Raw genomic sequence first — 461,373 nt, forward strand, 5'->3', positions numbered from 1 at the left:
TTCCAGGCTTACCCCATGCGTACACCCGACGGCCTGGTCTTGTCCCTGCGCCACCTCCTGATCGTGCTGACGGCGATCGGGCTGCTGCCGCTCGCGCTGCTCGGCGCCTGGGCCATCCACGGGGCCGCGCGCAACCAGGCCCAGGAGCAGGAACGCCTGATGCTCAACCATGCGCGCGCGCTGTCGAGCGCCGTCGACGCCGAGCTGGACGCAACCGTCAACGCCCTTGGCGCGCTGGCGCGCACCCCGGAGTTCCTGGCCGGCGACCTGCGCGCCTTCCACCGGGTGGCGGGCGCCCAGCTGCAGCCCAGCTGGCTGGGGGTGATCGTATCGGACGAGAGCGGCAAGCCGCTGCTGCGCACCATGGCGCCCTACGACGCACCGCCGGCGCCGGTGGCCGATCCGGACAGCCTGCGACGGCTGTTCGCGGACAAGCGGCCGGTGGTCGGAAGGGTCACCCGCGGCGTAAGCGGCCGTCCGGCGGTGCCGGTGCGCATCGCGGTCCAGGGACCCGGTGAGCAGATCTATGCGCTGAGTGCGGTGGTGCGGCCGGACCGCTTCCTGGGGCTGATTGCGCGCCAGAAAGTTCCGTCCGACTCGGTGATCTCCGTCATGGACGCATCCTACCGCATCGTGGCGCGCTCGCGCGACCAGGACAGCATGGTCGCCAAGCCGGGCAGCCCGAGCCTGCTGAGCTTGATGCAGCGCGGCGGGCCGGAGAGCGTGGGTCACACCCGTACCCTCGAGGGCGCGGACGTCGTGACCGCCTACACCACCTCCTCGCGCTACGGCTGGTCGGTGGCGATCGGTTCGCCGAACGACGCCCACGGCTACGCCTTCACGGAGCGGATCGCGTACTACGCGGCCGGCTTCCTCGCCACCCTGGCCGTGTGCATCGGACTGGCCTTGTGGCTGTCGCGCCGCATCGTGGCCGGCATCGGCGCGGTGCAGGCCGCGACCGCCGCCCTGGGCGAAGGGGAGGCGGTGCGGCTGCCGCGCTCGCGCATCCGCGAACTGCGCCTGATGGCCGGCGCGCTGGAGGCGGCCGCGCGCCGCCGGGTCCAGCACGAACAGGAACGTTCGCAACTGCTGGCCAACCTCGGCCAGGCGCTGGCGCGCCAGGAGGAGGCCCTGGCCGAGGCCCGCCAGGCCGGCCAGGCCAAGGATCAGTTCCTGGCCATGCTCGGCCACGAGCTGCGCAATCCCCTCAGCCCTATCCTCGCCGCGCTCGACATGCTCGATCTGCGGCGCGAGCCGGCCGCCCAGCGCGAGCGCGCCATCATGCGGCGCCAGGTCGACCACCTGCGGCGCCTGGTGGACGACCTGCTGGACGTCTCGCGCATCACCTCGGGCAAGCTGCGCATCGAGATCCGGCCGCTCGACCTGGCCGAGGTGGCGCGCCAGACGGTGGCCGCGCGCGCCGGCGAAGCGATCGTGCTGCAGGCCCCGGACGCGCTCTGGGTCGAGGGCGACGAGACGCGCCTGGCCCAGGTGCTGAACAACCTGCTCTCGAATGCCGCGCGCTTCGGCAGCAGCGACACCCGCGTGCGCCTGGACGCGATCGACGGCCAGGCGCGCGTGGTGGTGAGCGACAACGGGGTCGGGATGACGCCGGCCCTGCTGGCCCAGGTGTTCGAGCCCTTCTTCCAGGCGCCCCAGCCGCTGGCGCGCCGCACCGGCGGCCTGGGGCTGGGCCTGGCGATCGTGCGCAAGATCGTCGAGCTGCATGGGGGTACCGTGACGGCGCACAGCGACGGGCCGGAGCAGGGCAGCCGTTTCGAACTGCGGCTGCCGCTCGGGCAGGCGAGACTGCCGGACGCTCCCGGGGCGGCGGCGGCGCCGGTCGTGCGCCGCCGCATCCTGCTGGTCGACGACAACGAAGACGCGGCGGCGCTGGCGGCCGCGCTGCTCGCCGACCTCGGGCACGAGGTGAGGGTGGCGCACACGGCCGGCGAGGCCCTGGCCGTGGCCCCGGCCTGCGCGCCGGAGGTGGCGATCCTCGACATCGGCCTGCCGGACATGGACGGCTATGCGCTGGCGGCGGCCCTGCGCGCGCGCCAGGGCGGGGCGGGGCTGCGCCTGGTGGCGCTCACCGGCTACGGGCAGAAGGAGGACGTCGAGCGCGCCCTCGACGCCGGCTTCGACGTGCACCTGACCAAGCCGGCCACGCTCGAGGCCCTGCGCCAGGCGCTGGCGCCCCAGCCCGCGACCGCCGCCTGAAGCGCGGGCGCTCAGGCCGCGCGCCGCGCCGGCCAGCCGGCGCGTCCCCAGCCCGCCCCAGGGGTGAGCACGGTGTCGGCGGTGAAGCAGTAGCCGCGCCCGGCCACGTTGACGATGGGTGAAGCGGCGCCGCGCGCGCCTGCGCCCAGCAGCTTGCGCAGCCCGGCGACCTGGACCCGCAGGTTGGTCTCGACCACCACGCTGTGTGGCCAGACGCCCTGCATCAGGACGCGATTGCTGAGCACCTCGCCCGGGCGCGCCGCCAGCATGGTCAGCAGGTCGAAGGCGCGGGTGCCGATAGCCAGTTCGCGTCCCGCGCGCAGCAGGCGCCGCTGGCCGGGCAGCAGCTCGTAGTCGAGGAAGGAAATCGAATAGGGAACCGGTGCGCCGGCGTCCATGGGGCCTCCAGAATGTGCGCGGCCGCGCATGCCGGGCCGCCAGCCGATTATGGGACGGCCGCCCGGGCCCGGATAGAAGAATCCTGCTGTGGCGGCGCGGCCTGCGGCAGGCGCCGGCGCGCTGGCATATACTCGTCCGTTGTCGAACCGCCAAGGAGAGCACCATGACGCAACTGACCGACCTGCTCGGCATCCGCCACCCCATCATCCAGGCGCCCATGGCGGGCGTGTCCACGCCCAGGCTGGCCGCCGCCGTGTCCGAGGCGGGCGCGCTCGGTTCGATCGCCCTGGGCGCCGGCAACCCCCTGCAGGCGCGCGCCGCGATCCAGGAAGTGCGCAAGCTGACGGGCAAGCCCTTCAACGTCAACCTGTTCACCCACCGCCCGGCCCAGGCCGACCCGGCGCGCGAAGCGCGCTGGCTGGACCACCTGCGGCCCCATTTCGAGACCCTCGGCGCCGCCCCGCCGGCCGCGCTGCGCGAGATCTACACCAGCTTCCTGGCCGACCCCGAGATGCTCGAACTGCTGGTCGCCGAAGCGCCGCCTGTGGTGAGCCTGCATTTCGGCCTGCCCGAGCCGTCCTGGATCGCCGCCCTGCACGGGGCCGGCTGCGTGCTAATGGCCACCGCCACCTCGCTGCCCGAGGCGCTGGCGATCGAGGCCGCCGGCATCGACGTGGTGGTGGCCCAGGGCTACGAGGCGGGCGGGCACCGCGGCATCTTCGACCCCGAGGTGGAGCCGGCGATCGGCACCCTGGCCCTGACCCGCCTGCTGGCATCGCGCCTGCGGATTCCGGTGGTGGCGGCCGGCGGCATCATGGACGGCCAGGGCATCGCCGCCGTGCTGCGCCTGGGCGCGGCCGGCGCCCAGCTCGGCACCGCCTTCATCCCCTGCCCGGAATCCTCGGCCACCGCCCACCACCGCCAGTTGCTGCGCGCGCCCGAGGGATTGCGCACGGCGGTCACGGCGGCGATCTCCGGGCGGCCGGCGCGCGGGCTGGTGAACCGCTTTTTCGACGACATCGGCGCGCCCGGCCATCCGGACATTCCCGACTACCCGGTCGCCTACGACGCCGCCAAGGCCCTGCACGCGGCGGCGTCGGCCCAGGGCGTGCAGGACTACTCGGTCAACTGGGCCGGCCAAGGCTTCGCGCTGGCGCGCGAGATGCCGGCCGCCAGCCTGGTCGCGACCCTGGTGGCGGAGATGTCCGCGCCCTAGGCCGCTGCCTCGCTGTCGCAGCGCAGCATTGACCCAGCTCATACTCCGAAGGCCGTCGCCCGCCATAGTGGCATGGACACGATCGGATCCGGACGGAGGACGAATTGGGCAGGACGGCGTTAGTGACGGGCGGGGTGCGCGGGCTGGGCAAGGCGATCGCCCTTGCCCTGCACGAGGGCGGACACCGGGTGGCCGCCAACTACCTGCATGACGAGGCTGAGGCCCGGCAATTCCATGCCGACTACGGCATCCGCGTCTACCGCTGGGACGTGTCCGACCCGGCCGCCTGCCGGGCCGGCGCCGCCCGGGTCGAAGCCGAGCTCGGGCCGGTCGGGATCCTGGTCAACAATGCCGGCATCACGGCCGACGCCATGTTCCACAAGATGAGCGAAGCGCAATGGCAGGACGTGATACGCACCAACCTCGGCTCCATGTTCGCCATGACGCGCCCGCTCATCGAGGGCATGCGCGCGCGCGGCTTCGGGCGCATCGTCAACATCAGCTCCATCAATGCGCGCAAGGGCCAGCTCGGGCAATGCAATTACTGCGCCGCCAAGGCCGGCATCCTCGGCTTCACCAAGGCGCTGGCGCTCGAGAATGCGGCCTGCAACGTGACCGTCAACGCGATCGCGCCAGGTTATTGCGACACCCCGATGGTGGCGGCGCTGCGGCCCGACGTGCTCAAGGCGATCAGCGCCGCGATCCCGGTGGGGCGGCTCGGCACGCCGGCGGACATCGCGCGGGTGGCGGCCTTCCTGGTGGACGAGGCCGCGGGCTTCATCACCGGCGCCACCATCGACGTCAACGGCGGCCAGTACCTGGCCTGAGGCCCAGGCCGGCGGTCTTCACAGCTTGATCACCAGATCGGGCCGGAAGTCCTCCTGCTCGCCCTTGCCGAGGTAGCCGAGCGGGTTGGCCAGCACCCGGCAGCGCCACTCGCGTCCGTTCTCCTGTCCGTTGACGACATAGTCGTTGCGGCAGTGCAGGTGGCCGTGCAGCCACAGGTCGGCGAATGGAAACAGCTCGTCCAGGGCGTTGCAGAAACCCGCCGTGCCGGGCGTGAGGCCGTAGCGAGGGTCGGCGCTCTGCAGGCTGGGCGCGAAATGGGTCACGGCCACCGTGACGCCGTCGAAGGGGGTGGCGAGCGCCGCCCGCAGCCAGGCCTGGCAGGCGAGCGAGAGCGGGCGCATGTCTTCGGCCAGCATGGGCGCGCCGTCCTTCAGGGTGGTATTCTTGCTCAGGTAGTAGTTGGCGGCGCGGAAGGCCTTGCCGCGCTGCTGGAGCTGCCGGGTGAGTTCGGTTTCGCGCAGGGCCAGGGCGTCGAAGTCGGCCCACAGGGTGGTGCCAACGAAGCGCACGTGGCCGAGGGTCACGGTCTCGCGGTCGAGCCAGGTAATGCCGAGGCGGGCGCAAGTGGAACGCAGGCGGGCCATGGTCTCGTCGTAGTCGAGGCCGTCGAACTCGTGGTTGCCGGGCACGTAGAGCACGGTCCGGCCCGGCGTGCCGGCGGCCAGGGGCGAGAAGCGTTCCAGGCCGAAGTCGTCGCCGTCCAGGCGCGAGCCGGCCTGGTAGGAGCCGATGTCGCCGGCCAGCACCACCACGTCGGTGTCGGGAAAGATCACGGGCTGGAAGGCGGGATAGCGTTCGAGATGCAGGTCGGAAAATAACTGGATGCGCATGGGCGCAGTATAGCGGCTCCGGGCGGCGCACGCGGCCAGGGAGCGCCGGCCTTGCGCGCCGGCGTGGCGCGCCGATCTGGGGCGCCGACCTGGAGCGCCGACCTGGAGCGGACCGTGCCAACCGCGCGCCGACCTTAGCTCAGGGCATGGCGTCCTGGACCGGGCGGGCAGGCCGGGGCGTCGTCGACGGTGCGGCTTGCGTGGGCCTGACCCTGGCTGCGCCCTCAGGACAGCAGGCGCGGGGACGGCGTCCGGCTGCCCGGCGGGGCCGCAGCGGGGGCCGGGCCGGGCAGGGAGAGCAGGTCGGCCAGCGCCCTCAGGACCTGCCGTCCGAGTTCGACTTCGCCGCGCTCTACCCGCGGCAGCACGCGGTGCAGGGCGCACAGCAGCACGGCGTGCTCGGCGCGCCGTCCGTGCAGGCGGGCGTCGTCCAGGGCCTCCATCATGGCTTCCTCCTGGCGCAGGCCGGTCTCCACGTGGGCGACGATGGCGGCGAATCCGCGCTGGAAGGCCGGCGCGGGCAGGGCGGCGGCCCGCTGCAGCCGGATACAAAGTTGCACGCGCGCGCTGCGAAAGCCGCGGCTTCCGGTCGCCAGGACGCTGGCTGTCATCGGCTTCATTCCCCTGGTCTCCTCTATTTATCGGTATCTCCGCAGTCTCGCCAGCCGTCGCGGGAATCTGATTGATTTAGATCAAAAGAGTGCAAGGAGCCCCCGGCGCCCTTTATTTCGCCTCGGATGAATCCGGCGGGCCTCCCGGAACGTATAAGCCTGGCAATCCTGCGTTTCAATCACTGAGTGGGAGGGAAAAAACATGTTTCATATCGCAATGCGCGTCCGCGGGGCGCTGGTCCTGGCGCTGGGAGCCGGCGTCCTGGCCGCGGCCCCGGCCACGGCGTCCAGCCACCGGGAAGCGCCGTTCATCACCCGTCATCCGAAGATCGACGCCACCGACTTCTACATGTTCCGCAGCTATGAACCGGGACGCGAGGGCTTCGTGACCCTGATCGCCAACTACGTGCCGCTGCAGGATCCGGTGGCCGGACCGAATTACTTTTCGATGGACCCGGACGCCCTCTACGAGATCCACATCGATAACAATGGCGACGCCAGGGAAGACCTGAGCTTCCAATTCCGTTTCCAGAACACCAACAAGGACACCCAGCTGACGGTGGGCGGCAAGAAAGTGTCGATCCCGCTGGTGATCAACGGCGGTGCGATCGACGACCGCAACCCGGCCGGCCTCAACCTGCGCGAGACCTACAGCGTCAACGTGGTGCGTGGCGACCGCCGCGGCGGCGCGCGCAGCGCCGTCACCAGCGCCACCGGCGGCGGCAACCTGTTCGACAAGCCGGTCGACAACATCGGCGCCAAATCCATTCCCGACTATGCCTCCTATGCCGCCAAGCACGTCTATGCGGTGAACATCCCTGGCTGCGCGACCCCGGCCCGCATGTTCGTCGGCCAGCGCAAGGACCCCTTCGTGGTCAACCTCGGCGAGACCTTCGACCTGGTCAACATCAAGGCGCCGGCGGTCGAGTTCTCCGCCAATGCCGAGCGCGGCGCGCGCGACGACCTGGCGGGCAAGAACGTCACCAGCATCGAACTGGAAGTGGCGATCTCCTGCCTGACCTCGGGCAACGATCCGGTGATCGGCGGCTGGACCACGGCCAGCCTGCGCCAGGGGCGCCTGCTCAATCCCGCGCCCGGCGCCAGCGCCTCGAAGGAGGGCGGGGCCTGGACCCAGGTCTCGCGCCTGGGCATGCCGCTGGTGAATGAAGTCGTCATCGGCCTCAAGGACAAGGACCGCTTCAACCACAGCAAGCCGGCGGCCGACGCCCAGTTCGCCGACTACGTCACCAACCCGACCCTGCCGGCCCTGGTCGAGATCCTCTACGGCAGCGCGGGGGCGAAGGCGCCGACCAATTTCCCGCGCAACGACCTGGTGGCCGCCTTCCTCACCGGCGTCAAGGGCCTGAACCAGCCGGCCACCGTCACGCCCTCCGAGATGCTGCGCCTGAACACCTCGATCGCGCCGGCGCCGGCCGCGGCCCAGAAGCGCCTGGGCGTGATCGATGGCGACAACGCCGGCTTCCCGAACGGCCGCCGGCCGGGCGACGACGTGGTCGACATCGCGCTGCGGGTGGTGATGGGCAAGCTGTGTACCCTGAACCTCGGCTGCGCGCCTTCGGACGCGCCGGCGGGCGGGCTGCGCTTCACGGACGGCGCCTACCTCGACGCCAGCTTCGTGAGCAACGCCTTCCCCTACCTGAAGACCCCGCTGCCGGGATCGCCGCAGCAGCCGTGAGGAGAACGCCATGAGACGGACCATCTTTCTTGCGGCCCCGCTCGCGCTCGCGCTCGCCCTCGCGGGCTGCGGGGGCAGCAACGCGCCGCAGCCGCTGCCCCCGGTGCAGACGCCACCGCCGCCGGTGGCGCAGCCCGACCCCTTCGTGGCCCAGGTCGCGCAACTGGTCGCCAGCCAGCCCGAGGACGCCGAGCCGGCGGCCCTCGACGCCAGCGCGCCGACCATGCCGGAAAACAGCGAGCCGGGAGCGCTGGCGCCATGAGGCGGCGCCGCGCGCATCTCGCGCTGGCGCTGGCGTCCAGCCTGGCCTGCGCCGGCGCGGCGGCCGAGCCGCGCCTGCCGGCCAGCGGCGCCGAGGTGATCGAGGTGCTGCCGAACGGCGGCGACGCCGGCCAGCGCGAGCTGCGCCTGCTGCGCGCCCGGCTGACGGCCAATCCGACCGACCTCGCGCTCGCCACCGGCCTGGCGCGCCGCTACATCGAGCTGGGCCGGCGCGACGCCGACCCGCGCTACCTCGGCTACGCCCAGGCCGCGCTGGCGCCCTGGTGGCGCAGCCAGGAACCGCCGCCGCCGGTGCGCCTGCTGCGCGCCACCCTGCTGCAGTCGGAGCACCGCTTCGACGAGGCCTTGCGCGACCTCGCCGGCGTGCTGGCGCGCGAGCCTGACAATGCCCAGGCCTGGCTGACCAGGGCCACGATCGAGACCGTGCGCGCCGACTACGGGGCCGCGACCCGCAGCTGCGCGCGCCTGGCCGCGCTGGGCCAGACCATGGCGGCCGCCGGCTGCGCCGCCGCGGTCGGCGCGGTGACCGGACGGCTGGCGGCCAGCGAGCGCCTGCTGGCCACGACCCTGGCGCGCGAGGGTGGCGCCGATCCTGCGCTGGACGCCTGGGCGCTGACCGGGCTGGCCGAGATGGCGGTGCGGAGCGGCGATCAGCAGGCGGCGCGCGAGCGCTTCGCGCGCGCCCTGCGCCTGGCGCCGGGCGACGCCTACCTGCTGGGCGCCTACGCCGACTTCCTGCTCGACCGGCGCGAGCTCGACGCCGCGGCGCGCCTGCTGCGTCCGCACCGCCGGGTCGATGCGCTGCTGCTGCGCTACACCTTGGCGCTGCGCGAGTCCGGCGCGGCGGGGGCGGAGCTGGAGGCGGCCAAGGCCGAACTGCGCGCCCGCTTCGACGCCGCCGCCTGGCGCGGCGACGGGGTCCACCTGCGCGAGCAGGCGCGCTACGCCCTGGCGCTGCAGGGCGAGGCGCGCGCCGCGCTGGCGCTGGCGCGGCGCAACTGGGACAGCCAGAAGGAGGTCGCGGACGCCCGCGTGCTGCTGGAGGCGGCGCTGGCGGCGCGCGATCCGGCCGGCGCCCGCCCGGTGCTGGACTGGATGCGCGCCAACCGCGTGCAGGACCCGCGGCTGCAGGATCTCGCCGCCCGCCTGCAGGGAGGCGCGTGATGCGGATCGTCTGCCTGTTCATCCTGCTGCTGGCTTGCATCCTGCCCGCCCATGCGCACAAGCCGAGCGACGCCTACCTGCGCCTGGAAGCCGGGGAGAGCGCGCTGAAGGGACGCTGGGACATCGCCCTGCGCGACCTCGACCACGCGATCGGCCTGGACGCCGACGGCGACGGACGCCTGACCTGGGACGAGCTGCGCGCGCGCCACGCCGCGATCGCGGACTACGCCTTGTCGCGGCTGTCGATCGCGCGCGGCGGCCAGGCCTGCCGCCTGAGCGCCGGCCAGCAACTGGTGGAGCGCCATGCGGACGGCGCCTATACCGTGCTGCCGCTGCGCGCCGACTGTCCGGCCGGAGGACGCCTCGAGATCGATTACCGCCTGTTCGCCGACACCGATCCCCAGCACCGGGGCCTGGTCAGCCTGGCCGGGCTCGGCCCGGACCAGGCGCTGGCGCTGGGCGGCGAGCGGCCCAGCGCCGTGGTCGACGGCGCGCAAGGAGCGGGCCAGGCCTTCCTGAGTTATGTGCGGCATGGGGTGTGGCACATCTGGATCGGCTTCGACCACATCCTGTTCCTGGTGTCGCTGCTGCTGCCGGCGGTGCTGGCCTGGCGCGAGGGCGCCTGGACTCCAGTGCCCGCGCTGCGTCCGGCCCTGCTGGACGTGGTCAAGGTGGTCAGCGCCTTCACCCTGGCGCATTCGATCACCCTGGGACTGGCGGCGCTGGACATCGTCAGCCTGCCCTCGCGCTGGGTCGAGAGCGCGATCGCCGCCTCGGTGATCCTGGCGGCGCTCAACAACATCGTGCCGCTGACGCACGCGCGGCGCTGGGTGGTGGCTTTCGCCTTCGGCCTGGTGCACGGCTTCGGCTTCGCCGGAGTGCTGGGCGAACTCGGCCTCGCGCCGGGCGCGCTGGCGCTGTCCCTGCTGGGCTTCAACCTCGGCGTCGAGCTGGGCCAGCTGGCGATCGTGGCCGTGTTCCTGCCGCTCGGTTACCTGCTGCGCGCCACGCGCTTCTACCGCCGCGCGGTGCTGGCCGGCGGTTCGGGCGCGATCATGCTGGTGGCCGCGCTCTGGTTCGCCGAGCGCGCCTTCGCGCTGCGCCTGCTGCCCGGCTAGGCGGGCAGCAGGCCGCTAGAGCCGGACCCAGGCGCCCTTGTACAGCACCGGTCCGGTCGGACCATTGGGGTCGGGCGAGCCGCCTTTCGGTTCGAGCGAGACCGCCAGCAGCATGACCTCGGCGCCGACGGCGCGATCGTCCAGCGCCAGGCTGGCGCCGCGTACGTCCGCCAGGATGCCGAGCGAGCGCGGCTTGCCGGCGCGGTCGATCGCCCATAGCTGGAGCGTGCGGTCGTCCGGCACCTTCAGGCCGGCCGCCACCCGCACCTCGATCCGGCCGCGGCGCGCGTCCGCCGCCAGCACCAGGGCGGTGCGGGACTGTTCGTCGGTCAGGGTCGCGACCTGGTCGATGGCCGGGGCCGGGGCGCCGGCGCGCAGCACCAGCGCCAGCCCGATGGCGGCGGCGCTGGCCGCGACGGCCACGCCGCCCCAGATCGGCGCGCCGGCCCCGCGCCAGAACTGCCACCACGGCGCCGGACGGGCGAAACCGAGGCGGCGCTCGATGCCGTCCCAGACCCGCGCCGGCGGGGCGACCGCCGGCGGCAACTCCGCGATGGCGGCCAGGCGCCGCTGCCATTCGTCGACCGTGGCGCGCAAGGCGGCGCTGGACGCGAGCCAGCGCTCGAAGCGCCGCCGCGCGCCGCCCCTCAGGGTGCCGAGGACGTATTCGGCCGAGAGCCGTTCGCGCAAAACCGGGTTGTCGTCGATCTTCATGCCATGGTCCGCTGGGTGAGACAGTTCCTGAGTTTTTCCAGTCCGCGCCGGATCCAGGTCTTGACCGTGCCGATGGGCAGGCTGAGGCGGTCGGAGACCTCGCTGTGCGACAGCTCGTGGTAGTAAGCCATGCCGATCGCCTGGCGCTGCTTCGCTTCCAGGGTCGACATGCACCAGGCGAGCGCGCGCGCCTCGCGCGACAGCTCGGCGTGCTCCTGCGGGCCGGCGCCGGGCTCCTGGAGGGCCAGCGCCAGGTCCGCCTCGAAGCGCGCGCCGTCCACATCGGCCATGGCGTCCAGGTCGACCTGGCGGCGGTAGATGTCGAGCGCCTTGTTGCGCACAATGGTCGCCATCCAGGTCATGGGCGCGGCCAGGTGCGGCTGGTAAGCGGCGGCCGCGTGCCAGATCGACACGAAGCCCTCCTGCAGGGCTTCTTCCGCAAGCTCGTGCTTCTTCAATATACGTTGCGCGAAGCCGAACAGTTTCGCCGAGCTGGCGTCATACAGGGAGCGGAAGGCCGCCGCGTCGCCGAGGGCGACGCGGCCGAGGAGGCGCCGCAGGCGCTCGTTGGTATCGGTGTCGGTAGTCACGTAAGCCTTGTCGGAATGGTTGTGCGCAAGCGTGCCGTGCCGATTGTAACCCGGCAATATCGGGCGGCGGCCGGCGCGCAGCGACAATTCCGGTTCATGCGTCCGGGCGCCATGGCCGGATTGACAAACCAGCCGCCGTCCTTTAGCGTGGGCGGCCCCTCATCCATGCCCCTCGACGACGTGAAGACCGCATCGCGCCTCGCCGCCTTCCTGGCCGCTTTCCTCTGGCTCGCTCCGCTGCAAGCCGCCCAGTTCAAGGTGCTGCTGTTCACCAAGACCGCCGGCTGGCAGCACGAGGCCGTGCACGCCGGCGTCACGGCGGTGCAGGAGCTGGGCAAGCTGCACGACTTCGAGGTGTTCTGGAGCGCCGACGCGGCGCGCGTGATGAACGACGCCGAGCTGGCCAAGTACCAGGCGGTGGTGTTCCTGCTCACCACCGGCGACGTGCTGGACGAGGGCCAGCAGGCGGCCTTCGAGCGCTACATCCGGCGCGGCGGCGGCTACGTGGGCGTGCACAGCGCGGCCGACACCGAATACGGCTGGCCCTGGTACACGAAGATGGTGGGTCACATGTTCCACGTGCACCCGGCGGTGCAGACCGCGGTGCTCAAGGTCGAACGCAGCGACTTCCCTGGCATGGAGCGCTTCGCCGCGCGCAACCTGTTCACCGACGAATGGTACGAATACGGCCCGGCGCGCGCCAGGCTGCACTACCTGCTGAGCGTGGACGAGTCGAGCTACGACCCGAACACCACCTGGCCCGACCGCCAGGGCAAGGGCATGGGCGCCTTCCATCCGGTGGCCTGGTACCAGCACTACGACGGCGGGCGCGCCTTCTATACCGGCCTGGGCCACCTGGCCGCGACCTACCGCGATCCGCTCTTCCTGCACCACCTGTATGGCGGCATCTATTGGGCGGCGACCGGCAGGGGCGTCGCCCGCGACTGAGGCGCGCCGCTCCGGCACGCCGCCGGGCGCTCACAGCGCCGTGTAGTGCTCCACCGTCGGGAAGGGATCGTAGAAGTGGTGCAGCAGCCGCTTCCACTCCTGGTATTGCGGCGAGCCGCGAAAGCCCACCGTGTGGTCTTCCAGGGTTTCCCAGTTCACCAGCAGGAGATAGCGGCTGTCCTTCTCGAGGCAGCGCTGCAGCGTGTGCGAGACGTGGCCGCGCATGCCCGCGATGATCGGCGCGGCCTGGCGGAAGGCGGCTTCGAATTCGGCCTGGCGGCCGGGAATCACGTCGAGGATCGCGACCTCGAGGATCATGCGCGCTCCGCTTCCAGCGGGGTCTTCTCGAGCAGTTCGTGCACCCCGCTGTCCACCACGGCGCCCATCATGGCGCGCATGTGCTCGGCCTGTTCCTGGCCGAAGCGTTCGGCGAACAGTTTCTGGGCCCGTTCCCAGGCGGGCTGGGCGGCGGCCACCAGTTCGCGCCCGCGCGCGCTGAGTTCGATCACCCGTTCACGACGGTCCTGCTCGCTGGGGCGGATGACGATCAGTTTCTCGCGCACCAGAGGCTGGAGGTTGCGCGCCAGCGTGGTGCGGTCCATCACCATCGCCTTGGCCAGCTGGTTGACGTTGGCGGAGCCGCGCAGCAGCTTCGCGAGGATCGAGAACTGGGTCACGCGCAGGCCCGTACCGCTGAGCATCTGATCGTAGAACGAGGTCAGGTAACGCGAGGCTTGCCGCAGCGAGGAGCAGTAACAAGGCGTGTAAGCAAGCTGTTCAATATCCATATGGAAAGGTCCGGCGAGATAAGCAAATGAAGAAGTATAGCGGGATGCGGCCCCGAGCGGCCACCCGTCTGCGTGGGGGGGAATCCGCCTATTGAAAGGGCGTGTAGGCGTGGCGCCGGCGCGCCGCGTGCTGACGCATCCAGGCCGGCAATTCATGGGCGGGCAGGGGCGGCGCCACGTAATAGCCTTGCGCCTCGTCGCAGCCGCAGGCCAGCAGCGCGTCCCAGATCTCGCGCGTGGCGGTGCCCTCGGCCACCACCGACATGCCGAGGTCGTGGGCCAGGTCGATGGTGGCCTTGACGATGGCCCCGGCGCGGCGGTCGCGCAGCATGTTGGTGGTGAAGCCGTGGTCGATCTTGATCACGTCCACCGGCAGCATGGTCAGGTAGTTGAGCGAGGAATAGCCGGTGCCGAAGTCGTCGATGAAGAGGCGGAAGCCCATGCTGGACAGGGTGTGGAGCTGGGCGATCGAGGCGTCCGGGTCGACGATCAGGCTGCTCTCGGTGATCTCCAGGCCGATCCAGTCCGGGGTGCCGCCCCAGGCCGCGAGCAGGGCGCCCAGGTCGCCGGGCAGGGTGCCGCTGGTCAGGTTGCGGGTCGAGAGGTTGACCGCGATCGGCAGCGCCAGGCCTTCCTGGCGCCAGGCGTGCGACTGGCGCACCGAGGCCTGCAGCATGGTGGTGGTCAGCGCATGGATCAGTTCGGTCGATTCGATCAGGGGCACGAATTCGCGCGGCGGCACCATGCCCAGGGTCGGATGGCGCCAGCGCACCAGAGCCTCGACCCCGATCACCTCGCCGCTCGCCATCGCCGCCTTGGGCTGGCAATACAGTTCGATCTGGCCTTCGGCGATGGCGTTGCGGAACTGGCCGAGCAGGGCCAGGCGCTGCGGGTCGTAGGGGTCCTGGTCGGGCGCGTAGAGCATGGTCTTGCGGCCGTTGCGGCGCGCCAGGAACACCGCGACGTCGGCCTTGCGCAGCAGTTCCAGGGGGCCGCGCGCATGGCCGGGCGCCAGGCCGATGCCGACGTGGGCGCTGATCTCGTAGCGCACCCCGGCGATCAGGAAGGTGGTGTCGAAGACGCCGGCCACGCGCTCGGCCAGCGCGCCGGCGCGGTGGGCGTCCGCGCCGCGCAGCACGATGGTGAACTGGGCGTTGCCGGAGCGCGCCAGCAGGACGTCCTCGCCCAGCTCGGCGCGCAGGCGGCGCGCCACCTCGCGCAGCAGCTCGTCGCCGTTCAGGTGGCCGAGGGTCAGGTTGATCTCGCGGAAGTGCGCCAGTTCGAGGGTCAGCACCGCGACCGGCTGCTCCAGTCCCTCGCCGGCGCGGAAGGCGGCGTCCAGGTGGCGCCGCAGCGCGACCCGGTTCGGCAGGCCGGTGGTGTCGTCGCAAAAGGCCAGGCGCTCGATCTCCTGCTCGGCGCGGGTCATCTCGGTGACGTCGCGGATCACGCCGACGATGCGCTGCGGCTCGCCGTAGGCGTCGCGCACCACGTCGGCCTGGGAATGCACGTGGCGCACCTCGCCGTCCTCGTGCACGATGCGGTAGCGGTGGTCGTAGCGTGCGCCGGGGGTGCGCAGGCTGTGTTCGCGCGCCGCCAGCACGCCGGCCAGGTCGTCCGGATGGATGCGGCGGAACAGCTGGTCCAGCTTGAAGCGGCCGCTGGCGTCCGCCGGGCCGTCGGCGCCCAGGAAGATGCGGTGGGTCTCGCGCGAGGTGGTCTCGACCAGGCCGCTGCGCAGGTCGGCCGCCCAGGTGCCGATGTGGGCGATCTCCTGGGCGTGCTGGAGGTCGGCCTCGGTGCGCAGCAGGCGCTCGCGCAGGCGCTGCGATTCGGTGATGTCGAGGGTGGCGCAGGCGAACCAGGCGGGCGCCTGCACGTCGCCCGCCACGCGCCGGCCGCTGGCGCGCAGGATGTGCTCGCTGCCGTCGGGCCAGGTCAGGGGCAGCTCGAGGTCGAAGGGCGCGCCGGCCAGGATGCAGCGCTCGATCGCCTCGGCCAGCCGGGTGCGCGCCGCCAGGTGCACCGGCGCCAGCACCCGTTCCATCGAGGGCATCACGCTGGCCGGGGCCAGGCCGAGGTTGCGGTACATCTGGACCGACCAGGTCTGGGCGCCGGTCGCCAGGTTCATGCAGAAGCAGCCCAGGCCGGTGACTTCCTGGGACACCGCCAGCACGTCCTGCAGGTGGGCCAGCTTGGCGTGCGCTTCCTCGACCTCGGACTGGTCCTGCATCGCCACCAGCACCGGCGCCGGCCGGCTGTCCTCGAGCCGGTAGCACAGCAGCTCGCAGCGCAGCCAGGCGCCGTCCTTGCCGAGGTGGCGCAGGGCCGGCAACTGGGCTTCGCCGCTTTCGGCGGCGGCGGCCAGCGCGGCGCGCACGCGCTCGTGGTCGGCCGGCTCGAACAGGGCCAGCAGGCCGGTGCCGGACCATTCCTCGGGGCAGTAGCTGAAGGTGGAGGTGGCGCAGGCATTGGCCGCCAGCACACGCAGGCTGGCGCTGTCGCAGACCAGCAGGGGCGCGGGAGCGCGCTGGAACGCGATGCGGTACCAGTCCTCGCGACCGCCTTGCACCCCAGCGTCCATCTCGCCTCCGATTGCCTTGCGGCTTGGAATTGTTCAAGTGTCAATACTCGATACTATGGAGGAATCGCCCCCCGCCGTCCAGCGTTTTTGCGTGCATACGGCGGGCCCCGCCATTCGGGAGACGCGCCGTGGGCAAGGGCCTCGGCGCTTGCGTCGGTCCGCTCCCGCTGGCATGATTCAAATCATTTGAATCTTTTCTCATGACCAGCGCCCGAGACGCCCTCACGCCCGCTTCCCTGGCCATGCTCGAGGCCATCGCCGAGCACGGCAGCTTCGCGGCCGCCGCGCGCGCCCTCGGCATGGTGCCGAGCGCGCTGACCTACCGCGTGCGGGTGATCGAGGAAGCCCTCGACGCGCTGCTGTTCGACCGCAGCTCGCGGCGCGCGCGCCTGACCGAGGCCGGGGCCGAACTGCTGCGCGAAGGCGCGCGCCTGCTGGACGACATCGACGCCATCGCCAACCGGGTGCAGCGGGTGGCCACCGGCTGGGAATCCCATTTCACGGTGGCGGTGGACAGCGTGATCGACCGCGCCACCGTGATGGAATTGTGCGCGGCCTTCTTCGCCCTGGACGCGCCGACCCGGCTCAAGCTGCGCGGCGAGACCCTGTCCGGCACCCTGGAAGCGGTGAGCAGCGGCCAGGCCGACCTGGCGATCGGCGTGGTGCTCGACACCGCGCACCGGGTCGGCCTGCAGCGCGAAACCCTGGGCGCCCTGGAGTTCGTGTTCGTGGTCAGTCCCGGCCACCCGCTGGCGGCGGCGCCCGAGCCGCTCGGCGAGGACGCGGTGCGCGCCCACCGCGCGGTGGTGCTGGCCGACTCGGTCGGACGCGGCGGCGGCCTGAGCGTGGGCACCCTGGCCGGGCAGGAGGTGTTCACGGTGACCGAGGTGCAGGCCAAGGTCGACGCCCACCTGCGCGGCCTGGGCGTGGGCTACCTGCCGCTGCCGGTGGCGCGGCCCTACCTGGAAGCGGGGGCGCTGGTAGCCAAGCGCCTGGCGCGCCCCGAGCACCGGCTCACCTTCTACTGCGTGTGGCGCAGCGGCGAGCAGCCGGCCCAGGGCAAGGCCTTGCAGTGGTGGCTGGAGCAGGTGCGCAGCCCGGTCACGCGCGCCGCGCTGCTGGGCGAACGGCGCTCCGGACGAACATTCAAATAATTTGAATATGGACGCCGGAATTCTTGTGTTCCAGGCACCGTCCGGGCGTGGATAATCCCGCTTTCCCAGCACGGCCTGCCTGTGGCGCAAAGCCGACGCGACAATCCAACGAACGGAGTCCTGAATGAAAAAAATCACCGCCTTCCTGCTGGCCGCCGGCGTTTCGCTGAGCGCCGCCGCCGCCCCCGAAACCTATGTCATCGACGGCAGCCACACCTACCCGCGCTTCGAGTACAGCCACTTCGGCTACTCGAACCAGGTGAGCCGCTTCGACAAGACCAGCGGCACCATCGTGCTGGACCGCGCCGCCAAGACCGGTTCGGTCGACGTGAGCATCGACGCCACCAGCGTCAACACCGGCTTCCCGGTCTTCAACGGCCACCTGCAGGGCGAGGACTTCTTCGACACCAAGAAATACCCGACCATCAGCTTCAAGTCGAGCAAGCTGAACTTCGAGGGCGACAAGCTGGCCTCGGTGGACGGCAACCTGACCATCAAGGGCGTGACCAAGCCGGTGCGCCTGGAAGTGACTTCCTTCCACTGCATGCCGCACCCGATGCTGAAGAAGGACGCCTGCGGCGCGAACGCGGTCACCAAGATCAAGCGCAGCGACTTCAACAACGGCAAGTACGCCCCCTACGTGGGCGATGAAGTGACCCTGACCATCCCGGTCGAAGCGGTCAAGCAGTAAGCGGCCCACCCGGCCCCGGCGCGCGCCGGGGCCTGCCGCGGCGGCGCTCAGCCGCCCAGGATCGCGGCGAACACCATGATCAGCCCCACCAGCGACACGCTCCACACCAGGGTGCGCAGCACCGGGATCGCGGCCGCGTACAGCGGCACGTAGACGATCCTCCCCACGAAATACAGCCAGCAGCCCCAATAGCTCAGCGTCCCTTCGCGCCCCGCCACGTGGGCGATCAGCACCGCCGCCGCGAACAGCGGCAGGGTCTCGAACAGGTTCGCCTGGGCCCGCTGAAGGCGCGCCGTCACCGGGCGCGGCGGCGGCGCTTCGCCGTCGCGCGCGCTCACGTTGTAGGCCGGCCCCGTTTCCTGGGTGCGCAGCAGGGAAGGCAGCAGGATCTGGACCAGGGCCAGCACCAGGGTCCAGCCGAGGAGGGTCAGTTCGGTCGTCATGGCAAATCCCTTCAGGGTAGCTTGTCAATACATTAAGGCAGTGCCGATCATACCCCAAGCCCGACCGGCCTAGTGCGGCATCAACACGTCCACGCCCCACCCGGTGCTAAGCTCGACGCGCCACCAACCCACCCGCGTCCCATGCCCCCCGACCGCCAGCCCGCGCCCCCAGCCCGGCCACCCCGGGTCAGCGTCCTCATGCCCACCTTCGAGCAGGGCGCCTTCATCGGCCGCGCCCTGGCCAGCCTGTTCGCGCAGTCCTTCAGCGACTGGGAAGCGATCGTCGTGGACGACGGCTCCCAGGACGACACCTGGGAGCGCCTCGCGCCCTGGCTGGGCGACGCGCGCCTGCGCTGCCTGCGTTTCGCCTGCAACGCAGGCCTGGGGCGCGCCCTGAACGCCGGCCTGGACGCGGCGCGCGCGCCGCTGGTGGCCTACCTGCCGAGCGACGACGTCTGGTATGCCGACCACCTGGCGCGCCTGGTCGCCTGCCTGGACGCCGAACCGCGCGTGGTGCTGGCCCATTCCGGCCTGCGCTACCGCTACAACCGCAGCACGCCGGAACTGCATCCCGACGGCTGGCTGCAACTGGCGCAATGCGTCCACCGCCTGACGCCGCTGCGCTGGACCGAGCGCGCCGAACTCGAGAGCGACGACCTCGAACGCCTGTTCTGGGCCCGCCTGCGCGGCGCCGGGGCTTTCATGGGCAATGGCGCGCCGAGCTGCGAATGGGTCGAGCATCCGCGCCAGCGCACCCGGCTGATGCGCGAACCGCTGGGCGGCATCAATCCCTTCCGCCAGCACTACCGGGTGAGCGCGCCGCTGCGCTTTCACGCCAGCACCGGCAACGCGATCGACGAAGTCGCCCAGCACGCGGCCCAGCGCGCGCCGGCGGCGCCGGCGGCGGACGGCGGCCTCGACATCGTCCTGTGCGGCGAGCTGGCCTACAACGCCGACCGCGTGCTGGCGCTGGAAGCCCTCGGCCACCGCCTGCACGGCCTGTGGATGCGCGAACCGCACTGGTACAACACGGTCGGGCCGCTGCCCTTCGGTCGCGTCCACGAGCTGCCCGAGGCCGGCTGGCGCGCCGCGCTGGCGGCGCTCGCGCCCGACCTGGTCTACGCCCAGCTCAACTGGCAGGCCGTGCCCTTCGCCCACGAGGTGATGCGCGCCGCGGGCGAAGGGCAGGGCCTGCCTTTCGTATGGCATTTCAAGGAAGGCCCCTTCATCTGCCTGGAGCAAGGCAGCTGGCCCCAGCTCGCCGAGCTGTGCCGCCTGGCCGACGGCTGCATCCACAGCAGCGCCGAGATGCGCGACTGGTTCCAGGCCGCCGTGCCGGAGCGGCGCGGCCTGGAATACGTGCTCGACGGCGACCTGCCGCAGGCCGCCTGGTTCGCAGGCACGCCGGCGGCCCGCCTGTCCGAGGCCGACGGCGAGGTCCACACCGTGGTCCCGGGGCGCCCGATCGGCCTGCATCCCTACACGGTGGGGGAACTCGCGGACCAGGGCATCCACCTGCATTTCTATGGCGATTTCACCCAGGGCCAGTGGCGCGCCTGGATCGCCAGGGCGCGCGCGCTGGCGCCGCGCCACCTGCATCTGCACGCCAACGTCGACCAGCGCCGCTGGCTGGCGGAATTCTCGCGCTACGACGCCGGCTGGCTGCACGTGTTCCGCAGCGCCAACGGCGGCGACCTTAGGCGCGCCGACTGGGACGACCTCAACCTGCCGGCACGCATGAGCCTGTTCGCCGTCGCCGGCCTGCCCATGATCCTGCGCGACAATGCCGGCGCGCGGGTGGCCGCGCAGGCGCTGGCGCGCCGCCTGGGCGTGGGCCTGTTCTTCGAGGGCATCGGGGAGCTGGGGCGGCGCCTGCGCGACCGCCCCGCGATGGAGGCGCTGCGCGCCCAGGTGGCGCGCCAGCGCATGCAATTCTGCTTCGACACCCACGCGCCGGCCCTGGTCGACTTCTTCCGCGCCGTCATCGCGCGCAAGCGCGCCCGGCCGGTATGAGCAGGCCATGCCTGGCGCGTCACATCGGGTAAAGCCTCGTGTAAGTCCGTTGCCGTACCCAGCAGGTCGGCGCGCGGCCGGCCCCAGGCGGGCACGCCATCCGGGCAGGGCTGTCCCGCCATGGCGGCATAGGGCAAGGTGGAGAAATTGGGCTGGTCCGGCGCGCCGAAACGGACGTCGGTCGCGGCGCCGTCCGCCAGCGAGGGCACGCGGGCGAAGCGGGTCCATGCATCGAAGTGGCAATTGCTGCGCTGAAGCTGCCGGAGGTCGGCGATGCGGCCGGTGTGGGTGAAGCGCCAGGCCAGGGCCGCGCCTTCCACCGACGCGGGCGCGTCCGGCACGCCGCCGAAGCGGGCCGGACATTGCGATACCGGGTTCAGGCCTGGGGCCAGGCTCAGCACGCCGACGCGCACCGCATAGGCTCCGCCGCGCCCATCTTCCGAAACGGTGGCGAATGACCAGCACAGCGGATTGGCGGGAAAGGCCGACAGCGGGATGTCGAGCACGCGGCTGCCCGGTTCCAGCCTGGCCAGGGCGGTGCGCGCCTGCTCGCGCGCCAGGGGCGCCATCGCGGCCTGGACCCCGATGAAGGCGAGGCAGGCGGCTACCCCGGCCAGCATCCCCGCCGCGCCGCCGCGCCGGGCGGCGAGCGCGACCGCGCCGGCCACCAGGGCCAGCAGGACCAGCGAGCCCCATTGCAAAAAGCCGCGCCAGGCGAAATAGCCGAGCGCCAGGGCCAGCAGGCCAGGCAGGCCCCAGCGCAGCCGGGGACCGGCCAGCAGGGCCGCCGCCACGCCCAGGGCGGTCCAGAACACCGGCTCGATGATGAACACCAGGTCGCCGTACAGCCAGCGCCCGTCGAAGGGATGGAAGGGATGCACGCCGTAGACGTTGAGTCCGTCGAAGCCCAGGTGCAGGAGCACGCCCAGCAGGCCGGTCGCCAGCAGGCCGCGGCGCGCGCCGGCGCTGGCCTGGAGCAGGCGCCGCAGGCCGGGCCAGCACAGCCACAGCAGGCCGAGCAGCAGCGCCACCTGGGGCAGGCCGTAGAGCAGGGTGTGGGTGTGGCCGCGGTGGTGCATCAGGTAGCCGAGCGGGGGCGCCAGCAGCGGCGTCAGCACCAGGTCGAGGTCGGGGAAGTTGCTCGCCAGGACGCCGGTCGCGATCAGGGCGCGGCGCCGGGTGCGCCCGGCTGCGGCATCGGCTTCGACCGGCAGGGCGCGGTCAACCAGCTCGCCCAGCGCCACGCCGACCAGGGTGTGGGTCAAATTATCCATGCGCAAATCTTACACGGAAAGCAAGATCTGATCGGAATCTGAGCATTTGTTTTGCCTACAGCGAAATTTGTCTGAGCTTTTTGATGCAGGTCAAAAATTTTGTGAACCCGCCTCACTAGAATGCAAAGCATCAGATTTTTCCTATAGGCAACACAAGGAGTGTGTCGTGCGTAACAATCAGCCGGTCACCGGCATCGAATACCTGCTGAAGGCAGGCCAGTCCATCGTGTCGAAGACCGACACCAAGGGCCGCATCACCTACGTCAATCCGAGCTTCATCGAGGTCAGCGGCTTCACCGAGGAAGAGCTGCTGGGCAAGGCCCACAATCTGGTGCGCCACCCGGACATGCCGCCCCAGGCCTTCGCCGATCTGTGGCGCACCCTGCAGGCGGGCGAGCCCTGGACCGGGCTGGTCAAGAACCGCCGCAAGAACGGCGACTTCTACTGGGTGGTGGCGAACGTGGTGCCGGTCAAGGAGGGTGGCCGGGTCACCGGCTACATGTCGGTGCGCACCGCGCCCAGCCGCGAGCAGGTGCGCGCGGCCGAGGCCCTGTACCAGGCGATCCGCAGCGGTGCGGCGCAGGGCCTGGCGATCGTGCGCGGCCAGGCCGTGCGCGCCGGCTGGCGCAGCAGGCTGGCCGGCCTGCGCGCGCTGCCCCTGACCCGCCGGCTCGCCCTCCTGATGGGCGCCCAGGCGCTGTTGCTGGCCGGCCTGGGACTCAGCGCGGCCCAACCGGCCTGGCAGGCGCTGGCGGCGCTGGGCGTGGCCGGCACCCTGGCGGCCTGGGCCGAACTGCATCGCAACATCGCCCGCCCGCTGCACCAGGCGACCCAGGCCGTCTACGCCCTGGCCGGCGGCGACCTGGCGCATCCGATCGAGCCGGATGGCAGCGGCGAATTCCGCCATCTGCAACTGGCCCTGCGCCAGCTCGGCATCAACCTGCGCGCCATCGTCGGCGACGTGCGCCGCAACGTCGGCTCGATCGAGGAGGCCACCCGCGCCATCGCGGCCGGCAATGGCGACCTGGCCAGCCGCACCGAAGCCCAGGCCGCCAGCCTGGAGCAGACCGCCGGCAGCCTGGGCCAGATCGCGGCCGCCGCCGGCCACAACACGGCGGGCGCGCTGCGCGCCGACGCCCTGGTCGAGGCGGCCTCCGGCGTCGCCGGGCGCGGCGGCGAGGCGGTCGAGCGGGTCGGCGAGACCATGGGGCGCATCAGCGCCTCGGCCACCCGCATCGCCGACATCATCGGCCTGATCGACGGCATCGCCTTCCAGACCAACCTGCTGGCCCTGAATGCGGCGGTGGAGGCGGCGCGCGCAGGCGAACAGGGGCGCGGCTTTGCCGTGGTGGCGGGCGAGGTGCGCAGCCTGGCCCAGCGCTCGGCCGCCGCCGCGCGCGAGATCAAGGGGCTGATCGAGTCCTCGAACGGCCAGGTGGAGGAGGGCGGGCAGCTGGTCGGGGACGCCGGCCGCACCATGCGCGACGTGGTCGGCTCGGTGCGCGAGGCCGCCGCCATCATGGGCGACATCGCCCGCGCCAGCCGCGAGCAGGACGAGGGCATCGCCCAGGTGAACGCCGCCATGGCCCAGCTGGACACGATCACGCGCCACAACGCCGCCCTGGTCGAGGAAGCCGCCCTGGCTTCCGGCAACGTGGCCGAGGAGGCGAGCCGCCTGGTGCAGGCGCTGTCGGTGTTCAAATTCGACGACGGACAGGCTCGGTCAGCCAAACAGTCTCGGCAGCATTTGATGCAAGTCAAGGATTTTGCCGAAGCAGATCAATAGACTGACAGCTCATCATGTCGCTTTGCATTTCCGCAAGGCGACGGAAGCTGGAGCACATCTGTCATGCACGTCGAAGCCTCAACTGTCCTGGTCCCCGCCGCGCCGGTCCCCATTGCGCCTTACCCCACCGTCGAATTCGATGCCGGGCTGCTCGGCCGTCTCGGCAAGTCCGGTCCGCGCTACACCTCCTACCCGACCGCCGACCGCTTTAGCGAGGCCTTCGGCTACCGCGACTACCTGCACGCGGTGGCCGGCGTGCGCACCCGCGGGACCAAGCGCCCGCTCTCGCTCTACCTGCACATCCCCTTCTGCGAGTCGATCTGCTACTACTGCGGCTGCAACAAGATCGTGACCCGGCGCCGCGACAAGGCGGCCACCTACCTGGCTTACCTGAAGCGCGAGATCGAGATGCAGGGCCTGCTGTTCGCCGGCATGAACGAGGTCGAGCAGCTGCACTTCGGCGGCGGCACCCCGACCTATCTCAGCGACGAGCAGATGGGCGAGCTGATGGCCCACCTGCGCCGCAGCTTTCGCTTCGCGCCGGACGAGGCGGGCGAGTATGCGATCGAGATCGACCCGCGCACGGTGTCGGACGAACGCGTGCACAGCCTGCGCCGCCAGGGCTTCAACCGCCTCAGCCTGGGCGTGCAGGACTTCGACCCCGAGGTCCAGCAGGCGGTCAACCGGGTCCAGCCCGAGCAGGAGACGCGCGCCGTGATCGCGGCCGCGCGCGGCGCGGGTTTCCGCTCCATCAGCATCGACCTGATCTACGGCCTGCCGAAGCAGACCATGCAGACCATGGCGCGCACCATGGACAAGGTGGTGGCGGCCGACCCCGACCGCATCTCGCTCTACCACTACGCCCACATGCCGCACCTGTTCAAGCCGCAGCGCCGCATCAACGCGGCCGACATGCCGGACAGCGACACCAAGCTGGCCATGCTCCAGCTGTGCATCGAGCGCCTGACGGCCGCCGGCTACGTCTACATCGGCATGGACCATTTCGCCAAGCCCGGCGACGACCTGGCCGTGGCCCAGCGCCAGGGCCGCCTGCACCGCAATTTCCAGGGCTATTCGACCCATGCCGAGGCCGACCTGATCTCCTGCGGGGTGTCGGCCATCAGCGCGGTCGGCGCCACCTACAGCCAGAACGTCAAGAGCCTGGACGACTACTACGAGCTGCTGGACCAGAACGAACTGCCGGTGGGGCGCGGCATCCGCCTGTCGATGGACGACCTGCTGCGGCGCGCCATCATCCAGAAGCTGATGTGCCAGTTCGAGCTCTCGGTGGCCGCGATCGAGCAGGCTTTTCCGGTGCAGTTCGAGGCCTATTTCGCCAACGAGCTGGCGCAGCTGCGCCAGTTCGAGCGCGACGGACTGGTGCACCTCACGCCGGAATGGATCAGCGTCACGATGAAGGGACGGCTCCTGGTCCGCAACCTGTGCATGGTGTTCGACCGCTACCTGACCGAGCGCACCGGGCCGCGCCACTCGCCAACCATCTAGGAGAGGCCATGAGCGGCATCGCCCTGTTCCCCGTGTTCCTGGTCGGCCTGCTCGGCAGCGTCCACTGCGCCGGCATGTGCGGCGGCATCGTCGGCGCGCTGTCGCTGGCCGGGCCGTCCCCGCAGCCCGCCTACCCGGGGCCGGCCTTCCCGGTGCCGGTGCGCACGGTGCGGGCGGCGCCCGAGGCGCTGCGGGTGGCCGCCTACAATGGCGGGCGCATCGCCAGCTACATGGCGGCGGGGGCGCTGGCCGGCGGCGCCGCCGGCGCGCTGGCGCTGCGCAGCCTGCCGGCCCTGCAGGCGGGCGCCTACTGGATGGCCAACCTGATGCTGGTCGCGCTCGGCCTGTTCCTGATGGACGCCTGGCGCGGCCTGGCGCGCCTGGAGCAGGGCGGCCAGGCCCTGTGGCGCCGCCTCGCCCCGCTGCGGCGCCGCCTCGGCCCGCCGGCCACGCCGGCGCGCATGCTGGCCGCCGGCGCCCTGTGGGGCTGGCTGCCCTGCGGCATGGTGTACAGCGTGCTGGCCACCGCCATGCTGTCCGGCTCAGCACTCGGCGGCGCGGCCGTGATGCTGGCCTTCGGCCTTGGCACCCTGCCGATGCTGGCCGCCCTCGGGCTGGCCGGCCAGCGCCTGCGCACCCGGCTGGGCGAGCGCCGCGTGCGGATCGCGGCGGGCCTGGTGGTCGCCGCCTTCGGCCTGCTGGGCCTGGCGCGCGCGGCCGGCGGCCTGCCCGGGGGCTGGATCGAGGTGCTGTGCCTGAGCCCGCGAGGCGCGGCATGAGCGCCGTGCTGAGCGAAGCCATGACGGCGGCCCCGCTGGACTCCGAGTGCTACCACTGCGGGCTGCCGGTGCCCCAGGCCGCCCGCGGCCGCTGGCAGGCCGAGATCGAGGGCGCGCCGCGCGGCATGTGCTGTCCGGGCTGCGCGGCCGCCGCCCAGGCCATCGTCGACGGCGGCTTCGGCGACTACTACGCCACCCGCAGCGCCTACGCCGCCCAGGCGTCGGTCCTGCCGGACGCGCCCGAGCTGCTGCTCTACGACGGCCAGGACTTCAAGGGCGAAGCCAGCTTCACCGTGGAAGGCATGCGCTGCGCGGCCTGCGTGTGGCTGATCGAGCGCCGCCTCGGCCAGCTGCCGGGCGTGCTGGAAGCGAACCTGAACGTGGCCGCCGAGCGCCTGTTCGTGCGCTGGGATGCCGCGCGGTGCAAGCCGAGCGCCATCCTGCGCACCCTGCGCGCGATCGGCTACCACGCCTATCCCTACGACGCCAGGCAGCACGGCGAGCAGCTCGAGCGCGCCCGCAGGAAGCTGTTTCGCCAGCTCTTCGTGGCCGGCCTGTCGATGATGCAGGTGATGATGTACGCGGTGCCGGTCTACATGGCGGGCGAGGGCGGCATGGACGCCGACATGACGGCCCTGATGCACTGGGCCTCGCTGTGCCTGACCCTGCCGGCGCTGCTGTACTCGGCCCAGCCCTTCTTTGAGGGCGCCTGGCGCGACCTGCGCCGCGGCCTGCCCGGCATGGACGTGCCGGTGGCCCTGGGCATCGCCGCCGCCTTCGGCGGCAGCTGCGCGGCCCTTCTCACCGGGCGCGGCGAGGTGTACTTCGATTCGGTCACGATGTTCGTGTTCCTGCTGCTTGGCAGCCGCTACCTCGAGCTGGGCGCGCGCCGGCGCGCCGCCGGCGCCCTCGAGCGCCTGCAGCAGGGCGTGCCCGCCTCGGCCCTGCGCCTGCGCGGCGACCCGGCCGCGCGCGAGTCCGAGCTGGTGCCGGCCGGCGCGCTGCAGGTCGGCGACCTGGTGCTGGTCAAGGCCGGCCAGGCGGTGCCGGCCGACGGCGTGATCCTGGAGGGCGAGACCGAGGTCGACCTGGCCCTGCTGACCGGCGAAAGCCGCACCCGGCGCCGCGGTCCGGGCGAGGCGCTGCCGGGCGGCGCCGTCAACGCGGCCCAGACCATCGTGCTGCGCGTGAGTTCGACCGCCACCGACAGCACCCTGGCCATGCTGGTGCGACTGGTGGAACGGGCAGGGCAGGGCAAACCGGCGCTTGCGCTGTGGGCCGACCGGGTCGCGGCCTGGTCGGTGATGGCCCTGCTGGTCCTGACCGTGGCGGTGTTCTTCGCCTGGCAGGCCTTCGACCCGGCGCGCGCCTGGCAGGCGGCGGTGGCGGTGCTGGTGGTGACCTGCCCCTGCGCGCTGTCGCTGGCCACCCCGACCGCGCTGGCCGCAGCCACCGACCGCCTGCTGCGGCGCGGCGTGCTGGCGGTCCAGCCGCACACCCTGGAAACCTTCGAGCGCTCCACCCACGTCGTGTTCGACAAGACCGGCACCCTGACCCTGGGCCGTCCGGTGCTGCGCCAGGCCATGCCGGTCGGGGCCCAGACCCTCGACACCTGCCTGCGCTACGCCGCCGCGCTCGAGGCCGACAATCCGCATCCGATCGCCCAGGCGATCCGTGAAGCGGGCGGGCCGGCGATCGGCGTGGCCGAGCAGCTGCGCAATGTGGTGGGGCAGGGCGTGGAAGGTCGCATCGGGGGGCGCGTCTACCGTCTCGGTTCGGCCGCCTTCGTCGGCGGGATCGCGGGCGGGATCGCGCGTTCTGCCGCGCCCACCGGCATCACCTCGGTCTGGCTCGGCACCCAGGGCGGCTGGCTGGCGCGCTTCGACCTCTCGGACGGCCTGCGTCCGGAAGCGGCGGCGGTGGTGCGGCGCTTCCGCGACGGCGGCAAGACCGTGGTCCTGCTGAGCGGCGACGACCAGCACGCGGCCCAGTCGGTGGCCGCCCAGCTCGGCATCACCACGGCGCTCGGCGGCTGCCTGCCGGACGGCAAGCTGGCCTATGTGCGCAAGCTGCAGCGCGAAGGCGCGGTGGTGGCGATGGTGGGCGACGGCATCAACGACGCGGCGGTGCTGCGCGGGGCCGACGTCTCCTTCGCGATGGGGCGCGGCGCCGAGCTGGCCCAGCTGCATGCGGACGGGGTGCTGCTGGGCGACGGCCTGGCGCCGCTGGCCGACGCGGCCGACACGGCGCGGCGCACCCTGGCGGTGATCCGGCAGAACCTGATCTGGGCCACGGTGTACAACCTGGTGGCGATTCCGGCGGCCGCGTCGGGATTGCTCAATCCCTGGATGTCCGGGATCGGGATGGCGGCCAGTTCGGCGCTGGTGGTGCTCAACGCCTTGCGGCTGCGGAAGGATTGACGATGGAAGCCTTGTACCTGCTGGTTCCGCTGAGCGTGATGCTGGTGGCCGTGGCGCTGTGGGTGTTCTTCGGCGCCGCCGACAGCGGCCAGTTCGAGGACCTCGAAGGGCCGGCGCTCAGGATACTCGGCGACGACGACGCGTGAATAGCCACCACACGCCACCACACGCACCACCTCACATGGTCGGCCCGCGCCCGCTTCCCTGTTCCTTCTCGATCCTTTCCTGGCATTCGATGCAGGTCCTGACCGTCGGCGTCGCCAGCAGCCTGGCTTCGGGAATCTCGCGTCCGCAGGATTCGCAGATCCCCGCGCCGCCCGCGGACAGCTTGCCCAGCGCGACGTCGATCTCGTGCAGCAGCGCGGTCTCGTGGTCGGCGAAGTGTTCCTCGTCGTGGCTGATCATCTCGGCCGTCACGCGGTCGTCGCCCGGCGCCTCGTGCGCCAGCGGTCCGATCGCCGGGGCGTCGCCCTCGGCCGCGTCGATGCGCGCGCGCACCGTGCGCAGGGTCTCTTCGCGCGCCTGGGTCAGGCGCTTCTGCATTTCTTGATGGGTGGCTTGCGAAAGCGGCGGCATGGCGGTCTCCCCGATAGAGGGTAGGGCGGCGTCGAGGAACGGCCCGCGGCATGCGGCGAACCGTCTGTCATGGACCTTGATTCATCTCAAAGCAGCATGGTCGATGTTCGTAGACGACGCGCTGCGCACTCGGTGACAACACTTCGTCCCATATCTCATCCGATGCGGAACAATTTGATTCACATCAAGGATTTTTAAGGTTCCGAAAAGCACACTCCTGATTGTCATCCATAGCATTTTTCAGGAGAGCATCTTGGACACCAGTCTAGCCTATAACTACAAGATCGTGCGCCAGTTTGCGATCGCGACCGTGGTCTGGGGCGTGATCGGCATGGCGGCCGGCGTCTTCATCGCCGCGCAGCTGGCCTGGCCCGCGCTGAACTTCGACATTCCATGGTTGAGCTACGGGCGCCTGCGCCCGCTGCACACCAACGCGGTGATCTTCGCCTTCGGCATCTGCGGCCTGTTCGCCACCTCTTACTACGTGGTCCAGCGCACCTGCCAGGTGCGGCTGTTCGCCGACCGGCTGGCCAGCTTCACCTTCTGGGGCTGGCAGGCGGTGCTGGTCTCGGCCGCGATCTCACTGCCGCTGGGCTATACCCGCGGCAAGGAATACGCCGAACTCGAATGGCCGATCGCCATCCTGATCACCGTGGTCTGGGTCGCTTATGCCATCGTGTTCTTCGGCACCCTGGTCAAGCGGAAGGTCAAGCACATCTACGTCGCCAACTGGTTCTTCGGCGCCTACATCCTCGCCGTCGCCGTGCTGCACGTGGTGAACGGCATGGCGATTCCCGTCTCCGCCATGAAGTCCTACTCGGTCTACGCCGGCGTGCAGGACGCGATGATCCAGTGGTGGTACGGCCACAACGCGGTCGGCTTCATCCTCACCGCCGGCTACCTGGGCATGGTGTATTACTTCATCCCCAAGCAGGCCGAGCGCCCGGTGTATTCCTATCGCCTGTCGATCGTGCATTTCTGGGCCCTGATCTTCACCTACATGTGGGCCGGCCCCCACCACCTGCACTACACCGCGCTGCCCGACTGGACCCAGTCGCTGGGCATGGTGTTCTCGCTGATCCTGCTGGCGCCGTCCTGGGGCGGGATGATCAACGGCATCATGACCCTGTCGGGCGCCTGGCACAAGCTGCGCTCCGACCCGCTGCTCAAGTTCATGATCGTCTCGCTGTCCTTCTACGGCATGGCGACCTTCGAGGGACCGATGATGTCGATCAAGACCATCAATTCGCTGTCCCACTACACCGACTGGACCGTGGCCCACGTCCACGCCGGCGCCCTGGGCTGGGTCGGCTTCATCACCATGGGCTCGATCTACTACCTGATCCCGCGCCTGGCTGGCAAGAAGCGTATGCACAGCGTGGCCGCCATCGACCTCCACTTCTGGGTCGCCACCATCGGCATCGTCCTCTACATCGCCTCGATGTGGATCGCCGGCGTGATGCAGGGCCTGATGTGGCGCGCCGTCAATCCGGACGGCACCCTGACCTACACCTTCGCCGAGAGCGTCAAGGCCACCTATCCCTACTACGTGATCCGCTTCGGCGGCGGCCTGCTCTACCTGTCCGGCATGGCCGTGATGGCCTGGAACACCTGGATGACGCTGCGCGGCGCCCGGAGCGTGGATGCGCCCATCCCGACCCTGAGCGCCAGGCCCCATTTGGCCGCCGGCGCCGAAGCGGCTCACGCTTGAGCAATATAAGGAGTTTGCAATGAAGTTGTCCCATGAGTGGATCGAGAAAAATCCCTGGCTGCTGATCGGCCTGGTGCTGCTGGTGATTTCCTTCGGCGGCCTGGTCGAGATCGTGCCGCTGTTCTTCCAGAAGTCGACCACGGCGCCGGTGGCGGGCCTCAAGCCCTACAGCCCGCTGCGCCTGGCCGGACGCGACATCTACATCCGCGAAGGCTGCTACAACTGCCACTCGCAGATGATCCGTCCTTTCCGCGCCGAGACCGAGCGCTACGGCCACTACTCGGTGGCGGGCGAGTTCGTCTACGATCACCCCTTCCAGTGGGGCTCGAAGCGCACCGGGCCGGACCTGGCCCGCGTCGGCGGCCGCTACAGCGACGAGTGGCACCGCAGCCACCTCGACAACCCGCGCGACGTGGTGCCGGAGTCGAACATGCCCGGCTATCCCTGGCTGGCCAAAACCAGGCTGGTCGCCGCCGAGATCGTGCCCAAGATGCGCGCCATGCAGCGCCTCGGTGTGCCTTACTCCGAGGCCGAGCTGAACGCCGCGCCGCGCGAACTGGCCGACAAGACCGAACAGGACGCCCTGGTCGCCTACCTGCAAGGCCTGGGCACACAGATCAAGACGAGGAACTGAGATGGCCATCCAAACCATTTTCGACGACGCGAGCAGCCTAATGACCGTCATCAGCTTCGCCACCTTCATCAGCATCGTGGCCTGGACCTACCTCCTGCACAAGCGGAGCGACTTCGACGCGGCGGCCAGCCTGCCCTTCGCCGACGCCCACCTGGACGAACATGGGGAGAGCGGCGATGTCTGATTTCTTCAACGTCTTCTGGCACTACTACATCGCCGTCATCACGGTCCTGTCCATCCTGGGTTGCGGCATCCTGCTGTGGTCGCAGTCGGCGCACAAAGTCAGGCTGGACCAGGACGGCCAGCCCGAGAAGACCACCGGCCACGTCTGGGACGAGGACCTGACCGAGTTGAACACCCCGATGCCGCGCTGGTGGATGGGCCTGTTCTGGCTGACCATCGTGTTCGGCTTCGCCTACCTGGCGCTCTACCCGGGACTGGGCGGCTATGCAGGCAAACTCGGCTGGCAGTCGGGCGGCGAGTACCAGGCCGAGCTGAAGCAGGCGAAGGCCGACTATGGTCCGCTGTTCGCCCAGTACGCGAAGCAGGACCTGAAGGCGGTCGCGGCCGACCCCCAGGCCCACGCCATCGGCGAGCGCCTGTTCTTGAACTACTGCGCCCAGTGCCACGGCTCCGATGCGCGCGGCAACAAGGGCTTTCCCAACCTGGCCGACAAGGACTGGCTGCACGGCGGCGAACCCGCGACCATCAAGGCCAGCATCATGCACGGCCGGGCGGGCATGATGCCCGCCATGGGCGCCGCTCTCGGTTCGGACAAGGACGTGGAGGCGGTCGCCCACTACGTGCGCAACCTCTCCGGTCTGACCGCCGACCCGGTGAAGGTCGCCTTCGGCAAGCCGAAGTTCGCCGCCTGCGTGGCCTGCCATGGGGCCGAAGGGAAGGGCAATCCGATGATGGGCGCGCCCAACCTGGCCGACAAGACTTGGCTGTACGGCGGCAGCGCCGAGACCGTGATGGAAACCATCCGCAAGGGGCGCAGCAACACCATGCCCGCCTTCGGCGAGTTCCTGGGCGAAGAAAAGGTGCACGTGCTGGCCGCCTACGTGTGGAGCCTGTCGAACGACCCGAGTGTCGAGACGGCCGACGTACGATGAACGCGCCCACGCCCTTGCCGCGCGAGGCGGTGGTCAAGATGTACGCCGCGCGCGAGGAGATCTACCCGCGCGAGACCAAGGGCCGCTACGCCTCGCTGCGCTGGGCCTGCGTCTGGCTCACCCAGCTGCTGTTCTACGGCCTGCCCTGGCTGGAGATGCACGGCCGCCAGGCCGTGCTGTTCGACCTCGCCAGCCGCAAGTTCTACCTGTTCGGCCTGGTGTTCTGGCCCCAGGATTTCATCTACCTCGCCGCGCTGCTCATCGTCTGCGCCTACGGCCTGTTCCTGGTGACGGCGGTGGCCGGACGGGTATGGTGCGGCTTCGCCTGCCCGCAGACCGTCTATACCGAGATCTTCCTCTGGATCGAGCGCAGGATCGAGGGCGCGCGCAGCGCCCGCATCCGCCTCGACCGCCAGCCCTGGGGCCTGGAGAAGCTCGGGAAGAAGGGCGCCAAGCACCTGGCCTGGGGCGCGGTGGCGCTGTGGACCGGCTTTACTTTCGTGGGCTATTTCACCCCGGTGCGCGCGCTGAGCTTCGACCTGCTGGCCCAGGACCTCGGCCCCTGGCAGGGCTTCTGGATCCTGTTCTACGGCTTCGCCACCTACGGCAACGCCGGCTGGATGCGCGAGCAGGTGTGCAAGTACATGTGCCCCTACGCCCGCTTCCAGAGCGCGATGTTCGACAAGGACACCCTGATCGTCACCTACGATGGCGACCGCGGCGAGCCGCGCAAGGCGCGCGCGGTGCGCGAGGGCGCCCCTGGTGCGGGCGATTGCATCGACTGTGGCATGTGCGTCCAGGTTTGCCCCACCGGCATCGACATCCGCAAGGGCCTGCAGTACGAATGCATCGGCTGCGCCGCCTGCGTCGACGCCTGCAATGGGGTCATGGACAAGGTCGGCAGGCCGCGCGGCCTGATCCGCTACGCCACCGAGCATGGGCTGGCGGGCAGGCTGGACGCCGCCGCGATCCGCAGGCGCATGCTGCGCCCGCGCGTGCTGGTCTACGCCGCCGTGCTGGGCGCCCTGGTGGCCGGCATGAGCGCCTCGATCGCGCTGCGCAACCCCCTCAAGCTGGACGTGATCCGCGACCGCGGTTCGATGGGGCGCGAGGTGGAGGACGGCATGATCGAGAACGTCTACCGCCTGCAGGTCATGAACACCAGCGAAACGCCGCAACGCCTGCAGGTGAGCGTGAGCGGCATTCCCACGGTGAGCGTGGCCGGCGCAGACCTGATCGAGATCGACGGCGCCACCACGCGGGCGGTGCCGGTGCGGGTGCGCATCGAGGGCGGCGCCGCCAGGCCCGGCTCCAGCAAGATCGATTTCACCCTGAGCGCGGTGCACGACCCGGCATTGTCGGTATCGGAAGACGCCGTGTTCATCGTGCCGAAGTAAGGAGAATGAGCATGCACACCACTTCCCATCCACTGCCGCGCGCAAGCGACGAAGCGCCCTGGTACAGGCAGCGCTGGCCCTGGCTCCTGATGATCGGCCCCGTGTGGGTGCTGGTCGGCGGCTGCATCATGATGTGGCTGGCGCTCAGCCGGCCCGACGCGCTGGTGGTCGGCGACTACTACAAGCAGGGCAAGGCCATCAACCAGGAGCTCGGCCGCGACCGCGTCGCGACCCGCCTCGGCCTGCGCTTCGAGGCCGGCTATGACGAGGAGGCGGGGCGCATCACCGGCCGCCTGGACAGTTTCGGCAAGCCGCTCGCCGCGCCATTTCGCATCCGCCTCGCGCATCCGACCCAGCCCGGCAAGGACCGGGTGCTCGAGGCCCTGCCGGACGCCCAGGGGCGCTTCGCCGCCGCCGCGCCGGCGCTGGAGGCGACCCACTGGCAGGTGGTGGTGGAGGGCGGAGCGCGCGACTGGCGCCTGGAGGGCAGCTGGAACCCGGCCAGGACGCAGGAGCTGAGCATCGTCGCCGACGCCCCCTGAATCACGCCCACCGCCTGCGGGGGAGGGTGAATTTTCGCGACAATCCGGCGCGCCCGGATCTGCTAAGGTGAAGCCTCCCTTCACTCATGCATGTCTGCGCCCGTATGTACACTGCCACCCTTGTTTCCCGCGACCTGTCCGGCCACGGACTGACGTTCGAAGGACGGCCGATCCGGGCCGAATTCAGCTTCGCCGGCACGCCGCTGCCGAACGCGGTGCAGGCCCGCACCCTCGATTTCTGGCTGGTCGGCGGCGCCAGCGGCGTCGGCAACTGGTCCAACGGGGGACATGCCGGCTCCTTCGTGGCCACCTACACCCCCACCCAGGCCGACGTCGGCAAATCGGTCTCGGCGGTGCTGCACCTGTACTACGGCGACGCGACCTACGTGGCGATGAGCGATCGCACGCTGTCGGTCATCAACGTCAACGACCTGCCGACGGGTAGCGTGCGCATCGTCGGCGACACCCGCAGCGCGGGCAGCGTCCTGACCGCCGTCAGCAGCATCGCCGACGAGGACGGCATGGGCACGCTCAGCTACGAGTGGCGCGCGGACGGCCAGCTCATCGCGGGCGCGAGCGCCGCGACGCTGACCCTGGGCCAGGGGGAGGCCGGAAAGAACATCACGGTCGTGGCGAAGTACGTGGACGGCGGCGGCCAGGCCGAGTCGGTGGCCAGCGACGCCGATCCCAGCCTCAAGCACATCAATACGCCCGGCGTCACGACCCTGAGCGGCGCCATCGCTCCCGGACAGAAGCTGCACATCGAGGTGGTCGATCCCGATCACCAGGGCAATGTCTACCACCGCTGGCAGGTCGCCGACGCCAGTGGCGCATGGCGCGACGTCGAAGGAGCGGGACTGAGCGACTTCACGCTCGGCGCGGAGCTGCCGTCGGCGGTGCGGGTGCTGACGGCCTACGCCGACCGCTATGGCGTGGTGGAGTCCTGGTCCAACACCATCGGCAGCGAGCGCGCCGACCGCATGACCGTGGGCGACTATTACAGCGACACCGACGTGGTCGAGACCAGGGGCGGCGACGACTTCATCACCCGCGGCATCGGCCTGGGCAACCGGATCGACGGCGGCGAGGGCCTGGACACCTTCGTCACTGCGGAAACGCGCTTCATGTTCGGCAAGAGCGCGCTGGCGGGCTATTGGGAGATGCAGAGCATCACCACCGGCCTGACCTCCTTCTACGTCAAGAATGTGGAGCGCGTGCACTTCCAGAACGGCGCCGACGGCGTGGCCCTCGACTACCAGGGCAATGCCGGCCAGGCCTACCGGCTCTACCAGGCCGCCTTCGACCGCACGCCGGACAAGGTCGGCCAGGGCTTCTGGATGGCGCGCCTGGACCAGGGCATGAGCCTGCTCGAGATCGCCAACGCCTTCGTCGGCTCGAATGAGTTCAAGACCCTGTACGGCGCCAATCCCACCAACGCCGGGATCGTCGCGCAGTTCTACCGCAACGTGCTCGACCGCGAGCCGGATGCGCAGAGCCAGTTCTGGGTCGATGCCCTCGACAGCAAGCGGGCCACCGTGGCCGAGGTGCTGGTCGGCTTCAGCGAGAGCGCCGAGAACGTCGCGGCCCTGGTCGGGGTGGCGGACAGGGGCATCGACTTCACGCCCTACACCGGCTAGGAGCGGGCGGCGGGCGTGGGCGCCGGGCCTCCGGCCCCGCGCCGGCAGGGCGTATGTACGCAGCATGACAACAACCCGCGTTGTTGATCCTCGTGCATCCGTGGTAGATTCCTTTTCGGCAACAGCGGCCCAGGAAGCCGCTCACATCAACGTCAAGGAAAGAAACCACCGCATGCCCGCCTTCCGTCAGCGCCACCTGCGCGCCACCCTCGCCGCACTGTTCCTGCCCGCCGTCCTTGCCGGCGCGGCCATGCCGCTGTCCGCCGTCGCCGCGCCTGCCGCGCAGGCGGCGGCCGTCAAGCCCTACAAGGCCTTCGATGTCTGGGCCGACAAGTTCGCCGAGGACTGGGTTCGCCTGAGTCCGCAACTGGCCACCAGCACCCAGTATTTCAGCGGCGCCGAGCAGGCCAGGCTGGACCGCGAGCTGACCCCGCTGACCGCGGCCCACCGCCAGAAAGTCGTGACCATGGCCAGGGCCGGCCTGAAGCGCCTCGACACCTTCAAGTCGGCGCCGCTGGACGAGACCCAGAAGATCTCGGCGGCCGTGATCCGCTGGTCGCTGCAGAACGTGGTCGCCAACGAGCCTTTCGAGGACCACAACTTCATCTTCTCGCAGTTCAGCGGCGTGCAGGTGGGCCTGGTGAACTTCCTGACCAACACCCATCCGCTGCGCAACGCGGCCGACGTCGACAGCTACCTGGCGCGCCTGGAGCAGGTCGCCCAGCGCATGGACGAGGCCCTGGCGCGCGGCCTCGGCGCCGCCGCCAGGAATTTGATCCCGCCGCGCTTCATCCTCGAGCGCGCCCAGTTCCAGGTCGACCACTTCCTCAAGCCGGAAGCGCGCCAGAACGTGCTGGTCACCACCTTCGAGCAGCGCAGCGCCAGCCTCAAGGACCTGACGCCGGAGGCGCGCAGCGCCGCCATCGCGCGCGCGACCCGCATCGTGGAAGAAAAGATCCGCCCGGCCTACGGCCGCGTGAAGGACTTCATGGCCGAGATCCACCCGCGCACCGGCGACGTGGCCGGCATCTCGCGCCTGCCCGAGGGCGCGGCCGCCTATGCGCGCGCGATCGAGAACTTCACCAGCACCAAGCTGAGCGCCAACGAGATCCACGAGATCGGCCTGCGCGAAGTGGCGCGCCTGGAAGGCGAGATGGACAAGCACCTGCGCTCGCTTGGCCTGACCGAAGGCAATATCGAAACCCGCATGAAGCAGCTCGACGCCCGCTTCCAGCCCAAGGGCGAGGGCGACCCGCGTCCGGCCATCCTGGCCAGCTATGCCGAGATGGTCAAGGACGCCGAGCGCCGCAGCGCCTCGCTGTTCAACCTGAAACCGCGCGCGCCGGTCGAAGTGTGGCGCGAGCCGCCGCTGACCGAGCCCTCGGCCGCGGCCCACTATTCGCTGCCGGCGCCGGACGGCAGCCGTCCGGGCATCTTCTGGGTGCCGATGCGCGGCCCCACCTTCGACATGATCCGCATGCGCAGCCTGGCCTACCACGAGGCGGTTCCGGGCCACCACTTCCAGCTGGCGATCCAGCAGGAGCTGACCGGCATCCCGAAATTCCGCAGCCAGCGCATCTTCAGCGGCGGCAGCGCGCACTCCGAGGGCTGGGCGCTGTACACCGAACGCCTGGCGGTGGAGCAGAACTGGTATGAGGGCGACGTGCCGGGCCTGCTCGGCGCGCTCGGCTCGGAGCTGTTCCGCGCCCGCCGCCTGGTGGTTGACACCGGCCTGCACTCGAAGGGCTGGACCCGCCAGCAGGCGATCGACTACGGCATCGGCGCCCAGGAGGTCGAGCGCTACGTCGCCTGGCCGGGCCAGGCCAATGCCTACATGATCGGCATGCTGCGCATCATCGAGCTGCGCGAAAAGGCCAGGAAGGAGCTGGGCGACAAATTCTCGCTGCCGGGCTTCCACGACCTGGTGCTGGGCGCGGGTTCGGTGCCGCTGGACGTGCTGGGCGAACTGGTCGACGGCTGGATCGCCAGGCAGAAGAAGGCTTGACGCCGATGCGCAGGTAAACGGGGGACGGCGGACCGCGTGCGGTCCGCCGTGAGGGTGGGGCGACAGGGATTACTTGTTGTCTTGCATCTTCTCGCCGGCGCGTTCCACGGCGCGGCCAGCCGCGTCGTTGACGTTGTCGGCGCTTTGCTTGACTTCGGCGGCGGCTTCCTTGGTTTCCTGCTTCACTTCGGCGCCGGCCGCTTCGATGCGGTCACCGGCGCGCTCGGCGGCGGCTTCCACGCGATCGCCCGCGCGCTCGGCGGCGGCGTTGGCTTCCGCCGCGGCTTCCTTGGTTTCGTTGGCGACGGTGGCGCCGGCGTTGTCGATCGCCGCGCCGGCTTCCTGGGCCGGGCCCTTGCCGTCGCCGTCAGTGTCTTTCTTGCAACCGGTTGCAGCGATTGCGGTCATCAGCATGATACCTGCCAAGGTCATCTTGTTCATGGTGCTCTCCTTAAAAGTCTTGTTAATTAATGTAGGACATTTGATAACAGTTTAGCGCTGTGTATTGTCGTGTTCGGTGCGCTAGCGCACGCCTGCTGGTAATCCGTGAAGGATGTTGTTATGCTGAATGGCGTTGTGCAGAAGGAAACAAATATAGTCGCCAATGCACGCAAGCGTTTTGGGCTGGGCCAAAGCCTGGTCCGTGGACACAACACCGGCGCACACGATGTCGCCATTGCCTGTCAGGGGAAACATGTCACTCAATGAGTTGGTTACCGCCATTAACGGCGTCGTCTGGAGTCCGGCACTGATCGCACTATGCCTCGGCACCGGCCTGTATTTCTCGGTGCGCTCACGCTTCCTGCAGGTGCGCCACATCGGCGAGATGGTCCGCCTTATGTTTGAAGGAAAGAGTTCGGACCAGGGCGTGTCCTCCTTCCAGGCCCTGGCCATGACCCTGGCCGGCCGCGTCGGCACCGGCAACATCGCCGGCGTCGCCACCGCCATCACCTTCGGCGGCCCGGGCGCCGTGTTCTGGATGTGGGCCATGGCCTTCCTCGGCGCCGCCTCGGCCTTCGTCGAGTCCACCCTCGGGCAGGTCTATAAGGAACAACTGGGCAAGGAATACCGCGGCGGCCCCGCCTTCTACATCGAGAAGGGCCTGGGCATGAAGTGGTATGCGCTGACCTTCGCCTTCGCCACCATCCTCGCCACCGGCGTGCTGATGCCGGGCGTGCAGGCCAACTCGATCGCCGAGAGCCTGAAGACCGCCACTGGCATCGACACCATGTACACCGGTTTCGGCCTGTGCGTGGTGCTCGCCTTCATCATCTTCGGCGGCGTCAAGCGCATCGCCCACTTCGCCGAGATCGTGGTGCCCTTCATGGCGGCCGGCTACATCCTGGTCGCAGTGGTGATCGTGGCCATGAACATCTCGGCCCTGCCGGAAGTGCTGTCGCTGATCTTCCGCTCCGCCTTCGGCGCCGACGCGGCCTTCGGCGCCATCCTCGGCCTGGCGATCCAGTGGGGCGTCAAGCGCGGCGTCTACTCGAACGAGGCCGGCCAGGGCACCGGCCCGCACGCCTCCTCGGCGGCGGAAGTGAGCCACCCGGCCAAGCAGGGCCTGGTGCAGGGCTTCTCGGTCTACATCGACACCCTGTTCGTGTGCTCGGCGACCGCCTTCATGCTCCTGATCACCGGCCAGTACAACGTCGAGGCGCCGGACGGCACCCCGATGTTCACCGGCGTGCAGGGCGTGGCCTCCGGTCCCGGCTACGTCCAGACCGCGCTCGAGAACGTGATGCCGGGCTTCGGCTCGCTGTTCGTGGCGATCGCGCTGCTGTTCTTCGCCGGCACCACCATCGTCGCCTATTACTACATCGCCGAGACCAACATCGCCTATATCAACCGCACGGTCAACCGTCCCTGGATGACCATGCTGCTGAAGGTCGCGATCATCGGCTCGACCTTCTACGGCGCGGTCAAGACCGCCGAAGTGGCATGGGGCCTGGGCGACATGGGCGTGGGCCTGATGGCCTGGCTGAACATCATCGCCATCCTGATGCTGCAGAAGGTCGCCTTCAAGTGCCTGCGCGACTACGAGGCCCAGAAGAAGGCCGGCAAGGACCCGCAGTTCGACCCGGTGGCGCTGGGCATCGCCAACGCCCACTACTGGGAACAGCGCAAGGCCTCCCCGCGTCAGGGCAAGGAGACGACGGAGGTCGCCTGATCACTGCTTGCCCGACTTGTCGGGCGCGCGCAGGATCGCCAGCACCACGATGGCGAACAGCGCGCTGAGCACCGCCGTCGCCTCGCGGCCCATGCCGGCCGCGATGCCGATGGCGGCGGTGGTCCAGACGCTGGCGGCGGTGGTCAGCCCCTTGATGTCGTCCTTGTCGTTGTGCTTGAGGATGGCGCCGGCGCCCAGGAAGCCGATGCCGGCGGTGACACCCTGCAGTACCCGCGACAGGTCCGAGACTTCCATGCCCGCCTGCAACGGGATCAGCACGAAGAGCGCCGAGCCCATCGACACCATCATGTGGGTGCGCAGGCCGGCCGAGGCGCCCACCCGCTCTCGCTCGTAGCCGAGCAGCCCGCCCAGCACCAGGGCCACCAGCAGGCGCACCACGATGCGGGTGATGTCTTCCACATTGCCCAAATCAGAAAATTCCTGCTGGACCGTTGCCCAGCTACGTGTCCACCACACCTTGTCCGCTCCAAAATGTTCTTATTGCTGACATGATGCCAAGTTGACGGCAGAGCTGTCGCCATGTTGGCGGGCAGGAGCCTGGCCGCGCAGACGCCTAGTCCTGTTTCTGCGCGTGGGCCGAGGCGCAGGCCACCACGCCGCCCACCAGCAGGGCCATGGCGGCCCATTCCAGCGCGCCGGGCCAGCGCGCTTCCCAGAGGAAGCCGTAGAGCGAGGCGAACAGGGTCTCGAAGACGATCATCTGGCCCACCAGGGTCAGGGGCAGGACCCGGCTGGCCACATTCCACAGGGCGTTGCCGAGGATCGAGCAGCAGATGGCCACGCTGGTGACCAGGCCGGCGAAATGCAGCCACTGGGCGCCGCTGTGGCTCCCCATGCCGCCCGCGAAGGCCGGCACCGCCAGCACCAGGGCCTCGAGGCCGGTCACCACCCCGACCAGCAGATTCCATTCGTTGCCCGACACGCCCTCCAGGCGCGCCAGCCAGCGGCTGTTGTGGACCGCGAAGATGGTCCAGGAGACCAGCGCGCCGAAGGCGCAGCCCAGGGCCAGCAGGGAAGCGACCCCGCCCGTGGACAGCGACTGCCAGCCGATGCAGGCCAGGCCCGCCGCGCTCAGCAGCAGGGAGGGCGCCAGGCGGCGCAGCGGCAGCGCATGGCGCTCGCGGCTGCCGACAAGGGTCACCGCGATCGGCAGCAGGCCGATCACCAGCGAAGGCATGGCCACCCCGCCTTCCCGCACCGCCGTGGCGAGGAACACGTAATAGATGATGTTGCCGGTGAAGGCGAGAAAGAGCAGGGCGCGCCACTCGCGCCAGCCGAGCAGCCCCAGCAGGCGGCGCCAAGCGGGGGCGATCAGCACCGCCGCCACCAGGCCGTAGGCCAGGTAGCGCCCGGCGGACAGCTGCAGCGGCAGGAAGCCCGGCGCCAGCTTGGGCGCCAGGAAGACCAGGCCCCACAGGGCCCCGGCCAGGATGCTCGCGCCGATGCCGAGCGGGGTATTGTTGACGACCATGAAGCATCTCCTGAAAGTGGAGATTCTGGCCGCCGGGAAGAGAAATATCTTGGCGCCGTCTACTGCGTTTTGTGCACAGGCTCGCCGGAGTTGGCCGCGTGCGGGTCGGCGCTCCGATGTGCGCTTCGATGTGAAGGCCGATGTGCGCGCCGATAAGCGGCCGGCGTGGTGTCCAGCGCCAGGCGCATGGCGCGGGTCAGGCCGCTCTGGTCGGCGAAGCCGGCGGCCAGGGCGATGTCGGCGATCGGACGGGCGCTGCCGGCCAGCCAGGCGCAGGCCAGTTCCAGCCGCCGCGCCGCCAGCCAGGCGCGCGGGCTGGCGCCCAGCTCTTCGCGGAACAGGGCGTGCAGGCGGCTGGCCGAGAGACCCGCCACGCGCGCCATCCGCTCCACATCCCAGGGCAGGCCAGGCTCGGCCTCGATGCGCGCCGTCAGGGCCGCCAGGCGCGACAGCGGCTGGGGCGCTTCCTGGGCCAGGGTGTCGAGCAGCAGCGGGGCCCAGCCTTGCACGGTGGCGGCCGGGCCGCTGCCGCCCACGATGCCCATGAACTCGACCAGCTTGCGGGCCGCCGGGCCGATGGTGGGGAAGGGGCGTTCCAGCAGGCGCTGCCAGGGGCCGCGCGCCAGCACGCCGGCGTCGAGGTCGAGGATCAGGGACTGGTTGCCGGCCTCGCCGGCCTGCGCGTGCCAGGCGCCGGGCGCGATCAGCGCGCCGCGCAGCGCGTCGAGGCGGCCGGCGCGGCCTTCGATCTCGAGGGCAAGGCCGCCCCGCAGCGGCAGGACCAGCTGGGCGTAGGCATGGCGGTCGGGGTCGCCCAGCGCGCCGTAGCTGCGCAGGTGCAGCGCGAACGGAGAAGGGGAGCTCATCGCCGGTCCGCCCTGGCGCCTCAGGCCATCGGACTGCACACGTCGGTGCCGGCCGCGAGCGCCTTGAGCTTGACCGGATCGAGCAGCCTGACTTCGCGCTTGTCGACCTCGATCCAGCCCTGTTTCTTGAAGCGCGACAGCAGGCGGCTGACGCTTTCGATGGTCAGGCCGAGGTAGTTGCCGATGTCTTCGCGCGACATGCGCAGCTGGAAGCCGTTGGGCGAATAGCCGCGCGCGGCGTAGCGCGCCGACAGGTTCACCAGGAACACGGCGAAGCGCTGCTCGGCGCGCATGTTACCCAGCAGCAGCATGACGTTCTGCTCGCGCGTGATCTCCTGGCTCATGATGCGGTGGAAGTGGCGCAGCAGGGCCGGCACTTCGCCGAACAGTTCTTCCAGGCGCGAGAAGGGGATCTCGCAAACTTCCGAGTCTTCCAGGGCCACCGCGTCGCAATGGTGGCTGCCGCTGATGGCGTCCATGCCGAGCAGCTCGCCGGCCATCTGGAAGCCGGTGATCTGGGCTTCGCCGGCCGCGTTCACCTGGTAGGTCTTGAAGTGGCCGAAGCGCACCGCGTACAGGTTGCGGAAGGGCTCGCCCATCTGGTACAGGCGCTCGTCGCGCTCGAGCCGGCGGCGGCGGCCGATGATCTGGTCGAGGCGGTTGATGTCGGCGTCTTCCAGCCCCATCGGCAGGCACAGCTGGTGCATGCTGCAGGCGGAGCAGCTTGCCTTGATGGCCTGGATATTGACGGGCTGGTCGGACTTGAACGACACGGTCTGGGTCATGGGGTGGAGCGTCCTGTCTGTGAGCGAGTCTGGATTATAGACCCGCCGCGCCGCGAACAAGTCGGCCGGAGGCCCCGGCCCGGCCGCAATGGCCGAATCTTGTTGCGTTTCGGGTGCAGGTTCCAGAACGATGATCCGTCTGGCATGCCGTTTCGACACCGGCCAAACGTGCGCATGGGGACGCCGTGCTAGATTCGCCGGGACGCGATGCGAATGCACAAGCGTGGTCTGAGCGAAGGAGCGCCCATGTTCGGTTTCACCGCCCTGGATCTGGCACGAATCCAGTTCGCGTTCACGATGTCCTTCCACATCCTGTTTCCGGCAATCACCATCGGCATGGCCAGCTATCTCGCCGTGCTCGAACTGTGCTGGCTGCGCACCGGGCGCCAGGTCTTCGTCGACCTCTATCATTTCTGGCTCAAGATCTTCGCCGTCACCTTCGGCATGGGCGTGGTCTCGGGCATCGTCATGGCCTACCAGATCGGCACCAACTGGAGCTATTTGTCCGAGTTCGCCGGCAGCGTGATGGGGCCGCTGCTCGCCTACGAGGTGCTGACCGCCTTCTTCCTCGAAGCCGGTTTCCTGGGCGTGATGCTGTTCGGCTGGAACCGGGTCGGGCGCGAGCTGCATTTCGTGGCCACCTGCATGGTCGCGATCGGCACGCTGATCTCCTCGACCTGGATCCTGGGCGCCAACAGCTGGATGCAGACCCCGCAGGGCTATGCCATCGAGGGCGGGCGCATGGTGCCGGTGGACTGGCTGGCGATCATCTTCAACCCCTCGTTTCCCTACCGCCTGGTGCACATGGTGATCGCGGCCTATCTCACCACCGCCCTGCTGGTGGGCGGCTCGGCCGCCTGGCACCTGCTGCGCGGGCGCGACAATCCGGCGGTGCGCAAGATGATGTCGATGGCCATGTGGATGCTGCTGATCGTGGCGCCGATCCAGGCCGTGGTGGGCGACTTCCATGGCCTGAATACCCTGAAGCACCAGCCGGCCAAGCTGGCGGCGATGGAAGGGCACTGGGAGAACCGGCCAGGGCACGCGGTGCCGCTGCTGCTGTTCGGCATCCCGGACATGGAAGAGGAACGCACCAAGTACGCGGTCGGCATCCCCTACCTGGGCAGCATCATCCTGACCCACACCCTGGACGGCCAGGTCCCGGCGCTGAAGGACTTCGCGCCCGAGGACCGGCCGAATTCCCTGATCGTGTTCTGGAGCTTTCGCCTGATGGTCGGCCTGGGCCTGCTCATGATCGCGCTCGGGGCCTGGAGCCTGTTCCTGCGGCGCGGCGGGCGCCTGTTCGGCCACAGGCTGTTCCTGCGCTTCGCCCTGTGGATGGGGCCGGCCGGGCTGGTGGCGATCCTGGCCGGCTGGGTGACCACCGAGGTCGGGCGCCAGCCGTGGGTGGTCTACGGGGTGCTGCGCACCGCCGACGCGGTGTCGCCGCACGGCGCCGCGAGCCTGGGCCTGACCCTGCTGCTGTTCGTGGTCGCCTACCTGTTCGTGTTCGGCGCCGGCACCGCCTACGTGCTGCGCATGATACGCAAAGGCCCCCAGCACTTCGAACTGGCCCGCGCGCCCGAGGGCGGGCCGGGCGAGGAACGCACGCCGATGCGGCCGCTGTCGGCGGCCGACGTCAAGAACGACGAGGACGGCGGCGCGGCCGGCGGCGCCGACCACCATCCGCCAAGGAGCTGAGGCCATGGGCATCGACCTTTCCATCATCTGGGCCGTGATCATCTTCTTCGCCGTCTTCATGTACGTGCTGCTGGACGGCTTCGACCTCGGGATCGGCATGCTGTTTCCCTTCACCCCGAAAAAGCGCGACCGCGACACCATGATGAACACCGTGGCCCCGGTCTGGGACGGCAACGAGACCTGGCTGGTGCTGGGCGGGGAAGGGCTGCTGGCGGCCTTCCCGGTGGCCTACGCGATCATCCTCCCGGGGCTCTACCTGCCCCTGATCCTGATGCTGGTGGCCCTGGTGTTTCGCGGCGTCGCCTTCGAATTCCGCTTCAAGGCCAAGGAGCACGAGCGCCACCTGTGGGACAAGGCCTTCATCGGCGGCTCGGTGGCGGCCAGCTTCTTCCAGGGCGTGTCGCTGGGCGCCTTCCTCGACGGGATCGCGGTCTCGGGCCGCAGCTACGCCGGCGGGCCGCTGGACTGGTTCGCGCCTTTCCCGCTGGTGGCCGGCGTCGGCGTGATGATCGCCTACACCCTGCTGGGCGCCACCTGGCTGGTGATGAAGACCGAGGGCGAGCTGCAGGCGCGCATGATCCAGGTGGCGCGCCCCTTCGCCCTGCTGCTGCTCGGCGCGATCGCGGTGGTCAGCGTCTGGACCCCGCTGCGCGATCCGGCGGTCGCCGACCGCTGGTTCAGCTTCCCGAACATCGTGTTCCTGGCGCCGGTGCCGATCCTGGTCCTCCTGTGCATGGTCCTGCTGCTGCGCGCCCTGGCCGGCAAGGACGGGCGCCTGCCTTTCCGCCAGCCCTTCGTGCTGGCCCTCGGCCTGATCTTCCTCGGCTACACCGGCATGGCGATCAGCATCTGGCCGCACATCGTGCCGCCCTCGATCTCGATCTGGGAGGCCGCCTCGCCGCCCGCCAGCCAGGGCTTCACCCTGGTCGGCACCCTGGTCATCCTGCCCATCATCCTGATGTACACCGGCTGGTCCTACTGGGTGTTCCGGGGCAAGGTGAAGGCCGACGCGGGCTACCACTGATGGCGCGCCGACCGACCGGGGAGCAGGGGGCGGGCCGGCGCCTGTGGGCACGAAGGGTGGGGTGGCTGCTCATCCTTTGGGTAGGGGGCGTGAGCACCCTCGCAGTGATAGCATTTCTGATGAGAATGATCATGCGCTTGGCGGGGATGCGCTGAGCAGCCTAGCGTGCGCGGTTCCAAGTGCGGGAGGAATACACTTCTTTTAAAACTTTGCCACGGGAGAGCTGCACAGTGTCCAATCCGAGCGCGCCGATCTTCGATCCTGTTCTTTCAGGCGTCCCTGTTTCCACGCCTGTCGGCGCACCCCTGAGCCCCGAGGACCAGGCCAGGGCCGACCTGTACGCGCTGCTGGCGCGCCTGCTGCTGTCCGCCCCCGACGCCGACCTGCTCGAGGCCCTGGCGAACGCCGATCCGATCCTGGCCCAGGGCGGCGAGCTGGCCCTCGAACAAAGCTGGGAACGCCTGCAGCTTGCGTCCGGCGTGATGGACCCGCAGGCGGTGGCGGAAGAATTCGACCGGCTCTTCGTCGCCGTCGGCACGCCTTCGGTGAACCCCTATGGCTCGCGCTACCTGTCCGGCTACCTGAACGACGCGCCGCTGGCCGCCTTGCGCGCCGACCTCGCCCGCCTGCAGCTGGCGCGGGTGCGCGGGGCGGGCGAATTCGAGGACCACCTGGGCGCCCTGTGCGAGACCATGCGCGTGCTGGTCGCCGGCGCGCCGCGCATCGCGCGCCGTTCGCTCGAAGAGCAGCAGCGTTTTTTCGAGACCCACATCGCGCCCTGGTATGCGCGCTGCGTGGACGACATCGCGTCCGCCGAAGGCGCCAACTATTACCGCCTGGTGGCCGGCCTGGCCGGGGCATTCCTGGACATCGAGGCCGAGGCATTCGTCGTAGGGGAGGAAAGCAATGACCGAGCATCCTGAAGCGCAGGGCAGCCTGGCGCCAGTCGAAGCGCAAGCACAGGCGCAAGCGGGTCAGCCCGCGGGCGTCGATCCGAAGCGCCGCCATTTCCTGAAAGCGGCCCCGCTGGGGGCGCTGGCGGCGGTGACCGCGAACGCCGCGGCGGCCGAGGCGCCGGCGCCGGCCGCGCCCGCGGCGCCCGGGGTCAAGCGCGGCTACCACGAGACCGAGCACATCCGCCGTTACTACCAGACCGCCGCCTATTGGTGAGCTGGCGAATGAACCAGGAGGAACCAGCATGTCCCTCGTAAAAACGACCCGCGACGGCGGCCTGAAGCGCCGTCGCTTCCTGGTCGGCGCCGGCATCGCGGCCGGCGCAGGCGCGCTGGCGCGCCAGCTTCCCTTGAACGTGATCGACAAGGCCGAAGCGGCCGATCCGGTGCCTGGCGCCGCGGTGCCGACCGAGATCAAGCGCACCATCTGCAGCCACTGCTCGGTCGGCTGCTCGGTGGACGCGGTGGTTGCCAACGGCGTCTGGGTGCGCCAGGAGGCGGCCTTCGATTCGCCGATCAACATGGGCGCCCACTGCGCCAAGGGCGCCTCGGTGCGCGAACACGCCTTCGGCGAGCACCGCCTGCGCTACCCGATGAAGCTGGTGAACGGCAAGTACCAGCGGATCTCCTGGGACCAGGCGATCAACGAGATCGGCGACAAGCTGATCCAGCTGCGCCAGCAGGCCGGGCCGGACGCCCTCATGGTGATCGGCAGCTCCAAGCACAACAACGAGCAGGCCTACCTGTTGCGCAAATGGGTGTCGTTCTGGGGCTCGAACAACTGCGACCACCAGGCGCGCATCTGCCACTCGACCACGGTCGCGGGCGTGGCCCAGACCTATGGCTACGGGGCCATGACCAACTCCTTTAACGACTTGCACCATAGCAAGGCCGTGCTCTTCATCGGCTCCAACCCGGCCGAGGCCCACCCGATCTCGATGCTGCACTTCCTGCACGCCAAGGAACTGGGCGCCAAGATGATCGTGATCGACCCGCGCTTCACCCGCACCGCGCGCTTCGCCCACCACTACGTACGGGTGCGGCCCGGCACCGACATCCCGCTGGTCTGGGGCATCCTGTGGCACATCTTCGAGAACGGCTGGGAAGACAAGGACTTCATCGCCGCCCGCACCTACGGCATGGACGACGTGCGCAAGGAAGTCGCCAAGTGGACCCCGGACAAAGTGTCGGACGTGACCGGCGTGCCGGAAAGCGCGGTGCGCATCGCGGCCGAGATGCTGGCCAAGAACCGCCCGTCCTCGGTGGTCTGGTGCATGGGCATCACCCAGCACCACGTGGGCACGGCCAATGTGCGCGCCCTGGCCATCCTCCAGCTGGCGCTGGGCAACATCGGCGTGCCGGGCGGCGGCGCCAACATCTACCGCGGCCACGACAACGTGCAGGGCGCCACCGACGTCGGCCCCAACGGCGACTCGCTGCCGGGCTACTACGGCCTGGCCGAGGGCTCCTGGAAGCACTTCGCCAGCGTCTGGGGCGTGGACTACAACTGGATCCTGTCGCGCTTCGGCTCTAAGGAGCTGATGGAAAAGCCCGGCATCACGGTCTCGCGCTGGTTCGACGCGGTCAACGAGCAGAACCAGTTCATCGACCAGCCGAGCAACCTGCGCGCCGTGTTCTACTGGGGCCACGCGCCCAACAGCCAGACCCGCCTCCCGGACATGAAGGCGGCCATGCAGAAGCTCGACATGCTGGTGGTGATCGACCCCTATCCGAGCATGACCGCGTCCATGCACGGGCGCACCGATGGCGTCTACCTGCTGCCGGCCGCCTCCCAGTTCGAGACCCAGGGCTCGTGCACGGCCTCGAACCGCTCGATCCAGTGGCGCGAGCGGGTCATCATGCCCTTGTTCGAGTGCAAGACCGACCACGAGATCATGTACCTGTTCGCGCGCAAGCTGGGCTTCCATGAGGAGCTGTGCAAGAACATCAAGGTGGTGCACAACGAGCCCGTGGTCGAGGACATCCTGCGCGAGATCAACCGCTCCTGCTGGACCATCGGCTACACCGGCTGCTCGCCCGAGCGCCTCAAGCTCCACATGGAGAACAAGCACACCTTCAACCCGACCACGATGCGGGCCGACAGCGGCCCCTGCAAGGGCGACTACTACGGCCTGCCCTGGCCCTGCTGGGGCACGCCGGAGATGAAGCACCCGGGCACGCCCATCCTCTACGACATCAACAAGTCGGTGGCCGAGGGCGGCCTGCCTTTCCGCGCCAACTGGGGCGTGGAGCACAACGGGGCCAGCCTGCTGGCGGCCGACGGCTCGACCAACAAGGGCAGCGAGCTCGACGTCGGCTATCCCGAATTCGACCACGTCTTCCTCAAGAAGCTGGGCTGGTGGAATGAACTGACCCCGGCCGAGCAGGCCCTGGCCGAGGGCAAGAACTGGAAGACCGACCTGTCGGGCGGCATCATCCGGGTCGTGATCGCCCACGGCTGCGCGCCGTTCGGCAACGCCCGCGCGCGCTGCAACGTGTGGAACTTCCCGGATCCGGTGCCGGTGCACCGCGAGCCGCTCGCCTCGCCGCGCCGCGACCTGGTGGCCAAGTACCCGACCTACGAGGACAAGTCGGCGTTCTGGCGCCTGCCGACCCTGTACAAGTCGATCCAGGCGCAGGACTACTCGAAGGACTTCCCCTTGATCATGACCTCGGGCCGCCTGGTCGAGTACGAGGGCGGGGGCGAGGAGACCCGTTCCAACCCCTGGCTGGCCGAGCTGCAGCAGAACATGTTCGTCGAGATCAATCCGCGCGACGCGGCCCAGATCGGGGCCAGGGTGGGCGAATTCGTCTGGGTCGAGACCCCGATCGGGGCGCGCATGAAGATGATGGCCATGGTCACCGAGCGCGTGCCCGTGGGCCTGGTCTGGATGCCCTTCCACTTCGGCGGCTGGTGGATGGGCGAGGACCTCGAGCGCCACTATCCGGAAGGCGGGGCGCCGACCGTGCGCGGCGAAGCCTGCAACACGGGCTGGACCTACGGCTACGACGCCGTGACGATGATGCAGGAAACCAAGGTCTCGCTGTGCCGCCTCGTGCGCGCCTGACGGGACCGGACCAAGGGAGGAGAGCGGCATGGCTGCGAGGATGAAATTTATTTGCGACACAGAGCGCTGCATCGACTGCAATGGCTGCGTGACGGCGTGCAAGAACGAGCACGAGACCCCCTGGGGCGTGAACCGCCGCCGCGTGGTCACCATCAACGACGGCGTGCCGGGCGAGCGCTCGGTCTCGGTCGCCTGCATGCATTGCACCGACGCGCCCTGCCTGGCGGTGTGCCCGACCAACTGCATCTACCACACCGAGGACGGCATCGTCCTGCACAGCAAGGACCAGTGCATCGGCTGCGGCTACTGCTTCTACGCCTGTCCCTTCGGCGCCCCGCAGTTTCCCGAGACCGGGCTGTTCAACCACCGCGGCAAGATGGACAAGTGCACCTTCTGCGCCGGCGGTCCGGAACCGGACACCTCGGACGCCGAATTCAAGAAGTATGGCCGCAACCGCATCGCCGAGGGCAAGCTGCCGGCCTGCGCCGAGCAATGCGGCACCAAGGCCCTGCTGGGCGGCGAAGCCAACATCATCGCCGACATCTACCGCCAGCGCGTCGAGACGCGCGGCTACGGCCCCGAGCTGTGGGGCTGGAAGATCGCCTACGGCAAGCCCAAGCGCGGCGGCGAGATCAAGGCCAAGGGCGACATGCCGCGCGAGAACCAGCTGCCGAACGACTTCCAGAACGGCGGCGGGAGGTTCCCGACATGAAGCGACTGACTTCTTTCTGCGCCGTGCTGCCGCTGCTGCTGCTGGCCGGCTGCCTCGAGGTCGACCAGCATCCGCAATGGCTCAAGGGCGAGTACGCGGGCAAGGACGACAACCGCCACTACCAGGTGCGCTTCCACAACGACCGCCTGGCCTGGTGGGCCGCGGTCGAGAACCGCAACCAGAAGCAGAACGAGTACAACCGGGCCAATCCCTGAGGAGCCGACCATGCGAGCGAACCTGATGCTGCTGCGCGCCATGCTGCTCCTGGTAGCCGCCCTGGTGCTGCCGGCCGCCTTCGCGGGCGTGCCGAACAAGAAGGCCGAGCCGGCCTACGCCGAGGAGCAGACCATGCTCCAGATCGAGGCCGATTCGCGCGTGCCCGAGCCGGGCCTGGGTTCCTCCGCCTCGGGGCGGGTGCACCTGGACCGCCACTTCCTCGGCCAGTACGGCGACAACGAGGCCAATGTCATCGTCCAGCGCGGCGGCAACACCTGGCGCATCTGGCGCAACGGTCCGCTGGCCACGATCGCCGGCGCCATCCTGCTCGCGGTGCCGCTCCTGATCTTCGTGTTCTACAAGACCATCGGCCCGATGCGCGAGGAACCGCGCAGCGGGCGCAAGCTGCAGCGTTTCACGCGCTGGGAGCGCCAGGTGCACTGGGCCACGGCCTTCAGCTTCATCGCCCTGGCCATCACCGGCATCGTCATCATGTACGGCAAGAAGATCATGCTGCCCTGGATGGGCCACGACCTGTTCTCCTGGGTGGCGATCATCTCCAAGTACCTGCACAATTTCGTCGGGCCGCTGTTCATCGTGTGCTCGGTGCTGATGTTCATCACCTTCGTGCGGCGCAACTTCTACCGCCGCCAGGACTGGGAGTGGGTGAAGCAGGGCGGCGGGCTCATCTCGCACAAGCACGTGCCGGCCGGCTTCTTCAATGCCGGCGAGAAAACCTGGTTCTGGCTGGGGGTGACCCTGCTCGGCCTGGTGATGTCGATCACCGGTCTGATCCTCGATTTCGTGAACTTCGGCCAGACCCGCTACGTCATGCAGGTGGCCAACTACCTGCACATCGCCGGCGCCGCCCTCTACATCGCGGCCGCCATGGGCCACGCCTACATCGGCACCCTGGGCACGCCCGGGGCCTACGAGGCCATGCGCCACGGCACCGTCGACGAAGCCTGGGCCAAGGCCCACCACCAACTCTGGTACGAGCAGGCCAGGCATGGGGCCGTTCCGTCCGGCGACCTGCCGCCGCGCCCGGCCGGGCCGGGCGCCGTGCCGCCCGCGCCGCCCCCGGTCCAGCCGGGTCCAGCCCATTGAGGACGAGCATGAAGACAAGGACCATCCTGACCCAAGCCGGACTGGCGGCCATGGTGCTGCTGGCCGCGGGCTGCGAGCGCAACAGCATGCCGGCGGCGGACGGCGTCATCCAGACCAAGTTCCCGGGCCAGGTGACGGCCGGCGGCGGCACCAGCGGCGAGATCCTGGAGCGCAACAAGCCGCCCGCGACCGAGGGCGCCTATGCCGGCGGCACCCCGGGCATCGCCGGCGGCTCCGGCGGCACCACCGGCGGCGCGGCCATGGGCGGCACGGTGCAGGAAACCGGCCAGGGACCGTCCCAGGGCGCGACCCCGCCGTCCAGCGCCGGGCAGGGCGGCACCACCCTGCCGCCGGGCGACATGGGCAAGCCGGCGGCGCCTGGCGCCCAGCCGAGCGCGCCGGCCAGCAATGCGGCCGCCAACGGCCCGGCCGCCGGCGGCAAACCGGAGGGCAAATGATGCGCACGATGATGAAAGCGGGCCTGCTCGCCGCCGGCCTGGCGCTGGCGGCAACGGCGGCGGCCAAGCTGCCGGCCCCCACGCCCGCCCAGGCCCAGGCCGCGGCGGCCAAGAAAGCGGAGGCCGACGCCAAGGCGGCCAAGGACAAGGAAGCGCTGGCGGCCTCGATGGACGCCATCAGCGCGCGCTGGCGCACGCGCGCGGCCGGCCAGGGCTGGAAGGTCAACGCCCCGGTGGCGATCGCTGCCGCGCCGGCTGCCGGGTCGGCTGGCGCGCCGGCTGGCGCTGCGGCGAGCGGCGCGGCCGCCAAGCCGGGCGCGGCGCCTGCCGCCGGCGCGCCGCCTGCGGCCAACACCAGTCCGACCAATGCCGGCGTGCCGGCCGCCCCGCCGGCCAACGCGGCGCCGGGCACCGCGGCCGCCGCCCCCGCCACCGGCGCCGCCCCGCGCAGCCCGCAGGCGCTGAACGCGGCCAATGTGCCGGTCAAGAGCGAGAAGCTGGGCACCGCGCCCCCGAGCGAGGACGTCAAGCGGGGGCCGACCAAGGCCCTGCCGGCCGGCGCCGCACCGGCGGTCGAGAAGAAGCACTCGCCCAAGACGGCCAACAAGGAATGACGGGACCGCGCCGATGAAGATGGGATCGATGCCGATCGCGGTGATCATGCAGCGCCGCAGCGTCCAGCACCGCTGGGCCGACGAGGCCTGGGCGGCGGTGGGCGTGGTGCCGGACCGCGGCGGCCTGCCGCGCCTGCAGGTGCTGAGCGAGAGCCCGGAGCGCGACTACTACCTGGTGTCGGGCCTGGAGCTGGAGCTGTACACCGACGAGAACGAAGGCTATTACGAGAACTGCGTGGCGCCCGAGTCCAAGGTGTTCGTGCTGTGGCGCATGGAGGAGGGCAAGGCCATTCCGGTGCGGGCCTCGGTCAGCTACGTCGAGGGCACGCGCATGTTCGATTCGGGCGAGGCGGCCGACGGTGTCACCATGCCGGCCGAGATCTACGCCTGGCTGGCCGGCTACCTGCGCGAGCACTATACGCCGCGCCCGCGCAAGGGGCGCCAGCACGGATGAGCGACACGCCGATGGCCGAGGAAGGTTTTTTCCGCCGCTGGGCGCGGCTCAAGTCGACGGGCGGCGAGCCGGAGCCGGTCGGGCAGGCGTCGGCGCCTCTGCCTGCCGCTGCGCCGGCTGCCCTTGCCCCTGCGCCGGCGCCGGCCGAGCCAGGGCCGGCCGACGCGGCCGAAGCCCGGCCCTTGCCGACCCTCGAGGACGCCGAGCGCCTGGGCCTGGATTCCGATTTTTCCGGCTTCGTGGTCAAGGGCGTGGACCAGGCGGTGCGCCGGATGGCGCTCAAGAAGCTGTTCGCCGACCCGCATTTCAATGTGATGGACGGCCTCGACGTCTATATCGACGACTACAACAAGCCCTCGCCGCTGAGCGAGGACATGCTGGCCCAGCTGCGCCATGCGCACAGCGCGCTGGGCCGCCTTCTCGACGATGGCGGGAAGGAAGAGCAGGCACCGGAGACGCAGGCCGCCGAGCGCGCGCCGGACCGGGAAGACGACAACCAGGACGCGCCAGCGCCGCCGGCGCAGCAGGCCGCGCCCCCATCGACACAAGGAAACGCATGAACATCCGACTCAACGACGGCGCCCCGGCCGACCCGCTGGGGAACGGGCGCGACGCGCTCGCGCGCAGCGCCGCGCTGGCCGCCCTCGCCGCCATTCCCGCCTTCGAGGCGGCGATCACGGTCGGCTACCGCTCGGCCGGACGCCTGCTGGTCGCCGGTCCGGCCGCCCAGGCGCTGCCCTGGGCCGACCGCCTCGCCGGCGCGCTGCCGGTGACCGCCATCGTCCTCGACGAGCCGACCGACGGCGTGGCGCGCGACTATCCGGTGCACGTGGCGCGCGCCCTCGCCGTGGCCGGCTGGCTGGGCGCCTTCGAGGCGCGCTGGCAGGCCACCGGCCAAGCGGTCGGGCAGGGCAGCTTCGACCTGGTGCTCGACCTGTGCGCGGCGCGCCTGATCCCCAGCCACCAGCGGCCGCACGGCTACTACGCCCCCGGCGAGGACGAGGCCGCGCGCCGCGCGGCCGCCGAGGCCTTGCTCGACATGGTGGGCGAGTTCGAGAAGCCGAAGTATTTCAACTACCGCGAGCGCCTGTGTGCGCACGGCCGCAACGGCCGTCCGGGCTGCAGCGCCTGCCTGGACGTCTGCTCGGCCAAGGCCATCCTCGACGATGGCGAACGGGTCAAGGTCAACCCCTACCTGTGCGCCGGCTGCGGCGCCTGCTCCACGGTCTGCCCGACCGGCGCCATCAGCTACGCCTATCCGCCGGTGCAGCTCACCGGCAAGCGCGTCCTGGCGCTGCTGCGCGCCTACCGCGAGGCGGGGGGGCAGGAGCCGGTGCTCCTGCTGCACGACGGCGGCGGGGCGGCCTTGCTGGAGCAGCTCGGTCCCGAGGTGCCGGGGCGGGTGCTGCCGCTGGCCCTGCAGCATGCGGCCGCCACCGGCATCGACCTGTGGCTTGCCGCCCTGGCCTATGGCGCCAGCGGGGTGGCGGTGCTGATGACGGACCAGCACGCGCCCCAGTACCTGGCCGCGCTCGACCAGCAGATGCGGATCGCCCAGGCGGTGCTCGACGGCCTGGGCTACGCCGGCCCGCACTTCCAGCTGCTGCGCGTGGAGGCGCCGGAGGAGCTGGCGCTGGCCCTGCGCCACGCGCCGCGCGGCCAGGTCGCGCGCGAGCCGGCGGTGTTCCACGTGGCCGGGGACAAACGCAACACCCTCGATTTCGCCCTCGACCACCTGCACCGGCACGCGCCGCAGCAGCCGGCCCGGGTGGCCCTGCCGGCCGGCGCGCCTTTCGGGGCCATCGCCGTCGACCGCGACAAGTGCAGCCTGTGCATGTCCTGCGTCGGCGCCTGCCCGGCGGCCGCCGTGCAGGACGGCCAAGGCCTGCCCCAGCTGCGCTTCATCGAGAAGAACTGCGTGCAGTGCGGCCTGTGCGCGGCCACCTGTCCCGAGGACGCGATCCGGCTCGAGCCGCGCATGAGCTTCGAGGGAAGCCGCCTGCAGGCGGTGGTGCTGAACGAGTCGCAACCCTTCCACTGCATCCGCTGCAGCAAGCCCTTCGGCACCCTGCAGATGGTCGAGAACATGCTCGGCCGCCTGGCCAGCCACCCGGCCTTCGCCGCCAACCTGGACCGCCTGCGCATGTGCGGCGACTGCCGCGTGATCGACATGATGCAGCCCCAGGACGAGATGCAGGTGACGGTCCTCAAGCGCGACTGAGGCGCTGCGCCGGGCCGGCACGGCGGATGAGCGCCTCGCCGCCCCGCCGGCGCGAAACAATGGCAAAATGGTCAAGAAGGACGGGGCATCCCATCGCAGCCTGGTGGGCGAGCCCTGCGGTTTTCCGTCGAACGAACAGGAGACAGCACACCATGACGCCAACCCAGCGCTTCCTGCAGGCGCGCGATTTCCTCCAGCAGCACCGCACCGACTACGAGACCGCCTACCGCGGCTACCAGCGGCCCCGCTTCGAGAATTTCAACTGGGCCCTCGACTTCTTCGACCACCAGGCCAGGGACAACCACGCGCCGGCCCTGTGGGTGGTCGACGAGGACGGCTCGGAGCAGAAGATCTCCTTCGCCGACATGGCGGCGCGTTCGAGCCAGGTGGCGGAATGGCTACGCCAGGCCGGGGTGGAGCGCGGCGACCGCGTGCTGCTGATGCTCCCGAACCGGGTCGAGCTGTGGGAGATCATGCTGGCCGGAATCAAGCTCGGCGCGGTGCTGGTGCCGACCACCATGCTGGTGTCCGGCGCCGACCTGGCCGACCGCCTCGAGCGCGGCCGCATCAAGCATGTGATCGCCCAGGCTTCCGAGGCCCACAAGTTCGAGGCCTTGCCGGGCAACTACACCCGCATCGCGGTCGGCGGCGCCCTGGAAGGCTGGCGCGACTTCGACGACTGCCGCTCCACCCTGGCCGTGTTCACGCCCGAGGGCGAGACCCGCGCCACCGACCCGCTGCTGCTGTATTTCACCTCCGGCACCACGGCCAAGCCCAAGCTGGTGCTGCACAGCCACCAGAGCTATCCGGTTGGCCACCTGTCGACCATGTACTGGATCGGCCTGCAGCGCGGCGACGTGCACTGGAACATCTCCTCGCCCGGTTGGGCCAAGCACGCCTGGAGCTGCTTCTTCGCCCCCTGGAACGCCGGCGCCACGGTCTTCGTCTACAACTACGAGCGCTTCTCGGCCAGGGCGGCCCTGGACACCATCGTGCGCTGCGGCGTGACCTCGCTGTGCGCGCCGCCCACCGTGTGGCGCATGATGATCAAGGAAGACCTGGCGGCCTGGAAGCCGCCGCTGCGCGAGCTGGTCGGCGCCGGCGAGCCGCTCAACCCGGAAGTGATCGAGCAGGTCGAACGCGCCTGGGGCATCCGCATCCGCGACGGCTTCGGCCAGTCCGAGTCCACCTGCCAGATCGGCAATTCGCCGGGCCAGCCGATCAAGCCGGGCTCGATGGGGCGGCCGCTGCCCGGCTACGAGGTGGCCCTGCTCGACATCGACGACCAGCCCGCGCCCGAGGGCGAGATCGCGGTCAAGCTCGACGCCGAGCCGATCGGCCTGATGCTGTGCTACGAGGGCGACGAAGCCAAGACCGCCGAGGTGATGCGCGGCGGCTACTACCACACCGGCGACACCGCCAGCCGGGACGCCGACGGCTACTACTTCTACGTCGGCCGCAACGACGACGTGTTCAAGTCCTCAGACTACCGCATCAGCCCCTTCGAGCTCGAGAGCGTGCTGATCGAGCACGAGAGCGTGCTGGAAGCGGCCATCGTGCCCAGTCCCGATCCGCTGCGCCTGTCGGTGCCCAAGGCCTTCGTCACCCTGCGCCAGGGCAGGGAGCCGAGCCGCGAGGCCGCCGCCGCGCTGTTCGCCTTCACCCGCGAGCGCCTCGCGCCCTACAAGCGCATCCGCCGCATCGAGTTCCGCGAGCTGCCCAAGACCATCTCGGGCAAGATCCGGCGCGTCGAGCTGCGCAAGGAGGAGGCGGCAAGAGGCGAGGCCGCGCCGGCCGGCCTCGAATACCGCGAGGAGGATTTCCCCGCCTGAGGAGGCGCGCCGCGGGCCGCGCGGCCGGCATCGAAAATGTGCGGCACGCGCACCCCGATTGGCTCCATAATGCTGTCATCGTTGACAACACACCGCGGCCCGGTCGGGCCGCGACTTCCACGGCACCCATCGATGACCACCAAGCGATCCACCAGGGCCGGCTCCGCGCCGGCCTACGAAGTGCGCAAGTCCCCCGTCCACGGCAACGGCGTGTTCGCATTGCGGACCATCGCCCCCGGCGAACGCATCATCGAATACCGCGGCGAGCGCATCACCTGGGATGAGGCGACCGAACGCGCGGCGCAGGCCGGCGGCCCGGTCAACCACACCTTCTACTTCAGCCTCGCCGACGGGCGCGTGATCGACGGCGGCCGGCGCGGCAACGACGCGCGCTGGATCAACCACGCCTGCTCGCCCAATTGCGAGGCCTTCGAGGACGAGGGCAGGGTCTACATCCACGCCATGCGCGAGATCGAGCCCGGCGAGGAACTGAACTACAATTACGCCCTGATCTACGACGAGCGCCACACGCCGGCGCTCAAGAAGCTGTTCGCCTGCCGCTGCGGCACCGAGGGCTGCACCGGCACCATGCTGGCGCCCAAGCGCCGCACCAAGCGTCGCGGCGGCGACGGCGCCGCCACCGCCTGACCGGAGAGTCGATGAAGCCCGTTGTCCGCAGCCTGCTTGAAACCGATCTGTACAAGTTCACCATGTGGCAGGCCCTGCTGCACAGCCATCCGGGCGCCCACGGCGAATACGAGTTCCGCTGCCGCAACGAGCCGGCCTTCCCGCTGGCCGAGCTGAAGGACGAGGTCGAGCGCGAGCTCGATTACCTGTGCTCGATGATGTTCCTGGAGGAGGAAGTCGACTACCTGCGCAGCCTGCGCTTCATCAAGAGCGATTTCGCGGACTTCCTGACCCTGTTCCGCTTCCAGCGCAAGTTCATCCAGGTCGACACCGACGGCCCCCACCTGCGCATCCGCGCCAGCGGCCCGATCGTGCACGTGATGGGCTTCGAGATCTTCGTGCTCTACATCGTCAACGAGCTCTACTTCCGCCGCTTCGACCAGGCGGCGGCGCTGAAGGAGGCGCGGGTGCGCCTCCAGCACAAGATCGAGGCCTTCCGCGCCTTCGGCCAGGAGCCGCCGCGCGCCAACCCTTTCGAGTTCTTCGACTTCGGGGTGCGCCGCCGCTTTTCCGGCGAATGGCACGACGAGGTGGTGGCGACCCTGCAGCGCGAGCTGCCCCAGTATTTCAAGGGCACCTCCAACGTGCACCTGGCGCGCAAGTATGGCCTGGTCCCGATCGGCACCATGGCCCACGAATGGCTTTATGTAAGACGGAACTGTTCACAAGCTCAACGGTGCTCTATCGATACGGGCACGGGATATGGGATTAATAGCAAGTCGGATAGGCCTGTCGAATCTTGTGTTCATCTGCATTAACGGCAAGGAAGGGAGATTTTGTTCATGACCAATACAGCCTTCGTTCCCGTTATCACTTCTCTCCTTGAGAACGATCTCTATAAATTTACTATGTGGCAGGCCCTGTTACATAGTCATCCTGCAGCACATGCGGAATACGAATTTACATGTCGTAATGAACCAAAGTATCCGCTATCAGAACTCGCGGATGAACTGAACGCTCAACTCGACTATCTTTGCAATTTACGATTTTCCGATGAAGAGCTTGATTACCTACGAGATCTTCGTTTTATCAAACCGGACTTTGTCGACTTTCTTTCGCTTTTTCACCTGCAGCGCAAATTCATTACCGTAACAACGGAAGACAAACGTCTTCGTGTGCGAGCAATCGGACCAATGGTGCACACGATGCCGTTTGAAATTTACGTCCTGCAGTTGGTGAACGAGCTCTACTTCCGTCGATTCGACAAGCAATCGTGTCTCAAGGAAGGAGTGAAGCGGCTTCATCAGAAAATTGGCCTTATCAAAGAGCGCGTACAGCAGGTTGCTACAAACCGCGCTCATCCGTTTGAATTCTTTGACTTTGGATTGCGCCGTCGTTTTTCGTCTGAAATGCAGGATTTAGTCGTAGCCACATTGTCAAGTGAATTGCCAACCCACTTTAAGGGCACGTCTAATGTCCACCTAGCGCGGAAATACAATCTTGTCCCTATCGGTACGCACGCGCATGAGTGGTTCGGGCTATTTCAAGCGCAAGAGACTGTTCGTCTTCGAAATTTTCAGAAGGCTGCTTTACAAGCTTGGGTGGATGAGTATAGGGGCGACCTTGGCACGGCTCTAACCGACATGGTTGGGATGGATGCATTCCTGAGCGATTTCGATCTGTACTTCGCGAAGCTGTTCGACTCGCTACGGCACGACAGTGGGGATCCCGTTATCTGGGGCGAAAAAGCTCTTGCTCACTATGCCAAGTTACGGATAGATGCACACACGAAGCGACTTGTGTTCTCTGACGGGCTTAATATTGAAAAATCCTTCGAGCTATATGACCACTTTGTTGACCGTACGATGACAGGGTTTGGTATTGGTACCAACCTCACTAACGACACCGGCGTACCTGCTCTTAGTATCGTAATGAAGCTCGTTAAATGCAATGGCCAACCTGTTTGCAAAATTTCTGATAACCCTGAAAAGACATCGTGCAGCGATCCAACGTTCGTCGCTTATCTCCGCCAAATTTTTAACAAGCTAGATTAGCGTTAGAGGTGGCTTGGCAAGAAAAATCACATACGGTCTTTCAATAGTTAAGCTTCCAGCTTATGTGACTGTTAGATTCTACAGTTAGCAGGCATGCCAATGCCTGGCTACCGAAATCAGCCGTAAAGCTGCTTGTACTCAGTTTTGTCAAGCTTCAGCTTAGCCTTTTAACGAGGGCCCTCGAAAGTTGTTCCTCTCATATACTCGAGTATTTGCTCGGACGCACCGGTTGGACGAATCGCTGCAGTCGCGCCGATCGAATCCACAAGTTCCACATTCGGGGTGTGCGGCACGTAAATTCGTTCTTTGCGAAGCGCTATTCCCTACTATTTGAATCATCTGGGACACTATTCCATTTCAGCTTAGTCAGAACAATATTGTTTATCGAAACCCCTTCAACTTTGTTTTTCTGATAGATGCGTTGCACCTGCAGCAGCGCTGTTGTGTCTACCGGGGGGGCGGGGCCGCTCTAACACGTACCGCACAGACATAGAAGCTGTACTTGTTTTTGCAATTAATCGAAAATGGCCTGCAGTCGTGTCTGCGAAGTTGCGATATGGGTAATCTAGGTATCCGTTCTTTAGTGAATAGCGTTGAAGAAAATGGCGAATTCCGATGTAGCATTTTTTGGTAAAGAGCAAGACTAGTGCGAAGTGGAAGGCTGACTTATCATTCTCTAGTTAGCAAAACCAGACCGAGAGATTGATCAATGGCACGCATGATCCCCTCCACGGGGCCGCAAGACACCGATAGCTATGGTGAGAAAAGGATCTATGACTTGCTAAGGCAAGGCCTGTCCGATGATTTTACGGTGATCCACAGCCTTCCATGGCTCGCACAAGGCATCAAAGAAATCGACCCCGGCTATCCGCCGACCGGAGAGATTGATTTTCTAATCATACATCGCAGCTTGGGTGTCTTAGCACTGGAGGTAAAAAGCGGCAAACAGCGTGTCAAGGATGGCCTCTTCATCTACGTAAAGACAGGAGGCATCGGAAATCACGTCGCACAGACTCGCAAGAATGCTCATGGCCTAGCTCGGTGGCTTGGAATCGATCCAAGTTTACGCTGGCGCATGGGCTATGGCCTGATATTTCCGGACAGCGTATTTGGCGACAGCGTGATTAGTCCGGGACTTGTCGATACGACTGTAAGTCCAGCACAAGCATTGTTCATCGATCGAATGCACTTGGAGGAGTCGGTGCTGGCGGACCGCGTCTGCGGACTCATGACGTACTGGAAACAAACTCTTGGTAATCTGGAGCTAGGTCGTCAGCGAATGAACCGTTTAGTCGAAGTCCTCTGCCCGACTTTCGACGGCACTCCCTCCTGGGGTAAGCGTGTAGAGTATGACAACCGCATTTGGCTGCGCCTCACTCACGAACAAGCTTCTGTCGTACAGACGGCCATGGTCCAAGCCCGCATGGTCATTACCGGGTGGCCCGGAACAGGCAAAACGCTGATCGCGGTTGAGATTGCACGACGCATGATTCGACAGGGCAAGCGAGTATTAATGCTGACATTCAATGCCCTATTGGTTGAGCATCTTCGCAAGGAGATCGACTCTGCAACGATGGCGAAGGTGGCAACTTGGCATGGGTTTTGTTCTGATTATGCAAGGAAAGGTCCGGGCCAAATCGACGGCAGCTCGGACTGGCTTGAGCGGGGGTGCTTCGAGGATCTACAAAAAGCTCAGGAGAATGGACAGGTCCCAGATTTTGACGTGTTAGTTCTTGATGAGGCCCAGGCTCTCCGTCATGAGTGGTGCACATGGCTCGCGGAACATTTCATTAATCAGCCCATCGTTGTCTTTTGCGATGAAACACAACGATTCTCTTTTGAGAAGGACCGTATTTCCACTCAAGCTCTCTGCGAGGTATTCAGGATTGAGTGCCCATACGTTCTTACGATCCCATTACGATCGCCTCGTAGTGTATTCGAGCGTCTGCAGAAAGTGCGGTTGCCTTCTCATCAGATGGTTTGTCCTCGGGATTTAGAGACCGATACGCTACAGGAGCTTGTTGTCGGTAAAGTCAGTTCCTCAGTTGATGACGTTATCGAAGACTTAATGTCGCGTGGGATCAACCAAACAGACATCGTGGTGTTATCTCGCTTTGGATGGATACGTAATCGGCTAAGCGTTGGGCGGTATGAAACAGTAGCCCGGTTTCGCGGCATGGAAGCTCCCGTCATTATTATCGCTGGAGCGGACGATATGGATGATGTTGAACTGTTCTGTGCTTACTCTCGCGCCACGACTGTCTGTATTGCCTTGTATGAGGCGGAATCGTTGGGTTGCAAATTAGCATATGGGAAATTCCAAAGTCTCGTCCTTGATGATGCAGGGAATGCAGACATCGTCGCTACCGCAAAAGAGGAGGGCTTTACCGGGTCAATATTAGACCGCTACGTCGAGTCTTCTGCCGTTGGACTAACCTCGGTAGCGTTAGCTTGGTGCGAAGATTGGAAGTGTTGGTTTGTAAATAGATATGATGATGCGGAAGCTGCAGACCTTTGGATCGACTATCTGCTGGCGTATCATTCCTGGCCTGTTTATTCATGGACATCAACAAGCCGACGTAAAATCAAGCGTGAAGATCCGATGGAACAGGCGGCGCTGGAAAGTCCTCGAACAGAAACATATGAGCTTGCTTGGTGCAATGTGTGTAAGACTGTTACTCCGCAGTTGGACCGAATCGGTAAAGCACTGGTCTGCCAATGCTGTGAAAGCGTACCCAAAGCCACAACCGCGCTCCCGGAAGATATCTTCACGACCTTGCGCGGATTTGATTTTATCATTACCTCGTCTGACCCAGGGTCCATACCTCGTAAGATCCGAGAGCAGCTTCCTTTACCCTTAGCTGCGTTAGGGGCGCGACTTTACGCAAGTGCCAAGCTGGACTATATACCGCCAAGGATGCGCCAACTTCCAGGTTCGAGTGTGCTCCACCGACTTGCGAGCGCATTTATTTATTCTAGGATCGGTCTCAGACCAGTCGGTGCAGAAATCTTGCGTGATACTCTAGCCAGAGACACGGGCCGTTATGTATTCCCGATAGGTCTTTCGCAAGATGAGTGGCGCCAAGCGATTGCACGCTGTCTCGGACAGAGCGCCAAGGCGGGTCTTCTTAAAAAGCAGAGAGATGGAGTTTTTTATGTAACCGAGTCGGAAAAGGAGGCGGCCAGCTAGTAGAGATAGTCTAATCAGCTAACATGGTCCATGTGCTTACCGATGTTTCAAGATGCCGCTATTTATGCGCTGACAGGGAAGTAGACGATTTCCTTAAAAATGTCTCTCCGCATCTCGTGTCGCTAGGGCGAATAGAGAGACTAGTGGCCGTGGAGCCGCTACAAATAAGTCAACTCGAACTGTCTATCATCGGGGTACCGCTCTGCGTTCCGACGGGTCACTAATTGGAATTTTGATGCTAAAAGTGTTGGAAAATACTGGAATGCCTTCGCGGGAGTAGTGTCGGGCGACACTTAGAACTTTAATTTCTACATCATGAGCATCCGCAACAATTTTCGCAATATATAAGCCTACTCCTAACCCTTCATGATGCATTTTTTTAGACCATGCACCACGATATCCATTCTCAAAAATCCTCGACTTCTCCTCATCGGTGATTGGTGGGCCTGAGGACTCGACCGACATCTCTACGTCTCGAAAATTGTTTGTAAATGAAATCGTTATTTCGCTATCAAACGAATATTTTATTGCATTCTGGACGAAGCAGAAAGGAATTATTTTGAATGATTCGAAAATGTCAATATTTTTCCGCAATTCTCCGTTGATGACGATTTTCTTATTCAAAGCTGCGCCTTCCGCCTCCATCAAAATGATACGTATTTTGTCAACCAATTTATATAAATCGACAGAACGTTTTCGACCATACCCAGCGGAAGATGGATTGAAGAAGATCCCAAGGTGATCGAATGCATCTACTAACATCTCGCTTGCTTTGAAGAGCGAGCGCATATCTCGGCTAGCTGCCTGGAAGTTGGCAGCAAAGTCCGCGTTTTTATCCTTAACCAACATTCTTTGCGCAATCGAATGCACCTGGCTAGCCCAGCGGTTGATTTCATGTAGCGAACCCAATTCAGCAACAGCGGTTTTAGATTTTTTCAACACGTTCGTTAGCTTTGCCAAGTTCGATGCCCATGACTCGACTTTGGCATCAGAGGATGCGCGATTTACAAGCTTCGCCCTGTCATCCTTGCTAATTTTCGAGCCAGAATCGACGTATCCACATATAAGGGCGTGCTCGTCGCCCAGCTTTACCCATTTGTATGCTAGTCCATGTCGGCAGTAATATTTCCCGGCTCCCTTAAAGCACGCTTCCGTGCAAACCGGAGAAAAATCAAATCTCGAGCCTCGCCACTTGAAACCACTCACGAGCAAGGGAAAGGGCGTGTGGAGCGCACCACTCAAAAGAATGTCTTTAAGGGCCATATGCACCTTTTACCCGTTGCACCTTAGAAATTACCAAGGACGTGTCAATGTGCCGATGGCTATTTAAGAGATCGGCCCGCAGCGCGTCCAAAGTAATCTTTCCATCAAGATACGAAAACACTAGCGCATTGATCTTATTTTTTTCTCGGTCATTCTTACTTTTTCCAAGAATTTCGCTATCGATGGTATCGGCCGCCCGGAACGGCGACATCTTTTCCTTAACCAATTCCAACACTACTTCTTCGCACTTCATTTCCGTCAGAGGTTTTTTCAGGACGTCATCCGCGATCTCAAAATAATTCGAAGCCGTCGGATCGAAGCGCGCGCCTGATACTGCCACCACAATCGGTGCGTCAGGCAATCCTTTAATCTTTTTGATGAGTTGTAGGCCTCCATACTTTGGATCTTCTTTAACTACACCCATCATGTCGAGGAAGATTAGGTCGTAGCCGATTAGCCTGGACGCTTCAGACAGTGAAATTTTGTCAAAGACGGTAACTTGCCCAAAAGTGTTACGCAGATAGTCCAAGGGGAAGTCGTCGGGGTTGTCGTCGATGACTACGATCTTCACACTTTTATTTTCGAAAATGTAATTTGGCGAGTTTATCGCCATATAGTCTTTAACCCCTACAGGCTTCCGACGGCCAAACCACGCCACAATTTTCTCCTGTTTCTTATATATCCAAAAACCAGCCCCAAATAGAGGCATAAAAGCCATAATATTTGCAGCCCAACTTAAGCTCTCAAAATAGGTCTTAATGTCTTGAAAAGTTTGCATCTATTATTAATTTCGAATGGTACGTCAAGCTATGATACGGCTGCGTTCTCGCCAACGTAAAAAGACTCTGAAATTTCCGCGTATGCCTGTTTGCAGGCCCCAACTCATCTACCGAATTATTGAAATTTTGCCATTTCGATTCGCTAATCGACGAATGGGTGCTAACCTCGGCACAATAATCACTACATATAGTTCTTAACACCGGCTAAGACATTTTAGTGACGTTGCTCGAGATCGTTCGAATAAATATCCAAGTTATCTCATCCATTTCCTGGAGACCTTTCAAATCTACTGGCAAAAGCCAGTTGTCGAGCCGGCGTCGTGATATAACAATCTGATTCGCGAACTCGTCTAGCATTTTATCGACCGAAGCATAGGGCTGCTTAGGAACTCCTGCTGAGAGATCGGTTTGCTTGCCAACCAATGCGTTGTCATATTCACTCAACGAGCATCATATCATTCGGATGCGCAGGGCGCCGAAAATTTGTTCGTATTATGCAAGCTGGGGCGCATGTCACTTCAGGTCGGTTTGTGTGTGAAGAAGCTTATGGGTTCCATGTCCAGTCTCCGCCGGCTGAGCCGCGACTTTACTACACGTCGCAACCGCCTCACTACACTTTAGATATAACGCGATATACTCATCATCCGTTAGCGGCGGCCTATTTTTGCGTTCTCTCATTCGCAGCCTGCAGCACGCGCAATATGTTGCCACTCCAAATTTTGGCTATGTCCGATTCAGATAGACCGGCGCGGCGCAGTCTAGCAGTGACGCGCGGCAACTGGCTAACTTCTTGTAATCCTTGGAAACCGCCACCGCCGTCGAAATCGGCGCCCATGCAGACGTGGTCAACACCAGCGATCTTGATCAGACGTAAGAGGGCCTTCATATATTGGTCGAAGTTGGTTTCCCACAGCGGAGCGCTTGCATCGAGTGCTCGCCACTCTTTGCTTAAAGCTACTTGCTCGGCAGGGGACATTTCCTCCAGTTTTTCCATCTGGTCGAACAAGACTGTCCGCCTTGGGCCAAGTCGTAGTTTGCTAAGATAGATGGTTGAGGCGCAGATCGCGCCACCAGCGTCCGCCACTCTTCTGATGCGCTCATCGTCTAGGTTACGCGGATGATCATAGCTGCTTCTAGCGTTCGAATGCGACAAGAGCAAGGGAGCTGAAGATAACGCTAGCATTTGGTCTACTGCGGCATCGCTTGCATGGCTAGCGTCTATGACCATGCCAAGTCGGTTCATTTCTGCTACCCAACGCTGACCTAGCGGACTTAATCCATTCCAGACAGGAGCATCGGTGGATGAATCTGCTAGTTGATTATTTTTGCTATGAACGATGCCGGCCAGGCGTACCCCATGTCGATGGAAGTCAGTCAAGCCATTTAAATCATCTCCCAGAGGATAGCTATTTTCAATGCTCTTGAACGCCACAAGCTTGCCAGCAGCGTTGAGCTGACGGGCTTCTTGAATATTTGTTGCAATGCCTATCCTATTCTGATAGCGCGCCAGGGTACGGTCGATTGAACTCGAGCGCGACAGTGCGTGCGCGCGTGCCGAAGCGTACCCCTCTTGTGTCAGCGGGCCCTGCTCAGTAAAGATCACAAAGAAACCGCCGTCTAGGCTACCTTCAGCCATGCGTCCTAGATCCAGCTGAGCAAGCTCGTGTGTGGGGTTGTGGCGCGCTCCGAAATCCCATCCAGGGCGGCCGAAGTGAATTGGAGTGTCGAGGTGTGCGTCAAGGGTAAAAAGACGGCGATGGAGTGCCAGATCCTCGTCGCCGCTATTTGTACTGCTTGCGCATCCTGTGATCATAAGCGAAGAGGTCAGGATAGCACATGAGACATACCGTAATGCTTTCATTTGCTTTTCTTGATAGGGGTGAATTCCAAATCAGCGTAATCCCAGCTAAAATCGGCGATTGGTGAAACCGGCTTTAGAGTAATTCGGTCAACCTTACCGTCTTTGTCAAAGCCGAAGCTGAGATATGCTGGTTCAAGAGCAGGATCATCGAAATGAGTTATCCATGTGCTGTATTCCCAATGATCGAGCTTTCCAGCCATGCGTGGAGTGGACTTGAAATCGATTCGTAGTCCTTGTGAAGCGGACGTGATTTCGATGTTGCCGTACCATGGATCAGCGTAAGTTCCTACTAAGTTATTGGCCGGTACTAGTGCGCCTGTAGGGGTGGAAGCGTTATGCCTTGCCTTTAGTGCCGCGTGAGCCTTCTGAACCTCTGTTTTTTTGTGCGTCTCGAAACGTGCAGGCCAATCTCGGCGACGCGCCCCAAGGTAATGATCGGCCAGTTCGTATAACAGTCCTCGCACTAATTCTCCGTCTTCACTGTTGATGCTTATCGCAAAGCCGACCTTGTTGTCGGGCAGAATAACAACGGCAGTCTTGAACCCGAACACCGCTCCACCATGCCAGATCATGCGTGCGCCGCGGTAGTCAACGACGTTCCACCCTAGTCCATACGCAGAAAATTTTGGTTGAGTCTCATTTAAATCAGATGGAACCGCCGGAATAGGGATGGCTGTAGTTGGGGTCCACATCTCAGCGTGGGTAGCGGCACTGAAAATGCGCTTCCCGTCGATCGTAGAGCCCGCACCCAGTTGAACCTGCAGCCAACGCGCCAAGTCGTTCGCACTGCTGGCGATGCCGCCTGCTGGGGCTGCGTTCCGCCCAAGGTCGTCGCGCTCATCAAGCCCAACCTGCACGCCAGCGCCACGTATTCCTCCACGGTCTCCGCCGCCCATGCGGGCATGGGGGAAAGCGCGGTTGGCAGTAGCGAAATTGTCCGCATTGTCAGTGGTCGAAACTATCATTCCTGCTGGTTGTAATACCTTCGCACGGACGTAGTCCTCCCAACGCTGGCCACTGACGTTTTCAAGCAGTTGACCAGCAACTACATACATCAGATTGGAGTAGCCGTAGCTGCTGCGGAAGCTAGTTGCTGGCTTTAAGTAGCGGATTCGGCGCACGGTTTCTGGCCGCGATACATTTGAGCGTGGTACGAAAAGCAGGTCACCGGCGCCTAGGCCTAAGCCACTACGGTGAGACAGCAAATCACGGATGGTTATCTCTCTCGTTACCCATGAGTCGTACATCTGAAATCCAGGCAGGTGCTCGGTTACACGATCGTCCCAATGTAGCTTCCTTTCGTCGACAAGCGTGGCAAGGGCCGCAACGGTGATCGCTTTGGTAGTTGAACCTATAGGGAACAACGTATCGGCGTCGACTAAGGCCGTCTCGCCAAGTCTACGTACGCCGAAGCCGCGCGCGAACGTGGTTTTCCCATGTTCCACGATCGCTATGGCCATGCCAGGAGTGCCGATCTGCTTGCGCACGCTCTCCGCGCGCTGCGCGAAGCCAACAGGAGGTGCGGCCGTGGTAGAGGAAGACACGACCAACAAGAGGGCAGCGAAGGAGCGAGGTAGGCTAAGTAGATACATACGACCTCCTAGTCAAGCGACACAAGCGTCGAGTAGACGCTCAAAGGACGGTCCTCCACGGAGAGGGTCGCTAACCGGGAAGGGCAGGCGAGCAGCTAGCGCAGTGATTTCAGCGTCCGCTGCTTCTTGCGACATGCCTCCTGTGTTTAGTGCAATGCCAACGCAGCGAATTGCCGGATTAGTAACTCGTCCAAGAACGGTGGTTTGTGCAATGACGGCTTCGAGCGACGGTACTGGAATTGTTGGGAAGCCTAATAGGTGCTGGCGTTGCGGCGCGTGACAGACGATAAACATGTCGGGCTGACTACCGTGTAGTAAGCCAAGTGAGACACCTGCATAGGCAGGGTGAAATAGAGAGCCTTGCCCTTCAATCACGTCGATATGGTCTGGATTGGCTGCTGGACTAAGCAGCTCGGCCGCGCCAGCCACGAAATCCGACACCACTGCATCGATCGGAATCCCGCTGCCCGAAAGCATAATGCCGGTTTGCCCAGTAGCCCGAAATTCCGCGTCGATCCCGCGCTGCTGTAGTCCACGGCTTATCGCCAATGCGGCGTACTTTTTGCCAAGCGCGCAGTCCGTGCCGACGGTAAGTATCCGGCGTCCCGATCGTCGTAGGCCGCTAGCAATCGGGATATCGGAAGGGGGGATGCGTACGTTGATTAAGCGACCTCCAGTACGCGCGGCAGTGACTACCAATGCTCCTATGTCGCTCAAGGACACGTGCATCCCAGAGACAATATCCAATCCCGCCTCAAGAGCTGCTACCAAAGCAGGTACCCAGTGGATGGGAATGCCGCCGCCTGGTGCCGCCACGCCAATTACCAGCGCCGTGGCCCCACGTGCGGCGGCTTCCTCCGGCGATAGCGTCGACAGGCCCGTGCTAACTGTTGCCCCTTCAAGACGTAATTCGCCTAAGCAGCGGTCAGTGGCCCAGTCGCGGAGGCCAAAGGCTGTTTTGGCGTAACCTGGTTCAGTGACATCTCCTAGAAACAGCAAGTAACGGGCGGCTTCAAGGTGCATGTTTCGCTGTTGGTTGCTCATCAATACTCCCTGGTAATCGTGAAGCCTATCGTTCGCGGTATGATCACGCCAGTGTTGACCGCACCGCCAGGTGCAATAAAATTGCCATTCGCGGTTCGTGCGGAAGTCGAGATCTTGCCATCGCCATTTCCTAGGTTTTTCCCAAACACTTCGACCGTCCACGCACCAACTTCCACACCTGCATGAGCGTCGACCACATTGTAGGAGGGAATCTCTCGCTGACGTCCATTTGTACTTCGATAGTCGGCGTCAAATGCGCCATGCTGTCCTGATACTCGCCTAAGTGAAGCCCCTGCGAATGCCGGCGTTGTGTCTCCAATGGCCCAACGGTAGTCTGCCATTAGTGATGCCGTGTATTTTGGCGAGAAGGGGAGGCGGTCGCCTTTTACGCCGCCCACTACAAGTGGAGTATTGCCGTCAAGTCGCGCCTTGTTCCATGCACCGTTGGCCGACAATCGCAGACCCCGCAATGGCCGATAGCCAGCCGTGATTTCCAAGCCATCCGCAGTCGCGCCTGTGCCATTAGTATTTACTCCAAAGCCGTTAACCACGGCCAGCAACTGAATGTCTTTCCACTTGATATGGTAGGCCGATAGATCGACTGACAAACTGCCGTCGGCACTCTGAGTCTTGAGGCCTGCCTCGTAGCTCATTACGCTATCTGAAGCATAGGTTGCTGGAGTGCCTACTGGCGCGCTTGGCGGCAGTACATTGGGGCCACCAGGACGGAAGCCTTTGGCGGCGCGTGCATAGACCGCGCTACGAGGACCCAATTTTCGCTTTAGCGCTACCGCGTAGGTAAAAACACCTTCCGAAGAGTCGGCGTTTGAGTCAGCTATACCACCGGCCAGGATACCGTCCGTAAGTTGGCGAGCGTCTTGTTCATTGCGACTGTAGCGGCCACCGACGTCGAGGTCGTAGTCTTGACCAAGATGCAGCGTCGCGTTTCCGAATACCGCGAGCTCCCGGTAAGTCGAGCCAAGGCGCAAATCTGCTAGCAACGGAAGGCTTCCGATGGGCGTTAATGTACCTTGAGCTACTGGATGATAGCGTTGGGTTAGTTCGGCATCTTCGTTGGTGTAGTACAAGCCCGTTAACCAGTCTACAGCCCCGCCGCTATTAGAACTCAGACGTAGCTCTTGCGTAAATTTCTCAAGCTCAAGTTCCTGTCCAAGGAACATGTCGTTTGGAACACCAAACACGTTCTGAACTACACTACTCAAGTTATAGCTTACGTCTTCTCGAGCGTACTGCTTTTGAGTGGCGTAGCTAGTGGAGGAGGTCAGAGTGATTGCACCAAGGTTCCAGTTAGCTGTGCCGTTGGAAACACGATAATGAATGTCGCGCCTACTCGGCACAAACTGTGAAAAACTCGGACGACCGTACAGGGTCTTCAGAGTGTTCGAGTCACTTTCGACCGAAGTCGGACCGTCAGTTGAGATGTTCTGCGCCAGAGTCGACAGGCGCAAGTTAAAATCAGCACTTGGCTTATACAAAAGCGAGGCGCGCCCCCCGTAATTTCGAGCCTCGTTAATATTTGACGCACGGTCCGATCCCTCGGTCCCGATCGAGTCGATGAAGCCCGGCTGCCTCAGGTAGGATCCAGAGATCCGTAAGGCCAAGGTGTCGCTAACTGGCGTGTTGACTACCAGGTTTGAGCGCCAGCCAGTGCCGCCACCGTCGACCGTGGCCGCGCCCACACGAGCGCGCAGGGAGAACTCGCTCAGCTCTGGTGCGTTGGTCACGAATTTTACAAGGCCACCTAGCGAGCTAGCACCATACAGTGCTCCTTGTGGTCCACGTAAGACTTCGATGCGGGCCAGGTCGAAGGTGTCGAAGTCGCCTGCTAGTGTAGCGCCATTAGCCAAGCCGCTACTGGAGCCGAATGGGGTCTCGTCGAGGTAAACCGCTACCGTCGAGGCCACTCCGCCGGTGTCTAGCCCGCGTAATACCAGACGTCCTTCTCCTGGCGTGCTTTGGACTATGTTTAGACTTGGAACCAGCTTGAGGTAGTCGGCAAAGCCTGTGGTCTGTTGTTTTTCCAGGACGTCACCTCCAACTACCGACATCGATTGGGGCACATCGACTGCTGTCTGGGCACGTTTCTGCGCGGTGACGACCACCTGCTGCACATCTTCGCGCGTGGTTTCCTGCCCGCTTGCCCACGCGGCGGATACCGCCAGAGCCATTGTGCTCATCGCGATCGAAGTAATGCTGATCCGAGTGATCGACCTAGGCAGTTGCGTTTTCATTTAAGTCTCCTGTTTGTTGTCGTTGTTCGTGCTTCATGCTTTCGCGTTACTTTGAACACTGGCGGAAAAACGGTCGTGGTGCATTTTGCTGTTGAGGCGCCAAAGCAGGGCCGCAGCAAGTGCCGCAAGGAGGGCCAGCAACGCAAAAAATGTACTCGGCGCTACGTGGCTCCAGAGGCTGCCTACGATGCCCGCCGAAAGGCTGCCAGCAAAAGTGACTAGAAACCATGCCGCAACCGTGGTGCTGCCAAGGTGACGCGGCGCCAACCTAGCAAACAAGCCCAAGCCTGTCGGGAGGATGAAGAGTTCGCCAAACGTAAGCACCAGGAAGAAAAGCGCTAGCCAGAACCAACTAGTAAGTGCTCCGCTCGCGTTCCAGCTCGACGCAGCAAGCAGTAGGTAAGCGGCGCTGACAATTAGAGCGCCGCAGGCCATGCGTCGCACTGGAGCCTGAGTCTGGCCTGTGGCGGCACGCCGATGCCAGTACGCCAGCAGCGGTGGCGTGATAAGCATCACAAACAGCGGATTAAGTGATTGGAACCAAGTCATCGGGATCGGGAAGTCACCCGCATATCGGTCGACACCGCTGTCCGCCCACAAAGCTACTGTGTTACCGACCTGCTCATATGCGGCCCGAAATACTGTTACTGCGATTCCGATACCGACGAGGACTGTTATCGTTTCGCGCGCCATGCTGCTTGAAAATGGAGCATCCGCGCTCTGTTGACGTGATTGATCAGGTGGCAAGTAACGCTGACCAGCGACGTAAATAACAAGACCCGCCAGCATTCCCATGCCAGCAAGGCCAAAGCCATAATGCCATCCATACAACTCGCCAACGGTACCGCATGCTAGAGGCGCTAAGAAGCCGCCAATATTAATACCTACGTAGTAGACGTTAAAGGCCCAGCTACGGCGAGCATCGCCACATGAGTAGAGGTCACCCACTTGACTGGGTAACGACGGCAGGAAGAGCCCGTTGCCGAGGGCGATTGTGGCTAGCGCGAAGTAGAACCATGCTTCAAAGGCCATCATGAAGTGGCCGATTGCCATGATCGAAGCACCAATGACGATCGCGCGCCGCTTACCTAACCAGCGGTCGGCTAGCACTCCGCCGAGAATCGGCGTGAAATAGGCACATGCCGTATAGGCACCGTAGACGAATGAGGAGTGGGCCTGATCTAGGAGTAACTGCTTCGTCATGTAATACACGAGTAGGGCCCGCATACCGTAGTACGAAAACTGTTCCCACATATTTGTCAGAAACAGCACGGTAAGGCCGCGTGGATGCCCAAACCAGGTAGCGCGCGCTTTCATGTGGAAGCTCCACCCCAAACTTCAGCTCCCGCCCAAATCTTGCCGCCAGAGTAAGCGACACCGGGATGGCGATCGCGAGCGAGAAATATTGGGCCATCAAGATCGACTACATCGCATTCCTGACCTAGCACGAAGCTCGGGGCCATGGCCAAACTCGAGCCTCCCATGTTTCCGACCATGACTTGTAAACCGAGGCGTCGTGCCTCCTGCGCCATCATCAGACCCTCGGTCAGCCCGCCACATTTGTCGAGTTTGATGTTTATGACGTCGAATCGGCCTACGGCTCCCTCTACATCATCGAGCGATAGGATACTTTCGTCACCGGCAATCGGAATCGGCGAGCGCAAACCGTCGAGGTCGGCCTCGCGGCCGCGCGCCAGGGGTTGCTCTAGCAAAGCAACCCGCTGTGCCTGCAGGCCGGCGATTAGCGCATCAAGTTCCTTTTCCTGGAAGCCTTGGTTGCCGTCTACTCCGATCCAGACGTCAGGACGTGCGGCGCGTACGGCTTCCACACGGGCAAGGTCGAGGTCTAGTTCGCCAGTTAACTTGATCTTGATGTTGCTGGCTTGGGTGTAACAACGCGCGGTCTCGCCCATGGCGCCCGGTTCGTCCGCACCGATGGTAAAAGTGGTACGTAGCGGCCGTGGCGCACTCTTGCCAGCCAGTCGCCACACCGGGATCCCAATTCGCGCGGCTTCCAGCTCCCATAATGCGCAGTCGACGGCATTTCGAGCGCCTCCTGGCGGCAGCATATGGCGCAGCTCTTCACGACTCGGATACTCGGCGATCAACGTAACGGCGTTGTCCAATACCTTGAGCATAGCGGAAGCATTGTCGCCTAGGTAGTAGACGCCTCCGCCTTCGCCGCGCCCTCGGTACTCACCATCGCTTAAAGTGACCAAAACGACTTCGAAGGCATCGAACACATAGCCAGAGATGCGGAAGGGCTTCTGGAGGGGCAGCTTTTCGGCTTTAACGGTAACTTTAAGGCGTGCCATTAGTAGCTCACCGACATGGAAAACAAGTTGAAAGCTGCTAAAAGGTACGTAAGCAGTAGCGTTGCGGCGAGAAAAAGTACGCTCCAAATCTTGCGCGTATAACCTTGCCCATGCTTAAAAGCAAGCTGCAGGTTACGCGTACTAGCCACCAGCCCTGTGAGGAATGTGATCAAGCCCCCGATTTGCAGAATCCACATCCACGAGTCAAGCACGTCGGTGGCATTATCTAAAGTTGCCTCGAGACTCGCAACGATGCCTCCCCAGCCAGCCAGTACAACGAGGCAGGCAATAGCACTCAACTGAACTGCGAGCGCAACTTTCCGCGCGTGACCTTGCAAGTGGTGCGCTAGCCTGTGGCGCCGTCGAACAATCCAGCCTACAGGCATGCTCAGAGCAGTTAGCAACATCACTACAATACTGGCGCCTCCGATGGGCAGTATCCAGGCGCTGTTCCTTAATGCTGGCACACGATCAAAGACCATGAACGGTGACATGAAGTCCATACTCCAGCGAACCACCCGGTCACCGACAACCTTGGCTGCAATGCGATCTTCGCCATTGCGGTCGCGCCAAATAAAAGGAGCGATTTCCACCCATTCGCGCGGACGCTGATTGGGGCCGAGCAGGGCCGGAATGAGCAATTCACCCTTATCATTGAGTTGGACTTTCACTTGACCAAACAGATTGAACAAAGAGAAGAAGCTGGACTCGGAACGTCGACTGCTTTCCCAAGTTCCGACCATCATTTGAGCGTGCCGCTTTGCTTGTGATTCTTCGACTTGGCCGTCATTTGGCGCGGTATCTGGAAAATACCGATCAGCGAAATCGTGGAAAATTGCATTGCGAAGAGTGTTCGAAGCGTCTTCCCGTCCTCCACTATTTACGGACAGGTAAAGACCTACGCCTTCGTTCATAAAGAGGTGTAGCGCAGTGTGGAATGCTTCGGTGTCGCCAAGGTGAGCGATTACCTTACGGCCATTGACATTTGTGTCGAAAAATCCAAGCTGCATTCGGTTGAGCGGCGGCAGCAGAGAGGCCGGGTTCACTTTCTCTAGCGAACTGTCGTGCATTAGAGCGGTCGTTTCGGTGGATAAGATGCGTCGACCATTGAATTCGCCGCCCTGGAGGTGAGCGATCATGAAATTTGCCATGTCCACGCCACTGGCGGACATGGCTCCTGCTGGCGCTGGGTTGACGATTTCAAAACCTAGGGATGGCTGGCCGGGCTTCGCGTAGCCCTTGGCCATCAAGGGAGCTAACCCGGCAGGCAGCGGTTGGCGGAAGGTTGCAGTGCGCATTTCGAGAGGTGCAAATATGCGCTGCTCGACGTAATCGTCGAAGCTTATGCCAGAAATGCGTTCAACCACGTATCCGGCAAGTGCTGTTGCATAATTTGAGTATGCGGGCGTAGTGCCAGAGTCGAAAATGCGCTCCGGAACGCGCTTCTTCATCAAGCGGCTAAGTGGGATGAAATTCGATTTGTCATAGACAAGAAGGTACTTTGCCGACTCTTCGAAACCTGCTGTATGCATCATCATCTCGCGCATGGTAACGGGCTTGCCGGCACGTGGCGGAATCTTAAAGTCGAGATAGCGGTTTATGTCAGCGTCAAGGTCCAGTCTGCCTTGTTCGACCAATTGCATTACAGCAGTCCACGTGACAAGCTTCGACACCGAGCCTGGACGGAACAAGGTACGTTTGCCGTCTACCGGAAGTGCTTTTTCCACGTCGGCATAACCAAAGCCTCGCACGGTAAGGATTGCACCGTCCTTTACCACAACCACAACAGCCCCAGGTATGTCACTAGTGTTAAGCGCAAAAGGCAAATAGCCGTCCAGCCAAGAGTCAACATCGGCCTTGTCAAGGGGCGATGCCTCCCCTGTCTTACTAGAAAAAGCGGATGTCTGCGTACCTTTGCTTGGTGTGTTGACCGAAGGAGTATCCGTGGCGAGGGTAGGAGGTGGTATGGTGGAAGCTTGGTCTACCTGTGGGCGCCCCATGGCGGTGCCTCCTAGGCATAGTGTAATCAACAACAACGTTTTCAAAATACTCATCGTGTCTCCACCTGTAGATTGCGGTCGATGGGTTGAGCCGATAGAATCAACTCTCGATCCGAACAATTTTCTCTGTTTGGAGAAATATCGTCCTGTTCGGAGAATTTGTCAACGATCATGTATATATCATCTGAAGCCCCAACTTTGGGCGCGTTGCTCCGTGGCTTGCGTAGTCGACAAGGCTGGACTCTAAAAGAAATGAGTGTGAAAAGCGGCATTCCTGTGTCGACGCTGTCAAAGGTCGAGCATGGTCAGCTTACGCTGACCTATGACAAGCTTTATCAACTTAGCCAGAGACTTGGCATGCGCATGTCGGAACTGTTCGCGGAAGAGGAAAGTGACGCCGAGCCTGTCGTGACCGCGAGACGCAGCCTAGGGAATTTGGCTACAGCAGTCCGGGTTGAAACGCCTAACTACGACTACTACTATCTATGTGCCGAGTTGCGCAGGAAGCGCATGATTCCAGTTCTTGCGCGTATTCGTGCAAATACAGTCAAGGAGTTTGGGCAACTCGTGCACCACTCGGGCGAAGAATTCGCCTTTGTACTCAAGGGTTCGGTGGCACTGCATACAGAGTTTTACGATCCAGTTACCCTGCATGCAGGAGAGTCCGTGTACTTTGACTCGAGCATGGGGCACGCCTATCTTGTACCGGAGGGGTGCGAAGAGGCGGAACTCCTGAGTGTCATGGCAGGTGGAAACGAGGAAGAAGTGCAGACTGCACTTGGTTCTCATGCGCGTGAGAAAGCACAGCTATAACTCACATCCTGCGTTGCACGTGTTAGCCATGAGTTCGCTGACTTGCCGTCTAAAGGCCACGTGCCTCCCAAGTACCGAAACGGACCTGTGCCTCCCAAGTACCTCAACGGCTCTAGTTGGCGCTTTGATGGTGATCTCTTACTCAAACGCCAGCATACCTCTACCAGCATTCGGCGGCAGGTGTTTCAGCATGCAACAGAGTTTGGTTGCATACGTCACTGTGCGCGCTCAGCATCAAGTAGTCTGTTAGTTTAGCGTCATTTCCAAATTGACTGGTTTGCAGCTGACAACTGCACTTAGCACCGATGCACCTCTGCGCGCACATACTCGCTTGCTCGATATAGATGTGTTTTGAGACTGAGCTTTCAGAACTAGGAAGCATCAGCCGTCCGGTAAAGCCTCAGACTAGGGGCCATTGTTGTTGGTATGTTCCAACCGCAGCCGGGTAGGAAGGCAAGCCGGAGTTCTTACGAATTCCTTTGTAAAGTAATCATATCTGCAACGTCTAAGCACTCACGTCGCCTTTTAATGATATCGCTACTAAGCTGCCATCCGTAAGCAACCATCATGTCGACGCGCGGACGGTAACGTAGACGCTCTTGCATCTAAACAGACGATCATGTGCTTCTACCACTAGAAGGCACGCTCAACTAGTTGCCCAATGCCAACGAAACGAACAATCCGTCAGTAAATCTGTTGAATTTGAGCAATTTTGCTGGATGCGGGCCATCCATTGCTTTACTATGCCTCATAGTGGCCATGTGGAAATTTAAGTTTCTTAGATAGCATGTGGTCAGTGTTCTGCCACGCTCCGGATACAGTTATGAACATTGATGAAACAACACTTGGAATTGTCCTGGGCTTGGCGTCAATCATGGCAAGCATAATCTTCGCTTTGTTGCACATAGCTGATACAAGAATTCCAGGTATTAGGTATTGGGCAGTATCTGCGTTATTGATCGGTTGTGCACTTGCATTAGATGCCTCTCCATTCGGGACGACGTCGAAAATTGCCGACTTCTTGCTTGATGTTCCTTTAGTCATTGGTCAAGTCTTATTCGCGGCAGGCGTTGCGAATTTTGTACGGCGGAGCTTCGCCCGTTTTTTCTTGCCCTTGATCGTATTAGTCATATTGGCATCTACTTTTGTATTCACATGGGTTTTGCCAAACAATTTAGCGAGAGGAGCAATACTCTCAATTGTTTATGGGGTGGTTTGCGTATGGGCGGCTTGGCTACTGTTTCGTTATCGAGAGCCGCCAGCTCCCTATGCTTATGTAATAGCAGCCATCATTGCCATGGCTCAAGCGGCCGCAGCGCTTGTTCAGGCAATGCTTCTCATCACTATACAAAACAACATAGAGTTTACGTTAGCAAAGGAAATTGCCGGAGCTTTAGCTATTTTTGCAGGTGCTATCTCTAGCGTTGTCCTTGGAAATTGGATCTTATTCCTTTTGATTATGCTTCGTCTAGTTAATGAGGCAAATGCTCGTGCAGAGCGGGATACGCTAACCGGCTTATATAACAGAAGGGGACTTCGCTCTCATATTGATAGGCTTAAGAAACTTGCGACGGCACCGCAAACCATAACAGTCATGCTCTTGGATATCGACTACTTCAAAAAGATAAATGACCAGAATGGTCATGACTTTGGCGACAAGATCCTAATAGTGATGGGGCGCGTCTTACAGGACTTCGCTTGCTCGAACGTTGTTCCATGCCGTTGGGGAGGGGAGGAGTTCTGTATTGTAATTAATGACTTTTCCGAGCAGGCGATTCGGCCCTTAGCCGAAAATATTCGAAGCGAATTCCAGAAGCAGACAAGTGAAGCCTTTTCAAATAAATCTTGGGCCACTACTAGCATTGGCGTGGCTACTTCCAAAATTCAAAAGGATATCGAGTTCTCAAGAATTGTATCGGAAGCTGACGTTCAGTTATATCAAGCAAAGACCTCGGGGAGAAATCGCGTTTGCGGTCCTAAGGGGCCGGCATTCGATTCAATGCATGAATTTACAATATAGATTCGTTCTCTAAATCAAGCGCATTGATTGCGGGGATAAGTGCCGACCGCTTAAGAATAGGCTTGCTCGTATATGGCGAGCTTAAAATTATAACGAGCTTCCATTTAACTGAGCGAGGCCCGCTTGGCGGGACAAGTTAGTGTCTTTTGCCAACACGTTTTTAATCCCCCCCTCTATCCAACCAGTAGGCACATAGTTTCGCGGCAACTCTGCGGTAGCCGTGCTTGACTAGCTGCTATGTGACAATACTTCTCCGCCACGCGGCTGGGTTGGCACCGGTCATTTTCCGAAATGTCCGGCTGAAGTGTGCCGCGTCAGCGAAACCGGTTGAGTTTGCAATTTCTTCCAAACATCGATTGGTGTTCAAAAGTAAAAACTTCGCGCGGCTGACGCGTGCTTGTAGCTGCCATTGATATGGCGCTAAGCCAGTTGAGGCCTTGAATGCACGGCAGAAATGCGCCTGTGACAAACCAACGAGCTCTGCAAGCATGCAAAGTTCCACCTTAGCTGGCATCTTCGCTTCAAGAAGGTCAAGAGCGATTTTGAGTTGGCGCGACGAAAGTTTGCTTTCGCTCCCTTTGACGATCTTGGGGCGCTCGTAGAGTTTTGCTCCAATCGCTGCAGTTAAAGAATCTCCATAGAGTTGAGCGGTCGGGTCGTCACTATCAAGATTTTCGCTCAACAATTTGATTAGTGTCCACACCTCGTCGTCCGAAGCGCGGTATCGCGGAACGTCAACAAATTTCAGAGTATCGGATATTTGTAAACGCTCTTGAAGTAAAACCGAGTCGAAGCTGAGCGTTGTACACTTGAGAAAAGTAGTGTATTTGCAATATGCCCACACTTCCATGTCCGCCGGTATGATAAATAAAGAACGGGGCTTGTAGGGCACAGGGTTTGGCGTGTTAGGCCTGCACCTAGCCTCGAGAAGGTCCGGTCCAACCTCTTCGAATTGTGCATTTAGCCAGGTCAAGTTCGCAGCGCGCTCAACCTGATATAAAACCCTGCCGGTGCACGTAAGATCATGTCGTTCGATGTGAATACCATTCCAACTACCTACCGCGACGTCGGCTTTTGCAATATTCTCAGGAAGCTCAATAGAGGACGACATATAATTGCTATTTAAAATTTAGGCGATCAGGGCTTGTCAGGCTGCGAAAGTGGACGTGATTCGAATGACTGCAATTGTCATAGCGCTTTCGATTGCGTATGTTTTGCTAGGATAAGAGCTGATCTACTTTGCACTGCTGGTGCGTGCCTATTAATCTGCCCACTCTAACCAGATTAGCGTAACAACAAAGCGGATCAGTGCAATTATTCATAGCTCATAACCTTAGCTTTTCTGATCTGTTAAAGTCAACAACATTTGCGGATTCTGCGTTCCACTTTTCGCAACTCAGTTTCGTCAATTGTGCGCAGCTGAGTTGTTGTTGAGATTCCGCATCTTCTAGAAACGTTGGGCTGGCAGCCTAAAATCAGTCACTTCTCTTGTCGAATGTGCCAAGCACTGCAAAGACTAGTTTCGAATGTGCCCCACGATCGAACGTTCAACTGCTCGCATACGCCAGTGCCCCACAACGGGATCCCTTTCAACCTTTCATCGGCAGAAGTCTTTGTGAGCCGTGTTGATGCTCGCGGATTTATGACATCTCCACATCTTGCTACGTAATGTTTGGTCTGCCGGAAACTGTCCAGAATCTGCTGACTCAATTCACACATGGTGTCGTGTACGGCAATGCGGAAGAGTGCAGGAGATCGTGGCTTCCAGCGTGAATCATGCCTTGGCTGCTGCAACCGCCTGCGCCGCTTATGCCCTGGGGCATTGTGGCGGCACTTGCCAATTTGCGCTGCGTGCGCTGTAATATGTGGTGCGTATTGGGCAAGGCCACTTGACCTTCATTCCGGTAACTTAGCCACCTCCTTAATTTCAAACTGAAAGCCATACAACCAGGTCACGCCGACCGCCGTCACGTTGGGGTAGGGGGCCACGCCCCAGAACTCCAGCGCCACGCCCCAAATCCGATCGAAGCGCTTTTCCGGGTCGACGATGAAAACGGTTATGTCGATCACATTTGCGAAGCTGCAGCTGGCCGCGCCGAGCACCGCGTTCAAGTTCTGGAAGGCAGGCAGCACTTGGGTATCGAAATCTCGTTCTGGCGAACCATCCTCGTGGCTGCCAACCGACCAGAGACAAACGAGAAGCCGCCAGACTTCACCGCCGGCGAATAGCGGTTTATATCATAGATGACTTGACGGCCGGCCGGGATGACTACTTAACGTACTGTCATCGCATTCCTCCATTGTTGAGGTCATGAGAATGATAGTCTGTTGCATTGTGCGGATATACATCCAATCCGCGTCAAGACTGGTTGCTTATCCAACATAATTAGGGAGGTAAGATGGCAGCGTTTACGCAATCCGCGCGTTCGTGCATGTAATTGAGAAAGGCAGCTATGAGGGCTGCCTAGACCTTGCACATGAGCTGCACCTGCGTAACCCAGCTGGTGCAGCAGCTGGAAGCCAGCCTGCGCGTCAAGCTCCTCAATCACACCACGCGCAAGGTCAACGCCACTGAAGCCGGTGCCCATCTACTACCAGCGCGTTGCGCGTCGTCTGTCGGATCTCGAGGACGTCGAGGTCGGCCTGCCCGGCAACGCCGCCACTCCACGCGTACAGTTGCTGGGTTGATGTGCTCAGGCCCTTCGCCCATATGCTGCTGGTGCCGGCCTTGCCGGGCCGTCCACCTGCAGTACCCTAGAATTCGATTGGAAATGGGCGCCAGCGACCGCAAGGTTGACCTCATCGGCGAGAACGTCGACTGCGTCCTTCGCGGCGGCGAGATCGTGCATGGCTCGCTGGTTGCGCGACGTATTGGCGAGTCAGGCCTAGGCATATATGTCGCGCTTGCGTATTTTGCGCACGCTGGCGTGCCCACCCTCCCACTTGACCGAGCTAATTCACTCGCATCATCGCATCGTCCGTTTTCTCTAGGATAGCAGCGGCGGCTTCCCCTAAGCCATGCACTGCGGCCGCGAGATGGCGTAGGTCGGCGGCACGCACATCCTGTCGATCGACGACGGCAACACCTATTTCACCGCCGGGCTAGCAGGCCGGGGCGTTCTGTGCCTCCCCGATTACATGGCGCGTGAACACGCGCTAGCAGCCCGCCTGATGCCGCTGCGTATCGCGTATCCGTCGAACCACCATATGAGCCTCAAGCTGAGCGTCTTCATCGATTGGGTGAGCGCGTTGTTGGCGCAGCACGCGCCGCTGCCGGGGTAGGGCTGTAGGCCTTCAGCAGCAGCACCGCCCCTACACTCGAGCGGTTTGCTGAACAGGAAGCTCTGGTATTCGTTGCAGGAGATCCTACGTGATACAAGAGCCGGGGCCCCACCATCCTTCATTTCACTTTTGGTGAAAGTTCGTATTTATAATGCATTTAGATTAAAGAGAAGTTCGCCTTCTTGGGTGCGCACCTCGATGGCTGCAAGATTAGCCTTTATCACTACGCCTTGTGCAGATGATGCTTCAGTAATCTGTATGTAGCTCTTCAATCGCATATTAGACGTTTGACTGCGAGCGCGCTCGATTCTTTTTGCTTCATTTGTAGAATTTGGTTTGTAGACAAGGAATTTAGCCGGAACGGTTAAATTATACTTGGGTGTTTTTGTGTAAGATATTCGCGCAGATTCGTAAACATATTTCTCAGCGTCTGACTTTAGGCTGGATAAATCAAAAGTATTATCGTTGAAATCGTAGTCGCCGAGAAAGAGTGCGCCTTCTAAAACGATATATCGGTTAGGTGCTTTTGCCATCTCAGCTTTGCTCATTGCCGCTACTCTTTGAATTTGCTCCCTGCGTTCGAATCCGTCAGCTGAGAAAGGCTTTTCCGAAACCAGCGACGCTATTTGCTCATCATTGATAGGGGTCTTGTTTAACTTCAAGAAGTTCAAGATGTGTTCTCGGTCGGTGCGGAGGTGTTTGTACGCCTCAGCGGGAACTCTCTCCAGAGCGACATTGGTAGCTCTACTGGAGTCCACTTCGCATTTGCTGACGAGGAGTTTTTGATTGAGTCGAGTACCTTTGTCGTACATTGGCGATTTAATGTAGGCCGCAGCAGCGTATTTCTTGTAGAACTCAAAAACGTCCGCCATTGCCTTTTGAGCGGATTCGGATTTCACCCGTAAGGTTAGTGGGCTGAGAGCCTTGAATTTGCCTCCCGTTGCGGCGGTTGTCCAAAGGTTTGAAGAGCGGTTCATGAAGTCTTCATTGACACTTGAGACTGAGCAAATGAAGGTTTCCGTATCCTTCGCACTAGGTTTTATCGGCCCTGGTAGAGGAGGAATTGACTGCGCGAACGCTTGCACGGCGACAAGGGATGCGATTGCGAAAGCAAACTGGTTTAGCATGAGAGAATGTTTAGAAGGTTAATGGAGCAGGCGCGCCATACAAGTGCGCTGTATTAGCTAAAATTGCTGGACAATATAGAAGCGTGCTTTCTCGCTAAGTCGTCGAGCAACATGCTGCGGTTCAGTGGAGCTAAACCGTGGCGAGCTAGAAAGGCGTCGAGCTTGGCAAATGAAATATACTCGCCGGTGCCGTGGGTGCACTTCGCAGCGACTGTTGGCTGCAATTCTGCCGCTTGGACTGGCAAAGCTGGGGAGGTGGACGGAACTGTTGGAGTGATAACGGTAGCTGCTGTCGGAGTTGATGACCCCGCACTGCTACCGCCAACACAGCCAGCTAGCGCGAACATAAGGGCAGTGATAGCCGCTAAGAGCTTTGATGCATGCATGATTGATCCTTGGAATCTCGACGAAAGAGGCGGCAGCCGTCGACAGGGCTCCACTCACTAGACATGAGCACTGTGCCCGATGTCGTTAGAGCTGGCGTCGACACCTGCACTAACCCTATTCCCGTCAAAAAAGAGTAAGTATATCAACTTCTGCCGTCGTTCTACGTTTTTCGTAGAGAAATTTTATGGGGCATCTACGATTATCGTCGTATGCCTGCACGCCCCAAGATCATCAACTCAACTATTGGCCGCCGCCTTCGTCAAGCGCGTGAACGGGCGGGGCTGCCGCAGGACCGCTTAGGTGTACTTGCCGGACTCGAAGAATCGTCGAGTAGTGCTCGGATGAGCCGATACGAAGGCGGGGTACATGAACCACCGATGAAATTCGCTGAAGCGCTAGCAAAGGTCTTGGGCGTACCAGTGGCTTTCTTCTATTGCAACGATGATCGTCTCGCAGAGATTATTCTTGCGTATTCCAGTGTTTCCGAAGCGAAACGGGAAGCCCTCTTATTGTCTGCACGCAGTCTCGTGGCCTGAATAGTGGTGAGTTGAGCAGTTGGTCTTAGATACGTCAGCACAAAGTTGACTGCGAGAGATTGACCTGCTGTGCGCGATGAGGTGGTCTTGATATTGCTAGTTGCAAGGACTAATCAGGAGTCATCCAACAATTTAGGCTTACTCGTATTGTTGGCAAAAATCGATATGTAAGCGGCCTGTTTATGTCCGGATGTCCAGCAATAAAATGGAAGCGCTGACATACTTGAGCAATACGGTGCGATCGTGTTAAGGAGACGCTGGGACAGCGTGCAATTTGATCGTAGCCGCTAGTCCACCTTCTGGATGATTAGCGAGTATTAATTCACCGCGATGCGCCTCAATGATGCTACGCGCGATCCCGAGGCCCAGACCAAGCCCCCCGTCGTTGCTGGCACGGCCGTGATCGAGGCGAACGTACGGCTCGAACAGGCTGGCTACCGCATCCTGCGGCACGCCTGGCCCATTGTCGCGCACTACGATCTCGATCCATTCGCCCTGCCGACGCACTCCAATGTAAGCCCGTTCACCGTAGTGGAGAGCGTTATCGAGGAGATTGCCGATGGCGCGCTTGAGGGCGAGCGGCTTGCCATGCACGGTCAGGCCGCAGCCCTCGTACACGACAACTTGACCGGCCAAGCTAGCGCTTTTAACCATGCGCTGCAACAACCCGTCGAGCCGGATCGCCGTCGGATTTTCGTGGATATCGCTATCCTTGACGCACTGCAGCGCTCCCTTAACCATCATGTCCAGTTCGTCAAGATCTTCCTCGAAATCGCTGCGCAACGCTTCGTCGTCCAGGAGTTCGGCACGTAGCTTGAGTCGTGTAATGGGCGTGCGCAGGTCGTGCGAGATTGAAATAAACAGGCGGTCGCGATCGGCAATGTAGCGCGCGATCCGCTCGCGCATTGCGCCGAATGCGCGGGCGGTATTCACGAATTCGTAGCTTCCAGATTCGGGAAGCGCAGGCGCATTTTCCTCCTTGCCGAACGCTTCGGCTGCGTCGGACAGGGCGGCGAGCGGACGGGTAATCGAACGCACCACCAGGATCGACAGCAACAGCACGGCGAGCAGCGACATGGCTTGAGGCAGCAGCCGGTCCATCGCCAGCGGATCGTGGCCTTTCAGGAAGTAGGGGTTGGGCATCAAGGTTGCCAGATAAAGCCAGTTGCCTGTTTCTAGTTCGGTTTGGATCACTAGAATCGGTGCCGGGTCGGGCTTCAGCATGAGGACATGCCGGACCCAGGTATCGGGGAGGTCGGCTAGGCTTAGTCCGTCAGGTGTCATAGCTAGTTGCTCGGGCCGGGCAAAGTCCAGGCGAAATCGTACCCCCGCCGGTAGCTCGGCGCGCAAAGTCGTGTCGAGCGCCCTCAGCGCCTCGATCGTAAGCGGCTCGGATGGAATGGGCCGCACCGAGACTGCGGCGCGATTCAGGCCTACGTAAAAACGTGTACCGCCCATCTCGCGGAACTGCTGGATTAACAACCCGCGATGTGCCGGCGGCAAGCTGCGAAAGAAACGGATCGAACTGGCCACGCCCTGGCCGATATATTGCGCCGCCACTCGCAAGTCCGTAGTTGAACGACTGCGCAACTGCATGCCCCAGATCATGCTGGCCGCGAGCTGTGTCAGCAGCAGGCCGGCCACCATCACGAGGGACAAGCGTCCCAGGAGCGACTGCGGCCACAGGCGCCAGCGTCGCTCAGCCATGCGCGACACTGACCTCGGAAGCGAATACATAGCCGACGCCGCGCACCGTTTTAATCAGGGCAGGCTGCTTGCCATCGTCCTTTAGGCGCAGGCGCAAGCGGCTGATCTGGACGTCAAGCGAGCGGTCGAACGGGCCGGCGTCACGCCCGCGAGTCTCTTCGCACAGTATTCCACGGTCGAGGATGTCACCTGGGTGCTCGACGAAGTATCTCAGCAGTTGGAAGTCAAGTCCGGTAAGAGAAACCGGCGCGCCATCAGGGTCCGTCACTCTTCGCTCGACCGTGTCGAGGACGAACCCATTGAAGCTGTAGTAGCGTGGCGCCGCGTCGGGCTCGGCGCCGGTGCGGCGCAGGATGGCCTTGATACGGGCGAGCAGCTCGCGCGGGCTGTAGGGCTTGGCGATGTAGTCGTCCGCGCCCAGCTCGAGGCCGACCACGCGGTCGGTTTCGTCGGAGCTCGCGGTGAGCATGATGATCGGGACATTGGAGCGGCGCCGCACTGTCCTGCACAGCGCGAAGCCGTCGGTATCGGGGAGCATCACATCCAGGATCACGAGCGAGAGCTGAGCTTCGTAGGTGTTGAGGGCGACCAGGAAGCTTTCTCCATTGTGCGACAGCAGCACCTGGTACTGGCTCTTCTCGAGGTAGGTCTTGAGCAGGGTGCGGGTCTTCTGGTCGTCGTCGACGATGAGGATTTTGCGGTTCATGACTTATCGTGGCAGGTGCGCATCGAGGCGCAAATTGAGGGTGCGAAACAGGGTGGAGAGGCGTTTCTGGACATCGGCGGCGGAGACGCTGTCGTCCGCGAAGTAGCGCCGGACCTCGGCGATGATCACGTCCCGGTTCTCCTCGCCGGTCGCCATCCGGTGCACTAGGCTCGGGACCTGCGCGGACTGGCCGCGCGCGAACGCCGTCCAGGATGCGCGCGCGCAGCTGTCCATTACGCCGGTATCGGCGTCGCGGCGCACCGGCACCGAACCCTTGGCAAGGTTGTAGTCCTGCTGCACCTCGGCGCTCATCACGGTACGCGCGAACATCTCCTGGGCCGCGACCCGCGGCGCCGGCCCCTTGGCGAACATGGCCAAGGTATCCACGCTGTACAGGTGGAGCGGGCCGGTGCCAGGCATGGGCAGGCAGGCGAAATCCGCGTCCACCCGAAAACCCGGTCCGTTCAGCTCGGCCTTGGCCCAGTCCCCCATCACCAGCATGGCGCCTTCGCCGTTGGCGAAACGGCGGGCCACCTCGGTCCAGGGCTGGTCGCGCACCGGCGCCATCCAGGCCTTCATTTGGCGCAGCCGCAGCAGCGCCGTGAACAGCCGCGCATCGGCCGCGGCACGCGCGCTCTGGCGTACGAACAGCTCGTGATAGAACTCCGGGCCGCCGGACGACAGCACCAGGTTCTCGAACAGGGCTGCCACCTGCCAGTCTTCGCTGCTCTGGACGAAGGGCGCGACGCCAGCCGCGCGCAGCACGGGCGCCACCTTCTCGAGGGCGGTCCAGCTGGTCGGTGGCGTGAGTCCCAGACGCGAGAACAGCTTGCGGTTGTAAAGAACGGTGTTGATTCGATGGATACCTAACGGGACGGCGACCGTGTTGCCGCTGCGGCCGCGCACCAATGTGCGCACTGTCGGGAACATGACCCTGTCCCAGTTTCCGGCGACGGCAACCGACTCCAGGTCAAGAAGCAGGCCCATGCCCGCCCATTCGCTGATCGAGACACCGATGATCTGGGTGGCGTCCGGCGCGCTGCCGGCGAGCACACGGCTCTTGAGGACCTTGCCGGCGCCCAGGCCGGCCCCTCCCGGAACGGCCGCGTCGATCCAGCCGACGCCCCCGCGCGCCAGGCGAGCCGCCAGCAGGTCGGCAGCCCGTCGTTCGCTCTCGGAAGTCCACCAATGCAGGACCTGCAGCGGCTCCGCAGGCGCGGACAGTCCGGCTGCTGCGGCTGCGAGGCTGACAGTCAGCAGCGCCCCTCCTAGGAAGCGACTCAGGCGCGCGCCGCACCTTCCTCTCACTGCATGCTCGCAAACGCCTGCCATGGTTCCTCGTGGAGTCGAACAATGATCGAGGCATTCTAGCAAACAAGACTTTCCTTGCGAGCATGTTTCTGGTCTAAGGCCAGCGGCGCAGCGCCTGACCCTTAAGTGCGTAGAACAGGATCCATGCATAGCATGGCAGGAGCAGCCAGTATGCAGCTTGTGGGCTGCTATGGTCTGATAGCGCACCGTAGGCCATGGGCAGGAGCGCTCCGCCGGCAATGCCCATGATCAGTAGTGCTGCGCCGTTCGCGGTGTCGGATCCGAGATCCGCCAGCGCTAGCGGCCAGATCGCGGGCCAAACCAGGGCATTGGCTAATCCCAACAGGGCGAGACAAAGGACGGAATCTGGGACGTGGCGAATCGGCGACCAGCCGAGCAGTGCTTCCGCTATGACCGTACTGCCCGCAGGAGCAAGGGTAACGACGAGGCTGAATAGGATGCCGAGTGCTGCCGACACCTGCAGCGCGCGTGACTGCGAGATGTAGCGCGGAATGGCGGCTATTCCAGCCAGATAACCTACAACCATGAAGGCCATGGTTAGTGAGGTAAGTGATGCGTATCCTGGCAGCCCGAGGTGCTGGCCGTATAACCCGATGGTATCGCCCGCGATCACTTCCACGCCGACGTAGACAAACAGGGCGGCAGCCCCTAGTACGAGCTGAGGGTGGCGCAGCACATCGAAGCGGCTGCTGCGCTCGCCCTCGCGGCGGTCGGGTGGGATTTCGGGAATCGGCAAGGCCGCCACCAGCAAGGCCATCAGCACCAGTGCCCCGGCCATCATGGCATACGGCGTTGCCAGCCGTTGCGACAGCTCCGCGCGAAGCGCGGCACGGCCGGCGGCGTCGGTGGCCTTGAAGACATCGTCCGAGTAAGCGTCCATCCCGGTCAGGACCAGGCTGGTGAACATGAGCGGTACCAGCACTCCCGCGCCTTTGTTGAACAGTCCCATGATGCTGATACGGGTGGCCGCGCTGTCGCGCGGTCCTATGCACACGAGATAGGGATTGATCGCCGTTTGCATCAGAGTCATGCCGGAGGCCAGGGTGAACAGGGCAAGCAGGAACAGCCCGTATTCGCCGCTGCGTGCAGCCGGGACGAACAGCAGGGCGCCACCGCCCATGATCGCTAGGCCGAGCCCCATTGCGCGCCGGTAACCCGTGCGGCGCAGGACGGCGGCAGCCGGCAGGGCCATAACCGTATAGGCGATGTAAAAGGCGAATGTGACCCAGAGCGCCTGGAAGTTGTTGAGGTCGCAGGCGATTTTCAGGAAAGGTATCAGTGAACCGTTGATCCAGGTGGCGCAGCCGAGGACAAAGAAGAGCAGGGCGACGACGCCCATTGCCAGCGTTACCTGGCGCGTGCTGGTCGCCGGCGCCAGGATGTGTGGCGGATTATCGGTGATCATGAGTGGGGTCCTAGAAAGAGATAATCCGGCGCGCGCAGCGCGCCGGCACGGGCGCAGCTTCAGAACTTCGCGCGCAGGCCCAGGCTGTAGCGGGCGCCGTTCTCGTACACACCGACCGGCAGGCCGTCCGTGGTGTTGGTGCGGATCAGCTCATTGTTCAGGTTGACGGCGTTGGCATACAGGGCCAGTTGGGGCGTGAGGTCCCAGCTTGCGCTGGCGTCCCATTGCCCGTAGGCGCTGGTGACGTCCTGGCCGCCCTGGTTCAGTCCGCCATACGATTTGGAGCGGTAGTTGTAGGAAAGACGCGCCGAGAAGCCGGCGCGCTCGTAGTACACGCTGGCATTGAGCTGGTTGCGCGAGTTGCCCACCACGTTGAGCTTGCGTCCATTGGCCAGCGCTCCGGTCTTGGCGTCGGTGAACGTGTAGTTGACGATCGAGCCTAGGCCGTTGCCGAAAGCCTGCTGCCACTGAAGCTCGACGCCGTTGACGGTCGCGCCGTTGTCGGCGTTCTGTGGCCGGGTGACGGGGCGCTGCACGCCGGCCACGTTCTCGATCGCGGTCGAGGTATAGATGAAGGTGTCGAGGTGCTTGCCGAAGGCCGTGGCCGAAAGAAGCGAGGCGTCCGAGAAGTACCACTCCGCGCCCAGCTCCCACTGGTTGGCGTGGAAAGGCTTGAGCAGCGGATTGCCGGCCGTGGCGGCGTTGGTGGTGCCGCTGACCTCGGTACTGGCGGAGAGGTCGCTGTAGGTGTTGCGCGCCATGACGCGAGAGACGGCGCCGCGCAGCAGCAAGTCCTTGCGCAGCTCATAGACTGCATTCAGGCTGGGCAGGGCGTCGGTGTAGCTGCGGCCGATGCTCACCGGCGCGTAGGCGCCGCGGCCGTTCAGGTCCTGGTTGGCCTGCGAGGTCTGGCGGGTACGCACCAGGCGTACGCCGAAGTCGCCGCGCCAGGGGCCTGTGGCGAAATTCGCCTTCACGTAGGCGGCCGAGATGCGTTCCTTGATCCGGTAGTATTCACCCAGGGCCTCGGCATAGGTCATGGCCTTGTCGTACATGGCGAAACCTTTACTGGCGGCCAGCGCATCGTTGACCCATGCAAACTGGGTCAGCGAGCCGGCGGTCGCCGCCTTTTGGCTGATCTGTGGCGAAGGCCCGGTGGACAGGTCGGCAAGGCTGAAGGATTGCCAGCCGGGGCTACCCGGCCCGGCGGTGCCGATGATGCGGCGATTGCTTACTTCGCCGTCGCGGAACTTCAGGCCGAACTTGACCGACTTGATGAAGGCGCGGTCCAGAAAGAACTCGAGGTCTCCCTGGGCATAGTCTTCCTTGCTGTCCATGCGCCGGATCCAGTCGCGGGCGCCCTGCAGGGTCAGTTTGCTCGGGTCGAGCGGATTCATGTCGAGATACTGGACTTCATAGGTATCCGGGGCCAGGTTAATGGTAGCCCGAGTATTGCCCGTGAACCAGAAATTGCGGTCGTGCTCGCTGCCGCCAGCAGCCGAGGTCGTACCAGCCTGTACATGCAGGCGCCAGCCGTCTCCGTCGAGGTTGCCCTCAAGGTCGAGCACCCGCGACTTGACATAGGCTTCGCGGTAGATCGGCTCGAAAGACACCCCGTTGACCGGACCCACGGTGCCACCCACCACCGACTGGGTGCCGTCCGAGGTCGTGATGAAGCGCGGTCGGCTGATTCTCAGCACATTGTTCGGCTCGACCAGGCCGCCGATCTGCCACAGGTAATTCTGGTTGTTGTTGTCCATGTCCATGTCCGAATGCAGGTAGTTCAGGGACACGTCGGAGTTCGCCGTAGGACGCAACTGCAGCGTTAGGTTGACGGTCTTGCGTTCGCGGTCCTGGCGGAAAATCGGCGTGCCGCCGCCCCAGGAGGCGTACACATTCGGGGTGGCGCGGCCGTTCTCGTCGATGACGGTGTACTTGGTAGAGTCGGTAAAGTTTTCCAAACCATCACGGCGCATGGTGCGCTTCTGGTGGCTCAGCGCCAGCAGGACGCCGGCGGTGCGGGCTTCGTTGTGCCAGTTGAGCAGGCCGGACCACTGGGGATCGGTCTTTTCCGGCAGTTCGCTGTAGGTTGCTTCCGCCGATACCTGTGCCGTCAGCGCATCCTTGAATTGCAGGGGCTTGCGGGTCTTGACGATTACCAGGCCGCCGATGCTGCCCTCGTCGAGGTCGGGCGAAGGGCTTTTGTAGACATCGAGGCTGCCGACCAGTTCGGACGGCAGGATGTCATAGTTGAAGCCGCGGCTCTGCGCGTCGTTCTTCCACCAATAGGCCGAGGCTACGTTCTGGCCGTTCAGCTGGGTCATATTCAAGTTCTTGTCGGTACCGCGCACGAAAATGTCGCGCCCCTCTCCCCAGGTCCGGTCGACGGAGATGCCTGGGACCCGCTGGAGGGCGTCCGCGACGTTCTTGTCGGGAAACTTACCAACGTCTTCCGCACTCACCGTGTCGACGATGTTTAAGGCATCGCGCTTCTCGGCAAGGTTACGCTTCTGAGTTGCGCGCAAGCCTTTGACCTCCACTTGCTGGATGCTCGCCGCCTCGGTGGGATCGGCGATTGCGGTCTGGCTCCACGCAACGTGGCTGGCTACGGCACCTGCCAGTGCGACGAGTTGGGTAAGGCGCTTCTTGCGTGGTGGATGCTGGTTCATCTTGTGTCCCTTGTTGTTCGTGTTGTCAGCATTTTTGAAAGTTAGCAGGCTCCGCCTACCGGTACCGACCGCTGGGAAGAAATATCTAATAAGGCTTGGTTTTCGGTGCGACCCGACCAATCTAGTGGCATGTCTTTACAGATACGTTTGAATGCTAGCAGGGGAGAAAATGTAACGCTAGACCGTGGCCGTATTTGTCGGGCACTTCTAAGTTGCTGATTATTTGAGGTATTTTTGGGCTGGGTCTATTATGAGTTACGGAACATTACGAAGTGACTTACCCGCGGGACAGGGACATCGTGCGTAGAAGAAGCGCTAGTAAGCTTGAGAGAGCGTTCTTTACAAAACTTTACAAACTCAGCTATCAGCAGTATCACCACTCCAACAGCGATACCAAGCTTGGATGCCCGCTTAGGCCAAGTACCAAGTAACCGCTGAACCACTTTCGACCGCTAACAGTCGATTTCAGCTCACTAGATAGGGAGGCTCGAGGTATGGACGGAACCCTCCGGCCAGTTTCATATTAGACTCACGTTAGACCAAGCGGCACTGCCTACACTGTTTCTGGCCTGTTTCGAACGAGAAGGCTCGAGCGGATCCGATTAAAACGCTTTGTTGAGATCCGCGCTTAGGAGGTCCACGCAAGCCTGTACTAAAGGGAGAGTTCCCGATGAGGTATCTGTATGACCACGCGGGCATGCCTATCGGAACAAACCTCGCGTTCTTCGAAGGCGACGTGCTCTTCAACTCATGCTTAGTCAACTCATGCCTAGCCGACTTATTTTTTTTGGCCTCCTAATGAAGGTTCTTTTGACTATCGGACGCCGGTGGGTGCTGTTGACTTATAGGTGAGTCCGAGCTAATTGAAGGCAGGCAGCTACTAAACATTTTGATTGCCAAGGTCCGCTGGGACTGGCGGACGTTAGCTGGCCGGCGAGCTCAACACGGCTGCCGGCCAGCGAAATATCTGTGAGACCGGGCTTCGCACAAAGCGGCAACATCGATTGCAATCGCTCTCCAGAACATTCGACCAAGCCCCTATTAGCGCGGATGAAAAAACGTGTAGGTCTTGGTTACTGCTTAATCGCTGCACAACGGAATACGCGCCTACGTAAAGTCAGCAGCCCAAGTCCCGCAGCTATCAAGGCATAAGTGGCTGGTTCAGGGACAGGTGACACTGTGACGACAAAGCCGCTACCTGCACTATCCATCCCATAGAACGTTCGCCCGTCAGCCGAGACGCCAAGTGGCAGGGCAAGTGTACGGTCGCCCAGGTCAACTCCTTGCCCGATAATGTAATCAGTAAAGTTAAGCATGCCTTGACCTTCAATCCAGATGAAGCCGTGTGCTGAGCCAGCAGGGCCGAGATCTCGGTCGTAGCCAACAATAATTTGACCATCGGCCGAGATGCCTGTAGCACCTTGATAGTCTCCCATGGCGTCTAAATCACCAAGCCACTCTGTTTTCTGTGTGAGAGTGTTGTAGCGCCATGCTTGATTGAAGTCACCAGCACCCACGATCCAACGACCATCAGCGGAAACTGCAGTTGCCTCCTGATGAGGATTGCCTTGATCATCAACCAAGTTATGCATTGTCCCGTCTTGCCAGTAAACTCCAGTCCAGTTCCCATATGGCTGCTCTACCCAGCCAGCGATTATGCTACCGTCGTATGACACACCATTGGCACGTGAGGAGCCACCAAGCGAGCCGAGGTCAAGCAGGGAGCCGCCCGCATTAGACGCCGTTGCATGAGCTACGCCGCCGTCAACCCATCCTAATCCAACGACGGTCTTCCCATCGCCGGAAATATTCCAGCTTGAGCTAGCTGACGTACCTGTATTACCACCGATTCCGTTGAGTGTATTCCATTGACGAGTGCTAACCGAATAATAACCAGCGTGATTCAGCCCATCCTTTCCTAGAGCAGAGCCTGATATTCGTGTGCCGTCGGCCGACACACTGGCTCTGCCGCCCTCCCATGCACCGCCGATAGAGGTCACTCCGGTCGCGGCAGTCCACATAAAGTACGATCCGTTTTCGGTATAAGCACCGATCACGCTACCGTTAGCAGAGGAACCCGAGGCCGTAACACCGTAGCCAAGGTCCCAGAAATTTCCTTCTGCATGAGCACTACGTGCAGCGGTCAATGCAGAGAACAGCGCACTAGCCATAAATGTAAGATGAGCTAAAGTTTTCACGTTTGAAACCCTTATGTTGAATATATGTGCTGGGCTCGCCAGCTTAAAGTGACATCCTCTTGCGCTCACTGCCAAAACTTCCTTCGCTACTCCAAAATTCCACATCGCGGCAAGCAGAAGAGATCAAGGCATGCCAAGGCGGGCCAGAGCAATAACGCGCCTTTCATAGGCGCAAATTTTTCATAAGTAGCTTCAATCGGGGGCCAGACTCGTACATCTCTCGACAATACTTTTTATCCATAGGCCCTATGTCAATTTCAGCTTACATGAATGAGCGTCACTGTGCGCGATAGGGGATAAATACTTTCGATCGCGTTAGCGTTTTTGATTTTCTTTTCAATACCCACGCAATGATTAGCGTGCCAAAAAACATCAATGTTTGAACTTGCGGCTCAGGGACTTCCGTGACAATCGAAATGTTATCGATCGCTACGTCAAAATCATGAAATTGATACTGAAAGCCTGGCATTATTGTTGAGAATGCTAGCTCATCCACACTTGACAACACGTCTGCAAAACTGCGACCTTCTGGAAGACTAGGGCCAGCAATATCATCTGGAGATCCAAAACCTCCCCAGCCAGCTGGAAGATTGTGCGCCTTCGTGTCTGCAATTGAGACGGATAATGTCTTCCAACCCTGCATAAAGTCGATTGTTCCGAGATCGTACCAGACGCTAGTGTAGGGAACTCCAGACGGTGTATTGTCATAATCCCTTAATTCCAGAACCATCTTGCTTGGCACTTCTTGTCCGAATGCTTTAATGGATATTGCCAGGACATCTATACTTAGCGTAACACTTCTTACTTTCCCATAATCGCCTATAAATGCGTGATTGCTGCTGTTGGCAAAACTAATGCCAAAGTTATTGATCTGGGTGTGAAGCGCAGGACGTTGTTGGCCTAGGCTTGCATTAATTCCCGTGCCCCCAACTCCATCAATGGCTTGCATTCCAACCCAGCCCTTTGGCCCTGACGAGAAATCAACTTGGCTTGTCGTGGGGACTGCAAACGAGAATGAGCTTAGAGTAAGTAGCAATAACACGAGCATGATTTTTAGATTTAACATCGCAAGCCTTCGGGTTTGTGACACGGAATCGGTAAATACATATTAGGGTATTGAATTTACCGCTAGCTGAGGAATTCTGAAAGAAGCGCGTTTAGCAATTTTGTATAAAAGATGTCTTGAAATGTCTAGATTTTCCAGATTGAAATTCTTGCCCAGTGCCATCACGTTTTTTTCTAACCTAATAAAACTTAGTTCCAGTTTCCTTAGGTAGTTCCAAATTGCAATAGGTTTTATGTGGTGCAAACATTTCTTTGCGTCGTGTGCCAGTTGGTTGTGCAGTGTTGACTGCTACTGATACGATTGACGGCTCCAATAGAGCCGTTCTAGGTAACGAACTTCACTTGGTGACACGGAAGTTGGCCGTCGCGATGGGTTCGAGTCTTCTCTCTTTTACAACTTGAAGCGTTGACACGGGAGTTGGAGAGCAAAAACCACGCATGGAAATCTTGATTTGCCGTTTTGTTGGACGGCAACATAATCTGGCAAGCGGATCGCGATTCTAACTCTTCAGTGCTAGCGTTTCACATAAGCGACTCAGCACGCACTGTCCTGAATTAGCGAGGTAGTGCAAAGTTAAACAGCAAGATTAGTTTCCGCATTGAATCAAAAGTTGGATATTTCTACCATACATTTTCTTCATTGCCTATATAACTGTTGGTGTCGTTCCAGAATCCAAGACAGAGTTTTGCGCAAACTAATGCTACCAATCTGGGCGACTTACAGACTAGAGTCGTTTACCTATTCAGTGGGCGACCTCGTAATTGTCACACTGGATGAACGTTTGCAATTATAGATTTCCCACTTTACGTATGCATGGCATTGACTGGGTTATGACACTAACGCGCAGTTAAAATTCGGGTGAATCTGCACGATTGAGTGTTATTCTGAATTAATCTAAACCCGCTATTGCTTGACCATATCGAACCAGTCGCAAGAAAGCGGCGAAACGAATTTATCACGTACCTCATGTCAACATTTTATTCTGCATAATCTCTATGAATCATTTAGTCTATCCGAAAACACCGCGTGACGACCTAGTTGAAACCCTATTTGGGAAGCAGGTATCAGATCCCTACCGTTGGCTTGAAAATGACCCAGCCGAAAACTCAGATGTCGCGGCGTGGGTTTGCGAACAACAAGCGCTAACAGAACATCACCTCAGCTCGCTACCAGGCCGTGAAGTTTTTCGGCAACGGCTAATTGCACTCGAAAATTATGAAAAATTCACCGCGCCTCAAGTGCGAGGAGAATGGTATTTTCATTTGCGTACTTCAGGTTTGGAAGATCAGCGCGTTCTATATATTCGCCACGGCCTTGACGGCCTTGACCGAACGTTAATCGATCCTAATTCTCTTGCGAGCGATATAAACATGGCGCTCGCGGAATGGTCGCCGTCCTTCGACGGCCAGTTTGTTGCTTATGCATTTCAGGAGAATGGGTCCGACTGGCGGACTATAAACGTGATTAACTCCATGACGGGCACGCACTTGAGCGACAAGTTAAAATGGGTTAGATTCACTACAATTTCGTGGGCTGCAGATTGCTCCGGATTCTTCTATTCACGCTTTCCCGCAAGTAATTTAATTGCGAATTCCACTTCAGCGTTGTCGAGCCACGCTGTCTATTTCCACGCCTTAGGTACCGATCAGGATCAAGATCGACTCGTACATTCAACGCCAGATCAAGCTGAACTATTGCATTTCGCGGAAGTCAGCAACAGTGGTAGATTTCTTGTAATTTCTTCCACGCCAGGCACGCAGACAAACAGCTGTGCAATTGTAGATCTCGATGAGAAGAAGTGGAGGGTTAAAGAAGTAGTAAATCATTTGGATAGCGAGTGGACACTAGTTGGCGATTTCGATGGCGCACTCATAATGTTGACTAGCGATCAAGCCGAGCGACGTAGGGTTGTCGCGGTCGCCTTGTTATCCGAGTCGCCCGCGATACGGACATTGGTAGAAGAGAAAGAAGCAGCACTTGTTAAAGCTAGCTTAGTTGCTGACCGATTAATACTGACGTATTTGATCGATGCAAAATGTGAACTGCGCCGCTATAAATTAGATGGTACCCCTGATGGAGAGATCCATTTGCCAGGACTTGGAACAGCTATTTTCGAAAGTTATCCTGATTCAATAGAGGCCTTTTTCACATTTATGAGTTTTAATTCCCCTGACACAATATATCGATATGATGTTCTGGCGAACACCTATCAGGTATGGGCCGCCCCAACGCTAAATGCTGACTTGGCCGGTCTTGTTGTGGAGCAACGCTTCTATGTATCGCAGGATGGCACTCAGGTTCCGATGTTCTTAATCCGTAACGCCAGAGTACACGGATCGGCGCCGACACTCCTACAGGCTTACGGTGGCTTCGGCATCAGCATGGTTCCGTTCTTCGATCCTGCCTTGCTGGCATGGGTTGAGCAGGGAGGAATTGCGGCTATTGCCAACGTGCGGGGTGGTGGAGAGTATGGCAAAGCTTGGCATAACGCCGGGCGTTTATTGAATAAACAGACCACATTCGATGATCTGGCTGCTGCGGCTGTATACCTTCGCTCAGAAGGCATTGTGTCGGCAGATGGACTTGCGCTGCATGGTGAGTCAAACGGCGGGCTGTCAGTAGCGGCCGTAGTGAACCAGCATCCAGAGCTGTTTGCTGCTGCGTTGCCAGCTGTCGGTGTAATGGATATGTTGCGATATACACAATTTACCGGTGGTTATCTATGGGTCGGTGAGTTTGGCGATCCACAAAACGCGGATTACTTCCCCACCTTATTGAAATACTCCCCATACCATAACGTCACGAGCGGCAAACTTTATCCAGCAGTTTTGGCAACTACCGCCGACACGGATGATCGAGTGGTACCTGCGCACTCTTTCAAGTACATTGCAGCGCTGCAGGCAGCCGAGCCACAAGGCCGCCCTCATCTTGTGCGGGTGGAATCAAAGGCTGGTCACGGGTCTGGAAAGCCGACTAAGCAGGCAGTTGCGGAAAAGGCAGATAAATGGGCTTTCGCTGCTTACTGGACTGGTTTGGAGGTTGATTGATCGTCGTAGTTCGCCAAAGTCTTGGATATCGGTAGGGTAGGGCGCTGGAACTGTACTCTCGAGGCTACATCCAGTTGGTAATTAGGTAAATATCGTTGGCAAGCAGCACGTTTGAGTGAAGGATGGAATCAAACAAATCTCGGTTAGCACGGCAGTACGTTGATTTGAGAGTTGTCGGGCGATATGGCGCTAACATGGTGAGCGCCTATTTGCCTAGCGTGCTGCAACGTTTTATTTCGTGATGCATTGACGACTTAGACTGAGCCTTTTCGGAGGTTTCAAGTCCGCCACGTGTTACCTTGGGCAGGTTCTTAAATAGTTTTCGGCACTCTACATTTCGGCGATTGGCTAGACAACCTGTCGCCAACACGCGTCTTCGTGCATAGGTCTAGATTAACAAAATTGAATTTTATAATGAACGACTCGACACTTTCGGCAAGGGTATTTGTTGCTGACGCCATCAATCCTGGTGATGTAGTTCTTACGACGACGCCCGAAGTGATGAGCCACACGATCCGGAATGTAATCGGTGCCGACATCTCGCATGCCATGATTTGTGTCGGTAAGTCTTGTGTGATCGATTCGACCGGTGATGGTGTTCACGCAAGGAATCTAGATCGGATTCTTGTCGAGCCTGGTTGCGCTGCTCATGTGCTTCGTGCTGTGACGCCCCTGACCACTGAGCAATTGCAGTCCGTTATCGCTTTCGCTAGAGGGGCTGTCGGTACACGATATTCGATGACTGGAGCTGCAAAGAGCGTGTTGGCTGGCTTCGTAGCTGGTCGCAGGCAGTTTTGTTCGCGTTTGGTTGCGCAGGCTTATCGTCACGGCGGCGTGGACCTTGTCCCCGACGCAGACTTTTGCCACCCCGGTGAGTTACTGGAGAGTGGAGCACTGATCAAGATGCCCGACGTGCTCAGGACTCTAGGCCCCGAAGAAGAACTAAGCTGGCGTGAGGATATCGATAACGTTCAGGCGATGCGAGACTCGACCAACGCTTTACTCGAAGAGGCCCGGAAGCTCTCTTCCACGATCGAATCACTAAACGACATCGATGCGCACTTGATCGAACATCCGGAAGACGATGTTCATCTAGTGGCGGCGTTGCAATCGTCGAGGTACGAACAATTGTGGAGAGACGAGTTTGAACGAAATGCGTGGCAGTATCACGTTGCCTTGATCGAAGGGCACGAGGTTTCCACAGAACGAAAGCGCAGATACTGCGAGGCGCTCCTCGAAGACGAGCAGTTAGGGCCAAACCGTTTTGTGCTCAACCACGCAGGCTACGTTAGTCTGAACACTGCACACCCTCGGCAATATTTTGCTCGGAAAATCGAGCTGTATGATCTCCTCACGCAGTTTCATTACCGGCGCATCCAAGCAGCGTCCGGTTGGCTCGCGCGTAGAGGGTTACGCAAGAACGTGCCCCGCAGTTTGTTACGTCCGCATACGCCAGAGTGGTTCACTTCGTTGCGTGAATGGAATCCGAAGCAGGTTGCGATGGTTTGGGCGGCCGTTGGCGTGTCAGGAAGATTAGACGTATGCAGCATCTGCGCCGATGATCCAGCCCGCGACTATGCGTTGGTAAGTCTGCCCCCAGTCGGACCCGGAACGCTTCGTTTATGTGACGATTGCTACAGAATCCGGTGCGCCGATGAGCCAATGAAGCCTTTCTAATCCCTTGGTTATCTAGCCGCCGTAGGCACGAAGGTCCGCACTGGAACTACAGGGCTGAGAGGTCTATTGTCGAGCAGTTCACACCGTGGCTTGACATTGGTTGTGTTATCTCGACTGCAGCATGGGAACATGAGTACACGCTGGGGCTGGTTTGTTCCTCGCGCAAGTCAATTTGGCATCGCTGCTGCAAGGCTTGAACCCAGCCTGCGAGGCATGAACCCAGCTTTAGACGTGACGGTACATGGTGCCGGAAGTGGCGAATCAGTCCTTCGTCGACGCCACCTTCCATCATGATCATATTTGCAAGACTCGCAATTCTCGACACCAACATGCACGCGCGAGTAATCATTGCGTAAAAGTTAACTACTCTTGCGTATTTGAACTCGACAAGGGCGGCCAATCCAATTGCTCCGCAGCTTTTTTGATGATCCACATGGCCTCGGACGGTGAAGTCCATTCTGAAGCGATCAGCCGAGCAAGATACTGCGCCAAAATCTCTTCCTGGGACATGTGGGCACGTTTACCTTCCTTCGATCGCAAGCACGACGCAGCAAACTGGGCTGCCAAGTCCTCACAGTAGCGCCATCTAAGGTGTATCTCTGGGGGCGTGCAGCCAGGAAGGTAGTACCTTCCCTGGAAGAAGACAGCTAAGAATTTTGGTTGGGAGCCTGGCACGGCGCCGTTAAAAATGGGAAAGGGGAAGTCATCTGGGACTTTGTAGTTTGCCTCAAAGCTGTGTTCTTCCGTCATCGAAATCCTCCAGAACAACAATTTCACGAAACGCAGTATTTGAACTTCCTCGACTCACTCGAGTTCGAAGGGGCGAAGCCTGGGGAAGCTCCTTCGCAGGCTGTCAACTAGCTGTGATTGTTTACTTAGGTTACCGTCTGGTAATCGCAAGGGCATCGTGTCAAAACGCCGATTGCAGATTATACACTTCACGAAAATGTCGTGTATAATCTGCATCGAGCTAAGTGTGCATTGTGTTGATGCACTTCCGTTGCGCCGATTGATACTGTTGCTCGGCAGGTCATACACTGAGACTAATTCTATGTTCCAGACAGATGAAATTTGGGAAGACGTTGAGGGCGCGACTGTCCTTAGAAAGTTGGCGAACTTGCCAGGCCTGCGCCAGTATTGGTGCGTTGAGGTTCCTCTCAACCTGCAGTTGTTTCATGTTGACATTCTTAGTGGTCTGGCGGGCCAACGCTCGTGGTCTCGATTTATGTTCGATGATGTCCGTCGAATTTTGCCTATTCTTTCAGGGTACAGATCCAGTGACGTCCGGGTAAGCATGCAGACACGGCGGATCGACCGCGTCGGTTACAAAATATTAAGGATCACGAAAATATTGGTTGGCGTCATCTCGGACGGTGTGGAGAATTTCGCATTTGTTGATGATGAGGGAGCTCGGTATTACGAGTCAATTGCCGATTTATCAATAGGAGAATTTCGACACGAAAAAGTGATTTGGACATCGCGCTCAACTCAAAGGTGAACAGCACCATTCCATTTCGCTTTCTGGGTTAGCACCGCTCCAAGCGGTCGGTGCGAACTTAGTTGTTGTCTGAGCCTTCAGTGTCATATCTAGCGTTAAAACGGCAAGGGCGGAACTTTCTAATTCAAATTTCAACTTATGTTCGCTAAGTGGGCCTTTTCTGCGGGTGGGCCTTTTCTAGCCTCTAAGGCAGCGTTTGAAGCTTGGTCTTCACGGCTTCACATGCAATGCCCGTACTACAAATCATCGAATTCCTTTCGAAGAGAAAGTGTGATATTATATTAGGCTGGGGAAATTTTACTCCGCCTCGGCAAAAATCATGGATACACTCAGTTCGGCGGAAAGAAGTGTGCGCATGTCTCGAGTTAAGGGGAAAGATACAATCCCTGAGATGGTCGTGCGGCGCATAGCGCATCGCGCAGGGTATCGATATCGTTTGCACGAGAAGACCCTTCCGGGAAAGCCGGATCTAGTATTTCGCAAGCGTAAAAAAGTTATCTTCGTGCACGGATGTTTCTGGCATCGGCATGAAGAATGTCGGCTTGCAAGACTGCCTAAGTCTAGACTGGAATTCTGGATCCCTAAGCTCGAGAAGAACAAAAGGCGTGATGATTTGAATCTTCGGAAATTGTCGGAATCCGGGTGGAACGTGCTGATAATTTGGGAGTGCGAAATCCGACAGCTTGACCTTCTTGAACAACGTATTAAAGAATTTTTAGGATGATGGAGAAGTGCTAATGAAGGCAGTCGAGCTGTTCGCTGGGGCAGGCGGGTTAGCAATGGGAGTGAGCTTGGCGGGTTTTAAGCCTCTCGCGGTTGTGGAGTGGGATAAGTGGGCTTGTGACACAGTCCGGGACAATAAGGCAAGTAGTTTTCCGTTGGTGACCAATTGGCCACTGCATGAAGGTGACGTTCGGCATTTCGACTGGTCGGAAGTGAACGAGGTAGTTGACTTAGTTACTGGCGGCCCTCCTTGTCAGCCCTTTTCGATGGGAGGGAAGCACAAGGCTCATGATGACTGTCGAGACATGTTTCCTGCAACCGTTGACATCATCAGGCGTCTAAAACCAAAGGCGTTCATCGTTGAGAATGTTAAAGGCTTGACGCGTTCTACCTTCGCGAACTATTACCAGTATATCTTGTTGCAACTAGAGTTCCCAGAGGTTCCTGCACGGATCAACGAAGATTGGTTTGATCACTTTCTCCGGCTGCAAGCTGAGAGAGCAAGCGGTGATCAAAAAGGAAAAAGGTTGACGTACAATGTAACGCCGACTTTGGTAAATGCCGCAAATTATGGAGTTCCACAGAAACGTGAGCGCGTTTTCATTGTCGGCTTCCGGTCAGATTTGAAGATTGATTGGAGCTTTCCAAGAGCTACGCACAGTCACGACCGCTTGTTGCACGATCAATGGGTTACCGGCCAGTATTGGACGAGGCACGGCTTACAAAAACCAACTATTCCCGAGGAGCTCGCGACGAAGATACGCAAGCTTGCGTCCAAAGATGCGCCGGTTGAGTTACCATGGCGCACCGTGCGCGATGCCATCGAGGGACTGCCTGATCCGCAGTCGCTGGAAGCTGCAGGTATCCCGAATCACAAATTCCAAGCAGGAGCTAGAGTTTATCCCGGTCATACGGGGAGCCCGCTGGATCTTCCTGCCAAAACTCTCAAAGCTGGAGATCATGGCGTTCCTGGTGGGGAAAACATGTTGGTTAATCCTGACGGAACGGTACGGTACTTTACCATCAGAGAATCGGCAAGAATCCAAACGTTCCCTGATGGATTCATGTTCCACGGATCATGGACAGAGACCATGCGGCAACTTGGCAACGCGGTTCCGGTCCTGCTGGGGCACGTCGTTGCGCGAAGTGTTGCAGATAAACTTATAAGGAAAGAGATGGAATTAATCGCCGCGAGCGCAATTGAAGCTAAGGGTGCTGCATGAGTTTAGGTAACATTATCCCGTTCAACCCTTTAGACAAGAAGAACCTTGGGGCTAGCGTGGCAGAGGCCATGCTAGAGCAAGTGCCGATTGCGCTAGGAAATCTGCAAAGTTTTATTGGAGTCGGGATTTACGCAATTTACTATACGGGCCCTTTCGAGCCGTATCATCCGTTAGCTAGGCGAAATCAAAACGGTGCGTTCACTGCACCTATTTACGTTGGAAAGGCTGTGCCTGCTGGCGCCCGTAAGGGAGGAGGCGTTGGCGCGACAGGGAGTCGCGCACTTTATCTCCGTCTAAAAGAGCACGCTGAGAGTATAGCAGCAGCAGATAATCTTGATCTACGAGATTTCTATTGTAGATTCTTAGTAGTGGATGATATTTGGATCCCACTCGGTGAGTCCTTATTGATTGCAAAGTTCGCGCCAGTTTGGAATGCAGTGATTGATGGCTTCGGAAACCATGATCCTGGAGCAGGGCGTTACAATGGATTAAGGCCCAAATGGGACGTTCTCCATCCTGGGCGCGGTTGGGCAAGCAAATGCGCTACTCGTAAAGAAAGTCGTGAGCAAATCGCCAACGAAATAGTCGACTACTTTAGATCTATAGCGTTTCCTGCATCTCATCATATCTTGAGCCCGAGTCAGCAGCCTCTAATCTAGTTTAATCTAACTCTACCAAAACTCTTCCACGCCCGAACTGGACTGGAATAAGGCTTTTATCTCCTTTGCCCTCATGATTCAACGTCTGGAGGTCTTCAATATCCTTGCTCCCTATCCTGAAGGCGTTCTTTTCAAGCGATATAATTGGGCAACAGACATGGGTTGTGGCAGTTTCTGGTCCGCCGTTCCCATGGCGAGAGTCCCTATACCGTGCCGAAGATGAGTGATCAAGGTTAGCACTAGCAACTGGTGGTGAGGCGGAAGTACATAGCGCAACTTAAGTTTAAAGTGCATAGGCGTCGGTTAGTGTCGACTATACGCATCAAGTCAATGATGTGTATGAACTGTGGTCAGTTTCTAAGATGCCCGTCATCATGGGCTTATGACAGACAACTCTATCGAACAAAGTGCCTTACGTAGTCCTGTGTGCGTCGCGTTAGGGCAGAACTTAAAAAAGCTGAGGATCGCGGCTGCTAAATCGCAAGAAGAGCTTGCCGTAGACGCCGAGGTTGATAGAACCTATATTTCGAGCATTGAGCGCGGCGCAGCAAACCCGTCGGTGCTCACACTTGCTCAGATATGTTTTGCGCTCGGTGTGTCATTGGCTGACCTTGTCACTCCTGTAATCATCTCCACAAAACCCTCCGATTTAACTCGTCGCGCTAACGCCGCCAAGCCATCCCCGCGTGTACGGAAGTCGCGACTTCGGTAATGATGAGGGTTGCGTGTTGGCAAGAGAAATAACTGCTTAGAGTGGAAATGCTATATGACTAGTTATCTTGTACTCCCTTCCATATGGTAAATTTCAAACCTGGATCTGTACTGTGCGCACGACTCATGTGATTACCATTTGTCTTTAACCTCCTTTTGTACGGCCAATCGATGAGTAAAGATTATAGTAATCAAGAGTTCGAGGTAAAACGGATATGTGACGTTTGCGTTGTTGATGCTTTTTTGGCTGAGTACATCCTTCGTGAAGTAGATGAAGCAACTTGCTCATATTGTGGGGAGGTTCGGATAACTTTGCCGTTGACTGATATCGCCGATAGGGTTGAAACGGCATTCGACGAGCATTACCACCGAACTTCGGATCAACCCAGCGATTACGAGTATATGTTGCTTGCCGACCGGGAGTCATCATACGAATGGTCCCGCGAAGGGTTATGCACTGCCGAGGCTATTGCCGGAGCTTCGGGCATGTCCGAGTCTGTTGCTAACGACATTCAGGAAATCTTGGCAGATAGACACTGGGACTTGGAATCAGCTCAAATGGGTGAGGAGACTGCGTTTGCGGCGGATGCTTACTATGAGGAAAAGTCCGTCAGTGCTGGGTCCTATACTGATGAGTGGATTCTGTTCGAGGCGTCACTTAAGACCGAGGCGCGATTCTTTAGTCGCGCTGCGGCGGCGCATCTCGCTGATGTGTTTGGTGGAATTGATAAGCTTACGACCATTGATGGCCGCCCGCTCGTAGTGACAGTAGGTCCCGGATGCCAAATTGATCATCTATACCGAGGGCGTGTGTTTCAGTCGGACGACACCTTAACCGCGGCTCTGAAACGTCCTGATACCGAGTTGGGGCCTCCGCCAGCCAAATTCGCAGGCGCTGGAAGAATGAATGCTCCGGGCATCTCGGTTTTTTACGGGGCCGATAAGGCTGAGGTTGTCGTTGCGGAGGTGCGCCCTCCAGTTGGAAGTAAGGTTGCGGTTGCAAAGTTTGAAATCACTCGTCAACTCCATTTGCTTGATCTTACCGCGTTACCGAAGATCTATGAATCTGGAAGTATCTTCGATCCTGGTTTCGGTCGAAGGTTGGAGCGTGCGGCTTTCCTGAGATCTTTGGGTAAGCAGATGACCAGGCCGGTAATGCCTGGTGACGAGGCTTTGGATTATTTGGCAACTCAGGCTACCGCCGACTTCCTCGCTACTGAGAACAAGCCTTTGTTAGATGGAATCATCTTCCCATCAGTCCAAGCTCGAGAAGGAAGGAATATTGTTCTTTTTCACAAATCCGCGCGAGTTGAACCTTTGGATACTCCAGAAGGAACAAGTATCTCTACTTCGGTTGGCCACTCAACAGAGGAGGGGTGGGAAACGGGTTATACAGTGTATGAAGAAGTTCAGGAGGCGCAAGGTTCAAACCACAAGGACGTGGCGGAAGCGCAGGTCCGGGGAGCGCAGACACTGTATCCTGATGAGCTATTCCTGACAGATCCGCTTCGTGTTGACCCAAGCTCGGTCGTTGTCCATCATGTCCAATGGGTGAACTACCACTGTGAACCGCACGCCGTTGACCGCCACAGGTATACGCGAGCGGCGGAGAGTGACTCATCGCCGTTCTCCTTCGATGAGGATTTTTAGCTGATCCAGGGGTAAGGTCATTCGAAACGTGGTTATATCCGCATGTTACTCACTCGCTCCAATCAGACACGGGTAACTCCCGCTGCCTCTTGACGTAGGGACTCCAGGTAAATGAGTTTCCATATTTGATTGGCAGCGTTTAGTCAGCCGGCTAGAGCAATCTCGGCGGGCATCGTAGCTCGCTCAAGTTAAGAGTGCTGGTACTGTTTGGATTCGGAAGGCGCCAACTGCAGCCGCCAACTGGTCTGCCTCGTCGCGAAGCTGCTGCGCTGAAGCTGCCGCCTCTTCGACCAGCGGGGCATTTTGTTGTGTGGCGCGGTCCATTTGGCTGATAGTGACGCTAACTTGCTCGATGCCCGCGCTCTGTTCGGAGCTGGCTGTTGCTATCGCCAACATGATGGTTGTCACCTTCTCCGCACTTTCCAAGATGTGAGTCATGGTTGCGCCCGCTTTGTCAACCAGCTCAGTGCCGGCCTTGACGTCCACGACTGACTTTTCGATAAGGCTTTTGATCTCCTTTGCCGCGCTGGCTGAACGTTGCGCTAGGTTACGAACTTCCGACGCAACAACCGCGAACCCGCGCCCGTGTTCGCCGGCGCGCGCGGCCTCCACTGCGGCGTTGAGTGCAAGGATATTTGTCTGGAACGCGATCCCATCGATGACTGCGATGATATCCACAATTTTACTTGCCGATGTGTTAATTGCACCCATAGTCTGTACAACGTCAGCTACTACCTTACTACCTTGGTTTGCAATGCTCGAGGCACACACAGCTAGCTCCTTGCCTCCTCTCGCATTCTCCGCGTTCTGCTTAACGGTCGAGGTCAGCTCTTCGATCGAAGCGGCAGTTTCCTCGATTGCGCTAGCTTGCTCTTCGGTGCGCATTGAGAGGTCCATATTGCCCGCTGCAATTTGTGATGATGCCGATGCGATGGTATCCGTGCTTCCCCGCACTTGCCTAACAATGTCCACTAGCCCCGTATTCATGCTTTTTAACGCTGCCATCATGTGGCCTGTCTCGTCCGCCGACTGAACGCGGATCTGCCGAGTAAGACCACCCGACGCGACTGAGTTAGCGATACGAATCGCACGGGCGAGGGGGGCTACAATACTCCGCGCTAGCATCGTTCCGATGATCCCCGCTAAAAGCAGTCCTACAGCAAGGCCGGCGAGGCACACGATTCGCACCCAGTCGTACTCGGTGGACGCTTGCGACGCGAGGCGTTTTGGCTCCCGCAACTGCAGTTCGATAAGGGCGTCGATTTTCTCGCGTACAGGCGTAAAGCGGGAAGTGAGTGGACCGTTGACGAGAATAGCAACCTGATCGCGATCCTGTGCACGCATTGCTGCGAGCGCAGGTGCAATGCCGTCTTGTACGTATCGCTCCTTAACTAAAAGATAACGTTTGGTTTATTCTTTTTCTTCTGCGGTTAGCTCGGTTGCGGTGAACGCACTCCATTGTTTATCGACTTTACCGAGACCCAGTTCTACTTCTTAGACAATCGTAGGTAGGAGCAAATCATCTGCGGTTGCGCTACGCGCGATCGCTATCTGAGCACGGTTGAAAGAGCGGATAATGTTGTCTAACTGGCCAAGGCAGACTAGACCATTTTCATACATCGAATTCAGGCTCTGATTAGCACGGCTCAAGCTAGTTAGCCCGAGTACAGCCCCAACCCCAAGCTCGATGCTGAGTAGCGACAGAATTAGGATAAGCCTAGCTCTGACTGACAGATTATTAAACATGCAAAATTTCCCTCTATGCTGGATGAGATTGAGTCTGCAGATCGCAAGAAAGATTATCGAAAATGCCGAAATCGAATCTGATCATTCGTCTATATCAGGAATTTTTGACGTTTTTGAGTAAAAATTTGTAAGTTCACATGATTTTTGGTTCATCACGACGTTGTGTTGCTGAATGGCAACCTCCTGTTGCAACGTCTATCAGTTAGAGAATAGGTTGCTCACGCAGGCCACAATCGACGGCAACTCGTTGAGCATTGACTCAAGCTGTGCATTAGGAGAAGATGCCTCGCGAGAAAGGTCGAACACATTGGTATGATATCGGCCCTTTGAGACTGGCACGCTTGTCGATGCCCACAGTGCTCGTCAGACCTAGCACACGATTTCTTGCCTGGTAGGCTTGGCTCGAAAGGAAAGGTGAGCGCTGTATCATTTGTATGCAAGTAAATGTCCCAGCGTCGAAAGCATGGTCGAAGTGCTTTGGAGCAACATTCTTTGCGAGCGGATGGTTGGAGAATCGTGTATAGTAGAGACATGGTAAGCGCATGCTACTTTTAGCACTTGAGTGACGTTAGGAGGTCTTATGCCATTCAAATACAGGAAAGCAACAAAATTTTATTCGGTTAAGAATTTTTTGGGTGGGGGGCAGCCGCGTTTTCGCCATGCCAAATCGGAGCTGAGTCCAGCAGTCGTCCAAATTTTGCAAGAGAGTGCGCGAAGGCTTGACGTAGAGGGCGTTCGTCCGTTTTCAAAAGCAGATGTTGCAAATTTTTTTAATTCGCTTTGAGGTAATAGTTGCAATCTCTGCCTAGTGTTGTTGTATTTGATTTTTCGGATAGAAATTTCAAGATTCAAGCTGGCCGTTTTAAGATTCGCTATCCTGGTATGTTCGTACAGTTGCAACAGCAATTCCATCAATTTACTGGACTACCTTGGAGTGAGTTTGCAGAGGCCGCAAAGCCTCACGTTGGAGAAAGCTCATTTGTATCATCATACTTGGTGATATATCTGGAAATGGTCGGAGGAAATGTTCATTTGCTAACGCACCTCAAGGACGGAGTGATAGTTCCTCTTTGCTTCCTAAAACCTTCCCTTTTTATCTGAAAAAGCCCGCGACTTTTGCGCCAACTTATTATTTGTTTTGTTAGGTGTCTCGATTTGCTTTAAGCCCGCTTCTGCGGGCTTTTTGTTTTTTAGATTTAAACATCGGTATACGAATGATCGCATATCGAACAATTCGCCACTCAGATGAAATGTGCATGGTAAATTAGTGTTGACAAAGTCATTCTCCGTATCGGGTACGGACGGCCATGCAGCTTTCAACCTAAGATAGCCGAAGAACATAGTCAGCGCGAATCAGGCGTGCGACAAAAATTCGAGTACAGTACGCGAGCAAAGATATAGCGCTAAGCTCACTTGTTACGCAGTTTCACGCTCGCAATCCAGGCGATACGAACGACTAGTCACACGCTGCTAGGGTACTCGCCTTGTCGCTCGCGCACTTGACAGGATGCAATGTCGCCCAGGCTCGGATGCATCCGCGTACAACAGAACAATCTCAGCCAAATTGTCATCGTTGCAATACAAGAACGCAACCGGCACGCTTAACACCTTCGCTAACGCTACCGCAAATTTGAACGGCGGCTCATGTATGCCACTTTCATACCTACTGATGCGCGCGCTGCTAGACGATTCCTCGAGGCCCGCTAAAACTCCAAGACGGTCCTGAGCGAGGCCGCTTCGCTCACGAGCTTGGCGCAACCGAGCCCCAAACGTCGAACTATTAACGATGATCCGAGAAGTCATTCATCGATAATCGTAGATTACGTCAAAAGTTACTCTACGAAAAACGTAGATCCGATGATAAAACTTGTTATACTGCGCGTTTCGGGTGTGACTAGCTCGGGCTTTAGCTGTTCGTCCTGTGTTGGCTCCGCGATTGCACCCGTGAAGACCGTGCAACCACGTCTATCCAGTCGCGATGGCTGCGCAGGGCCAGTTTCGTCTCTGTTTACCGAGCACCAACATAAGGGATTCAAATGCGCGTATCAAAAGTTGTTATCGTAGGCACTCTCTTTTCGACTGTAATTTCCGGATGCGGTGGCGGTGGATCATCGTCATCTCCCCCAACTAGTTATCCTGGAGGAGGTTCGTCTGCTACTCAGCCGCCACCTGTCGCGTTAGTTCAACCTGCAAGCTTGCAGGTCGCGACTTCAGCAAACTACGTTGCGGGCTCGAGCGAGGACATCGCGTTCAAGAAGCTGAACGCATTTCGGGCTAGTCAAGGATTAGGGCCAGTCAATCAAGACGTTAGAATCGACGCCGCTGCTAGGTCGCACGCCGCCTATGTCACCATGAATCAGAGCGGTGCTGATCCACACAATGAAGTGGTCGGCAAGCCAGGCTTTACTGGCGTAACCGTACAAGACCGCTTGAAAGCTGCTGGCTATGCGTCGACCAGATCTAGCGAAGTGATCGCATTTAGCCTGCAGTCCTCGAATCCAGACACGTCGGCAGTAGACAATCTAATCAACTCGGTCTATCACCGATCAGCAATGATGATCCAGGGACTCACCCACGTAGGAATATCTGGCGAAAATGCGAACAGCCCGCTCTACGCGAACTTTGGCGCGATAAAATTGCAAAATAACGCTGGAGATTTCGTTAGCTTCTATCCAACAAATCAGCAAACGGGTGTCTGGCTTACGCACAGTTTGGAATCACCCAATCCGTTCTATCAGGAGATGGATATGACTCAGGCCAATATGTGCCTCAAGACCAGTTCACCAATCAGTGTCGTGTCGGAGACCTCGACCGCTCTAACCGTAACCAGCTTTACCGTGACGGAAGACGGGCAGGCCATGCCGCTGGCAGCACGCTTGATTACAAAAAGTACCAGCACCCAGGATACGATTTATCTGCCAGCGAATGAAGCGTACCTGATCGGAAAGGCACCATTTAAGCCGAATACCAAATACAACGTCCGCTTCATCGGCAACGCAACAGGTCCCGCCACCGGGACTACAAACGGCCTTATTGTAGACAAGAGTTGGTCGTTCACTACCGGAAGCTATACGCGCAGTTGCTGACCTCACATTAGGAGAATTTGGAAAGCCTTGATTTTACGAACCGAGGCTTAACTTAGAAGACAACTCTCTTATCAAATGTCTGAAATTATATCTACGTGCGATTGAACACAGAGCGACTAGTCAGTAAGTTGGATGTTACTCAAATTCGCCTGAAATGTTGCTCGGATAAAGCCACAGATTTCGCAGTTTTTAAGACGCATATTACGAGCTAGAGGCGCCGCGCCTGCTCCAGTTGAAAAAGCATATCGGCCATTCTAGGCCAAAAAACTTTTGGCGGATGACTAGGGTAGGAGCGCGATTAAGTATGTCCTGAGATAATCTTAGATCCTAACAGGGGCTTGCATTTGTGCCATTGGTTTGTTCCCTGTACGCATATGCGTTTGCACGAGCGTCATGCAGGGCATGATGCCGTGCAAGACCATGTTTTTCATAAAAGCTCTCAAGAAGCAGAGGAGATAGACTGTAGTAAATGTTCTCACCTTTTACCCAATCGGGGACACCACTTAAAACCCGTTCTAATATTCTCCAGTCCACAACGTCGTCATGGCAAATCAGAATGTACTGCTCATTCTTCCTAACGATTTGTAGCCACTCCAAAATCTTCGCGGGGAGATAGGCGTCGTTAATTAGTGCATTGTTGTATGCCCCCAATAAAGGAATAACATTCGATCGTACAAAATCGCTACATCTCCAATCGTCGAAGTCAACCTCGAAGTAAGTTTCTTCGCCGTTCTCGCTTACTAGAGCGATACTTATCAACTGCATGTTCTCGAAACTAGTAAATTCTGTGTCGATGAACACTCTTAGTGGTGGCATAGTAAAATTAAGCGCAACAATTGAGGAAGTTTCAATAGGGGCGTCTGCTGTGCTCATGAAGGAGTGAGGCAACCACTTATATAGGGTTCTACAGCGCTACTCGTGCGATCGTGCGAAGATCTTCAACGGTTGACTACTGTTCTGCTCGAGCTCTTTGTTCGCATCTGCCCGGCAAACTCGTAGTCCGACATTTCCGTCAGCCTAAGATTGCAGGAGATGACATCGGCGCGGAACGATGTATTCCACTCCAACGCATCAATTGCAGAGTAGCAGCGATGGTTGACGTGACCATCGCCTTTCAGTAGCCATCCGCGCATGTCGGCAGCATCCCGTTGTCATCGATTAGGAAAACTCGCGAGTTTAATCTGGATGTCACTACGTGTCTTATAAGTGACTTAGGCGAGCATCGCGCAATCAACGACGGTAACACTTCTCCAGGCGACTGCCAAGGGAAATTCAAAGTTTCTGTATAATGTGCGAACCTCGGTGTGGTGCTTGTTTGATACTGGTCGCCGCCGACCCAGTGAATGGGCCTGGTGTTAATTATTAAGTTCTCGCGAGTTCATGCTGAGCATTGAAATGAATCGGCCAAGCGAGCGAATAATTGGCAGCTATAGGTTGCCCCGATCTAGCGCCAACAAACTCGCATTTGATTCTCATATTCAATCTGGCTCTTCCAAGTGTAGTTTGGCCCCGAAGGCTGCGGCTATATGACAAGGATTCCAATACTCGCGGTAAAGCTTTATCTTTCCATCCTGCAAAACTAAATATGCAGCATAATCTTGGCGATACATCGTCCTGCGACTTTCGACCCATGCCTCGCCTCGAAAGCTTGCCCACGCACGTAGCCCGTCGGCAGATTCTGTAATGTCAATATCACTGAACTTGAATGACCCGACTATACCAGTGAATGATCGCATATGCGCTTCGATATCAGCTCGATTTTCATAACGCGTAGATCTGCCGAGGGATGCACCATATGGAAACTCAACAACGGCGTCATGAGCAAGAAGTTGCAGCCAGGCATTGAGGTCGGTTCCAATTAATTCAATGTGTTTTACCATTACTGTCGCTGCGGAGCTTTGAAATAAATTCGATGTGTGCATTTTTGGCCTTGTCGATCGATGGGGGTATGTCCTTAGTACGCCATGTTGAATACAGAGACGTGACGTTTTTGATAATGTGGGCGCTCTGGCAACATCCGTTCAGTTAGTCTAGGTCAGCTAGTTTTAGATATATGTTGCGATTCCTGCTTGCATATTCTTATGTGCAAGAAAAATTTGCGGTCTACCTCAGTTGTAGAGTTCGTCGAAGTGAGCTTCTATACTGATAAGTGCAAGGATGCCACTCTACAAAACTCCTTGGTAGGAGCGCTTCGTGTAACGCTGTATCGCACAACGTCGAACACCTTGTCCGCGATCGCTAGGATTATTGCAGTCGACTAGGACTGAAAGATTTCGATAGGCCCCCGTACGCGATTTTGCGCCACTTTGAGCAGTCGTGACAACAGCAATTTTATTTGGCTAAACTCTTAGTATCGATCATAATCGTTGTGATGCGCGAGTCGAATACAGCAAATTTTAATTCTTTAGCCAACGAAAAAATGGCTCTGCTGGTTCCGTTGTAACGAACGGTAGGTATTTTCCACGCTATTGTGAACGAGATTTTTGGAGATTTTATGTTAAGGATCAAGAGAAGGGCCGCGTCACCTTCCTTCTTCAGTTTGGTTGCCGAGTCACGCGAAGAATTGACTCACTGGGCCAATCGAAGCGCTAACGAGCGCCGGCAGCGACGAGCACCAGTAAATCTGGATCTGTTTCGCAGTGGTCGATTGGTTGAGCATGTCGCAAAAGATTTTGGGGGGCGATGTGCGTTCTGCGAAAAACAGATTCATACATCGGACGGGATTAGTCACTTCAGACCAATCTCTGTGCACAACCAGCACCAAGCCGATGACTACGTCGACCATTATTCGTGGTTGGCGTACGAATGGCAGAATTTATTCTTGATCTGCTTGCGTTGCCAGAAAGCTAGAGCTGATCGATTTCCTGTCGCGGATGATCGGCGTGCGCGATTTCTTTCAACTTTGGACGAGAGCCGAAATGAAGAGAAGCCGCTACTGATTGATCCGACTGCCGAGAACCCTTCGCAATACCTGACATATCTTTTGTCCGGCGAGTGTTTGCCTAAGCGAAGACTGGAGAAATCAACGACAACCATCGAATTCTTGAGACTAAACGATACAGACCTCATCGCAGAGCGTCAGCTTGCAATCGAAGCCACTCTGCAAAGCTGGGACGCGTCATTACGAACTGGAATAGCGCTTCCGGAATATTTTCTTCTCGAAGGCTCGTATCTGGGGGCTTGCCGCGAGTCGATAGCACGGACCTTAGTCAATTATCGTGAAACAGTGGTATCCATCAATAACGGGAAGGCGCTACGGAATTATCTTGAAAATATGCTACGCAATGCGTCCGATGAGGAACTGTCCTACGTATCGGCATCGATAGATATTCTTCGGGAAACAGACACGGCGCGCTTGAAGGAAAGCAGAGTTGTTGAATTCGACCCAACGTTGCGTTCGCCTATTTCGTTTGCATCGGAACGAAACAGCCGGGAATTAAAAGTGAATGAGATCGCCTCAATCTCCATTGAAAATTTCCGGGCGGTAGACTCACTTAAGGTTGGATTTCCGGAAGTTAGGAGCGATAAGGCGGGAGCGCCGTGTCTTCTCTTGCTCGGCGAAAATGCCGTAGGGAAGTCCACATTTCTTTCCTCGATCGCACTAGCCATCTTAGGTACTAAGGAAGCCCGTAAGTTAAAGTTGCGATATCATGAGCTCGCTCGAAGCACAAGCCGAACAGGATGGAATGTTTGGAGTAACTCACCGCTTGAGGTAAATGTTAAATTCCACCGAAGTTCTCAATCGGCTACGTTTTTTTACGATCCCATCCGTGAACGTCTAGACGGAACTACCGAGCAATCGGCGATTGTTCTGGGCTATGGTCCGCACCGTTACTTTGCACCCGCTAAAGGAAGGAGGGGGGCGTCGGCAGCAGACCAGGTGCGGAGTCTGTTTGATTCGCAGAAAGCATTGCCCGATCCTTCTGAATGGTTGAAGACTTTGTCAGGTAGCCAGTTCGATCAGGTTGCGCGAACTATCCGCACCATTCTGCCAACTGGAGATGACGACCATCTAGTGAATCATTCGGAATATGGGATCTGTGTATTAGCCCAAGGGCAGCTTACGCCAGTGAGTCATCTTAGCGAAGGGTATCGATCCATCTTCGCAATGGTTACGGACATATGCCGCTCGTTACTGCAGTATTGGTCAAACCTTGAAAGGGCGCGGGCGGTGGTTCTAATCGATGAGGTGGAAACTCATCTTCATCCGCGATGGAAAATGCGTGTAATGTCGTCGCTGCGCAGGGCTTTCCCTGCAGTGCAATTTATTGCAACAACCCACGATCCCCTATGTGTCCGGGGTATGGATGATGGTGAGGTAACGGTACTAGCGAGGGACGAACTTGGTAGCGTTCAGATAGTCGGTGACTTGCCTGATGTCTCTGGGATGAGCGCAGAGCAAATTCTCACATCGGAATACTTCGGTCTGTCGAGCACTCTAGACGCAGAGGTCCACCTCGAATTTGCCAAACTTAACGAGCGATTGCAATCTCGCCAAGCACCTGACATCGGCCTGGAGGCGAAGGAGCTGATTGCTAAGGTTACTTTAGGGAGAAGCGCTACCGCGCAGATAATCCACGCAGCGCTCCAGCGCTATCTTGACGAGCGAGAGCATGATGTAGTCAACGTGGCTGCGCATGCTCGTGCAGAGGCTGTCGCAACTGTTCTTCGAGCGCTACGTGCGTCGAGAGGCAACTAACCGATGCGGAAGCTAGAAAGAGATAAGGTACCGGCACCTACATCCCTGGATGCACCTAGCGTCGCCGTTAGCTCGGAAAAGGCGGCGGCAGCGGTCTATTACGGCGCTCGGATCCCTTGGCAAAAAACCCATGTTTCATATAAGTTCTCTCAATACAAGGGTAATGATGTCAAGGGCGCGCTTAGACTTTTATCCGGCGGCAACTGTGCTTACTGCGAGAGCAAAATCTTTGGAAATGGATCGCGAGAAGTGGAGCACTATCGCCCGAAAGGAGGAGTTGACGGGGCTTTGCATCCAGGTTACTGGTGGTTGGCTCATGACTGGAACAATTTGCTCCCCACCTGCCGCGACTGTAACAAAAGTCTAAAGCAACACATCGTGTCACCGTCGATGAGCTTAGCTGAAGTCGAGAGCCTGATGAGCACGACGCCGAAACACCTGTATGGCAAGGCTATGAAATTCTCCATCCGCGGAACTCGTGCAGTCGGCCATACCTGCCTGCTTCAGCTTGAAGATCCGTTGCTGATCAATCCATGCGAACAGGATCCGAAAGGGGAGTTGCGATGGAATTTTTCCACCGACCTTCCACTTATCGAGCCAACCGTTGGTCCAAACGGCGCCAGTATCTATGGGAAGTACACGATTGAAACGTGCGCACTCAATCGTGCGGCCTTGGTCCTAGATCGCGTGTCGACTCTTAAGATCTTGAAGTATAGGCGAGACTTGATCATCGATCGAATGAACAAATGGAACGGGTCGTTAGAAATGCTTGAGGTGATAGTCAAAGATGTGGAATCCCTAACGCACCATGCTGACCTAAGCCAGCCATTTAGTGCGATGGCTGCGGCTTACATCGAGGAGTTCGAAAACCATTTGGAGCAGTGGCGCAAAGCTCAAGGACTGCCGCCCTTTTAGCATCAAGTGAACGGTGTGGAACTAAGGTTTGCTGGGCCGCATGATGACGGCCCGGCCAGTTTACAACTGAACGTTGCTCAGAAGGCGCGTACAGAATAATTGCGCACTAGCGAGGAAATCCGAGAGTCTGAACACACTGATAAGCCAGTGGCGCGCAAATAGCGAACTCTAGGACTAGCGCGGTGTTTGGGAACCATGAACGCAAACGCAGCGAACCTTACGCACGACATAGGGTAACTACCTACTGAAGGCGTTCTGGGGTAGTGAACGCGGCGCGGGTTGCTTTCGGGGCAGAAGAGCTAAATTTTAAAATCGCATGCCATGGCTCACAAGTAACTAAATAGTGGTTTAGTTACTTGATTACGAACTCTTCCTTGTTGCGCCCATTTAGCCAACGCGGGGCACGACCGCGTCCAGTCCAAGTTGCACCAGACTTGGGGTCACGATAACGCGCTTCAACCGTCCCAATTTTTTTCGATTTTTTCTTGTCCTCGAAGAGGTCTTCTGGAGACAGCGAGTATTCGTGCATCAGCTGACGAACCTGGCTGCGTGCATTAGCGATCTCGTCCTGACGGGCTTTCTCAGCCAGCGCTTTGAGTTCTGCAATCTGATTCTGATACTCTTGATATGTAGTCATGATGGCGAGTTATAGTGTGAAAAGCTAAATTTACCATAATCTGTGGGCGTTGAGACGTTAGTTTGCAACCTCGCTACATACACTAGATGTCTTTTCTCCAAAGTTGTCTGCGCTTCCAATAAACAACACCCATCAGCCTACGCAAAATAGGCGTAAAGTTAAGAGTACATGTCGCTTGTTCACTAAGCAGTCAATCCACTGAGCGACCGGCATTGCTCGGTTACCTTATATTTATCATTCCAAAGGTTGCCATCAAGACTCATCTATGGCGTACCCGAGTGCCCTACATAATTCCGGTCAAATCTCCAAGACTGATGACGAAATCTTGCGTCGGCGCCGAGAAGATCATGGCCGAGGTGATGTTGTGCGAGCGACCAAGACCGTGCGCACTACCAGCTGCTCTGTCGAGTCAGGATGTTGCAGCTCCGTTCTGCTTAACGCAACACAGTTTAGTGAATCGACCGTCTAGGATCCCGGCCTCGCGGACGGTACGATGCTCCTACTGTTGGATGACACCTTCGTTCATCCGACTTGAGCTGCACTACGATAAAGGAAAGATAGCGAAATGATTGACCTGCAAGGAAAGCGAGCTTTAGTAACAGGTGGTTCACGAGGTATCGGTGCGGCGATTGCACTGACACTTGCGAAAAATGGAGCAGACGTCGCATTCACATACCGGAAGGATAGCGGAAAGGCCAAAGCAACAGCCGCCGCGATCGAGGGCCTAGGACGCCGCGCAGTTGCGATTTCGGCGGATAGCGCCGACCCGAGGGCAATCACCCGATCCGTTGACGAGGCGGTCGCCGCACTGGGTGGTATTGATATCCTCGTTAACAGCGCAGGCGTCGGTCTCAACGGGGCAATTGCCGATATCAACATCGACGACTATCAGAGCCTGATGGATATCAATGTTCGCGGCCCAGTGTTGTATGCCAAGGCAGTGATCCCACACATGCGCGCTGGCGGACGAATTGTATCGATTGGTTCAGGCTTGGCAGAGCGAGTACCATTCCCAGGTGTTACAGCGTATGCAATGTCCAAAGCCGCGCTACTCTCGTTCACCAGAGGGCTCGCGCGCGAGCTTGGTCCACAGGGGATAAATGTGAATATCGTACTGCCTGGTTCAACCAACACTGATGCAAATCCCGCTGACGGCCCCGCTGCCGATTTCCAACGTGGGATGACCGCTCTCGGGCGTTTTGGTGAGCCAGAAGAGGTAGCAAATGCAGTAGTGTTTTTGGCTAGTCCTGCTGCTAGTGTCATCACAGGTGCTATCCTTGTAGCGGATGGGGGTGCTATCGCCTGATAGCAGAAGGAACGATTTTGGATATTGAAGACGTTCGAACTTTCGTCGACGTTGCCGACGCTGGCGGCATTTCTGCCGCCGCGCTTCGGTCCGGAATGTCGAAATCTATCGTAAGCCGTAGGCTTTCCAAATTGGAAACGGAACTTGGCGTCCAGCTCCTTGCACGGACGACGCGGGGAGCAGCTCTGACGGAAGCGGGGGCAACGTTCCGCGAATACGCTGGACGGATCCTAGTGGAATTTGACACGGCAAAAGAAAGCCTCCTACCCTCAGGCGCTCTTCGCGGCAGATTCCGCGTTGCGGTGCCAATTTCGTTTGGGCCCGCACAGATAGGCCCATTGCTCGCGGAAATGGCGCGTTCTCATCCGCTTCTGCGAATCCAGGCAAGCTACAGCGATCGAGTGGTCGACCTCATCGGCGAAGGTTTTGACTGCGCCATTCGAACTGGTCACCTGCAAAATTCCAACCTAAAGGCAAGGCGAGTCGGAAGTATCGAAGGTAAGTTGGTGGCAAGTCCAAGTTATATCGAGGCGTTTGGCACACCCGAAACGCCCAAGGAAGTTGCTCATCATCAGTGTTTGATGCAAGGAACGGAAATCTGGAGATTCCTAGACGGCGACACGGTAATCACGGCTCATCCTCAAGGGAATTTCAAGGCTGATAATCCTGTCGCGTTGCTAACGGCTGCTGTTGCGGGACTAGGACTGGCATATCTTGCTGATTGGGTCATCGCTGATCAGCTCGCCACTGGCGCGCTTGTGTCGGTCATGGAAAGCTATCCTCCGCAACCTTCTGGAATCTATGTTGTGCGATCACCAAGCCAACACTCCACACGTAAAATCCACGTACTAACGGAAATGATGTTATCCCGCTTTGGCGACAAGGAACAAAACAACTGACGGAAGTTCGTTTGGTTGATGTTAATGTACGGTAAGGGCTGAGAAGCGCTTGCCCGACTAACTTGAACCAGCTACAACTTGTCGCCTGCAGACGGAGGACTCGCGATACTGCAGGCCATCAGTTGTTTTGGGGAACTCATGGGAAAAGCAAAGATTATCAACCTTCCTAACGGGCGGACTTGGTCTACGAAGGGCGACGCCATTGACCACTTTAAAGCGATGCTTGCCCGATACCGAGATGGTTCGCGAGTTTCTGATGCGACGGATCACAGTGACTTGGCGTCTTTGCTGGAGGTATATGACTCAATCCTGGACGTTGGGAAGCTGAGTAAGGCTGGCTCAGGTTTGTCGCACTTTGAGCGACGCAGGGATCAGGATCATCCAGGCCATACCTCTTGCTTTTTCGTCGTGCGTACCGATGGAACCAGCATCGACTTCAGCACTCGGCGGGCACTGAATGTCGCCAGTGAGCAGGCGACATAATACCAAGAACTGTCCCGGCTAAGGCGTTTTGCGGATCAGTTCGCTCATCCGACCAGAGGTTGTATGACCTTGCCTTCCCACTGGATCAGCTGGAACTCCAGTCCATTGGTTGCTTCCTTGAACACTGACTCGTTCTCATCAAATGATGCTGCAACGATTGTCTGAAGGCCGCGCTGCGCGATCAGCAACTGAAGCAGCGCACGCTGACTTGCTGAACGCATCGAATGCTGACCAGGCTCATCCATCAGGAGAAGCCCAGGGTGCTGTCCTTCGAACCCGCGGGTCGCAGACGTTTGGTACAAGGCCAGCAGGTAGCTCCAAATGAGGCGAACGAAGTCGCTCGCGCTTGAGTCTGCAGTAAGGCTGGTCTGCACCTTCGGGCGAATAATCTCGCGCAACTCGAGCTCCGAGAGCACAGGTGTCAGCGTGTCTAAGCTGATACGGATGTCAGTAATCTCCGCACTCTCATATCCGAACGAACTTGCGTTGCCTCTGAAGTTCTTCTCAAAGAGCGAAATTCTCGACGCGTCAGCATTGCTGTAGGCATCTCTAGGAAGCGCTCTCCTGTCAGTTTGGTTCGCGGCAAGACGCTCCGCAATCTCTCCGAAGGTAATTAAGAGGGCTGCAGCCTGCTCGTTGAATGCTTGCAAGTTCGATAGCGCAAGTTCGATCTGAATCTGTCGCCGGACGATGGCACGAGATTCCGCCACGCCAGTGCTCATGTCGCCGCGCAGCGAGTTGCGGTAGTCATGAGTTGCCGCCAAACGAGCAGCTACGTCGGCGACGGCAACTTCGGACTGACGAATTTCCTCTGTCGCTCCGTTAATCTGGCTCTGCAGCATCTTCCGCTGACTGTCGAGATAGCTGATGTTGGTGTCCAGGTCCATCTGTGGACCCGTCACGATGCCGAGCATCAACGTATCGTCGACTGCTTGATGGCAGGTAGGGCAGTGGTCCGTTGCGATCGAGATTTCCATCTGAGCGCCAAGATTCCGCAGCTTCATAGCCGTCTTGTTCCGTTCCAGATCTTCATTAGCTTCGGCGAGAAGGCAGTGCAGGTCGTCCAGTGCAGCCTTTTGTAGCGTTAGATTCGTGGTCGCACGTTCGTGCAGAACACTGAGGCGTTGGAGTTCAGAGGAGGCAACCTCAAGCTCTTGGAGAGCCTCTGCTCCGGAAGCTTTGACGTATGCCTCTGCTTTCGTTCCCAGCGCGTTGTGTTCGGAGCGAAGATTGCTAATTTGGTCTGACATGGTGGTCTTGGTCTTGCCATCGGACTTCACAAGCAGGACAGTCGTTGGGTCGAACGTCGAGACCGGCGTGGCAGATAGGCCCTCAACAACGATACCGTTTGTCGCTGCGGCTTGTCGTAAAGTGTCGTATGCCTTACGCCAGTCCGAGTTAATCGCAATCGAGTCAGCATCAAGCGCTGCTCGTTTCGCCTGTCGCTCAAACACTCCCAGACCTAGCAGGAACTCGGTGACCCTAATCCGTGCGTCCCGAATTCCGAAAAAGGGAATATTGGCGATGTAGTCGGTCCAACCGCGCTTCTGCTCCACTGCGAGCGCGGCAAATATTGTCTGCAGATACAGCTTGGCCATGCCGCCGTTCGTCGTAGGAACCTGAGGCAGTTGGTAGCCCATGAATTCTTCTAGAAACTGGAAATACCCTTCCTGCTTCTGAGCGCTGCCGGGGTCAAAAAGGTAGGTCGGCCGTGGCGTACCGAGTTCGGTACCTTCCGTAATGTGGGCGCCCTCGAAAACTTCCATTAGCTTTGACTGGCGCACGGAATCGCGGATTGCGCGACGTAACGTAACGCTGCGCCCAGAAGCGCTCTCCAGCTCGACAAAAACCTCGGAGCTCTCAACCGTGATACGTTTATCGCCTTGCACGAAATACTCTTTGACCGCGTAGGGCAGCATCTTTTCGCCCTTGCCGCCGATGATCTCTTCCATGCCCAAGCCGTAAATCAATGTATTGTAGAACGTGCTCTTGCCGCTCGAGTTGCTGCCACGAATGACAGTCAAGCCACGGCTGAATTCAAATTTATACCCAAACTCTCCCTGTTCTGTGGTGATTCTCAGCTTCACTCCTCTAATCTTCATGCCGACTCCCATCCCTTCGCAACTTTCTCAACCATGCCTTCAGTGATGTCCTTACCGACTTTTATCAGAAGTCTGCGCTCGGGTGCAAAGACGTCAGCATCCTTAAGCACTTCGGTAATGAAACCTCGGCCTTTTTCGGTCAACTGGTATCCGGTCGAGGTGACCTCGATCAAACTCTCTGCCACGGCAAAACGAATGGCGATAGCGAGGGCGGGGTCGAAACCCCACGCTGTCATACTCAGTTTTTTAGCATTTGCGGCGTCAACAAGCTTCTGAATGCGGTCGGTACTCTTCAGCGCCCAGTTGAATAGATGCAGGCGCGGCAACGTCGACTTCCCGCCGCGAGACAACATCTGAAGAACTAGAAGCAGTTGTGAAATCTTGTAAAGCGGCCGATGCTCGACCAACACCGGAGATGGTCGCCGGACGAAACGCAGACGTGGAGGGGCGTCATCGGCAGCTTTAGTCATAGTCAACCTCGCAAACCGCAATCCACCTTGCGACGATAAGGCGCGCGATCTGAGCCGCGCCCGTCAGGTCGATAGCGGGTGCGAGTTCCTTGATGATCCGCTCTGTCAGGCCATCCCGGATTTTCTCGGTCAACTCCTGGGGTGTGCCCACCCAAGTGTCGCAAGTTTCGCCGATGTCCGCTTCGTAACCGTTGATGAGCCGCGCTAGCCGCGAATGGACGGTAGGCGCTGTGTCGTTAATCCGCTTGAGGTGGGAACCGTGGTCGAGGAACTCGCGCAGGGTTTTCGTATATAGGCGCGCAACCTTGCCCTCCAGTGTATCCGCCGAGGAACTCGCAAGTCGCTTTCGCGTCTTGCGCATAACGTTCTTCTCGTACATCTCAGAGACATCGGTCAGCTCCGGCAAGACGGTTGGCACTCCACCGAAATCGAGCGCCTGGCCTACGGCAAGCTTCATCTCCTGGATCTCAGTCGCGTAGTGATCGGCGTCATGCACCAGCACCTGGAAATCAGGCGCCAAGATTGACAGGTTCCATTTGCGGACCTCGGCCTCCTTAATCTGGGCATGCTTGATGAGGTCGTTATGGGCGATGATCGGGGTCACTAAGTGCCAGCGCCGTAGCTTGGTCGCACCCAAAACCTTCTCTAGGTCGACTTCGTTGGTTTGAAGTTTCTTTAGGTCTGTCGTAATCTTGTCCCGCTGCTTCTCATAGAGCTCTTTCGGAGGGTAGACCTTTTCAGGGCAGTAGCACTGATACCCCCAGCCTGTGGTCTTGGTAAAGCCTTCTAAGCCATAATCGCCGGGAGTAGCGGGGATGTGGGTGAAGCCATCATTGTTGAACTTGCGCTTAAAGACTAGCTGACACAGCCGTTCCCAACTGTTCCCGTCGAACGCGCCATAAGTAGTTTGAAACACGATGGCGTTGTAGCTAGCGCTTAGCCGCGATCCGGCATGGATATGCCGACGACCACCGCTTTGAGAAAAGCAATGGAGACGTAATCTGGCGAGTACCGCCTGAAATGGTCAAACCTGGACGCAAGCGGCCCTCCTAAGTCACAATCGCTGAAAAAGTTGCATAAACTTACCGCGCGATGAGTAATTTTCATACATTGTCCGATACAGATTGTCTCTTGTAAAGAAGCCAGTATGTAAACTGTTATTCAGATTTGCTAAGTCGGAAGACTGTTGATGTCAACGGAAGTGTCAGGTATTGCTCTCAGCGCAAAACCTGAAACTTGATACCGCGATGGACCCTAGAAAGTCCTCTCTATACACACACTCGCCTGGGTCATCCATCGCCGCGCCTACGACTACCATGAGCGGGAGCAAATGGTCTTCTCGAGGGTGCGCTATACGTGCTGACGGAGCCTCTTCCCAACGTATTAGTTTTTGCATACGCTCATGAGGGGCGGCCTGAGTTAGTACATGCTGCAGCCAACTATCAAATGCCCTTGATGGCGTTGTAGCGGTCGAATTGAACATGCGCAAATTATGAAAGCTAAGGCCACTTCCAATGATGAGCACTCCCTCGTCACGTAGTGACGCAAGGGCTCGTCCTAACTCGAGATGCGCTTTCGGATCGAAATCTCGACGTAACGATAACTGAACTACTGGAATCTTCGCTTCGGGAAACGCCGGGTACATCACCGTGAAAGTTCCATGATCGAAACCTCGCTCAGGATCGAGAGAGCACGGGATGTGGGCCTGCTGCAGGACAGCTTCGATTCGCCGCGCTAATCTTTCGTCTCCAGGTGCCGGGTACTTGATTTTGTAGGTATGTGCAGGGAATCCTGAATAGTCATAGATCATCCCAGGAGAAGCTCCCGATGAGACTGTAAAGACCTGTTCTTCCCAATGGCCAGTTACAACCAGCACTGCTTTAGGCCGCGAGGGAAGCGACCTCGCTAGCTCATGCAGGGAGGCCTCGAGACGGTCGAAGGCTCCATGGGATTCCTCTTTCATCCATGGCCATGGACCACCTCCGTGTGATACAAAGTAAGTAGGGAGTCTGCTCATGTTATCTCCTTTGCATATGTAAGCTCATGGATTAGATGCTCGTACAGCACATAACATTACGGAACATGATTAAACGTGAACTCAGGCACCGTGCTGACCAGCACTGCTTCGCAATTCTCCAGTAGCCACATGTCGTGTATCGTCATAGTCTTGGTTTGTCACCGGCCTGAGTGGCGGAAGCAGCGTTGGATGCTGAGCTGCCTCCAGTCCTAAGTGCTTGGAACGTCAGCCAATGGAACCACCGGTTGTGGCGGTTCTGAACTAAAACGCGTAGTCAACCTTCGCGTAGAACGAGCGTCCATTGATGCCGAACGGGCATGTCTCCCAGCAATAAGTGAAGCCCAACTGCGGGAAGGGGGCGGCTTTAACGGGGTCCCATTTGGTAGGGTAGGTATCGAACAGGTTGTTGACACCGGCCGAGAGGCTGAGCTTCTTAGTGAAGTTGTAGCGACCAGTTACATCGACAATCCATTTCGCTTCCCAAGTTTGGATGAATCCTGGCGTGAAGCCCTGACCTTCAACTTCGCCGAAATAGTTGGCGCGCGCAGTAGTGTTCCATTGTCCAACCGTATAGTCGGCGGCGACTACATGGTGCTGGCGTGGCTGCCCCTTTTCGATCAGAGTCACCTGAGTGTCGTCGAACAGCTGGGCGCCGCTAAGGACCGGCGATTGCGAGCGGCGGTCCTTGACTTCCGTACGGTTGAAGCCCAACTGACCCGACAGCACTAGAGTCGAGCCTTGGCCGCGCGTCGTGTGCTGGGCTACTAGGTCAAAGCCGGTAGTCGACGTGTCGATCGCGTTAGTGAAGAACTGTGCCTGGCCCACGCGCAGCGGATCAAGGATGGCTTTAATCGGGCAGGCGGAGGCTGTTGCACAAGCTCCCGATTCTGGCGCGATGTTCGACGAGAACACGATGCGGTCATCGATATTGGTGCGATACAGGTCAGCGGTCACGGAGAAGTTACTGGTCGGGCGCAAGATCATGCCGATGCTGGCGCTTTTTGAGGTTTCTTCTTTTAATGGGGCGATGCCGAAGGCACGCGTGACGGCGCTATTCTCTCGCGCGGTCAGAGTTTCGGTTAGTACGCCTGCGGCGTTTAGATTGGTCGATACGGAACTGTAGAATTTTTGCTGCACGCCTGGGGCGCGAAAGCCCGTCGACGCGCTGGCGCGCAGACCTATCGTGCGTGATGGGTCGTAACGCAGGCTCAGCTTACCAATCGTCGTATTACCAAAGTCTGAATACCGCTCATGACGTACGGCCGCGCCGAAGGACAGCAGATCGCCTACCTTGCGCTCGAGGTCGATGTAATAGGCAGTGTTATGGCGGCCGTCGTCCACCTCGGTGCCTGGAGTGTAGCCCGGAAAACCTTGAATGCCAGAAGCCGCGATTCCACCTAGCTGGTCGCGAATAATTTTGCGCGGGTCGTTGGTGCGTCCGTACTGGTACGAAACTGGGTCGCCGGCTAGGATTTGGTAGTTATCTTGGCGCCATTCGAACCCCGTACCGATATAGAGCGGAGCTCCGCCAAGGTCGACTGAACCCTTGAAGTCGAGGTTGAGGGTCGTCTGGTCGAACTTGAGCTTGCCTGTGTCGGCCTCGAGCGGCGAGCTGCCGTTCTCATAGTAGTAGCTGACGTTAATCGAGTTGCGTTCGTGAAAGCCAAGCTCGCTGCGGCCGTGGTTGACGCTCAGGTCAACGCTCCAGTCGCCGCTGAGGTCGTGCTTGTAGCCTACTCCTAATGAGGCATCCTTGACAGTGGTGATAATGTTGGGCAAGAAGCCATTCGGGTACACCGCCGGGACATTGCGAGCGTCGCCTGCCGAGCGGAAGAAGCCTGAAGAATCGCCTTTTCGCTTCGAAGCACCGCCGAAGGTGTACAGCTCGCCCCCGGCGACCGGCAGCGCGGCGTTTAACCAAAGGTACGCGTCCTTGGCTAAGCTGTCGCCGATCCGTTGGGTAACACGTGGAGGATCGACGCGCAATGAGTCGGGACCCGCGCGATTTGTTTCATTCCGGCGCCGGCCCTCGACTGACAGGTTCAGGTATCCGCCATCAGTGCCAAGCGCGAATCCTTTATGAGCGCTCGCGGTATAGGTATCACCGTCGCCCTCGCTTGTGCTGCCAACGCTGGCGCTAAGCTGAGTATCAGTAATGCCCTTCTTCAGTACGATGTTGATCACTCCTGCGATCGCGTCCGAGCCGTACTGTGCGGCGGCGCCATCACGCAGCACTTCGATCGATTGAATGGCGGATAAAGGAATTGCGTTAATGTCGGTGCCAGCAGATCCGCGTCCGACGGTCTGCTGAACGTTGACCAATGCCTGCTGGTGACGCCGTTTACCGTTCACCAATACCAGGAGCTGGTCAGGTCCAAGTCCACGCAACGTGGCCGGGCGAATGATATCGGTGCCGTCACTGATGAACGTTGTCGTGAAGTTAAATGATGGGTCGAGGTCCTGCAAAACCTTGCCGAGCTCAAGCGAGCCTGCGGACTGAAGGTCTTTCGCACTGATAAGACCAACCGGCACGGCGGTGTCGAGCGCGGTCTTAGCTTGTGTACGCGAGCCTAAAACGACAACGGTCGATGGCACTGTGGCTGTCACTGTTTGATCTTGATCAGTTGTGGCGTTCTGTGCGAGTGCCGACGTCATGGCAGATACAAGAGCAGTTGCTAGGACTGTCTGGCTTTTCGGGTAATTACCCATTTTGTCTCCTCCTTAAATTCTTATTGAAACGGAATTGCTCCGCTTTTCACAACAGAAAGTATGTCTATCTTGATCCGATCCGTTGGTTCCAGCGGATTCGAACTCCGCGATATTGTGACAGTTCAAGTCAGCGTTAAGATAATCGCATTATTAACATATTTAGTTACATCCGCCTCATCACCTCGCCCACAACATGTTGGGTGCGATCGCTCGCAGCCCATAAAATAAGGCGTCCAGTTTCTAAAGTTTATCGACCGACTCAATCACGGCGTCTTTAAGCGGAACGCGCACGGTCCTGCCAGAAATCGGATCGTAAAGGAAGATGGCTGTAGTCGTGGAGAGCACGACACGTCCTTGTTCGTAAAGATTACGTTCATTCCTCACAACGACGCAGCTGGCGTGATAAGTAGGATTTTTCGACGTCTTTTGATCGTTTGTCCCGTCATTTGCATTTTTCAATCTAACTGAACGTGTCTGAATTTGTTCACATTGCGCTGGTCCCACTACATATCGAGCGATATGGAGATTGCCTGCCGCATATCCTATGAATGGGGCGGTTAGCAACGCAGTCGACGAGATGATAAGGAATGCAGCCATTGCGATTGCGATTACAGGCAAAAGCAACCAGAAGACAATACTCAGCAGTCCTGATGCGATTGCCCATGCCAAGAAAGACTTACCCGTATTTTCACGTCGATTCTTCATCCACTTAGGCATGCGCCAGCGCTGTAAGAGCTTATGATCCTTAAGAAAATAACATCCCAGGCCAACGACAAAGATTCCATACGTCACGGCTATACCAGGAAACAGGCCTGGTAGAAGCCGCATATACTCATCATAAAGCGCAACCTCATTTACTTTTTCAAACAAGAAAAGAACTACCCAGCACGACAGATCCAGCAAGTCAAGAGTCGATCCAAAAAGCGCCGCATGCGGAATGCCGAATTGCTCGACTGCTAACGAAGCGCCAAATCCCGCTAATGTCAAAAACGTTGCCAATAGCGAAAGAACTGCAGCTATCGCAATCACGTAATCTCGAAGTCCTCGCTCTTTTGTTTTTGCCGGGTCGCTGATATTTTTCCTTAAGGTTGAAGCAGATCTGTTTTTACGAAGTGGACGAATGTGCATTATTGTTATGTGGTGAAGACATGTCGTATTAGCACGTCAATGTTGGGAAAAATAGACTACGGCTATCGAAATGTCGTGCCTGGGGATGCAGATTCCGAACACGCTGGCGGGTGGATGCATGGAGAGTCCGTCTACAATGGTTAGGTAAGAAAGTCAAAAGTGATTAAATGTTTTCGAAGGTGCTACGTGCATGGCGACGTCATGCCAAGAATCTTCCACAGCTGCAGCCCAGAAAGGAAGTTCAAATTTTCAGTATCTAGTTATTGCTCTTCAATGCCATCTATCGGCGTTCTAGCGGCTTCAACCTCCACTCTTAGCTTTTGGAGCACATGCTTTGGTGCCGCTAATGTCGCGACTTCCCACCCTTCAGGTAATTTGATGAGGTTCGCCTCAAATTCACGCACCTTGGCCGCCTTATAGTTTTCAAAGGTTTCCCAAAGCCTATTGACGCACATATTCACTGCCTGCCGGCTCCATTGATATCGCAAGGCGACGATTACAGGTTTCTCACCATCGACTAGCACCGCACGTGCTGCGGCAATGCGCTTCTCGGACAATTGCTGCAAAAATGGGATGCACGCTTCGAACTCGGCGGCGGACATGCGTCTATGAAACGTTTTTGGCATCGAAACTGTGGCAAGAATATTCGACGGTCAGTGGGATGACGATCACACTTATATCGCCCTGAATAAGTGAACATATCCAGCAAGCCAATCGGCGTGCTCCTTGGCAATCTTACCAAGTTGCTGGATGCGAGGTTAGTCCATATATCGACAAGCTGTGTCGCAAAAAGAGCAACGACCAGTGTTTATCGTTGTCGGATAACTAATTCTAAACGTCTGTTCTCGGCGCGTCGCAGCGATCTACGGGCCGTCAGCCTCGGAATTTGAGTCAGATGCGACCGCTACTATTTGTAGCCGCAAACGCTGTGGCGTCTAGGCGATGCAAACGCTTACGCAAATCCATGAGGTACCGTTATAGGTGTATTAAAAAATATCTAGGTTTTATGCAACGTGGGCGGTCAGTTTGTTTGTGTCCTCCCCGCGTGTAGCTATAGCTGAGGCGTCGACACGACGCTTCCCCCTTACAAAGAAGGTGCTATTTATGCAACTTCAAGTCTCGTCAATCACACTGATATTTGAGCGAATCTGTTATTTTTTAAAAATACCTGACTGTTGTGTATTTGCACCCATATTGCCCCCAGTAAATATAGCTGCGTATAATCCGCCGATCAGATCAAAAATCGTTCTGCAACTAAAACAGGTTGACATATTCCATTGCGAAGATTTTCAACGATTTTCTGCAAACAGAATTGGTTGACATAACCCTTCGGCGAATCCGCTCCTATGTTAAAAGATATAAAAGTTAAAACGCTTATCACTTTCACGCTGGGCTTGCTCCTAATGGTGCTAGTAGGGATCGGCTGCATTGGGCTCTTTAGCGTACGAGAAGCAACTACCGCATTGAAAACTACTTCCATGAGAGATATGGAAGTTCGTGCCGGAGCGGAGCGAATCCGATTTAAGATGGAAGTGAACCGAAGTCAGATCCTCCAGACGTTGCAACATAACCCGGCGATGGAGTGGCATAAAATGCATGACCACCCGGTGGAGGTTCACTATAAAATCATTGATGACACTACATCAGAAATCAAAAGACTTTGGGCTCTGTACTACAAAAATAGCAACTCGGCCGAGGAACGATCTCTTGCCGAAGCGTGGTTTGCGACTAGCGGCAATCTTGGCGTTCTAGGTATAAGCGACGCAAAGCTTGCTATTCAGCGGGGTGATTGGGATGAGGCTCAAAATGTTTTAATTAAGAGGATCAACCCCGGCTATAGGGTTTCCGATGCATCGCTCGAAAGCCTCTCGGAGTACCTGACGGAACAACAGAAGAAGGACGATGCCGCAGTTGCGAAAGCGATAGGGTCAACGACTAACCTGATCATTGCAACGGTCATATTTGCAGCTTTTCTAGCAGTCGCCGGTCGTTTTATTTTGATACGTGGCATTCATATTCCGCTTGAAAAGGCAATTGCGATTGCACGTCGTGTCGCGAGCGGTGACATTGGACGACCATTACAAGTCGAATCGGATAACGAAATTGGCCAACTTCTGAAGGCACTTGCTGAAATGGACAACAATCTCGCCCACATAGTGCAGGACGTCCGAACTAGCACTGATTCGATTGCCACTGCGGCCCACCAGATCTCAGCTGGAAATGATGACTTGGCTCGTCGTACGGAAGCGCAAGCTAGCGCGCTGGCGCAGACAATCGCCTCGATGGAGCAAATCACTGGCTCCGTTCGCCGAAACGGCGAGAACGCTCGTCAAGCAAATCAACTTGCGATCTCAGCAGCTCAAGTGGCAGGCAAAGGAGGGCAGGTAGTGTCAGAAGTCGTTGAAACGATGAGTTCTATCAATGCATCTTCTAGAAAAATCGTGGATATCATCGGCGTCATCGATGGCATCGCATTCCAGACTAATATTCTCGCCCTCAATGCTGCCGTAGAGGCCGCTCGCGCTGGAGAACAGGGGCGTGGATTCGCAGTTGTAGCCGGTGAAGTTCGCAATCTGGCTCAACGGTCGGCTAGCGCCGCGAAAGAGATCAAGACACTAATCGATGATTCTGTCGACAAGGTCCGGCTGGGTACGAGACTGGTGGACGATGCAGGCGTGACAATGGAAGAAATCGTTGGTAGCGTTAATAGAGTTACTGACATCATGAGCGAAATCGCCGCCGCAGGCCAAGAACAGGGCGAAGGCATTGATCATATCGATCGAGCAATCAGCCAGATGGACGATGTCACGCAGCAGAACGCCGCGCTTGTTGAAGAAGCTGCAGCCGCAGCCGTCTCGTTAGAACAGCAAGCGAGCAGTTTGGTAAAGCTCGTGAGTGTTTTTAATGTGGCTAGTGGACCTGTGATTGACCGTCAGGGCTTGCAGGTTGCTCTTAGCAAGTCGAACGTTGACCATCAACTGGAGCTAAAGCGTCCAGGCCTCTCTCATCTAGCGCGGCAGGCCTAATCCGTCTATCGAGCCAGCAGCAGCCAACCGCCTCCCATCGCCTAAACCGCGCCGCGAAATCGATGCCTTCCTTACTGGACAGGCTGCTCCTTGCCCCGATAACGTAGACATAGGCATATCGACGTAACAATATGAATAAGGTGATCCGATGCTTCCCCACTTTTACTCAGCTGCAACTGAACTAGCGGATCATACAGTTTTCCCCCGTACATCACCCGCTACCTTGGGCACACGAGCAGAAAGGTTTTTCTCAATCGCTTTTCCGTCCAGTTGTCAAGAAATTTATGCTGACCCCAACTGTGGCAAGCCGATCGTTAGCTTTAAGTTTCCATACATCGGTAATACGGTGACTAACTCAGATGAATTGAGATACGTTTCAGGGCGAAATCCATGTCGACCTCTTTGAAACGAGTCTGTGATGTATTTAAAAAAGCGACCGAAATGAACGAGCAACCAGGATCAATGCGGCGTGGAAATATACTCAAGCTCTTAATTGGGCAGGTCAGTTTGGTGCAAGTTAGAGTTTTTGGCGAAGTATTATGTGTTGAAATGGCCCGGATCGTGGAAGTGGTCAACGGTTCTGATAGTTGCCTAAATTACGCACTTCTAAACGCCGACGTAGCAATGTATCACGGGCATCCAATCCCTCATCTTGATTGGCGAGGAAATAGAGCGGGTTCACCTAAAGCAATCGCTTCGGTTGCTATAATCGCTAAAGTTCAGAAGAGACTAGTCGCGATTTCAGTGGACGAGGTGCTTGGAATGCTGATGATTGATTACGGCAAGATTGAGCGCGTCGATCAAAAGATGTTTTCGGATTACCCCTTTATGTGCGAGCGTGTAACATCTGGAGGTATTAATATGCCCGTAATTGATATTGATATGCTCTTGTCACCCTCTCCCAAGATCTCTTGAGCAGCGCTCAAGTAGGCGATCAACGTTCTTACTATTGCAATGTACTCATTACCCCGCTTGCTCGTTGACGATCAAAAACGCATTTATACGTTTCGAGTCAAGGTTTTTTCGTCCTTGATATTGGCCGTTGTTTGGCTAGGGACAATCTCGTCCGTTGCAAGCGCGGCGTTTGCTATCTATTATGGATATCCATTAATCGTGTTAATGGATGCAGTCGCGCTGTGCTGGATCCTGGCAATTTGGTATTGCAAAAAGTTTAGTTATACGTTGCGAGTGACGAGTTTTCTCGGGCTGCTTTATGTGGTCGCGTTCTGCTCGATCGTGGAGATTGGTCCATTAGGTCTATGCTACTTACTAGCACCGCCTATCATGGCTGCTGTGCTTCTTGGGGTACGATATGCTTTAGGGACGCTTTTTCTAAGTTCAGCAAGCCTGCTTGTTTTGGGCTTAAATGGATTGATATCCCTTCCAGTAGGGGATTTGCCGAGCCATTCAGCCGTGTTTATCTCTACTTTGAATTTCGCTTGTCTAAGTGCATTGACAACATTTGCATGCAGCGCCTTAATTTTCGGCCTTGCGCGGTCCATGGAACGTTTTCGCCGAGCATCCAAATCGATAAAAGATGGCCAAATCGCTCAACAAGCATTGAATCGTGATTTGATGTTGACATCCGCCGCCATGAGCGCGCTGAATGATATGGTTCTAATTACGAAGGTGAATGCCGGATCAGAGCCTTCTCAAACCATAATATATGCAAATGCTGCGTTTGAACTGCGCACGGGATATACGCTGGAGGCCGTTCTGGGCAAGAGCATGCGAATCATGCTAGGACCAGATACAGACTCCGAGATCATCACGCAATTCGAAATTGCTTCCAGGGCTCAGTCCGCGTCTACCGCCGAGCTAATCGTCTACGATAGCAAGGGCGAATCGTTTTGGGTGGACGTTGAGTTGGTTCCTTTTGCCGAACGCAGTCAAGAGATCACTCACTGGGTAGCCGTGGGTCGCGATATAACCGAACGTCGCAGGTCTTCGGATGCGGTCCATAAACTGGCGTTTTTCGATGTGTTGACCGGACTCGCGAATCGACGCCTATTGATGGACAGGTTAGCGACAATGTTGGCTAAAGCGCAAGGCGGTTTCGGTCACGGCGCGGTACTGTACATAGACCTCGATAACTTCAAGCGAATTAACGACGCGAGCGGCCACGCCGTTGGAGATGCGCTTTTGAAGCATGTTTCGGCAACATTGAAGACTACAGTCGGGCCAGCTGATACAGTTGCACGAATCAGCGGCGACGAGTTCGTTGTGCTCGTCGAGGCCGTTGACGCAAACTTGGAAAACGTGCGAGCAACGGCTACTGACCTGGCACGAAGAATTGTAGAGTTATTGGGACGTCCCTTCGAACTTGAAGGACGCCCTAATACCACCTCCAGTAGTGTTGGATTGGCGTTTTCCGGGCCAAGCGAGAAGACTGTGCAAGATCTCCTTCGCGAGGCCGACACGGCGATGTATCATGCAAAGAAGAATGGGAAGAACAAATATGCAATTTTTGTACCTGAGATGCTTGCTGCAGCAGAGACTAATTTGGCTATTGAGCGCGAACTACTCGCTGCTCTTAACAATGATGAGCTACATTTGGTTTACCAGCCGCAGGTTGATAGTGAGCAAGCGATCGTCGGAGTTGAAGCTTTATTGCGTTGGCGCCGGAGCAATGGCTCATTAATTTCGCCTGAGATCTTCATTCCAATCGCAGAGGCGTCAAGCCTTATTGTCCACCTCGGTCATTGGGTTCTGCGCACTGCCTGCAGGGCATGTGTCGCGCTCCGTGCAGCAGGCTTCCCGCAGCCCGTGTCGGTAAATGTCAGCCCCCGCCAATTTCGGGACCCGCAGTTCGTCGAAGCCGTTACATCGATCCTTTCTGAAGAGGGCATCTCCGGCTCGAATTTGATCTTCGAAATAACTGAAGGTCTTCTGGTCGATAACATCGAGCAAACTATTGAGCGCATGCATAAGCTTGCTGCAATAGGCATCAGATTCTCTATCGACGATTTCGGGACTGGCTACTCCAATCTAGGGTACTTAAGTAGGATGCCGTTGACAGAGCTTAAGATTGACAAATCGTTCATTTGCGAAACGCCTGTCGATCCGAAAATTACAGCGATCGTTCAATCTATACTAGCGCTAGCGCACAACCTCGGTCTTAAAGTCGTTGCAGAAGGGATCGAGACATGTGACCAAGCGTCCTATTTAATCCAGAATGGCAGCCCTGCCATGCAGGGATATTTATTTTCCAGACCCGTGCTATTTTCGGAACTTAAGCGAATGTTGTCAACTCAGAAGAGCATCGAGTGCCTACGATAATATTGCGCTATCTGAGGCTTAAGATTTTCTATTTTCTACAGTCCTCCCCTCCAACATACTTATCACAGTCAACAAAGGGAAATTCGCCGTAAGTATGTGAGCCGGCTAAGCGTAAAGTGGTAGTATTCAAACCGTTACTGGTTTGAAAAATTGAGCCGATCGCTTAAATTGGGAAAAGGATCGATACAGGGTAGCTCAGATGGCATGTTCTCGCTTGGTGAGGTCATCTCGGTAGGTTAATGCGAAAAGGTTTTAAATGAAGTCAAATAAAAAAATTATTCCCAAAACGTTGTATCGATATCGACCGCTAGGTGACGCAAAGATAGCGGGGCGTGAGGTCGACGCAATTTCTGGTAGCTATCTCTACGCTCCAGGATTTAATCAAATGAATGATCCGATGGAGGCGTTGTTCGAATTTCCAGGTATGAATGATCCGATGGGAGTTATATTGCCGAAAGATCTGCTTTCTCAGTTCACAAGTGTCCTCGAGGATACTGCGAACACCGCGCGTACCTCAGGCGTTATTTCTATGTCCGAGACCCACCTGAACTATCCAATGTGGGCCTACTATGGAAGCAATTTTGCGGGTATGTGCCTAGAATTCGATACCCAAGAACTAACGATTTCGGATCTTCCTAGAGATTCTTACTTCCCAGTGCCAGTAAAATATAACTCGATCGCGCCTCGTCCAATAACTCTCGAACATCTCGCGATCTCGGATCCTATGGATGTGGTCACTCGCCGGCTGATTCAGAAACGAGCCGAGTGGGCACATGAGAAAGAGTGGCGGTATCTGGCTGGACGGCCTGGACCAAAGCGGTACACAGATCCCGCGCTAAAGCGCATTTATCTTGGCCCGAACATTGATCCACATGTCAAGACGACAATCGTCGACGCGATGAAACGCCGTCCAGTCGAGATTTATGAGGGCTTGGTAGTAGGATACGAAGTCAAGTTCTCTTGCATTCAGCAGTCCATACCTTGGGCTGAATGCGATCGAACTGGAGCAGGAATCTTTAATGCCGGAGTTGCATTTAAGGCGAAGGATGAACTTCGTTCCATCCTTGGGAACAAATTCGAGGTTCTTGAGCAGAAATGTCTTGAGCTTGCTGCTCACCCGAATGTGGAAACGGTTGCAGGCGCGCATCCTTTAAAGGACGGCAAGGGGGTCTACGTGAACGCAATCTACAGGTTACGCGATGACGCAGGTGATATTGTTCACAGTCATGTTTTTGATAGGAACATGAATCCGCTTAAATTTTCTTAGTATTCTATCAGAAGCTGACTGACCCAATGGTCGACGGTGGGGAATAAGCAGATGGATTTCCCGCACGGCGAAGAAATCGACTAGAAAGAGCCTTTAGTATTTTTTTATAGAAGTCGCACGTCTGAACAGCAAAGCGCGGCGTGCCCGCTGCGCTAATACTTGTACTAAGGCGCTTGTGTAGTGGGATAACACAAGTTGCGGTCTTATCCCTTTGCACTTAAATAGCAGCTATTGTTCCAGACGGTTCTGCGTTCGGTTTATTCCAAAGTGCTAAGCTTGAAAGCAATAATCCTAGGATCCAGAAGACCGGGCCAGCGAGGCCCGGCCACAGTGGAACGTAACCGGGTAGCAGTACAAAAAGAATAAATCCAACGTCAACGATGCTTACTACCGCGAGATTTATCCACCACCCAAGAGTGTCGTTGCTCCAATTCATGCCAAGCGCAACGACTAGCGCTGCTACCGAAAAACATGCTAGATGCCAGGCATTTTGAAGTAGACGCCCGTGCGCCATCCCGTCGGGCAGGGTCAGGGCAAGTTGATACACAGACCATGCGGCCTTGAAATGTAGTAGTGCCCAAATCACGTAAGCAAGAGCGCCTGCTTTAGCAAGCAGAGATGAGAAGTTATGAATCTGTTCGACACTCTTCATGTTTCCCCCTTCTCACGGGCTGAATGGTTTGACGATCGCGTGATGAGCACGCTCAAGCACCGAGCGTGATAACAGCTTCGCTTGGTTCGGCTCGATACTCACTATAGCTTCGGTTCAGCTCGTCGGGCGTTCCCCTTCAAGCGCTACTGTGTCACCTATCGCGACCCTAAGATAGTTATATAACGTTTCAATCCCTTCACTCAAACTTTTTTCGCTACACTTCGACGGGGCCTCACTGGCAAGTCGTCGCTAGGACCGTAACGAACCCTCTAGTTAGGGCGAAGGAGCGATACCTGAAGCACTGTTCCATTTTTTGCGACTTTGATCTACGGGCTTAGCACCTAGTTAGGGCAACCCAAAGTAGTTATATTTCCGTTACGAAACCAGTGAAGGAGATATCTCATGACCCATGTTCTAGTCGTAAATAGTAGTGTATCTGGCAACTCATCCGTTTCCCGCACACTGGTAGGCTATGTGGTTGAGCGGCTGATGGAGTCGCAAGCCGACATTTCGTTGACCTGTCGCGATGTCGGCGAGACCGTTATTCCGCACCTTACTGCCGCCACTGTTGCCGGGGTAAGAGCAGTAGCCGAAAGCCAAGCTGAAAGGTCTACTGCAGATTTGTCCGACACTCTTATAGCAGAGCTTCAAGCGGCTGATCTACTAGTCATTGGAGCGCCGATGTACAACTTCAGTATTCCATCTAGCTTGCGGGCTTGGTTTGATCACGTGCTCCGGCCTCGTGTTACGTTTGCCTATGGCGCAAACGGACCTGAGGGACTTCTAAAAGGAAAACGGGCGATCGTGGTGGAAACTCGGGGTGGGCTGTACTCGGAAGGCCCATCGAAAGCGATTGATTTCCAGGAGCCTTACCTCACACAACTACTCGGTTTTATTGGCATCAATCACGTTGATTTTATTCGCGCTGAGAAAATCGGTTATGGTCCAGAAGCTCGTGCCGAATCGATCTCCGCTGCAAAATCCGAGATTTCATCCCTAGTTTCTCGTGTTTTGGGTGCGGGCGACAGGGCGGCGTCACCTAAGTCCGACCCAAGTGTCCATGCTGAGGAAGCGGTGCGCCCGTCTGACGCGAATGTCGATTACGACTTCCTGCTAACTTCAAATCTTACTCGGGTGTTTAATGAGCGTGATGCTTCTCGAAGGCTAGCCGCAGTGAAATCTATTTACCATAAAGATGCAGAGTTCTACGAGCCTGGCCAAATTGCTAGGGGTCACGAAGCAATTGCCGCAGCCGTGACCAAACTCCTCGCCAATTTGCCTGCCGACACAGTATTTCGCGCAGTACGTCCCGCAGTTGGGCACCACGGCATCGCCAGACTGCAGTGGAGCGCTAGCTTTTCGCAACGGTCCTCGCTTGTCACTGGAACGGATGTGGTAGAGATTAAAGAAGGTTTAATTCGGCGACTCCATGTTTTTATTGATCAAGCGTGAGTCGTTTAGATTTCCAATATGACTAATTAAACTTCTATTGACGTATCGCTAATAGTCTGGTCATACCAAGCTGTCGCGAGTATTGTGTTTCGATCATTGCGTGAATCGGGCTCGACTGCAGGATATCCTTACTCGCACCAGCTGGCTTGGGAATTGCTGAATGTAAGCTTACCTAAGCTACATTGCTTGGTGTGCGATCCCGATTATGACGCAAGCTAGACCCTTCAATCGCTCGGTTATCCCCTTCGAGGCAACAACTCAATCCTGAGTGGTTGCCTTCCTTTTTTTTCACGTCTGGCTACCCGAAAATCCGTGCGAAGTAGGCTGCACCAGGCCAACGTGGACGTGTAGTACATATGGCGGACTAGTCACATTCGCATTAATCGAAGCAAAAAGTTCTAATCTAATCCTGTCCCTACCGACAGAATTGTTATGAAGACAAATGAAGAAGCAGCCAGCAGCCTATCTGCTTGATTTTTTCGTCAGAATATTTGACCTGCTGATCCATTTATGTATCTAAGAGTGTCAGCCCTGGGTATCCATAGCAAGCGTTCCGCATTCAGCAATACACTATCTCTTGAATCAGCGCTACCCAAGACTGCGATGTGGTGGCACATTGATAACAACCGGGTTGCTTAAGTTTGGGTACGAAGCTATCAGAGAGCTGTGCCGTGCCGTGACAACGACAACTGGATGTTTACTGGATCACACCCCTTAATTAGGAAGGTCCTTATGGTGGAGCAATTTGCGAGGCTATTTCCCTATGAGCGACAGGCGCTTCTCGACGCCCTTCGTAGGGATATGCTGTCGGAGCAGTGTAAGATAAAGACTGATTCAGATAATGCAACGTTCCACGAAATCAATTACAGGGTGGTTCTGAAGATTCTTGAAACACTATGCCCTAAACACGCGTATGGTAGTTGTGAACATGCCTACCATGTGGTTCACGACAGGCATGTATAAGAACATAACGACGATCGAAGTTGCATGGGCTAACGGAATTTGTTTCAATGACAAGGTTGATTATGAATCGCATTAGCATCGGCGCGAGGCTAGCCATAGGGTTTTCGATTGTCTTATTTTTATTACTTCTTGAAACCTTTGTATCTGGACTTCGCTATTCGACAGCGAGGGATGTCGCGGATGACTTAATCAATACCAACGTAAAGAATCAACGCAACATTGCGGAATGGAGTAAGTACATAGAGCTTAACAGCGCAATGATCGAAACCGCGTTCGTTTCTCCTGATCCCAATGTGACCCGAGCCATCGCGGACCGCATGAAAGCGGTTTCCGCTCGTTCAACGACCTTGCAGAAAGAAATCGAAGCGTCTGTCACGCACCCAGGAGTTAGAGCCCAGCTAACCGTAGTAGGGCAGGAGCGAAAAAAGTATTTGGCTGCCCGATCGGCATTGTTCGAGGCAAAAATCGCCGGCGATAGTTTAACGGCTACGGACATCTATACGCAGCAGATGGTTCCTCGCAGCGCTTCGTTCTTAGAGGCAATGAAGAAGCTGCTTTCGCTACAGATTGCAGTAGCTGATAACGCGGCGAAGGAACTTTTAGACGGTTATGCTAGGACGAAGGTTCTATTATACGCCTTTGGGGTAGCCGCTTTATTCGTTGGTTGCCTAATCGCTTGGTCGATTACGCGGTCTATCACCGTTCCGATTTCGCATGCCGCATCGGTTGCGGAGCGTGTCGCAAGCGGAGATTTGACGAGTCAAATAGTTGTTTCTGGCCGCGATGAAACGTCAAAGTTGCTGAGCGCGTTGGCTGGCATGAATGCGAGTCTCTCTAATGTTGTCACGCAAGTGCGTGCTGGTACCGCTACGATCGCCACTGCCTCTCGGGAGATAGCATCCGGAAATCAGGATTTAGCTTCACGTACTGAACAGCAAGCTGGCGTGCTCGAGGAAACTTCGTCCGCTATGGAAGACTTGACCGCCAAAGTCGTTGAAAATTCGACCAACTCACATATCGCAGATGAATTAGCTCGTGAGGCGGCTTCGGTCGCGCTCGAAGGTGGGCAAGTGGTGGCGGAAGTGATTAGCACCATGGGATCGATTAACCAATCTTCTAGAAAAATTTCCGAGATCACCAAAGTGATAGATGGAATTGCATTTCAAACTAATATTCTAGCGCTAAATGCCTCCGTGGAGGCTGCCAGAGCAGGGGAGCAGGGACGCGGCTTTGCTGTCGTGGCTAGCGAAGTGCGTGGTTTGGCCCAGCGTGCTGCAACAGCCGCGAAGGAGATTAAGGTCCTAATCGATGAGTCCGTAGTGGACGTTGAAAGAGGATCTGATCAAGCAAATCGCGCGGGAGAAACAATGCGAACGATCGTCGGTAGCGTTGAGCGTGTGACCAGAATCATGGCAGAGATCGCCTTAGCTAGTGATGAGCAACGTACTGGGATAGAGCAGGTAAATCGCGCAATTAGCGATATAGACCGGGCCACGCAACAAAATGCAGCTCTTGTTGAAGAAGCTGCCGCCGCTGCCGAATCGATGCAAGGACAAGCTGTCGAACTAACCGAGCTTGTAAGCACGTTCGTCACTGCAGCTGATTCGGCTTTAAAAAACGAAGGGGCTAGCTTATCACATAGCGCCAAAAAGCGAATAGCATTGCAGTTTGATAATCTGTAGAACGTCCTCTGATTCAGTTACGTAGTCAAAACAGCTTGAATAATTATTATCGTTGTGCCGGGTGCTGTCGAAGTTGAATCCCAATAGGTGTACGAAAATGAGGGTCTCAAAACGTATTGCGAAAGTTCGACCGCTAGCCACGACTGCGATGCATAGTCGCGCAAATGCGCTACGCACTGCGGGCACACACGTTATTGACTTCTCAATCGCCGTTTCCCATTTTCCTGCCCCTGCTCGTGTACTACGCTCCGTAGCTGCGGAGATTCAACGTCAAGAAGTGATGCCATATACTGATGTGATCGGTGCGCAGGCTGTGCGTAGTACCTTATGCGCTAAGCTTCGGAATGAAAATGGCATCGAAGCGACACCAGGCGAGGTGCTAGTTACTAACGGTGTCAAGCAAGCGTTCTATCAAGCCCTTTACGTGCTAACCGACCCTGGTGATAGCATTATTGTCTTTCTTCCTTACTGGCCAGCATACTTAGCGACCGCCCAACTCTTGGGATTGCGCGTGATATTCGGAAATGTGGAGTCGGAATTAACGGAACGATCGCTCGATGCGCTCGGCCCAGCACGAGTCATTATCCTCAACAACCCGCATAATCCTAGCGGTAAGGTTTATACAGTCCACGAGCTGGAAGCGGTTCGCGATTGGGCGCGTCGCACTGGCTGTCAGGTCATTGTTGACGAATCATACGAGCATCTTGTGTTCGAAGGGCGGCACACGAGTCTCGCGGCACTGTCTGATTGGAGAAACTTGGGGGTCGTAACGTTGTTCTCGGCGTCCCAGAGCTACGCAATGATGGGATGGAGGGTGGGCTTTGCCGTTGCTCCAAAAGCCTTCGTAAGTGCGATGCAAAATCTCCAGGGCCCGATTACAGCTGCGGTAGGACACCTGTCACAAATCGCGGCTTCGGCGGCGTTCTCGAACGGCAGACCCTTTGGGATGCTCGACGACTATCGCGAACGCCGCGACTTCGTCCTCGACAAGATGCGCGATGTACCTTGGATAGAAATGACTTGCCCCGACGCTGGACCTTACCTATGGGGTGACATTCGATCCCTAACACTTGACAGCGCTCGCTTTGCGAATGCGCTGCTTGATGTTGAGAAGGTCGCTCTCATGCCGGGAGAGGCTCTAGGATGCGCAGGCTTTATCCGTATTGGCTACATTTCCGACGACTTCGAAACACTGCAGGAGGGGATACAGCGCGTTATCGAGTTTGGCTCGCGCTATGAAGAATGGGCCACTAATGATCCTTCCTCCGATTCGCCTTAGCCCGACCAGCTTGCGTGGCCGCCTCATGTTACTGGTCGCGGTAGCGATCACGCCGATCGCTGTCATGACCGTAACGGGCGGCTTGCGTGAACGCGAGGCCGCAATTCAAGCATCAAAAGAAAATTTGCAACGCCTCGCTAACATGGCTGCAGCCAATGAAGCACAGTTGCTCGAGCGCGCTCGTCAAACTTTGGTTGACCTAACGAGCGTCTCAGACCTAATGGGCAGTCTCGAGCAATGCGAAACCTTGCTGCGTAACGTTCTTGAACGCAATGATGACTATGTCAACTTCGGTCTAATCGAACTGAACGGTGACGTCAGTTGCAGCGCCGCGCCATTACCATATGCCGTAAATTTGGCTGATCGTTCGCACTTCCGGCGAGCCATCACAGAGCGCCGATTCGTTGCAAGCGACTATGTCTTTGGGCGTGTGGTTCGTCGTCACACAATCAACTTGACCTATCCAGTGATTGACAGGGCTGGCAAGGTCGTGGCAGCAGCTTTTTCAGCTCTAGATCTTACTAGTCTTGATGCGTTTGTGAAAGAAATCACCTTACCACCCGGTTCAATATTGGAAACCGTTGATTCAAATGGCGTTATTATCACTCGGCGTCCAGAGCCCACGCGTTGGTTTGGTAAGAAGGTTAGTTCCTCGCTGCTTCGGGCCATGCGAAATCCCACGCAACAGGCGGTTGTGTTCCGTGGGGACGATGGTATTGAGCGACTATATACATTCGCTCGAGTCGGCAATGCGCAGCTGTCCGATTACACAGTCATCATCGGCGTACCAATGCAAACGATCACCGCTGCAGCGCGTGATGCGCAACTGCTGTCGCTTATGGGACTGGCAATCACTACCATGCTTGCACTATTAGCCGCTTGGCTAGCCGGCGACATACTGATCGTCAAGCGAGTGCGAAAGCTAATGGAGGCAGCCCGATGTATTGCCGCCGGACAACTTGAAGCGCGGTCTGGAATCCATTATGACGACGAAGAAATCGGTCGCCTGGCCGAGGCGCTAGACGAGATGGCCGCTACACTGCAAGTGAAGGAGGCGGCGCGAAATCAGGCGGAGCGCGAACTACGCGCCGCCGACAAGCGCAAGGACGACTTCCTGGCAATGCTGGCTCACGAATTACGCAATCCTCTCGCCCCAATCAGCACCGGTGCGCAACTGCTAAAACTTCTGCACTCGGGAAACGCTCAGATCACCCAAACAAGTGCCATTATTGCACGTCAAGTCGAACACATGACCACGCTGGTGGATGACCTACTGGACGTATCACGTGTTACACGTGGCTTAGTGGCAATCTCTGTTCATATGCTCGACCTCCGTAACGTCGTCGAGGATGCTGCCGAGCAGGTTCGCCCAATGGTCAATGCACGCAGACATAAGATGGTTCTCGACCTGCCTGAACACGTTAGCGCTGTTAGAGGAGATCACAAGCGATTGGTGCAGGTAGTTGCGAACATTCTAGGTAATGCCGCGAAGTACACCCCGGAAGGCGGGCACATTATGCTGCGCCTTGCAAACGAAGTTAGTGTCTATACCATAACAATTACTGATGACGGAATTGGTATGGAAGCCTCGCTCGTAAGCAAAGTCTTCGAGCTATTTACTCAAGCTGAGCGCTCTCCAGATCGGTCACAGGGCGGGCTGGGGCTTGGCCTTGCTCTAGCACGCAGCTTGGTTGAGCTACACGGCGGCAGTGTTAGAGCAACCAGTGCTGGTTTAGGTAGGGGTAGTACGTTTACTATTCGCTTGCCGCGCGCCGACGAAAGAGAGGAAATTCGCAGTCACGAGATTCCACTGGCTAGGCCTAGACCAGACCCTTTCAACGCATCACATGCGTCACTTCGCATCCTGATAGTGGACGACAACGTGGACGCCGCGTATACGCTTAACGTGTTCCTAACTGCAGCCCAACATAGTGTTCAGGTAGCTCACAGCGCGGCCGCCGCCCTCAAAATTGCAGAACAGTTTTCGCCCCAAGTTTGTCTACTTGATATAGGTCTCCCAGGTATAAATGGCAACGAGTTAGCACGACTTCTCCGAAAGTTGCCGCAAACCGCTGGCGCCACATTAGTTGCCGTAACCGGGTATGGCGCTCAGCATGACCGTGATGCTGCAGAGGATGCTGGCTTTGATCATTACATGGTAAAGCCAGTTGATACTTCGGCGCTAACTTCAATACTTTACGGAAGATCCATCGAATCTGAATCGTAGAGCGTCGACTGCTTCGAACGGGATAATCTCGGCTGGCAAGAGGGGTGCTACGATCATTTTGTGATTGCGAATGTCTCCCATGCCTATGGCATGTTTCCGCCGGCGAGCCCGGCGGTTTTTTTTGACATACGGTACGGTGGCTGTAAAAAACCGGCAATTTCGGGCTGTGTAAATAGTCTTCGGCACCAGTAAGCCGATAAAGGCTCTGAGGGTCGAACCTGGAAGGCTTTGTAGTTTCTAGAGGCGCAAACGTCACGTAGAAGAGGCGAAAGCAGGACATTGGCTGCACTGTTTCCCGTCACGCTCGATGAGCAAACTGCACGGGATGCCCTTGTCCGCGTGGTCGATGCGTGGATCTGGAGCCTGAATCTGGCGACGACGAGTTCACGAAGAGCGAAGCCCGGCGGAAGGGACGTCCCCCTGTACGACCCGGCGGACCGGTGTAATCTGTACATGTGCGGTTACTTCAATGGCTTGCGCTCATCGGGTGCGCACGACCGGCCGGTTGACTGTGTCGCGGATGCGCAGGCTTGGTCGCAGACCATTGTGCCGCGACGGCACTCGCTAAAGTCTAGCCTCGGGCCGGCTGAGGTAGCCCAGCTCGAACGCGTGGGACCGCAGTCTGACACCGAAGATCATGACCAATCCCAAAACGAAAGGTAATCTTGAACGCATCCGAGCACATCGTCGACGCTTACTTCCGCCTGGTTCGTGGCTGCTTCACCTTAGGCGACAAGAAGGTCGTCAAGGGCAACAATCGGCAGCTGGACCTTCTCGCGTACCACTTGAAAACGCGCGAGGCGTTCCACATTGAAGTCGGGGTGACTCATCGAATGAACTGGTGCGTGCCGTTGGACGAGCTTGGCCCTCAGTTTGACAAGAAATTCTTCGGCATGCCCGAAGAGCGCAAGGGCGCTGCGAACGGCACGACAGACTTCGAAAAAGGGAAGGTGTATTGGGAGCAGATCAATGCCACCTACGAGGATGTTGGGTTCGTGCCAGACGAGGTGAAGCGAGTATGGATCTGCTGGATTGTGAAAGGTGCTGACGGGGCTTCCCCCGTTGAGACGCAGTTCTACTCCAAGCACTTGAACCGCACGTTCCCGATTCAGATCCTTAGCCTTCGAGACTTCGTCCTGCCACGCTTGCAGGACAAGATCGGCACAGCGAACTATGACGATGAGTTGCTTCGGGTGCTCGGGTTCGTTAAGCAGCGCGAATTGCAGACCGCTATGGTGCCGAGGTGCGAACCTTAGGGTCTCTGGCGTGGCGCTGGCCTGGCGGGGTCGCTTGCTTACTTGGGTACTGTCGCCAGTGCCTGCATGAGGCGCATTCCTTCCGACGTTAGGAAGATTAAATCAGCCTCCAGTACCTCACGGCAGTGAAACGCTGTGTTTCGAACAGGTCCGATGCGTCGAAGAGATTCTCTCACGTCCTCTTGCTGTTTGAAGATACCCTTAAACACCTCCTCCCACTGTGGCTTTCCAGTGATGATCAACGAGTAGTCTGTAAAATCAGCGTACTCGATCAGATCGGCCTGGGGGCGGCCCTGCGCATTGTCCTTGGCTTGCTTTTCCTGCCAGCGCTCACGCATATCCGGCCGCAGCTTTTGTTTTATCCAAGCTGGACCGTACTGCTTGGCCATGACTGCGCTGATCACGTCACGCAAGCGTTTTTCGAGTATGCGAAGAGCCTTGCAAACCATTAGGTACCGGTCTTGTCCTGGCCCAGTGAATACCGCATGGAATTCGAACGGTGTCAGGATGACCGCTGCCGGATTGCGCACTATGATCTTGCTCTCAGCTTCGACGAGAACCTCGCCCGGCATGTCTCTCAACTCATTGCGCAGTCCCAAATCCGTGTACATCTCGAGCCGCGCTGAGGTATCTTGGGGCGTTTGACCATCGTCGGTACCTTTATCTCGATAATCTCCCAGCTCGAAACGCATGTAGGCAGAGATGCGAGGATCGAAGGGGTCCACGTGCCGGGCTGCGGCGAACAAGGCTCCGGCCTCCGCAATGCCGATGGCTGAACCGACCAGATCATTCAAGTTGGCCCACGGTGTTTGGATGGACTCGATCAAGGTTGTGAGGTCGTAGTTCCGGGACAGTGTCTCACGGAGCCGCGTGAAGGCCTGGTAGTCGGGCTGTTTGAGTCTGGCGGCTGCAGCAAGAGTAACCGAGGCAGTAGCCAATGGATCGAGCAGGGTGAATTGCTTAGTAACGCTGCCCCTGAGGTGGCCCGCCACCAGGCTTTCAGTGAACGTGGCACGCAGTGATGCCAGGTGTGCCGTCCCGTGGAAGTCCTTGGCTATTGCCGATATCTGTTCAAGCTGGCGGTCATAGTTCGCGCGGAAGCCTTCGACGATCTGATCGACAGTTGCCTTCGCTGGAAGATTGAGCCGCTCTACCAGCCGCGCTGCTTGAGCAACGGCGCCACGATTGCTTGCATCGAGGGCCGCTTCCGCTGCCGTTGCGTAGGTGGGCTCAATGAGCTTTGTGTACCGGTCGTGCGCAGCAATCAAAGATTGGGCAACGCTAACGTCGCGCAGAGTCGTGTTGTCTCGTTCCGATAGAAGGTTCGCGCGACGCGTGGTGCCATCCTTGGCCCCACCTTTGTCCCTTGTCGGAGATGTTTCCTGGCTGGGCGTAGGGTCGTCATTCATCGTCAAGGTCCATGTCGTGGGAAGCGGCTGCTTCAAGCGCGTGGTTTCGTAGTATACCTGCGACCTTGTATTCCTTTGGCGGTATCCCTGCTTTGATATCGTAATCAAGTACGCGGCTGCACTTTCTGTATGCTAGACTCTTGTCTCGGCAACAACTTACTTACTCTTCGATGAAGAACTTTAGGCGCCTAGCTTCCTGACTGCGGAGGCAACCACTCTGAGCAGCTCTAACTTATGTCCTTGCATGGACAGGTTAGTTTGCGTGTGGTTTAGGCGATTTGAGTTTGAAAATGTGATTGAGGAGAGTAGGAATGTGCAAGATGCGCGTGTGGTGCCGTAATACGTCTAACGAAGAAGTCTTCTTTGACGACGTTGTAATTGAGTCCCGGCTCTTCAAAGAGCCTGCGGACATCGCTGAGATTATTCGCCGAACTTATGACCGCGAAGCACCGCACGTCGAGGTCCTGAAGATCACCCAGCTGCTGTTAGTCGAGCGGGACTTCCACTGACATGGTCGATCGTTCCATTGCCCAGCGTGTTTTCGACGATGCCCGGCTGCGCCACCGCCGTGTAAGCCTGTTCGTTCGAAGATCTGCCTTACCGCGATACCCGTCCTCCCCGAATTCCAGCTCAGTACAATCGAACCTCTTCTGGACGCAACTCCCCTGTCTCCCACTGAAGTAGGGGTGCGCCTGGCCACGCCGCTGGAGTAGATCTGCAACCAGTCAAAGCACCCACTGCGGAGCTCCCCACTGCGCAGGCGAACGAGGCCAGAATGTTGAAATAAAAGTAAGGGTCGCTACCATTGGTCAGGCCGTAGACCTCGGGCTCCAATCACTCTTCAGTCCCAAGGGCGGCCTCGAACGATGCAGTTTCCATGGGCTTCGACTGCAAAACATGTGCAAGGTGTTCCGCCTTCACGCAGAGACATACCACGGCTTAAGCGAATATTGGGAGCCACTGAGAGCATAAGGATTGTCTGCAATGGGTCGAAAGGGGACGTACGCGGCCGTAGTTCGGCAGCTTAGATTGCGGCCTGTTCTCAGACGGATTGATGCCATGTCCCAAGCACTTCTCCCCGAAGATCTTTGGGCGGTTGTAGCAGTTCATCTTCAACTCATCGCAGATTGCCAAAAGGCGGACGGAGACGTATCAACGATCGTGCGACCCTAACCGGCATCCTGTTTGTGCTCAAGACCAAGATACTTTGGGAATACCTGCCGCGCGAACCCGGATGTGGCAGTGGCATGACTTGTTCGCGCCGGCTCCACGAATGTATCAAAGCGGGCGATTGGCAGCGCATCCACGAGGCGTTCTTCGACAACTGCGCGAGCACGACTAGATCATGTGGGATCGAGCTTGCATTGACGCTGCCAGTGTACCCGCCCCTGCGGGTGGCGAGCATCGGGTCTTGACCCAACCGATCGTGGCAAGCTCGGCCGCACACACCATCTGCTCGTCAATCAACGTGGGTTGCCGCTGGTAGCCAAGATCTCGGGCACCCAAGTGCATGACTCGCGCTTCCGTATTCCACTCGTAGAAGCTATCCCATCTGTTAAGGAGGGTGTCCGGTCGTTGGCGCAAACGCCTAAATTAGCTGCATGCCGATCGAGCGTACGCTTAACGAGCGGCTTGCGCCTGGCTGCGCCGACGAGGCATTGCAGCACGTATCGCGCGATATCGTGTGGAGTCTCCTGAAAGTCTCGGCATGTCGAACGGTTTTGTTAAGCGTTCTTAGTCAAGCTGTTCGAGCCTACAACCTGAATCGCCTGACCGCCTGGAAGAGCACCGACTGGACGCTGGTTACCGTCCGAGCCTGAAGTCTTAAACCTGCAAATAAGATGCCCCGCTTTCGCAGGGCATCTTTTTTACTGCTCGGACCTTTGCAGACTCCTTACACAACCTGAATTTGGGGGGGGTAACTCGGCTCGCCGTTATGAGTTCCAGTTGTCAACGATGAATTTTTGCGCTCCAGGGAGCAGATTCGACATATGACAATTCGACGCAGAGATTACGATCAATGAGTCGTTTTTGTCTAGCGAAGCACTGACAGCTTGGAAGATTTGCGCTTGACCTAGCTCACTTCTCAGATAGAACAGCGACTTTTGAGCACGGACTGAAGCACCTAGGGTCCTGATCGCCGCCTCTATCCTCTTATAATCCTGCCCAGGCGAGTTGAGATCGTAAGAAATGAAATAATTTGACTTAGCCATTAGTCACCGTTAACAATAAGTTGGTTTAGATTGTCCAAGTGTACAGTGCGCTACCAACAATGACTCTAGTTCTTCAGCTTTTGCTGCAGTCCTTCGTTGGCATCGAACATTGACACGGCGCCTAAGGTCGAGCTCGCCCGTTCCTCATTTTGCAGCACATCCCAATGCTCAGCAAGTTTGCCATCTTCAACTCGGAAGATATCAACAACAACCTGTGGAACGTTTGCCCATCCACGGATCCTTCCATGGATTGCAACCAAATCCCCCTCGGCAATCATCAAGCCTGGTTCGTAGAAGACATCCTCAGACATTTGCGAGACCAAGGTCTTCAGAGCATCGCGGCCTTGCGGAATATGTGGATTATGCTGAATGTAGTCAGCGGCATAAAGTCGCTCAACTGTCGAAGCATCGCGCTTTTGGAACAGGGAGGTCATGGCTTCTAAGACGATCTCCTTGTTCCGTTGGGGGCGGTCATCGAACTCCTGGTTGGCGCTGCGAATAATTTCAAACGAGCCGTTCATCCGGAGGAATTTTCCGTTCGGAAGAGTGGCGTTGGAGTAAACGACGCAGCGATCGTAATCTTGAATGTTTGTGACGGTCGATCCGTCGTTCTCCTGCCAACTCACGGCGAAAATGCTATTGCCGAGCGGGACCACTTCGATGTCGACCACTTCCGCGTGGGCAAAAGGGCCTTCCTTGATCTCAAACTTAAGCTGTTGGGTAGACAACAAAGTTAAGTTTGCCCTGAACTGAGCATATGTAACTTCGATCTCCATCCCAACTGGGAAGCGTTCAATGGACATATTTATCCTTAAAATAAAAGCTGACGCGGTTGAAAACAATGTCAATAAATGGAAGATTTAGTTTCACATCGTATGACTGCCTCCAGAACTGGCAACTCGTAGGCCAGCTGAACTGATTATGAATAAGCTCTTGATCCTTGCTCAACAAGGAGGCCAACCGGAGCAGAATCGCGATCGGCCTGAGTGTTCACATTCAATCAGCCTGCGGCTGCCGGGACGGGAGTATTTAGCAGTTGCTGTTCCCAGAGGTACGCGATGCCGCTACCGCCAGCGTGCTGAACGAGAACGTCAACAAGCGCTCCAGCCGTTTCCATACGCGCCCAATCACGTTGCCATTCAGCCGTCAACGCGGTCCATGTAATCATGTTCACGCCGGCAGCGAGCATACGTTGAATGGCTACTTGATGAGCCTCGACTGATACACCGCCACAAGCGTCAGTAACAACGGTAACGTCCCAACCTTCACCCACGGCCTGAATCGCTGGCATTGCCACGCAAACCTCGGTCCACAGGCCGGCCAAGATCAACTGCTTGCGGCCGGTTGCCTTAACTACCTCTACAACCTTAGGGTCTTCCCAGGTATTGATGAAGGTGCGGTCGATTGGTTTCTGCTCCGGGAAGACTTCAGCAACTGTAGGGAACAGCTTACCTCCGCGGTCCTCGATAACAGTGGTCAGAATTGTCGGGACATTGAATGCTTTCGCTGCTTTCGCCAGACCTGTCGTGTTGTTGATGATCATTTGCGGTTCGTGGCTGTTCAAATTAGCCATCTGATAAGGCTGATGATCAATCAGAACAAGTACAGAGTCTTCTGGACGCAGCAGAGACTTCAGGCCGTTACGTAAAGTCATTTTCGTTTCCTCGTATTGATGGTTTGAGAGCAATGTCCGGACAGTAGCGATTGCCTGTGTCGGAGTTAGCATTTTCCTGCGGTGCCACTCGGCCTGCTAGTGCTGCTGATTGACGAGCTGTGTCGCACTTCACGCAACATGCATCAATAGCGCTGTAATCAACTGTTCCCGAGAAGTGAAGAGAGCGAATAAGACGATGTATTGGAGAAATAATAATACGCTGCCCATTCTATATTTGCTTGCAAAGTCGCCTTGATTCTAACGAAGCGACTGCCGCGCGACGTAAATATCCTAGCTCGATAGAAGGGGTGTTCCCCTTTCGGCAAAACATATTCGCATCGTTCATACAACTACGACGCAATCCGGACTCAAGTATTCTAGCTAACGCCATTCGCGCTTGCACGAGAGTTGCGCTAGCAAAGTGGTACAACGAGTTAGCGATAGATGACGTAGACGGCGCGGGTTCCGCGTACTTTTAAAGGAGAAACATCATGAAATTTGTAGCTAGTCTAACCCTTGCCATCGTTCTGTTAGTGGGGCTTACCATGCAATCGCGCTCCGCGACGGTATCAGTCGCAGTTCGCCCGACTATTGTTTTAGTGCATGGCGCCTTTGCCGATGCAACTAGCTGGAGTGAAGTGGCAGCAGCACTACGAACAAATGGCTACCGCGTGATAGGCGTCGCCAATCCGCTGCGCAGTGTGAAAATTGACGCGGAAGAAGTATCAAATGTCGTAAAAAGCATCAACGGTCCTGTAGTGCTAGTGGGACACTCTTATGGCGGCTCGGTTATCTCCAGCGCGGCGATCGGAAATCCGAATGTCAGGAGCTTGGTGTACGTGGCGGCCTTTGCACCAGATCATGGAGAAACGGCGCTCGAACTCTCGAGTCGTTTTCCAGGCGGAACGCTTGGTCAAGCACTGGCGGAACCGGTCAGAACCGCGAATGGCGGAAAAAACTTATATATTGACCAAGACAAATTTCACAAGCAATTTGCAGCTGATCTTCCAAAGAATCGAGCCGCATTGATGGCGATGTCACAACGGCCAATTGCCGAGGCAGCTTTAACCGAAGCGTCAGGAGCGCCAGCTTGGAAAAGTCTTCCATCGTATTTCATTTTCGGTACGGGAGACAAAAATATTCCAGTAGCCGCTCTTAGCTTCATGGCTGAGAGGGCGAAGTCAAGAAAGACAGTGTCAATTCCCGGCGCCTCGCATGTCGTAATGATTTCCCATTCAAACGCTGTCGCCAGATTAATAGACGAGGCCGCGCAACCCAACTAACTAAGAGATTCAGAACGGTGTTCAATCTGTAAAGCCAATTTATCTTTCCAATGACTTGATGCTCGGGTGCGGGTATTGGTAGTGAAGTAAGAGTAAGCACCGGTGAGTGTTAGCTCGCCGGTGCAAAAGGACCTCGTGATCTTCTGTCTTGCGCTTTAAAAATATGCAACTACCATCCTAAGAATAACGTTTGACTGTTATATATTGAACGGTACGACCATAAATCTCAACCGTTCTGTTGTCAAGAATGCACAATTGTGACTCCGAAACCGAGGGGAAGTCGGAATGTTCGTAATCTAAAGCTGCGCGAACGTGTGGAGGCGGCCCCGACGCTGGGAGTGCCCATCGTATGGACGATAAGAGGAAACCAATCAGCGACGCAAGTGGCAATCGCCTGTCGCCAAGGTAAGCATCAAGAGGCTGAGTATCTTTGATGACCAAATGAGGGCGATTGAACTTCTTGTTCACTACCGATCGCGGGCTATATCAGCGATCGAAGTATGTGACGTCGAGATTGCAGCCTTATCTGAGCCGGGTTTCCATTTGCATGCTATATTACGCGCGAAGTCAAAAAATTGCAGGTCTGATAACGCACGCGCGCTTTGGCTACGTGATGAACGTGTGCAGCGCGCTCTGGAGGGGGGGGGCGGCCGTATGTATGATGATTTTATACTTCCAGAGAATGTTGCCGAATTGACTAGCTCAACAGGTTCCTGGAACGGAATAACTGTTGAGAAGCACGCGTTCACGTGTACTGGCCGGATTTTGTTTCCAGTGCAACGCCCAATGGAACTAACTTGGGTGACGGCGCAGTTTGAAGAGGTTGGGAGGGACTGCGTACAGGCGAGGACAAAGCCCAACGCGCCAAATCCCGTTGCCTACAAGCCGCGCTCTTTATACATTGCGCCGGCGGAAATGGAAATTTGGGCGTATTGTCGAGATGCCAGCTATCTCGGTGGTGCTACCATTTGTTTTGATGCGACCGCGATACAGGAACGTCTTCAAATTTGCGCGCCTGCCGAAACCCTCAATTACCCAAGGTTCCGTTTCCTGAACGACGAACTATGGACCTTGATAAAGCTGCTAAGCGATGCAATTGGCAACTCCGATCCGACTGCCCAACTGTATGGGGATGCACTCAGCGCTGCGATTGCAGCTAAGCTCTTTGAGCAAGGTAAGGTTGAAAAACGATATCATTGCGTACTTTCGCCAATTCAGTTGAAAGATGCGCTCAGCTATCTTGAAAACGCAATGCCAGCAAAAGTCGAGCTTTCCGCACTAGCAAAACTGGCTGGTCTTTCTCAGTCACATTACTGTCGCGCGTTTAAGGCCTCGACAGGACTCGCACCTTATCAATGGCAACTTCGAGCGCGTGTCGATCGGGCCAAGTTCTTGCTGTTAAATACTAGTCAGTGTCTCGAAGAAGTTGCCGATTCTACTGGCTTTTCGGATGCCGCCCACTTTGGTCGAATCTTTCGCAAAATGACTGGCGCTAGCCCAGTAGCATGGCGCGCGGATATGCTTAAGTAGCCGAGATGCCTCTGCCGTGATCGCTAACTAATTGTGATACTCGAAATACTGGGCAAACAATATGCAATCGTGGACTTGACTATAAGAAATCGCTCTACTTTAGCAGGCTTCCCGTTCTAACCATCAACCTCAAATAGCGCGCGAGACCTGAAGAAAGCTCGATGCCAATGTCACGATTTTTATCTTACTAATCGATCGGCAGGTAGTCAAAATCCGAGGCGTTGAAAACCGAGTGCGATCTAGGAATTGGACATCTTTGCATACCATTTAATTTCCTCATTGCATATATTCGAGCTCGCTTTAATCACTCCAGGATCCTGAGGAAAATTTCAGTAGTAGACGCGAAAATTCGAATGCTGGGCTGGAAATACCTTACTTAGGCAGCAATTGCGTACATGATGCATCGCTTTTTATATGATTATGGCAAGAAGTATTTGCGCAATTTTGCGTACTTGAATGAGTAGAGATCACTATCCAAGCACGACATGGGCGCGTTGCGTTAGGGGGCAAAGTATCTGAAGGTCCAGTCGCCCTACACTCGTGCTTGAAGATCGCTAGGAACTTCTGGTAGGGCTTCATTTTCGTTTCCTTAAGCATTGTCAGTTTTTTTGATTCCAGACTTATCAAACTCCGACGCTTCGATATGTTTCCAACAGGTGTCATCTCCAACACTTGAGTTGAATACGAAGCCATTAGTGGATGGAGCGCGCTCCAATAGATAATAATCGCGTTCGGTCAATCTCGCGCATTTTCATGTAATCAAAGATATGAGAGCTGAAACTCTTTGCTTACCCATTGGCGTTAAGGAGCTTCGCTTAACTAACTCGTGGCGTAAGTCATTGAACTGAACAACGAGGCAATCACTATAAACTTTCCGAATCTAACGTGTGCTCACCTGTCTCACCAGGTGCTTGCCCGCTCTGGACCATTGAAACAATCATGCTCCAAATCGCCGCAATCGCTGCAATAAAACCTGAGTTTAAATAAGTGACTAGAACGGGCAATGCTCGCACCCATGCATCCTGTATATAGCAGCGTACCAAGAACGTCTTGGCGGTAACTATGCAAGTAACCTTTCGAGTATCGAATCGGTTCATGACATATCCGTTGTAACGATCAAAAAATTTACCGTAACGATTTCGGATCGCGCGTTGCCACTCGGCATTAGCCTTGAAGGGCGGATTTGCGTTCACAAGAGATTTTATTACCTTCGACGGTAGACAACATCTTACAATTAAGCCGCCAAAAGCTAGCGGATCAGCCAGCCTGTAATACCTCTTTACTCCCCACGCTGTCGTCTTTTTCGGATCTTCGATTAAGCTGGAATCTAGTGCATTGGTCGACGAGCAGACCAGTGAGTACCCTAGTCTTCCGAGTAAGGTCCTGAGACAGAGGGCGAACAACAAATATATCTCCTGGCGGCGTCACATGCCGGCTCATGACTGGCACGAGCGCTCCTGAGTTTAAATGCTCTTGAATCAGGCAGGTCGGGAGGCAAGCAATGCCAAGACCAGCCAACGACGCTGCAAGTAAGGCCAGCGAATCATCTGCTTTGTATCTACCTTGCGGATGGACGGAGACTATTTTCCCTTCATCGATCAGCTGCCAGCACTCAGTACCCCTTGTTAGTGCTTCACGCTGAAGAAGATCCTGAATACCTTTGGGAGTTCCGCATGCCCGGATGTAGCTGGGACTCGCGACGATCGTCAGGGGCACTGATCCAATCTTCTGCACGCTTAAATTTGTATCCTGCAGCGGTCCAAGCCGCACCGCGCAGTCAAAGCCCTCTTCGGTGAGATCAACAATATTGTCACTGTATGATGTATAAATTTGTAGTTGTGGATGAAGACGAGCCATTTCAGTCAAGGCCGGTGCGACGTGTGTCATGCTCAACGATATTGGCGCCGCGATTCGGAGCCTTCCTCGCAAGTTCTTAGAAGACTGTGTAGCTTCTCTCGCAACATCAATCTCTGCACATGCACGGAGTGCATGATCCCTAAACATCTGCCCAGCTTCCGTAAGGGCAGCCCCGCGAGTCGAGCGGGACAGCAACTGGACGCCCAGCTCTTCCTCCAGTCGGACAAGACGACGACTCACAATTGACTTCGGTAACCCGAGCCGAAACGCTGCTGCAGAGATTCCGCCAGCATTCGCAATCTCCACAAATGTCCTTAATTCTTCGATTTGCACGAGTGTTCTCCAGGTTGTCGTTAGCGGAAATGCGGCTTGATACATCGTTAGCGTATTGGGTACTTGTATCAAAGGGGCGACGCCAGCAATCAAGCAAGTGGCTTACCCGATTGCCCTAGTATCCAAGTCGAGTGTCGTGACTACTATCGCGCCACTGCCGTCAATTACCGCAAAACGTTACTAATCATGTATATGAAGATACCGATACAACCAGCACCCAACAATGATCGTTCGTGCGGTTGATTGAACAATCCTGATGCGCCAGCCGATACGCTTGGCACGCTCACTTACCAGTAGGCCTGGCGCTCCTCCGTCTCTTCCTGTGCTTTGCTCAACTACCATTGGTGGTTTTGCTTCCGGAAATAGGACTCGATTAGCAGGTTGATCTTATAGCTATCTGGGTAAAGATATCAGGGAGCGGACAGCCGGAAGATTTAATCTGAGGTGAGATTTCGGCGACGATAAAGAGTGGTGCTCCGATAAACGCAGGCGAATGCTCTGTTGTTAAGTACGCTACGAGCAATAGCTCACGAGGCCGGGACAATAGCGGTGTGCGTACTTGCGTTTGAAAGGGGGAATGTGATAGGGGGGGGGGCTCAGATCATCCTATTGCCGTAGAATACCTAGGTTGCCATTCGAAACAACATTACGTAATGTTGGCTTTTTTGCGCCTTCAAAGGTATCGCGATATTCCTGTTTTGCAATCGATGGACTTGCTATATCTGGCACGCAGATTTAGTTTTCGCTTGTTTTAACGGCGAATAGTTATGCTACCGGCAACCATTGAAAGTTGGAGTTTTTTCGGCTTGAGGTTTGAAGAATTATTCTCTGCTATGTGCAAATATATAGACTAGGTGTAATTGAACCAGCGGGGATAGCGGTAGGTTTGCCAGAGAACGTTCCCTGACTAGAGGTAGTGAAACGTACTTGGAACGGCGTACTTTATCGTGTCGCGGTGTTCCAATGTAAAGTGAATTCGTTGTCCGTTTCCCATATCTCGAAAAAACGCGGCTAGAAAGTAATTCTCGAGGAAGTTGGCGGGACTTGCAGGGACCGGTATCGTCCAAACACGCCTTGCGCGACGGGTCATGTCTCCAAATGCCTGCATTACTCTCCAGCTGACCAAGAAGTATGGGGCCATACAACTGCTGCTCGGATTGTTGATGCCACGTTGAGTTTCGACTTGGACGTCTTAAGGGAACGATTAGCTTTAGGACTCGACCCTAGGAAGAGTAGCGTTCCACTAGCTAGGTCCTCCAATGAACGTATCTGCACGCTAGTAAAACTTCTTTCAGAAGCATTGAGTTGCCTGGATCCAGGAATGAAGCTGCATGGGGGGATTGATCACTGCTATTGTGTTGTAGGTATTCGACGCTATGCGAATTAATGAGGAACGAGCGGGAAAGCTCGCTCCATGCCAGCTCCGCCGCGTCACCGGCTTTATTGAAGAGCATTTTCTAGAGCGGATTGAACTAGGAATCTTAACTGCGCAACTTAGCTTGTCTCACGCATATTTGGTCGTGCGTTCAAAGCGTCAACAAGGTTAGCACCGTAACAGTGGCAATTCAACGCTCACATTAAACGTGCTCAACAGTTGCTATGTTCGTCTGATGTGTCGATTGATGAGATCTCATTGGCAACAGATTTTGCGGACACTGCTCACTTCCATCGCGCGTTTAGAAAGATCATCGGGCTGTTTCCAGCCGTTTGGCGCATCGAGAAGAAGCGATAGGCCCTAAGAGTCGAGCATTATAGCTCTCAGGCTTTGCGCCGAAATTGGTCTTGCGAGTGCTCATATCATGCGGAACCAGCTAGCGAACACATCGTAAGCGTGATTCGTCAAATCAACCGAGCTCTTTGATTTTGGTCTGGAAAGTTCATTTAGATCAGGATTGTTCTAGTTGTGTGAGATGGTAAATCGTTACGATTTCTTAGCACCGTTAGCCGAGTTGTAGTCTAAAGCTTAGGTACTATTGCTTGGATGATATTTGCGTACTTCTTTCGAAAATGAATAAGCGATTGGGTTAAGCATTTTCGCATCCTTACTAGAAGCGTGATTCCGGCGAATACTAAGGCGAATCGAAATCGTGATGTTCTCACCAGAAGTCGTGATAGTTTGTAGGAGCCTTGAGGAGTTACGCCTGCATGCTGATTTCTGCGGCATTGCGACTAAACCGAAACGGTTGGAGCGGTACAGTAAATTGTTCAGCGAGAAAATCGATCAGCGCTCGGGTTTTTCGGCTTGGGTGCTGCGATGGCGGACGAAGAACAAAGATGTCGATGTCGGGAATCCGATAGCGAGTTAAGACAGGGACGAGTGACCCAGACTTGAGTTGATCGTTCACAAGGCAAGTAGGGAAGTAACCAATACCGAGGCCAGCAACGGCGCCTGCGACCAGCGACATCGCGTTATCAGCTTTGAAACGTCCTTGCGGATGAATGGAGACGATCCTTGCTCCGTCCAGAATGTTCCAGCACTCGGTACCTCTCATCAAGGCTTCGTGGTTGAGCAAATCCATGGTTGACTCTGGCGCGCCATGCTGGGCGACGTAGCTTGGACTTGCGACAATCGATGCCGGCACGGACCCAATCTTTCGGGCGATGAGGTTCGAATCCTGGAGGAAGCCCAGTCGTATCGCGCAGTCGAATCCCTCACCGATCAGGTCAACAATGTGATCGCTGTACGAAGTCAGGATGTGCAGATCGGGGTGACGACGAGCAAGCTCCGCTAGAGCCGGGGCAAAATGGGTTGGCCCAAGAGTTGCTGGGGCTGCAATGCGCACTCTGCCTCGTAGCCGCCCTGTAGACTGTGTGGCTTCTCTGCCAATGTCGATTTCCGCACATGCCTTTAAAGCGTGATTTCGGAACATTAGCCCAGCCTCCGTTAAAGCAGCCCCACGGGTTGATCGCGATAGCAGCTGGACTCCCAACTCTGTCTCCAAACGGGCGAGGCGCCGGCTCACGACTGATTTCGATAGGCCGAGCCGAAATGCTGCGGGCGAAATTCCGCCTGCGTCCGCAATTTCGACAAATGTCCTCAATTCTTCAATTTCCATAATTGTCTCCTGTTCGATCGTTGCCTGCTAGCGCGCATGCCGCAGCGCCCGAAATGTTGTATTGCCTATCAAGCATCGACCTTCGCTTAGGAGTCGACTTCACTCTATGCAACGGTCCTAGCTTCTCGCAAAAGGACATAGCATTTGGTCGATGTCGAGCTCCAGTGTCAGCTTCACTTAACACTTCGATAGCAAGACGATAATGAGCACCTGCCGCCGAGACAATGTTTGTTCCTGCGATTAATGGAACGATTTTGCTGTTCTTCACCCAGGGTGAGTAAAGTAGAGAGCGACGGGCAGTGCGTGACATTTCGCTTAACGGACCCGCCAGTAGGTGCGGGCCGCATCAACTAGCGCGAGCGCGAGACTGGTTAGCGACTGGGGCCAATCACATTCGACGAGCAGCACCTTGGGGCTATGAACGCAAGGTGCTAATGCCACCACAGGCAGATGACACCCGGCGTCTGCCAAATACGGTTCGCGCCGTGGGGCGACTTGCATACGGGGCGCAGCAACGCGGCCTCCGTTGCGCTATGCAAAGGTCCAGCGTAACAATGTGCGAAGCGTTGGCATTCAACAGGGTAGGGAATAAGTCTGGAGATTTACGGCGCCGACAGACTGTCATGTCAATTCTATTGTGCGGAGCTCGATAGCTGCAGCTCGGAGGAGCGCTCGCCGCGCAATGCAGGCGCGGATGACGTCTTGCGTGGCAAGGTTGCACGCAAGACGGCGCTGACGTGTAGAACTTGCACGCGACCGAGCTATTCGCCAGTCAAAAGCAAAGCTCCTGAAGGTGCCATGGATTGGCGATTCCGATCAGTACCTAGTGCACCAGACGGAAGCCGTCATCGAGCCGTCTGTGGCGAGCAAGGACGACAGTTACGACAATGCTATGATCGGATGACTCCGAGGCTCGACTCAGATAAATTGATCCACCACGGCGTTTGCCGAAGACGCACAGCCTTGGAACTGCCCACGTTAGAATGGTCTCTTTTTGGGTTACCATCCACTGCTGGACCTGCAAGGCCAATTACCGCATGCTATACCTGCAGCAAATTACTGAAAGTACATGGGCAGTCAAGGATTTCCGACCTAACTCACATCGGCCAGGCCACGAAATCCAACGCAGTCAAATTTTAGGTTTATGCTTAGCTCAATACTCCCGTGGCGCTGTCGACGCGCTCATGCCGATCCCAGCTGTTTGAGAAAGCCTAGCAAAGCTGCATTAAGGCGCTCGGGTGCTTCGTGTTGCACCCAGTGACCAACGCCGTCCAATCGCACTTGAGCTATCAAATTTGGTTGCGTTCGGCGCAGCTCTGCTAACTCGGGAGGTTTAGGATGGAAAAATCGACACAGTCCGTCCTCCCCACCCCATACATATAGTGACGGCTGAGTGATCGGTGCATCCTTGAACGCTGACAGTTCAGCAAAGCTGATGGGAAGTGCGCGATAGTAGTTCAGTCCTCCCACAAAACCGGTTTGTTCAAAGTTACGAATTGTGTGGATGACATAGTCATTATTAGCCCAGGTAGGTAACGCAACGGGGGCCGGTCGCAGGATGCTTAAATCTGGGTTAATTGGATCCCAACGTTGTCCCGACGGTGGGCTGGCTGAAGCCCAATAGAGTATCGATCGAATTGAAGACGCTGCCGGTTTGAATGCAGCCTCCGCACCTGGCTTTAGCCAATCAAGTGCATAATATCGGTCGCCTAGTCCACGACGGCGTATAGCTTCCCATGCGTCAATATCACCTCGTGGTGAGTAGGGAATACTGATGCTGACCAAGCCCCGGAAGCGCTTTGGATACATTAGCGCTGCTCTTTGAGCATGATCAGCTCCCCAATCATGCCCAACGATAACTGCTGACCGGATTTTCAGCGCGTCTAGAACACCTACGAAGTCTGCGACGATATGACGGGAACTGTACAGGCTTGCTTGGGACGGCGAATAGCTCCTCCCGAAACCCCGCATGTCGAGTGCGACTGCGCGGTAGCCTGCTTCCGCTACCGCTCGCATTTGTTGCCGCCAAGTTAGAGCAGTGTCCGGAAATCCGTGGCAGAACAAAACTGCGGGCCCGTTACCGTGATCAAGAACGCTAAATCGGCCGCCATTCACTCGTAAGGAATGTCGGCGAAGCGGGAATTGGCTCGATCCGCCAGCACCTTCTGCGCTTGCCGTTGCATGGACGCCAAGCCCTAGTAAAGTAACTGCATTTAGAAACCTTCTTCTGCTATCTGATTCCACTGCACTATCGCGTGGGACGGGTAATGGAGGGTAATCGCGTACCGGCATTTTTATTCCTTTGTAAATACATCACCAAGCTAACATATTCTTGTTAAGGCTAGACTTCCCCGAACTGAAACGCGCTTGGATAATCGAAGTTTGTCGTTATTCATCTTGAGGCCCGACTTACCATCGGTCATCCCTAAATAGCAGACACCAATTAGATCTTCAACTTTGGCCAGGACGCTTCGCCAGGATAATTTTGTCTAGAAGATGCATGATTCCTCCAGGCGAAAAGCCTTGCCTTGAATGAATACAGCATGAAATTTTTCTTAACGGAACGATAGTAGGTTAAGATGACGTGAGACACTTATTGGAGACACCAATGTACGACCTCAACGATATTTACTATTTTGTGAAGGTCGTTGAACACGGCGGCTTTACGCAGGCTGGGCGAGCGTTAAACGTCGCGAAATCCAGGCTCAGTCGTAGGATTGCTGCGTTGGAGGAGCGGTACGATGTCCGGTTACTCCAGCGCTCAACTCGTCACTTCTCCGTTACTGAAACGGGGCATGAGTTTTACGAGCGATGCGTAGCGGTGCTATTGGAAGCTGAAGCAGCGCACGATGTAATCGAACGCAAGCAAGTTGAACCGCAGGGAACTATCCGGATGACGTGCCCGACCGCGTTGTTAAGATATCGTATTGGCGATATAGTAAGTCGTTTCATGGTGAAGTATCCCAAAATTAACGTTCAGCTTGAAGCAACGGACCGCCGTGTCGATGTCTTAGGGGAGCGGCTCGATTTGGCGTTGCGTGTGCGCTTCCCCCCGCTAGAGGATAGTAACCTCATAATGCGCGTCCTTTCAGAGAGTCCCCATCGCTTAGTTGTCTCTCCTCAATTCCTAGAAGAGCGCGGACTGCCGAAACATCCTGCCGATCTAAGTGGCTTACCTAGTATAGGTTGGGGCCCCCCACGTGATCACTTATGGGACTTGCTTGGGCCGGACGGTGTCGAAGCGCAGGTTCGGCACCATCCGCGGTACATTACGGATGACTTGACTGCGCTTCGTCAAGCGGCACTGCACGGCGTTGGTATCGCTCAGTTGCCCTGCATGGTGGTCGAAGAGCAGCTGAAGGATGGGACACTCGTAGATATCATGCCAGGCTGGGCACCGAAGAGTGGCATTGCTCATGCAGTGTTCCCTTCTCGCCGTGGATTGTTGCCAAGTGTACGTTTGCTGATCGACTTCCTCGTAAAGCACTACCCTCGTGTGAGCGATGTACGACCGGAGGAGTAATTTCATTTTTTTGGTTGTTCGCGGCGTTGAATAATTCCCACATAATGTTTGCTTGTTGCAATCCCATTAGGCCAAGATCTCTTGAGCTGCTGTTTTTTCGTCTTACCGCAGGGTTCACCGGTTCACGGTTGAATAGATTGTTTTTCAGGTAAAGGAATGAATTCAGCATCGTCGGCATCCGGTAGTTTCATACTACCTGTTTGCCAATCCGAGACTGCTTGAGCGATTCGGGCTTCGGACGAAGATACAAAATTCCAGTAGAGATATCGTGGCCCAACTGGCTCTCCTCCAAGGAGCATTACTATCGAATCTTCCAAAGCTCTTAAGCTGGAAGCACTTGCACTCAAAATAAGCATATTTCCGGCTCCATATCGCGAGCCACTCACTTCTACTGATCCAGATGCGATATAAATCGCACGCTCTTTGTACCCATCCGGTATCTCGGCGATTGCCCCAGTCATCATGTCGAGATGAGCGTAGAACAACGGCGACAGCGTCTTAACATTAGCTGTTAAACCATAGGCGCTACCAGCTATAAGTTGCCCGACAATTCCGTTAGCACGCCATTGCGGAAGGTCATCGTCCGCATGATGTGAGAATGACGGAGATATTTCCTCATACTCAAACGGAAGCGCGACCCACGCTTGGATGCCATGCAAATGGTCCCCAATCGCGCGGGCGCGCTCGAAACGCTCGCTATGTGTAATTCCTTTGCCAGCGGTCATCCAATTGACTTCACGCGGATTAATCGCTTGTTCGTAACCCAAACTGTCTCGATGCATCATCTCGCCCGAGAATAGGTAAGTAACGGTCGACAAGCCGATATGCGGGTGTGCGCGAACGTCGACCGTGCTGCTAATCCCTTTCGGTAAACTCAAGGGACCCATGTGATCAAAAAATATGAATGGTCCTACCATTTTCTGCTTGACGAAAGGGAGAACGCGCCCAATCTCCAATCCTCCGCCAAGACTACGGCGTCGCTGCGGAATGATTAGCTCGACCATGGCAATACTCCTGATTATTAAATTAGACTGTCGGCGAGCGCGTCAACGATCGCCGACAAAATTGCGATCAATGCTGATTGGACTCCTGGAACGCCTTTTCAGCGTTGAAGCCGTCGTGGTTCTCGAAAACATTCATGAAACCTGGAACAGTGTCCTTGCGTGCCCAATCTCGTTGAAGCTCACAATACAACTGAACGCGACTAATAAGTTTTACGCCAGCTTGTTCCATACGGCGCAAAGCGGTCTCATGAGCGGCGACAGACGTGCCGCCCACGGCATCAACAACGGCGTAGACTTCAAAACCTTCTTGAATTGCGTCAAGTGCTGGAAATGCGAGACACACTTCAGTCCAAAGGGCCGTCATGATGAGCTTTTTGCGTCCAAAACCCTTGACAGCTTCTTTGAACTCTGTGTCTTCCCAAGCGTTCACCGTTGTACGGTCATAGGTAGGCAAGTGACCTAAGAGCTCCTGGAGTTCGTTAATTGCCGGCCTATTGAGTCCCGTTTTAACATTCACTGTTGAATGAACAATCGGAAGTTTATAGTTAAGTGCTGCCTTGGTGGCACTAACGATGTTGAAGACGAGTTCGTCACGTGGCATTGAGCGGATTGAGGCAACCTGAACTGGCTGGTAATCGATGACGATAAACATCGAATTCTCGGGGGTCAGCAGATGATCAGTTGCGGGATTACGGATTTTTTCGGATGCCATGGTAAGCCTCGTGAAAAGAGTTAGTCGACGAGATGATCGCTGATTCGATGCATCTCGCATATCATTGTTGACTGTTTCTCGTTGCTTCGGTAGCACCAGCTTGGTTCACACTGCGTCGCAATTTTAGGAACACGTGGTTACGTTGTTTTAGTGCGGTAACGAACCATGCAGCATAGATTGTCGACCGCACCTCTAAGCTGAGCGGCTCAAATTAGTTTGGCCGTCTCTTCCACTTAACACCAAGTATGTAATTCTTGGGTTCGGCGAATGCTAGCCCCGCAGGAGCGGGGTCTCGAGCTGCGGGCTACCAAGGCTTACGCCGTCTTTCGTGCAGGGAGTATTTTCTGTATCGCCATATTCATTTCATTACAGACGTTAGCTGCGTACACTTGGAAAACCGTACCTGCCTCCGTCAGAGTAGCACCACGATTGGACCTAGAAAGAAGTCGAACGCCTAAGTCAGCTTCGAGTCGGGCGAGGCGCCTGCTGACAATCGATTTTGAAACACCAAGTCGGCGTGCGGCGGGTGTAATGCCGCCTGCGTCAGCGATCTCCACGAAGGTTTTCAACTCTTCAATGTCCATACCGAGGCTCCTGGTTTTTTTACCGGATCGTTGCCGTTAACACACGGCGTTCAGAGATCAGTTAGGGGTTACCCGTATCGCTGAGCCGTAGGCGCGTTATAGTTAACCGAAATTCTCGCCTTTATTCTTTCGCGAAGGCTGTAAGTACAAGCGATCGCGCCCTGACATCGCGTCACCCCGGACTTGATCGGCCAGCCGTTCGACGTCTCTCATGCGGACGTCTTGGGCTGCTTCAGAAACAGCATCTTCAGAGTATCCGAGTGCTCTTAAGCTTTCTGCGCCCATTATGTAAGCGGATTCGACAGTCTCGCGAATCTGAAATCTCACATCAGCTCGCACTAGCTCGACCGCATGGGAGCGATCATGACTTCTCACTAAAAGCTGTGCTCTTGGAAACTCATGCTGCACAAGCTCAACAATCTGAAGGGCAGCCTTTGCATCGTCTACACAGACCATGATCGCATCTACCTCTGCCGCGCCCGAGTGGCGGAGCGTAGACAGTCTCGTACCGTCTCCAAAAAAAACTTTAAAGCCATGCCGCTCCGCGTCGCGAATCCGGTCAGGGTTTTCGTCAATGACTGACAGGCTAATGCCGCACGAAAGGGGTGCTTGCGATGCAATCTGCCCGAATCGTCCAAACCCAATTAGAAGAATTCGCCCTTTTAGGTCCTTAGCCGGTTCAGTCCCATCCATAGATGCTTTTTTTCGTAGCAACCGATCAGCCATCAGCAATAGTAGAGGTGACACAGTCATGGAAAGGATCACCACAGTAGAAAAAACGGCATTCTCCCTGGCGCTCACAATACCGTACGATGTCGCTGAAGCATACAGCACGAATGCGAATTCACCACCTTGTAAGAACATTGATGTTCGCCGCATTGCTTGCTCTCCCGTGCCCCCGAAAAGCCGTGTTACCGAGTACACGGCAATTCCCTTCACGAACATAAATGTGATCAGTAGGGAGAGCAGCAACTCCCATTCCGCTATGACGATCGAAATATCCAACGACATACCAACCGCGAGAAAAAAAAGTCCCATCAATAGTCCGCGGAATGGTTCGATGTCACTTTCGATCTGGTGCCGAAAACTAGAATTCGACAACATGACGCCTGCTAGGAACGCGCCCATGGCCATTGAAAGGCCAGCAAATTCCATGAGCAAAGCCGCGCTTAGAACTACTAACAAAGCGCCTGCGGTGAGAACCTCGCGAGTCCGTGCTTTGGCTAAAAGCGCAAAAAATGGGTCAAGTCCCCAATGCGATACGACTAGTAAGGAAAGTATGGCTAGCACGGCAATGCTCGCGCCTGTCCAGCCGCTTTGTTCTTGGGCTATAGGGGACAACAATGCTACTACTGCTAGGAGGGGAACGATCATGAGATCTTCGAACAACAAGATAGCGACTGACTTTTTACCCTCCGCAGTTGATATTTCTCCCCGGTCTTGCAGTGCTAACATAATCACGGCAGTAGAGGAGAGTACAAATCCTGCTCCCGCGACAAAAGCAGTTGGTGCGGAGAGACCAAAGATTGTGTATCCCGTGATCGCGAGTAATGCTATCGCAGTGGCCACCTGGGCAAACCCAAGGCCAAAGATATGGCCTCGCATCTCCCACAGTTTTACTGGCCGGAGTTCTAGCCCAATTATGAACAAGAACATCACTACGCCGAGTTCGGAAATGTGAAGAATCGACTGAGCATTCGTAATCAAGCCCGACGCCGATGGGCCAACCAAGATGCCGGCAGCAAAATAACCCAGTACGGATCCGAGGCCTAGTCTACGGAAGAGGGGAACTGATAACACGGCAGCTCCCATTAAAATGACTGCCGGGCCTAATGTTTGTCCCAAACTAGAACCTGCCATTATTTAACCCTTTTAAAATGAAGCGTGATCCAAGCTAAGGCCCCAGAAAATAATCCGGTTCGAAAGGGCTTCAAATTCTTCTTTTGTCATGGTCGTTCCTTTGGGCATCGAATTTAGTGAGAATTTTCGATACCCTTTGGCATGACTTGGATGTGAAAGAATACCTGTCAAATGGTACCCACGACTAGACCTTACGCTGATACGCACTGTCGCAATCGCGGGAACGGTTTGATGGGTTAGACTGCGTTGATCTCGTGTACTCAGCCTAGGACTTGAGTTCCAAGTCTTACATGAGAAGCCCGTGGACTCTCGTGGGTACACGCGAAAGAGGCAGATTTATGAGAGAACAGATGAAATGTTTCTTGCAACATTGCCACAAGTCTCCACACTGCGTAAACTTCGGCAGCATGTCACACGACTGTTATTGCCGCACTCTCCGGTGGTGGAGCGAGACAAAGAGGTGTTGTTCTAAAATGTTCGATTAGTAGGTCGATAAGCAGGCGAACTTTATTAGTGGTATGTTGTCCTGGTGGTCTTACAACATATACTCCGCTCGACGGTGCAGGGTATCGGCGCATGATAGGGACAAGCGCGCCTGAATCCAAATGTTCTTGGACAAGTCCCGTAGGTAGGCATGCGACGCCTATTCCAGTCAAAGCTGCATTGACCAGCGCCAGGTTGTTGTCGGCCTTGAAGCGGCCCTGCGGATGAACCGTCACTACTGTAGTACCATCTTTAAACTGCCAAGACTCAGTGTTTCGGGTGAGCGCTTCATGTGCAGAAAGGTCGTCAGGTATCTTAGGTTCGCCATGCTTCTTAATATAGTCAGGACTGGCTACGAGGACGGAATATAGTGGTGTGATTAAGCGGGCCACAAGGTTCGAATCAGGGAGAAAGCCCAAGCGTATGGCGCAGTCGAACCCATCGGCAATTAGATCTATAACGCTATCGCTATAACATGCCTGGATGTGCAACCGGGGATGGCGGCGTGACATCTCTGCAAGAATCGGCGCGAAGTGAGTTGCGCCAAAGGCTAGGGGAGCCGATAGACGTAATCGTCCGGTGAGTTCACCAACGGGTTTGATCGTTTCTCGCGCAAGTTCAATTTCGGCACACGCGCGAGCAGCGTAGTCTCGAAACGCCACGCCGGCCTCTGTGAGGGCGGCACCACGAGTCGTGCGCAACAGCAACTGCGTTTTCAGGTCGTCCTCAAGTCTAGCGAGGCGACGGCTGACAATCGACTTAGATACTCCAAGACGAAATGCCGCAGGCGTGATGCCGCCTGCATCCGCGACCTCCACGAAGGTCTGTAGCTCATCGATACCCAATTTTGTACTCCTGTGTAAGTGAAAAGCTCACTGGAACGATGTCGCTGGCCTGGCTCGGGTTGCCCTTAGATTAGGAAGCATCCCTAATACTGCCGAACATACCGCTCTGCAGATCTGCGAACGCGGTGCAGATCTCCTGTTCTGAATTCATGACAAACGGGCCGCTGCCTACCACCGGCTCATCGATTGGGATTCCACTTAATACAAGAATAGTGCACTCTGATTTTGCCTCGATTCTGAGGTTAGAGCAGTTTTCGCTAGCCAACGCCCACTCATTTTCTCGAATACTATCGGTACCGTTTAGCAATGCGTCTCCACGTATCATGACTAAGCAGGCAGTGCGGCCTGCTTTTAACGGTAGCGTTGTCGTGTGACATTTCTTGAGTCTTACGTCCCAAAGGTCAATGGTAGTGAAGGTACGGGCCGGTCCTTTGCGATTGAAGAGCTCCCCTCCGATCAGGCGGACATTTCCTGCATTATTTGGCAGGGGAACGACTGGTATACGTGCGGCCGAGATGGTCTGATATGCAGGCGCAGTCATTTTATGGGCTGCTGGTAAGTTCACCCAGAGCTGAACCATTTCCAGCACTCCGCCAGCACGCATGAATGCGTCTGAATGGAACTCATCGTGAAGAATTCCTGACCCGGCCGTCATCCACTGTACGTCCCCAGGACCTATCAGGCCACCATTGCCAGCCGAATCACGATGGGCAATCTCACCTTGATAGACGATCGTAACGGTTTCAAACCCTCTATGAGGATGTTCGCCAACACCTCTCGGAATTTGCGACGGCGGGAATTCAGTGGGGCCGGCATGATCCAGTAATAGGAAGGGGCTGACATGTCGCGCCATGTCGTGATACGAGAACAAAGTTCGTACAGGGAAGCCATCACCAACCCAATGAAGGTTGGAAGCAGTGAACTTTCCAACGACAGACTTCATGTTTCCTCCTCGTCAATACGAGCATGATAGATCGTCGACGTAAGAGTAGATAGTATGCTTACTAATCAACAGTGTTCTGTTTTTAGAACACTAACGGGTGGCATCTGCTTTTGAATCGGGTCAGAACATGCTCGATGCAGCTGGCAGGCTCGGACCCAACCAGGAAAAGCGTGAACTTGTGACTAATGCGGACGAAGGCCGGCTAACTGAGGTCTACCTGTGAACGCAGTTGCAAAATTAGCGACACAGAGTTCCCTCGGCAGGGGTTGTGCGGCACGGCCAAGCTTGTAAAGTGGTCGCCAACTCACTCTTGTCAGATTTTAAAAGGAATTTTCATGTACACCCTTTACTACAAGCCCGGAGCTTGTTCGCTCGCCGTTCACATCGTGCTTGAATGGGTTAATGCAGAGTACAAAGCCGTCAGAGTTAACAAAGCAGACCAAGATTATCTGTCCATAAACCCGGCAGGCGCAGTCCCAGCTTTGGATATTGGGAATGGAGTGATCTTGACTCAATGTTCCGCAATTCTCCAGTTTCTAGCGAGACAGTATCCGGAGGCGGCGCTCGACGCGCATCCAGATGCTCAGTCAGAGGCGCAGCTCGCTCGATGGGCCGCTTTTCTCACAGGAGATCTACACCCTGCATTCTTCCCAGTTTTCATGCCTGAGCGTTATACAACTGACACTTCTGAAATAGCGTTGAAGAATGTAAAGGCTGCGGGGCTCTTGCTCGTAGAGAAGAAGCTGCGAATTATTGATCAGCATCTGCAGGGGCGAGACTACTTCTTGGGATCGCGGCGAACGTATGCCGACGCCTACTCGGTCCCTATGGTGAGGTGGGCAAAGAGCCTGTTGCCAGGAGGTCTCGCACGGTTTAGCAATATCGAACGCCACCACGAGCAATTAACCAAGGATAAAACAATTGTGCAAGTAATGAAGGATGAAGGCATTTATGACCGTTAGCAAACGGCTCAAGTGTTGCCTTGAAGTTTGACTTATGCTGCAGAAGTGGCTGTTGTCTATGCGACATGCGGTTTAGCGGCATATGCCTTACTGATGCGGAAGCTGTGTTCACAATTATTTAGCGTCAAATTTCAGGCTCGAGTCCATATATAGGCTAATTTGCTAGAGTTTGATAACGTTCGATATTTATTTTCATGGGCGAAGCTATGGGATCTCGTCGGCTAGGCTTGTGCGCAATCTTATTATCTCTTTCGCTGATAAGTGGGTGTGCACTCTCACCGCAAAATCGCGCTCGAAATCTGCCCGCGCATCCAAAAGTAGCAGGGGAGCCCGTGCTTATACCGAGGCCTCTCGGCGAAAACGTACTGGCATTGTCGTTCTCGGGCGGAGGGATGCGTGCAGCAGCGTTCTCGCTTGGCGCCCTTCAGGGGCTCGATGCGCTCCGTGTAACCAAGGAGAGCAGCTTGCTGGACGATTTATCATTCATCACAAGCGTTTCCGGAGGGTCGATTACGGCTGCGTATTATGGGATTCATGGGAAAAGCGCTCTTGTAACGATGCGCCCACATGTGCTGCTAAAAGATGGTGAAACACATATGCGGCTAAGCTTGCTTAACCCGACAAATGTTTTTAGGCTGCTAGCGGGAGGCCTTAATGACCGAAATCAGCTACAAGCCTGGCTCGATAGGGATATTTTTCATGGGGCGCGCTTCAACGAAATGCTTGACTCAAGCAAGCCAGATATATGGATCAATGCTACTAACGTGTACGATCGAATATCATTTCCCTTCCATCAAAGAGCTTTTGACGCGCTCTGCAGTGACCTTGCAAGCTTCCCCGTATCCGAGGCTGTCGCCGCTTCAATGGCGGTTCCGTTGGTATTTGCGCCTGTTATACTGCGCAAGTATCCGGAATCATGTCAGACACAATTGCCTAACGTAGACAGAATTGACGACGCTGATCGGCCATTGTTGACACAAGCATTAGCGCGTGCAATCAAGCAGTTTCGTGACCCGACAGCTGGTCAATTTTTAAAGCTTGTGGACGGTGGCATCACCGACAACTATGGCCTGGCAAGCATTCAGCAGTCGCGCCTGCTCCTGGGCACCCCTTACGGCCCGCTAACTTCGGAAGATGCCATCAACATCAAGCGTATGCTCTTTATCGTGGTCGATGCTGGCCTTGCACAACGTGGTGATTGGAATAGAAGTGAGCAAGGTCCGTCGGGAATTGAACTTGCAAGTGCGGCAATTGATTCAGCCATAAACACAAATGTGCGAATGAGTTACGATAATTTTGTACCAATGATGAAGCAATGGCAAAAGGATATTATTACGTATCGTTGCCAGCTGCCTACTGATCAAATAGCGAAAATAGTCAAAACTCGGCCAAGTTGGCGTTGTGATGACGTGGAATTTTCGGTGACACGTATCGCTTTCAATGATCTAGACCCTGAGCGTGCAGCACGACTAAATCGGATTCCAACTAGCTTACGTTTAACTTCTGAGCAGGTTGATGAGCTTATTGCTGCGAGTCATGAGGCGATTATCCAAAACGACAAGATTGAAAGATATTTTCAGGTTACTAGGAAACATTAGCGGGAGATGGCGACTCGCTTCTTTTTACCGCTAAAATAAATTTGCAAAGAGCGTAGCAATTTGCAAAGGTCAAGCGGGAGTTGCTGTCTCGTTCAATCAACAGGGACGGGGACGCTAAAGGCTGTCTTTTCTGCATCCCAAAATGGAAGCGTCGATTAGCTCGGCGGGATTTTGTTGTTCCTAGTGCCATGCGGCGGCGGTACACTGATCACGGTCGCTGACAGCTGAAACCCAGCTGGCTGACCACAAATCTCATGGATGACACAACGATAATATTGATGAGCAGTGTATCGAACGAATACTGCAATTTTACGATCCCGCTAACACTACCGCACCGCGGGAATAGCGTTGAGCAGCTCAACAGCAGACTGCAGGGGTGCCGCTACGGGTGCTTAGGTCAAAGCGCGCGTCTTGCTCATATGAGTAATGGCCGGGGCTGAGGCTTCCCAAATACAAAGGCGCTTCCTTCTCGCCCATAACGAAACGTATGAGGCACTGGACATAACGATGTGTCAGGAGCCCAGGTCAGCAGCGGCGCGCTGCTGCGCACGCGTGCGGTGGTGACGCAGCTCAAAAAAGTGCCTCATTCGCTCACTGTCCTTCAAATAGCGAACCTTGCATCGCACGAGAGGGAGCACCGGCACTATAAGCAGCATACCTAATGCTCCGGCCGCTGTTGCGAGGACCAGCTGCATGTCGGGCCATCGCCTAGCGCACAAGCCAACACCAAGCAGCAGCAGCAGAAGCGCTACCGCAGCATGTAGAAACGCCCTCAAAGGTGGAAATCGCACAGCGCCGATATCGAGCAGCGTCGCCTCGACCTCGGCGTCGTGGCAGGCGGCATCGAGGCGAAGCTTGTCCATATCGGTAGCATAGGGTAGGTAGTGGAACTTCGTGCTCGAATCATCCAAATCGTGCAGTACCTGTTTAAGTTCAGCAAAATCTTCTGGCCAGCGGCGCTCTACTTCGACACCGTAAGCCTCAACGAGCTCCCGCACTAAGTGCAGCGCAACTACCCGCTCAACGAAGCGGCCGTCGAGGACGGCTAGGCAGGTGCCAGCTAACTCAAATATACGAAGTCGTTCAGGTGCTACGTACTCCTCATCCCACACCATTGCAGGGATGTGCGCGAGCTGGCGTTCTTTGAAGAGGGCCACACGATTCTTTCCCTCGTGCGCGAGTACAAGACCAAGCGGACGAATGTGAGTGTACTGCGCGCATTCTGATTCAGCTCGCTCAGGGCTGGACGCCGCAAACGCACTGAAAGCTTTCTCGATGACCTTCTCCTGTTCCCGGTCGTTTAGATGCGCGGGCGACCAGCGCCAGCTGTCACCGACAACCGTCGAGGTCGGCACAAGGGCCAGGTAACGAGTGGTAGAGCTGTTAGACAATCGTTTCGATCTCGCATACCAGTAGAATGGGATGACCTTCGCGGCGAAACTGTGAGGATCTAAAGTCCTATAGGTGCGACAATCGGGGAAGATTTGACCGACGATAGCGCCGCCGGCGGCGGAGCGGCTGAGAGCGTCCATCTGGTCCTTAACCGCCACCAGGCCAACAGCAGCAAGTGCAACAGCAGGCGAGCATGTAAGAGTTAATACCGGGGTTTTCTCGACGGTGCTAGTGCCGCTGTTCATTGAAGCTCCGATCAAAAAGTGTAGGAAAGATTGTATAGGAAGAGTGATCGTCAAATCACCTATCGGATGGGCGTACAACGCATCTTTGTGCAGACATTTCTCGCGAAGTGGTCATCTTGCTCAGCTGAGGTAGTTGTATGCGCCGATTGATTTAGCCTTCCATGATGGACCAGCCAGCTGTGAACCTCCGCGCGTTGCCCCAAGACGAAACGCATGGCAGGGCTATCGTATGGAATTAGCGGCTGAACGAAAGCCTTGTCGGGTACAGCGCTGTGTCCGACAAGGTCCGCGTGAAGCGCATTGATCGCCCTACGTTAAGTAGCTGAATCAGACAGCATGTTTGCGAAAGAGCCCAGAAGCTTTCGCACGCGACGGAAACGCGAAAAATTTGCCGGCGTGTCCTTGAACGTTCTTTTAGACTGGCCGGTTGTACCGGGAGAAAGTGCTTAGCTATTTGGTGCTCTCGGATGACCGAAGTTAAACCTTGACCATAGGACGGATCTGCCCGTATGAATTGAGCGATTTGGCGATTTGGCGATTTGGCGTTTTGAACGGCAGCATCCGCTTGGCTCAAGGAACCGGCAATATTCTCGACTAGATTTCGCTTAGCATCGCGGCCTAGCAAGCGGTAGAAAGCGGTAGAGAATGCCAGTTTGTGAGTAGAAGTCCTCGTCTGCGCGCGTGTCATAGCGTCCCGCACCGCCGCCGAGTTCCCAGCCAGCGTCACCGTGGCCAAAGCCAGTCTCTACCGAACCTCCAGTGTGGATCGGGTCGCAGTTCGGCGCGGCACCGCCGTTGACGAGCGCCATCGCACCGTCGCGCTGTGGTTGTGCAACGGGCACCGGGGCTGGTTGACATGGAAGACCTGGTGATTCGTTCCCACGCGGTAGAGCTGTGCGTCGTCGCATGCAATAGCCGGGCCTGCGGCATTTTATCTGGGCTGTACGGTTGCATTCGCACCTTGACACGGCAGGCTCCGGGAACCCTGCTCGCAAACTACCTCGATCAACGCTGGTGGAGGTGCATCCGGACTAGCCGGATGCACGGCGCATTACGAACGCAGGAAGGCCAACAACTCGGCGTTCAGGCGATGTTTGTGTGTCTGAGGCAGGCCATGGCCCGCGCCTTCATAAACGCTCAGCCTTCCTTGTGGAAGGATCTCGACGGCTCGACGCGCGGTGGTAGAAATTGGCACGATCTGATCGTCGTCGCCGTGAATGACTAGTGTTGGGATTGTCATTTTCTGCAGATCAGTCGTGAAGTCCGTTTCCGAGAATTGTTTGATACAGGCATAAGCACTGTGCAAGCTGCATTGCATGCCCTGAAGCCAGAACGTCTGACGCAACCCTTCGGACGTTTTCGCATTCTCACGGTTAAAGCCGAAGAACGGAATCGCAAGGTCAAGGAAGAATTGTGCACGATCAGACGTCACACCCTCGCGGATCCCATCAAAAACAGACATCGGTACACCGTCCGGATTAGAGTCGGACCGCATCATTTGAGGGGTCACAGCACCAATCAGTACAGCCTTGCCAACCCTGTCAGTACCGTGTCGGCCGATGTAACGCGCAACTTCGCCGCCACCGGTTGAATGACCAACAAGCATGGCGTTCGTTAAATCGAGGGCTGTGATCAGAGTGGCCAGATCGTCCGCATAGGTGTTCATGTCGTTCCCATGCCATGGCTTACTTGACGCACCGTGGCCACGACGGTCATGCGCAATCACACGGTATCCATGCTGCGCAAGAAACATCATCTGGCTTTCCCAAGCATCGCCCTGCAGCGGCCATCCATGACTGAACACAACTGGCTGTCCGTGCCCCCAGTCGGTGAAGTGGATAATGGTGCCGTCCTTCGCAGTCACGGAATTAATGGTACGGATAGTGCTCATTGCGTCTCCTTTCAGTAGACAATGGTGGAGCTCAAAATTCGATATTAGAGTCGGCACCACTTAGACAGTGCTATATTTGATATTGGAACCGATGTCTTTTGGAAGCGGCTGCTTTCGCTCTTTTTAATTGAAGGCTATATCGTTGGCATACATATTTAGTTCTAGCGATACCAGCGAAAACGCGATAAAAGCGATGAGTCATCGTTGTAAGCATGCGTCAACAAAATGGTGCAAGTCGCAAAATACTTATGGAGTCAACGCTTTAATATATGGATATTTCAAGGTCCCTGACGAATTTTCGGGCGGCCATACAACGATCTGCCGCAGTCCTTGTCGGAACTGTTGTAGCCCGTGTCCGTCAATGCCCTGGAACTGCACCTGCAGCACCCTGGGTTCTGCCCATTCGCCGTTCTTACCGAAACGAATCGGTCCCATCACGGTATTGAATGTAGCTTCACGTGCGTAAGCAGATAGCTCCGCATCGTAGATTCCGCCGGTTGCCTCTACGGCTTGCGCGACGACTTGCATTTGAGCGTATGCCAAAAGTGGTGTGTAGTGACCGAGCAAATCAACATGCTCCTTTGCCGCGCGTGCTTGATAGGCAGTCAAGAACTCTGCAGTTCCAGGAAACATCATGGAGCCGACTGGGGCCCAATACTCATAGTTAACGAAGCCGTTAAGCAGTGGTCCCAAAGTAGATTTAACTGCTGCAGTTTGAGGACCGATCATGCTCGCGCCTACCATTTTTGGGCGGAACGAACTCGCGTGAATTGCACGTACTAAGCCTATGGAATCATTGAGATAGGAACAAATAAACAGTAAGTCGCAATTGCTTTTCGCTACTTCCTCAACGATCTCTGTGAAGTTTTCGGTTGCCAACGCATACGTAGCCTCATGAACTATTTCAAACCCGTACTTCTCAGCATTGACTCTAGCGCCAATTATTGGATTCTTAGCGAAGAGCGCGTCAGCTGACAGCAACGCTACGGTGGTAGGGCGAGGGCTCTGCTGGGCTGCAAGGGCGAAGAATCCTTCAGTCAGCGTTGGATTTGGATCCGGGCCTGTTGGAATAATTGCGAAGTAGCCTGGGTAGGAAAGATCATCGTTCGCTCCCAGACCTTGCAGGCCCACGAAAAACAGTTCACGTTCCGCGACCACTGGCAGTGCTGGAGCAACGGAGTTTGTTCCGTATCCACCGATGACAAGGTCGACCTTGTCCTCGTCTAACAGCTGTCGATAAAGATTAGGCACGTTGGCAGCGTTGGAAAAGTCATCGCGGCATATCAGTTCGACCTTACGGTTCAGTAATCCGCCACTGCGATTAACATTTTCCTGCCAAATTTCATGAGCAAGTCGAGCGGAGCGAGCGTTGTCTGCAACCGGGCCTGTTAACGACAGACAATAACCAATACGAAGAGGGGAGGTGGTGGCTTTCATGTCAGTAAATGTAGAGTAAGGGAGTCCAGAATTGAACGAAGTGTCGTTAGATGCAACCATTCTGAAATTCTCGAGCGGTACGACACTCATGTCCTTAGTCGCGTTCTGAAGCACTCGGACTAGATCCAACAAGGCAAAAGCATACCGATCGATAAATGCGAGTAGCTCTTAAGCGAAGTGTGCTCTACGTCGCCCTCGCAGTCACTGAACTTTTCTGCTGCATCTTGCTTAAACTTGCTGGTTGCTTCAGGTCTGGTGTGACTTCCGCCAAACCGATGGCGTCGCTCCGACAAGTTTGCGGAAAGTCCTCACAAAGTGAGCTGCATCGGAGAATCCTGTAGCCTCACTAACAAGTTCGATAGAAGAACAAGTATCCATTAGCAATATTTGTGATCTTCGGATTCTTTCCTTAAGCTGCCACTGATAAGGGGCCATTCCAGTCGAGGCCTTAAATGCGCGGCAGAAGTGCCATTGCGAAAGTCCCGACAGGGCGGCCAGGTCTGCAAGTGGTACGTGATTAGGGAGGTTCGCATTCATATAGTCGATGGCAGACCGCAATTGACGGGGAGAGAGACCACAGCCCACGCCGGTTGGCGAATTCGGTTTCATCAAAAGACACGATGCTAGAGCTGCGGTTAGACTATCGCCGTAGAGTTGAATGGATGGGTCCTTCGAACCGACTGCCTTCGCTAGCAACTCAACCAAAGACCAAACTCTGCTGTCGACGAATCGTATTTGTGGAGTGGTTAGCACTGCGCTATCGAAGCAAACTCCGAGACGCTCCGATAACTTCTCTACATCAAACGTAAGGGTCGCATCCTTTACATATCTAGCGTCTTCACTGTATCCCCAGATTTCAAGTCCTGCCGGCGCAAAGAGCATATGCTTAGGCATGTAAGCGATCGGACAAGGCCGATCTCTACTGAACCGTGGTTCAGCGTGTTGGCCAACCTCTTCCAATATCACGCTTAATCGTGTTTGATCTTCATGGTCAAGACGATGTACTACCGCTCCGTTGCAATCAAACTCAGTCAAATGCACAGTTACGCCGTTCCACGCTCGACTTGACGCACGTATCGAGAGCAAGTTTTCTGGCAACTCTAGAGTAGTTTGCGGGATACTTTTCTCCGCAACAGCGACAGCGGTATTCATTTTTTCACCGTATGGGATGTTAAAGGTATCGAATTCATGACTGCTGTGTACTTTTTTAACTTGCAGGCAGGTGCCTAAGAATCGCTTCGGACATGTAATTCGTTTGGTAGAGTGCCCGGCTTGATGCTCCTCACTTTCACTATAGTCGAAAGGTGAGTAACCGAGAATGCATGAAAAAAACTGATTTTCGGTAATTTTGCTGGAATGTATAAGTGCGCCACCGATCCTAGTGAAGTCTGCGATTGTGATTTCGCCTCAGCTTTTGTAGACGGGCATTGTCCACTATGCTAACTCAGCGAAAACATTTTTTACAGGTGTAATCAGAAGGGTTGCGTTCCACCTTCGGCAACAAACAATCGCGTCCCTTGGCTCTACCAGCGCCATGGTTATATGTGTACGTTGAAACTGGTCAACGGTATAGACGACTTCCAAAAACGGCAGCTTTATGTGTCGCTGTACCGAAATTAGGGTTGTATGCATACATGCGGCTGCCATGAAGTTTCGTGTGTGTGACGATTTTCTGAACAAGAAAGCATCGTAGTAAATTGAGTGGACTTACAAGAACCGCAGTAAGTCCAACCGTTCAGATTAAACGAAGCCCATTAGAAGTAACGTTCTTGAGATGCACGAAGCATTCGAGATTCAACGTAAAGCATAATCATGACTGACGCACTTAATACGAACGTAGTTGATAGACTTGAGCCTACATATCCGACAGATAAACTGAACGATGCATCCGCAAGCATTGGACACTCTGCATGCATTGCATTGATATCGGAATCTCACCTCACACAACTTTTGAGCAGACAAATGGGCTGTGAGTCAGCCAAGGCATCATCCGATTATGAGATGGACCAGGAAAATCAACTGCGTTGCATCTCCGTAGTAAGAGCTTTGTTAAATCCTGAGCTTAAACCGACGTTATCTAAATCGGATGGATTAGGAATCGTCGTTGAGGGAAAGGAGATTAGCTACTGGTTGTCTGTGCAGCAGCTGTCTTGGTACGCTAATGATTATCAATCGGCGACTAATGCAGCTGAAAAAATCGCGAATTTGATAGATTTGGAAACGCCGGTAGTCGATTTGCTTTGCTACCACCTTTTTTCGATGCTAACACTTTCTGTGATGCCAATATCAGCCGACGGCGAAGCCGCAATTGAACGCCACGTCTTGTTCCTAGAGCGTACGCCATGTTCGGGCCCAGTAAATGTTTTCGCAATCTCCCAGCTTGCTCGCGCAATTCGAGATGGGAAGTTAGGTTTGACTCTATTAGCTCTTCAGCGACTAGAATGTGCCCTCGACACCGCTAAACAGTCTAGTCAGCTTGGTGTCGCCGCCTTGGTATCGGAAGTCGCTGTATCGATTGCACTTCAAGCAGGCTTGTCTTCTATAAGTGAGCATTACCGCGATCTGACGATATCAATTTACAAACGATGGGGCGCCGTAGGCCGTATAAACATCTTATTGTCGCATTGGAAGCGTTCGATCGATCCCAATTTAAAGGCAAGTTCATCGATTGAAGAACCTGGCTCCCCGCATAAGAAATTAATGGATTACAGACTCTATCTTGCCGATGAAATTGCTCAGCCCTTGGCAGCGATCACGCTACATTCTTTGGTTGCACGAAAGTTGCTTCGCCTGCGAGAGCCGGACGTGAAACGTGCAGTTGGATTGTTAGAGCAAGTTGGCGACGCGCGGCGTCACGCGGAAAATATTTTTCGCGGAATTTTAGAATTACTGCCGTATAGCGGAATGGAAGAGGATCGTATCATTGTCGATCAAATGGTTGAGGATGTTCTACATGAGTTTTCTCCAACATTTAAAGAAAAAGCCATCTTTATTGATACTACGTTGACTCTCGGGGACGCAGCAATCCGAGGAAGCAGTTCTCAAATGCGCCAGGTTGTTGCAAACTTGGTTAAAAATGCGATTGAGGCTCTGTTGGACAGCAAGCTAGACGTGAAAAACCGACGGATCGAAATCGCGACAAGACAGCTCGGTAGTCAAGAAATTTCAATTTGCGTGAAAGACAATGGTTTGGGGATTAATCCGTGTCACCGCGACAGAATATTTCACAGTACATTTACAACGAAGGAAGGCAATTCTGGAATGGGACTGACGATTTGCCGTGCAATAGCTAGGGCCCATCATGGAGATATTCAGTATTCGCCGCGAACGTCCGGCGGTGCGATCTTTGAGGTTCGTGTACCCAGTCAGTGTTAATGCGCAGATTCTTGCTTGTCAACACTGAGGTGCAGTTTTCTTCGATTTATGCATTCGAAACCATGCAATTCTATAGAAATTTAATTTCTGGCGTTGCGGTACCGCCCACTTTCCGCAGGCTTGGTAGGCGAAGCAAATGTTATGTTCCCGCGAAGGCAATTTGATAAGGGCATCTGCAGGTTAGGTCACCCGTAGGCTGCAAGAAGTTTGCACTCTCGCTAAATCACGGCAGCACCGGAGCACGCTTGGATGATAAACATAGGGGATTAGAGTTGATATGTGAGTATGTATGCTGCAGCGTATTGTTTTCAATCTGGCGAAGATAGAATTTGTCCTATCTCATTTGCGGGCGGCGCAGTATGTTTGCTACGCTGAAAGGCTTGTCTTCTATCCTTTGCCGGATTCTCGTCAGCGATCAGGGTCTATTTCCATTTTCAATACCTGCAAAACGTCATTTGCTCTTAGCAAACGAGGCCCCAGAGTCATTGCGGCAACGGTTACGCTAATCCTCATCTTTTGGTGGTACCAAGTGTAGACCAACGATCTCGTTGGGATTGCGTTTGGCACGGGCCTGCAAGCGAGCGATTTCTTCACGCTTGTCGTCATATTCAAGCTCAATCTTCCGGATTCGATTAATCATCGCGGCCTGTTCGGAAAGTGCAACTTTCAGCCGTTGCTCCAAGGTTCTATTTAATTGACGCAAACTAGAATTAATGCTACGCATGTCCGTTGGCGCGCGTGAAGGGAGCTTCTCGCCAAGAATCTTTCGGCGCACTGCTGCGTATCGGCAGTCGTCATAACCAATCAAAGTCCTGGAGACTCCTGCTTCCTCAGCCACGCTAGAAGGGGAAGCTTTTAAGCGCCCCTTCTTTGCGAGCTCGAGTAAGCGTGGATTTTCGGGATTCCCCGCTTTAATACGCTCCCAAGCATCAATCAAATGCTTTTCCATGCCCGCGAAACTCGTAGGCAGATCTTTTCGCTTACCGCGCATTTGCTATCTCCACAGTTGGCACAGGAGCCCCGAGATTAATTAGGTATGTTCTTGCTTGATCGGCTCTGGCTTTGGCGACACGAAACTCATTTGCTCGACCCTGGGATTGAGCTTCCAACCAGGTGGTCGCGTTCTCGACATAGCGTCTGCTCCAGTTCTCGATATTGTCTTGATCTGCCAGGAAAAGAAAGCAACCCGTGCATATTGATTGTTCACGCCATGTAAAGTTCGGACTCCTGTTTGCCCAGTGCACGGTTTGAGCGCGCTTATGGCATTCAGCTTCAGTGGGCGCGATGGATGGAATGCACTTACCGTAACCATGAAAGAAAATTTTCATGTCACGGTCCCGACACCATGCATCAATCGCCTGTCGAGCCTCCCGATCTGCAAGCCCGTCGATGATCTTGGCCATCTCTGGCTGATACTTAGCCATAACCTTAGCCAATCGTCCCTCTTGCTTGGATGCCGTGCCGCGAATGTTCGCTAGAAAGAAGTCCGTTGTCAGATTTCGGTTGAATTCAGCGACGCTACTCACGAGGCTGGCGCTTGTGCCAACGTAGGCTCCTTCGGTCACGGCGAGAGATAAATGTTTAAACTGTCGGGCGATCGCTGGCAGCATGCGCTTGTCGACTTGGAAGACATATTGGGCATACGTTTTGCGCCACTGGTGGGTGCGGATGCATTCCCCCAAAGACTCCACATAGGGCCGAGTTTGCTCGTTGAGCGCCACCTTCGCCCAATCGACAAACGATTTAGCAAACTGCTTCTGACCAAGGCGAATCAGTACGCTGCTCGGTTCAGTGATGCCTGCACTGCTAGTAGGGAAACTACGAGGGACCGCGAGAGTAACGAGAAGAAATTTCCTCGTTTCAGGCTGAGCTAGATCCCTGAATGGCGCGAGAAGCTTTTGAACAACGATAACCGCGCGAACTGCGTCTGGGAGTGCAGCCGTGCCCCTTGGTGCGGCGGCAAGTAACCATTCTTCCTCCACCGGCATGGGACGATTTTTAACCAGCTTAGACTTCACAAAATAAAGGTCCAGCATACCTGACTTTGAGGGCCTCCTTGATACGCATAAAGGTAGTCCTGTTTGCTCATCCCATCCGCTCGGTAGTGCGCAAATCTCGCCTAATCGCATTCCGGTTTCGGCTTGGATAATCAGTGTGCATGCATCGACAAGGGTGTCTACGAGGACACGTAGTTCCTGAACCGAGCTTATCTCCTTCAAGCCGAAAAGTTCGGGCCAAGGCTTGGCGGAATTTGTTGGCGTGCTGAGTTTAGGCTGCTGCAGGAAGCGTGATACCTCGGCATGCATGGCCAGAGGGCGAGCTCCTGCTGCGAGGTTCCTACTGCGTATCAACGAAACCCCTTCCACTGCCTGTATCAGGTCCTCACTCGTTGTCTCAATGAATTGATGTGCTGCGTTCATCAAGGAAATCGCAATCTCGTCAGGTAGCGCAGGGATTTGCTTGCTTACTCTCGAGACTAGATCAAGGGAAAGCTTGTAGATACTGCGTCCAGAGAAAGGCTGGGCTTGCAATGAAGTCACGCCGACGCTGGTTAATTCAAGGCGCTGCTCCCAGAGATATCGCCATGTTGAAAGGGAGTTGAAGAGGGTGCCTGAAGTAAGTCCAGGAATCTCCTCGAACTCAGGATCGCTCTCGCTTCGAGTCGCAGGACTTCCATTGCTCGTTGTTGCGCCGAGATCTTCTTCCTTAGCTTCATCATGGACACCAGGGATCTCTCCAGTAATGGCTTGTGACAAGTGACTACTTTCCCTTGGGTCGGTCTCTCCGCTTACATGCAGGTTCGATACGTCATCGACGTCTGCATGATTGGTCCTTGACGGGGACGCGTAGAGCTCAACAATCCAATCGCAGAAGCGTTCAGAAGCGCGATTGTTGAGCTCGCCGAAACAGGCGTAGTTGTGTTCAACCATCCATTTCAGAAGTCGCCGTAACCCCTCAAAGATTCTACCTGCGTTGCTAGCCTTAAACGCCCTACCATTACGTCGGTTTGAAAACAAACTCCACAAAAAGTGGCGTGCCTCGTGAAGCAGCTGCGAATGTTGGTCTGCGAAAAGCGTGGTGCCGTCAGGCAGATCAAAATCCCAGATACACGTCACTGTGTTGACCGGAGCACCTATGGCCTTGCCATCGAAAACCCAGGTCTTGTCATCCCAGCGACTCACGCTAGAGATGTGCGTAACACGCGAAGGGTCTTGGTTACGCCGACTGGCTTCGGCGTAGTTGACGCTGCCGGTAAGGCGTGCGCGTGCTATTGGTTTTGGCATGTTAGTTACTCCAAAGGCGGTAATTTGGCCAACTTGATTGCTCTGGCTTTTGCTTCAATTTGGTGTGAAAAACTTGGAAGCCAAAACTCAACCAACTTGGTTTTTACGGGCGCCCAGCGCCTGAGCCAAGCGGCAGGCGCGATGTCGCCAGCCGCATCGTCGACAGCAGCCAATAGGTTCCAAGCCTGCGCGCATGCGTACTCATCGTTCAACGCAATGCTAGCGTTAGGGCAGACTGGACATGACCCGTAGCTGCTGCAAAGCTTGTTTGGAGCAAATGGACCTGCGAATGGATCAACACATGTCCATCCCGGTGTCGCTGCGCCAAAGTCAGCTCCGCTTGGCTTGTTGCGTGGATCAACGGTGCCTGTACTCTCGCGCCATCTCGTTCTAAGCTGCAGAACCTGAGCCAGGAACTCGTCGCCTCGCTGTTTTTGTGCATCGCTGCTGTAGAGCCGATAGGTGGTATCAGGCGAAGCGTGATTGCCGGCCGCCTGTTTCGCGCGAATATCACCGTCAAACAACGTGTCGGTAATATCGAGTCCAGTTGTTCGAAAGCGATTCAACGCCGTCGGCGGTAGACCATGATCATTGTAAAACCGGTGCAAGGCATTTCTCCAGGACCTGTCACTGCCGGCCGTTGTGTGACCGGAAAATGTGCGTATTGCGCGGTTTACTTGTTCCGTAACGTAGATGAAAAGCCGTTCGCGAACCACGGGAGAGGCCACGGGGCGAATAAATGAGGTCCATTCTTTTAGGAAATCAACAATGTAGGCTGGATTGTCGGGATCGGCCGTAGCTGGCCTAATCTGAAGTTGTGCTTTATTCCCTGCCCGACCTTTCTTCGCCTTTGCAATCAATTCGAAATCATTGTCACTGCGCATAGCAGCATCTTCAAACTCATCGCGACCATCCAGAGATCGCCTGCCTCCACCATAACTTAGGTTTGCTGCCGATACCACAAGCTCTCTACTTCCAACCTCGTTTTTGCGAATAATGAAATCTTGCAGCAAGCTATTCAGGAGGGTTTCGGGATTGTAGTCAAGATGAATAGCCAGCATTAGAACGAACGGAACCAGGTCCCGTACATATGGGTAGAAGCAGTAGTGCAGTTGCGGGATACTCCCGAACGGTTTCTTGTCCTGAATCACCCTAAGCAGCATCTTATCCTGCATTTTCTCGAGTTCACTGATGCTGAGAATAACGCCGGGTACACGATGTCTGAGGGCTGCCAAGCACACGCCTAAGTCCTTGTATGGGTTTTCTGCCCAAACCTTGGGTTTCCAAGTTCCTGACGGATGATAGGCATGAGCGGGGAATACGTCTCCTTGCAACGCGGCGGGATGCTCGAACATAGCTTCCATTGAAGCTCGTTGCGAACGGACTTTCGCCATTGTTGTTATAATCTCTTTTTTGCAAGCAATGTAGATTTCGCGATAGGTTTCCTCGGAGATGATCTGGACTTGCTTGCGGTCGTCTACTTCGCCGCGCCAGTAGTTAGTTCGCAGAGTCAGTTCAGAGGACAATTGGCCCTTCCACCGATCCGAGTTTTGCAGATACTGTAGAACTGACGATGCTGTCGACTGAAAATGCTGTTTCGAGATCTTTTTATATTTCTCTTTTCCGTTCTCGGCTCGGCGTAGCCAAACGATAAAGCGTTCAAATACTTCAGTAGTGATGTCGGGTAGCGCAGCGTTTGGTACAGCAACACCAAGGTAGGCGATGAGACCGTTCTTTAGTTGCAGACATTTTCCTGCAACCGTAACAAGCGGTGAAGCGTCATGTTTTGCTTTCGTAGCAATCGCTTCGGAAAACGGCTCATAAAGCAACGGAAAATCGAGAAGAAAACTGATGTCTATCGACTTTTCTCCCCCAGGTGCTGTTTCATACGGAACGTACAGTTTCAGCACTTGTTTACCGCATTCCTCCGTGCGCTCAACCCTATAGGAACGGGCGGATTTTTCAGCCGCGAAGTCGGCAATATTTGAAGTACCAAGCCTTTGAGAATAGGCGCTTGGCTTCTTTTCTCTACGCATGCTCTGCTCCGATTTTCCTCTTGGCGGCGAACTGAATTCTTCCCGCGTTACGCCTGTCAACCTCAACGACTTTGAGATACGTATCAAGAGTCACGGCCAAAGTTGCATGCCCGAGTAGCACTTGGATTTCCTTCCACGGTTCCGCATCTCCATTATCTTTCTTCCAGTGGTAGGTCCATACAGCGAACGTATGCCGGAGAGAGTGGAATGAATGTCGCGAGAGATGCTCGCGATAATGTTCATTCGTATCAAGATCAAATTTCTCGATCGATTGAGTGATATTTGCATCCAGACAAGCTTGATTAAATGCCCAAGAGAGGGAGTGCGCGCTTACAGGTTTCCCGGCATGTTGAATTGGCTGCGCTGCGTTGACGAAGAGAGATGTTGGGCGCTTATATCTGGCGCCCCTTTTCTTTGCGTGCTGCTGCCCAAGCTTAATCGAGAGCTCGCGCTCCTCATCAAGATAGATCATTAGCTCAGGAATAAGGTAACCTGGAACCAGCACGTCACGAGCCTTCAAACGCTTCGTTTTCACGACACGCAAGACGAAGAAGCCTTGATCTCGTTCTTCGTCGTCAGATAGCAGCCAGGCTTGATGCAAATCTCTCAATTGGAACTCAGAGAGGCTTGCGATTTCATCTACGCGCAGTCCAGTACCGATAGATAGTTCGCAAGCCAAGCGATTCCTACTTGGACGTAAGTCGTTTTCTCGCTGGCTTGGCATTGGTCCTAGTGCCCCTTGCAACTGATGCCATTCGTCTCTCGTCAAAGGTCGCACCGGTTCCGCAGATTCTGCTCCCTCCTGATATGCGGACTTGGTTCCATTGAAACTGTTAGCAACCTTGGCATGTGATGAATCGAGACGTTGGCTTGAGATATGCACGCGGCCCTTCTTTACTTTGGTACGCACGAATTCACCGTGGTACCAACCGCGACTTGTAGCGTAGGCATAGAAACGTTCAACGGTTGCTTGTCTCCTCGAGATAGTCTTGCTAGCGATCGGTCTCTTCGTGTGCGGGCTTATGATTTCCTGCATTGCATCGCGCCATGCAATGTAGTCGGCCTCGCCAGCAACATCCCAGGGTTTCCCTTGTTCGAGCTTCCGAGTCTGCGGATTTACCCATGAAACATGCGACAGATAATCGAACCAGTCTCGAAGGTCAAAGGCCATTGCATCTGCCGTATGCATTTTCCAATGTCGTTGCCCACGTTTGAGTTGAGTAGCAAGGATGTAGAGCAGCGCCGGCTCAATAATCTTCGACTGCTCGTCGATGACAAGGAAAGGGAAGCCTTCTGGCAAGGCGTCCGCAAGCCAGGGGCTCTCTCCTGCCAGAGAAACTGCTTTGTGAACACTTATCGACATGTGCTACCTTGAGCTTAATAATGAACAGAGCTTACAGCACGGAATCATCTTCCGCAAGTAAAGTGATGTTAAATGAACACTCGGTGCATTAAGCACATATAACTTATTGAAAGTGGGAATGTTCGGATTGAGACAGCCGTAAACGTCGGAAGGTAAGAGGAAAAGGGGCTAGCCGAGTTGTGCTTGCGCTGAAATTTTTAGTGAACACCCGCATCGAAGATATATACCTGCAGGCCCACCAGGCCTTCGGCGTGCGCCTGCGCGACTTCCAGAAGATGGCGCTGGAAGACTGGGTCCAGGAATACCGCGGCGACCTGGGCACGGCGCTGACCGACGTGGTCGGCATGGACGCCTTCCTGGCCGACTTCGACCTCTACTTCGCCAAGCTGTTCGACGGCCTGCGCCACGATTCGGGCGACCCGGTCGAATGGGGCGAGAAGGCGCTGGCCCACTACGCCAAACTGCGCATCGACCCCCGCACCAAGCGCCTGGTGTTCTCGGACGGCCTGAACGTGGAGAAGGCGCTGAACCTGTACCGCCATTTCGCTGACCGGGTGATGCTCGGCTTCGGCATCGGCACCAAGCTCACCAACGACACGCCTTACCCGGCGCTGAACATCGTGATGAAGCTGGTGCGCTGCAACGGCCAGGCCGTGGCCAAGCTGTCCGACGAGCCCGGCAAATCGCAGTGCACCGACGCCACCTTCATCGCCTATCTGCGCCAGGTGTTCGACCACCCGGAGCGCCGCCCTTCATAGCGGGTTGTCGGCCGAGGGCTGCAGGCGCCACAGTTCGGTCGGCAGCGCCGGCGGCGCGTCCGGCTTGAAGAAGCTCGAATCCTGGATGTGCGAGGCGGTCACGTAGATCGCGCCGTCCGGCCCCTGGCTGAAGGTGTCGGGCCAGCGCAGGCGCGGGTCCCGCACCAGGGTGCGCGCCGGCGCGCCCGGACCCTGGTCCAGGTCGCGCAGCTTCACCGCATCCTCCTCGAGCGCCGAGAGCAGCATCTTGTTGCTGCCGCGCGGGATCAGGAGCCCGTCGTTGACGCCGTTGATGCCGTAGTCCTCGACCGCGTTTGAAACGTCCTTGCCCTGCCAGCCGTCGCCCAGCAGCGTCGCGGTCGGAATGCGGTACAGGGTGTCGCCCTTGATCGCCTGCCAGTACAGCCAGGCGCCGTCGTCCGAGATCGCGATGCCGTCCGAGGAGAACTCGACGCCGCGCCCGTCCGGCCGGCGCAGCACCTTGCCGTCGGCCTTCACGTCCAGTCCCTTCTTCATCTGGGTCGAGGGGTGGCCGTCGAGCAGGCGCACTGTCTTGCCGGACGCGAGTTCGACCACCAGCAGGGCGCCCTTGACGCCGGAATCGGTGATGAAGGCGTGCGTCCCGCCGTTCGAGAAGCGCACGTCGTTCAGGTAGGAGCCCTGGGGCGCGGCCTGCTCGTCGAAGGCGATGGTCTGGACCGGCTTGTCGGTGGCCAGGTCGATGCGCACCAGCTTGGCGCCGCCGGACACGAGGTGGGCCTGGGCCGGGGCCGCCGGGTCCAGCACCCACAGGCTGCCGCGGCCGTCGGCGACGATGCTCTGCACGCAGACCCAGTGGTCTTCGGGACCCAGTTCGTCCTTGCGCGCATTGCGCCAGGCGTTCCATTCGCCGTCCGGGTAGGGACGGAGTGTGCCGTCGCGCAGCAGTTCGGCGACCGAGACCGGGCTGTCCTCGGTCCAGCGCGGGAAGTTGACGAAGATGCGGCCGTCTTCGGAGACGGACACGCCGGTGACCTGGTGGTCGAATTGCGCGACGCGTTCGAGCGTCCACGGCTGGAGGTTCTCAGGCATGATGTTCCTTTCGGGATGAGCTGCGGGCGGCGGCAGGGGCCGCCGCCTTGGGTCGCTGCGGCCTGGCGGCGCGCCTGGACTTGGGCGCAGGCGGCTTCGGGTGTTCCTGTTCATGGCGCAGGCGCGCTTCCAGCATCGCCAGCACCGCCGCTTCCTCCGGGCGCAGGGCGTGCAGGTCGCGGGCCAGGGCTTCTTCGGTGCGCTCGCGCATCACTTCCAGCACGCTGCCTTCGAGGTAGGCGTCGAGCACCGCCGGATGCACATAGCATTTGCGGCAGATCGAGGGCGTGTTGCCGAGCCGCTCGGCCACCGATTCGATGGCGCGCACGATGTTCTTCTTGGCCTGAGCCTCGGAGTCGAACTTCTCGAATTCCTGCAGGGCGAGCGCCGCCAGCAGGGTGCCGGACCAGGTGCGGAAGTCCTTGGCGGTATAGTCTTCGCCGCTGATGGCGCGCAGGTAGTCGTTGACGTCGCTCGAGTCGATGCTGTGGGTCTCGCCCTCGTCGTCGACGTACTGGAACAGTTCCTGGCCGGGCAGGTCGCGCACGCGCGCGACGATGCGCGCCAGGCGGCGGTCGTGCACGTGGACGTCGTGGTAGACCCCGCTCTTGCCGCGGAAGCGGAAGGCGACGTCGCTGCCGTCCACCCGCACGTGGCGGTTGCGCAGGGTGGTCAGGCCGAAGGACTTGTTGGTGCGCGCATATTCCTCGTTGCCGACCCGCATCATGGTGTGTTCGAGCAGGTAGACGATGGTGGCCAGCACTTTTTCGCGGGGCAAGCCCGGCAGGCCGAGGGCGCGGTCGACCTCGGCCCGGATCGCCGGCAGGGCCTGGCCGAATTTCAGCATGCGCTCGTACTTGACTTCGTCGCGCGTCTCGCGCCACTTGGCGTGGTAGCGGTATTGCTTGCGGCCCCTGGCGTCGCGCCCGGTCGCCTGCAGGTGGCCATTGGCCTGTGGACAGACCCACACCTCCGTCCACGCCGGCGGGATCGCCAGCTTCCTGATCCGGGCCAGGGTGGTTTCGTCGGCGATCTCCTCGCCCTTGGCGTCGAGATAGCGAAATCCCTCCTTGGCGGGTTCGCGCCGGATGCCGGGTTTGTCGTCGTGCACGTAGCGCAGGCCGGCCGCGCGCGCGGCGGCGGGCGGGTCGGCCGGCACGATGTTGGAAACCGCGTCGGAAACGGTGTCGGGGACGGCGGCGGGAGCGCGGGTTTCGCTGGGCATGGCAGGGTCCGGTGTCTGGGTGGGATCGCACCGATCCTACCCGCCACCGCCAGCGCGCACTGTTAGGGACATAACCCTGGCGGCGTACCGGGCGGCCGCCGCCCCGGGCGATGCGCCGGCTGGAAGTCAGCCGTCGGCGCGCGCCGCCACCTGGGCCAGCAGGTCGCTCAGCTCCACCGTATTGACCGGCTTGACCATGTAGTGGTCGAAGCCGGCGTCGCGCGCCGCGTCGCGGTCCTGCTGGCGGCCATAGCCGGTGGCGGCGACCAGCACCGCGCCGGTGGTCTGGGGCAGGCGGCGCAGGCGGCGCGCCAGTTCGTTGCCGTCCATGTCGGGCAGGCCGATGTCGAGCAGGCAGACCTGGGGTGAGAACACTTTCGCGACCTCGAGCGCGTCGCCGCCGCTGTAGGCGATCTCGGCCCGGTGGCCGGCGGCCTGCAGGAACAGGTTGAGGGTGTGGGCGGCGTCCAGGTTGTCGTCCACCACCAGCACCCGCAGCGAGGCGCCGGCCAGCCCGGGCTCGGCGCGCGCGGGGGCGGGTTGCAGCGCCGCCTCGGCCGCATGGCGCGGCAGGCGCACGGTGAAGGTCGAGCCCTGGCCCAGGCCGGGGCTGTGGGCGCCCACGCTGCCGCCATGCAGCTCGACCAGGCTCTTGGCCAGGGCCAGGCCCAGTCCCAGGCCGCCCTGCGAGCGGTCCGGCGTGCGTTCGGCCTGGGTGAACAGGTCGAACACGCGCGCCACCAGGCCGGGCTCCATGCCGATGCCGTCGTCCTCGACGCTCAGCAGCCAGTCGGCGCCGTCCTGCCTGAGCTGGAGGCGGATATGGCCGCCCTCGGGCGTGTACTTGGTGGCGTTGCCGAGCAGGTTGGCCACCACCTGCACCAGGCGCTTGTGGTCGCCCTTGACGCTGGCCGGGCCGGGCGGCAGGTCGAGCACCACCTTGTGGCGCCGCGCCGTGATCAGGGGGCGGATCTGCTCGGCCGCGTCGTCGACCACGCCGCGCAGGTCCAGCACCTGGGTCGAGAGCGAGACCAGGCCGCGCGTCACGCGCGAGACGTCGAGCAGGTCGTCCACCAGGCTGGTCATGTGCTCGACCTGGCGCGCGATGATGGCGCAGGTCTGGGTGATCTGGGCATTGTCCGAATGCAGCAGCTTGAGCAGGTGGGCGCCGGTGCTGATCGGCGCCAGCGGGTTGCGCAGCTCGTGCGCCAGCATCGCCAGGAACTCGTCCTTGCGCTGGTCGGCGGCGCGCAGCTCGCGTTCGGCCAGGCTGCGCGCGGCTTCCTTCTTCTGCAGGGTCTCGGCCATCTCGTCCAGGGCCTGGGCCAGGCGGCCGATCTCCTCGCGCCCGTATTCGATGCCGCTGCGCGCCTCCAGCTCGCCCTCGGCGATGCGGCGCGCGGTGGTCATCAGCTTGCGCACCCGCTGCACGATCAGGACGTCGCCCGCGAACCAGGCGGCCAGCAGGGCCAGCACGGTGGTGGCGGCCAGGCCCAGCAGCGACATGGTCTGGGCCTCGCGCGCCACCTCGGTGATGGTGGCGGTGGGCACGCCGATGGTCACCGTGTATTCGGACAGCGAAGGCGGGCCGACGCGCGCGAAGGCGTGCAGGCGCTCGACCCCGTCCTCGCCGCGCACCACCACCGCGCGCGCATGCGGGCCGCGCATCGCCTGCTGCAGGCTGGGGGAAATCTTCTTGCCGAACCAGCGCTCGGGGTCGGGGCGGCGCGAGATCAGGGTGCCGCCCGAGTCGGCGGTCTCCAGCAGGGAGCCGGGCGGCAGGTTGATGTCGTTGACGAAGGTGTCCAGCCCGGCCAGGTCCATGGCCGCGAACACCACCGCCACCACCTTGCCGCTGCGGTCGATCACCGGATAGGTGAGGTTGATGGTGTGCTTGCGGATCACGCGCCCGAACACGTAGTCGCCGGCGATGAAGCGGCGCTCGGCGATGGCGCGCTTGAAGTGGCGGCGGTCGCCCAGGTTCACCGGGTGCAGCATCGGCACCGCGCTGCAGCTCACGTCGCCGTTCATCTGGATCAGGCCGAAGTTGACGTAGCCCTCGTTGCGGTCGAGGACGTCAGCCAGCAGGGCGTTGCAGCGGCCGGTCTCGCCCATCAGGTCGGGCACGCTGACCAGGTCGACCAGGATCTGGCGCGCGCGCTCGATCGACTGGGCCTCGTTGGCGGCGGCCAGGCTGGTCAGGCGCATCAGGTTTTCCTCGGAGGCGCGGATCGCCGCTTCGCGCTCGCGCAGGCCGCCCAGCACCGTGACCACGGCGATCGGCGTGATCGCCAGCGCGACCAGCAGCATCAGCCGGCTGCGCAGGCTGTTCAGGCGGAAGCGGCCGAGGACCGAGCTCATGACACGGCGCGGACGGCGCAGCCGTCGCCGAAGGCGGCGATGCGCTCGATCCCTTCCATCAGGGTAGCCGCGTCGTCCTGGATGTAGCCGAGCCGGATGTGGCCGTGCAGGCCCAGGGCTTCGCCCGGCATCACCGCGACCAGGGCCTGCTCGAGCAGGGACTCGGCGAAGGCGAGGGTGTCGTGGGTCAGCCTGCGCACGTCGGCCCACAGGTAAGGTCCGGCGGGGGGCGCGGGCAGGCGCATCCAGGGCAGGGCGGCGCAGCGCGCCACCACCGCGTCGCGGCGCGCGCGGTAGTCGCGCAGCAGGGCGTGCGGGGCGCCGCTGCCGAAGGCCGCCTGGGCCGCCACCTGCGACAGGTGCGGCACGGCGGCCGTCACCGGCCCCTGCAGGCTTTGCATGGCCTGCACCAGGGGCGCCGGGGCCAGGGCGAAGCCGACCCGCCAGCCCATCATGGCATAGCTCTGGGAGGCCGAGAACAGGGTGACCACGCCCGGGTCGCGCCAGCCGCCCAGCGCGGCCAGGCTGAGGTGGCGGCCCTCGAAGACCAGGTGCTCGTAGCTCTCGTCGCAGATCACGCACACGCCGCGGCGCGCGGACCAGTCGCGCAGCAGTTCGAGCTCCGCGCGGCCGTACACCTTGCCGCTCGGGTTATGCGGGTTGTTGATGACCAGGACCCGCAGCGGCCCGAGGGCGTCGAGCGCGGCCTCGTTCAGGGTGTCGGGCAGGTCGGCCAGCACCACGTTCAGGCCGAGCAGGCGGGCGGTGGCGAGGTAAGCCGGCCAGTAGGGACGGAACACGGCGATCGTATCGCCCGGGTCGGTGAGCGCGTACAGCGCCTGGTAGTAGGCCTGCTTGGCGCCATTGGTGACGATGATCTCGTCGACGCCGGCCTCGACGCCGTTCTCGCGCCGCAGCTTGTCGGCCAGCGCGGCGCGCACCGCGGGTTCGCCGATCACGTCCGCGTAGGGCATGGCCTCACGGCGCGCCACGGCTGCCTCGACCGCCGCCGCCACCGGCTCCGGCGCGGCGAAGTGCGAGATCGCGATCGACAGGTCGATCACCGGCTTGCCGGCCCGGCGCAGGGCGTCGGCGCGCGCATGCATGGCGGTGGTCGCCAGGGGAGGAGAATGCGCAATCCGGTTCGAGATCTTGATCGTCATCGATGTCGGGCCGTCTCGTTCGTGCCGGGCGAAGAACGCGACGCGGCTTTATAGCTATTGGACATTGCCTGATTGTACTAAATTATCCTGTCCGCCTAGCGACCACGCCAATGGTGCGCGGCATTTACTTGACACCTAAAGTATTTGTGCGGGTAATATACGCCCACCACCAGAACCGGGAGCCACCATGAACATCGTGTGCGTGGGCGGCGGCCCTGCCGGCCTCTACTTCGCCCTGCTGACGAAGAAGCGCCATCCGCAGCACGCCGTCACCGTCATCGAGCGCAACCGCCCCAGCGATACCTTCGGCTGGGGCGTGGTGTTTTCCGACCAGACACTGGGCCACCTGGCGGGCGCGGACGAGCCCAGCGCGCGCGCCATTTTGCAGTCCTTCAACCACTGGGACGCGATCGAGGTGCACTTCCGTGGCCGCACAGTCAGCTCCGGCGGCCACGGCTTCTGCGGCATCGCGCGCAAGCGCCTGCTGAACATCCTGCAGGAACGCTGCCGCGAGCTCGGCGTCGAGCTGGTGTTCGAGCAGGCGGTGGACGACGAACTGGCGCTGGCGCGGCGCCACAACGCCGACCTGGTGATCGCCTCCGACGGCGTCAACAGCGCCATCCGCCAGCGCCATGCGGGGGTGTTCCAGCCCGAGGTCGAGCCGCGCCTGTGCCGCTTCGTCTGGCTCGGCACGCGCAAGCGCTTCGACGCCTTCACCTTCGCCTTCGAGGAAACGGAACACGGCTGGTTCCAGGCCCACGCCTACCAGTACGACGGCGAGACCTCGACCTTCATCGTCGAGACCCTCGAATCGACCTGGCGCGCGGCCGGGCTGGAAGACATGGACCAGGCCCAGGCCCTGGCCTTCTGCGAGCGCCTGTTCGCGCGCTACCTCGACGGCCAGCCGCTGATGGCCAATGCCGGCCACCTGCGCGGCTCCGCCATGTGGATCCGCTTCCCGCGCCTGGCCTGCCGCCAGTGGGTGCACACGCTGGAGGTGGACGGGCGCCGGGTCCCGCTGGTGCTGATGGGCGACGCCGCCCACACCGCCCATTTCTCGATCGGCTCGGGCACCAAGCTGGCGCTGGAAGACGCGATCGGGCTGGCGGGCGAGCTCGAGGGCGAACACCTTGACCTCGACGCGGCCCTGGCGCGCTACCAGGACAGCCGCATGGTCGAGGTGCTCAAGCTGCAGAGCGCCGCGCGCAATTCGATGGAATGGTTCGAGAACGTGGCGCGCTATGGCGCCATGCAGGCCGAGCAGTTCGCCTATTCGCTGCTGACCCGCAGCCAGCGCCTGTCGCACGAGAACCTGCGCCTGCGCGACCCCGCCTACATCGCCGGCTTCGAGCGCTGGTTCGCGCAGCAAGCCTTTGCCGCCGCCGGCCTGCCGGCGCCGCAGGAGCCGGTGCCGCCGATGTTCACCCCCTTCAAGCTGCGCGGGGTGCTGCTCAAGAATCGGGTGGTGGTCTCGCCCATGGCCCAGTACTCGGCCGAGGACGGGCTGGTCGGCGACTACCACCTGGCCCACCTCGGCGCGCGCGCCCTGGGCGGGGCGGCCTTGGTGATGGCCGAGATGACCTGCGTCTCGGCCGACGCCCGCATCACGCCCGGCTGTCCGGGCCTGTACACGCCGGCGCACACCGCGGCCTGGAAGCGCATCGTCGACTTCGTGCATGCGTCGAGCGACGCGAAGATCGGCGTGCAGCTCGGCCATGCCGGCGCCAAGGGCTCGACCCGGCCGGCCTGGGACGGCATCGACCTGCCTTTGGAAAACGGTAACTGGCCGCTGGTGGCGGCCTCCAGCCAGCAGTACATCGAGGGCGTGTCCCAGCGCGCGCGCGAAGCCACGCTGGAGGACCTGGAGCGCATCAAGCTGGACTTCGTGCGCGCCACCCGCGCCGCCGCCGAGGCCGGCTTCGACTGGCTGGAACTGCACTGCGCCCATGGCTACCTGCTGTCGAGCTTCATCTCGCCGCTCACCAACCGGCGCGAGGACGCCTACGGCGGCAGCCTGGAGAAGCGCTGCCGCTACCCGCTGGAAGTGTTCGCGGCGGTGCGCGCGGCCTGGCCCCAGGACCGGCCGATCAGCGTGCGGGTCTCGGCCCACGACTGGGTCGAGGGCGGCATCACGCCCCAGGACGCGGTCGCGATCGCGCGCCTGTTCAAGGAGGCCGGCGCCGACATGATCGACTGCTCTTCGGGGCAGGTGAGCAGGCAGGAAAAGCCGGTGTTCGGGCGCATGTTCCAGACCCCGTTCTCGGACCGCATCCGCAACGAGGCCGGCATCCCGACCATCGCCGTGGGCGCCATCTACGAAGCCGACCATGTGAACGGCATCGTCGCCGCCGGACGCGCCGACCTGTGCGCGGTGGCGCGCCCGCACCTGGCCAATCCGGCCTGGACCCTGCTGGAAGCGGCGCGCATCGGCTACACCGGCGCCGCCTGGCCGCGCCAGTACCGCGCCGGCAAGCTCCAGCTCGAACGCAATCTCGAACGCGAGCGCGCGCTGCAGGCGGCCAGCGCCGGCCTCTCGCCCCAGCAGGTGGCGGCGCGCCTGCTCGAGGGCTGACACTTTTTACAGGAGCCATCCATGCAATATCTTCCGGGCGAAGCGCACCGGCTGCCGGGCAGCCGGATCAGTTTTGCTGGCCACCAGTGCCGCCACGTCGGCTTCGCGCTCGAAGGCGGCGTGGCCACCATCACGCTCGACCGTCCCGAACGCAAGAACCCCTTGAGCTTCGAATCCTATGCCGAGCTGCGCGACCTGTTCCGCGCGCTGGCCTATGCCGAGGACGTCAAGGCGGTGGTGATCACCGGCGCGGGCGGCAACTTCTGCTCGGGCGGCGACGTCCACGAGATCATCGGCCCGCTCACCAAGCTCGACATGCCGGGCCTGCTGGCCTTCACCCGCATGACGGGCGACCTGGTCAAGGCCATGCGCGCCTGTCCGCAACCCATCGTGGCGGCGGTCGACGGCGTGTGCGCGGGCGCCGGCGCGATCCTGGCGCTGGCCTCCGACCTGCGCTACGGCACCGCGCGCAGCCGCACCGCCTTCCTGTTCACCCGCGTCGGCCTGGCCGGCGCCGACATGGGCGCCTGCGCGCTGCTGCCGCGCGTGATCGGCCAGGGCCGCGCGGCCGAGCTGCTCTATACCGGGCGCGCGATCGGCGGCGAGGAGGGCGAGCGCTGGGGCTTCTACAACCGCCTGTGCGAGCCCGAGGCCGTCCTGGCCGAGGCCCAGGCGCTGGCCGCGAGCCTGGCGCGGGGCCCGACCTTCGCCCACGGCATGACCAAGAAGATGCTGCAGCAGGAATGGAACATGGGCGTGGACGAGGCCATCGAGGCCGAAGCCCAGGCCCAGGCGATCTGCATGGCGACCAATGACTTCCACCGCGCCTACCACGCCTTCGTGGCCAAGCAGGCGCCGCAGTTCGAGGGGGATTGATGGAGCGCCTCGACTACCTGGACTGGCCTTTCTTCGAGCCGCGCCACGGCGAGCTGGCGCGCGAGCTGGACGCCTGGGCCGGCGTGCAGCTGGACGCCGCCCACGGCCATGACGTGGACGCGGCCTGCCGCGCGCTGGTCGCACGGCTGGGCGAGGGCGGCTGGCTGCGCCACGCCGTCGGCGGCGGCGCCCATGGCGGCGCGGGCGAGACGATCGACACCCGCGCCATCTGCCTGATCCGCGAGATCCTGGCCCGGCACGCCGGCCTGGCCGATTTCGCCTTCGCCATGCAGGGCCTGGGCAGCGGGGCGATCTCGCTGTTCGGCAGCGAAGAGCAGAAAGCCGCCTACCTGCCGCGCGTGGCGCGCGGCGAAGCGATCGCGGCCTTCGCCCTGTCCGAGCCGCAGGCCGGCTCCGACGTCGCCGCCATGCGCTGCGCGGCCCGGCGCGAGGGCGGGGACTGGATCCTCGACGGCGAGAAGACCTGGATCTCGAACGGCGGCATCGCCGACTTCTATGTGGTGTTTGCCCGCAGCGGCGAGGGCGGCGGCGAGAACGGGCGCGGCTCGCGCGGCATCTCGGCCTTCATCGTCGACGCCGACGCGCCGGGCCTGCGGATCGCCGAGCGCATCGAGGTGATCGCGCCGCACCCGCTGGCGCGCCTGTCCTTCGAGGGCTGCCGGGTGCCGGCGGCGCGCATGATCGGCGAGGAAGGCCAGGGCTTCAAGATCGCCATGGCCACCCTCGACGTGTTCCGCACCTCGGTGGCGGCGGCCGCGCTGGGCTTCGCGCGGCGCGCGCTGGACGAGGCGCTGGCCCACGCCCAGGCGCGGCCGATGTTCGGCCAGCGGCTGGCCGACTTCCAGCTCACCCAGGCCAAACTCGCGCAGATGGCGACCGACATCGACGCCGCCGCGCTGCTGACCTATCGCGCGGCCTGGATGCGCGACCAGGGCCGCAAGGTGACGCGCGAGGCGGCCATGGCCAAGCTCACCGCCACCGAGTCGGCCCAGCGCGTGATCGACGCGGCGGTGCAGCTGTTCGGCGGGCAGGGCGTGCAGAGCGGAAAGGTGGTCGAAAGCCTGTACCGCGAGATCCGCGCCCTGCGCATCTACGAGGGGGCGAGCGAAGTGCAGCTCCTGATCATCGCGCGCGAGCTGCTCGCCGCGGCCAGGGAGGCCTGAATGGAGATCCTGCAACCACCGGGCTGGCCCCGCCCCAGGGGCTACTCGAACGGGGTGGCCGCGAGCGGCCGCCAGGTCCACGTCAGCGGCATGGTCGGCTGGGACGCCGAGGGACTGTTCCGCAGCGACGACTTCGTGCAGCAGGCGCGCCAGGCGCTGGAAAACATCGTGGCCGTGCTGCGCGAGGCCGGGGCCGGGCCCGAGCACATCGTGAGGATGACCTGGTACGTGCTGGACAAGCGCGAGTACCTGGAGGCCGGCGCGGCGCTCGGCGCGGCCTACCGGGAAGTGATCGGGCGCCACTATCCGGCCATGAGCGCGGTGCAGGTGGTGGCGCTGATGGAAGACCGGGCGCGGGTGGAAATCGAAGCGACGGCGGTGGTGCCGGATCCGGGCTAGCGCCGCCCGCCCCCGGTTTCTGCTACGGTGGGTCTCATCGACCGGAAGGAGCCCGCCATGGACCAGCAGATCGTACGTGTAATGGAAGAGCTGGAGGACGCCGAGCGCGCCCGCAGCGCGCTGCTCGACGCGGGTTTCGCGCGCGACAGCATCGAAATCAGCCACACCGGCGACGAAGCCGGTCCCGCCGAGGCCAACTTCACGGTCGGCGATCCGCCCGAAGTGAAGGGCGGCACCGACTACGAGGACGTGTTCCGGCCTGGCCAGGAGATCGGCAAATGCGTGATCACAGTCAGGGCCGAGGACCCGCTGCGGCTCGAGAAGGCCGCCGCGATCCTGGAACACCACGGCGCCCGCGACCCCGATCCGGCGCACGCGGCGGCGCGCCGGAGCGGGGCGCAGCTCAACTCCAGCTCAGGTCGGTCTTAGACAGGGGCAGCTCGCGCACGCGCTTGCCGGTCGCCGCGAAGATCGCGTTGCACACGGCCGGCGCCAGCGGCGGCAGCACCGGTTCGCCCAGGCCGGTCACCGGATTGTCCGACTTGACGAAGTGCATCTCGATCTTCGCCGGCGTATCCGGCATGCGCAGCAGCTGGTAGTCGTGGAAGTTGCTCTGCACCACACGGCCCTTGTCGATGTTGAGCTCAGGGAACATCAAGGTCGACAGGCCGTCGATCACCGAGCCCTCGACCTGGTTTTCCGCGCCCGACAGGTTGACGATCTGGGGGCCGATGTCGGTCGCCACCACCACGCGGTCGACCTTCAGCTTGCCGTCCTTGGACACCGTCACTTCCGCGACCTGGGCCACGTAGCCGCGGTGGCTGAAGTGGAAGGCGATGCCCTGGCCCTGGCCGCGCGGGAAGCTCTTCTTGCCCCAGCCGGCCTTCTCGGCCGCCGTCTGCAGCACCGCCTTCATGCGCGCCACGCTGTAGGGCTGGCCGCGCTCGCCCGTGCCCGGCACGATGTCCTTGTCGCCCAGCAGCTCCAGGCGGAAGGCGAGCGGATCGCGCCCGCCCGCATGGGCCAGCTCGTCGATGAAGCTGTGGAAGACCCAGGCGAACACGCAGCTGCCCGGCGCGCGCCATGGGCCCATGGGCACGCGGCATTCGAGGGCGGTCTGTTCGAGCTGGACGTTGGCCAGCCAGCGGCCTGGGAACTCGTCGCCCGACAGGTTGCCGCCGCTGCCCGGCTGCAGCACGCTCTGGCCCTCGCGCTCGACGCGGTTGGCGAAGGTCACGAAATGGTTCTGCCAGGCCACGGCGCGGCCCTGGGCGTCGACGCCGCCGCGCAGGAAGTGGAAGCCGCCCGGACGGAAGTGGTCGTGCTGGAGGTCGTCCTCGCGGGTCCAGGTCAGCTTGACCGGCGCCTTCGTCTTCTGCGCGATGGCGGTCGCCTCGACGATGAAGTCCGAGCTCAGGCGCCGGCCGAAGCCGCCGCCGCTGCGGATGATGTGCAGGGTGATGTTCTCCTTCGGGATGCCGAAGGTGGTGGTCACCAGGGCCTGGCCGGAGCCCGGGTTCTGGGTCGGGGCCCAGAGTTCCAGCTTGCCGTCGTCCTTGAACCAGGCGGTGCAGTTCTGCGGTTCCATGCTGGCGTGCGAAATGAAGGGGTAGCTGTAGGCCGCCTCCACGGTCTTGGCCGCGCCCGCCAGGGCCGCCGCCACGTCGCCGTCCTTGCGCATCACGCTCGCGCCCGGCTTCTTGGCGGCGGCCTTGGCCTGGGCGCTGAAGTCGGCCCAGCTGTGGGTGGCGCCCACGCCTTCGTCCCACTCGACCTGCAGTTCCTTGCGCGCGCGGATCGCGTTCCAGGTGGAGTTGGCGACGATCGCCACGCCCGGACGCAGGCCGTTGAGGTTGGCCGTGCCCTCGATCAGGAAGGCGTCCTTGACCCCGGGCAGGGCGCGGATCGCGTCCAGATTGGCGCGCAGCGGCTTGCCGCCGAACACCGGGCATTTCACGTAGACCGCGTACAGCATGCCGGGGAGTTGTACGTCGATGCCGAACAGGGGCTTGCCGCTGACGATGGCGGCGTTGTCGACGCCGCCGATGCGCTTGCCCAGCAGCTTGAAGCTGGACGGGTCCTTGAGCGCCACGGTCTCGGCGGGCGGCACCTCCAGCCTGGAGGCGACCCCGACCAGCGCGCCATAGCCGAGCCGCCGCTTGCTGGCGGCGTGGATGACGGCGCCGCCGGCGGTCGTGCATTCGCCCGGCGCCACCTTCCAGGTCTGGGCGGCGGCCTGCACCAGCATGGCGCGGGTGGTGGCGCCCAGGCGGCGGAACTGTTCGTAGTTGTTGGGGGTCGAAGTCGAGCCGCCCGCGCCCTGGCCCCCATAGGCCGGGTCCAGATCGCCCTGGACGATGCGCACGTCCTTCCAGTCGACGTCGAGTTCCTCGGCGATCACCATGGGCAGCGAGGTCTTGATGCCCTGGCCGATCTCGGGCTGCTTCGAGATCAGGGTGACCTTGCCGTCGCGCGCGATGCGGATGAAGGCGTTGGGCACGAAATCGGTGCCGGCGGCATTGGGGCCGGCGGTGGCGGCGAGCACGCCCTCGGCCGACATGCCGAGCAGGAAGGCGCTGCCGAGCGCGCTGTCGCGCAGGAAGCGGCGGCGGGAAGTGGAGAGCGGTGCGTTCATGCCTTGCCCTTTCCCTTGGCGGCGATCTCGGCGGCGCGGTGGATGCCGGCGCGGATCCGGGTATAGGTGGCGCAGCGGCACAGGTTGCCCGCCATCGCCTCGTCGATCTGGGCGTCGGTCGGCTTCGGGTGCTGCTTGAGCAGGGCGCAGGCGCTCATGATCTGGCCGGCCTGGCAATAGCCGCATTGCGGCACGTCCAGCTCCTGCCAGGCGAGCTGCAAGGGGTGGCTGGCCTTCGCGTCCAGGCCTTCGATGGTCGTGATCTTCTGCTGGCCGACGCTGGATACCGGCGTCAGGCAGGAACGCGCGGGCGTGCCGTCCAGGTGGACGGTGCAGGCGCCGCACTGGCCCAGGCCGCAGCCATACTTCGTGCCGACCAGGCCCAGCGTGTCGCGTAAGGCCCAGAGCAGTGGCGTGTCGGGCTCGACGTCGACGGCCTGCGACTTGCCGTTGACGTTCAGCGTGTATTTACTCATGAAGATCCCTCGTTGGCGGACAGAAGAATTCTCCATCGTAGCCGAAATTGTCACAGCTCGACAGGGGGCCGGAGGCACGATTCTTTGTTATGCAGGAAGAGTATGTAATACTTGGTTGGCAATTATGAAATTGGAAACGAGCCATGTCCGGTGTGCGCCCGACTACAGAGAACCTCAAGTTCCGCCTGGCATGCGTCGCGGCCGCGCTCGTATTCGCGGCCACGCTCTTGGTCACCTTATCGACGCTGGCGGTGGCCGAGCGGGGGATGAAAGCAGTCATCGGCGACCAGCAATATCGCATGATCACCGGAGTGGCTTCCTTCATGGATGACCGCATCGCCACCCGGGTGCGCCAGATCGAGACCCTGGCAGGCGATGCGCCTCCGGGGGCGCTGCAGGACAAGGCGCTGATGCGCGGCTACCTTGCCAACCAGGCGCGCCTGTGGGGCACCGACTACCTCAACCTGCTGACGGTCGATCGCAAGGGTGACATGTTCGCGACCGTGCGCGACTTCACCGGGGGGCGGCGCCTGAACGCAAGCGGGCGCGACTACTTCGAGCGGGTCCTGCGCAGCGGCGCGAGCGTGGTGTCGGAGCCGCTGCGCAGCCGGTTGTCGGACCAGAACATCGTTGTGGTGGCGGCGCCCTTGCGCGACCCGGGCGGGGAGGTGCAGCAAGTGCTGGTGGCCAGCATCGACCTCGACGGCTCGGGCTTCCTGCGCCAGCTGAACGCCTTCAAGCCGGGCGGCAGCGGCTACCTGTTCCTGATGACCGCCGACGGGATCGTGATCGATCACCCGGACAAGGCGCGGGTTCTCAAGCACATCAACACGACGCCGGGCGTGAACCAGGCGACCGAGCGCGCGCTCAAAGGCTTCGAAGGCTGGGCCGAGGCCCGCAGCAAGGATGGACGCGACTCGATGTACGCCTACAAGCGGCTGCAGTCGACCGGCTGGATCCTGGGCGTGCGCTATCCCAGCGGGGAAGCCTTCGCGCCGCTCGAGGAGATGCGGCGCAATGCGATCTTCGGCGCCACCGGCCTGGCGCTGGCGGCGGGCCTGCTGGCCTGGGTGCTGGTGTTCCGCCTGCTCGGGCCGCTCGAAACCCTGCGCGCCCAGGTGCGCGCGATCCGCCACGAAGGCGCCGAGATCGGGGTGCTGCGCCACGGCCGCCAGGACGAGATCGGCGAGCTGGGACGCGCCTTCCACGCGCTGATGGCCGAGCGCGAGGCGGCCGAGGACGAGCGCGGCGCCACCGAGAAGCGCCTGCGCCTGATCGCCGACAACCTGCCGGTCCTGATCGCCTACGTCGACCGCGACCGCCGCTTCAGCTTCGGCAACGCGACCTTCGAGACCTGGTTCGGCGTGCCGCCCGATAAACTGATCGGCATGAGCATGTCCGACCTGCTCGGCCCGGAAGCCGGCGCCAAGTCGCGCGACCGGCTGGACGAGGCCTTCGCCGGGCGCGAGGTCACCTGCGAGCTGCGCACCGCGATCCGCGGCGTGCCGCGCTACCTGCAGGGCAACTACATCCCCGACCGCCAGCCGGACGGCGCGGTGGCGGGCGTCTACCTGTTCATCCACGACGTCACGCCGATGAAGGAAGTCGAGGAGCGCCTGGTCCAGCTCACCCGCATCGACCCGCTCACCGGGATCGCCAACCGGCGCATGTTCGGCGAGACCCTGCAGCATGCGCTGGACCGGGCGCGCCGCAGCGGCAAGTCGCTGGCGCTGGCCTATCTCGACGTCGACCATTTCAAGCGCATCAACGACAGCTACGGGCACGGGGTGGGGGACGAGGTGCTCAAGGAGTTCGCGCGCCGGCTGACGGCGGGCGTGCGGGCCACCGACACCCCGGCGCGCCTGTCGGGCGACGAGTTCGTGGTCATCCTCGAGGAGATCTCGACGCGCGGGGAGGCGGAACGCATCGGCGACAAGATCGTGGCGGCGATGCGGGTGCCGATCGCGACCAGCAAGGGGCTGGTGCTGGCCAGCAGCAGCGTGGGGATCGCCGTGTCGGGGCCGGGCCAGACCCAGGAACAGTTGCTGGCCGCGGCGGACAGCGCGCTCTACATGGCCAAGGGCAAGGGAAGGGACGGCTTCGCGGTGTACGAGGGTTAGGGGGCGCGGCGCGCGCCGCTTCACAAGCCCTCTGGAAAAGTCTCCGGCGGCTCCTCCGAGTGCCAGCCGCTGGTCGCGTCGAGCGGCTGCACCGCCGTGCTGCGGTCGATGTGGATCACGGCATCGAACTGGCGCGGCAGCTGGGCCATGAAGTAATGGCTCTGGCGTTCGGTGCGCGGCAGGTAGAGCACGCCGATCGCCCGCTCCAGCCTTTCCTCCATCAGGGCGTCGCGCAGCGGCCCCGGCGCGCGCAGCGGCAGGTAGAAGTCGCCCAGCCCGCTTTCGTGCAGCAGGTGCTCGTAGCTGCCCGGCAGCCCCGGCCGCACCTGCTTGTGCTCGGCCGGCCCGTCCCATTCCGAGGCCGCCGTCACCCGGCCCTCGTAGGTGGTGAAGCCGACCAGGCAGGTGTCGGCCCCGTAGGCCTTGCGCGCCAGCTCGCCCACGTTCCACTCGCCGGCGCGCCCGATCTCGGTGGCGCGCGCGTCGCCGATGTGGGAATTGTGCTCCCACACCACGATGCGCGCCGGCCTGCCGTCGCCGCCGCGGGCGGCGCTGCGCGAGAGGTGGCGCGCGAGCGCGTCCAGGGTCTCGGCCATGTGGCTGTCGCGCAGGTTCCAGGACGAGACCCGGCCGCGGAACATGGTGCGGTAATACTCTTCGGCGTTCTTGACCAGGCGCGCATTCTGCTGGGCGTAGAAATACGCGTCCTCGGCGCCGGCGCCGTCGGCCTGCATGTAGTCGAAGGCGCGCTGCTGCAGGTCGTGCAGGGCCGCCAGCACGCCCTGCTCGCAGGACGAGGACATGCCCAGGCTGGCCGCATAGCCGTAGTGCTGGCTGTCGCGGTCGTAGTGGTCGAAGCAGGCATAGCGGCGCCTGGCCTCGGCCGCCGCATTGGGGTCGACCGCGTCGAGGTAGTGCAGCACCTCGTGCATGGAGGTGAACAGCGAATACAGGTCGAGCCCGTAGAAGCCGGCCTTGGCCGCGCCGGGGCGCTCGTTGCGCGCGCGCAGCCACTCCACGAAGTCGAGCACCGCCGTGTTGCGCCACATCCAGGCCGGGAAGCGCTCGAAGCCGGACAGCGCGCCCAGGCCGTCGGCGTCCCGGCCTTCGCCGCGCACGTAGCGGTTGACGCGCCAGGCGTCCGGCCAGTCCGCCTCCACGGCCACCGCGTCGAAGCCCTTTTCTTCGATCAGGCGCTGGGTGATGCGGGCGCGCTCGGCGTAGAACTCGTGGGTGCCGTGGGTGGCTTCGCCCAGCAGGACAAAGCGGGCGTTGCCCACCAGGTCGAGCAGGGCGTCGTAGTCGTCCGCCGCGCCCGTCAGGGGACGGGCGCCGGCGCGGATCGCGTCGAGGGTGCTGTCCTGGATCGAAGGCATGGGGAGCGCTTCAATGCAGGGAACGGTCGCCGGCGGCCGCGTGCTGGGCCGTGTAGGGCGTCAGCCCGCGCTCGACGAAGGACTTCATGCGCGCCAGGTCGTCGTCCATCTGGCGCTTGGGATCGGTGCCCAGCAGGCGCGCCAGGCCGTGGCCGAACACGCCGCCCGGCGGCCGGTAGGCCAGGCGCACCGTGACCCGGGTGCCGCCGCGTTCGGGCTCGAAGCTGACCGCGCCCTCCTGCTCGATCTCGGAGCCCGGCTCGCTGCGCCAGGCCAGGTGCTCGGGACGGGACTGCTCGGTCATGACGGCGTTCCAGCTGTATTCGCTGCCTGCCGGACCCTTGACCACCCAGTGCGAGCGGCGGTGGCCGATGTCGCGCACCTCGCTCACGTGCGACATGAAGCGCGGGAAGTTGTCGTAGTTCGACCAGGCCTCGTAGACCTTCTCGGGCGCGGCGTCGATGTGGATCGACTTCTCGACCTCGATCAGGCTGCCCAGGCCCATGCCGAGACCGTGTTCGCGCGCCATGGACGCCAAACGTGCGCCGCCGCCGCTCCTGGCCAGCAGGGCGATGGCGCCCAGGCCGAGCACCAGTCCGAGCGGCGAGCGGCGCATCAGCCGGCTCAGGCCCAGCACGCTGCCGCCCAGCAGGGCGGAATTGGTGAGGGTGGGGCTGCGGCTCTCGAAGGCGTGGCCCAGCTCGTCCAGCCAGCCGCGCGCCTGGGCCGCCGCCGCGTGCATGCGCGCACGGGCGCCGCCGGCGGCGGCGTTCATCCGTCCCTGCGCTTCCCAGCGGTTGCGCTCGATGCGCTCGCCCGCTTCGGCGGCGCTGTCGCGGATGCGCTCGCCGGCCTCCCAGGCCTGCGTGCGCGCCTGTTCGCGGGCATGGCCGGCGGCGTCCAGCATGCGCTCGCCGGCGCGGCTGGCCAGGGCGTCGGCACGCGCATAGGCCGCGGCGGCGCCGTGGCGGGCCGCCTCCAGGCTCGCGCCGGCGCGCCGCATGGCGTTGCCGAGCGCGTCGCCGGCGAGATGGCCGGCCTGGCTGCCGGCGTCGCGCAGGGCGTGCGCCGCATGCGCGCGGCGCGCGCGGCCGCGTTCCGGGTCGAGCACGTACATCAGGAGGGCGCCAGCGGCGGCCGCGCCGATCAGCTTGCCCAGGTCCATCTGCTTGTCGCTGAGTTGTTTCATGTCCGCTCCTCTCGCTTGGTTGGCTGGCCGCCGGGCGTCCCTGCCCAGGCCTGGGCCAGCAGTTCCTGCACTTCCTCGTCGCCGGTCTGGTCGAACTGGCGGTACCACTCGCCGACCGCGCGAAAGCGCAACGGGGTGACGAGGCAGACCACCTCGTCCACTTTCCTGCGCAGCGCCTCCACGGTGTCGGGCGCGCCCACCGGCGCGGCGACCACGATGCGCTGCGGCTGCTGGCGGCGCGCGACCTCGACCGCCGCCTCCATGCTGGCGCCGGTCGCGATCCCGTCGTCGACCAGGATCACGCAGCGTCCCGCCAGTCGGGGCGCCGGACGGGCGCCGCGGTAATGCCGCTCGCGCCGCGCCAGTTCGGCCTGTTCGCGCCGGGTGACGGCCTCGACTTCGGCGGCGCTCACGCCCATCAGGCCCGGCACGCCCGGCTGCAGCACGCGCACGCCGCCGCTGCCGATCGCGCCCATCGCGAATTCTTCCTGGCCTGGCAGGCCGAGCTTGCGTACGATCATGAGGTCCAGCTCCGCATGCAGCGCCCGGGCCACCGGGAAGGCCACCGGTACCCCGCCGCGCGGCAGGGCGAGCACCAGCGGGTGCGCGTCCTCCAGGTGGCCCAGGCAGCGGGCCAGTTCCCGGCCCGCGTGGGCGCGATCGGTGTAGGCGTCGGCGTGCTTCATGGCATGGACCCGTGATCGTGAGGGCAGGCCTGCTGGCCGGGGCCGCAGGCAGCTGTCCGCAGTGGGTCCAGCATACGCAAGCTTGGGTCCGCGCGGCGTCCGTTTGCCCGACGGCATTGCGACGCGCTGCGCGGGATGGGCGGGGCGCGGAGGCGCCCCGGGGAATGCGTCAGGCGAGCTGGCGGTGGTGGAAGCGCAGGTGGTCGGCGACGAAGGTCTGGATGAAGTAGTAGCCGTGGTCGTAGCCCGGATGACGGCGCAGGGCCAAAGGCTGGCCGGCCCTGGCGCAGGCGGCCTCGAAGACGTCCGGATGCAGTTGCTCGGCCAGGAACTTGTCGGCCAGGCCCTGGTCGATGAGGATGCCGGCCGGGAAGGGCGCGGCGGGGGCGGCCTCCATCAGCGCGCTGGCGTCGTACTGGGCCCAGGCCGCGAGGTCCGGGCCCAGGTAGCCGCCGAAGGCCTTATGGCCCCAGGGACAGCGGCTGGGCGCGGCGATCGGCGCGAAGGCCGACACCGAGCGGAACAGGCTGGGGTTGCGCAAGGCCAGCACCAGGGCGCCGTGGCCGCCCATCGAGTGGCCGACGATGCCGACCCTGGCCGGATCGGCAGGCAGGGCCGCCAGCACCTGCTCGCGCAGTTCCAGGATGTAGCTGTACATGCGATAGTGGCGCGCCCACTCGCCCTCGGTGGCGTCGACGTAGAAACCGGCGCCGACGCCGAAGTCCCAGCTGTCGGTCTCGCCCGGCACCCCGGCCCCGCGCGGGCTGGTGTCGGGCGCGACCAGGATCATGCCCAGTTCGGCCGCGACGCGCTGGGCGCCGGCCTTGACCATGAAGGTCTCTTCGGTGCAGGTCAGGCCCGCGAGATAGAACAGCACCGGCAGGCGCCGGCCTTCCTGGTGGCCGGGCGGCAGGTAGACCGAGAAGCGCATCGGCAGGCCGATGGCGGAAGAAGCGTGCTGGTAGAAGCGCTGCACGCCGCCGAAGCAGGCGTGCTCGTTGAGCAGTTCGAACATGGTGGGCTGGAATTGGTGGAAGGTGGCGCCAGTATGCCGCGTCGGCGCCGGTCTTGCCAGTCAGACCAGGCCGAACGCGCCCAGCAGGGCGCCCGCGCCGAGCAGCCACAGCAGGTGGATGCGGGTGCGCCACACCACGATGCCGCTGGCCGCGGTCAGCAGCCACAGCGGCCAATGGGCGGGGTCGGCGCCGCCGCCGGCGGCCAGCAGCCAGGCCGTGGCCAGCAGCATGCCGACCACCAGCGGCGCCATGCCCTGCTTGAAGGAGCGCACCGCGCGCAGCTCGCGGTTGCGGTGGGCCCACTGCGAGATCTGGTAGGTGAAGATGGTCGAGGGCAGCATGATGCCGGTCATGGTCACCAGCACGCCGAAGAAGGCGGCGGCGGTGCTGCCGGCGTTCATGCCCACGTGCCAGCCCATCAGGGCCACGAACAGCACGTTGGGGCCGGGCGCGGCCTGGGCCAGGGCGATCGCCTCGTTGAACTGGGCCTGGGTCAGCCAGCCATGCTGCTCGACCAGGTAGCGCTGCATCTCTGCGCTGGTCGAGATCGCGCCGCCCAGCGACATCATGGACAGCATCAGGTAGTGCAGGAAGAGGTCGGCCCAGTCCTGCCAGCTCAGCACGATCTGGTGCGCGCTCATCGCAGCCTCCGCCAGGCCAGCAGGCAGCCCAGCAGGCCGAGCGGGAACAGCACGGCGGCCAGGGGCAGGCGCACCCAGGCCAGCAGGACGAAGGCGAGGGCGGCGATCGGGATGCTCCAGGCCAGCGGTACCGGATTCTTGACCAGGGTGGCGCCCATGCGCAGACCGACCGCCGCGATCAGGCCGGCCGAGACGGCCGCCATGCCGCGCAGGGCGCCGGCCACCCGGCTGTCGGCGGCGAAGCGGGTGTGCAGCACGGCCAGGGCCAGCACCACCACCAGCGGAACCGCGATCATGCCGGCCAGCGCCGTCATGGCGCCGCGAAGGCCGAACCAGCGCGCGCCCAGCATCATCGACAGGTTGACCACGTTCGGGCCGGGCATGGTCTGGGCCACCGCCCAGTCCTCGACGAATTCCTCGTTGCTGAGCCAGCGGCGGCGCTCGACCACCTCGCGCTGGACGACCGCCAGCACGCCGCCGAAGCCCTGCAGCGCTAGCAGGGTGAAGGCGACGAACAGCTCGGTGAGCGAGTTGGGGCGGGGACGCTCGGCGTCGGCGGTGGCGGAGCCGGGAGCGGAAGTCGGGGTCATCCCGGCATTATCGCCGCCCGCGGCCTCCGCTGTCCATGTTCAGCCGCCGCCGATGCCGCGCATCACGCGGCCGCTGCCGCCGCATTCGGGGCAAGGCTTGCCGTCCTGCTTGCCGGTGCCGGCGCAGGCGTCGCACAGGTCTTCGCCGGCGCCGGGCGTGCCGGGGGCGGCTTCGTCGCCGGGGTTCAGGGCGGGATTGGTTTGATTGTTCATGGCGGCCTCGCTGAGAGTGGATGGGCCGATTGTAGGCAGGCGGCGCGCCGGATGGCGCAGCGCAGGACAGGCGCCGCGCCGGGGAGGACACCGACCCGGAAATCTCGTGCTTGATACCGGTTTGATATTGACTTCGATGAAAGATCCCCAATAATCCTGAGGCGGCAATCATTTTCCTGGAGGCCAGTCCATGAGCCCGTTTCCCGCCTTGCTGTGCGACGATCCCGTTGCACTGAACCATGAACTCCGAAGCAATCACCTCCAGCGCGACATCGTCGGCCGCGGCATCATGCTGCTGGGGGACTTCGGCATCCTGGCCGCCCTGGAATTCCTCAAGTCGCATGCGGTCGCGCCCAGCGTGATCGAGCGCGTGCTGCTGGAGCCGGGGCGGCGCGCCGCTTCCTGAGCGCCTGTCGACGTCGGCTTATACACACCACCCTGCACGGGAAAGCAACCGGATCCCTGGTGGACAAAGCTGCAGGAGGCCGACGTAAACCCTTGATTTTCGGGGCTATCGACACTGCCTTCCCAATAGGCAAATTGTTGAAACCCGCATCCCGGGCCGCATTCGGCGTGTCAAGCCCCCGCTTTTCCACAGTGTTTTCCACAGACTTTGTGGATATCCGGAAAACGGCTTATGTTTCCGCGACTTAGCGCGGCCAGTAGAGGTGAATCGTCAGGAAGGGCGGGATCCAGGAGATATCGGGCGGTAATTTTTACTTGCGGTTTATAACTGGATAAATGTACAGTATGGGCATTTTCCAGCTCCGCCATTATGTCCGACGTCCTCGCGCCGCCTCCCGCCACCGATCCCTTCGCCAGCCTCAATGCCGAGCAGCGCGCGGCGGTCGAGCACGACATCGGCGTCGACAAGCCGCGTCCGCTCCTGATCGTTGCCGGGGCCGGTTCGGGCAAGACCAATACCCTGGCGCACCGGGTGGCGCGCCTGATCCAGGCCGGCGCCGATCCCCAGCGCATCCTGCTCCTGACCTTCTCGCGCCGCGCGGCCGGCGAGATGTCGCGCCGCGCCAGCGGCGTGCTGCACCGGCTTCTCCGGCGCGGCGGCCAGGAAAGCCCGATCGACCTGCCCTGGGCCGGCACCTTCCACGCCATCGGCGCGCGCCTGCTGCGCGAGTTCGCGGGACGGATCGGCCTGGACGAGTCCTTCACCATCCACGACCGCGGCGATTCCGAAGACCTGATGGGCATGGTGCGCCACGAGATCGGCCTGTCGCAGACCGAGAAGCGCTTCCCGCTCAAGGGCACTTGCCTGGCGATCTACTCGCGCGTGGTCAACAGCCGCGAGCCGCTGGAGCAGGTGCTGCAATCGACCTTCCCCTGGTGCAGCGAATGGGAAGACCGGCTCAAGACCCTGTTCGGGGCCTACGTCGACGCCAAGCAGGAGCAGAACGTGCTGGACTACGACGACCTGCTGCTGTTCTGGTCCGAGATGGCGGCCGACCCGGTGCTGGGGCCGGAGCTGGGCGCGCTGTTCGACCACGTGCTGGTCGACGAATACCAGGACACCAACCGCCTGCAGGCCAGCATCCTGACCGGCATGAAGCCGGACGGCGCGGGCGTGGTGGTGGTCGGCGACGACGCCCAGTCGATCTACGCCTTCCGCGGCGCGACGGTGCGCAACATCCTCGACTTTCCCCAGCAGTTCAGCCGGCCCGCGCACCTGATCACCCTGGAGCGCAACTACCGCTCGACCCAGCCCATCCTGGACGCCTCGAACGCCCTGATCGCGGCCGCGCTGGAGCGCCACGCCAAGACCCTGTGGACCGAGCGCGCCTCGAGCATCAAGCCCCAGCTGGTCCTGATCCCGGACGAGGCCGAGCAGGCGCGCTGGGTCTGCGCCCGGGTGCTGGAGCAGCGCGAGGCCGGCGTGGCCCTGACCAAGCAGGCGGTGCTGTTCCGCGCCGCCAGCCACAGCGCCGCGCTGGAGCTGGAACTGATGCGGCGTAACATCCCCTTCGTAAAGTTCGGCGGCCTCAAGTTCCTGGAAGCCTCGCACATCAAGGACGTGCTGGCGGTGCTGCGTTTCGCCCAGAACCCGAGCGGACGCCTGGCGGGCTTTCGCGCGGTCCAGCTGATTCCCGGGATCGGCCAGGCCACCGCCTCGCGCCTGCTGGACGCCATGGCCGAGAGCGCCGATCCGCTGGCGGCGCTGGAAGCCTTCGCGCCGCCCGCGCGCAGCCGCGCCGACTGGGACGGCTTCGTCGCCCTGTACCGGCGCCTGCGCACGCCGGGGCTGCGCTGGCCCGCCGACATCGAGCTGGTCAAGGCCTGGTACCTGCCGCACCTGGAGCGCCTGCACGACGACGCCGCCGTGCGCGCCGCCGACGTCGAGCAGCTGGCGGTGCTGGCGGGCGGCCACGGCAGCCGCGAAGCCTTCCTGGCCGAGATCACGCTCGACCCGCCGGAGGCCACCAGCGACCGCGCCGGCCCGCCGCTGCTGGACGAGGACTACCTGATCCTGTCGACCATCCATTCGGCCAAGGGGCAGGAGTGGAGCTCGGTGCACGTGCTCAACGTGGTGGACGGCTGCATTCCCTCGGACATGAGCACAGGCAGCCAGGACGACATCGAGGAAGAGCGCCGCCTGCTCTACGTGGCCATGACGCGCGCCAAGGAAAACCTGCACCTGGTGGTGCCGAATCGCTTCTTCATCAAGCAGCAGGCCCAGATGGGCGACAGGCACGTTTATGCCACGCGCACCCGCTTCATCACCCCGGCCATGCTCAAGCATTTCGAGGAATGCGCCTGGGTCAATGCCGAGCAGCGCGAAGTGCGCCGGCCGGTGCCCGATGCAGTACGCATGATGGTGAGGGACCGGGCCCGGAACGCGTGGAAATGACAGCAGATGACAGCAAAATGGCGACTTATCCCCTATGTCCCGATTTTGTAGGAGAACGCCTCATGGGGGCAGACCGCATGGAAGTGGTGCATGTGCAAGTGATTGATTTTATGGGATAAAAAAAATGCCTGCGGAACGGGCATTTTGTTGAAACCCGCATCTTTACTGCCCTCGCGGCTTGTCAAGTGGCGCTTTTCCACACACTTATCCACATTTCTTGTGGATAGCCCAAAAGGCTGAATGAAATCAGCCACTTAGGGCTATTTATTGTCCTTCGTCAAAATTCATTTCCGCAGCGATTTTTTCCAATGCGGCGCGCGCTCCCATGGCCAGGCCGACGCCCTGCGCGACCGCGGGCTCGCGCGGATTGATGCGGATGAGGGGCAGGCCCTGGGATTGCGCGTAACGCCGCACCGAGGGGATGTCGGTGCCGGCGCCGAGTTCGATCACCGCCGGCCGCGCCACGGCGCGGCGCCAGGCCGCCAGGCGTCCGAGCTGGGCCTCGGTCCGGTGCGCGATCCAGGCGCCATCGTTGAACATCAGGATGTTGGGCCGGGCCAGCGCTCCGCAGCGCGGGCAATGCGGCGGCGCCGACAGCAGGCGGCAGGCCGCGGCGTCGACCTCGGGCGCGAAGTCCCCGGCCGGCCAGATCGCCTCGCCGCAGGGACGGCTGCACTGCAGGTGATGGATCGAGCCGTGGCACTCGGCCACCCGCTCGTCCGCAAATCCCGCCTGCTGGAATTGCCCGTCGACGTTGCTGGTGAACACGAAGGCGCCGTGCGCCATGCGCGCAGCCAGTGCGCGCAGGATCGCGAACCCCGCATGCGGCCGGGTGGCCCGGTACAGGGCCAGGCGGTGGCCGTAGAAGCCCCAGGCCAGGGCAGGATCGCTGTCGAAGGTATCCGGACAGGCGATTTTGTGGAAGGACAGGCCGCGCCGGCCGAGGGCCGGGTAGGCGCGCCAGAAGCCGCCGTCGCCGCGAAAGTCGGGCAGGCCGGAATCGACCCCCATGCCGGCGCCGGCCGCGACCAGGAGGCCGTCGGCCCCGTTCAAGAGCCCGGCCGCGCGCCGGATCGCGTCCTCAGTCGTGGATGGCATGCTTGAGGCGCTCCAGTTCGGCCAGGAAGCGCTCGCTGGCCAGGGCCGGGGCCCAGGGCTCCCAGGGGCGGCAGCCGTAGTGGACGGCCAGCGGGTCCTCGCCCAGCACGGCGGCGCGGATCTTGAGGGTGCGGCGCACCTCCTCGGCCGACCAGCCGGCCACGTGCACCGCCTCGGTGGCCGCCGCCAGCCGGTCGGCCTTCTTGTGGGCCGCGTGCGAGCGCGCATCCCAGGCCGGCAGGCCGTAGCGCAGGAAGACCGCGTGTTCCAGGCGCCGCGTCAGGTCGCGGAAGGCATCGCCCAGGAAGGGCTTGATGACCGAGATCGCGTCGAAGCCGAGCAGGCCTTCCTCGGCGTCGTGCAGCAGTTCGCGCAATTCCTCGAGCGGCGAGAGCGGTCCGGCGGCGCGCCGCAGCAGCATCACCGCGATCGAGTGCTGGGCCACCGAGAGCGGCAGCGGCCAGGCCGAATGGCCTCCCCAGCGGTAGGTGCGGGCCAGGCCGAGGGCCAGGTCGGCGTCGTCCCAGTCGAAGGGGGTGGGGTCGAGCAGGTCCAGGCGGCGTCCCGAGGGCATGCGGACCCAGGCGCGGGTGGCGGGGTGCGTGGGGGTGTGCATGTGGCGATTTTACACACGGGCGCGCCCATTCTCCGCATAATTGATCCAGGCAAATACCCCCGCCACGCCGGCCTCTACACTGGACCGCTTGGGGGCTGCGCCACGGAAGGAGACGGAGATGGATGCGAACACCGATGTAAGGAGCCGCGAGATCGACTGCGACCTGTTGGTCGTGGGCGGCGGCATCAACGGCGCCGGGATCGCGCGCGACGCCGCCGGGCGCGGCCTCAAGGTGGTGCTGTGCGAAAAGGACGACCTGGGCGCCCATACCTCGTCCTCGTCCAGCAAGCTGATCCACGGCGGGCTGCGCTACCTGGAGCACCGCGAGTTCGGCCTGGTGCGCAAGGCCCTGGCCGAGCGCGAGGTGCTGCTGCGCAGCGCGCCCCACATCATGCGTCCGATGCGTTTCGTGATGCCGCACGACGCCGGCGGCCGGCCGGCCTGGCTGATCCGCGCCGGGCTTTTCCTCTACGACCGCCTGGCCCCGCGCGAGTTCCTGCCCGGTTCCGAAGCCATCGGCCTGACCGGCCACCGCGCCGGGCTGCCGCTCAAGCCCGAGTTCCGGCGCGCCTTCGTGTATTCGGACGGCTGGGTCGACGATGCGCGCCTGGTGGTGCTCAATGCGCTCGACGCGCGCGAGCGCGGCGCGACCGTGCTGCCGCGCACCCTGTGCAGCACCCTGGTGCGGCGCAAGGAGCACTGGGAGGCGCATCTGGCGGGGCAGGGCGGCAGGCTGCTGGTGCGCGCCCGTGCGCTGGCGAACGCCGCCGGGCCCTGGGCCGGCAAGCTGGCGCGCCAGGCCAACGCGGTGGCGGCGCACCGGCCGCTACGGCTCATCAAGGGCAGCCACATCGTGGTGCCGCGCCTGTTCGACCACTCCTGCGCCTACCTGTTCCAGCATCCGGACGGGCGGGTGGTGTTCGCGATTCCCTACGAGAGCGCCTTCACCCTGGTCGGGACCACCGACGTCGACTACGAGGGCGACCCGGGCGAGGCGGTGATCGGGCAGGACGAGAAGCGCTACCTGTGCGAGCTGGTCAACCATTATTTCCGGCGCCAGGTGGAGCCGGAGGACGTGGTGTGGAGCTATTCCGGGGTGCGGCCCATCCTGCAGGACGAGGCCGGCAGCGCGGCGGCCGCCACCCGCGACTACTACCTCGAGCACGACGCCGACGGGCCGCCGCTGCTGTCGGTGCTGGGCGGGAAGATCACCACCTACCGCAAGCTGGCGGAACAGGCGGTGGACTGGCTGGCGCCCGCGCTCGGATCGCGGGCCGGGGCCTGGACCGCCGGGGCGCTGCTGCCGGGCGGGGACCTGTTCGGGCCGCGGCCCGAGAACCGCGCGGTGCTCGAATTCGACCGCTGGGTGGCGGCCCTGCAGCGCCGCCATTCCTGGCTGCCGGGAGCGCTGGCGCTGCGCTACGCGCGCGCCTACGGGACGCGGGTGGAGCGGGTGCTGGGCGGGGCGCAGTCGCTCGAAGGGCTGGGGGAGGAGGTGGTGACGGGTTTGTACGAGGCCGAGCTGCGCTACCTGATGCGGGAGGAGTGGGCGCGTACCACGGCTGATGTGCTGTGGCGCAGGACCAAGCTGGGGCTGCACCTGGCGCCGCGCTGTGCGGAGAAGGTGCAGGCGTGGATGGATGCGGAGGCGGGACGGATGGGGAAGGGGGGCGGTGTCAGTGAGGGAGTTGGAACCGGGGACAAGGACGGAGACGGAACCAGAACCGGAACCGGGGCCGGCGCTAATGCCGGAGCCGCAACACTCGAATCACCACTTCCATAAAACAACGTCATTCCGGCGAAGGCCGGAATCCAAGTCCGGCGCGTTGCCACACCGTTCAGCGTTTGTGGCAATGCGGGCAAACTTGGATTCCGGCCTTCGCCGGAATGACGTGCTGGGGCTAACAGGATTGGTGGATCACGTAGTCGGTCAGCGAACCGTCTGACGCTCGCATTTCACCCTCTCATCTCACCCTTTCACCTTACCCGCTTGTACCAAGCCCCATCCTCGAACAAGCGCTGGTAATCCTCCACGAACGCATCGGTCGGCCCCAGCTCGCGGTCGATCCCCATCACCCCGAACAGCGCCAGGCTGTCGCGGAACAGGCGCAGCACCCGCTGGCGCAGCACCGGCCCGAAATCGGCCAGCGCCCGGCCGCAGACGATCGCGTGGAACTCGTTGAAGGAAGCGTCCGTCACCAGGCTGTACTGCGCCCAGGTGATGCGCTCGCGCAGGCGCGGCAGCAGGCGCGCCTGGCCGCCCGCCACCTCGAAGTAATCGGCCAGCCGCCCCATGCCGCCGCTTTCCTCGTACTGCGGCTGGCAGCGGGCCAGCTCGTCCAGCGGCAGGCTGGCGTCGCGCAGCTCGGCCAGCAGCTCGTCGCTGGCCAGGGTCGCGAACACCTGGGTGCGCGCATAGAGCTTTTCCTCGGCCAGCAGGATCGCCAGGGTCCAGGCCTCGGCCACGCCGGCCGGCTCGGCCAGCCAGACCTTGGGCAGGGCGGTGGGGCGCAGGCTGTCGGCGAGCGCGATGCGCTGGCGCCGCACCCAGGCCGGACGGTCGAACAGCGGCGCGGCCGGCACCGACAGGGTGCGCACCACCTCGAGCGCGGCGCCCGGCTCGTGCAGCACCTTTTCCTGCAGCGCCGAGACGGTGGCCAGGGAACGGGCGCGCAGCAGCTCGACCAGCTTGCGTCGCAGCAGCTGGCGCTCGTAGCCGCGGAAATCGATGCCGAAACGCTGGAACAAGGCTTCCAGCAGCAGCTCGATCTCGAGGTCCTGGGTGGCCAGGACGGTGGCATAGCCACCGATCGGGTCGAAGGCAGTCAACGCGGCCCTCAATGCAGCCAGACGCGCATCATCGACAGCAGCTGGGCCACATCCACCGGCTTGGTGATGTAGTCCGAGGCGCCGGCGGCGATGCACTTGTCGCGGTCACCCTTCATCGCCTTGGCGGTCAGGGTGATGATCGGCAGCGAACGGAAGCGCGGAATGCGGCGGATCGCCCGCATGGTGTCGTAGCCGTCCATCTCCGGCATCATGATGTCCATCAGGACGATCTCGATGGTCGGGTCCTTCTCCAGCACCTCGATGCCGTCGCGGCCGTTCTCGGCGAACAGGACCTGCATCTGCTGGCGCTCCAGCAAAGTGGAGAGGGCGAAGATGTTGCGCAGGTCGTCGTCGACGATCAGCACCTTGCGTCCGGCCAGGCCGCCGTCGGCCGCGTGAATCTCTTCCAGCATGCGGCGCTGGGTTTCCGGCAGGCTGGCCTGGGAACGGTGCAGGAACAGCGCGGTCTCGTCCAGCAGGCGCTCCGGCGAGCGGGCGTCCTTGATCACGATGGTCTTGGCGTAGCGCTTGAGCTTTGTGACTTCGCTGCGGCTCAGTTCCTTGGCGGTGTAGATCACGATCGGCAGATCGCGCAGGCGCTCCTTCTTGACGATCTTGTCCATCAGCTCGAAGCCCGAGATGTCCGGCAGGGTCAGGTCCAGCACCATGCAGTCGAAGTGCTGGCTTTCCAGCGCGTCCATCGCGGCCTTGCCGTCTTCCACGGTGACGATGTGGATGTCGGTGTCGCCGATCAGGGACACGATCGACTCGCGCTGGGCCATGTCGTCCTCCACCACCAGCAGCGAACGCTTGCCGCCCATGAGGAATTTCTGGATGCGCTTGAATTCCTCCTGCAGCTGCTCGCGTCCCACCGGCTTGTTGATGTAGGAGATCGCGCCCTGGCGCAGCGCGCGCTCGCGCTCGCGCAGCGAGGACATCACGTGCACCGGGATGTGGCGGGTGTTCGGGTCGCGCTTGAGGCGGTCGAGCACCGTGAAGCCGTCGATGTCAGGCAGGTCGATGTCGAGCAGGATCGCGGACGGCAGGTAGTCGCGCGCCAGCGACAGGGCCGAGTCGCCACGGTGGGTGACGATGCCCTTGAAGTTCTTTTCGCGGGCGAAGTCGAGCAGCACCTTGGCGAAGCGGTCGTCGTCCTCGACGATCAGCACCGAGGGGTCGCCCGGCGTCACCAGCCCGCGGTCGTCCGCCATCGAGGCGTATTCGATCACGCCGCCGGTCGAATCGACCAGTTCCACGGTCGCCACCTCGGCGCGCTCCTGCACCGACGGGGCGGCCAGGGCCGGCTGCTGCGGCGGGGCCAGGCGGGCCGGCTGCGGCTGGCGGGTCTGCTCGTAGTTGATGAAGCCGGCGCGGTTGTAGGGCAGGTAGAGGGTGAAGGTCGAGCCCACGTTGACGGTCGACTCGACCCGGATCTCGCCGCCCAGCAGGCGCGCCAGTTCGCGCGAGATCGACAGGCCCAGGCCAGTGCCGCCATACTTGCGCGCGGTCGAGCCGTCGGCCTGCTGGAAGGCCTCGAAGATCAGCTGCAGCTTGTCGGACGGGATGCCGACGCCGGTGTCGCGCACCGAGAAGGCCAGCACCGCGTCGGCGTGGACCAGGTTCGGGTGGTCGGCGGTCCAGCCGCTGGTCACCAGGCTGATGGTCAGCGACACCTGGCCGTGGCTGGTGAACTTGAAGGCGTTCGACAGCAGGTTCTTCAGGACCTGCTGCAGGCGCGTGGTGTCGGTCATGACGGCGGTCGGCAGGTTGTCCGCCAGGTCCACCGAGAAGCCGAGATGCTTTGCCTCCGCCATGTGGCGGAAGGTGCGGTCCACGTAGTTGCGCAGGTTCGAGAAGCGGTATTCCGACACGTCCAGGGTGACGGTGCCGGACTCGATCTTCGACAGGTCCAGGATGTCGTTAATCAGGGTCAGCAGGTCGGAGCCCGAGCCGTGGATGGTCTTGGCGAATTCCACCTGCTTGGGCGTCAGGTTGCCTTCCGGGTTGTCGGAAAGCTGCTGGGCCAGGATCAGCAGGGAGTTCAGCGGCGTGCGCAGCTCGTGCGACATATTCGCCAGGAACTCGGACTTGTACTTCGAGGACAGGGCCAGCTGGGTCGCCTTTTCTTCCAGCGCCAGCTTGGCCTGCTCCACCTCGCGGTTCTTGCGTTCCACCTCGATGTTCTGCTCGGACAGCAGGCGCGCCTTTTCTGCCAGTTCCTGGTTGGTCTGCTGCAGTTCCTGCGCCAGCGACTGCGACTGGGTCAGCAGCGACTCGGTGCGGCTGTTCGCCTCGATGGTGTTGAGCACCACGCCGATCGATTCCATCAGCTGGTCGAGGAAGGACAGGTGGGTCTCGGTGAAGCGGTCCAGCGAGGCGATCTCGATGACCGCCTTGACCTGCTGCTCGAACAGGATGGGCAGCACCACGATGTTGTTGGGCGGGGCCGAGCCCAGGCCCGAGGACACCACGATGTAGTCGCGCGGCACGTCGGTCAGCCAGATGCGGCTCTTCTCCAGCGCGCACTGGCCCACCAGGCCTTCGCCCGGCAGGAAGGAGGTCGGCAGCTTGCGGCTGGAACGGTAGCCGTAGCTGGCGATCATGCGCAGGCGGGCGTCTGATTCCTGCGAATCCATCATGTAGAACACGCCGTGGTGGGCCGAGACCAGCGGCGCCAGCTCCGACAGGATCAGCTTGGTCACGGCCTGCAGGTCGCGCTGGCCCTGGAGCAGGCGGGTGAAGCGCGCCAGGTTGGTCTTCAGCCAGTCCTGCTGCGCGTTCTTCTGGGTGGTCTCCTTCAGGTTGCGGATCATCTCGTTGATGTTGTCCTTCAGGTAGGACACCTCGCCGCGCGCTTCCACCTGGATCGAACGCGAGAGGTCGCCGCGGGTCACCGCGGTCGCCACTTCACCGATCGCGCGCATCTGGTTGGTCAGGTTCGCCGCCAGCTGGTTGACGTTCTCGGTCAGGTCCTTCCAGGTGCCGGCCACGCCGGACACGTTCGCCTGGCCGCCGAGTTTACCCTCGGTGCCCACCTCGCGCGCCACGCGCGTCACTTCCGAGGCGAAGGAGGACAGCTGGTCCACCATCACGTTGATGGTGTCCTTCAGTTCGAGAATCTCGCCCTTCACGTCCACCGTGATCTTCTTGGACAGGTCGCCGCGCGCCACGGCGGTGGTCACCGCCGCGATGTTACGCACCTGGCCCGTGAGGTTGGACGCCATGAAGTTCACGTTGTCGGTCAGGTCCTTCCAGGTGCCGCCCACGCCCGGCACGTAGGCTTGGCCGCCGAGTTTACCCTCGGTACCCACCTCGCGCGCCACGCGCGTCACTTCCGATGCGAAGGAGGACAGCTGGTCCACCATCACGTTGATGGTGTTCTTCAGTTCGAGAATCTCGCCCTTCACGTCCACAGTGATCTTCTTGGACAGGTCGCCGTTCGCCACCGCGGTGGTCACCTCCGCGATGTTACGCACCTGCGCCGTCAGGTTGCCCGCCATCGAGTTCACGCCGTCGGTCAGGTCCTTCCAGGTGCCGGCCACGCCCGGCACGTTCGCCTGGCCGCCGAGCTTACCCTCGGTACCCACCTCGCGCGCCACGCGGGTCACCTCGGAGGCGAAGGAGTTCAGCTGGTCCACCATCACGTTGATGGTGTTCTTCAGTTCCAGGATCTCGCCCTTCACGTCCACCGTGATCTTCTTGGACAAGTCGCCGTTCGCCACCGCGGTGGTCACGTCCGCGATGTTACGCACCTGGCCGGTGAGGTTACCCGCCATCGAGTTCACCGAGTCGGTCAAGTCCTTCCAGGTGCCGGCCACGCCTTTCACCACCGCCTGGCCGCCGAGTTTGCCCTCGGTACCCACTTCGCGCGCCACGCGCGTCACTTCCGATGCGAAGGAGGACAGCTGGTCCACCATCACGTTGATGGTGTTCTTCAGCTCGAGAATCTCGCCCTTCACGTCCACCGTGATCTTCTTGGACAGGTCGCCGTTCGCCACCGCGGTCGTCACCGCCGCGATGTTACGCACCTGGCCCGTGAGGTTGGACGCCATGAAGTTCACGTTGTCGGTCAAGTCCTTCCAGGTGCCGGCCACGCCCGGCACGTAGGCCTGGCCGCCCAGCTTGCCCTCGGTGCCCACCTCGCGCGCCACGCGCGTCACCTCGGATGCGAAGGAGCGCAGCTGGTCCACCATCACGTTGATGGTGTCCTTCAGCTGCAGGATTTCGCCGCGCACGTCCACCGTGATCTTCTTGGACAAGTCGCCGTTCGCCACCGCGGTGGTCACCTCGGCGATGTTACGCACCTGGGAGGTCAGGTTACCCGCCATCGAGTTCACCGAGTCGGTCAGGTCCTTCCAGGTGCCGGCAACGCCCTTCACCTGTGCCTGGCCGCCGAGCTTGCCCTCGGTGCCGACCTCGCGCGCCACGCGCGTCACTTCGGAGGAGAAGGAGGAGAGCTGTTCCACCATGGTGTTGGCGGTCATCGCCGCGCGCAGGTACTGGCCCTTGAGCGGGTGGCCATCCACTTCCAGCGCCATGGTCTGGGACAGGTCGCCCTTCGCCACCGCGCCGATGACGCGCGCCATCTCGGTGGTCGGACGCACCAGGTCGTCGATCAGGGTGTTGACCGAGCTGATGATGGTGCTCCATCCACCCACCACGCCCGGCACGTCCGCGCGCTGGGTCAGGTGGCCCTCGCGGCCGACCACGCGCGAGACCTCGGTCACGGTCTCGACCATCTTCTGCTTGGTTTCGATGATGTCGTTCAGCGTGTCCGCGATCTTGCCGGACACGCCGGTCCAGTCGGACGGCATGCGCACCGAGAAGTCGCCCTTCTTGAGCGCCATGAGGGTGTTGAGCAGCAGCTTGACGTCCAACTGTTCGCCCATGTCGGTCATGTGGTTCATCGACTAAATCCTTGTTTCGTGGAAGAGGTGGATGGCAGCTCAGACGGGCCGCCAACTGTTACAGATCAATTGTAAAAAGATACTCTTGTGTAAATCCAAGTCAAGAACATCTACGGTAATTGCAAGATTTTATAACAAGAGATGTTGCAATTACGAAATTTTTATTGGCCAATCCGGCGGAGCGTAACCCATCCGCGTCAGAGAGGGCGCACGATTGAGGCACGGCCTGGTTTAATTGTCGGCCGATAACTGCCGAGCAGGAAGCCATAGCTAAAAATTATTCGCGATTGTTAATTTTCGTGATTCTTTAGGGGGGGCAACTCAACTAGCATATCGTCGTTGCATATAAATTGGGCTTTTGCCATGATCGACACCGCCTCACTCGACGCCATGATGCATACCCGGGACGTCTCGTCCTGGTCCGAAATCCTGTTCCGGCTTGCGCGCCACCAGGGTTTCAACCGCGTGCTGTATGGCGTGGTGAATTCGCGTCACAGCCATTTCGACTCGGCCTTCTTGAGCAGCAATTACTCCTCGGAGTGGCGCGAGCGCTATGACCGCAAGGGTTTCGCACGGGTCGACCCGGTGGTCGAGCATTGCATGAGCAGCAGCCTGCCGATCGTGTGGGAGCCGGCCGTGTTTTCCGGCCGGCCCGAGCAGCGCGAGCTGTACGAGGAAGCCAGCGAGTTCGGGCTGCGCAGCGGGGTCACCTTGCCGGTGCACGGGCCGCAGGGGGAGTTCGGGGTCTTGAGTTTCGCGTCGGACGCGGAGCCGGACGAGGCATTCCGCAAGTCGCTGGCCTCGGCCCTGCCGGACCTGGCCCTGATCCGCGATTACGCCTTCGCCTCGTCGGCCAAGTTCCGCACCGGCGGCGCGAAGGAGGAGGGCGCGCGTACCTGCCCGGTGGTCAGTCGTCCGCGCCTGACGCGGCGCGAACTGGAAGTCTTGCAATGGGTGGCAGTCGGTAAGTCATCCTGGGAAATTGCGCGGATCACCGACTGCTCTGAAGCGACAGTCAATTTTCACCTGGCGAATGTGCGCCAAAAATTTGGCGTCAACACCCGCCAGCAGGCGGTCGTCAAGGCGATCGCCCTGGGCCTGATCAGCCCTGAAGATCCCCATCGTTGAGCTTGCCGTTGACGTAGAGGCGCAGCAGGATCGCAACCGGGGCGGGAATCGCCAGCCCGGTTTCGAAACGGCTGCCGCTCGACTGCGTCACGCCGAAGCGGCTCCAGAATTTTTCCTGGCTCTCTCGCTTGCTGATGCGCAGGCGGCGCAACTCGTGCGGCGCCATGCGCAGCGCACCTGCGGCGGCGGCCTGTACTACCTGCTGGGCCTGCAGCTCTGCGGCCAGCGCGTCGCACATCAGATCGTTTGCCATGGTCTTCTTCTCCTGATTGAACGTAATGATCAAGGAGAAGTATTCCACTGTCTGGGCCGCGTGCCACCTAGCAAAGCTGATAGTGTGGACTGGAGTGTGTGCTCTATTTGAGCTGCCTCAACAGGAATGTATAGGTGAGTGCGTACATGCGTGCGGTCTGCGCGTTGTCGGCCGCGCCCGCGTGGCCGCCTTCCGTATTTTCCCAGTAGAGCACGTCGTGGCCTTGCTCCAGCATGCGCGCCGCCATTTTGCGCGCGTGTCCCGGGTGCACGCGGTCGTCGCGGGTCGAGGTGGTGAACAGCACGCGCGGATAGACGCGGTCCGGGAACACGTTGTGGTAGGGCGAGTAGCGCGCCAGGTAGCTCCATTCGGCCGGGTCGTCGGGGTCGCCGTATTCGCCCATCCAGGAGGCGCCGGCCAGCAGTTCGTGGTAGCGCCGCATGTCGAGCAGGGGCACCTGGCAGACCACGGCGCCGAACAGCTCCGGACGCTGGGTGAGGGCGGCGCCGACCAGCAGGCCGCCGTTGCTGCCGCCCATGATGCCGAGGTGGCGGGGGCTGGTGAGGCCGCGCGCGACCAGGTCTTCGGCCACCGCCAGGAAGTCGTCGAAGGCGCGCTGGCGCTGGCCCTTGAGCGCGGCCTGGTGCCAGCGCGGGCCGAACTCGCCGCCGCCGCGGATGTTGGCCAGCACGTAGATGCCGCCGGCGTCCAGCCAGGCGGCGCCGGTCATGCCGCTGTAGAAGGGCTTGAGCGAGACCTCGAAGCCGCCGTAGCCGTACAGCAGGGTCGGGTTGGCGCCATTGGCCTGGGTGTCGCGGCTCATGACCACGAAGTAGGGCACCATGGTGCCGTCGGCCGAGCGCGCGGCGTGCTGGCCCACGCTGTAGGGATGGGCGTCGAAGAAGGCCGGCATGGCCTTGAGCGGCTCGCGCTCGTCGCGTCCGGCCTGCATCAGGTAGAGCGTGGTCGGGTGCAGGAAGTCGGTGACGGTCAGGAAGTAGTCGTCCGAGGCGTCGGGGTCGAGGGCGGACACGCCCAGCGCGCCCATGCCGGGCACCGCCACCTCGCGCCTTTGCCAGGCGCCGTCCAGGTGGCGCAGCTCGACCACGCGGTTCTTCACCTTGTCGAGGATGGTCAGCAGCAGCGCGCTCTTCGTCACCGCCAGGCCGTCGAGCGAGGTCTCGGGCGTCGGCGTGAACAGCAGCTGGAACTCGCGCCCGCCCGCCATGAAGCGCTCGAAGTCCATGGCCAGCAGGGCGCCCTGGGGGTAGAGCAGGCCAGCCGGCTGCCAGTCGGAGCGCAGCTCAATCACGATCTGGTCGCGCACCGTGAAGGCGTTGGCGTCGAGCGGCTTGGGCACCTGCACCAGTTGCGTTCCCCGGCGCAGGAAGAGTTCGCTCTCGTAGAAGCCGATCTGGCGCTGCACGAACTCGCGCTCGAAGCCGGGCGTGCTGTCCTTGTGGCCGGAGGCGGAGAGGTCATCAGGCCGCGCTTCGTAGACGGTGAGGGCGGCCTCCAGCGGCGTGCCGCGGCGCCACTCCTTGACGATGCGCGGGTAGCCCGATTCGGTGAGGCTGCCGGGGCCGAAGTCGGTGCCCACGAACAGGCGGTCGCGGTCGATCCAGGCCACGTCGCTCTTGGCTTCCGGCAGCACGAAGCCGTCCTCGACGAAGGCGCAGGCGTTCAGGTCGAACTCGCGCATCACGTGGGCGTCGCCGCCGCCGCGCGAGAGCGAGACCAGGACCCGGTCGCCGTGCGGCTCGAGCCAGGCCACGCCGGACCAGACCCAGTTCTCGCCCTCGGCCTGCGCAAGCTGGTCGAGATCGAGCACGGTCTCCCAGCGTGGCGCGCTCTGGCGGTATTCCTCCAGCGTGGTGCGGCGCCAGATGCCGCGCACGTGGACGGCGTCGCGCCAGAAGTTGTAGCACAGTCCGCCGTGCACGCCGACGTAGGGAATCTTCTCTTTCGAATCGAGGATGCCCTTCAGACGCGCGCGCAGCGCCTCGTAGCCTGGCTGGGCTTCGAGTTCGCGTTCGGCCTGGGCGTTGCGCTCTGCCACCCAGGCGCGCGCCGCCTCGCCGTCGACCTCTTCCAGCCAGCGGTAGGGATCGTTCATAATTTCTTCTGCGAACTGTTGCATTACAGCCTCTCTCATTGTGTCTTTGTTATATGACTCACCTATACTAGCGTTTTTTGAGGGCTGCGACCGCCCGCTAGGAACCGCATGAAGCGATGGATACAGACGAGCGCCGCCGCCACGGAAGCGCGTCCGGCGCGCCTGGCCCTGCTGTGGGGCGCGGGCGTGGCGCTGTCGCTGGCGGTCGGCGGGCTGATGCATGCGCTGGCGTTGCGCTCGATCGAGGACGACGCCCGGCGCCGCTTCGAGAACCTGGCGCGCGGCGCCCAGGAACGCCTGAACATGGCGATCGCGTCCTACGGACGCGCCGTGGCGGGGCTGGCGGCCCTGCATGCCGCCGGCCCCGCCGACCGGCCGCCTTCACGGCCGGCCTTCGACCGCTACGTGCACGCGCTCGACCTCAAGCGCAACTACCCGGCCATCGAAGCGGTGACCTTTTCCGCCTACGTGCGCCACGACCAGCGCGAGGCCTTCGTCGCGGCGGTGCGCGCCGACCGCAGCCTCGATCCGGCCGGCTACCCCGATTTCACCATCCACGGCAACGGCCAGCGGCCCTGGTACGAAGTGATCACCTACCAGTACCCGGCCGACCTGCCGAGCGGCCGCTTCGGGGCCAACATCGCGGCCAAGCCCGAGGTGGCGCGCTCGCTGATGCGGGCCCGCGACACCGGCGTGCTGAGCGCCTCCGGCAATCCGGTCCTGATCCGCTATCCGGAACCCCATATCGTGCTCGGCATGCGCCTGCCGATCTACCGCGGCGGCGCGCTGCCCGAGACGCTCGAGGCGCGCCGCGCCGCCTACCTGGGCTCGATGGGCATGGCCTTCTCGGTGCCGGAACTGGTGCGCGGCGCGCTCGGCTTCCTGCGCGACCAGCCGCTGCGCGTGAGCCTGTACGGCAGCAGCGCGCCGACCGGCAGCACGGCGCTGGCACTTAGCCCCGCCGACCGCCTGCTGTACGGCGAGGACTTGCGCCGGCGCGCGCCGCTCGATGCGCACTTCGTCGCGCTGCTCGGGGTGGACTACGCCGGCAGCCAGTGGAAGGCGCATTTCTCGGCCCCGCGCGCGGCCATGCTGGTCGGCTTCGACCGCTGGCTGCCGGCCGCCGCGCTGGCCATGGGCGCCGCCGGCACGCTGCTGGTGTACGCGCTCTTCCTGGCCCAGTACCGCGCGCGGCGCGAAGCGGTGCGCCAGCGCCTGCTGCTCGATTCGGTGCTCGACAATCTCGACGCCGACGTCTACCTGAAGGACCGTGGGCGGCGCTTCCGCTACGTGAACGCGCGCGGCGCGGCGGCCCTCGGCCTGAGCGCGGCGGCGGCGGTCGGGCGGCGCGACCTGGAACTGATGCCGGCCGCCCAGGCCGAGGCCGACTGGGAGCGCGACCGCGCGGTGCTCGAAGGCGGCCTGCGCGCCGCCGGCCAGGTCGAGCGGCGCGAGCCGGACGGCGGCGCCCGCCAGCTGTGGAGCGTGCGCCTGCCGCTGCAGGTCGGCAGCAACGACCCTGCGGTGCTGTGCGTGTCGACCGACGTCACCGAACTGCACCAGCTCAAGGCGCGCGCCGACGCCGCCAGCAAGGCCAAGAGCGATTTCCTGTCGAACATGAGCCACGAGATCCGCACGCCGATGAACAGCATCATCGGCATGACCCACCTGGCGCTGCAGGGCGCCCAGGATGCGCGCCAGCGCGACTACCTGGAAAAGATCCACCACTCGGGCCAGCACCTGCTGGGCATCATCAACGACATCCTCGATTTTTCCAAGATCGAGGCCGGCATGCTGCGCCTGGAGCAGGTCAGCTTCATGCTCGACAGCCTGGCGCGCAAGGTCGAGACCCAGCTCGGCCCGGCCGCCGCGGCCAAGGGCCTGGGCTTCGACGTCGACATCGCGCCCGAGCTGATGCGTCCCCTGCGCGGCGATCCGCTGCGCCTGGGCCAGGTGCTGCTCAACTTCGCCGGCAACGCGGTCAAGTTTTCCTACCGCGGCCGGATCGCCTTGCGGGTGCGCCTGGAGCGCGCCTTCGGCCCCGAGGTGCTGCTGCGCTTCGAGGTGGCCGACCAGGGCATCGGCATCGAGCCGGCCGCGCTCAAGACCCTGTTCACCCCCTTCCAGCAGGCCGACGGCTCGGCCACGCGGCGCCACGGCGGCACCGGCCTGGGGCTGGCGATCAGCCGCCAGCTGGCCGAGCTGATGGGCGGCGCGGTGGGCGCCGAGAGCACGCCCGGCATGGGCAGCACCTTCTGGTTCACCGCGCGCCTCGCGCTGGAGGAGGGGGCGGGCAGCGGCGGGGCCGGCCTGGGCGCCGCGCCGGCGCCCCAGGTCGCGCGCCTGGACGGCTGCGCCGTGCTGCTGGTCGAGGACAATCCCTTCAACCAGCAGGTGGCGCGCGAGCTGCTGGAGCAGGCCGGGGCCGCGGTGGCGGTGGCCAACCACGGCGAGGAAGCGCTGGCCGCCATGGCCGGGCAGCGCTTCGACTGCGTGCTGATGGACATCCAGATGCCGGTGATGGACGGCCTGGAAGCCACCCGCCGCATCCGCGCCGACCCGCGCCTGGCCGACACCCTGGTGGTGGCGATGACCGCCAACGCCGGGGTCGACGACCGCGCGCGCTGCCTGGACGCGGGCATGAACGAATTCCTCACCAAGCCGGTGGTGCCGGAGCTGCTGGCCGCCACCATCGCGCGCTGCCTGGGCCGCACCTCGGCCCCGGTTCCCGACGTCGCCAGCGTCGGGCCGGGCGGGGTGGCCGCCAGCGCCGCCGCCGGCCTGCTCGACATGGCCCAGCTCTCGCTGACGGCGGGCGCCGACCGCGACAAGATGCGCAAGTACGCCTTCCTGTTCCTGGAGTCGGCGCGCGCCGCCCTGCCCGAGATCGACGCCGCCCTGGCCCAGGACGACCTGGAACAGGCCGCGCGCCTGGCGCACCGCATCAAGTCCTCGGCGCGCGCGGTCGGTGCGCGCGATTTCGGCGCGGTGTGCGAAGACCTCGAAGCCCAGCCGGCGCGCGCCGGCGGCAAGCGCGGGACGGCCCAGGCGCGCGCGCTGGCGGCGCGCCTGCGCGCGATGCTGGGACGGGTCGAGCGCGAGGTGGTCGCCCAGCTCGGGAACCGCGCCAGCGATGGACGCTAGACCGACACGCTGAACCGCCGCCCAAGCCCGAGCGGCGCCCGGCGACCGCGCTCCTGGGCGCTTTGTCAACACTACCGCCGAGCGGTCAAACAGGGTATCCTGTGCCCTTGAGCAGTTCGCAACGACACCATGGCATCTCCGATCAATCCCGGCTTGTTAATCCTGCACGGCAACCACATGGAGTTGCTGCGCAGCGCCGTGTTCGACTGGATGCGCCAGCACCCCCTCGGGCCGCTCGAGGAAGAGATCATCCTGGTGCAATCGAACGGCGTGGCCGAGTGGCTCAAGATCGCCCTGGCCGAGGAGCTGGGCGTGTGCGCGGCCACCCGCGTGGCCCTGCCGGCGCGCTTCATGTGGGACGCCTACCGCGGCATGCTGGGACGCGAGCGCGTCCCGACCCGCTCGCCCTTCGACCGCGATCCGCTCACCTGGCGCCTGATGCGCCTGCTGCCCGGCCTGCTGCACGAACCCGGCTACGAGCCGCTGGCGCGCTTCCTGGCCGACGGCGACGCCGAGCGCCGCCTGCAGCTGGCCGAGCGCCTGGCCGACCTGTACGACCAGTACCAGGTCTACCGCGCCGACTGGCTGATCGACTGGGCCGCCGGCCGTGACCAGTTGCGCCGCGCCGTCGGCGACCCGCTGCCGCTCGGTCCGGACCAGCGCTGGCAGGCCTGCCTGTGGCGCGCGGTCCACGCCAGCGTGCCGCCGGAGCAGCGCTTTTCCGGCCGCGCCACCATCCACCAGCAATTCCTGGCCGCCAATCTCGAAGGCCGCGAGCCGGTCTCGCGCCTGCCGCGCCGCGTGATCCTGTTCGGCATGTCGACCCTGCCTTACCAGACCCTGCAGGGCATCGCCGCGCTTTCGCTGCACACCCAGGTGCTGGTGGCGGTGCCGAATCCCTGCCGCTTCTACTGGGGCGACATCATCGAGGGACGCGAGCTGCTGCGCGCCGCGCGCCGCCGCCAGCCCCTGCGCGCCGGCGCCGACCTGGGTCAAGTGCCGATCGAGGAACTGCACGCCCACAGCCACCCGCTGCTGGCGAGCTGGGGGCGCCAGGGACGCGACTTCGTGCGCATGCTCGACGAATTCGACAGCGGCGAGGGGGCCAACTACGGCAATCTGCGCGTCGACCTGTTCCCGGAAGACGAAGGCGAGACCCTGCTGGCCCAGGCCCAGGCCGCGGTGCGCGACCTGCTGCCCCTGTCCGAGCACCCGGGGACGCCGCCTCCGCCGCAAGACCGCTCCATCGAATTCCACATCACCCACAGCGTCCAGCGCGAAGTCGAGGTGCTGCACGACCAGCTGCTGTCCTGGTTCGCCCAGGACCCCAACCTGCGTCCGCGCGACGTGGTGGTGATGGTGCCCGACATCGACGTGTTCTCGGCCGCCATCCACGCGGTGTTCGACCAGCACCGGCGCAGCGACCCGCGCCACATTCCCTTCGAGATCGGCGACGTGCGCGACCGCAGCGTCAACCCGCTGCTGGTGGCGGTCGAATGGCTGCTGCGCCTGCCCCAGCAGCGCTGCCGCCAGAGCGAGGTACGCGACCTGCTCGACGTGCCGGCGGTGGCGCGCCGCTTCGGCCTGCAGGAGGAAGACCTGCCCATCCTCGGCCGCTGGATCGAGGGCGCCGGGGTGCGCTGGGGCCTGGACCGCGACCACCGCGACGGCCTGGGCCTGGGCTCGGCGGGCGAGCAGAACGCCTGGATCTTCGGCGTGCGGCGCATGCTGCTCGGCTACGCCAGCGGCCCCGGACGCAGCTTCGGCGAGATCGAACCCTATGCCGAGGTGGGCGGGCTGGACGCCGCCCTGGCGGGCTCGCTCGCCCAGCTGGTGGAAAGCCTGCTCGAATGGCGCGCGCTGCTGGCCACGGCGCGCAGCCCGCGCGCCTGGGGCGAGGCGGCGCGCGGCCTGCTGGCCGCCTTCTTCAGCGCCCAGGACGAGAGCGAGCGCCTGACCCTGGCCCAGTTGAACGAAGCCCTGCAATGCTGGCTCGAGACCACCGATTCGGCCGGCTTCGAGGAGCCGGTCTCGCTGGCGGTGCTGCGCGAAGCGTGGCTGGCCCAGCTCGACCAGCCGACCCTGAACCACCAGTTCGTCTCGGGCGGCGTGACTTTCTGCACCCTGATGCCGATGCGCGCCGTGCCTTTCCGCGTGGTCTGCCTGCTGGGCATGAACGACGGCGACTTCCCGCGCCGCGCGCAGCAGGCCGACTTCGACCTGCTCGCGCTGCCCGGCATGGCGCGCCCGGGCGACCGCTCGCGCCGCGACGACGACCGCTACCTGATGCTGGAGGCCCTGCTGGCCGCGCGCGACAAGCTTTACGTCAGCTGGGTGGGGCGCAACGTGCGCGACAACAGCGAGCAGCCGGCCTCGGTGCTGGTGTCCCAATTGCGCGACTACCTGGTCAACGGCTGGAAGCTCGACCTGTCCGAGCGCACCACCGAGCACGCGCTGCAGCCCTTCAGCCGCCGCTACTTCGAGCGCGGCGGGCTGCTCACCTATGCGGGCGAATGGCGCTCGGCCCACGGCGGCGACGAAGGTGGCGAAGCGGGCGCGGGTGGCGCCAATACGGATTCACTGCCGGCCTTCGAGCTCGAGCCGGGCTTCGTGCTGCGCCTGGGCGAGCTGGCCAACTTCCTGCGCCAGCCGGCGCGCTACTTCTTCCGCCGCCGCCTGGGCGTGAGCTTCACCGAGTCCGCCGTGGTCGGCGAGGACGAGGAACCCTTCGCCCTCGACGCGCTGGAGCGCTTCTTCATCGAGGACCACCTGCTGGACGACAGCGGCCCGGCCGAGCGCCTCGACGAGGTGCGCGCCGTGCTCAGCGCGCGCGCCGAGCGCCTGGCGCGCGAGGGCGTGCTGCCGATCGGCCTGCTGGGCCGCCAGTGGCAGGAAGAGCTGGTGCGCGGCCTGGTCCCGGTGCGCAGCAGCTGGCTGCGCCTGGGCCAGCGCTTCCCCCAGGCCGCGCCCAAGCTGGCGGTGAGCCTGGTGTTCGACGACGGCCTGGTGCTGGAAGACTGGATCGACCGCCTGCGCAGCGACGGCGAGCGCAGCGCCTGGCTGGTGCAGATCTCGTCCAAGGTGCTGGACAAGGCCGGCAAGCCGCGCGGCGACAAGCTGATCGGGCCCTGGCTGCGCCAGCTGGCCAGCGCCGCCTGCGGCACGCCGGTGGCCGGCTACCTGGTGGCGCGCGACGCCATCGTCGAGATGGCCCCGCTGGACGCCGGCGCCGCCCAGGAGACCCTGCGCGAACTGGCGCGCCTGTGGCGCGACAACCTCGACCACCCGCTGGCGGTGGCCTGCAAGACCGCGCTGGCCTACCTGGCCGAGGGCGACGCGCGCGCGACCTACGACGGCGGCTTCGAGCAGGCCGGCGAAGTGCAGGAGCCCTGCCTGGCGCGGCTGTGGCCGGACTTCGAGAGCCTGAGCGCCGCCGGTGACTGGCCGCAGGTGGCGCTCAAGCTCTACGGCCCGCTTGCGCACTGGCTGGACGGGCAGGTCACGGTCACGGCCCTCGCTCCGGAGGAAGCATGAGCGCGCTGCTCGATCCGCTCTCCTTCCCGCTGCATGGCTCGCGCCTGATCGAGGCCTCGGCCGGCACCGGCAAGACCTGGACCATCGCCGCGCTCTACCTGCGCCTGGTGCTCGGCCATGGCGGCGAGGACGGCTTCGCGCGGCCCTTGCTGCCGTCCGAGATCCTGGTGATGACCTTCACCCGCGCAGCCACGCGCGAGCTGTCGAACCGCGTGCGCGAGCGCCTGGTGCAGGCGGCCGCCTTCTTCCGGGGCGAGCTGGACCTGATCGACCCCTATCTGCGCGACCTACTCGACGCCTATCCGGAAGGCCCGGCGCGCAGCGCCGCCGCCCACCGCCTGATGCTGGCCGCCGAGACCATGGACGAGGCGGCGATCTTCACCATCGACGCCTGGTGCCAGCGCATGCTGCGCGAGCACGCCTTCGACAGCGGCAGCCTGTTCGACGAGGAGCTGGTCACCGACGAGCGCGCGCTGTTCGAGGACGCCGCCCACGACTACTGGCGCCAGCACGTCTACCCGCTCGGCGCGGAGGCGCTGGCGGCGGTGCTGGACTGCTGGAGCGGCGTCGAGGCCCTGAAGAGCGGGGTGCGCGAACTGGTGCAGCGCACCGCGCTGCTGGGCGAGGTCGAGGCCGAGCCCCTGGGCGCGATGGTCGGGCGCCTGCTGGGCGCGCGCCGCGCCCAGCTGGCCCTGCTCAAGACCGGCTGGTACGCCCGCGCCGACGAGATGGAGCGTTGGATCGCCGGCCACCGCGAAAAGAATCCGAAGTGCTTCAACGGCAACAAGATGCGCGCCGAGTCGCTGCCGAAGTGGTTCGACGCCCTGCGCGCCTGGGCCGCCGACCCCGACCTGCATGCGCCTGACCTGCCCGACACCGCCTGGAAGCGCTTGACCACCACCGGCATACGCGACGCCTTCGGCAAGGGCTTCGAGACCGAGGTGCCGGTCTGCTTCGACTGCACCGAGCAGCTGCGCGAAGACCTGGGCCTGATCGATCCGCTCGCGCATGCGCTGCTGCGCCACGCGGCGGCCCACATCGCCGGCCGCATGCGCGAACTGAAGCGCCGCAACCGCCAGTTCGGCTTCGCCGACATGCTCGAGCGCCTCAAGGACTGCCTGGAAGGCGAGAACGGCGAGGCGCTGCGCCGCCGCATCGTCGAGCAGTTCCCGGTGGCGATGGTCGACGAATTCCAGGACACCTCGCCCGACCAGTACCGCATCTTTGACCTGCTGTACCGGGTGGCCGCCAACGAGCCGCAGCAGGGCCTGTTCCTGATCGGCGACCCCAAGCAGTCGATCTACGGCTTCCGCGGCGCCGACATCCACAGCTACCTGGCGGCGCGCCGCGCCACCGAGGGCCGCCACTACATGCTGGGCACGAACTACCGTTCCACCACCCGGCTGGTGGATGCGGTGAACCAGCTGTTCCGCCACGCCGAAGGGCACGAGGGCAATCCGGGCTACCCGGCCGGCGCCTTCCGCTTCCGCCGCGGCGAAACCAACCCGCTGCCTTTCGAGCCGGTCGAGGCCAAGGGCCACCGCGAGCGCCTGGTGGGGCTGGGCGCGGACCACGCCCTGAACGTGGCCTGCTACGACCTCGAGGACATGAAGGCCGAGGACTACCGCGACTACTTCGCCCACCACTGCGCCGAGCACATCGTCGGCCTGCTCAACGACGAGCGGGTCGGCTTCGCGGACGGCGAGCGCTTCCGGCGCCTGATGCCGGCCGATATCGCGATCCTGGTGCGCGACCGGCGCGAAGCCGCCGCCATCCGCCGCGCGCTGGTGCGGCGCATGGTGGCCAGCGTCTACCTGTCCGACAAGGACTCGGTGGTCGAGAGCGAGGAGGCGGGCGACGTGCTGCGCTGGCTGTACGCGGTCGCCAATCCGCTCGACGGCGCCCTGGCGCGCGCCGCCTTCGCCACCCGCACGGCGGACCTGCCGCTGTCCGAGCTGGCGCGCTTCTCGCACGACGAACTGGCCTGGGAGACGCGGGTCGAGCAGCTCAAGGCCCTGCACGCCTGCTGGCAGCGCCAGGGCGTGCTGGCCATGCTGCGCCGCTTCATCCACGAGCTCGGGCTGCCGGCGCGCCTGCTGCGCGCGCCGGGCGGCGAGCGGCGCCTGACCAACCTGCTGCACCTGGCCGAGCTGCTGCAGGAAGCCAGCACCCAGCTGGAAGGCGAGCAGGCCCTGATCCGCTGGTTCGCCGAGCAGATCGAAGGCCTGGGCGAGGGCGGTGACGAGCGCGTGCTGCGCCTGGAGAGCGACGCCGAGCTGGTCAAGGTGGTCACGGTGCACAAGTCCAAGGGCCTCGAATACCCGCTGGTCTACCTGCCGTTCGCGGTCACCGCGCGCCCGGTGGACAAGACCAACCGCGCCTTCTTCGAATACGTGGGCGAGGACGGCGAACGGCGCCTCGACCTGGCCCTGAGCCAGGAGGCCCAGGCGGCGGTCGACCGCGCCCGCCTGGAAGAAGACCTGCGCCTGTTCTACGTGGCGCTCACGCGCGCCCGCCACTACCTGTGGCTGGGCGCGGCCGTGGTCCTCCATCGCGGCAAGAACCGCCTGCACGAATCGGCTTTCGGCTACCTGCTGGGCGGGGGCGAGCCGATTCCGGTGGAGAGCCTGCGCGACCGCCTCGAACAGTTGCGCGGCGGGCTCGATTGCATCGTCGTGCACGACCTGGAAGCGGCCGAGCGCCCGACCGCCTTCGCGCGCGAGGACGAGCGCCCCGACCTGCTGGCGCCGCCACGCTACGAGGCGAGCTTCGAGCGCGACTGGGCGATCGGTTCCTTCACCTCGCTCACCCGCCATGCGATCGCGCCGCCGACCCCGATGCGGGCCCAGGACCAGACCCTGATGGAAGAAGACCCGCAACTGGCCAGCCCGCCGCGCATCGAGGACGCGCCCTGGCACCGCTTCCCGCGCGGCTCGGTGCCGGGCAACTTCATGCACGAGCAGCTCGAATGGCTGGCCGGGGAGGGCTTCGGCTGCCTCGACGATCCCGCCTGCGAGGCGCGCCTGGCCCAGCGCATCGAGCGCGCCGGCTGGGGCCACCGCCTGGACGACGCCCTGGCCTGGCTGCGCGCGGTGCTCGCCACCCCGCTGCCGCCGCTGGGCGCGGCCCTGGCTGACCTGGACGCGGTGGTGCCCGAGATGGAGTTCTGGTTCCCCAGCGAGCGCCTGGCCCTGCCGCAGCTCGACCGCCTGTGCCGCGCCCACCTGTTCCAAGGGGCCGAGCGGCCTGTCCTGCCGGAGCGCGCCCTGCACGGCATGCTCAAGGGCTTCGCCGACCTGGTGTTCGAGCACCAGGGGCGCTACTGGGTGCTGGACTACAAGTCGAACGCGCTGGGCCCCGGCGACGCCGCCTACACCCAGGCCGCGATGCAGGCCGGGATGCTGGAGCACCGCTACGACATCCAGGGCACGATCTACATGCTGGCCCTGCACCGTCTGCTGCGCGCGCGCCTGGGCGCCGCCTACGAACCGCGGCGCCAGCTCGGCGGCGCCGTGTTCCTGTTCCTGCGCGGGATCGCCAACCCGGCCACGCGTGGCTGCTGCCTGCTGGCGCCGGACCTGGAACTGCTTGGCGGCCTGGAACGCCTGCTCGACAAGGATGGCCATGGCCAGGACTGAACCCGACATCCAGGCCCTGTGGGCCGAGATCGCGCGCCTGACCGAGGCCGGCGAGCTGCGCCGCCTGTCCGGCGCCTTCGCCCGCTTCGTCGCCTCGCTCGATGCGCCGGCCGCGCCGCCGCCGGCGCTGGTGCTGGCCGCCACCGTGCTGTCCGAGCTCGAAGGGCATGGTCACAGCTGCCTGCAGCTGGCCGACCTGGCCGAGGGCCCGGCCACCCTGCTGGGCTGGAGCGAGGAGCAGTGGAAGACGCTGGCGACGGCCGCAGCGCCCCTTCCCAGGAGCGCCAAGGCCTGGGCCGCGCAGCTGGGCGCCTGCGCCCAGGTCTGGCAGGTGGGCGAATTCGACTACGACGAGCCGCTGGTGCTGGACGGCGAGCGCCTCTACCTGCGCCGCTACTGGCGCGACGAACTGCTGGTGGCGCAGTCGGTGCGCGAGCGCGCCGTGGCCCGCCGTGCGGTCGACGCGCCGGCCGTGCGCGAATGGCTGGACCTGCTGTTCGCCTCGCAGCGCGCGGCCGAGAAGCCGGACTGGCAGAAGCTGGCCTGCGCGATCGCGCTGCGCGGCGCGGTCGGGATCATCACCGGCGGCCCCGGCACCGGCAAGACCTATACCGTGGCGCGCCTGCTGGCGCTGCTGTTCGCGACCGCGCCCCAGGCCGGCAGCCAGCGCGTCGCCCTGGCCGCGCCCACGGGCAAGGCGGCGGCGCGCCTCAAGCAGTCGATCGACAAGGCCCTGAACGAGCTGGCGGAGCGGGTCGGCGCGCGCCTGCCGCTGCGCGAACTGACCGCCCGCATGGGCGCGGCGCGCACCCTGCACAGCCTGCTGGGCGCGCGCCCCGACAGCCGCAGCTTCGCCCACCATCGCGGCAATCCGCTCGAGGTCGACGTCCTGATCGTCGACGAGGCTTCGATGGTGCACCTGGAAATGATGGCCTGCCTGCTGGACGCGCTGCCGCCGTCCGCGACCCTGATCCTGCTGGGCGATAAGGACCAGCTGGCCTCGGTGGAGGCGGGCGCGGTGCTGGGCGACCTGTGCCACGACGCCCAGGCCGGCCTGTACGCGCCCGAGACCCTGGACTACGTGCGCGCGGCCAGCGGCGAGGACATTCCGCCCGACTACGCCGGCGCGGGCGGCCCGCTGGCCCAGCAGACCGTGATGCTGCGCCACAGCCGCCGCTTCGGCGGCCCGATCGGGCGCCTGGCCCTGGCCGTGAACGCCGGCGACGCCGCCGGCGCCGACGCCGTGCTGCGCGAGGGCGATGCCAGCGTGCGCTGGATCGACCAGGCCCAGCCCCAGCAGCTGCTGCAGCTGGCGCAATCGGGCTATGGCGCCTACCTGGAGCTGCTCCAGGCCGGACCCCAGGGCGTGCACGACGACTGGGTGCGCCAGGTGCTGCAGCGCTTCGAGGCCTTCCGCATCCTGTGCGCGGTGCGCGAGGGCGAGTGGGGCGTGAGCGGCCTGAACGAGGCCATCGGCCAGCGCCTGGAAGCGGCACGCCTGCTGCGCCGCGGCGGTGAATGGTATGTCGGGCGGCCGGTCATGGTGACCCGCAACGACTACGGCACAGGCGTGTTCAACGGCGACATCGGCCTGACTTTGCCTGACCCGGCGCGCCCCGGTTCGCTGCGCGTCTACTTCCTCGAAGGCGACACGGTGCGCAGCGTGCTGGCCACCCGCCTGCGCAACGTCGAGACGGCGTTCGCGATGACGGTGCACAAGTCGCAGGGCTCGGAATTCCGCCACACCGTGCTGGCCCTGCCGCGCGAGCGCAGCGCCATCCTCACGCGCGAGCTGGTCTACACCGGCATCACCCGCGCCAGCGAGATCTTCACCCTCGTCACGCCGGCCGGCGAGGTGCTGCATGACGCCATCGCGCGCCGCACCCACCGGGCCAGCGGGTTGCGCGCCATGATCGCGCGCTAGTCACGCTTGCGCACCGCGGCGGCGATCTGTTCGCGCAGCCAGCGATGGGCCGGGTCGCGGTGCACGCGCTCCGGCCACAGCATCAGCATCTCGAAGCCCGGCACCGCGATCGGCGGCTCGACCGCCTTCAATCCGTGGCCGTGGGCCAGCAGCCGCTCGGGCAGCAGGGCCACCATGTCGGTGCTGGCCAGCACCTCCAGCAGGAACAGGAAGTGGGGCACCGAGAGCGCCACCTTGCGCTTCAAGCCCAGGCCGGCCAGCACCTCGTCGGCCGGTCCGTGGAAGCCGCCGCCCTCGGGCGACACGATCGCGTGTTCGAGTTGCCGGAAGCGCTCCAGGCTGGGCCGGCGGCGCAGGGCGGGGTGGCCGGCGCGCCCCGCCAGGACGTAGCGCTCGTGCAGCAGGCTGCGGCTGCGCATGCCCTGGGCGGCGTTCTCGGCGTTGCGCAGGGCCAGGTCGACCTTGCCGCGCTCGGCTTCCTTCGCGATCTCGGCCGGGGGCAGGTTCAGGACCGCCAGCCGCGTGCCCGGCGCCGCGGCGCGCAGCGCGGCCAGGGCCGGCAGCAGGATGGCGGTCTCGCCATAGTCGAAGGCGGCTACATGCCAGGTGTGGGTGGCCGTGGCCGGGTCGAAGGGGGCGTCGGGCGCGATGGCGCGGCCCAGCGCTTCGAGGGCCAGCCTGAGCGGTTCGCGCAGGGCGTCGGCGCGCGCCGTGGGGCGCATGCCGCGCGGGCCGGGCAGCAGCAGCGGATCGTCGAAGGCTTCGCGCAGCCTGGCCAGCTGCACGCTCACCGAGGGCTGGGACAAATGCAGGCGCTCGGCGGCGCGCGTGACGTTGTGCTCGGCCAGCAGGGCGTCCAGGGTCAGCAGCAGGTTCAGGTCGAGGCGGGACAGCGGATTCGAGGCATTAAGCATGGCAATAGCTGGTGTATTGATAATTCATTTCTACTATACCTCGCCGGCCGCTACGATGGGCTCATCTCATCCACAAGGAGTCCTGCCATGCACGTCCTGATCGTCTATGCCCATCCCGAACGCCGCTCCCTGAACGGCGCGCTCAATGATTTCATGGTCCAGCACCTGCGCCGCGCCGGGCATGTGGTGGAGGTGTCCGACCTCTACGCGATGGGCTGGAAGCCCGCCCTGGACGGCGCCGACCGGCTGGACCGCGATCCGCAGGCGCGCTTCGACCCCGCGCTCGACTCGCGCGCGGCCTACCAGGGCGGCACCCAGAGTGCCGACATCGCGCTCGAACAGGACAAGCTGCGCCGGGCCGATGCGCTGATCCTGCAGTTCCCGCTGTGGTGGTTCTCGATGCCGGCGATCCTCAAGGGCTGGGTCGAGCGCGTGTTCGCGAACGGTTTCGGCTACGGTGTCGGCGAGCACTCGGACCAGCGCTGGGGCGACCGCTACGGGGAAGGGAATTTGGCCGGCAAGCGGGCCATGCTGGTGGTGACCGCGGGCGGCTGGGAGTCGCATTACGGCCCGCGCGGCATCAACGGCCCGATCGAGGACCTGCTGTTTCCGATCCAGCACGGGGTCCTGTTCTACCCTGGCTTCGAGGTGATGCCGCCGCACGTCGTCTACCGGACCAGCCGCATGGACGCGGACAAGTTCGCGGCCACGACCGAGGCCCTGGGCCGCCGGCTGGATACCCTGTGGAGCGCCGGGCCGCTGCCCTTCCGGCGCCAGAATGGCGGGGATTACGCCATCCCTGCGCTGACCCTGCGCGAGGAGATCGCTCCGGGAGAACGGGGCTACGCCGTTCACCTTGCTCGCGGCGCCTGATCCCGCCCCGCCCATTGGCAGCCACAAAAAAAAGACCCCGCCGAAGCGGGGTCGATGCGTTTCCAGATCAGTTGCGGCGCTTGCGGCTCGTCTTGACCTTGGCGCTGGTGCGCTTCTTGACGACCTTGACCTTGCTGCTGGGCGCCGCCTTGGTGCGCAGGCGCTTGGCGCTGGCCTTGATGCGCGGACCGTCGGTCGAGGCCTTGAAGCGCGGCGCACGGTTGGTGGCCCTGGCCACGCGAGTCACCGGCTCGTCGCCCGAGATGAAGCGGCGGATGTTCAGCGCGTCCATGATGCGCGCCGACGAGGCGCTGGCGTTGAGCAGCACCATGGTGGCGTTCTTGCCCGCGTGCTTGATGTTCATGATCAGGCAGCGGCCCGCCTCGCGGGTGTAGCCGGTCTTCGACAGGCCGATGTCCCAGCCCTTGGCGCCCACCAGGCGGTTGGTGTTGCGGTATTCGACTTCGCGGCCATTGATGTTGATGAGATCCCTGGACTCGGTGGTCATGGCGGTGATCTCGGGGTACTTGCTGGACGCCACGGCCATCTTGACCAGGTCGCCCGCGGTCGAGCGGTTGTGCGGCGACAGGCCGGTCGGCTCCTCGATCACGGTCTGGCTCATGCCCAGGGCGGCGGTCTTGCGGCGCACGGCGGCCTTGAAGCCCTCCGGGCCGCCCGGGAAGGTGCGGGCGAGGGCGGCGGCGGCGCGGTTGTCGGACGACATCAGGGCCAGGGCGAGCACGTCGCGGCGCGTGATGTGGGCGCCGACCGGCACCCGCGAGCTGCTGTGCTTGACGCGGTCGACGTCGCTGGAATCGATCTCGATCAGCTCGTCCATGTTCTGGCGGGCGTCGAGCACGACCATCGCGGTCATCAGCTTGGTCAGGGAAGCGATGGGCACCACTGCATCGGCATTTTTCTCGAGCAGTACCTTGCCGGTATCGTCTTCGACCACGAGCACCGATTGCGAGCCGAGCGGCACTGCGATCGCGGCAGCCGACATCGACATCAATACAGTGGCAAACAGTTTTTTCAACATGTTGGGTATGGAATCCGGGTTGGGTTGACGTCAGGGCGCCAGGACGGCGCGCAATCAACATCTGTCTGTAGGGCAACTACAAGTTGGAAGATAGCATCGTTTTCCGCAGCATGTCTATGGCGTACAAGCAAAATCCCCTATGGAAAGGGGATTTTTACGGAAATTTTCGCATTCCAGCCTCAAGTCTTGTCGGGAGGACTACAGGGAGCTCATCCGTATACAGGGCGAGGTGGCGGCAGCAAAACGACAAGCCCCGCACGCGGCGGGGCCTGGAACAGGGCGACGAAACGCTTACTTGCTCGAGTAGATCTTGTCGAACTCGCCGCCGTCGTCGAAGTGGCGGTCCTGGGCCTTCTGCCAGCCGCCGAACAGTTCGTCCACGGTGAACAGGCTGATCGGACGATAGTTCGCGGCGTATTTCTTCATCACCGCGTCGTTACGCACGCGCAGGTAGTGCTTGGCGCCGATCTCCTGGCCTTGCGGCGAGTACAGGAAGTTCAGGTAGGCGGTGGCCTGCTTGCGCTGGTTGCGGCGGTCGACCACCTTGTCGACCACGGCCACCGGCGACTCGGCCAGGATCGAGACCGAGGGGTAGACCACTTCGAAGTTGTCGCCGAACTCGGCGCGCACCATGCTCACCTCGTTCTCGAAGGTCACCAGCACGTCGCCGATCTGGCGCTGGGTGAAGGTGGTGGTGGCGGCGCGTCCGCCGGCGTCCAGGATGGGGACGTTCTTGAAGATGCGGCTCACCAGGTCGCGCGCCTGCTGCTCGTTGCCGCCCTTCTTGATCACCGAGCCCCAGGCCGCGAGGTAGGTGTAGCGGCCGTTGCCGGCGGTCTTGGGATTGGGGATGATCACCTGCACGCCGGGGCGGGCCAGGTCTTCCCAGTTGCGGATCTGCTTCGGATTGCCCTTGCGCACCAGGTAGACCATGGTCGAGTAATAGGGCGCGGCGTTGTTCGGGAACTTCTTGGCCCAATCCTTCGCCACCAGGCCGCGCTCGGCCAGCATGTCGATGTCATTGGCCTGGTTCATGGTCACCACCGAGGCTTCCAGGCCGTCGGCCACCGCGCGCGCCTGCTTGCTGGAGCCGCCGTGCGACTGCTTGATGGTCACGGTTTCGCCGGTCTGCTGCTTGTAGGCCGCGATGAAGGCCGGATTCACTTCCTTGTAGAGCTCGCGCGCCACGTCATACGACACGTTGAGCAGCTCGGTGTCGGCGGCGCTGGCGCCGAAGGGCAGGGCGGCGCCGAGGGCGACGGCCAGGGCCAGGAAGGAACGGCGCAAGGTATGCGGAGTGGTGGTCATGTATTCTCGCTTGAAATAGTTAATGCACAGGATACATCTTCCTCATTTTTATCCGGGAACGGAACAATAGATTTCTCATAAAGATATACGTGGTTCGCCATTGTGCGCTGCGAAAGCAGAGCCTCTCACTTTCGGTGTATAGTCGAGGCCACGCGACGCGCCGGCGGCGCTCGTTTGTGTCCGTTTTCAATATCAATGATTGATGTCCACTCGAATTGAAATCCGCAAGGCAGTCCCTGCCGACGCGCCTGCCGCCTGCTCCCTGCTGCGCCGTTCCATCGAGGAATGCCGCCAGGACGACCACGGGAACTGCCCCCAGGTCCTGGGTTCCTGGCTCGGCAACAAGACCCCGTCCACCGTGTCCGCCTGGTTTTCCACGCCCAGCAATTTCGCCCTGGTCGCCGAGAGCGAGGGGCAGCTGGTCGGGATGGCCCTGCTGACCCAGGCCGGCAAGGTCGCCCTCTGCTACGTGCTGCCCGAAGCGCTGCGCTGTGGCGTCGGCCGCGCCCTGCTGGGCGCGCTCGAGGACCAGGCGCGCGCCTGGAGCATCGGCAAGCTCTATCTGCACAGCCCGGCGGGCGCCAGCAGCTTCTTCGAGCGCCATGGCTACCTGAACGCCGGTAAGGAAAAGTCCTGCTTCGGCCTCGAATGCGACCTGCTCTGGAAACGCATGGACGGCGCCTGCGAGGCCGAGGCCGGGGGCGCGCGCAAGCGTTTTTGCAACTGCAGCGGCTAAGCACCTTCATTGCGCTGTTGCGCGCCTCTTCCTTGCGCTATAGTACGCGTCTCGCAAAGTTGAGTTCCTTATGGTTTCACGTAGAGATTTCCTTCAGCAGGGCGCCAGCTTGTGCGCCCTGGGCGCCGTCGGCGCTCCCCTGGTCGCCAGCGCGCAAACCACCGACCTGAGTCCGCCGCCCGACCTGTTCGACGCGCAGCTGCTCGACATCGACTTCTGGCTCAAGCCGCGCACCCTGTCCCTGGTGCGCCCGGCCAGCGGCGAGCGCGCCAATGTCCTGTACTGGAAGGACGGCGAAGTGATCGATTCCGCCTACCAGGAGCTGTGCCACATCCTGCGCGACGTCAATGGCCGCGAAACCGCGCCGATCGATCCCAAGCTGCTCGAAATGCTGTGGGGCACCCAGGCCTTCATCGCCCGCTATGGCATGAACCAGCCGCTCGAGATCCTGTCCGGCTACCGCACGGAAGCCTCGAACAAGCGCCTGATCGAGGAAGGCATTCCGGCCGCCCGCAAGTCCCTGCACATGCTGGGCAAGGCGGCCGACATCCGGATCGGCAGCCTGAGCGAGGAAGTGCTGGGCGGCCTGATCCGCAGCTTCCGCCAGGGCGGGGTCGGCTACTACTACCGCAACGGCCCCAAGGGCGGCTGGATCCACGCCGACACGGGCCTGCAGCGGACCTGGAAGGGTTAAGCCATCCTTAACGACCCGTGCGAGCGGCTTGGAGCGCTTGCTATAGTATAGGTTGTCATGGCCGGGGCGGGCATGCCCCGGCTGATCATGTCTTTTTTTTAAGGAGGCTGAGATGGCAACGATGAACGCACCCACCATGGACCGCAGGGTCACCGGCGAACGCCGTGTATCCACGCGCCTGCATCAACGCTCCGCCATGTCCGCGCTGGACTACCTGGCGATGGCGCTCCTGATCATCGGTGGCCTCAACTGGGGCATGGTCGGCCTGTTCGACGTCGACATGGTCGCGACCCTGTTCGGTCCGGGCAGCGCCCTGACCCGGGTGGTGTATGTCCTGGTCGGCGTGGCCGCCCTGTACTCGGTCTACACCACCGCCAAGATGGCCGGCAGCAAGCGCTCCCGATAGCGCGATGCGGGTCGGGCTGATTTCCGACACGCATGGCTTGCTGCGCCCGCAGGCGCTCGCCGCCCTGCGGGGCAGCGGGCACCTGATCCACGCCGGCGACATCACCGGCCCCGAGATCCTCGCGCCGCTGCGCGCGCTGGCGCCCCTCACCGTCGTGCGCGGCAACAACGACCGCGGCGCCTGGGCCCAGGACCTGCCCGCGACCGCGCGCCTGGAGCTGGACGGCGTCGCCATCCTCGTCATCCACGACCTCAAGGAGCTCGACCTCGATCCGGCCGCGCAGGGCCTGCGCGTGGTGGTGTACGGGCATTCGCATAAGCCGTCCTGCGTGGAACGCGGCGGCGTGCTGTTCGTGAACCCGGGCAGCGCCGGTCCGCGCCGCTTTTCGCTGCCGGTCTCGGTCGGCGAACTCAGGATCGAGCAGGGCCGGGTCCAGGCGCGGATAGTCACCCTCGACCTGGGCTAGGCGGTTAGAATAGCGGCCACGATCAAGATTGCCGCAGCTGATGAGCACCCCTCCCGACGCCACTCCCCGTTTCAAACCCCGCCCCTGGACTCCCCTCGAGACGCCGCAGGACGTCGAACTCTGGATCGACGAGCACAACCGCGCCATGCAGGAACTGATCCGGCCGCAGGAAACCGGGGTCGGCATCTGCTTCACCCTGGGCGAGGGCGGCAATGTCTATATGCAGACCACGGCCGACGCCGTTGTCCTCGACGTCGAGCCGGAGGCGGCCTGGATCGCGCCGCTGATCTCGGCCGCCACCGGGGCCGAGTCGCCGCGCGGCCAGATCTGGGTGCTGACCGACGACAAGCTGGTCCAGCTCATCCTCGGCCTGTCGATCCTGGTCGAGAGCACCACCCTGGTGACGGGCCACCACTTCGGGTCGCAGGGCCGGCGCAGCTGGTAAGCCGGCCGGCCTTCCCACCTCAATAGGGCTTGCCCGACACGTCCAGGCGGATCTGCCACAGCGCCGCAGCGCCGGTAATGTAAAGCGTCTTGCCGTCCAGGCCGCCGAAGGCGGCATTGGTGACGTTGGCGTCGACCCGGATCGTGGCCAGTTCCTTCCCCTTGGGCGAGAACACGCGCACGCGCTTGGCGCCGTGCTCGGTGACGTAGAGGTTGCCGTGGCAATCGACCGTCATGCCGTCGCCGCCCTCGATGCCCTTGACCAGGTCGCGGCCGGCCTGCGGCTGGCCCTTGACGATGGGGTAGGCGCGCAAGGCGCCGTCACTGGCATTCACGTACAGCACGTCGCCCTTCGGCGACAGCGCGATCCCGTTCGGATTGGGGCGCGAGCCGTCCACCAGGCTCACCTTGCCGTCCGTGCCGACGCGGTAGATGCCGGTCACCGGCTGGCCGCCGGGCGCGGCCGCCTTTTGCCAGTCGGGGTCGGTGAAGTAGATGCTGCCGTCGGCGGCGATGGCGATGTCGTTCGGCGAGTTGAACACATTGCCTTCGTAGCGCTCGGCCAGCGCGCTGCGCGCCCCGCTGGCGAGCTCGTAGCGCGACAAGGCCTTGTGATTATGCGTCGCGGCCACCAGGCCGCCCTTGGCGTCGACCGCCAGGCCGTTGCTGCCGCTGTCCTCGATCGCGGTGCTGACGCTGCCGTCCAGGGCCAGCTTACGCACGCGCGAGGGGAAGCCCTTGGAAAAGGCGAAGTCGGAGAAGTAGAGCGCGTCCTTGATCCAGACCGGTCCCTCGTACAAGCCGGGTTCGCTGCGCGAGGGGGTGACGGCGGCCACCCGCTCGGCGCTCAGCTCGCCCGAGGGCGGCTTGCCGCAGGAGGCGGCCTGGGCGGCGCCGGCGGCGGCCAGCAAAGCCAGCAGGCTCAGCGAAACCTGGCGGGCAGGGGTGGAAAGGGCGGGCAGAAATCGGCTCATCGGGGGTCTCCGTGGTGTAGTGGCGGGCAGCACGCGCGCGTCGTTTGATAACGCTACCATTTGTCTGGAAACGATTGTATCCTTGTTAAGCTCCGGAAGGAAATGCTGCCGGTGCGCGGACACGATAACGAATCGAATAACAGGAGATAGGCATGATTGATCTGAATCGGCGCAACGTCGTCCTGGCTGCCGGCGGGGCGCTGGCGGCAGGTGCGGTGGGCGCTCCCGTGTGGGCACAGAATCCGGGGCGCAAGCTGGGCTACGCCATCGTCGGCCTGGGCGGCTATGGACTGGGCGTGATCATCCCCCAGTTCAAGGATTGCCAGCACAGCCGCCTGGTGGCCCTGGTCAGCGGCGACGCGGCCAAGGCCAAGCGGGTGGCGGCCGAGTACGGCGTCCCCGAGAAGAACATCTACAACTACCAGAACTACGACAGCATCCGCGACAATCCGGACATCGACATCGTCTATGTCTGCCTGCCGGTATCGATGCACGCCGAGTACACGATCCGCGCTGCCAAGGCGGGCAAGCACGTGCTGTGCGAAAAGCCGATGGCCATGAATTCGGCCGAATGCGAGGCCATGATCGCCGCCTGCAAGCAGGCCGGCAAGAAGCTGATGATCGGTTATCGCTGCCATTTCGAGCCTTTCAACCTGGAGGCGATCCGCCGCGCGCGCGCCGGCGAGATCGGCAAGCTGCGCTATTTCCGTTCCGAGCACGGTTTCAACTTCAGCAACCCCAATGCCTGGCGCCTGAAGAAGGCGATGTCGGGTGGCGGTTCGATGATGGACATCGGCATCTATGCGCTGCAGGCGGCGCGCTACATGACGGGCGAGGAGCCGGTGGCGCTGTATGCCAAGGAGACCACCGACAGGTCCGACCCGCGCTTCCGCGAGGTCGAGGACATGATCGACTTCCAGCTCGAGTTTCCGTCGGGGGTGATTGGGTCCTGCATGTCGATGTACAGCGCCAACCAGAACCACATCCTGCTGATGGGCGACAAGGGCCGCATCGAGATGGAGCCGGGCACGGCCTACAAGGGCAACCGGCTGTGGGTGGGCAAGGGGCGCGAGACCGAGATCACGCCCAAGGACGTGGGCGCCAACCAATTCGCGCGCCAGCTCGATCACCTGTCCGAGTGCGTGCTACAGAACCGCGAGCCGATCGTGCCGGGGGAGGAGGGGCTGCGCGACATCCGCATCATCGAGGCGGTGTACCGCTCGGCGCGGGAGAAGCGGCGGATTACGCTCTAGTCCCACCGTCGCCCCCGCACTAACCCCTAGCCCCCGCAGTAACCCCGTCGCCCCCGCACTAACCCCTAGCCCCCGCAGTAACCCCGTCGCCCCCGCGAAGGCGGGGGCCCAAGTTTGATCCGCTGCCGATACGCATGCAGAACTTGGGCCCCCGCCTTCGCGGGGGCGACGTTGTAGGTGGGCAGGGGCGACGTTGTAGGTGGGCGGGGGCGGCGCTATAGGTGGGCGGGGACGACGTTATAGGTTGGCGGGGGCGACGTTATAGGTGGGCGGGGACGACGTTATAGGTGGGCAGGGACGACGTTCTAGGTGGGCGGGGGCGACGTCGTTGGTTGACGGGGGCGACGCGGTTGGTGGGCGGGCGACCTTCTTGGCATGCGGACGCCGTCAACCGTCATGTGCATGGACCACGCCCGTTCCGGAACCCTATGCACCCCCACCCGTTTTCGGTTATAAAGTCAGCTCGATTGTTGTACGGAGTAAAGTGATGGGCAAGTGGAACACAGCGGGACGGCGCGCCGCCCTGACCCTGGGACTGGTGGCCGGCCTCAGCCTGTTGAGCGCGCCGGGCGCCATGGCGGCCGAGCTGCTGGCGCAAGCCAAGGCGCGCGGCACCCTGCGCATCGCGATGGAAGGCACCTATCCTCCGTTTAACTTCAAGGATCCCAAGACCGGCCAGCTGGCCGGCTACGACGTCGACGTCGCGCGCCTGGTCGCCGGCAAACTGGGCCTGAAACCCGAATTCGTGACCACCGAGTGGGCCGCCATCCTGGCCGGCCTGGCGGCCGGCAAGTACGACGTGATCGTCAGCCAGGTCGGCATCACCCCCAAGCGCGAGCAGGCCTTCGATTTCTCGGCGCCCTATACCTATTCCAGCCCCCAGCTCATCGTGCGCAAGAACGAGCGCGCCACCTATGCCAGCCTGGACGACCTCAAGGGCCGCAAGCTCGGCGTGGGGCAGGGCAGCGTGTTCGAGCAGCAGGCCAAGGCCGTGCCCGGGATCGAGGTGAAGAGCTATCCGGCCGCGCCCGAGAACTTGCAGGACCTGGCCTTCGGCCGCATCGACGCCGCCCTCAACGACAGCCTGATGGTGGCCTACCTGCTCAAGAATTCCCAGCTCCCGATCAAGGCCGGCCCACGCGTGGGCGCGGTCGAGCGCATGGGCGTGGCGATGCGTAAGGGGAATCCGCAGTTCAAGGCGGCGGTCGACAAGATCATTAACGACGCCCGCGCCGACGGCAGCCTACGCCAGCTGTCGGTGAAGTGGTTCGGCACCGACGCCAGCCAGGTTCCGAAGTGACCGCGGCCGACGCCGCATCCCTGGGCGCCCAGTTCGCCCAGCTGGCTACCCTGTTGCGCGAGGCCGCGCCCGTCATGCTGACCGGCGCCGGCTACACCCTGCTGTTCGCGGTGGCCTCGATGGTGGGCGGGCTGGCGCTCGGCTTCCCCGTGGCCCTGATGCGCATCGCGCCCTGGCGCCTGCTGCGCGCGCCTGCCAGCCTCTACGTCAGCATCATGCGCGGCACGCCGCTGCTGGTGCAGATCTTCGTCATCTACTACGGCCTGCCGACCGTGGGCATCGAGTTCACCCCGGTCACCGCCGGCGTGCTGGCGCTCTCGCTCAATGCGGGCGCCTACCTGTCCGAAAGCCTGCGCGGCGCCATCCGCAGCGTCAGCGAAGGGCAGTGGCGGGCCAGCTTCAGCCTCGGCCTGGGCTACTGGCAAACCCTGGGCTACATCATCCTGCCGCAGGCGCTGAGGGTGGCCGTGCCCTCCATGAGCAATACCCTGATCAGCCTCATCAAGGACACCTCCCTGGTGTCGGTGATCGCGCTGACCGAGCTCATGCTGGCCACCAAGGAAGTGATCGCGGTGACCTTCCAGCCGCTGCCGCTCTACATCGCCGCCGCCGTCATCTACTGGTGCCTGAGCCTGTTTTTCGAGTTCCTCCAGCGCCGTGCCGAACGCCGCCTGAACCGCGCCCACCAGGCCCGCTGACAGGTCCAAGCGCTTGTTTTTACGCTGATTGCATAAAAACAACGACACTCGACAGCCGAATTGACCGGTGTTAGTCTTTTCTCAAATACTGACAGTCGGAAATGTTCGGCGGAGGAAATATGGAACACGGCCCCTGGCGGCCGGCCGCGGCCTCTCCCCAGCACGGGGACGCACACAGCCCTGACGCCGCATCCTGCGCCCCGCCCGGGGCCAGTTTCTCGCCGCCGGCCCAGCCGACGGTCGGGTACAACGAACTCTTCCTGCTCGCGCCCTTCGGCTTTTTTCTGGTCGGCGTGGACGGTCTCATCCTCCAAGCCAATCTGTGCGCCGCGCGGCTGCTCGGCGCCACCCGCGCCGCCCTCACGGGCAAGGCACTGTCCGAGCTGGCGCTCGCGCCGAAAGAGTGCGCCGCTTTCCTGGCCGAGGTCGCCGCCAACGCGGGCGAGGTCCATAGGCGGATGACCCTGCGCATGGAGGATGGCGGCGAGTTGCCGATGCGCCTGCTGGGCAGCTTCGACGTCGGCAGCCGCGCCTGCCGCGTGGTGGCGGAGCCGGCCGGCGGCGCCTTCGACGCCCTGCTGCGTTCGGAAGAACGCCTGCGCCGCATCGTGCATTGCGCAGACGAGGGCGTGTGGGAAGTCGACGCCCACGGCAATACCAGTTTCGTCAATCCACGCATGGCGGCGCTGCTCGGCTATGCGATCGAGGACATACTCGGCCAGCCCGTATCGCGCTTCATGGACGAGGAGGGGAAGGCCCTGCTCGAGCGCAATATCGTGCGCCGGCGCCAGGGGGAGGTGCGGCGCTACGAATTCAAGTTCGTGCGCAGCGACGGCAAGGAGTTGTGGACCTGCGTCGCGCTCAACCCGCTCTTCGATGCGAGCGGCCGCTACATGGGCGCGCTGGCTTTGGTCGACGACGTCACCGCCCGGCGGGCGGCGGCGGCGCGCATCTGGCACCAGGCCAACTACGACGACCTGACCGGTCTGCCCAACCGCCACATGTTCATGGACAGGCTCGCCCAGGAGGTGAGGCGCGCCGACCGCAGCGCCGCCTTGCTGGCCCTGCTGTTCATCGACCTCGACCACTTCAAGGAGGTCAACGACCGGCTTGGACATGCTGCCGGAGACCGGCTGCTCGCCGACGCCGCCCAGCGCATCGGCGCCTGCGTGCGCGCCACCGACACCATCGGCCGCTTGGGTGGGGACGAGTTCACCGTGGTGCTTTCCAGCCTGGACCGGATCGAGACCGTCGACCGGATCGCGCAGGCGCTGGTCGACAAGCTCGCCGCGCCCTTCGAGCTGGCGGGGACGCGCGCCGAAGTCTCGGCTTCGATCGGCATCGCCCTGTATCCGGCCGACGCGACCCAGGTGTGCGACCTGATGGCGCGCGCCGACCAGGCCATGTACGAGGCCAAGAACGACGGCCGCAATCGCTATGGCTATTACACCGACGGCGCCCAGCAGGCCTTGTTCGCGCGCCAGGCCCTTGCTGCTGAACTGCGCGAAGCCCTCGACGGCGGCCAGCTGGAACTGCTGTACCAGCCCATCGCCGCCCTGGGCGACGGAAAGATCCGCAAAGCCGAAGCCTTTCTGCGCTGGCGCCATCCGCGCCGCGGCTTGCTGCGGCCGGCCGAGTTCCTGCCCTTCGCCGAGCCGGGCAGCCTGATGGTCGAGATCGGCGACTGGGTATTACGCCAGGCCGCCGTGCAGGTCGAGCGCTGGCAGCGCTGCTGCGACCCGCATTTCCAGGTCTGCGTCAACAAGACGCCCACCCAGAGCAGGCGCGAGCCGGGCCAGTATGACGCCTGGCTGGACTTCCTGCGGGGACGCGAGCTGCCGCCACGCAGCGTGGTGGTCGAGATCGGCGAGGGCATGCTGCTCGAGGGCATGGACGCCGTGATCGAGCGGCTGCGTCCCCAGCGCGCCTTGGGCCTGCAGGTGGCGCTCGATCGCTTTAGCGGCGGATACTCCTCGATGTCCCACCTGGTGCGGTATGAACTCGACTACGTGAAGATCGATCATTGCTTTGTCGACGCACTCGACCGCGAGGCCAACGGGCTGGCGGTGTGCGAGGCCATCATCGCGATGGCGCACAAGCTGGGCATGCAGGTGGTGGCGGAAGGCGTCGATACCGAGGTGCAGCGCGCGCTGTTGCGCGAAGTCGGCTGCGATTTCGCCCAGGGTCACGCGGTGGGTGGGCCGATGACGGCCGGGGACCTGGAGCGCGCGGCAGGCGCCAGGGCTTGACGCCTCTTGCGCCCGGCCGCCGGGGCGGCGGGCGCGGATGGAAGTGTGAAAACCGGGAGGCTAGCGCTTGTCGCGCTGCTGGTTCCCGCTGTCCTGGCTCCAGGCCTGGGATGCGTCCTTGGCGCTTTCCCCTTTCTGGTCGAGGTCGTCGAGAGCCGGCGTGCCGCCCGAGGCGTGCTGGCCACGTTGCTGGCTGCCTTGCTGGCCTGATTGCTGGTTGTCCTGACGTCCGGGTTGCTGACTGTTCTGACGTCCGGATTGCTGGCCGCCCTGGTTCAGGCCCGACTGCTGGCTACCCTGGTTCATCCCGGACTGCTGGCTGCCTTGTTGCCGTCCGGATTGTTGGCTGCCGGACTGCTGGCCTTGACCCAGGTTGGAACCTTGCTGGTCCTGCTGGCCTTGCCCTTTGTTGCCCATTCCTTGTTTATCACCCATGGCTGTCTCCTCCGATTGAGTGGTTTGGAAGACCGATAATAGGCCTCCTGCTGACATCGACAATCGGAGTCGGTGAGTCGGGTTTGTAGGACTGGTCTTGCACACTCTGGGCAACATCGAGCGGACAATGTTCAGGTATTGCCCTTCTGCAGCCCGGTCGTGTCGCCGGCCTGCCCTTGCAATTGAGGATCCTGCTCTTGTTGCTGGCTGTCGCCTTGCGCGCCCTGGCGCTGGCGCGCGGGGCCACGGCCGCCATCGCCCAGCGCCGGGAGATCGCCATTCTGTTCGCGCTCGACGGATTGCCGGTTGCCGGCGTCGCTCGCGGGTGGCATGCCGACACCGCCGTCCCTGCCCTTGTCGTTCAGATTGCCCGTGGTGCCGGTGATGCCTGCGGATGAGGTGCCGACGCCGCTCAGTTCGTCGTAGTTGCGGCCCTTCTGCTGGTGTCCCTTGTTCTCGCCCATGCTCGTCTCCTCGTGGATGTCGATGGAAAGTGCCCATGGTAGTCCTCCAGCGATACCGGGCAATCGGCGCGAAGACGCCGCTTCCGTAGGACCGTTCGGACAAAGTCAGCCGTTGCGGCGGCAGCCGCGGGCTCGGCAGCGCGAGGCACGCGGCCGGCCCGTAGATCGCCGGGCGCGGCAGGCCCGTGGATCGCCGCGTGGTGCCGGCCCGAGGATCGCCGGGCAAGGCAGGTCCTAGGATGGCCGGGTGTGAGGCAGGGGCCACAGGATCGCCGGGCGCGAGGCCGGGGCCACAGGATCGCAGGGCACGAGGCCAAGGCCACAGGATCGCCGTCGCGCGCTCAACTCGAGCGCGAGAGCGCTCCGCCACGCCGTGGCAGTGCGGACATCTCAGCGGGCCTCGTGCAGCGGTATCACCACCGCCTGCTGCGCCGGGGCGCTGAAGCCGAAAGGATCGCCGCCTTCCTCGACCAGTTCGCGGATCGCGGCCACGGCCTGTTCCGGCTCCACGCGCTCCAGGCAGGCATGGTGGCCCTCGGGGCACTCGCTGCGGAAGCAGTTTCGGCAGGGGACATCGTGAAACAGCACGCGTTGCGGCACCTGCCAGGGCGTGTGCTGGGGATTGGTCTGGGCATACAGGTCGACGATCGGCGTGCCCAGCGCGGCGCTGAGGTGGGCCGGCCCGGAATTATTCGACAGCACGACCATGGCCAGGGCGATAGCCGCGCCCAGTTCGCCCAGGCTCAGTGCCCCCGCCAGCGGCAGCGCCGCCCCCGGCGGCACCTGGGCCTGGGTCAGGATGTCGCGCACCAGCTCCGCCTCGCTGGCCACACCGGTGAGCACGACCTGGTGGCCGAGCTCATGGTAGACCAGCTCGACGGCGCGCGACCAGTGGCGCGCCGGCCAGCGGCGCGAGGCGGCGCTGGCGCCCGGGTGCATCAGCACGAAGGGCTGGCTGACGCCGTGTGCCGCCAGCCGGGCGCGCACGGCGGCGATGTCGGCTCCGTGCAGCCGGAAGGACAGGGCCTCGTTGTCGCTGCGCGCGCCGACCTGGGCGACCAGGTCGAGCTGGCGCCTGACCTCGTGGCGGATGCCCTCGGCGGGCTCGGTCTCCTTCACCCAGTCGGTGAGCAGGGCGTAGGGGTTCTCGCGGCAATGCGCCAGGCGCAGCGGAATGCCGGCCTGGTGGAGGAGCAGGGCGGCGGGCAGCGGACTCTGGCTGAAGCAGGTGAAGATCACGGCGCCGTCGAAGCGCCGCGCGCGCAGCCGTGCCGCGATCTCCGGTGCGTCCGCCTGGCCCGCAGCCTGCCTGACCCAGGGCGCCGCGTAGTCGATGACTTCGTCCAGCTCGGGAAGGTGGTCGCGCAGGAGCGCGCCTGCGGACGAGGTCAGCAGGGTCAGGCGCCGCCCCGGCAGGCTTTCCTTGAGGGCGCGGAAGGCGGGCGTGCACATCAGCACGTCGCCGAGATTGTCGAGGCGCACGCACAGGATGTTGCGGGCCTCGTTCCAGCGCGGCGCGTTCATGGCCGCTCTCCCGGATGCGCCGGCGCCGCCGCCAGGCCGGGAGCCGGAATCGCCCCGGCCCCTTCGAAGAACCCGCCGGCCACGATGTCGGGCCAGCGCCAGCGCGACCGCAGCCATTCGGTCTCGTTGCCCACGTCGAGCAGCACCGTGCGGCAGCCGGCGCGCCTGCCGGCCTCGACGTCGTCGAGGATGTCGCCCACCATCCAGGAAGAGGGCAGGTCGATCCGGTGCTCCAGCGCCGCCCGCCGCAGCAGGCCCGGCGCCGGCTTGCGGCAGGTGCAGGCCGTGGCGAGGGCGGGGACCGTTCCGTCGGGGTGGTGGGGGCAATAATAGAAGCCGTCCAGGCGCACGCCTTCGCCCGCCAGCAGGGCGCGCAGGTGGCGCCAGGAACGGTGCAGCGCCGTCGTGTCGAAACGGCCGAGGGCGAGGCCCGCCTGGTTGCTGACCACGAACAGCCGGTAGCCCAGGCGCGCCAGGCGCCGCAGGGCCGGGGCGGCGCCCGGCGCCAGCAGCATGCGCGCCGGATCGAGGTTGTAGGGCAGGTCTTCGAGCAAGGTGCCATCCTTGTCGAGGAAGACCGCGCTGCGGCGCGCGCCCGGCGCCGGGCTGGGAGCAGAGGCCGGCATCATGGCCAGGAGGTCTCGCGCATGGGGAGCACCGTCAGCTCCGGGATGACCGATCCGGCCGGCATGCACAGGACAGGAAGGATGGCGCGCGCCACGTCGGCCGGGTCTTGCAGCAGGCCGGGATCGAGCTCGGGAAAGCGGTCGAGCAGGAAGGGCGTGCGCATCCCGCCCGCCACCACCGCCGTCACCTTGATGCCTTCGGCTCGCAGCTCCGCGTGCAGCGCATGCGACAGGCCGAGCAGCCCCCATTTGCTGGCATGGTAGGCGGCCGCGTTGGGCCAGGCGCGCTTGGCGGCGGTCGAGGTGATGTTGACGATGTGGCCGCCCCCCGCCGCGCGCATCGGCGCGATCGCCGCGCGCGCCAGGTAGAAGGGACCGTTCAGGTTGGTGTCGACGATGCGTCGCCATTCGTCGGGCGAGAGCTCGGTGCAGGGGCGGGTGGAGTCGGTGCCGGCATTGTTGACCAGGATGTCGAGCCGGCCGTCGCGGGCCACGATGCGCTCCACCAGCACCGCGCCGGCCTGCGGGTCGCGCACGTCGAGCAGGGCGTGCCCGGCCTGGCCGCCCGCGGCGCGCAGGCTGCCGGCATGATCGGCGGCCCGGTCTTCGTGGACGTCCGCCACCACCACCCGCGCGCCCGCCTCGGCGAGCGCCGCGCACAGCGCCGCGCCCAGGCCGCTCGCGCCGCCCGTCACCAGCGCCACCTTGTCCTTGAGTTCCCGGCGCGCTTCCTTGCTCGCTGCCTTGCTGTCGGCCTGCATGGTGCGTCCTTTCAATGTTGTTTGCTGAGCGCCCCGCCCGAGGGCAGGCCCTGGCCCTGGCCCGGCAGGCCCTGGGCATCGGCGCGCCACACGGCCCGCGCATACACGCCGCACATGCGCTCGGCCACGCTGCGCCAGGTATAGCCGTCGTGCACGCGCCGCAAGCCGGCCAGCCCGAGCCGACGCGCTCGCCTGGGATGGCGCGCCAGGTCGGCCAGGCGTTCGGCCAGCGCGCCGGGCGCGCGCGGCGGCACCAGGTATCCGGTACGGCCATCGACCACGGTGCTGCGGATGCCGCCCACGTCGGCCCCGACCACCGGGGTGGCGCAGGCCATGGCCTCGAGTGGCGTGATGCCGAAGGGCTCGTACCACGGAGTGGTGACGAAGACGTCGGCCGCGCTGTAGAACTCGCGCAGTTCGGCACGCGGCACCGGGCCCGTAAATATGACCTGCTCGCGCAAGCCAAGTTCCGCAGTCAGGGCGCGCAGGCGCGCCAGTTCCGCCGCCTCGGGACCGTCGTCGAACCTGGGCGGCCCGCCCGCCACCAGCAGGCGCGCGCGCAGGCCGTAGGCGTCGCGCAGGGCCGCCACGCCGGAGATCACGTTGTCGATGCCCTTGCGCGGCACGATCCTCCCCAGTTGCAACACCGCGAACTCGTCATCGCGCAGGCCGAGGCGGCGGCGGGCGGCCGCACGCACCGGCCACAGCTCGTCCGGATCGAAGCCGCAAGGCACGATCTCGATGCGCTCGGCTTCGGCTTCGTAGAGGCTGAGCATGTCCTCCCTGTCTTGCGGGCATTCGGCGACGATGCGTTCGGCCTCGCGCATCAGGCTGCGCTCAATGGCCGGGCGCAGCGCCGGGAAGCCGTCCGCCGTGCCCTGTTCGCGCCGCCGCACCAGGCCCAGGGCGTGGAAGGTGATGACGAAGGGGATGCCGAGTGCGCCCTTGACGTGCTGGGCCACCACCCCGGACATGAAGAAGTTCGCGTGCACCAGGTCATGGGCCAGGTCCTGGGCGCGCATGAAGGCGATCGTATGGCGCGCGAAGTCGTCCATGTAGGTGAGCAGCTTCTCCTTGGGCACGAAACAGGGAGGACCGGCAGGCACGTGCACCACCCGCACCCCGTCGCCCAGGTTCTCGCAGGGCGGCCGTTCGGGCGCGTCGCGACGCGTGAACACGTCGACCCGGTGCCCGAGGGCCGCGAGCTGGCGCGCCAGATGGGCCACGTAGACGTTCTGGCCGCCGCTGTCGATGCCGCCCGGCGGCGCCAATGGCGAGGCGTGTTCGCTGATCAGGGCGATGCTCAACATGGCGTGCTCCGCTGCGAGAGGTGAGGGCCGGCGATGGGGGCTTGCCGCACAAAGCCGTGCGGCATCGGCGCGCCGGTCACGCGCGCCAGCGCGGCCTGCCAGTCGGCGACGAAGCGGCCGATGCCGAAGCGTGCGCGCGCCCGCGCGCGGGCGCCCTGGCCGAGGCGGCGCGCCAGGCCGTGGTCGCGCAGCAGGTGACGCATGCCGCAAACCAGGGCGTCCAGGCGGGTGTCGACGTAGCCCGAGCGCCCGTTCTCGATCACGGTCGCCAGCTCGGTCGTGGCCAGGCCCACCACCGGCACGCCCGCCAGCATGGCCTCGATCGCGGACAGGCCCATGCTGGTGTAGCGCACAGGATGAAAGTAGAAGCGGTAGTCGGCCATGAACGCAGGCAGCTGCGCGTGGGTCACTTCTCCGAGTCCGGCGGGACCCTCGGCGCCCATGCCGACCAGGTCCAGCGGCACGACCTTGCGCACCCGCTCGAACAGGTCGGCGCCGAGCCGTCGTCCACGCCTGCCCAGATGGTTGACCACGACCAGCCCGCGTTCCTTGCCGCCGCGGTAGTGGACGCCGGGCGTTTCGGTGACGCCGTGCTCGATGACGCAGGTGGGCGTGCGGTTGTTGTCCCACATCAGCTCATTGAAGGGGGTAACGTGCACCAGCAGCAGCGTCGGGTCGTCGACCAGGTGCCGGGTGTCGGTCGGGTGGGCGCGCGGCGGATCGTGTTCGAGGTAGATCGCCGGCAGCTTGCGCTGGGCATCATTCAGCAGGGTCAAACGATCTTCGAGATACTGGTGGTCATCCTGGTAGAGGATACAGTCGAGTTCGGTGTCGCGCACCTGTTCGGCGGGCAGGTCGATCACGTTGTCGCCCCAGGGAAAATGGCCGTGGCGCCCGCCGTAGCCGGACGGCCGTCCGGGCCGCGACACCACGTAGAAGGTATGCGGCACCTGCGTCAGGTAATACAGGTAGCTGCCGTGGGTATGCCAGGTAAGGATGCGCAGCGGCCGCATGCCGGCCCCGCCTCCCTTGCCGCCGCCCGCAACTCCGCCGTCCATGTCGCCCCCCCATCGTCCATTGCCCGCTCAGGCCGCAGCGCCCTGGCCTACGTCATCGGCGCGCTGCTGCAGTTCCCACAGGCGGGCATAGAGCCCTCCCTGTTCGAGCAAGGCCTCGTGCGCGCCTCGCTCGGTGATGCGTCCACGCTCCAGCACGATGATCTCGTCCGCCGTCACCACGGTGCTCAGGCGGTGCGCGATCACCAGCACCGTGCGCCGTTCGCCCAGTCGCTCGAACTCCGCCTGGATGGCGCGTTCCGAGCGGGCATCCAGGGCCGAGGTCGCTTCGTCCAGCACCAGGATCGGCGGCGCCTTCAGGACGATACGGGCAATCGCGATTCGCTGGCGCTCGCCTCCCGACAGCTTCACGCCGCGTTCGCCGACCATGGTGTCGTAACCCTCGGGCAGCGAACGGATGAAGTCGTCGAGGTGGGCGGCGCGCGCGGCCGCGACGATTTCCTCGCGCGTCGCGCCGACCCGGCCATAGCCGATGTTGTAGGCGATCGTCTCGTTGAACAGCACCGTATCTTGCGGCACGACGCCGATGCGACGGCGCACGCTATGCGGCGTGACCGTGCGCAGGTCGTGGCCGTCGATGCTGACGATGCCCTCGGTGGGGTCGTAGAAACGCAACAGCAGCCGCGCCAAGGTCGACTTGCCCGAGCCGCTGCTGCCTACCACCGCGATGGTCTTGCCGGCGGGGATGCGCAGGCTCACGTCCTGCAGCAAGGGACGGGCCGGCTCGTAGGCGAAGCTGACGTCCTCGAACACGATGTCGCCGCTGCCGGGCGGAAGATCGGGCTGCCCGGGCGGGGTCTGTATCTCGGGCTTCTCCTGCAACAGGCCGAACAGGCGCTCCACGTTCACCCAGGCGTCGCGCACCTCGCGATACACGAAGCCGAGCGAGTTGAGCGGCAGGCACACCTGCAGCACATAGGCGTTGATCATGACCAGGTCGCCCACGGTCATTTGCCGCTGCGCCACCTGCTGCCCTGCGAGCAGCATGATCGCGCCCACGCCGACCGCGATGATCGCGCTCTGGCCCACGTGCAGCACGAACAGGGCGCGCTGGTTGCGCATGGCGGCGCGGCGCCACTCGTCCATGATGGCGGCGAAGCGCTCCTCCTCGACCTTCTCGTTGGCGAAGTACTTGACCGTCTCGTAGTTGATCAGGCTGTCCGCCAGCCGGGTCTTGGCGCTCGAGTCGAGCTTGTTCACGCGGCGCTGGTAGGTGGTGCGGCGGGAAGTGACGAACAGGGTGTAGGCGCCATAGGCCACGAAGGTGGCGGCAATGATCAGCGCGAACCGGGCGCTGAAGTTCGCCAGCACGATGCCCAGCACCAGCGCGATCTCGAGCAGGGGCGGGAACAGGGTGAACACGCCCGTCCCCAGCAGGAAGGACAGGCCGCTGGTGCCGCGGTCGATGTCGGGCAGCAGCCCGCCCAGCTGGCGCTGGCTGTGGAAGCGCGCGCCCAGCTGGTGCAGGTGGGCGAAGGTGCGCTGCGCGTAGTGCGAGACCGTGTGCTGGGCGAGCGGGGCGAACAGCAGGTCGCGCAGCTCGTTGAACAGGGTGCTCGCGAAACGCAGCAGGGCATAGCCCGCCAGCAGCCCCACCGGCACCGCAGCCAGGGTCTCGGGATGGCCCAGCATCTCGATGATGCGCTTGAGGACCAGGGGAACCAGCACCGTCGCGAGCTTGGCCAGGATCAGGCAGGCCAGGGCCGCGACCACCGCTCCCCGGTACTGTTTGGCCAGTGCCCAGAGCTCGGCGCCGACTCCCTGCATCGACAGCCGCGTGCTGCCGTGTTCGGCTCCATTCGCTTCCATCGCCCCTCCTTGCCCGCTACTTTGAGCACAGTGTGGCGCATCGCGTTTGGCCACGCGCACACGGTTGGACGGAACTGCGCCGAATTTACACAGGTCTATACCTCGGCAATGCGCGCAAAGGCGCAGTGCGTCGACGAACCTATCCACGGGAGGCAGGATGAATCCGCTGCTGGACGTATCCATGCTGTTGCGGCTGCACGAGCGGGCCTTGGGCGAGAGCGAACCGGGCTGGCCCGCGACCGCACCCTGGGGCGCCATCGCCGCCAACCACCGTTGCAACGGCCTGCTGTGGGACGAGGAAGACAAGGCGCGCCGGCGTGACGTCCCCGCCGCCGAGATCGCCGCGAACAAGCGCCGCATCGACGACTTCAACCAGCGCCGCAACGACGCGGTCGAGGCGGTGGACGAGGCGCTCCTGGCCCGGCTGGCCGACGTCGAGCCCGGTCCCGGTGCGCGCCTGCACAGCGAGACGGCCGGCGCCATGATCGACCGCCTATCCATCCTGGCGCTCAAGATCCATCACATGCAGGCGCAGACGCGGCGCAAGGACGTCGGCGACGAACACGTCGCCGCCTGCGAGGCCAAGCTGGCGCGCCTGCGCCTGCAGCGCGCCGACCTCGCCGCCTGCCTCGACACCCTGCTGTGCGGCGCGGCGGAAGGGAGCGTCTATTTCAAGGTCTATCGCCAGTTCAAGATGTACAACGACGCCGCGCTGAACCCCTATCTGTCGGGCCAGCGTTCCACGGAAGGCGCCAGGGCGGGGGAGGGTTGATGGACGCCGTCACCGTGCTCGTCCCCACTTGCGGCCGGCCCGCCGCGCTGGCCGCCACGCTCGCCACCGTCGCGGCCCAGTCTCACCCGCGCCTCCAGCTCGTGATCTCCGACCAGGGCGACGAGGCTGCCTTCGAGCGCCCGGAGGTCGCGGCCGTGCTGCGCATGCTGGGCGCGCTCGGGCGCGAGGCGCGGTGCCTGCGCCACCTGCCGCGGCGCGGGCTGGCCGAGCAGCGCGACTTCCTGCTGTCGCAGGCGAGCACACCCTACGTCCTGTTCCTGGACGACGATGTCCTGATCGAGCCCGAGCTCGTCGCGCGCCTGCTGCGCGTGATCCGCGCGCACGGCTGCGGCTTCGTGGGCAGCGCCGTGCACGGCCTGAGCCACCTGGCCAGCCAGCGGCCGCAGGAAGAAGCGATCGAATTCTGGGAAGGAAAGGTCGAGCCCGAGGTGGTGGAGCCCGATGGCCCGGCCTGGGCGCGCCACCACCTGCACAGCGCCGCCAACCTCTACCACCTGCAGACGCGGCTCGGCCTGGCGCGCTACGCCGCCTTGCCCTATCGCGTGGCCTGGGTCGGCGGCTGCGTGCTCTACGACAGCGCCAAGCTGCGCGAGGCCGGCGGCTTCGGATTCTGGCGTGCGCTGCCGGCGCAGCATTGCGGCGAGGACGTGCTGGCCCAATTGCGGGTGATGGCGCGCTTCGGCGGTTGCGCCATCATCCCCTCGGGCGCCTACCACATGGAGTTGCCCACCACGGTGCCGCTGCGCGAATGCGACGCGCCGCGCGTGCTGTGGACGCCGCGCCGACAGGAGCAGGCATGAAGCCCGCGGCGCATGGCCTGGTTCCGGGCGTCGAAGGCATCGCCGTGCTGGGCCCGGCTGCGATCGGCGATTTCATGTTCGCGCTGCCGGCCCTGCATGCGCTCCGGCTGGCCTACCCGCGGGCCCGGCTCACCCTGCTCGGCAAGCCCTGGCAGGCGGCCTTCCTGGCAGGACGTCCGGTGCCGGTCGACGAGGTGGTGGCGATGCCGCCTTACCCCGGCATGGGCGCGCCACCGGACAGCGAACCCGACGCCCAGGCCCGCGCCTTCCTGGAGCGCCTGCGTGCGCGCCGCTTCGACCTGGCCTGCCAGATGTACGGAGGAGGGCGCTACTCGAATCCCTTCATCCAGGCCCTGGGCGCGCGCGTCAGCGTGGGCGCGGCCGCGTCCGGGGCGCCGCGTCCGGATCGCTGGATCGCCCACCGGCCGCATGCCAACCACAGCCTGATGCTGCTGCAGGTGGCCGCGCTGGCGGGCGCGCCGCCATGCATCCCGGAGCGCGCACTCGTCACCACCGCCGCCGACCGCGCGCTGGCTGCGCAGGCGCTGCCGCTGGTGGCGGACGAGCGCATCGTGGTCCTGCACCCGGGGTCGAGCGATGCGCGGCGGCGCTGGGCGCCCGAGCGTTTCGCCGAAGTCGCGGACGCGCTCGCCGCCAGGGGCGCACGCGTCGTGCTCTCGGGTGACGGCGCCGACCACGCCGTGGTGCAGGCAGTGGCCCGCCACATGCGCACGCCGCCGACGCCGCTGCAGGGCGAACTCTCCCTGCCGGCGCTGTGCGGCCTGCTGGAGCGCGCCCACCTGATCGTCGCCAACGACACCGGGCCGCTGCACCTGGCCCTGGCCCTGGGCAAGCCGGCGGTCGGGGTCTTCTGGTTCACCAACCTGGCCGGCTCGGGCACCCTTTGGCCCCAGCGCCTGGCGCCGGCCGTGTCGGCGCGCGTGCATTGCCCGCTATGTGGCGCGGAGAACCTGCGCCGGCATTGCGGGCACATGGTGTCCTTCGTGGACGAAGTCGGCGCCGCGGAGGTGACCGGGCTTGCCCTCTCGGTTTTCGAGGAAGCGTCATGCGGCGCTGTGTCGAAGGCTACCCAAACAAGGGCGGATAGATAGCTGCCCGGGCGAGCGGCTAGTAGGCCGGAGGCGGTGCGGCACCCGCCATCAGGCTGTCCGACTGCGCCATCACGTCGGCGATGCGGACGCCTGCTGGATCCCACAGGCATCGGTGCAGCGAAGCGTCGGCGGGCGCCCAGCGTCGTATATCGGCCTTGCTGAACACCACGACGCTTGGCAGCCTCAGGCCGGCCGCGATGTGCGATACGCCGGTGTCGTTGCAGATTAACAGGCGCGCACCTTGCATCAGCGCGGCCATGGCCCCCACCGAAATCGGTCCGGCCGCCACCCGCGCTGGCGTGCGCATCTGGCTTGCCACCTCGCGCGCAAGCTCGGCTTCATTGGCGGCGCCCGTCAAGACAGGCGTCAAGCCCCAGCGCAGCGCGACATGGTCCGCGGCCGCCGCAAAGCACTTCGCTGGCCAGCATTTGTCACGGCTACGCGCGCCGGGGTGCACGCAGAAATAGCTTCCCGAAACGATTCCCTCGGCCAGGCCGGACGCCCGCAACTCGGCGAGGTCTGTCTGCTGCACTGGGAACTCCAGCTGCGTTCCTTGTCGCGCTACACCGAGGCAATCCGTCAGTTTGAGCAAGCGCTCCGGCTCCGGCCCATGGTCGGGCCAGGGCAGGCCTGCCCAGGCTACGGGTGGCGAGCCACCCGACGGAAAGAAGCCGGCACAATTGGGCGCGCCGAAGCCGGCGACGATGGCGTTCGTGCGCGAGCCATCGCCGTGCATCTGGATCGCGAGCTCCGGGCCCAAGTCGCGCAGGCTGGACGCGAAGCCGTCCTTCCTGTCGGCTTGTATCGCCTGCTCCGGAAGCGCTTCGTCGCCGGGGAAGGCGAGGAATCCGTCCAGGTAGCAAGGGAAGCGCTGCGCGAACTGCTCGGCCCAGGGCAGGCCGGCGAGGGTGATGCGCGCCCGCGGGGCCGCGCCTCGCAGCGCCCTCAATGCCGGGACGGCGCAGAGCATGTCGCCGAGCTGCAAGGCGCGGAAGACCAGGATGCTACGCATGACGGACAGGTCAGCGATACTCATTGGTATTCACATCGATCGAGCGATCGCGTCCGGCGAGAGGAAATGGATCGTGCCTGCTCGACGGGCTTGAGCTGGTCGCGGCCTCATGGCTGCCGGCAGGGATGTCGACCAGCCCGTCCTTCCCGGGCAGCTGCAGCTCGCAGAGGTCGCCCACGTCGCCGACCCCTCCTAAATGGCCATTGCGGCGCGTCGGGCGCTCAGTCGGGACTGCCCAGGGCGGCTCGGAGCCACGCATGAGGCAGGCGCTGGCATCCCGCGTCCGGTTGATTCCCAATACGATCGCTCGATCCGCCACAACGGCCTCCTGATGAAAGCATGGCCGGACCAGTGTAGATGCCTTGGCGGACGAACGGCGCGGAAATGCGAATCGAGGGGGCGTATTACGTCGCTTGCCGAGACGCCGCTTGTCGCAGGTGTCGTGTTGTTCGTACACTGGAGTCTCGCGCATCACCGCGCACAGCAAGCTGAGGCGGCTGAGCGCCGATTCCGCACTGATGGAGGACAAGTGAGCATTCGATTAGCAAGCTGCAGCTGTGGCCAGCTCAGCGCCCGCGTGGCGGGCGAACCGGTACGCGTATCGATCTGCCATTGCCTGGCCTGCCAGCGCCGCACTGGCAGCGCCTTCGGCCAGCAGGCCCGCTTCCCGCGCGAGAAGGTCACCGTCAGCGGCGCGTCGACCGTGTTCGCGCGCACCGGCGACGAAGGCTCGACCGCCCGTTTCCACTTTTGCCCGCAGTGCGGCGCCACCGTCTATTACGAGGCGCAGGGACTGGAAGCCTATCTGACCATTCCCGTGGGGGCCTTCGCCGACCCCGCTTTCCCGCCCCCGACCGTGTCGGTGTACGAGGAAAGGATGCATCCCTGGGTCCAGCCGCCCGCCGGCGCCGAGCACATCTTCTGAGGGGCGAGCCGGCAGTGCCGGTAGCGCCAATGAAAAACCGGCGCGTCCTTGCGGAACGCGCCGGTCGACGGACGCACCCGGGGTGCGCCGACACTTACATGTTCGGGTAGTTCGGCCCGCCGCCGCCTTCCGGCGTGACCCAGACGATGTTCTGGGTCGGATCCTTGATGTCGCAGGTCTTGCAGTGCACGCAGTTCTGGGCGTTGATCTGCAGGCGGTCGCGGCCATCGTCGGCCTTGACGAACTCGTACACCCCCGCCGGGCAGTAGCGCTGCTCCGGACCGGCATACTTGGCGAGGTTCACGTCCACCGGCACGCTCGCGTTCTTCAGGGTCAGGTGCACCGGCTGGTCTTCGCTGTGGTTGGTGTTCGAGATGAACACCGAGGACAGGCGGTCGAAGGTCAGCTTGCCGTCCGGCTTCGGATACACGATCGGCTTGAACTGGGACGCCGGGCGCAGCGACTCGTGGTCGGCGTGCTTGTGGTGCAGGGTCCAGGGCGCCTTGCCGCGGAATACGATCTGGTCGATGCCGACCATGATCGTGCCCATCACCAGGCCCTTGGACATCCACGGCTTGAAGTTGCGCGCGATGTGCAGTTCCTCGTGCAGCCAGGATTGCTCGAAGGCCTGCGGATAGGCGCTCAGCTCGTCGCCCTGGCGGCCGGCGGCGATCGCATCGAAGGCCGCGTCGGCGGCCAGCATGCCGGTCTTGATCGCGGCGTGGCTGCCCTTGATGCGGCTGGTGTTCAGGAAGCCGGCGTCGCAGCCGATCAGGGCGCCGCCCGGGAATACGGTCTTCGGCAGCGACTGCAGGCCGCCGGCCGTGATGGCGCGCGCGCCGTAGGAGATGCGCTTGCCGCCTTCAAAGAAGCCGCGGATCGCCGGATGGGTCTTGTAGCGCTGGAATTCCTCGTAGGGCGAGAGATAGGGGTTCTGGTAGGACAGGCCCACCACGAAGCCCACGGCGACCTGGTTGTTCTCCAGGTGGTAGAGGAAGGAGCCGCCATAGGTGTCGTTGTCCAGAGGCCAGCCGGCGGTGTGGATCACCAGGCCGGGCTGGTGCTTGGCGGGATCGATTTCCCACAGTTCCTTGATGCCGATGCCGTAGGTCTGCGGGTCCTTGCCCTTGTTGAGCTCGTACTTCGCCATCAGCTGCTTGCCGAGGTGGCCGCGCGAGCCTTCCGCGAACAGGGTGTACTTGGCGTGCAGCTCCATGCCGAGCTGGAAGTCGGGGCCGGGCTCGCCATCGCGCTTGACGCCCATGTTGCCGGTGGCGACGCCCTTGACCGAGCCGTCCTCGTTGTACAGGATTTCGGCGGCCGGGAAGCCGGGGAAGATCTCGACGCCCAGCGCCTCGGCCTGCTGGCCCAGCCAGCGCACCACGTTGGCGAGCGAGATCACGTAATTGCCATGGTTGGTGAGCGCCTTCGGCACCGCGAACGAGGGGGTGGCGTAGGACTTGGTCTCGGTCAGGAACAGCACGCGATCCTCGGTCACCGCAGTGTTCAGCGGCGCGCCTTTTTCCTTCCAGTCCGGAATCAGCTCGTCCAGCGCGCGCGGATCCATGACCGCACCCGACAGGATATGGGCGCCGACCTCGCTGCCTTTTTCCAGCACGCAGACCGATACGTCCTGGCCTTTCTCCGCGGCCAGCTGCTTGAGCCGGATCGCCGCGGACAGGCCCGCCGGGCCGCCGCCGACGATGACCACGTCGTACTCCATCGCTTCACGCGGTCCGTATTGTTCGAGGATATTGATTGGCTCTGTCATGGTTTTTATAGGTAAAAAAAATTTAAGCACGAGTGTGCGGTTTTTTGGTCCCGATTGCAACTCCGGGCGCCATTTTACGGGCAATATTAGATGCGGCAATCTAATACTGGCTATTTGTGTAATGATTATGCCTTCGCAACAAGGCGCAAGAAGCGCTGCCGAGGGGAGTCATCCGTGGGGATCGAAGTCAACTACGAAGGCAAGATTGCAATGGTCACCGGCGCCTCGAGCGGCCTGGGCGCGCGCTTCGCCAAGGCCCTGGCCGGCGCCGGCGCCCAGGTGGTGCTGGCCTCGCGCCGGGTCGAGCGGCTCAAGGAGCTGCGCGCCGAGATCGAGGCAGAGGGCGGGGCGGCGCACGTGGTGCGCCTGGACGTCACCGATTTCGACAGCATCAAGGCGGCGATCGCGCACGCCGAGACCGAGGCCGGCCCGATCGACATCCTGGTCAATAACTCGGGTGTATCAAGCACGCAGAAGCTGCTCGACGTGACCGAGGAGGATTACGGCTATATCATGGACACCAATCTGCGCGGCGCCTTCTTCGTGGCCCAGCAGACCGCCAAGCGCATGATCGCGCGCGCCAAGGGCGATCCGCGCAAGCAGCATCGCATCGTCAACATCGCCTCGGTGGGCGGCTTGCGGGTGCTGCCCCAGATCGGCGTGTACTGCATGAGCAAGGCGGGCGTGGTGCAGATGACCAAGGCGATGGCGGTGGAGTGGGGCAAGTACGGCATCAACGTCAACGCCATCTGCCCCGGCTACATCGCCACAGAAATGAACGAGGACTATTTCGACACCGAACAGGGCAAGAAGCTGATCGACATGCTTCCGCGCAAGCGCCCCGGCAAGCCGGAAGACCTCGATGGGCTGCTGCTGCTCCTGGCGGCGGACGAAGCCCACTTTATCAATGGCGCCATCATCACCGCCGATGACGGCATGACGGCGCAGTAAGCAAGAGCAAGAAGGAAGCAATGAGCAGTAAGCAGTTCGTGCATGCAATGCGCATGCCCATCCGTTGGGGTGACATGGACGCCATGGGTCACGTCAACAACACCAACTATTTCCGTTACATCGAATCGGCGCGGATCGCCTGGCTGGAGAGCGTGGGCGGCTTGCCCGACCCGCGCGGCGAAGGGCCGGTGATCGTGAATGCGTCGATGAACTTTCTCAAGCAGCTGACCTATCCGGGCGAGATCGAGGTCCGCACCTTCGTGGCGCCGCCGGGCCGCTCGAGCGTGGAAGTGTCGCACGAGATCCGCCTGGTGGGGACCGACGGCGAGGCGGGGGACCTGCACGCCGAAGGCGTGGCCAAGGTCGTGTGGGTCGATTTCGCAAAGCAGAAGTCGGCGCCCCTGCCGCCAGCCCTGCGCGCCCAGCTGCCCTCGGAGGTCTAGACGCATCATGGCGGATAGGGCCACCCCGATTCCGCCTGCCCCGCCTAGCGCGCCACGCCGACCAGCTTGTGCACCAGTTCCGACGAGGTCGAGGCCGCGAACTTGCGCATCAGGCTGGCCCGGTGCATCTCCACCGTCCTGGGCGACAAATCGGTGTCCCGCGCAATCATCTTCGAGGTCTTGCCCTCGACCAGCAGGGCCGCGATCTCGCGCTCGCGCGGCGTCAGCTCGGCCGTCACCGGCCGCTTCTCGCTCACGTCCTCGAAGGTCCACACGCCGGCTCCAAGCGGCTCGGCCGGATCGAGGGCGCGTCCCGTCACGTGGCACCAGAACAGTTCCCCATTGCCGCGCCGCATGATCCGCTCGTCCGAATAGCGTCCCTTCGCATTCATGATCGGAATAATCCTATCCCCGGTCCGCAGGAATTCGTCCATGGTCGGATACAGCACGCTGAAGGACTGCCCGTCCAGTTGCCCGCGCTCGTAGCCGAACATGGCGGCCAGGGCCCCGTTGCAGGTCTGGATCACGCGATTGACCGAGACGCACATGCCCACCGGCGCGTGTTGGAAAATCATCTCGTAATCGATACTGTAGGATGCGTTCATCTGAGCTGGATCGACTGCTGTGTTCATGGGCGCGGGGCCGTATTTCTACGGTATTGTGCTTGGCTGCCGCGTATTTTATGCTGAGAATCTACTCTTGAAGTACAGAAGAGCTTTCGGCTTAATCGATAAAAGGGACGGGTATGAACAAAGTGTATCCTGATGCGAAGTCGGCACTGGCCGGCATCGTTGCAGACGGCCAGACCATCGCCGTGGGCGGTTTCGGCCTGTGCGGCATTCCTGAGGCGCTGATCGCGGCGCTGCGCGACTCCGGCGTGAAGAACCTCACCGCCATCTCCAACAACGCCGGCGTCGACGGCTTCGGCCTCGGCCAGCTGCTCGAGACGCGTCAGATCAAGAAGATGATCTCGTCCTACGTGGGCGAAAACAAGGAGTTCGCGCGCCAGTTCCTGGCCGGCGAACTGGAACTCGAATTCACCCCGCAAGGCACCCTGGCCGAAAAACTGCGCGCCGGCGGCGCCGGCATCCCGGCCTTCTACACCAAGACCGGCTACGGCACCATCGTCGCCGATGGCAAGGAAACCCGCGAATTCGACGGCGAGCACTACGTGCTGGAACGCAGCCTGGTGCCCGACGTGTCGCTGGTCAAGGCCTACATGGCCGACAAGGCCGGCAACCTGGTGTTCCGCAAGACTGCTCGCAACTTCAACCCGAACGTGGCCACCGCGGGCAAGGTCTGCATCGTGGAAGTCGAGAAGCTGGTCGAGATCGGCGAGATCGATCCCGACCAGGTGCACACCCCCAGCATCTTCGTGCACCGCATCGTCCACAACCCGACGCCGGAAAAGCGCATCGAACAGCGCACCGTGCGCACGAACTGAGAACACCTTCGGAGACAGAACATGGCATGGACTCGTGATGAAATGGCCGCGCGCGCGGCGCAGGAGCTGCAGGACGGCTTTTATGTGAACCTGGGTATCGGCCTGCCGACCCTGGTCGCCAACTATGTGCCGAAAGACATCGAAGTCTTCCTGCAGTCGGAAAACGGCCTGCTCGGCATCGGTCCCTTCCCGACCGAGGACGAGGTGGACGCCGACCTGATCAACGCCGGCAAGCAGACCGTGACCGCCTTGCCGGGCGCCGCCTACTTCAGTTCGGCCGATTCCTTCGGCATGATCCGCGGCGGCAAGATCAACCTGGCGATCCTGGGCGCGATGCAGGTGTCCGAGCGCGGCGACCTGGCCAACTGGATGATTCCGGGCAAGATGGTCAAGGGCATGGGCGGCGCGATGGACCTGGTGGCCGGCGTCAAGCGCGTGGTCGTGGTGATGGAGCACGTCGCCACCGCCAAGGACGGCTCGACCAGCCACAAGATCCTCAAGAAGTGCGACCTGCCGCTCACCGGCGTGGGCGTGGTCGACCGCATCATCACCGACCTCGGCGTGATCGATGTGAGCGAGGTCGGACTCAAGCTCTTGGAACTGGCCCCGGGCGTGAGCAAGGAGCAGGTCCTGGCGGCCACCGGCTGCGAGCTGGACGTGTCCGGCGTATAAAGCTTGCGAGGGCGGCTAATTCCGCTCCCCAATGTCAAACAGCCCGCGAAGCGTCCTTCGCGGGCTGTTTCTTTTTCGGCCGTCCGAGGATGGCTCGGCGCTTATTTGCTGACCCAGACGTACTTGACCTGGGTCCAGTCCTCGACCGGCTGCCCGGCCGTGCGGGCAGGGTAGAAGCGGCACTTGACCAGGGCCGTGAGCGCGGCTTCGTCCAGGGCCGGGTAGCCGGAAGACTGGCTGAGCTTCGATTCCTTGACCCTGCCGTCGACCCCGACCCGGAACTGCATGGTGACCGTGCCTTCGTGGTTTTGCTTGAGCTCCTGTTCAGGGTAGTGGGGCTTGGCGCAGCTGGCGAAATCGGCGATCGCCGTGGTGTCGGCCTTCGAGGGCGCGGCCGGCGCCGCCTGAGCGAACACCGCAACGCTCATCGCGGCCAGCCCCAGGGCGGGGATGGCCGCCTTCCAGTTGGACGCCTTCGCGTCGGGACGTAGCAGTCGTTTGATGCGGGACATGAGATCTCCTCCGTTGGCCGCCTGGGCCAGGTGGTGGGTTGAGAACTGGAGTTTTTCCAGCTCGGAAAGGGCAAGTGCCAAGCGCCGCGGTTCGCCGAGCGTCCTTGCCGCGATATCGTCTGCAATCAGTTCGCGCTCGACCCGGATGCGGTGCGACAGCCACCACACGACCGGGTGATAGAAGAGCAGGGCCTCGGCGACGTTCTGGCACAGGTTGACCAGGTAGTCGTGGCGCTTGACGTGGGCCAGTTCGTGGGCCAGCAGGGCTTCCAGCAGATGGGGTGACATGCCCGACACCAGGGAGGCCGGCACCAGCACCACCGGACGCCACCAGCCGGCCGTGAGCGGACTGGCCAGGTGCTCGACCACGCGCAGGCGGACCGCGCGCCCTATACCGAATTCGCCGGCCAGGCGGTCCAGGCGCGCCTGCCATGCCGGATCGCCCTTGCCGCGGGCGGCGCGCCGTATCCACAGCAGGCCGGCCGCCATGCGCAGACCGAGCGCGCCGGCGCAGGCAGCCCAGCCCAGGACGATCCAGGCCAGGTGGGCGCGCACCAGGCCCTCCCAGCCCGCGCCGGCCGCGCCGGCGCCGCCCTGCATGCCGGCCAGCGGGCCGAAGCCGCCGCCGCCGGCGGCCTCGCCCAGGCGCTGGACCAGGCTGAAGGCGGGCCAGATGACGCAGGCCAGCAGGCCCAGGCAGAGAACGAGGTAGCGCGCCTGGGGCCGCGCGCGGCGCAGGGCGAACAGGGCCAGGGCGGTCTCGACGCCGATCATGGCGCCTTGCCACAGGAAGTCGAGCAGGGTCCAGCCGAGGGCCGCGACCAAGGCCTGGGCGCTCACGCCTTGTCCTCCGGCGGAGCCTCGCGCAGCAGCTTCTCGATCTCCTCGCGCTCCTTGTTCGAGATCCCGCTCTTGAGGGCCGCCAGCACGAGGGCCTTGGCCGAGCCGGCGAAGGCGCGCTGCATCAGGTCCTTGAGCAGATTGGTCTGGAGCGCGTCGCGCGCATGGGCCGGGGCGTAGACGTGCGAGCGTTCGCTCTCGTCGCGGGTGAGCAGGCCCTTGCCGTGCATGACCTGCATCAGGCGCAGCACGGTGGCATAAGTGACCTCGGGCCGGGTCGCGAGCATGGCTTCGTGCACCTGCTTGGCGGTGGCGGCGCCCAGCGGCCACAGCACTTGCAGCAGATCCAGTTCGGCCGGCGTCGGTTTGGGGGTATCGGTGCTGCGCGGCATGCTTTCCTCCAGGTGGTTCGGACAGGTCTAGAGTAGTTGGTCTAGACAGGCATGTCTACAAGTTTTCGATGCGTGCGCATGCTTCATGCGCCGCGCATGGCCGTGAGTATCGGTGATGATTCCCGCCAATCGGACAGTTATACTTGTCAGATTTTATCGAGCGTTTCCGCCATGGCCGACAACAAAGCACCCGTCCTCAAACGATTCGTCCTGCCATCGGTGATCGACATCGGGCCGGGCCCGCAGCCCTTCAAGCTGGTAGCCGAGGCCGAAGACGGGGCCGACGGCTCGGGCGTCGCCTATGTCAGCCTGTGGATGAACAGGCCGCTGGACGTGGCCGGCGCCTCCAGCACCACGATGCTGCAGTTCGGCTATTCCTGGTCGGCGGACGGCTTCGGCGACGCCACGCCGGCGGTCGCCTCGGCCGATTTCACCCTGCGCGAAGCGACCCCGGTCGGCAACTACACGGTCGAATCGGTGTGGGTGACCGACCTGGCCGGCAACGTCGCCAAGTACGACACCCAGCAGCTGCAAGCGATGGGGATCAACACGGCGCTGGCCGTGACCGGGCGCGCGGCGGACGTGACGGCCCCCGTGCTGACCGGCCTCAGCCTGCCGGCGACGGTCGACCTGTCGAACGGTCCGGCCCCGCTGCCGCTGACGGTGCAGGCCACGGATGGCGACGGCAGCGGCATCGAACTGGTGACGGTGTGGTTCTACCAGTCGCTGGCGACCGAGGGCTACCGCTCGAGTTTCCTCAACCTCGGCAACTACCTGACCAACGACGATTTCCGCGACGCGACGCCGAACCAGGCCACGCGCGTGTTCGAGCTCGACCCCGCGACCCCGCCCGGCGACTACCGCGTCAGCCACGTCACCATCACCGACCGCGCCGGCAATTCCCGCACCGTGCAGGGCTGGGAGCTGGAGGCGATGGGGGCCTCGACCACCATGAAGGTCAGCGGCGGCGGGGCGGACGACACGCCACCCGAATTGCTCGACCTGTGGCTGCCGCGCACCGTGTCCCTGCAGTCGGGCGTGCCGCAGACCCTGGCCGTGAGCGCGCGCGACCCCGGCGGCAAGAGCGTGGACAGCGTGATCGTGACCCTGGACCGCAAGCTCGCGCTGAGCGATGGCTTGTCGGACAGCCTGTACATCGGGCGCTATTCGGAAGGCGACAACTTCCTCGACGCCAGCCCGCAATTCGGCGTGGACCGCTTCAAGCTGACCCAGGCGGCGACGCCAGGCACCTACAACATCCTCACGGTCCAGCTGGGCGACGGCAAGGGCAATTACAAGATCTACTCGGCGCTGGAACTGCAGCAGATGGGCATCAACACCGCGATGACGGTGCTCGACCGGCCCGCCCTGGCGGCCGCCACGCCATCGGCCGCGCCCTCGGGCGAGGGCAGGTTCGTGGTGTCGCTCACCTCGCCCGACTGGGCCGCCAAGGGCGTCGACTCCTACGCGGCCACCCTGGCCTTCGACCCGGCCAAGCTGCGCGTGGTGGAGGCGAGCGTGAGCGGCGCGGCCAGCGCCAGCCTGCCCGCGATCGTGAACGCGCAGGGAAGGGTGACGGTGAGCGGCAGTGGCGATCTGGCGCCCGGGGCCGCGCTCGAGATCGTGCTGGAAGCGATCGACGCCGGCGCGCCGGTGCAGTACGCCCTCGAGAGCTTCCGCGTCAACGGCGTGGCCCAGGTGATGGGCGCCGGCAATCTCGACACCGTGCGCGCCGGCACCGAGGGCGCGGACCTGTTGCGCGATGCGCTCCCGGGCCTGGTCGATGGCCGCGGCGGGCCGGATCACCTGGTGTTCGACGGCGAGCGCGCCGGCTACACCGTGCGCAAGGCGGACACCGGCTTCGTGCTCAGCACCCCTGGCGGCGAGCGCATTTCCCTGGCCAATGTCGAGCGCATCGACTTCGCCGACCGTTCGGTGGCGCTGGACGTGAACGGCGTGGCCGGCCAGGCCTACCGCCTCTACCAGGCCGCCCTCGACCGCCGCCCGGACGAATCGGGGCTCGGGTTCTGGCTCAAGCAAATGGACGCCGGCGCCGGGCTGTCCAGCGTGGCGCGCGCCTTCATCCAGAGCGCCGAGTTCGAAAGGAAGTACGGCGTCGAACCGAGCAACGACGCCTTCGTGTCCGCGCTCTACGCCAACATACTGCACCGCGCGCCCGACGCCGCCGGCAAGGCCTACTGGGTCGAGGCGCTCAAGGCCAACTTCGACCGCGCGGAGATGCTGGCCGCCTTCAGCGAAAGCGCGGAGAACGTGGCCCAGGTGGTCGGCAGCATCGAGAACGGCTTCGATTACGCGGGCTGATTGACGGCTAGCGCGAGGGCGCGCGCCCCAAAAAAAAGACCGCACCCTGGGGTGCGGTCTGTTCGGGGGCGCAGCGCGTCAGGCGGCTTCGCGCACTTCCCTCAGGCTCTTGTCGTCCTCGACCACCGTGCGGCCATGCAGCACGTCGTCCATGCGGGCGCTGTCCAGTTCCTTCTCCCACTTCGACACCACCACGGTGGCGACGCCGTTGCCGATGAAGTTGGTCAGCGCGCGGGCTTCGCTCATGAAGCGGTCGATGCCGAGGATCAGGGCCATGCCCGCCACCGGAATGGTCGGCACCACGGCCAGGGTCGCGGCCAGGGTGATGAAGCCGGCGCCGGTGATGCCCGATGCGCCTTTCGAGGTCAGCATCGCCACGAACAGGATGGTCAGTTCCTGGGTCAGGGTCAGGTCGGTGTTGGTGGCCTGGGCCACGAACAGGGCGGCCATGGTCATGTAGATGTTGGTGCCGTCCAGGTTGAAGGAGTAGCCGGTGGGGACCACCAGGCCGACTACGGGCTTGGAGCAGCCGAGGCGTTCCAGCTTGCGCATCAGGGCCGGCAGCGCGCTCTCCGACGAGCTGGTGCCCAGCACGATCAGCAATTCTTCCTTGATGTAGGCGATGAAGCGGAAGATCGAGAAGCCGGTCATTTTGGCGATGAAGCCCAGCACCACGGCCACGAACAGGAAGCAGGTCAGGTAGAAGGAGCCCATCAGCTTGGCCAGCGGCAGCAGCGAGTCGATGCCGTACTTGCCGATCGTGAAGGCCATGGCGCCGAAGGCGCCCAGCGGAGCGACCTTCATGACGATGTTCACGATGCCGAAGATCACGTGCGAGAAGTCCTCGATCAGCTTGGTGACCGGGCGGCCGCGTTCGCCCATCAGCGAGAGCGAGAAGCCGAACAGGATCGCGATCAGGAGCACCTGCAGGATGTCGCCCTTGGCGAAGGCATCGATGAAGGTGTTCGGGATGATGTTCATGATGAAGTCGATCGTGCTCTGGTGCTCCGCCTTGGCGGTGTACTGGGCGATCGATTTCGTGTCGAGGTGGGCCGGATCGACGTTGAAGCCGGCGCCCGGCTTGACCACGTTGGCCACCACCAGGCCGATGGCCAGGGCGAAGGTCGAGACGACCTCGAAATAGAGCAGGGCCTTGCCGCCCACGCGGCCGATCTTCTTCATGTCCTGCATGCCGGCGATGCCGGCGACCACCGTGCAGAAGATGACGGGGGCGATGATCATCTTGATGAGCTTGATGAAGCCGTCGCCCAGAGGCTTCATCTTGGTGCCGAGCTCTGGATAGAAGACCCCGAGCAGCACGCCCAGGAAGATGGCGAACAGCACCTGGACGTACAGGATTTTATAGAAGGGCTTTTTCATGGCGACTCTTCAACGATATTGGTGATGAGGCCCATCATCGTTGAATATGACATGACTAGCTATTGTGGAAATCCCCAAGCCATAAGAAAGACAGGCTATAAGGGAGATAGACGACTGTGATAACTGGTCGTGGAGCCGGCTGCGCCGCTCTTCCGCACAAGCGCAGGCGCGCCGGCTCAGCGGCGGACCACGGCGCCGCCCTTCATCACGAAAGCGACCTTGCCGGCGGCCGCGATGTCGGCGGTCGGATCGCCGTCCACCGCCACCAGGTCGGCCAGCAGGCCGGGCTTGATGCTCCCCAGTTCCTTCTCCTTGCCGAGGATCGCGGCCGCGCCGCTGGTGGCCGATTGCAGCGCCTCGGCCGGGGTCATGCCCAGCCTGACCATCCACGCGAGCTCCCGTGCGCTGCTGCCGTGCGCGAACACGCCGACGTCGCTGCCGTGGCCTATCCTCACGCCGAGCTTGCGCGCCAGCCGGAAGGCGCGCTCGGCCTGCTGCATCGCCGGCGTCGGCGCGCCGCCGCGCACGTGCTTCTGGAAGTATTCGCCGATCGCCTCCGGCGCGCTCAGGGTCGGGATATAGGCGACGCCGCGCTGGGCCATCAGCCTGAAGCTCGCTTCGGACGCGCCGTAGCCGTGCTCGATGGTGTCGGCCCCCGCCAGCACCGCCATCCGGATCGCCTCGTCGCTGCTCGCATGCACCGCCACCTTGCGTCCGCTAACGTGGCTCGCTTCCACCATCGCCTTGAGTTCGTCCATGGTGAAGGTCGGGCGCGTGCTGCCGTCGATGCCGGTGCGGTAGTCGCCATAGATCTTGATCCAGTCGGCGCCGCGCGCCGCCTGCTCGCGCACCGCCTTCACCGCTTCGACCACGCCGGTCACCGGCTGCGCGCCGTAGGGCAGCTCCATGTCGGGCCGGTAGCTGCGCTCCGCCGGCCCGTAGCTGTAGCTGGCCACGATCGCGCGGGTTGCGACGAACAGGCGCGGCCCCGGCGCCACGCCTTCGTCGATGGCGCGCTTGATGCCGACGTCGGCGTAGTCCGCGCCCTCGGTGCCGAGATCGCGCAGGGTGGTGAAGCCGGACTGCAAGGTGGAGGCCGCATGCTTCGCGGCCAGCATGATGCGGTAGGCGACCGGCTCCTTGATCACCTGGTCGTCCCAGGTGGTCTCGTTATACGGATGCAGCAGCAGGTGCGAGTGCAGGTCGATCATGCCCGGGATCAGGGTCTTGCCCGGCAAGGCGATGCGTTCGGCGTCGGGCGGCGCCTTGATGCCGTCGAGCGGCCCGGCGGCCTCGATGCGGCCCCTGGTCACCAGCACGCCCCAGCCGCGCTGCGGCGCGCCATCGCCGGTCCAGACCCGCTCGGGGACCAGCAGGACCGGACCATCGTTCACCGGAGGGGCCGCGTGGGCCGCCGTCAGGCACAGGGAGATAGCGGCAAGGAAGAAGCGTCGGGTCCGGGTGCGCATGGTGGCCTGCTCATGGTTGTCGTGAAGACGGCATCATAGCGGAGCGCGGCGCTGTCGGCGCGCAAACCAGGCGCCTCTGGCGGCATGATCAGGCGGCCGCTCGCGCCGCCCTGCGGTATTCGCCCGGTCCCACGCCGTGGCTGCGCTTGAACACACGGTTGAAGGCGGCCTCGGACTGGTAGCCGACCGCCTCGCCGATCACCGCCACCGGGCGCGTGTCCTGGGCCAGCCAGCGCGCCGCCTGGGCCATCCTCAGCTGGGTCAGGGCGTCCAGCGGGGTCACGCCGGCCACGTTGCGGAACAGCCGCGCGAAGGTGGCGCGCGACATGAAGCAGGCCTCGGCCAGGTCTTCGATCACCCAGGCCTTCTCGGGATGCTCGAGCATCTTCTGCATGGCCGGCCCGAGCCGGCGGTCGGCCAGCAGGGCGAACAGGCCGGGCGTGGTGGAGGCCTCGTCGAGCCAGGCGCGCAGCAGCAGCGCGAACAGCGCCGCCGAGAGCTGGGCCACGACCGCGCTGGCGCCGGGGCGCGCGCTGTCCGTCTCGTTCCTCAGCATCATGATCAGGGCGTGCAGGCCGGCGAAGTCGGGCCGGCCGGCGGTGCGCACCACGATGGTGTCGGGCAGGGCGCGCTGCAGCACCCGGCGCGCGCCATCGTCGAACACGAACTGGCCGCACAGGATGCCGGTCAGTTCGCCGCTGCCGTGGTTGGCCTTCCAGCGCACCAGGTCGGGGCCGGGCACTTCGTGGATCGGCGTGGCGCCCTCCGGGGGGCCGGCATGCAGGCGGTGCGCGCCGCCCTGGGGGAAGACCACGATGTCGCCGGCACGCAGCTCGACCCGCTTGCCCCCGATCTCGACCGAGGCCGCGCCGTCCACGATCAGGTGGTAGGGCGCGACCCCGGGCTCGGATGCCGGATGCTCCAGCACCCAGGGCGCGGCCAGGGCGCAGCGGATGTCGAGCGAAGTACGCAGGGAGAACAGGGAAAGCAGGCGGCTGAGGGTATCCATGGGCGAGGGCTGAGACGATCGGGCAAATTGTAGCGCGCCTCGCGCATGGCGCAAGGGCCGGGACCCGCCTAGACTGGAGTCCTCATCCATAAGAAGGAGGACGTCATGGACAGCGTGACCATCTATACCACCGATTATTGCGGCTACTGCCGCATGGCCAAGAGCCTGCTGGCCGGGAAGGGGATTCCCTATACCGAGATCGACGTCGGCCTCGATGCGGCCGAGCGCCAGAAACTGATCGAGCGCACCGGGCGGCGCACCGTGCCGCAAATCTTCATCGGCGAGCGCCACGTCGGCGGCTTCGACGACCTGGCCGCGCTCGAGCGCAGCGGCGGCCTGCAGGCCGCCTGAGCCCCGTCGGGCTCAGTTACTGCGCGGGTTACTGCGCGGGTTACTGCGCGGCTTACTGCGCAGCTTACTGTGCGGCTTACTGTGCGCCTTACTGCGCGGCCCAGCCGCCGTCCATGTTCCATGCCACGCCGCGCACCTGGGCGCCGGCCGGGCTGCAGAAGAACACGGCCAGCGCGCCCAGTTCCTCGGGCGTGACGAACTCGCCTGAGGGCTGCTTCTCGGCCAGCAGGGCGCGGCGTGCCGCCTCCTTGCTCAGCCCCTCGCGCGCGGCGCGGTCGTCGACCTGTTTCTGCACCAGCGGGGTCAGCACCCAGCCCGGGCAGATCGCGTTGCAGGTCACGCCGGTCTGCGCCGTCTCCAGCGCGACGGCCTTGGTGAAGCCCACCAGGCCGTGCTTGGCGGCCACGTAAGCCGACTTCTGGGCTGAGGCCACCAGCCCGTGGACCGAGGCCAGGTTGATCACGCGGCCCCAGTTCTTCTGCTTCATGGCGGGCAGGGCCAGGCGCGTGGTGTGGAAGGCCGAGCTCAGGTTGATCGCGATGATCGCGTCCCAGCGCTCGACCGGGAACTCCTCCACCGGGGCGACGTGCTGGATGCCTGCATTGTTGACCAGGATGTCCACGCCGCCGAAGCGCGCGGTGGCGAACTTCATCATCTCCTCGATCTGCTCGGGCCTGGACATGTCGGCATTGTGATAGGCCGTCTGCACGCCGAATTCCGCCCCCATGTCGGTGTAGAGCTTCTCGATCTGCTGCGCGTCGCCGAACCCGTTGAGCACGATATTCGCGCCCTCTTCGGCCAATGCGCGCGCGATACCCAGGCCGATGCCCGAGGTCGAACCGGTGACGAGCGCTGTTTTACCGCTTAGCATGGTGGATTTCATTGTGTCCTCTATGTGTGGTGATCGGGGAAGCTTCCTCAGAATTGGTAGAATTCTAATCGCAACGCCCGGTAGAATGGTGCATTGCAGTGTAGAAGAGACCAATTTTGTCACCACGGAGCGCCCCATGTCTGAACCCAGGATAAAACACGTGCAGTGCTGCTCGCCTGCCGGACTGCACCGGGTCGCGTACAAGGAATGGGGCGATCCGACCAACACCAGGGTGCTGGTGTGCGTGCACGGCGTCACCCGCGTGGGCGACGACTTCGACCGCCTGGCCCAGGCCTTGTGCGGCGACTACCGCGTGGTCTGCCCCGACGTGGTCGGCCGCGGCCGCTCCGGCCGCCTGCGCGACCCGGCCTATTACACGGTGCAGCAGTACGTGCACGACATGGTCACCCTGATCGCCCGCGTCACCGCGCCCGGCGACACGGACGAGGTGCACTGGTTCGGCACCTCGATGGGCGGCCTGATCGGCATGATGCTGGCCGCCTGCGAAGACAGCCCGATCACGAAACTCGTCATCAACGACATCGGCCCGGTGCTCGACCAGGCCGCCATGCAGCGCATCGGCGAGTACATCGGCCAGGACATCCGCTTCCCCAGCTTCGAGGCCGGCGCCGAGTACGTCAAGGCGGTGTCGCTGTCCTTCGGCCCGCACGACGATGAGGAATGGCGCAAGCTCGCCAGCGACGTGCTGCGCCAGGACGCCGACGGCCAGTGGGTGCGCCACTACGACCTGGGCCTGGCCCAGCCGTTCAAGGCGATCACGCCGGAACGCGCCGCCAGCGACGAGGCCCAGCTGTGGGCCGCCTGGGACCGCATCCGCTGCCCGACCCTGCTGGTGCGCGGCGGACTCTCGGACCTGCTCTCGCCCGAGACCGCCGCGCAGATGACCCAGCGCGGGCCGAAGCCGCGCCTGGTCGAGATTCCGGGCGTCGGCCATGCGCCGACCTTCCTGCACGAGGACCAGATCGCCATCGCGAAAGAATTTTTGACCGGCTGAGGGTCGGGTCCCGACTTCAGCCGGCCGTCAGCAACGCTAGATAAAACAACCAAAGCAACGAAAGCAACCATGGAAATCAAACGACTCCACGTAGGCAAGCGCCTGTCCGAAACCGCCATCCACAACGGCACCATCTACCTGGCCGGCCAGATCGCGGAAGACACTTCGCAGGGCATCGAAGGCCAGATGCGCGAGGTGCTGGGCCACGTCGACCGCCTGCTGGGCGAGGCCGGCAGCGACAAGACCTGCATCCTGATGTGCCAGATCTTCATCTCCGACATGGCCAACTTCGCCGGCATGAACGCCGTGTGGGACGAGTGGGTCGCCCAGGGCCACACCCCGCCGCGCGCCACCGTCGAGGCCAAGCTGGCCAACCCCGCATGCCTGGTGGAGGTCTGCATCACCGCCGCCCTGCGCTGATCCATCATGGTATCGACCGCCGTACTTGGCGACGCGCGGGCCCAGCTGGTCCAGGGGCTGAGTCCCGAGGACTGCGCGCGCGTGCACCTCGCGCTCGACTACGCCGCCGAAGGCTACGGCGAGCGCACCGCCGCGTCCGGCCAGAACGCCTTCGAATTCTCGCTGGGCGTGGCCGGCACCCTGGCCTACCTGCGCACCGACACCGAGACCCGCATCGCCGGCCTGCTGGCCGAGCTGGCCACGCTCGAGCCGGCCGTGTGCGACCGGCTGGAGGAGCGCTTCGGCAAGGAGGTGGCCGACCTGGTGCGCGGGCTGCTGCAGCTGATCCGCCTGCGCGACCTGACCGCCGCCCAGGTCCCGGTGGGAAGCGGCAAGAACGCGGCCCAGCAGGCGGCGGCCCAGGTCGAGACCCTGCGCAAGATGCTGCTCTCGATGGCCTCGGACATGCGGGTGGTGCTGATGCGCCTGGCCTCGTGCGCGGCCACGCTGCGCTACTTCGCCGACCAGAAGCGCTTCGACGCGCTCACCCACGCCTACGGGCGCGAGGTGCTGGACTTCTACGCCCCGCTGGCCAACCGCCTCGGCATCTGGCAGCTCAAGTGGGAGCTCGAGGACCTGTCCTTCCGCTTCCTCGAACCCGAGACCTACAAGCGCATCGCCAAGATGCTCGAAGAAAAGCGCATGATGCGCGAGAGCTTCGTCGCGTCCTCGATCGCGCGCCTGCAGGGCGAGCTGGCGGCGGCCGGCATCAAGGCCGAGGTCTCGGGCCGGCCCAAGCACATCTACAGCATCTGGAACAAGATGCGCGGCAAGGAGCTCGATTTCACCGAACTGTACGACGTGCGCGCCTTCCGCGTGATCGTGCCGGACGTCAAGACCTGCTACACGGTGCTGGGCGTGGTCCACAACATCTGGACCCCGATCCCCAAGGAATTCGACGACTACATCTCGCGTCCCAAGCCCAACGGCTACCAGTCGCTGCACACGGTGGTGACGGCCGAGGACGGGCGTCCGCTCGAAGTCCAGATCCGCACCCAGGAGATGCACAACTTCGCCGAATACGGGGTGGCGGCGCACTGGCGCTACAAGGAGGAGGGCGGCTCCAGCTTCAAGAGCCAGAAGTACGACGAGAAGATCGCCTGGCTGCGCCAGCTGCTGGCCTGGAAGAGCGACGTCGCCGACGTCGTCGCCGGCCAGGAAGACCTGCAGCGCGAATGGGTGGAAAAGCTCAAGGCGACTACCCTCGACGACCGCATCTTCGTGCTCACCCCGCAGGCGCGGGTGCTGGAGCTGCCGGTGGGCGCGACCCCGATCGACTTCGCCTACCACCTGCACAGCGAGGTGGGGCACCGCTGCCGCGGCGCCAAGATCGACGGCGTGATGGTGCCGCTCAACACCCCGCTCAAGAACGGCCAGACCTGCGAGATCATCACCGCCAAGGGCGCGCCCGGCAGCGCCGGCCCCTCGCGCGACTGGCTCAGCCCCGGCTACACGGTCTCGAACCGCACCCGCACCAAGATCCGCGCCTGGTTCCACGCCCAGGAGCTGGCCGAGACCCTGGCCCAGGGTCGGGCCATGGTCGAGAAGTCGCTCCAGCGCGAGGGCAAGACCGCGGTCAACCTGGAAGCGCTGGCGCACAAGCTGGGCTTCGCCAAGGTGGACGACCTGTTCCTCCAGGTCGGCAAGGAAAAGTTCAGCCTGCGCCACGTGGAGGCGGCCCTGCACGACGAGGCGGCCCAGGCGCCGGTGGAAGATGCGGCGGTGATCAACAAGAGCCGCGCCTCGAGCGTGGAGCAGGGCGCCAAGTCGGGCGTGCTGGTGGTCGGCACGGAGGGCATGCTGACCATGCTCGCCAAGTGCTGCAAGCCGGCGCCGCCGGACCCCATCGTGGGCTTCGTCACGCGCGGCAAGGGGGTGTCGATCCACCGCCTGACCTGCAAGAACTTCGCCGAGATGCGCGCCAAGGCGCCGGAACGGGTGATCGAGACCGACTGGGGGCTGGCGGGGAGCGACACGGTGTATCCGGTCGACCTGTTCATCCTCGCCGGCGACCGCCAGGGGCTGCTGCGCGACATCTCGGAGGTGTTCTCGCGCGAGAAGATCAACGTGATCGGGGTGAATACCCAGAGCGCGAAGGGGCAGGCCCGGATGGTCTTCACGGCCGAAATCGCGTCGACGGCGCAGTTGCAGAAGGCGTTGGGGGCGATCGCGGAGGTGTCGGGGGTGATGGAGGCGAGGAGGCAGTAGGGTATGCACGCAGAACTTGGATCCCGGCCTGCGCCGGGATGACGTATACAGGTCGCGGACGACGGTAACGCTTGCGGAACTCGTGCACGCTACTGCCCGCCGCCGCTTGACAACGTCATCCCGGCGCAGGCCGGGATCCAAGTTTTCCGCACACCACCCGCGCGTCCCGTAAAGTGCCTGCTGCCGTAACCCGTCGTTCCCGGCCTCGGCGGCCCCCTTGGCGGGAACCCAAGTTCCCCCCGCACACCACCGCGCGTCCCGTATAGACAAACCCTAGCCCACCCCCTTGCCATTTCGGTATCATTCACCCATGCGCCGATCCCTGAACCTGTCCGCCCACCCCCAGTTCTGGGGCCTCGCCCTGGCGCGCTACCTGCGCAGCTGGTGGTACATGATCCACCTGGGCGCGGTCGCCATCGTGATGGCCCTGTCGCCCTCCACCTACCACCGCGCCAACCGCCTGGCCGCCTCGCGCTACATCTATGTCGGCACCTGGCAGGTGCTGCCCTGGTTCACCCTGGCCTCGGCCCTGGTCAGCACCGTCATTATCCGCATCGTGCTGGTCACGGCCAAGAGCTACGGCCTGTCCCACTACGCCCTCGAGATGGTGGTGCGGGTGCTGGTGCTGGAACTGATCCCGCTCTCGGCCGCCATGTTCGTGGCCCTGCGCGCGGGCATGGCCTTCGACGCCTCGGCCCTGGGCCTGGCGCGCGCCGGCCTGTCGCCGCAGGCCGCCAGCGACGAGGCCCTGCGCCGGGTGCGGCGCGACCTGGTGCCCCAGCTGATCGGCAACGCGGTCGCGGTCCTGAGCCTGGCCATGGTCACCTCGACCGTGGTGCTGGTGCTGGCCTACCTGAACGTCTACGGCCTCTCGCCCTGGGGCGTCTCGGACTACACCCGCACCGTCGGGCGGGTGTTCGCGCCGGTGGTGACGGCCGGCTTCGTGATCAAGACCGTGCTGTTCGGCCTCGCGGTCGCCCTGATCCCGACCGCCGCCATCCTCGAACTGCAGCGCTATCCGCGCCGCGTGGTCTCCACCGTCCAGCCGGGCGCGCTGCGCCTGCTGTTCGTGCTGCTGGTGATCGAAGCGGCTTCGCTGGCCCTCAAATACATTTGAACGAAGGAAGTCCATGACGGAACCGATTCCCGACGAACCCGCGCATGTCGAAGCCAAGGCGGTCGCCCTCCTGATCCTGGTGGGGGCCCTGATCGGGGCCTTCGTGCTGTACGTGATGTACGCGCGCGGCGTGTTCGAGCCGACCCAGCGCCTGACCCTGGTGGCCGAAGACTCGTCGGGCGTGATCCCCGGCATGGACATGACCTTCGCCGGCTTCCCGATCGGCCGCGTGGCCCAGGTCGACCTGGCCAGCGACGGCAAGGTGCACATCCTGGTCGACGTCCAGAGCAAGGACGCCAAGTGGCTGCGCACCTCGAGCGTGTTCACGCTCGAATCGAGCATCGTCGGCGAGACCCGCCTGCGCGCCTACACCGGCCTGCTGAACGACCCGCCGCTGCCGCCGGGCGCCACCCGCACCGTGCTGCGCGGCGACGCCACCGCCGAGATCCCGCGCATCGTCGCCACCGCGCGCCAGCTGCTCGAAAACCTGGAGAGCATGACGGCCTCCGAATCCGACATCAACGCCAGCCTGGCCAACATCAATGCCGTCACCGGCCGCATGTCCGGCCGCTACGGCGTGCTGGGCGGGGTGCTGGGAGGCGACGAGGAGGCGCGCAAGCTGGCCGAGTCGCTCGATCGCATCAACGGCATCCTGGCCAAGACCGACCAGCGGGTGTTCGGCAAGGCCGGCGTGATGGACGACAGCCAGGCCGCAATCCGCCAGCTCAACACGGTGCTGCAGGACGCCAGCGCCACCCTCAAGAAGGTCGACGCGGTGCTGGTCGAGGCCCAGGCGGTGGGCGCCAACGCCCGCGTCGCCACCCAGGACCTGGGGGCGCTGCGCGGCGAGGTCGACGCCAGCCTGCGCAAGGTGAACCGCCTGGTCGACGAGATCAACCGCAAGTGGCCTTTCGCCCGCAGCAACCAGGAGATCAAGCTGCCATGAAGATCCTCGTCCTCCTGGGCGCGCTGGCCCTGGCCGGCTGCGCCTCCAAACCCGTGCCGCCCGACTGGCAGGCCGACGCCAAGGGCGCCCTCGACGGTTTCACCGACGACTACCTCAAGGGCAACACGGCCGCCGCCGAGGCCGAGTTCCGCCAGGCGCGCCTGGCCACCACCGCCACCGGCCGCGCCGACCACGTGGCCCAGGTCGAGCTGGTGCGCTGCGCGGCGCAGGCGGCCAGCCTGGTGTTCGAGGATTGCCCCGGCTACGCCACCCTGGCAGCGGACGCGACGGCGACCCAGCGCGCCTATGCCGACTACCTGGCAGGCCGCTGGCAGGGGCTGGATCCCGAGCTGCTGCCGGAACAGCACCGCCCCGTGCTCGCGGGCGGACCGATAGGCGCGGTGGCCGATCCGCTGGCGCGCCTGGTCGCCGCCGGCGCCGCCTTCAAGGCGGGGCGCATCACCCCGGAGGGCATTGCCCAGGCGGTGGAGACGGCGTCGAACCAGGGCTGGCGCCGGCCGCTGCTGACCTGGCTCGGCATCCAGGCCCAGCGGGCCGATGCCGCCGGCGACGCCGCGGCCGCCACGCAGATCCGCCGCCGGATCGCTCTTGCCGCAGGGCAGCGCTGAGCCGGGGCGGCGCGCGGTTCATGACGAAAAACCGTCCCGCCTTCCGTGCGCGCACGCACGCAAGCCGGGCATCTTATGCTAGCGTATGCTGGTCAGGGGCTCGCCTGGTGGAGCAGGCGGCCTGTCCACCGCGTCCATCCTGAAGGAGACCCAGCATGAACGATCAGCAGACCGAACTACAATCCGCCGAAACCGAGCTCAAATGCCCCGTGGCCCACGGGGCGAAGCCCAAACAGACGCGCACCAACGCCCACTGGTGGCCGGACCAGCTGAACCTGGGCATCCTCCACCAGCACGCCAAGCTCGGCGATCCGATGCTGGAAGACTTCGACTACAAGCAGGAATTCCGCAAACTCGACCTGGACGCGGTGATCGCCGACCTGCACGCGCTGATGACGGATTCCCAGGCCTGGTGGCCGGCCGACTACGGCCACTACGGTCCCTTCTTCATCCGCATGGCCTGGCACTCGGCCGGCACCTATCGCATCTTCGACGGCCGCGGCGGCGCCCGCTCGGGCGAGCAGCGCTTCGCCCCGCTCAACAGCTGGCCCGACAACGGCAACCTCGACAAGGCGCGCCGGCTGCTCTGGCCCATCAAGCAGAAATACGGCAAGCAGCTTTCCTGGGCGGACTTGATGATTCTGGCCGGTAATGTCGCGCTCGAATCGATGGGCTTCAAGACCTTCGGCTTCGGCGGCGGCCGCGAAGACATCTGGGAACCGCTGCCGATCGACTGGGGCCCGGAATCGACCTGGCTGGGCGACGAGCGCTACAGCGGCGAGCGCGAGCTGGCCAAGCCCCTGGCGGCGGTGCAGATGGGCCTGATCTACGTGAATCCCGAAGGGCCGAACGGCAAGCCCGACCCGGCCGCCTCGGCGCGCGACATCCGCGACACCTTCGGCCGCATGGCGATGGACGACTACGAGACGGTGGCCCTGGTCGCCGGCGGCCACACCTTCGGCAAGTGCCACGGCGCCGGCCCCGCCCACCACGTGAGCGCCGAACCGGAGGGCGCCAACATCGAGGAGCTGGGCCTGGGCTGGAAGAGCAGCTACGAGTCGGGCATCGGCGCGCATGCGATCACCAGCGGCCTGGAAGGCGCCTGGACCCCGACCCCCACCAAGTGGGACATGAGCTACCTGGAAACCCTGTTCGGCTTCGAGTGGGAGCTGACCAAGAGCCCGGCCGGGGCCCACCAGTGGAAGCCGGTGGGCGAGGCCGGCCGCAACGTCCCCGACGCCCACATCCCCGGCAAGCTGCACCAGCCCATGATGACCACCGCCGACCTGGCGCTGCGCGCCGACCCGGCCTATGAAAAGATCGCACGGCATTTCCTGGCCAATCCGGCCGAGTTCGCCGACGCCTTCGCGCGCGCCTGGTTCAAGCTGACCCACCGCGACATGGGGCCCAAGGTGCGCTACCTGGGACCGCTGGTGCCCCAGGAAGACCTGATCTGGCAGGACCCGCTGCCCGAGGTCGACCACCCCCTAATCAACGATGCCGACATCGCGGTGCTCAAGGGCGAGCTTCTGGCCTGCGGGCTGACCGTGCCGCAGCTGGTGAAGACCGCCTGGGCCTCCGCCTCGACCTTCCGCGGCAGCGACCTGCGCGGCGGCGCCAACGGCGCCCGTATCCGCCTGGCGCCCCAGAAGGACTGGGAAGCGAACGACCCGGCCGAACTCGGCCAGGTGCTGGCGCGGCTGGAAGCCCTGCAGCAGAAGTTCAACACGGCGGCCGTGGGCGGCAAGCGGGTCTCGCTCGCCGACCTGATCGTGCTGGGCGGCTGCGTCGCGGTGGAGCAGGCGGCCAAGCTGGCCGGACACGAGGTGCGCGTGCCCTTCCGGCCCGGTCGCACCGACGCTAGCGCGGAGCAGACCGACGCCGTCTCCTTCGAGGTGCTGGAGCCGGCCATCGACGGCTTCCGCAACTACATCCGCGCCGGCGCCGAGGGCAACGTGGCCAACGGCATGATCGACAAGGCCAACCTCCTGATGCTGACCGCGCCCGAGATGACCGCACTGGTGGGCGGCATGCGCGCCCTCGGCGCCACCAGCGGCGGCGTCAAGCACGGCGTGCTGACCGACCGGCCGGGCCTGCTCACGCCCGATTTCTTCCTCAACCTGCTCGACATGCGCACGGCCTGGAAGCCGCTGGAAGGCAGCAAGCACCTGTTCGAGGGCACCGACCGCCAGAGCGGCGAGCGGCGCTGGACCGCGACCCTGGCCGACCTGATCTTCGGCAGCAATGCCCAACTGCGCGCCTTGTCCGAGGTGTATGCGGCGCGCGACGGCGCGGCGCATTTCGTCGACGACTTCGTGAAGGCCTGGACCAAGGTCATGGAGCTCGACCGCTTCGACCTGCGCTACCGTAAGGCGGCGTGATCTTCTTCGACAGCGGGGCCGCCGCAGTATGGCGGCGCGTCCCGCTGTTGACCCGAGTTGGGCCGGGCGGGGTCGCCATGCTCTGCCATTGGTAGTATGATCACCAGTATTGCCGTTTTTGAAACGGCATGCTGATCGCTGCACGGCGCCGTTCGACGGCGCCCATTTTTCTTTTCGCGTCCATGAACATGCCAAGACTGACCCTGGTCCCCGAGGACGCGATCCACGCGCCGCCGCCTTTCGGACCTGACGGCGCGCCCTTGTTTCCCGTCCTGCGCGACCGGGACTGGAGCGCTTCTCCGCTCGGGCCGCCGGCCGGCTGGCCGCCGGCGCTGCGTTTCGCCGCCGGCCTGGTGCTGGAATCGAACGTGCCGATGTGGGTGGCCTGGGGCGAGGACCTGGGGCTGATCTACAACGACGCGTATGCCGAGGTACTGCTCGACAAGCATCCGGCCGCCTTCGGCGCGCCGCTGCGCCAGGTCTGGGGCGAGGTGTGGCCCGACGTGGCCCCGCTGATCGCCCAGGCCCTGGCCGGGCATCCGGTGCTGCGCGAGGACATGCCGCTCGTTGCGCGCCGCGGCGGCGTCGACACCCCGGTCTGGTTCAGCTTCACCTACACCCCGGTGCGCGACGAGCGCGGGGCCGTGCGCGGCCTGTTCTGCACGGTCAAGGAAACCACCGAGAAGATGCGCTCGCAGCAGCAGCTGGAGCAGCAGGCGCGCGCCAGCGAACGCCTGGACGAAAAGACGCGCGAGACCGAGGCGCGCCACCGCCTGGCCCTGATGGCGACCAATGACGCGATCTGGGACTGGCGCATGGAAGATGGCCACGTGGTCTGGAACCAGGCCCTGCACAGCCTGTTCGGTCACGAGATCGAGGAGACCAGCGCCGACTGGTGGCTGGATCACATCCATCCGGACGACAGGGACCGGGTCGGCCGCGAGGTCGACGCCGTCATCCATGGCGGCGGGAGCGTCTGGTCCGGCGAATACCGCTTCCGGCGCGCCGACGGCAGCTATGCCCCTACCTATGACCGCGGAACAGTCCTGCGCGACGAGCAGGGCAGGGCGCTGCGCATGATCGGCGCGATGCTCGATCTCACCGCGATCAAGGCGGCCCAGGAAGCCCAGCGCGAGAGCGAGCGTCTGTTCCGCACCCTGTTCCAGTCGATCGACCAGGGCTTCTCGGTGCTCGAACTCCTGGATGGCCCGCATGGACCCCTGAGCGACTACGTGCACCTGATGGCCAATCCGGCCTTCGTGGGCAATACCGGCATCGGGAACGTGGTCGGCCGGCGCGCGCGCGAACTGGTGCCGCTGGAGGCCGAAGGCTGGATCGAGATCTACCGGCGCGTGCTGCTGACGGGCGAGCCGGTGCGCTTCGAGCGCGAACTCGAGCACACCCGGCGCTACCTGGAGCTGGCCGCGTTCCGGATCGAGCCGCCCGAGCGGCGCCAGGTGGCCGTCCTGTTCCAGGACATCACCGAGCGGCACCGGGCCGAGCTCGCGCTGCGCGAGCTGAACGACACCCTCGAGCGCCGCGTGGCCGCCGAGGTGTCCGAGCGCGCCCGCACCGAGGATGCGCTGCGCCAGGCCCAGAAGATGGAAGCCGTGGGCCAGCTCACCGGCGGCATCGCCCACGACTTCAACAACATGCTGGCCGTGATCTCGAACGCGCTCGAACTCCTGGGCCGGCGCCAGGGCGAGGACGAGCGCGCGCAGCGCTATGTCGAGATGGCCAAGAGCGGCGTGCGGCGCGCGGCCCAGCTGACCCAGCGCCTACTGGCCTTTTCGCGCCAGCAGCCGCTGCGCCCCGAGCCGCTGTGCGCGAACCTGCTGCTGGCCGGGATGGCCGATCTGCTGACCCACTCGCTCGGCACGGGTGTGCGCATCGAGTTCGCCCTGGACGACGGCCTGTGGCCGGTGCACGCCGACCCCAACCTGCTCGAGAACGCGGTGCTCAACCTGGCCGTGAACGCGCGCGACGCGATGGAGGAGGGCGGCCGTATCCACATCTCGACCGGCAACATCGATCTCGACGAGCACTTCGGCATCGACGGCGCGGCGCGCGGCGAGTACGCGATGATCGTGGTGCGCGACACCGGGTCCGGCATGTCGCCCGAGGTGCTGGAAAAAGCCTTCGACCCCTTCTTCACGACCAAGGAAGTCGGCCGCGGCAGCGGCCTGGGCCTGAGCCAGGTGTACGGTTTCGTGCGCCAGTCGGGCGGCTACGTCAAGATCGATTCCACTGTCGGCAAGGGCAGCACGGTCACCATCTACCTGCCGCGGCACCGCGAGGGCGTGGTCCCGAGCCAGCCGGAGCTGCCGCGCGAGCTGGCCCAGGCCGGCGGCGGCGAGACCATCCTGGTGGTCGACGACGAGGCGGCGGTGCGGGCCCTGTCGGCTGAGATGCTGCGCATGCTGGGCTACCACGTGCTCGAGGCGGACGGCGCGCTGGCCGCGCTGCGCTTCCTCGACGACGATCCCGGCATCGCCCTGCTGTTCACCGACGTCGTCATGCCGGAACTGAACGGGCGCAAGCTGGCGGACGAAGCCTTGCGCCGCCGTCCCGCGCTCAAGGTGTTCTTCACCACCGGCTATCCGCGCGACGCCCTGACCCACCACGGCGGCCTGAATCACGGCGTGCAACTACTGGGCAAGCCCTTCTCGATCGAGGAGCTGGCCGCGCGCGTGCGCACCGTGCTCGACATGCCCTAGCGCCCAGTCAGGGCCACTCGGGCAGGGCCACTCGGGCAGGGCCGCTCAGGCAGGGCCGCCCAGGCAGGGGCACTCGGCCAGGGGCGCTCAGGCCGAGCCGTCAGGTCGTGCGCAGGGCCCAGGGCAGGGTGTTGTGGATGCTGGTCGCGGCGATCGCCGCCTGTCCGGTGGCGACCGCGATCTGGTTCAGCCCGCGGGTGACGTCGCCGATCGCATACAGCCCCGGCACCGAGGTGCGCAGGTGGTCGTCGACCAGCAGCTTGCGGCACTCGACGGTCTCGGCGCCCAGCCCGGCCGCCAGGTCGGAGCGGGCGTTCTCGCCCAGCATCGGATAGAACACGTCACAAGGGTAGTCCTCGCCGTCGGCCGTGTGCAGGACGGGCTTCAGGTCCTCGCTCATGCTGACGCCCACCAGGGCCGACTCGACGTGCCGCACGTTCGCCGCCTCCAGCTGGCGCCGCTCTTCCTCGTTGAGGACGGACGCCGCGCTGCGCTCGAACAGCAGCACGTCCTCGCTGAAGGTGCGCATGAACAGGGCGTGGCCGACCGGGTTGACCTCCGAGGTGACCACCCCGATGCGGCGGTCGATGACGTCGTAGCCGTCGCATACCGGGCACAGGCGCACCGCGCCGGCCGCCACGGCCTCGTCCCAGCGCGCCACCGGCATCCCGGCGTCGGCCACCCCGGTGGCCAGCAGCACCGTGTGGGCGCGCAGCCGGGTCAGGTCGCCGTCGGGCCCGGCGCAATCGCCGACGAACAGCCCGTCCTCGAGACGCAGATCGGTGATCTCGCCGGGCATGACGTGCCCGCCATAACGCCCCAGCTGGGCGCGCAGGTTCTCCAGCAACTGTTTGCCGTTAATTCCGTCTGGAAAGCCAGGGTAGTTGTGGGAGACCGGAATCCAGCCCAGGCGGCTGTGGCCCTTGTCCACCAGGGCGATGTTGCGGGTGAAGCGGCGCAGGTAGATGGCGGCCGTGAGCCCGCCTGGGCCGCCGCCGATGATGAGGGTGTCGAATACCGTCTGGTCCGGGTTCATGGGCCGATTATGCGCAGCCCGGGCGCGCGGACCAATCGGCGTGCGCGCCACGGCGCGGTAAGAGGCCGCTTACAGCGCGGGCTCGCCGGGGGCGGCCAGGGGCTTGCCGCCGGCCGCCTCGGGCTGCAGGGTGACGTGGTCGATGCCGTGGCGGGCGCGCAGCATGGCGCGCACCTTTTCCAGCACCGCCGGCCATTCCTCCAGGCCGCGGATTTCGAGGTGGCCGATCAGGGCCGGTTCGCCCGGCGACATGTCCCATACGTGAAGGTCGTGCACCGACAGCACGCCCTCGACGGCGGCGATGTCGGCCCCCACCTGGAGGTAGTCGATCTGGTGCGGCACGCCTTCCATCAGGAAGTGGTAGGACTCGCGCAGGATGCCGTAGGTCGACTTGAGGATCAGCAGCGAGACGAAGATCGACAGGATGGGGTCGACCCGGTACCAGTCGGTGAAGTAGATGATCACGCCGGCCGCGATCGCCGCCAGCGAGCCGAGCAGGTCGCCCATGACGTTGAGCAGGGCGGCGCGGGTGTTGATGCTGCTGTTGTCGCGCGACAGCACCCAGGCCACCAGCAGGTTGATGCCGGCGCCGATGCTGGCCACGACCAGGACGATGCCGCCCTGGACCGGCTCGGGGTGCAGCAGGCGCTGCACCGCCTCCCAGCCGATCCAGCCCACCAGGGCCAGCATCGCCAGGCTGTTGACGAAGGCGGCCAGGGCCTCGGCGCGCACGAAGCCGAAGGAATGGCGGGCCGAGGGCGGGCGCTTGGCGATCAGCTGGGCCAGCAGGGCCAGGCCGAGGGCGGCGGCGTCGGTGACCATGTGGCCGGCGTCCGAGATCAGGGCCAGGGAATTCGAGATGAAACCGGTGACCACCTCGATCACCGCATACAGCAGGGTCAGGCCGAGGGCGACCGCGAGGGCGGTATGGCTGCGTTCCTCGATGAAGTGGGCGTGGCTGGCGTCGCCATCCAGGTGGGCGTGCAGGTGCGCGGGGTCGACTGGCCGGGAAGGCATTGCTGAGTATGCTTGTTTTGACAATGCCCTAGTGTAAAGCAAACTGTCGCCAGGGGAGAGGATATGACCGCCGGGCAAGCCCAGGAAAGCCAATCAACGGCTTGCACCGGTGGCAAGACTTGCTTAATAGGACCCCTCTCCTTATAATGCCGGTATCGGGCGGTTAGTTCAGCTGGTTAGAATACTTGGTCGACATCCAAGGGGTCGCAGATTCGAATTCTGCACCGCCCACCAAATTCTGTAAGAGCGAGAAAGGCACTCACGGTTATGACACCGCGAACTACGACCTGGTTGTGGGGGAATCGCTAGACGCGAAGGGGTGTGCTTTTGCTCAACACAACGGAAAAACGCGGCTAGTGCCGCGTTTTTTTTCGTCCATTGGTTTTTTCCCGTTTCATCGACTTGATTATTCACCGGCGCCGTGCGCCATGATTGGAGAACAGCATGCTCAACGTTCGACTTCCCGACGGATCCAGCCGTCAGTTCGACGGTCCCGTCACGGTCGCCCAGGTGGCCCAGAACATCGCCCCCAGCCTGGCCAAGGCGGCGCTGGCCGGCAAGGTGAACGGCAAGGTGGTCGACACCTCCTTCCTGATCGAGAGCGACGCCGAGCTGGCCATCGTGACCGACAAGGATCCTGAAGGCCTGGACGTGATCCGCCACTCGACCGCCCACCTGCTGGCCTATGCGGTCAAGGAACTGTTCCCGGAAGCCCAGGTCACCATCGGCCCGGTGATCGACAACGGCTTCTACTACGATTTCTCGTACAAGCGTCCCTTCACCCCGGAAGACCTGCAGGCGATCGAAAAGAAGATGCAGGAACTGGCTAAGAAGGACGAGCCGGTCACCCGCAAGGTGCTGCCGCGCGACGAGGCGGTGGCCTATTTCAAGTCGATCGGCGAGCACTACAAGGCGGAAATCATCGCCTCGATCCCGGCCAACGAAGACGTCTCGCTGTATAGCGAAGGCAATTTCACCGACCTGTGCCGCGGCCCCCACGTGCCCTCGACCGGCAAGCTCAAGGTCTTCAAGCTGATGAAGCTGGCCGGCGCCTACTGGCGCGGCGACTCCAAGAACGAGATGCTGCAGCGCGTCTACGGCACCGCATGGGCCAAGAAGGAAGAGCAGGAACAGTACCTGCACATGCTCGAAGAGGCCGAGAAGCGCGACCACCGCAAGCTGGGCAAGGCCCTGGACCTGTTCCACTTCCAGGACGAGGCCCCGGGCCTGATCTTCTGGCACCCGAAGGGCTGGACCATCTGGCAGCAGGTCGAGCAGTACATGCGCCAGACCTACCAGCTCACCGGCTACAACGAAGTCAAGGCGCCGCAGATCATCGACGTCTCGCTGTGGCAGAAGACCGGTCACTGGGATAACTACCGTGACAACATGTTCACGACCGATTCCGAGAACCGCACCTATGCGCTCAAGCCGATGAACTGCCCGGGCCACGTGCAGATCTATAACGCCGGCCTGCGCTCCTACCGCGACCTGCCGCTGCGCTACGGCGAGTTTGGCCAGTGCCACCGCAACGAGTCCTCGGGTGCGCTGCACGGCCTGATGCGCGTGCGCGGCTTCACCCAGGACGACGGCCACGTGTTCTGCACCGAAGAGCAGATCGCGGGCGAGGTGACGGCATTCCACGCCCAGGCCATGCGCGTGTACGACGACTTCGGCTTCGCCAACATCGACGTCAAGATCGCCCTGCGTCCGGACAGCCGGATCGGCTCCGACGAGGTCTGGGACCAGGCCGAGGAAGCCCTGCGTTCGGCCCTGCGCGCCTGCGGCGTGAGCTGGACCGAGCTGCCGGGCGAGGGCGCCTTCTACGGCCCCAAGATCGAGTACCACCTGAAGGACAGCCTGGGCCGCCCGTGGCAGGTCGGCACCATGCAGGTCGACTTCTCGATGCCGGGCCGCCTGGGCGCCGAGTATGTTGCCGAAGACAACACCCGCAAGGTCCCGGTGATGTTGCACCGTGCAATCGTGGGCTCGATGGAGCGCTTTATTGGTATCCTGATCGAGAACTACGCGGGCGCGCTGCCGCTGTGGCTGGCGCCGGTGCAGGTGGCCATCTTGAACATCTCGGACGCCCAGGCCGACTACGTGAAACAGGTCGAAACCCGCCTCAAACAGGCCGGCCTGCGCGTACACGCTGATTTGCGGAACGAGAAGATTACTTATAAAATACGTGAGCATTCCGTCCAAAAACTGCCTTACATCCTGGTGGTTGGCGATAAAGAGCGGGATGCCAACACGGTGGCCGTGCGAGCACGCGGCAATGTCGATCTGGGCGCGATGTCCGTCGACGCGCTGGTCGAGCGCCTGGTGGGCGAAGTTGCCGCCAAGGTGAAGTAATCCGGAAGCCCGGACGCTCCCGACCAATCCATTAATTACCTCAAAGGAATAGACATAGCTACTGACAAGCAGCATCGCATCAATGGCGAGATCACCCACCCCGAAATGCGTTTGAACGGGGTCAACAACGAGCCGCTGGGCATTGTGAGCCTGGCCGAGGCGTTTCGTCTGGCTGAAGAAGCGAACGTGGACCTGGTGGAGATCGCGCCGAACGCGGTTCCGCCGGTTTGCCGCCTGATGGACTACGGCAAGTTCAAGTATTCGGAGCAGAAGAAAGCCCACGAAGCCAAGCTGAAGCAGAAGGTCATCCAGGTCAAGGAAATCAAGTTCCGTCCGGGCACCGACGAGGGCGATTACAGCATCAAGCTGCGCAACCTCATCAAGTTCCTGGAAGAGGGCGACAAGACCAAGATCACCCTGCGTTTCCGTGGCCGCGAGATGGCGCACCAGGACATCGGCATGCGCATGCTCGAGCGGCTGCGCGGCGACCTGGAGCCTTACGGCCAGGTCGAACAGTTCCCGAAGCTCGAAGGTCGCCAGATGATCATGGTGGTCGCGCCGAAGAAGAAGAAGTAATTCTTCGCGTCAGGGTAGTGCAAGGGCCGGGTCCGGCGTGCGGGAGTACCGCATGACGGCCCGGCTTGCGTTCGTCCCTACGTGTCGCATCGCCGCCGCAAGCCACGAGTCCGGCCCGGTTTCATAGTGCGCCGCGTCATCTTCCCGAAATTCTGTGCTACAATCTGCGGTTCCTGTTTTTGACAAGCAGGTTGTAGCGGACTCGCATCTGCTGCAAAACAAGTGAAAGTAGGCATCTAAGAGCAGCGTCGCTGCCACCTGCAATCCTGTTCAACATATGAGGCTGTCCCTGAACGGACAGATGACTATGCCAAAAATGAAAACCAAAAGCTCCGCGAAGAAGCGTTTTCGCGTGCGTCCGGGCGGTACCGTCAAGTCGGGCATGGCGTTCAAGCGTCACATCCTGACCAAGAAGACCACCAAGAACAAGCGCCAGCTGCGCGGCACCCGTAACATCAATGCGTCGGACGTCCAAAGCGTCTACCGCATGATGCCCTCTGCTTAATCTCACACAAAAGGAGCTACCATGCCTCGAGTAAAACGTGGGGTTACTGCACGTGCCCGTCACAAGAAGGTTCTTGAACTTGCCAAAGGCTACCGTGGCCGTCGCAGCAAGGTATTCCGTATTGCCAAGCAAGCAGTCATGCGCGCTGGCCAGTACGCCTACCGCGACCGCCGCAACAAGAAGCGCGTCTTCCGCGCCCTGTGGATCACCCGTATCAACGCGGCTTCGCGTTCGCACGGCATGACCTACAGCGCATTCATGAACGGCCTGAAGAAGTCCGCGATTGAACTGGACCGTAAAGTCCTGGCCGACATGGCCGTCCACGACAAGCCGGCTTTCGCCGCTATCGTGAACACCGTCAAGGCCAAGCTGGCTGCTTAATACAGTCTGCATGCAAGACAGCGCTGCGCCTTCGGGTGTGGCGCACAGGAAGCGGGGCAAGGGTCACACCTGTGCCCCGTTTTCGATTGTGGACGCACAAACAGGAAAAGAATAAGCATGAACTCGCTGGAAGAACTCGTCGTCGCGGCCCAGGCTGACTTTGCCGCCGCCGCGGACGCCGCCGCGCTCGAAAATGCAAAAGCCAAGTACCTGGGCAAGACCGGCCAGGTGACCGACCTGATGAAGGGCCTGGGCAAGCTCGATCCCGAGCAGCGCAAGGCGCAGGGCGCACTGATCAATGCCGCAAAAGAAAAAATCGAACAGGCACTGAACCAGCGTCGCGACGCGCTCGCCAACGCCCAGCTGGAAGCCCGCCTGAACGCCGAGGCCATCGACGTGAGCCTGCCGGGCCGCGGCCGCAGCAAGGGTGGCATCCACCCGGTGATGCGCACCTGGGAAAGGGTCGAGCAGATCTTCCGCTCCATCGGCTTCGACGTGGCCGACGGCCCCGAGATCGAAACCGACTGGACCAATTTCACCGCACTGAACAGCCCGGAAAACCACCCGGCGCGTTCGATGCAGGACACCTTCTACATCGAGGGCCAGGACAGCAGCGGCAAGCCGCTGCTGCTGCGCACCCACACCTCGCCGATGCAGGTGCGCTACGCGCGCACCCACACCCCGCCGATCAAGGTGATCGCGCCGGGCCGCACCTACCGCGTCGACAGCGACGCCACCCACTCGCCGATGTTCCACCAGGTCGAAGGCCTGTGGATCGGCGAGGACATCAGCTTTGCCGACCTCAAGGGCGTGTACCTGAACTTCGTCAAGGCCTTCTTCGAGACCGACGACCTGCAGGTGCGTTTCCGTCCCTCCTACTTCCCCTTCACCGAGCCGTCGGCCGAGATCGACATCGCCTTCGGCAGCGGTCCGCTCAAGGGGCGCTGGCTGGAAGTCTCGGGCGCCGGCCAGGTCCATCCGACCGTGGTGCGCAACTTCGGCCTGGATCCGGAAAAATTCATCGGCTTCGCGTTCGGCTCCGGCCTCGAGCGCCTGACGATGCTGCGTTATGGAATCAACGATCTGCGCCTGTTCTATGAAGGCGATCTGCGTTTCCTCAAGCAGTTCAATTAATTCCGGCTGAAACCCGAAGCAAGAACAAGGCAAACGAATATGCAATTCTCCGAAAACTGGCTCCGTTCCATGGTCGATCCGAAGATGAATTCGGACGAACTGTCGCACCTCCTGACGATGTCCGGCCTCGAAGTGGAAGAGGTCGAAGCCGTCGCGCCGCCGTTCTCGAACGTGGTGGTGGCCGAGGTCAAGGAAGTGGCCAAGCACCCGAACGCCGACCGCCTCAACGTCTGCCAGGTGGACGTCGGCACCGGCACCCTGCTCAACATCGTGTGCGGCGCGCCCAACGTGCGCGCCGGCATGAAGGCGATCTGCGCCAAGGCCGGCGCCGTGCTGCCGCCCGGCGCGGACGGCAAGCCCTTCGAGATCAAGGTCGGCAAGCTGCGCGGCGTGGAATCGCAGGGCATGCTGTGCTCGGCCAAGGAACTCAAGATCTCGGAAGAGGGCAGTGGCCTGATGGAACTGCCGGAAGACGCGCCGATCGGCGCCAACATCCGCGACTACCTCGGCTTGAACGACCTCAAGTTCACCATCAAGCTGACCCCGAACAAGGCCGACTGCCTGTCGGTGCTGGGTGTGGCGCGCGAAGTGGCGGCCCTGACCGGTTCGCCGCTGCACGTGCCGACCACCCGCGCGGTGCCGGTCACCATCGCCGACACGCTGCCGGTGAAGGTCTCGGCGCCCGACCTGTGCGGCCGTTTCGCCGGCCGCATCATCCGCGGCCTGAATGCCCGCGCCGCCACGCCCGAGTGGATGAAGCGCCGCCTGGAGCGCAGCGGCCAGCGCTCGGTGTCGGCCCTGGTCGACATCTCCAACTACGTGATGCTGGAAGTCGGCCGTCCCTCGCACGTGTTCGACCTGGCCAAGATCCACGGCGGCCTGGACGTACGCTGGGGCAAGAAGGGTGAAAGCCTGAAGCTCCTGAACGGCAACACCGTCGAGGTCGACGAATGGGTCGGCGTGATCGCCGACGACAAGGAACTGGAATCGCTGGCCGGCATCATGGGCGGCGACAGCACCGCCGTCACCCTGGACACCACCGACATCTACCTGGAAGCCGCGTTCTGGTGGCCGAACGCCATCCAGGGCCGCGCCCGCCGCTACAATTTCTCGACCGACGCGGCGCACCGCTTCGAGCGCGGCGTCGACTACGCGACGATTCCCGAGCACATCGAGCGCATCACCTCGCTGATCGTGGAAATCTGCGGCACCGCCGCCACCCAGGTCGGCCCGCTGGACGACCAGGTCCTCGCGCTGCCGCAGCGCCAGCCGGTGCAGATGCGCACCGCGCGCGCCGCCAAGGTGATCGGCGTGCCGCTCACCGACGAGCTCGTCGCCGACATCTTCACCCGCCTGCAGTTGCCCTTCACGCTGGAACAGGGCGTGTTCTCGGTCACCGCGCCGAGCTACCGCTTCGACATCGAGATCGAGGAAGACCTGATCGAAGAAGTGGCGCGCGTCTATGGTTTCGAAAACATCCCGGCGCTGCCGCCGGTGGCGCCCTCGGCCATGCTGATCGAGCCGGAAAACACCCGCTCCCTGTTCGCGATCCGCCACCAGCTGGCCGATCTCGGCTACCAGGAAGTGGTCAACATGAGCTTCGTCGAAGCCCAGTGGGAACAGGATTTCGCCGGCAACGAGGCGCCGATCCGCCTGCAGAACCCGATCGCCAGCCAGATGAGCGTGATGCGCTCCAACCTGGTCGGCAGCCTGGTCGCCAACGTGCGCTACAACGTCAACCGCAAGGCCGGCCGCGTGCGCGCCTTCGAAGTCGGCGCGGTGTTCCACCGCAACCCGGCGGCGGTCGACGGTCCGCTGGCGGTGGCCGGTTTCGACCAGCCCAAGCGCGTCGCCGCCATCGCCTACGGCCCGGCCGTGGACGAGCAGTGGGGCGAGAAGACCCGCGCGGTCGACTTCTTCGACCTCAAGGGCGACCTCGAGGCCTTGTTCGCGCCGCGCCAGCTGCGCTTCGTGAAGGGCGAGCATCCGGCCCTGCACCCGGGCCGCAGCGCCTTGGTCGAACTGGATGGCCAGAGGATCGGCTTCATCGGCGAGCTGCACCCGCGCTGGCTGCAGAAATACGACCTGCCCCAGGCTCCGGTCGTGTTCGAGGTCGACGCCGAGGCCCTGCGCCAGCGCATCGTGCCGAGCTATGCCGAGATCTCCCGGTTCCCGGGCGCCACGCGCGACCTGGCCCTGGTGGTCAAGCAGAACGTGGCGGCCCAGGATGTGCTCGACACATTCCAGGCCGAGGTGGCGGCCAACCCTGGCGGCAAGATCGTGCAAGCTATTGTTTTGTTTGACGAATATCGCGGCAAAGGGCTGGAGACGGATGAAAAAAGCCTTGCTTTCCGCTTTAGCTTGCAAGATACTCAATCGACGCTGCAGGACGACGCCGTGGACGCTATCATGAGCGCCGTGGCCGAGGCTGCGAAGAACAAGCTGAACGCGAAGCAGCGCGCTTGATCGTCTCCAGAACACGATTTTGACTTGAAGGCAGGGCTTCAAAATTAATAACAACGACGTCGATACGGCCGTACTCCAGGAGGCCCTCGCGGCCGACCTGGATCGCGCCATGCACGTGGCGCGTGTGCGGAAGGAAGCGGAACAGGCACTCCCGACCTTGACCAAGGCCGAGCTGGCCGAACTGCTGTTCGAGCAGGTCGGCCTCAACAAGCGCGAGGCCAAGGACATGGTCGAGACCTTCTTCGACGAGATCCGCAATGCGCTTGAACGAGGCGAAGCGGTCAAGCTGTCCGGCTTCGGCAACTTCCAGTTGCGCGACAAGCCGCAGCGGCCGGGTCGCAATCCGAAAACCGGGGAAGAGATCCCCATCACGGCGCGCCGCGTCGTGACTTTCCACGCCAGCCAGAAGCTCAAGGCCATGGTCGAAGAGGCCAGTCCTTCGGGTTCGCCCTCGGGTTCGCCCTCGGGTTCACCCGGCTCGCTGGCTCGCGCCGCCTGAACTGATCCATGAACGACCGTCCGAACAAGACCGAAGCGACCGTGCTGCCGCCGATTCCGGCGAAGCGATATTTCACGATCGGCGAGGTGAGTGAGTTGTGCGGGGTCAAACCCCATGTACTGCGTTACTGGGAGCAGGAATTTACTCAGCTAAAGCCTGTCAAACGCCGTGGAAACCGTCGCTACTACCAGCACCACGAGGTGCTGCTGATACGCCGTATCCGCGAGCTGTTGTACGAGCAGGGCTTCACCATCAGCGGCGCCCGCAATCGTCTCGACAGCCGCGCCAGCGCGCTGGCTGGCCTCGAGGAACTTGACCTGCCGGAACCGGCGCCGAGCGTCGATACCGAGCACCTGCGCGCCGAACTGCTGGGGATTCTCGATCTCCTGAAAAACGGTCCACAGCCGGCCTGAATCCGTCGTCTCCTTGCGGTGCAGGTCGCGCCGCCGGGAGCCGTCGCGCTTGCGCGCGCTCGCCGGTTCGTGCTGAGCTTGAAGCGCGATGCCGGAGTGTTAAAATATTATTCGCGCTGATACCGCATTGACGCGCACTAAGCCGGGCGGCCCAGAACCCGGCCCTTTCCTGCGCAAGGAAAATTTAAGGGAAGACAATGATACGCGTTGCCATTTGTGACGATCACCAAATAGTTCGAGCAGGATTCAAGCAGATTTTCTCGTCGTCGGGCGAATTCGAAGTCGTCGCCGAAGGCGCCACCGGCCGCGAGGCCCTCGACATCGCCCGCCGCGAGATCTGCGACGTGCTGCTGCTCGATATCGCGATGCCCGACCAGAGCGGGATCGATATCCTGCGCACCATCCGCCAGGGTCAGCCCAACCTGCCGGTGCTGATCCTGTCCGGCTATCCGGCGCAGCAATACGCGCTCAACCTGTTCAAGATGGGCGCGAACGGCTACCTGAACAAGGAATGCGAGGCGGACGAGCTCAAGACCGCCGTGCGCACCGTCTACCAGGGCCGCCGTTACGTGAGCTCGACCGTCGGCGAACTGCTGGCCCAGAGCTTCGACCGCGATCCGAACACCGCGCTCCACACCGAGCTGTCGGACCGCGAATTCCAGGTCTTCCTGCGCCTGGCCAAGGGCGCGACCGTGTCCGACATCGGCAATGCCCTGTCGCTCTCGATCAAGACCGTGTCCACCTACCGTACCCGCATCATGGAAAAGATGGGTCTGCAGTCCAACAGCGACCTGACCTACTATGCCATGAAGAACAATCTCCTCGATTGATTTCCCCACCGCGCCCCGTCCACCGGGGCGCGCGTTCTAGTGCGCAAGTTCTGTATTCCTCGCGCAACCGTTTTGAAACATTTTGTTACGTCCAGGCATTTCGCGGTGCAACATTCTGCACATCCGTCTATAATCAAATGACGGCAACGTTGCGTGAAAGGAAGCCCCGTGTACTTTTCCACCGCCCCGGCCGGCGAGCCTGTGCGCAGTCTGCCGCTGCACAAGAAGCTGCTCTGCCTGGCGTGCGTCATTCTGCTGGTCGTCAACGGCGTCTTCCTGGTCCGTAATCTCGACGACCTGCGCGCGGCCAACGCGCTGCAAACCCAGAGCGCCCGGGTCTCCGACGAACTCCAATACCTGAACCTGCTCGTCACCGACGCCGAAAGCGGCCTGCGCGGCTACTTCCTGTCGGGCTCCGACGTCTACCTCGGCCCGCTGCACGCGGCTCCCCAGCAGATCGACAACCAGTTGCGCGCCCTCGGCGTGCTGCTCGCCGACAGCCCTTCGCAAACCAGGAACCTGGCCCAGTTGCGCAGCCTGGTCCAGAAGAAGCTGGGCCTGATGCACCAGGCCCTTGAGGTCTACCGCCAGGGCGGCCTGGTCGACATCGTCGCGATCGCCGCCGCGCCCGACGAGCGCGCCGACATGGACGAAATCCGCCTGCAGGTGGTGATCATGACGCGCGAGCAGAACGAACTGCTGGCCGCCCGCACCGCCTCCTTCTACCAGCAATACCGCCATGCGGCCCTGTTCGGGCTGGGCATCAACACCGCCGCCATCGTGGTGCTGGTGCTGTTCTATAAACTGATCCAGCGCGCCTTCGGGCTGCGCCTGCGCGCCGAGCGCGCCCTGCAGCAATCCAACGACCACCTGGAAGAAATGGTGGCCGAGCGCACCGAGCAGCTCTCGGTCCTGTCGCGCCACCTGATCAAGGTGTCGGAAGAAGAGAAGTCGCGCCTGGCGCGCGAGCTGCACGACGAAATGGGCGCCAACCTGACCGCGATCGGCATGGACCTGACCACGGTCAGCGAGCAGTTGCGCGTCAGCCAACCGGAACTGGCGGCCAAGCTCGGCCGCGCCCGCCGCACCCTGGTCGACACCGTGCAGCTCAAGCGCCGCATCATCGAGAACCTGCGCCCCAGCCTGCTGGACAACATGGGCCTGTCGGCCGCGCTGCAAAGCTATTGCGCCGACTATGGCCGCATCACCTCGCTCGACTGCGACGCCCTGATCGACCGCCAGGCCGATACGGCCGGCCCGATGCAGGCGATCGCACTGTTCCGCATCACCCAGGAAGCCCTCAACAACATCGCCAAGTATGCCGAGGCGCGCAGCGTGATCGTCAACCTGAGCCGCGAGCCCGAGGGCTGGGACCTGGAAATCACCGACGACGGCATCGGCATTCCGGCCGACGCCATGGCCAAGTCGAAGTCCCACGGCCTGCTGGGCATGCGCGAGCGCGCCTTGCTGCTGGGCGGCAGCCTGACCGTGGAGCGCGGCGTGAACGGGATCGGCACCTGCGTGCGGGCCTGGATTCCGGTCGAAGCGCCAGGCGGGGAGGGCAAAAACAAAACGGGCGCGGCAAGCGCCGCGCCCGGTATGGAATCGGATCCCGCGCCGTCAGCTCCGGATCAGGTCAGGATCAACGCGCCACATCCATGAGCAGGCGGTCGTACTCGGACTTCGCGACCTTGTAGCATTCGCCTGCGTATTCTTCCAGGCCGGCACGGTCCAGCACGGTGATGTTGCCGCGGCGGTACTGGATCAGGCCCTCGTCCTGCAGCTTGCCGGCGGCGGCCGTGATGCTTTCGCGACGCACGCCCAGCATGATCGAAATCAGTTCCTGGGTCACTTTCAGTTCATTGGTCGGCGAACGGTCCAGGCGGTCCAGCAGCCAGCGGCAGAGCTTCTGCTCGATCGAGCTGTGGCGGCCGCCGACGGCGTTCTGGGCCATCTGGGCGAACAGGGCGTTGGTGTAGCGCATCAGCAGTTGCGGCAGGGCGCCGCCGCGGTTGAAGGCGTCGCGCAGGTATTGGGTCTTGAGGCGGTAGCCGTAGCCGGCGCTCTGCACCACGGCGCTGCACATGGCGCGCTCGCCCATGAAGAGCGACACGCCGACCACGCCTTCATGGCCGACCACCGCGATCTCGGTGGTTGCGCCGTCTTCCATCACGTAGAGCAGCGACACGATTGCCGTGGTCGGAAAATACACGTATTCCAATTTGCTGCCATACTCGAACAACTCCTTGCCGAAGGGCAGAGGGACGAGTTCCAGGTGCTCGAACAGGGTTTCCAGGTCTTGGCGGGGGAGGGCGGCGAGCAGTTCGTTCTGCTGGGTGCCGCTATAGCTGACAACGGGGCGGGACGCGGATTTCAGTTCCTCACTCGTGGCTGGGATCTGGTTCTTCGCTTTTTGCGTGGCACCACCAAGTTGAGTGTTGTTCATTTTGTGTCCTCTTATCTCTAACATGCTTCAGGAGCGTTTGGGAGGCTATGAAAGTTTGCCTCATCGCGATGTGTGTACATTAAAGCTATAGTCCGGTGCCGAACATAAGACTGGCGGTTGCACCCATGTAGGCTGTATGCATGATGTTTTGTCAGTCCAGTCCTACTAGACAGACGGGGCAAAATCGCCCCTTTTTGTTTGGTTGCGGCAACGAAAATGCCGGATAATGGACGCATTCTTGTGACTCGACGGCAAGCAGATGGGACTGCAGGTTTTACTGGTGGAAGATGACGCCGTCCTGGCCGACGGCCTGACGCGCGCGCTGCAGGCCCAGGGCATGAGCGTCAGCCTGGCCGTGGACGGCCTGGCGGCCGACGCCCAGCTGCAGGCCAACCCACCCGAGGTGGCCGTGCTCGACATCGGCCTGCCCGGCATCGACGGCTTCGAGGTGGTGCGTCGCCTGCGCGCGCGCGGGGCCGCCACCCCGGTGCTGCTGCTGACCGCGCGCGACGCGGTCGAGGACAGGGTGCGCGGCCTGGAAACCGGCGCCGACGATTACCTGGTCAAACCCTTCGCCACCGCCGAACTGGTGGCCCGCATCCGCGCCCTGGCGCGCCGCAACGCCCCCAAACCCACCGTCCTCGCCCTCGGCAAGCTGGCCCTGGACGGCGCCACCCGCCGCGCGCGCGTGGGCGAGCGCCCGCTCGAACTCTCGGTGCGCGAATGGGGCGTGCTCGAATACCTGCTCCAGCATGCGGGCCGGGTGGTGTCCAAGCAGCAGATCATCGACGCCATCCTGGCCTGGGACCAGGACCTGACCCAGAACGCGGTCGAGGTCTACGTCTCGCGCCTGCGCCTGAAGCTCGAGGGCGCCGGCGTGGCGATCCGCACCATCCGCGGCTTCGGCTACCTGCTCGAGCTCGACGCGCCGGCCGCATGAGCAGCATCCGCCTGCGCCTGCTCAAGTGGCTGCTCGGGCCCATCCTGCTGCTGAACCTGGTGCTGGCCGGGCTGATCTACCTGCTCGCCTGGACGCCGGCCCAGGTCGCCTTCGACCAGGGCTTGCAGGACACCGCGGCGGCGCTGGCCGCGCGCCTCCAGTCGGGCGCCCCGGCCTCCCTGCCGCCGCGCCTGGGCGGCCAGGACCGCTTCTGGTTCGTGGTGCGCGACGGCGAAGGGCGGCGCCTGGCCGGCGCCGAGGGCTTCCCCGCCTTGCGCCCTGGCGCTCCCGCCTACGACGCCCTGATCGGCGGCGAGCCGGTGCGGGTCGCCGCCCTGGCGCTCGCCACCCCCGAAGGGACGCGCCAGCTGGGCGTGGCACGCACCCTGCGCCAGCGCGCCGAGGTGCGCTCGGCCATTCTGCGCTCGCTGTTCGTGCTGGTAACCCTGGCCACGCTCACCCTGGTCGGACTGGTCTGGTTGTCGGTCAGTAATGGCCTGAGGCCGCTGGCGCGCATCCGCGCCGAGCTGGGCCGTCGCGGAGGCAGCGACCTGGCGCCGCTGCCGAGCGAAGGCGTGCCCTACGAGATCGCGCCGGTAGTCACCGGCTTCAACGAATTGCTGGACCGGGTCGAGGCGGGTGCCCGCGCCCAGCGCGACTTCCTGGCCGACATGGCGCACCAGTTGCGCACCCCTCTGGCGGGACTGCAACTGCAGCTCGAATGGCTGGGGGAGCGCCATGCGGCCGACGAGGAAACCCGGCGCTCGGTCGGCCTGATGCGCCTGGCCAACGAGCGCATGATCCGCCAGGTGAACCAGCTGCTGGCGCTGGCTCGCGCCAAGGGCGGCCAGCCCGGCGAGGCCTTCGCCGCGCTCGACCTGGCGCGCCTGGTGCAGGACACGGTCCAGTACTTCGTCGAGGAAGCCGCGCGGCGCGGGATCGACATCGGCTTCGAACTGGCGCCGGCACCGGTGGCAGGCGAGGCCTTCCAGCTGCGCGACCTGATCGACAACCTGGTCGACAACGCGCTGCGCTACACGCCGCGCGGCGGCAGCGTGACGGTCAGCACCGGCGTCGAGGGCGCGCAGGCGCTGTTCGCCGTCGACGACACCGGCCCCGGCATCCCGCCCTCGCGGCGCAGCCAGGTGTTCGAGCGCTTCGTGCGTCTGGACGACAAGACCGCCGGCAGCGGCCTGGGCCTGGCCATCGTGCGCGACATCGCCGGCGCCCACCGCGCCCGCATCGAGCTAGGGGAGGGGCCGGGCGGCCGCGGCACCCGGGTGGCGGTGCGCTTTCCGCTGCGCGCAGGTCCGCCCTGAGCCCGGCGCAGCGCTTCAGGCGCGCGCCACCCAGCCGCGGAAACTGAAGGCCGCGTAGAACAGGCCGATGTCGGCGAAGCCCGCTTCGCCCAGCAGGGTGTGCTCCTCGTCCGGGGCCAGCAGGGGCAGGCGGCCCAGCATGTTCGCCGCGCCGGCCCAGGCCCGCTCCCAGTCTGGTTCGCCGCGCTCGCCGAAGGCGATCGAACGCGCCATCCATTGCTGCGGATCCGGCCCGGCCGCCGTGTGCCCGGCCACCACCAGGCGCGCGCCGGGGCGCAGGCGGCGCCGGATCCCGCGCAGCGTGTCCAGGCGTTCCTCGCGCCCCAGGTGATGCAGGGTCAGCAGGCAGGTCGCGCCCTCGTAGGGGCCGGCCGGCGCTTGCCCGACCGTCCCTTCGATCAGCTCGACCCGTTCGAGGCAGGGCGCCAGCGTTTGCCGGGCCAGCGCGAGCATGGCCGGCGCCGGGTCCACGCCGGTGAAGCGCCAGCCGGGCCGCGCCTCGGCCAGCGCGCGCGTCTCCAGGCCGCCGCCGGCCCCCACCACCAGGATGTTGGCAGTAGCGGGCGCCGCTTCGGCCAGCAGCAGCATGGCCATGCGGTGCAGGTCGGCCAGGCCGGGCACCTTGCGCGGGGTGTCGCCGGCGTAGGAGGCGATCGCGCCAGGGTTGTTGTAGGGATTGTTCTCCATCGCGCAGGCGCTCCGTACTCATGTAACTTTCAAGAATACGAAAGAGGCCAGATTGTGTCAATCGGTGTGGCCTTGTCAGGGTTTTGTCAGCATTTCCTCAGGGAACTGAAAGCTTTGTGCGATATCATTCCGTACGGCAACATTCGGAATGGCAGGGCGCCTAGCCCAGGAGGAAACCCATGCAGCAGCGACAAACCGGCTTCACCCTCATCGAAATCATGATCGGGGTCATCATCATCGGCATCCTGAGCGCGATCGCCCTGCCGTCCTACACCGCCTACGTGATGCGTGCGCGCCTGGCCGAAGCCCACACCGCCCTGGCCGGCGCCCAGCCCCTGCTCGAGCAGTTCTGGGCCAACAACCGGACCTACGCCGGCTTCGACCGGGTCCCGGCCGAAAGCGAGAATTTCAGCTATTCCCTGAGCGAGCCCGATGCCGGCAGCTACACCCTGGTCGCGACCGGGCAGGCCAGCGCCGCCGGCTTCGTGTTCACGATCGACCAGTCCGGCAACCGCGCGACCACCGCCGCGCCGGACGGCTGGGCCACCAACGACGAGTGCTGGGTCGACCGCAAGGAGGGCACGTGCAGCCACTGAGGCCAGCCGCCGGCTACACCACCATCGAAGCGCTGATCGCGGTGGTGGTGCTGGCCATCCTGCTGGCGGTCGGCCTGCCCAACCTGAGCGGCTGGCTGTCTTCGACCAAGGTGGCCGGCGCGGTCCAGTTCTACGCCGAGGGCTATGCGATGGCGCGTTCCCAGGCGCTGGCCAACAACGCCGCCAGCCGCCTGGTGTTCAGCCGCAACGCCGTCAGCGGCCAGCCGGACTGGCAGGTCGACGTCTGCTTCCCGGCCGCCGGCCAGCCCTGCGACGCCGACAGCGAACGCTGGTCAACCCTCGAAGACGAGGCCGCCACGGACGGCACGGTCGGCGTGGCGGTGCGCTCGGTGCGGCGCAGCGCCGAGGCCCTGCCGGCCAGCTCGCTCATGAGCGTCGAGCTGCCGGCCGGCGCCAGCGCCGTCTACTTCACGCCGCTGGGCTGGGTCGATTCCGGCCCGGCCACGCCCGCCGACCGCATCGACCTGAGCCCGGCCAGCGGCCACGAGGACGCCTTCGCGCCCGCCAGCCTGGTCCTGACCATGGCCGGCGTGGCGACCCGCTGCAACCCCGACGCCGACGACGGCGATTCCCGCAGGTGCCCGGAATGAACACGCCTCCTTTCAAACGCGGGCAAGAGGGCGTGGCCCTGCTCGAAGCCCTGATCGCGGTGCTGATCCTGGCGATCGGCCTGATCGGCACCGTGGGCCTGCAGGCCCGTTCCTACGCGGCCCTGTCGGACGCCGGCCTGCGCGCCGAAGCCACCATCGCCGTCAACGAACTGCTCGGCATCATGAATTCCGACCTCGAGCACGCCGCCGACTACGCGGTGGAAGAGGGCGAGGAGCCCGGCGAACGCCTGCAGGCTTGGCACGAGGCCGTCTCCGCGCGCCTGCCCGGCGCCACCATCGGGGTCAGCGTGACCGAGGCCACCAGCGCGGTCCCGCGCACCGAGGTTGCGGTGAGCATCGGCTGGACGCGCCAGGACAACCAGAGCGAGAACACGCACCGCGTGACCGCCTACCTCGCGGAGACCAAGTGAAGGCCGCCCTCCAGCGCCGCGCGCGCGGCTTCACCCTGGTCGAGCTGATGGTCAGCATCGTGATCGGCCTGCTGGCCGTGCTGTTCGCCACCCGCATCATGACCGAGGGCGAGCGCACCAAGGACGCCGCGCTGGGCGGCTCCGAGTCCATGCAGAACGGCATGCTTGCCATGTTCCAGATCAGCGCCGACGCCGAGCAGGCCGGATTCGGCCTGAACGATCCCATCGTCCTCGGCTGCGACACCATCTTCAGCGACAGCGAAGGCTACCAGCTGGCGCAGGCGCCGCGCGGCGCCGCCACCGTGCGGCCGCTGGGCAGCGTGGTGATCGAGCCCGGCGGCGAAGAATCGGACCGCATCAGCCTCTACGCCGGCAGTTCGCTGACCGGCACCGGCACCGTGGGGCTGCAGAGCGACTACATCGGCGGCACCCTGCTCACGATCGACCGCAAGGCCTTTGGCTTCGGCAAGGACGACGTGATCCTGGTGGCGCCCGAAAACCCTGGCGGCAACTGCGCGCTGGCCCAGATCTCGGTCGATCCGGGCGAGGCCACCGAGCTGGCGATCGGCGGCGCCGGCCTGCGCTACAACAGCGGCTCGCTGGGCCGCAACTTCGAGGGCAATGCGACCCGCATCTTCAACCTCGGCCCGGCGCGCAACCTGTCCTTCCACACCTGGTCGGTCGAGAACGGCTACCTGCGTCTGCGTTCGACCAACCTGCCCGGCGCCGCGGAAAGCTCGCGCCCGGTGGCGGACAATATCGTGGCGCTCAAGGCCCAGTACGGCTTCGACAACCGCAGCGTCGCCGACTTCGAGCCGGAGAAGGGCATGCAGATCGGCCTGTGGTCGAACGAGATGGTGGACGCCGATGGCGACGGCGTGGTCGGCGGCGCCGGCGACTACCAGCGCATCACCGCCCTGCGGATCGCGGTGGTGGCGCGCGCCAAGAATCCCGAGCGGCCCGGGACCGACGGCCAGTGCGCTGCGACCACCACGGCCCCCACCTTGTTCGCCAGCGCCCAGCCCCAGGGCGTGGAGGCGGTGCCGGTCACGGTGGGACTCGCGCTCGCCGACGATGCGGTCGACTGGCGCTGCTACCGCTACCGGGTGTTCGAAACCATCGTGCCGATGCGTAATTCCGGCTGGAGGCCTTCATGATGCCATCGACGTTTCCCCAGCGCCGCCGGCGCGCCCGCGGCGTGGCGCTGCCGGTCATGCTGATCATGCTGCTGGTGATGCTGGTGACCAGCATCTACCTGCTCAAGTCCAGCAATTCGACCACCCTGGCCGCCTCCAACCTCGCCTATGACGCCACCCTCAGCCGCGCCGTGGACCTCGGCCTGCACCGCGGCTTCCAGTGGCTCAGCACCACCGCCAACGGCAGCAAGGTGACCCTGCGCGAGAACGTGGAGGACGAGGGCTATCGCGCCTTCGCCAACACCAATACCAGGCCGCGCGACGCCGACTTCTGGGTCGGCTCGCGCGTCATCGACGGTCCCGACAACACCCGTATCCGCTACGTGATCCACCGCCTCTGTTCCGAGAGCGGCGCCTGGGACAAGCCCAAGAACAAATGCGTCCAGACCGCCGGCAACAAGGCCGCCGCCGGCGCCACGGTCAGCTACGGCCAGAGCCTGGCCTCGGACGCCCCGGCCTTCGCCACCTCCCCGCTGCTGCACTACGTGATCACGGCGCGCGTCGACGGCGTGCGCGGCGGGAACGTCATCAACCAGATGGTGGTCATGATCGGCGCCTGAGCCGGCCGCGACCCGAATGGAATGCCCATGAAACGCTATCTTCTTTCCCTGTGCCTGGCCCTGAGCGCGCTGCCGGCCAGCGCCGGCCCCACCGGCATCTCGCAGCTGCCGCTGCTGAACATCACGGGCACCGGCACGGTCAAGCCGAACCTGATGCTGCTCTACGATAACTCGGGCTCGATGGCCAGCAGCTTCACGCCCGACTATGTGGACGACAGCAGCACCTGCCGCTCGCGCGCCACCCTGGCCGGCGGCACCCGCGGCTGCCGCATTGGCGATCCGCCCTATGCCAGCGCCGACTTCAACCGTCAGTACTACAACCCCAAGGTGCGCTACAGCCCGCCGGTGCGGGCGGACGGCACTTCCTATCCGGAGCTGAACGCCGGCGCCACCTCGAACTGGGCCACCGTCACCACCGACGGCTTCGGCGTCAACCGGACCGACCTGCTCGGCAGTGCGGCCAACAGCACCAACCTGGTGAGCGGCTTCCCCGACCTGCGCTGGTGCGACGGCAGCGGCAACTGCAGCAGCAACACGGTCGGCTATTCCTACCCGAACGACGAGCGCTACAACGCCCAGAGCTTCACCGCCAATCCCTACTACTACACCATCAACGTCGCCGAATACTGCACCGACGCCAGCCTCACCACCTGCAAGTCGACCGCGATCAACGCGCCGGCCCCGGCGGGCTACCCGTTCCCGGCCAAGGTGCGCTGGTGCGATACCCGCGCGCTGACCAATTGCCAGGCCAAGTACGTCGGCAACTACAAGTACCCGCGCTTTTCCGACCCCAACCGGGCCGGCGAATGGTACGGCACCATCACCATCGGACTGTCCACCACGGCCAGCTCGATGACGGTCGACAGCGTGACGGCGGTCAGCACGGCCGGCTCGGTGGTGATCACCAACGGCCCGGTCACCGCCAGCAACGGCACCAATACGGCCGCAAAGCAGCAGGCCTTCGCCAACGCGCTGGCCGCCTCGATCATCGCCAAGAGCGGCCTGGCGCGCGCCTTCACCGCCTGCGTGCGCACCCCGACCGGGGGCGGGGTGCCGGCCTGCTCGACCTATGGCATCACGCTCGACAGCAACAACGTGGTGGCGGTGGTGCCCATCAGCTGTCCCGCGAACACGGTGGGCAAGCCGGTGCCCGACTGCACCCTGGTCAAGGACGGCAGCCGCGCCGGCGACGAGCTGCTGGTGGCCTCGGGCAGCGCCTCGACCGCCTTGCTGACGGTCTCGGGCAGCACCAATCCGAGCAAGACCCAGGTGCTGGCCGGCCTGACCTATGGCGGCGCCCAACTGTTTTCCAGCAGCCTGAGCTTCAACCGCGGCATCAACGCGGCCGCGGTCGCGGCGGCGATCCGCGACAAGATCGGCACCAAGGGCACGGTGCGCGCCTATGTCGGCGGCACCGCCAATTCCTCGCCCACCTGCGCGGCCCAGCCCAACACCACGGTCTGCCTGGTCGACACTGCGAGCGACGCCGAAGGCAAGAACATCGCCCTCGGCTCGCTCAGCAACAACGGCAACAACCCGCGCTACCTGACCTTCGGCGTGGGCGTGGCCCAGAGCGACGGCGTGCCGACCGTGACGACGCCGCTCGGCGCCTCGGTCTTCGTACGCACCGACATCGTGCCGACCCGAAACAGCTATCCGAAGGACAGCGCGCGCACCGACTGCGCCGGCGCGACCTGCACCTATGCCGAGGAGATGACCAACTTCGCCAACTGGTACGGCTACTACAAGACCCGCAACCAGACCATGAAGACGGCCGTGGGCCAGGCCTTCCAGCCGATCACCGACAACTACAACGTCGGCCTTGTCTCCCTCTCGACCGCGGCGGCCGAGGGCGCGATGAACCGTCCGCTGCCGTTCTCGGGCAGCCACCGCACCAGCTGGTACACCTCGCTGTATGCGATGAACGGCACCCAGTCGACCCCGATCCGCCAGGCCCTGCATGCGATCGGCAAGATGTACGCCAACCAGGCGCCCTATAACTTCCCGGCCGGCTCGGAAGCGGTGCAGTACGCCTGCCAGCAGAACTTCACCTTCGTCACCACCGACGGCTACTGGAACGGCGGCGCCGCTGCCAACGTGGTCAGCAACGACCAGCAGGAGAACCCGGCGCGCTTCTGCACCCGGGCCAAGGGCTGCGTCGACCCCAGCGTGCAGACCGACAACTCGCTGGCCGACGTGGCGCTCTACTGGTACAACGGCGGCTCCAACACCACCCTGTCCTCGCTGCGCCCGAGCCTGGAGAACTGGAACAAGCCCGGCCTGGTGCCGGCCGGTCCGGGCGAGAACACCCGCCTGCACATGCGCACCTTCGCGCTCGGCCTGGGCGTGGACGGCGTCATGACCTACGAGCCGAACTACGACACCGCGCCGGTACAGGGCGGCGACTTCTACAAGCTGATCACCGGCGCGGCTACCGGCTGCCCCTGGAACGGCGGCGGCGCCTACGTCTGGCCCAACCCCAACACCGGCGACAACAGCGGCTCGGCCGCCTACCAGTCGCGCGTGGACGACCTCTGGCATGCCGCGATCAACGGCCATGGCAAGTACTTCTCGGCCTCCGACCCGCGCCAGGTGGTGGACGGCCTGCGCCAGGCCCTGGCCAACATCGAGGTCAAGGTCGGCGCCGCCGCGGCGGCCGCCACCTCGACGCCCAACATCTCGCAGGAGGACAACGACATCTTCTCGGCCACCTTCACCACGGTGAAGTGGTACGGCGAGCTGTCCAACCGCAAGATCGACACCGTCACCGGCCAGGTCGGCACCGCCGACGTCTGGAATTCGTCCCAGACCGCCGGCCGCAAGGTGGAGGCGGCCGAGGACAGCCGTCGCATCCTGATGCTCGATCCGGGCGCCGGCACGCTCAGGAATTTCACCTATGCCGAGATGTCGGCCACCGAGCGCGCCTGGTTCGACAACAAGTGCGCGGCGCTGCCGCAGTGCGTGACCCTGTCGGCGACCAACCGGGCCGTCGTCAACAGCGGCGCGAACATCATCAACTGGCTGCGCGGCCAGCAGCAGTACGCCGACGACGCGGTGCTGCGCGCCTATTCCCGCACCGAGACCACGCCGGCCGGCGCCAGCGGGCCGCTGCCGATCGTCATCGGCGACATCGCCTCGTCCAAGCCGGCCTACATGCGCGACCCGCGCAAGTCCTACGACCGCACCGGCTACGCCACCTTCAAGGATGCCCAGAAATCGCGCCAGGCGGCGGTGTTCGCGGCCGCCAACGACGGCATGCTGCACGCCTTCGACGCCGCCACCGGCGAGGAACTGTGGGCCTACGTCCCGCGCATCACGATGAAGAAGCTGTACCAGCTGGCCAGCATCAACTACGGCACCAACCACCAGTTCAACGTCGACGGCTCGCCGGAACTGGGCGACGTGTTCATCAATGGCGCCTGGAAGACCATCCTGGTGGCCGGCCTGAACGGGGGCGGGCGCGGCTACTACGCGATCGACGTCACCGATCCGGACAGCCCGCAGGCCTTGTGGGAACTGTGCGCCGACCCGGCCGTGTGCAGCGGCGACAACCTGGAGCCGGAGATCGGCTACTCCTTCGGCAACCCGCAGTTCGGCACCTGGAAGGACGCCAGCGGGACCGAGCGCTGGGTGGTGTTCCTGACCTCGGGCTACAACAACATCCCGGGCACGGACGGAGTGGCCGGCGGCACCGGGCGCGGCTTCCTCCTGATCGTGGACGCCGCCACCGGCCGCGTGCTCGACCGCGTCAGCACCGGCTCGGGCGACACCACCACGCCTTCAGGCCTGGCCAAGATCACCGCCATCACCGCCAACCCCAACCGCGACCCGCTGGTGACCTACGTCTACGGCGGCGACAACCTGGGCCAGATGTGGCGCTTCGACCTGACCAGCCCCGGCACCGTGCGGGTGCTCAAGATGGGCGACGCCGGCGTCAACCAGCCGATCACCACCCGTCCCGACGTGGCCCTGTGCGCGGTCGAACCAAGCGACGGCGGGGCGGTGCGTCCGGAGCGCGTGGTGGCCTTCGGCAGCGGGCGCCTGCTCGACCTGCCGGACGTCGGCAACACGGCGACCCAGAGCGCCTACGTGCTCAAGGACGACGGCGTGGCGATCAACGCCGGCGCCTGGCGCAGCCTGCCGGCAATGGCGCGCAAGCGCCTGACCAAGATCGCGGGCGCGGCGCGCGACGAGTACACGGTCTCGGGCGACGAGGCCGACCTGGGGACGCAGTCGGGCTGGTTCGTCGACTTCGACCGCAACCTGGGCGAGCGCGTCAACCTGGACCCCAAGATCGTGGCCGGGACCCTGACGGTGGTGACCAACCTGCCGAGCTCCTCCTCGGCCTGCTCGGTGGGCGGCACCAGCAACGTCTACCAGTTCGACGTCTGCACCGGCCTGCCGTCCTCGCCGGACGGGGTGGTGGGGCACACCCTGTCGAACAACTCGGCGGCGGTGGGCTTCATCATCGTGCGCCTGCCGTCGGGGGCGCTGAAGATGATCACCACCACGGCGGACGGCAAGACCATCACCTCGGAAGTGGCGCCGGCCAAGACCGAGGCGGCGCGCCGCAGCGGGTGGAGGAGGGTGAGGGAGTGAGAGAGTAGGTAATGCCAGAATGAGGGAACGAGGGAATGAGGGAGTGAGCAGCCCGAATATCCAATTTCATTCACCATACGCATGAACCGTCATTCCGGCGAAGGCCGGAATCCAAGTTTGTTAGCGCAGCCACGCAAGCAAACTTGGGTTCCGGCCTTCGCCGGAACGACGTTGGGTGGGTAACTCAGCAGTAGGCGTTGGCCAAACTGTTCACACGGCCCCGCCCGGAAACGGTAAAATCGAAGGTTTTCTTGCATGGGCCGCTCCGAGGGCTCGACTATGGCCAACGACACCGACATTTCCGCAGCGGACGACACGTCCGATGCAGGCACCCCCGCCAGCCGCCAGGCCGGCGCGATCGCGCGCGAAGTCGCGCGCCGCCGCACCTTCGGCATCATCTCCCACCCCGACGCCGGTAAGACCACCCTCACCGAGAAGCTTCTGCTGTTCTCGGGCGCGATCCAGCTGGCCGGCACCGTCAAGGGCCGCAAGAGCGGCCGTCACGCCACCTCGGACTGGATGGACATCGAGAAGCAGCGCGGCATCTCGGTCGCATCCTCGGTGATGCAGTTCGAGTTCCGCGACCACGTGATCAACCTGCTCGACACCCCTGGCCACCAGGACTTCTCGGAAGACACCTACCGGGTGCTGACCGCGGTCGACTCGGCCCTGATGGTGATCGACGCCGCCAAGGGCGTGGAAGAGCAGACCATCAAGCTGCTCGACGTGTGCCGCATGCGCGACACCCCGATCGTCACCTTCATGAACAAGCTCGACCGCGAAACCCGCGATCCGCTCGAACTGCTCGACGAGGTCGAATCGGTGCTGAAGATCGAATGCGCGCCGGTGACCTGGCCGATCGGCATGGGCAAGAACTTCCGCGGGGTCTACCACCTGCTGCGCGACGAGATCATGCTGTTCAAGGCGGGCGAGGAGCGCGCCGACGGCGCCTTCGAGATCGTCAAGGGCATCGACAACCCCAGGCTGGCCGAGATGTTCCCGCTCGAGATCGAGCAGCTCAAGACCGAGGTGGAGCTGGTGCACGGCGCCTCTCACCCCTTCGAGCTGCAGCGCTTCCTCGATGGCGTCCAGACGCCGGTGTTCTTCGGTTCGGCGATCAACAACTTCGGCGTGCGCGAGATCCTCTCGGCCCTGGTCGACTGGGCGCCGGCTCCGCGCGAGCGCGACGCCACGGTGCGCGCGGTCAAGCCGGAAGAACAGCCATTCTCCGGCTTCGTCTTCAAGATCCAGGCCAACATGGACCCGGCCCACCGCGACCGCATCGCCTTCCTGCGCGTGTGCTCGGGACGCTTCGAGAAGGGCATGAAGGTCAAGCACCTGCGCCTGGGCCGCGAGGTCAAGCTGTCCTCGGTGGTGACCTTCATGGCGTCGAGCCGCGAGCAGGTCGAGGAAGCCTACGCGGGCGACATCATCGGCCTGCCGAACCACGGCAACATGCAGATCGGCGACAGCTTCAGCGAAGGCGAGACCCTGACCTTCACCGGCATCCCTTACTTCGCGCCGGAGCTGTTCCGCACGGTGCGCATCCGTAACCCGCTCAAGATGAAGCAGCTCCACAAGGGCCTGCAGCAGCTGGGCGAGGAGGGCGCGGTGCAGGTGTTCAAGCCGGTGCTGGGCAGCGACCTGATCCTGGGCGCGGTCGGGGTGCTGCAGTTCGAGGTGGTGGCCAGCCGCCTGCTCAACGAGTACGGCGTGGACGCGGTGTTCGAGAGCAGCAGCATCAGCAGCGCGCGCTGGGTGTCGAGCGAGGACAAGAAGGCCTTGTCCGACTTCGAGAACCAGCTCGGCCACCAGGTCGCCTACGATGCGGCCGGCAACATGGCCTTCCTGGCGACCTCCGGCGTCAACCTGCGCCTGACCCAGGAACGCTGGCCCAAACTGACCTTCCACGCGACCCGCGAGCACGCGGCCAAGCTGGACTGAGTCCTCGCGGCGCCCTGCACGGGCGCCGCCGGCATCCGCGCCGCTTCAAGGCGCCGCCGCCAGCGTCTGGGTGCGCACCGTGCCGTCCGGCGCGCTCAGGCGCAGGCGCACCGGCATCCAGTGCAGCTGCGGCGCCAGCCACAGCTCCAGGCGCGGCATCCCCGCCGCCGCCAGGCGCACCAGGCGCAGGGCCTCGACCGGGCCCGCGCCGGTGTCCACCGTTTCCCGCTCCGCCACCTGGAAGCGCGCGATGTGCGCGCCTTGCCCTTCGCTCACCACGATCTCCAGCACGTCCTGCATCTGGTCCGGGTCGGCCAGCCCCATGCCGGCCAGCTGCGCCAGCACCGAGGCGCCGTCCTGCATGCCCATCGCCAGCGGCAGGGCCGCGCCGCGCGCGTCGCTGACCAGGTTGCGTTCGCGGTCGAACACGATGCTCGCCGTCCCTGCGCCTTGCGCGATCGCGGCGCGCAGCGGCGCCAGGCCAGCGTCGTCGGCGCCGCCTTCGCTGCTGCGCTCTCCCAGCACGCCGGTCAGGCGCAGGCGGTAGGCGTTGCCGTCGCTTTCCCATTCCAGGCGCGCCCGGCCCACCGCGACGGGGGCGCGCCCGGGAGCGGCGCTGTCGACCCGGTAGTCGAGCGTGATGGAGGGCGGGGCGGTGACGCGGTAGCGGCCCGGCATCTGGAGCGGCGGCTCGGCGCCGCCGGCGCCGGCGGCCGGCTCGGGCGCGGCGGAAGCGCTGGCGGCCTCGGTGTCGGCGGGCGCGGAAACGGGCGCCGGCGCGGGGGCGGCCACGGGCAAGGGTTCCGGGACAGGTGCGGGAGCGGCTTCGGGCAAGGGCGGCGGCGCGCTAGGCGCCACCAGGCGCACGGCGAGGGCGCCTGCGGGAAGGGGCGGCGGCGCCAGGCGGGCATCGAGCCATGCGAGGACGAGCAGATGGGCCAGCAATGAAGCCAGGCACAGGAGGGCAAGTCGGCCATGCCGGGCCGCGGAGGCGGGGATGCGCATCGCGCTAGTGTAACCCTTCCGCGCCCGGTCTCCTATCCGATCGAACAGGTAGCGCTGCGCCCCGGGATCGGTAGAATGGATGAGCATGTCAATACGATAAGAAAGGATGTATGCGCGCCTCCCTCCGTCCGGTTTCACTCTCCCTCCACGCAGCCCTGTTCTGCGCCGCCCTGGCCGGCGCCGGCGCCGCCGCCGCGCCCTACGAGGCCCTGCTCAGGGACCGCAATTTCCAGGAAGCCGAGCGCCAGGCCAACGCCGCGCTAGCGGCCGCGCCGCGCGACCCGCAGGCCATGGCCGCCAAGATCGACGCCATCCTGGCCCTGGGCCTGGAACAGCGCATTGAGGAGGCGGTCGCCCTGGGCGAGGCCTGCGTCGCCGCGCATCCGCGCGATTCGGGCTGTCAGGAAGGGCTGGGCAACGCGCTCGGCGCGAAGGCGATCAATGCAGGCATCTTCTCGGCCATGGGCTACGCCGGCAAGATCCGCGACGCCTTCCGCAAGGCGGTCGAGCTGGACCCGGCCAACGTCTCGGCGCGCTTCTCGCTGCTGCAGTACTACCTGGTGGCGCCCGGCATCGTCGGCGGCGGCGCCGACAAGGCGCGGTCCCTGGCCCAGGACAGCCTGAAGGCCAGCCCCGAAGCGGCCCAGCTGATGCAGGCGCGGCTGGCGATCGACGAGAAGGACCTGTCCAAGGCCGAGCGCCTCGCGCGGGCGGTCGAGGTGGCCGCCGACAGCAAGCTGGGAGACGAGCGCCGCGACACCCTGAACAACATCGGTTTCCGCTACACGATGGACAAGCGCTACGCCGACGGCGAGCGCGTGTTCCGCGAGCTGCAGGCCGCCTACCCGCGCCACGAGGCCGGCGTCTACGGACTGGGCCGGGTGCGCCAGGAGCAGGGCAGGCAGGCGGAGGCTGTGCCCTTCTTCGAGCAGGCGGCCGGCATTTATCCCGGCGCCGCCGTGTACTACCGCCTGGGCCAGTCGCTGCAGGTCACGGGTGCGAAGCAGAAGGCCGCCGCGGCCTACGAGAAGGCCCTGGCGGCCACGCCGGCGCTGTCGAAGAAGCAGCGCGAAGACGCCCAGGACCAGCTCAAGTCGCTCAAGCAGTAGGGCTTCCGCTCCCATCCGATTCTATCCGCCCGCGCGGCGACCGAAAGGCCAGCATGGACATCGACCGTTTCCACAGCATGGTGCAGCGCCTCGAACGCGAGAGCGCCGTCGCACCGGGACACTACCGCCTCAAGGTCGCCCTGCTGGCGCTCCTGGGTTTCTTCATTCTCGGCTTGGTGCTGGCGACGCTCGGCTTCGGACTGGTGGCGCTGGCCGGCATCGCCGCCGCCATGGCCTACAGCGGCGGCGCGCTGCTCGTTCTCCTGGTCGCCAAGCTCGGCAAGCTGCTGTTCCTGCTGGCGGTGCCGCTGTGGTACACCCTGCGCTCGGCCTTCCAGGCCCTGTTCGTGCGTTTTCCGGCGCCGCAAGGCCATGAAGTCCAGCGCGCCGATGCGCCGGCGCTGTTCGCCGCGCTCGACGACATGCGCCGCCGCATGCGCGGGCCGCGCTTCCATCACGTGCTGGTGGTGGCGGAGGCGAATGCGGCGGTGGTGCAGCGTCCGGCCTTCGGCCTGGTCGGCTTCCCGCGCAACTACCTGCTGCTCGGCCTTCCCTTGCTGGAGTGCCTGGCGCCGGACGAGGCGATGGCCATCGTGGCCCACGAGTACGGCCACCTGGCAGGCTCGCACGGGCGCTTCTCGGCCTTCATCTACCGCCTGCGCCACACCTGGGCGACGGTGCAGGCGCACATGGACCACTTCCAGGGCTGGTCCGCCAGGCTGGCCCGTCCCCTGGTGCGCTGGTACGCGCCTTACTTCAACGCCTATACCTTCGTGCTGGCGCGCGCCGACGAATACCGCGCCGACGCCGCCTCCGCCGAACTGGTGGGCGCGGGCAGCGCCGCCCATGCGCTCAAGCGCGTGAACCTGGTGGCGCCGCGCTATGCGCGCTACATGGAAGGCGTGTTGCGCCAGGTCGACGAACTGGCAACGCCGCCGGCCGGCGTGATGCACGGCTGGGCCGAGCATGCCGGCGGTCCCTGCGAGGAAAGCATGCTGCGCGCCTGGCTGGAGGAGGCGCTCGACCGCGAGGGCCATGTCGCCGACACCCATCCGACCTTGCGCGCGCGCCTGGCTGCTCTGGGCAAGCCGGGCCAGGACCAGCACGGACTGCCGCCCGCCCTGCAGGGCGACAGCGCGGCGCAAGCCTGGTTCGGCGACGCTCTCGGGACGGTGCGCGGCGCGCTCCAGGAGCGCTGGGCCGGCGAGCTGGCCACGCCCTGGGCGCAGCGCTACGCCGAAACCCAGGGCGAACGCGCGCGCCTGCGCGAGTTGCGCGCCGCGCCCGGGCGCGACGCCGACCAGGAGCTGGAAATGCTGCGCCTGGCGATGCGCCACGAGCCCGAGACCGACCTGCGCGCCCCGCTGGCCGCCTTCAATGAAGCCCACCCGGGGCATGCGCTCGGCCTGTTCCTCGAGGGCGTGACCCGGCTGGAGCGCGACGAGCGCGAGGGCCTGGACTTGCTGGAGCGCGCCATGCAGGCCGACCCGGACGCCACCGGCGCCGCGTGCGAGCGCGCCCATGCTTTCCTGAGCGCGCGCGGCGAGGACGAACTGGCGCAAGCCTATCTGGCGCGCTGGCGCGCCGTGCAGGAGGGGTGAGGCCGGCCGTTCAGAAGCCGATCTTGAGCTTGGCCTTGGCGCCGTCCGAGACTACGCCCCTGCCGAACTTCTGCGCCGCGTTGCCCTGGACCTCGTAGCCGCCGCTCAGGGTGGAGCGGTCGCTCAGCTTGTACTGCGCGCCGAAGTGCAGGTAGGCGCCCACGTCGGTGTTGTCCGTGTGGTTCATGCTGTCGAGATCGCGCTTGCGTTCGCTGTAGGCCTTGCCGACCTTGCCGAAACCGCTCAGGCGGTCGGTGAAAGCGTGGGTATATTTGACGGCGGCGTGGACCCCGTAGCTCCTGACCCCGAGCGCGCCCGTCACCTCTTCGGGGCGCCCCTCGAAGGCCTTGTGCAAGCCGCGGTCGCGCAGTTCGACGTAGCCGGTCTCGAGCGACCAGCCGGGGCTCAGGCGCAGGCCGAGGGTGAAGCGCGGATCCTGGAAATACTCCTTGAACAGTTCCTGGTTCGGGGGCGGATTCTCGCGTTCGCCATATACCCGCTCGAGCGGCACGAATGCCTTGTCCAGGGGGCCGGGCTTGACCGGCAGGGACTCGAGCCGCCGCTGTTCCAGCTTCTCGATGAGTTGCGCCTGCGCCGCGCCAGCGGCGAAGAGGACGGCGGCCAGGCCGATGCGACGTGCTTTCATGGATCATCCCCGCTGTATACCAGGTTGTCGTGTATATCCCATGTCCGCTGGCGGACAGCAGAAGCTTAGCAGCGTGCCAGCCTGATAACATTACCCGAATTGTCAGCGAATGTTACATCTCGCGTCTGTATATGGCCGGAATGTGTTGCATTTTGATCAGAGGCAAGCGCATTCTCGGCCGAACCGGCCCGGTTCAGGCGAGAAGATCGTCGAGGCGCTTGCCCTCCGCCAGCGCCGCGCTGACCCACCCGGGTTTGCGCCCCCGCCCGCTCCAGGTCTGGCTGGCGTCCTGTGGGTTGCGGTAGCGCGCAACGGGCGGCTGCTTCGCCTGCGCCCCCTGCTTGCGCGGACGCCCGCCCTGGCTGGCGAGAAGCTCCTCGACGCTGACGCCGGCGCTGCGCGCGATCGCCAGGATGCGCTCGCGCGCAGCCTTGGTGTCGCGCCGTTCGCGCAGCTTGAGTTCCTTTTCTACATCGAACAGCAGGCCCTTGAGCTCGCCCAGGTTGTAGTTCGACAGGTCTGTCCGTGCCATCTGTGCTCGTCCGCGGTGGTGGTATGGACGCGAGCGTAACACGGGGCGCGTGAAATCGCCGCGCACGCGGGGTGCTGCCCGGTGGCCGGTTTGCGCTACCGCAAAATCCAGGCGACATAGTTCAGGTAGATTCATTAAATGCACACAGGAAACTTTGTGCAAGCCAACTGGAGGAAGCCATGAACACATCGCCACACTCCTACGCGTCGCGCGCGCGCGCCGGCGCCGCCCTCGTCGTTTTTCCTTCCTCCCTGGGCTGAATCATGCTGGCCCGCCTGCGTATCGGTCCCAAGCTGCTGCTCGCCCCCGGCGCGGTGCTGCTCCTCCTGGTCCTGCTGTCGTGTTGCGCCTGGTACGCGATGCTGCGCCAGAACGATTCGCTCGAATCGATCGTCGGCCAGCGCGCCGCCAACCTGCGCGCGGCCAGCAGCCTGGCGGCGCAATCGCAGAAGGCCCATGCCGACATCTACCGGCTGCTGAGCTGGGTGGGCGGCAGCTTCCCGCTGGCGCGCACCGAGCCGCTGCGGCGCGACATCCTGCTCCAGCACCGGCAGATCGCCGCCGGCCTGGCCGAGCTGTCGCGCCTCACCGGTCCGCAGGCGGCCGAGCGCCGGCAGGTGGAGCAGGCCGCGCTGGCCCATCAACGCTACGCCGCCGCGGTGCGCGACGTGATCGAACTGGCGCCGCTGGACGGCTCGATTTCGGCCAACGCCATGCTCAAGGCCGAAAGCGCCTTCGCCGTGGTGGCCCAGCGCCTGGCCAACCTGGCCATGATCGAGGAAGCCCTGTCGCGCCAGGCCTCGCAGCGCGCCCAGGCCGACTTCCGCCTGATGTCGAGCCTGATGCCGGCCCTGGTGCTGGTTGCCGTGGTGCTGTCGCTGGCGATCACCTTCGCCGTGCGGCGGCTGCTGCTGGCTGAAATCCTGGGCATCAAGGCGGCCGTCAGCGGCCTGGCCAGCGGCGACCTGACCGTGCGCGAGCGCGCCTATGGCAACGACGAGATCGCCGAGACCTCGCGCGCCCTCGACGCCAGCATCCTCAGCCTCAATCACACGCTGCGCAGCATCCTGGAGTCCGCGCGCCTGATCGGCGTGGCCTCGCGCGACATCAAGCTGGGCAGCCTGAGCCTGGGCAGCCGCGCGGTGTTCCGCGCCAGCTCGCTGGTCGAGACCGCGGGCTCGATGCAGGAGCTGGCCAGCAGCGCCCATTTCACCGCCGACAGCGCGCAAGCGGCCAACCGCCTGGCGGCCAGCGCCGGCAGCGCGCTGGAGGAGGGCGGGAGCGTGGTCGAGCGCCTGGTCGCGACCCTGGAATCGGGCAAGCGCAGCGCCCACCGCGTGGTGGAGCTCGTCGCCGAGCTGGAGTCCGCGGCGGCGGCGGCCGGCACCCTGGCCCTGAACGCCGGCCTGGACGCGGCCCGCACCCAGGTCGGCGCGGACGACATGGCGGCCCTGAGCACCGAGGTGCGCGGCCTGGCGCGCCGCGTGTCCGCCTCGGCGCGCGAGATCGGCCTGCTGGCGGCCCAGTCGGTGGCCGAGATCGAGGGCGGCACCGCCTGGGCGGCGCAGGCCGGCAGCAGCATGGAGCGCATCGCCCACTCGGTGCGCGAGGTCGAGGACATCGTCGGGCGCATCGGCTCGGCCAGCATGGGGCAGAGCGCAAAACTCGAAGACGTCAACCAGGCCATCGTGCGCATGGACCAGGTCACGCGCCAGAACACCACCCTCGTCGAAGAGGCGGCCTGGGCCGCGCGCACCCTGCAGATGCAGGCCCTGGCGCTGTCGCGCACCATGGCCGGCTTCCGCCTCGAGGAGCCGGGCCAGGAGCGGGTGGCGGCGGCGCAACCGGGGGCGAAGGAAAAGGCGGCGCCGGAAAAACAAGGCGGCGACGCCCCGCGCAATCTCGCGCGGGAGCGTCGCCGCCATCCTTCCTCTCACCTGCGGCTCGCGTCAAGCCGCAAGTAGCCTCTCGCCTTACTCGTAGTCGCTGATCGGCGCGCAGCCGCAGAACAGGTTACGGTCGCCGTAGACGTTGTCGGCGCGGCCGACCGGCGGCCAGTACTTCTTCTTGCGCAGCGAAGCGACCGGGAAGGCCGCCACTTCGCGCGAGTAGCCGTGCTGCCAGTCGTCGGCGGTGACCACTTCCGCGGTGTGCGGCGCGCCCTTGAGCGGATTGTCCATCTTGTCGTACTCGCCGCGCTCGACCTTCACGATCTCGGCGTGGATGGTGATCATCGCCTCGATGAAGCGGTCCAGCTCGGCCTTCGACTCCGACTCGGTCGGCTCGATCATCAGGGTGCCCGGCACCGGGAAGCTCATGGTCGGGGCGTGGAAGCCGAAGTCCATCAGGCGCTTGGCCACGTCTTCGTTGCTGATGCCGGTCTTGTCCTGCAGCGGGCGCAGGTCGATGATGCACTCGTGCGCCACCAGGCCGTCGTGGCCGGTGTACAGCACCGGGTAGTGCGGGGCCAGGCGGCGGGCGATGTAGTTGGCGTTCAGGATCGCCACTTCGGTCGCCTCGGTCAGGCCGCGCGCGCCCATCATCGCGATGTACATCCACGAGATCGGCAGGATGGAGGCCGAGCCGTAGGCCGCGGCCGAGACCGCGCCGATGCCCGCTTCGTCGCGCACGTAGCCGGTCGAGAGCTGGTTCGGCAGGAACTTCGCCAGGTGGGCGCCGACGCCGATCGGGCCCACGCCCGGGCCGCCGCCGCCGTGCGGGATGCAGAAGGTCTTGTGCAGGTTCAGGTGGCTGACGTCGCCGCCGAAGGAACCCGGGGCGGCCACGCCGACCATCGCGTTCATGTTGGCGCCGTCCACGTAGACCTGGCCGCCGTGCTGGTGCACGATCTCGCACAGCTCGCGGATGCCTTCTTCGAACACGCCGTGGGTCGAGGGGTAGGTGATCATCACGCAGGCCAGGTCCTTGCTGTACTGCTCGGCCTTGGCCTTGAGGTCGGCCAGGTCGACGTTGCCGTTCTCGTCGCAGGCGGTGACCACGACCTTCATGCCGACCATGCTGGCCGAGGCCGGGTTGGTGCCGTGCGCCGAGGACGGGATCAGGCAGATGTTGCGGTGCCCTTCGCCGCGCGACTCGTGGTACTTCTGGATCACCAGCAGGCCGGCGTACTCGCCCTGCGAGCCGGCGTTCGGCTGCAGCGAGATGGCGGCGTAGCCGGTGGCGGCGCACAGCATGGCTTCGAGCTGGGCGATCATCTCGCGGTAGCCGACGGTCTGGTCGTTCGGGGCCAGCGGGTGGATGTTCGAGAACTCGGGCCAGGTGACCGGGATCATTTCCGAGGTCGCGTTCAGCTTCATGGTGCAGGAGCCGAGCGGGATCATGGTGCGGTCCAGGGCCAGGTCCTTGTCCGCCAGCGAGCGCAGGTAGCGCAGCATCTCGTGCTCGGCGTGGTAGCGGTTGAAGGTCGGGTGGGTCAGGTAGGCGCTCTCGCGGGTGAGGGCGGCCGGGAAGGCGTCAGCCACGCTCGCGTCGAGGGCTTCCAGGTCCAGGCTCTTGCCCTGGCCGAAGACCGAGAACAGCAGGGCCAGGTCGTCGCGGGTGGTGGTCTCGTCCAGCGACACGCCCACGTGGCCGGCGTCGATGCGGCGCAGGTTGATGCCGGCCTGCTGCGCGGCGGCGTGCAGGGCCTCGGCGTCGCCCTCGATGGTGAGGGTGTCGAAGAAGGTGGTGTTGGTCACGCTCACGCCGAGCTGGCGCAGGCCGGCCGCCAGGATGGCGGTCTGGCGGTGCACGCGCTGGGCGATGCGCTTGAGGCCCTGCGGGCCGTGGTAGACCGCGTACATGCCGGCCATCACGGCCAGCAGCACCTGGGCGGTGCAGATGTTCGAGGTCGCCTTTTCGCGGCGGATGTGCTGTTCGCGGGTCTGCAGCGCCAGGCGATAGGCCTGGTTGCCCTGCGCGTCCACGGTCACGCCGACCAGGCGGCCGGCCATGCTGCGCTTGAATTCGTCGCGGGTGGCCAGGTAGCCCGCGTGCGGGCCGCCGAAACCGAGCGGCACGCCGAAGCGCTGGCTGTTGCCGACCACCACGTCGGCGCCCCATTCGCCCGGCGGGGTCAGCATGGTCAGGGCCAGCAGGTCGGCGGCCACCACCACCATGGCGCCGGCGGCGTGCAGCTTCTCGACGGCGGCGCGATAGTCGCGCACTTCGCCGTTCACGCCCGGGTACTGGAGCAGCACGCCGAAGCAGCTCTCTTCCAGCTTCTCGATGTCGGCGGCGGCGATGCTGCGGATCTCGACGCCGATCGGCTGGGCGCGGGTCTCGAGCACTTCACGGGTCTGCGGCAGCACGTCGTCGGCCACGTAGAACACCTTGGAGCTCGACTTGCCGACGCGCTGGATCAGGGTCATGGCTTCGGCGGCGGCGGTGCCTTCGTCCAGCATCGAGGAGTTGGCGATGCCCATGCCGGTGAGGTCGATCACGACCTGCTGGAAGTTCAGGATCGCTTCCAGGCGGCCCTGCGAGATCTCGGGCTGGTAGGGGGTGTAGGCGGTGTACCAGGCCGGGTTCTCGAAGATGTTGCGCAGGATGACCTTGGGCGTGTGGGTGCCGTAGTAGCCCTGGCCGATCAGCGACTTCATGACCTTGTTCTTGGAAGCCAGCGCCTTCAGGACGCCCAGCGCGTCTTCTTCGGTGCGCGGCTCGGTGAACTGGCCGAGGTCGAGGGTGTCCTGGCGGCGGATGTTGGCCGGGACGACGGCGTCGATCAGCGCGGCGCGGCTGGCGTAGCCGAGGGTCGACAGCATCGCTGCCTGTTCGGATTCGGACGGGCCGATGTGGCGCGGGATGAAGGAATCGCGGGCTTCAAGTTGGGTGAGGCTGGTGCGGGTCATGGTAATGGCCAGATGAAGTGCCTTGCCTGGTGGGCGGGCGTCGATGAGAGGGCGGACTGGAAATGCGAGAAGGGCGCGCCGCGGTGGGCGGCGCGCCCCGGGAACGGATCAGTTGTCGGTGGTCTTGCCGTAGGCGTCGGCGTCGAGCAGCTTGTCGTAGGCGGCCGCGTCGCTCGGCTGCAGCTTGAACAGCCAGGCGCCGTAGGCGTCCTGGTTGATCGAGTCGGGCGCGTCGGCGACCGGCTGGTTGACGGCGGTGACGGTGCCCGACACCGGAGCATAGATGTCGCTGGCGGCCTTGACCGACTCGACCACGGCGGCGTCGTCGCCGGCCGTGAAGGCCTTGCCGACCTGCGGCAGTTCGACGAACACGATGTCGCCGAGGGCGTCCTGCGCGTATTCGGTGATGCCGACGGTGAGGGTGCCGTCAGCTTCGCGGCGGACCCACTCGTGGGACTCGGTGTATTTCAGGTCGGTAGGGATGTTCATGGATGCTCCTGGTGTGGGTGACGCGGGTAGTATAAAGCTTCTTCTTGGTTGTTCTTTGCTCGGGGCGCTCAGGATGCGAGGACCTTGCCGTTGCGCACGAACGGCAGCTTGACCACGGAGGCCGCCAGCTGCTTGTCGCGGATCGCGACCTGCACGGTGTCGCCGACCGCCACGTCGAGGGGCACGCGGGCCAGGGCGATGGCCTGCTGCATCGAGGGGCTGAAGGTGCCGCTGGTGATCTCGCCGCTGTTGCCGGAGGCCGCGATGACGCGCTGGTGGGCGCGCAGGATGCCGCCTTTCTCGCGCAGGATCAGGCCGACGAAGTTGGCCTGCTGGCCCTTGGCCTGCAGGGCGGCCTTGCCGATGAAGTCGCGCTCCGAGACCAGGTCGATGGTCCAGCCCAGGCCGGCGTCCAGCGGGTTCACGGTCTCGTCCATGTCCTGGCCGTAGAGGTTCATGCCGGCTTCCAGGCGCAGGGTGTCGCGCGCGCCCAGGCCGCAGGGCTTGATGCCGGCGGCGGCGAAGGCATTCCACACGGCTTCGGCCTGGCTGGCCGGCACGCCGATCTCGAAACCGTCCTCGCCGGTGTAGCCGGTGCGCGCGACCATCACCTCGCCGAACGGGGTGTCGGGGACGATGACGACGTTGAAGGGCTTGAGGGGCTCGGAGGCGGCGCGGGTCTGCGGCAGCACCTCCCAGACCTTGGCGCGGGCGTTCGGGCCCTGGACGGCGATCAGGGCGATCGGATCACGGTTCTCGTCACTGAGGTCGCGGCGCTGGGTGATGGCCAGGCCCGCCTGGGTGGCGGCGTTCTGCTGGTTCATCCAGGCCACGTCCTTGTCGGCGGTGCCGGCGTTGACCACGATGCGGAACCAGTCTTCGCTGAAGAAGTAGACGATCAGGTCGTCGATCACGCCGCCTTCCGGGTTCAGCATGCAGGAGTACAGGGCCTTGCCCGGGGTCTGCAGCTTGTCGACGTTGTTGGCCAGCAGGCCGCGCAGGAAAGCGCGCACATTGGCGCCCTTGAGGTCGACCACGCACATGTGGGAGACGTCGAACATGCCCGCGTCGGTGCGCACCGCGTTGTGCTCTTCGATCTGCGAGCCGTAGTTGACCGGCATGTCCCAGCCGCCGAAGTCGACCATCTTGGCTCCGAGGGAGCGGTGTGCGGAATTGAGCGGGGTCGCTTTGAGCGTCATGGAATCCTCAGGGCAGGTGAATAGGGAGCGGGCACGCCTGGCGTGCGCTTCATTCCCCTCTGTCCTTGGTACCTGAGAGATAGCGGCGTGGCCGCCTGCCCCTTCGGTGGGCCGCATGCTGAGCATCGGCCGCTCTCCAGAGTTGAGCCGCCGCGCCGTGCGCTGGCTGCTCCCTGACCGGTCCTTTTGCCTGAGAGTTTGTGGGTAGTGCCCCTTCGGCGGCAGCGTGCTGCGCTCTCCCGGTCAAGACTGTGGAGGATATGCGAGAGGGAACTTGCTGTCAACCGCGCAAGGATGGCGCCGCCTGCCGCCGGGGAGTCGAGGACCGGCAGGGAGATGGGCCGGCGGGTTGCTCGTTTCCACAAAGCATTGCTGCGCACTATTGGTGCATGGCATCTAGCCGAATGTGCGTGTTTTGCTACACTTATCTCATACACTTTGCAGGCGGAAAATACTATGAGCGAAGACAATGCACAGAATGGAAAAGCAGCCTGGTTCACCCTGTCTGGCGATGTGAATAGTGACATGGTGCACCGCGTGTTCGAGGCGGTCGCGACCATGACCGAGGACGGCATCGACACCGCCCACGTCCTGGTGCAGTCGAACGGCGGCTACGTCAGCGACGGCCTGTGCCTGTACAACTTCCTGGCCAACTCGCCGATCAAGTTCGTCATGTACAACGGCGGCGCGGTCGCGTCGATCGCGGTGATCCTCTTCCTCTCGGGGGACGAGCGCTATTGCAGCGAAACCGCGCGCTTCATGGTGCACAAGTCGCATGCCACGGCCTCGCCCGGCTCGCGCCCCGACGCCCTCAACATCATCGTCGAGGGCCTGCGTGCGGACGATGCGCGCACCGAGTCGATCCTGCGCAAGAAGGTCGAGCTCACGCCCGAGCAGTGGGGCATCCACCAGTATTCGGACCTGCACCTGAACTCGCGCGACGCCAAGATCGCCGGCCTGGTCAACGATATCCGCGACTTCCGCCCGCCCAAGGGCGCGATGCTGCGCAATATCTGAGCGTCGGCCTCGGTCGGCAGGGTAAAAAAAGCCCGCCGGGCTACCGCGCGGCGGGCTGGCGACTGGGCGGGCCCCGGCGTCCTGCCGGCGGCGCGCTCAGCGTTTCTTGTCGTTCTTGTGGCTCTGGCGGCCGGCTTCGGCGTGCTGCTCCGGGGTGCCGCCGCGGGTGCCGCCGCCGGCGCCGCCCGAACGCGAGCCCGAACCCGAACCGGACTGCTTGTTGCCATCGTTCTTGTGGCTCTGGCGGCCGGCTTCGGCATGCTGCGCCGAGCTGCCGCCCTGGGTACCTTTGCTACCTTGTTTCGAGGCCATGATGTTTTCCTTTCAGTGGGGAAAGACGTCGACGCGGCCCTGTCCGAATGGCGTTCGGCATTGCCGGCAAAATCCATCATGCTTTTCGTATTGTTGAATCGGTATCGGAACACCCCCTGATGCGCTGTAGGAGTTGGGACTACACACTCGGGGCATCAATTTCCGCTGTTTAATGAGCAACAGCGGATGAAAGGGAGTGCGCAGTTCTCGCTTGCCATATGGAAATAATGTGGCACAATGAGGAAATCCAACCCTCTCGTCCACTGTCATGGCCACCGCTTCCGTCCAGACGCCTGCCGCCCGCCAGGCCGCCGCCGCCCGCCAGGCGACGCTGGATGAGCTCGTCGCTATCGCCAGCCGGCACGCCCACGCCCAGCTGATGGAAGTGGCGCAAGCCCTGGTCGCCGCCATGCTGGACCTGAGCGGCGGGACCGACCCGCGCACGGCGGCGCGCCGCGTCAAGTCCGGCAATCTCCTGAAGGACAATGCCTACGCCTGGTTCCATCTCGCCTGTAGCGCGGTGGAACTTGCCGTGCGCAAGGAAGTTTCCCAGTTGCTGCCCCAGGAGCGGCCCGCCGCGCCGGTCGCGCTGAGCCTGGTGCCGCTCGAAGAGATCGACCAGCGGCTCGCGGTCGGGGTGCTCAGCCGCCCCTTCGACATCGCGCATGCCGAAGCCCTGGCCACCCTGGGCGCGCGCCTCGGCGTGCTGCTCGGGCGCGAGCTGGTGCGCGCCGCCGCCAATCCCTTCCGTCCTGAGGTCTTCCTGGCGGCGCTGGAGCAGGCCTGGCGCGAATTCGAGCCGGACAACGAAGCGCACGCGCTGATCCGCCCGCTGCTGCGGCCCGGCATCATGTTCGACCTGGCGCCCCTGTACGAGGCCTTGAACGAGGTCCTCAAGCCCGTGCGCGAACGCGAACGCTACGCCAAGACCGACGACCGCGCCGCGCGCAAGGCCGAGCAGGCCAGGCGCGGGGCCGCGCTGAGCCAGCAGTTGCGCGAGCTGTTCGGTGCCGAGGCCACGCCGTCCGGCGAGCCTTTTGGCGAACTCGAGGTGCCCCTGATCCCCGAGCTGCCCCAGGGCAGCGGCCACTGGCGCCCGAGCGGCGCGACCGGCCCGGCCCGGCCGGCCGCGGCCGGTGTCCAGGCGCCTGCTTCGACGGTCGGGACGGCGGCCGGCGCGGGCGCGGGCGCGGGCGGCGTTGTCGCGCCGGCGCCCTTGCTCGAGGTCCTGGCGCGGATGCTGCCGGCCGCCTCGGCGCCGGCGGCCGCCGCACCCACGGGCGTCCAGCCGCACCAGGTCTTCTTCCTGCCGCGCCTGCGCGCCGACCTGCCCAAGGGCAGCTTGTCGCGTGGCGACGAGACCACGCTCGAACTCCTGTCGCGCATCTTCGAAACCGTGCTGCTGGACGACGCCATCCCGCAAGAGACGCGCGACCTGATCGCCTTCCTGCAGGCGCCGGTGCTCAAGGCGGCGCTGCGCGACCGCAGCTTCTTCTTCGAGGAAGCCCACCCGGCGCGGCGCATGCTGGACCTGCTGTCCCAGGCCGGCTGGGAACAGCCGCGCGGCCCCGACGACCCGCTTTACCGGGCGATGCGCGCCAGCGTCGACAAGGTGGCGGCCCAGGACCCGCCGGAATTCGCGGCCGCCGTGGCCGAGCTGGAAGCCGGCCTGGCCGCGCGCGAGGAAGCCGAGCAGGCCGCCATCGCCGGCCCCATCGCCCAGGCCACCCGGGCCGAGAAGCAGGCCGCCGCCGGACGCTCGGCGCGCCGCGCGGTGGCGCTGCGCCTGGCGGGCGAGGAAGTGGTGGCCCTGGTGTCCGGCTTCCTGGAGCAGCGCTGGACCCCGGTCCTGACCCTGGCCTATGCGATCGAGGACAGCAAGCCGGGCGCGGTCGACAACGCCACCCGCGCCATGGACGACCTGATCTGGAGCGTCAAGCCCAAGGCCACGCAGGAGCAACGCAAGGCCCTGATCAAGGCCCTGCCCAAGCTGCTCACCACCCTGAACAAATGGCTGGACGCGACCGGCTGGCAGGATGCCGAGCGCCTGCAGTTCTTCGCCGAGCTGGCCGAGCACCACGCCTCGATCGTGCGTGCGCCGATCGAGCTCTCACCCGAGCGCCAGCTCGAGCTGGCGGTCGAAGCCGCCCAGCAGGACGCGCTGCGCCGCGTCGCGCGCGAACAGGAGGAACTGCGGGAAGAGCAGCGCGCCGAGCAGGAGCGGATCGAGGCGGGGGGCGCCCCGCAGGATCCGGTCGAGGCGGCGCTGGCCGCGCTCGAGCGCGGCATGCGCCTGGAATTCAAGGGCGCGGGCGGGGTGCGCAAGGTGAAGCTGGCCTGGGTCAGTCCGCTGCGCACCCTGTACATCTTCTCCGGCGCCGGGCGCCAGGAAGCCTTCTCGCTGCCGGCCGAGCGCCTGGCCGAGGCCTTCCGCGCCGGCAGCATCCGGGTGCTGGCGCCGGAAGGCGTGGTCGGCCGGGTGCTGGGCGAGGCCGTGGGGCAGGGCGCCGTCAACGACCCCGCCGCCAGCGGGGTCTCGGCTGCCTGAACCGCGCCGGGCTCAGATGCGCGGCGGCAGCGCGCGGCGCTTGGCGCGCGCGCGGATGTTGAGCGCCTCCACCGCCAGCGAGAAGGCCATCGCCGCGTAGATGTAGCCTTTCGGGACGTGGGCGTCGAAGGCCTCGGCGGTCAGGGCCATGCCCACCATCACCAGGAAGGCCAGGGCCAGCACCTTCACCGAAGGATGGCGGTCGACGAAGTCGCCGATCGGCTTGGCCGCCACCAGCATCACCAGCACCGAGAAGATCACCGCCGCCACCATCACGCTGATGTGGTCGACCATGCCCACCGCCGTGATCACCGAGTCCAGCGAGAACACGATGTCGATCACCGCGATCTGGCCGATGATGCCCCAGAACAGGCGCTTGCTGGCGCCGGCCGCGGCGGCGCTGCCGGCCACTTCCTCGGGGCCGTGGGCGTCCTTGGCTTCGACCTCGACGAAGATCTCGTGCGAGGCCTTGTAGAGCAGGAACAGGCCGCCGAACAGCAGAACCAGGTCGCGCCCGCTGATGCCCTGGTTGAACACATTGAACAGGTCGGCCGTCAGCCCCATCACCCAGCTCAGCGAGAACAGCAGCAGCAGGCGCGACACCATGGCGAATCCCAGTCCCATGCGGCGCGCCTTGTCGCGCAGCTCGGGCGGCAGGCGGCCGACCAGGATGGAGATGAAGATGATGTTGTCGATGCCGAGGACGATTTCGAGCGCGCTCAGCATGAAGAATGCCACCCATACATTCGGATCCGCTAGCAGTTCCATGGTTATCCTTGGTAAGAGAAAGGCGCCAGTATTGCATATCTGGCATGATTGTCCAGCACGGATGTATCTGGACCGGCAAGCTAGTTTCTTTCGAAGCAAGCGATGGTATGATGGGCGTTTTACGCCAGCCCAGCCGAACCAGACACGTGCGCCTCTCATCGATCAAATTGTCGGGATTTAAATCGTTCGTCGATCCCACCAATTTCCAGGTTCCGGGCCAGCTGGTCGGCGTCGTCGGCCCCAACGGCTGCGGCAAGTCCAACATCATCGACGCGGTGCGCTGGGTGCTCGGCGAATCCAAGGCCTCCGAGCTGCGCGGCGAGTCGATGCAGGACGTGATCTTCAACGGCTCCACCCACCGCAAGCCGGCCGGCCGCGCCTCGGTCGAGCTGGTGTTCGACAACAGCGCCGGCAAGGCCGCCGGGCAGTGGGGCCAGTACGCCGAGATCGCGGTCAAGCGCACCCTGACGCGCGACGGCACCTCCACCTACTACATCAACGGCCAGCCGGTGCGCCGGCGCGACATCCAGGACATCTTCCTGGGCACCGGCCTGGGCCCGCGCGCCTACGCCATCATCGGCCAGGGCATGATCGCGCGCATCATCGAATCGCGCCCGGAAGAGCTGCGCGTCTTCCTCGAGGAAGCGGCCGGCGTCTCCAAGTACAAGGAACGCCGGCGCGAGACCGAGAACCGGCTGTCCGACACGCGCGAGAACCTGCTGCGCGTGGAAGACATCCTGCGCGAGCTGAACGCCAACCTGGAAAAGCTCGAGGCCCAGGCGGCCGTGGCGAACCGCTTCCACCAGCTCCAGGCCGACCAGGAGGAAAAGCAGAAGCTCCTCTGGCTGCTGCGCAAGAACGAGGCCAAGGCCGAGCAGGCGCGCTACTTCAAGGAGATGGAAGACGCCCAGACCAGCCTGGAAGAGCAGACCGCCAGGCTGCGCAGCGTCGAGCTGGACCTGGAACACATGCGCCAGGCGCACTTCGCCACCGGCGACCGCCTGCACCAGGCGCAGGGCGCGCTGTACCAGACCAATTCCGAGATCGGCAGCCTGGAAGCCCAGATCAAGTTCGTGGTCGAGTCGCGCACCCGGCTGCAGAACCAGCTCGGCACGCTGACCGCCCAGCGCGACGAGTGGCTGGCCAAGGAACGCGACACCCGCGAGCAGCTCGAGGAAGCCGAGATGCAGCTCGAGGAGCTGGCGGCGCGCGCCGAGGGCGCCCAGATCGCGGTCGAGGTCCACAACGAGCGCCTGCCGGAACTGGAAGCGGCCTGGCGCGCCGCCCAGGAAACCTCGAACGAGTCGCGGGCTCGCATCATGCAGGTCCAGCAGCGCATCGAACTGGCCTCGGCCCACCAGCGCAACGCCGCCGGCATCCTGCAGAACCTGGCGGCGCGCCGCGAGCGCTTGCGGCAGGAGAGGAACGGCCTGAACCTGCCGGATTCCGCCACCCTCGACAACCTGCGCATGCAGCTCGAGGAAAAGCAGCTGGCGCTGGAAGAGCAGACCATGCTCCAGGAGGAAGCCGGCGCGCGCCAGGAAGCGGTCGAGCAGGAGCGCAAGGAAGCCCACGCCCAGGTCCAGCAGGAAGCAGCCGCCAACGCCCAGCTGGAGGCGCGCCTGGCCGCCCTGCGCCAGATGCAGGACCGGGTCCAGACCCAGGGCAAGGTCCAGCCCTGGCTCGAGAAGCACGAACTGGCCGGGCTGCCGCGCCTGTGGCAAAAGCTCGACATCGAGGAGGGCTGGGAGACCGCGCTGGAAGCCGTGCTGCGCGAGCGCGCCGGCGCGCTGGAGATGTCGAACATCGACTGGGCCAAGGCCTTCTTCAGCGATGCCCCGCCGGCGCGCCTGGCCCTGTACGCGCCCCAGCCGGCCGCCCCCGCGCCGCAGGAGGTGCCGGGACTGAAGCCGCTGTCGTCCCTGCTGCGCCTGAACGACCCCGGCGTGCGCGGGGTGCTGAACGACTGGCTGCACCACGTGTTCGTGGCCCAGGACGCGGCCGAGGCCTTCGCCAACCGGGCTGGATTGCCGCAGGGCGGCGCCTTCGTCACCCGCCAGGGCCACATCGTCACCGCGTCGGCGGTGCGCTTCCACGCGCCGGACGCCGAGCAGGACGGCATGCTGGCGCGCCAGCACGACATCGACAACACCGCCAAGCAGCTGCGCGCCCAGGCCCTGCTGCTGGACGAGGCGCGCGCCCGCGCCACCCGGGCCGACGCCGCCGTGACGGACCTGGCGCGCCGCCTGCAGGATGCGCGCCAGCGCGTGGGCGCCCTCACGCGCGAAGTGCACGCGCTGCAGATCGAGGTGCTCAAGCAGAGCGAGATCGAGGCGCGCTTCAACCAGAGGAGCGGCCAGATCGCCGCCGACCTCGCGGAGATCGCGGCCCAGGAAGCCGAGCAGCGCCAGGCCGCCGCCGAGGCCGAGCAGGAATTCGAGCAACTCGACATGGAACTGGCCGAACTCCAGGGCAGCCACGAAGACCGCCAGACCGCCTTCCTCGAGCAGGAAAGCCAGCTTGCCAAAGCGCGCGAGCGGCTGCGCGAGCTGGAACGCAGCGCGCAGGAGGCCCAGTTCGCCGAGCGTTCCCAGCGCGCCCGCATCGAGGAACTGCGCCGGACGATCGCCACCGCCGCCACCCAGGCCGAGCAGGTGGGCGCCAGCCTGGCCCAGGGCCGGCTGGAACTGGAGGCGCTGGAAGCCGGCACCGCCCACGAGGGCCTGCAGGAACTGCTGGACCGTCGCAGCAACCAGGAACGCGCGCTTGCGGACGCGCGCCACGAACTCGACCAGATCACCCAGAAGCTGCGCCTGGCCGAGGAAGCGCGCCTGCAGAACGAACGCAGCCTCCAGCCCCAGCGCGACAGGATCACCGAGATGCAGCTCAAGGAGCAGGCCGCGCGCCTGAACCAGGAGCAGTACGCCGAGGCGCTGGCCGCCACCGGGGCCGACGAAGCGGCGCTGGCCGAGAAGCTCGACCCGGAAATGAAGCCGTCCTGGCTGCAGGGCGAGGTCACGCGCCTGACCAACGCCATCTCGTCCCTGGGCGCGGTCAACCTGGCGGCGGTCGACGAGCTGGCCCAGGCCACCGAGAGGAAGCGCTTCCTCGACTCCCAGAACGCCGACCTGCAGGAGGCGATCGCCACCCTGGAAGACGCGATCCACCGGATCGACCGCGAAACCCGCGAGCTGCTGCAGGACACCTTCGACCGCGTCAACGGCCACTTCTCGGAGCTGTTCCCGATCCTGTTCGGTGGCGGCAACGCCAAGCTCGTGATGACCGGCGACGAGATCCTCGATTCCGGGGTGCAGGTGATGGCCCAGCCGCCCGGCAAGAAGAACGCCACCATCCACCTGCTCTCGGGCGGCGAGAAGGCGCTGACCGCGACCGCGCTGGTGTTCTCGATGTTCCGCCTGAACCCGGCGCCTTTCTGCCTGCTGGACGAGGTCGACGCGCCGCTGGACGACGCCAACACCGAGCGCTTCTGCCGCATGGTCAAGCGGATGTCGGAGCACACCCAGTTCCTGTTCATCTCGCACAACAAGATCGCGATGGAGATGGCCAGCCAGCTGATCGGCGTGACCATGCAGGAGCAGGGCGTGTCGCGCATCGTCGCGGTCGACATGGAATCGGCCGCCGACCTGGCCGCCGCCTGAGCGGCGGGGACGGTGCTCCGATCGCGGCTCAGTACCGTGCCGGGGCCATGATTGCCATGTGCTACACTCGCCGGCACATGGCGCCCCATACCCGAACCCACTATCCGCCTTGATGAATCCCACCTCCGGATCCGCCTGTCCCGAGGCCGTCCAGCCGGCCCTGCGCCTGGCGCTCGATTCGCCCCTGCCGATGCACGTGGCCTGGGGCGGGGCGCCCGGCGCCTCCAACCCCGCCTTCGCGGCCCTGGGCCTGGTCGGCGGGCCGCAACTGGCCGCGCTGCTGGCCACGGTGCTGCAGGGGCGGGCTCCCCATGCCACCGAGGAGCTGGGCCTGGCCACGGGCGGGCGCGTGCGCCTAACCGTCTCGCCGCTGCGCGGCCTTGAAGGGGCGATCGCGGGCGTGCTGTGCGTCGGCCAGCCGCTCGAGCCCGACCCGCTGAGCCGTTTGGTCGAGTCCAGCCACATCGGGGTGCTGCGTTTCCGGCTGAACGGCGTGGTGCTCGACTGCAACGAGGCTTTTCTCGCGATGCTGGGGTTGACGCGCGCGGACCTGGCGCCGCCCGGGCTGTCCTGGCGCGCGCTCACCCCGGACGAATGGGTCGAACACGACGAGGCCCGGGTGGCCCGCCTGCGCGGCGGCCAGGAGGTGGCGCCCTTCGAGAAGGAGTTCTATCACCGCGACGGCTCGCGCGTGACGGTGTTCATTGGAGCCTCCGTCGACCGCGCCGATCCGGAACAGGGGATCGCCTTCGTGCTCGACCTGTCCGCGGTGCGGCGCGCCGAGCGCGCCTTCGCCGAGGTCGAGGCCAAATTCCGCGCCATCACGAACGCCATGCCGCAGATGGTGTGGTCGACCGATCCCTCCGGCTACCACGACTTCTACAACGACCGCTGGTACGCCTTCACCGGCGTGACCCCGGGCGAAACCGACGGCGAGAAGTGGAACAACATGTTCCACCCCGAAGACCAGGCCCGCGCCTGGGAGCGCTGGCGCCACTCCCTGGCCAGCGGCGAGCCCTACGAGGTCGAATACCGCCTGCGCCACCACAGCGGCGCCTGGCGCTGGGTGCTGGGCCGCGCGCTGCCGGTGCGCGACGAGGAGGGCCGCATCACGCGCTGGATGGGCACCTGCACCGACATCCACGAACAGAAGCTGACCGAGGCCGCGCTGGTCGAGGCCGACCAGCGCAAGGACGAGTTCCTGGCCATGCTCGGCCACGAGCTGCGCAATCCACTCGCGCCGATCCGCACCGCGGCCTCGCTGCTGCCGCTGGCCAAGGGCGATCCGGCGCGCATCGAGCACATCGGCCGGGTGATTTCGCGCCAGACCACCCACATGACCGGCCTGATCGACGACCTGCTGGACGTCTCGCGCGTCACCCGCGGCCTGATCTCCCTGGACAAGGAAGATGTGGCGGTGCGCCTGCTGGTGGACGAGGCGGCCGAGCAGGCGCGCCCCCTGATCGAGGCGCGTTCGCACACCCTGGCGATCGTCAACGAGGCCGGCAACGCGGTGGTGCACGGCGACCGCAAGCGCCTGGTGCAGGTGCTGTCCAACCTGCTCTCCAACGCCGCCAAGTACACCGCGGCCGGCGGCCATATCCGGGTGCTGATGCGCAGCAGCGGCGAGCAGGTCGCGATCACGGTGCGCGACAACGGCATCGGCATGTCGCCCGAGCTGGTGGACAGCGCCTTCGAGCTGTTCCGGCAGGGCAAGCGCACGCCCGACCGCTCGCAGGGCGGCCTGGGGATCGGGCTGGCCCTGGTGCGCAGCCTGGTCCAGCTCCACGAGGGCAAGGTCATGCTGCACAGCGCGGGGGAGGGCGAGGGCAGCGAGGTCACCGTCAGCCTGCCGCTGCGCCGGCCGCCGGCGCAACTGGCGCGGCTGGTCCCGGCCGACAGCGCCCAGCCGGAACAAGCGGAGGCCGGCTGCCTGCGGGTGCTGGTGGTCGACGACAATGCCGACTCGGCCGAACTGGTGGCGATGTACCTGCGCATGGTCGGCCACGTGGTGGCGATCGAACTGACCGCCGCCGGCGCGCTCGAGCGCGCCCAGGCCTTCCGGCCCGAGGTCTGCTTCCTCGACATCGGCCTGCCGGACATGGACGGCAACGAGCTGGCGCGCCGCCTGCGCCGCATGGCGGGCCTGGAAGGCATGCGCCTGGCGGCCATGACCGGCTACGGCCAGCCGCTCGACCGCATGTCGAGCGCGGCGGCCGGGATCGACGCCTATTTCGTCAAGCCGGTGGCCATGGACGACCTGGCCGCCTGGCTGGGCGAGGAGCGCGCCGCGTGAGCGCCGTAGCGCCGGCGGGAGCGAGTTGGTATCATTGCATGCCTTGTATGGACCTGAAGGCAAGCATGGCAGAATGCTAACGGTGGCGGCAGGTCGCCGCCCACCCGACAAGAACACAAGCAGGCCGCAAGGCATTGATTATCCATTTTCGCGCCGGAACAGCGGGGAGTCCGCCGCGAGAATCGCTACTGAGGCACACGCAGCATGACTGATTTCCAAATGAGCCTGATCGCAGCCGGCGGCGTCTTCGTCGTCGGTGTCATCACCTACAACAAATGGCAGGAGTACAAGGCCAGGAAGAGCGTCGAGCGCGCCTTCGCCGCGGACCACGACGACGTGCTGATGCGCAGCGGCGCCCAGCCCGAGACCGCCGACCGCCAGGAGCCGGTGCTCGACCTCGGCGCCGCGCCGGCCCCGGCGCCGCTCGACCTGCCGCCGCTGGACGCCGCGCCCGATACTTCCGCTTCCGCTTCCGCGTTCGCGCCCGCATCCGCGCCGGCGCCTTCCGCCGCCCCGGCCCCGGCAGCGGCCGCCCCGGTGCGCGAGCGCGAGGCCCCGGCCGTGACCCTGCCGGGCACCAGCCCCGACATGCCGCCGGCCGAACTGGCCGAATGCCTGGTCGACCCGCTGATCGACTGCCTGATCCCCCTCAGCCTGGAAACCCCGGTGCGCGGCGACAAGATCCTGCCCAGCCTGCACAAGCTGCGCCGCGTGGGCAACAAGCCGATCCACTACATCGGCTTCGCCGTCAGCGGCGACTGGGAGCCGATCGTGCACGGTGGCGTCTACACCAAGCTGCAGGCCGGCGTGCAGATGGCCACCCGCACCACCGCCCTGAACGAACTCGAATACTCCGAGTTGGTCACCCGCCTGCAGGCCGTGGCCGACGAGATCGGCGCGCTGCCGGAAGTGCCGGACATGATCGAGGTGATGAGCGAGGCGCGCACCCTGCACCGCTTCGTCGCCGGCCACGACGCCCAGCTGGGCATCAACCTGGCCGCCAACGGCGCGCCGTGGGCGATCACCACCCTGATCGGCGCGCTGGAAAACCAGGGCTTCGACGTGCGCCCCGACGGCCGTTTCGCGATGCCCGACGGCGAAGGCGGCATCCTGTACACGCTGTCGACCAACGTCACCCTGGGCGCCGACACCACCTCGCGCCTGACCCTGCTGCTCGACGTGCCCTGCGTGGCCCCGGCGCGCGACGGTTTCGGCAAGATGGTGGCCTGCGCCAAGGCCCTGACCGCGCGCCTGGACGCCACCATCGTCGACGACGGCGACCAGCCGCTGGTGGACGCCGCCCTCGACGAGATCAAGGGCCAGGTGCTCGAGTTCTACCAGGAGATGGAAGCCTCGGACATTCCGGCCGGCTCGACCCGCGCGCTGCGCCTGTTCAGCTGAGGTAATCCGTGACCGGACAGGATCCCATTGCCCGCATGGCGTGGCTGGTCGAGGAGCTCAACCGCCACATCTACAATTACCACGTGCTGGACGCCCCGACCATTCCGGACGCCGAGTACGACCGCCTGTTCGTCGAGCTCCAGCAGCTGGAGGCCGCCCATCCGCAGGCGGTGTCGAACGACTCGCCCACCTCGCGCGTGGGCGCGGCGCCGATTCCCGAGTTCAGGCAGGTCACGCACGCCGTGCCCATGCTCTCGCTGAACAACGGCTTTTCCGAGGAAGACATCGAGAACTTCGACCGCCGCGTGCGCGACGGCCTCGACCTGCAGCGGGTGGAGTACAACGCCGAGCTGAAGTTCGACGGCCTGGCGATCAGCCTGCGCTACGAGAACGGGGTGCTGGTGCAGGCCGCCACCCGCGGCGACGGCTACACCGGCGAGGACGTGACCGCCAACATCCGCACCGTGCGGGTGATTCCGCTGCGCCTGCTGGGCAAGGAGGTGCCGGAGGTGCTGGAAGTGCGCGGCGAGGTCCTGATGTTCAAGGCCGACTTCGAGCGCCTGAACCAGCGCCAGCGCGACGCCGGCCAGAAGGAATTCGCCAATCCGCGCAACGCGGCCGCCGGCAGCCTGCGCCAGCTCGACGCCCGCATCACGGCCCAGCGCAAGCTGCGCTTCTTCGCCTATGGCGTCGGCCTGCTGGAGGGCGCCGAACTGCCCGATTCCCATTCGGCGGTGCTGGACTGGCTGGACCGCCTCGGCCTGCCGGTCGCGAAGGAGCGGGCGGTGGTCGCCGGCTGCGAAGGCCTGCTGGGCTACTTCCGTTCGGTCGGCGAGCGCCGCAAGTCGCTGCCCTACGAGATCGACGGCGTGGTGTACAAGGTCGACAAGGTGGCCGACCAGGCGCGCCTGGGCTTCGTCTCGCGCGCTCCGCGCTTCGCCCTGGCCCACAAGTTCCCGGCCGAGGAGGCCCTGACCGTGGTCCAGGCGATCGACGTGCAGGTGGGCCGCACCGGCGCCATCACGCCGGTGGCGCGCCTGGTGCCGGTCTCGGTGGGCGGGGTCACGGTCACCAACGCCACCCTGCACAACGAAGACGAAGTGCGGCGCAAGGACGTGCGCGTGGGCGACACCGTGGTGGTGCGCCGCGCCGGCGACGTCATTCCCGAGGTGCTGTCGGTGGTGCTGGAGCGCCGCCCCGAGCCCATCCCTCCCGTCTACGAACTGCCGAAGAGCTGCCCGGTGTGCGGCTCGCACGTGGTGCGCGAGGAAGGCGAGGCGGTGGCGCGCTGCTCCGGCGGCCTGACCTGCGCGGCCCAGCGCAAGGAGGCGATCCGCCACTTCGCCGGCCGGCGCATGATGGACATCGAGGGCCTGGGCGACCGCTACATCGACAGCCTGGTCGAAGCGAACCTGATCCACGGCGTGGCCGACCTGTACAAGCTCACGCTCGACGACCTGCTGAAGATGAAACGCCTGGCCGACGAGCGCGAAGGCACTACGCCGGAAACCGTCAAGCAGGGCAAGGTGGCCACCAAGTGGGCCGACAACCTGCTCGAGGCGATCCGCGCCAGCAAGCAGCCGCCGCTCGAGCGCCTGCTGTTCGCGCTCGGCATCCGCCACGTGGGCGAGTCGACCGCCAAGACCCTGGCCGACTGGCTGGGCCGCTTCGAGCTGGTCCGGCGCGCGCCGGCCGCGCTGCTGCGCGTGCTGCCCGACATCGGCGGCACCGTGGCCGAGGCGATCGCCGACTTCTTCGCCGAAGAAAAGAACCAGGGCGCGATCGACGCGCTGCTGGCGGCCGGCGTGGCGCCCCAGGGCGAGCATGCGCCCAAGGCCCAGCTGCGCGAGAAGCTGGACGAAGTCAGCCTGCTGGTGGCGCTGGACATCCCCAAGCTCACCGAGCCGCGCGCGCGCCAGTTGATGGCCGAGGGCATGAGCCTGGACAAGCTGGCCCACCTCAAGGTGTTCAACGTGTTCGGCCTGCCGGCCACGGTGCAGGCGGCCCTGGAAGAGTGGATGGCCGTGCCGGCCAACCGTGAGCGCCTGTCGGCCCTGTCGGCGCTGCGCCAGGAACTGCTGGCCGAGCTGCCGGAAGCCGCCGCCCAGCCGGAAGGTCACCTGAGCGGCAAGACCTTCGTGCTGACCGGGACCCTGCCCACCATGAGCCGCGATGCCGCAGGCGCATTGATCGAGGCGGCGGGCGGCAAGGTGTCCGGCTCGGTGTCGAAGAAAACCTCTTACGTGGTGGCCGGGGCCGAGGCGGGCAGCAAGCTCGCCAAGGCCGAGGAACTGGGCGTCACGGTCCTGGACGAAGCGGGCCTGATGGCCCTGCTGAACAAGTAAAGGAAAAGCATGACCCTGATCCGCAAAGCCGTCTTTCCCGTCGCCGGCCTGGGCAGCCGCTTCCTGCCGGCGACCAAGGCGCAACCGAAGGAAATGCTGCCCATCGTCGACAAGCCGCTGATCCAGTACGCGGTGGAAGAGGCGGTGGCGGCCGGCGTCACCGAGCTGGTCTTCATCACCGGGCGCAACAAGCGCGCCATCGAGGACCATTTCGACAAGGCCTACGAGCTCGAGGCCGAGCTGGAAGCTGCCGGCAAGCAGGCCCTGCTCGACGTGGTGCGCGGGGTGATCCCGAAGAACGTCAGCTGCATCTACATCCGCCAGCCGGCGCCGCTGGGCCTGGGCCACGCGGTGCTGTGCGCGCGTCCGATCATCGGCGACGAACCCTTCGCGGTGCTGCTGGCGGACGACTTCATGGACACCGCGCCCGGCCAGAAGCCGGTGCTGGCCCAGATGGCCGAGGTCTATGCCTACGAGCGCAGCAGCATCCTGGCGGTCCAGGACGTGCCGCGCGAGCACACCCGCCAGTACGGCATCGTCAGCGCCACGCCTTACCGTCCGGGCCTGGAGCTGGTGCAGGACATCGTCGAGAAGCCCCAGCCCGAGGTCGCGCCCTCGACCCTGGCCGTGGTCGGCCGCTACGTGCTGTCCGGCTCGATCTTCGACTACCTGGCCAGGCTGGGCAAGGGCGCGGGCGGCGAGATCCAGCTCACCGACGGCATCGCCGCCCTGATGAAGCAGGAGCGGGTGCTGGCCTACCGTTACCAGGGCCAGCGCTACGACTGCGGCTCCAAGCTGGGCTACCTGCAGGCCACGGCCGCCATCGGCCTGAAGCACCCCGAGACCGCCGAGGGCTTCCGCGCCTGCCTGGCCAGCCTGCTGGGCGAGGGGCGCGCATCATGACGGTGCGCGAGATCCTGCGCATGGGCGACCCGCGCCTGCTGCGCGTGGCCGAGCCGGTGCGCGATTTCGACACGCCCGAGCTGCACGCCCTGATCGCCGACATGTTCGACACCATGCACGCCGCCAACGGCGCCGGCCTGGCCGCGCCCCAGATCGGGGTCAACCTGCAACTGGTGATCTTCGGCTTCGCGCAGAACGCGCGCTATCCCGAGGCCCCGCCGGTGCCCGAGACGGTGCTGATCAACCCTTCGCTGACCCCGCTGTCGGACGCGATGGAGGAGGGCTTCGAAGGCTGCTTGTCGGTGCCCGGCCTGCGCGGCAGCGTGCCGCGCTATACCCGCCTGCATTACGAGGGCTTCGACCAGTTCGGCGAGCGCATCGTGCGCGACGCCGAGGGCTTCCATGCGCGCGTGGTGCAGCATGAAGTCGACCACCTGCTGGGCATCCTCTACCCGATGCGCATCAAGGACTTTTCCCGCTTCGGCTTCACCGAAGTGATGTTTCCCAACCTCGACCCCGGAGCCGACGATTGAGCCGTGCTTGCATGATGGTGGCCGCCCTGGGCGCGGCCTGTTTCGTTTCGCCCGCCGCCAGCGCGGATGAGTGGTTCACCAAGATCGACCCCGCGCCCAAGCGCGAGTTCTGGCTCGACACGGGCTTCTACACCGCCCACTTCGACAGCGACAAGGACCTGAACGGGGCCAACAAGGGGCTGGGAGCGGAGTACCGCTTCAACGGCACCATGGCCGCCACCGTGGGGCGCTTCCACAACAGCGACCGGCAGTGGTCGAACTACGCGGGGGTGATCTGGCAGCCTTATGCGCTGGGGCCGGTGCGGGTGGGGCTGGCGCTGGCGGCCTTCGACGGCTATCCGAAGATGCGCGACGGCGGCTGGTTCCCGGCGGCGATCCCGACCCTGACCTACGAGTACCAGCGCGTGGGGCTGAACGTGGGCATCATCCCGAACTACAAGGACCGTTTGTACGGCGGGATTTCCTTCCAGCTGAAGTTCAAGCTGTTTGACGGGAGCAAGTGAGAACGAAGGGGGCGCGAATCTCTATGCGGAAGGGCGGCGCGCTCGCGCCCGTGCAGTCAAGTCAGCCGCAAAACCGTCGTCCCGGCGCAGGCCGGGACCCAAGTTTGCGTGCGTGTCCGCGCAAGCGAACTTGGGTTCCGGCCTGCGCCGGAACGACGTGCAGGCGCCAACTTTGGAAAAACTGCCGCGATGCACCTCGTTTTCCCGCGTAAAACTTCATCTTACGTGCTGACCCATCCCGCCGCCATCACCCCCCGACCTCCTTCGGATAGGGCGACTTCCCACCCTCCGCGATGAAGGTATCGATGCGCTGCTGCAGTACCGGCAGCGGCACCGAGCCGAGCTGCAGCACCGTATCGTGGAAGTGCCTGATGTCGAATTTCTCCCCCAGCGCCTTCTCCGCCCGCGCCCGCGCCTCCTGGATCGCCATCTGGCCCAGGTAGTAGGACAGCGCCTGGCCCGGCCAGGAAATGTAGCGGTCGACCTCGGTCTCCACCTCGTGCCGCGCCAGCGCCGTGTTCTCCATCAGGTAGGCCTGGGCCTGCTCGCGCGTCCAGCCCTTGGCGTGGATGCCGGTGTCGACCACCAGGCGCGAGGCGCGCCAGGCCTGGTAGCTGAGCATGCCGAAGTGCTCGTAGGGCGTCTCGTAGATCCCCATTTCCACGCCCAGGCGCTCCGAATACAGGGCCCAGCCCTCGCCGAAGGCGGAGATATAGGCGCGGCGGAAGGGCGGCACGCCTTTCTGCTCCTGGGCCACCGGCATCTGGAAGGCGTGGCCCGGGGCCGACTCGTGCAGGGTCAGGGCCGGCAGGCTGTAGAGAGCGCGCGCCGGCAGGTTGTAGGTGTTGACCCAGTAGGCGCCCGGACCGCCGCGCCCGGCGGTGTAATAGGGCGCCTGGTCGTCCGGCACCGGCAGGATGGCGAAGCGGCGGCGCGGCAGGTAGCCGAAATACTGGTCGGCCTTGGCGTCGAACTTCTTGGCGATCCAGGCCGCGCGCATCAGGAGTTCTTCCGGCGTCCTGGCGTAGAAGCGCGGGTCGGTGCGCAGGAACTGCAGGAAGGCGGGCAGGTCGCCGCTGAAGCCGGCCTTCTTCATGGTCTCGTGCATCTCGGCGCGGATCTTGGCCATCTCGGCCAGGCCGATGGCATGGATCTGCTCCGCCGTCAGGTTCGTGGTGGTGTACTCGACGATCTTCGACTGGTAGTAGGCCTTGCCACCCGGCATGCTCTCGGCGGCCAGGGTGCTGCGCGCCTTCGGCACGTATTCGCCCACGAAGTAATCGAGCACTTTGGCGTAGGCGGGCTGGACCCGGTCGCGGATCGCCGTCCGCGCCTGGGCGCGCAGGGACTCCTGCTCGGCCGCCGGAATGCTGGCCGGCATCTCGCGCAGGGGCGTGTAGAACACGGTCTCTTCCGGCGTTTTCGCCCTGGCCACCGAGACGATGGTGCTCTCGCGCCCGCTTAGGGTGACTTTCGGCGGCGTGAAGCCGCGCGCCAGCCCGGCGCGCATATTGGCCAGTTCCTGGTCAAAATACGCCGGCAGATTATTTAGCTGGGAAATGTAGTTACGGTAATCCGCAAACGTCTTGAAGGGCCGCCGGGCGGTGTAGGTGATGTCGGTCCAGAACGCGCTGTCGGCGTTGACCGGCTGCTCGTATTCGCGAAAGCGCTGGGCTTCGACCAGGGCGGCGATCTGGGCGCGGTAGACCGCGAAGTCGATGCGCCTGGCGGGCGACAGATCGGCCGGCCGGATCGCGTCGAGCTGCTGCAGGATGCCTTCCCAGTAGACGCGGCGCGCTTCCTGGGCCGGCGCGTCGGCGCGGGCAAGGACCGGGCTGACGCCGGGCTCGTCCTCGTCGACGGCCAGCTTTTCCGCCACCCGCCACTTCCATTCCTTGGTGTAGATCGCCTTGAAGCGCGTGTCCGCGCTGCTTGCCGCCTGGGCAGGCCCCAGCGCAACCCCCAGCACCACGCAAGCCGTCGCGACGACGGCACCCAGCCTCAGTTCCATACTCCTCCCGCCTTCATCAAGAGCACGATTGCTCGTGTGCATCTTAGCCGGGAAACGGGCGCTTGGATATGCATCAAGCCAGCACGGCCTAATGTGCGTTGGCGACCAGACGAAGCAGCAGGGCGCGGTAAATATAGCGAATTGGTAGGGTGCGCCTGTAATACGCGGCCGCCTTGCCCGACCATGAACAGCGGAGACAGGCACAGGACGATGGCGAAGTACGGCGAATCCAATGGCGGCTCGGAACAGCGGGCCCTGAGCGGCGAGGAGGGCCTGGCGGGCGCCTTGCCCGAGCAGGCCCTGCGCAAGCACGTGGCCTCGCTCGAAGCCGAGCTCGGCCACCTGCGGGTGCTGGCGCGCGAACGTCACGAACTGATGCACGAAGTGGAAGAGCTGCGCCGCCAGAAGCACGAACTCCTGAACGCCACCAGCCAGCGCCAGAACGAATTCCTGGCCATGCTGGCCCACGAGCTGAGAAATCCCCTGGCGCCGCTGAGCATGTCGGCCAGCCTGCTTGACGGCATGGCCGCCAGCGACGCGCAGGCAGGCCAGGTGGGCCAGGTGGCGCGCGTGATCCGGCGCCAGGTCGACCACATGGCCCATCTGCTGGACGACCTGCTGGATGCGGCCCGCATCAGCCGCGGCAAGATTTCGCTCACGGTCCAGCCCCAGTCCCTGGCGGATGCCGTCGAACAGGCGCTGGAGACCGTGGGCCCGCGCCTGCGCGAGCGGCGCCAGCACCTGGAGCTGGCGCTCGCGCCCGAGCGCCTGGTGGTGGAAGGCGACCCGGTGCGCCTGACCCAGGTGTTCACCAACCTGCTCAGCAATGCCTCCAAGTACACGGGCGACGGCGGCCGCATCCGTCTCAGCGTGCAGCGCGAGGGCGACAAGGCCCTGGTGGTGGTCGAGGACGACGGGGCCGGGATCGCGCCCGATGTGCTGCCCAGGATCTTCGACCTGTTCACCCAGGGCCCGCGCAGCCTGGCGCGTTCCGAGGGCGGGCTGGGCGTGGGCCTGAGCGTGGTGCGCAACCTGGTCAGCATGCACGGCGGCACGGTCGACGCCTGCAGCGCCGGGCTGGGGCAGGGCAGCCGCTTCACCGTGCGCCTGCCCCTGTCCAGCGCACCGCCGCAGCGTCCTCTGGAAGCCGGCGCCGACGGCGGCGAGCGGCCCGCGCGCATCCTGCTGGTCGAGGACAACCCGGACGCCTGCGAGACCCTGGGCATCCTGCTGCGCATGGCCGGACACGAGGTGGAGACGGCGGCCGACGGCATGGCCGGGCTGGCGCGCGCCCGCGACGGCGACTTCGACGTGCTGATCTGCGACATCGGCCTGCCCGGCATCGACGGCTACCGTGTGATCGAGGGGGTGCGCGCGGCCAACGGTTCTGGGCGGCCGTTCGCGATCGCCTTGTCGGGCTATGGCCAGGCCGAAGACCGCGAGCGCGCCCACGCGGCGGGCTTCGACCGTTACCTGGTCAAGCCCGCGATCCCCGAAACCCTGCTCAAGCTGGTGACGGAAGCGCACGGTGCCGGTGGCGCCGCGCGCACGAATGCATGATCTTTATTGTTTTACATTTATTGCAGTAAATTGTTAAAACAACCGCTATAATCGGGCGGTCCGTCCGCGACCGCGCGACGAATCGCTCAGCAACGCGTGCTTGGACTTTCAATGACCATTTCGGCAGCAATTGTGTCGCGACTCAGCCATGATGACGAGTGACAGCGAACCCGGGCGTCCCGAAGGACACGCCCATCTCATCCAGTCGTGGCGGCGCCTCGCCGACCAGCTGGGACCGCTAATCGGCGATAATGGGTTTTGCGCCCTGTTCGGCCGCGCCTGCCGCGTCGTGGGTCCAGAGCACTGCTGGCTCGCCGACACGCCGCCCTGCAAGGCGCGCGACAAACAGATCACGGCACTCGACACCATGTTGGCGAGCGTCGCACCTGAGCAAGCTCAGGCGGCGCACGCTGCCCTGCTCCAGACGTTCACCGAATTGCTGGCGGCTTTGATCGGCCAGGCGTTGGCCTCACGTTTACTCGACGCCGCCCTGCACGAGGGAGATGCGCGGAAGAATGCACAGGAGCACAAGGAATGACGGATAAAGTAACCCTCGGAAAATTGAGCACTGGCGTGCCAGGGCTCGATGTTCTCTTGGGCGGCGGGCTGAGCGAGTTCTCCTTCAACCTCATCGCGGGCGCGCCCGGATGCGGCAAGACGACCCTGGCGCACCAGATCATGTTCGCCCTCGCGACAACCGAGCGCCGCGCCCTGTTCTTCACCGTGCTGGGCGAGCCGCCCCTGAAGATGCTGCGCTACCAGCAGCAATACAGTTTCTTCGAGCTGGACAAGGTCGGCTCGGCGATCCGCTACGTGAACCTGGCCGACGACCTGCGCGCCGGCGACTTCAGCGGTGTGCTGGAGCGCATCATGAAGGAAGTCGAGGACTTCGCCCCCAGCCTGGTGTTCGTCGATTCCTTCCGTTCGGTGGCCCAGACCGCCCGCGCCGGCAACGAGGGCGTGGCCGACCTCCAGCACTTCATCCAGGAACTCGGCACCCGCATGACCAGCTGGCAGGCGACCACCTTCCTGATCGGCGAATACATGCACAGCGAAGCCGAGGCCAACCCCATCATGACCGTCGCCGACGGCATGATAGCGCTAGCCCAGGTGCATGAGGACAGCACCGTGGTGCGCAAGATGCGCGTGGTCAAGATGCGCGGCCACGCCCACGTCGCGGGTTCGCACACCTTCCGCATCACCGGCGACGGGATCCGTGTCTATCCGCGCATGCTGCCGCCCCTGTCCGAGGACCGCCATCCGGGCCATCCGGTGGACCGCGCGCCGCGCCGCATCCCGACCGGCGTGCCGGACCTGGACGCCATGCTGCACGGCGGCCTGCCGCAAGGCCACTCGCTGCTGGTGAGCGGTCCCAGCGGCTGCGGCAAGACCATCCTCGGCACCCGCTTCCTGCAGGAGGGCGTGCGCCGCGGCGAGAAGGGTGTCGCGGTGTTCTTCGAGAAGGGCGTGTCGCGCCTGCGCAATGCGGAGCTGGCGCAGGTGGTCCAGAGCGGCGCTGTGACTGTGGTGGAAAGCCGCATAATCGACCTCACCGTGGACGAACTGGTCGACGCGCTGGACGAGGCGATCGAGCGCACCGGCGCGCAGCGGGTGGTGATCGATTCCCTGTCCGAGATGGCGCTCTACCTGGCGCCGGAAGGGCGTTCTCAGCTGCGCACGGTGGTGTTCCGCATGCTGGCCTCGCTGGCGCGGCGCGGGGTGACCACGGTGGTCACGATGGGCATCGACGACGACTTCAGCCAGTTCAAGGTCAGCCAGGCCGACATCGCCTACCTCACCGACGCCATCTTGGTGATGCGCTACGGCGAGAACGACGGGCTGATCCGCAAGTTCATCTCCGTCGTCAAGGTGCGCGGCTCCGGCCACAGCACCGAGCTGCGCGAATACGCGATCACCGACGACGGCATCGAAATCCAGCCCCAACGCACCGAATTCGAAGGCGTGCTGCACGGGGTACCCAAGGCGCCCGGCGCCAGAAGCTGAGGCCACGCATGACGACGTTCCAGGGAGAAGACAAGGCCTCGCTGCAGCGTTCGTCGGCGAACGACGGTATCGGAGACACCCTGCAGCCTTTCGATCAGATGCTGCTGCGGCGGGTCGCGGCGCTGGAGGCGGACAATGCGCTGCTGCGGCGCGAGGCCGGCGAGCGCGAGGAGCTGGCGCTGCTGGTCGAGCAGCTGCGCGAGGCCAACGGCAACCTGGTGCTGGCCGCCGTCAACGCCCAGAGCTCGCGCGATGACGCCGAGGAGACCAACCGGCGCCAGAACGAATTCCTGGCCATGCTGGCGCACGAGCTGCGTAATCCGCTGGTGCCGATCAGCATGTCCGCCAGCCTGCTGGAGCGCGCCATCGGCGGCGCCGGCCAGGAAACCCGCCTGACCCAGGTGATCCAGCGCCAGGTCGACCACATGGCGCACCTGCTGGACGACCTGCTGGATGCCGCGCGCCTAAGCAGCGGCAAGATCACCCTGGGCATCCAGGCGCTCGACCTGCGCGCCGTGATCGGCCAGGCGGTGGAGACGGTCCAGCCGCGAATCCGCGAGCGCGACCAGCAGTTCGAGCTGCAGTTGCCGCCCCATCCGGTGATGGTGGACGGCGACCAGGTGCGCCTGACCCAGGTGTTCACCAACCTGCTCGGAAATGCCTCGAAATACACCCAGGACGGCGGCTGGATCCGGCTCGAGGTGCGCTGCGCGGACGAGGTGGTGGTGACGGTAGCCGACAACGGCACCGGCATGGAAGCGTCCACCATCACCCGCGTGTTCGACCTGTTCAGCCAGGGGCCGCGCTCGCTGGCGCGCTCGGAAGGCGGCCTCGGGGTCGGCCTGAACGTGGTGCGCAACCTGGTCGGCATGCATGGCGGCAGCGTCACCGCCTCCAGCCCGGGGCTCGGCGCGGGCAGCAGCTTCACGGTGCGCCTGCCGCTCTCGCACTCGCACGTGCCGGCCGCGCCGGTTGTGCAGGAGCCGGCCCAGCACGGCGCCGCGCGCCGCATCCTCGTCGTCGAAGACAATGTCGACGCCTGCGAGGTGCTGCGCATGCTGCTCGAGCTGGAGGGGCACGCGGTCGACGTCGCCCATGACGGCCATGCCGGCCTGCGCATGGCGCTGGGGGCGCGCTACGACGCGATCGTGTGCGACATCGGCTTGCCCGGCATCGACGGCTACGAATTGATGAGCCGCCTGCGCGCCGGCCAGGACGGCGGCGGTCCGCTCGCCGTGGCCTTGTCCGGCTACGGCCACGCCAACGACCGCGAGCGCGCAAAGGAGGTCGGCTTCGACCGCTACCTGGTCAAGCCGGTGGGGCCGGATGCGCTGATGGAAGCGCTGGAGAAGGCCGCCGCGACTGGCTAGGTGCGGCCGGCCAGGTGCGGCCGGCGAGGTGCGACCGGCGAGGCCTCCGCTCCAGATGCAGTGAGATCAGCGCATGCCGCCCGAGCCCAGAATGATTTCCCCGGTCACCCAGCGGGCGTCGACCGATGCGAGGTAGGACACGATCGGGGCGATGTCCTCTACCTGCCCGATGCGGCCGAGCGGGGTCAAGCTCTCGTTCCAGGCCTGGAACTCGGAGCCGATCGCCCCGGCGGCGTGGCTGCCTTCGGTTTCGACCAGCCCGGGACTCACGGCGTTGACGCGGATGCCGCGCGGTCCGAGTTCGCGTGCGAGCACGCCGGTGATGGCGTCGATCGCTCCCTTGGTGCCGGTGTAGATGGCGCTTTCGACCGGGAGCACGCGCGTGACGTTGGAACTGATGTTGACGATGCTGCCGCCCCGCTCCAGAAACGGCGCGGCGGCGCCGGCGACCAGCAGGGCGCCGAGGACGTTGATATCGAACTGCTTGCGGTAGAGCGCTTCCGTGGTGTCCTCGATTCTGGCGAATTCATAGACGCCGGAATTGTTCACCACGATGTCCAGGCGGCCGAAACGGGCGATCGCCGACTTGACCAGGGCGTCGACTTCCTCTTTCCGGGTGACGTCCGCAGCCACCGCGATGGCCTCGCCACCGGCGGCCTCGATGTCGGCCACCACCTTGTCCGCGCCGCTCCTGCTCGAGACGTAATTGACGACCAGTTTGGCGCCCTCGGCCGCGAGCTGACGGGCGATGCCGGCGCCTATCCCTTTGGACGCGCCAGTGACGATGGCGACTTTGCCTTTCAACTTGTGCATGTCGTGTGCTTTCCTGATGCGGCCGGCCCGGGATGGGCCGGCACGATGAGGCGACATCGTCCTATGTACAGGATTGTTTGGGAACTGCCATTCCTGTATATTTCGCGTACATTTTTGTACGGATATTCAAGATGGAATGGAGCGACGTCCGGATCTTCCTGGCGGTGGCGCGCGGCGGCTCGTTCGGCGAGGCGGCGCGGACCCTGGGTGTCAGCCATCCGACGGTGGGTCGCCGGATCAAGGCCCTCGAAGTCGAGGCCGAGCAGGCGCTGTTTCGCAGGACCACGGACGGTCTGGTGCTCACGGACGCCGGCGACGGCGTGATGGCGCTGGCGGAAGCGATGGAAAATTCCGCGCTGGCCATGGAAAGGCGGCTCGCGGGGAACCACGAGCGCCTCGAAGGGATCCTGCGGATCTCGTCGGCGGAGTGGTTCGCCGGCCACGTGCTGGCGCCGGTGCTGGCGGAGTTGACGCGCCGCCATCCGGCCGTCGTGCCCGAGGTGATCGCCAGCCACCGTTTGCTCAATCTCTCGCGCCGCGAGGCCGACGTGGCTTTTCGCATCGTGCCCTTCAGCGAGCCGGACATCGTGCAGCGGCGCCTGATGCGCGTGGCCTACGGCCTGTATGGCACGGCCGATACGGCTGCCGCCCTGCACGAGGATCCGGCGAGCGTCGGGCTGATCCTGATGAACACGGCGCAGTCGCACTTCCCCGATGTCGCCTGGCTGCTCGACCGCTTCCCGGGGTCGCGGCGGGTCTTCACCAGCACCAGCCGCGCCGTCCAGGCCCAGATGTGCCTGCGCGGCCTGGGCATCGCCGTGCTGCCCCGGCCGCTTGGCGATGCGCTGCCGGGCCTGCAGGCCATCACGATGCCGGACCAGCCGCCAGGCAGGGATATCTGGGTCGGCTACCACCAGGACCTGCGGCACATGGACCGGCTGCGGGCCATGCTGGATATCGCCGAGAGCATGCTATCGCAAGGTGCGAGCGCAGCGGATTGAGCCTGGCTTCCAATGCCGCCGGCGGTTTCATCGCTGCGCCCTGACGCCGGTCGGCGACTCCGTCCGCCGGCCCAGGCGCGCATTCGTGCGGCGCGGCGTTGCCCGTTGTGCGACGCAGCTGCGCACGGTATGGCGCTAGTCCACCGCGCAAGGCCATCGCATAATGTTCAGGTCCAAACACCCAAGGATCAAGCATCGTGAAAAGCCTCGCCAAACCTGTCAGCGGCAACCCGACCGATGTCTTGGCCCATGCCGAGATCGAGCACTTACTTCGCGCCTATGAGAGCGCGCTGAACGCCTCGGACGTCGATGCGGTCATGACGGTGTTCGCCCCTGACGGGGTATTCATGGCCCCGAACAGCGTGTCGACGGTAGGCGCCGCAGCGATCCGTACTGCGTACGAGGGCATTTTCCGTACCATCGCATTCGATACCGAGCTCACGGTCGAGGAGGTGGTGCAACTTGCTCCAGGATGGGCCTTTGCGCGGACGAGTTCGAATGGCCGGGTTACGCTGAATGCGCTCGCGCAGCAGGTCCCGGACGCCAATCACGAACTATTCATCCTCCAGAAAGACGACGCGGCGTGGAAGATCGCCCGCTATGCCTTTGCCTCGACCAGGCCCGTAGCCCAGTAAACGGCAGCGCCTCACCAAGTGGCTGTATAACGCCGTGCAGGTCCGCCTCGCGCCGGCTGGGCGCGCTGCCCGTCGAGGGGAGTCATGGGCGCAACAGCAGTTCGAGGCGACCGACGGCCTCCACGATGCGCTCGTATTTGGTCGCATACGAAAAGCGCACGTGGCGCGCCGGCGCCGCGAAGCCGAAATCGTCGCCCGGCACGATGGCCACGTGGGCGTCCTCCAGCACCTTCATGCTGAAAGCCGCGCTGTCGCCGCGCTGCGGGTGGTCGAGGCTGGCAATGTCGGCGTACACGTAGAAGGCGCCGTCCGGCATCACCGGCACCGTGAAGCCCAGCTCGCGCAGGGCCGGCACCAGGTAGTCGCGGCGGCGCTGGAACTCGCGCCGGCGCTCCTCGAAGATCGCCAGCGCCTCCGGGGTGAAGCAGGCCAGGGCCGCATGCTGGGCCACGGTGGGCGCGCAGATGAAGAGGTTCTGGGCCAGCTTCTCGAACACCGGCACCAGTTCCTCCGGCACCACCAGCCAGCCCAGGCGCCAGCCGGTCATGTTGAAATACTTGGAGAAGCTGTTCACCGTGATGACCTGGTCGTCCATCGCCAGCGCGCTGACCGGACGATGGTCATAGGACAGGCCCTGGTAGATCTCGTCGACGATGGCGAAGCCGCCACGCGCACGCACGGCGTCCACCATGGCGCGCAGCTGCTCCGGGGTCATCGAGGTCCCGGTCGGGTTCGAGGGCGAAGCCACCAGCACCCCGCGGGTGCGCGCGCTCCAGTATTCGGCCACGTGGGCGCTGCTCAACTGGTAGCGGTCGTCGCTGGAAGAGGGCACCAGCACCGGGCTGCCGCCGAAGGCGGACACGAAATGGCGGTTGCAGGGGTAGCAGGGGTCCGGCATCAGGACTTCGTCGCCCTCGGCCACCAGGGCGGCGCAGGCCAGCAGCAGGCCGGCCGAGGCGCCGGCGGTGACCACGATGCGGCGCGGATCGATGTCCAGCCCGTGCACGGCGGCGTAGTGGCCGGAGATGGCCTCGCGCAGTTCGCGCAGGCCGAGCGAATCGGTGTACTGGGTGACGCCGCCGCGGATCGCTTCCATCGCGGCCTGCGCCACGATCTCGGGCGCGGTGAAGTCGGGTTCGCCGACGCTCATGCTGATGACATCATGGCCGGCGCGTTTTAGCTCGCCGGCCGCCTTGACCATTTCCATGACGCGGAAGGGTTCGATGGCGTGGACGCGGCCCGCGAGCTGGAGGGCGCGCGCCGCCTGTTGTTCGGTGCTGGTGAGGGTCATGCGGATGTGCTGGGCAAGAAAGAGAAGGCCATCTTACAAGAATGCGGGCCGGCGCGCGCGCCGGCGCCGCAAGCGCCAGGCTTCAGGCCTGCGCGTGATGGGTCGCGGTCAGCCTGCGCATCAGGGGCAGGGCGGCCAGCGCGATCAGGGTGCAGGCGATGGCCGCCACGCCCAGCTTGTTGAACAGGCCGGTATAGACCGGCAGGGTCTGGAGCGGATCGGTGATTCCTTGCGGAACGCTGGCCAGGTTGGCCACCACCCCGCCCAGGTATTGCGAAATGCCGACGCCCACGTAATAGGCGCCCATCATGAAGCCGCCCATGCGCGCCGGCACGTAGCGCGCGATCATGGCCAGGCCCAGGCCGCTGACCAGCAGCTCGCCGAGCGAATACAGGCCATAGCCGGCGATCATGATCCAGGACGAGGTGAGCCCGTTCACCGCGAAGCGGCCGGCCACGCCGTAGGTGAAGAAACCGGCCGCCACCACCGCGAAGCCGAGCGCGAACTTGGCCGCGATCGACAAGTCCCTGCCGCTTTTCCCCGCCCGCGTGTACAGCCAGGCCAGCACCGGGCTCAGCACCATGATCCAGATCGCGTTCAGCGCCTGGAACTGGGCCGGCGACCAGGTGAACAGGTGGGCGCCGAAGAGCCGGAAGTCGAGGTCGACATTGCGCAGTGCGAACAGGGACAGCGAGGTCGACATCTGCTGGTAGAAGATGAAGAAGAACACGGTCTGCAGGGTCAGCACCAGGGCCGCCACCAGGCCGGCGCGCTCGCTCGGCTGGCTGGAACGGATCAGGTGCAGGAAGATGCCCAGCACCACGAAGCCGGCCAGGTAGACGAAGGCGCGCGCCAGGGCCTGGTATTCGAGGATGAGGGCCGAGGCGGCGACCGCCACCAGTGCGCCGCCCAGCACCGCGGCCAGCTTGCGCAGGTCGAGCGGGCGGGCGTCCGGCGGCGAGCCGATGTGGGCGACGGTGGCGCGCAGCACGGTGACGGTCAGCAGGCCCACCATCAGGCCGACACTGCACACGGCGAAGGCCACGTGCCAGCCGAGCTCGCCGCCATGCGCGGCGTTGACGTAGTCCTTGATCGCCGGCGTGGCCAGCATCGACACGGTCGAGCCGACGTTGACCGCCATGTAGTACAGGGTGAAGGCGCTGTCGATCCGGGAATCGTCGCCCTCGTAGATCTTGCGCACCAGGTTGGCCGTGTTCGGCTTGAACAGGCCGTTGCCGACCACGATCACGCCCAGGGCCGAAAAGGTGAACCAGGTATTGGTGGTGGGCACCGCCATCAGGCCATAGCCCAGGGTCAGGATTATGCCGCCAAGCAACATGCAGCGGCGGGTGCCCAGCACCTTGTCGCCGATCCAGCCGCCGATGGCGGGCGCGACGTAGATCAGGGCGGCCGCGGCGCCCCAGACCAAGTTGGCGCGTCTGTCCTCGAAACCGAGGCGCTGCACCATGAAGTACACGATCAGCGCCTGCATGCCGTAATAGCCGAAGCGCTCCCACAGCTCGATCAGGGCGATGGTGAGAAAAGAGCGGTTCTGGCTCACGGCCGGAATGGTTTGCCTGTCCATACGTTTCCCGGAAAATGTGACCGCCGGGAAAGGCCGGCGGAAAGGGGGCGATGCTACGCCCTCTGCATGGAACATGCAATCTTGACAGGGCAGGGCCACAATGCGCTACCATGCATCGCTGGCCGCTTGCGCCGGGTCAGCACCGTATTGATTTCCAGTCGAGGTTTTGCATGAGGCGAGGTTTTACCGAAAAGGGGCGCAGGTCGCGCGTGGCGTCCTGCGCCGTCCTAGGCGCGACCCTGGCGCTGTGGGCCGGCGCCACGCTGGCCGACACCGGCCGCGCGGTTCCGCCGGCGCCCGCCGCCGACCATCACCAGCATGTGTTCAGTCCCGCCGCCGCAGCCTGGATGTCGGCCGCCACCGGCAGCCTGCGCGCCGTCATGGCGGACGAACTGGTGGCCGATCTCGACGCCGCCGGCATCGGCCGCGCCGCCGTGCTCTCGGTCGCCTACGTGTACGGCAATCCGGAGCGCACCATCGACGACGAATACGAGCGGGTGCGCGACGAAAACGACTGGGCCGCGGCCCAGGCCGCGCGCTATCCGGACCGCCTGGTGGCCTTGTGCAGCTTCAACCCGCTGCGCGACTACGCCTTGCTGGAACTGGCGCGCTGCGCCAGCAGCCCGGGTTTCGGGCGCGGCATCAAGCTGCATTTCGGTCATTCCGACGTCCAGCTGGACGATCCTGAGCACCTGGTGCGCATGCGCCAGGTGTTTCGCGCCGCCAATGCACGCGGGATGGCGATCGTGGTCCACCTGCGCGGCGGCGGGCCGGAACGGCGCGCCTATGCCGTCGAACAGGCGCGGCTGCTGATGGAGCAGGTGCTGCCCTTCGCGCCGGACGTGCCGGTGCAGGTGGCCCAGGTGGCGCCCTCGGCGCCCCGGCCCGGTTCGGCCGCGCCCGCGCCGACCTACGCCGCCATGGCCGTGCTGGCCGAAGCCGCGGCGCGCCGCGACCCGCGCGTGCGCCAGGTCTGGTTCGACCTGTCTTCGGTCACCCAGGCCGAGCTGCCGCCGGCCGACGCCCGCCGCCTGGTGCGGCGGCTGCGCGAGGCCGGCCTGGAGCGGGTGCTCTACGGTTCCCACGCCGCCCCCGGCGACGCCCTGGCCCCGCCGGACGGCTGGGCCGCCTTCCTGCGCCTGCCGCTGACCGAGGCCGAGGCCTCGCGTGTGGCGCGCAACGTCGCCCCTTACCTGCGCTGAGCGCTGACGGTCCGCCACGGCCTGGCAGGCCGGGGCGGCGACCGCCTGTCCGTACTTACAGTTTCGCGACATTCTCGGGACAATTCCTCCGAATATGCGTGAACCTTGCTCCATAGAATCCTGTCATCACAACAACATCAGGATTCGCACATGCACCACTCCATCACACCGGGCGCGCTGGCGCTGGCCGGCGCTTTGCTGCTGGCTGGTTGCGGCGGCGGTACGGACGACCCCCATGCCGATCTGCCGGCCGTCTCGCGCGTCGAGGTCCTGTCGAGCGCCAAGCGCGGCATGGAAAGCATCGTCGTGCGCGGCGGCAGCGCCTATGTGTCGCTGGCCAACAGCGCAACCGAAGGCTCGGCCGTGCTGAAGGCGACGCTGCCGATCAGCGCCCGTTCGTCCTGGACGGTGGTGCCGCTCGGCAATTGCGGCCTGGGCCCGGTCGGCGAGTTCATCGTACGCTCACCCAAGCTCAAGATGGCGGGCGAGACCATGTGGCTGATGCAGCCCAGCGATGGCGGCGAGGAGCATTCGACCTGCACGATGGCGCCCCAGGCCACGTCCTTCGCCCCGGCCGACCAGGGCTTGCGCGCCTGCACCGGCGACTTCTGCACCACGCTTTGGATGACCGACTTGAAGGCGGTCGGCAACCGCCTGTACAGCAATGCAGGCGCCGGCGAGAACGTGCTCACGTCTGGCGACGGCGGCGCCAGCTGGCGCGTGGTGCGCGGCCAGTTCGACTCCATGGTCTGCACCCACACCTCCTTCCATGTCATCGGCGACCGTCTGCTGGTCGGCGGCGAGTGTCCGCTGGACGACGCCTTCCTGGACGCCTACCAGTTGAGCGCGGACGGCGCGTCCTTGCTCAAGCCCGAGAAGCTGCCCATGAGCAAGCCAGTGCTGGAGAACCGCAATATCCAGTTCATTGAATCGATTCCCGGGACCCAGCGCGTCTTCGTCGGCGTCGAGGGCGGCCTGCTGCGCAGCGAGGACGGCGGCAAGAGCTTCAAGTTCGTGATCCACAACCCGGTGAACGGCAACCTTGCCTATCCCTACATCAAGTCCTTCATCTCGCTCAAGGCCAGCCCGGACACCATCCTGGTAGGCGGCTTCGACAAGCGCAACGGGAAGCCCTACCTGGCCTATTCGCGCGACGCCGGCGGCACCTGGACCGACCTGTCGGCCAGCTTGCCGAACTACGCCGCCCCGGCCGGCGACAATGGCGAGCACGGGCTCATCACCGACATCGCCGAGGACGCCGAAGGCCGCATCCTGATCACCTACAACGAGCGCTTCGAGACCGAGGGCCGCTTGCTGCAGCTGAGCCTGGGTCGCCGCTGACCGGCCCGCAGCGGGACCCAGGGCTGCGGTCCATGCGTCCCGTATGAAACAAAACTACATCGGCGGGCGGAATTCTGTCATGCTCTCGTCTGCGGCGGTCCTGAGCCGCCGCATGTTTACAACAACAACGACAGCGACGACATGACAACGACACCGATTGCCCGCCTGGCGCTGTGCCTCCTGGCCAGCCCGCTTGCCTTCGCCCAGAACGCCGACCGCCAGCTCCAGGGCGTCACGCGCGACCAGAACACCCTCGAGATCGCCACCAGCGACGGCCGCTACCTGATCCGTCCGTACTCCAGCAACATCGTCGAGACCACCTTCGTGCCGCGCGGCGAGCGCGCCGATTCGGCCTCGCACGCAGTGGTGCTGCCGCCGGCCCCGGTCGCCGCCACCCTGAAGGACGAGGGCGGCCGCCTGACCTACGCCACCGAAGGCATCACGGTCACCATCGACAAGCAGCCGTTCCGCATCAGCTATGCCTACAAGGGCAAGCCGCTGGTGGCCGAGAAGCGCGGCTACGCCAGGGGCGAGCTGGAAACGATCGAGTTCGCGCTGGAAGACGGCGAAGCCCTGTACGGCGCCGGCGCGCGCGCGGTCGGCATGAACCGGCGCGGCAACCGCTTCCGCCTGTATAACAAGGCCGACTACGGTTACGGGGCCCGCTCCGAGTTGTTGAACTACACGATTCCGGTGGCGCTGTCCTCCAAGAAGTACGCGATCCACTTCGACAATCCGCAGACCGGCTGGCTCGATTTCGACAGCCGCCGCGACGGCACCCTGCGCTACGAGGTGATCGGCGGCCGCAAGACCTACCAGGTGGTGGCCGGCGAGAGCTGGGACGAGGTGATGGACGGCTACACCCGCCTGACCGGGCGCCAGCCGCTGCCGCCGCGCTGGGCCTTCGGCAACTTCGCCAGCCGCTTCGGCTACAAGACCGAGGCCGAGACGCGCGCCGTGGTCGACAGGTTCGCGCAAGAGAAGATTCCGCTCGACGCCGTGGTGCTCGACCTGTACTGGTTCGGCAAGACGGTCAAGGGCACCATGGGCAACCTGGACTGGGACCGCGACAGCTTCCCCCAGGCCGAGCAGATGATGGCCGACTTCAAGAAGAAGGGCGTCAAGACCGTGGTCATCACCGAGCCCTTCGTGCTCACCACCTCGAAGCGCTGGCAGGAAGCGGTCGAGCGCCAGGTGCTGGCCACCGACAAGGCCGGCAAACCCTACGTCTATGACTTCTACTTCGGCAACACCGGCCTGATCGACATCTACAAGCCGGAAGGCCGCGACTGGTTCTGGAATATCTACAAGGGACTGAAGGCGGGCGGCGTCACCGGCTGGTGGGGCGACCTGGGCGAGCCGGAGATGCATCCCTCCGACCTGGTGCACGCCGCCGGCACCGCCGACCAGGTCCACAACGTCTATGGCCACGACTGGGCGCGCCTGATCGCCGACGGCTACCGCAAGGAGTTCCCCAACGAGCGCCCCTTCATCCTGATGCGCGCCGGTTACTCGGGCTCGCAGCGGCACGGCCTGATCCCCTGGTCGGGCGACGTCAGCCGCGGCTGGGGCGGCCTGCAGTCGCAGATGGAGATCGCGCTCCAGATGGGCATGCAGGGCCTGGCCTACATGCACTCCGACCTGGGCGGCTTCGCCGGCCCTGTGCAGGACGACGAGCTCTACGTGCGCTGGCTGCAGTACGGCGTGTTCCAGCCGGTGTTCCGTCCGCATGCCCAGGAAGCCGTGCCGTCCGAGCCGGTGTTCCGCAAGGAGCGCACCAAGGTGCTGGCGCGCGAGGCGGTGTGGCTGCGCTACGCCATGCTCCCGTATAACTACACCATCGCTTTCGACAACAGCCGCACCGGCATGCCGCTGATGCGTCCCCTGATGTTCGTCGAGACCGACCAGGACAAGCCCTTCGACCGCTCCACCACCTACCTGTGGGGCCCGGACTTCCTGGTCGCGCCGGTGGTGCAGCCGGGAGCGACCCGTTCCGAGGTCTACTTCCCGACCTCGAGCCAGGTCTGGTTCGATTTCCATACCGGCGAAGCGCATCGCGGAGGCGTGCTGGAAATCGTCAAGCCGGAGGAGGCGCACATCCCGGTCTACGTGCGCGCGGGCGCCTTCATCCCGATGGCCAAGGTCGCCCAGACCACGCGCGACTACGACAGCCGCCGCATCGACCTGCACTACTACCATGACGCCTCGGTGGCCTCCTCGAACGGCAAGCTGTACGACGACGACGGCGAAACCGCGGACGCCTACGACAAGGGCCAGTACGAGATCGTGCGCTTCGCCAGCCGCTACGCGGACGGGAAGCTGGAGATCGGCTTCGAGACCGAGACCGGCAAGGCCTACAGCGCCGCGCCGCGCGCGTTCACGCTCAAGGTCCACAACGTCCAGGCCAAGCCGCGCAGCGTGCGCATCGACGGCAAGGCGGCTGCCTTCAACTGGAACGGCAAGCACCAGCTGCTCGAAGTGGCCGTGCCGGCGAAGAAAGGGCAGTCCGCGACAGTAGCGATCGGCCTGTAATCCTCCTGCCCCTGGCAGTGAAACCGGCGTTCCGGCGCGGCCGACCAGGGCCGCGCCGCAGCCCCGTGTGCCAGGGGCGCAGTCCGCGCTAGCGCGCCACGATCAGGCGCAGCCCCAGGCCGATGAAGATCGCGCCGGCCACTCGGTCCAGCCACATCCCCGCGGTCGGCGTGCGATTGAGCCACTGACCGATCGCCCCCGAGAAATACCCCAGCAATCCAAACAGCACTGCCGCCTGCAGGGTGAACACCACCCCCAGCGCCGCCGTCTGCCAGTTCGCATCGCCGCGCGAAGCGTCCACGAACTGCGGCAGGAAGGACAGGAAGAACAGCACCACCTTCGGATTGATCGAGTTCGCCACCAGTCCCTTGACGAACAGTCGCCCCGGCGTCTCGTTCACGGCCCCGGCCGCGCCGACCTGGGCTCCGCCACGGCTGCGGATCGCCTGCCAGCCCATCCAGATCAGGTAGAGGCCGCCCGCCACCTTGAGGGCCGTGAAGGCCGCCGGCGAGGCGGCGATCAGCGCGCTCACCCCGATCACCGCCAGCACGGTGTGGTTGAGGCAGCCGAGCGCGCAGCCCAGGCCGAAGGCGATGCCGCGCGCGCGGCCCTTGGCGATGCCCAGGCTCAGGACCATCAGGTTGTCGGGGCCGGGCGAGAGGGTGATGAGGACGGCGGCGGCCAGGAAGCCGGCGAGTTGTTCAGGTGTCAGCATACGTTGGCATCGTTTCCATACTTGTCGGAATTGTCATTATACGGTCATGCAACAGTGCAACCATGCCGGCACTTTTCGACAACCGGAGTAATGCATGTCCCGTTTCGCCCCGAGCCGCCTCGGCCTTACCTTCGGCGCGCTGGCGCTGCTGGCCGCCTGCAGCAGCAGCGACGTTCCCGAGCCCGTCAAGACCGCGCCCGAGCAGCCACCCGTCTCGACCCCGACCCCAAGCCCGACCCCCGCGAGCACCAGCGTCGCCTTCATGTCGGACGTCCACTTCCACAACGTCTACGGCGACTTCAAGAGCACCCAGTTCGCCGGCATCCCGACCAGGGACGGCCGCAACGCGACCATCCGCACGATGTACGCGCAGCTGACCTCGACCCGCCTGTTCAACGAGAATTACTTCGCCTTCCGCGCCGCCCTCGACGACGCCTATGCGAAAGGCATCCGCCACGTCGCCTTCCCGGGCGACTATTCCGACGACGCCCAGCCGATGAACATCGACGGCATCGCCGAGGTGCTGAAGGAATACCAGGCCAAGGGCATGCGCTTCTTCCTGGCGCCGGGCAACCACGATCCGAACGAGCCCTTCGACGACCTGGAGGCGGGCAAGAACGACTTCCTGACCAAGGACGGCAAGGAGCAGAAGGTCTACGCGAGCTCGAACGCGGCCTGCGTGGCCAAGGACCCGGCCGTGGTCTGCACCGACCAGCTGATGGAGCAGGGCTACGAGAAGCTGATGGCCAAGCTGGGCGAATTCGGCTTCAACCCGAACAAGGCCGACCTGTACTGGGAAACCCCGTTCAGCAAGTACACCGGCAACAAGTACAGCTTCGAGGAAGCCCAGGCCCAGGCGGCCGTGAACAAGCGCGAGTTCGAGATCTGCGCCGAGGGTTCCGGCGGCGCCTACAAGGCGGCCGGCGAGGCCAAGCTGGGCAAGCCGTATACCAAGTGCGCGACCATGGTCGACAGCAGCTACCTGGTGGAGCCGGTGAAAGGCCTGTGGCTGCTCTCGATCGACGCCAACGTCTTCGTGCCGAACGCGAAGTTCGACCCCGCCAACCCGAAGAAATTCAGCGGCTATGACGGCGCCGGCAACGCCGGCTGGAACAAGGTGCTGACCCACAAGCTGCACCTCGTGGACTGGATCAAGAGCGTGAGCGCGCGCGCCAAGGCCGAGGGCAAGCAGCTGATGGCCTTCTCGCACTATCCGGTGATGGACTTCTACGCCAACCAGACCGAGGCCATGAAAGCCGCCTTCAAGCCGGGCGCCTTCCAGACCGCGCGCGTGCCCGACGCCGCCACCGCGGCCGGCGTGGCCGCGACCGGCCTGCGCATGCACGTGGGCGGCCACATGCACTTCAACGGCACCAACGACTTCCTCGATGCGAGCGGCAACTACCTGGTCAACGTGCAGTCGCCATCGCTGGCGGTCTACGGCGCGGCCTACAAGATCATCACTTACAAGGACCTGGACACCATCGACGTCCAGACCGTGGCCCTGAACTCGGTGGCGCGCTTCAACGAGCTGTTCCCCTACTACCAGGTCGAGAACGACTACCTGAAGGGCAGCACCCTGCCGGCCGACGTGGCCAAGCGCTGGGACCGCGCCATCCTCGACACCCGTTCGTACGGCGAATACACGCGCAATTATTTCGGCGAGCTGTCGCGCCTGCGCTTCATGGACGAGTACTGGCCTTGCGAGATGAAGGAAGCGGCGATGTCCCTGAACGGCAAGCAGATGCTGATCCTCTCGCAATTGCAGAGCAAGGTCACGCTGGCCCAGCTCAAGGACGTGCCGGGCGTGCTGCCGCTGACCGCTGCCTGCTTCGGCGCGGGCGCGGCGTCTGGTGCGCCGGTGGCCGCGAGCCAGCTCAACGCCGACTGGGCCGATGCCACCATGCGCGCCGAGAAGCTGGCGGGCAGCGCCGGCCTCACGCTGGACTCCTTCGCGAAGATCACGCCCTACGAGTTCTACGGCGACTTCCACCGCACCGTGTACGCGGGCGAGCTGGCGCTGCGCGACATGGGCACGGAGCGCGTGAGCCAGTACAAGGTGCTGATGAAGGCCTTCCCCGAGGCGCCGGCGGCGCTAGTACGGGTCGGCGACAAGCTCTCGGACCAGAACCCGGTGCAGGCCCCGTTCCAGCACCAGTTCAAGCAGGTGTTCGCAATCTTCAAGGGCCTGGGTTCGGCCAAGCCGAGCGACCACTTCACGATCGACCTGAAGGGCAAGAAGGTCGGCAATGCGAACGGTAACGGGCTGAGCTTCAACTGAGCCGGCTGCGCCGGCCCGACGGCCCCGCCATCTAGGTCGCTTCAAGCGCCCCGAGCGCCGCGTACCACGCGGCGTAGGGGGTGTTGGCGACCATCCGCCGGTTGAGGTCGGGGGCGCCGTCGCTCCACCACACCGGTCCGCGCTCGCCCAGGGCGCGCTTGGCCGCGTCGACGGCGGCGCGCGCCGTCTTTTCTCCCTCGGTGTCGCCGGCCTTCCGGGCCAGGCCGACGCGCCGCCTGGCCTCCATCAGTTCATGCACGAGCCGCTCGCGCAGCGCCGGGGCCAACGCGGGATCGCTGGAACGCCACAAGCGCCCGCGCACGACGAAGTAGCGGCCGTCCGGCGTGGTCGGGTAGGGCGGATGCCGGGACACGGCTCAGGGCTGGAGGGCGTCCAGGTCGAGCTCGATCCAGGTCGGCGCGTGGTCGCTGGGCTTTTCCCGCGCGCGCACGAACTTGTCGACCCCGGCCGCCTTGAGTGCCGGCGCCAGCGTGGGGCTGAGCAGCAGGTGGTCGATGCGCAGCCCGGCGTCGCGCCCGAAGGCGTCGCGGAAGTAGTCCCAAAAGGTATAGATGCGCTCGTCCGGGTGCATGGCGCGCAGCGAGTCGGTCCAGCCCTGGTCCACCAGCCGGTGGAAGGCCTCGCGGGTCTCGGGACGGAACAGGGCGTCGGTCAGCCAGCGTTCCGGCTTGTAGACGTCGATGTCGGTCGGCATCACGTTGTAGTCGCCGGCCAGCACCACCGGGATGTGCGCGTCCAGCAGTTCCTGGGCGCGCTTGATCAGGCGCTCGAACCAGGCCAGCTTGTAGTCGAACTTTGGCCCCGGCGCCGGGTTACCGTTCGGAAGGTAGAGGCAGCCGATCAGGATGCCGTTGTAAGCTGCCTCGATGTAGCGGCTCTGCTCGTCGCTTGGGTCGCCCGGCAGCCCCCGGTGGGTCTCCTGGGCCGGGCCGTCGCGGGTCAGGATCGCCACCCCGTTCCAGCTCTTCTGTCCGTGCCAGATCGCGTGGTAGCCGGCGTCGCGGATCGCCGCCTCCGGGAATTTTTCTTGCGGCGCCTTCAGTTCCTGCAGGCAGACCGCGTCCGGACGGCGTTCCTCGAGGTACTGGAGCAGGGCGGGCAGGCGGCTGGTGATACCGTTGACGTTATAGGTGACGAGCAGCATGGGGTCTCCGCATAGCTTGGTTGATGAGCATTGTGCCGCCGGCTTGGGGCCGCCGGCGCACGCGTCACCACCGGAAACTCGGCCTTTATAGCCAACTGAGCATTTTCTTATTGTAATTTATTCGTTTTGGCATATAAGCGCTTGCCTTATACTGCTGGGATCGAATATTTTTAGCTTTTGGAGCACTTCATGTTCAGCCGTCGTCACTTCGTCCTGGGCGCAATCGCCCTTTCCGCCCAGCTTGCCGCCGCCGGCGCACAAGCCGACCAGCTGGCGGACATCAAGAAAAAGGGCGAGATCGTGTTCGGCGTGCTCGGCACCGATGAGCCGAACAGCTTCATCGAACCCAAGACCCGCCAGCTGGTCGGCTACGAGATCGACCTGGCCACCGCCGTCGCAAAGAAAATCGGCGTCAAGCCGGTGTTCAAGCAGATGGCCGTGGCCGCCCGCATCCCCGAGCTGCAGCAGGGCCACGTCGACATCCTGGCCGCGACCCTGACTCACAACAAGGAGCGCGAAGCCCAGGTCGACTTCGCCCTGACCCACTTCGTCACCGGCTCGAAGGTCATGGTGCGCAGCGCCAGCGGCATCACCGCGATTGCCCAGCTGGCCGGCAAGAAGGTGGTCACGGTGCGCGGCGGCACCCAGGAAACCAATATCCGCAAGGCCGTGCCGAACGCCGAGGTGGTGACCTTCGAGAACACCCAGCAGGCTTTCCAGGCCCTGCGCCAGGGCAAGGGCATCGCCTACGTCAACGACGAATCCTCGCTGCTGGCCGACTACGGCAAGCTGGGGCCGGCCGCCAAGGGCTTCACCATCCTGCCGACCTCGATCGGCAACGAATCGATCGCGATGGGCCTGCGCAAGGGTGAGAAGAACCTCAAGGCGGTGGTCGACGAGACCCTGCGCGAGCTGGAAGCCAGCGGCCAGGCCGAGCAGCTGTTCAACAAGTGGTACGGCCCGGGCACCCGCGCCAACATCGCCAAGCGCGCGTTCAAGATCAGCACCGACAAGATCTGAGTCCTGCGTCCGAGTCCCGCATCTTGCAGTTTTTCGATCCGACCATCCTGCAGTCCGGCCAGTACCATGACTGGCTGGTGCAGGGCCTTGTCCTGTCGCTGCAGCTGACCGCGATCAGCTTCGTGTTCGCGCTGCCCTTCGGCGCGCTGGTGGCGCTGATGCGCACCTCGACCGCCGCGCCGCTGCGCGCCGCCGGCGCCGCGATCGTCGAGGGCATCCGCAACGTGCCCCTGCTGGCCCATCTGCTGTTCTGGTATTTCGCCTTTCCCGAACTGCTGCCGGAAGCGGCGCGCGAATTCCTGTACGCGCACAATCCGGAAGCGGTGTGCGCGGTGATCGCGCTCACGCTTTATAGCGGCGTGCACATGGCCGAGGACATCCGCAGCGGCATCCGCGCGGTGCCCGCCACCCAGCTCGAAGCGGCGCGTTCGCTCGGCCTCGGACGCATCCAGGCGGTGCGCCTGGTGCTGCTGCCCCAGGCCCTGCGCGCCTCGGTGCCGCCGCTGCTGTCGCAGACCGTCAACCTGTGGAAGGACACCAGCGTGGCCACCGTGATCGGCGCCGCCGAGATGATGTACCAGGCCGCGCGCGTGGAAACCGCGAGTTTCCGCAGCGTCGAGGCCTTCACCTTCGCGACCCTGGCCTACCTGAGCGTGTCGCTGCTGATCTCGCTGGCGGCCCACCTCTACCAGCGCCGTTATCCGGTCCGCCCGGCTTGAAGTCCACATGCTCGAACTGATCGATACCTACTGGCTGTACTTCCTGGTCGGCCAATATCCCGACGGTCCGCTTGGCGGCCTGAGCCTGACCGTGCTGCTGTCCGGCGCCGCGCTGCTGCTGGCCATGCCGCTCGGCCTGCTGCTCGGGATCGCGCGCGTCAGCAGCCATCGTCTGCTGAGCTGGCCGGTGGCGGCCGTGGTGCAGCTGGTGCGCGGGGTGCCGCTGCTGCTGGTGGTGTTCTGGGTTTACTTCTTCCTGCCGGCCGTGACCGGCGTGAAGACGGGGCAGGCCACCACCATGCTGCTGGTGCTGGTGCTGTTCGACAGCATCTACCTGGCCGAGATCGTCGCCGCCGGCATCCGCGCGCTGCCCAAGGGGCAGCTGGAGAGCGCACGTTCGCTCGGCCTGTCGTATCCGCAGGCGCTGCGCCTGGTGGTGCTGCCCCAGACCTTGCGCAACGGGCTGCCCTCGATCGTGAGCCAGCTGGTGTCGACCATCAAGGCCACCTCGCTCGGCTATATCATCGGCCTGTCGGAAGTGTCCTTCATCGCCACCCAGGTCAACACCCTCGTGTTCACCCAGGCGGTCGAGGTCTACCTGATCCTGGCGCTGAGCTATTTCATCCTCTGTTTCGGCCTCTCGCGGCTGGCCTTCCTGCTCGAGCGGCGCCTGCAGCGCAGGGCCGTGCAGGCATCCTAAAGGACGCATCGCTATGATCGTGCTCGATCAAGTCAACAAGTGGTACGGCGACTACCACGCCCTGCGCAGCGTGAGCGCGCGCGTGGAGAAGAACGAAGTGGTGGTGGTGTGCGGGCCCTCGGGTTCGGGCAAGTCGACCCTGATCCGCACCCTCAACCGGCTCGAGGAGATCGACGGCGGCCGCATCGAGATCGACGGTCGCGACATCCATGCCAAGGGGCTGGACGTCAACCAGCTGCGCGCCGGGATCGGCTTCGTGTTCCAGCACTTCAACCTGTTCCCGCACCTGACGGTATTGGAGAACTGCACCCTGGCTCCGGTCCAGCTCAAGCGCGCCAGCGCCGCCGAAGCGCGCGCCTATGCGCTCGAACTGCTGGAGCAGGTGGGCCTCGCGCACAAGCGCGACGCCTATCCGAACGCACTCTCGGGCGGCCAGCAGCAGCGGGTCGCGATCGCGCGCGCCCTGGCGATGCGTCCGCCCATCATGCTGTTCGACGAGCCGACCAGCGCCCTCGATCCCGAGATGGTGGGCGAGGTGCTGCAGGTCATGCGCAAGCTGGCCCATGGCGGCATGACCATGGTCTGCGTGACCCATGAGATGGGGTTCGCGCGGGAAGTGTCGGACCGGGTGCTGTTCATGGCCGAGGGCGAGATCCTGGAGCAGGGTACGCCCGAGGCCTTCTTCACCCGGCCGCAGCACCCGCGCGCCCAGCAGTTCCTTGCGGACCGCAATGCGACCTGAAAGATGGTCGGAGAACAACCATTAGTAACCGCAATGCATCACAGTTTCAATTCTGAACACAGCTGTGGCATATACTGCAATGTTGTTCTCCGTCACGCGGTCTTCAGAGGAGAGAGCATAATGTCGACCCTTTGGAATAGGTGATCAAAAGAAACTTTTACCCGATTTGATTGAAACCGGTTGTCACACGGAATTTTTCCCCCTATACTCGGCTCAGCATCTGAAAAGGGCAAACTCCGCGAAAGCGGAGGACGCAAAGTCAACGGTCTAATGAGCCTTCGGGCTCGATGACGGCAGGACTGCCAGAAAACCGACCCGAGTGCCTGCTGAACGCATTGCGTTCGTGCGCCGTCGTGTTCGCTAGCAATCCTGTCCTTACTTATTGAACAGGAACCGCTAGCATGCACACCTCCACCACCTTCTCCCTGCACAAGACCACCGCGTCGATCGCCACCGCCATCCTGGCCCTGGGCTGGGCTGTAGGCGCCCAGGCGGCGCCAGGAGAAGAGTTCGCAAGAGGACGCATCCTGGTCGAGGCCAAGGCCGGCCTCTCCGACGCCGAATTCGACAAGGTCTTGAAGCTGCACGGCGGCGGCAAGAAGCGCAAGCTGGGCCAGAGCCGCATGCACGTGGTCGACCTGCCGCCCGGCCTGTCGGAGCAGGACGCTGTCGAAAAGCTCTCGCGCCGCCCGGAAATCAAGTTCGCCGAACTGGACCGCAAGGTGCAGGCAGGCGTGGCCGTCAACGACCCCTACATCGGCAGCGCCTGGCACATCGGCAAGATCGGCGCCCCGAGCGCCTGGGATCGCAGCCAGGGCGCCGGCGTGACCATCGCCATCCTGGACAGCGGCGTGAATATCGGCCACCCGGACCTGAAGGACCGCGTGGTGCCCGGCTACAACCTCTACGACAACAACACCAACGTCGCCGACGTCTGCGGCCATGGCACCGCGGTGGCCGGCGCCGCGGCGGCCAGCACCAACAACGCCCTCGGCGTGGCCGGCGTGGCGGGCAGCGCGAAGATCATGCCGGTGCGGGTCGCCTACCTGGACAGCACCAAGGGCTGCTGGGCCTATTTCAGCACCATCGCCAGCGGCATCACTTACGCCGCCGACCATGGCGCGCGCATCGCCAACGTCAGCTATGTCGGGATTGCCGGCAGTTCGTCGATCAAGAGCGCCTCGAAATACATGAAGAGCAAGGGCGGCCTGGTGTTCATCTCGGCCGGCAACAACAACATCGACGAAAACGTCATCCCGGATACTTCCTTCATCATCGTGTCGGCCACCGACAGCTACGACAGGAAGTCGAGCTTCTCGAGCTGGGGCAGCTTCGTCTCGCTGTCGGCGCCGGGTTCCGGCATCTGGACCACCAGCGGTACCAGCGGCTACTCGGCCTGGAACGGCACCTCCTTCGCCAGCCCGGTGGCCGCCGGCGTGGCCGGCCTGATGATGGCCGCGCGCCCCGACCTCAGCGGCGAGCAGATCGAGGCGCTGCTGTTCAAGACTTCGCTGGACCTGGGCGTCGCCGGACGTGACCCGGTGTTCGGCTACGGCCGCGTGAATGCCGATGCCGCAGTGGCCGCCGCTGTCGGCTACGTCCAGCCGGTCGACGCGAGCGCGCCGGTGGCCAGCATTGCCGCGCCGCTTGCCAGCAGCTCGGTGTCGGGCGTGGTGCCGGTGACCGTGAACGCCAGCGACAACGTGGGCGTGACGCGGGTGGAACTGAAGGTCAACGGCACGGTGGTCGCGGTCGACAGCGCCGCGCCCTACAGCTTCAGCTGGGATTCGAAGGGTGTCGCCAACGGCATGAACAGCCTGGTCGCCGTCGCCTACGACGCGGCCGGCAATGCGGGCGCCTCGGCGGCCGTGGCGGTCAACGTGGCCAACACCACCACCGTGATCGCCAAGGACACGACCGCGCCGACCGTGGCGATCAACAATCCGGTCAACGGCGGCAGCGTGAGCGGCACGGTGACGGTGAGCCTGAGCGCCTCGGACGATGCGGGCGCCGCGAATATCACCACCACGCTGCTGGTCGACGGCAAGGCGGTGGTGACCGGGAAGGGCGGCTCGCTGTCGTACAGCTGGAATACGCGCAAGTCGGGCCTCGGTGTGCATACCGTCTCGGCCACCGCACGCGACGCGGCGGGCAATGCCAGCACCAGCAGCGTTAGCGTCACCGTACGCTGAAGAGCGACCACCAGAGGGAAAAAGGCGCCCTGCGGCGCCTTTTTCGTTTACCGGCTGGCGTTCAGCGACGACGGCGCAGCAGCATGCCGGCCAGGCCGGCGCCCAGCAGGGCGAGACTGGCCGGCTCCGGCACCTGCCCACCGCCGCCCCCGCCACCACCCGGCTCACCCACGTAGACCCAGTGGCTCAGGCGCCCGATTTCACAAGTGGCCGCCGCCGGTTTCGGATCCTTGGGCGGCTTGCCTCCGCCCCCGCCTCCGGCCTTGGCAGTGGTGGTAGTGGTTGGGGCCGTGCAGTTCGGGGCCAGGCCGCTCACCTGCTCGCTGGTAAAGACCAGCTGCGTCAAGTCCTCGACGTTTTCAAAGAAATAGTGATCGGCAGTGCCCGCCGGGAAGGAGCCGGTGCCGAACTTCATCACGAAGAAGCCCGGCTGGGCAGGCGCCACGTCGATGACCCAGAAGCCGGAGTCCCAGTATGCGGTCGGGGAGTCATCGCGCACTAGATCGGCCTCGACGTAATCATTGCCGGTCAAGTCCTCGAATTCAAGTAAGAGATCCGGATTGCCGGAATTGCCGAGCAATTTGGAGCCGATGAGCTTATCCGCAATTGGAATGGCTTGGGCAGCGCCGCACAGCAACGCGCTGCCGGCGATTGCGGCGATTGCAGCGGCTTTGAGTTTGGACAACTTCATGACGATCCCTTTCAGACTTGTTGTAATGCCTGAAGCAATGCAAAGGGCATGCCATGTCACCTAAATACCTGAGTTTACGTAGGATTTGTCTTACGGTGACTCAACCGGATGTCGCGGATGTAAAGTAAACCGACAGTTACGACCCGGTTATTTCTTGGCGTCGGGAAACGCGATGGCCGTGAAATCAGAAACTCTCGTCTGCGCCCAGGTAGCGCCACTGCCCCGGCGGCAAGTCGCCCAGCTTCACGCGGCCGATGCGCACCCGTTTCAGGCCGATCACTTTCAGCCCCACCATGTCGCACATGCGCCGGATCTGGCGCTTGCGGCCCTCCTTGAGCACGAAACTGAGCTGGTCCTCGTTCTGCCAGCGCACCTTGGCCGGCAGCAGCGGCTTGCCGTCCATCCACAGGCCGTGGTTGAGCTTCTTGAGATCGGCGTCCGGCAGCTTGCCCGGCTTGGTGTACTGCACCCGCACCAGGTATTCTTTGTCGATCGCCGTGTTCTCGCCGATCAGTTGCTTGGCGATGCGGCCGTCCTGTGTCAGGACCAGCAGGCCGACCGAGTCGATGTCCAGGCGCCCGGCCGGCACCAGGCTGCGCAACTGGGTCGGGTGGAACTGCTCGGGTGAGGGATCCTCGGCCCAGCGGTTCTCGGGCTTGATCAGGGTGACCGCCGGCTTGTAGCCGTCCTCGGCCTGGCCGCTGACGAAGCCGACCGGCTTGTTGATCAGGACCGTGACGCGCTTGGACTGCTCGGCCGCCGCCTGGCGTTCGACCGTGATTTTCTGGTGCGGCAGCACCTTGCTGCCCAGCTCGTTGACCACCTTGCCGTCGACCCGCACCCAGCCCTTGGCAATCCAGTCATCGGCCTCGCGGCGGGAGCACAGGCCGAGTTCGGACATGCGTTTGGACAGGCGGAGCGGTTCGGTCATCGGTAATGCGGGTAAAAAAGAGAAAGGGAATCAGATCTTGAGCGCGTCCAGCAGCTCGGTCTCGAGCTGGACCTGGACGCGCGGGTTGTTCAGGGCGGCGCCGTCGATGAGGAAGACGTCCTCGACGCGCTCGCCCAGGGTCATGATCTTGGCGGTATGCAGGTTGATGCGGTAGCGGGTCAGCACGCTGGCGATCGCGTACAGCAGGCCCATGCGGTCGTTGGCGGCCACCGAGAGCACGTGGAACTGGCCGCGCTCGTCCGGGCGCAGGTCCACGGTGGGCGTGATCGGGAAGCTGCGCGACATGCGCGACAGGCGCCCGCGCGCCGGCGGCGGCAACGGCTCCTGGGACAGCAGCAGGGCGCACAGCTCGTGCTCGATGAGGCTGATGATGTCGCGGTAGCTGCCGGCGAAGCCTTCGGCCGTGACCAGGAAGCTGTCCAGCGCGTAGCCGTGGCGCGTGGTGTGGATCTTGGCGTCCAGGATGCTGAAGTTCTTGCGGTCGAAATAGCTGCAGATGCGCGCGAACAGGTCGGGCTGGTCCTTGATGTAGACCGCCACCTGCAGGCCTTCGCCGATCGGCGCCAGGCGCGCCCTCACCACCGGCTTGTCGCTGTCCACCTTGTCGTGCAGGGCGCGGGTCTGCCAGGCGATGTCGGAGGCGTCGTGGCGCAGGAAGTAGGCGACGTCGAGCTGGTCCCACAGGGCTTCGTGGGCATTGGCGTCCAGGCCGAACAGGCGCAGGGTGGCCAGGGCTTCGCGCTGGCGCGCGCGCAGCTCGCGGTCGGCCGAATGCGGCTCGCCGCCCAGCACCCGCAGGGTCACCTTGTACAGGTCTTCCAGCAGCTTGGCCTTCCAGGCGTTCCAGACCTTGGGACTGGTGCCGCGGATGTCGGCCACCGTCAGCAGGTAGAGGGCGGTCAGGTGGCGCTCGTCGCGCACCACCTCGGCGAAGGCGGCGATCACGTCGGGGTCGGACAGGTCCTGCTTCTGCGCCACCTGGGACATGGTCAGGTGCTGCTCGACCAGGAACACCACCAGTTCCGTGTCCTCCTCCGACAGCCCGTGCTCGACGCAGAACTGGCGGGCGTCGTCCATGCCCAGCTTGGAATGGTCGCCGCCGCGGCCCTTGGCGATGTCGTGGAAGAGCGCGGCCACGTAGAGCAGCCAGCGGTCGCGGAAATTGGCGATCAGCTGGCTGCAGAAGGGGTATTCGTGGGCGTGCTCGGTCATCGTGAAGCGGCGCAGGTTGCGCACCACCATCATGATGTGCTGGTCCACGGTGTAGACGTGGAACAGGTCGTGCTGCATCTGGCCGACGATCTTGCGGAAGGCCGGCAGGTAGCGCCCGAGGATGCCGAATTCGTTCATGCGGCGCAGCGCGTGCAGCAGGCCGACCGGGGCCTGCAGGATGCGGAGGAACAGGGCGCGGTTGCCCGGGTCGGCGCGGAAGGCGCTGTCGATGCGGGTGCGCGCATGCCACAGGGCGCGGGTGGCGCGCGCCGTCATGCCCTTGATGTCCGGGCGCTCGGTCATGGCGACGAAGATCTCGAGCACGGCCGAAGGCGTCTTCTCGAAGGTGTCGTCGGCGGCGATGTCGATCAGGCCGCCCACTTCGTTGAAGCGCTCGTTGATCGGCACCGGGCAGGCCGGGTGCGGGAACAGCTGGGCTTCGATGTTCTGCAGCAGGATGGTGTTGAGCTGGGTGACGGTCTTGGCCGCCCAGTAGTAGCGCTGCATCAGGTATTCGCTGGCGCGGCGCGCGTTCGGGCCGTCGCCGCTGGACGACAGGCCGAAGGTCTTGGCGATCGCGGTCTGGACGTCGAATACCAGCCGGTCCTCGCGCCGCTTTGTGTGCAGGTGCAGGCGGATCCGGATGTCCTTGAAGGCGCGCTCCTTTTCCATCAGCTGGCGCGCTTCCATGCGGGTGATCAGGCCGCGGGTGGCGAGCTGGCCCCAGGATTCGGCCAGGCCGGCGGCCTTGGCCACCCACAGGATCACCTGCAGGTCGCGCAGCGCCCCCGGGCTCTCCTTGCAGTTCGGCTCGAGCGCGAAGGCCGTGTATTCGTACTTGGCGTGGCGCAGGCGCATCTCGGCGGTCTTGGCCTGGAAGAAGGCCTGCGGGTCGAGGGCCTCGCGGTAGCGCCGCTGCAGCTCCCCGAACAGGGCGGCGTCGCCGGTCACCAGGCGCGCTTCCAGCAGGCTGGTCTGCACGGTGATGTCGGCCCCGGATTCGACCATGCACTCGTCCACGGTGCGGATGCTGTGGCCGATCTCCAGGCCCAGGTCCCACAGCAGCTGGACCAGGGCTTCCAGGCGCGCCTGGGTGATGGCGTCGGGACGCTGGCCGAGCAGGATCAGGAGGTCGACGTCGGAATAGGGAAACAGCTCGCCGCGCCCGTAGCCGCCCACGCCCACCAGGGCGGTGTTGGCCGGCAGGCCGGCCGCGCGCCAGGCGTCGGCCAGCACGCCGTCGACCACGTGGCGCAGGTTGCGCAGCAGTTTCTCGGGCTTGCCGTCTTCGCGGAAAGCGTCGAACACGGCCTGGCGTTCGGCCTTCAGGCGAGCGCGCAGCTCGCTGCGGGTGGTGTCGAGAAGCGCGGCGTGGCCCATGGGCTCAGGCGGTGAGTGCGGGGGCCGGGGCGGGAGCCGGAGCCTGGTTCAGCAGCGGCAGCACGATCGCCGGCGGGGCCGGGGTGCCGGCCGACTGGGTCAGGATCTCGAAACCGGTCTCGGTGACCAGCACGGTGTGCTCCCACTGGGCCGACAGGCTGCGGTCCTTGGTCTTGATGGTCCAGCCGTCCTGCATTTCCTTGATCTCGCGGCGGCCGGCGTTGATCATCGGCTCGATGGTGAAGATCATGCCCGCTTCCAGCTTCTCGAGGGTGCCCGGGCGGCCGTAGTGCAGCACCTGAGGCTCCTCGTGGAACACGCGGCCGATGCCGTGGCCGCAGAATTCGCGCACCACGCTGTAGCCGTGCTTCTCGGCGTGCTGCTGGATCACGTGGCCGATGTCGCCCAGGTGGGCGCCCGGCTTGACCTTGGCGATGCCCAGCCACATGCACTCATAGGTGACTTCGGACAGGCGGCGCGCCAGGATCGAGGGCTCGCCCACGTAGAACATGCGGCTGTTGTCGCCGTGGAAACCATCCTTGATGACGGTGACGTCGATGTTGAGCACGTCGCCGTTCTTGAGCACCTTGTCGCCCGGGATGCCGTGGCAGATCACGTCGTTGACCGAGGTGCAGATCGATTTCGGGAAGGGGGTGTAGCCGGGCGGGGCGTAGTTCAGCGGCGCCGGGGTGGTGCCCTGGACATTGAGCATGTACTCGTGGGCCAGGCGGTCGAGTTCGCCGGTCGTCACGCCGGGCTTGACGAAGGGGGTCAGGTAATCCAGGACTTCGGCGCCCAGGCGTCCTGCCAGGCGCATGCCTTCGATCTCTTCCGGGGTCTTGATGGAAATGGGCATAGATTGTTCGTACTTCTCGCAACGGTGGGCCGGAGCGGCTGCTGCGGCAATATCGCGCCATTATAATGGATGTTGCCGGACCGGTCAGGGGCGGGCAGGGCTTCCATAGGGCGGAAATGCTTGAAAAAGCGCCGCGAAGCCGCTAGAATCTCGGGTTGCTCGTATTCGCATCGAGCAATGTTGTAAAAACAGACTCATTTTTATTGAAATCGCGAGTGCGGCCGCCAAAGGGTGCCTACAAGGTGACTGGCCGCATTCAAGACCCAACCCTGGAGAATTACATGTCCGTTACTATGCGCGAAATGCTGGAAGCCGGTATCCACTTCGGCCACCAGACCCGTTTCTGGAATCCGAAGATGGCGCCGTACATCTTTGGTCATCGCAACAAGATCCACATCATCAACCTGGAAAAGACCATGGCGATGTACCAGGATGCGATGAAGACCATCAAGCAGATCGCCGCCAACCGCGGCACCATCCTGATGGTGGGCACCAAGCGCCAGGCGCGCGACATCATCGCCGCTGAAGCACAGCGCGCGGGCGTGCCTTACGTCGACCAGCGCTGGCTGGGCGGCATGCTGACCAACTTCAAGACCATCAAGACCTCGATCAAGCGCCTGAAGGACATGGAAGCCGCGATCGAAGACGGTTCGGTCGAGAAGATGTCGAAGAAAGAAGCCCTGATGTTCAACCGCGAACTGGTCAAGCTGCAGAAGTCGATCGGCGGCATCAAGGACCTGGGCGGCGTGCCGGACGCGATCTTCGTGGTCGACGTCGGCTACCACAAGGGCACCGTCACCGAAGCCGGCAAGCTGGGCATCCCGGTCATCGGCGTGGTCGACACCAACCACTCGCCGGAAGGCGTGACCCACGTGATCCCGGGTAACGACGACTCGTCGAAAGCGATCACCCTGTACGCACGCGGCGTCGCCGATGCGATCCTGGAAGGCCGCGCCAACGCCACCAACGAAGTCGTTGAGATGGTCAAGGCTGCCGGCGACGACTTCGTCGAAGTTTCCGAGCAGGCATAATTGAAGGGCAGGCGCGATGCCTGCCTTGACAGAAGAGGGGGCGCCGTACCACGAGCCCCCCTTTTTTTAAGCTGAATACCCGCGGGACGCCCGAGCGCGGACCGCAAGCTGGATCAACATTTAGGAGAAGACAACATGGCAGCGATTACTGCAGCGATGGTGGGCGAACTGCGCGCCAAGACCGACGCACCGATGATGGAGTGCAAGAAGGCACTGACCGAAGCCGACGGCGACATGGGCCGTGCCGAAGAGATCCTGCGCGTCAAGCTGGGCGGCAAGGCATCGAAGGCCGCTTCGCGCATCACCGCTGAAGGCGTGGTGGCGGCTTACATCTCCGGCAAGGTCGGCGCGCTGGTCGAAATCAACAGCGAAACCGACTTCGTCGCCAAGAACGAAGAATTCCTGGCCATGGCCAACCTGGCCGCCCGCCTGGTCGCCGAAAAGAACCCGGCTGACGTCGCCGCCCTGGCCGCGCTGCCGCACGAAGGCAAGACCTTCGACGACGTGCGTACGGCACTGATCGGTAAAATCGGCGAGAATATGACCGTTCGCCGCTTCCAGCGCTTCGAGACCACCGGCAAGCTGGCTTCCTACCTGCACGGCTCGCGCATCGGCGTGATCGTCGACTTCGACGGCGCCGACGAGCAAGTGGGCAAGGACCTGGCCATGCACATCGCTGCGATGAAGCCGGTCGCCCTGTCGGCTGAGCAAGTGCCGGCCGACCTGATCGAGAAAGAGCGTTCGGTTGCCGAGCTGAAAGCCAAGGAAGACGCCGACAAGGCCGTCGCCGAAGGCAAGCAGCCGCAGTCGGCCGAGATCGTCGCCAAGCGTATCGACGGTTCGGTGCAGAAGTACCTGAAGGAAGTGTCGCTGCTGAACCAGGCATTCGTGAAGAACGACAAGCAGTCGATCGAGCAGATGCTGAAGGCGGCCAACACCACCGTCAAGGGCTTCACCATGTACGTGGTGGGCGAGGGCATCGAGAAGAAAGTCGACGACTTCGCAGCAGAAGTCGCAGCACAGATGGCTGCCAACAAGCAGTAATCGAAAAGCGGGCCGCAAGGCCCGTTTTTTTAGGGCGCGAGGGTTGTGCGATGGCGCGGGCGGGTGTTGGCGCTGCCGGATCGCACGCAAACTTGGATCCCGGCCTTCGCCGGGATGACGTATACGAGTAGCGGGCTGAAGGAGCTGTTGTGTCCCGCAGCCCAAAGACCGTCGTTCCCGCGCAGGCGGGAACCCAAGTTAAATGCACACCTCGAGCGCACACCGCGCAGCGCCCGAACAGCAGCACGCCATCTCCCCCAGGGGCAGATGAGACCCCGCCCCGCAAAGGCGCGGTCGGAACCGAATTCGAAACATCACATAGGAGCCGCTTCATCATGACCAAACCAGCCTACCAACGAGTCCTTCTGAAACTGTCTGGCGAAGCGCTGATGGGCGATGACGCGTTCGGCATCAACCGCGCGACCATCGACCGCATGGTGGCGGACGTGGCGGAAGTGGCGAAACTGGGCGTGCAGGTGGCGGTCGTGATCGGCGGCGGCAACATCTTCCGCGGCGTCGCTCCGGGCGCCCAGGGCATGGACCGCGCCACCGCCGACTACATGGGTATGCTCGCCACCGTCATGAACGCCCTGGCCCTGGCCGACGCCATGCGCCACGTCGGCATCACCGCGCGCGTGATGTCGGCCATCAGCATCGAGCAGGTGGTCGAGCCCTACGTGCGCCCCAAAGCCCTGCAATACCTGGAAGAAGGCAAGGTCGTCGTGTTCGCCGCCGGCACCGGCAACCCCTTCTTCACCACCGACACCGCCGCCGCCCTGCGCGGCTCGGAAATCTCGGCCGAGATCGTCCTCAAGGCGACCAAGGTCGACGGCGTCTATACCGCCGACCCCAAGAAAGACCCGCACGCCACCCGCTACGAATCGATCTCCTTCGACGAAGCGATCGCCAAGCACCTGCAGGTGATGGACGCCACCGCGTTCGCCCTGTGCCGCGACCAGAAGCTGCCGATCAAGGTCTTCTCCATCGTCAAGCCCGGCGCGCTCAAACGCGTGATCATGGGCGAGGACGAAGGTACACTGGTACACGTTTGATTAATTTTTTACCTAGAACAACAGGAGAGCAGCATGTCCTTAGCTGACGTGAAAAAGAATGCCCAGGACCGCATGGCCAAGTCCATCGACACCCTGAAAGCCAACCTGGCCAAAGTCCGCACCGGCCGCGCCCACGCCGGCATCCTCGATTCCGTCATGGTCGAGTACTACGGCTCGCCGACTCCGCTGGCCCAGGTCGCCAACCTGACCCTGATCGACGCCCGCACCATCGGCGTGACCCCGTTCGAGAAGAAAATGGCCAGCACCATCGAGAAGGCGATCCGCGACTCCGACCTCGGCCTGAACCCTTCGGCCCAGGGCGACACCATCCGCGTGCCGACCCCGCCGCTGACCGAAGAGCGCCGCAAGGAAATGGTCAAGCTGACCAAGTCGGAAGGCGAGGACGCCAAGATCGCCGTGCGTAACATCCGCCGCGACGCCAACGAAGCGCTCAAGAAAATGGTCAAGGACAAGACCGCCTCGGAAGACGAGGAGCGCCGCGCCTCGGACGAGATCCAGAAGCTGACCGACAAGTTCGTCACCGAGATCGACAAGCTGCTGGCCGACAAAGAAAAAGACATCATGACCGTGTAAGTCCCGGTTACCATGGCTCTGGCGGACCGGCCCCGGCAACTTGCCGCGGCCGGTCCGTGTCCCTTATGATTGGCGATTTGTGCCACCGCTGATCGCAGCCCCGTCCCCGGACGCGCTGCCGGCAGCCCAGCTGGAAGTAAAGATGTTCAAAAGTTCGACCACTGTTGTTCCCGAGACGCCGAAGGTGCCGCGCCACATCGCCATCATCATGGACGGCAACGGCCGCTGGGCGACCAAGCGCTTCCTGCCGCGCGTGGCCGGCCACGTCAAGGGCGTCGAAGCCGTGCGCGGGGTCGTCGAGCACTGCGTCGAACGCGGGGTGGAATACCTGACCCTGTTCGCCTTTTCCTCGGAAAACTGGCGCCGTCCGGCCGAGGAAGTCTCGCTGCTGATGCGCCTGTTCGTCACCGCGCTCGAGCGCGAAGTGTCGAAGATGCACGCCAATAACATCCGCCTCAAGGTGGTGGGCGACCTCAGCCGTTTCGACCCCAAGCTGCAGGAACTGATCGCCGCCGCCGAGCGCCGCACCGCCAACAACAGCCGCCTCACCGTCACCGTGTGCGCCAACTACGGCGGACGCTGGGATATCATGCAGGCAACGAGCAAGATGGTGGCGGCCCACCCGGGCGCCCAGGAATTCACCGAAGACATGCTGGCGCCCCACCTGGCGATGGCCTATGCGCCCGAGCCCGATCTCTTCATCCGCACCGGCGGGGAAGAGCGGATCTCGAACTTCCTGCTGTGGCAGCTCGCCTACTCGGAGCTCTACTTCACCCAGACCTTCTGGCCGGATTTCACGCCGGAATCGCTGGACGAAGCGATCGCCTCCTACCAGCAGCGCGAGCGCCGCTTCGGCCAGACCGGCGAACAAGTAGCGAAGAAGACCAACTGATGCTGAAAACCCGGATCCTTACCGCGCTCCTCCTGCTGGCAGTCCTGCTGCCGGTGCTGTATTCCAATAATTTCACGGCGTTCGCGGTAGTGGCCTGCCTCTTCTTCGGGGCCGCGATCTGGGAATCCTTCCGCCTGTTCAACCCCGGCTCCAGGCACGCGCCCCTGATCGCGCTGTTCTGGACCGCCGCCTTCGGCTACGCCTTCTTCTACACCGCGCCGACCGCCACCACCTTCTGGTTCGCGATCAGCGTGCTGCTGTGGGTGCTGCGCTTCGCGCCCACGCTCAAGTTCGGCCTGCCGCCCCTGGCATCGAGCACCAACACCACCCTCAGCCTGCTGTACGCGCTGTCCGTGGTCGGCTGCTTCGCCGCCATCGTGACCCTGTTTTCGTATTCCGCCCTCTACCTGCTGTCGGTGATGGCGATCGTCTGGGTGGCCGACGTGTTCGCCTATTTCTCGGGCAAGGCCTTCGGCAAGCGCAAGCTGGCGCCCTCGATTTCCCCGGGCAAGACCTGGGAAGGGGCGATCGGCGGCTGCATCGCCGTACTGGTGCTGGCCACCGTCACCGTGCTGGTGGGTGGCGAGATCTTCGGCAACACCTTCGCGGCGCATGTGCAGGCCAGCATCGGCTGGCTCGGCATGTACGCCGTGCTCATCCTCATCGTCGCGGCCAGCGTGGTCGGCGACCTGTTCGAATCCCAGCTCAAGCGCCGCGCCGAGATGAAGGACAGCAGCAATTTGCTGCCCGGCCACGGCGGCGTGCTGGACCGGATCGACGCCCTGGTCCCGGTCCTGCCACTGGCAGCCCTGATCGGCGCCTGGCTCTAGAAGGAAGCTCACCATGCAACGCATCACCATCCTGGGCGCCACCGGCAGCATCGGCGCCTCGACCCTCGACGTGCTCGCCCGCCATCCGGAGCGCTACCGCGTGTATGCGCTCTCCGCCCACGGCCGCGTCGAGGAACTGGCCGCCGCCTGCCGCGCCTACCGCCCGCAGCGCGCGGTGGTCGGCACGGCCGAGGCCGCCGCCCGGCTGGCGGCCCTGGTCGGCGATCTCGGCATCTCGGTCGAGTACGGCGAGCAGGCCCTGTGCGACATCGCCTCCAGCCCTGATACCGACACCGTGATGGCCGCCATCGTCGGCGCCGCCGGCCTGGCCCCGACCCTGGCCGCCGCCCGCGCCGGCAAGAAGGTGCTGCTGGCGAACAAGGAAGCCCTGGTCATGTCCGGCCAGCTCTTCATGGATGCGGTCAAGGAGCACAAGGCCGGCCTGCTGCCCATCGACAGTGAGCACAATGCGATCTTCCAGTCGCTGCCCCAGCAGTATGCGCGCGCGCCTCAGGACGCCGGCGTGGCAAAGATCCTGCTGACCGCCTCGGGCGGCCCCTTCCTCAACCGCGCCGTCGAGACGCTCGGCGAGGTGACCCCGGACGAGGCCTGCAAGCACCCCAACTGGGTCATGGGCCGCAAGATCTCGGTCGACTCGGCCACCATGATGAACAAGGGCCTGGAAGTGATCGAGGCCCACTGGCTGTTCGGCGCGCCGGCCGAGCTGATCGAGGTGGTGATCCACCCGCAGAGCGTGATCCACTCGATGGTGTCCTACGTCGACGGTTCGGTGCTGGCCCAGCTCGGCAACCCCGACATGCGCACCCCGATCGCGCACGCGCTGGCCTTCCCCGAGCGCATCGATTCCGGCGTGGCCCAGCTCGACCTGACCACGATGGCCGCGCTCCAGTTCCACAAGCCGGACTTCGCGCGCTTCCCCTGCCTGGCGCTGGCCTTCGCCGCCCTGCGCGCGGGCGGCACCGCGCCGGCCCTGCTGAACGCCGCCAACGAGGTGGCGGTGGCGGCCTTCCTCGAGCGCCGCATCGGTTTCCGCGACATCGACCGGGTGATCGCCAGGGTCATGGACGCGGTGCCGCACGGCCCGGCCCCGTCGATCGAGGCGGTGCTGGAACAGGACGCGCGCGCGCGCGCCGCGGCCGACGCGGCCATCGCCGGATTGCGGGGGTAAATCATGAATTTCCTGACCACCGTGCTGGCCTTCCTGCTGGCCCTCGGTCCCCTGATCATCATCCATGAGCTGGGGCATTACCTGGTCGCGCGCTGGTGCGGCGTGAAGGTGCTGCGCTTCTCGGTCGGCATGGGCCGCGTGGTCTGGTCGCGCCGCTTCGGCAAGGACCAGACCGAATGGGCGCTGTCGGCGCTGCCCCTGGGCGGCTACGTCAAGATGCTCGACAGCCGCGATCCCGAGACCGCGCCCAAGGACGAAGCGGAACTCGACCGCGAGTTCACCCGTCAAAACGTGTGGAAGCGCATCGCCATTGTGGCCGCCGGCCCGATCGCCAACTTCCTGCTGGCCATCGGCCTCATGGCCGCGCTCTTCATGCACGGGGTCGACGAGCCCTCGGCCCGCCTGCGCGCGCTGTCGGAGAGCTCGGTGGCCTATGCGGCCGGCGTGCGCGGCGGCGACACCGTGGTGGCGGTCAACGGCAACCCGGTGGCCTCCTGGTCCGACCTGCGCTGGCAGGTGCTGCACGCGGCCGTCGAAAAGAGCGAAGCGCGCATGGAGCTGCGCGGCGCCCACGGCGGCACCTATACCGCGACCATCCCGCAGGCCGAGGTCGCCAAGCTGGACGTCGAGGGCGACGTGCTGGGCAAGCTGGGCCTGGACCTGTGGCGTCCCCAGGCGCGGGTGGACAAGGTGCTGGACGGCGGGGCAGGGCAGCGCGCCGGCCTGCAGCCGGGCGACGTGGTGCTGCGCGTGGACGGCAAGACCGTGGCCGACGGCATCGGCTTCATCGAGGCGGTGCGCGCCGCGCCCGGCCGCGTCCTGGCCATCGAGGTCCAGCGCGCCGGCGGCACCGTGCCCCTGAGCCTGACCCCGGAGCGCGACCCCAACGGGCGCGGCATGATCAAGGTCATGGTGGCCCAGGCGCCGGAGATGGTGACCATCACCTCGGGTCCCTTCGAGGCCGTCGCCAAGGGCGCCGAGCGCACCTGGGAGACCAGCGTGCTGACCCTCAAGATGATCGGCAAGATGCTGACCGGCGAAGCCTCGTGGAAGAACGTGACCGGCCCGATCACCATCGCCGACTATGCCGGCCAGACCGCGCGCATCGGCCTGGAGAGCTATCTGCAGTTCATTGCTTTTATTAGTATTAGCTTAGGAGTGATGAATTTGTTACCAATTCCAGTTCTGGATGGGGGCCATTTACTGTATTATTCGCTGGAAGTTTTGACCGGGCGTCCCCTTCCTGCGCGAGTCGGCGAGATCGCACAGCGCGCCGGGGTCGGCCTGCTGTTCATGCTGATGGCGCTCGCCGTCTTCAATGACCTGGTGCGGCTGTTCTAGCGGCGTTTCGTCCCGCAAGAACCCACCGGCAAACTCAAGAATGCTGTTACCGCACGGTGTTCGTTGGATGCATGACGCGCCCCGCAGGCCCGCCATGCGCCCGGCATGAGCGTGCGGAGGAATATGTATCGTTGTTCACATGACTGACCCTTTGATCCAGCCAATGAAATCACAACCAGATCGTTTTGCCCTGCCGTTCATCCGTCGCAGCATGATCGGCGCGGCCGTGCTGGCCATGTGCGCCGGGAACGCGCTGGCCGTCAACCCGTTCGTCGTCAAGGACATCCGGGTCGAAGGCATCCAGCGCACCGAAGCGGGCACCGTGTTCAGCTACCTGCCGGTGCGCGTGGGCGAGACCTTCGACGACGGCAAGGCCACGGCGGCGATCAAGGCACTCTACGCCACCGGCTTCTTCAAGGATATCCGCCTGGAGGAAGAAAACGGCGTGCTGGTGGTGCTGGTCGAGGAGCGCCCGGCGATCGCCTCGGTGGACTTCACCGGCACCAAGGAATTCGAGAAGGACATGCTGGTCAAGGCCCTGCGCGAGATCGGCGTGGGCGAGACCAAGATCTTCGACAAGGCCTCGGTCGACCGCGCCGAGCAGGAACTCAAGCGCCAGTACCTGTCGCACGGCCTGTACGGCGTCAAGATCACCACCACCGTGACCCCGATCGAGCGCAACCGCGTGACGATCATGTTCAACGTGGACGAGGGCGAGACCGCCAAGATCAAGGGCATCAACATCGTCGGCAACAAGGCCTTCTCGGACAAGCAGCTGCGCGAGATCCTGCAGCTCTCGACCTCGGGCTGGTTCACCTGGTACTCCAAGGCCGACCAGTACTCCAAGCAGAAGCTGACCGGCGACCTGGAAGCCATCAAGTCCTGGTACCTGAACCACGGCTATCTCGAGGCCAACGTCGAATCGACCCAGGTCTCGATCACCCCGGACAAGAAGGACATCTACCTCACCATCAACGTCACCGAAGGCGAGAAGTACACCGTCTCGAGCGTGAAGCTTGAAGGCGAGATGTTCGGCCGCGAGGAAGAGCTCAAGCAGCTGATCCTGCTCCAGCCGGGCAAGACCTATTCGGGCGACCTGCAGGAAAACACCAACAAGCTGATCGCCGACCGCCTCGGCACCTTCGGCTACGCCTTCGCCAACGTGACGGCCAACCCCGAGATCGACCGCGAGAAGCGCGAAGTGGCCTTCACCTTCTTCGTCGACCCGGGCAAGCGCGCCTACGTGCGCCACATGAACATCTCGGGCAACACCGTGACCCGCGACGAAGTCATCCGCCGCGAATTCCGCCAGTTCGAGAGCTCCTGGTACGACGCCAACCGCGTCAAGCTCTCGCGCGACCGCGTCGACCGCCTCGGCTACTTCAAGGAAGTCAAGGTCGAGACCCCGGAGTCGCCGGGCACCTCGGACCAGGTCGACGTCAACATCGTGGTCGAGGAAAAGCCGACCGGTAACTTCATGATCGGCGGCGCCTTCTCGCAGGCCGAGAAGTTCACCTTCACCGCCTCGGTCTCGCAGGCCAACTTCGCGGGTTCGGGCAACACCGTCGGCATCGAACTGAACACCAGCAAGTACAACCGCACCATCGCGTTCTCGCAGACCAATCCCTACTTCACGGACGACGGGGTCTCGCGCGCCTTCAGCCTGTACTTCCGCACCTCGCGCCCGCCAGCGCTGAACATCGGTTCGTACACGGTGCGCCAGACCGGCGGCAACATGACCTTCGGCGTGCCGTTCTCGGAGTCGGACACCGTGTACTTCGGCGCCGGCCTGGAGCGCACCCAGATCGAGACCGACGCCACCTCGCCTTCGCTGTACCAGCTGTTCGTGGCGCAGAACGGCGGCCCGGCCAACGGCATCGGCAAGGCCAGCACCATGGCGATCCCGCTGACCGCCGCCTGGGGCCGCGACACCCGCGACAGCGCGGTGACGCCGACCCGCGGCCGCTTCCAGCGCGCCAACTTCGAAATCGACGCGATCGGCGACGCCAAGTACTACCGCTTGGTGTACGAGCAGCAGTGGTACCGTCCGCTGACCCGCTGGATGACCCTCGCGCTGCGCGGCGAATTCGACTACGGCAAGGGCATCGGCGGCAGCGCCTACCCGGTCTTCAAGAACTTCTACGCCGGCGGCATCGGTTCGGTGCGCGGCTACGAGAGCTCCTCGCTGGGCGTGGTCGACCCGACCTACTACGACGCGATCGGCGGCTCCAAGCGCGTGATCGCCAACGCCGAGCTGCAGTTCCCCTTCCCGGGCAGCGGCACCGACCGCAGCCTGCGCTGGTTCACCTTCGTCGACGGCGGCCAGGTGTTCCAGGAGACGGCGAAGATCCGTCCGTCGGAGTTCCGCTACTCGGCCGGTATCGGCCTGTCGTGGATTTCCCCGGTGGGCCCGCTCAAGTTGAGTTATGCTAAGCCGCTGAATTCCCTGCCGGGCGACCGCCTGGAACGCTTCCAGTTCCAGATGGGCACCGGATTCTGACGCCGGCGGGGCGACTTACCTTGGATTGCGAGAGACTTATGCTGAAAACCCTGATTGCCTCGCTGCCCCGCAGCCTCGTGCTGGCCGCCCTGTGCGCGGCGCCGCTGGCGCAGGCCCAAGCCCAGGCAGGTGCGCCGCTGGGCCGCATCGGGTTCGTGTACACCGAGCGCCTGATGACCGAGTCGCGGATGGCCAAGGCCGCCGACGCCAAGCTGCAGGCCGAGTTCTCCAAGCGCCAGAAGGCGGTGGAAGAGGCGGTGGCCAAGTTCAAGCAGAGCAGCGACAAGTTCGACAGCGAAGCCGCCGGCCTGAACGACCTGGACCGCCAGCGCCGCGGCCGCGAGCTGTACAACATGCAGAAGGACGTCGAGCGCCTGCAGCGTGAGTTCCAGGAGGACCTGCTGCAGCGTAAGAACGAGGAAAGGGCCGCGATCGCGCAGAAGGCCTACAAACTGCTCGAGCGCGTCGCCGAGCAGGAGAAGCTGGACGCTGTGCTGGCCGAGGCGGCCTGGGTGAGCCCGCGCATCGACATCACGGACAAGATCCTCAAGCTGCTCGACGCCGAGAAGTAATTTTTGACACAGATTGGAAAGACCGAGATGGGCATTCGACTGGGCGATTTGGTCGAGCGCTTCGGCGGCCAGCTGGTAGGCGATCCGGACCTCGAGGTCCAGGCCATCGCCCCGCTGGACAGCGCCGGCGCTTCGCACATCAGCTTCCTCAGCAACAGCAAGCTGCGCGCACTGGCCGCGCAGAGCCAGGCGGCGGCCCTGATCCTGTCGCCGCTGGACGACCCGACCGTGGCCGCCACCTACGCAGGCGCGCGCATCGTCACCACCAACCCCTACGCCTACTTCGCGCGCACCGCGCAGTACTTCGTGTCGCTGGCGGAAACCCCGCCGGCGCCGGGCGTGCATCCGAGCGCCGTGGTGGCGCCGGGCGCGACCATCGACCCGACTGCCCACATCGGGCCGCACGTGACGGTGGAAGAGGGCGCCGTGATTGGCGCCCACGTGGTCATCGACGCCGGCTGCTACATCGGGCGCGAGGCGGTGGTGGGCGAGCAGACCCATTTCTTCGCCAACGTCACCTTCCACGCGCGCTGCCGCATCGGCAAGCGCGGCATCGTCCATTCGGGCGCGGTGATCGGCGGCGACGGCTTCGGCTTCGCGGTCGAGGCCGGGGCCTACATCAAGATTCCGCAGACCGGCGGCGTGCAGATCGGCGACGACGTCGACATCGGCGCCAACACCACCATCGACCGCGGCGCGCTGGCCGACACCATCATCGAGGACGGGGTCAAGCTCGACAACCAGATCCAGATCGGCCACAACTGCCACATCGGCGCCCATACCGCGATGGCGGGCTGCGTCGGCGTGGCCGGCAGCGCCAAGATCGGCAAGCACTGCACCTTCGGCGGGGCCGCCATGGTGCTGGGCCACCTGGAAATCGGGGACAACGTCCACATCTCCTCGGGCAGCATGGTCTCGCGCTCGGTGCTCGAGCCCGGCCAGTACACCGGTTTCTACCCCCTGGCCAAGAACGCCGAGTGGGAACGCAGCGCGGCCATCGTGCGCAACCTGGCCTCGATGCGCGAGAAGATCCGCACCCTCGAAAAAACCATCAAAGCTCTGACAGAACAAAAATGACGACCCAAGACAACAACAAGACCCTCTGCATCAACCAGATCAAGGAATACCTGCCGCACCGCTACCCGCTGCTGCTGGTGGACCGCGTGGTCGACTACGAGCTGGGCAAGACCATCACCGCCATCAAGAACGTGACCGTCAACGAGGAATTCTTTAACGGCCACTTCCCGCACAAGCCGGTGATGCCGGGCGTCCTGATGATCGAAGCGCTGGCCCAGACCGCGGCCATCCTGTCCTTCATGACCATGAACGTCAAGCCGGACGAGAATTCGGTGGTCTACTTCGTGGGCATCGACAACGCGCGCTTCAAGCGTCCGGTCGAGCCGGGCGACCAGCTCAAGATGGACGTCGAGATCCTGCGCACCTCGCGCGGCATCTGGAAGTACAAGGCGGTGGCGAGCGTCGACGGCAAGGTCGCCGTCGAGGCGGAACTGATGTGCACCATCCGCGCGAACGAGACTGCGGGGCAGTGATGAGCAAGATTCACCCCAGCGCGATCGTCGACCCCAAGGCCGAGCTGGACAGCTCGGTCGAGGTCGGCCCGTATTCGGTCATCGGCCCGCACGTGCGCATCGGCGCGGGCACGGTGGTGGGGCCGCACGTGGTCATCGAAGGCCACACGACGATCGGCAAGGACAACAAGTTCTTCCAGTTTTGCTCGATCGGCGGCGCGCCCCAGGACAAGAAGTGGAAGGGCGAGCCGACCCGCCTCGAGATCGGCGACGGCAACACCGTGCGCGAGTTCGTGACCATGAACCTGGGCACGGTCCAGGACGAGGGCGTGACCCGGCTGGGCAACGACAACTGGATCTCGGCCTACGTGCACCTTGCCCATGACTGCCAGGTGGGCAGCCACACCATCTTCTCGAACAACGCCCAGCTCGCGGGCCACGTTGTGGTGGGCGACCACGCCATCCTGTCGGGCTACTGCGGCGTGCACCAGTTCTGCAAGATCGGCGAGCACGCTTTCGTCGGCATGTACACCAGCCTGACCCAGGACGTGCCGCCCTTCGTGCTGGTCTCGGGCAATCCGGCCGGCGCGCGCGGCGTCAACATCGAAGGCCTCAAGCGCCGCGGCTTCAGCCGCGAGCAGATCGACGGCATCCGCAGCGCCTACAAGCTGATCTACCGTTCCAACCTGACCCTGGAAGAAGCCAAGGCCGCGCTGCAGGAAGAAGAAGCGCGCCTGCCGGCCGCCGCCAAGGACATCCGCGCCATGCGCGACTTCCTCGGCATCGCCAGCCGTGGCATCGTCCGCTAACTGCTCGCTCGCCCTGGTGGCCGGCGAAGCCTCCGGCGACATGCTGGCGGCGCGCCTGCTGCAGGGCCTGCGACCGCATCTGCCGAACTGCCGCTTCCAGGGCATCGGCGGCCCGCGCATGATCGAGCAGGGCCTGGTCTCCGAGGTGCCGATGGAGACCCTGACGGTGCGCGGCCTGTTCGAGATCATCCCGCGCTACCGTGAGCTGAAGGGCATCCAGAACCGCCTGCGCGACCGCCTGCTGGCCGAGCCGCCGGCTGCCTTCATCGGCGCCGACTACCCGGGCTTCAATCTCGGGCTGGAAGAACAGCTGCGCGCTGGCGGGATCCCGACCATCCACTTCATCAGCCCCCAGATCTGGGCCTGGCGCGGCGGACGGATCAAGAAGATCAAGCGCGCGGTCTCGCACATGCTCCTGATCTTCCCCTTCGAGGAAGCGATCTACCGCCAGGCCGGCGTGCCGGCGACCTATATCGGCCATCCGCTGGCCGAGATGATCCCGCTCGCGCCCGACGTGGCCGCCGCGCGCCGCCAGCTCGGCATCGCGGAAGACGCGCGGGTGGTCACCATCATGCCGGGCAGCCGCATGGGCGAGCTCAAGTACCTGGTCGAGCCTTTCGTCCGCGCCGCCCAGCTGCTGGCCCGGCGCGACCCGGGCCTGGTCTTCGTCGCGCCGATGGCGGGCGAGCGCCAGCGCGCCTATTTCACCGAGATCGTGGCCAAGGCCGGGTTGGGCGACGTGCCGGTGCAACTGGTCGACGGCCAGTCGCACGCCGCGATTGCGGCCGGCGACGCGGTGCTGGTAGCATCGGGAACGGCGACCCTGGAAGTGGCGCTGTTCAAGAAGCCGATGGTGATCGCCTACAAGGTGATGCGCGCCTCGTGGGAAATCATGCGCCACATGGGCTACCAGCCCTGGATCGGGTTGCCGAACATCCTGGCGCGCGAATTCGTGGTGCCGGAATACCTTCAGCAGGCGGCCACGCCTGAGGCCCTGGCGGACGCCGTGTGGCGCCAGCTGGACGATCCGGCCGGCTGCGAGCGGCTGGCGCGGCGTTTCACGGACATGCACCACAGCCTGCTGCGCAACAGCGCGCAGGAGAGCGCCGAGGCGGTGATGCGCGTGATCGGGATGCGCTGAGCGGCGCGTACACGGTGGCCTGCCGGGCTTCCTGCATTGAGCGACAATGAAATGAGAAAGAAGAAAGTCAACCTGTATCCCGGCCTGCCGCCGCGCCTGCGTCCCTTCACCGACGAGGACATCGTGTGCGGCGTGGACGAAGCCGGACGCGGCCCGCTGGCCGGGCCGGTGTTCGCGGCCGCCGTCATCCTCGATCCGAGCCGCCCGATCGAGGGCCTGCGCGACTCCAAGAAGCTGACCGAGGCGCGCCGCGACGAGCTCGCGCCCCAGATCCGCGAGCAGGCCCTGGCCTGGGCCATCGCCCACTGCTCCTGCGAAGAGATCGACAGCCTGAACATCCTGCAGGCGACCATGCTGGCCATGCGGCGCGCGGTCGAAGCCCTGCAGACCCTGCCGACCATCGCCCTGATCGACGGCAACCGCTGCCCGCAGTTGCAGGTGCGCGCCCACGCGGTGGTCGAGGGCGACGACAAGGTGCACGCCATCTCGGCCGCCTCGATCCTGGCCAAGACCGCGCGCGACGCCGAGCTGGTGCGCCTGCACGCGCTCTATCCGCAATACGGCTTCGACCAGCACAAGGGCTATTCGACCCCGCTGCACCTGGAGCAGCTGCGCGCCCACGGCCCCTCGCCGGTGCACCGCCGCTCCTTCGCCCCGGTGCGCGCGCTGCTGCAGCCGGACTTCTTCGAGGCCGCATGAAGACCGTCACCTCGCGCGACAATCCCTTCTACAAGGACCTCAAGCAGCTCGCCACCAGCTCGCAGGCCAGGCGCAAGGCCGGGCAAAGCCTGCTCGACGGCGTGCACCTGTGCCAGACCTGGCTGGACCTGCGCGGCGCGCCGCTGCACTGCGTGGTGTCCGACACCGCCCTGGCGAACGCCGAGGTGGCGGCCGTGGTCGCGCGCTGCGAAGCGCTGCACGCGCCGGTGACCGCCCTGCCGGAGGCCCTGTTCAACGCGGTCAGCCAGGTCGAGCACGGCGTGCACCTGCTGTTCGTGGTCGCCACGCCGCAACCGGCCAAGGCAGCGGGCCTCGCGGTCTCGAGCGTGCTGCTGGACGGCGTGCAGGACCCGGGCAACGTCGGCTCCATCCTGCGCAGCGCGGCCGCGGCAGGCATCCAGCAGGTCTATTGCAGCCCCGGGACCGCCTTCTGCTGGTCGCCCAAGGTGCTGCGCGCGGCCATGGGCGCCCACTTCGTGCTCGACATTTTCGAGAACGTCGAGCTGGCGCCGCTGGTGCGCGGGTCCGCGATTCCGGTGCTGGCCACCAGCGGCTACGCCAGCGAGCGCCTGTACGCCCTCGACCTGCGCCGGCCGCTGGCCTGGGTGCTGGGCCACGAAGGGCAGGGGGTGTCGCAGGAGCTCCTGGAGCTGGCCACCCACCGCGTCGCGGTGCCGCACGCGGGCCAGGTGGAGTCGCTCAACGTGGCCGCCTGCGCCGCCGTGTGCTTTTTCGAGCAGTTACGCCAGCTTCAGGCATAGACGCCGACTCGTGCTTCGGGGTAATCTGCGGTCTGGCAGAGTGGAGTAACGATGGACATCGCGCATTTGCATTTTCTGGTGGCGGAAGCCGACACGGCCCAGCGCCGCTCCCTGGTCGAGCTGCTCGGGCAGATCGGCGCCAGCCGGGTCACGGACGTGCCGGACGGGCAGCTCGCCATGCAGAGCCTGGAGGCGGGCATTACACCCGCCGTGAACGTCGCCATCGTCGACCTGGCGCTGCCGGGCATGGATGGGCTGGAGCTGATCCGCGCCCTCGGCAGCGCCGGCAACCCGGTGCGCCTGATCGTCACCGGCGCCCAGCCGGCCGGGCTGCTGTTCTCGGTGGAGACCCTGGCCCAGGCCTATGGCGTCGAGCTGCTGGGCACGATCTCCAAGCCGGTCACGGCGGTCAAGCTCAAGCCCTTGCTCGAAAACTACACGCCGCTCGCGGGCAGCGCCGGCCGCGTCGACGGCCCGCGCTTCAGTTTCCAGGAAATCGGCATCGGGCTGCAGAAGCGCCAGTTCGAGCCCTTCTTCCAGCCCAAGATCGAGCTGGCCACCGGCCAGGTGAAAGGCCTGGAAGCCTTCGCGCGCTGGCGCCATCCCGAGCACGGGGTGCTGGGGCCGGGCTCCTTCATGGAGGCGCTGGAAGAGAATGGCCGGGTCGACTTCCTCGACTGGAGCATGATCGAGATGTCGGTGCAGCAGTGCCGCGCCTTCCACGACCAGGGCATTCCGATCTCGATCTCGCTGAACATCGCGCCCGAGACCCTGGCCAATCCGGCCTTCGTGCGCCAGATCACGGCCTGCATCGGCCGCCACAAGGTGATGCCGGATTACCTGAGCTTCGAGATGAGCGAATCGGCGGTGTTGAACACCGACCCGGACTTCATCGAACGCCTCGTGCGGCTGCGCATGATGGGCTTCGGCCTGGCCATCGACGACTACGGCACCGGCCGCTCCAACCTGCAACTGCTGGCGCGCATTCCCTTCACCGAGCTGAAGATCGACCGCAGCTTCGTCGACGGCGCCTCCAAGCGCCGGCCGCTGGGCACCGTGCTCAGGTCCTGCCTGGGCCTGGCGCACAGCCTGGACCGGATGTCGGTGGCGGTGGGCGTCGAGACGCGCCAGGACTGGGACTTCCTGCAGGGTCTGGGCTGCACCTATGCCCAGGGCTACCACATCGCCAATCCGATGGAGGCCGCGGCCTTCCCGGCCTGGCTGGAAGACTGGCGGCACTTTTTCTGAAAAGGCCCGAGGGGCAGGCGGCGCGCTTCGCCGACGCGAAGCGCGCCTGGTTTCAGGCTGGCAGGACGGCGGAAACGATCGAGCGCCGCAGGACGGCCTGCGTGGCCTCGATGCCGCGCTGTGCAAACGCGGCCGGCAGGGCGGCCCTGGCGCTGCTGGATGCGTCGGCCTGCGCGTCGACCGGCGGTGGGGTTTCCTGCACCAGCATGTCGGCGCTGTTCTTGACCCAGAAATACTCGTCCCAATGCACCGGCACGCGGTGCGAGCGGCCGTCGCCGCCCCGGACCGACACGTATTCGGTCTGCCTCACGCTCCCGTAGCCGCTGGCCGTCACGCGCACCCGTTGCGAACCGTCGGCCTCGTGCCGGGTGGCGGTCTTCAGGATGCTGCGGGTGACGCACTGGGGATGCTGGAAGGTCTCTTCGCCGTGGTAGTTCGCGATCGCCTCGTGTTCCCAGAAGCAGGGCTTCCTCGATGCGCCGTCCTTGTAGATGTCGGCGTGCGAGCGGTGCTGCTGGTACAGGGGAATCGCGAGCAGGGGCGCGATCCCGAAGTAGAAGGACTTGAAGAACTCGTTGTGATAGGCGTTGAAGAACTTACGCGCATGGGCCAGCTCGTAGGCGTGGAAGTGCCGCGGGTCGCCGCTGATGTCGGTCTTGCGCATGTGCCCCGATTCGATCACGTTGATCATGCGCGATTTGTCGAAGGCGAAGGTGTCGCCATAGCCGGTCTCGCCGTCCTTGAGCAGCTTCAGCATCTCCTGCTGGGCCAGGGGCGTGAACAGGAGCCGGAACTGCACCTCGTGATTGCGGTCCGTGGCGCCGAACAGGGCGTCGAATTCGCGGTTGGCCATCACCGTGAACGAATTGCCCTCGCTGACCTCGCGCGATTTCGCCTCGAGCTTCTTGATGGCGCGGTCCTTCCGCCATTTGCCGAACAAGCCGTCGTCCAGCTTCGAGAGCGAGGACGGCTTGCGGCTGAAGACCAGGTCCGGAGCGGCTTCGTTGCCGTAGACGATGAAGGTCTGGTTCTCGTATTCGGGGAAGGGGCGCTCGATCGAGGCGTTCAGGGTCTCGTAGCGGGTGCGGGATTCCCACTTGCCCTGGGCGTTGCGGTAGTTCTCCTGCCAGCTGATCTGGAGCGAGCCGTGATAGGTCTTGGTGCCCATCCAGTGCGACAGGGTGCGCGCGAGAATGAAGGGGTTGCCGTTCAACACGCCGCTATGGGCGAACACGATGGAGTGGTCGTCGCCCAGGTGGCCGATCCAGCCGAAATCCTGGCGCAGCTCGTCCATGCGGCCGTTGCTGAAATACGGGTCGAAGGCGATGCGGGGCACCGTCTTTTCCATCAGCTTCGCCACGATGTCCCAATCGTACAGGCGGTTCAGTGGCGCCATCTGCGCCCAGGCCTCGGCGCGCTTGGCGTCGCGCTCCGCGCGCAGCCGCTTCAACTGCGCATCGGAGTCCTGGATGACGCGGTTCAGCAGGTAGATCGCGGGCGCGGCGACCAGCACCGGGAGCGTGGCCCAGGGCCACCAGTAATTGGCGAGAACGTAGAGGGCCGCCACGAGGGCGGCCGCGATGCTCAGGCCGCGCAGGATTCTCCACCACCTGTTCGTCGACCCCGCGCCCTCGGCCAGCTTTTCGAGTTCGCGCAGTTCGCGCACGGTCTGGATGTTGGCCTGTTCGTCCACGCCGGACCGGCGCACCAGGTCCTCGAAGAAGTCCGAGGTGTTCTCGACGTGGGCGGACTTGAACTGGGAAGCGAATTGCCCCAGCGGTTCATGCACGTCGCTGATCAAAAGAACACGCTCCGGGCGGCGGCCTTGGTCTCGGCGGAGGCGGTGAAGGGAATGCGCGTGGTATAGCCGGCGCGCGCCGCGACGATCTGCTTGGTCGGCCAGGCGAAGATATCCTGGTTCCACATGCCGACCGTGTCGTTATACAGGGTGCGGGCCGCGGTGATTTCTTTCTGCAGATAACTGTTCTGGCGCATGGCATCGGCGATCACCGATTGCGCCTGCAGTTCCGGATAGGCCTCGAAGGCCACGTTGATGCGCGAGAAAATGGAATCGATCTCTTGCGAAGCCTGGTTGCGGGCGGCATCGGGATTGCGTCCGCTGCGGTAGGCGGCGACCGATTTCATGACATCCTTGTCCAGGTCGATCGCCTTGGCGACCAGGCCGACCACATTGCTCAGGACGACGACGCGCTGCTCCAGGTAATTGTCGATCTGGGAGGCATCGGCCTGGATTTTTTGCTGCAGTTTGCGCAGATAAGCGAGGGCATTGATCTTCATGAACAGGAAAACCAGGCCGGGCAGGGCGCCCAGCAGGATCATGGCCAGGGCCTGATCCTGGGGCAGGGCGCCGGTCAGCAGCGCCAGGCCGCCGATCAGCGGAATGACCGCCCACAGGGCGATTTCGAAAATCAGCGATCCCACGCCGATTTGAACCGGGATCTGTTTCTCAATGACGTGAACGTCGCGCCCCTCCGGATTGGTCGGGCCCGTCATTTCGTCTAGTTCATTTGCCATGTCTATCAATCCCTGATTCGCGGCGCCATGCGCCGATTAGTTATGTCATTCGGTTCCCAGAGCGTTTGGTATGAATGAAAAGCCAATTGAATTGCTCCGGGGCATCACTCCATCATAGCGTGCATACTAAGGAGCGAGCAAGGGCGAAACCGGCGATATTCTCCGTATTGCGACGATAAAAACGAGGGCGCCGATCCGGATCGAAATAATTGGAGAGTTTTATCCGGATGCGATTATCTTGGCGCGTAAAAAGAAAACGGCCAATAATATATTGGCCGTATCGAAGGAAATAAGGGAAGGCCTCAGTATTCGCGGCGATCCGGTTTGATTTCCTGCAGGATCGTGGTCGCGATCTCTTCGATCGACTTGGTGGTCGAGGACAGCCAGCGGATTCCCTCGCGCTTCATCAAGGCTTCGGCCTCATTCACCTCATAGCGGCAGTTCTCGATCGACGCATACTTGCTGCCGGCGCGGCGCTCGTTGCGGATCTGGGACAGGCGCTCGGGCGTGATGGTCAGGCCGAACAGCTTCGATTTGAACGGAGGCAGCGAAGAAGGCAGCTTGCCGCGCTCGAAATCGTCGGGGATGAGCGGATAGTTGGCGGCCTTCAGCCCGTACTGCATCGCCAGGTAGAGGCTGGTCGGGGTCTTGCCCGAGCGCGACACGCCCACCAGGATCACGTCGGCCTCGGCCAGGTTCTTGTGCGACTGGCCGTCGTCGTGGGCCAGCGAGAAGTTGATGGCCTCGATGCGGTTCTTGTATTCCTCGGTGTCCACGGCATTGTGGATGCGGCCGATGGTGTGGGTCGACTTGACCCCCAATTCCTGCTCCAGCGGCGAGACGAAGGTCTGGAACAGGTCCATGTGCATGCCGTTGGCGGCCCGGATCACGCTCGACAGGTCGTTCTTGACCAGGGTCGAGAACACGATCGGGCGCTGTCCGTCGCGAGCGAAGCTTTCGTCGATGCGGCGCGCCGCCTCGTAGGCCTTGTCGAGCGAATCGATGAAAGGAATGCGGATCTGGCGGAAACGCATCTCGAACTGGCTCAGGACCGCGTGGCCGAAGGTTTCCGCCGTGATGCCGGTGCCGTCCGAGACGAAGAACACGGTGCGCGAGGACGGGGGCAGGGAGGGACGGGTGTCTTCAGTCATGATGTCGATAAAGCGTTTCTTAATGGCAAACTTTTACGCGGTGTGTCGGTCTCGCCCGCGCACGGGTTAGAATGCTCGGCAACGGTCTTGCATTGTGCTGCACGACGGACAGAATAACAAGAAAAGCCCCTTTGGCCTCCGCCCTCTGCCTGCACGCGCGCCAACAAGTTCCCATCATCAAAAAGGTGCTTTACCATGACTAACCTGGCAACAGCAGTACTCAAGGAGCCCGATTCGGCAACAAACGCAACCCAGCAAGGCAATGACAAGGTCTACGTGGCCGCGTTCGAGAACCTGCGCATGACCGACGTCGAGTCGGTCGGCGGCAAGAACGCCTCGCTCGGCGAGATGATCAGCCAGCTGGCCGAGGCCGGCGTGCGCGTGCCGGGCGGCTTCGCCACCACGGCCGACGCCTTCCGCGACTTCCTGTCCCACAGCGTGGCCGGCGGCCCCTCGCTGGCCGAGCGCATCGCCACCCGTCTCGAGAGCCTGGACATCGACGACGTGCGCGCCCTGGCCGCGGCCGGCGCCGAGATCCGCCAATGGATCATCGACACCCCCTTCCAGCCGCGCCTGGAGCAGGAAATCCGCGCCTTCTACGAACGCCTGGTGGCCGGCTCCAGCACCGAGGTGTCCTTCGCCGTGCGTTCCTCGGCCACCGCCGAAGACCTGCCGGACGCCTCCTTCGCCGGCCAGCAGGAAACCTTCCTGAACGTGGTCGGCATCGACAACGTGCTGGAAGCCATGAAGCACGTGTTCGCCTCGCTGTACAACGACCGCGCGATCTCCTACCGCGTGCACAAGGGCTTCACCCACGCCGAGGTCGCGCTGTCGGCCGGCGTGCAGCGCATGGTGCGTTCCGACCTGGGCGCCGCCGGCGTCATGTTCACCATCGACACCGAATCCGGCTTCAAGGACGTGGTCTTCATCACCTCGAGCTACGGCCTGGGCGAGACCGTGGTGCAGGGCGCGGTCAACCCGGACGAGTTCTACGTCCACAAGCCCATGCTGGCCCAGGGCAAGTCGCCCGTCATCCGCCGCAACATCGGCTCCAAGCTGATCAAGATGGAGTTCACCAGCGAAGCCAAGGCCGGCCGCTCGGTCAAGACCGTGGACGTGCCGATCGAGCTGCGCAACCGCTATTCGCTCACCGACCAGGAAGTGGTGCAGCTGGCGAAGTACGCCGTCATCATCGAGAACCACTACGGCCGTCCGATGGACATCGAGTGGGGCAAGGATGGCCGCGACGGCCAGCTCTACATCCTGCAGGCGCGTCCGGAAACCGTGAAGTCGCAGCAGAAGCCGACCGACTCCCAGCAGCGCTTCACCCTGAAGGGCTCGGGCACGGTGCTGACCTCGGGCCGCGCAATCGGCCAGAAGATCGGCGCCGGTCCGGTGCGCGTGATCCACGACCCGAGCGAGATGGAACGCGTGCAGCCGGGCGACGTGCTGGTGGCCGACATGACCGACCCCAACTGGGAGCCGGTGATGAAGCGCGCCTCCGCCATCGTCACCAACCGCGGCGGCCGCACCTGCCACGCGGCGATCATCGCGCGTGAGCTGGGCGTGCCGGCGGTGGTCGGCTGCGGCGACGCGACCGAGGTGCTGAAGGACGGCGCCTTCGTCACCGTCTCCTGCGCCGAGGGCGACGAGGGCAAGATCTACGACGGCATCCTCGAAACCGAGGTGACCGAAGTCTCGCGCGGCGACCTGCCGCCGCTCAAGACCAAAATCATGCTCAACGTCGGCAACCCGCAACTGGCCTTCGACTTCCAGTCGGTGCCGAACGGCGGCGTGGGCCTGGCCCGCCTCGAGTTCATCATCAACAACAACATCGGCGTGCACCCCAAGGCCATCCTCGAGTACCCGAACATCGACGCCGACCTCAAGAAAGCCGTGGAATCGGTGGCCCGCGGCCACGCTTCGCCGCGCGCCTTCTACGTCGACAAGCTGGCCGAAGGCGTGGCGACCATCGCCGCCGCCTTCTGGCCGAAGCCGGTGATCGTGCGCCTGTCCGACTTCAAGTCGAACGAGTACAAGAAGCTGATCGGCGGCTCGCGCTACGAGCCGGACGAGGAAAACCCGATGCTGGGCTTCCGCGGCGCGGCGCGCTACCTGGCCGAGGACTTCGCGGAAAGCTTCGAGATGGAGTGCGCGGCCATGAAGCGCGTGCGCAACGACATGGGCCTGACCAACGTCGAGCTGATGGTGCCGTTTGTGCGCACCCTGGGCCAGGCCGAGAAGGTCATCGAGCTGCTGGCCAAGAATGGCCTGAAGCGCGGCGAGAACGGCCTGCGCGTCATCATGATGTGCGAAGTGCCGTCCAACGCCATCCTGGCCGAGCGCTTCCTGGAGCACTTCGACGGCTTCTCGATCGGCTCCAACGACCTGACCCAGCTCACCCTGGGCCTGGACCGCGACTCCGGCATGGAGCTGCTGGCCAAGGACTTCGACGAGCGCGACCCGGCCGTGAAAGCCATGCTCTCGCTGGCGATCAAGGCCTGCCGCGAGCAGGGCAAGTACATCGGCATCTGCGGCCAGGGGCCGTCTGACAACCCGGACTTCGCGGTCTGGCTGATGGAGCAGGGCATCGAGTCGATGTCGCTCAATCCGGACTCGGTGATCGAGACCTGGCAGAAGCTGGCCAAGCTCTAAGCACGCGCCTTGCGGCGCAGCAAGCGAAATCTCCCCAGCGGTAGCCGCCGGTGCTACACTGGAATCGATGATTTCGTTGCTGACCGCTCATATCGCGACCCCTGAAGTCGCGCGAAACCCTCGCTATCCTCACCGGGTAACGGGGGTTTTTTTCATCTTCAAACCATAGGAGACGCATCATGTCGGACTGGACCGCCTGGCTGATCGGGGCCGGCATCCTCGTCATCGCCGAACTCTTCACCGGCACCTTCTACCTGCTGATGATCGCCATCGGCCTGGCGGCGGGCTCCCTGGCCGCGCTGGCCGGCCTCGACGGGCCGCTCCAGACCCTGGCCGCGGCGGCGGTCGGCGTGGCCGCCACGCTGGTCCTGCGCCGCACCCGTTTCGGCCGCATGGCGCGCGGCGGGGCCGCCAACGATCCGCTCATGCATCTCGACATCGGCCAGCGCATCCAGGTGGCCGCATGGCAGGACCGGCGCGCCCGCGTGATGTACCGGGGCGCGCTGTGGGACGTGGAACTGCGCGCCGGCGCCTCGGACCGGCCCGGCGACTTCCAGATCGTCGAGGTGCAGGGCAACCGCCTGATCGTTGCCGATGCATAAGACGAGCCTATCAATCTAAGTCCAGCATAAGGAAAACTCATGGAACTCTCCTTTGGAACGGTGGCGCTGGTGATCTTCGTGATCGCCCTGGTCTTCGTGTTCAAGACCATCAACGTGGTGCCCCAGCAGCACGCCTGGGTGGTCGAGCGCCTCGGCAAGTACCACGCCACCCTGGCACCGGGCCTGAACATCGTCGTGCCCTTCATCGACCGCATCGCCTACAAGCACAGCCTCAAGGAGATCCCGCTCGACGTGCCGCCCCAGGTCTGCATCACGCGCGACAACACCCAGCTCCAGGTGGACGGCATCCTGTACTTCCAGGTGACCGACGCCATGCGCGCTTCCTACGGCTCCTCGAACTACATCCAGGCCATCACCCAGCTGGCTCAGACCACGCTGCGTTCGGTGATCGGCAAGATGGAGCTGGACAAGACCTTCGAGGAGCGCGATCACATCAACACCACCATCGTCAACGCGATCGACGAATCGGCCGCCAACTGGGGCGTAAAGGTGCTGCGCTACGAGATCAAGGACCTGACCCCGCCGGCCGAGATCCTGCACGCGATGCAGCGCCAGATCACCGCCGAGCGCGAGAAGCGCGCCCTGATCGCCGCCTCCGAAGGCCGGCGCCAGGAGCAGATCAACCTCGCCAGCGGCGAGCGCGAGGCCGCCATCGCCCGCTCGGAAGGCGAGCGCCAGGCCGCGATCAACCGCGCCCAGGGCGAGGCATCGGCCATCGTCGCCCTGGCCGAGGCCAGCGCCGCCGCGCTGCGCCAGGTGGGCGCGGCGATCCGCGAGCCGGGCGGCCTGGACGCCGTCAACCTGCGCGTGGCCGAGCATTACGTGGACGCCTTCGGCAACCTGGCCAAGACCAACAACTCGCTGATCGTGCCCGCCAACATGGGCGACATGAGCACCGTGATCGCCAGCGCCCTGCAGATTGTGAAGGCGCAGAAATGAGGCGCGTGGTGATCATTACCGGCGCCTCCGACGGCATCGGCGCCGAGATGGCGCTCCAGCTGGCGGCCAAGCGCGGGTCGGAGCTGGCCCTGGTGCTGGCCGCGCGCAACGCCCAGCAGCTCGACACCGTGGCCGGCCAGTGCCAGGCGCTCGGCGCCCACACCCTGGCGGCGCCGACCGACGTGTCGGTGCGCGAGGAATGCCAGCGCCTGATCGATGCGGCGGTGGCGCGCTTCGGCCGCATCGACGCCCTGGTCAACAATGCCGGCCGCTCGGCCCACGCCCTGTTCGAGCAGGTCGAGGACCTGGGCTGGTACGAAGACCTGATGCGGGTGAACCTGTGGGGCAGCGTCTGGTGCACCCAGGCCGCGCTGCCGCACCTGAAGGCGGCGCGCGGAAGCATCGTGGCGGTGTCTTCGCTGGCCGGGCTGGTCGGCGTGCCCGGGCGCACCGCCTACAGCGCCACCAAGTTCGCGATGACCGGCTTCTTCGAAGCCTTGCGCGCCGAGCTGAAAGGCGCGGGGGTGAGCGTCACCATCGCCTACCCGGGCGTGGTCGCCACGCAGATCCGCTACCGCGGCTACAACGCCAGGGGCGAGGTCGCCGGCGCCAGCGGCCTGAAGGAAGAGAACGCGATGCCGGTCGAGGAGTGCGCGCGCCTGATCATCGGCGGCATGGAGCGCCGCGAACGTGAGGTCGTGATGACGACCAAGGGAAAACTCGGGCGCCTGCTGAAGCTGCTCGCGCCCGGTCTGGTGGAGAAGATGGCGCTGGCCGCAGTCAAGGACGAAGTGCGGCCGCGCTGAGCCGACGTCAGAACGCGACGGAGCCCGACGCAAAACGCTGCGCGGACCGGCCGCCATCGCGTAGCCGAAGGCTGGAGAGCCGCCGACCGAGGCCCAGTATTTTTTGTCGGTGACATTGTTCACGCGCGCGCGCATGCGCAGCTCGCGGTCGATCGTGCGGGTGGTGTCCTTGGCGCCGATGTCGAGGCGCCTGCACGAGGTCTGGCCTGGACCCGCGTGCCTGTTCGGGCCGTGCTCGTGCGTCACGGCGCTGAGACCTCCTCATTGACCATATCGTGAATATTGAAATCGATCGAGTCCAATGTTTCATCGAATAGTGAAACCCTGTCCTCGAGCTCGACACCCCGGCAATCCAGCATTTCCCCACCCACATACCCTGGCGGAGCGCCGGCCATAGGGCGCCAAGGTCCATGAGCTCATGACTCCGTACACAAAGGGTGACGCTGGCATGACGCTTGCTCTAACTACCTTGTTCCATGTGTTTTCATCGCGCTGCTTCTGCAGCACGGCGCCCACTCACCCGCAAGGAGAATTGCAATGACCACCCCCTACAAGCGTCTCGACAAGAATAACGCGGCCGTTCTGCTGGTTGACCACCAGGCCGGCCTACTCTCCCTGGTGCGCGACATCGATCCCGACAAGTTCAAGAACAACGTTCTGGCACTGGCGGATATGGCGAAGTACTTCAATTTGCCGACGATACTCACGACCAGTTTCGAAACTGGTCCGAATGGGGCCCTGGTGCCGGAATTGAGAGCCCAGTTTCCCGATGCCCCATATGTCGCGCGACCGGGCCAGATCAATGCCTGGGACAACGATGACTTCGTCCAGGCGGTCAAGGCGACCGGAAAGAAGCAACTCATCATCGCCGGTGTCGTGACCGAGGTTTGCGTTGCGTTCCCGGCGCTGTCGGCCCTCGAAGAAGGATATGAAGTATTCATCATCACGGATGCTTCGGGCACCTTCAACGAAATGACACGCAATGCGGCATGGGAGCGGATGTCCCGCGCTGGCGCCCAGCTCATGACCTGGTTCGGCGCCGCATGCGAATTGCACCGTGATTGGCGCAACGACATCGAGGGTCTGGGAGCGCTGTTCTCGAATCATATTCCCGACTACCGCAATCTGATCACCAGCTACTCAACGCTAACGTCTGGCAAGTAAAGGTAGGCATCGATTCTTGAAGGCCGTCGTCTCCTGCTGGCCGGGGTATTCCCTCGGCCGGCAAGCTGCCTTGCCTCGCCATCGACCCTGGCAAGAGCGGATGGAGGGCAGCGCGATAAGTTGACGCGACCCCGATGGCAAAGGGGCCGACGTGTCGCTACAGCGGGCGCCGAGGCGAGGCCCGAACCGGCCCATATGCGGGGCGCGCCGCAGGGGCCGTCAAGGACGAGCTGCGCCCCGGTTGAGCGCAAGCGCCTGTCTCAAGGTGCCGGCGGCGTCAGCGTGTACCAGGGGCCCTGGCGGAATACGGGAATCGGCGCGCACAGCTCGCCCACGAAGCCGCCCGCGCCGTCCGCATCGAGAAAGGCCATCAGGCATTCGTGGCCGCTAACCGGATCGACGAGCAGCTTCCCCGCGTAGCGCCGGCAGGGAACCTCGCCGTCGAGGAAGCCGGGCGCCGGCTTCCACGGACCGAAGGGACTGTCGGCCACCAGGTAATGGGTGCCCGACACGCCGCCGCCGTGGAGGGCCCGCATCTCCGGCGTCCAGTGCTCGCGCACATTGCAGAACATGCAGTACCACTTGCCCTCGCGCTCGAACACCTGGGGCACTTCGAGCTGGCCGTAGTGGCCGCCCTGGTAGACCGGCGGGCGCGCTTCCCAATGCACCAGGTCGGGCGAGACCGCATGGCCGATCACGCCGCGCGCGTACAGCGGGCCGTCCTTGCGCCGCGCCGTGAAGAACATGTGGTACAGGCCGTCGATCCTGTGCGGCAGCACCCAGGGGTCGCGCCAGGCGCGGTCGTGCCAGTGTTCGGCCTGGTCCGGCGCATGTTCCTCGTACCATCGGGTGTCGAGGTCGAGCGCCAGGCCGTCGCCGACCCGCTCCCACGGGCCCTCGGGCGAGGGCGCGACCGCGTGGCCGATGCGCTGGCGCAGCCCGCCCTCGGCGCGGGTGGTGCCAGTGTAGAACAGGTGGCAGGCGCCCTCGGCGCGGATCACCGATCCGGTCCAGGTGGTGTAGTCGTCCCATGCCGGCGCGCCGGCGGGGCGCAGGGCGGTGCCGCGGTAGTCCCAGTGGCGCAGGTCGGTCGAGACGGCGTGGCCGATCGACACGTTCCAGTGGCGCAGGTCGGGGTTGCCGATGGCGCGGTCGGCCTGGAGGAAGTACAGGTGCACCTTGCCGTCCTCGACGAAGTGCCAGAAATCCCAGACGTACTTGCCTTCTACTTGCAATGTCATGCTTCATCTCCTTCCATCATGTCGTCGCCCACGGCCAGCCGTCGCCGCGCTTCGCCGCGCGCGTCGAACAGGTGCATCGCCTCGGGCGGGAAATCCAGGGCCACCGTCTGGCCCACGCGGTAGGGGCGGGGTCCGGTCTTGGCCTGGACCTGCTGCCCGTCCTCGAGGCTGACGTGGATGTAGCCATGCTCGCCCAGCAGCTCGACGTGCCGGATGCGGCCCTGCCAGGGGCCGCTGCCGACCGCGATGTGCTCGGGCCGGATGCCGATCGTCACCGCTTCGCCGGCCTTCAGGCCAACGGCCGACACGCGCGCCGCGCAATGCTTGCCCGCCACCTCGGCCAGGGCTTCCTGGGGGCCGGCCTCCAGCACGCGCGCGGGCAGGAAGTTCATCGCCGGCGTGCCGATGAAGCCGGCCGCGAACAGGTTGGCCGGGTGGTGGTAGAGCTCCAGCGGGGTGCCGACCTGGGCGATGCTGGACAGGCCCTCGGCCGCCGCGCCGGGGCGCAGCAGCACGATGCGGTCGGCCAGGGTCATGGCCTCGGTCTGGTCGTGGGTCACGTAGATCATGCTGGCGCTGCCGAGCGTGCGGTGCAGCCTGGCGATCTCGATCCGGGTCTGGCCGCGCAGCGAGGCGTCGAGGTTGGACAGCGGTTCGTCGAACAGGAAGACCTTGGGCTGCTTGACGATCGCGCGCCCGATGGCGACGCGCTGGCGCTGGCCGCCGGACAGGGCGCCCGGCTTGCGTTCGAGCAGGGCCTCGAGCTGCAGGATGCGCGCCGCCTCGCGCACCCGATCCTCGATCTGGGCCCGCGACAGGCCCTGGCGGCGCAGGCCGAAGGCCATGTTGTCGTACACGCTCATGTGCGGATACAGGGCGTAGTTCTGGAACACCATCGCGATGTCGCGCTCGGCCGGCGGCACCTCGTTGATGACGCGGCCGTCGATGCTGATGGCCCCGCTGCTGATGGTTTCCAGGCCGGCCACCAGGCGCAGCAGGCTGGACTTGCCGCAGCCGGAGGGCCCGACGAAGACGCAGAACTCGCCCGCGCCGATGTTCAGGTTGATGTCGTTCAGGATCGCCTGGCCGCCATAGGCCAGGCCGACGTTGCGCATGCTTACTTGCGTCACTTGCGGTCTCCGTGAGCGCTACTTCAGTCCGCCGGACTGGTCGTTCAGGCGGATGAAATAGCGGTTGAGGGTGATGTAGAGGGCCAGGATCGGCAGCACCGAAACGATCGAGCCAGCCATGATCAGGTTCCAGGACGATCCTTTCGCGTACTGCTTGGCGACCGCGTTCAGGCCCTGGGTCAGCAGGTACTGGTCGGGGCTGGAGATGAACAGCAGGGGCTTCATGAAGTCGTTCCAGACGCCCATGAAGACGAAGATCGACTGGGTGGCCAGGGCCGGCGCCGCCATCGGCAGCACGATGCGGAAGAAGCGGGCGAAGGGGCCGTAGCCGTCCAGCATCGCCGCCTCCTCGATCTCGGCCGGGAAGTTGATGAAGAACTGGCGCATCATGAACACGTAGACGATCGAGACCGCCGAGGTCAGGACCACCGACCAGGGCGTGTCCACCAGGCCCAGGCGCGCCACGATCATGAAGGCCGGGACCATGGTCACCTGGCCGGGCACCATCACCAGCAGCATCAGGCCCTGGAACACCAGGCCGCGCCCGCGAAAGCGCATGCGCGCCAGGGCGTAGCCGGCCATGGTGTTGAAGCACACGTTGAGCGCGGTGACTGCCAGCGCGACCGACAGCGAATTCCACAGCCAGGTGGTGAAGGCGCCCTGCATCACCTGGCGGTAGGCCTCGAGGCTGGGCGCGAGCGGCAGCAGGGCGGACCCCTCGGCGATCTCGCGGGTGGTCTTGAGGGAGGTCAGCAGCGCCCAGCAGAAGGGCGCCAGCGTGAGCAGGCTGTAGGCGGCCAGGAAGGCGTACAGGGTCAGGCGCGCGGCCGGCATGGCGGACAGGCGCGGCATCACCGGTTCACCCCGTCGGGCTTGACGATGCGGTTCATGATCAGGGTGCTCACGAAGATGATCAGGGTCAGCACCAGCGCCAGCGCGCAGGCCAGGCCCATGGTGTTGTAGTGCTTGAAGGCGAAGTGGTAGATCAGCAGGGTGAAGGTGAGGGTGGCGTTCTCCGGCCCGCCGTCGCCGCCGGACAGGATGAAGGCCTGGTCGAACACCTGGAAGCAGCCGATCAGGCCCATGGTCATCACGTAGCAGGTGATCGGGGTGAGCTGGGGCACGCTGATCGCCCAGTGGCGGGCGAAACGCCCGGCGCCGTCCAGGGTCGCCGCCTCGTAGAGCGATTTCGGGATGTCCTGCAGGCCGGCCAGGAACACCACCATGTAGCCCGGCACGGTGGAGAACACGTTCATCAGCATCACCACGCCCAGCGCCCAGGCCGGGTCGCCGAGGAAGTTGATGTGCAGGCCCGCATGCTCGGCCAGGGCGCGCACCACCAGGCCGTTGCTGTTGAACAGCCACATGAAGATCATGGTCATGGCCGCCGACGAGGTCAGGGTCGGCAGGAACAGCAGGGTGATGAAGATGCGCTTGAAGCGCAGCCTGCCTTGCAGCAGGCAGGCCAGGAACATGGCCAGGGCGGTCTGCAGCGGCACCACGATCAGCACATAGCGCAGGGTGTTGCCGGCCGCCGCCCAGAACTTGTCGTCTTCCAGCAGGTAGCCGACGTTGCGCAGGCCGATGTAGCTGGCCTGGCCGGACAGGATGTCGACCTTGTGGAAGGCGTAGAACAGCGCATAGCCGATCGGCAGCACCGTGAACAGGCCGACCAGCAGCAGGGTGGGCAGCAGGAAGGCGTAGGCGCCGATGCCGAGGCTGGCCGGCAGGCGCAGGCGCGCGCGGCGCGCGCCGGGGTGGGCGTGGGTGAGGGTGTTCATTGCTGGCGCTCGATCTCGCGGCGCGACACCCGCTCCAGGTCGCGCAGGGCCTGGTCCAGCGGGGTGCGGCGATTGAAGGCGGCGAGGAAGCCGTTGCCGAAATTGGTGTTGATGATCGGCAGGCCGGGCCCGCGCGACCACACGGTGGCGTAGGCGGCGCCGGCCACGTGCGGCCCGACCGTCGGGTCGCTGGCCAGCCCCATCGCGGCTTCGACGCTGCGGCGCGCCGGCAGGGTGCCGGACAGGGTGGCCCAGGTGCGCATCCCGGCCCCGCTCATGAAGCGCGCGAAGCGCAGGCCGCCGGCGCGGTTGCGGGCGCCGCGCGGCACCGCGTAGCCGACCACGAAGGCCATGGTCTGGGGCTTGCCGTTCACGGTCGGCATCTCGCGCACCAGGAAGGGCACGCCGGCATAGTCCTGGCGCAGCGCCGGCAGCACCCAGTTCCCCTCCATCATCATGGCGGCGCGGCCGCTGCCGAAGGCGGCGCCCGGCCAGTCGGCGCCCAGGTCTTCCTTGGGCGAGTACAGGTAGTTGCCGGCGCGCCCATCCACCAGTTGCTGCAGATAGCGGCGCACCTGCGGGTTGGCGCTGAAGTCGAGTCCCCCGTCGGGCAGGACCACCGGCGGGCCGCCGGCCTCCAGCGCCGCCAGGTGGCGCGCCAGGTCCTTCTCGATCAGCATCGCGGCCACGCCGCGCGGCAGGCGCGCCTGCAGCCTGCGCGCGAAGTCCATCAGGCCGGTGAAGTCGCGCGGCACCTGGGCGGGCTTGAAGCCGGCCGCTTTCAGCAGGGCCGGGTTGAGGTAGAGCGCGAGGGTCGAGTAGTCCTTCGGCAGGCCGTACAGCTTGCCGTCCTCGCCGCGGAAGGCGGCCAGCAGTTGCGGGTGGAAGTCGGCGACGTCGTCCAGTTCGGCGTCGAGCGGCTCCAGCACGCCGCTCTTGATCAGCACCGGCGCCTCGAAGCCGTCCAGGTAGAGCGCGTCCGGCGGACGGCGCCCTGCGAAGCGCGACTTGATCACGTCCATGTACTTGTCTTCGATGACCTGCTTGACCACCTTGATGCCGGTGGCGCTGGTAAAGGCGGCGGCCGCCGTGTCGAAGGCGCGCAGCTCGCCCGGCGAGGAGCCCCAGATCGCCACCGTGACGGTGTCCTCCTGCGCCGCCGGGGTGCAGGCCGAGGCGGCGAGCGCCAGCAGGCCCATGGTGGCCGCGCGCCGGGAGCGCCAGGGCGCCGCTCGGGTCGTGTTCATCTTCGCTGTCTCCTTGTCTTTTATTGTCGTGCTGCCCGTGCCGGCGCGGCAGCCGGCGCCCGGCTCAGGCCCGGCCTGGTGGGCGGAGCGCCAGGTAGACCGTGCTCCACAGCTGGGCCGCGTTCGATTCGTCCGGCGTCGCGGCGCCCGGACCGAAGGGGCGCACCTCCCAGCCGGCCTCGGTCCAGGCCCAGGTCCACAGCTCCGAATTGCCCTGGGCGCGGGTGCGGCTGATCACTTCCCACAGCGCCGCCTCGGCCGCCGCGATCGCTTCCAGGGTCGAGGCCGGGAGATCGCTGCGGGCGCGCTGGCGCGCCAGGCCGGCCGCCAGCAGGGCCTGCTGCCAGGACCAGACGACCGCGCCATGATAGCGGTCCGGCCCGAACAAGCCGCGCAGCGCGGCGTCGCCCTGGGCAGCATTTGCGACCAGCAAACCGGCTCCGGTCATCAGCCCGGCCGGGAAGGGGCGCATCATCACCGCCAACTGGGCCTCGATCTCCGCCGCCGGCAAGTCTTGCAGCATGAGCGCGAAACCGTGGTCGGAGTGCATCACCGGTACCGGGGTGCCATCGTCGTGCAAGGCCAGCGCGGCGAAGCGCAGCGGGCCTGCCGGCAGGCTGGCGAGGGCGGCTTCCGGCGGCGCGCCGGTTTCGGCCGCGTGCCGGCGCACCGCCTCGCGCGCCTCGGCGGCGGTGCGCTCGACCGCGAAGCAGGGCGGCGCCTCGCGCTCCCAGACCGCGGCCATCGTGCGCGCGCGCGCCGCGGCGGCGGCGTCCGGCGCGCCCAGCAGGCCACTGTCGAACAGCGCCGCCACCGCGCGCAGCGCGGCCGGCACCAGCACGGCATTCACATTGTAGGAGATCGTGCCTCCGCCAAGGCCGTCTTCGCTGTCGCGCCAGTCGCCGGTGGCATGGCCGGGCTTCAGGCGGATCAGGGCAGCCACGCCCGGGCGCTCGGCGAAGGCCTGGGCGAGCTGCAGCACCAGGGCAGCGTTGGCCGCCAGCGCGGCGCGCCGGCTCCCACCTTGCGGGGAAGCCTGGTCGAGGAAGCCGGCGGCGCGTTCGCGGCCGCGCGGATGCTCGAGCAGGTAGGCGACCGCCAGCGGCGCCAGCATGAAATCGTCATCCACCATTTTGTAGTCGTGGATCGGCGCCCCGTCGGCGCTGCCGCGCAGCAGGGCGAACTCGCCGATGTCCTCCTCGTGGGCGACTTCGCCGCCCTCGCCGATACGGTCCAGCACCGAACCCAGGCCGGCCTCGGCGCCGGCCGGGGCCAGCGCGGGCAGGAGCAGCAGGAGCGACATCAGGGTGTCGCGTCCGAAATAGGTATTGAAACGCCAGGAGCCGGCCAGCATCTTTTCGCGGTAGGCCAGGAAGGCCAGGCTCTGGCGCGTCAGCAGCGGACCGGCGTCGGGCTCGGCCAGCAGCTCGCCGGCGCCGAGCGGGGTGAGCGGCGTCTCGCCACAGGTAGCGACGATTTCCAGGCGCAGGCGCGCGCCTGGCGCGGCCTGCAGGCGCAAGACGCCATCGGCCTCGCTCACCGCGCCGCCCAGGGCGCGCAGGCGCAGGGCGTAGCCGGGCGCGCCGTCGATCCGGTCGCGGCTCCAGGTCAGGCAATCGGCTTCGCGCTCGATGCGCTGCGCCAGGCCGGGCGGCAGGCGGCGGTCGAACAGGAAGTCGCGCAGCACGCGCGCGCTGCTCATCACCACCGCATCGAGCTCAATGGCCGCCGCGTCGAGTTCGACCTCGGCGCGCACTCCGACCACAGGGCGACCCTTGGGGTCGAGCGCGCTGACCGGCTCCATGCGTTGCAGCGGGCCCCAGGCGACCGGGGCGCCGGGCTTGAGCCACAGGGCGAGCGCGCTGTTACCGGCGGGGAAGGCGAACAGCAGACGCGGCGCGTTGCCTGAGCCCAGCAGCACGTGCACGGCGAGCGGGCCGTGGCGCAGGAATTCGTTGGCGACCTCGCCGTCGCGGATGCTGAAGCGCAAGGGGGTGTCGTGGCCGGCGTCGAGGGGGGTAATCTGGTTCATGAAATCATCTCTGGTGAAAAAAGGGATCCGGCCCTGGGCGGGCCGGATCCCGGGCGCTCAGAAGCTGGCGGTCAGGCTCAGCTGGAAGTTGCGGCCCACGATGGGGCGGGCGTAGAAGAAGTCCGACACGCCGGGGTTCTCGGCGAAGCCGGCGCGCGGATTGCCTTCGGTCAGGCCGATCTCGTTGTCGACGTTCTGCAGCGAGGCGTTCAGGGTCACCGAGGGGGTGAGCTGGTAGCGCATGCCCAGGTCGATCACGTGGTAACGCGGCAGGCGCACCGAGTTCGCGAGGTCGGCGTAGCGCACGCCCAGGAAGTGGACGGACGCGAAGATCTCGCCCCGGTTATCCGGCAGCAGGATGCTCGGCGACACGGTGTAGTTCACGTTCGGGGTGCGTTCAGGGCGGTTGCCGCTGTAGCTGCCGGCGTTCGCCACCGAGGCGGCCGACGGACCGTCGACGCGCTTGATCTTGAGGCCGGAATCCTGCACCACGCCCTGCAGGGTCAGCTGGGCCCAGCGCAGCGGGCGCCACTGGGCCTCGAACTCCAGGCCCTTGACCTCGATGTCGCTGTAGATCGTGGTGTCGCGGGTGTCGGTGCCGAACTGGCGCGAGAAGCGGAAATCCTTGTAGTCGGTGCGGAAGGCGGTCAGGGTGGCGTTCAGGCCGCGGCGCACGTAGCGCAGGCCGATCTCGCCGAAGTTGATGTCGGTGACCGGATTCTCCGCGTTCGCCTGGTAGCTCGAGGCGTAGCGGGCGTACAGGGCCAGGTTGTCGTTCAGGAGGTAGTTGCTGCCCAGGGTCCAGGACAGCTTGTTGAACTTGCCGCGCACCGTGTTGTAGCGGCCCGAGAAGGCGCCGCCGTACTCGTTGTTGGCGATGATGTTGTCGACGTCCTGGCCGTTGGCGTCGAGCGCGCCCGGAATGGCGAGCGGGCCGCCGCCGATCGCCTGGCGGGCACGGAAGTTGTAGCGCTCATAGCGCAGGCCGCCGTCCAGGCGCAGGCGCTCGTCGAAGCGGAACTCGTTGTTCAGGTAGAGCGAGTTGGAATCGGACTGCTGGATGCTGCCGCCTTCGCCCCAGGCGCCGTACTTCAGGATGCCGTTCTCGGTCAGGTAGCCGACCGGTTTGCCGGCCGGGTCGAGGGCCACGATGTCCAGGCGCGCGGGCTGGTTGCGCACTTCGCCCAGGAACAGGCTGGCGCCGACGTTGCCGTCCTCCACGCGGGTGTCGAAGCTGAGCAGGCCGGCCGTCAGGCTGTTGCGGGCGGTGGTCCAGGTGGCGCTGATGTCGTTGACGAATTCCTCGACGTTGCGCTTGTTCTTGGCGGTGATGCTCTCGGCCACCAGGCCGTTGCCGTTGAGGGCGTTCAGGGCGGCGGTGCCTTGCACCACCGCGCCGCTGTTGACGTAGCGTAGTCCCGGCGTGCAGCGGCCGCCGCACTGGGCCGCGAAGCGGTTCAGCATCGCGGCGACGTCGGCGTGGCGGGCCGGGTCGAGCCGGTTGACGGCCGGGCGCAGGCTCTCGTTGTCGTAGCTGAAGACGGCGTTGAAGTCGTTCTTGAAGTCGGTGTAGCGGCCCTTGGCGCGGATCGTGACACCGTTGCCGAGGTCCTTGTCGAAGGCATAGCCGACCGAGGTCGACTTGGTGGCCACGCCGTCGGTCAGGTCGTTGGTCTGGAACAGGGCGCCGGTCGCGGGCGAGGTGCGCACCACCTGCACCGCGTTGTCGTAGCTGATCATGGTGCCCTTGTTCGGGTCCAGGCCGGGGATGCCGCGCGGGTTGCCCGGGTCGCGCAGCGGGATCGGCAGCAGGAAGGTGTTGTGGTCGTCGACCAGCTTGACGTTCACGCTGAAGTCGCCGCCGGCGATCTTGCGGCCCAGGTAGGCGCGCAGGATGCCGCCATGGTCGGCCTTGAAGCCGACGTCGCGCACCGAGTCCGAGCTGCGGTAGAAGCCGCTCATGCCGGCGTACCAGCCGTTGCCGATGCCGCCGCCATAGCGCAGGTCGATGCGGCGGGTGCCGTAGCTGGAGCCGGTCAGGCGCACCGCGCCCTCCGGCTCGTCGGTGGCGCGGTGGGTGATGAAGTTGATGGTGGCGCCGGCGCCCTGGACGGTCAGGATGCCCGAGGTGCCGCCGCGCACGGCCTCGAGGCGGTCGATCGCCAGTTCCTGCTTCAGGATGGTGTCGCTCAGGGCGTTGGTGTAGAACACCGGCAGGCCGTCTTCCTGGAACTGGATGAAGCTCTGTGCTCCGCCGGCCAAGCCGCGCACGGAGAAGTTGTTCGACACTTCGCCGCCCGAGGGCTCGACGAAGATGCCGGGGATGAGTTCGAGGGCGGCGGCGGTGCTCTGCGGGGCCTTGCGATCGAGGTCGGCGCGGTCGAGCACCGAGATCGCGACCGAGCTCTCGCGCACCGTGCGCTTGAGGGAGGTGCTGCCGGTGACGACCACGCGGCTGATGTCGTCGGTGTCGGCCGCTTCGCCGGCTTGGGCGGAGGCCGGTGCGGGTGAGGGTGCGGACTGGGGTGGGGCGGCGGCCTCCTGGGCGGCCGCGTCGGCGAGCGTCAGTACGGCGAGCGAAATGCTGGTCAGCGCCAGTTTGCAGGCGTTTCTCATGCTGTCTCCTGTGGGTGTCGTGTTGTTGTTCTCGATCGATTCTTGTCTCCGCCCTGCGTTGCGGCGGAGCGGGATTGTGATTGAAGCAAGAAATACTCGGCAGGGTCAAGAAATTTGAGCAACCGGTTGCGCAAATCGTTTTTAGTGGCAAATAAGCCACGTTTTGGTTGAGCAACCGCTTGCTCATTTCAAAAAGATGGCAAAATAGAAAAGGGATTTCGAGCGTGGCGATGCGCTTGCACCCGGTTTAGGGAGACTTGGTGAAGATAACGCTCGATCAACTTGCCGCCAGCCTGGGGCTATCGAAAGGCACGGTCAGCCGCGCCCTAAACGGCAAGGGCCGCATGTCGGAAGAGACCCGCCAGCGCATCCTGGCGGCCATGCAGGAGAGCGGCTATCACCCCGACACGGCGGCCCAGGAGCTGAGCCGCCGTTCGCGCCACAGCATCGGGATCTCGCTGAGCCAGGGCGGCTTCGGCCCTTACTTCACCCTGTTCTGGCGCGCCGTCCTCGACGTGGCCAGCGAACGAGGCACGCGCTTCCTCGAAATGAAGTCGGCCCTGGACAGCTATGCGCGCCTGCCCGACGCCGTGCTGCTGCATAACACGGTCGAAGTGCGCGAACGCCTGGCCTACCTGGCGTCACGCGGCGTGCCGGCCGTGGTGCTGGGCCACCAGCCCGACGCCGCCTTCGTGGTGCCGGACGACCTGGGCGGCGGCTGCGAGGCGGTGCGCCACCTGGTCGGCCTCGGGCATCGCGAGATCGCCTACGTCGGCATGGAGAGCCCGCAGCAGTCGGACCTCGACCGGCGCGAAGGCTACCGGCAGGCCCTGGCCGAGGCGGGCATCGCCTGGCGCGCCGATCTCGAACTGGACGGCGGGGCCTCGGTGCTGGGCGGTTACCGCGCAGTGCGCCGCGCCTGGGAGCGCGGCCTGCGCTTTTCCGCCCTGTTCTGCGCCACCGACGAGATGGCGGTGGGCGCCATCGGCGCCTTCGAGGACATCGGCCTGTCGGTGCCGGGGGATGTGTCGGTGGCCGGCTTCGATGGCTTGCCCGACCTGCCGTATCAGCTGACGACGGTTGAGCAGGACATCGCGCGCATCGCGCTCGAGGCGGTCCGGCTGGCCGAGGACATGATCAATGGCGCGCCGGCGCGCGCCATCGTGGTGCCGGTGCTGCTGCGTCCCGGCGCGACCACCGCCGCGCCGGCTTCCTCGTTCAGAAGCTGAGCGAGCCCGACACCACCACGCTGCGCGGACCGCCCGCCACCAGGTAGCCGAAGCCCGGATAGCCGCCGGCCGAGGCCCAGTAGTTCTTGTCGGTGACGTTGTCCACGCGCGCACGCAGGACCAGCTCGCGGTCGAACAGGCGGGTGGTGTAGTTGGCCCCGATGTCCAGGCGCGTCCACGAGGGCAGCTTCTGGGTGTTGGCCTGGTCGGCGTACTGGCTCGAGGTGTAGACGGTGCGCGCGTTCAGCGACAGGCCCTGCACGCCCGGCACGTCCCATTCCGCGCCCAGGTTGAGCTGGGTCTCCGGCACGCCGATGGCATCATTGCCTTCATTGACGCCGCCCGCCGTGCGGCGCTGTTCGGCTTCGAGCAGGGTCAGGCCGCCCAGCAGGCGCAGGCCGCGCGCCGGGGTGCCGAACACCGACAGCTCCAGGCCGCGGTTGCGCTGCTCGCCGTTCAGGCCGAAGCGCCGGTTCTCGACGAAGGCGCTGGGCTGGGTGGTGGTGAACAGGGCCGCGCTCATGCCCAGCTTGCCGCCGTCGTACTTGACGCCGACTTCGCGCTGGCGCGAGACGAAGGGCGCGAACACCTCGCCCTGGTTGACGATGTCCGTGCCCGAGGCGACCGGGCCTTTCTGCAGGCCCTCGCTGTAGTTCGCGTACAGCGACAGGTTCTTCATCGGCTTGTAGACGATGCCGGCCAGCGGGGTGTTTTCGCTCTGCTCGTAGGCGGCATTCTCGACGCCGGTGTTGTAGTCGTAGCCGTAGTCCTTGATCTTCTGGTGGCGCAGGCCCACCGTCACCAGCACCGTGTCGCCGGCGAAGGACAGGGTGTCGGCCAGCGCGTAGCTCGACAGGATGCTCTTGGAGGTCAGCAGCGGGTTGTTCATGTCGCCGCCGGTGAAGAAGCGCGAGGACGGCGCGGCCACGTCGACGGGACGGTAGATGTTGGCGGCGAAGCCGGCGAAGTCGCTCATGCCGTAGGCGTTCTTCGACTCCGAGTGGAAGCCCGAGGCGCTGGCGCTCAGGCTGTGCTTGACCGCGCCGGTGCGCAGCTCGGCGCGCACGCCCACTTCGCCGGTGCGGATCTTGTCTTCGCGCACGTTGTCGAAGCGCGACATGGTGCCGCTGCCGTCGCGCGCGGTGACGGTGGGCGAGGAAATGATGTTGAACTCGTCGCCCTTGCGCGCGCCGAAGGCGGCCCAGGCCACCGCGCCGCCCGGCAGGTCGACCTCGCCGCGCACGGTGCCGAAGGTGTCGCGTTCGTCCGAGGTGGTCCAGGGTTGGGCGTAGTTGCTGTCCGCATCCGGCGCCGCGATCATCGGCACGCCGGCCGCCAGGGTCACGCTCGGGCGTGCGGCCGTCAGGCTGTGGTCCTGGTGGCCGAGGTCGGCGGACAGGCGGAAACCGCGGCCGCGGTAGTCCATGCCGATCGAGTACACGCTCAGCTCGCGGCCTTCGCGGTCGATGGCGGTGTCGCCATCGCGGCGCACGGCGTTGACGCGGATGCCGGCGCGGTTCTCGGGGCCGAAGCGGCGCGCCACGTCGGCCGCCACATAGCCCTGGCCGCCGGTCTCGACGCCCACCGTCACCTGGGACAGCGGCGTGTTCGGGGCGCGCTTGGGCAGCAGGTTGACCGAACCGCCGATGCCGCCGCCGCCCGGGGCCGCGCCGTTGATGAAGCTGTTCGCCCCGCGCAGGACTTCGACGCGTTCCAGCAGCTCGGAGGCCACGAACTGGCGCGGCAGCAGGCCGAACAGGCCGTTATAGGCCAGGTCGTCCGAGCTCACCGCGAAGCCGCGGATCATGTACAGCTCCTGGTAGTTGCCGAAACCGCGCGCCACCCGCACCGAGGGGTCGTTCTGCAGCACGTCGGCCACGCCGCGCGCCTGCTGGCCCTGGATCAGTTCCTGGGTGTAGTTGGTGGCGTTGAAGGGGGTGTCCATGATGTCGACGTTGCCCAACAGACCGATGCGGCCGCCACGCGCCACCTGTCCGCCGGCATAGGCCGCGGGCAGGCCCTGGGCCGAGGCGTCGGCCGAGGCGCTGACGACCACGGTGGCCATCGGCTGGGTGGCTTGGTCTTGTGCATGCGCTGTGGAAACGGCGAGGAGGGCGGCGGCAAGGGCCAGGGGAGTGGGGGCGAAACGAGGAGAAATCATGAAGTGTTGCTCTTTTTTTGAATGAGAATGCTTATCATTTTAGCGTTAGCGCTTGCGTCTGTAAATGAGAACCATTATTATTTGCCCACCTCATCCGACCGAATACCCATGTCGCCTCTGTCCCTGCGCCGCTGGAGCTGGATCCACAAGTGGAGCAGCCTGGTCTGCACCGTCTTCATGCTGCTGCTGTGCCTGACCGGCCTGCCGCTGATCTATCACCACGAAATCGGCCACCTGCTGGGCAACGAAGTCGAGGCCCCCGCGATGCCGGCCGACACGCCGCGCGGCAACATCGACGCCGTGATCGCCTCGGCCAAGGAGCTCTACCCCAACAAGATCATGATGTACATGTCGCAGGAAATCGACGAACCTGCGATCTGGAACGTCACCCTGGGCGACCATCCGAACGACGAGAACTACAAGCCGATCGCGGTCGACGCCCGAACCACCAAGGTCATCACCGAGCCGGCCTTCGAGGGCGGCGTCTTCATGTCCACCATGTTCCGCCTGCACGTGGACCTGTTCGCGGGCGTGCCGGGCAAGCTGTTCCTGGGTTTCATGGGCCTTCTGCTCCTGGTGGCCATCGTCAGCGGCGCGGTGCTGTACGCGCCCTTCATGCGCAAGATCGACTTCGGCACCGTGCGCCAGGAGCGCAGCCGCCGCCTGAAGTGGCTCGACATCCACAACGTGCTGGGCATCGTCACCCTGGTCTGGGCCTTCGTGGTGGGCGCAACCGGCATGGTCAACACCTGGGCCGACGTGCTGCTCAAGTACTGGCAGGTGACCGAGGTCGCCGAGATGCTCAAGCCCTACGAGGGCAGCCCGCCGCCGGTGCGCATGTCCTCGGTGCACGAGGCGATCCACCGCGCCGAAGCCGCCGAACCCGGCATGAAGGTGGCCTTCGTCGCCTTCCCGGGTACCCCCTTCACCAGCGCCCACCACTATGGCGTCTACATGCGCGGCGACGAAGCCTTCAGCTCGCGCCTGTACAAGCCGGTACTGATCGACGCCGCCACCGGCGAGATCACCGACCGCCGCGAGCTGCCCTGGTACCTGACCGCGCTACTGCTGTCGCAACCGCTGCACTTCGGCGACTACGGCGGGCAGTGGATGAAATTCTTCTGGGCGCTGCTGGACATCGCCACCATTGTCATCCTGGTCACCGGCCTGTACCTGTGGGTCAAGCGCGGCAGGAGGGTGACGGACAAGGTCGCGGCGCCCGCGACCCACACCGCCGGCGGCGAACTGCCGGCCCTCGCACGCAAGCAGGAGGCTTCATGACCCGTACCGCCATGCAGATCTGGGGCGCGCCCATCGCGCTGGCCGTCCTCACCGTGATCGGGCTGACCTCGGCCCTGCTGGGTGACGGGCTGTGGGACCTGGTCTCGGCGCTGACGCTCGGCGCGCCGGTGGCCGTGGGCGCCTGGTGCACCTTGCGGCGCCAGCCCGGAAAGTCCCGCGCCTAAAGGATGAGCCGCGCGCAGCGCTGCGCGCACCCCGCGCCGCTGGCGCATTGGCCTGCACCGCCGCCAGGTTGTATACTCGGGGAGGCAGGGCGTGCACAGGGCCGCCCGCTCGAACCCTCATCCGAAAGAGCAACATGTTCGCAGCAGTGGACCTCGGGTCCAACAGCTTCCGCCTGCACATCGGCGAGCCGGCCGGCGGCCGCATGCACATCGTGCGCACCGCGCGCGACCCGATCCGCCTGGCCGCGGGACTCGACAGCAACAACATGCTGAGCGAGGCGGCGATGCGCACCGCCATCGGCTGCCTGGAAGACTTCCGCAGGATCCTCGACGAATACCACCTGGACGCCGTGCGCGTGGTGGCCACCAACACCCTGCGCGTGGCGCGCAACGCCGAGCTCTTGCTGCCTCTGCTCGAAAAGGCGATCGGCTATCCGATCGAGATCATCTCGGGCGAGGAAGAGGGACGACTGATCTACATGGGCGTCTCGCGCGCCATCGAGCGCCCGGAGGAGCGCCGCATCGTGGTCGACATCGGCGGCGGCTCGACCGAAGTCATCACCGGCATCGGGGCGGAGATCACCCTGGTCGAATCCTTCGGCATCGGCACTCATCCGCAGACCGCGGCCTATTTCGCCGACGGCCGCATCCTGCCGCGCAAGTTCGACGCCGCCGTCACCGCCGCGCGCGCCCGCTTCGAGGACGCGGCCGGGTTGTACAAGGCCCAGGGCTGGGACGCTGCCTATGGCTCCTCCGGCACCATGCGCGCCATCAACGAAGTCATCAGCCGCAACGGCATCGGCGACGGCAGCATGTCGCAGGCCAGCCTGCATGCGCTGCGCGACGTCCTGCTGGAGCTCGGGCACGTGGACGCCTTCAGCCTGCCGGGCGTGAAGAAGGAGAGGGTGCCGGTGATGGTGGGCGGCCTGACGGTCTTGATCGGCGTGATGCAGGAGCTGGGCATCCCGCGCCTGAGCGCCATCAACGCCGGCCTGCGCCTGGGCGTGCTGTCCGACCTCGAACTGCGCGCCAACCGGCGCGACCGCCGCGACGCCGCAATCCGCGCCTGCATGCAGCGCTTCGGCGTGGACCGCCAGCGCGCCATGCGCGCGACCCGCATCGCCGCCGCGCTGTACGAGCAGTTGCAGCCCCAGGGCGACAAGCTGCATCACTACCTGGCCTGGGCCAGCATGCTGCACGAAGTGGGCTTGGCGGTGTCGATGACGGGCGCGCACAAGCACGGCGCCTACATCGTCGAGCATGCCGACCTGGCCGGCTTCACCACGCGCGAGCAGGTTCTGATGAGCCAACTGGTGCTGGGGCAGAAGGGCAATCTGCGCAAGATCCGCGAAGCGCTTGCCGAGCAGGACCTGGCCAAGGCGGTGCTGGCGCTGCGCCTGGCTGTGGTGTTCATGCATGCGCGCGCCGACGACGACCTCGCGGGACTGAAGCTGCGCCTGAAGGGGCGGGTGGAGATCGAGCTGCCGCCCGAGCTGCTGACCAGGCACCCGACCCTGGCGCCCTGGTTCGAGAAGGAAGAGGGCTGCTGGAACGAGATCGGCTTGCCCTTCCAGCTGCGGTGAGGCGAGAGTGGCCGACGCGTTCCCACGACGAATCGCGGCGGCCGCCATCTGCGCCCTGCTGGGCGCCTGTGCGTCGACGCCGCGTGGCGGCATCGCCGACCGCGCCGTCGAGGAGCTGATGCGGCGCGAGCAGGTGCAAGGCCTGGCCCTGGCCGTGATCGACGACGGCCGCATCGAGAAGCTCGCCGCCTACGGCATGCGCAGCGTGGAGAAGCGGCTGCCCCTGCGCACCGACACCATCATGTACGGCGCCTCGCTCACCAAGACCGCCTTCGCCTACATGGTCCTGCAACTGGCCGACGAGGGGCGGCTGGACCTCGATGCGCCTGTCTTGCAGCTGCTGCCAAAGCCGCTGCCGGAGTATCGCGGCGGCGGCCGCACCGACTATTCCTCGCTGGCGGACGACGTGCGCTGGCGCAAGCTGACGCCGCGCATCCTGCTGACCCACAGCGGCGGCTTCGCCAACTTCCGCTGGCTGGAGCCGGACGAGCGCATGCGCATCCACTTCGAGCCCGGCAGCCGCTACGCCTATTCCGGGGAGGGCATCTACCTGCTGCAGTTCATCCTCGAGCAGGGGCTGGGCCTGGACGTGGCGCGCGAGATGCAGGTACGGGTGTTCGACCGCTTCGGCATGCCGAACACCAGCATGCGCTGGCGTCCGGACTTCGCCCTGAACATGGCGGACGGCTACGCGATCGACGGCAAAATGGAGCCGCACGACGAACGCAGCAACGTCAGCGCGGCCGGGTCGATGGACACCAGCATCGCCGACCAGGCGCGTTTATGGGCGGCGATCCAGCGCGGGGAAGGGCTGAGCGCGCGCATGCGTGCGGAGCTGGTGCGGCCGCAACTGCCGATTCGTTCGCGCTCGCAGTTCCCGACCCTGGCGCCGGAGAACGGCGCGCCGCAGGAGGGGATCGCGGCGGGGCTGGGGCTGGTGACCTTCCGGGACCGGAGCGGGCCGGGCTTCTTCAAGGGCGGGCATAACGACACCACCGGGAACATCGCGGTGTGCCTGGAGGCGCGCAGGCGCTGCGTGGTGCTGCTGTCGAACGATGTGCGGGCGGAGAAGATCTATCCCGAGCTGGTGCGGATGGCGCTCGGGGAAAACGACATGCCGTGGAAGTGGGAGTACAGTGCGCTGAACCGGCCCTGAGAGGGCGCAGGTCGTCAGCGCACTTCTATCGTTGGCCCCAATACGTCGCACCGGCGAAGGCCGGTGCCCAAGTTGCACGCATCTCGACAGCGCCACGAACTTGGGCACCGGCCTTCGCCGGTGCGACGGTTTTTCGGCTAACTGTGGATGTAGGAGCTGCCTTCAGGGCAGCTCCGCGATCATATCCAGCTTTGATCGCACAGGTAGCTCACACCTTCATTGTCGGCGCCGAAACGTCGCACCGGCGAAGGCCGGTGCCTAAGTTGGACGCATCTCGCCAGCGCCACGAACTTGGGCACCGGCCTTCGCCGGTGCGACGGTTTTTCGGCTAACTATTTATAGATCTTGGCCGACGTGCTTTGCAGGGGCTACGGTTTTACGGCTGGCTACGGATGGACGAGCCGCCGTTAGCGCAGCTTCCCGATCAGGTCCGGCCCGGCCACCAGTCGGATATAGGGCAGGCCATCGCTGGCCTTGTGCTCGATCCAGAACACCGCCCCCTTGCGGATGCGCCAGTCCTGCTTGCGTCCCGCCAGCACCGAGGACGCCACCTGTCCCAGCAAGGGCTGGTGCCCCACGATCAGGGCCGGTTGCCGATGACCCGGCCAGTCCGCCGCCTGGATGATCGCCTCCGCCGTCGATTCCGTCCCCAGCGCCTCGACGATCTCATAGCGCCGTCCCAGAGCCTTCACGGTCTGGATGCAGCGCTTGGCCGGGCTGACCAGGATCCGGCAGTCCTCGGGCAAGGCGCGGTTCAGCCAGGCCCCGACCCGCGCGGCGTGGCGCTGACCCTTGGGCGTCAGCGCCCGCTCGAGATCCGGTTCCCCCGGCTCGGCCTCAGCGTGGCGCCACAGGATCAGTTGCATGCTCGTTCTCCTTGGCCGGGTGGTTCGCCGCACCCAGCATGTCCATCAGTGTTTGCTGGGCGCTGAGCGGCGGGTTGCCGCCGCGCGGCTTGCGGCGGCGGTATTGCCCATCGGCCCCCAGCTCCCAGGCGTTGACGTTGTCCTTCAGGTAGGGATGCAGCCCTTCGCGCATGACGCGGCGCTTGAGCGCCGGCGAACGGATCGGGAAGGCGATCTCCACGCGCCGGAACAGGTTGCGGTTCATCCAGTCGGCGCTGCTCAGGTAGACGTCGTGCTTCAGGTTGTTCCGGAAGTAGAACACCCGCGTGTGTTCCAGGAAGCGGCCCACGATTGACCTGACTTTGATGTTCTCCGACATGCCCGTCACGCCGGGACGCAGCGAACAGGCGCCGCGCACGATCAGGTCGATGCGCACGCCGGCGTTGGATGCCTCGTACAAGGCCTTGATCACCGATTCGTCGGTCAGCGAATTCATCTTGGCGACGATGCGCCCCGGCTTGCCGCCACGCGCAATCTCGGCTTCGTTGCGGATCGCGCGCAGCACTTCCTTGTGCAGCGAGAAGGGCGCCAGCCAGATGCTGGTGAGCTGCTTCGGGCGCGTCAGGCTGGTGAGGTGGATGAAGACCTCGTTGACGTCGGCCGTGAGGTCCGGGTCGGCCGTGAGCAGGCCGAAGTCGGTGTAGAACTTGGCCGTGGTCGGGTTGTAGTTGCCGGTGCCGAGGTGGGCGTAGCGGCGCAGGCCGCTCGGCTCGCGGCGCAGCACCAGCGCCATCTTGGCATGGGTCTTGAGGCCCACCACGCCGTACACCACCTGGGCGCCGGCCTGCTCGAGCTTCTCGGCCCAGTTGATGTTGGCTTCCTCGTCGAAACGCGCCATCAGCTCGACGATCACGGTGACTTCCTTGCCGCGCCGCGCCGCGCCGATCAGGGCCTCCATCAGCTCCGAATTCATGCCCGCGCGGTAGATGGTCTGCTTGATCGCCACGACCGCCGGATCGTTCGCCGCGCAGCGGATGAAGTCGATCACCGGCTCGAAGGATTCGTAGGGGTGGTGCAGCAGCACGTCGCCCTTGCGCAGGGTGGCGAAGATGTCCGGGCCGGTGAGCTTGGGCGGGTAGCCGGGCGCGAAGGGCGCGAACTTGAGTTCGGGCTGGTTGTTGGCGTTGACCACCTCCAGCAGGCGGCCCAGGTTGACCGGGCCGTCCACCGTGAACAGGCGCGAGCGGTCGATGTTGAACTGGTCGAGCAAAAAGCTGGACAGGTGCTCGGGGCAGGCGCGGCCGACCTCCAGCCGCACCGCGAAGCCGTAGTTGCGGCTGTGGAGTTCGCTCTGCAGGGCCTGGCGCAGGTTCTTGACCTCTTCCTCGTCGACCCACAGGTCGCTGTTGCGGGTGACCCGGAACTGGGAGTAGGACACCACCTCGCGCCCGGTGAAGAGGTCGGCCATGTGGGCCTGGATCACCGAGGACAGCAGGCAGTAGGACGCCCCCTTCTTGTCCGAGAGCTCGTCCGGCAGGCGGATCACGCGCGGCAGCACGCGCGGCGCCTTCATGATCGCGATGCCGGTGCCGCGCCCGAAGGCGTCCTTGCCGGCCAGTTCGACGATGAAGTTCAGGCTCTTGTTGATCACGCGCGGGAAGGGGTGGGCCGGGTCCAGGCCGATCGGCGTCAGCAGCGGGCGCACTTCCTTGTCGAAGAACTGCTTCACCCAGGCGCGCTGGGCCGCGTTGCGCTCGCCCCGGCGCAGCATGTGAATGCCGTGGTCCGAAAGCTGGGGCAGGATTTCGTTGTTGAGCAGGGTGTATTGCCGCGCGATCAGGTGCCGGCATTCGGCGCTGGCGCGTTCCAGGGTGGCGGCCAGCTTGTCGGGCAGGGCGCCATTGGCGTGGTCCATCTGGTGCTGGGCCAGCAGGCTGGCCACGCGCACCTCGAAGAACTCGTCCAGGTTGCTGCACACGATGCACAGGAAGCGCAGGCGCTCGAGCAGCGGAATCGACGGGTCCTCGGCCTGGGCCAGCACACGGCGGTTGAATTCGAGTAGCGACAGTTCCCGGTTGAGGAAGGCGCCGCCATCGGGAAGATGCTTGAGCTCAGCCTCGATGGCCTTGGTTTTCATGTCCATATGTCTGCGTTTGAATAGTCGCGCAGGCAGTGTAGTTGGTGAGTATGACAACTTGGTGACATCCACGATCAACTCGGCTCGGGAGTAGACATTAATCTTTAAGCATCGTTAAAGAATACCGGCGTATAAGACAACTCAAGCATAACAACTCAGCGAGACTGACGTGAAAAACTTCCTGCGCGCCAACAAAGGTTTTCTGATGTTCATGGTCCTGTTCGGCGTGTTTCGCACGGCAGTCGCCGACTGGAATCCGATTCCGTCGGCCTCGATGCGTCCCAACCTGCTCGAAGGCGACGTGGTGTTCGTCAACCGGCTGGCCTTCGATCTGAAGATACCACTGACCGACAAGATCGTGGCGCGCCTGGGCGAGCCGGTCCGTGGCGACGTCGTGACCTTCAGCTCCCCCACCGACGGCACCCGCCTGATCAAGCGCATCCTGGCCGTGCCGGGGGACGTGATCGAGATGCGCAACGAGCGCCTCTACATCAATGGCGTCGCCGGCCAGTACCAGGTCGCGGAGACGGTGCGCGAGCGCGCGCAGGGGCGCGAGTTCGAGGCGATCCGCCTGGTCGAGACCGTCGGCGGCGCGCGCCAGCAGGTGCAGGTGCTTCCCGAGAAGTTGGCCATGCGCAGTTTCGGTCCGGTGCGGGTCCCGGCAGACCAATACCTGATGCTGGGCGATAACCGCGACGACAGCGAGGATTCGCGCTACATCGGCCTGGTGCCGCGCGACAAACTGATCGGCCGCGCCGTGCGCATCCTGGTGTCGGCGGACTACCAGGGCAACTGGATGCCGCGCGTCGACCGCTTCGGCATGTCCCTGCGCGCTGTCGCCGCCAACAATCCGTGACAAATTGTCCAGTTGAAATAATGTAAAATTCTTCCCCCGGGAAGTCTGCATGCTGCAGTGCCGGTAACTGTTTGGAGGGCATTGCACATGCAAAGACTATTGACCGTGATCCTGGCCTGCCTCGGCATGATCGGGGCGCTGGCGATCGATACCTATCTGCCATCGATGCCGGCGATCGGCGTCGAGTTCGGGGTGGGCGAGGTGGCCGTGCAGCAGACGCTGTCGGTATTCCTGTTCTGCTTCGCCTTCATGATGCTGTTCTACGGCATCCTGTCTGATTCCTTCGGACGGCGGCCGGTGATGCTGGTCGCCCTGGCGGTCTATACCCTGGCCTCGATCGGCGCGGCCTTCGCGCCCAGCTTCGGCATGCTGCTGGCCTGCCGCGCGCTGCAGGGCCTGTCGGCCGGCGCCGGCACCGTGATCGGCCAGGCCATCGTGCAGGACCGCTTCAGCGGCGCCCAGGCGCAGAAGATGATGTCGCACATCATGATGGTGTTCGGCCTGGCGCCGGCCATCGCGCCGGTGCTGGGCGGCTGGCTGCACGTGAGCTTCGGCTGGCGCTCGACCTTCCTGTTCCTGGCCATCTTCGGCGCCGCCCTGATCCTGCTGTGCCTGCGCCTGCTGCCCGAGAGCCTGCCGAAGGAAAAGCGCCAGGAATTCCACCCGGTGAACATCGGCCGCAACTACCTGATGGTGCTGCGCAACCCGCAGTTCGTGCTGCTGTCGCTGGCGGTGGGCATGGCCTTCGCCGGGCTCTCGCTCTACATCGGTTCGGCCGCCAATTTCGTCATGGTGATCCTTGGCCTGCCGGAGACGGCCTTCGCCTGGATGTTCATTCCGCTCATCGGCGGCATGGTGATCGGTTCGGCCTGGGCCGGCAAGCGCGCCGGCAAGTCGCGGCCGGAACGCATGGTCTGGACCGGCTTTGCCGTGATGGCGCTGTCCTGCGTCCTGAACGTGGGCTACAACGCGCTGTTCAAGGCCAGCGTGCCCTGGGCCGTGCTGCCCCTGTTCGTGTACACCTTCGGCCTGGCGGCGGCGATGCCGGCGATCCAGCTCGCGGCCATGAGCCTTTTCCCGGAGAACCGCGGGCTGGCGTCCTCGATGGTCGGCTTCATCCAGATGATGTCCTTCGCCCTGGTGTCGGGGCTGGTGGCGCCGCTGCTGTTCGGCAGCGCGCTGCACCTGGCGCTGGGCGTGACCGTCGGCCTGGTGCTGAGCCTGCTGGCCTGGCGCCTGTCGGTGCGCAGCGCCGCACCGCAGGGGGAGCGCGGGACCGCCTGAGCCGGCCCGCGCGGGAGGAGCCGCCTCAGCGGCGGTGCTGCTTCATCGCCGCGGCGACTTCGCGCTTGGCGTCGCGGTCTTTCTCGGTGTTGCGCTTGTCGTGCTGCTTCTTGCCCTTCGCCAGGCCGATCTCGCACTTGACGCGGCCTTTCTTGAAATGCAGGTTGAGCGGGACGAGGGTATAGCCGGAACGCTCGACCTTGCCGATCAGCTTGTCGATTTCCGCGCGGTGCAGCAGCAGCTTGCGGGTGCGCAGGGCTTCCGGATGGCTCCAGGCCGAGGTCGTGGTCAGCGAGCTGACGTGCGCGCCGAACAGGAACAGCTCGCCATTGCGCACCATCACATAGGCTTCCTTGATCTGCACCCGGCCTTCGCGGATGGCTTTGACTTCCCAACCTTCCAGCACCAGGCCGGCCTCGTAGCGGTCCTCGATGAAGTAGTCGAAAAATGCTTTTTTATTGTCAGCGATACTCATGAAATAGCGAAAATTCGCGTGTCGGTTAAACTACTGCCCATGGCGCCCGGATGGACGCACCATGCAAATGACCAACATCATAACAAACGGTTGACCAATGGCAGTAGTACACAAATCAGTTTTCCTCGGGTACAGCGCGGAGCAGATGTTCGACCTGGTGGCAAAAGTGGAAGATTATCCGAAGTTTCTGCCCTGGTGCGGCGGGGTGAAAATCATCGAACGCGGCGACGACAAGCTGGTCGCTTCGCTGTCGATCAACTTCCATGGCGTGAAGCAGAGCTTCACCACTGCTAACCACAACCAGCGTCCGACCCAGATGAAGATGCATCTGGTGGACGGGCCTTTCAAGATGCTGGAAGGTACCTGGAACTTCAAGGCCTTGCGTGAAGATGCGTGCAAGATCGATTTCGATCTGCATTACGAATTCTCGAGCATTATCCTGGAGCAGATCGTGGGGCCGGTGTTCGGCATGATCGCGAATACCATGGTCGATTCCTTCTGCAAGCGCGCCGAGGTGGTGTATGGCTGAGCCGCTGCAAATCTCGGTCTGCTATGCTACGGCGCAGCAGGAGTGGATACGGCAGATGATGGTGCCGCAGGGTTTCACCATCGGCGAGGCGATCGAGCAGAGCGGGGTGTTGCAGGATTTTCCAGAGATTAACCTGACAACCCAGCCGGTTGGCATCTACGCCAAGAAGAAAACCCTGGACACCGTGCTGAGGGAGAAGGACCGGATCGAGATCTACCGGCCGCTGGTGGCCGATCCCAAGGATTCGCGGCGCAAGCGCGCCGCCAAGAAAGAGGCGAACGCCGCTCCGAAGGCTGCGGGCTGATCGCTTAGGGCGGCCGGGAGGCAGGCCTTACTGAGCTGCATGCACACCGCACCGAGCGGCATGCAGACGGCACTGACCGGCACGCACACCGTACTAAGCGGCACGCTCACCGTACCGAGCCGCACGCACGCCGTACCGAGGCGCACGCACACCGTGCCGAGCCGCACGCACACCGTACCGAGCCCCACGCACACCGTATTGAGCGGCACGCACGCCGTACCGCCCCCTGTCACCGCTTACCCAAGCACGTCATCCCGGCGAAGGCCGGGATCCAAGTCCGTAGCGCCGTCGAGACGCATGCAGAACTTGGATCCCGGCCTTCGCCGGGATGACGTTTACAGGCTGTGGGGCGTGGTGGTCGTGAGAGGTGTGCGGGCTGGGTGGGCGAAACCACCAGCACTCATCGGCACTCGCTCAACACCTTGCTCGCCTGCGCCGCCCGCGCCGCTTTTTCCTCATCCGTCATATAGCTGCGCTGGCCATCCTGACCCACGCGCGCAATCCTGATCCCCGACGCCATCTGTGCCTGCGTTTCGCGCGCCGCCTCGCAGCGTGCGGCCACATCGCGCTTGCGCGCCGCCTCCGCCGCTTCCTTCTGCTCCTGTTCGGCCCGCTGCTTGACCCTTTCCTTATAGGCCGATTCCTGCTCAGCCAGGGTCGGGGATGCCTTGGGCGCGGGCGCGGCCTGGGCCGGCTCAGGCGCCGGCTGCTGGCGCTGTGGCGCCAGGGCCTGGCGCCCCGGCGTCTTCAGTATCCTGCTCTGCGGCGTGCCGGGCGGCGGCGGCCGGTCCGAATACTGCCGCGTGCCATTGGCGTCGATCCACACGTATTGCGCGTGTGCGCTGGCAGCCAGCAGGGAGAGGAGGGCGGCGATGACGATGCGTTGGGACATGGTGCGTTTCCTTGATGAGTTCCCGATTTCGCCACGCCCCGAGCGCCCTGTCAATTGCAAAAGCCGCCTTCGGAAGAAATTTTTGGCCTGCCTTGCGACGACTTTTACGACTTTCTGTATAATTCACTTTTGCGCCTATAGGAAAATACTATGCGTCTCCTCCAAAAAGCACTCACCTTCGATGACGTGCTGCTCGTCCCGGCCTACTCGAACGTTCTTCCGGCCCAAACCTCCCTTCGCACCAAGCTGACCCGGAATATTTCGCTGAATATCCCGCTGCTGTCGGCGGCAATGGACACCGTCACCGAGTCGCGTCTGGCGATCGCGATGGCGCAAGAGGGCGGCATCGGTATCATCCATAAGAACCTGCGTCCGGCCGACCAGGCCCGCGAGGTGGCGCGCGTCAAGCGTTTCGAGGCAGGCGTGCTGCGCGATCCGATCACCATCCCGCCGACCATGAAGATCCGCGAAGTGCTGGCGCTGTCGCAACAGCACGGCATCAGCGGCTTCCCGGTGGTCGAGGGCAGCCAGGTGGTCGGCATCATCACCAACCGCGACCTGCGTTTCGAGGAAGACCTGGAGGCGGAAGCGCGCGCCAAGATGACCCCGCGCGAGAAGCTGGTGACCGTCAAGGAGGACGCGGACACCCGTGAAGCCAAGCGCCTGATGAACAAGCACCGTCTGGAGCGCGTGCTGGTCGTGAACGACAACTTCGAGCTGCGCGGCCTGATCACCGTGAAAGACATCCAGAAGTCGCACGAGCACCCGAACGCCTCGAAGGACAAGCGCGGCCAGCTGCTGGTCGGCGCCGCGGTGGGCGTGGGCGACAAGGACAAGGAGCGCGTGGAGCTGCTGGCGGCTGCCGGCGTGGACGTGCTGGTGGTCGACACCGCCCACGGCCATTCGCAGGGCATCCTGGACCGCGTGAAATGGATCAAGGAGCGCTACCCGCACGTGGACGTCATCGGCGGCAACATCGCCACCGCGGCCGCCGCCAAGGCGCTGGTCGAGGCTGGCGCGGACGCGGTCAAGGTCGGCATTGGCCCGGGCTCGATCTGCACCACCCGTATCGTGGCCGGCGTGGGCGTGCCGCAGATTACCGCGATCTCGAACGTGGCTGAAGCGCTGGAAGGCACCGGCGTGCCCTGCATCGCCGACGGCGGCATCCGCTATTCGGGCGACATCTCGAAGGCGCTGGCGGCCGGTGCGCACACCGTCATGATGGGCTCCATGTTCGCCGGCACCGAGGAAGCGCCGGGCGAAGTGATCCTGTACCAGGGCCGCAGCTACAAGTCCTACCGTGGCATGGGCTCGCTGGGCGCGATGGCCGAAGGCTCGGCCGACCGCTACTTCCAGGAAGCCACCGCCAAGGCCGACAAGTTCGTCCCGGAAGGCATCGAAGGCCGCGTCGCCTACAAGGGCAGTGTGCTGGCGATCATCTTCCAGCTGGTCGGCGGCGTGCGCCAGTCGATGGGCTACTGCGGCTGCGCCAACATCGAAGAGCTGCGCACCAAGGCCGAATTCGTCGAGATCACCTCGGCCGGCATGCGCGAATCGCACGTGCACGACGTGCAGATTACCAAGGAAGCTCCGAACTACCGTTCCGAGTAATCCGATCAACGGCGCCGGTGCGCCGTTTTTTGTACCGGCTGCCCGCCCAGCGGCGGGCGCCGGTCTTCAGTTTTCGACCCGAATTCCTTTCACCACATCGCTTCCATGCATTCGAAAATCCTCATCCTCGATTTCGGTTCCCAGGTTACCCAGCTGATCGCGCGCCGCGTGCGCGACGCCGGCGTGTTCTCCGAAGTCTTCCCGTATGACGTCAGCGACGAGTTCGTGCGCAACTACGGCGCCTCGGGCATCATCCTGTCGGGCAGCCACAACTCGACCCTCGAAGGCGATTCGCCGCGCGCCCCGCAGGCCGTGTTCGAGGCCGGCGTGCCGGTGCTGGGCATCTGCTACGGCATGCAGACCATGGCGGCCCAGCTGGGCGGCAAGGTCGAGAACGGCAAGGTGCGCGAATTCGGCTACGCCGAGGTGCGCGCGCGCGGCCATACGGCCCTGCTGAACGGCATCAACGACTTCGTGACCGACGAAGGCCACGGCATGCTCAAGGTCTGGATGAGCCACGGCGACAAGGTGCTCGAGATGCCCCAGGGCTTCAAGCTGATGGGCTCCACCGACAGCTGCCCGATCGCGGCGATGGCCGACGAGGAGCGCCGCTTCTACGCGCTGCAGTTCCACCCGGAAGTGACCCACACCACCCAGGGCGAGGCCATCATCGGCCGCTTCGTGCACGAGATCTGCGGCTGCAAGTCGGACTGGAACATGCCCGACTACATCGGCGAAGCCGTTGCCAAGATCCGCGAACAGGTCGGCACCGATGAGGTGATCCTGGGCCTGTCGGGCGGCGTCGATTCGAGCGTGGCGGCGGCACTGATCCACCGCGCCATCGGCGACCAGCTGACCTGCGTGTTCGTCGACCACGGCCTGCTGCGCAAGGACGAAGGCAAGATGGTGATGGACATGTTCCAGAAAAACCTGGGCGTGAAAGTGCTGCGCATCGATGCCGAAGGCCAGTTCATGGGCCACCTGGCCGGCGTGACCGATCCCGAGCAGAAGCGCAAGATCATCGGCCGCGAGTTCGTCGAGGTGTTCCAGGCCGAGGCCAAGAAGCTCACCAATGCGCGCTGGCTGGCGCAGGGTACCATCTACCCGGACGTGATCGAATCGGCGGGTAAGGGCAAAAAGGGCCAGACCATCAAGAGCCACCACAACGTGGGCGGCCTGCCGGAGACCCTGAACCTCAAGCTGCTCGAGCCGCTGCGCGAGCTGTTCAAGGACGAGGTGCGCAAGCTGGGCGTGGCCCTGGGCCTGCCGCACGACATGGTCTACCGTCACCCCTTCCCGGGTCCGGGCCTGGGCGTGCGCATCCTGGGCGAAGTGAAGAAGGAATACGCCGACCTGCTGCGCGAAGCGGACGCCATCTTCATCGAAGAGCTGCGCAAGACCCCGTTCGAGGTGCCGCATGTGCCGGGCATCGACGCCGGTAAGGCGCCGGTGAACTGGTATGAGGCGACCAGCCAGGCCTTCGCCGTGTTCCTGCCGGTGAAGTCGGTTGGCGTGATGGGCGACGGCCGCACCTACGAATACGTGGTGGCGCTGCGCGCGGTGCAGACCCTGGACTTCATGACGGCCCAGTGGGCCCACCTGCCGCATTCGCTGCTGGGCAAGGTGTCGAACCGCATCATCAACGAGGTGCGCGGCATCAACCGGGTGGTGTACGACATTTCGGGCAAGCCGCCGGCGACCATCGAGTGGGAATGATTTCGACGCTGGCAATAGCTGGCAAGCTCGAGCATTTGATGTAAGCCAAGCCCCTGATTTCAGGGGCTTTTTTATTTTCTAGTACGGCAGAGTCTGGCAATGATTGGCCTCACCCAGCACGGTCTTGTGATGGCATCGGCCATGGCGCGACTTCAGAACGCTACCATGGAATACCTGAAATCCCATGTTGCGTGCTCGCACTCGAACATGGTACGAGATTCTCTTAAGTGACTGAATTTTATCGAAAAATCAGTCTCAAAAGGGATATCCACAAACATAGTATCGGGAGCCGCTGATGTTGACAGACGCTGCGCTGCGCAGTCTCAAGCCGAAGGAGAAACCGGTCGGCCGTGCAACCGCGGCGCTGTAAACTTCCCCACCCGAAGACCCTGAGCGCCACCGGCATGCGTGGTATCCTTGCCTTGGTCCCGGAGCCGTATCTCGGCGCCTGCGCCGGTGTCGCTGTTGACTATATCGACACCTTTGAGGCAGTGCACAATAAGATGTATGCCCGATTACCCAGCGCTTTCTCAGTCCCGAGGACACGAGGATGAGCACGATGAATCTCACCGCGTCGGGAATCGACAGGCTCGGCAAATTGCGTGTGCCAAGCGATTGCGCGCGTGAGCAGGAAGAACCCGTCTTCCCGGCGACCAGCGAATTCGCGACCGAGTTCGGCGGCCCGATAACACGAGCGTTTCTTCAGGCCTTGCCGGACTCATGGAGCAAAGCGCCGCTCGTCGTCGACACGTCCCTAGTCTGGTTGCCTGCAGGCGCTTCGGCTGGACCGCTGTTGCTGCATCGCGAGCCGTATCCCGAGTCGATCCGCGGGGCGTTCGAGTCGGCCAATCTGGATCTAGGCGTGGAGCATGTCGGCGTCATGCTCGGACCGGTAGGTTGGGAGCTCGTTAAGGGCGTTGTGCCGCTGGCTCTGCTGCAACGCGTACTGCCGATGAACCATTTCTACGCTAGCACCGACGCCTGCAAGCGGGATGACAGGTTGCACGAGCTCGTCGGCAACGGCGTCCTGGCGCTAGACCGCATCGCGCCCGCCGAACTCGTCCGTTATCCAGCGAACGCATTCTTCCGCCATCGACCCGCGCCCCGCGCGGGCTTTCACTTCAGCATGAGCGCCACGCGCGGCAGCAGCCAACCTCTAATCAACCGTTTTCGCACGGTCGTCTGATCATGATCATCGACTGCCAATACACGTCACTCGATCGCATGCCGGAGATCCCATCGTTCTGGCTCGGCGAAGAGCCTGTGTTCTACGGTCTCGCCAACGGCGTCCCTGGCAAAATTGGCCAAGCTTTTGTCCAGTCACTGCCGCCCGAGGCGAGAAAACAGCGTATGGAGATCGAGGTCCGAGTGCGCTATCTGAAGAAGGGATGGTATATGGGCGGCGACAGCTACCATTTTGATCTGTCGCACGTACGAGTTGACGGCAACGCTGATCCCAGACGCTGGTTGTTGGCGGGTGATCACACCTATCTTGCATCGGTCGGTGATGTCGCGCTCACCCGCGTGCTCACCGGTCCGGTCAAACTGCCCGATGTGCCGCTTCACCAGCCGCAGGATCGTCTTTGGGACCAATTGATTCGCTTACGCGTAGCGCGCGGGAAACTGCTCGAGCACACGATCCCCGACGGTCAGATTGTGCGCATCGGCAATGTGCTCGATTCGCCACACGACGGGAAGTCGCCGCGGCCGGCCTGTTTGGCGATGACGGCTTAGTGCTCGGACGCTGGGGTGGATTCATGGGACTCGGCGGCCAGTTGATCAGGTCCGGTGAGCAACGGGGTGCATTCTGTGCAGCAGGTCCGCGCACCGGCAAGGGCGCCGGTCTGGTGCCGCCAAATGCGCTCAGCTGGAGCGGCAGCTTCGTGATCAATGACACGCGCAAGGAGTGCTATCGCATCACCGCCGGCTGGCGTTCGACGTTCTCCAAGGTATTTCTGTTCGACCCGCTTTCGCCAGACGGCCGCACCGCGCAATGGTATCCGATCTGCCGTTTCTACGTGCCAGACGAGCCCGCGCAGCGGATAAATGCGCTGCAGAAGATCGCCAATATGCTTTCACCGGATCCAGCAAGCGGCAATCCGTTCTGGCCGGCCTCGTGCCGGGACCTGTTCCTCGAGCTGGCGCTGTGCGTCATCGGGACGCCGGCTTTGCCGCGCACGATCGGCGAATTGCTCAGGCAGATTCCACGATTAGGCCGCAAGCGGTAGATGCTGCTCAATCGGATGTCGTGACACTACGTGCGATCAAAGATCCGGCAGCTCGCAAGTTGGGCGTCGCTGTCGTGGAGCAGAATCGGCAGGCCGCCGCAGCGTACAAAGTCGAATTCGACAAGCTTGCTCCCGAGTTCACTCAAACCAGGGGATATGCCAGTGTTGGCGCCCCAGCGTTCGCCCGAGCTGGAGTATCAACGGAGCAGCCTGATGGTAAAGCGCTCGTTATGTCCACAGCCGTGCCGGAATCTGTGCGCAAGCGTTTTCTCAAGGTAGACGGTGACTATTTCTTCCCTGACCGCTCTCCGGCATTCGTCGACCGTGGCGCCAAGTTGGCGACGAGAAGCGAACATCCTGAAGTTGTCCGAGCGCTGGTCGAGATCGCGAAGGAGCGTGGCTGGGATAGTGTCACCGTGAAAGCATCGGAAGCGTTTCGGCGCGCTACCTGGATGGAAGCGGCGAGGAATGGAATGCAAATTGCTGGGTATAAGCCGACCGAACTGGACTTGGCTCAGCTGAAGCAGCGCGAGGCTAACAACTCGATCGAACCTGGTCCGGTCCGAGATCAAACGATGGTTCGCCCTGTGCCACTTGCTAAGTCGGCTGAGGAAAACAGCCGGATCGGACACTGGAAGAGAGGCTGTCGGCGTTCGCCAGTGAGAGACCGACTCTCGTGGTGAAGAAGTATCCCGAGCTAGTGCAAGCCTATGCCCTATTGGAAGCTGCTCGGAAACTTGCAGAAGTGCATATGCCTGGTTATGAGGACAAGTTTTGTCGCGATTGGTAGGGAGGTGATCACCCAACAAATAAGGGATGGGAAGGAAGTGGTCGGACCGAAAATTCATCCGGAGCAGATGAGCCAGTCGCGGTCTGGGCAGGAGAGGCGTGGGGAAGCTACCGCGAAACGTGCACAGGCCAAAGAGATTGTTCAAGAACGTTAGGCACTCGGGACATAACCGAGCAGATCGAGACGTCATGTATGGTATCGTCAATGGCATTCCTCGGCCAACTGGGGGAAGTTCTTAGCCATACATGGGTTAGCTAAGCGGTTAATGATCGAGTGGATGACATGACGTCGTGTAAGGACAATGAACTCTTCAAGCGTACTTTCCGGCAGATTGGCTTCAGCAAATTTTTGGCCGCGTCGACGATCTAGTATCCTGCCGCCAAGTCATGATGCTTCTTCACTGCGAATACTGGCTTGTCGTTCTCGAAGGAACGCGCTTTCGCGACCAATTCCGGATCTGGTTCCCTGCTCTTGTCCCTGCTTGTCGCCGTCGGTGTCCGGCTGTGAGCCGCGGTCGCTCGATGAAATGCGCAGCCAGGCTGTATCAGCCGTCGTTGTTCGGTGAGATCGTGCGCCGCGCGTTCCTTTTCCACGCTGGCGGTGAAAGTACAGCACATATTGAAGGAAGCTTCGCTGTTTATTTTCGACCAGGACGGGTAATCCAAATACTTCGCGCACTTTAAGGCGGCGACGGACATCAGCTGGAAACAGTGGTGTAGACTCAAGGTCGGCGACGCTTTGGACATCGTGCTGTCCGACGGCGGCGCGGACGAATGCAAGTTCGAAACCGCGGCGAGCTTGCGCATGAGGGCAGTGCCAGTCAGTACTGCGCAGACTGGCCTCGCGGCGCCCGCTGTCCATCCCAATGGGCATCCCAAGGTGCTCTCGAAGGCACACCCGACTAAACGGCCGCCGTCACGCTAAAGCGCACCGCCCCAGTCAGTTGAACGCCTGGGTAATGTCATCGAGAACGGAGTTGTCAGTTCTGGCCTGCTTAACGACCAAGCGTAGCAAATGCTGGTCCCACTCGCCGGGCGCGTGGTACACCTCGGCCTCCAGGATCTCCAGACCACCGCAAGCGTATTCCTCGAAAATGCGCAAGCACTCCTCCTGGCGCGCGGCGCCCATGATGTTGGGGTCGCGCGTCTCGACCAAGCCGATGCAGCGCAGGATCGTCTCGTCGTAATCGCCACGGAAGATGTCGAGCCGGATCGGTTCCGAGCTCTTGTCGAAGGCGACGCGCCGACCTTCCTGGCAGCCGAGACAAGCCGCGAACACCAGCGCTTCCTTATAGGTCGCGAAGATCCGGTTCTCTTCCTGGCACAGCTTCTTCAACATCTCTTCAAATTGCTTGGGCCGCCGCACGTCATTCGACATAAAATCCTTCCTTGATCTCGGTGGTTTCAAACTGCGGCTTGCCGGAAGCCAATTCGTCCTGCTGCGCGGTTTTGGTCGCCGGACTGGTGTAGTGCAAGGTGTACTCGCGCGCCATGCGATGCTTGACCTGGCTCGCGACCTCGCCCTTCCACTGCGAGGTCGAGACCATGATGATCACCTGTTCGGCCAATTCGGGAATGTACTCCGCGATCTTCTCGCGGTAGTCCGCGTCAAGCGCGCCGAAGGGCGAGTCCATCACGATCGGGAACACGCCACCGCGGAAATTCTCGGTGTCAGCGGTAGCTCGTTCCTTGGCGAGACTGACGATACTGCCCACGAACGACAAGCTCGTGACTTGGCTTTCGCCGGTCGACTTTTCGTATACCAGCTGCTTTTCTCCACCGATCGATTTATAAATCTCGAGCGTGTAGTGCTTGCTGATCTCGGCCCAGTAGGGCTTGCGCATGATGCGTTTAAACGTCTCGTCGACCTTGGTCGACAAACGGTGGCGCACTTGCTCGGCCAAGGCGCTATACAGGGCGTCGAGCACGCGCTTGACCTCCTCCGCCAATTTCAAGCGTCTGGTGGCGACGCCGTTACGCTCGGATTGTGCGCTGAGTCGCTCACGCTCCCTTGTTAATTCGGCTAATTGCGTGGTCCAATCCTTCAGGCTGATCGACAACGCGCCCTTTTGCGCGGCCGCGCGTTTGATGTCTTCTTGCAGTTGGCCGCGCCTGGTCTCTAACGCGGCGATATCCTCACTCTCGCGGTTGCCGATTTTGCTGCCGAGCTCGTCGATCTGACCGCCCTTGACGCGCAAGCTCTCCTCGTAGTCGCGCTCCAGCGCCTGGAAGGCCGTGAGTTCGGTGAACAAGCTATCGCGCGCTTTGAGGGTTAGCCGGATTTCGCCAGACGTCTTGATGAAGGCGCCTTCGACATCGGCGGAGGTCGCCGAGCCTTTAAAAGCGTGGACCGCATCGTGCGCCGCCGTTCCAGGCAACAGTTCGCGTTCGCAGAGGCAGCGGTGGCGCGCCAGCAGATCGTCGATGAACTGGCCTTTGACATTCGAGGGAAGTTCGCCCTTCTTGCGCTTTTCTTCAAGGATTGCACTGGCCGTCCTGAACAGGTTGCCGGCGAACGCCAGGCCGCCAATGGCACTGACACGGTCGCGACGTTCCTTTTTCAACGCGACCAGCTTCTGTCTGATCTCGCCACACTGTTCCTCGAGATCGAGGCGTTCCTTGTTCAGCTTCGAGACTTCGGCATTGCTCTCGAACGCGCGGTTCACCTCATGCAAAGCTTCTTCGAAATCGACGATGTTACGCTCGATTTGAGCGATCTGCGCCTTGACCTCTTTGACCTTGTCACCCATGAGCGACTCGCGCTCGAGGACATCGGCCAAGTCCGCGCTCGATGTGTCCTTCAACTCTTTACGTAACCGCGTGATGACCGGTCCACCGACATGATTGCCGGCGCGTTCCACGATTTCCAGCCCCATCAGGTTCTTGATGGCGCTTTGCACCTGCCCGGCCGCGTTGACATGCGCGAGTTTTTCGATGCGCTCACCATTGAAAAAGAAGTAGGGTTGCATCTTTTCTGGCAAGATCTGGCTCATGTGCGTGTTCGAGTTGGACGAGGTTTGAGCAGCACCACTGCCGTCGATCCAGGTCAGCGCGAACGTGCCTTCCCCCATCGGTTCGCAGGTCCGGTCGGAATCCTTACGGAACAGCTTTTCGCGTTTGGCCGTGTAGCGGAGGCCATCGTTCTCGAACTCGACCGTGACCGCCATCGTCAGGCTGTCCCCCAAACCAGCTTTATAAATGGCCTGCTCATTGAGTAGCTTGTCCGAGCGCGAGTCGAAATCGGTTTGACCGTAGAAACACCACTTGAACGCGTTCAGCAGGGTGGTCTTGCCGGCGCCGTTTTCGCCATGAATCACGATGACGTTGCTGCTACCGCGGGTGTCGAGATTTAAGGGATGGGTCCCATTGAACTGGCGGAAGTTCAGTATTTCAATGCTCAACAGTTTCATTAATCAATCTCATGATGGATGACTTTGAGGATGGCTTCCGCGATCTGGGCTTCGACCGCCCGATTCGACGCCATGTTTTCAATGTGTTTTTGCTTCTTTTCGATCTTGAGAATCTGGTTGATGACGGCTTGTACCTGAGGAGAGGTACCGTCAAGCACTTCTTTGGGCGACATAAAATCTCCGTAGCTTGTTTCGAATAAATCGGTGGTCAACAATCGAGCAGGCGCAGCCGGCGCTTAATTTCGGCGAGCGCCCGCAGCGCCTCGCCGGCATTTTGCGAGGACGCGGCAAACTCGTTCACGCGCTCCAGCTCCTTGCGCACCATTCGCCGTTCGACATTGAAAGCGGCATCGTCCAGGGTTGTGCCGTCGGGCGGGACCACGATAAAGTCGTAGATCGCGGCATAAAGCTTGCCGGGCGCCCGCCGCAGCACACGGCCGCGGCGTTGGATGTATTGGCGCGGATTCGAGGTCGACGCCAGGATGTAGGCCGTCTCGGTACGCGGAATATCGACACCCTCGTCCAGGCAGCGAATCGCCGCGATCGCCTGCAGGCGACCCGCGCTGAAGTCGTCGAGCATGGCGCGACGCTGCTCGTTGCTCTCCTGGTGCGTGAACTTGTTGACCCGCATTCCAAGTTCATTTCCAAGCATGGCCAGCACGCGTTCGATGTTGCGTTCGCCGTCGGCGACGCCGTCGCCGCAATAAACTAGGTTGTAGCGGGACTCGCTTCGCTCCACCAACAAGGATTTCAGTATGCCGATCTTGTTCTCGGCGTCGCCGATCATGCGCGCGCGTTCCAGCAAGGCCATCTTGAGCGCGCCCGGCGGCTCGTCTTCGTCGCCGCCGCCCTGCATGAACAGACGCGCGATTCTGCATGAGAGCTCTCGGTAGCGGTCCATCTCATCGGGCGTGAACTCGACTGGAATCGGGTGATACAAATAGGGCGTCAAGGTGCCGTCCGCGATCGCCTCGTCGAGTCCATATTCGATGACGACGGGACCGAAGTAGTCCTGGATGGCCCGCGTGCCGAGCTCGTCGTTATGGCGCTCGGGGGTGGCGGACAAGCCGAGCCGGAACTGGGCCTGAGGCGGCAGCACGGTCCGGATCTTCTCGCCGCCCATGTTGTGCATCTCGTCGGCGATGAACAGGAACGTCACGTCGACGTCCCGAAGCAGCGATTGAAAGCGCTCGCCGGTGAAAGTCGCGTTGACGGTGATAATGAGCTCGTGCTCGCTCGCACCCAGACTCAGGTCGCGCAAGCGTTGCTGAAACTGCGAAGCCCAGGATTCGAATTGGTCGTAGCAAATCAAGGGATCGAAGCCGAACGCGCGAGCCTCGTCGCACCATTGCTCGGCCAAGTGTTTATACGGCACGGCCACGATGGTGACGACTTGCTTCTTCGAACGCGCGCAAAACTGCGCCAGTTTGAGGGCGGTCGTGAGCGCGGTAACGGTCTTGCCGGCTCCGGTCGCCATCTGAAAGATACCGCGGCCATTGCCCTTGAACCAGTTGTGGATCGCCTGCTCCTGGTGTGCGCGGAGTTTGCCTTTTTCGTTCAGGTAGTATCCAGGTATCGCAATGGCCCGGCGGCGCCCCACCGTAGCCGGCTTGGCGAGCCGATACGGGCGCGGCGCGTGTTGGGTGATCTCGACGAATTTGGCGACCAGGCTATCGCTTGGCTGAAACATTTCGAGGTTGGCGTCCTCGGCCCGCCAGACGCGCTCGAAGTCGGCGACCTTCGCCTGCACCCGCTTGTCGTCGCCCGGGAGCCAGCTCGCATACACGTCGATGGTTTCCCAGTTAGTGCCGGCCGCCCCGGTCAGGTTATACGAGCCGCTGAACGCCACCAGGTTGCCGTCGGCGTCGCCGAAGATTCCCATCTTGGCGTGAAAAATACCGGACAGGGCGTTCTTGGGAACCGCGATTTGAAAGTCGAGAACGCGGTCGCGAATCAACCAAGCCAAGGCCACGCGCGTGTCCTCGGCAAGCGCGCGCTGCAGCGCCGCGTATTCGTAGCGCGTGGCGGTTTCGATGATCTCCCGCCTGGATTCGCCGGAACGGGCCGTCGATAACAGCTCCCAGTCCTCGCGTGACATGGAAGGGCTGATGACCCAACGCGACTTCCCGCCATTGGCGGCCAGCGCGGCGATACCGCTGGCGGCGTCGCAGATCCAGTTCGACGAAAAATAGCCAACAGCGATGTCGTAGCGCACCGCGTGACGCAACAAGGGATTGAACAGCACCTCGATTGGGTCGTCCCGCGTCGTGGTGACCTCGAACGGTAAAGTGAGAGCGCGAAAGTCCATGTATTAAAGGTCGAAATCGGCTAGAATCGCGTCCAGCTCCGAACCGCCGGCGCTGTCTTGGGGGTTGTTGGCGGCGACCTGCCAACGCCGGTCGAGACGAATGAATTGTTCGGCCATTTCTTGGCCAAACTCGGTCTCGAGCTGGCCACGCAGTCGGTCGACATCGCCATCGGCGAGGCGGGCGAGCGCAAGCGCTTGATAGCGCTGTAATCGCGCGTCCGGCGCGCAGATGCTAAACATGCCCTTGGCTTGATCGACGTCGTCGGCGGCTGACAGGATCGATCCGATCACTTCAGTCGAGGCCTTGCGCAAGTCGAGCGCCGCCATCTCGTCGGCCAGCGCGTAGACGCTCTTCGTTCCCGACAACAGAGCGATCCGTAAAGCTAGCACCAAGGCATCGTATTCCTGTCGGTCGCTAAAAAAGCGGTGCAAGCTATCGAAAGTACGGCGTCCCACCTGGATCACCTCGGGACTGTTTACCAGGATGATTTTGACGCCCGTGTCGTTGCATAGCTGACGCGTATCGGCCATTCGCGCGACGATGTCGCCTACCTCGATGGGACCGTGTTCCAGCACGATGTTGCGGACCTCGTCCTCGAGCGAGATATAGGTTTTCTCGATGTCGAAGCCGGCCAGGCCGATCATATTCCCGCGTTTTACGACGAAGCGCGGATCGTCTTGCGCGAAGCCGAGCAGGAGGTAATGGTTGAAATTGTCCGGGTAAGCGGCGAGATCGGCGCCAATTAAACGCTCGAACAACACCTTCGCGCTCAAAAATACCTGACGCGCTTCGAGCTCGTCGTACACGCGAAGGCGGACCGCCTTGATGAGGTCGTCAGAATACGCCAGGTCCGCATAGCGCACATAGGTGCCCGGCGCGCAGGTCGTGATGGCGTCGTGCGAGCTGACAATGCCGGTGACATGGTGCAGACCGAGATCGACGCCAAAGTGCTTGAATACGCCGGCTCGGATCTCGGTCAAGTGCATCGGTTTGCGTGTCGAAGCCATTACCTGCAAGCACATCTTCCGAGCACTCATGCGTGGCAACTGGGTGAAGGCGTCGTCGACAATGACCGCGTGATAGCGGTCGCGCAGGCGCCGCTCCACATAAAAGCGCGGCACGTCACGAATATGCGCTAGAAAATCCTTGAAGACGATCGGCCAACGGGCGTCGAGCAGGGCCTCGTCGACGCGTTGATCCCAGGTTTCGCTCGGTGGAAAATCCGCGGGCCGGTAAAGGTAGACTCGATCGCACAGGGCGAGCGTTTCCGATCCGTCGATGCCGAATTTCTTCAGAAATCTGAAATACAGGCCGCAAGTCATGACATCGGACCCGGACAGCTCGGAGAAGGCATGTAGGGTAATTTCTCGGAGCCCGCGTTGACGACATTGGGTGTCGATCGCGATCAGAGCCTCCGAAAACGCCTGTCCGAAATTCGCTACCAGGGCCTCGATCGCTTTCTTCTCGAGTTGCCGCACGCGCTCACGGGTAATGTCAAAATGCTTGGCCGTCGCGTCCAGGGTTGCCTCCGACTCCACCCGGTCCAGCAATAACTTCGTCTGGCGGTCGTCAAGCGCGTCGAACATGTCCTGCATCAAGCTTTCGAGTTCTGGAAACCCGTCCGCGTTCAACTTCAGTTGCGAGGGGGGAGCGATCGTCCCGTTGCTGAGGGCGGCTTGCGCCAGCGCCTCGAACTCCCGCGCGCTGCGCGCGCCGAGATTCGGTAGTTTGCATAAGGCGTTGAGGCGCCCGCATCCGGATCGCAGGTAGGCCGACACCGTGGGAAAAGGGCATTCCCCGCTCTCGACCGCCGACTCGATGGCGCGCCTGAGCCGCACGCTCACAGCGGGTTGCTGTATAAGAAAGGCGTCCAACGAGATATCGAAAATTTGAGCGACGTCGAGCACGTCGCCCCCCGCATCGCCATGCGCGTATTTGTTCCGGATCGCGGCGAAGTCGAATCCAGCTGCGGCGCGCGTAGCAAGCTCATCGAACTCGTAGACCGATTTTCGTCCTAGTGAAGGCAGCCTGAGCAGTTGTGTGATGCGTTCAGGACCGGCGTTCAGGTATTCGCCCAAGGTGCGGTATGGCACAAGGTCCTCACTGTCCGCGAAACGAATCGCGTTGTACAGACGCACCGATACGTTGTGTTGGCACTCGATAAATTCCTTGAGCGACAAGTCGAAAACGGGACCGCCGGAGGGATTGGAGCAGCTGACTTCGGAGTACGACACGACAATCGCCTTTCTAGTACAAGGGCCGCCTCGCGAGCCGGACTCGGTGGTCAAACCGCGGCAAGCAAGGCATTCTCATCGTGGAGCAGCCGGATCAACGTTCAACCAGTCCAACTCGATGAAATCGTCAATCAGTCTACGTTAATCTTTGTTTTATGGAAAGGTATCTTGCACATCGAATAGTTGCAATTTCGATACAATAACCTTCTAAATCGTGCTTTTTCCGGCTGACGGGTCGGTAACGCGGAGCTCCGCTCCAAGCGCTTGCGTCACATGCGTGGCGGAACAGTCCTAATGATGTGGTTGCGCGCCCTGTACCAAGCGCGCCAGATGCGCCTCGAAATCCTGGCTCTGCAGGCGGAATATCCAATCGACCAGGCCGCACCGATGGCGAATAGCTTGACGCGTGGTTCACTCGAAGGCGTCAAACGGCTCATCAAGAGATGGCTAAACCTGGTCAATCTTCCTAACTTCAAGAAGCAAACGCCCCTGATGCTGGCGGCACGGGAGGGGACGCCGAGATGGCCGAGCTGCTGCTGGGCGCCGGCGCCGACCTTACGCATCGAGACATGCACGGCAAGACAGCCTCGGATCTGGTGTTGGCTTCCCACGCTCCAGCCTGCGTAGAGTTGGTGCGGGTGCAGGCGAAGATGCGAGAAAAAAAAGCTGGATGAGCTTGCTTAAACTAGGATCGCCTCGATTCGCCAAGTCTTCACGGCGGGGTGAATCGACTCCTCTCACTCAGCTCTTCGTCTGTCCGTACATGGTAACCGAGCGATCAACGCGCGGCACGCAAGCGCCCAACGAACTCGCGCGCATTCTGATGAATTGCCGCGCCGGTGTATTGGAATAGCTGATGTGGATAGGCCTGTCCTTCCCGTAGAAGTAAAGTCGGTCGAACGGCGTGTTGGCGGCCACCCAGAGCGCGACTTCTTCCATGTCCTCGTCCGTCACGAAAAAGTCGCAGGCGGCGCCCAGTCGGTCGCAAATCGGCTTGCCGCGTCGATTCAACTCGTGCCCCGCGTGCTGATCGACCCTAGGATCGATCCGCCCAGGGATTACCCGCGCCAGCTCCGCCGAACAAAAACCATACCTTAGCTCGATCATGCCGAAGTAATCGATGACGGGATCGAGCACATGGGCGGCCAGTTCGTACAAGGCGGTGTAGGTGTCGGGCTCACGGGGCAGATTCGCAAGGCTGGTGCGGGCTTGCGTCTCGCCGCATTCGATGAGGTGGCGGTAGGTCAAATAGCGCCCGCATGGCGCGTCCAAGCTCGGCAACGCGCGACTGCGCACCAGGCGATAGCCAACGATCTCCCAACGATCAGCACTGAGCTTGGCAAAAAAGTCGGCCGCACTGGGTTCGTTGGCAGCGTCCAGCAAGCCTTGCAACTCACACTGAGCTTCGAATTCCACTTGTTCAAGGTAATGGGCGCATTCCTCGTTGATAAACCGCGACTTGAAGTACAACAGCGGCGAGGGGCAGGCGGCATCGCCATAGTCGAACAGCTCAAAGTTGAGCTCCTTTAACTTGACCTTGACGCGCTGACGCAGCCGGGGCAAAGGGTTGTTGTCGAAGTCCTCGTACTGCAGCAAGGTCACCTTGCCTGAGCGGATGTGGACTTTGACGAGGTCGTAATCACTGATATCGCCTACTAAAACCGTCGCGCAGGCGATGTAGACGCGGAGCAAAGCGGGAAGCTTGGGTACGAGTTGCGTATGTAGCTGCAAGGAATGACTGTCTTTCAACCAACCAAGGCCGTGCACGCTCGCTTCGGCGCACGCGTCATGTAACCGCTCCGGCCGACTCAATTCGAGCAGCAGGTTCTTGCCAGCATGTTGGAGCGTTAGATAGTCGCCAAAATGGTGGCGAATGTCGCGCCGCAGGGAGGGATGTAACTCCCGGTAGGGCTGGCGCTTACCAAATTGCTGGAGCGCCGCGAACACGAGCAGATCCTGGTGCTTTTGCCGCTCGGCGCGCTCGCGTGGTTCGCTATTGAACGCGCTCGTCGCGATACGGCACAGTTTTGTCCATGCGCTCTCCGCGCCGAGCTGCTCGACCAAGTCGGGAGCAAGTTCGTCAGGTGCCGGGGGCCGACCGAGCTCGACATGAGCCAACCACAGCGCATGTAGCTGCGATTGGTGCGATGCGATGAATGCCGCTTCGCGACTCGGTTTCCGCTCACGCTCGCGTTGTGGCCGCGGGGCGCGCGCGACCCGCGCCATGCGAAGCCAGGTGCCCTGTAACGCCTGGGCCGCCCGCGCGCCGTAGCGACGCTGCAAAAAATGTTGTTCGAGGCTCTGGTCCTTAAAAACGAAAAAAACCCCGGGACCCACCGCGATAGCCGATTCATCCAGCACGTGTTCAATGAAATCCCGCAGCTGCACCTGCGTGAAATACTTTTGGAAGGTGTTGCGCGAGGTAAGGTAGCCATCGCCATGCATACGGCCATCCGGTGGCTGTTGGCTCGCCAACATGGCAGCGACGGACAGCACGCCATTGGCGCAGGCATAGGCACCGCGCAGCGCCGCGACGCGCTCTTCGACATCCTCGATCACGTTGATCACAAAACCCAAGTTGACGGTGTCGGCCATGAGCAAGGGCACGTCCGGCCGGAAGTGCGGGTCCCAGCCAGTGGCGTCGATGCCGTTCGCGCACAAGGTACGCAAGTCATCCCCCTTGCCGCAGCCATAGTCGAAAAACGAGCGTTCCGGGCCGATCAAGCCATGGCGCCACAGCGCTTGCACGGGCGCCGACAGATTTGTGCGCGACAAAGCCGTCAAGTGACGTTGCACTGGTCTCGCCAGCACGGTGGCGGATGACAAATCCGAGCTATGCTCGACATTCGCCACAGGAGTGAACTCGGCGCCTCGCAATGCGTAGCCTCGCGAGTCGATAAGGGCTAGCCACTGCTCGCGAAAACCGATCCGACTGGGTTCGTCGAACAAACCAAGCCCTTCAGCTGTCTGGGTCAGCGCCGCGTACCCTGGGATGCGCGGGTCGTCGGGGGCCAACAATAACTCCTTGCGATGCAAAATCGGCGGGTTGCCTGAGTCCGTATAGTCGCGAAAGACCACGGTGGCGGTCGCGAGATTCACACGCCAGCTCTTGCTCAAGGTAGGGAAGGGAGCCTCGTCGAAGTCATCGTAGGCGAGCAAGGACAACTGTTCGCCAAGCGCATGCATTTTGACGACATTGAAATGCTGACCCGACGAGACGCGCGCCAGCGTGGACGCTTGTTCGATTCGCTCCCGCAGCGCCTCTGGCCACGATCCAAGCACGGCCAGGTGCCCGTACAGATGGTCCGCGACCCGTTTGCCGACTGCTCCCTGCAACGCCTCTTGCATGGCTGCCCCCGACCGGTTCAAGCCGGTATCGACGCGTGTGCTGACGCGCTAGTTTGATGGAAGAACCGCTTGTAGCGGAGCGTTATAACGGGAACCGCAAACTTTCTGGCCGATATCGGAACTCGATGGCGAACGACACCGCTACATCATACGACGCAAACGTTCACACGCCTGCGGCCAGTCAACCTCGGGCGTCAAGTGACACCACGACAAACGCAGGGCCGACTCAATGCGATCGCGACCCAATCCCATCGCCACCAGAACATGGCTCGGCTCGTAACTCGTAGACGTGCACGCCGACCCGTTCGACAAGGCTAATACGCCCTTGAGCGTCACCATCGCCGCTTCCGAATTCAAACCGGGCAAAGACACGTTTAAAACGTGCGGCAGGCAGTGTTCCCTGTCGCCATTAACCCGCCCCCCAAGCTTCGCCATCGCCGTCAACACACCGTCGCGGAACCGAAGACAAGCGGCCTGGCGCTGCTCATGGTCGCGCAAGGTCATCTGCGCCGCCACCCCGAAGCCGGCGATCAAGTGCACCGCTTGCGTACCAGGACGCACACCGCGTTCCTGGCCGCCGCCAAACATTAAGGGAGATAAAGGGGCGCGTCGTCCCTCACGGCGACGGCTGACCAGCGCGCCGATCCCCTTCGGCCCAAAGATTTTATGCGCCGACACGCTGATCAGATCGATCCGCGAGTTTTGCAGGGGAGCGATCAGCTTGCCGAAGGTCTGCGCCGCGTCCACATGCAACCAGACGGCGTCCGACAGACCGGCGGCGATTGCCTCGATCGGTTGCACTACGCCGGTCTCGTTATTCGCGTGCATGACGCTGACCAGCAGCGTATCCGAACGCACGGCGTCCAACACGGCCTGCGCATCGATGCGGCCGGATTCATCCGGGGAAATCAAGGTAACCTCGAATCCTTGCTTGACAAGGTGTTCGAGGGGCTCGAGCACTGCCTTGTGTTCGATCGCTGTGGAGACAATGTGGCGACGTGTTGCACCCTCAACACTGTTGGCCAAGCCAAGCAGCACAATATTGTTGCTTTCCGTAGCGCCACTTGTGAAAATGACGTCGTCGCGCCGGGCTGCGACTACAGCAGCAACTTGCTCACGAGCACGCTCGACGGCTTGCTTAGCGCGCACGCCAAACTCATGGGTACGACTACCGGCGTTCCCATACTCCTCGGTCAAGTACCGCACCATCGCATCTAATACCTCGGATTCGACAGGCGTGGTGGCATTACAATCAAGGTACGTGGACATAGTTTGTGTATTTTTGGCGGGTGTTTGTGTTATAGTAGCACAAACATCAAGATATCAATCATGAACGGTGCCTTCGAATACGTTTTTCCGTCCATCAAAGGGATACAGTCGGGACGCGAATATTTCGTGTCCATGTGCCCCCTGCGCTTAATCCCCAAGATCTTTCTCTTCGACGACGACGAGCTCAATCCCGAACTGCGCGCGCAACGGACGCTCAACAAGGGGCGGGTACCTGAAATTGCCGAGTATATTTTAGGAAACTTACAAAGTTATACCTTCTCGGCCATCACGGCTTCGATTGATGGCGATGTCCGCTTCGTCCCCGCGACCGGTACGACGCACAGCAGCCTGCTTGGGACTCTGCACGTCAACATGCATTCGCGCTTCATCATCAACGACGGCCAACATCGGCGCGCGGCGATCGAAATGGCGCTGCGGTCCGAACCGAGCCTGGGCGACGAGACCATCGCCGTCGTATTCTTCGTCGACCGTGGCCTCGAGCGCTGCCAGCAAATGTTCGCGGACCTGAACCGCTATGCAATCCGACCGAGCCGCTCGCTCGGCTTGCTGTACGACCACCGCGACCAGCGCTCCCAGCTCACCAAACTCATCGTGTTGAAATCGAAGTTTTTCTGCGACATGGTCGAGATGGAACGAAACACTCTGTCGGAGCGCTCCCGCAAATTGTTCACCCTGAGCGCCATCTATTCGGCGAACTCGGCGCTGCTAGAGGGTATCGACACCTCCAATACCGACGAGACCGCGCAACTATGCGCCGACTATTGGGACACGGTCAGCGCCCACATCCCGGAATGGCAACGCGTCAAGGAATCGCGCTTGAGCGCCGGCGACGTGCGCCGCGATTTCATCCACTCGCACTCGGTCGCCCTGCAAGCCATCGGGGCGGTGGGCAACCACGTGCTACGTCAACCGAGGCGGGCCTGGAACGCCACCTTAAGTCCTCTCAGTAAGCTGGACTGGTCGCGCTCGAACGCGCGGACGTGGGAGGGGCGCGCGATGGTCGGCGGAACGATCTCGAAGGCCTCGAACAACGTGGCGCTCACCGTCAATCAACTCAAGAAGCATCTGAATATTCCTTTGGGGCCGGACGAGCAACGTACCGAGGACGCCTTCCAGCGAGGACAACATGGAAAGTAACAAACCCGCATCCGCCTCGGCCTTCGCCGAACACGGCTTTAAGGCAACCGTCGGCGAACGGATGGAGGTCGTCAAAAAACTGTACCTGAGCGACCCCATTCCCTGGGTGATCGGGTATAGCGGCGGCAAGGACTCGACCGCGACGCTGCAGCTGGTGTGGCGGGCTCTGGCACAGCTCGGGTCCGAGCAGTTGCATAAGGATGTGCACGTCATCAGCACCGACACCCTCGTGGAAAACCCCATTGTCGCTCAATGGGTGGCGCACTCGCTGGACGTCATGCGCGAAGCTGCGAAGACGCAGAATTTACCGATCAAACCGCATCGCTTGACGCCCGAAGTGAAGGATCGCTTCTGGGTCAACCTGATCGGCAAAGGTTATCCTGCGCCGCGTCCGAAATTCCGGTGGTGCACCAGCCGTTTAAAAATCAATCCGTCGAACGATTTTATTAAGCGACTCGAGCAGCAGAACGGCGAGGCGATCGTGGTCCTCGGCACCCGCAAGGCGGAAAGCGCCGCGCGTGCGGCGTCGATGAAGCGCCACGCGGGCAGCACCCGCGAGTGGCTCAGCCGGAATGGGCAGCTCGAACGCAGCTGGGTGTTTACGCCGGTCGCGGACTGGACCAACGACGACGTTTGGCTCTACCTGATGCAGGAGAAGAACCCCTGGGGCTTCGATAACAGCGAACTGCTCGGCATGTACCAGGGCGCGACGGCTGACGGAGAATGTCCGCTGGTGGTCGACTCGAGCACGCCGAGTTGCGGCGACAGCCGCTTCGGTTGCTACGTCTGCACCATGGTCTCGCAAGACAAATCGATGGACGCGATGATCCAGAACGACATTGAGAAGGAATGGATGGCGCCGCTGCTCGAGTTCCGCAACAAATTTCTTGGCGCAGGCTTTGGCGACGACCGTAAATACCGGGAGTTCCGCCGCATGGACGGCCGCTTGACGCTGATGCAGGTCGCGAACAAGGAAGAGGGCGAGGACGACGTGTGGGAAGTCGCCGATGGTAGACGCTTCCGTCTGGTACACGGCCCCTACAAGCAAACCTATCGTGAGCGCCTGCTGCGCGAGCTGCTGCAAGCGCAACGGGCGGTGCACGCCAAAGCCCCTGCCAATCTGAAATTCGATCTGCTGGCGCTGGAAGACTTGGAAGAGATTCGACGCCTGTGGGTGTTCGAAAAACACGAGATCGAAGACAGTGTGCCGCGCATCTATGAGGAGGTGATGGGCGAGCCCTATCCGTCCCCGCGCCTGGATGAAAGCCAGGTGTTCGACGCCGGCGACATCGCGCTTTTACGCGAGATGACGGCGCGCGAGGACGACCCGGATCAGCTCCATTTCCATTTGGTGCGTCAACTGCTGGCGGTCGAGGGCAAGTACCAGCACGCGGCAAGGCGCGCCGGCTTGTTCGATGAGCTCAACAGCGTGCTGGAGTACCACGCGTTCAACGGCGAGCAAGAAGCGCTGGAGTTCGCGGTGCACCGCTCCCTCAGCCTCGAAAAAGCTAACCAATCCATCGAGGTGCAGTTCGTCCGGCCGACCATTCCGATCATTCCAGTCGCTGCGTCCGATGTCGAGCTCACCGAAGAAGAGTAAAGCATGTTATTTCAAGAATTCGTACTGCATAACTTCGGTATCTATAAGGGACGTCACACGGTCGACCTCACCACCAGTCCGGGCCGACCCATCGTCTTGTTCGGCGCGCTGAACGGCTCCGGTAAGACGACCTTCCTGGACGGTTTACAGCTCGTCCTGTACGGCAAGCACGCCCGCTGCACGGGGCGCGGCAACATGGCCTATCCGGATTTCCTGCGCAGTACGATCAACCGCTACGTGCCGCCACAGGAGGGCGCCGGACTCGAGCTCGAGTTTATCCACCATCACGAGGGCAAGTGGCAGACCATCCGAGTGATCCGCACCTGGAATGGCCGTCACGAAACCACGCGCGAGCGCCTCGAGGTCTATTGCGACGGCATCCTCGACGCCGTGCTGTCCGAGCGTTGGGGTGAATTCGTTGAGGATTTCATTCCGTCGCAGATCTCGGAATTGTTCTTCTTCGATGGCGAGAAGATCGAAGCGCTGGCCGAGGAACAATCCGCCGCCGCGATCATCCGCACCGGCATCCACGCCTTGTTGGGATTGGACGTCGTCGATCGACTCGCCGCGGACATTAAAATCATCCAACGCCGCCGTCGCGTCGACGAACTCAGCCGCGAGGCGCAAGCCCTGGTGCGCGCCAAGCACGACGCAATGGTAGCCCTCAGCGACCAAGCGGATGCGCTGGCCGCCAACATTGAGCAACAGCACGCGCAGGTCGAAGAGCGCATGCGCGCGCTGCAAGCGATCGAGGAGGAGTATCGGCAGCAGGGCGGCGGATTGGCCGAGCAGGCCAACACCATCGAAGCCCAGCTCAAAGCGGCCGCGGAGCAGAAGGCGAATCACGACATCTACCTGCGAGACAAGCTCGCCGCCGGTCACCTGCCTTTGCTCTTGGTGGAGGATTTACTCAGTAAGGCCCGCACGCAGCTGACGGCGGAAATCAATGCGCAATTGGCGACGGCGATGTTGTCCGAGATCCGCGAGCGCGACGCCCAAATCTTAAGCATGCTCGCGCAAAGCGAGGTTAGCGAAACGGTGCGCCGCGCCGTGGCCGATCAACTGGAACGCGACCGGCAGGCGCGCGTCACCGCTACTCAGACCCCGGCCTATCTGCACATGCGCGCCGAGGCGCTCGCGCCATATGCCGCATCGCAGTTCGACGACCTACGGACGGACACGCACGAGGCGCTGCAGCGCGAACAACTGCTCGCTGAGCGTGTCAACGACCTCGAACGCACCAAAGCCGCGCTGCCCGACCCCGAACTATTGGCGCCGCTGCGTCAGCGGCTCGAAGAGCAGCGTCGACAATACGAACAAGCCTTAGGCGCCGTCGCGCTGCTGAACCAGCAGCACGAGGACTGCGTGCAGGCGCGGGAGCGTGCCGATCGTGAGCGTCAATCCCTCTTGCTCGAACTGGCGGACCAGGATTTGAAGGACAAAACGAACAAACGCGTGCTGCGACACGCCGGACTGGTCGAGCAAAGCCTGCATCGCTATCGCGATGCGGTCCTACAGCGCAACGTAAAGCGCTTGGCCGACCTCATCCTAGAGAGCTTCCAAAGCGTCACCCGTAAACCCAAGATGTTCGAGCGCATCGAGATCTCGCCGGTCGATTACCGATTGTCTCTGTTCGACCACAGTGGCAACCAGGTGCCGAGCCACCAGCTCTCCGCTGGCGAGCGCCAACTGCTAGCGGTGTCGATCCTTTGGGGCCTGAGCCGCGCCTCGGGGCGCTCACTGCCCGCCATTATCGACACCCCATTGGGACGACTGGACGGCCAGCACCGTAATAAGCTCGTGAAAAACTACTTCCCGAAGGCGAGCCATCAAGTCATCCTGCTGTCGACCGACCAGGAGATCGACGAGGATTTATATGGCAAGATCAAGAGGGTCACGTCTCAGGAATATCTGATCGAGTACAGCGAAGAAAAGCAGAGTTCGGAAATCCACGAAGGTTATTTCACGTTTGACGAGGCCTACACATGATCATCGACGTCGTTCGCGTTTCCGAAAAGGCGAAACACCAACTATTGACGCTTAAGCGCCGCACCGGGATCCTGCAATGGAACGTGTTGTGCCGCTGGGCCTTGCTGGCCTCGCTGGCCGAGCGCACGATTCCGCCGCATGAGGAGATCGTCACCGACAGCAATGTCGAAATGAGCTGGAAGACTTTCGCCGGTACCCTCGACGACGCGATCACCGCCGTTGTGCGTCAACGCGCACACGAGGACAAGGTCGCTGAGGACCAGCTGCCGCAATTCTTCAAAATCCACCTCCACCGCGGCATCGCGTATTTGCTTAATGGCGCGCAGGACCTGCGCGGACTAATCGCGATGGCGAGCGGGAGCGAGAAATCCTGAAATTATGGCAGGAATTGCCTTTTTCGCTGAGGTCCAACAAAGCCATTATGAAAAGGCTTTCTCATCTTTTCTTTCCTAAGGTTGAATCGACTCCGCTTCCTTGTATTCAAAGAAGACACGCTAGGTCGGGCAGGATAAGGTCAACCGTCATGGCAAGGGAATTGGGGACATGGATCGGCGTTGAGCTGGAAAACAAGTTCGACCTTAGCATGCCGACACTGGAATGTTAATTTTTCCAGCAGACGTACAAGATCCGCAAGGACATTATCGGCTGATGGTGCCCCGAGATTGTACGTGGTACTGAGCTTGAGGATCGGACCGACACGCCCTACATTTTCACCTCTCAGGAACGTGTTCTGCCAGAGGCCAGCTAGTCCTTCAACCTGGAGGATTCAAAGATTCAGCCGGCGCTGTCCAAGGCTGTAGAGGAGCTGGGGAAAAATCCGAAGAGATGATCGACCCGGTTACCAATGATTTCATCGAGGCCCTGATCCACCACTGCTTCGCATAATCCTGACTTACAGGCGACTGAATCGACACCTACCGTCGCCAGGAAAATGAGTCCCACGAGTCGGTCATGTTACGAATCTTGTTGAATCTGTGGCGTGGCGGAACTACATTGCTTGGTACAAAGCGCAATGTTTGAGCGAATGGAGCTTTAAAGAACCAACTGAAGTCCCTTAGGTTTATTGAACGTGCCGTTTCCTCAGCTAAGTCGGCAGCGATTATCCCACGAAGTGGCAGCGCGACCGTCCTTCAAAGTATTTCTGGGACTGGACAATGTAGTTGAAAAATTCAGAGCTTCTGTTAAACGTGGAAATGTGTGAGTATATCAGCAAGCTAGTTAGCTACAATACTTAAGCTTCTGTGCATGCCTACATCCGACTCATACGTGTTATGGATGTAGTGGTGGTGAGAGTATTCAAATGTTCCGCATTATATCTCAAGAGTTGTTATTGGTTTTCATTATAGAACGACAGGTTTATAGAAAGAGTGCAGATGATAGGGTTTCGGCCTGTAACGCAGGGTGAGCATTTGTACGTTAGAGTAGTTGACATTTTTGTCAATTACGACCATGCACTAACAAAATCTATTGAAAATTTCAGAAATGGATCATTTGTCGGGAATCGTTCTGAAGAGTTTGCGGATTATTTTGTTGGACTATATTATTTCAATTTAACCGCGCGATTGGTAAAGACTGCAAAGTCAATTCTTTGCGATCCGAATGGAAATGAATTCACTTATCGCAGCTCCTTTCTGACTTTCTTAGCTAATCAATGCAGTATTTCTGAGGGTCAGTTCGGTAGAGCGAACGTCAATCTGTTGGTAAATCTTTCATTTGAGGCTGCCTTAGCTTCTGGTCAATCGATTTCCAATAGTACCAAAAATATTGTGCGGGCTTCAGTGCCGATGCTTGAGTGCTATATATGTGGAAAGTCTTTGTTCGTCAATCCGGTCGATGCACGCGATGCGATTGAGTATGAACATGTTTGGCCGAGCAGTTATGGTGGGGACAGTATCGCCGCTAACCTTTTGCCTGCGTGCTCATGTTGTAATCGCGAGAAAGGTGCAATGATGCTTTGGCAGGACACTTGGAAACATTCACTTATCCTTCCTCCGTATCCATCTGCCAATGATCTGACTGAAATTAATCGCCCGCTCAAAATAGCATTACATAGAAGAAGAATTTTTGAGTATGCTGTTCAACATTCTTTGACCTTGAAAGACTCCGCTTTAGAAATAGGACCCGCAGACTTCAGTGCATTCGCGCCAATGGACCTTACGGACGCGGCTGACTTTTTTACAATTCAATTCTAAGAGTATTCAATGGATTATCCGTGCATTACGTTTCAACAGCGACCTGAGCAAGACACTATTCGTTTTTGCCTGTTTGAAGCTCCCGTCAAGGACATACTTGAGTGGTCCAGTGTGCCGCGTTTGTCTCATGACAAAAAAGATGGGGTCCAAAGGCAAAAAAGCGATTTTAGGGTGAAAGGAATTGCAAAATTCCTAAGTCAAGAGGCTAGGAATACTATCCCGACCGCACTTGTGATTGCCTTTTCTAAGGATTCATATAACTTAAAAATCGATCCGGCGGGGCAGCAGCTAATAGTCTTAAATGCCGATAAAAAGGATGAGGTTTTTGTAATCGACGGTCAGCATCGTCTTTATGGTATTCATGCTTTTAATCCCAATGCTCGGGCTCCTGTAGTTGGAATCCTTGATGCAAGTAATGATGAGAAGGCTTTCCAATTCATTGTCATTAATAATAAGGCCGCGAAGGTTGCACCTGATCATATTCGTGCGTTAACGTTCGCTTACTCTAACCATGAACTTGAGCCCCGGCTTAGAACCGCGAAGCTCTCGCTCAGCAAAAATGTTTTGTTCGTTCAAATCGCGAACGAGGCTGAGGACAGCCCATTCAAGGGACAGGTTAGTTTGCCAAGTGTAGAAGACGGGCAGCGATGGGTTAATGCATCGGCAATCGAATCTAGCATAGCTTACATCCATGCGAAGAAAATCGCGGGTTTGGACGATGATGAGACAGTTGCCTCATTCTTTTTGGCTATTTGGAAGGCTATTAAGGAGACATGGCCGGATTTGTTTGCTGCAGAGTCACGTTTGCTCACAAAAGTGGGTATGATTACGATGACACGTTATATTGTTGATGCGATTGATCTCATGGCGGGCTTGCTGGAAGATATTGATTTGAGTAATGAGGAAGATGTTATCTTATCTACGAAGAGAGTTCTGAAAATGCAGACTCCAGATTTTTGGAAATCCGACTGGACTGTCGCTGTTTCAGATTCAAAAGTTGTTCGTGATACTATATTTGAAGCATTGCGACGAGTTCAGCAAAATATAAAACAGGGAGCTAATTGGTTTGATGATGTTCCACTGATACTTGTGCCGTCACAAGGTTGATCAAAGTGCACGACCCGTCCGTTAGGGAGCGCTGTTATCATAACTTGAGACTATATTTATAGGGTAACGACCTCCAACCGGGGGGTAATAGAAGCGTCGTGTCTCGCAAGCTTCGCTAGTTTTGGTGCGTCTGATCCTGCAAGGTTATTTTACAAAACGTGGCCCGAGTATCTTAACCAAATCATGGGGCGAGGTCGACCTTATTTCCGGTACCTCTTGGGATTCCGCACTAACGGCGAGTCCATCGATGAAGGGATGGTAAATGGCAGCTTATGGCACTGTCGCGGTTAGGGCTGTTACGCTGTACACCGCTGGAAAGGCTTCCTCGACTGTTGATGGCTGGGAGATTGCGGCGCTTGAAATGTTTGATACGGAATCGGCTCAGAAGAAGGGGTGTCCGAGAACAATCTTTCTTGGCATCTGCGAAGGTGGAAACGTGCAGGGCGTTCCGCGCGGTGAGTACAACACTAAACTTTCCGATAACAAGCTGTACGGTCTAAAGGTAATTGCAGCCCTCCGGTTGAATCCTGTTCTCGCTGAGGACCAGGCTTTACTGTGGAAAAAAATCGGCAACGACAAGCTGAAGCCGAATAGCCAAATGGACGTGCTGACCGTATTGTGGATGGCTGGATTAATCAGAGCTATCCGCTGATGGGGTACGTCATCGACGTCGATTGAACTGCACGCCTGTAAGGTGGTTTATACCACCCACCCCGTTTGGGCTTGAGCGATGTGCCCTAGAAAGCGTATCATGAGCAAGGCGGGGTGTTGCTGACCATCACAAAGCACTGCCCGCGCTTCTCGTTCTACCGCTCCACGAAACAGGGCCAGCGCTTGCAAAGCGTGCCAGGACAGGTTCAAGCCGAACCAATCAGGCTGACCTCAAGCCAAGACGAGTGCACGCTGCGGTTCGCCTAAGAGGTTGGCGAGATGCACATCGTCTGGATGGTGAAGTCCGCCATCCTATGGTCGCCGATGCGCGGCCGTCTCCGGTGCGGTATCGCCCGGCGACCTTCCGTCATCGGGCTATGTGAAGTCCTGTGGGCAGTTTGCACCTTGACATTAGAAGACTGTACTGGCCAGTATGCCCCGTGACCCGGTAGCGTAAACCCATCGGTTGGAATGGCATGGTATTGCTCATGGTACCGACCGGTATGTTTTGGTGGGTTTTATCGTTAAATTAGAGGGTTGGCTCAACCATTGATCATCGAGTGGGAATGAGGCCTCCGCAAGGAGAGTCTCCACACTGGGTTTAGGCCTGCTCCGGCGGGCTTTTTCAATTCTGACAAAGCACGGGCGCGTCGCGGCCGGAGCCGAGTGATCCCTTTCTTGGTCCCTCAGGCAAACTCCTCCGGGACAAGCTCGACGGCTTCGAGGACGGCAACCCTCGGCGCCCCCAACAGCAAGTCCCCGGCCTGCTCCCGAAACCTGAGGCAATGGGCGCTCCCACGATGCGCTTCCAGCGCGGCCTCGTCCATGTAAGCCTCGATCAGGTAAAAAGAAGCAGGTCGTGCGCTGTCGCGGTAAAGGTCGTAGCGCCGCACCCCGGGCTCCTGTCTGCTTTGCCTGACCAGCACCGATAGGGCCGCCTCGACCTCGGCTTTCCTGTCGGGACGGGCCTCCAGCGTGGCAATGACTTCAACGCTCATATCGTTTCCTTTCCATCTAGTGCGTGCACAGTGGGACGGGCCTGCCGTCGGCTCACAACCTGATCACCACCTTGCCCTGTGTGTGGCCCGCTTCGGCCTCGCGCAATGCGGCCGGCACCTCGTCGAGCGAAATGATGCGGGTGATCTGCGGATCGATGCGCCCCTGCGCCACCGCCTGCGCCAGGGTTTCGCCCGCGCGCGCGATCTCACGCAGATTCTCGGCGTCGCCGAACTGATAAGCGAAGGCCAGCGCCACGTCATGCAGCGAAATGGCCTTGCCCCAGGGCGGGAGGTCTTTTTCGCGTGGGCGCGCGACCACGCACACCAGCTCGCCATTGTGGCGGAGCAAAGGCAGCAGGGCCGTGGCCGATTCCGCCGACACCAGATCGATCACCGCATCCACCCCGCGGCCCTGGGTCAGGCGCAGGGTCTCGGCAAGGACGTCGGCCTTGCGGTAGTCGATCACCTCGTCGGCGCCCAATGTGCGGACGCGCTCCACCGAACGCGATGCGGTCGCGATCACGCGCGCGCGGGCCTGCCGGCACATCTGCACCGTAAAACCGCCGACGCCGCCGCCGGCTCCAGTGATCAGGACCGTCAGGCCGGGCTGTTGCAGCTTCAGCTTCCGGTGCACCGCCTGCCAGGCCGTCAGCCCGGCGCAGGGCAGGGCCGCGGCCTGCTCGAAGGACAGCTCGTCCGGCAAACGGCTCAATACGCTCACATCGACGACGACGAACTCCGCATAGGCGCCCCAGCGGTAGAGATTGGTCACCGCCATCACGCGCTGCCCCGGCTGCCAGTCGCTCACCTCCGGGCCCACGGCCTCGATCTCGCCGGCTGCATCGATCCCCAGGATGTGGGGCATGGCCAAGTTCGACCCATCGCGGGCGAACTTGTAGTCGACCGGGTTGATGCTCGAGGCCCTCACCCGCAGGCGGACTTCACGCGCGCCCGGGAGGGGAATGGGAACGTTGGCCGGCGCCAGTGTGTAGTCCGGGCCCGCCTGAAGCAGAAGCAGGGCTTTCATTGTGCTGTTCATACGATGACACCTCCGGTATGCATGGCGCTCCCCGGCATCTCAAAAGCCGGACAGCACGATCTTGCCGCGCGCCTTGCCGCTCTCGATCAAGGCATGGGCGCGGCGCAGATTGGCCGCGTTGATGACGCCGAAATGGTCCGCCAGCGTCGTGCGCAGCACGCCGGCGTCGACCAGCTCGGCGACGTGGACCAGGATGTTGTGCTGCTCGATCATGTCCGGGGTCTGGTACATCGAGCGCGTGTACATCAGCTCCCAGTGCAGCGAGATGCTCTTGGGCTTGAGGATAGGCACGTCGAGGGTCACCGGGTCGTCGATCAGCCCGAGCTTGCCCTGCGGCGCCAGCATCTCGGCGATGGCGACCAGGTGCTTGTCGGTGTGGGTCAGGCTGGCCACATAATCGACCTCGTCGAGGCCAAGATCGCGCAACTGCTCCGGCATCGGCCTGGTGTGGTCGATCACATGGTGCGCGCCGACCTCGTGCACACACTTGCGTGTCTCCTGCCGCGATGCGGTGGCGACCACGGTCATGCCGGTCAATTGGCGCGCCAGCTGGATCATGATCGAGCCGACCCCGCCGGCCCCGCCGATGATCAGGAGCGTGGCGATCGGGTTCCTGCCTTCGCGCACCTGCAAGCGGTCGAAGAGCAGCTCCCATGCCGTGAGCGAGGTCAGCGGCAACGCGGCCGCTTCCTCGAAACTGAGGCGCGTGGACATCGGGCCGACAATGCGCTCGTCGACCAGGTGCAGCTCGCAGTTGGTGCCGGCCCGCAGCAGCGATCCGGCGTACATGACGCGATCGCCCGGCTTGAACAGGGTGACCTTGTCGCCCACGGCGCGCACCACGCCGGACGCATCCCAGCCTAGCACCTTCGGGGTCGCCGGGGGCGGCAGCACGCCGCCACGGATCTTGGTGTCGACCGGGTTCACCGAGACAGCATGCACCTCCACCAGCAGGTCGTGTCCGGCAGGCTCGGGATCGGGCAGGGTGGTATCGGTCAGGGCCTCCGGCGCATCCAGCGCGACCGACTCGTTATAGACGACAGCTTTCATGGGGCGCTCCATTTCATGGACAGTGTCAGTGGGAGTCGGTAGACGACGTGCGACGTCACACGATCATACTGCGCGCGCGCTTGCAGAGCGGGATCCTAAGGTGCGCGCGACACGGGCACAGCGGTGGATAGCGGCGCCGCGCCGCTCGAGGACGCCAGGGGTCGTGGAGGGCGAGTCGGCCGGCTTCGTTCGCGTGAGTCGACCTCGAACTTGGGCCTGAGTTCGATGTTCTCGTCCTCGGGGAGGCTGGCGATTCTGCTGCGCAGGCGATGACCCCGGATAGGCAGGACGGGCGGCTGGCCGAACGATATTCGCTGGCCCAGGGCGAGGTCCTGCGCCAGCTCGGCGGCGTAGGCCGGGCCGGTGGTCAAGACCATCTCTTCGTCGAAGATGCGCTCGAATTCCAGCGCCAGCGCACGGAGTGGCTTGTTGACGATAGCCGCGTCGAGACGTCCGCCCGCCACCCATTCGATCAGCGCACCCCATGCTACCCGACGCAGCCGGCGTCATGAGCGCAAGTTGCTTGATCCGGCGTGTTGCCATCATGGAAAAAAATCAGTAGCATGCCGATGGCTTGTGCAGCAATGCACGCCAATGGTAGAGGTCAGCGTGGCTTTCGATTTTTTCCGCAAAGTTTCCCAGGCACCGACGAACCCCAAGGCGACGGTGAAACCGCGCGAGTTCGACGTGGCGGACTTGTATCGCGGGCCGGTATCCGGCGCCGGCGAGCTTGATCCGGTCGACACCCGGCTCGACGAGAAGCTGCGGCAGGCCTACTTCTGGATCGTCAACAAGGCGATCATCAGTCCGCATTACGACATCGAGTACAACGACGGCCCCCCGCAACGCTATACCGTCGGCGACAGCAAGCGCGTGCTCACGCTGCCTTCCGGGCAGAGCTATTCCAGCTATGTGCTGCTGCCGCTGCTGACCTTCGCGACGCGTCGCAAATGCCTGTTCGTCGGCGGGCCGGGGCGCGGAAAGACCGCCAGCGCAATCCTGATGGGCGTGCTCGCCGGCGCCAGCGTGCGCGAGGTGCGGCGCGCAATGCAGCATGGGCACCCGCAGATGACGATTGCGGACCTGCTGGGCAACCCGCTCCCGTCGGACCTGATCAATGCGAAGGACATGACCGAGATCCGCATCGCGTGGCGCTCATGGCTGTCGATGCGGGTCAAGATCGTCGACGAGTACAACCGGATCCCCACCCGCACCCAGAGCGCGCTGCTGACCGTGATGGGCGATAACTATGCGGAAGTGCTCAACCAGGTCTTCGAGTGCCCGGAATCCGCGTGGTTCCTGACCGCCAACGACGAGCAGGGCGGCGGGACCTACCAGGTCATCGAGGCCTTGCGCGACCGGATCGACGTCATCGTCCAGGCGCTGGCCTTCAATCCGCGCTTCCTGGAGGAGCTGCTGGTGCGGATCGAGGAGGAGGTCCGCCCCGAAGAACTGGTCCCGCCCGAGCTGATCTTCACCGCCGACGAGATCGATGCGATGGGCAAGGAGATTCGCGCCGTCGAGATCCCGGAGGGCGTGAGACGCCGGATCGAGTTCTTCGCAAGCCAGTTCGAACTGGCCGAAACGGCTGGCGGGCAGTTCGAGTACATGACTAAGGATACCGCCCGCCTGTCGGGCCTTGCCTGGCACGAACTGGCGGCGGCCGACAATGGGCGTGACCGCATGAAGGACCTGGGATGCCAGACCGTCAACGGCCTGTCGGTGCGCAATCTGATGACGCTGCTGCTGTTCGCAAAGGCGCTGGCCTACTTCCGTGGGAACGTCCAGGTGGAGCTGGAAGACGTGCGCCAGGTATTGCCCTTCGTGCTGCACGACAAACTGCAGCCCGACTCGGACGCCCAGTTCTTCGCACTTCCCGAGCATGCCCACTATCGCAGCGACCGGGTGAGCTGGCTGCGTCACCTGTTCGACCTGGCGAATGACGAGTACCTGCGCCTGGACCTCGACCGCACGGACGCCGTCGGCGAGCTGGCGAAGCAGTTCGCCCTCGGGCTGGATGGAGTGGGCGAACGCGACACGCGTGCGCGACTGGCCCGCATCGAGAAGCTGATCGGTGAGCTGGTCCGGGGCCGCAAGCTGTATGGACACCTCTACGATGACCTGCTGAAGCTGAAGTACCTGCACCAGCGCTACACCAACTACCTCGCCTGGCTGCGCGCGCAATAGCGATGATTTCACGAGCATACGCCGATGTGCTGGCGGCAAACCGCGGCAGCTTCAATCAGCGCGTCCGGGAAGCGCAGCGAATCTTTCCCGCCTTCCGGACCGATGCTTTCCTGCAATTCCTGGAAGAGGCGGTCGACAGCGTTGCCGTCGCCGTCGAGCAGGTCGACCGTGCGCGCCTGCCGGCGACCGTGCTGGCCGCATACGAGGTGGGGCTGGAGCTGGCTGGCCGTTCGCTGGTCGGTCCATCCGCACGGACCCGGACCCTGGTCGAGGCCTGGCGCGGCCTGTTTCCATTCCTGGCGGGCCTGATCGCGGCGCAGCCGGCGCAGGTATTCGCGATGCTCAGCAACGCGATCGTTCACCTGGAAGGGATCCCCGGCGCAAGGATAGCCCAGTGGACCGAGGAACTGGCCGCGATCGCGCCACGCCTCCAATCGGTGGAGCAGCTGCGCGTCGCCGGGCAGGTTCTGGCCTGGCGCGCCGGCGCCGCGCACTTCCGCGCCGGCGCCTTCGCGTCCGCGGCAGCCTTGCCGGAAGACCTCGCGCTGCGGGCCTTCGGCGCCGTGGGCTGGAGCTCGTGGCAGGCGTTCATGTCCGATGCCGCGCATGATCCGTGGTGGGGCGGCAAGGACCGGTATGCGCTGCGGGAACGCCACGTGGGCGGCTTCACCGGTTTTGGCGGGCAGTTCGCCACGCCGCCGGAAGTGCGCCCCGCAGGCGAAAGCTTCTTCGTGAGGTCG

The 461,373-nt window shown here is 63.2% G+C and carries 373 protein-coding genes, 1 tRNA gene, 4 pseudogenes and 3 riboswitches (1 of these 381 cut by a window edge); of the genes and pseudogenes, 216 read left to right on the forward strand and 162 right to left on the reverse strand.

Annotation, left to right across the window (positions count from 1 at the left end; genetic code table 11):
* Positions 1–15: 15 nt before the first annotated feature.
* A complete protein-coding gene (locus tag B0920_RS02695) occupies positions 16–2,220 on the forward strand; it encodes an ATP-binding protein (RefSeq protein ID WP_078031042.1) in 2,205 nt (734 codons plus the stop codon).
* A gap of 11 nt (positions 2,221–2,231) precedes the next feature.
* Here B0920_RS02695 and B0920_RS02700 read toward each other — a convergent pair whose 3' ends face one another.
* Entirely contained in the window at positions 2,232–2,618 is a 387-nt protein-coding gene (locus tag B0920_RS02700; RefSeq protein ID WP_179119070.1) for a winged helix-turn-helix domain-containing protein, read from the reverse strand.
* A gap of 164 nt (positions 2,619–2,782) precedes the next feature.
* On the opposite strand from B0920_RS02700, the gene B0920_RS02705 reads away from it, so the two are divergent.
* Together B0920_RS02705 and phbB are read left to right on the forward strand one after the other, a co-directional pair.
* Complete coding sequence (locus tag B0920_RS02705) at positions 2,783–3,835, forward strand: nitronate monooxygenase family protein (RefSeq protein ID WP_078031044.1); 1,053 nt, start codon at positions 2,783–2,785, stop codon at positions 3,833–3,835.
* Positions 3,836–3,939: 104 nt separating this feature from the next.
* Positions 3,940–4,662 (forward strand): acetoacetyl-CoA reductase, encoded by a 723-nt coding sequence (gene phbB, locus B0920_RS02710; protein ID WP_078031045.1) that lies wholly within the window; start codon positions 3,940–3,942, stop codon positions 4,660–4,662.
* A gap of 18 nt (positions 4,663–4,680) precedes the next feature.
* On the opposite strand, the gene B0920_RS02715 is transcribed toward phbB, so the two are convergent.
* The gene (locus B0920_RS02715; protein WP_078031046.1) at positions 4,681–5,514 is read right to left on the reverse strand and encodes a metallophosphoesterase; all 834 of its coding nucleotides are present in this window, start codon (positions 5,512–5,514) and stop codon (positions 4,681–4,683) included.
* 224 nt (positions 5,515–5,738) lie between these two features.
* A complete protein-coding gene (locus B0920_RS02720) occupies positions 5,739–6,134 on the reverse strand; it encodes a hypothetical protein (protein ID WP_078031047.1) in 396 nt (131 codons plus the stop codon).
* 208 nt (positions 6,135–6,342) lie between these two features.
* Between B0920_RS02720 and B0920_RS02725 the strand changes: the two genes are divergently transcribed.
* From B0920_RS02725 to B0920_RS02740, 4 genes are read left to right on the forward strand one after another with little or no spacing between them, the layout of a single operon-like run.
* A complete protein-coding gene (locus tag B0920_RS02725; RefSeq protein WP_078031048.1) occupies positions 6,343–7,821 on the forward strand; it encodes a DUF4331 domain-containing protein in 1,479 nt (492 codons plus the stop codon).
* A 10-nt stretch (positions 7,822–7,831) separates the two neighbouring features.
* Complete coding sequence (locus B0920_RS02730; RefSeq protein WP_078031049.1) at positions 7,832–8,083, forward strand: hypothetical protein; 252 nt, start codon at positions 7,832–7,834, stop codon at positions 8,081–8,083.
* A complete protein-coding gene (locus tag B0920_RS02735; RefSeq protein ID WP_078031050.1) occupies positions 8,080–9,267 on the forward strand; it encodes a hypothetical protein in 1,188 nt (395 codons plus the stop codon). The genes B0920_RS02730 and B0920_RS02735 overlap by 4 nt, the downstream gene beginning before the upstream one ends.
* Positions 9,267–10,385, forward strand: coding sequence for a HupE/UreJ family protein (locus B0920_RS02740; protein WP_078031051.1), 1,119 nt, complete (start codon positions 9,267–9,269; stop codon positions 10,383–10,385). Before B0920_RS02735 ends, B0920_RS02740 begins: the two co-directional genes overlap by 1 nt.
* Positions 10,386–10,400: 15 nt before the next feature.
* Here the strand turns inward: B0920_RS02740 and B0920_RS02745 are convergent, their stop codons facing one another.
* Positions 10,401–11,099: an anti-sigma factor domain-containing protein gene (locus B0920_RS02745; protein ID WP_078031052.1), complete on the reverse strand. Its 699-nt coding sequence runs from the start codon at positions 11,097–11,099 to the stop codon at positions 10,401–10,403.
* Positions 11,096–11,689: a sigma-70 family RNA polymerase sigma factor gene (locus B0920_RS02750; protein ID WP_078033254.1), complete on the reverse strand. Its 594-nt coding sequence runs from the start codon at positions 11,687–11,689 to the stop codon at positions 11,096–11,098. The genes B0920_RS02745 and B0920_RS02750 overlap by 4 nt, the downstream gene beginning before the upstream one ends.
* 165 nt (positions 11,690–11,854) lie before the next feature.
* Here B0920_RS02750 and B0920_RS02755 point away from each other — a divergent pair, with 165 nt between their 5' ends.
* Positions 11,855–12,637, forward strand: coding sequence for a ThuA domain-containing protein (locus B0920_RS02755; protein ID WP_179119071.1), 783 nt, complete (start codon positions 11,855–11,857; stop codon positions 12,635–12,637).
* Between the two features lie 30 nt (positions 12,638–12,667).
* Here B0920_RS02755 and B0920_RS02760 read toward each other — a convergent pair whose 3' ends face one another.
* From B0920_RS02760 to B0920_RS02770, 3 genes are all read right to left on the reverse strand, one after another.
* Positions 12,668–12,955: an antibiotic biosynthesis monooxygenase gene (locus B0920_RS02760; RefSeq protein ID WP_078031053.1), complete on the reverse strand. Its 288-nt coding sequence runs from the start codon at positions 12,953–12,955 to the stop codon at positions 12,668–12,670.
* Positions 12,952–13,425 carry a MarR family winged helix-turn-helix transcriptional regulator gene (locus B0920_RS25370; protein ID WP_179119072.1) on the reverse strand — a complete coding sequence of 158 codons (474 nt, stop codon included), beginning with the start codon at positions 13,423–13,425 and terminating at the stop codon, positions 12,952–12,954. Before B0920_RS25370 ends, B0920_RS02760 begins: the two co-directional genes overlap by 4 nt.
* A gap of 88 nt (positions 13,426–13,513) precedes the next feature.
* Positions 13,514–16,009: an EAL domain-containing protein gene (locus tag B0920_RS02770; protein WP_078031055.1), complete on the reverse strand. Its 2,496-nt coding sequence runs from the start codon at positions 16,007–16,009 to the stop codon at positions 13,514–13,516.
* A 200-nt stretch (positions 16,010–16,209) separates the two neighbouring features.
* Here B0920_RS02770 and B0920_RS02775 point away from each other — a divergent pair, with 200 nt between their 5' ends.
* Both B0920_RS02775 and B0920_RS02780 read left to right on the forward strand, forming a co-directional pair.
* Entirely contained in the window at positions 16,210–17,163 is a 954-nt protein-coding gene (locus tag B0920_RS02775; protein ID WP_078031056.1) for a LysR family transcriptional regulator, read from the forward strand.
* A 124-nt stretch (positions 17,164–17,287) separates the two neighbouring features.
* A complete protein-coding gene (locus B0920_RS02780; RefSeq protein ID WP_078031057.1) occupies positions 17,288–17,854 on the forward strand; it encodes a YceI family protein in 567 nt (188 codons plus the stop codon).
* Positions 17,855–17,901: 47 nt separating this feature from the next.
* On the opposite strand, the gene B0920_RS02785 is transcribed toward B0920_RS02780, so the two are convergent.
* The gene (locus B0920_RS02785) at positions 17,902–18,297 is read right to left on the reverse strand and encodes an MAPEG family protein (RefSeq protein WP_078031058.1); all 396 of its coding nucleotides are present in this window, start codon (positions 18,295–18,297) and stop codon (positions 17,902–17,904) included.
* A gap of 141 nt (positions 18,298–18,438) precedes the next feature.
* Between B0920_RS02785 and B0920_RS02790 the strand changes: the two genes are divergently transcribed.
* The gene (locus tag B0920_RS02790; RefSeq protein WP_078031059.1) at positions 18,439–20,310 is read left to right on the forward strand and encodes a glycosyltransferase family A protein; all 1,872 of its coding nucleotides are present in this window, start codon (positions 18,439–18,441) and stop codon (positions 20,308–20,310) included.
* 713 nt (positions 20,311–21,023) lie between these two features.
* Here the strand turns inward: B0920_RS02790 and B0920_RS26190 are convergent.
* A pseudogene (locus B0920_RS26190) lies at positions 21,024–21,584 on the reverse strand (metal-dependent hydrolase); the annotation flags it as partial.
* Between the two features lie 166 nt (positions 21,585–21,750).
* On the opposite strand from B0920_RS26190, the gene B0920_RS02800 reads away from it, so the two are divergent.
* The 5 genes from B0920_RS02800 to ccoS all read left to right on the forward strand — a co-directional run bounded on the left by B0920_RS02800 (position 21,751) and on the right by ccoS (position 28,221).
* Positions 21,751–23,370, forward strand: coding sequence for a PAS domain-containing methyl-accepting chemotaxis protein (locus B0920_RS02800; protein ID WP_078031060.1), 1,620 nt, complete (start codon positions 21,751–21,753; stop codon positions 23,368–23,370).
* 63 nt (positions 23,371–23,433) lie between these two features.
* Positions 23,434–24,876, forward strand: coding sequence for an oxygen-independent coproporphyrinogen III oxidase (hemN, locus tag B0920_RS02805; protein WP_078031061.1), 1,443 nt, complete (start codon positions 23,434–23,436; stop codon positions 24,874–24,876).
* Between the two features lie 8 nt (positions 24,877–24,884).
* Positions 24,885–25,655 (forward strand): sulfite exporter TauE/SafE family protein, encoded by a 771-nt coding sequence (locus B0920_RS02810; protein WP_078031062.1) that lies wholly within the window; start codon positions 24,885–24,887, stop codon positions 25,653–25,655.
* Positions 25,652–28,075 (forward strand): heavy metal translocating P-type ATPase, encoded by a 2,424-nt coding sequence (locus B0920_RS02815; RefSeq protein WP_078031063.1) that lies wholly within the window; start codon positions 25,652–25,654, stop codon positions 28,073–28,075. The genes B0920_RS02810 and B0920_RS02815 overlap by 4 nt, the downstream gene beginning before the upstream one ends.
* 2 nt (positions 28,076–28,077) lie before the next feature.
* Positions 28,078–28,221 carry a cbb3-type cytochrome oxidase assembly protein CcoS gene (gene ccoS / locus B0920_RS02820; RefSeq protein WP_078031064.1) on the forward strand — a complete coding sequence of 48 codons (144 nt, stop codon included), beginning with the start codon at positions 28,078–28,080 and terminating at the stop codon, positions 28,219–28,221.
* A gap of 31 nt (positions 28,222–28,252) precedes the next feature.
* On the opposite strand, the gene B0920_RS02825 is transcribed toward ccoS, so the two are convergent.
* Positions 28,253–28,651, reverse strand: coding sequence for a TraR/DksA family transcriptional regulator (locus B0920_RS02825; protein WP_229455118.1), 399 nt, complete (start codon positions 28,649–28,651; stop codon positions 28,253–28,255).
* A gap of 253 nt (positions 28,652–28,904) precedes the next feature.
* Here B0920_RS02825 and ccoN point away from each other — a divergent pair, with 253 nt between their 5' ends.
* From ccoN to B0920_RS02865, 8 genes are all read left to right on the forward strand, one after another.
* The gene (ccoN, locus tag B0920_RS02830; protein ID WP_078031065.1) at positions 28,905–30,362 is read left to right on the forward strand and encodes a cytochrome-c oxidase, cbb3-type subunit I; all 1,458 of its coding nucleotides are present in this window, start codon (positions 28,905–28,907) and stop codon (positions 30,360–30,362) included.
* Positions 30,363–30,381: 19 nt separating this feature from the next.
* Positions 30,382–30,996 carry a cytochrome-c oxidase, cbb3-type subunit II gene (ccoO, locus tag B0920_RS02835; RefSeq protein WP_078031066.1) on the forward strand — a complete coding sequence of 205 codons (615 nt, stop codon included), beginning with the start codon at positions 30,382–30,384 and terminating at the stop codon, positions 30,994–30,996.
* A gap of 1 nt (position 30,997) precedes the next feature.
* Positions 30,998–31,180 carry a cbb3-type cytochrome c oxidase subunit 3 gene (locus B0920_RS02840; RefSeq protein ID WP_078031067.1) on the forward strand — a complete coding sequence of 61 codons (183 nt, stop codon included), beginning with the start codon at positions 30,998–31,000 and terminating at the stop codon, positions 31,178–31,180.
* A complete protein-coding gene (gene ccoP, locus B0920_RS02845; protein WP_078031068.1) occupies positions 31,173–32,111 on the forward strand; it encodes a cytochrome-c oxidase, cbb3-type subunit III in 939 nt (312 codons plus the stop codon). The genes B0920_RS02840 and ccoP overlap by 8 nt, the downstream gene beginning before the upstream one ends.
* Positions 32,108–33,508: a cytochrome c oxidase accessory protein CcoG gene (ccoG, locus tag B0920_RS02850; RefSeq protein WP_078031069.1), complete on the forward strand. Its 1,401-nt coding sequence runs from the start codon at positions 32,108–32,110 to the stop codon at positions 33,506–33,508. The genes ccoP and ccoG overlap by 4 nt, the downstream gene beginning before the upstream one ends.
* Before the next feature lie 11 nt (positions 33,509–33,519).
* Positions 33,520–34,050 (forward strand): FixH family protein, encoded by a 531-nt coding sequence (locus tag B0920_RS02855; RefSeq protein ID WP_078031070.1) that lies wholly within the window; start codon positions 33,520–33,522, stop codon positions 34,048–34,050.
* 104 nt (positions 34,051–34,154) lie between these two features.
* Complete coding sequence (locus B0920_RS02860; RefSeq protein WP_179119073.1) at positions 34,155–35,687, forward strand: DUF4214 domain-containing protein; 1,533 nt, start codon at positions 34,155–34,157, stop codon at positions 35,685–35,687.
* Between the two features lie 172 nt (positions 35,688–35,859).
* On the forward strand, positions 35,860–37,692 hold the full coding sequence (locus B0920_RS02865) for a DUF885 family protein (RefSeq protein WP_078031072.1): 1,833 nt from the start codon (positions 35,860–35,862) through the stop codon (positions 37,690–37,692).
* A gap of 69 nt (positions 37,693–37,761) precedes the next feature.
* Here the strand turns inward: B0920_RS02865 and B0920_RS02870 are convergent, their stop codons facing one another.
* Positions 37,762–38,133, reverse strand: coding sequence for a hypothetical protein (locus B0920_RS02870; RefSeq protein WP_229455120.1), 372 nt, complete (start codon positions 38,131–38,133; stop codon positions 37,762–37,764).
* A 253-nt stretch (positions 38,134–38,386) separates the two neighbouring features.
* Here B0920_RS02870 and B0920_RS02875 point away from each other — a divergent pair, with 253 nt between their 5' ends.
* The gene (locus B0920_RS02875) at positions 38,387–39,862 is read left to right on the forward strand and encodes a sodium:alanine symporter family protein (protein ID WP_078031073.1); all 1,476 of its coding nucleotides are present in this window, start codon (positions 38,387–38,389) and stop codon (positions 39,860–39,862) included.
* On the opposite strand, the gene B0920_RS02880 is transcribed toward B0920_RS02875, so the two are convergent.
* From B0920_RS02880 to fnr, 4 genes are all read right to left on the reverse strand, one after another.
* The gene (locus tag B0920_RS02880; RefSeq protein WP_229455122.1) at positions 39,863–40,291 is read right to left on the reverse strand and encodes an MgtC/SapB family protein; all 429 of its coding nucleotides are present in this window, start codon (positions 40,289–40,291) and stop codon (positions 39,863–39,865) included.
* Positions 40,292–40,436: 145 nt separating this feature from the next.
* Positions 40,437–41,354: a DMT family transporter gene (locus tag B0920_RS02885; RefSeq protein WP_078031075.1), complete on the reverse strand. Its 918-nt coding sequence runs from the start codon at positions 41,352–41,354 to the stop codon at positions 40,437–40,439.
* A gap of 59 nt (positions 41,355–41,413) precedes the next feature.
* The gene (locus B0920_RS02890) at positions 41,414–42,220 is read right to left on the reverse strand and encodes an AraC family transcriptional regulator (RefSeq protein ID WP_078031076.1); all 807 of its coding nucleotides are present in this window, start codon (positions 42,218–42,220) and stop codon (positions 41,414–41,416) included.
* Between the two features lie 20 nt (positions 42,221–42,240).
* On the reverse strand, positions 42,241–43,005 hold the full coding sequence (fnr, locus tag B0920_RS02895) for a fumarate/nitrate reduction transcriptional regulator Fnr (protein WP_078031077.1): 765 nt from the start codon (positions 43,003–43,005) through the stop codon (positions 42,241–42,243).
* Positions 43,006–43,251: 246 nt separating this feature from the next.
* On the opposite strand from fnr, the gene B0920_RS02900 reads away from it, so the two are divergent.
* The 19 genes and pseudogenes from B0920_RS02900 to B0920_RS02990 all read left to right on the forward strand — a co-directional run bounded on the left by B0920_RS02900 (position 43,252) and on the right by B0920_RS02990 (position 63,236).
* Positions 43,252–44,706 carry a cytochrome ubiquinol oxidase subunit I gene (locus B0920_RS02900; protein ID WP_078031078.1) on the forward strand — a complete coding sequence of 485 codons (1,455 nt, stop codon included), beginning with the start codon at positions 43,252–43,254 and terminating at the stop codon, positions 44,704–44,706.
* Positions 44,707–44,710: 4 nt separating this feature from the next.
* Positions 44,711–45,730, forward strand: a complete 1,020-nt coding sequence (gene cydB, locus B0920_RS02905; protein ID WP_078031079.1) for a cytochrome d ubiquinol oxidase subunit II — start codon at positions 44,711–44,713, stop codon at positions 45,728–45,730.
* Positions 45,730–45,885 carry a DUF2474 domain-containing protein gene (locus tag B0920_RS02910; protein ID WP_078031080.1) on the forward strand — a complete coding sequence of 52 codons (156 nt, stop codon included), beginning with the start codon at positions 45,730–45,732 and terminating at the stop codon, positions 45,883–45,885. Before cydB ends, B0920_RS02910 begins: the two co-directional genes overlap by 1 nt.
* Before the next feature lie 75 nt (positions 45,886–45,960).
* Positions 45,961–46,653 (forward strand): molecular chaperone, encoded by a 693-nt coding sequence (locus B0920_RS02915; RefSeq protein ID WP_229455124.1) that lies wholly within the window; start codon positions 45,961–45,963, stop codon positions 46,651–46,653.
* A complete protein-coding gene (locus B0920_RS02920; RefSeq protein ID WP_229455125.1) occupies positions 46,637–46,900 on the forward strand; it encodes a formate dehydrogenase in 264 nt (87 codons plus the stop codon). Before B0920_RS02915 ends, B0920_RS02920 begins: the two co-directional genes overlap by 17 nt.
* A 28-nt stretch (positions 46,901–46,928) precedes the next feature.
* On the forward strand, positions 46,929–49,751 hold the full coding sequence (locus B0920_RS02925) for a formate dehydrogenase subunit alpha (protein WP_143745614.1): 2,823 nt from the start codon (positions 46,929–46,931) through the stop codon (positions 49,749–49,751).
* A gap of 28 nt (positions 49,752–49,779) precedes the next feature.
* Entirely contained in the window at positions 49,780–50,463 is a 684-nt protein-coding gene (fdh3B, locus tag B0920_RS02930) for a formate dehydrogenase FDH3 subunit beta (protein ID WP_218669326.1), read from the forward strand.
* On the forward strand, positions 50,460–50,678 hold the full coding sequence (locus B0920_RS02935; RefSeq protein WP_078031083.1) for a hypothetical protein: 219 nt from the start codon (positions 50,460–50,462) through the stop codon (positions 50,676–50,678). Before fdh3B ends, B0920_RS02935 begins: the two co-directional genes overlap by 4 nt.
* A 10-nt stretch (positions 50,679–50,688) precedes the next feature.
* Entirely contained in the window at positions 50,689–51,786 is a 1,098-nt protein-coding gene (locus B0920_RS02940; protein WP_078031084.1) for a formate dehydrogenase subunit gamma, read from the forward strand.
* 8 nt (positions 51,787–51,794) lie between these two features.
* Positions 51,795–52,244 (forward strand): hypothetical protein, encoded by a 450-nt coding sequence (locus tag B0920_RS02945; protein ID WP_078031085.1) that lies wholly within the window; start codon positions 51,795–51,797, stop codon positions 52,242–52,244.
* Positions 52,241–52,858: a hypothetical protein gene (locus tag B0920_RS02950; protein WP_078031086.1), complete on the forward strand. Its 618-nt coding sequence runs from the start codon at positions 52,241–52,243 to the stop codon at positions 52,856–52,858. Before B0920_RS02945 ends, B0920_RS02950 begins: the two co-directional genes overlap by 4 nt.
* A gap of 13 nt (positions 52,859–52,871) precedes the next feature.
* Entirely contained in the window at positions 52,872–53,312 is a 441-nt protein-coding gene (locus tag B0920_RS02955; protein ID WP_078031087.1) for a DUF3305 domain-containing protein, read from the forward strand.
* Positions 53,309–53,872 (forward strand): DUF3306 domain-containing protein, encoded by a 564-nt coding sequence (locus B0920_RS02960; RefSeq protein ID WP_143745615.1) that lies wholly within the window; start codon positions 53,309–53,311, stop codon positions 53,870–53,872. The genes B0920_RS02955 and B0920_RS02960 overlap by 4 nt, the downstream gene beginning before the upstream one ends.
* Positions 53,869–55,533 (forward strand): 4Fe-4S binding protein, encoded by a 1,665-nt coding sequence (locus tag B0920_RS02965; RefSeq protein ID WP_078031089.1) that lies wholly within the window; start codon positions 53,869–53,871, stop codon positions 55,531–55,533. Before B0920_RS02960 ends, B0920_RS02965 begins: the two co-directional genes overlap by 4 nt.
* A gap of 152 nt (positions 55,534–55,685) precedes the next feature.
* Positions 55,686–57,365, forward strand: coding sequence for an AMP-binding protein (locus tag B0920_RS02970; protein WP_078031090.1), 1,680 nt, complete (start codon positions 55,686–55,688; stop codon positions 57,363–57,365).
* A gap of 132 nt (positions 57,366–57,497) precedes the next feature.
* Positions 57,498–58,013, forward strand: coding sequence for an SET domain-containing protein (locus B0920_RS02975; RefSeq protein WP_078031091.1), 516 nt, complete (start codon positions 57,498–57,500; stop codon positions 58,011–58,013).
* Between the two features lie 11 nt (positions 58,014–58,024).
* Positions 58,025–58,711, forward strand: a pseudogene (locus B0920_RS02980) (nicotinate phosphoribosyltransferase); the annotation flags it as partial.
* Positions 58,712–58,834: 123 nt separating this feature from the next.
* Complete coding sequence (gene pncB / locus B0920_RS02985; protein WP_078033259.1) at positions 58,835–60,046, forward strand: nicotinate phosphoribosyltransferase; 1,212 nt, start codon at positions 58,835–58,837, stop codon at positions 60,044–60,046.
* 709 nt (positions 60,047–60,755) lie between these two features.
* Positions 60,756–63,236, forward strand: coding sequence for an AAA family ATPase (locus B0920_RS02990; RefSeq protein WP_078031092.1), 2,481 nt, complete (start codon positions 60,756–60,758; stop codon positions 63,234–63,236).
* 186 nt (positions 63,237–63,422) lie between these two features.
* Here the strand turns inward: B0920_RS02990 and B0920_RS02995 are convergent, their stop codons facing one another.
* From B0920_RS02995 to B0920_RS03035, 9 genes are all read right to left on the reverse strand, one after another.
* Positions 63,423–64,499, reverse strand: a complete 1,077-nt coding sequence (locus tag B0920_RS02995; RefSeq protein WP_078031093.1) for an ATP-binding protein — start codon at positions 64,497–64,499, stop codon at positions 63,423–63,425.
* On the reverse strand, positions 64,489–65,277 hold the full coding sequence (locus B0920_RS03000; protein WP_143745616.1) for a response regulator: 789 nt from the start codon (positions 65,275–65,277) through the stop codon (positions 64,489–64,491). The genes B0920_RS02995 and B0920_RS03000 overlap by 11 nt, the downstream gene beginning before the upstream one ends.
* A 659-nt stretch (positions 65,278–65,936) precedes the next feature.
* A complete protein-coding gene (locus B0920_RS03005) occupies positions 65,937–67,139 on the reverse strand; it encodes a dipeptidase (protein ID WP_078031095.1) in 1,203 nt (400 codons plus the stop codon).
* Positions 67,136–68,731 carry a serine hydrolase gene (locus tag B0920_RS03010; protein WP_078031096.1) on the reverse strand — a complete coding sequence of 532 codons (1,596 nt, stop codon included), beginning with the start codon at positions 68,729–68,731 and terminating at the stop codon, positions 67,136–67,138. Before B0920_RS03010 ends, B0920_RS03005 begins: the two co-directional genes overlap by 4 nt.
* 12 nt (positions 68,732–68,743) lie before the next feature.
* On the reverse strand, positions 68,744–69,775 hold the full coding sequence (locus B0920_RS03015) for a DUF1611 domain-containing protein (RefSeq protein ID WP_078031097.1): 1,032 nt from the start codon (positions 69,773–69,775) through the stop codon (positions 68,744–68,746).
* The gene (locus tag B0920_RS03020) at positions 69,775–72,027 is read right to left on the reverse strand and encodes a TonB-dependent receptor (RefSeq protein ID WP_143745617.1); all 2,253 of its coding nucleotides are present in this window, start codon (positions 72,025–72,027) and stop codon (positions 69,775–69,777) included. Before B0920_RS03020 ends, B0920_RS03015 begins: the two co-directional genes overlap by 1 nt.
* A 33-nt stretch (positions 72,028–72,060) precedes the next feature.
* On the reverse strand, positions 72,061–73,344 hold the full coding sequence (locus tag B0920_RS03025; protein WP_078031098.1) for a peptide MFS transporter: 1,284 nt from the start codon (positions 73,342–73,344) through the stop codon (positions 72,061–72,063).
* Entirely contained in the window at positions 73,341–74,342 is a 1,002-nt protein-coding gene (locus B0920_RS03030; RefSeq protein WP_078031099.1) for a dipeptide epimerase, read from the reverse strand. The genes B0920_RS03025 and B0920_RS03030 overlap by 4 nt, the downstream gene beginning before the upstream one ends.
* The gene (locus B0920_RS03035; protein ID WP_218669328.1) at positions 74,342–76,396 is read right to left on the reverse strand and encodes a serine hydrolase; all 2,055 of its coding nucleotides are present in this window, start codon (positions 76,394–76,396) and stop codon (positions 74,342–74,344) included. Before B0920_RS03035 ends, B0920_RS03030 begins: the two co-directional genes overlap by 1 nt.
* A gap of 105 nt (positions 76,397–76,501) precedes the next feature.
* On the opposite strand from B0920_RS03035, the gene B0920_RS03040 reads away from it, so the two are divergent.
* Together B0920_RS03040 and B0920_RS03045 are read left to right on the forward strand one after the other, a co-directional pair.
* Positions 76,502–77,155, forward strand: coding sequence for a helix-turn-helix domain-containing protein (locus B0920_RS03040; RefSeq protein WP_218669329.1), 654 nt, complete (start codon positions 76,502–76,504; stop codon positions 77,153–77,155).
* A gap of 823 nt (positions 77,156–77,978) precedes the next feature.
* The gene (locus tag B0920_RS03045; RefSeq protein WP_179119074.1) at positions 77,979–79,175 is read left to right on the forward strand and encodes a diguanylate cyclase; all 1,197 of its coding nucleotides are present in this window, start codon (positions 77,979–77,981) and stop codon (positions 79,173–79,175) included.
* Between the two features lie 235 nt (positions 79,176–79,410).
* Here B0920_RS03045 and B0920_RS03050 read toward each other — a convergent pair whose 3' ends face one another.
* Both B0920_RS03050 and B0920_RS03055 read right to left on the reverse strand, forming a co-directional pair.
* On the reverse strand, positions 79,411–80,067 hold the full coding sequence (locus B0920_RS03050; RefSeq protein WP_179119075.1) for an AraC family transcriptional regulator: 657 nt from the start codon (positions 80,065–80,067) through the stop codon (positions 79,411–79,413).
* 1,004 nt (positions 80,068–81,071) lie between these two features.
* Positions 81,072–81,442 (reverse strand): annotated as a pseudogene (locus B0920_RS03055) (Rid family hydrolase).
* 210 nt (positions 81,443–81,652) lie between these two features.
* Between B0920_RS03055 and B0920_RS26495 the strand changes: the two are divergent.
* The gene (locus tag B0920_RS26495; protein WP_373887873.1) at positions 81,653–82,171 is read left to right on the forward strand and encodes a hypothetical protein; all 519 of its coding nucleotides are present in this window, start codon (positions 81,653–81,655) and stop codon (positions 82,169–82,171) included.
* Positions 82,172–82,603: 432 nt separating this feature from the next.
* Here the strand turns inward: B0920_RS26495 and B0920_RS25375 are convergent, their stop codons facing one another.
* On the reverse strand, positions 82,604–83,434 hold the full coding sequence (locus B0920_RS25375; RefSeq protein ID WP_143745618.1) for a hypothetical protein: 831 nt from the start codon (positions 83,432–83,434) through the stop codon (positions 82,604–82,606).
* A gap of 746 nt (positions 83,435–84,180) precedes the next feature.
* On the opposite strand from B0920_RS25375, the gene B0920_RS03065 reads away from it, so the two are divergent.
* Positions 84,181–84,507 (forward strand): helix-turn-helix domain-containing protein, encoded by a 327-nt coding sequence (locus B0920_RS03065; protein ID WP_078031103.1) that lies wholly within the window; start codon positions 84,181–84,183, stop codon positions 84,505–84,507.
* A gap of 246 nt (positions 84,508–84,753) precedes the next feature.
* On the opposite strand, the gene B0920_RS03070 is transcribed toward B0920_RS03065, so the two are convergent.
* The 7 genes from B0920_RS03070 to B0920_RS03100 form a co-directional block, all read right to left on the reverse strand.
* Positions 84,754–86,214: an ATP-binding protein gene (locus B0920_RS03070; RefSeq protein ID WP_078031104.1), complete on the reverse strand. Its 1,461-nt coding sequence runs from the start codon at positions 86,212–86,214 to the stop codon at positions 84,754–84,756.
* Positions 86,207–86,920 (reverse strand): response regulator, encoded by a 714-nt coding sequence (locus tag B0920_RS03075; RefSeq protein WP_078031105.1) that lies wholly within the window; start codon positions 86,918–86,920, stop codon positions 86,207–86,209. The genes B0920_RS03070 and B0920_RS03075 overlap by 8 nt, the downstream gene beginning before the upstream one ends.
* A 3-nt stretch (positions 86,921–86,923) precedes the next feature.
* Positions 86,924–88,252, reverse strand: a complete 1,329-nt coding sequence (locus B0920_RS03080) for an ABC transporter substrate-binding protein (protein WP_078031106.1) — start codon at positions 88,250–88,252, stop codon at positions 86,924–86,926.
* Between the two features lie 73 nt (positions 88,253–88,325).
* Positions 88,326–89,657, reverse strand: a complete 1,332-nt coding sequence (locus tag B0920_RS03085; RefSeq protein ID WP_218669330.1) for a sugar MFS transporter — start codon at positions 89,655–89,657, stop codon at positions 88,326–88,328.
* A 59-nt stretch (positions 89,658–89,716) separates the two neighbouring features.
* A complete protein-coding gene (locus tag B0920_RS03090) occupies positions 89,717–92,326 on the reverse strand; it encodes a TonB-dependent receptor (RefSeq protein ID WP_078031107.1) in 2,610 nt (869 codons plus the stop codon).
* A gap of 1,073 nt (positions 92,327–93,399) precedes the next feature.
* Positions 93,400–94,593 carry a PEP-CTERM sorting domain-containing protein gene (locus tag B0920_RS03095; protein WP_179119076.1) on the reverse strand — a complete coding sequence of 398 codons (1,194 nt, stop codon included), beginning with the start codon at positions 94,591–94,593 and terminating at the stop codon, positions 93,400–93,402.
* A gap of 208 nt (positions 94,594–94,801) precedes the next feature.
* The gene (locus B0920_RS03100) at positions 94,802–95,473 is read right to left on the reverse strand and encodes a PEP-CTERM sorting domain-containing protein (protein WP_229455126.1); all 672 of its coding nucleotides are present in this window, start codon (positions 95,471–95,473) and stop codon (positions 94,802–94,804) included.
* A 1,112-nt stretch (positions 95,474–96,585) separates the two neighbouring features.
* On the opposite strand from B0920_RS03100, the gene B0920_RS03105 reads away from it, so the two are divergent.
* Entirely contained in the window at positions 96,586–98,637 is a 2,052-nt protein-coding gene (locus B0920_RS03105) for a prolyl oligopeptidase family protein (RefSeq protein ID WP_078031110.1), read from the forward strand.
* Positions 98,638–99,051: 414 nt separating this feature from the next.
* A complete protein-coding gene (locus tag B0920_RS03110; protein WP_078031111.1) occupies positions 99,052–100,314 on the forward strand; it encodes a YiiX/YebB-like N1pC/P60 family cysteine hydrolase in 1,263 nt (420 codons plus the stop codon).
* A gap of 363 nt (positions 100,315–100,677) precedes the next feature.
* Here the strand turns inward: B0920_RS03110 and B0920_RS25380 are convergent, their stop codons facing one another.
* A complete protein-coding gene (locus B0920_RS25380; protein WP_143745620.1) occupies positions 100,678–101,064 on the reverse strand; it encodes a hypothetical protein in 387 nt (128 codons plus the stop codon).
* A 1,067-nt stretch (positions 101,065–102,131) separates the two neighbouring features.
* Here B0920_RS25380 and B0920_RS03115 point away from each other — a divergent pair.
* The 5 genes from B0920_RS03115 to B0920_RS03135 all read left to right on the forward strand — a co-directional run bounded on the left by B0920_RS03115 (position 102,132) and on the right by B0920_RS03135 (position 106,778).
* The gene (locus B0920_RS03115) at positions 102,132–102,536 is read left to right on the forward strand and encodes a very short patch repair endonuclease (protein ID WP_078031112.1); all 405 of its coding nucleotides are present in this window, start codon (positions 102,132–102,134) and stop codon (positions 102,534–102,536) included.
* Between the two features lie 13 nt (positions 102,537–102,549).
* Complete coding sequence (locus B0920_RS03120) at positions 102,550–103,758, forward strand: DNA cytosine methyltransferase (protein ID WP_078031113.1); 1,209 nt, start codon at positions 102,550–102,552, stop codon at positions 103,756–103,758.
* Positions 103,755–104,417, forward strand: coding sequence for an Eco29kI family restriction endonuclease (locus B0920_RS03125; RefSeq protein WP_078031114.1), 663 nt, complete (start codon positions 103,755–103,757; stop codon positions 104,415–104,417). The genes B0920_RS03120 and B0920_RS03125 overlap by 4 nt, the downstream gene beginning before the upstream one ends.
* A 382-nt stretch (positions 104,418–104,799) precedes the next feature.
* Entirely contained in the window at positions 104,800–105,129 is a 330-nt protein-coding gene (locus B0920_RS03130; RefSeq protein WP_078031115.1) for a helix-turn-helix transcriptional regulator, read from the forward strand.
* Positions 105,130–105,299: 170 nt separating this feature from the next.
* Positions 105,300–106,778, forward strand: a complete 1,479-nt coding sequence (locus B0920_RS03135; protein WP_078031116.1) for an RES family NAD+ phosphorylase — start codon at positions 105,300–105,302, stop codon at positions 106,776–106,778.
* Positions 106,779–106,961: 183 nt separating this feature from the next.
* Here B0920_RS03135 and B0920_RS03140 read toward each other — a convergent pair whose 3' ends face one another.
* The 3 genes from B0920_RS03140 to B0920_RS03150 all read right to left on the reverse strand — a co-directional run bounded on the left by B0920_RS03140 (position 106,962) and on the right by B0920_RS03150 (position 110,327).
* On the reverse strand, positions 106,962–108,122 hold the full coding sequence (locus B0920_RS03140) for a methyl-accepting chemotaxis protein (protein ID WP_078031117.1): 1,161 nt from the start codon (positions 108,120–108,122) through the stop codon (positions 106,962–106,964).
* A 150-nt stretch (positions 108,123–108,272) separates the two neighbouring features.
* On the reverse strand, positions 108,273–108,524 hold the full coding sequence (locus tag B0920_RS26500; protein ID WP_078031118.1) for a Tar ligand binding domain-containing protein: 252 nt from the start codon (positions 108,522–108,524) through the stop codon (positions 108,273–108,275).
* Between the two features lie 1,470 nt (positions 108,525–109,994).
* Complete coding sequence (locus tag B0920_RS03150) at positions 109,995–110,327, reverse strand: helix-turn-helix domain-containing protein (RefSeq protein WP_143745621.1); 333 nt, start codon at positions 110,325–110,327, stop codon at positions 109,995–109,997.
* A 392-nt stretch (positions 110,328–110,719) separates the two neighbouring features.
* Between B0920_RS03150 and B0920_RS03155 the strand changes: the two genes are divergently transcribed.
* Positions 110,720–111,610 (forward strand): CAP domain-containing protein, encoded by an 891-nt coding sequence (locus B0920_RS03155; protein ID WP_179119077.1) that lies wholly within the window; start codon positions 110,720–110,722, stop codon positions 111,608–111,610.
* A 327-nt stretch (positions 111,611–111,937) separates the two neighbouring features.
* On the opposite strand, the gene B0920_RS03160 is transcribed toward B0920_RS03155, so the two are convergent.
* Entirely contained in the window at positions 111,938–112,483 is a 546-nt protein-coding gene (locus tag B0920_RS03160; RefSeq protein ID WP_078031120.1) for a 3'-5' exoribonuclease, read from the reverse strand.
* Between the two features lie 605 nt (positions 112,484–113,088).
* On the reverse strand, positions 113,089–113,532 hold the full coding sequence (locus B0920_RS03165) for a nuclear transport factor 2 family protein (protein ID WP_078031121.1): 444 nt from the start codon (positions 113,530–113,532) through the stop codon (positions 113,089–113,091).
* Between the two features lie 572 nt (positions 113,533–114,104).
* Here B0920_RS03165 and B0920_RS03170 point away from each other — a divergent pair.
* Together B0920_RS03170 and B0920_RS25385 are read left to right on the forward strand one after the other, a co-directional pair.
* Positions 114,105–116,309 carry a retron system putative HNH endonuclease gene (locus tag B0920_RS03170; protein WP_078031122.1) on the forward strand — a complete coding sequence of 735 codons (2,205 nt, stop codon included), beginning with the start codon at positions 114,105–114,107 and terminating at the stop codon, positions 116,307–116,309.
* Positions 116,310–116,312: 3 nt separating this feature from the next.
* A complete protein-coding gene (locus tag B0920_RS25385; RefSeq protein WP_143745622.1) occupies positions 116,313–117,224 on the forward strand; it encodes a hypothetical protein in 912 nt (303 codons plus the stop codon).
* 352 nt (positions 117,225–117,576) lie between these two features.
* Here the strand turns inward: B0920_RS25385 and B0920_RS03180 are convergent, their stop codons facing one another.
* The gene (locus tag B0920_RS03180) at positions 117,577–117,861 is read right to left on the reverse strand and encodes an H-NS family nucleoid-associated regulatory protein (protein WP_078031124.1); all 285 of its coding nucleotides are present in this window, start codon (positions 117,859–117,861) and stop codon (positions 117,577–117,579) included.
* 565 nt (positions 117,862–118,426) lie between these two features.
* Between B0920_RS03180 and B0920_RS03185 the strand changes: the two genes are divergently transcribed.
* The 3 genes from B0920_RS03185 (at position 118,427) to B0920_RS26505 (ending at position 120,549) form a co-directional block, all read left to right on the forward strand.
* Positions 118,427–119,167 (forward strand): SDR family NAD(P)-dependent oxidoreductase, encoded by a 741-nt coding sequence (locus tag B0920_RS03185; protein ID WP_078031125.1) that lies wholly within the window; start codon positions 118,427–118,429, stop codon positions 119,165–119,167.
* Positions 119,168–119,184: 17 nt separating this feature from the next.
* Entirely contained in the window at positions 119,185–120,066 is an 882-nt protein-coding gene (locus B0920_RS03190) for a LysR family transcriptional regulator (protein WP_078031126.1), read from the forward strand.
* 219 nt (positions 120,067–120,285) lie between these two features.
* Positions 120,286–120,549 carry a DCL family protein gene (locus tag B0920_RS26505; protein WP_373887890.1) on the forward strand — a complete coding sequence of 88 codons (264 nt, stop codon included), beginning with the start codon at positions 120,286–120,288 and terminating at the stop codon, positions 120,547–120,549.
* A 44-nt stretch (positions 120,550–120,593) separates the two neighbouring features.
* Here the strand turns inward: B0920_RS26505 and B0920_RS03200 are convergent, their stop codons facing one another.
* The 7 genes from B0920_RS03200 to B0920_RS03225 all read right to left on the reverse strand — a co-directional run bounded on the left by B0920_RS03200 (position 120,594) and on the right by B0920_RS03225 (position 129,577).
* Positions 120,594–122,651 (reverse strand): ATP-binding protein, encoded by a 2,058-nt coding sequence (locus B0920_RS03200; RefSeq protein WP_179119078.1) that lies wholly within the window; start codon positions 122,649–122,651, stop codon positions 120,594–120,596.
* A complete protein-coding gene (locus B0920_RS03205) occupies positions 122,648–123,121 on the reverse strand; it encodes a hypothetical protein (protein WP_078031129.1) in 474 nt (157 codons plus the stop codon). Before B0920_RS03205 ends, B0920_RS03200 begins: the two co-directional genes overlap by 4 nt.
* Positions 123,114–124,037, reverse strand: coding sequence for a hypothetical protein (locus tag B0920_RS03210; RefSeq protein ID WP_078031130.1), 924 nt, complete (start codon positions 124,035–124,037; stop codon positions 123,114–123,116). The genes B0920_RS03205 and B0920_RS03210 overlap by 8 nt, the downstream gene beginning before the upstream one ends.
* A 288-nt stretch (positions 124,038–124,325) precedes the next feature.
* Complete coding sequence (locus B0920_RS03215) at positions 124,326–125,138, reverse strand: class III extradiol ring-cleavage dioxygenase (RefSeq protein WP_078031131.1); 813 nt, start codon at positions 125,136–125,138, stop codon at positions 124,326–124,328.
* Positions 125,139–125,399: 261 nt separating this feature from the next.
* Entirely contained in the window at positions 125,400–127,847 is a 2,448-nt protein-coding gene (locus tag B0920_RS03220) for a TonB-dependent siderophore receptor (protein ID WP_078031132.1), read from the reverse strand.
* Between the two features lie 240 nt (positions 127,848–128,087).
* The gene (locus B0920_RS25390) at positions 128,088–128,975 is read right to left on the reverse strand and encodes a hypothetical protein (RefSeq protein WP_143745623.1); all 888 of its coding nucleotides are present in this window, start codon (positions 128,973–128,975) and stop codon (positions 128,088–128,090) included.
* 260 nt (positions 128,976–129,235) lie between these two features.
* The gene (locus B0920_RS03225) at positions 129,236–129,577 is read right to left on the reverse strand and encodes a TrfB-related DNA-binding protein (protein ID WP_179119079.1); all 342 of its coding nucleotides are present in this window, start codon (positions 129,575–129,577) and stop codon (positions 129,236–129,238) included.
* A 744-nt stretch (positions 129,578–130,321) separates the two neighbouring features.
* On the opposite strand from B0920_RS03225, the gene B0920_RS03230 reads away from it, so the two are divergent.
* From B0920_RS03230 to B0920_RS03240, 4 genes are all read left to right on the forward strand, one after another.
* Positions 130,322–132,001 (forward strand): methyl-accepting chemotaxis protein, encoded by a 1,680-nt coding sequence (locus tag B0920_RS03230; RefSeq protein WP_078031134.1) that lies wholly within the window; start codon positions 130,322–130,324, stop codon positions 131,999–132,001.
* Between the two features lie 390 nt (positions 132,002–132,391).
* A complete protein-coding gene (locus B0920_RS25395; protein WP_143745624.1) occupies positions 132,392–132,916 on the forward strand; it encodes a hypothetical protein in 525 nt (174 codons plus the stop codon).
* Between the two features lie 57 nt (positions 132,917–132,973).
* Positions 132,974–135,280: a bifunctional diguanylate cyclase/phosphodiesterase gene (locus B0920_RS03235; protein WP_179119080.1), complete on the forward strand. Its 2,307-nt coding sequence runs from the start codon at positions 132,974–132,976 to the stop codon at positions 135,278–135,280.
* Between the two features lie 256 nt (positions 135,281–135,536).
* On the forward strand, positions 135,537–136,547 hold the full coding sequence (locus B0920_RS03240) for a DUF2971 domain-containing protein (RefSeq protein ID WP_078031136.1): 1,011 nt from the start codon (positions 135,537–135,539) through the stop codon (positions 136,545–136,547).
* A gap of 217 nt (positions 136,548–136,764) precedes the next feature.
* On the opposite strand, the gene B0920_RS25400 is transcribed toward B0920_RS03240, so the two are convergent.
* Positions 136,765–137,199: a hypothetical protein gene (locus tag B0920_RS25400; protein ID WP_143745625.1), complete on the reverse strand. Its 435-nt coding sequence runs from the start codon at positions 137,197–137,199 to the stop codon at positions 136,765–136,767.
* A gap of 402 nt (positions 137,200–137,601) precedes the next feature.
* Here B0920_RS25400 and B0920_RS25870 point away from each other — a divergent pair, with 402 nt between their 5' ends.
* The 5 genes from B0920_RS25870 to B0920_RS03265 all read left to right on the forward strand — a co-directional run bounded on the left by B0920_RS25870 (position 137,602) and on the right by B0920_RS03265 (position 146,058).
* The gene (locus tag B0920_RS25870; RefSeq protein WP_179119081.1) at positions 137,602–138,651 is read left to right on the forward strand and encodes an NAD(P)H-dependent oxidoreductase; all 1,050 of its coding nucleotides are present in this window, start codon (positions 137,602–137,604) and stop codon (positions 138,649–138,651) included.
* 1,025 nt (positions 138,652–139,676) lie between these two features.
* On the forward strand, positions 139,677–141,296 hold the full coding sequence (locus tag B0920_RS26430) for a methyl-accepting chemotaxis protein (protein WP_078033264.1): 1,620 nt from the start codon (positions 139,677–139,679) through the stop codon (positions 141,294–141,296).
* 148 nt (positions 141,297–141,444) lie between these two features.
* Complete coding sequence (locus B0920_RS03255; protein WP_267873356.1) at positions 141,445–142,575, forward strand: pyridoxal phosphate-dependent aminotransferase; 1,131 nt, start codon at positions 141,445–141,447, stop codon at positions 142,573–142,575.
* A gap of 25 nt (positions 142,576–142,600) precedes the next feature.
* Positions 142,601–144,802 (forward strand): ATP-binding protein, encoded by a 2,202-nt coding sequence (locus B0920_RS03260; protein ID WP_229455131.1) that lies wholly within the window; start codon positions 142,601–142,603, stop codon positions 144,800–144,802.
* A 665-nt stretch (positions 144,803–145,467) separates the two neighbouring features.
* On the forward strand, positions 145,468–146,058 hold the full coding sequence (locus tag B0920_RS03265; protein WP_078031139.1) for a hypothetical protein: 591 nt from the start codon (positions 145,468–145,470) through the stop codon (positions 146,056–146,058).
* A 38-nt stretch (positions 146,059–146,096) separates the two neighbouring features.
* Here B0920_RS03265 and B0920_RS03270 read toward each other — a convergent pair whose 3' ends face one another.
* On the reverse strand, positions 146,097–147,467 hold the full coding sequence (locus tag B0920_RS03270; RefSeq protein ID WP_143745627.1) for a Swt1 family HEPN domain-containing protein: 1,371 nt from the start codon (positions 147,465–147,467) through the stop codon (positions 146,097–146,099).
* Between the two features lie 311 nt (positions 147,468–147,778).
* Here B0920_RS03270 and B0920_RS03275 point away from each other — a divergent pair, with 311 nt between their 5' ends.
* Complete coding sequence (locus B0920_RS03275; RefSeq protein WP_078031141.1) at positions 147,779–147,976, forward strand: hypothetical protein; 198 nt, start codon at positions 147,779–147,781, stop codon at positions 147,974–147,976.
* 618 nt (positions 147,977–148,594) lie between these two features.
* Positions 148,595–148,882, forward strand: a complete 288-nt coding sequence (locus tag B0920_RS26510) for a transposase (protein ID WP_179119082.1) — start codon at positions 148,595–148,597, stop codon at positions 148,880–148,882.
* An 863-nt stretch (positions 148,883–149,745) separates the two neighbouring features.
* On the opposite strand, the gene B0920_RS26115 is transcribed toward B0920_RS26510, so the two are convergent.
* A complete protein-coding gene (locus tag B0920_RS26115) occupies positions 149,746–150,483 on the reverse strand; it encodes a nuclear transport factor 2 family protein (RefSeq protein ID WP_218669331.1) in 738 nt (245 codons plus the stop codon).
* Between the two features lie 197 nt (positions 150,484–150,680).
* A complete protein-coding gene (locus B0920_RS03290) occupies positions 150,681–151,334 on the reverse strand; it encodes a hydrolase (protein WP_078031143.1) in 654 nt (217 codons plus the stop codon).
* A 491-nt stretch (positions 151,335–151,825) separates the two neighbouring features.
* Here B0920_RS03290 and B0920_RS03295 point away from each other — a divergent pair, with 491 nt between their 5' ends.
* The gene (locus B0920_RS03295; protein WP_143745628.1) at positions 151,826–152,617 is read left to right on the forward strand and encodes an alpha/beta fold hydrolase; all 792 of its coding nucleotides are present in this window, start codon (positions 151,826–151,828) and stop codon (positions 152,615–152,617) included.
* Positions 152,618–153,058: 441 nt separating this feature from the next.
* A complete protein-coding gene (locus tag B0920_RS03300) occupies positions 153,059–154,147 on the forward strand; it encodes a helix-turn-helix domain-containing protein (RefSeq protein ID WP_078031145.1) in 1,089 nt (362 codons plus the stop codon).
* 1,257 nt (positions 154,148–155,404) lie between these two features.
* Here B0920_RS03300 and B0920_RS03305 read toward each other — a convergent pair.
* Positions 155,405–156,337 (reverse strand): LysR family transcriptional regulator, encoded by a 933-nt coding sequence (locus B0920_RS03305; protein WP_078031146.1) that lies wholly within the window; start codon positions 156,335–156,337, stop codon positions 155,405–155,407.
* Positions 156,338–157,913: 1,576 nt separating this feature from the next.
* Here B0920_RS03305 and B0920_RS26515 point away from each other — a divergent pair.
* Positions 157,914–158,069, forward strand: coding sequence for a helix-turn-helix domain-containing protein (locus tag B0920_RS26515; protein WP_078031147.1), 156 nt, complete (start codon positions 157,914–157,916; stop codon positions 158,067–158,069).
* 403 nt (positions 158,070–158,472) lie between these two features.
* Here the strand turns inward: B0920_RS26515 and B0920_RS03315 are convergent, their stop codons facing one another.
* Positions 158,473–159,393 carry a LysR family transcriptional regulator gene (locus B0920_RS03315; RefSeq protein WP_078031148.1) on the reverse strand — a complete coding sequence of 307 codons (921 nt, stop codon included), beginning with the start codon at positions 159,391–159,393 and terminating at the stop codon, positions 158,473–158,475.
* Positions 159,394–160,575: 1,182 nt separating this feature from the next.
* Entirely contained in the window at positions 160,576–161,685 is a 1,110-nt protein-coding gene (locus B0920_RS03320; RefSeq protein WP_078031149.1) for an alpha/beta fold hydrolase, read from the reverse strand.
* Between the two features lie 316 nt (positions 161,686–162,001).
* On the opposite strand from B0920_RS03320, the gene B0920_RS03325 reads away from it, so the two are divergent.
* A complete protein-coding gene (locus B0920_RS03325) occupies positions 162,002–162,916 on the forward strand; it encodes a LysR substrate-binding domain-containing protein (RefSeq protein ID WP_078031150.1) in 915 nt (304 codons plus the stop codon).
* A 122-nt stretch (positions 162,917–163,038) separates the two neighbouring features.
* Here the strand turns inward: B0920_RS03325 and B0920_RS03330 are convergent, their stop codons facing one another.
* The 6 genes from B0920_RS03330 to B0920_RS03355 form a co-directional block, all read right to left on the reverse strand.
* On the reverse strand, positions 163,039–163,920 hold the full coding sequence (locus tag B0920_RS03330; protein ID WP_078031151.1) for a pirin family protein: 882 nt from the start codon (positions 163,918–163,920) through the stop codon (positions 163,039–163,041).
* A gap of 67 nt (positions 163,921–163,987) precedes the next feature.
* Positions 163,988–164,632, reverse strand: a complete 645-nt coding sequence (locus B0920_RS03335) for a hydrolase (protein ID WP_078031152.1) — start codon at positions 164,630–164,632, stop codon at positions 163,988–163,990.
* A 314-nt stretch (positions 164,633–164,946) separates the two neighbouring features.
* Entirely contained in the window at positions 164,947–165,216 is a 270-nt protein-coding gene (locus B0920_RS03340; protein WP_078031153.1) for a LysR family transcriptional regulator, read from the reverse strand.
* Positions 165,217–165,318: 102 nt separating this feature from the next.
* Positions 165,319–167,076, reverse strand: coding sequence for a monovalent cation:proton antiporter-2 (CPA2) family protein (locus B0920_RS03345; protein ID WP_078031154.1), 1,758 nt, complete (start codon positions 167,074–167,076; stop codon positions 165,319–165,321).
* Positions 167,077–167,486: 410 nt separating this feature from the next.
* A complete protein-coding gene (locus B0920_RS03350) occupies positions 167,487–168,404 on the reverse strand; it encodes a LysR family transcriptional regulator (RefSeq protein WP_078031155.1) in 918 nt (305 codons plus the stop codon).
* Positions 168,405–168,474: 70 nt separating this feature from the next.
* Positions 168,475–169,347, reverse strand: coding sequence for a pirin family protein (locus tag B0920_RS03355; RefSeq protein WP_078031156.1), 873 nt, complete (start codon positions 169,345–169,347; stop codon positions 168,475–168,477).
* Positions 169,348–169,682: 335 nt separating this feature from the next.
* Here B0920_RS03355 and B0920_RS03360 point away from each other — a divergent pair, with 335 nt between their 5' ends.
* Complete coding sequence (locus B0920_RS03360) at positions 169,683–170,309, forward strand: glutathione S-transferase family protein (RefSeq protein WP_078031157.1); 627 nt, start codon at positions 169,683–169,685, stop codon at positions 170,307–170,309.
* Between the two features lie 206 nt (positions 170,310–170,515).
* The gene (locus B0920_RS03365) at positions 170,516–171,907 is read left to right on the forward strand and encodes a patatin-like phospholipase family protein (protein ID WP_078031158.1); all 1,392 of its coding nucleotides are present in this window, start codon (positions 170,516–170,518) and stop codon (positions 171,905–171,907) included.
* 512 nt (positions 171,908–172,419) lie between these two features.
* On the opposite strand, the gene B0920_RS25405 is transcribed toward B0920_RS03365, so the two are convergent.
* The 5 genes from B0920_RS25405 to B0920_RS26435 form a co-directional block, all read right to left on the reverse strand.
* Positions 172,420–173,544, reverse strand: a complete 1,125-nt coding sequence (locus B0920_RS25405; RefSeq protein WP_143745629.1) for a hypothetical protein — start codon at positions 173,542–173,544, stop codon at positions 172,420–172,422.
* Positions 173,545–173,779: 235 nt separating this feature from the next.
* The gene (locus tag B0920_RS26520; protein ID WP_373887891.1) at positions 173,780–174,232 is read right to left on the reverse strand and encodes a catalase-related domain-containing protein; all 453 of its coding nucleotides are present in this window, start codon (positions 174,230–174,232) and stop codon (positions 173,780–173,782) included.
* Between the two features lie 363 nt (positions 174,233–174,595).
* Positions 174,596–175,417, reverse strand: a complete 822-nt coding sequence (locus B0920_RS03380; protein ID WP_373887892.1) for an alpha/beta fold hydrolase — start codon at positions 175,415–175,417, stop codon at positions 174,596–174,598.
* Between the two features lie 264 nt (positions 175,418–175,681).
* Positions 175,682–176,872 carry an amino acid ABC transporter substrate-binding protein gene (locus B0920_RS03385; RefSeq protein WP_078031162.1) on the reverse strand — a complete coding sequence of 397 codons (1,191 nt, stop codon included), beginning with the start codon at positions 176,870–176,872 and terminating at the stop codon, positions 175,682–175,684.
* A gap of 246 nt (positions 176,873–177,118) precedes the next feature.
* Complete coding sequence (locus B0920_RS26435; RefSeq protein WP_078031163.1) at positions 177,119–178,024, reverse strand: helix-turn-helix domain-containing protein; 906 nt, start codon at positions 178,022–178,024, stop codon at positions 177,119–177,121.
* A gap of 660 nt (positions 178,025–178,684) precedes the next feature.
* Here B0920_RS26435 and B0920_RS03395 point away from each other — a divergent pair.
* A complete protein-coding gene (locus B0920_RS03395; RefSeq protein ID WP_078031164.1) occupies positions 178,685–180,247 on the forward strand; it encodes a sensor histidine kinase in 1,563 nt (520 codons plus the stop codon).
* A 502-nt stretch (positions 180,248–180,749) separates the two neighbouring features.
* On the opposite strand, the gene B0920_RS25410 is transcribed toward B0920_RS03395, so the two are convergent.
* The 4 genes from B0920_RS25410 to B0920_RS03400 all read right to left on the reverse strand — a co-directional run bounded on the left by B0920_RS25410 (position 180,750) and on the right by B0920_RS03400 (position 186,930).
* Positions 180,750–181,196 carry a hypothetical protein gene (locus B0920_RS25410; protein WP_143745630.1) on the reverse strand — a complete coding sequence of 149 codons (447 nt, stop codon included), beginning with the start codon at positions 181,194–181,196 and terminating at the stop codon, positions 180,750–180,752.
* 31 nt (positions 181,197–181,227) lie between these two features.
* On the reverse strand, positions 181,228–183,429 hold the full coding sequence (locus tag B0920_RS25415; protein WP_143745631.1) for a hypothetical protein: 2,202 nt from the start codon (positions 183,427–183,429) through the stop codon (positions 181,228–181,230).
* Between the two features lie 107 nt (positions 183,430–183,536).
* Positions 183,537–185,567, reverse strand: coding sequence for a hypothetical protein (locus tag B0920_RS25420; protein ID WP_143745632.1), 2,031 nt, complete (start codon positions 185,565–185,567; stop codon positions 183,537–183,539).
* Positions 185,560–186,930, reverse strand: a complete 1,371-nt coding sequence (locus tag B0920_RS03400) for a site-specific integrase (protein WP_078031165.1) — start codon at positions 186,928–186,930, stop codon at positions 185,560–185,562. Before B0920_RS03400 ends, B0920_RS25420 begins: the two co-directional genes overlap by 8 nt.
* A 161-nt stretch (positions 186,931–187,091) precedes the next feature.
* Here B0920_RS03400 and B0920_RS03405 point away from each other — a divergent pair.
* Positions 187,092–187,688, forward strand: a pseudogene (locus B0920_RS03405) (nicotinate phosphoribosyltransferase); the annotation flags it as partial.
* Here B0920_RS03405 and B0920_RS03410 read toward each other — a convergent pair.
* From B0920_RS03410 to B0920_RS03425, 4 genes are all read right to left on the reverse strand, one after another.
* Entirely contained in the window at positions 187,683–188,759 is a 1,077-nt protein-coding gene (locus B0920_RS03410) for an L-dopachrome tautomerase-related protein (RefSeq protein WP_078031166.1), read from the reverse strand. The pseudogene B0920_RS03405 and the gene B0920_RS03410 sit on opposite strands and share 6 nt — an antisense overlap.
* Positions 188,752–189,984, reverse strand: a complete 1,233-nt coding sequence (locus tag B0920_RS03415) for a DNA topoisomerase IB (RefSeq protein WP_078031167.1) — start codon at positions 189,982–189,984, stop codon at positions 188,752–188,754. Before B0920_RS03415 ends, B0920_RS03410 begins: the two co-directional genes overlap by 8 nt.
* 126 nt (positions 189,985–190,110) lie before the next feature.
* Entirely contained in the window at positions 190,111–192,345 is a 2,235-nt protein-coding gene (locus B0920_RS03420) for an ATP-binding protein (protein WP_078031168.1), read from the reverse strand.
* Positions 192,342–193,508: a pyridoxal phosphate-dependent aminotransferase gene (locus B0920_RS03425; RefSeq protein WP_229455142.1), complete on the reverse strand. Its 1,167-nt coding sequence runs from the start codon at positions 193,506–193,508 to the stop codon at positions 192,342–192,344. The genes B0920_RS03420 and B0920_RS03425 overlap by 4 nt, the downstream gene beginning before the upstream one ends.
* 187 nt (positions 193,509–193,695) lie before the next feature.
* On the opposite strand from B0920_RS03425, the gene B0920_RS03430 reads away from it, so the two are divergent.
* Genes B0920_RS03430 through B0920_RS03450 form a run of 5 tightly spaced genes read left to right on the forward strand, consistent with a single transcriptional unit; the run spans position 193,696 to position 198,968 of the window.
* Positions 193,696–196,080 (forward strand): bifunctional salicylyl-CoA 5-hydroxylase/oxidoreductase, encoded by a 2,385-nt coding sequence (locus B0920_RS03430; RefSeq protein ID WP_078031169.1) that lies wholly within the window; start codon positions 193,696–193,698, stop codon positions 196,078–196,080.
* Positions 196,081–196,101: 21 nt separating this feature from the next.
* Positions 196,102–196,956 carry an enoyl-CoA hydratase family protein gene (locus B0920_RS03435; RefSeq protein ID WP_078031170.1) on the forward strand — a complete coding sequence of 285 codons (855 nt, stop codon included), beginning with the start codon at positions 196,102–196,104 and terminating at the stop codon, positions 196,954–196,956.
* A complete protein-coding gene (locus tag B0920_RS03440) occupies positions 196,956–198,140 on the forward strand; it encodes an acyl-CoA dehydrogenase family protein (protein ID WP_078031171.1) in 1,185 nt (394 codons plus the stop codon). The genes B0920_RS03435 and B0920_RS03440 overlap by 1 nt, the downstream gene beginning before the upstream one ends.
* On the forward strand, positions 198,141–198,539 hold the full coding sequence (locus B0920_RS03445; RefSeq protein WP_078031172.1) for a RidA family protein: 399 nt from the start codon (positions 198,141–198,143) through the stop codon (positions 198,537–198,539).
* 57 nt (positions 198,540–198,596) lie between these two features.
* Positions 198,597–198,968, forward strand: coding sequence for a hypothetical protein (locus B0920_RS03450; RefSeq protein WP_179119084.1), 372 nt, complete (start codon positions 198,597–198,599; stop codon positions 198,966–198,968).
* On the opposite strand, the gene B0920_RS03455 is transcribed toward B0920_RS03450, so the two are convergent.
* Positions 198,943–201,174 carry a molybdopterin cofactor-binding domain-containing protein gene (locus tag B0920_RS03455; RefSeq protein WP_078031173.1) on the reverse strand — a complete coding sequence of 744 codons (2,232 nt, stop codon included), beginning with the start codon at positions 201,172–201,174 and terminating at the stop codon, positions 198,943–198,945. The two genes, B0920_RS03450 and B0920_RS03455, sit on opposite strands and share 26 nt — an antisense overlap.
* Positions 201,171–201,650 carry a (2Fe-2S)-binding protein gene (locus tag B0920_RS03460; RefSeq protein WP_078031174.1) on the reverse strand — a complete coding sequence of 160 codons (480 nt, stop codon included), beginning with the start codon at positions 201,648–201,650 and terminating at the stop codon, positions 201,171–201,173. The genes B0920_RS03455 and B0920_RS03460 overlap by 4 nt, the downstream gene beginning before the upstream one ends.
* A gap of 143 nt (positions 201,651–201,793) precedes the next feature.
* Here B0920_RS03460 and B0920_RS03465 point away from each other — a divergent pair, with 143 nt between their 5' ends.
* Positions 201,794–203,770: a diguanylate cyclase domain-containing protein gene (locus B0920_RS03465; RefSeq protein ID WP_078031175.1), complete on the forward strand. Its 1,977-nt coding sequence runs from the start codon at positions 201,794–201,796 to the stop codon at positions 203,768–203,770.
* Positions 203,771–203,790: 20 nt separating this feature from the next.
* Here B0920_RS03465 and B0920_RS03470 read toward each other — a convergent pair whose 3' ends face one another.
* The 7 genes from B0920_RS03470 to B0920_RS25875 form a co-directional block, all read right to left on the reverse strand.
* Positions 203,791–205,146 carry an erythromycin esterase family protein gene (locus B0920_RS03470; RefSeq protein ID WP_078031176.1) on the reverse strand — a complete coding sequence of 452 codons (1,356 nt, stop codon included), beginning with the start codon at positions 205,144–205,146 and terminating at the stop codon, positions 203,791–203,793.
* A gap of 10 nt (positions 205,147–205,156) precedes the next feature.
* Positions 205,157–206,335, reverse strand: coding sequence for an SRPBCC family protein (locus B0920_RS03475; protein WP_078031177.1), 1,179 nt, complete (start codon positions 206,333–206,335; stop codon positions 205,157–205,159).
* A complete protein-coding gene (locus tag B0920_RS03480; RefSeq protein WP_078031178.1) occupies positions 206,332–207,021 on the reverse strand; it encodes a phosphoribosyltransferase in 690 nt (229 codons plus the stop codon). The genes B0920_RS03475 and B0920_RS03480 overlap by 4 nt, the downstream gene beginning before the upstream one ends.
* 169 nt (positions 207,022–207,190) lie before the next feature.
* Positions 207,191–208,036: an S-formylglutathione hydrolase gene (gene fghA / locus B0920_RS03485; RefSeq protein ID WP_078031179.1), complete on the reverse strand. Its 846-nt coding sequence runs from the start codon at positions 208,034–208,036 to the stop codon at positions 207,191–207,193.
* Between the two features lie 60 nt (positions 208,037–208,096).
* The gene (locus tag B0920_RS03490) at positions 208,097–208,678 is read right to left on the reverse strand and encodes a chromate transporter (RefSeq protein ID WP_078031180.1); all 582 of its coding nucleotides are present in this window, start codon (positions 208,676–208,678) and stop codon (positions 208,097–208,099) included.
* Positions 208,675–209,268, reverse strand: a complete 594-nt coding sequence (locus B0920_RS03495) for a chromate transporter (RefSeq protein ID WP_078031181.1) — start codon at positions 209,266–209,268, stop codon at positions 208,675–208,677. Before B0920_RS03495 ends, B0920_RS03490 begins: the two co-directional genes overlap by 4 nt.
* Before the next feature lie 39 nt (positions 209,269–209,307).
* Positions 209,308–209,481 carry a hypothetical protein gene (locus B0920_RS25875; protein WP_179119085.1) on the reverse strand — a complete coding sequence of 58 codons (174 nt, stop codon included), beginning with the start codon at positions 209,479–209,481 and terminating at the stop codon, positions 209,308–209,310.
* Positions 209,482–209,671: 190 nt separating this feature from the next.
* Here B0920_RS25875 and B0920_RS03500 point away from each other — a divergent pair, with 190 nt between their 5' ends.
* Together B0920_RS03500 and B0920_RS03505 are read left to right on the forward strand one after the other, a co-directional pair.
* A complete protein-coding gene (locus tag B0920_RS03500; protein ID WP_078031182.1) occupies positions 209,672–209,887 on the forward strand; it encodes a hypothetical protein in 216 nt (71 codons plus the stop codon).
* A 369-nt stretch (positions 209,888–210,256) separates the two neighbouring features.
* Positions 210,257–212,341 (forward strand): ATP-dependent helicase, encoded by a 2,085-nt coding sequence (locus B0920_RS03505; RefSeq protein WP_078031183.1) that lies wholly within the window; start codon positions 210,257–210,259, stop codon positions 212,339–212,341.
* 264 nt (positions 212,342–212,605) lie between these two features.
* On the opposite strand, the gene B0920_RS03510 is transcribed toward B0920_RS03505, so the two are convergent.
* Positions 212,606–213,439, reverse strand: a complete 834-nt coding sequence (locus B0920_RS03510) for a Sir2 family NAD-dependent protein deacetylase (RefSeq protein WP_078031184.1) — start codon at positions 213,437–213,439, stop codon at positions 212,606–212,608.
* On the reverse strand, positions 213,423–214,055 hold the full coding sequence (locus tag B0920_RS03515) for a phosphohydrolase (protein WP_229455145.1): 633 nt from the start codon (positions 214,053–214,055) through the stop codon (positions 213,423–213,425). The genes B0920_RS03510 and B0920_RS03515 overlap by 17 nt, the downstream gene beginning before the upstream one ends.
* Positions 214,056–214,173: 118 nt before the next feature.
* Here B0920_RS03515 and glpD point away from each other — a divergent pair, with 118 nt between their 5' ends.
* On the forward strand, positions 214,174–215,838 hold the full coding sequence (gene glpD / locus B0920_RS03520) for a glycerol-3-phosphate dehydrogenase (protein WP_078031185.1): 1,665 nt from the start codon (positions 214,174–214,176) through the stop codon (positions 215,836–215,838).
* A 194-nt stretch (positions 215,839–216,032) separates the two neighbouring features.
* Here glpD and B0920_RS03525 read toward each other — a convergent pair whose 3' ends face one another.
* Together B0920_RS03525 and B0920_RS03530 are read right to left on the reverse strand one after the other, a co-directional pair.
* Positions 216,033–216,884 (reverse strand): CheR family methyltransferase, encoded by an 852-nt coding sequence (locus tag B0920_RS03525; RefSeq protein WP_229455149.1) that lies wholly within the window; start codon positions 216,882–216,884, stop codon positions 216,033–216,035.
* An 8-nt stretch (positions 216,885–216,892) separates the two neighbouring features.
* On the reverse strand, positions 216,893–221,791 hold the full coding sequence (locus tag B0920_RS03530) for a response regulator (protein WP_078031186.1): 4,899 nt from the start codon (positions 221,789–221,791) through the stop codon (positions 216,893–216,895).
* Between the two features lie 363 nt (positions 221,792–222,154).
* Between B0920_RS03530 and B0920_RS03535 the strand changes: the two genes are divergently transcribed.
* Positions 222,155–222,919 (forward strand): LuxR family transcriptional regulator, encoded by a 765-nt coding sequence (locus B0920_RS03535; RefSeq protein WP_218669333.1) that lies wholly within the window; start codon positions 222,155–222,157, stop codon positions 222,917–222,919.
* Here the strand turns inward: B0920_RS03535 and B0920_RS03540 are convergent.
* Positions 222,894–223,172: a DNA-binding transcriptional regulator gene (locus tag B0920_RS03540; RefSeq protein WP_078033270.1), complete on the reverse strand. Its 279-nt coding sequence runs from the start codon at positions 223,170–223,172 to the stop codon at positions 222,894–222,896. The genes B0920_RS03535 and B0920_RS03540 overlap by 26 nt on opposite strands.
* Positions 223,173–223,275: 103 nt before the next feature.
* The gene (locus B0920_RS03545; protein ID WP_078031187.1) at positions 223,276–225,327 is read right to left on the reverse strand and encodes a prolyl oligopeptidase family protein; all 2,052 of its coding nucleotides are present in this window, start codon (positions 225,325–225,327) and stop codon (positions 223,276–223,278) included.
* Positions 225,328–225,396: 69 nt separating this feature from the next.
* Here B0920_RS03545 and B0920_RS03550 point away from each other — a divergent pair, with 69 nt between their 5' ends.
* The 4 genes from B0920_RS03550 to recD all read left to right on the forward strand — a co-directional run bounded on the left by B0920_RS03550 (position 225,397) and on the right by recD (position 237,528).
* Positions 225,397–228,432, forward strand: coding sequence for a CHASE domain-containing protein (locus tag B0920_RS03550; protein ID WP_078031188.1), 3,036 nt, complete (start codon positions 225,397–225,399; stop codon positions 228,430–228,432).
* Between the two features lie 129 nt (positions 228,433–228,561).
* The gene (gene recC, locus B0920_RS03555) at positions 228,562–231,966 is read left to right on the forward strand and encodes an exodeoxyribonuclease V subunit gamma (protein ID WP_078031189.1); all 3,405 of its coding nucleotides are present in this window, start codon (positions 228,562–228,564) and stop codon (positions 231,964–231,966) included.
* Positions 231,963–235,604 (forward strand): exodeoxyribonuclease V subunit beta, encoded by a 3,642-nt coding sequence (gene recB, locus B0920_RS03560; RefSeq protein WP_078031190.1) that lies wholly within the window; start codon positions 231,963–231,965, stop codon positions 235,602–235,604. The genes recC and recB overlap by 4 nt, the downstream gene beginning before the upstream one ends.
* Entirely contained in the window at positions 235,591–237,528 is a 1,938-nt protein-coding gene (gene recD, locus B0920_RS03565) for an exodeoxyribonuclease V subunit alpha (RefSeq protein WP_078033271.1), read from the forward strand. The genes recB and recD overlap by 14 nt, the downstream gene beginning before the upstream one ends.
* Here the strand turns inward: recD and B0920_RS03570 are convergent.
* On the reverse strand, positions 237,525–238,442 hold the full coding sequence (locus tag B0920_RS03570) for a LysR family transcriptional regulator (RefSeq protein ID WP_078031191.1): 918 nt from the start codon (positions 238,440–238,442) through the stop codon (positions 237,525–237,527). The two genes, recD and B0920_RS03570, sit on opposite strands and share 4 nt — an antisense overlap.
* 87 nt (positions 238,443–238,529) lie before the next feature.
* Here B0920_RS03570 and B0920_RS03575 point away from each other — a divergent pair, with 87 nt between their 5' ends.
* Complete coding sequence (locus tag B0920_RS03575) at positions 238,530–239,315, forward strand: NAD(P)H-dependent oxidoreductase (RefSeq protein WP_078031192.1); 786 nt, start codon at positions 238,530–238,532, stop codon at positions 239,313–239,315.
* Positions 239,316–239,382: 67 nt separating this feature from the next.
* Here B0920_RS03575 and B0920_RS03580 read toward each other — a convergent pair whose 3' ends face one another.
* Both B0920_RS03580 and B0920_RS03585 read right to left on the reverse strand, forming a co-directional pair.
* Positions 239,383–240,354, reverse strand: coding sequence for a serine hydrolase (locus tag B0920_RS03580; protein ID WP_078031193.1), 972 nt, complete (start codon positions 240,352–240,354; stop codon positions 239,383–239,385).
* Between the two features lie 291 nt (positions 240,355–240,645).
* A complete protein-coding gene (locus B0920_RS03585; protein WP_078031194.1) occupies positions 240,646–241,662 on the reverse strand; it encodes a sulfate ABC transporter substrate-binding protein in 1,017 nt (338 codons plus the stop codon).
* Positions 241,663–241,864: 202 nt separating this feature from the next.
* Here B0920_RS03585 and B0920_RS03590 point away from each other — a divergent pair, with 202 nt between their 5' ends.
* From B0920_RS03590 to B0920_RS03610, 5 genes are all read left to right on the forward strand, one after another.
* On the forward strand, positions 241,865–242,398 hold the full coding sequence (locus B0920_RS03590) for a GNAT family N-acetyltransferase (RefSeq protein ID WP_078031195.1): 534 nt from the start codon (positions 241,865–241,867) through the stop codon (positions 242,396–242,398).
* A gap of 70 nt (positions 242,399–242,468) precedes the next feature.
* Positions 242,469–243,092: a DUF882 domain-containing protein gene (locus B0920_RS03595; RefSeq protein WP_078031196.1), complete on the forward strand. Its 624-nt coding sequence runs from the start codon at positions 242,469–242,471 to the stop codon at positions 243,090–243,092.
* A 112-nt stretch (positions 243,093–243,204) separates the two neighbouring features.
* Positions 243,205–243,498 (forward strand): DUF378 domain-containing protein, encoded by a 294-nt coding sequence (locus tag B0920_RS03600; RefSeq protein WP_218669334.1) that lies wholly within the window; start codon positions 243,205–243,207, stop codon positions 243,496–243,498.
* 4 nt (positions 243,499–243,502) lie between these two features.
* Positions 243,503–243,964: a metallophosphoesterase family protein gene (locus tag B0920_RS03605; protein ID WP_078031198.1), complete on the forward strand. Its 462-nt coding sequence runs from the start codon at positions 243,503–243,505 to the stop codon at positions 243,962–243,964.
* Between the two features lie 40 nt (positions 243,965–244,004).
* Positions 244,005–244,409: a hypothetical protein gene (locus tag B0920_RS03610; RefSeq protein ID WP_078033272.1), complete on the forward strand. Its 405-nt coding sequence runs from the start codon at positions 244,005–244,007 to the stop codon at positions 244,407–244,409.
* A gap of 19 nt (positions 244,410–244,428) precedes the next feature.
* Here B0920_RS03610 and B0920_RS03615 read toward each other — a convergent pair whose 3' ends face one another.
* Entirely contained in the window at positions 244,429–245,382 is a 954-nt protein-coding gene (locus B0920_RS03615) for an SMP-30/gluconolactonase/LRE family protein (RefSeq protein WP_078031199.1), read from the reverse strand.
* Positions 245,383–245,534: 152 nt separating this feature from the next.
* Here B0920_RS03615 and B0920_RS03620 point away from each other — a divergent pair, with 152 nt between their 5' ends.
* The 4 genes from B0920_RS03620 (at position 245,535) to B0920_RS03635 (ending at position 250,882) form a co-directional block, all read left to right on the forward strand.
* A complete protein-coding gene (locus tag B0920_RS03620) occupies positions 245,535–246,635 on the forward strand; it encodes a Gfo/Idh/MocA family protein (RefSeq protein ID WP_078031200.1) in 1,101 nt (366 codons plus the stop codon).
* A gap of 487 nt (positions 246,636–247,122) precedes the next feature.
* Positions 247,123–247,935, forward strand: a complete 813-nt coding sequence (locus B0920_RS03625; protein WP_078031201.1) for a transporter substrate-binding domain-containing protein — start codon at positions 247,123–247,125, stop codon at positions 247,933–247,935.
* A 74-nt stretch (positions 247,936–248,009) separates the two neighbouring features.
* Positions 248,010–248,633 carry an amino acid ABC transporter permease gene (locus B0920_RS03630; protein ID WP_078033273.1) on the forward strand — a complete coding sequence of 208 codons (624 nt, stop codon included), beginning with the start codon at positions 248,010–248,012 and terminating at the stop codon, positions 248,631–248,633.
* Positions 248,634–248,752: 119 nt separating this feature from the next.
* Entirely contained in the window at positions 248,753–250,882 is a 2,130-nt protein-coding gene (locus B0920_RS03635; protein WP_078031202.1) for a bifunctional diguanylate cyclase/phosphodiesterase, read from the forward strand.
* Between the two features lie 60 nt (positions 250,883–250,942).
* Here the strand turns inward: B0920_RS03635 and B0920_RS03640 are convergent, their stop codons facing one another.
* The 8 genes from B0920_RS03640 to B0920_RS03675 form a co-directional block, all read right to left on the reverse strand.
* Positions 250,943–251,317 (reverse strand): hypothetical protein, encoded by a 375-nt coding sequence (locus B0920_RS03640; RefSeq protein ID WP_143745633.1) that lies wholly within the window; start codon positions 251,315–251,317, stop codon positions 250,943–250,945.
* 131 nt (positions 251,318–251,448) lie between these two features.
* Positions 251,449–251,781, reverse strand: coding sequence for a hypothetical protein (locus B0920_RS03645; RefSeq protein ID WP_078031204.1), 333 nt, complete (start codon positions 251,779–251,781; stop codon positions 251,449–251,451).
* A 390-nt stretch (positions 251,782–252,171) separates the two neighbouring features.
* Entirely contained in the window at positions 252,172–253,305 is a 1,134-nt protein-coding gene (gene waaF / locus B0920_RS03650) for a lipopolysaccharide heptosyltransferase II (protein ID WP_078031205.1), read from the reverse strand.
* A complete protein-coding gene (locus B0920_RS03655; RefSeq protein WP_229455157.1) occupies positions 253,302–253,934 on the reverse strand; it encodes an HAD-IIIA family hydrolase in 633 nt (210 codons plus the stop codon). The genes waaF and B0920_RS03655 overlap by 4 nt, the downstream gene beginning before the upstream one ends.
* A complete protein-coding gene (locus B0920_RS03660) occupies positions 253,931–254,692 on the reverse strand; it encodes an SDR family oxidoreductase (RefSeq protein WP_078031206.1) in 762 nt (253 codons plus the stop codon). The genes B0920_RS03655 and B0920_RS03660 overlap by 4 nt, the downstream gene beginning before the upstream one ends.
* Before the next feature lie 11 nt (positions 254,693–254,703).
* Entirely contained in the window at positions 254,704–256,002 is a 1,299-nt protein-coding gene (locus tag B0920_RS03665; RefSeq protein ID WP_078031207.1) for a glycosyltransferase family 1 protein, read from the reverse strand.
* On the reverse strand, positions 255,996–257,060 hold the full coding sequence (locus B0920_RS03670) for a glycosyltransferase (protein WP_229455159.1): 1,065 nt from the start codon (positions 257,058–257,060) through the stop codon (positions 255,996–255,998). The genes B0920_RS03665 and B0920_RS03670 overlap by 7 nt, the downstream gene beginning before the upstream one ends.
* Positions 257,061–257,087: 27 nt before the next feature.
* Positions 257,088–258,887, reverse strand: a complete 1,800-nt coding sequence (locus tag B0920_RS03675; protein ID WP_078031208.1) for an ABC transporter ATP-binding protein/permease — start codon at positions 258,885–258,887, stop codon at positions 257,088–257,090.
* Positions 258,888–259,044: 157 nt separating this feature from the next.
* Here B0920_RS03675 and B0920_RS26210 point away from each other — a divergent pair, with 157 nt between their 5' ends.
* From B0920_RS26210 to B0920_RS03690, 3 genes are read left to right on the forward strand one after another with little or no spacing between them, the layout of a single operon-like run.
* Positions 259,045–259,659 (forward strand): DUF4254 domain-containing protein, encoded by a 615-nt coding sequence (locus tag B0920_RS26210; protein WP_078031209.1) that lies wholly within the window; start codon positions 259,045–259,047, stop codon positions 259,657–259,659.
* The gene (locus B0920_RS26215; RefSeq protein WP_078031210.1) at positions 259,659–260,480 is read left to right on the forward strand and encodes a glycosyltransferase; all 822 of its coding nucleotides are present in this window, start codon (positions 259,659–259,661) and stop codon (positions 260,478–260,480) included. The genes B0920_RS26210 and B0920_RS26215 overlap by 1 nt, the downstream gene beginning before the upstream one ends.
* Positions 260,477–261,592 carry a glycosyltransferase family 9 protein gene (locus B0920_RS03690; protein ID WP_078031211.1) on the forward strand — a complete coding sequence of 372 codons (1,116 nt, stop codon included), beginning with the start codon at positions 260,477–260,479 and terminating at the stop codon, positions 261,590–261,592. The genes B0920_RS26215 and B0920_RS03690 overlap by 4 nt, the downstream gene beginning before the upstream one ends.
* 16 nt (positions 261,593–261,608) lie before the next feature.
* Here B0920_RS03690 and B0920_RS03695 read toward each other — a convergent pair whose 3' ends face one another.
* Together B0920_RS03695 and B0920_RS25425 are read right to left on the reverse strand one after the other, a co-directional pair.
* On the reverse strand, positions 261,609–262,628 hold the full coding sequence (locus B0920_RS03695; protein ID WP_078031212.1) for a glycosyltransferase family 9 protein: 1,020 nt from the start codon (positions 262,626–262,628) through the stop codon (positions 261,609–261,611).
* Complete coding sequence (locus B0920_RS25425) at positions 262,615–263,133, reverse strand: hypothetical protein (protein ID WP_143745634.1); 519 nt, start codon at positions 263,131–263,133, stop codon at positions 262,615–262,617. The genes B0920_RS03695 and B0920_RS25425 overlap by 14 nt, the downstream gene beginning before the upstream one ends.
* Here B0920_RS25425 and B0920_RS03700 point away from each other — a divergent pair, their 5' ends adjacent.
* Positions 263,134–263,529, forward strand: coding sequence for a GFA family protein (locus B0920_RS03700; protein WP_143745635.1), 396 nt, complete (start codon positions 263,134–263,136; stop codon positions 263,527–263,529).
* Positions 263,530–263,623: 94 nt separating this feature from the next.
* Here B0920_RS03700 and B0920_RS03705 read toward each other — a convergent pair whose 3' ends face one another.
* Entirely contained in the window at positions 263,624–265,300 is a 1,677-nt protein-coding gene (locus B0920_RS03705; RefSeq protein WP_179119086.1) for an electron transfer flavoprotein-ubiquinone oxidoreductase, read from the reverse strand.
* Between the two features lie 174 nt (positions 265,301–265,474).
* Here B0920_RS03705 and B0920_RS03710 point away from each other — a divergent pair, with 174 nt between their 5' ends.
* Positions 265,475–266,251: an SDR family oxidoreductase gene (locus B0920_RS03710; protein ID WP_078031214.1), complete on the forward strand. Its 777-nt coding sequence runs from the start codon at positions 265,475–265,477 to the stop codon at positions 266,249–266,251.
* A 20-nt stretch (positions 266,252–266,271) separates the two neighbouring features.
* A complete protein-coding gene (locus tag B0920_RS03715; RefSeq protein ID WP_078031215.1) occupies positions 266,272–266,694 on the forward strand; it encodes a thioesterase family protein in 423 nt (140 codons plus the stop codon).
* A 44-nt stretch (positions 266,695–266,738) separates the two neighbouring features.
* Here the strand turns inward: B0920_RS03715 and B0920_RS03720 are convergent, their stop codons facing one another.
* Complete coding sequence (locus B0920_RS03720) at positions 266,739–267,299, reverse strand: PAS and helix-turn-helix domain-containing protein (RefSeq protein ID WP_078031216.1); 561 nt, start codon at positions 267,297–267,299, stop codon at positions 266,739–266,741.
* Positions 267,300–267,439: 140 nt separating this feature from the next.
* On the opposite strand from B0920_RS03720, the gene B0920_RS03725 reads away from it, so the two are divergent.
* Positions 267,440–268,138 (forward strand): CoA transferase subunit A, encoded by a 699-nt coding sequence (locus tag B0920_RS03725; protein WP_078031217.1) that lies wholly within the window; start codon positions 267,440–267,442, stop codon positions 268,136–268,138.
* Between the two features lie 21 nt (positions 268,139–268,159).
* Positions 268,160–268,810 (forward strand): 3-oxoacid CoA-transferase subunit B, encoded by a 651-nt coding sequence (locus tag B0920_RS03730; protein WP_078031218.1) that lies wholly within the window; start codon positions 268,160–268,162, stop codon positions 268,808–268,810.
* A gap of 101 nt (positions 268,811–268,911) precedes the next feature.
* On the opposite strand, the gene B0920_RS03735 is transcribed toward B0920_RS03730, so the two are convergent.
* Together B0920_RS03735 and B0920_RS03740 are read right to left on the reverse strand one after the other, a co-directional pair.
* Positions 268,912–270,162 (reverse strand): M56 family metallopeptidase, encoded by a 1,251-nt coding sequence (locus B0920_RS03735; protein WP_078031219.1) that lies wholly within the window; start codon positions 270,160–270,162, stop codon positions 268,912–268,914.
* The gene (locus tag B0920_RS03740) at positions 270,159–270,554 is read right to left on the reverse strand and encodes a BlaI/MecI/CopY family transcriptional regulator (RefSeq protein ID WP_078031220.1); all 396 of its coding nucleotides are present in this window, start codon (positions 270,552–270,554) and stop codon (positions 270,159–270,161) included. Before B0920_RS03740 ends, B0920_RS03735 begins: the two co-directional genes overlap by 4 nt.
* Positions 270,555–270,725: 171 nt before the next feature.
* On the opposite strand from B0920_RS03740, the gene B0920_RS03745 reads away from it, so the two are divergent.
* Positions 270,726–272,876: a DUF4214 domain-containing protein gene (locus B0920_RS03745; RefSeq protein ID WP_143745636.1), complete on the forward strand. Its 2,151-nt coding sequence runs from the start codon at positions 270,726–270,728 to the stop codon at positions 272,874–272,876.
* Positions 272,877–272,954: 78 nt separating this feature from the next.
* On the opposite strand, the gene B0920_RS03750 is transcribed toward B0920_RS03745, so the two are convergent.
* The 3 genes from B0920_RS03750 to B0920_RS03760 form a co-directional block, all read right to left on the reverse strand.
* On the reverse strand, positions 272,955–274,256 hold the full coding sequence (locus B0920_RS03750) for a dicarboxylate/amino acid:cation symporter (RefSeq protein ID WP_078031222.1): 1,302 nt from the start codon (positions 274,254–274,256) through the stop codon (positions 272,955–272,957).
* A gap of 176 nt (positions 274,257–274,432) precedes the next feature.
* Positions 274,433–275,725: an amidohydrolase family protein gene (locus B0920_RS03755; RefSeq protein WP_078031223.1), complete on the reverse strand. Its 1,293-nt coding sequence runs from the start codon at positions 275,723–275,725 to the stop codon at positions 274,433–274,435.
* Positions 275,726–275,813: 88 nt separating this feature from the next.
* Positions 275,814–276,734 (reverse strand): AraC family transcriptional regulator, encoded by a 921-nt coding sequence (locus tag B0920_RS03760; protein ID WP_078031224.1) that lies wholly within the window; start codon positions 276,732–276,734, stop codon positions 275,814–275,816.
* 105 nt (positions 276,735–276,839) lie between these two features.
* Here B0920_RS03760 and grxC point away from each other — a divergent pair, with 105 nt between their 5' ends.
* Positions 276,840–277,085: a glutaredoxin 3 gene (grxC, locus tag B0920_RS03765; protein ID WP_078031225.1), complete on the forward strand. Its 246-nt coding sequence runs from the start codon at positions 276,840–276,842 to the stop codon at positions 277,083–277,085.
* An 88-nt stretch (positions 277,086–277,173) separates the two neighbouring features.
* Here the strand turns inward: grxC and B0920_RS03770 are convergent, their stop codons facing one another.
* Complete coding sequence (locus B0920_RS03770; RefSeq protein WP_078031226.1) at positions 277,174–277,968, reverse strand: 3-hydroxybutyrate dehydrogenase; 795 nt, start codon at positions 277,966–277,968, stop codon at positions 277,174–277,176.
* A 124-nt stretch (positions 277,969–278,092) separates the two neighbouring features.
* Here B0920_RS03770 and B0920_RS03775 point away from each other — a divergent pair, with 124 nt between their 5' ends.
* The 8 genes from B0920_RS03775 to B0920_RS03810 all read left to right on the forward strand — a co-directional run bounded on the left by B0920_RS03775 (position 278,093) and on the right by B0920_RS03810 (position 289,428).
* Positions 278,093–278,971, forward strand: coding sequence for an alpha/beta fold hydrolase (locus B0920_RS03775; RefSeq protein WP_078031227.1), 879 nt, complete (start codon positions 278,093–278,095; stop codon positions 278,969–278,971).
* 69 nt (positions 278,972–279,040) lie between these two features.
* The gene (locus B0920_RS03780; protein ID WP_078031228.1) at positions 279,041–279,391 is read left to right on the forward strand and encodes a RidA family protein; all 351 of its coding nucleotides are present in this window, start codon (positions 279,041–279,043) and stop codon (positions 279,389–279,391) included.
* Positions 279,392–279,397: 6 nt separating this feature from the next.
* Complete coding sequence (locus B0920_RS03785) at positions 279,398–281,638, forward strand: bifunctional (p)ppGpp synthetase/guanosine-3',5'-bis(diphosphate) 3'-pyrophosphohydrolase (RefSeq protein ID WP_078031229.1); 2,241 nt, start codon at positions 279,398–279,400, stop codon at positions 281,636–281,638.
* 310 nt (positions 281,639–281,948) lie between these two features.
* Positions 281,949–282,755: an ABC transporter permease gene (locus B0920_RS03790; RefSeq protein ID WP_078031230.1), complete on the forward strand. Its 807-nt coding sequence runs from the start codon at positions 281,949–281,951 to the stop codon at positions 282,753–282,755.
* A gap of 13 nt (positions 282,756–282,768) precedes the next feature.
* Positions 282,769–283,701, forward strand: a complete 933-nt coding sequence (locus B0920_RS03795; RefSeq protein WP_078031231.1) for an MlaD family protein — start codon at positions 282,769–282,771, stop codon at positions 283,699–283,701.
* On the forward strand, positions 283,698–284,330 hold the full coding sequence (locus B0920_RS03800) for a hypothetical protein (RefSeq protein ID WP_078031232.1): 633 nt from the start codon (positions 283,698–283,700) through the stop codon (positions 284,328–284,330). The genes B0920_RS03795 and B0920_RS03800 overlap by 4 nt, the downstream gene beginning before the upstream one ends.
* A 155-nt stretch (positions 284,331–284,485) precedes the next feature.
* Complete coding sequence (gene katG, locus B0920_RS03805) at positions 284,486–286,711, forward strand: catalase/peroxidase HPI (protein WP_078031233.1); 2,226 nt, start codon at positions 284,486–284,488, stop codon at positions 286,709–286,711.
* Positions 286,712–286,899: 188 nt separating this feature from the next.
* Positions 286,900–289,428, forward strand: a complete 2,529-nt coding sequence (locus B0920_RS03810) for a PAS domain-containing protein (protein ID WP_078033277.1) — start codon at positions 286,900–286,902, stop codon at positions 289,426–289,428.
* A 100-nt stretch (positions 289,429–289,528) separates the two neighbouring features.
* Here B0920_RS03810 and B0920_RS03815 read toward each other — a convergent pair whose 3' ends face one another.
* Positions 289,529–290,464, reverse strand: a complete 936-nt coding sequence (locus B0920_RS03815; RefSeq protein WP_078031234.1) for an NAD(P)/FAD-dependent oxidoreductase — start codon at positions 290,462–290,464, stop codon at positions 289,529–289,531.
* A gap of 69 nt (positions 290,465–290,533) precedes the next feature.
* Positions 290,534–291,481: a cation diffusion facilitator family transporter gene (locus tag B0920_RS03820; RefSeq protein WP_078031235.1), complete on the reverse strand. Its 948-nt coding sequence runs from the start codon at positions 291,479–291,481 to the stop codon at positions 290,534–290,536.
* 157 nt (positions 291,482–291,638) lie between these two features.
* Here B0920_RS03820 and B0920_RS03825 point away from each other — a divergent pair.
* From B0920_RS03825 to B0920_RS03875, 11 genes are all read left to right on the forward strand, one after another.
* Positions 291,639–291,715 (forward strand) — tRNA-Val (locus tag B0920_RS03825).
* Positions 291,716–291,925: 210 nt separating this feature from the next.
* On the forward strand, positions 291,926–293,836 hold the full coding sequence (gene thrS, locus B0920_RS03830) for a threonine--tRNA ligase (protein ID WP_078031236.1): 1,911 nt from the start codon (positions 291,926–291,928) through the stop codon (positions 293,834–293,836).
* A gap of 30 nt (positions 293,837–293,866) precedes the next feature.
* The gene (gene infC / locus B0920_RS03835) at positions 293,867–294,412 is read left to right on the forward strand and encodes a translation initiation factor IF-3 (RefSeq protein ID WP_078031237.1); all 546 of its coding nucleotides are present in this window, start codon (positions 293,867–293,869) and stop codon (positions 294,410–294,412) included.
* 307 nt (positions 294,413–294,719) lie between these two features.
* Positions 294,720–294,917, forward strand: a complete 198-nt coding sequence (rpmI, locus tag B0920_RS03840) for a 50S ribosomal protein L35 (RefSeq protein ID WP_056135342.1) — start codon at positions 294,720–294,722, stop codon at positions 294,915–294,917.
* Positions 294,918–294,938: 21 nt separating this feature from the next.
* Positions 294,939–295,298 carry a 50S ribosomal protein L20 gene (rplT, locus tag B0920_RS03845; RefSeq protein ID WP_078031238.1) on the forward strand — a complete coding sequence of 120 codons (360 nt, stop codon included), beginning with the start codon at positions 294,939–294,941 and terminating at the stop codon, positions 295,296–295,298.
* Positions 295,299–295,415: 117 nt separating this feature from the next.
* Entirely contained in the window at positions 295,416–296,432 is a 1,017-nt protein-coding gene (gene pheS / locus B0920_RS03850) for a phenylalanine--tRNA ligase subunit alpha (RefSeq protein ID WP_078031239.1), read from the forward strand.
* Positions 296,433–296,471: 39 nt separating this feature from the next.
* Positions 296,472–298,898 (forward strand): phenylalanine--tRNA ligase subunit beta, encoded by a 2,427-nt coding sequence (gene pheT, locus B0920_RS03855; protein WP_078031240.1) that lies wholly within the window; start codon positions 296,472–296,474, stop codon positions 298,896–298,898.
* A 109-nt stretch (positions 298,899–299,007) separates the two neighbouring features.
* Positions 299,008–299,397: an integration host factor subunit alpha gene (locus tag B0920_RS03860; protein ID WP_078031241.1), complete on the forward strand. Its 390-nt coding sequence runs from the start codon at positions 299,008–299,010 to the stop codon at positions 299,395–299,397.
* Between the two features lie 8 nt (positions 299,398–299,405).
* Positions 299,406–299,810 (forward strand): MerR family transcriptional regulator, encoded by a 405-nt coding sequence (locus B0920_RS03865; protein WP_078031242.1) that lies wholly within the window; start codon positions 299,406–299,408, stop codon positions 299,808–299,810.
* 197 nt (positions 299,811–300,007) lie between these two features.
* Positions 300,008–300,640, forward strand: coding sequence for a response regulator transcription factor (locus B0920_RS03870; RefSeq protein ID WP_027865355.1), 633 nt, complete (start codon positions 300,008–300,010; stop codon positions 300,638–300,640).
* Positions 300,641–300,808: 168 nt separating this feature from the next.
* Positions 300,809–302,302 (forward strand): CHASE3 domain-containing protein, encoded by a 1,494-nt coding sequence (locus B0920_RS03875; RefSeq protein WP_078031243.1) that lies wholly within the window; start codon positions 300,809–300,811, stop codon positions 302,300–302,302.
* Here B0920_RS03875 and B0920_RS03880 read toward each other — a convergent pair.
* Positions 302,283–303,086 (reverse strand): Crp/Fnr family transcriptional regulator, encoded by an 804-nt coding sequence (locus tag B0920_RS03880; RefSeq protein ID WP_078031244.1) that lies wholly within the window; start codon positions 303,084–303,086, stop codon positions 302,283–302,285. The genes B0920_RS03875 and B0920_RS03880 overlap by 20 nt on opposite strands.
* Positions 303,087–303,345: 259 nt before the next feature.
* Here B0920_RS03880 and B0920_RS03885 point away from each other — a divergent pair, with 259 nt between their 5' ends.
* Positions 303,346–304,026, forward strand: coding sequence for a response regulator transcription factor (locus B0920_RS03885; RefSeq protein WP_078031245.1), 681 nt, complete (start codon positions 303,346–303,348; stop codon positions 304,024–304,026).
* Positions 304,023–305,345 (forward strand): sensor histidine kinase, encoded by a 1,323-nt coding sequence (locus B0920_RS03890; protein ID WP_078031246.1) that lies wholly within the window; start codon positions 304,023–304,025, stop codon positions 305,343–305,345. Before B0920_RS03885 ends, B0920_RS03890 begins: the two co-directional genes overlap by 4 nt.
* A gap of 15 nt (positions 305,346–305,360) precedes the next feature.
* On the opposite strand, the gene B0920_RS03895 is transcribed toward B0920_RS03890, so the two are convergent.
* Positions 305,361–306,032, reverse strand: a complete 672-nt coding sequence (locus B0920_RS03895) for a class I SAM-dependent methyltransferase (protein ID WP_078031247.1) — start codon at positions 306,030–306,032, stop codon at positions 305,361–305,363.
* Between the two features lie 179 nt (positions 306,033–306,211).
* Between B0920_RS03895 and B0920_RS03900 the strand changes: the two genes are divergently transcribed.
* From B0920_RS03900 to B0920_RS03930, 7 genes are all read left to right on the forward strand, one after another.
* On the forward strand, positions 306,212–306,628 hold the full coding sequence (locus B0920_RS03900; RefSeq protein WP_078031248.1) for a type IV pilin protein: 417 nt from the start codon (positions 306,212–306,214) through the stop codon (positions 306,626–306,628).
* A complete protein-coding gene (locus B0920_RS03905; protein ID WP_078031249.1) occupies positions 306,616–307,239 on the forward strand; it encodes a Tfp pilus assembly protein FimT/FimU in 624 nt (207 codons plus the stop codon). The genes B0920_RS03900 and B0920_RS03905 overlap by 13 nt, the downstream gene beginning before the upstream one ends.
* Positions 307,236–307,670, forward strand: a complete 435-nt coding sequence (locus tag B0920_RS03910) for a hypothetical protein (RefSeq protein WP_078031250.1) — start codon at positions 307,236–307,238, stop codon at positions 307,668–307,670. The genes B0920_RS03905 and B0920_RS03910 overlap by 4 nt, the downstream gene beginning before the upstream one ends.
* Positions 307,667–308,827 carry a PilW family protein gene (locus B0920_RS03915; RefSeq protein ID WP_078031251.1) on the forward strand — a complete coding sequence of 387 codons (1,161 nt, stop codon included), beginning with the start codon at positions 307,667–307,669 and terminating at the stop codon, positions 308,825–308,827. The genes B0920_RS03910 and B0920_RS03915 overlap by 4 nt, the downstream gene beginning before the upstream one ends.
* Entirely contained in the window at positions 308,824–309,426 is a 603-nt protein-coding gene (locus tag B0920_RS03920; protein WP_229455162.1) for a hypothetical protein, read from the forward strand. The genes B0920_RS03915 and B0920_RS03920 overlap by 4 nt, the downstream gene beginning before the upstream one ends.
* Before the next feature lie 27 nt (positions 309,427–309,453).
* Positions 309,454–314,025: a pilus assembly protein gene (locus tag B0920_RS03925; RefSeq protein ID WP_078031252.1), complete on the forward strand. Its 4,572-nt coding sequence runs from the start codon at positions 309,454–309,456 to the stop codon at positions 314,023–314,025.
* A gap of 279 nt (positions 314,026–314,304) precedes the next feature.
* On the forward strand, positions 314,305–315,969 hold the full coding sequence (locus B0920_RS03930) for a peptide chain release factor 3 (protein ID WP_078033279.1): 1,665 nt from the start codon (positions 314,305–314,307) through the stop codon (positions 315,967–315,969).
* 45 nt (positions 315,970–316,014) lie between these two features.
* Here the strand turns inward: B0920_RS03930 and B0920_RS03935 are convergent, their stop codons facing one another.
* Entirely contained in the window at positions 316,015–316,974 is a 960-nt protein-coding gene (locus B0920_RS03935) for a DUF3108 domain-containing protein (RefSeq protein ID WP_179119087.1), read from the reverse strand.
* Between the two features lie 110 nt (positions 316,975–317,084).
* On the opposite strand from B0920_RS03935, the gene B0920_RS03940 reads away from it, so the two are divergent.
* Positions 317,085–318,083, forward strand: a complete 999-nt coding sequence (locus B0920_RS03940; RefSeq protein ID WP_078031254.1) for a lipopolysaccharide assembly protein LapB — start codon at positions 317,085–317,087, stop codon at positions 318,081–318,083.
* A 53-nt stretch (positions 318,084–318,136) separates the two neighbouring features.
* Positions 318,137–319,684: a M48 family metalloprotease gene (locus tag B0920_RS03945; protein WP_078031255.1), complete on the forward strand. Its 1,548-nt coding sequence runs from the start codon at positions 318,137–318,139 to the stop codon at positions 319,682–319,684.
* A gap of 10 nt (positions 319,685–319,694) precedes the next feature.
* Here the strand turns inward: B0920_RS03945 and B0920_RS03950 are convergent, their stop codons facing one another.
* A complete protein-coding gene (locus B0920_RS03950; protein ID WP_078031256.1) occupies positions 319,695–320,330 on the reverse strand; it encodes an outer membrane beta-barrel protein in 636 nt (211 codons plus the stop codon).
* A 193-nt stretch (positions 320,331–320,523) separates the two neighbouring features.
* Complete coding sequence (locus B0920_RS03955) at positions 320,524–320,862, reverse strand: H-NS family nucleoid-associated regulatory protein (RefSeq protein ID WP_078031257.1); 339 nt, start codon at positions 320,860–320,862, stop codon at positions 320,524–320,526.
* A gap of 263 nt (positions 320,863–321,125) precedes the next feature.
* Between B0920_RS03955 and B0920_RS03960 the strand changes: the two genes are divergently transcribed.
* Complete coding sequence (locus B0920_RS03960) at positions 321,126–322,826, forward strand: methyl-accepting chemotaxis protein (protein ID WP_078031258.1); 1,701 nt, start codon at positions 321,126–321,128, stop codon at positions 322,824–322,826.
* A 9-nt stretch (positions 322,827–322,835) separates the two neighbouring features.
* Here B0920_RS03960 and gcvP read toward each other — a convergent pair whose 3' ends face one another.
* From gcvP to gcvT, 3 genes are all read right to left on the reverse strand, one after another.
* Entirely contained in the window at positions 322,836–325,715 is a 2,880-nt protein-coding gene (gene gcvP / locus B0920_RS03965) for an aminomethyl-transferring glycine dehydrogenase (protein ID WP_078031259.1), read from the reverse strand.
* Between the two features lie 108 nt (positions 325,716–325,823).
* Complete coding sequence (gcvH, locus tag B0920_RS03970; protein WP_078031260.1) at positions 325,824–326,204, reverse strand: glycine cleavage system protein GcvH; 381 nt, start codon at positions 326,202–326,204, stop codon at positions 325,824–325,826.
* A gap of 68 nt (positions 326,205–326,272) precedes the next feature.
* Complete coding sequence (gene gcvT / locus B0920_RS03975; protein ID WP_078031261.1) at positions 326,273–327,403, reverse strand: glycine cleavage system aminomethyltransferase GcvT; 1,131 nt, start codon at positions 327,401–327,403, stop codon at positions 326,273–326,275.
* A 49-nt stretch (positions 327,404–327,452) separates the two neighbouring features.
* A riboswitch (glycine riboswitch) is annotated at positions 327,453–327,553 on the reverse strand.
* A gap of 18 nt (positions 327,554–327,571) precedes the next feature.
* Positions 327,572–327,655: riboswitch (glycine riboswitch) on the reverse strand.
* Positions 327,656–327,859: 204 nt separating this feature from the next.
* On the opposite strand from gcvT, the gene B0920_RS03980 reads away from it, so the two are divergent.
* Positions 327,860–328,420, forward strand: coding sequence for an ATP-dependent Clp protease proteolytic subunit (locus B0920_RS03980; protein WP_078031262.1), 561 nt, complete (start codon positions 327,860–327,862; stop codon positions 328,418–328,420).
* Positions 328,421–328,516: 96 nt separating this feature from the next.
* On the opposite strand, the gene B0920_RS03985 is transcribed toward B0920_RS03980, so the two are convergent.
* Positions 328,517–328,732 carry a hypothetical protein gene (locus tag B0920_RS03985; RefSeq protein WP_078031263.1) on the reverse strand — a complete coding sequence of 72 codons (216 nt, stop codon included), beginning with the start codon at positions 328,730–328,732 and terminating at the stop codon, positions 328,517–328,519.
* Positions 328,733–329,000: 268 nt separating this feature from the next.
* Between B0920_RS03985 and B0920_RS03990 the strand changes: the two genes are divergently transcribed.
* Entirely contained in the window at positions 329,001–331,280 is a 2,280-nt protein-coding gene (locus tag B0920_RS03990; RefSeq protein WP_078031264.1) for a DUF1631 family protein, read from the forward strand.
* Between the two features lie 12 nt (positions 331,281–331,292).
* Here B0920_RS03990 and B0920_RS03995 read toward each other — a convergent pair whose 3' ends face one another.
* A complete protein-coding gene (locus tag B0920_RS03995; protein WP_078031265.1) occupies positions 331,293–332,048 on the reverse strand; it encodes a TerC family protein in 756 nt (251 codons plus the stop codon).
* A 146-nt stretch (positions 332,049–332,194) separates the two neighbouring features.
* Between B0920_RS03995 and smc the strand changes: the two genes are divergently transcribed.
* From smc to B0920_RS04030, 7 genes are all read left to right on the forward strand, one after another.
* Positions 332,195–335,707, forward strand: coding sequence for a chromosome segregation protein SMC (smc, locus tag B0920_RS04000; protein WP_179119088.1), 3,513 nt, complete (start codon positions 332,195–332,197; stop codon positions 335,705–335,707).
* A gap of 112 nt (positions 335,708–335,819) precedes the next feature.
* Positions 335,820–338,003 (forward strand): PAS domain S-box protein, encoded by a 2,184-nt coding sequence (locus B0920_RS04005; RefSeq protein WP_078031266.1) that lies wholly within the window; start codon positions 335,820–335,822, stop codon positions 338,001–338,003.
* Between the two features lie 204 nt (positions 338,004–338,207).
* Positions 338,208–339,404, forward strand: a complete 1,197-nt coding sequence (locus tag B0920_RS04010; protein WP_078031267.1) for a cell division protein ZipA C-terminal FtsZ-binding domain-containing protein — start codon at positions 338,208–338,210, stop codon at positions 339,402–339,404.
* A 35-nt stretch (positions 339,405–339,439) separates the two neighbouring features.
* Positions 339,440–341,749, forward strand: coding sequence for an NAD-dependent DNA ligase LigA (gene ligA / locus B0920_RS04015; protein ID WP_078031268.1), 2,310 nt, complete (start codon positions 339,440–339,442; stop codon positions 341,747–341,749).
* 9 nt (positions 341,750–341,758) lie between these two features.
* Complete coding sequence (galU, locus tag B0920_RS04020; protein WP_078031269.1) at positions 341,759–342,652, forward strand: UTP--glucose-1-phosphate uridylyltransferase GalU; 894 nt, start codon at positions 341,759–341,761, stop codon at positions 342,650–342,652.
* Positions 342,649–343,185: a peptide deformylase gene (gene def / locus B0920_RS04025; RefSeq protein ID WP_078031270.1), complete on the forward strand. Its 537-nt coding sequence runs from the start codon at positions 342,649–342,651 to the stop codon at positions 343,183–343,185. The genes galU and def overlap by 4 nt, the downstream gene beginning before the upstream one ends.
* Positions 343,186–343,199: 14 nt before the next feature.
* Positions 343,200–343,688: a hypothetical protein gene (locus tag B0920_RS04030; RefSeq protein WP_078033281.1), complete on the forward strand. Its 489-nt coding sequence runs from the start codon at positions 343,200–343,202 to the stop codon at positions 343,686–343,688.
* Positions 343,689–343,935: 247 nt separating this feature from the next.
* Here the strand turns inward: B0920_RS04030 and B0920_RS04035 are convergent, their stop codons facing one another.
* Positions 343,936–345,699 (reverse strand): DUF885 family protein, encoded by a 1,764-nt coding sequence (locus B0920_RS04035; protein ID WP_078031271.1) that lies wholly within the window; start codon positions 345,697–345,699, stop codon positions 343,936–343,938.
* A gap of 210 nt (positions 345,700–345,909) precedes the next feature.
* On the opposite strand from B0920_RS04035, the gene B0920_RS04040 reads away from it, so the two are divergent.
* The 4 genes from B0920_RS04040 to B0920_RS04055 all read left to right on the forward strand — a co-directional run bounded on the left by B0920_RS04040 (position 345,910) and on the right by B0920_RS04055 (position 350,633).
* Positions 345,910–347,259 (forward strand): ATP-binding protein, encoded by a 1,350-nt coding sequence (locus B0920_RS04040; RefSeq protein WP_078031272.1) that lies wholly within the window; start codon positions 345,910–345,912, stop codon positions 347,257–347,259.
* Between the two features lie 148 nt (positions 347,260–347,407).
* A complete protein-coding gene (locus B0920_RS04045; RefSeq protein WP_078031273.1) occupies positions 347,408–347,797 on the forward strand; it encodes a hypothetical protein in 390 nt (129 codons plus the stop codon).
* Positions 347,794–349,263 (forward strand): ATPase domain-containing protein, encoded by a 1,470-nt coding sequence (locus B0920_RS04050; RefSeq protein WP_078031274.1) that lies wholly within the window; start codon positions 347,794–347,796, stop codon positions 349,261–349,263. The genes B0920_RS04045 and B0920_RS04050 overlap by 4 nt, the downstream gene beginning before the upstream one ends.
* A gap of 8 nt (positions 349,264–349,271) precedes the next feature.
* A complete protein-coding gene (locus B0920_RS04055; protein ID WP_078031275.1) occupies positions 349,272–350,633 on the forward strand; it encodes an ATP-binding protein in 1,362 nt (453 codons plus the stop codon).
* Between the two features lie 66 nt (positions 350,634–350,699).
* On the opposite strand, the gene B0920_RS04060 is transcribed toward B0920_RS04055, so the two are convergent.
* Positions 350,700–351,446: a glucose 1-dehydrogenase gene (locus B0920_RS04060; RefSeq protein ID WP_078031276.1), complete on the reverse strand. Its 747-nt coding sequence runs from the start codon at positions 351,444–351,446 to the stop codon at positions 350,700–350,702.
* A 131-nt stretch (positions 351,447–351,577) separates the two neighbouring features.
* On the opposite strand from B0920_RS04060, the gene B0920_RS04065 reads away from it, so the two are divergent.
* On the forward strand, positions 351,578–352,447 hold the full coding sequence (locus tag B0920_RS04065; protein ID WP_078031277.1) for a LysR family transcriptional regulator: 870 nt from the start codon (positions 351,578–351,580) through the stop codon (positions 352,445–352,447).
* 197 nt (positions 352,448–352,644) lie between these two features.
* Positions 352,645–353,082: an SgcJ/EcaC family oxidoreductase gene (locus B0920_RS04070; protein WP_179119089.1), complete on the forward strand. Its 438-nt coding sequence runs from the start codon at positions 352,645–352,647 to the stop codon at positions 353,080–353,082.
* 82 nt (positions 353,083–353,164) lie between these two features.
* Here B0920_RS04070 and B0920_RS04075 read toward each other — a convergent pair whose 3' ends face one another.
* Positions 353,165–354,373 (reverse strand): pyridoxal phosphate-dependent aminotransferase, encoded by a 1,209-nt coding sequence (locus tag B0920_RS04075; protein ID WP_078031279.1) that lies wholly within the window; start codon positions 354,371–354,373, stop codon positions 353,165–353,167.
* A gap of 82 nt (positions 354,374–354,455) precedes the next feature.
* Positions 354,456–355,958 (reverse strand): peptide MFS transporter, encoded by a 1,503-nt coding sequence (locus B0920_RS04080; protein ID WP_078031280.1) that lies wholly within the window; start codon positions 355,956–355,958, stop codon positions 354,456–354,458.
* 170 nt (positions 355,959–356,128) lie between these two features.
* Here B0920_RS04080 and B0920_RS04085 point away from each other — a divergent pair, with 170 nt between their 5' ends.
* The 3 genes from B0920_RS04085 (at position 356,129) to B0920_RS04095 (ending at position 361,033) form a co-directional block, all read left to right on the forward strand.
* Positions 356,129–357,160 (forward strand): amidohydrolase family protein, encoded by a 1,032-nt coding sequence (locus B0920_RS04085; protein WP_078031281.1) that lies wholly within the window; start codon positions 356,129–356,131, stop codon positions 357,158–357,160.
* 150 nt (positions 357,161–357,310) lie between these two features.
* A complete protein-coding gene (locus B0920_RS04090; protein ID WP_078031282.1) occupies positions 357,311–358,501 on the forward strand; it encodes a hypothetical protein in 1,191 nt (396 codons plus the stop codon).
* 141 nt (positions 358,502–358,642) lie between these two features.
* Positions 358,643–361,033: a TIM-barrel domain-containing protein gene (locus B0920_RS04095; protein ID WP_078031283.1), complete on the forward strand. Its 2,391-nt coding sequence runs from the start codon at positions 358,643–358,645 to the stop codon at positions 361,031–361,033.
* Positions 361,034–361,121: 88 nt separating this feature from the next.
* Here B0920_RS04095 and B0920_RS04100 read toward each other — a convergent pair whose 3' ends face one another.
* On the reverse strand, positions 361,122–361,748 hold the full coding sequence (locus B0920_RS04100; protein WP_078031284.1) for a LysE family translocator: 627 nt from the start codon (positions 361,746–361,748) through the stop codon (positions 361,122–361,124).
* A gap of 94 nt (positions 361,749–361,842) precedes the next feature.
* Here B0920_RS04100 and B0920_RS04105 point away from each other — a divergent pair, with 94 nt between their 5' ends.
* The gene (locus B0920_RS04105) at positions 361,843–364,029 is read left to right on the forward strand and encodes a metallophosphoesterase (RefSeq protein WP_078031285.1); all 2,187 of its coding nucleotides are present in this window, start codon (positions 361,843–361,845) and stop codon (positions 364,027–364,029) included.
* A gap of 31 nt (positions 364,030–364,060) precedes the next feature.
* Here the strand turns inward: B0920_RS04105 and B0920_RS04110 are convergent, their stop codons facing one another.
* Together B0920_RS04110 and xth are read right to left on the reverse strand one after the other, a co-directional pair.
* The gene (locus B0920_RS04110; protein ID WP_078031286.1) at positions 364,061–364,402 is read right to left on the reverse strand and encodes a hypothetical protein; all 342 of its coding nucleotides are present in this window, start codon (positions 364,400–364,402) and stop codon (positions 364,061–364,063) included.
* Positions 364,403–364,405: 3 nt separating this feature from the next.
* Positions 364,406–365,194 carry an exodeoxyribonuclease III gene (xth, locus tag B0920_RS04115; RefSeq protein WP_078031287.1) on the reverse strand — a complete coding sequence of 263 codons (789 nt, stop codon included), beginning with the start codon at positions 365,192–365,194 and terminating at the stop codon, positions 364,406–364,408.
* A gap of 189 nt (positions 365,195–365,383) precedes the next feature.
* On the opposite strand from xth, the gene B0920_RS04120 reads away from it, so the two are divergent.
* The 5 genes from B0920_RS04120 (at position 365,384) to B0920_RS04140 (ending at position 370,567) form a co-directional block, all read left to right on the forward strand.
* A complete protein-coding gene (locus B0920_RS04120) occupies positions 365,384–366,214 on the forward strand; it encodes an ABC transporter substrate-binding protein (protein ID WP_078031288.1) in 831 nt (276 codons plus the stop codon).
* A 23-nt stretch (positions 366,215–366,237) separates the two neighbouring features.
* Complete coding sequence (locus B0920_RS04125; protein ID WP_078031289.1) at positions 366,238–366,933, forward strand: amino acid ABC transporter permease; 696 nt, start codon at positions 366,238–366,240, stop codon at positions 366,931–366,933.
* A gap of 7 nt (positions 366,934–366,940) precedes the next feature.
* On the forward strand, positions 366,941–367,633 hold the full coding sequence (locus B0920_RS04130; protein WP_078031290.1) for an amino acid ABC transporter permease: 693 nt from the start codon (positions 366,941–366,943) through the stop codon (positions 367,631–367,633).
* A 13-nt stretch (positions 367,634–367,646) separates the two neighbouring features.
* Positions 367,647–368,375 (forward strand): amino acid ABC transporter ATP-binding protein, encoded by a 729-nt coding sequence (locus tag B0920_RS04135; RefSeq protein WP_078031291.1) that lies wholly within the window; start codon positions 367,647–367,649, stop codon positions 368,373–368,375.
* Positions 368,376–368,593: 218 nt separating this feature from the next.
* Positions 368,594–368,682, forward strand: a riboswitch (cyclic di-GMP riboswitch).
* 94 nt (positions 368,683–368,776) lie between these two features.
* Positions 368,777–370,567, forward strand: a complete 1,791-nt coding sequence (locus B0920_RS04140; RefSeq protein ID WP_078031292.1) for a S8 family serine peptidase — start codon at positions 368,777–368,779, stop codon at positions 370,565–370,567.
* A gap of 61 nt (positions 370,568–370,628) precedes the next feature.
* Here the strand turns inward: B0920_RS04140 and B0920_RS26120 are convergent, their stop codons facing one another.
* The 4 genes from B0920_RS26120 to map form a co-directional block, all read right to left on the reverse strand.
* On the reverse strand, positions 370,629–371,258 hold the full coding sequence (locus B0920_RS26120; RefSeq protein WP_078031293.1) for a PEP-CTERM sorting domain-containing protein: 630 nt from the start codon (positions 371,256–371,258) through the stop codon (positions 370,629–370,631).
* Positions 371,259–371,442: 184 nt separating this feature from the next.
* Entirely contained in the window at positions 371,443–372,189 is a 747-nt protein-coding gene (locus B0920_RS04150; RefSeq protein WP_078031294.1) for a pseudouridine synthase, read from the reverse strand.
* A 30-nt stretch (positions 372,190–372,219) separates the two neighbouring features.
* On the reverse strand, positions 372,220–374,802 hold the full coding sequence (locus B0920_RS04155; RefSeq protein ID WP_078031295.1) for a [protein-PII] uridylyltransferase: 2,583 nt from the start codon (positions 374,800–374,802) through the stop codon (positions 372,220–372,222).
* 4 nt (positions 374,803–374,806) lie between these two features.
* Positions 374,807–375,709, reverse strand: coding sequence for a type I methionyl aminopeptidase (gene map / locus B0920_RS04160; protein ID WP_267873369.1), 903 nt, complete (start codon positions 375,707–375,709; stop codon positions 374,807–374,809).
* 230 nt (positions 375,710–375,939) lie between these two features.
* Here map and rpsB point away from each other — a divergent pair, with 230 nt between their 5' ends.
* The 17 genes from rpsB (at position 375,940) to B0920_RS04245 (ending at position 392,911) form a co-directional block, all read left to right on the forward strand.
* Positions 375,940–376,689 carry a 30S ribosomal protein S2 gene (gene rpsB / locus B0920_RS04165; RefSeq protein WP_078031297.1) on the forward strand — a complete coding sequence of 250 codons (750 nt, stop codon included), beginning with the start codon at positions 375,940–375,942 and terminating at the stop codon, positions 376,687–376,689.
* A 135-nt stretch (positions 376,690–376,824) separates the two neighbouring features.
* A complete protein-coding gene (tsf, locus tag B0920_RS04170) occupies positions 376,825–377,733 on the forward strand; it encodes a translation elongation factor Ts (RefSeq protein ID WP_078031298.1) in 909 nt (302 codons plus the stop codon).
* 335 nt (positions 377,734–378,068) lie between these two features.
* Entirely contained in the window at positions 378,069–378,785 is a 717-nt protein-coding gene (gene pyrH / locus B0920_RS04175; RefSeq protein ID WP_078031299.1) for a UMP kinase, read from the forward strand.
* A gap of 33 nt (positions 378,786–378,818) precedes the next feature.
* Complete coding sequence (gene frr / locus B0920_RS04180; protein ID WP_078031300.1) at positions 378,819–379,379, forward strand: ribosome recycling factor; 561 nt, start codon at positions 378,819–378,821, stop codon at positions 379,377–379,379.
* Between the two features lie 142 nt (positions 379,380–379,521).
* Positions 379,522–380,271 carry a polyprenyl diphosphate synthase gene (gene uppS, locus B0920_RS04185; RefSeq protein WP_078031301.1) on the forward strand — a complete coding sequence of 250 codons (750 nt, stop codon included), beginning with the start codon at positions 379,522–379,524 and terminating at the stop codon, positions 380,269–380,271.
* On the forward strand, positions 380,271–381,101 hold the full coding sequence (locus B0920_RS04190; RefSeq protein ID WP_078031302.1) for a phosphatidate cytidylyltransferase: 831 nt from the start codon (positions 380,271–380,273) through the stop codon (positions 381,099–381,101). Before uppS ends, B0920_RS04190 begins: the two co-directional genes overlap by 1 nt.
* Before the next feature lie 13 nt (positions 381,102–381,114).
* Positions 381,115–382,290 carry a 1-deoxy-D-xylulose-5-phosphate reductoisomerase gene (gene ispC / locus B0920_RS04195; RefSeq protein ID WP_078031303.1) on the forward strand — a complete coding sequence of 392 codons (1,176 nt, stop codon included), beginning with the start codon at positions 381,115–381,117 and terminating at the stop codon, positions 382,288–382,290.
* 3 nt (positions 382,291–382,293) lie between these two features.
* Positions 382,294–383,631: an RIP metalloprotease RseP gene (rseP, locus tag B0920_RS04200; protein WP_078031304.1), complete on the forward strand. Its 1,338-nt coding sequence runs from the start codon at positions 382,294–382,296 to the stop codon at positions 383,629–383,631.
* A gap of 163 nt (positions 383,632–383,794) precedes the next feature.
* Entirely contained in the window at positions 383,795–386,131 is a 2,337-nt protein-coding gene (gene bamA, locus B0920_RS04205) for an outer membrane protein assembly factor BamA (RefSeq protein WP_078031305.1), read from the forward strand.
* A 38-nt stretch (positions 386,132–386,169) separates the two neighbouring features.
* Entirely contained in the window at positions 386,170–386,703 is a 534-nt protein-coding gene (locus B0920_RS04210) for an OmpH family outer membrane protein (RefSeq protein ID WP_078031306.1), read from the forward strand.
* 27 nt (positions 386,704–386,730) lie between these two features.
* Positions 386,731–387,780, forward strand: coding sequence for a UDP-3-O-(3-hydroxymyristoyl)glucosamine N-acyltransferase (gene lpxD, locus B0920_RS04215; protein ID WP_078031307.1), 1,050 nt, complete (start codon positions 386,731–386,733; stop codon positions 387,778–387,780).
* Positions 387,777–388,253, forward strand: coding sequence for a 3-hydroxyacyl-ACP dehydratase FabZ (gene fabZ, locus B0920_RS04220; RefSeq protein ID WP_078031308.1), 477 nt, complete (start codon positions 387,777–387,779; stop codon positions 388,251–388,253). The genes lpxD and fabZ overlap by 4 nt, the downstream gene beginning before the upstream one ends.
* A complete protein-coding gene (lpxA, locus tag B0920_RS04225) occupies positions 388,253–389,041 on the forward strand; it encodes an acyl-ACP--UDP-N-acetylglucosamine O-acyltransferase (RefSeq protein ID WP_078031309.1) in 789 nt (262 codons plus the stop codon). The genes fabZ and lpxA overlap by 1 nt, the downstream gene beginning before the upstream one ends.
* The gene (lpxB, locus tag B0920_RS04230) at positions 389,025–390,182 is read left to right on the forward strand and encodes a lipid-A-disaccharide synthase (RefSeq protein WP_078031310.1); all 1,158 of its coding nucleotides are present in this window, start codon (positions 389,025–389,027) and stop codon (positions 390,180–390,182) included. The genes lpxA and lpxB overlap by 17 nt, the downstream gene beginning before the upstream one ends.
* 51 nt (positions 390,183–390,233) lie before the next feature.
* Positions 390,234–390,881, forward strand: coding sequence for a ribonuclease HII (gene rnhB / locus B0920_RS04235; RefSeq protein ID WP_179119090.1), 648 nt, complete (start codon positions 390,234–390,236; stop codon positions 390,879–390,881).
* Positions 390,878–391,663, forward strand: a complete 786-nt coding sequence (locus B0920_RS04240) for an RNA methyltransferase (RefSeq protein WP_078031311.1) — start codon at positions 390,878–390,880, stop codon at positions 391,661–391,663. Before rnhB ends, B0920_RS04240 begins: the two co-directional genes overlap by 4 nt.
* 51 nt (positions 391,664–391,714) lie before the next feature.
* Positions 391,715–392,911: an EAL domain-containing protein gene (locus tag B0920_RS04245; protein ID WP_078031312.1), complete on the forward strand. Its 1,197-nt coding sequence runs from the start codon at positions 391,715–391,717 to the stop codon at positions 392,909–392,911.
* A 52-nt stretch (positions 392,912–392,963) separates the two neighbouring features.
* On the opposite strand, the gene B0920_RS04250 is transcribed toward B0920_RS04245, so the two are convergent.
* From B0920_RS04250 to B0920_RS04260, 3 genes are all read right to left on the reverse strand, one after another.
* Positions 392,964–394,712 (reverse strand): MAG1210 family protein, encoded by a 1,749-nt coding sequence (locus tag B0920_RS04250; RefSeq protein WP_078031313.1) that lies wholly within the window; start codon positions 394,710–394,712, stop codon positions 392,964–392,966.
* The gene (locus B0920_RS04255) at positions 394,709–395,446 is read right to left on the reverse strand and encodes a LemA family protein (protein ID WP_078031314.1); all 738 of its coding nucleotides are present in this window, start codon (positions 395,444–395,446) and stop codon (positions 394,709–394,711) included. The genes B0920_RS04250 and B0920_RS04255 overlap by 4 nt, the downstream gene beginning before the upstream one ends.
* 302 nt (positions 395,447–395,748) lie before the next feature.
* Complete coding sequence (locus B0920_RS04260; protein ID WP_078031315.1) at positions 395,749–396,597, reverse strand: pyruvate, water dikinase regulatory protein; 849 nt, start codon at positions 396,595–396,597, stop codon at positions 395,749–395,751.
* Positions 396,598–396,897: 300 nt separating this feature from the next.
* On the opposite strand from B0920_RS04260, the gene ppsA reads away from it, so the two are divergent.
* From ppsA to ycaC, 5 genes are all read left to right on the forward strand, one after another.
* Entirely contained in the window at positions 396,898–399,252 is a 2,355-nt protein-coding gene (ppsA, locus tag B0920_RS04265) for a phosphoenolpyruvate synthase (RefSeq protein ID WP_229455558.1), read from the forward strand.
* Positions 399,253–399,431: 179 nt separating this feature from the next.
* Positions 399,432–399,854: an NfeD family protein gene (locus B0920_RS04270; RefSeq protein WP_078031317.1), complete on the forward strand. Its 423-nt coding sequence runs from the start codon at positions 399,432–399,434 to the stop codon at positions 399,852–399,854.
* 39 nt (positions 399,855–399,893) lie between these two features.
* Positions 399,894–400,814, forward strand: a complete 921-nt coding sequence (locus B0920_RS04275; RefSeq protein WP_078031318.1) for an SPFH domain-containing protein — start codon at positions 399,894–399,896, stop codon at positions 400,812–400,814.
* Positions 400,811–401,620, forward strand: a complete 810-nt coding sequence (locus B0920_RS04280; protein ID WP_078031319.1) for an SDR family oxidoreductase — start codon at positions 400,811–400,813, stop codon at positions 401,618–401,620. Before B0920_RS04275 ends, B0920_RS04280 begins: the two co-directional genes overlap by 4 nt.
* Before the next feature lie 537 nt (positions 401,621–402,157).
* Positions 402,158–402,784: an isochorismate family cysteine hydrolase YcaC gene (gene ycaC / locus B0920_RS04285; RefSeq protein ID WP_078031320.1), complete on the forward strand. Its 627-nt coding sequence runs from the start codon at positions 402,158–402,160 to the stop codon at positions 402,782–402,784.
* Between the two features lie 260 nt (positions 402,785–403,044).
* On the opposite strand, the gene B0920_RS04290 is transcribed toward ycaC, so the two are convergent.
* From B0920_RS04290 to B0920_RS04320, 7 genes are all read right to left on the reverse strand, one after another.
* Positions 403,045–404,025: a family 43 glycosylhydrolase gene (locus B0920_RS04290; RefSeq protein ID WP_078031321.1), complete on the reverse strand. Its 981-nt coding sequence runs from the start codon at positions 404,023–404,025 to the stop codon at positions 403,045–403,047.
* On the reverse strand, positions 404,022–405,155 hold the full coding sequence (locus tag B0920_RS04295) for an ABC transporter ATP-binding protein (RefSeq protein WP_143745639.1): 1,134 nt from the start codon (positions 405,153–405,155) through the stop codon (positions 404,022–404,024). The genes B0920_RS04290 and B0920_RS04295 overlap by 4 nt, the downstream gene beginning before the upstream one ends.
* Positions 405,156–405,173: 18 nt before the next feature.
* Positions 405,174–406,007 carry a carbohydrate ABC transporter permease gene (locus B0920_RS04300; protein WP_218669335.1) on the reverse strand — a complete coding sequence of 278 codons (834 nt, stop codon included), beginning with the start codon at positions 406,005–406,007 and terminating at the stop codon, positions 405,174–405,176.
* Positions 406,007–406,936: a carbohydrate ABC transporter permease gene (locus B0920_RS04305; protein ID WP_078031323.1), complete on the reverse strand. Its 930-nt coding sequence runs from the start codon at positions 406,934–406,936 to the stop codon at positions 406,007–406,009. Before B0920_RS04305 ends, B0920_RS04300 begins: the two co-directional genes overlap by 1 nt.
* Positions 406,933–408,183, reverse strand: coding sequence for an extracellular solute-binding protein (locus B0920_RS04310; protein WP_078031324.1), 1,251 nt, complete (start codon positions 408,181–408,183; stop codon positions 406,933–406,935). The genes B0920_RS04305 and B0920_RS04310 overlap by 4 nt, the downstream gene beginning before the upstream one ends.
* Positions 408,184–408,247: 64 nt before the next feature.
* A complete protein-coding gene (locus B0920_RS04315; RefSeq protein ID WP_078031325.1) occupies positions 408,248–410,215 on the reverse strand; it encodes a hypothetical protein in 1,968 nt (655 codons plus the stop codon).
* Positions 410,216–410,272: 57 nt separating this feature from the next.
* Positions 410,273–412,831, reverse strand: coding sequence for a TonB-dependent receptor domain-containing protein (locus B0920_RS04320; RefSeq protein WP_078031326.1), 2,559 nt, complete (start codon positions 412,829–412,831; stop codon positions 410,273–410,275).
* Between the two features lie 260 nt (positions 412,832–413,091).
* Between B0920_RS04320 and B0920_RS04325 the strand changes: the two genes are divergently transcribed.
* On the forward strand, positions 413,092–414,060 hold the full coding sequence (locus B0920_RS04325) for a LacI family DNA-binding transcriptional regulator (protein ID WP_179119091.1): 969 nt from the start codon (positions 413,092–413,094) through the stop codon (positions 414,058–414,060).
* Here B0920_RS04325 and B0920_RS04330 read toward each other — a convergent pair.
* Positions 414,050–416,221: a TonB-dependent siderophore receptor gene (locus tag B0920_RS04330; RefSeq protein WP_078031328.1), complete on the reverse strand. Its 2,172-nt coding sequence runs from the start codon at positions 416,219–416,221 to the stop codon at positions 414,050–414,052. The two genes, B0920_RS04325 and B0920_RS04330, sit on opposite strands and share 11 nt — an antisense overlap.
* Positions 416,222–416,329: 108 nt before the next feature.
* Here B0920_RS04330 and B0920_RS04335 point away from each other — a divergent pair, with 108 nt between their 5' ends.
* From B0920_RS04335 to B0920_RS04350, 4 genes are all read left to right on the forward strand, one after another.
* Positions 416,330–417,502, forward strand: a complete 1,173-nt coding sequence (locus B0920_RS04335; RefSeq protein WP_078031329.1) for a PepSY domain-containing protein — start codon at positions 416,330–416,332, stop codon at positions 417,500–417,502.
* The gene (locus tag B0920_RS04340) at positions 417,499–417,687 is read left to right on the forward strand and encodes a hypothetical protein (RefSeq protein ID WP_078031330.1); all 189 of its coding nucleotides are present in this window, start codon (positions 417,499–417,501) and stop codon (positions 417,685–417,687) included. The genes B0920_RS04335 and B0920_RS04340 overlap by 4 nt, the downstream gene beginning before the upstream one ends.
* Positions 417,688–417,821: 134 nt before the next feature.
* Positions 417,822–419,270 (forward strand): Ppx/GppA phosphatase family protein, encoded by a 1,449-nt coding sequence (locus B0920_RS04345; protein WP_078031331.1) that lies wholly within the window; start codon positions 417,822–417,824, stop codon positions 419,268–419,270.
* 7 nt (positions 419,271–419,277) lie between these two features.
* Entirely contained in the window at positions 419,278–420,426 is a 1,149-nt protein-coding gene (locus B0920_RS04350; RefSeq protein WP_078031332.1) for a serine hydrolase, read from the forward strand.
* Positions 420,427–420,833: 407 nt separating this feature from the next.
* Here B0920_RS04350 and B0920_RS04355 read toward each other — a convergent pair whose 3' ends face one another.
* Both B0920_RS04355 and ppk1 read right to left on the reverse strand, forming a co-directional pair.
* Positions 420,834–421,292, reverse strand: coding sequence for a histidine phosphatase family protein (locus B0920_RS04355; protein ID WP_078031333.1), 459 nt, complete (start codon positions 421,290–421,292; stop codon positions 420,834–420,836).
* Positions 421,264–423,414: a polyphosphate kinase 1 gene (gene ppk1, locus B0920_RS04360; protein ID WP_078031334.1), complete on the reverse strand. Its 2,151-nt coding sequence runs from the start codon at positions 423,412–423,414 to the stop codon at positions 421,264–421,266. The genes B0920_RS04355 and ppk1 overlap by 29 nt, the downstream gene beginning before the upstream one ends.
* Before the next feature lie 163 nt (positions 423,415–423,577).
* Between ppk1 and lepB the strand changes: the two genes are divergently transcribed.
* Positions 423,578–424,264 carry a signal peptidase I gene (lepB, locus tag B0920_RS04365; RefSeq protein WP_078031335.1) on the forward strand — a complete coding sequence of 229 codons (687 nt, stop codon included), beginning with the start codon at positions 423,578–423,580 and terminating at the stop codon, positions 424,262–424,264.
* A gap of 87 nt (positions 424,265–424,351) precedes the next feature.
* Positions 424,352–425,548: a multidrug effflux MFS transporter gene (locus tag B0920_RS04370; protein WP_078031336.1), complete on the forward strand. Its 1,197-nt coding sequence runs from the start codon at positions 424,352–424,354 to the stop codon at positions 425,546–425,548.
* Between the two features lie 25 nt (positions 425,549–425,573).
* Here the strand turns inward: B0920_RS04370 and smpB are convergent, their stop codons facing one another.
* Positions 425,574–426,023, reverse strand: coding sequence for an SsrA-binding protein SmpB (gene smpB / locus B0920_RS04375; protein ID WP_078031337.1), 450 nt, complete (start codon positions 426,021–426,023; stop codon positions 425,574–425,576).
* 97 nt (positions 426,024–426,120) lie between these two features.
* Between smpB and B0920_RS04380 the strand changes: the two genes are divergently transcribed.
* Both B0920_RS04380 and B0920_RS04385 read left to right on the forward strand, forming a co-directional pair.
* Positions 426,121–426,552 (forward strand): type II toxin-antitoxin system RatA family toxin, encoded by a 432-nt coding sequence (locus B0920_RS04380; RefSeq protein ID WP_078031338.1) that lies wholly within the window; start codon positions 426,121–426,123, stop codon positions 426,550–426,552.
* Positions 426,545–426,856, forward strand: coding sequence for an RnfH family protein (locus B0920_RS04385; protein ID WP_078031339.1), 312 nt, complete (start codon positions 426,545–426,547; stop codon positions 426,854–426,856). The genes B0920_RS04380 and B0920_RS04385 overlap by 8 nt, the downstream gene beginning before the upstream one ends.
* A 400-nt stretch (positions 426,857–427,256) precedes the next feature.
* On the opposite strand, the gene B0920_RS04390 is transcribed toward B0920_RS04385, so the two are convergent.
* The gene (locus B0920_RS04390; RefSeq protein WP_078031340.1) at positions 427,257–427,748 is read right to left on the reverse strand and encodes a DUF4124 domain-containing protein; all 492 of its coding nucleotides are present in this window, start codon (positions 427,746–427,748) and stop codon (positions 427,257–427,259) included.
* A gap of 150 nt (positions 427,749–427,898) precedes the next feature.
* On the opposite strand from B0920_RS04390, the gene guaB reads away from it, so the two are divergent.
* From guaB to B0920_RS25435, 6 genes are all read left to right on the forward strand, one after another.
* Positions 427,899–429,359, forward strand: coding sequence for an IMP dehydrogenase (gene guaB / locus B0920_RS04395; RefSeq protein WP_078031341.1), 1,461 nt, complete (start codon positions 427,899–427,901; stop codon positions 429,357–429,359).
* Between the two features lie 105 nt (positions 429,360–429,464).
* On the forward strand, positions 429,465–431,075 hold the full coding sequence (gene guaA / locus B0920_RS04400) for a glutamine-hydrolyzing GMP synthase (RefSeq protein WP_078031342.1): 1,611 nt from the start codon (positions 429,465–429,467) through the stop codon (positions 431,073–431,075).
* A 550-nt stretch (positions 431,076–431,625) separates the two neighbouring features.
* Positions 431,626–432,261 carry a hypothetical protein gene (locus tag B0920_RS04405; RefSeq protein WP_078031343.1) on the forward strand — a complete coding sequence of 212 codons (636 nt, stop codon included), beginning with the start codon at positions 431,626–431,628 and terminating at the stop codon, positions 432,259–432,261.
* Positions 432,262–432,263: 2 nt separating this feature from the next.
* Positions 432,264–432,809 carry a hypothetical protein gene (locus B0920_RS04410; RefSeq protein WP_078031344.1) on the forward strand — a complete coding sequence of 182 codons (546 nt, stop codon included), beginning with the start codon at positions 432,264–432,266 and terminating at the stop codon, positions 432,807–432,809.
* Between the two features lie 23 nt (positions 432,810–432,832).
* Complete coding sequence (locus B0920_RS04415; protein WP_078031345.1) at positions 432,833–433,303, forward strand: type IV secretory system conjugative DNA transfer family protein; 471 nt, start codon at positions 432,833–432,835, stop codon at positions 433,301–433,303.
* 20 nt (positions 433,304–433,323) lie between these two features.
* Positions 433,324–433,986, forward strand: a complete 663-nt coding sequence (locus tag B0920_RS25435) for an LPD7 domain-containing protein (protein ID WP_143745640.1) — start codon at positions 433,324–433,326, stop codon at positions 433,984–433,986.
* Positions 433,987–434,477: 491 nt separating this feature from the next.
* Here the strand turns inward: B0920_RS25435 and B0920_RS25440 are convergent, their stop codons facing one another.
* The 6 genes from B0920_RS25440 to B0920_RS04435 form a co-directional block, all read right to left on the reverse strand.
* A complete protein-coding gene (locus B0920_RS25440; RefSeq protein ID WP_143745641.1) occupies positions 434,478–434,966 on the reverse strand; it encodes a hypothetical protein in 489 nt (162 codons plus the stop codon).
* A 66-nt stretch (positions 434,967–435,032) separates the two neighbouring features.
* Positions 435,033–435,470, reverse strand: a complete 438-nt coding sequence (locus tag B0920_RS04420) for a DNA phosphorothioation-associated protein 4 (RefSeq protein WP_078031346.1) — start codon at positions 435,468–435,470, stop codon at positions 435,033–435,035.
* Positions 435,460–437,502 carry an AAA family ATPase gene (locus tag B0920_RS04425; RefSeq protein WP_078031347.1) on the reverse strand — a complete coding sequence of 681 codons (2,043 nt, stop codon included), beginning with the start codon at positions 437,500–437,502 and terminating at the stop codon, positions 435,460–435,462. The genes B0920_RS04420 and B0920_RS04425 overlap by 11 nt, the downstream gene beginning before the upstream one ends.
* Positions 437,502–437,675: a hypothetical protein gene (locus B0920_RS25885; RefSeq protein ID WP_179119092.1), complete on the reverse strand. Its 174-nt coding sequence runs from the start codon at positions 437,673–437,675 to the stop codon at positions 437,502–437,504. Before B0920_RS25885 ends, B0920_RS04425 begins: the two co-directional genes overlap by 1 nt.
* A gap of 35 nt (positions 437,676–437,710) precedes the next feature.
* The gene (locus B0920_RS04430; protein ID WP_078031348.1) at positions 437,711–439,810 is read right to left on the reverse strand and encodes a DEAD/DEAH box helicase family protein; all 2,100 of its coding nucleotides are present in this window, start codon (positions 439,808–439,810) and stop codon (positions 437,711–437,713) included.
* 3 nt (positions 439,811–439,813) lie between these two features.
* Complete coding sequence (locus B0920_RS04435; protein WP_078031349.1) at positions 439,814–442,045, reverse strand: sigma factor-like helix-turn-helix DNA-binding protein; 2,232 nt, start codon at positions 442,043–442,045, stop codon at positions 439,814–439,816.
* 521 nt (positions 442,046–442,566) lie between these two features.
* Between B0920_RS04435 and B0920_RS25890 the strand changes: the two genes are divergently transcribed.
* Complete coding sequence (locus B0920_RS25890; protein ID WP_179119093.1) at positions 442,567–442,719, forward strand: hypothetical protein; 153 nt, start codon at positions 442,567–442,569, stop codon at positions 442,717–442,719.
* A gap of 67 nt (positions 442,720–442,786) precedes the next feature.
* Here B0920_RS25890 and B0920_RS04445 read toward each other — a convergent pair whose 3' ends face one another.
* On the reverse strand, positions 442,787–445,393 hold the full coding sequence (locus B0920_RS04445; RefSeq protein ID WP_078031351.1) for a DNA phosphorothioation-associated putative methyltransferase: 2,607 nt from the start codon (positions 445,391–445,393) through the stop codon (positions 442,787–442,789).
* A gap of 141 nt (positions 445,394–445,534) precedes the next feature.
* Positions 445,535–446,662, reverse strand: coding sequence for a cysteine desulfurase DndA (gene dndA / locus B0920_RS04450; protein WP_078031352.1), 1,128 nt, complete (start codon positions 446,660–446,662; stop codon positions 445,535–445,537).
* 60 nt (positions 446,663–446,722) lie between these two features.
* Here dndA and dndB point away from each other — a divergent pair, with 60 nt between their 5' ends.
* The 7 genes from dndB (at position 446,723) to B0920_RS04485 (ending at position 455,360) form a co-directional block, all read left to right on the forward strand.
* A complete protein-coding gene (gene dndB / locus B0920_RS04455) occupies positions 446,723–447,820 on the forward strand; it encodes a DNA sulfur modification protein DndB (protein WP_078031353.1) in 1,098 nt (365 codons plus the stop codon).
* A complete protein-coding gene (gene dndC / locus B0920_RS04460) occupies positions 447,810–449,420 on the forward strand; it encodes a DNA phosphorothioation system sulfurtransferase DndC (protein ID WP_078031354.1) in 1,611 nt (536 codons plus the stop codon). Before dndB ends, dndC begins: the two co-directional genes overlap by 11 nt.
* Before the next feature lie 3 nt (positions 449,421–449,423).
* The gene (gene dndD / locus B0920_RS04465; RefSeq protein WP_078031355.1) at positions 449,424–451,409 is read left to right on the forward strand and encodes a DNA sulfur modification protein DndD; all 1,986 of its coding nucleotides are present in this window, start codon (positions 449,424–449,426) and stop codon (positions 451,407–451,409) included.
* Positions 451,406–451,783: a DNA sulfur modification protein DndE gene (dndE, locus tag B0920_RS04470; protein ID WP_078031356.1), complete on the forward strand. Its 378-nt coding sequence runs from the start codon at positions 451,406–451,408 to the stop codon at positions 451,781–451,783. Before dndD ends, dndE begins: the two co-directional genes overlap by 4 nt.
* Before the next feature lie 999 nt (positions 451,784–452,782).
* Positions 452,783–453,601 (forward strand): HNH endonuclease, encoded by an 819-nt coding sequence (locus B0920_RS04475; RefSeq protein ID WP_078031357.1) that lies wholly within the window; start codon positions 452,783–452,785, stop codon positions 453,599–453,601.
* Between the two features lie 9 nt (positions 453,602–453,610).
* The gene (locus B0920_RS04480; protein ID WP_078031358.1) at positions 453,611–454,708 is read left to right on the forward strand and encodes a DGQHR domain-containing protein; all 1,098 of its coding nucleotides are present in this window, start codon (positions 453,611–453,613) and stop codon (positions 454,706–454,708) included.
* A gap of 262 nt (positions 454,709–454,970) precedes the next feature.
* Positions 454,971–455,360, forward strand: a complete 390-nt coding sequence (locus B0920_RS04485; protein ID WP_078031359.1) for a hypothetical protein — start codon at positions 454,971–454,973, stop codon at positions 455,358–455,360.
* A gap of 685 nt (positions 455,361–456,045) precedes the next feature.
* Here the strand turns inward: B0920_RS04485 and B0920_RS04490 are convergent.
* The 4 genes from B0920_RS04490 to B0920_RS04505 form a co-directional block, all read right to left on the reverse strand.
* On the reverse strand, positions 456,046–456,357 hold the full coding sequence (locus B0920_RS04490) for a putative quinol monooxygenase (RefSeq protein WP_078031360.1): 312 nt from the start codon (positions 456,355–456,357) through the stop codon (positions 456,046–456,048).
* 52 nt (positions 456,358–456,409) lie between these two features.
* Positions 456,410–457,384 carry a zinc-binding dehydrogenase gene (locus B0920_RS04495; protein ID WP_078031361.1) on the reverse strand — a complete coding sequence of 325 codons (975 nt, stop codon included), beginning with the start codon at positions 457,382–457,384 and terminating at the stop codon, positions 456,410–456,412.
* Positions 457,385–457,435: 51 nt separating this feature from the next.
* Positions 457,436–458,446 carry a zinc-binding alcohol dehydrogenase family protein gene (locus B0920_RS04500; RefSeq protein WP_078031362.1) on the reverse strand — a complete coding sequence of 337 codons (1,011 nt, stop codon included), beginning with the start codon at positions 458,444–458,446 and terminating at the stop codon, positions 457,436–457,438.
* A gap of 95 nt (positions 458,447–458,541) precedes the next feature.
* Entirely contained in the window at positions 458,542–458,910 is a 369-nt protein-coding gene (locus tag B0920_RS04505; protein WP_179119094.1) for a LysR substrate-binding domain-containing protein, read from the reverse strand.
* 202 nt (positions 458,911–459,112) lie between these two features.
* On the opposite strand from B0920_RS04505, the gene B0920_RS04510 reads away from it, so the two are divergent.
* Positions 459,113–460,633, forward strand: a complete 1,521-nt coding sequence (locus tag B0920_RS04510) for an AAA family ATPase (protein ID WP_229455166.1) — start codon at positions 459,113–459,115, stop codon at positions 460,631–460,633.
* Between the two features lie 2 nt (positions 460,634–460,635).
* Positions 460,636–461,373, forward strand: the 5' portion of a protein-coding gene (locus tag B0920_RS04515; RefSeq protein WP_078031365.1) for a hypothetical protein. Its footprint extends 261 nt past the window's final position; only the first 738 of its 999 coding nucleotides appear in the window; its start codon is at positions 460,636–460,638; its stop codon lies beyond the right edge, outside the window.

The sequence above is a fragment of the Massilia sp. KIM genome, assembly GCF_002007115.1.
Lineage (GTDB): Bacteria > Pseudomonadota > Gammaproteobacteria > Burkholderiales > Burkholderiaceae_D > Telluria.

Excerpts from the sequence above, each read along its gene's own strand:
- B0920_RS02695 (WP_078031042.1), top strand. The coding sequence starts at position 16 with ATGCGTACACCCGACGGCCTGGTCTTGTCCCTGCGCCACCTCCTGATC.
- B0920_RS02700 (WP_179119070.1), bottom strand. The coding sequence starts at position 2,618 with ATGGACGCCGGCGCACCGGTTCCCTATTCGATTTCCTTCCTCGACTAC.
- B0920_RS02705 (WP_078031044.1), top strand. The coding sequence starts at position 2,783 with ATGACGCAACTGACCGACCTGCTCGGCATCCGCCACCCCATCATCCAG.
- B0920_RS02715 (WP_078031046.1), bottom strand. The coding sequence starts at position 5,514 with ATGCGCATCCAGTTATTTTCCGACCTGCATCTCGAACGCTATCCCGCC.
- B0920_RS02720 (WP_078031047.1), bottom strand. The coding sequence starts at position 6,134 with ATGAAGCCGATGACAGCCAGCGTCCTGGCGACCGGAAGCCGCGGCTTT.
- B0920_RS02725 (WP_078031048.1), top strand. The coding sequence starts at position 6,343 with ATGCGCGTCCGCGGGGCGCTGGTCCTGGCGCTGGGAGCCGGCGTCCTG.
- B0920_RS02730 (WP_078031049.1), top strand. The coding sequence starts at position 7,832 with ATGAGACGGACCATCTTTCTTGCGGCCCCGCTCGCGCTCGCGCTCGCC.
- B0920_RS02735 (WP_078031050.1), top strand. The coding sequence starts at position 8,080 with ATGAGGCGGCGCCGCGCGCATCTCGCGCTGGCGCTGGCGTCCAGCCTG.
- B0920_RS02740 (WP_078031051.1), top strand. The coding sequence starts at position 9,267 with ATGCGGATCGTCTGCCTGTTCATCCTGCTGCTGGCTTGCATCCTGCCC.
- B0920_RS02745 (WP_078031052.1), bottom strand. The coding sequence starts at position 11,099 with ATGAAGATCGACGACAACCCGGTTTTGCGCGAACGGCTCTCGGCCGAA.
- B0920_RS02755 (WP_179119071.1), top strand. The coding sequence starts at position 11,855 with ATGCCCCTCGACGACGTGAAGACCGCATCGCGCCTCGCCGCCTTCCTG.
- B0920_RS02760 (WP_078031053.1), bottom strand. The coding sequence starts at position 12,955 with ATGATCCTCGAGGTCGCGATCCTCGACGTGATTCCCGGCCGCCAGGCC.
- B0920_RS25370 (WP_179119072.1), bottom strand. The coding sequence starts at position 13,425 with ATGGATATTGAACAGCTTGCTTACACGCCTTGTTACTGCTCCTCGCTG.
- B0920_RS02770 (WP_078031055.1), bottom strand. The coding sequence starts at position 16,009 with ATGGACGCTGGGGTGCAAGGCGGTCGCGAGGACTGGTACCGCATCGCG.
- B0920_RS02775 (WP_078031056.1), top strand. The coding sequence starts at position 16,210 with ATGACCAGCGCCCGAGACGCCCTCACGCCCGCTTCCCTGGCCATGCTC.
- B0920_RS02780 (WP_078031057.1), top strand. The coding sequence starts at position 17,288 with ATGAAAAAAATCACCGCCTTCCTGCTGGCCGCCGGCGTTTCGCTGAGC.
- B0920_RS02785 (WP_078031058.1), bottom strand. The coding sequence starts at position 18,297 with ATGACGACCGAACTGACCCTCCTCGGCTGGACCCTGGTGCTGGCCCTG.
- B0920_RS02790 (WP_078031059.1), top strand. The coding sequence starts at position 18,439 with ATGCCCCCCGACCGCCAGCCCGCGCCCCCAGCCCGGCCACCCCGGGTC.
- hemN (WP_078031061.1), top strand. The coding sequence starts at position 23,434 with ATGCACGTCGAAGCCTCAACTGTCCTGGTCCCCGCCGCGCCGGTCCCC.
- B0920_RS02810 (WP_078031062.1), top strand. The coding sequence starts at position 24,885 with ATGAGCGGCATCGCCCTGTTCCCCGTGTTCCTGGTCGGCCTGCTCGGC.
- B0920_RS02815 (WP_078031063.1), top strand. The coding sequence starts at position 25,652 with ATGAGCGCCGTGCTGAGCGAAGCCATGACGGCGGCCCCGCTGGACTCC.
- ccoS (WP_078031064.1), top strand. The coding sequence starts at position 28,078 with ATGGAAGCCTTGTACCTGCTGGTTCCGCTGAGCGTGATGCTGGTGGCC.
- B0920_RS02825 (WP_229455118.1), bottom strand. The coding sequence starts at position 28,651 with ATGCCGCCGCTTTCGCAAGCCACCCATCAAGAAATGCAGAAGCGCCTG.
- ccoO (WP_078031066.1), top strand. The coding sequence starts at position 30,382 with ATGAAGTTGTCCCATGAGTGGATCGAGAAAAATCCCTGGCTGCTGATC.
- B0920_RS02840 (WP_078031067.1), top strand. The coding sequence starts at position 30,998 with ATGGCCATCCAAACCATTTTCGACGACGCGAGCAGCCTAATGACCGTC.
- ccoP (WP_078031068.1), top strand. The coding sequence starts at position 31,173 with ATGTCTGATTTCTTCAACGTCTTCTGGCACTACTACATCGCCGTCATC.
- ccoG (WP_078031069.1), top strand. The coding sequence starts at position 32,108 with ATGAACGCGCCCACGCCCTTGCCGCGCGAGGCGGTGGTCAAGATGTAC.
- B0920_RS02855 (WP_078031070.1), top strand. The coding sequence starts at position 33,520 with ATGCACACCACTTCCCATCCACTGCCGCGCGCAAGCGACGAAGCGCCC.
- B0920_RS02860 (WP_179119073.1), top strand. The coding sequence starts at position 34,155 with ATGTACACTGCCACCCTTGTTTCCCGCGACCTGTCCGGCCACGGACTG.
- B0920_RS02865 (WP_078031072.1), top strand. The coding sequence starts at position 35,860 with ATGCCCGCCTTCCGTCAGCGCCACCTGCGCGCCACCCTCGCCGCACTG.
- B0920_RS02870 (WP_229455120.1), bottom strand. The coding sequence starts at position 38,133 with ATGAACAAGATGACCTTGGCAGGTATCATGCTGATGACCGCAATCGCT.
- B0920_RS02875 (WP_078031073.1), top strand. The coding sequence starts at position 38,387 with ATGTCACTCAATGAGTTGGTTACCGCCATTAACGGCGTCGTCTGGAGT.
- B0920_RS02885 (WP_078031075.1), bottom strand. The coding sequence starts at position 41,354 with ATGGTCGTCAACAATACCCCGCTCGGCATCGGCGCGAGCATCCTGGCC.
- B0920_RS02890 (WP_078031076.1), bottom strand. The coding sequence starts at position 42,220 with ATGAGCTCCCCTTCTCCGTTCGCGCTGCACCTGCGCAGCTACGGCGCG.
- fnr (WP_078031077.1), bottom strand. The coding sequence starts at position 43,005 with ATGACCCAGACCGTGTCGTTCAAGTCCGACCAGCCCGTCAATATCCAG.
- B0920_RS02900 (WP_078031078.1), top strand. The coding sequence starts at position 43,252 with ATGTTCGGTTTCACCGCCCTGGATCTGGCACGAATCCAGTTCGCGTTC.
- cydB (WP_078031079.1), top strand. The coding sequence starts at position 44,711 with ATGGGCATCGACCTTTCCATCATCTGGGCCGTGATCATCTTCTTCGCC.
- B0920_RS02910 (WP_078031080.1), top strand. The coding sequence starts at position 45,730 with ATGGCGCGCCGACCGACCGGGGAGCAGGGGGCGGGCCGGCGCCTGTGG.
- B0920_RS02920 (WP_229455125.1), top strand. The coding sequence starts at position 46,637 with ATGACCGAGCATCCTGAAGCGCAGGGCAGCCTGGCGCCAGTCGAAGCG.
- B0920_RS02925 (WP_143745614.1), top strand. The coding sequence starts at position 46,929 with ATGTCCCTCGTAAAAACGACCCGCGACGGCGGCCTGAAGCGCCGTCGC.
- fdh3B (WP_218669326.1), top strand. The coding sequence starts at position 49,780 with ATGGCTGCGAGGATGAAATTTATTTGCGACACAGAGCGCTGCATCGAC.
- B0920_RS02935 (WP_078031083.1), top strand. The coding sequence starts at position 50,460 with ATGAAGCGACTGACTTCTTTCTGCGCCGTGCTGCCGCTGCTGCTGCTG.
- B0920_RS02940 (WP_078031084.1), top strand. The coding sequence starts at position 50,689 with ATGCGAGCGAACCTGATGCTGCTGCGCGCCATGCTGCTCCTGGTAGCC.
- B0920_RS02945 (WP_078031085.1), top strand. The coding sequence starts at position 51,795 with ATGAAGACAAGGACCATCCTGACCCAAGCCGGACTGGCGGCCATGGTG.
- B0920_RS02950 (WP_078031086.1), top strand. The coding sequence starts at position 52,241 with ATGATGCGCACGATGATGAAAGCGGGCCTGCTCGCCGCCGGCCTGGCG.
- B0920_RS02955 (WP_078031087.1), top strand. The coding sequence starts at position 52,872 with ATGAAGATGGGATCGATGCCGATCGCGGTGATCATGCAGCGCCGCAGC.
- B0920_RS02960 (WP_143745615.1), top strand. The coding sequence starts at position 53,309 with ATGAGCGACACGCCGATGGCCGAGGAAGGTTTTTTCCGCCGCTGGGCG.
- B0920_RS02965 (WP_078031089.1), top strand. The coding sequence starts at position 53,869 with ATGAACATCCGACTCAACGACGGCGCCCCGGCCGACCCGCTGGGGAAC.
- B0920_RS02970 (WP_078031090.1), top strand. The coding sequence starts at position 55,686 with ATGACGCCAACCCAGCGCTTCCTGCAGGCGCGCGATTTCCTCCAGCAG.
- B0920_RS02975 (WP_078031091.1), top strand. The coding sequence starts at position 57,498 with ATGACCACCAAGCGATCCACCAGGGCCGGCTCCGCGCCGGCCTACGAA.
- pncB (WP_078033259.1), top strand. The coding sequence starts at position 58,835 with ATGACCAATACAGCCTTCGTTCCCGTTATCACTTCTCTCCTTGAGAAC.
- B0920_RS02990 (WP_078031092.1), top strand. The coding sequence starts at position 60,756 with ATGGCACGCATGATCCCCTCCACGGGGCCGCAAGACACCGATAGCTAT.
- B0920_RS02995 (WP_078031093.1), bottom strand. The coding sequence starts at position 64,499 with ATGGCCCTTAAAGACATTCTTTTGAGTGGTGCGCTCCACACGCCCTTT.
- B0920_RS03000 (WP_143745616.1), bottom strand. The coding sequence starts at position 65,277 with ATGCAAACTTTTCAAGACATTAAGACCTATTTTGAGAGCTTAAGTTGG.
- B0920_RS03005 (WP_078031095.1), bottom strand. The coding sequence starts at position 67,139 with ATGAAAGCATTACGGTATGTCTCATGTGCTATCCTGACCTCTTCGCTT.
- B0920_RS03010 (WP_078031096.1), bottom strand. The coding sequence starts at position 68,731 with ATGTATCTACTTAGCCTACCTCGCTCCTTCGCTGCCCTCTTGTTGGTC.
- B0920_RS03015 (WP_078031097.1), bottom strand. The coding sequence starts at position 69,775 with ATGAGCAACCAACAGCGAAACATGCACCTTGAAGCCGCCCGTTACTTG.
- B0920_RS03020 (WP_143745617.1), bottom strand. The coding sequence starts at position 72,027 with ATGAAAACGCAACTGCCTAGGTCGATCACTCGGATCAGCATTACTTCG.
- B0920_RS03025 (WP_078031098.1), bottom strand. The coding sequence starts at position 73,344 with ATGAAAGCGCGCGCTACCTGGTTTGGGCATCCACGCGGCCTTACCGTG.
- B0920_RS03030 (WP_078031099.1), bottom strand. The coding sequence starts at position 74,342 with ATGGCACGCCTTAAAGTTACCGTTAAAGCCGAAAAGCTGCCCCTCCAG.
- B0920_RS03035 (WP_218669328.1), bottom strand. The coding sequence starts at position 76,396 with ATGAGTATTTTGAAAACGTTGTTGTTGATTACACTATGCCTAGGAGGC.
- B0920_RS03045 (WP_179119074.1), top strand. The coding sequence starts at position 77,979 with ATGAACATTGATGAAACAACACTTGGAATTGTCCTGGGCTTGGCGTCA.
- B0920_RS26495 (WP_373887873.1), top strand. The coding sequence starts at position 81,653 with ATGAGCTGCACCTGCGTAACCCAGCTGGTGCAGCAGCTGGAAGCCAGC.
- B0920_RS25375 (WP_143745618.1), bottom strand. The coding sequence starts at position 83,434 with ATGAACCGCTCTTCAAACCTTTGGACAACCGCCGCAACGGGAGGCAAA.
- B0920_RS03065 (WP_078031103.1), top strand. The coding sequence starts at position 84,181 with ATGCCTGCACGCCCCAAGATCATCAACTCAACTATTGGCCGCCGCCTT.
- B0920_RS03070 (WP_078031104.1), bottom strand. The coding sequence starts at position 86,214 with ATGGCTGAGCGACGCTGGCGCCTGTGGCCGCAGTCGCTCCTGGGACGC.
- B0920_RS03075 (WP_078031105.1), bottom strand. The coding sequence starts at position 86,920 with ATGAACCGCAAAATCCTCATCGTCGACGACGACCAGAAGACCCGCACC.
- B0920_RS03080 (WP_078031106.1), bottom strand. The coding sequence starts at position 88,252 with ATGGCAGGCGTTTGCGAGCATGCAGTGAGAGGAAGGTGCGGCGCGCGC.
- B0920_RS03085 (WP_218669330.1), bottom strand. The coding sequence starts at position 89,657 with ATGATCACCGATAATCCGCCACACATCCTGGCGCCGGCGACCAGCACG.
- B0920_RS03090 (WP_078031107.1), bottom strand. The coding sequence starts at position 92,326 with ATGAACCAGCATCCACCACGCAAGAAGCGCCTTACCCAACTCGTCGCA.
- B0920_RS03100 (WP_229455126.1), bottom strand. The coding sequence starts at position 95,473 with ATGCAAGCCATTGATGGAGTTGGGGGCACGGGAATTAATGCAAGCCTA.
- B0920_RS03105 (WP_078031110.1), top strand. The coding sequence starts at position 96,586 with ATGAATCATTTAGTCTATCCGAAAACACCGCGTGACGACCTAGTTGAA.
- B0920_RS03110 (WP_078031111.1), top strand. The coding sequence starts at position 99,052 with ATGAACGACTCGACACTTTCGGCAAGGGTATTTGTTGCTGACGCCATC.
- B0920_RS25380 (WP_143745620.1), bottom strand. The coding sequence starts at position 101,064 with ATGACGGAAGAACACAGCTTTGAGGCAAACTACAAAGTCCCAGATGAC.
- B0920_RS03115 (WP_078031112.1), top strand. The coding sequence starts at position 102,132 with ATGGATACACTCAGTTCGGCGGAAAGAAGTGTGCGCATGTCTCGAGTT.
- B0920_RS03120 (WP_078031113.1), top strand. The coding sequence starts at position 102,550 with ATGAAGGCAGTCGAGCTGTTCGCTGGGGCAGGCGGGTTAGCAATGGGA.
- B0920_RS03125 (WP_078031114.1), top strand. The coding sequence starts at position 103,755 with ATGAGTTTAGGTAACATTATCCCGTTCAACCCTTTAGACAAGAAGAAC.
- B0920_RS03130 (WP_078031115.1), top strand. The coding sequence starts at position 104,800 with ATGACAGACAACTCTATCGAACAAAGTGCCTTACGTAGTCCTGTGTGC.
- B0920_RS03135 (WP_078031116.1), top strand. The coding sequence starts at position 105,300 with ATGAGTAAAGATTATAGTAATCAAGAGTTCGAGGTAAAACGGATATGT.
- B0920_RS03140 (WP_078031117.1), bottom strand. The coding sequence starts at position 108,122 with ATGCGTGCACAGGATCGCGATCAGGTTGCTATTCTCGTCAACGGTCCA.
- B0920_RS26500 (WP_078031118.1), bottom strand. The coding sequence starts at position 108,524 with ATGTTTAATAATCTGTCAGTCAGAGCTAGGCTTATCCTAATTCTGTCG.
- B0920_RS03150 (WP_143745621.1), bottom strand. The coding sequence starts at position 110,327 with ATGACTTCTCGGATCATCGTTAATAGTTCGACGTTTGGGGCTCGGTTG.
- B0920_RS03160 (WP_078031120.1), bottom strand. The coding sequence starts at position 112,483 with ATGAGCACAGCAGACGCCCCTATTGAAACTTCCTCAATTGTTGCGCTT.
- B0920_RS03165 (WP_078031121.1), bottom strand. The coding sequence starts at position 113,532 with ATGCACACATCGAATTTATTTCAAAGCTCCGCAGCGACAGTAATGGTA.
- B0920_RS03170 (WP_078031122.1), top strand. The coding sequence starts at position 114,105 with ATGTTAAGGATCAAGAGAAGGGCCGCGTCACCTTCCTTCTTCAGTTTG.
- B0920_RS25385 (WP_143745622.1), top strand. The coding sequence starts at position 116,313 with ATGCGGAAGCTAGAAAGAGATAAGGTACCGGCACCTACATCCCTGGAT.
- B0920_RS03180 (WP_078031124.1), bottom strand. The coding sequence starts at position 117,861 with ATGACTACATATCAAGAGTATCAGAATCAGATTGCAGAACTCAAAGCG.
- B0920_RS03185 (WP_078031125.1), top strand. The coding sequence starts at position 118,427 with ATGATTGACCTGCAAGGAAAGCGAGCTTTAGTAACAGGTGGTTCACGA.
- B0920_RS26505 (WP_373887890.1), top strand. The coding sequence starts at position 120,286 with ATGCTTGCCCGATACCGAGATGGTTCGCGAGTTTCTGATGCGACGGAT.
- B0920_RS03200 (WP_179119078.1), bottom strand. The coding sequence starts at position 122,651 with ATGAAGATTAGAGGAGTGAAGCTGAGAATCACCACAGAACAGGGAGAG.
- B0920_RS03205 (WP_078031129.1), bottom strand. The coding sequence starts at position 123,121 with ATGACTAAAGCTGCCGATGACGCCCCTCCACGTCTGCGTTTCGTCCGG.
- B0920_RS03215 (WP_078031131.1), bottom strand. The coding sequence starts at position 125,138 with ATGAGCAGACTCCCTACTTACTTTGTATCACACGGAGGTGGTCCATGG.
- B0920_RS03220 (WP_078031132.1), bottom strand. The coding sequence starts at position 127,847 with ATGGGTAATTACCCGAAAAGCCAGACAGTCCTAGCAACTGCTCTTGTA.
- B0920_RS25390 (WP_143745623.1), bottom strand. The coding sequence starts at position 128,975 with ATGCACATTCGTCCACTTCGTAAAAACAGATCTGCTTCAACCTTAAGG.
- B0920_RS03225 (WP_179119079.1), bottom strand. The coding sequence starts at position 129,577 with ATGTCCGCCGCCGAGTTCGAAGCGTGCATCCCATTTTTGCAGCAATTG.
- B0920_RS03230 (WP_078031134.1), top strand. The coding sequence starts at position 130,322 with ATGTTAAAAGATATAAAAGTTAAAACGCTTATCACTTTCACGCTGGGC.
- B0920_RS25395 (WP_143745624.1), top strand. The coding sequence starts at position 132,392 with ATGTCGACCTCTTTGAAACGAGTCTGTGATGTATTTAAAAAAGCGACC.
- B0920_RS03240 (WP_078031136.1), top strand. The coding sequence starts at position 135,537 with ATGAAGTCAAATAAAAAAATTATTCCCAAAACGTTGTATCGATATCGA.
- B0920_RS25400 (WP_143745625.1), bottom strand. The coding sequence starts at position 137,199 with ATGAAGAGTGTCGAACAGATTCATAACTTCTCATCTCTGCTTGCTAAA.
- B0920_RS25870 (WP_179119081.1), top strand. The coding sequence starts at position 137,602 with ATGACCCATGTTCTAGTCGTAAATAGTAGTGTATCTGGCAACTCATCC.
- B0920_RS26430 (WP_078033264.1), top strand. The coding sequence starts at position 139,677 with ATGAATCGCATTAGCATCGGCGCGAGGCTAGCCATAGGGTTTTCGATT.
- B0920_RS03255 (WP_267873356.1), top strand. The coding sequence starts at position 141,445 with ATGCATAGTCGCGCAAATGCGCTACGCACTGCGGGCACACACGTTATT.
- B0920_RS03260 (WP_229455131.1), top strand. The coding sequence starts at position 142,601 with ATGTTACTGGTCGCGGTAGCGATCACGCCGATCGCTGTCATGACCGTA.
- B0920_RS03270 (WP_143745627.1), bottom strand. The coding sequence starts at position 147,467 with ATGAATGACGACCCTACGCCCAGCCAGGAAACATCTCCGACAAGGGAC.
- B0920_RS03275 (WP_078031141.1), top strand. The coding sequence starts at position 147,779 with ATGTGCAAGATGCGCGTGTGGTGCCGTAATACGTCTAACGAAGAAGTC.
- B0920_RS26115 (WP_218669331.1), bottom strand. The coding sequence starts at position 150,483 with ATGTCCATTGAACGCTTCCCAGTTGGGATGGAGATCGAAGTTACATAT.
- B0920_RS03290 (WP_078031143.1), bottom strand. The coding sequence starts at position 151,334 with ATGACTTTACGTAACGGCCTGAAGTCTCTGCTGCGTCCAGAAGACTCT.
- B0920_RS03295 (WP_143745628.1), top strand. The coding sequence starts at position 151,826 with ATGAAATTTGTAGCTAGTCTAACCCTTGCCATCGTTCTGTTAGTGGGG.
- B0920_RS03300 (WP_078031145.1), top strand. The coding sequence starts at position 153,059 with ATGAGGGCGATTGAACTTCTTGTTCACTACCGATCGCGGGCTATATCA.
- B0920_RS03315 (WP_078031148.1), bottom strand. The coding sequence starts at position 159,393 with ATGGAAATTGAAGAATTGAGGACATTTGTCGAAATTGCGGACGCAGGC.
- B0920_RS03320 (WP_078031149.1), bottom strand. The coding sequence starts at position 161,685 with ATGCCGGTACGCGATTACCCTCCATTACCCGTCCCACGCGATAGTGCA.
- B0920_RS03325 (WP_078031150.1), top strand. The coding sequence starts at position 162,002 with ATGTACGACCTCAACGATATTTACTATTTTGTGAAGGTCGTTGAACAC.
- B0920_RS03330 (WP_078031151.1), bottom strand. The coding sequence starts at position 163,920 with ATGGTCGAGCTAATCATTCCGCAGCGACGCCGTAGTCTTGGCGGAGGA.
- B0920_RS03335 (WP_078031152.1), bottom strand. The coding sequence starts at position 164,632 with ATGGCATCCGAAAAAATCCGTAATCCCGCAACTGATCATCTGCTGACC.
- B0920_RS03340 (WP_078031153.1), bottom strand. The coding sequence starts at position 165,216 with ATGGACATTGAAGAGTTGAAAACCTTCGTGGAGATCGCTGACGCAGGC.
- B0920_RS03345 (WP_078031154.1), bottom strand. The coding sequence starts at position 167,076 with ATGGCAGGTTCTAGTTTGGGACAAACATTAGGCCCGGCAGTCATTTTA.
- B0920_RS03355 (WP_078031156.1), bottom strand. The coding sequence starts at position 169,347 with ATGAAGTCTGTCGTTGGAAAGTTCACTGCTTCCAACCTTCATTGGGTT.
- B0920_RS03360 (WP_078031157.1), top strand. The coding sequence starts at position 169,683 with ATGTACACCCTTTACTACAAGCCCGGAGCTTGTTCGCTCGCCGTTCAC.
- B0920_RS03365 (WP_078031158.1), top strand. The coding sequence starts at position 170,516 with ATGGGATCTCGTCGGCTAGGCTTGTGCGCAATCTTATTATCTCTTTCG.
- B0920_RS25405 (WP_143745629.1), bottom strand. The coding sequence starts at position 173,544 with ATGAACAGCGGCACTAGCACCGTCGAGAAAACCCCGGTATTAACTCTT.
- B0920_RS26520 (WP_373887891.1), bottom strand. The coding sequence starts at position 174,232 with ATGACACGCGCGCAGACGAGGACTTCTACTCACAAACTGGCATTCTCT.
- B0920_RS03385 (WP_078031162.1), bottom strand. The coding sequence starts at position 176,872 with ATGAAAGCCACCACCTCCCCTCTTCGTATTGGTTATTGTCTGTCGTTA.
- B0920_RS26435 (WP_078031163.1), bottom strand. The coding sequence starts at position 178,024 with ATGAATACCGCTGTCGCTGTTGCGGAGAAAAGTATCCCGCAAACTACT.
- B0920_RS03395 (WP_078031164.1), top strand. The coding sequence starts at position 178,685 with ATGACTGACGCACTTAATACGAACGTAGTTGATAGACTTGAGCCTACA.
- B0920_RS25410 (WP_143745630.1), bottom strand. The coding sequence starts at position 181,196 with ATGGAAAAGCATTTGATTGATGCTTGGGAGCGTATTAAAGCGGGGAAT.
- B0920_RS25420 (WP_143745632.1), bottom strand. The coding sequence starts at position 185,567 with ATGCGTAGAGAAAAGAAGCCAAGCGCCTATTCTCAAAGGCTTGGTACT.
- B0920_RS03400 (WP_078031165.1), bottom strand. The coding sequence starts at position 186,930 with ATGTCGATAAGTGTTCACAAAGCAGTTTCTCTGGCAGGAGAGAGCCCC.
- B0920_RS03410 (WP_078031166.1), bottom strand. The coding sequence starts at position 188,759 with ATGCCTGAGAACCTCCAGCCGTGGACGCTCGAACGCGTCGCGCAATTC.
- B0920_RS03415 (WP_078031167.1), bottom strand. The coding sequence starts at position 189,984 with ATGCCCAGCGAAACCCGCGCTCCCGCCGCCGTCCCCGACACCGTTTCC.
- B0920_RS03420 (WP_078031168.1), bottom strand. The coding sequence starts at position 192,345 with ATGAGCTCGGTCCTCGGCCGCTTCCGCCTGAACAGCCTGCGCAGCCGG.
- B0920_RS03425 (WP_229455142.1), bottom strand. The coding sequence starts at position 193,508 with ATGACGATCAAGATCTCGAACCGGATTGCGCATTCTCCTCCCCTGGCG.
- B0920_RS03430 (WP_078031169.1), top strand. The coding sequence starts at position 193,696 with ATGAACATCGTGTGCGTGGGCGGCGGCCCTGCCGGCCTCTACTTCGCC.
- B0920_RS03435 (WP_078031170.1), top strand. The coding sequence starts at position 196,102 with ATGCAATATCTTCCGGGCGAAGCGCACCGGCTGCCGGGCAGCCGGATC.
- B0920_RS03440 (WP_078031171.1), top strand. The coding sequence starts at position 196,956 with ATGGAGCGCCTCGACTACCTGGACTGGCCTTTCTTCGAGCCGCGCCAC.
- B0920_RS03445 (WP_078031172.1), top strand. The coding sequence starts at position 198,141 with ATGGAGATCCTGCAACCACCGGGCTGGCCCCGCCCCAGGGGCTACTCG.
- B0920_RS03450 (WP_179119084.1), top strand. The coding sequence starts at position 198,597 with ATGGACCAGCAGATCGTACGTGTAATGGAAGAGCTGGAGGACGCCGAG.
- B0920_RS03455 (WP_078031173.1), bottom strand. The coding sequence starts at position 201,174 with ATGAACGCACCGCTCTCCACTTCCCGCCGCCGCTTCCTGCGCGACAGC.
- B0920_RS03460 (WP_078031174.1), bottom strand. The coding sequence starts at position 201,650 with ATGAGTAAATACACGCTGAACGTCAACGGCAAGTCGCAGGCCGTCGAC.
- B0920_RS03465 (WP_078031175.1), top strand. The coding sequence starts at position 201,794 with ATGTCCGGTGTGCGCCCGACTACAGAGAACCTCAAGTTCCGCCTGGCA.
- B0920_RS03470 (WP_078031176.1), bottom strand. The coding sequence starts at position 205,146 with ATGCCTTCGATCCAGGACAGCACCCTCGACGCGATCCGCGCCGGCGCC.
- B0920_RS03475 (WP_078031177.1), bottom strand. The coding sequence starts at position 206,335 with ATGAAACAACTCAGCGACAAGCAGATGGACCTGGGCAAGCTGATCGGC.
- B0920_RS03480 (WP_078031178.1), bottom strand. The coding sequence starts at position 207,021 with ATGAAGCACGCCGACGCCTACACCGATCGCGCCCACGCGGGCCGGGAA.
- fghA (WP_078031179.1), bottom strand. The coding sequence starts at position 208,036 with ATGTTCGAACTGCTCAACGAGCACGCCTGCTTCGGCGGCGTGCAGCGC.
- B0920_RS03490 (WP_078031180.1), bottom strand. The coding sequence starts at position 208,678 with ATGAGCGCGCACCAGATCGTGCTGAGCTGGCAGGACTGGGCCGACCTC.
- B0920_RS03495 (WP_078031181.1), bottom strand. The coding sequence starts at position 209,268 with ATGACCCCGACTTCCGCTCCCGGCTCCGCCACCGCCGACGCCGAGCGT.
- B0920_RS25875 (WP_179119085.1), bottom strand. The coding sequence starts at position 209,481 with ATGAACAATCAAACCAATCCCGCCCTGAACCCCGGCGACGAAGCCGCC.
- B0920_RS03500 (WP_078031182.1), top strand. The coding sequence starts at position 209,672 with ATGAGCCCGTTTCCCGCCTTGCTGTGCGACGATCCCGTTGCACTGAAC.
- B0920_RS03505 (WP_078031183.1), top strand. The coding sequence starts at position 210,257 with ATGTCCGACGTCCTCGCGCCGCCTCCCGCCACCGATCCCTTCGCCAGC.
- B0920_RS03510 (WP_078031184.1), bottom strand. The coding sequence starts at position 213,439 with ATGCCATCCACGACTGAGGACGCGATCCGGCGCGCGGCCGGGCTCTTG.
- B0920_RS03515 (WP_229455145.1), bottom strand. The coding sequence starts at position 214,055 with ATGCACACCCCCACGCACCCCGCCACCCGCGCCTGGGTCCGCATGCCC.
- glpD (WP_078031185.1), top strand. The coding sequence starts at position 214,174 with ATGGATGCGAACACCGATGTAAGGAGCCGCGAGATCGACTGCGACCTG.
- B0920_RS03530 (WP_078031186.1), bottom strand. The coding sequence starts at position 221,791 with ATGAACCACATGACCGACATGGGCGAACAGTTGGACGTCAAGCTGCTG.
- B0920_RS03535 (WP_218669333.1), top strand. The coding sequence starts at position 222,155 with ATGATCGACACCGCCTCACTCGACGCCATGATGCATACCCGGGACGTC.
- B0920_RS03540 (WP_078033270.1), bottom strand. The coding sequence starts at position 223,172 with ATGGCAAACGATCTGATGTGCGACGCGCTGGCCGCAGAGCTGCAGGCC.
- B0920_RS03545 (WP_078031187.1), bottom strand. The coding sequence starts at position 225,327 with ATGAGAGAGGCTGTAATGCAACAGTTCGCAGAAGAAATTATGAACGAT.
- B0920_RS03550 (WP_078031188.1), top strand. The coding sequence starts at position 225,397 with ATGAAGCGATGGATACAGACGAGCGCCGCCGCCACGGAAGCGCGTCCG.
- recC (WP_078031189.1), top strand. The coding sequence starts at position 228,562 with ATGGCATCTCCGATCAATCCCGGCTTGTTAATCCTGCACGGCAACCAC.
- recB (WP_078031190.1), top strand. The coding sequence starts at position 231,963 with ATGAGCGCGCTGCTCGATCCGCTCTCCTTCCCGCTGCATGGCTCGCGC.
- recD (WP_078033271.1), top strand. The coding sequence starts at position 235,591 with ATGGCCAGGACTGAACCCGACATCCAGGCCCTGTGGGCCGAGATCGCG.
- B0920_RS03570 (WP_078031191.1), bottom strand. The coding sequence starts at position 238,442 with ATGCTTAATGCCTCGAATCCGCTGTCCCGCCTCGACCTGAACCTGCTG.
- B0920_RS03575 (WP_078031192.1), top strand. The coding sequence starts at position 238,530 with ATGCACGTCCTGATCGTCTATGCCCATCCCGAACGCCGCTCCCTGAAC.
- B0920_RS03580 (WP_078031193.1), bottom strand. The coding sequence starts at position 240,354 with ATGTTGAAAAAACTGTTTGCCACTGTATTGATGTCGATGTCGGCTGCC.
- B0920_RS03585 (WP_078031194.1), bottom strand. The coding sequence starts at position 241,662 with ATGACCACCACTCCGCATACCTTGCGCCGTTCCTTCCTGGCCCTGGCC.
- B0920_RS03590 (WP_078031195.1), top strand. The coding sequence starts at position 241,865 with ATGTCCACTCGAATTGAAATCCGCAAGGCAGTCCCTGCCGACGCGCCT.
- B0920_RS03595 (WP_078031196.1), top strand. The coding sequence starts at position 242,469 with ATGGTTTCACGTAGAGATTTCCTTCAGCAGGGCGCCAGCTTGTGCGCC.
- B0920_RS03600 (WP_218669334.1), top strand. The coding sequence starts at position 243,205 with ATGGCAACGATGAACGCACCCACCATGGACCGCAGGGTCACCGGCGAA.
- B0920_RS03605 (WP_078031198.1), top strand. The coding sequence starts at position 243,503 with ATGCGGGTCGGGCTGATTTCCGACACGCATGGCTTGCTGCGCCCGCAG.
- B0920_RS03610 (WP_078033272.1), top strand. The coding sequence starts at position 244,005 with ATGAGCACCCCTCCCGACGCCACTCCCCGTTTCAAACCCCGCCCCTGG.
- B0920_RS03615 (WP_078031199.1), bottom strand. The coding sequence starts at position 245,382 with ATGAGCCGATTTCTGCCCGCCCTTTCCACCCCTGCCCGCCAGGTTTCG.
- B0920_RS03620 (WP_078031200.1), top strand. The coding sequence starts at position 245,535 with ATGATTGATCTGAATCGGCGCAACGTCGTCCTGGCTGCCGGCGGGGCG.
- B0920_RS03625 (WP_078031201.1), top strand. The coding sequence starts at position 247,123 with ATGGGCAAGTGGAACACAGCGGGACGGCGCGCCGCCCTGACCCTGGGA.
- B0920_RS03630 (WP_078033273.1), top strand. The coding sequence starts at position 248,010 with ATGCTGACCGGCGCCGGCTACACCCTGCTGTTCGCGGTGGCCTCGATG.
- B0920_RS03635 (WP_078031202.1), top strand. The coding sequence starts at position 248,753 with ATGGAACACGGCCCCTGGCGGCCGGCCGCGGCCTCTCCCCAGCACGGG.
- B0920_RS03640 (WP_143745633.1), bottom strand. The coding sequence starts at position 251,317 with ATGGGTGATAAACAAGGAATGGGCAACAAAGGGCAAGGCCAGCAGGAC.
- B0920_RS03645 (WP_078031204.1), bottom strand. The coding sequence starts at position 251,781 with ATGGGCGAGAACAAGGGACACCAGCAGAAGGGCCGCAACTACGACGAA.
- waaF (WP_078031205.1), bottom strand. The coding sequence starts at position 253,305 with ATGAACGCGCCGCGCTGGAACGAGGCCCGCAACATCCTGTGCGTGCGC.
- B0920_RS03655 (WP_229455157.1), bottom strand. The coding sequence starts at position 253,934 with ATGATGCCGGCCTCTGCTCCCAGCCCGGCGCCGGGCGCGCGCCGCAGC.
- B0920_RS03660 (WP_078031206.1), bottom strand. The coding sequence starts at position 254,692 with ATGCAGGCCGACAGCAAGGCAGCGAGCAAGGAAGCGCGCCGGGAACTC.
- B0920_RS03665 (WP_078031207.1), bottom strand. The coding sequence starts at position 256,002 with ATGTTGAGCATCGCCCTGATCAGCGAACACGCCTCGCCATTGGCGCCG.
- B0920_RS03670 (WP_229455159.1), bottom strand. The coding sequence starts at position 257,060 with ATGGACGGCGGAGTTGCGGGCGGCGGCAAGGGAGGCGGGGCCGGCATG.
- B0920_RS03675 (WP_078031208.1), bottom strand. The coding sequence starts at position 258,887 with ATGGAAGCGAATGGAGCCGAACACGGCAGCACGCGGCTGTCGATGCAG.
- B0920_RS26210 (WP_078031209.1), top strand. The coding sequence starts at position 259,045 with ATGAATCCGCTGCTGGACGTATCCATGCTGTTGCGGCTGCACGAGCGG.
- B0920_RS26215 (WP_078031210.1), top strand. The coding sequence starts at position 259,659 with ATGGACGCCGTCACCGTGCTCGTCCCCACTTGCGGCCGGCCCGCCGCG.
- B0920_RS03690 (WP_078031211.1), top strand. The coding sequence starts at position 260,477 with ATGAAGCCCGCGGCGCATGGCCTGGTTCCGGGCGTCGAAGGCATCGCC.
- B0920_RS03695 (WP_078031212.1), bottom strand. The coding sequence starts at position 262,628 with ATGAGTATCGCTGACCTGTCCGTCATGCGTAGCATCCTGGTCTTCCGC.
- B0920_RS03705 (WP_179119086.1), bottom strand. The coding sequence starts at position 265,300 with ATGACAGAGCCAATCAATATCCTCGAACAATACGGACCGCGTGAAGCG.
- B0920_RS03715 (WP_078031215.1), top strand. The coding sequence starts at position 266,272 with ATGAGCAGTAAGCAGTTCGTGCATGCAATGCGCATGCCCATCCGTTGG.
- B0920_RS03720 (WP_078031216.1), bottom strand. The coding sequence starts at position 267,299 with ATGAACGCATCCTACAGTATCGATTACGAGATGATTTTCCAACACGCG.
- B0920_RS03725 (WP_078031217.1), top strand. The coding sequence starts at position 267,440 with ATGAACAAAGTGTATCCTGATGCGAAGTCGGCACTGGCCGGCATCGTT.
- B0920_RS03730 (WP_078031218.1), top strand. The coding sequence starts at position 268,160 with ATGGCATGGACTCGTGATGAAATGGCCGCGCGCGCGGCGCAGGAGCTG.
- B0920_RS03740 (WP_078031220.1), bottom strand. The coding sequence starts at position 270,554 with ATGCCGCGCAGCACCGATACCCCCAAACCGACGCCGGCCGAACTGGAT.
- B0920_RS03745 (WP_143745636.1), top strand. The coding sequence starts at position 270,726 with ATGGCCGACAACAAAGCACCCGTCCTCAAACGATTCGTCCTGCCATCG.
- B0920_RS03750 (WP_078031222.1), bottom strand. The coding sequence starts at position 274,256 with ATGAAAAAGCCCTTCTATAAAATCCTGTACGTCCAGGTGCTGTTCGCC.
- B0920_RS03755 (WP_078031223.1), bottom strand. The coding sequence starts at position 275,725 with ATGCGCACCCGGACCCGACGCTTCTTCCTTGCCGCTATCTCCCTGTGC.
- B0920_RS03760 (WP_078031224.1), bottom strand. The coding sequence starts at position 276,734 with ATGGATACCCTCAGCCGCCTGCTTTCCCTGTTCTCCCTGCGTACTTCG.
- grxC (WP_078031225.1), top strand. The coding sequence starts at position 276,840 with ATGGACAGCGTGACCATCTATACCACCGATTATTGCGGCTACTGCCGC.
- B0920_RS03770 (WP_078031226.1), bottom strand. The coding sequence starts at position 277,968 with ATGAAATCCACCATGCTAAGCGGTAAAACAGCGCTCGTCACCGGTTCG.
- B0920_RS03775 (WP_078031227.1), top strand. The coding sequence starts at position 278,093 with ATGTCTGAACCCAGGATAAAACACGTGCAGTGCTGCTCGCCTGCCGGA.
- B0920_RS03780 (WP_078031228.1), top strand. The coding sequence starts at position 279,041 with ATGGAAATCAAACGACTCCACGTAGGCAAGCGCCTGTCCGAAACCGCC.
- B0920_RS03785 (WP_078031229.1), top strand. The coding sequence starts at position 279,398 with ATGGTATCGACCGCCGTACTTGGCGACGCGCGGGCCCAGCTGGTCCAG.
- B0920_RS03790 (WP_078031230.1), top strand. The coding sequence starts at position 281,949 with ATGCGCCGATCCCTGAACCTGTCCGCCCACCCCCAGTTCTGGGGCCTC.
- B0920_RS03795 (WP_078031231.1), top strand. The coding sequence starts at position 282,769 with ATGACGGAACCGATTCCCGACGAACCCGCGCATGTCGAAGCCAAGGCG.
- B0920_RS03800 (WP_078031232.1), top strand. The coding sequence starts at position 283,698 with ATGAAGATCCTCGTCCTCCTGGGCGCGCTGGCCCTGGCCGGCTGCGCC.
- katG (WP_078031233.1), top strand. The coding sequence starts at position 284,486 with ATGAACGATCAGCAGACCGAACTACAATCCGCCGAAACCGAGCTCAAA.
- B0920_RS03810 (WP_078033277.1), top strand. The coding sequence starts at position 286,900 with ATGCCAAGACTGACCCTGGTCCCCGAGGACGCGATCCACGCGCCGCCG.
- B0920_RS03815 (WP_078031234.1), bottom strand. The coding sequence starts at position 290,464 with ATGAACCCGGACCAGACGGTATTCGACACCCTCATCATCGGCGGCGGC.
- B0920_RS03820 (WP_078031235.1), bottom strand. The coding sequence starts at position 291,481 with ATGCCTTCCCGGCCAGTCGACCCCGCGCACCTGCACGCCCACCTGGAT.
- thrS (WP_078031236.1), top strand. The coding sequence starts at position 291,926 with ATGCTCAACGTTCGACTTCCCGACGGATCCAGCCGTCAGTTCGACGGT.
- rpmI (WP_056135342.1), top strand. The coding sequence starts at position 294,720 with ATGCCAAAAATGAAAACCAAAAGCTCCGCGAAGAAGCGTTTTCGCGTG.
- rplT (WP_078031238.1), top strand. The coding sequence starts at position 294,939 with ATGCCTCGAGTAAAACGTGGGGTTACTGCACGTGCCCGTCACAAGAAG.
- pheS (WP_078031239.1), top strand. The coding sequence starts at position 295,416 with ATGAACTCGCTGGAAGAACTCGTCGTCGCGGCCCAGGCTGACTTTGCC.
- pheT (WP_078031240.1), top strand. The coding sequence starts at position 296,472 with ATGCAATTCTCCGAAAACTGGCTCCGTTCCATGGTCGATCCGAAGATG.
- B0920_RS03860 (WP_078031241.1), top strand. The coding sequence starts at position 299,008 with ATGCACGTGGCGCGTGTGCGGAAGGAAGCGGAACAGGCACTCCCGACC.
- B0920_RS03865 (WP_078031242.1), top strand. The coding sequence starts at position 299,406 with ATGAACGACCGTCCGAACAAGACCGAAGCGACCGTGCTGCCGCCGATT.
- B0920_RS03870 (WP_027865355.1), top strand. The coding sequence starts at position 300,008 with ATGATACGCGTTGCCATTTGTGACGATCACCAAATAGTTCGAGCAGGA.
- B0920_RS03880 (WP_078031244.1), bottom strand. The coding sequence starts at position 303,086 with ATGAACAACACTCAACTTGGTGGTGCCACGCAAAAAGCGAAGAACCAG.
- B0920_RS03885 (WP_078031245.1), top strand. The coding sequence starts at position 303,346 with ATGGGACTGCAGGTTTTACTGGTGGAAGATGACGCCGTCCTGGCCGAC.
- B0920_RS03890 (WP_078031246.1), top strand. The coding sequence starts at position 304,023 with ATGAGCAGCATCCGCCTGCGCCTGCTCAAGTGGCTGCTCGGGCCCATC.
- B0920_RS03895 (WP_078031247.1), bottom strand. The coding sequence starts at position 306,032 with ATGGAGAACAATCCCTACAACAACCCTGGCGCGATCGCCTCCTACGCC.
- B0920_RS03900 (WP_078031248.1), top strand. The coding sequence starts at position 306,212 with ATGCAGCAGCGACAAACCGGCTTCACCCTCATCGAAATCATGATCGGG.
- B0920_RS03910 (WP_078031250.1), top strand. The coding sequence starts at position 307,236 with ATGAACACGCCTCCTTTCAAACGCGGGCAAGAGGGCGTGGCCCTGCTC.
- B0920_RS03920 (WP_229455162.1), top strand. The coding sequence starts at position 308,824 with ATGATGCCATCGACGTTTCCCCAGCGCCGCCGGCGCGCCCGCGGCGTG.
- B0920_RS03925 (WP_078031252.1), top strand. The coding sequence starts at position 309,454 with ATGAAACGCTATCTTCTTTCCCTGTGCCTGGCCCTGAGCGCGCTGCCG.
- B0920_RS03930 (WP_078033279.1), top strand. The coding sequence starts at position 314,305 with ATGGCCAACGACACCGACATTTCCGCAGCGGACGACACGTCCGATGCA.
- B0920_RS03935 (WP_179119087.1), bottom strand. The coding sequence starts at position 316,974 with ATGCGCATCCCCGCCTCCGCGGCCCGGCATGGCCGACTTGCCCTCCTG.
- B0920_RS03940 (WP_078031254.1), top strand. The coding sequence starts at position 317,085 with ATGCGCGCCTCCCTCCGTCCGGTTTCACTCTCCCTCCACGCAGCCCTG.
- B0920_RS03945 (WP_078031255.1), top strand. The coding sequence starts at position 318,137 with ATGGACATCGACCGTTTCCACAGCATGGTGCAGCGCCTCGAACGCGAG.
- B0920_RS03950 (WP_078031256.1), bottom strand. The coding sequence starts at position 320,330 with ATGAAAGCACGTCGCATCGGCCTGGCCGCCGTCCTCTTCGCCGCTGGC.
- B0920_RS03955 (WP_078031257.1), bottom strand. The coding sequence starts at position 320,862 with ATGGCACGGACAGACCTGTCGAACTACAACCTGGGCGAGCTCAAGGGC.
- B0920_RS03960 (WP_078031258.1), top strand. The coding sequence starts at position 321,126 with ATGCTGGCCCGCCTGCGTATCGGTCCCAAGCTGCTGCTCGCCCCCGGC.
- gcvP (WP_078031259.1), bottom strand. The coding sequence starts at position 325,715 with ATGACCCGCACCAGCCTCACCCAACTTGAAGCCCGCGATTCCTTCATC.
- gcvH (WP_078031260.1), bottom strand. The coding sequence starts at position 326,204 with ATGAACATCCCTACCGACCTGAAATACACCGAGTCCCACGAGTGGGTC.
- gcvT (WP_078031261.1), bottom strand. The coding sequence starts at position 327,403 with ATGACGCTCAAAGCGACCCCGCTCAATTCCGCACACCGCTCCCTCGGA.
- B0920_RS03980 (WP_078031262.1), top strand. The coding sequence starts at position 327,860 with ATGAGCGAAGACAATGCACAGAATGGAAAAGCAGCCTGGTTCACCCTG.
- B0920_RS03985 (WP_078031263.1), bottom strand. The coding sequence starts at position 328,732 with ATGGCCTCGAAACAAGGTAGCAAAGGTACCCAGGGCGGCAGCTCGGCG.
- B0920_RS03990 (WP_078031264.1), top strand. The coding sequence starts at position 329,001 with ATGGCCACCGCTTCCGTCCAGACGCCTGCCGCCCGCCAGGCCGCCGCC.
- B0920_RS03995 (WP_078031265.1), bottom strand. The coding sequence starts at position 332,048 with ATGGAACTGCTAGCGGATCCGAATGTATGGGTGGCATTCTTCATGCTG.
- B0920_RS04005 (WP_078031266.1), top strand. The coding sequence starts at position 335,820 with ATGAATCCCACCTCCGGATCCGCCTGTCCCGAGGCCGTCCAGCCGGCC.
- B0920_RS04010 (WP_078031267.1), top strand. The coding sequence starts at position 338,208 with ATGACTGATTTCCAAATGAGCCTGATCGCAGCCGGCGGCGTCTTCGTC.
- ligA (WP_078031268.1), top strand. The coding sequence starts at position 339,440 with ATGGCGTGGCTGGTCGAGGAGCTCAACCGCCACATCTACAATTACCAC.
- galU (WP_078031269.1), top strand. The coding sequence starts at position 341,759 with ATGACCCTGATCCGCAAAGCCGTCTTTCCCGTCGCCGGCCTGGGCAGC.
- def (WP_078031270.1), top strand. The coding sequence starts at position 342,649 with ATGACGGTGCGCGAGATCCTGCGCATGGGCGACCCGCGCCTGCTGCGC.
- B0920_RS04030 (WP_078033281.1), top strand. The coding sequence starts at position 343,200 with ATGGTGGCCGCCCTGGGCGCGGCCTGTTTCGTTTCGCCCGCCGCCAGC.
- B0920_RS04035 (WP_078031271.1), bottom strand. The coding sequence starts at position 345,699 with ATGGAACTGAGGCTGGGTGCCGTCGTCGCGACGGCTTGCGTGGTGCTG.
- B0920_RS04040 (WP_078031272.1), top strand. The coding sequence starts at position 345,910 with ATGGCGAAGTACGGCGAATCCAATGGCGGCTCGGAACAGCGGGCCCTG.
- B0920_RS04045 (WP_078031273.1), top strand. The coding sequence starts at position 347,408 with ATGATGACGAGTGACAGCGAACCCGGGCGTCCCGAAGGACACGCCCAT.
- B0920_RS04050 (WP_078031274.1), top strand. The coding sequence starts at position 347,794 with ATGACGGATAAAGTAACCCTCGGAAAATTGAGCACTGGCGTGCCAGGG.
- B0920_RS04055 (WP_078031275.1), top strand. The coding sequence starts at position 349,272 with ATGACGACGTTCCAGGGAGAAGACAAGGCCTCGCTGCAGCGTTCGTCG.
- B0920_RS04060 (WP_078031276.1), bottom strand. The coding sequence starts at position 351,446 with ATGCACAAGTTGAAAGGCAAAGTCGCCATCGTCACTGGCGCGTCCAAA.
- B0920_RS04065 (WP_078031277.1), top strand. The coding sequence starts at position 351,578 with ATGGAATGGAGCGACGTCCGGATCTTCCTGGCGGTGGCGCGCGGCGGC.
- B0920_RS04075 (WP_078031279.1), bottom strand. The coding sequence starts at position 354,373 with ATGACCCTCACCAGCACCGAACAACAGGCGGCGCGCGCCCTCCAGCTC.
- B0920_RS04080 (WP_078031280.1), bottom strand. The coding sequence starts at position 355,958 with ATGGACAGGCAAACCATTCCGGCCGTGAGCCAGAACCGCTCTTTTCTC.
- B0920_RS04085 (WP_078031281.1), top strand. The coding sequence starts at position 356,129 with ATGAGGCGAGGTTTTACCGAAAAGGGGCGCAGGTCGCGCGTGGCGTCC.
- B0920_RS04090 (WP_078031282.1), top strand. The coding sequence starts at position 357,311 with ATGCACCACTCCATCACACCGGGCGCGCTGGCGCTGGCCGGCGCTTTG.
- B0920_RS04095 (WP_078031283.1), top strand. The coding sequence starts at position 358,643 with ATGACAACGACACCGATTGCCCGCCTGGCGCTGTGCCTCCTGGCCAGC.
- B0920_RS04100 (WP_078031284.1), bottom strand. The coding sequence starts at position 361,748 with ATGCTGACACCTGAACAACTCGCCGGCTTCCTGGCCGCCGCCGTCCTC.
- B0920_RS04105 (WP_078031285.1), top strand. The coding sequence starts at position 361,843 with ATGTCCCGTTTCGCCCCGAGCCGCCTCGGCCTTACCTTCGGCGCGCTG.
- xth (WP_078031287.1), bottom strand. The coding sequence starts at position 365,194 with ATGCTGCTCGTCACCTATAACGTCAACGGTATCACCAGCCGCCTGCCC.
- B0920_RS04120 (WP_078031288.1), top strand. The coding sequence starts at position 365,384 with ATGTTCAGCCGTCGTCACTTCGTCCTGGGCGCAATCGCCCTTTCCGCC.
- B0920_RS04130 (WP_078031290.1), top strand. The coding sequence starts at position 366,941 with ATGCTCGAACTGATCGATACCTACTGGCTGTACTTCCTGGTCGGCCAA.
- B0920_RS04135 (WP_078031291.1), top strand. The coding sequence starts at position 367,647 with ATGATCGTGCTCGATCAAGTCAACAAGTGGTACGGCGACTACCACGCC.
- B0920_RS04140 (WP_078031292.1), top strand. The coding sequence starts at position 368,777 with ATGCACACCTCCACCACCTTCTCCCTGCACAAGACCACCGCGTCGATC.
- B0920_RS26120 (WP_078031293.1), bottom strand. The coding sequence starts at position 371,258 with ATGAAGTTGTCCAAACTCAAAGCCGCTGCAATCGCCGCAATCGCCGGC.
- B0920_RS04150 (WP_078031294.1), bottom strand. The coding sequence starts at position 372,189 with ATGACCGAACCGCTCCGCCTGTCCAAACGCATGTCCGAACTCGGCCTG.
- B0920_RS04155 (WP_078031295.1), bottom strand. The coding sequence starts at position 374,802 with ATGGGCCACGCCGCGCTTCTCGACACCACCCGCAGCGAGCTGCGCGCT.
- rpsB (WP_078031297.1), top strand. The coding sequence starts at position 375,940 with ATGTCCGTTACTATGCGCGAAATGCTGGAAGCCGGTATCCACTTCGGC.
- tsf (WP_078031298.1), top strand. The coding sequence starts at position 376,825 with ATGGCAGCGATTACTGCAGCGATGGTGGGCGAACTGCGCGCCAAGACC.
- pyrH (WP_078031299.1), top strand. The coding sequence starts at position 378,069 with ATGACCAAACCAGCCTACCAACGAGTCCTTCTGAAACTGTCTGGCGAA.
- frr (WP_078031300.1), top strand. The coding sequence starts at position 378,819 with ATGTCCTTAGCTGACGTGAAAAAGAATGCCCAGGACCGCATGGCCAAG.
- uppS (WP_078031301.1), top strand. The coding sequence starts at position 379,522 with ATGTTCAAAAGTTCGACCACTGTTGTTCCCGAGACGCCGAAGGTGCCG.
- B0920_RS04190 (WP_078031302.1), top strand. The coding sequence starts at position 380,271 with ATGCTGAAAACCCGGATCCTTACCGCGCTCCTCCTGCTGGCAGTCCTG.
- ispC (WP_078031303.1), top strand. The coding sequence starts at position 381,115 with ATGCAACGCATCACCATCCTGGGCGCCACCGGCAGCATCGGCGCCTCG.
- rseP (WP_078031304.1), top strand. The coding sequence starts at position 382,294 with ATGAATTTCCTGACCACCGTGCTGGCCTTCCTGCTGGCCCTCGGTCCC.
- bamA (WP_078031305.1), top strand. The coding sequence starts at position 383,795 with ATGAAATCACAACCAGATCGTTTTGCCCTGCCGTTCATCCGTCGCAGC.
- B0920_RS04210 (WP_078031306.1), top strand. The coding sequence starts at position 386,170 with ATGCTGAAAACCCTGATTGCCTCGCTGCCCCGCAGCCTCGTGCTGGCC.
- lpxD (WP_078031307.1), top strand. The coding sequence starts at position 386,731 with ATGGGCATTCGACTGGGCGATTTGGTCGAGCGCTTCGGCGGCCAGCTG.
- fabZ (WP_078031308.1), top strand. The coding sequence starts at position 387,777 with ATGACGACCCAAGACAACAACAAGACCCTCTGCATCAACCAGATCAAG.
- lpxA (WP_078031309.1), top strand. The coding sequence starts at position 388,253 with ATGAGCAAGATTCACCCCAGCGCGATCGTCGACCCCAAGGCCGAGCTG.
- rnhB (WP_179119090.1), top strand. The coding sequence starts at position 390,234 with ATGAGAAAGAAGAAAGTCAACCTGTATCCCGGCCTGCCGCCGCGCCTG.
- B0920_RS04240 (WP_078031311.1), top strand. The coding sequence starts at position 390,878 with ATGAAGACCGTCACCTCGCGCGACAATCCCTTCTACAAGGACCTCAAG.
- B0920_RS04245 (WP_078031312.1), top strand. The coding sequence starts at position 391,715 with ATGGACATCGCGCATTTGCATTTTCTGGTGGCGGAAGCCGACACGGCC.
- B0920_RS04255 (WP_078031314.1), bottom strand. The coding sequence starts at position 395,446 with ATGGCAAATGAACTAGACGAAATGACGGGCCCGACCAATCCGGAGGGG.
- B0920_RS04260 (WP_078031315.1), bottom strand. The coding sequence starts at position 396,597 with ATGACTGAAGACACCCGTCCCTCCCTGCCCCCGTCCTCGCGCACCGTG.
- ppsA (WP_229455558.1), top strand. The coding sequence starts at position 396,898 with ATGACCGACGTCGAGTCGGTCGGCGGCAAGAACGCCTCGCTCGGCGAG.
- B0920_RS04270 (WP_078031317.1), top strand. The coding sequence starts at position 399,432 with ATGTCGGACTGGACCGCCTGGCTGATCGGGGCCGGCATCCTCGTCATC.
- B0920_RS04275 (WP_078031318.1), top strand. The coding sequence starts at position 399,894 with ATGGAACTCTCCTTTGGAACGGTGGCGCTGGTGATCTTCGTGATCGCC.
- B0920_RS04280 (WP_078031319.1), top strand. The coding sequence starts at position 400,811 with ATGAGGCGCGTGGTGATCATTACCGGCGCCTCCGACGGCATCGGCGCC.
- ycaC (WP_078031320.1), top strand. The coding sequence starts at position 402,158 with ATGACCACCCCCTACAAGCGTCTCGACAAGAATAACGCGGCCGTTCTG.
- B0920_RS04290 (WP_078031321.1), bottom strand. The coding sequence starts at position 404,025 with ATGACATTGCAAGTAGAAGGCAAGTACGTCTGGGATTTCTGGCACTTC.
- B0920_RS04300 (WP_218669335.1), bottom strand. The coding sequence starts at position 406,007 with ATGCCGCGCCTGTCCGCCATGCCGGCCGCGCGCCTGACCCTGTACGCC.
- B0920_RS04305 (WP_078031323.1), bottom strand. The coding sequence starts at position 406,936 with ATGAACACCCTCACCCACGCCCACCCCGGCGCGCGCCGCGCGCGCCTG.
- B0920_RS04310 (WP_078031324.1), bottom strand. The coding sequence starts at position 408,183 with ATGAACACGACCCGAGCGGCGCCCTGGCGCTCCCGGCGCGCGGCCACC.
- B0920_RS04315 (WP_078031325.1), bottom strand. The coding sequence starts at position 410,215 with ATGAACCAGATTACCCCCCTCGACGCCGGCCACGACACCCCCTTGCGC.
- B0920_RS04320 (WP_078031326.1), bottom strand. The coding sequence starts at position 412,831 with ATGAGAAACGCCTGCAAACTGGCGCTGACCAGCATTTCGCTCGCCGTA.
- B0920_RS04330 (WP_078031328.1), bottom strand. The coding sequence starts at position 416,221 with ATGATTTCTCCTCGTTTCGCCCCCACTCCCCTGGCCCTTGCCGCCGCC.
- B0920_RS04335 (WP_078031329.1), top strand. The coding sequence starts at position 416,330 with ATGTCGCCTCTGTCCCTGCGCCGCTGGAGCTGGATCCACAAGTGGAGC.
- B0920_RS04340 (WP_078031330.1), top strand. The coding sequence starts at position 417,499 with ATGACCCGTACCGCCATGCAGATCTGGGGCGCGCCCATCGCGCTGGCC.
- B0920_RS04345 (WP_078031331.1), top strand. The coding sequence starts at position 417,822 with ATGTTCGCAGCAGTGGACCTCGGGTCCAACAGCTTCCGCCTGCACATC.
- B0920_RS04355 (WP_078031333.1), bottom strand. The coding sequence starts at position 421,292 with ATGCAACTGATCCTGTGGCGCCACGCTGAGGCCGAGCCGGGGGAACCG.
- ppk1 (WP_078031334.1), bottom strand. The coding sequence starts at position 423,414 with ATGGACATGAAAACCAAGGCCATCGAGGCTGAGCTCAAGCATCTTCCC.
- B0920_RS04370 (WP_078031336.1), top strand. The coding sequence starts at position 424,352 with ATGCAAAGACTATTGACCGTGATCCTGGCCTGCCTCGGCATGATCGGG.
- smpB (WP_078031337.1), bottom strand. The coding sequence starts at position 426,023 with ATGAGTATCGCTGACAATAAAAAAGCATTTTTCGACTACTTCATCGAG.
- B0920_RS04380 (WP_078031338.1), top strand. The coding sequence starts at position 426,121 with ATGGCAGTAGTACACAAATCAGTTTTCCTCGGGTACAGCGCGGAGCAG.
- B0920_RS04385 (WP_078031339.1), top strand. The coding sequence starts at position 426,545 with ATGGCTGAGCCGCTGCAAATCTCGGTCTGCTATGCTACGGCGCAGCAG.
- B0920_RS04390 (WP_078031340.1), bottom strand. The coding sequence starts at position 427,748 with ATGTCCCAACGCATCGTCATCGCCGCCCTCCTCTCCCTGCTGGCTGCC.
- guaB (WP_078031341.1), top strand. The coding sequence starts at position 427,899 with ATGCGTCTCCTCCAAAAAGCACTCACCTTCGATGACGTGCTGCTCGTC.
- guaA (WP_078031342.1), top strand. The coding sequence starts at position 429,465 with ATGCATTCGAAAATCCTCATCCTCGATTTCGGTTCCCAGGTTACCCAG.
- B0920_RS04405 (WP_078031343.1), top strand. The coding sequence starts at position 431,626 with ATGAGCACGATGAATCTCACCGCGTCGGGAATCGACAGGCTCGGCAAA.
- B0920_RS04410 (WP_078031344.1), top strand. The coding sequence starts at position 432,264 with ATGATCATCGACTGCCAATACACGTCACTCGATCGCATGCCGGAGATC.
- B0920_RS04415 (WP_078031345.1), top strand. The coding sequence starts at position 432,833 with ATGGGACTCGGCGGCCAGTTGATCAGGTCCGGTGAGCAACGGGGTGCA.
- B0920_RS25440 (WP_143745641.1), bottom strand. The coding sequence starts at position 434,966 with ATGCCCATTGGGATGGACAGCGGGCGCCGCGAGGCCAGTCTGCGCAGT.
- B0920_RS04420 (WP_078031346.1), bottom strand. The coding sequence starts at position 435,470 with ATGTCGAATGACGTGCGGCGGCCCAAGCAATTTGAAGAGATGTTGAAG.
- B0920_RS04425 (WP_078031347.1), bottom strand. The coding sequence starts at position 437,502 with ATGAAACTGTTGAGCATTGAAATACTGAACTTCCGCCAGTTCAATGGG.
- B0920_RS25885 (WP_179119092.1), bottom strand. The coding sequence starts at position 437,675 with ATGTCGCCCAAAGAAGTGCTTGACGGTACCTCTCCTCAGGTACAAGCC.
- B0920_RS04430 (WP_078031348.1), bottom strand. The coding sequence starts at position 439,810 with ATGGACTTTCGCGCTCTCACTTTACCGTTCGAGGTCACCACGACGCGG.
- B0920_RS25890 (WP_179119093.1), top strand. The coding sequence starts at position 442,567 with ATGGCCGAGCTGCTGCTGGGCGCCGGCGCCGACCTTACGCATCGAGAC.
- B0920_RS04445 (WP_078031351.1), bottom strand. The coding sequence starts at position 445,393 with ATGCAAGAGGCGTTGCAGGGAGCAGTCGGCAAACGGGTCGCGGACCAT.
- dndA (WP_078031352.1), bottom strand. The coding sequence starts at position 446,662 with ATGTCCACGTACCTTGATTGTAATGCCACCACGCCTGTCGAATCCGAG.
- dndB (WP_078031353.1), top strand. The coding sequence starts at position 446,723 with ATGAACGGTGCCTTCGAATACGTTTTTCCGTCCATCAAAGGGATACAG.
- dndC (WP_078031354.1), top strand. The coding sequence starts at position 447,810 with ATGGAAAGTAACAAACCCGCATCCGCCTCGGCCTTCGCCGAACACGGC.
- dndD (WP_078031355.1), top strand. The coding sequence starts at position 449,424 with ATGTTATTTCAAGAATTCGTACTGCATAACTTCGGTATCTATAAGGGA.
- dndE (WP_078031356.1), top strand. The coding sequence starts at position 451,406 with ATGATCATCGACGTCGTTCGCGTTTCCGAAAAGGCGAAACACCAACTA.
- B0920_RS04475 (WP_078031357.1), top strand. The coding sequence starts at position 452,783 with ATGATAGGGTTTCGGCCTGTAACGCAGGGTGAGCATTTGTACGTTAGA.
- B0920_RS04480 (WP_078031358.1), top strand. The coding sequence starts at position 453,611 with ATGGATTATCCGTGCATTACGTTTCAACAGCGACCTGAGCAAGACACT.
- B0920_RS04485 (WP_078031359.1), top strand. The coding sequence starts at position 454,971 with ATGGCAGCTTATGGCACTGTCGCGGTTAGGGCTGTTACGCTGTACACC.
- B0920_RS04490 (WP_078031360.1), bottom strand. The coding sequence starts at position 456,357 with ATGAGCGTTGAAGTCATTGCCACGCTGGAGGCCCGTCCCGACAGGAAA.
- B0920_RS04495 (WP_078031361.1), bottom strand. The coding sequence starts at position 457,384 with ATGAAAGCCCTGCTTCTGCTTCAGGCGGGCCCGGACTACACACTGGCG.
- B0920_RS04500 (WP_078031362.1), bottom strand. The coding sequence starts at position 458,446 with ATGAAAGCTGTCGTCTATAACGAGTCGGTCGCGCTGGATGCGCCGGAG.